Here is a 461373-nt window from a genome sequence, read left to right as displayed (position 1 = left end):
GCCAACAGCCACAGCTCTGGACAGGAACTGTCTCTGGATGCCTTCCGCTCCCAGGCAGACCGACGGGCAATCTCCGTCAGCCTGGCCCTGGCCCAGAACAATATTTCTGCCGCGGCCCGACTTCTTAATATCTCAAGGGTCTCGCTCTATCGACTGATGGAAAAACATCATGTCATCCACAGAACGCCTGCTCCGCCTTCGAAGCGTGACTAAAGGAGAGTTCCCATGACTACAAGAATATTCTGGCTCGCCCCTCTGTTCGCATTAGCAACGCCACTATCAACGGCGGCGGCACAAGGGGACAGTGACGCAGCGTCGGGCGTGAGCAGCACAACAATAAAAGCACCTGAGGAAACCCGTGACCCGTCGACGGAGATTGCCTCGATCACTGCAGACAGGGGCATCGTTACCCGGCCGGGACGGTTCACCATTGAGCCATCCTTCTCTCATGCCCACAGCAACTCGACTGCAGTGGCAGTGGAAGGTTACACGGTGATACCTGCCCTGCTCATCGGGTTGATCAACATTTCGGAAATCCAGCGTGATATTTTCGTCGGTGCTATATCTCTCAAATACGGCTTTACCAGCAGGCTTGAAACGTCGGTTCGTGTCCCTTATCTCAGCATCAATGAGGACCTGAGGGAGCGAGAGGTTTTCCAGGGTACGCCCGTGGATACTTTGCGTGAGTCCTCAGGCGAGGGCCTCGGTGATGTTGAACTCTCCACTCGTTACCAGCTAACCGATGGAGTGGGTGGTTGGCCCTACGTGATTGGCGCAATGCGGGTGAAAGCGCCAACCGGAGATGGCCCCTATGACGTTGACCAGAGGGTTATCCGCGATAACCAGGGCAATCCGATTGGTATCGAACTGGAGAACCGGCCGACCGGGTCCGGTTTCTGGGCCTTTGAACCTGGCCTCTCATTTATCTATCCAACCGATCCTGCTGTGCTTTTCGGAAACCTGAGTTATGTCTGGACCCTCAAAGAGGAACAGGGCGCCGAAAACGGAGGCACGGTCGACCCGGGCGACATCGTGCGTTTCGGCTTCGGAATGGGGTTTGCCTTCAACGACCGAACGTCTTTCAGCCTGGGCTATGATCACTCGGTCATCCGCAAAACAACGTTCGAGAGGAATAACGATCTTTTTGCATCCAACTTCGATCGTATTCAGATTGGTTCACTGTCGTTTGGTCTGTCACAGCGTCTGACCCAGTCCACATCATTGAGCCTGACGGTGAGCGTGGGAGTTACGGAGAATGCGCCAAACAGCGAGATTACCCTCAAGCTTCCGATCAGTCTCTAGGCCGCCAAGCCGGATGTCCGGTCAGCGACCAAGCAACTGGACCAACTGATCACTGAACCGTGCCGGGAACTGGCCCCTGGCACCCAGGTTGTTCAGTTCGATATTCAGTTGGTGCATGTTCTGTATCACTGTGCTGTCGAGACTGTTCTGGATCACCGTCATCCAGCCGTTGGGTCCTGCCACATTACTGGATACCCGCGCGCCGCCACTCCGGTTCGCGCTGATAACCTCAAGAACGGTTTCCGTATGATGCTCCACCAGGCGGTCGCTGACGGCCTGGTTAAGATTGGGAATGGTCAGACGATTGATCACCATGGTGTCACCGTTAATGCCGACAATCTGCTCGAGCCCGATGCTGATTTCCAGGTTATCCATCAGGAAGCCGCCCCGGTATTCCGCCAGTTCCAGATCACTCAGGGGCTCGACACCAAGCATCAGATCCGCCTGTGTCGACGGGGATAACGTTGTCAGTGAAAGTGCCAGGATCGCGATTGCTGGCATCCGGACCATCATGATCATCACCACTCCCTTGAAGAGGGCCAGTAGGGCAAGGTATGGCCGAGCGAAGGCCCGCCCAGCCCCTTCTGTATTGGTGCTCTGGCCACCTGCGGCCAATTTCCGTCGCTGTGAAAGGCGTCTCGCCCTTGCTTGAGATGACTGCGGATTACAAAGGCAGTGCCATTCCAGTAATCGCTGAATTGCGCGTAAGAATAAACCTTAAGTCCGCGCGCCGGGTCCCCTACCAGGACCTCGCTCTCACTGATCCCCTTGATCAACACGAAATGCCGGAAGCCGTCAATGCTCAGCAACACAATCATGGGTAGGCGCACCTTCTCCTTAAGGCCGCTCAACGGCATACGAAAACCATCAGCCTGGTACCCTCTGGCCTCAAGATAGCGCTTCATGTCGAGCATGGAAAAACCGTCCTGGCGCACTTTTTTTTCGTCTGCCAGCGCCAGCATTTCAATGAAGACATCGTGCTCTGATACCGGGTCTTCGTAGTGAAAGGACAATAACGTGGCGATCGCTGCCGAGCCGCAACTGAAGTCGTACTGCTGACGCATGACACTGTCAAACCGCCGGTTCTCGAAACTGTTTACCTTCAGCTTTAAATCACCTCCGATGCCCGGCACCGTGACCGAGCCGGCAAAGGAAATGGACCACAGCAGCCCGGCACTCGCGCAGATCGCAACAAGAACCTTACTGGCCATGGCCCACCTCCGTCAGTGATTGATCAGTATGTTGATCTGGGTACTGTCCTGAATGACCACCTGGTTACCGGTGTTCTGGATAACCGTGGCAACCCCGCTCATGTTGCCGAACGCATTGTCGGAAATACTATTGTCACCCGTGACAACATTACCCGACAGCAAGTTATCGGACACATTCGCATTCTGCTGGTTATCGTTAATCTGCCACTGCATCGGGATTCCCTGGCGGCCGCTTGAATCTGCCAGCTGATCAGCCGATAACAGCGTGGCATCCATCCACTCCTCGGCGGACACAAAACCCGTTGCTCCGACCAATAACGCCAGCAAGGCAGCCTTCAGTTTCCATCTGATAACGTAACCCATGGCAGTTCTCCCGGAATAGCCGGGCCGCACCGTCAAGGCGCGACCCGGATTCCTTACTGGGTGCCGCCACCGCTACCGGTGGACAGGTTCGACATTACACTGACATTAGCCTGTGTAACGCTGCCGTTACCGGCATTCTGGGCAAATGCCCCTACACCGGTGTAGTTTGCTGAGCCACCGGAGATTTCGTTGCGGTTACGAGCCTCGGTATAGGAAGCTCTGCCATTGGCATCGCCGTATGTGGTTGAGCTTCCCGACACGCTGCCGTCCAGATCAGCGTTGTTCAGGAATACATCCAGATCCAGCGCCAGGGAGTTATCGGAGCTGTCGTTTCCACTATCAGACACAGTGGTGTTTCCACTGTCTGCAACGTTGGTGGAATTATCAGAACTGTCGTTTCCACTGTCCGCCACATTGATGGAATTGTCGGAGTTGTCTGAATTATCCGAGTTGTCGGAGTTATCGGAATTATCGGAGTTATCCGAGTTATCCGAGTTATCCGACATATCGTTACCGCTGTCAGCAATCTTGAACGAATCGCTCACGTTGGTACTGTTGTCCGAGTTGTCGGAATTGTCGGAATTATCGGAATTGTCCGAATTATCCGAATTGTCCGACATATCATTTCCACTGTCGGCAATCTTGAACGAATCAGCAACGTCGGTGCTGTTGTCCGAGTTGTTCGAGTTATCGGAGTTGTCCGAATTGTCGGAGCTGTCATTGCCGCTGTCAGCAATCTTGAACGAATCTGCCACATCGGTGCTGTTGTCCGAGTTGTCGGAATTATCCGAATTATTCGAGTTGTCGTTACCGGAGTTGGTGTTGCCGGATTGGTCATTGTTGGCAATGGAGGTATCGTCCGCATTGGTATTTGGATCTCCGTCACCTCCCTGGTCAGCATACGCAAAGCCGGAAATACCGAGACTCATTGCGATGGCAGCCGCTAGCAAATTTTTCCTGGTATTCATAATGTCGCTTCCTTTTCGATTATTGGCTTTTGGAGGGATCCGACTAAAACCGCAAGCCTTCGGTCAGCCAAGGTTCAGACCCACTAGACAAGTAGAGCGATTCCCGTGCCAGAATTAACAGGGAACCCCCAAGGTACTGTTTACCGGAGTTTTTCTATTATCGAAGGGGATCAGATAGTATTCATGAGGGCTTTGAACTGTTTCAGGAATGAAACAGAACCCGCGAGAAGAACGGGCCAGGAAGGAGGTTTCTCAATGGAATTCAGAAACTTGGGTGAAAATGCCGATGTAAAAAAACAAAACCCCACACAAGGTGGGGTTTCGAATTCCGAAGCGGGCCTCTCGGCCCGATTCAGTGACAACCGAACCGCTGTTTAGAACTGGTTCATGGTGTTGTCTTTACCGCCAGCCTTCAGGGCTGCATCACCGGCGAAGAACTCTTTGTGGTCATCACCGATATTGGAACCGGCCATGTCCTGGTGCTTCACAGTAGCGATACCCTGACGGATCTCCTTGCGCTGTACACCTGCAACATAGGCCAGCATGCCTTCGTCGCCGAAGTAACCCTTGGCCAGGTTGTCGGTAGACAGGGCCGCAGTGTGGTAAGTCGGCAGAGTGATCAGGTGGTGGAAGATACCAGCTTCACGGGCAGCGTCACGCTGGAAGTTGGCAGTCCACTCGTCGGCCAGCTTGCCGAGCTCGGTTTCGTCATACTTGGCGTTCATCAGGTCGGCACGGTCATAGGCAGACACGTCCTTGCCTTCTTCCTTCCAGGCATCGAATACCTGCTGACGGAAGTTCAGGGTCCAGTTGAACGACGGGCTGTTGTTGTAGACCAGCTTGGCATCGGGCACCACTTCACGGATGCGGTTAACCATGGAGGCGATCTGGCCAACGTGGGGCTTCTCGGTTTCGATCCACAGCAGGTCAGCGCCGTTCTGCAGGCTGGTGATACAGTCAAGAACCACACGGTCTTCACCAGTGCCCGGCTTGAACTGGAACAGACCAGAAGGCAGACGCTTGGGCTTCATCAGCTTGCCGTTGGCCTTGATCACAACGTCACCGTTGTTGATGTCTTCCGGCTTCTCGATGTAGTCGCCATCCAGGAAGCTGTTGTACTGATCGCCCAGGTCACCCGGCTCTTCAGTTACGGCCAGCTTCTGGGTCAGGCCAGCGCCCAGGGAGTCGGTACGGGCAACGATGACGCCGTCGTCCACACCCAGCTCAAGGAACGCCAGGCGAACGGCGTTGATCTTGGACAGGAAGTCGGCGTGGGGCACAGTTACCTTGCCATCCTGGTGACCACACTGCTTCTCGTCAGACACCTGGTTCTCGATCTGGATACAGCAGGCACCGGCTTCGATCATCTGCTTGGCCAGCAGGTAGGTCGCTTCGGCGTTACCGAAACCAGCGTCGATGTCGGCAATGATCGGCACGATGTGAGTTTCGTGATTGTCGATCTGCTTGATCAGCTCGTCAGCCTTGGCGTTGTCGCCAGCCTTCTGGGCTTCTTCCAGGGCACGGAACAGGTGGTTCAGTTCCCATGCGTCCGCCTGGCGCAGGAAGGTGTACAGCTCTTCGATCAGGCCGGAAACGGCGGTCTTCTCGTGCATGGACTGGTCAGGCAGCGGACCGAACTCGGAACGCAGGGCAGCAACCATCCAGCCGGACAGGTACAGGTAACGACGCTTGGTGGTACCGAAGTGCTTCTTGATGGAGATCATCTTCTGCTGGCCGATAAAACCGTGCCAGCAGCCCAGGGACTGGGTGTACTGGGAAGTATCTTTATCGTAGTTCGCCATGTCTTCGCGCATGATTTTCGCGGTGTACTTGGCGATGTCCAGGCCAGTCCTGAATTTGTTCTGGGCGCGCATGCGAGCCGCATGCTCGGGCTTGATGGCATTCCAGGTAGGGTTCTGCTTCAGAATGGAAGCAATGGCATCAACGTCATTTGCGTATGGCATGATCTCAGTCCTGTCTTCTAAGGTTTGAGGTGCTCTTCTATGAAGTACAAAAGCAACTTCAGCGAGCCAGCGTCCGTTCAAAAAAACACCAGACCACTGACATTGACGGTTACTTTAGTGGGTTTGATTTTATAATTGAAATTTATATTATCTATATTCGGCATTTTTTCGGTGAATACCAATAAGCCTCAGAATTGAGCTGCATCAGGCAGCCTGATACCACCGGTGCTATCATGCTGGTGAAGGTAGTAAGCCGTCCCAGACTACGACACAGGTAACAGTCCCCGGTGTTTTACATTCAAGCTTTCGGTCACTCCCTTCTGCACGCACTGAAGAACCTGATGCCTATCGTGGTAGTCGTGGTGTTTTTCCAGTTCGCGATTCTGCAACAGTTGCCGGCAAACACTCTGGGCATGACCTTTGGGCTGTTTATTGTGGCGGTCGGTGTGGCACTTTTTCTTCAAGGGCTCGAACTCAGCATCTTTCCGGTGGGAAAAAGTCTCTCCAATCAGTTTGCCCGCCGTGGCTCCATTCCCATTCTGATGGCTTTCGGGTTCGCCCTCGGATTTTCTGCGGTAGTGGCAGAGCCGGCACTGATTGCCGTTGCCCTGCAGGCACAGGAAATCAGCGCCGGCAGGATTGACGCCCTTACCCTGAGGTTGCTCGTGGCAACTTCTGTCGGTTTCGTGGTTGCGCTAGGTGTGTTCAGGACGATCATGGGCTATCCGCTGCACTGGTTCATGATTGTTGGCTACATAACGGTCGTGATCGTTACATGGTTCGCGCCGGAAGAGATCGTCGGCCTGGCCTATGACTCTGGCGGAGTCACCACCAATGTGGTTACCGTGCCCCTGGTTGCTGCGCTGGGCATTGGCCTTGCGGTCTCGATTCGCGGCCGGAATCCGCTCACTGATGGCTTCGGCCTGGTAGCTCTGGCGGTCATGGTGCCCATGATTACTGTTCAGCTCTACGGCATCCTGGTCTATTCAGGGGAACAGCCGGAAGGCGATTTTCTCATGGACACCGGCGATGATGATTCCACGGTTTCCGGGCCTTTGAACATTCTGCTGGAGCTGGTAGAAATGGTGCGGGATGTACTGCCCATCATCCTGACCGTTCTTGTCTTTCAATATCTTGTGTTACGGCGTGGCCTGAGCAACCCGCGCAAGATTCTCTTTGGCTTTGCCCTGGTTATTCTCGGCCTTTACGCTTTCGTGGTAGGCCTGAAAATCGGCCTGTTCCCCATCGGCACCAGCATGGCGGAGCAGTTAGTGGCCCTCGATGGTTTCGTCTTCATTTATCTGTTCGCCTTTATGATCGGTTTCGCCACTACCATGGCAGAGCCGGCACTGATTGCAATCGGACAACAGGCGGAAGACGCCGCTGCCGGTACATTGAATGGCAATGCCATTCGCCTTTTCGTCGCCCTGGGCGTTGCTATCGGAATCACAGTCGGCGTCCACCGGATCATTGTCGGGGACTCCATCCATTACTACATCATGGGGGGATACCTGGTCGTTATCATGCTGACGACCATTGCCCCGCGCTATATCATCGCACTGGCCTACGATCTGGGCGGAGTGACCACATCGGAGGTTACGGTCCCACTGGTAACCGCCCTGGGCATCGGCCTTGCCAGCAACATCGAGGGGCGCAGTGTACTCATTGACGGCTTCGGGCTGATTGCCTTTGCCTCGATTTTCCCCATCATTACCGTTATGACCTACGCCATTGTCGTTGACCATATCGCTGCACGAAGGAAACCAGCCACATGAAATTCTCCGTACTCGTCGCTATCGTGCCAGAAGATCAGGAACAGGATTGCATTGATGCAGCCAGGGATCTGGGCGCTGGGGGGGTAACCGTTCTGGCCGGACGCGGGATCAGCAATACCGCAAAGAAAACCTTCTTTGGCCTGACCTATGATGGCAGCCAGAGTGTTCTTGTAATGGTGCTGGAGAAGGGGCTGTCACTGGATATCCTGAAAGCCATCCAGCACATTCTCATGCCGGAGCAGAAGGACTCCCAGGGCCTGGTGTTCACACTACCCCTGGAACACCTGGGAGGCATCGATCTGTCACAGGTTGAGAAATTCGAACAACACGTAAAAGACTCACTATAAGCGGAGGAGCAGGATGAAACTTGTAAAGGATGTGATGATCCGGGATACCATCAATGTATCCCCGTTTGCCAGCCTCCGGGATGCCTTGTCGCTGATGAAAAAGCATGAGGTAAAGTCATTGGTGGTGGAAAAACAGAACGAACACGACGCCTATGGCCTGATCACCTACACCAATATTCTTAAGACCGTGATCGCGGAAGACGGCGATATCGACCTGCTCAATGTCTACGATGCCTGTGCCAAGCCTGTCATCAGTGTCGGAGAGCATCTTGGCATTCGCTATGCCGCCAGCCTGATGAGCCAGCATCGTGTGAAACGCCTGCTGGTTCTTCAGGATAACGAACTGGTGGGCTTCGTGGTTATGGACGATATTATGGCCGCTCTGCTGGATACCATTGACTGAGTCCTGGCCAGTTTCAGGAACGGCAAAGCACCACCAGACTATCGGTCGTGTTCAGGTCCAGATACTCATCTCGTGGCGGGTTGAGCTTCACATGGTGGCCGTGCCTGTCAGGCTGATGACGCCAGATACCCAGTGCCACCTCGCCCTTTGCCGCTAGCACTTTTTCCACCAACTGAAAGTCTGCGCTAGCCGGTAGCGGGTAGTCATGTGGATTGCGGAACTGGATCTCAGCCCCTCCGACGGTGAACAACTCATCCAGCACCACCCTCAACTCCCTTCGTAGCGCTACCTGGGCCAGAACATGGCTGACAATCATCGGACTGATCATCATTTCACTCTGATGGCCGGTCAACAGGTTACGGTTATCGGGATCGCTCAACTCCATAATCAGTTGCGGCCGGACATCCCCCTCACTGAGCAGGTCTTCCAGCTGAAGATAGCCCACCATGGCCCTGGCATCGGCTTCTTCGCCGGAGGCCAGGCGATCACTGCTCACCAGCATGATGGAATCATAGTTCAGCGGGCCAACCCGCCTGAGCTCACCCTCTACCATGTAATCCGCCTCGACGTGACGGCAGATCACATCGCGCTGGTGCCCCAGGTAACGATCTATCTCCTGCTGGCGCTCCCAAGCGGGCACCACTGAGACGACATCCACCTCAAACCGCATCTGATGATAGCTGGAAAATTCGTCAATCAGGCTTGGCAACCGGCGATTCCAGCCCAACACTAGCACCCGGTGGACGCGTTCAGAAACGGCAACCGATTGGCTGACGGGCTGCCCGCGACGGATCACCGGCAGTGCCGGGGCTCTGGGATCAGGTTCGGTTTCATCATAATCCCGCGCCAGCATGACGACGCGGTCCTCCGCCGCTATCAGGGTGTCCGATGAGGCCGGCATCTGCACATCCCATCCCTTTTCTGCCGGCTTCAGAATACCCAGTACAATGACTCTGGGGCGCTGGGAAGCCAGTTCCCCAAGCGTCAGTCCCGCCAGGGACTCACCACCACGGATATACATTTCACAGCCTTCCCCGGCGGTCAGCAGCTCATTATAGATTTCCGACAATCCCGGATGCAGGATGTTCTGGACCATCAACCGGCTGATGGTGGCATCACCGGCAACCACTTCCAGTTCACCGGGATAGGCCCGCTCAATAACCGGGTGTTTACGTATGTCCTGAATTTCGGCCACCACGAACGGCAGGGGGGCACCCAGGTGCCGCGCCTGCGCGGCGATGGAAAGCAGCGCCTTTACGGTTTCTATATCCGACGTTACCAGACTTCCTGCTTCATGGGCCGCACTGGGCACAATGACCGCGGAAGCATCCAGACAGGCCACCCGTTGCAGTGCATCGGGCTGGATAGCGGCCCCCGAACGGAGAATGATCTGGCGCGCCTTGCGGCCAATTCCCGGCTCATTGCGCAATTCATGTACCTGTGCTGCGGAGGCTGTCTCGGACAGCACCACCAGCCGCAACCGGTTAGTGTCATGCTTTTCCAGAAATCGTCGCATGCGGCCGGAGGATCCCAGCAACTCCCCCAGCAGTGGCAGGGTCTGGCTGGTCCAGCCCAGCACCACAATATGGTTTCTCAGGGTAACCGGTGTCAGGCCTCGTTCCAGATCCGCCATCTTGGCAATCAGCCAGCGGGTCAGGATGGCTACCAGAGTACCCATGAACACCACGTAACCGCTGATAGTCAGGACGGTGGACACCAGCCGTTGCCAGTTGCCTACATCATCCCCCAGGTATCCTGGGTCCGTCAGTCGCAGGAAGGCCCACCAGATGGCGCTCCCTACGTCCTCATGTGGCTCACCGAAGGGAATCACCAGCAGGCCACCGATCAGGGAAATCAGCCCGATAAAGACACCCACCACCAAAAGTTGAAAACCGGCGCCCTTGACCAGCTGGCGTTCTACAATGAATTTGACGCGGTCGACAAAACGAAAAGGGAGCATGGTGGTCCTTTTGTACAAACCTGAAATGACCGTAGCATAGCCTATTAAGCCAAACGGATACGGGTAAATGTCTGTTCAGACCCGACCAGCCAGCCGGGAACTGCCCATGCACAAGATGCTGAACATCATGATTGGCACTGTTGTGCTGCTGCCAGCGACACTGGCGGCCGAACTCAATCACCTGCCCCAACCCTGGCGGCAGGATGCGGTTGTTATGGGCAAGGAGGAGGCACCCGATGTCGAACGTTACCTGCACGAGCTGTCATTCCGGCATAGTCAGCCCGCCCCATCTGCTATCGAAAACGGTATTCGTGGCACCGGTGGCAGCGTGGGAAGCCGGCGCCTTTATCTGGATTTCCGCTTTCGCCAGGATTTCGCCTTCAACCAGGATCGACAGGGGTTCCTGCTGGACATCCAGCGCAGCGAAGACTTCGACGGCAGTTATGACCGACAGCTCGTGGGGTTCCGCCATCAGCTCACCCACTCCACGGAGGTCTGGCTGCAAGGAGACGTCTTCGCTGATAAATCCCGCTCGGATATCTACTTCAGTGGCCGGCATACATTCACCAACGGATCCTGGTTTCACGGCAGCTGGATTCTGCCCGACACCTATTTCAATAGCAAAACACGAAGCGATGACACTCTGCTGGAGAAACCGCAGAGCTTTTTCCTCCAGTGGCACCAACCGTCACGCGATGATCGACGCGGTACTACCACTGCCTCAATGACTTACTCTGCCCCCTCAACCTTCGATAGCAGGCGTGAAAACCTGATCGTGGAGAGCGAATCCATCAAAGGCGCCCTGACCCACCGGTATCGGTTCACAACCTGGAAACTGCAGACAGAACTGAGCGGTGAGCGCACCCGCCGGCAATACCATCTTGATGAGGTTTCCGGAAGGATACCCTCGCGTCGCGACCACATCAGGGCCGGAGCAGAAGCCGTGCGCACATCGCATCATCTGCAGCCGGGTATAGGCCTGCACTTCTTCTTTCTAGGGGAAAAGGGATATACCGGCCGCAATCTGGATGACATTGCCGATGTACGCCGGCGGGAGGTCACTCTGTCCGGGAGTCTCCGGTTACCGCTGGCGAAGGCGGTCACTCTGCGCCCAGAGATATACCTGAGCGCCGCAGACATTGATCAGTCCTACCTGGAGAGCGATGACGACTATCATCGGGGCTTCATCGGCAAAATTGCACTGCCCTTCGAGATACTGCTCTCGCAACAGGACAATGCGATACTGACCCTTGCTCCTACCTTCTACCTGCACAAAGCCGCGTTTGGCGGTGGTAATCTCCAGTTGCACTGGCCTATGTAGCCGCGAGCCGGCTTTCAGCCCTGACCGCTTCCTCAAGGGTTGGATAGAATCGGACCACGCCCTCTTCCGGTTTCACCCCCGCCCTGGCCAGCGTGCGTAAAGGCTGAAACTGCAGATCAGCGATAACTACCTGGGTGCCGTCTCGCCGGCAGGTACTGATCAGCTTGTTCAGTGCAGATAGCCCACCGGCATCCAGAATCGTTACCCCATCCATGTAGAGAATAAAGCCACGGGCACTGGCGGACAGTTGCGCCAGCTCCCCGAATATCCTGTCTGCGGCGGCAAAGAACAGAGGACCATTGATTTTGAAAACCTGCCAGCCTTCCGGGAGGCTGGCTCCTGCTATTCGTTTGCTGTCGGTAATGTCCGTTACTTTGGTCATCTGGGCCATTTCCCGCATGAAAAGTACCGCCGCCAGCAGAATACCGGTGGTGATGGCAATCACCATGTCCAGCAGCACCGTGAGCGAGAAACAGGTAATGAACACCAGTATGTCGCTGCGTGGGGCAGTTTTCAGAAGGTGAAGCGATTTGGGGGCTTCGCTCATGTTCCAGGCCACCATCACCAGCAATGCCGCCATCGCCGACATCGGCAGGTAGGCCAGCAACGGCGCCAGTAACACCAGTGCCAGCAGAACAACCAGCGCATGCACCATTGCAGAAACCGGTGATTCCGCGCCGGCGCGGTAGTTGGCAGCAGAACGGGCAATGGCGGCTGTCGCCGTAATGCCGCCGAAAAAAGGGGTGATCACATTGCCGATGCCCTGCCCCAGTAGCTCACTGTTGGCACTGTGGCGCTTGCCGGTCATACCATCCAGAACCACTGCACAAAGCAGCGACTCAATGGCCCCCAGCATGGCGATGGCGAAAGCAGCCGGCAACAGGTCCCGGACCATGGACCAGCTTATCCCCAGTGGTTCTCCGCTGGCATCCGGACGATTCCAGGGCCAGTCAAACTCCGGCAGGAAGGGCGGAATGCCAGCGCCCACAGAACCATCCGCCAGCAAATAACTGAATCGGGTGCCAATGGTTTCTATCGCCGAGCCATTGGCGTTCAGTGCCATCGCCAGAAGACTGCCAATGATTACCGCAGGCAAGTGGGGCGGCACCGGTGTTTTCAGGCGGGGCCAGAGCAGCATTACCGCCAGCGTGGCTATCGCTACCATGGTAGTCATGGCGTCCAGGGCCGGTAAGGACTGTCCGACAACTGCCAGCTTGTCCCAGTAATGCTCCGGCATCTGCTCGATGCCCAGCCCAAAGAAGTCCTTCATCTGTAGGGTCGCAATTACCACAGCTATACCACCCGTAAAACCAAGGGTGACGGCTTCTGGTATGTATTCAATGAACCGGCCCAGGCGCATGAATGCCATGACGAGCAACAATACCCCGGACATAAGTGAGGCCAACAGCAAACCACCCAGGCCATAACTCTGGGCAATGGGGTAGAGGATCACGACAAAAGCAGCGGTGGGACCGGAAATGCTGAAACGGCTGCCACCGGTCAACGCGATCACAAACCCGGCAATAAACGCAGTGTAAAGGCCATACTGGGGCGGTACCCCACTGGCAATCGCCAACGCCATAGCCAGCGGAATCGCAATAATTCCGACCGTGACCCCTGCCATCACATCGCGGCCAAGACGCCTGGATGTGTAGCGTTCGTCAATACAGGCCTCACGGAAGGCGTGGGCAAACCTCAGAGAGAAAAGATAGGCGCGATGAGGCATTGAACATCCCGAACATTAATCCAGAAAAACAAAAGGCTGACAGCCAACCAGGTTTCGTGATCGTATAAGCGATTATGACGAACTATTCCCACACTCTCGTGATGCTCACCTGCCTGCTGATCACCGGCTGTGCTTCCCTGCCCGCCAGCAACCCGACGACAGTGGTCCGGCCACAATCGCAGTACGACTCTATCATTACCAACAACCAGGGTAGCTTGCTCTCCATCAACGGACTGGCAAACGAACTGGCACCGGCGGACGTAGTCGTGATCGGAGAGTACCACGGGCACCATGGCTCCCATCTGCTGCAATCCCTGGTGCAGTCGGCACTCTACCAGCGTCGCCCGCAACAGGTGTTAAGCATGGAACAGTTTACCCTGAATGATCAGCCAGAGCTGGACAGGTATCTCGCCGGCCAGTCCGGCGAAGAGGAACTGATAGCCGATACCAACGCCTGGCCCAACTACAAGGCTTCCTATCGGCCGCTGATCGAGTTCTCCAGGAACCGGAACCTGCCTGTGATCGCCGCGAATGCACCCGCGGATATCGTTCGGTGCGTTGGTCGAAAGGGGGCGTCCTATCTTGAGACACTCGACACCGCACAACGCCAGCAGTTACCGGATGATCCATTTGTTGACACCTCGGCCTATCGCAAGAAGTTTTCTGATGCTCTTGGCTCAGGCCATGGTGGCGACCATGGTGGAAGTGACGGCAAAATGACCAACAGCACACGCCTGGAAAACAGCTACAAGGCCCAGTTATTAAGGGATAACACCATGGCGGATCAGGTAATCCGGGCACTGAAAAAATACCCTGATCACCAGGTTATCCATGTGACGGGCACTTTCCACGCTGAAGATCGTCTGGGCATGGTCGCAGTGCTGGAACAAAAACGCCCGGATCTTGAGGTTGCCGTTGTCAGTCCGGTGTTCTGGCGCGCGGGTGAAAATCTGGACAACCTGGTGGAAGCCAACCGGCAGAAAGGCGATTTTCTTTATTTCATCCAGCCACTGCCGGAAGAGTATCAGGACCGCGAACGCCATCGCGATGCCATTGCGGAGCAGTTTCGCAATGCGGCTGAACTTCCCTGCGACTGAGCAGGTAAAAGACATGCCTATTACGCCGGCTTTTTCTGCCCCGCCCGAATCACAATGGCGATGCCGCCAAGAATAGCGATGCCGGCGACGACCAACCTCAGGGTCAGTGCCTCACTCAGCAACAGTACACCACCGACTGCGGCGATCACTGGCACACTGAGCTGAACCGTAGCGGCCGAGGTTGCCTGCAGCAGTGGCAGCGCCATATACCAGACGGCATAGCCCATGCCGGAGGCAATAGCTCCTGAAGCGACTGCGTAGCCCATACCCGCCCCGTCAATATTGGCAGTGGCAACCATAACGAGGCTGAGCACCAGGGTCATGGGCACGGCACGGATAAAGTTGCCGGCGGTAACGGCTGTGGGCTCACCGGCACCTTTTGCCCGCAGCGAATAGACCCCCCAGGCGATACCCGCACCAATCATCAGCAGGGAGCTGAATAACGGGGGCGCCGTAAGCCCGGGAAGCAACAGCCCCACCAGACCGGAAAACGCCACAACAAATCCCGCCCATTGCCAGGGATGCGGGCGGTCCCCACGCACGATACCGATGCTGATCATGGTGGCCTGGACAGCACCGAACAGCAAAAGGGCGCCCATGGCCGCAGACAGGCCGCCATAGGCATACGAGAAAGCGGCCGCATAGGCAAAAAGGGCGAGTGCCGAGCCCCAGGAACCCTGTTTCATTGGCGCCCGGTTACCTCTAAGGCTAACCAGCAGCCAAAGCATCAATGCCCCCGACACCAGGCGCACGCTGGTAAAGGTGGCGGCATCGATATCGGTATCCCGCAGAGCCGCGCGACAAAGGAGTGAATTGCCAGCAAAGGCGATCATGGCAATAGTGGTGAGTAATAAGGTACGCAATCGAGACAAGACAGCACTCCCGGACAGGCAAATTCGGATCCCTCCAGTGTAGGCGCTGGCCAGAAAACTGCTTATTACTCGATGGTCGATAACAGACGGCTACTAAAGACCTGTTCGTCGGACGCTCCGAACAACACAAACCGCACCCGCTTCAGGTTTTCCAGCCTGGGCAGGACCTGTTTGACGGTATTCATGGCCACTTCCGCCGCAAGTTTCACCGGATAGCCGAAGGCACCCGCCGAGATAGCCGGAAATGCAATGGATTCTATGGCCTTGCTGTCTGCCAGCTCCATTGCATTGCGGTAACACTCTGTCAGCCAGTGGTCAGACGGCTCGTCAACTCCGTAAACCGGCCCGAGGCAATGGATAATGTATTGGTTCGGCAGGTTGTGTGCACTTGAAATAACCGCTTCGCCGGGCCGGATCGGCGCCATCGGCCGGCACTCTTCCGCCAGCCCCGGCCCTGCAGCGGAATGTATCGCACCGGCAACACCGCCGCCCGGCATCAGTTGTGCGTTGGCTGCATTGACCACTGCGTCTATATCATCCTGGCGGGTAATATCGCCGCGAACGCATTCCACGGTTTTTCCGTTCAGTTCCACCTGTGCCATAGAACCCTCCCGGCCATAACCTCAGCGGCGACGCTTCAGCGAACGGTTGATGATGACTGTCTGCGGCTCGCCATGACCCGCGATTACTGCCATTGCCCGCTCCAGCGTCGCCTCGGCAATAGCCTCATGTTTTTGTGGTAGTGAGTGAACCCTGACCGGCAGGAAATCCAGCAACCGGTCATCCCCGAAGGTAGCCATTCTGAGCGACTCCGGCAACCCATCCGGCTGCTCCATCAGAACATCCAGAACACCCTGCATCAGCGTGTACGACGCCGTGATCAACGCGTCTGGCAGCCCCTTCTCCGCCAGCACCTGCCGCATCAGGCTGGCGCCAGAGGCCCGGTCATAGTGTTCGCCACTGTAAACCCACCACTGGCCGCTGCGTGCCCGTGCCACGTCTTCAAAACCCTCGCGCCGCTCGCGAGTCATGGCAAGTGTTGGCACGGCATCAAGCCACACTACCGAGCCTGTACCCAGCTCCAGCACGGATCGGGTCAGTGCGGCCGCGCCCTTGCGATTGTCGCTGACCACGCAGCTGATCGCCCCCGGCGACTGGGCCCGGTCCACCGCAATCACCGGAAGGCCATCCTGTTGCAGTTGTTGATAGAAGGGGTCGTCCGACGCCAGGGCGCTGGCCACGATCAGGGCATCGCACCGCCGCGCTTTCAGTGACCGTGCCAGCTCGCGCTCGGTATCCGGGTTATCCCCGGAGCCGGCAATCAGCAACTGATAGCCCCGGGCCCGAGCGCCCTTCTCCAGCAACTTGGCCAGTCGGGCGTAACTGGCATTTTCCAGGTCCGGCAGAATAAACCCGAGGGTGCGGCTCGCCCCGCCACGCAGCGCGGCAGCCTGGGGGTCAATCTGGAAGTGACTGTCCCGGGCAATTGTCAGCACCTTGTCGATGGTCTGCTGTTTGATTCTGCGGGCCGGCCCCTGGCCGTTGATGACGTAACTGGCGGTCGTGCGGGACACCCCCGCCAGGCGGGCAAGTTCTGCAAGGGTCATAGGGCCACTTCCTCCTGGTCACAGATTGCTTGATTTCTGATCAGATCTGTTTCATGATTCATTCTATGTTTGCTGACACGATTCAGCAACCCGAATTTTCACTGGCAATGACAACCCCCTAATGCCACTGCCAGCACCACACAACAACAAGGCGAGGCTATACCCCATGCTGACGCTTACAGCCAACGATATCCGCCTGGGCTGCACCGCAACCGACTGGCAGGATGCCCTGAAGCAGGCAAGCCAGGACCTGCAGGAAACCGGCAGGACCACTTCTGATTACCACGCCGGGATGCTGGCGAGAGAGCATCAGTCCTCCACCGTACTTGGTAACGGCATTGCCATTCCTCACGGCACTCCGGAAAGTCGCTCAGCGGTCATCAGCACTGGCATCCGGGTATTGCAGTTTCCTGATGGAGTTACCTGGCATGACAGCACAACAGTGTATGTTCTGGTAGCCATTGCCGCCCAGTCAGACGAACACCTGGACATACTGCGCCACCTGACCCGTGTACTGGACAAACCCGGCCTTTCCCGGAAGCTTGCCGAAGCCGACGACACCGCTGCGCTGGTGACCCTGTTGTCCCGGGAGCCCGTGATGCCGAAATGCGATGCGCAGACGCTATGCCTGGGTATCAATACCCAGGCCACGAGCGAACTGGCCCTGAGCGCCGCCGCCAGGTTACAGGGGCTTGGCTGCGTAGACTCTGCGTTCATGAAGGAAATTGTCGCTCAGCCCCCGGTTGCGCTTGGTCAGGGCTTCTGGCTTGTTCATCACAGCATTGGCAGTCATCGCCCGGCGCTCGCACTGGCTACCCCCAAAGAACCGACCGGCGAACTGGCCGGCGTGTTCTGCCTCGCGGGCCAGGGCGACGACTGCCGGGAACTGCTGGAACGCATCGATAACTTCCTGGCCCAGAACACCCCCCTGGAAAACCAGTCCGTGGATGCCGTGCTCTCCAGGCTTTCCGGCGAACAGGCCAATGCCGTCAGCGAGCGGGTGCAACTGTTGAACACCCACGGACTCCATGCACGGCCCGCCAAGCAACTGGTCCAGGAGGCGCGGCAGCACGATGCAGATATCCGCATCCGTCTTGAAAATGGTGACGGTAACTCTGTGTCTGCCACCAGCCTGACACGCATTATCGGCCTTGGCGCACGCCGCGGTCAGACACTGGTGATCTCTGCCACAGGTGATGAGGCAGAAAAGGCAGTCAATGCCGTGTGCCGGGCCATCAGTGACGGCCTCGGAGAAACCGTATCACCGTTACGCCACCAGGAGAGACAGCCGGAACCATCCGAGCCGGAACCGGAACCACTGGCGGACAACGAGGCGCTGAGAGCCGTTGCTGCCTCACCGGGCCTGGCACTGGCTCCAGCCTTCGTGATGCGCCAGCCAACCCTGGATTATCCGGCAAGCGCCAGCGATGCCGATGAACAGACCAGTCGCCTTGGCCGTGCCATCGACGAAGCCGATGGGCAGCTACGTAGCTTGATTCGCCAGGCGGAAGGTGGCGAAGTGGCACCGATTCTGTCGGTACACGTGGAAATGCTACAGGACGACGACCTCTACCAGGCCGCGCTGGAAGCTGTTAACGAAGGCGCCTCCGCCGAAGCCGGCTGGTGGCGTGCCATAGATACGGCTGCCCGGGCCCAGGAAGCGCTGGCCGACAGGCTTCTTGCAGAACGTGCGGCAGACCTGCGGGATGTTGGCCGGCGCGTGCTGGCCAACCTCTGCGGCGTAGCCATGCCGACGCCTCCGGATGAGCCCTATGTACTGATCGCAGATGACCTGGGCCCTTCCGACGTGGCCAGGCTCAATACCCAACGGGTTCGTGGCCTGGTTACGGCGCGGGGTGGGGCCACCTCCCACAGCGCCATTCTGGCCCGCGCACTGGGCCTGCCGGCCGTGGTCGGTGCCGGCAATCGCATTCTCACCATCACCGATGGCACGGATGTGGTGGTTGATGGCGAGCGCGGCTGCATTGTTCCCAATCCCGGCCCCGAACGTCGTGAGCGCATCAACCGCCGCCTGGACCAGTTGACCCGGCTGCAGGCACAGGCCCACGAGTGCCGGAACGAACCGGCCACCACAACCGATGGCCACACTATCGACGTGTGCGCGAATCTGGGCAACACCGCTCACACCCCCGACGCGGTGGACCGGGGAGCCGATGGTATTGGCCTGCTGCGCACCGAGTTCATCTTCATGGAACATCCGGAAGCGCCGGATCTGGACACCCAGGTAAAGGAGTACCGCCACGCCTTTGATGCCCTCAATGGCCTGCCCCTGGTGGCGCGGACCCTGGATGTAGGCGGCGACAAGCCACTGGATTACTGGCCCCTGGCCCACGAGGACAATCCGTTCCTCGGGTTGCGGGGCATTCGCCTGTCACTGACCCGTCCGGACATTCTGGAAACCCAGATCCGTGCCCTGCTGACTGCTTCAGACAACCGTCCATTGCGGATCATGTTCCCCATGGTAAAGGATCTGGAGGAGTTTCGCGCTGCCAAGGCCATCGTCGAGCGGGTCCGTGCCGAGATTCCCTGCCAGGGCCTGCAGGTTGGCGTGATGATCGAGGTGCCCTCCTGCGCCCTGCTGGCTCACACCCTGGCTCCGGAAGTGGACTTCTTCTCCGTGGGCACCAATGATCTGACCCAGTACACGCTGGCGATTGACCGGGGCCATGGTCAGCTGTCGGCGCAATCCGACGGTCTGCACCCCTCGGTACTGCAACTGATTCGCATGACCGTGAAAGCGGCCCACGCCCATCATCGCTGGGTGGGGGTCTGCGGCGAGCTGGCTTCGGACCCACAGGCCATTCCGGTTCTGCTGGGCCTGGATGTGGACGAGCTGTCGGTGACCAGCCGACGAGTGCCGCTGGTAAAAGCCTGCATTCGCGGGCTCAGCCGTGAACATGCCCGGGGGCAGGCAGAACTGGCTCTGAGCAAGGCCACGGCGGCAGAGGTACGAGACACCCTGGAGGTGCTGTAATGGCCCGCATACTCACCATTACACTCAACCCTGCGCTGGACCTGAACGTTGAAGCCGACAGCGTCAAACTTGGCAGCGTCAACCGCGCGCGGACCACGCGCCTGGACCCGGCTGGCAAAGGCATTAACCTGGGCCGCGTTTTGTCCAGTCTTGGCCATACCGTAGCCGTGTCCGGCCTGCTGGGCGAAATCAACGCAGCGCCTTTCGAACGCCTCTTCGTATCGGAAAATCTCGAAGACCGTTTCGTGCGTGTGCCTGGCCAGAACCGCGTCAATGTGAAGATTGCCGAAGACAGTGGTCGGATAACGGACCTCAATGGCACCGGGTTCGTTGCTCCAGCTGAGGCAGCTGAACATCTGAAATCCTGTCTTGATTCATTGTCAGGCGAATACGACGCAGTTGCCATTGCCGGCAGCCTCCCTGGCGGCTTTCTGCCCCACGCCCTGACTGAACTGGTCATCCTGGCCCGCTCCGCCAGAATTCCCGTTTGGCTGGATACCAGCGGCGCGGCCCTGGAAGCCGGGCTTCAGGCCCTGCCTGACGGCATCAAGCCCAATGTGGATGAACTGGCCGAATGGGCCGGTCGCCCGCTGGAAAGCCTTGACGCCATCGCTGGAGCCGCTCGCTCGCTTCAGGATTGCGGCATTGCCCATGTCGTGGTTTCCATGGGCGAGAAGGGCGTGCTCTGGTTGTCGCCCCAGGGTAACTGGCGGGCCTTTCCACCCCCGGTATCCGCCTCCAGCACGGTCTGTGCGGGCGACACCCTGCTGGCCGGCATCATCCACGGCCTGCTTCAGGGGCATCAGCCCGAACAGGTTCTGGCTACAGCTACCGCGCTTTCTGCGGAATGCGTTCGACACGTTGGCGTTGGCAACCCCCACGCCGCGGACTTCACCCAACTGATCCAGCAAACCCGCGTCACTCTCTTCACCCCCTGGCCCGGGCACAACAACAATGGGGAGATGCCATTATGAAACTTATCATCGTCACTGCCTGCCCCCAGGGCGTTGCCACCAGTTTCCTGGCGGCCCGGGCCCTGGAACGTGCGGCACACCAGAAAGGCTGGGAAACCAGCACCGACATCCGCAATCAGCAGCAACCGGCGTCTTCGCTTTCCGAGGAGACAATCGCTTCCGCTGACCTGGTGATCGCCGCCACGGGAACGCCCACAGACCTGAGCACCTATGCTGGCAAGCGCCTTTACCAGCTTCCGGTCACCGCCGCCCTGCCCGACCCGACACGTGTGCTGGAGCAGGCCGAACAGCAGGCCGTTCCCTATCAGCCTTCAGAAACACAGGCAGCGGAGGCCCCTGCCCCGGAGTCCGCTGGCAAGCGTATCGTCGCAGTGACCGCCTGCCCCACTGGGGTTGCCCATACCTTCATGGCGGCAGAGGCTCTGACCGGCGCAGCCACGGCAGCGGGACACCAGATACGCGTGGAAACCCAGGGCTCCGTGGGCGCCCAGGACCCCCTGACAGCAGCGGAAATCGAGGCGGCGGATGTGGTGATTCTGGCCTGCGATATCGAAGTGGACCCCAGCCGTTTTGCCGGCAAGCCATTGTGGCGCACCTCCACCGGCAATGCCCTGAAAAAGCCGGGACCAACCATCGACGAGGCACTTGCCAACGCCACCGTCGAGGATGACCAGAAGAAAAGGGCGGCAGCGGGAGGCGGCGAGAGTCGCGGCCCTTACAAGCATCTGCTCACAGGTGTTTCCTTCATGCTGCCAATGGTGGTGGCGGGAGGCCTGCTGATTGCCCTGTCGTTCGTTTTCGGCATTGACGCATTTGAAGAGGAAGGCACCCTTGCAGCGGCATTGATGCAGATCGGCGGCGGTACGGCGTTCCAGTTGATGATTCCACTACTGGCCGGCTACATTGCCTGGTCCATTGCCGACAGGCCGGGCCTGGCGCCGGGCATGATCGGCGGCTACCTGGCCGGGACGCTCGGTGCAGGCTTCCTGGGCGGTATCATTGCAGGCTTCCTCGCCGGTTACGTGGCCCGCTTTATCAGCCAGAAACTGCCAATGCCGGAGAGCATTGAATCCCTCAAACCCATCCTGATCATCCCGTTGCTGGCCAGCCTGGTGACCGGCCTGGGCATGATCTACGTGATCGGTGAGCCTGCCGCTGCGCTGATGAGCGGGCTGACCAGTTTCCTTGAGGGTATGGGCACCACCAACGCCATCCTGCTGGGCGGTATTCTCGGAGCCATGATGTGCTTTGACCTGGGTGGGCCGGTGAATAAGGCTGCCTACACCTTCGGGGTCGGCCTGCTGTCGGAAGGCAGCGGGGGTTCGGCTCCCATGGCAGCGATCATGGCCGCCGGCATGGTGCCGGCCATCGGCATGGGCGTAGCCAGCTTTGTCGCCCGAGCGAAGTTTGCCGAGGCCGAGCGGCAGGCCGGGCGCGCGTCATTCGTATTGGGCCTGTGCTTTATCTCGGAAGGCGCCATCCCCTTTATGGCAAAGGACCCCTTACGGGTTATTCCGGTGTGCATGGTGGGCGGCGCTATCACCGGTGCCCTGTCCATGCTGTTCGCGGTGAAGCTGATGGCCCCCCACGGCGGTCTGTTTGTACTGGCCATCCCCAATGCTGTCAGCGCGGTGCTGCCCTATGTGGCAGCCATTGCCATCGGTTCACTGGTGATCGGGTTCGGCTACGCAATGATCAAGGTGGGAAAGGCCGAGGTGGCTGCAACAAGCTAACGCTCCACGGGGGCGCTTGACGCCCCCGGCATTTACGGCGATCGTGTTCCCCGGATTAACCCACAAGGAAGCCGTGATGAAACTTCTGCCCACACTGATCCTGGCCGTTGCCGCCATTATTTCTGCGTCACTGATTGCCGATGGCCTGACCGGGCTGCGAACCGGCGACCGTTTTGTGACTGTCAAAGGTGTCGCGGAACGGGAGGTCAAGGCAGACCTGGCGCTTTGGCCGCTACGATTCGTGGCCACAGGGGATACTCTGGATGAAGCCCGGGAAAACGCTCGCAATAGCAACGAAAGCATCATGGCATTTCTGAAGCTGCAGGCCATCGATACCGACGCGGTGGAACTGCAGCGCCTTGATGTAACTGACACCCGCGCCAACCCCTACCAGGGCAGCGATAACGGCCAGAAATTCATTATCAACCAGACCCTGATGGTGCGCAGTGAGGCTGTTGATCGTATTCGTCAGGCCGCACAGTCAGTCAGCGAGCTGGTAGATTCCGGTGTCATTCTGTCCTCCGATTATGGTCCTGGCGGGCCCACTTACCTGTTCAACAGTCTGAACGACATCAAGCCGGAAATGATCGCAGACGCAACTGCATCTGCGCGTGAAAGCGCCGTACAGTTTGCCCGGGACGCCGGAACCGAACTGGGTGAGCTACGACGGGCCAACCAGGGGGTATTCCAGATTCTCGCCAGGGACCAGGCACCCGGCATCAGCGAGGGCCAGCAGCCTGTCAAGACTGTCAGGGTGGTGACCACGGTTGAGTATTACCTTAACTGACAACCCTGGACTACTGCGTCTGCACCATTTCATCGGTGACCTGGTACTCCCCGGCCAACCAGCGCAGAATTTCCCTTGCAGCCGGGTGATCAAAGCGGGAATAGGACTCAACCAGTGCCTGGTGACGTTCACCGCTGATTCTTGCAAGCCCCGCATCTTCCAGCACAAGCAGGTCAGCAGCGACCTGCCGCGCCAGTTTCTTACCCAACACCTCTTCAGCGGCCTGATAGAATGCCTGGCCATACTGATATCCTTCCGCCTGCTCGTAGCTGCGCGACAGCGTGATCGCAGGTATGGTCGTAAGAGTCGGCTGCAGGGCGGGGTTAATAGCATGGCCAGCAAGGTACTGACTGTTGGCGGCGGGCCTTCCGGTGAACGCCCGCAAATGCAGATGACGGGACATCCTGTCACCGTCGTTCACCGGGTAGTTATCCCATAGCACCGGCTTTCGCCTCAGTGCTTCGGAAACGCGCTGGAGATGGCCCGGCGTTATTTCCCGGGAACAGACTTCCTCTCCTGTCCAGAATACCTGAACTGACGGATCCAGCGCCCTGCCCAGATCCTCCAGATAGTGGGCGGGACGGTCACCAAACACCCGGTCCAGCACCGGATCGTCGGAATAATAGCTGGGGCACACCGTCAGCTGTTCTGATCCGCTTCTCTCGGCAACCCAGTGGATGATATCCGCCTGGCGCGCCGCCAGATCGGACGTATCGCTTCTCATGTCATCAAACAGGATGGCCAGATCGGAGATACCCAGTCTATCGAAAGACGCCAACTTCTCCGCCAATGCTGTTTTTGCCGAATTATCGAAATTGTTGAAGACTTCAAACGGACTCAGACCCACACCGAACCGAACACCCTGCTCGCGACAGAAGTCAGCAAAACCAGACAACTCACGGGCCACAGGCGCAGGGTATGGCTCGTTCCAGCGGCGGCGAAGAAAGGCATCAGCCTTGGGCGCATACCAGTAATTCCGGTATCCGCGGGGCGCCAGTGACCGCACGAGTTGTCGGCGTTCCTCCCAGCTCCATAGCGGGCCATAGAAGCCTTCGATAATGCCCAGTGGTGGGTGTTCTGACATTGGCTTTCCCATCTCCCGACTGCAGTCACAGATCAGATATTGCAGAGATTAACCCCGAGGATGATCGCACACTTCCCTCAATGTCCGCTAAACTCGCATAATCGGTATTCTATTAACAGCTCACTAGATAATGTGCGATGAAGGAGCGCAGTAAATGGACATAAAAACCTTTGAAGACCTGATCACTTGGGCACTTGAGCTCCATACCAATCTCTCCCGATGTCTGTCGGAGTGTTCCGGGAAAAATCAGGACGAACGTGCCAGTGCGCTACTGAGCTACCTGGCGGAGCATGAATCCGAACTCGCACGCATTACTGCCGAATTCGAGAAACAGGCCGACCCGAAAGCCCTGAAGACAAGAATCTACGATTATCTGGACAACGAACACAAACGCATCAAAGCACACCAGATCTGCGATGATCATTACGCTGGTCTGGACTTTGAGAGCATTGAGCGGGAAGTCTTCGCATTCCATGACCAACTGATCGACCTTTACGACAGCCTTGCCGGCAAAGCAGAGATTCCGGAAGCGAAAGAGCTGGTGGAATCCTTGAAAGCCATGGAAGAACACGAAGCCATGAGGTTGGCCAGTCAGATCGGCAGAATGAATGACGTCTGAGGCTTACCCGGCCTGACAGGGAAAACTGGCATTTTCGCACCATTAGAAGTACTGTATATAAAAACAGTACATCGGATGCCGTTATGAAGACACGAGGGACAGCACTCAACCCGGAAAACCGCTTCCAGCCCATCGTCACTGATCGCCAAAGTGACGACGGCTGGTATCAGGACCCGACTGACGAAACCTGTCCCGACTCCGTGGTTACGGAAGTGATGGAGGAGCGGGCACGCTCAATCATCAGCCGGAACCGATCCCCGGACGTGCCTTTTGATCAGTCCATAAACCCCTACCGAGGTTGCGAGCACGCGTGCATCTACTGCTTCGCAAGGCCCTCCCATGCGTACTGGGACATGTCCCCCGGGCTGGACTTCGAAACCCGCCTGATCGCCAAGCCCAATGCTGCCGAACAGCTGCGCAAGGAACTGGACAAGCCCGGTTATCGGGTGTCACCCATCGCTCTGGGAATGAACACGGATGCCTATCAACCGGTGGAGAAACAGCGGGAAATCACCAGGGGCATACTCAAGGTATTGGCCGAGTACCGCCACCCGGTGACCATTATCACCAAGGGAGCCCTGATTCTGCGCGACCTGGACCTGTTATCGGAGCTGGCAGGCCAGGGCCTGTGCTCGGTCAGTGTCAGCCTTACCACTCTGGACAATACCCTGAAGCGGCAAATGGAACCCCGGGCTGCAGCGCCGGCCACACGCCTGAAAATCATTCGTGAACTCAACGCCGCCGGAATACCGACTGGCATCATACTTGGGCCGGTAATTCCATTCATTAACGACCACGAAATCGAAGCGATTCTGGAGGCCGCCGCCGGGGCAGGTGCGGGGCGGGCAAGCTGGATCATGCTACGCCTGCCCCTGGAACTGGACGAACTGTTTCAGGACTGGTTGCAACGGCATTTCCCCCAACGCGCCGAACACGTCATGGCCCGTATCCGGGACCTGAGAGGAGGCAAGAGTTACGAGTCACGATGGGGCGAGAGAATGACTGGAACCGGACCCTATGCCGACCTGGTACGTCAGCGCTTCAACAGGAAAGCGAGAAGCCTGGGGCTCGGCCGGCATGAAGCAGAACCACTGCGCACCGACCTTTTCCGAAAGCCTGGCGGTGAGCAAATACCTCTGTTTTGACATTATCCCGCACCGGGGTAGTAAAAAACGGCAACAGGGGCTAAGACCTAGGTCTTAGAGACACCGGTTTTTCATTCCGTTGGCTGTCGATTATTGCTAAGTTGGCCTACAGTAAAGAGTTACTCATCCCAAAATGGGAGGGGCTCTTACCAAAACAACGACAAAAGAGGCTAGAAGAGCAATGAAGATCCGTTCTGTTCTATCCGCGGCTGTGCTGGCTGTAGCAACCACCTTTGCTTCCACACAAGCCCTCGCTCAAGAAACCTTTACACTGCGCCTGGCAGAAACCTGGGGGCCCAACTTTCCAATCTTTGGTGACACCACCAAAAACTTCGCCGAGCGCGTCGAAAAAATGTCCGACGGACGGCTCAAGGTACGCATTGATTCCGCCAACAAGCACAAAGCCCCTCTGGGTGTGTTTGATATGGTCAAGGCCGGCCAGTACGACATGGGGCACTCCGCTTCCTACTACTGGAAGGGAAAGGTCCCCAACACCCTGTTTTTCACCAGCATGCCCTTCGGCATGAACGCCATGGAACAATACGCCTGGTTTTACCACGGTGGCGGCATGGAGCTGATGCAGGAAGTGTATGAACCACACAACATGCTCTCCTTCCCCGGCGGCAACACCGGCGTCCAGATGGGTGGTTGGTTCCGCAAGGAAATCAAGTCACTGGATGACCTGGATGGCCTGAAAATGCGTATTCCGGGCTTCGCGGGCGAAGTCTTCGCGGAAGTCGGCGTCAACCCGACGAACATTCCTCCAGGCGAGCTTTACACCGCTCTGGAACGCAACACCATTGATGCAGTGGAATGGGTAGGCCCGGCACTGGATCTGCGCCTTGGTTTCCAGCAGATCGCTGATTACTACTACACCGGCTGGCATGAGCCTGCCACCGAGCTGCAGTTTCTGGTCAACAAGAAGGTATGGGATAAACTGCCCGCAGACCTCCAGGAAATCATGCGCATAGCGATGCGCACAGCGTCCTACGACATGCTGGTTCACTCACAGCATGCCAACGCAGAGGCCTGGGCAAATATCAGGGAAGAATACCCGAACGTGGAGATCAAGCAGTTCCCGAACGACATCTTCCAGGCTATGTATAAAGCCAACGAGAAACTTCTGGACGAGGCTGCCGAAGAGAACGAGCAGGCAGCACGAATCGTGAAGTCCCAGGAAGAATATCTCGAGAAGAGCCGCGCCTACACGAACATTTCAGAGCGCGCCTATCTCAACACGATGGCAGAAGTCGAGTAAGATATAGGCTGAAACGGAGCCGGGATCGCTCTTCAGGTGGTCCCGGTTTTGTCGTTTATAGCAACTGAAAAATCGCCAGCTCAGTTGGCGGAGGACAATCAATGCGTTGGATTATCAAGCTGGACGAAGGCCTGGCATGGCTGTCCATCTTTTGTGGCTGGGTGGCCTGTGCCGCAATGATACTGATGGCCGGTAACGTCTTTTATGATGTGGTGGCGCGCTACGCTTTCAATGAAGTTTCAATCGGCATGCAGGAAATGGAATGGCACCTTTACTCGGTGGTGTTTCTGCTTGGGATTCCCTATGCGCTGCGCACCGATGGTCATGTCCGGGTAGACGTTTTCTATACCCGCTGGAGCGACAAAACCAAGGCCTGGGTCAACATGATTGGTGCTGTTATCTTTGTTATCCCGTTCTCCTATCTCATCTGGCATTACGGCTATGACTTCGCCGTTGAGTCTTACAGGATGGGTGAAGGCAGTGGCGACCCGGGCGGCCTCCCCCACCGCTGGATAATAAAGAGCGTGATTCCGATCTCCGCCGTCTTTACGGCAATAGCTGGGCTCAACATGGTGACCCACGCCATACGTGTGCTTTCCGGCGAGAAGACTTACGAACCCAAGCATGGCGCGGAGGGTCTCGCATGATCGGTATGATTATGTTTGTAGCCGCGTTGTTTCTGCTGATGCTGGGGTTTCCGGTTGCCTTTACCTTTGGTGGTGTGGCCCTGTTTTTCGGCGTGTTCTCCGAAGGCATGGATCTTTTTGCCTTCATGCCCTACCGCATCATGAGCGTGATGCAGAACACTGTCCTGATGGCGGTTCCGCTCTTCATCTTTATGGGGGTGGTCCTGCAGCGCACAAAGCTGGCCGAGCAGCTGCTCACCTCCATGGGGCGCCTGTTTGGCGGACTGCCCGGCGGGCTGGCCATTTCCACCATCCTGGTGGGGGCCCTCCTTGCTGCCTCAACTGGTGTGGTTGGTGCCAGCGTTGTCGCCATGGGCCTGATCTCACTGCCGGTCATGCTCGCCCATGATTACGACAAACGGCTTGCTACAGGCACCATCTGTGCTGCCGGCACGCTTGGCCAGATTGTTCCGCCTTCGATTATCCTGATTATTCTTGGCGACGTCCTGGGCCTGCCGGTGGGTGATCTGTTCAAGGCGGCGGTGATCCCGGGTGTGGTCCTGGTAGGGCTGTACATTGTCTATATTCTGGTGCTGACCCGTTTCCAGCCGCAAATGGCACCCGCCATGCCGGATGACAGCGGTCTTTCCCGGAAGCGGGAAATCTTCGCGGCCCTGCTTGCGATTATCCCGCCTCTGGCACTGATTGTTGTTGTTCTTGGCTCCATCTTCGCAGGCATTGCCACACCCACAGAGTCGTCCGCGCTTGGTGGCATTGGTGCGATCGTATTGGCGATCATCTACCGCCAGTTCTCATTCAAGATGGTGTGGGACGCGTCAAAGGATACGGTCAAGGTTACTGCGATGGTGTTCGCAATTCTGGTGGGTGCCACCGCGTTTTCCATGGTATTCAGCTACACCGGTGGCGATTACCTGCTGGAAGAGTGGTTGCTGCAGCTTCCTGGCGAAAAATGGGGCTTCATCATCCTGGCCATGCTGGTTATCCTGGTGCTGGGTTTCTTCATCGACTTTGTAGAAATCTCATTCATTATCGTGCCCATCCTGGCCCCGGTGGCAGAAGCGCTGGGTATCAACATGCTGTGGTTCGCTATCCTGATTGCCATGAACCTGCAAACCAGCTTCCTGACTCCTCCATTCGGGTTCAGTCTGTTCTATCTTAAAGGGGTGTCGCCCCCTGGGGTACGAACCACGGATATCTACAAAGGGGTGCTACCGTTCATCCTGATGCAGGTACTCGTTCTGGCGATGATTGTCATCTTCCCGGGGTGGTTTGGCATGAGTGCGTCCTACTGATCCATGCCCTACTGACGGCAACCTATACCGGGGCTTCACCGCCCCGGCATTCCGTTTTCCCTTCCCATCCGTTAATGCCATTACCCCCCTGAATTCACCTCCGGATATGACAAAATCCACTTGTTTTCTATACTGGAGGGAGACAGGCGATTCTCAGCTGTGACTTCGGGACACGCCCTGATGCTGAATCACCGTTGACCGGAATGGTCGGCCAGAGCCCGTGATTCGCCAGATGCGAAAGGGAGGCATATATCCATGAATCAAAGCACCGCGAGGAAGACTTCCGCTCCAACCGACGACCGTCGGGAGGAAAGGCCACACCTGCTGACACTGCCCCTGGAAGAACAGCAGGCTGACAGGGAACCCCATAGCTATGAACGCTGGCTGGTCGCCAAACTCATGCGCATGGCTGGCTCCCCGCCGGTGCGGTTTCAGTTATGGAATGGCGAGCTGATTGAGCCTGAAGAGGGACAGGCACGCTTTACCCTGACCCTCACCGACCCGAAAGCGCTATTCGCCCTGGTTACCAACCCGAACCTGGCTTTCGGCGACCTCTATGCTGCGGGCAGATTGCAGGTGGACGGCGATCTTCCGGAGTTGATGGAAGCGCTCTATCGCTCCGTTCATCAAGCGCGTAAACAGTGGCCGAAATGGCTGGAAACCCTTTGGCGCAATCACAACCCCCGGTCCACTGGCCTCTCCGAGGCCAAAGAAAACATTCATCACCACTACGACCTGGGCAACGAGTTTTACCAGCTCTGGCTGGATCAGGCAGAAATGCAATACACCTGCGCTTATTACGAAACACCGGATCTGACCCTCGAGCAGGCACAACTCGCGAAGCTGGAACACGTCTGTCGCAAGCTGAGGCTGAAACCTGGCATGACCGTGGTTGAAGCCGGCTGTGGCTGGGGCGGCCTGGCTCGCTACATGGCCCGGAACTATGGCGTAAAGGTCCATTCCTACAATATTTCCAAAGAACAGCTTGCCTATGCCCGGAAAGAAGCCAGTCGCCAGCAACTGGACCATCTGATTGATTACGTCGAGGACGACTACCGCAATATCAGCGGGCAATACGATGCCTTCGTATCCATAGGTATGCTCGAGCATGTCGGCAAGGAAAACTATCAGGCGCTTTCAGAACTGATTCGCCGCTCGCTCAAACCAGGTGGCCTGGCACTGCTGCACAGCATTGGGCGCAACCGCCCGATGCTGATGAACGCCTGGATCGAGAAACGTATTTTCCCCGGCGCCTATCCACCCAGCATTTCGGAGTTCATGGGCATTTGCGAGCATGGGGATTTCTCGGTGCTGGATGTGGAGAATCTGAGACTGCACTACGCACAGACCCTGACTCACTGGATGGAGCGGTTCAGAAATAACACGGACAAGGTCACGGAAATGTATGATGAGCACTTTGCCCGTGCTTGGGAAATGTACCTCGCCGGCTCCATTGCAGCCTTTCGGGCAGGCTCACTGCAACTGTTCCAGGTTCTCTTCACCCACGGCGAAAACAACCAGCTGCCGCAAAGCCGAAAAGACATCTACACGACCACCGCTGCCCCGGAGGCGTACTGATGGAATATTATGACCTGATCATCGTAGGTGCCGGGCCTGCAGGATCAACCCTGGCCCACTCACTTCAGGACAGTGGCAAACGAATCCTCATTATCGACAAGCAGGACTTTCCACGCGACAAGACCTGTGCGGGGTGGGTCACCCCTGCGGTGATGAAGAGCCTGGACATTGATACGGATGATTACGGTGCCAGACACACACTCCAGCCCATCAGGCAATTTCGCATCGGCATGATGGGGCAACCGGCCGTAGAGAATGACCACGGCGACATCGTCAGCTATGGCATAAGGCGCTGTGAGTTCGATGCCTATCTGCTGGACCGGGTGACGGCTCCGAAACAACTTAAAACGCCGGTCAAGTCCATCGTTCGCCGGGATGGCAACTGGGTGGTCAACGACACCTGGGAAGCGCCTTTGGTTGTCGGCGCCGGAGGACATTTCTGCCCGGTTGCAAAGTTACTTGGCGACGGCCCGGGCAGCCACGAGACAGTGGTTGCCGCCAAGGAAGTGGAATTCGAGATGACGCCGCAGCAGGCCGAAGTCTGTGAGGCCCGCGGTGACACTCCCGAGCTCTGGTTCTGCCGCGATCTCAAAGGCTACGCATGGGTATTCCGTAAAGGGAATTTCCTCAACATCGGTCTTGGTCGGGAGGACAATCACAAACTGAGTGAGCATCTGAACGCCTTCGTGGAGGAGATGAAGTCAGAGGGGCGGATTCCCTCTGACTTACCCGGACGGTTCAAAGGCCATGCCTATCTTTTATACGCCCACGCAGAGCGGCCACTGGTGGATGACGGCCTGTTACTGATTGGTGATTCCGCCGGCCTGGCGTATACCCAGAGCGGTGAAGGCATCCGGCCCGCAATCGAGTCCGCATTGATGGCCGCTGACATCATCCGCGACAGGGAGGACTATTCCGCCCAGTCACTGCAGCCTTATGGCGAGGCCATTGCGGCCCGTTTCGGAAACCGCGCGGTTTCCCAGGATCATGGCTGGCAGGTACCGGACTGGGTCAAGATGCCACTGGCCAGCACTCTGATGCGATCACACTGGTTTACCCGCAAGGTGGTCACCGAGAAATGGTTCCTCCATCAACAGGTGCCACCACTGGAAACAGCCACTGCGGCTGACTGAAGGCAAAAAACCGGAGCAGGCATACGCCTGCTCCGGTTTGATCGCACACCGTGTGTGTCTATTCAGCAGACAGTTCGATCACATCGATACCGAACAGAGTCGTTGTGCCACTTACCTCGTTGCCAACAGCCAGCATCGGTTTGCCATTGGGGCTGTCGGCTGCGGCAATGAATGTAAGCCCCTCAGGCCCCAGGTCACCGGCCATACCATTCTCGACATCCGCCTGGGAAGCTGAAAAATCACGATTGTTGAGATACTGGACGAACTCCGGGTTCTGGGGATTGGTGACGTTGTACACCATCAGGCCGCCCACACGCTCCAGGCCGATAAAAGCGAACGTCTGCCCGTTGATGATGCCAACAGTAACGGCTTCCGGCTCGGGGCCCTTGTCGTCGGAGCGGTTATCAAACGAGTTTTCGTCGTTCTGACCGTTGAAGTTGTCAGGGATCAGGCTGGCGGTAATCCGTTCGAACTCGCTACCACTGTCGAACACGCGCCTCCCATCTTCCGACCAGATTGAAAAGGAGCGGGCGCCGTAGGCAAAAAGCTCGCTGTAGATACAATTGTCCTCCACATAGCTCTTGTCGTATTCGCCCTCTACCAGGTTTACATTGGCAGGGTCAGACGGATCACAGGAGCTACCGAAGCCCAGAGTGGAGGTTACATTCAGGCGGCCCAGGTTGGCATCTTTCTGCAATTCTGCGGCATCGGGGAATGCAGTACCATCCAGCGTGAGATCAGCAACGCGAAACTCTTCGCTAAAGCCGTCATAGTCCCGGGAATCACCTTCGTTGGCGGTGATGTAATAGGTTTTGCCATTAAAACCGTAGCTGGCTATGGCATCGGGCTGGTACATGCCCCTGACCGGCCAGTTACGAATATTGATACGGTTGTCGTCGTTACTCGCATCCAGCTCATTGCCAATCAGGCTGTGGTCCTTGAATCCCAGCGGGACGATGGCAGTGATTTCACCTGCCTCGATATCCAGCTCCGCCACCGCGTTATTCTCCTGCAGAGCCACCCAGGCTTTCGTGTTGTCGATAGACACAGCGATATACTCTGGCTCCATATCTTCTGCCAGAGTCGCCCCCGGGCCGAATACCCGCAGCCCCTTCCCCATCAGTGCTGTCTGCTGGCCATTGAAATCAGCAAACCCGGCGGTGGTGACAGTAGCCGATGCAACACCGTTAGAAAGATCAATAATGCTGACAGAGCCTTCCGGGTCCACCGTATAGTCATCGTTCGGTTCACCTTCGTTGGCCACAAGCAGTTTCTGGCCATCACGGGTGAAGGTCACCATATCCGGCAGGGCCCCGACCTCAACTTCGCCCACCTTGTTCAGATCGGTACTGTTGTAGAACACCACCTTGCCAGTGTCCTGCTTGACCTCCGCTTCTATGGCCACAGCTACAAGATCCCCGTACACCGCCACACTGTTGGCAGAGGCTCCCTCGGCGGTGGCATCAATGGTTCCCAGCTTTACCGGTTGCTCCGGGTCCTGGATGTCCAGAACATCCACAGTGGAATCATTGGCATTGATAACGAATAAGCGTTGATTGACCGGATCATGGGCAACAATCTCGGCGGCACTCTCATCAAAGATTCCGCTGGCATAGCTGCCAAGGACGTTCAGTTCAATCAGGGTCTGGCTGGTGCCGGCAGCACCGTCGTTGCCGTCATTGCCGTCATCGCCGTCACAGGCGGTCAGCCCCAGAACAGTGGTAAGAATTGCTGCTGAGAGGAGCGTTTTCTGAAGTTTCATGGTTGCCTCTTCTGTGGTTACACGTGTGGTTGTCAACGACACACTTTATGGAGAAGAGGTGACAGAAAGACGTCTCTTTTAAGTCAGAACTGTTTCACAATAAAGTCAAAGCCAAAAAAATGGCGACCCCGGGGTCGCCATTCTGAAGCTGCTTCAGTTACGGGGGCTTAGTGACCCAGGTAGCTGCGATACATCCAGACTGTTTTTTCCTGCTGGGAGATGTAGTCACTCATCAGCGCCACAGTACCCTCGTCGTCGGCAGCGCCGGCCAGGTGCAGCAACTCGCGCTGTTTGCCAATCAGCTTGGCAAAACTTTCGACGATGTTTTCTACTGCATCTTTACCATCGGCGACGTCCTTGCGCTCAGGCACTTCCGACTTCTCGATGTAAGTGCTGTAAGCGTGCGCCGGCCTGTGGCCCAGAGTCAGCACCCGCTCTGCAATTTCATCGATTTTCAGCAGCAGATCGTCGTAGAGCTCCTCGAATTTCGCGTGCAACTCGAAGAAGTTGTCACCCTTTATGTTCCAGTGATAGCCGCGAACGTTCATGTAGAAAATCTGATAGTTGGATAGCAGATCGTTCAGTGAATCCGCGAGTTTCTGGGTCTTCTCAGTATCCAGACCGATAAAGTTCTTGCTCATAACGTGTCTCCTTGACAGTTATCTGAATGTTCTGACATTAATCATAGCCAGATATTACTAATAGATAAAATTTAGTGATTAAATGTTTACGATAGCTTTTATATAAGGTCAGGCTTTTCTTTCAGATAGCCTGATCCTATTAGATTCCTTCACACAATTTATTTAAAAATAATTCTCACTTGCTATTAAATGGAACGATAGTCATCAAATACGCGGAGCTGGCCATGAGTACCCTGAAGGTGTTTATCCACGACCATGGTTCGAAGGGTGACAACTCGTTGCTGAAAACCGTCACTTTTGCCATCACACACTTTACTGTGGCGTTTACAGTGGCTTATCTGCTCACCGACGACATTCTGATAGGTAGCCTGATTGCCATGGTTGAACCGGCGATCAACACCGTTGCCTATTTCTTCCACGAGAAGATATGGGCCCGCAAGCAGCAGATTACAAGGGATGCTTCCGACCGTTCCGTGGCCAGAAGCTTCTGAAGACGAGCCGCTTATCAACTAGCCGCCCGGGCCACAATCGAGACAATGATCGATCGGTTGCGGCCCGATATCCAGCTTGCGGTTGAGGTCGCGCAGCGCGGTACGCAACCCTTCTTCGATCACGGGGTGGTAAAACGGCATATCCAGCATTTCACTTACGGTCATGCGTTTCTGTGCCGCCCAGGCCAGAAGGTGTCCAAGGTGCTCAGCGGCAGGCCCGAACATCTCCGCCCCGAGAAACAGACCGCTGCCCCGTTCGCCGTAGACGTGCAGCAATCCTTTGTTGGCTCCGATGACGCGGCTACGTCCCTGGCCTTCAAACGACACTTCGCCAATGGCATAACATCCCCGGCACCGTTCATCGACTTCCTTGACGGTCATACCTACGATGGCAATTTGCGGGTCGGTAAAAACAATTCCCAGAGGCACCCTCCGCAGTCCAGCCCGCACCTCCGGATAAAGTGCAGCATTGTTGCCCGCGATACGCCCCTCGTCGGCCGCCTCGTGGAGCAAAGGAACCTCGTTATTGGCATCGCCAGCGATAAAAATGTGGCTGTCACCGCACTGGAGTGTGTAGGGGTCAAACAGGGGAGAGCCACGGTCATCCTGGGCAATATCGGCATTCTGGATGTCCAGCCCATCCACATTCGGACGCCGGCCCGTAGCCGCCAGCAGATAGTCGAAGGTTTCCGTCATTTCACCGCGATCAGGATCAGTAAACCGGATACTGACACCCTCAGCCGTTCTTTCCACGGATTGCACACTGGAATCCGCATCCAGGGGAAATTCCTCGTTAAAACACTTTAACGCATATTTGCGAATGGCCTCCTCCTGCAGCGGCCCAACACCACCACTGACACCGAACATCCGAACCCGCACTCCAAGCCGGCTAAGCGCCTGCCCCAGTTCCAGGCCAATGATGCCGGGCCCGAACACCGCCACTGACTGAGGAAGGTCATCCCAGTCAAACAGGTCATCGTTTACCACCAGCCTGTCTTTGGCGTCCTTGAGGAAACCGGGAACGTTCGCACGGGATCCGGTTGCGATAACAACCCTTGAGGCTTCCACCTCCAGACTGTTGCCCACCATGATACGGTGCGGTGACAGGAACCGCGCGTGCCCCCGCAGGCGATGCTGTTCAGGAAAGCCTTCCACCGCGTCCACAACAAAGCCCACAAATCGGTCCCGCTCTCTCCGGACCCTATCCATGACCGCTTTGCCATCGATCCGGACATCGCCGGGATAAATACCGAACAGGGAAGCCCTGGTCACCTGGTGAGCGCTGTCTGCAGCGGCGATTAACAGTTTGCTGGGCATACAGCCAACCCTCGCACAGGTCGTCCCATAGGGACCGCCCTCAATCATCACCACGTTGTCCGTGTGTTTGCGGGCGGCACGATAGGCTCCCATGCCGGCCGTGCCCGCTCCGATAATTGCGATATCTACCTTTCGTTTATCCACTTTCACAACTCCTGGCGCGCCTTTGATTGTCACTGTCTTGCCTGAGTATAGGAGTGAATTCCAGTCACGGGTCAATTCCAGCTCTGGCAAATAATTGCATCCTGCACAGGACTTTTCAGGCAACGGCTTTTAGACTGACGCCTGTCCGAAATCTGACAGGAACCCGATACCCATGCATGACTACTGGCCAGAGTTCATCACCGTCGCCATTGTCCACTTCCTCGCCGTCGCCAGCCCCGGCCCGGACTTTGCCGTAATGCTCCGTCAGGCGCTGTGCCAAAGCCGCCGCAATGCCCTGCTGACAGCCTTCGGCATTGGTACCGGCATTCTGATTCATGTGGGATATTCCCTGCTTGGCATTGGCCTGATCATCCAGCAATCCCTGGTGCTGTTCAGCATTCTGAAAGTGGTGGGCGCCCTGTACCTCACCTGGATCGCAATCCAGTGTTTACGCTCGAAAGCCGGGAGCGTTCATGTGGAAACCGCTAATGTGGAACAACAATCCGGCCTGGCAGCGTATCGCCTCGGTTTTCTCACCAATGCCCTGAATCCGAAGGCAACCCTGTTTTTCGTTTCGCTGTTCTCTGTGATCATCAGTCCCGGTACACCGATTGCCATCCAGTCCGCCTACGGCATCTACATGGCGGTAGCAACGGGACTGTGGTTCATGGCGGTAGCGGTGTTCTTCACGCTGCCGCAGATCCGCAAGGGTTTTAACCGCTTCGGATACTGGCTGGACCGGCTGATGGGAGGTGTATTGCTTGTGCTTGCAGGGCAGTTGCTGTTTTCAACGGTTTCCGGAGAGGGAAGCATTCAGGTTAATCAGGTTAAAGAGTGACCTGAAATGCCCAGGGCAAACCGACCAGGTCCCGGGCGCCGGTCTGTAGGCTTCTTCCAGAACCGTGGAGCGCCAGGGATGGCGCGACCGAGCCCTACATGGACGTATTTACGGGCGTGTTCTGGAAGAAGCCTACAGACCGGTGCATGCACCAGTGCCTGATTCACAGGCTACGCAACAACTCTTCTGTTTGCTCCCAACTGATACAAGGATCGGTCAGGGAGCATCCGTAGAGCAAATCGTCACTGTCATTCTGGCGGCCTTCTTCGAGAAAACTTTCCAGCATCAAACCGACGATCTGTGAATTACCCGCGCGTTTCTGAGCCATTACTTCCCTCGCAATATCAATCTGTCGCTCAGCTCGTTTCTGGGCATTGTCATGGCTGCAATCGATCATTACTGAAGCAGAAACACCGGCACTGGACAGGGCATCCATGGCCTCGCGGACACTCTCATTGTCATAGTTCGTGATACCACGTCCACCCCGCAAAACCAGATGCGTATCAGAATTGCCCTCGGTAGTGATCATCGCCGGAGCGCCATTACTCCCTACCCCGAAACGGTGATGAGGGTGTGCCGCGGACTTCATGGCATTAATAGCCACGCCAATGCTGCCATCGGTACCGTTTTTGAACCCGGTTGGCATCAGCAAGCCACTGACCAGTTCCCGATGCACCTGGGATTCGGTAGTGCGGGCGCCAATGGCGGTCCAGCTTACCAGGTCACCCAGGTAGTCCATGGCGAAGGGGCTCAGGGCTTCGGTGGCCAGGGGCAGGCCCATGTCTGACAGGTTCAGCAGCAACCGGCGGGAACGCAGCAGGCCTTCGTTGAGGTCGCCGGTGCCGGTGCGCTCCGGGTCGTAAAGCAGGCCTTTCCAGCCAACGGTGGTACGGGGTTTTTCCAGGTAGGCGCGCATGATGATCAGGAAACGGTCACTGACTTCGTCCGCCAGCGTCTTTAGTTTTTCACCATACTCCAGCGCGGCCACTTCGTCGTGTATGGAGCAGGGGCCGACAACCACCAGCATTCTCGAGTCCTTGCCGCTCAGGACCCGGCGGATAGCTTCCCGGTGGCGGTGTATCTGCGCCTGCACCTGGGCGGATACCGGCAGGCTGGCCCGAAGTTCCGCCGGCGTTGGCAGCGGGATCTCCCTGGTGGCCGGCTCTGCCTTTAACGGCTCGCTTACGTCATTCGGTGTCTCGATGTTCAGCGACATGTTCATGGTCAATGTTCCCGTTTCCCTGTGTCAGAATCTAAAAAGCCCCGGCTGGGCTACCAGTCGGGGCTTTTTGAGTCCGGTGGCAGCCTGGGTTTCTGCCGGGCTGCCTTCCTCGTTATTCGGTCGATGAAGATCCTATGGGCGGCCCGGGCTCTGGCTAAAATAAAAGCCATAACCAAACCACCAGAAAAACACAGCAGCGACAGCCGCCATCGGTTTCTCACCGAAAGCTTGCAGAACATTCAATTGACAGGTCGTGTGTGTGGTCTTCATGCTTTCCAATATATCTCTCCGGTTTCCGGCTTTGCAACCCGTAAATCCGGTTTTTCCAGATTTTGCGATTACACACCTGAACGGGGTCATCCATGCAAGCGGCAATTGTCCGACCGGTCACTCTCTCCTTATCGCTGATACTATTGCTGTTTTCAGGCTTCATTGCGGCAGCGCCCGAAGCCCGCACCTACCAGATGAGTCAACGATCCGCAGACAGCGTTGCCCAACAGATCCGGGAACTGTACCCCGAGGGACAGGTGTCCATTACCGCCCGCGGGCAGCAAATGGTCGTGCGCGGCGAACCCGATGTACTGGACGAGATCGGCATGCTGGTGGAAACCATGGACGTGGCTCCCGCGCAGATGCGCATTACCGTCCGGTCCCGCCACAATATCGATGCGAAGAGCGGTGGCGGTGGCATTTCCGTCAGCAACAATCAGGTCAGTGTAAAGGCGGAGCGCAAGGTCACCACCACGCGCCGCAACCAGGAGCGTACACTGGTGGTGCAGGACGGGCAGTCCGCCCACATTACTGCCGGACAGGTCCGCACCGTTCCCGTGGCCATTCGTGGTGGCCGCAACCCGGCAGCGTTTCTGGACCAGATCGAAACCCGCAGCGGTTTTCTGGTCAGCCCACAGGTTATCTCAGATGAAGCCATTGAACTGAACATCGTCTCCTTCGAGGAAGATCCGGAGGGTGACCTGCCCGGTTACGAAACCGAAGCCGTGATGACGATCCGCCGGGTGGAACCCGGTCAGTGGGTTGAGCTTGGCAGCACCCGTCAGCGGCGGGCCGGAGAGCAATCGGGCATTACCTATCAGACCGGCGGCAGCAGTCGTGAGAATCAGGCGTTCGAAGTGAGGGTTGAAGTACTCTGATTGCGGTCAGGCCCGGCTTTTAAGCAGGACACTCTTGGCCTCATTGATCTTGGCGGCCAGGTAATCATTGCCGCCCCGGTCGGGGTGGAGCTTCTGTATCAACCGCCTATGGGCCTGGATGATGACTTCTTCAGCGCAGTCCGGTTCAACACCCAGAATCTCGCACGCTTCCTTTACCGACATGTTGCCAGAACTGTCTGCTGGCTGATGGCGGCTCTCCCCGCTCCCGCTATCGTGTGCCTCATGGTTCAGGGGCTGCCCGAACACACGACGGACCATGGGGGCAAACCTGAGTAACGCCGGCACCTTCCTCAGCAGGGGCAGCAGGGCGGCGACCGCTGCAGTCAGCACGTGAACCCGGCCGGTCAGCACCATGAACAGCAGCAGGGCAGCACCTGTTACCAGCAGAATCTTCCAGGTCGCGGCTTTTTTCTTTTCAGGCGTTAAGGCGCCCCACTGCTTGAGGATAATAAAAACGGCAGCTGCCAGGGCAATACCAAGAATCCACTGCATTCGCCAATCCTTATTGATGCCGGGGTCGTAAAGATGTCATTTGTGTGTGGTTAACTCTCAATAGGCCGAATTTCAGGACACCACCTCTCAAGCCCTGTATCCGGGCGGGGGAGCGCAGTAATTGTACGCACTTTTACTGACAAATAAGTGACAGGGCCCCTTCGGCTTGTATAGGATGCTATTCTTTATCATTTGTTGACGATATCACGCCAACACAGTCCCCGGCGCGCCGGGCACCTCCGCCCCTCAAACGGGGACCAGGAGCCTGCAAAGCTAACACGATCACCTGTAACGGACATACGACCCAGGACCTGAACTATGCGCACTGCCTCTCGCTTCCTGATTGTAATCATTTTTCTCGGCGTCGTGCTTGGCGGCATCTTTGGTTACAAATTCTATCAGTTTGGTCAGATGGAAAAGCAGTTTTCCCAGCCACAGCCGCCGGCGATAATTTCGGCCACCGTGGCACGCACCGAAATGTGGACGCCCGCGATCAAGGCTGTTGGCAGTATTGAGGCCATCAACGGCATTGAAGTGGCCAATGAAGTCCCTGGCGTTGTCGAACGTATCAACTTCGAATCCGGTGACACCGTCAAGCAGGGAGACGTGCTGATTCGCCTCGACGCCGCCATTGACGAAGCCGCATTGCGCACGCGTCGTGCCGAGGCACAACTGGCTGAGCAGGAGTTCAAGCGCGTTTCTGACCTACTTCCCAAACGGGCGGTTTCCCAGTCCCAGTATGATGAAGCCAAGGCAAACTTCGATGCCGCCAGGGCAAGGGTTAACGAATCTGAAGCCCAACTGAGCAAGAAGGTTATCCGTGCGCCATTTGACGGCAAACTGGGTCTGCGCCTGATTGACCAGGGGGAGTACATCGGTACCGGCACCCCCATTGTCGAAATCAACATGCTCAATCCGATCTACGTGGACTACACCCTCTCCGAAAAAGACCTGGCGAGGGTTGACCGGGGCTTTGAGGTGGTGGCAACGGTGGCCGCAGTTCCTGAACGTACCTTCAAAGGTAAGGTGAGCGCCATCAACACCTCGGTAAATCCTGAAACCCGCACAGTGCGCATTCGCGCAACGCTGGACAACGAGGACAACCTGCTTCGCCCCGGCATGTTTGCAACAATTGCTACCCGCCAACCGGAAGATCGCGAGGTTATTACCGTGCCCCGCACCGCCATTTCCTACAATACATACGGCGATTTTGTCTTCGTTGTGGAAGAAAATGACGATGGCGACCTGATTGTGAACCGCCGCACGGTGCAGACCGGCGATACCCAGGATGGGCGTGTCGCCATATCCGATGGCCTCGAAGAAGGTGAGCAGGTTGTATCCAAAGGCCTGCTGAGATTGCGCGCGGAACAGAAAGTCGAAATCCAGGAAGATAGCGACAAGCCGGCGGAGGCGTCCGAGTAATGCGTTTTACCGACATATTCGTTCAGCGCCCCGTCCTTGCCACGGTGGTCAGCCTGCTCATCCTGTTGCTGGGTGCGCGGGCAGCCATGGAAATGGAAATACGCCAGTATCCGGAGCTGGAAAGCACCACGGTAACCATCACCACGGCTTACCCGGGTGCGAGTTCCGACCTCGTAAAAGGGTTCATTACGACCCCCCTGCAACAGGCCATCGCTGAAGCCAGTGGTATTGACTACCTGACCTCCACCAGTTCCCAGGGCCGGTCCACCATTGAAGCGAAGATGGTGCTGAACTATGACGCCAACGCCGCTCTGGCCGAAATTCAGGCCAAGGTTGCCAGCCAGCGCAACGTGCTTCCGGCCGAGGCACAGGACCCGGTAATCACTTCTACCACCGGTGACTCTACGGCGCTGATGTACATTGCCTTTTACAGTGATGAGCTGAAGGTTCCCCAGATCACCGACTACCTCACGCGGGTTGTTCAGCCCAAACTTCAGGCACTTTCCGGCGTCGGCAAGGCCGACCTGCTGGGCCGCAAGTTTGCCCTGCGGGTGTGGCTTGACCCGGAGCGGCTGTCAGCAGTGGACATGACGCCCCGAGAAGTTGTCGACGTGCTGCTGCGGAACAACTATCAGGCCGCCGTGGGTAATACGGAAGGCAAGTACACAAAAATCAGCATGACCAGTGATACCGATGTAGGTGACCCGGAGCAGTTCAAGGATCTGGTGGTGAAGGAATCCGATGGCTCCCTGATCCGCCTGAGCGACATCGCCCGGGTCGAGCTGGGCTCCGAAACCTACGACCAGCTGGCGCTTTACAAGGGGCAACCGGCGACTTACGTGGCCATCGAGCTTTCTCCCGGCGCCAATCCGCTCACCGTTGCCGAGAGAGTAAAGGACGAACTGCCAGGCATTGAAAGCCAGTTACCTTCGGGTCTCAATGTGCGTCTGGCCTATGACGCCTCTGACTTTATCGACAACTCCATCAACGAGGTGATCAAAACCCTGCTGGAAGCAATGGGAATTGTTCTGGTGGTGGTTTTCCTCTGCCTCGGGTCCGTCCGGGCTGCTGTGGTGCCCTCTGTTGCGGTTCCCCTGTCTCTGATCGGCGGCGCATTCGTCATGTTGATGATGGGGTTCTCTCTCAACCTGCTGACCTTGCTTTCCATGGTTCTCGCCATAGGCCTGGTGGTGGACGACGCCATCATCATGGTGGAGAACGTTCACCGCCATATTGAGGAGGGTGAATCCCGTTTCAACGCTGCTATCAACGGGGCACGGGAAATGGCCACACCGATCATCGCCATGACCACCACACTGGTCGCAGTCTATGCGCCAATCGGGTTCATGGGCGGCCTGGTGGGCTCCCTGTTCACTGAGTTCGCATTCACTCTGGCGGGTACGGTTGTTATTTCCGGCATCGTGGCGCTGACGCTGTCCCCGATGCTGTCCGGCAAGATCCTCAAGCCCCATGGCAATCCGGGCCGGTTCGAACAACTGGTTGAACGCAGTTTCAATGGGCTTGCCAACGGCTACAAAAGCGCACTCAGCTCACTGATGGATACGAAATCGGTGGTTATTTTCTTCGCCATCGTGGTGCTGGGCTCCATTTATTTCATGGTGTCGATGAGCCAGAACGAGCTGGCACCCACTGAAGATCAGGGCATCCTTTTTTACCAGGGAACCGCCGCCCAGACATCCACCCTGGATTACCTCCAGGAACACGGCGACGAAGTGCAACAGCGGATGTCGACAGTGCCGGGTTACAACGAAGACTTCATGATCCTTGGCATCACCGCGCCCAACGCCGTATTCGGCGGCTTCAAGATGGAGCCCTGGGGCGACCGCGATATCAGCCAGTTCGAAGCCCAGCCACTGCTCGATAAAGAACTGAAAAACGTGACCGGTCTGCAGACTGCTGTATTCCCGCGCCCATCACTGCCGGGCTCCGGCGGCGGCCTGCCGTTCCAGTTCGTTATCACCACCGGTGAGAGTTACGAACGCCTCAACGACATTGCCAACGAACTCCAGGGCAAGGCAATGCAGAGCGGCAACTTCATGTTCCTGCAGAAATCCATCGATTTCGATCGCCCTGTCACCCAGGTCAAGGTCGACCGCGACCGGGTCGCAGACCTCGGCCTATCCATGCAGGACGTTGGCCAGACCATGTCCAGCATGCTCGGCGGTGGATACATCAACCGATTCAGCATGGAGGGGCGTTCCTACCAAGTCATTCCCCAGGTGGACCAGGAATTCCGCACGGATGAACAGGCGCTGAACGACTACTACATTCGTGCAGACAGCGGCCAACTGGTACCGCTATCCAGTGTTATCAGCTTCGAGAAGACGGTAGAACCCTCCCAGAGGACCCAGTTCAACCAGCTGAACTCGCTGACACTGCAGGGTGTGATAATGCCGGGCGTGACCGTGGGCGACGCCATGGCCTTTATGGAAAACGCCGCCGACGAGAGCTTCCCCCAGGGTTTCTCTTATGACTACACCGGCGAATCACGACAATTTGCCAACCAGGGCAGCGCACTGGTGGTGACCTTCTTCCTGTCACTGCTGGTAATCTATCTGGTACTGGCGGCACAGTTCGAAAGCTGGCGCGATCCGTTCATCATCCTGGTGTCCGTCCCCATGTCGGTAGCCGGTGCCATGGCCTTTATCGTGCTCGACTTCGCCACCATGAACATCTATACCCAGGTAGGCCTGATCACCCTGATCGGGGTGGTGTCGAAGAATGGCATCCTGATTGTGGAGTTTGCCAATCAGCTTCAGGTGGACAGAGGGCTGAACAAGCGCGATGCCGTCATTGAGGCTGCAGCCATCCGCCTGCGGCCGATCATCATGACATCCCTGGCGCTGATTTTTGCCATGGTACCCTTGCTGATCGCCGTAGGCCCCGGCGCCGAAAGCCGGTTTGCCATCGGCCTGACCATCAGCACCGGCCTTGGCATCGGTACGCTGTTCACCATCTTCGTGCTGCCGGCGTTCTATATCCTGCTGGGCCGTGACCATCACGGCTCCGTGGCGGATGAATACGGCAATGGTGACTCTGGAACTGCAGCCACGGTCCCGTCAAAGTGACCCTCGGCACCCTCTTCTGGCTGTTTGTGGCCGGCTTCGCCGCCTGGTACTGGTGGCGGGCAAAGGCCATCAAGGACTCTGTGCTTCAGGCAGCCAGAAATTACTGCAAAAAAATGGATGTAATGCTGCTGGACGACGCCGTCTACCTCCGCGGCCTCTGGTTCAAACGGGATGAAAGCGGCCGCATTCGCGTATGGCGCCGGTTTCTTTTCGACTTCACGTCAACCGGCGACGAACGCTACGTCGGTCGCATCATCATGCTGGGCCAGCGCATCGTCCATATGGAGCTGGAACCCCACCGTTTCGGGCCGGACCTGTAACCGGCTCACGCCCCTCCCCCGCATTCCGCGACACACTGCCTCCCCCAAATGGGCGATTCTTACTCGCCCTGTAATCGCAAATAATCCCCAGCGCATTGGCGACAAAGGCTGCCATACCCGGCAGCCCACTCACAAAAACAACAGGAGTCAACCATGCGCAAACTCATCACCCTTGCAGTGATCATCAGCTGTGCGGTGCTTGCAGCACCCACGCTTACCCATGCCAGCTACACCCAGACAAAGCATCCCATTGTTCTGGTTCATGGCGTCACCGGTTTCAACACGGTCGGTGGCCTGATCAACTACTTCCACAACATCCCCTGGAACCTGGAACGCAGCGGTGCCAGGGTGTATTCGGCCAGCGTTTCGTTCGTGAACAGCAGTGAACAGCGGGGGCAGCAACTCGCCAACTATATCAATGGTCTTGGCCACTCCCGGGTCAACATCATGGCACACAGTCAGGGCGCGCCCACCTCCCGGGTAACTGCCTCACTGATCCCCCACAGGATTGCCTCAATCACCTCCATAAACGGCGTCAACAAAGGATCGAAGGTCGCCGATGTCGCTCGCGGCATTATCCCGCCGGGTAGCTACGTTGAAGGCGGCGCCGACGCCATTGCCAACGCCCTGGGTGACCTGGTCAATGCCTTGTCGGGGTCAGACAACCCCCAGGACGGGGTGGCCGCACTGGAGACCCTGACTACCCGCGGAACCACCCAATTGAACGATGCTCTGGGCTGGAAAGGAGTCAACCGCTGGTCCTGTGCCGGCACTAACGAAGACGTCTGGATCAACGGCAACAAAATCAAGTTTTTCTCCTGGACCGGCACCTCGGTGTGGACCAACTGGACAGACATCACTGACCCCTTCCTGGGCGTTACCTCACTGGCCTTTGGCAATGAAGCCAATGATGGACTGGTCGGCAAATGCTCCACCAAAATGGGCAATGTAATCGGCACTCATTACGACATGAACCACGTCGATGCCATTAATCATCTGTTCGGTGCCCGCTCCTGGTGGACCAACCCGGTCTCTCTCTATCGCAGCCATGCCAACCGACTGAAGAATCGAGGGCTATAAGCGGTCAGCGTTTCTCCTTGAGCTGAACCGTAACCGGACCGGCCACGCCGGCTCCGGTGACACTCGCATTAGCCACGGCTGGATAACAGACATGTCCCGAAAACTACCATTGAACAAACACACCCTTCTCCCCCTCGTAGCAGTCATAGTCGTCGTTGCACTCAGCACCTGGCTACTGACGGACGAACCTCTGGCAAAAGCAGAACTCGCAGATAAAGTGGCCCCGGAGACACCGGTTTCCCAATCTTCGGAGTCCGACACGTTGGGGAACACAGCCGTAGTTACCGATGAGGCCAGGCCCATCTCCTATCGCACCCCGAAGCATCTCGGCGAGGAGCCGTTCGCCAGTTCTCTGGCCGGCACACAGATTGACGGTAGTCTGCAGGCAGACAGCAGCGGCAACTTGGTCGTGAATCTGGAAACCAGGGACTTCTTCGATTATTTCCTGAACACCGTCGGCGAGGTCTCCCCCGAAAGGGCCCTCGCGGAAATCGAAACGCTGGCCCGGGAGAACCTTCCCCCCCAGGCCGCCAAACAGGCCCTCGCCCTGCTCGATCAGTACCTGAACTACAAGGAAAGCGCACTGGCCCTGGGAAGCCAGAACCTGGACCCGAGCCGGCAACACGACCCCCGGTATCAGCTGGAAATGCTCAAAGGCGCGCTGGCAGATCTCAAACAACTGAGACGGAACTCCTTCGACGCCAGCACCCACGAAGCCTTCTTCGGGCTGGAAGAGGCCTATGGTGAATACACCCTGGCCACTCTCGACCTTCAGCAACGGACCGATCTGTCCGAGAGCGCCAAAACAACACTGCAGGAGTGGCATCGGCAGCAGCTTCCGGAAGTCATACGCCGCACGGAATCGCGGATGATGGCAGAGGGTGAGCATTACCGGGAACGACAGGAAGTGCTCGCCAGCGCCCAATCCCCAGAAGCGGCAGGCAGGCAGCTCCAGGCCCTGGGTCTGGAGCCGGAGCGAACGGCCGAAGTAGTGAACTACCTGGAAGAACGGCAGCAGTTCGACCAGCGCTTTGAGCAGTATCGCCAGGAGCGTGCCAGCCTGGAGGAGTCGGGCATCGCCGCAGAGGACCTGGTAACCATGGAAAAGCGTCTGCTGGAGCAGCATTTCGACGATGAACAGTCACGAACCTGGGCGAGACTGCGAACCCTGGACGACCAATCGCCATAATGTGCTCTATTGCCATTCCTGACTGTCCGGCGACGTTAAACTGAGGGCAACCACAACAATACCGCCGGACTGCCACCAATGAACATTGAACAGCTACGGGAGCAACGTTCCTCCGGATTCCGGAGATTACGGTTTGAGCCCGAGCTGGAACACCACTACCGGGAGATCCGGAATCAGGGCATTCGTGAACGCGCACGTCCTGTTTCCGCAGCGGCTCTGCTGCTATTCCTGGTTTATGCGGTTCTTGATGCATTGATGCTGCCACCTTCCATTGCCCGGGAAACCATGTCGGTCAGATTGTTGATCACCTGCCCGGTCATCGCGGCTGTATGGTGGCTTTCCTGGCGAAACATCAGCGCCAACACGTTTGTCCGGCTCTATGGCATTGCCTACCTGATTGGCGGCCTTAGCGTGGTTGTTATCATCGGTATCGCGCGGGTAGCAGACCATCCACTGCCTTACGAAGGCATCCTGCTGATGCTGATGTTTGGCTATTTCGTGATGGGCATTCCATTCCGAACCGTCTCAATCCTGTCCATCATTGTGATTGCATCCTATCTGGCGGTTGAAGCCGCAACCGGCATGAGCACCACCCAGGCTTCTGGTCAATGGTTTCTTTATTGTCACTGCGAATATTATCGGTATGGTGGGCTCCTGGCTCAGCGAGCATCGACAGCGTGCACACTTTCTTGACCGCCAGATGCTCGAAGTATCAAGACGCCAGGCTGAACAGGAGAGCCAGCGCAAGACTCGCTTGATCACCGTTGCCAGCCATGATCTCCGCCAGCCGCTCAACATCATCAGCCTGATACTGGAAAACCTGACCTCAAACGGTCTGCCGGAGCAGCAGGCTGGTCTGGTATCGCGCCTCAAAATTTCGGTCACCCATTTCAACAACCTGTTGGCATCCGTGCTTGATATCTCTCGCCTCCAGGAGGGCATGATTACTCCGGAGGCGCGCAAGCTATCTGCCCTGGAAGTCATGCAGCAAATCGCCGAAACCTGCACGGATCAGGCTCAACGACAGGGTGTTGAGCTGGCTATCGAGACCACTCAGCAACCTGCGGGTGTCATGGCCGACCCACAGTTGCTGCACCGGGTGCTGCAGAATCTTGTGGTCAACGCCCTGGACCATAGCAACGCCACCAGAATCACTCTCGGTTCGTCTCTTTCCGGCCAGCAACTGGTCTTTGAAGTAACGGACAATGGCAAGGGCATTGACCAATCAATGCTCGCCCGGATCTTTGATCCGTTCTATCGCAACGGCAGGCGCGATGACCCCGGCCTCGGTCTTGGGCTGGCCATCGTTCGCGAACTGACCGGGCTGATGTCCGGGCATTGCGAAGTAACGTCACAACCGGGACAGGGCGCCTGCTTTCGCGTCAGCCTACCTGCCGCCAGCGCACCACCAATGCCCGTCCCCCACCAGGCCAGGGGAAATGATCACAAACCCCACAATCACTACCTCGTCGTGGTTGAGGACCACCACGAAGCAAGGCATTGGGTATGCCAGACGCTAACCTCATGGGGGTACCGTGTCATGGGGTTTGCAACAGCCGAGCAGGCCGTTGCACAGTGGCCGGATCAACCGGATACAATTCTTGTCAGCGATATCCATTTACCGGGCATGTCCGGACACTGCCTGCTCGACACCCTGCTCGCAAGGTCATCCCTCACCGGGGCCATCCTGATCACTGCCAATACAGCCCATATCCAGGGCTACGATTCGGCCCAGCGGTTATGGCTCCTGCACAAGCCACTTGTACCCATGCGCCTGCGCGCGGCCATCCTGCACCTGACTCATTCCACGGACTGAAAAATCCGTAATCATCAGATCAGGCCCAGCGCTCTTGCCTGGGCAACACACTCCGTCCGGTTGTGGGCATCAAGATGGGCAAAAATAGCTTTCAGGTGAGTCTTCACCGTATGCTCTGTCAGGCTCAGCGCCTGACAGATTCGCTTGTTGGGCAGACCTTCTGCCAGCAACACCAACACTTCCAACTGGCGAGGCGTCAACGTCTCCGGAGTATGCGCAGGCATCTGCAACGAAGGGTAGAAGAGGTCCCCGCCGCTTACCCGGCGTATCATCCGGACCAGTGAGCGGCGGTCAGCGGATTTGGGTAGAAATCCAACGGCCCCTGCCGATTTCGCAGCTCGTACCGAGGTTTCGTCTTCACGACTGGAGATCACCACCACCGGCACAGGAACGCCGACGCCTTCCAGCTCTGAAAAGAGTGAGAGTCCAGCCTCCCCCTGCAGCGTCAGATCCAACAGCACAAGAGAGGTTTCGGGGTGGCACCGGAGATCCTCAACCGCATCGGTCACGGAGGTGACGCAAACAACCTCATTAACCAGCTGTTCCTGCTCAAGAATGGCCGTAAGCCCGAACAGGAAAAACGGGTGATCATCTACAATGAGAACCCGGGACAGCGGGACACTGTTACCGGGGGAGGATGCGACGCAGGCAACTTTCTCAGCCATTCGGGTATCCATTGATATCTCCGCACAATTAGTGTTTTTGTTACTGCGGCCCGAACTACTATACGAATAAATCCGACAACCGACCGTTTGCTGCTTAACAGTTTTTGACAGTCTTATCGGAATATTCCGTAACCGGCGACTATACTGCACCTCACTGACCCCATGCACCGTTGCGGATTCAATCGCTGATGCTGTTTCGTCTGGCTGTCCTGCTGTTAACACCGCTGCTACCAGCGCTGACCTTTGCTGACAAGAACGTATTGAGAGTTGTCACATCTGAGTACCCGCCCTATGAATACCTGGAGGACGGCGAAGTCAAGGGCACAGACACGAATACCATTCGACAGGTACTCTCGGCCATGGGCTACCTTCCCAGGGTACGGATACTGCCGTGGGCCCGGGCCGAGGCAAATACCCGCACTGGCGTCTCCGACATGATCTATTCCCTGACCTACTCCCGGGATAGGGCTCGTTACTACCACTTCACAGCCCCCATCAGTCAGGCCCGGGACGTTTTTTTCAAACTCCGGGGCCGTGACATCAAGTGGCAGAAACTTGACGACCTGAAGGGCCTGCGGATCGGGCTGTCCGCCGCCTACAGCTACGCCCCCAGCTTCATGAGATGGCTGGCCGAGGGCAATGCGCAACCGACCAGGATAAGTCAGGAGTCTCCAGAACTGACAGGGCTCAGGATGATCGCCTTCGGGCGAATTGACCTCTTTATCTGTGAGGTATCGGTTTGCAGCCATCTGATCGAAGAACATTTTTCCGATTATCCGGAATTGTCCAAAGTTACCGCTGTACCTGGTACGGTGGGATCCATCCGCGATTTTCGTGCCGCATTTTCCCGCCAGCATCCACGGGGTGAGGCACTTCGGGACGAATTCAACCGGGTGCTGGAAGACATGAGATCGATCGAGTCTGACTAAAGTCCCATCACCCCTGCGGCAATCACGTATCAGACAAAATGCACAGACTCCCTGAGGTTTTCTATACTGCGGGCTATTCCCCAACCAACAGAACGGAATCATGGACATCCAGACAGACCATCGCTACGCCATCAATCTGAATGTGCGGGGCATACAGCCCTCGGCCACCCTGCGCATCAACGAACTCAGTAACCAGCTTCGTGCCGAGGGGCGCGATATCGTCAAGCTGGGGTTGGGCCAGTCGCCATTTCCGGTACCGGAACGGGTAGTTGAAGCACTTCGGGAACATGCCCAGGAAAAAGATTACCTGCCGGTAAAGGGCCTGAAGGCCCTGCGCGAGGCAATCGCGGGTTACATTAACCGCCGTGAGCGGATGGGATGCAAATGGGAGGACGTGCTGATCGGCCCCGGTTCCAAGGAACTGCTGTTCATGCTGCAGCTTGCCTACTACGGCGACCTGCTGATTCCACGCCCGAGCTGGGTATCCTACGCCCCCCAGGCCCGCATCATCGGCCGCTCGGTGCATTGGTTGCCCACCCATGCCGAAAACAACTGGCAGTTGACTGCGGAAGAGCTGGACATCATCTGCCGCGACGATCCGTCGCGCCCTCGCATACTGATCATGAACTATCCGTCCAATCCCACTGGCTGCACCTATACCGATGATCAGCTCCTGGCCATTGCCAATGTTGCCCGCAAGTACAAGCTGATCCTGCTGTCGGATGAGATCTATGGCGAAGTGCACTTTGAGGGGAAACACAAGTCGATTGCCCGCTACTACCCTGAGGGCACCATAATCAGTACCGGACTGAGTAAATGGGCGGGCGCCGGAGGCTGGCGCCTGGGCACCTTTATCTTCCCGCCGGAGCTGCGACCGCTGCAGGACGCCATGGCCATTATCGCCAGCGAGACCTACACCGCCACCAGCGCACCGATCCAGCACGCCGCCATTGCCGCGTTTACCGGTGGCGAAGACCTTGACGAGTACCTCAAGCAGTCTCGCAGGGTGCTGAAAGTGGTGGGCGAGTATCTGCACCGCCGCCTGACAGCCATGGGCGCCGTGGTACAGAAGCCCGAAGGCGCCTTTTACCTGTTCCCGGATTTCTCCAACTTCCGCGATGCCCTGGCAAAGCGCGACATCAAGACCAGCCAGGCACTGTGCCAGTCGTTACTGGAAGATACCGGCGTGGCCATTCTACCAGCCAGTGATTTTGGCTTCGTCCCGGACCATCTGGCTGCACGGCTGGCGTTTGTCGACTTTGACGGCGCTGAGGCCCTGAGACTGGCCGGAGATGATTACGCCGACCAGGATCTGGATGACGACTTCGTCAAACAGGCCTGCCCGCGACTGGTGAAGGCCATGGACAAGATGGAACAGTGGCTCACCGGCCTGTAACCGGATCGTGTTAGACTGGCGCCCTCATTCAATGATCGGAGGGTGCCAACTTGTCTGAACCGGAAGCCATCGCCACCATTGTGGAGTTTGCTGAAGCTCTGGCTCTGAAGGCCGGCGAGCTGATCAAACGGGAACGTGACGAAAACACCCTGCGTACGGATTACAAGCAACAGACAGAACTGGTCACCCACGCCGATGTTATGGCGGACGAGATGATCACCGGCGCCATTCGTGAACGTTTCCCGGACCACCGCATCCTCTCCGAAGAGACCATGCCTGATCTGAGCCAGGCTGAACATCTGGATACCCCGTTGTGGATTATCGATCCCATCGATGGCACCGTGAACTACGCTTACGGCCATCCTCAGGTGGCGGTGTCCATTGCCTATGCAGAGAAAGGACGTGTTCAGGCCGGTGTCGTGCATGCACCGTTTGCCGGGGAAACCTTCCGCGCGACCATGGGCGAAGGCGCGACCCTCAATGGCACTGCCATTGAACACAGCGGCGCCACAGTGCCCCGGGATTCCCTGTTCGCCACCGGTTTCCCCTACACCAAGGACAGCCTGGAGCCACTACTCCGCCGCCTCGACGCCATGATCCACCAGTGCCGGGACCTGCGCCGCATTGGTTCAGCCGCACTGGACATCTGCTGGGTGGCCTGTGGTCGCCTGGACATCTACTACGAAAACGTCAGCCCCTGGGACTTTGCAGCGGCACGGCTGATTGCTCTGGAGGCAGGCGCGAAGGCGGGACATTTCAGTGAGGTTCCGGATGGTTACCCCGCGGACCTGTGGGGCAAGGATATCCTGATCTCGGCTCCCGCAATCTGGGAACCTGTTCGGGAAATTCTGAGGAAAGCATCCGGCTACGAGTGATTAAAACGCAGGTCGGATTAGCGAAGCGTAATCCGACAATTTTGCGCCATCGTTCGGATTGGTTTGTCGGATTACGGCTTCGCCTAATCCGACCTACGGGTCTACTACGAATCAGCAAGTTGTAGGTCGGATTAGCCGAAGGCGTAATCCGACAACCAAATCCCGAGTCAATCCCAGACTGCTTCTGCGACCAGCCCCCAGGCCTCTTCAAAATCACTGGAAGGCAAACGGGAAAACGAAGACCGGATAAAGCGCTGCACCCTGCCCTCGATAAACACCAGCACAAAATCCGCGCCCCGGGCCGAACTGGTCCGTGGCCGCAGGCCCTGGCGTATTTCACCCTCTTTCAGCGCCTGACGCACCTGGGTTTCCAGTCGCTCGAAAAACTGCGAGGCGCGCTTACGCAAGGCGTCGTTCTCTCCCATCAGCGCATCGCCGGTCAGAACCGTGCAAAGTCCCGGATTACGCTCGGCAAACACCAGTACCAGATGCACCAGTTGCTGCAACCGGACGCGCACATCCTCCTGCTCCTGGAGGATCACCTGACAACGGGAAAACACAGCCTCCTCGGCAAACTCGATGAGAGCCTCAAACATCTTTCGCTTGCTGGGAAAATGCCGGTATAGGGCCGCCTCCGTCACCCCCACGGATTTCGCCAGGCCGGCGGTGGTGATACGGGCTCCCGGATCTTTCTCCAAGAGTTCAACTAGGGCATGGAGAATCGCCTCACGGCGACTGGTTTTTTGTTCTGTCATAACAGGACTGCAGCGCTCTGGTTAACTCAGAATTATGGATACAGGCGGGCACGTCCATTCGGGACCGTAAAAAACAGGGATGTTTTTTACGAGCCTACAGGGACGTATTCACGGCGTGTCCTGAATGGACGTGCCCGCCTGTATTGGCACCTAAGCTCGAAATTGTGCCCTAGATCAAAAGAAGGTGCCATCAATGGGAGAAGACGCACTGGCATAAAGCTTCTTCGGCATACGGCCAGCCAGGTAAGCGTCGCGCCCTGACTCTATCGCCAGACGCATGGCCTTGGCCATACGGATCGGGTCCTGTGCCAAGGCAATGGCGGTGTTCATCAGTACGCCGTCACAACCCAGCTCCATGGCCAGCGTCGCATCGGAGGCAGTACCCACACCGGCATCCACCAGCACCGGAACATTGGCGTTTTCTGCGATCAGGCGGATGTTGTACCTGTTCTGGATGCCCAGGCCGGAGCCGATAGGCGCGCCCAGGGGCATGATGGCGATACAGCCCATCTCTTCCAGACGTTTGGCCAGCAACGGATCGTCAGAGCAATACACCATCACCTTGAAACCGTCCCGGATCAGTTCTTCCGCAGCCACCAGGGTTTCTGTCATATTGGGATACAGCGTCTTCTCTTCACCCAGCACTTCCAGCTTGACCAGGTCGTGGCCGTCCAGCAGTTCCCGCGCCAGCTTACAGGTGCGTACGGCATCCTTCGCGGTGTAACAGCCAGCAGTATTTGGCAACATGGTGTACCGATCAGGTGAAACCACGTCCAGCAGATTGGGCTCATCCGGGTTCTGGCCGAGGTTGGTGCGGCGAACAGCAAAGGTGACAATCTCGGCACCGCTGGCTTCGATAGCGTGTCCGGTTTCCATCATGTCACGGTACTTGCCAGTGCCAACCAGCAGACGCGAGTGGTAGACCCGGCCGGCGATTTCCAGTGGTTTGTCTTCGGGAAGGGATCTTTCGGAACTTTCACTCATGCTGAACACCTGAACCTGTCATTGAAATCGGGAATAAATAAAAGAGCAGCCGGGAATCAAAGGGGAACTGACGGAGGCGACTTCAACCGCCCCCAATCGCGTGCACGACTTCTACCCTGTCTCCGTCGCTCAGGCTGAATTCGGTGTGCCGGCTGCGTGGAACTATGTCCTCGTTCACTTCCACAGCCAGGCGCTTACCGGCCAGTTCCAACCGATTAATCAATACTGCGACTGTAGCCTCATCCGGAAGCTCCATGGGCTCACCATTTACCTGAACCTGCATAGCTTTACCTGTGTCATATCTGTCGTTAACGCCTGAATCCCGAGATGATCACCAGTATCCAGCCCACCATAAAGCTGATACCCCCCACAGGGGTCACCGGCCCTACCCAGCGCATATCTGTGAGCACCAGAAGATACAGGCTACCACTGAATAACAGAATACCTGCGACAAAGAACCCGGCTGCAATACCCAGCAGGTGGCGTGGCAACCCTGCAACCGGCAGCATCGAAACCAGAATCAGTGCCAGTGAATGGTATATCTGGTATGTGACGGCAGTCTGGAAAACTTCAAGGCCCCTCTCACTGAGAGCACCCCGCAGACCATGAGCACCGAAGGCGCCCGTCATGACTGCCAGCAGGGCAAACAGGGCACCGCAGATCAGTACCGGGCGGAGAGGTTCTACGTGGTTAGCAGTCACAATGGATCTTTTCTCCGGTATCCAGGTTCATCAACGTAAGCGCACCACCCCAGACACAACCGGTATCCAGTCCGACAAACCGGTTACTGTCAGTCTGACCTTCCAGGGCTGCCCAGTGGCCAAAAATCACGCACACATCGTCCTGGCGCGGAAAACGAAACCACGGAGCAAAGCCGTCGGGCGCCGCGTCAGCAGACTCCTTGGCGGCGAGCTCCAGCGTGCCATCTTCGGCAATAAAGCGCATACGGGTGAAATAATTGGTGATGATGCGCCAGCGATCCATGCCGGTGAGCCGGGGGTCCCAGCGTTCGGGCCGGTTGCCGTACATTTCAGCAAAATAGGTTTCTGCCTCTGGACCGCGAATGACCTCCTCAACCTCACGCCCGTGACGAACCGCTTCATCAACCGTCCAGATATGGGGCAGCCCGGCGTGAACCATCACGAAGTTCCGGTCAGCGTCGTGGATACACAGGTTCTGCTGCCTTAGCCAGTCGAAAAGGTGCTCGTGGTCCGGTGCCTCAAGAATATCCGAAAGCGTGTCTTTGTTCTTGAGGGCATGGCCACCCAGGGCCACGGCCAGCAGGTGCAGGTCGTGGTTGCCGAGAACCACCACCGCTGAACTGCCCAGGCTTTCGACATAGCGCAGGGTTTCCAGCGAAGAAGGGCCGCGGTTGATCAGGTCTCCGGCGACCCAGAGCCGGTCACGGGAAGGAGAGAAATCCACCTTGGCAAGTACGTCCAGAAGACGCTCGTAGCAGCCCTGAATGTCGCCAATGGCGTAGTCAGTCATGGCTTTCCTCATCAACACTGTGACTTTCGGGTTTACTGTCTGCCAACAGGTCGGCAATGGCCACATACTCCGCCAGGCCCAGGTTTTCCGGGCGCAGACCATCATTGATGCCAATGCTGTTGAGCTGTTCCACCGTAATCATACTGGCCAGCGCCTTTCGCAGAGTTTTGCGACGGGCGCTGAATGCTGTACGCACCACGGCCTGCAACAGTTTGTAGTCCTTCGCCGGATGCGGCAGCGTCTTGTGGGGAACCAGACGGACAATGGCGGAATCCACCTTGGGCGCCGGGCGAAAAGCCCCCGGGCCCACCTCAAACAGTGGCTGCACGCGGCAGAAGTACTGGGCCATGATGCCCAGCCGGCCGTAGTTATTGTCTCCGGGAACCGCCGCCAGCCGCTGCACCACTTCCTTCTGCAGCATGAAATGCATGTCCTGAACCACGCCCGAGTGGCCGAGCAGGTGAAAGATCAGCGGTGTGGAAATATTGTACGGCAGATTGCCGATGATCCTCAGGGGCTTTTCATCCACCAGCTGGCCGAAATCAAACTTCAGGGCGTCCGCTTCATGGATGCGGAATTCGGGATAGTTGAAGAACTTGGTTCTGAGTATCGGAATCAGGTTCCGGTCCAGTTCGACCACCTGGAGCCGGGGGTTTACCGCGAGCATTTCTTCGGTGAGCGCACCGAGGCCGGGCCCGATTTCCACCAGGGCGTCGTCCGGTTTGGGGTTGATGGCACGGATGATGCGCTCAATCACGCCGGGGTCGTGGAGGAAGTTCTGGCCGAAGCGTTTTCTGGCCTGATGGCCGTGTTTGTTGCTCACTCGCTATTTACTCTTTTTTGCTGATTTTGCCATCTGTTCGCCCACTCTGACCGCCGTTTTCAGGCTCCCGGCATCCGCTTTACCGGTACCTGCCAGGTCCAGGGCAGTGCCGTGGTCGACAGAGGTTCGGACGATGGGCAGGCCAAGGGTTATGTTGACGGCCCGGCCAAAGCCCTGGAACTTGAGAACCGGCAGGCCCTGATCGTGGTACATGGCCAGTACTGCATCAGCATTGTCCAGCCAGTGGGGGGTAAACAGGGTGTCGGCCGGTAAAGGACCGGTCAGGGTAATGCCTTCCTGGCGGAGTTTGTCCAGGGTCGGTTCGATCACTTCGATCTCTTCCCGGCCCAGGTGGCCACCCTCACCAGCGTGAGGATTGAGGCCGGCGACAAGGATCCTTGGATGCTCAATGTCGAAAAACCTGCGCAGGTCGCTATCGAGAATCCGGGTCACCTGGCTGAGACGTTCTGGGGTTATGGCGGCAGACACATCCTTCAGAGGCAGGTGGGTGGTAACCAGTGCCACCCTGAGTTCCTCGGTGGCCAGCATCATGACCACGCGTTCCACGCCACAGAGCTCCTGCAGAAATTCGGTATGACCGCTGAAGACAATCCCGGCATTGTTGATGACACCTTTATGGACCGGCGCTGTCACCATGCCATCGAAAGTGCCGTCAAGGCAGCCCCTGGCGGCAATGCTCAGGGTTTCAAGAACGTAGGCACTGTTAGCCGGATCAAGCCGACCGGCATCGGTGGAGGCCAGCCCATTAACATGAAGGACAGAAAGCCGGCCAGGCCCGGTAACCGCGTGGTTTCCCGGTTCCCAATCCACCAGCTCAACGGCCAGCCCGAGCAGCTCTGCCCGGGCCTGCAGCAGGTGTTTGCAGGCCACCACCACAACCCCCGGCTGACGCTTCTCCAGAGCCAGTTGCAGACAGAGCTCGGGGCCGATACCCGCCGGCTCGCCTGCTGTCAGTGCAAGGGTGACCGATTGCCTCATGATTCGCTGGTGTCTCCGGAATCGTCGTTCTTGAATTCGATAAAGGCTTCGTCGCGGATTTCTCTCAGCCAGTTCTGCAGTTCGGCATCAAACTTGCGACGATAGATGGCCTGACGAGCCTCAGACTCCCGTACTTCACCGCTGATGTCCTGCTGGCGACGATCCTGCACTTCGAGGATGTGCCAGCCGAACTGTGACCGGAAGGGGCCCTTGAGCTCACCAACGTCGGCCTCCATCATCGCCTGCTCAAACTCCGGCACCATCTGGCCCGGACTCACCCAGCCAAGGTTACCACCGTCGGATCCTGAGACCGGGTCATCGGAATATTCCCGGGCCAGTGCCCCGAAATCAGCGCCGTCCTGAAGTTGCTGATAGATATCCCGGATAGCTTCTTCAGCCTGGCTTTCAGACACGGTTTCCGATGGACGTACGAGAATATGCCGGACCATGGATTGTTCGATGACCTCGGCCCTGTCGCCACCACGGCGATCCATGACCATGACCAGGTGAAAACCGCTGCTGTTTTCCAGAACCGGCGATACGGTTCCCGGTTCCAGCTCCGGCACTACGTCGGCAACCAGTGACGGCAGCTGGTTCTCGGCACGCCAGCCCATGTCACCGCCTTCAAGGGCGTTGCCGGCATCCGATTCAGCCACGGCTACCTCGCGAAAATCACGGCCCTGCACGATCTCTTCACGCAATCTTTCAACCTTTTCGCGGGCCTCGCCGACCTCCTCCTCGTCGTTGAAGTCTTCCACTTCCACGAGAATATGCGCGAGCCTGTATTCGGCATTGCTGGCGCCATCACCAGAGGTGGCTTCCAGGTAGTTTTCCACTTCCCGGTCGGTTACCCGAACCCGGTTACCAACCTGTCGCTGCTGGACACGACTGGTGATCATCTCGTTGCGGATCTGCTCCCGGGCTTCGCGATAGGTGACACCTTCCTGGTTCAGCTGCTGCTCGAACTGTTCCAGCGTCATGTTATTACGCTGTGCGATCGAGGCCATGGTTTCATTGAGCTCATTATCGCTGATGCGCATCCCGGCCCTGTCCGCCATCTGCAGTTGGATCGATTCGGTAATCAACTGCTCCAGCACCCGCTCTTCAAGAATGTCGCGGGGAGGCAGGCCGGTTCCCTGGGCGCTCAGTCGACCCACGATGGTGTTGATTCTGGCTTCCAGCTCGGACTCCAGAATGACATCGTCATTGACCACCGCAACGACCTGATCGAGCAGTTTGCGTTCGGCCTGCACGGTTGCAGACAAAGTCACAACCATCAGTGCCAGTAATATTCGTGCGCAATGGCGAAGGTTCGCCTTCATAGTCACCTCTGTATGGAAAAATACTGCCTGTCGCGGGACACACGGTACCCGGGTATCTTAGCACTCAGCTAGGACTCAGCGACCGCCAAACCGGCGACGTTCCCTTTCATCAAAACCAGATATGGCTTCAGAAATCTTGCTGGACGAACCGCCGCTGCCACCCAACCCTTTGAGTTGTATCTGGAACAGCATGCGGCTTTCGAGCTCTTCGTCGTCCGTCAGGTAATTCTGATGCACCAACTGGACGCTCCAGCAGCAATCATTGTATTCCAGCCCGGCCAGTGAGCCGACCGTCCTGTCAAGCTGCGAATCATGGACCCAGCGGCCGATCAGACTAACACGGTCTGTGACAGGAAAAACGCCCCCGATATCCGTCTGTTCGAATTCGTTTCGCCGATAGGTATGGCCAACACTGGCCAGGTAGCGGTAATCAGGAGAGTGAAAAACCAGCTGGCTGCGTCCCTCCTCTGTTTTATGGGTGTCTGGCTCCCACAGGCCGGAAGTACGGATTTCCAGCCCAGCCAGCGGCCGCAGAATCATCTCACCGGCCAGCGGTGAATCGCTGGTGTCTGAAGCACCCTGCCCCGCAAGAGTCACTTCGCGGTCGTCATAGTAATGCACCTGCCCCACACTGAACCGGGCCCGCTCGGTGCCGGTCAGCAGATCATTGAATCGGCTGGTCAGGGCAACCGTAAGCTGATTGGTGTCGCCAACCCGGTCACCACCACTGAAACGATTGCGCTGGAACAGTCGGTCAAAGCTGAACGAACGGATAGTGGTATCAAAATCCGGAATAAACTCCTGGTCCGCCTCTGCATCGGCCCAGGCATAGTAGAGACGAGGTTCCAGGGTCTGATTGTAGGGTATATCAAACAGGCTCGACTGGCGGTCGAAGTACAGGCCCGAATCCCACTCGGCAACCGGTACGGTGCGGTCGAAGCCCGGATCCCCCAGGGCGTAGTCTTCCAGCTCGTAACGGGTGTAATCCACACTCACCGATGGCCTCGCATACCCCCAGAGTGCCCGCATTGGAAGTGCCAGCTCGGGCAAGACCCTGAAACGCTGCCCGTTGGCACGGTCCAGGCCGGCCAGGTCGGCATTGTCGCGGTAGAAGTAGGTATACTGGCTTTCCAGTGACGCTACAGTGGGGCCGGCATCGACCGAGGCACCGTAAACCACTTCAGGTAACTGCGAATAGGGCACGTTTTCGTCAGCGATGAATTCGCTGAGGGTCTGGTAACCACTGAGGTAGGTTTCAAAATACTGGGATGAATCCCGGTAGCGCACACCGCCACGACGCAACAGGTGGGTCGCGCGGTTAATCTCAAGGGTGCGGTTGAGGTCGCTGAGATAGTCGTCATCACTGACCACGGAATAGTCGCCATAACCACTCCATCCGCCCCCGAAGGCTGCCCGGGTGCTGAAATCCAGGCCCCAGCGTTCGCCATCTTCACCGGGAAACTCGTCTTCGAACTCGACATCGTTGCCGGCATAGCCCACCTGAAGCACCGACTCTCCCAGGCTGCTCAGATAACGCCCCTCGGCCTCGGTAAACAGTCCGCGCCCATGGATATACTGGGGTGTCAGGGTGGCGTCGTAATGGGGCGCCAGGTTCATGTAATACGGCACCGACAGGAAGGCCCCACTGCCGGCATTGGAAGTGCCAAATGACGGATACAGGAAGCCGGTCTTGCGGCGGTCATCAATGGGAAAGCTGGCGTAGGGCCAGTAAAACACCGGAATGTCGCTGATCTCGAGACGCACATGCTTCGCTGTGCCTACCCCTTCTCCCTGGTCGAGACTGATATCAGACGCCACAATGGCCCAGTCGTTACTGTGGGGAGCGCAGGTGGTCAGCGAGCCCTGCCGGATCTGCACTCGGTCTTCCGCCGTGCGCGACAGCCGCCCGGCAGAGCCCCGAATCTCCGGGCCATGGAGAAGGAAGGTGGCGGTATTGATATCCACCCGGCCGCTGTTCACGTCGTAGTCTGCCTGCTCTCCGGTAAGCAGGAATCCTTCACCACGGCTGGTAAGAGGGCCTTCAATCGACACGGATCCCGTGGTCTGGTTATAACGGGCCTCGGAGCCTGTCACCCTGAACCCTGCCTGTTGCAGACGGACGTCGCCGCGAAGATAGAGCTCGCTGTCAATCTCGTAACGGGCATTGAGGCCACTGGCCTGCAGGGGCGACTGCCCGGCTTCCGGTGCGGTTTGCCCATCTAACCCGGGCGGCACAGTGGAAGGCAGGTAGCCCCCCTCACAGAAATCCGGCAGGGAGCGGCGAATCTCGTCAGGCAGCTCCGACATGGGTCGCCAGTCGATCTCTGCCGCTGACGGCGATGACTGGGCCTGCGCATCCGGTATCACCAGCACTGAACAGCCGACAACGAGGGCGCCCCACCACCTTGAATGGTGCCGCAACCGATAGGTCGGTTTCTGCAGCTTCCTTGTTGGGGCTGGCACGATGAGAGGGTTCCTGTCCTGAGTGGGTTCGCCGCTGTCGGAGACAATTCAACAGCGGCCTAGTTTACACGCCGCCCTTTGCCTTGTTAACGGAAACTCACCATTGCTGCAAAACCGTTTTACCGCCTCTATACTGATCTGCTAACTTTCCGCCATGAGCCTGAAGGTTCTGACACCCGTAACTTCTGATTCAGGAAACCAGCCCATTCATGGATACCCGCCTGACAATGCTTACCCAGTGGGTCAGAGACCTTCCCGGTTTTGACCAGGCGACACCCCGGCCGGTATCCGGCGACGCAAGTTTCCGTCGTTACTTCCGGGTCAGCGGAGACCCTCACGGCACCGGTTCACAACATTATATCGTCATGGACGCGCCTCCTGAGCACGAGGACTGCCGGCCCTTTGTTGCCATTGCCCATCATTGGCGCAGCCGGGGAATATCCGTACCGGATGTGATCCACGAAGACCTGAAACGGGGTTTCCTGTTACTGGAAGACTTCGGTGACGAACTGATGCTCGGCGTCCTTGACACCGGGAATGCCGACCAGCTTTACGGAGCGGCAATGAAGGAGCTGGTTCGTATCCAGTGCGCAGACGATACCCCGGACTATCCACTGCCAGCCTATGACCTTGACCTGCTGGACCGGGAGATGGCCCTGTTTCCGGACTGGCTGCTGACCCGGAAGTTGGGCCTTGAGCTCGATAACGGTGAGCGGGCACTACTGGATACCAGCTTCGCCTTCCTGCGGGAAAGCGCCCTGGCGCAGCCCGAAGTGACAGTACACCGGGATTATCACTCCCGTAATCTGCTGGTGCGCCCCGGCACCGAACGGCCCGGCGTTATCGACTTCCAGGATGCCGTGCGCGGCCCCGTCACCTATGACCTGGTGTCACTGCTGAAAGACTGCTACATCCGCTGGCCGGAGGAACGTATCAACCAGTGGACCGAGCAGTTCCGCGTACTCAGTGCTGATGCCGGGCTCCACAAGGCAGACCGGGAAACCTTCCGGCAATGGCTGGAACTCATGGGCATGCAACGTCACCTGAAGGCGGCCGGTATCTTCGCAAGACTGGCGATCCGCGACGGCAAGACCGGGTTTCTGAAGGATGTGCCCCGCACCGTTGGCTACCTGGTGGAAGCCAGCAGCAGGCAGGCGGCCCTGCGCCATTTCCATGAGTGGCTGACAGACACGGTGGTTCCCGCCGTAGAAGAACAGATTGGCCCATTGGAGATTGCCGGCCAGTGAAAGCCATGATCCTCGCGGCCGGTAAGGGCGAGCGCATGCGGCCGCTGACCCTGACAACGCCGAAGCCGCTCCTTCCTGCCGGAGACAAGCCGCTGATCGTGCACCACCTGGAAAGGCTCAGGGCAGCTGGCTTCCAGCAGTTGGTGATTAACCATGCCTGGCTGGGCACGCAGATTGAAGAGGAACTGGGCAACGGCGAGGTTTTCGGAGTGTCTATCGAGTACTCCCGCGAAAGCGAGCCCCTGGAGACTGCGGGCGGTATTATCCACGCCCTTCCCCTGCTGACCAGTGGCGGGGAGGAATGGTTCGTGGTGATCAACGGTGACATATGGTGCGACTTCGACCCGGCGGAACTGGCCCCGCCGGAGAACGCGGACGCCCTGCTGGTGATGACCAACAACCCGGAACACAACCCCTCTGGCGACTTCTGCCTGCATCAGGGAGGCACCGTCTCGACAGAGGGGGCGGAAATGCTGACATTCTCCGGCATCAGCCTGCTCAATCGACGCCTGTTCGACGGGCTGCTGCCCGGGCGACGAAAGCTTGCCCCGATTCTGCGTGAAGCCATGGCGAAGCAACGCGTCAAGGGCCTGCGCCACACCGGGCGGTGGATGGACATCGGCACTCCGGAACGGCTCAGGGCGCTGGACCGGGAACTCAAGAGAGGCAAGGGTAAGCCATGATCTCTGACTCCAGGGACAACAACCTTCCAGCACGCATCGAGGCAGAGTTCAGCGAACTGCTCGGAGAGCTGTCGGCCTGCGGTCACCAGGCCAATGAGCTGCTGGTCAGAACCCGACTGCCGCGATGGTGTCGCCGCAGTCTGTTCTTTTTCCTCGGTTATATCGCCAAGGCGGAAGGGCGGGTAACGGAAAAAGACGTCGGCTTCGCCGAAGCTCTGATGAAGGCCCTGAAACTGTCGCCACGCCAGCGCCGTAAAGCCATTGGCCAATTCCGCAAAGGCAAGACTGCCGAGCGCGTCCCCGCGATGAAAGCCCTTGGCCTCAAGCTGACCCACCGGCTTTGGCCGTCTCCCGCGCTGCGTGTCGCTATCTGCCTGTGCCACGCAGCGCAATTGCACGGGCGCCCGGAAAAACCCAGACGCTATCGCTGTGAAGACGCCATCGACCAGATCGGGTTACCCATCAGGGTCAGTGATGACATTCTCGAAAGCTACGCCTGCAAGGTCTGGATCACCCAACCGGAAGCCCAGCCACGCCCTTCCACCTTTGAGCAGGCATGCCAGCTTCTGGGGGTGACCCGGCGTGATTCGCGGGAGGTCATCAAACGGGCCTACCGCAAGAAAGTATCAGAGTGCCATCCGGATAAACTGGCGCAGCAGGACCTCAGCGCCGCAGAACTGGCAAGAGCCAAGGACCGGTTATTGAGATACCAGCAGGCATGGGAACTGATCAGCAAACGCCTGTCGGTTTGAATACGGACCGAAGGTTGCTAGACTCGTCGCGTCAAACGCGTATTTCCTCTACAGGCCCAGGGATCAGCGGCCTGAACGACCCAATGAAAAGGAGTATTCCCATGGGCAAGAAACTCGTCCTCCTCGGAGACATCGGAACCGACCATAACGGATTTCCTCCAACGCCTGTGATTAGTGGCAGCGCCACTGTTCTGATTGACGGCAAACCCGTCGCTCGTCTGGGCGACCAGCTAGCCGTGCACTCCAAGCCCAAACATCCCCCGCACCCCCGCGCCATTGCGGCTGGGAGCCCGACAGTAATGATCGAGGGTAAACCGGCGGCACTGACAGGCGATGCCATCAGTTGTGGCGGTGTGGTTATCGGATCGTCCAGCGCCGTGGGTGGCTGACCGCTCTCTAAGGGTCTGACATCAGCCAGGCAGAGAGCCGGTTGGCCAGTGCAGGCGCATCGCGGGGTTCCGGGCGTTCTGCCATCGCAACCGGTTGCCGGTTATAGGCTGTGATGTCTGCGCGCCGAAAGGCCGCCTCACGTTCTTTCGGCGACCTGAACCCTGCGCTCCCCGCTGTCTCGGCCACACGAGAGCTGTGAAGCTCCAACACCCTGATCTGGCCGGCTTCCGAAAGCCATTCGGTCAGGCCCGCGGAATCACTGCGGGCGAACACCGGCGCAATCCAGATCAGCTCGGACACATCACCACCAGCGGTGGCAGCCATCCGTGCCACATGACCCGAGGCCATGCCAATACCGGCAACAGCCACCCTGTCATACCCCCTGTCGCTCAGAGCGCCCACCGCCACCGACAGGGTTTTCTGAATCCGGGTGCGATACCGGTCTTCCAGTTCATCCACATCGACACTGTCCATCACATCAATCATGACCGACTCGGCAGCATCATTATTTCCAGTGCCGTCATTGTCAGTATCGCCCCGTGACATCCCCGGGCTGGCTGCAGCTTGCTGCCTCCGGGCCCGCTGCACCGCATAGGGAGGCGACTCCAGGCCCACCGTCATCACAGCCCAGCCGGCGCGCGCCATGGGCTGGCGCAAGGCACCGGCCAGCCCCGAGGCAACGGACTGACCCTCATCCGCGAGAATCAGCAAAGCGCCCCTGGCCGGAGTATGTATTTCCGGCTGAAACAGGGCCAGCACCCTGTCCTCTTCCGGCGGTTCCAGCCATACGGCCGCATCCGGCCACCTGGCGGCAATTGCCTTTGAATCAAGGCCCGTGGCGATCGTCGCCCGTTTGCGTTCGGGCGCAGGCGCCTGCGTCTGTTCGCCTTGCGATCCCCCATCCTCCTGAGCCAACACAGCCGGCGCACCAACGACTATTATGCAGGCAAGGATGGCCAGTAGTCGGGTACGCGGTACTTCAAACCAATTGCTCACAGGCAGTCACTCATTCCGTGCGAAAATCATCATCAAACTGGTAGACTAGCAGCTTTTGCGGCCCAGTAGCCTTATGCAGAGGGAACCGCTGTACGCGCCATCATCGATACCATTATCAAACCGTTCAAGAGAGCCGTCATGAACCCTTACCAGATTGCCCCCTCCATCCTGTCTGCCGATTTTGCCCGACTGGGCGAGGAGGTCGATAATGTACTGGCCGCTGGTGCCGATATTGTCCACTTCGATGTTATGGACAACCACTATGTCCCCAATCTGACCATCGGCCCCATGGTCTGTGAGGCCCTGCGCAAGCACGGTGTGACCGCGCCCATTGATGTTCACCTGATGGTATCCCCGGTGGACGACCTGATCCGCATGTTCATCGATGCCGGTGCCAGCTACATCACCTTCCACCCGGAAGCATCGAACCACATCGACCGCTCCCTGCAGCTGATTCGTGAAGGCGGCTGCAAGGCCGGCCTGGTGTTTAACCCGGCCACGCCGCTGCATTACATTAACCATGTCATGGACAAGCTCGACATGATCCTGCTGATGTCAGTGAACCCCGGCTTTGGCGGCCAGAAGTTCATCCCCGGCACCCTCGACAAGCTGCGGGAGGCCCGCAAGCGCATTGATGCCAGCGGCCGCAACATCCGCCTTGAAATAGATGGTGGTGTGAAAACGGACAATATCCGCGAGATTGCTGAAGCGGGAGCCGACACCTTTGTCGCCGGCTCCGCCATCTTCAACACCGATGACTACAAGGCCACCATAGACAGGATGCGGGCGGAACTGGAACTGGCCAGACAGGGCGCGAACCAATGAGTCTTGCAGGGCTGTTCAGCCAACGCTGGCCCGGAGTCGCACTGTTCGATCTGGACGGAACACTGGTCGACAGTGCTCCCGACCTGGCAGCAGCGATTGATTCCATGCTGGAGCAACTGGGACGCCGCAAGGCCGGTATCGACAATGTGCGACAGTGGGTCGGAAACGGCGCCGGAATTCTGGTGCGCCGCTCACTTGCAGGACAGACAGACTGGGAGCCGGCCAGTGAAAAAGACGAGGCCCTGTTCAATGATGCCCTGGCAATGTTTTACCACGCCTACGAAAACCTCAACGGCCAGCACTCCGTGCTCTACGATGGCGTGGAGGAATGCCTGACACGACTGGCGGACTATGGATGCCGGATGGGTATTGTCACCAACAAGCCCGAACGATTCGTGGCACCGCTGCTGGAGCAGATGGGCATCGAACACTGGTTTGACATCAGCGTTGGCGGGGACACCCTTCCGGTACGCAAGCCGGACCCGGAACCGCTGATTCATGCCATGACCGGACTGGGCGGCACCCGCGGCACCACCGTTATGATCGGAGATTCGGTGACCGACATCAGCGCGGCCCAGGCAGCGGGCATCCCATCGGTAGCGGTGCGTTACGGCTATAACTACGGGGCGCCAGTAGATGCACTGGGGGCGGATGCAGTTGTTGATTCCCTGGCGCAGCTTTTGTAATCTCACAGGACATTGATTTTGAAACCTTCAATTCGGGAGATTCCTGCCGTGCAGGGACTGAGTCTGATGACAGCGCGAGGCATCCTCACAACCCGCGCAACACGATGGTGGCGATGGCGCACCGGCTGAATGCCGCCCGAAAGACCACCATACAGATCAGATTTCAGGAATCGTTACCATGACACCCGAGCAATTCGCCGAGCTCGCCAAGGCCGGCTTTAACCGTATCCCCGTCTATCGCGAAGTCCTTGCCGACCTGGATACGCCTCTGAGCACCTACCTCAAGCTGGGCAGCGGCCCATACTCCTACCTCTTCGAGTCCGTCCAGGGCGGCGAGAAATGGGGCCGTTATTCCATTATCGGCCTGCCCGGCCGGGAAGTGCTCAAGGTCTACGACCACAACATCACCATCACCCGTGACGGCAAGGTAGTGGAGGAAACCACAGCGGACGACCCTCTGGCCTTTGTGGAAGACTATCAGGCGCGCTTCAACGCGCCGGACCTGGATGAACTGCCACGCTTCAACGGCGGCCTGGTAGGCTACTTCGGCTACGACACTGTGCGCTATATCGAGAAGCGTCTGCGCAAAAGCTGCCCTCCGGACAGGATCGGCACGCCCGATATCCTGCTGATGGTGTCTGATGAAGTGGTGGTGTTTGACAACCTGCGCGGCAAGCTGCACCTGATCGTCCATGCCGACCCCAGCCAGGAAGGTGCCTACGAGCAAGCGATGCAACGCATTGATGAGCTGGAGTCGCGCCTGCACCGCCAGACCGCGGACGCTCCCCGTACTCCCGGCCATCTGCGCGGCAAGTCGGTGGACGAGAGCGACTTCATTTCCGGCTTCAACCAGGAAAAGTTCGAAGCGGCCGTCGGAAAAATCAAGGAATACGTGCTGGACGGCGACGTCATGCAGACGGTGATCTCCCAACGCATGTCCATCCCGTTCGAGGCGCCGCCGCTGAACCTGTACCGTTCACTGCGGGTTCTCAACCCCTCCCCCTACATGTATTTTCTCGACCTGGACGACTTCCACATCGTCGGCTCCTCGCCGGAAATCCTGGCCCGGGTGGAAGACGAGGAAGTCACCGTGCGCCCCATCGCCGGCACCCGTAAACGCGGCGCCACCGATGCCGAGGACAGGGCCCTGGAAGCCGAACTGCTGGCCGACCCCAAGGAAATCGCCGAGCACCTGATGCTCATCGACCTGGGCCGTAACGACGCCGGCCGGGTGTCGGAAACCGGCACCGTGAAACTGACCGACAAGATGATCGTGGAGCGTTACTCCCACGTGATGCACATTGTCTCCAACGTGACCGGTCGCCTCAAAGAGAACACCAGTTGCCTCGATGTCCTTCGAGCCACCCTGCCCGCCGGCACCCTCAGTGGCGCCCCCAAGATCCGCGCCATGGAGATCATCGATGAGCTGGAGCCGGTAAAGCGTGGTGTTTATGGCGGTGCCGTGGGGTACCTGTCGTTCAACGGCAATATGGATACCGCCATTGCCATCCGCACCGCGGTGATCAAGGACAACACCCTGCATATCCAGGCCGGGGCCGGCGTGGTGGCCGATTCGGTGCCCCGCCTCGAGTGGAAAGAAACCATGAACAAGGGCCGCGCGATCTTCCGCGCGGTGGCCATGACCTACAACGATTTCGACCACTGAGGCGGAGGATAAGATTATGTTGCTGATGATCGATAACTACGATTCCTTCACCTACAACGTGGTGCAATACCTGGCAGAACTGGGTGCGGATGTTCATGTGTATCGCAACGACGAAATCACGGTGGAGGAAATCGAGGCCCTGAACCCGGAGCGCCTGGTAATCTCCCCGGGGCCCTGCACGCCCAACGAGGCAGGCATCTCCATGGCAGCCATCCGCCACTTTGCCGGCAAGCTGCCGATCCTGGGCGTATGCCTGGGCCACCAGGCCATTGGCCAGGTATATGGCGGCAATGTAATCCGCGCCGGGCGGGTGATGCATGGCAAGGTGTCACCGGTCTACCACAAGGACCTCGGTGTGTTCCGTGGCCTTAGCAATCCGCTGCAGGCGACCCGCTATCATAGCCTGGTGATCGACAAGGACACCTTGCCGGATTGTCTGGAAGTGACTGCGTGGACTCGCAATGAGGATGGCTCAGTAGAGGAGATCATGGGCGTTCGGCACAAGACGTTGCCCATCGAAGGCGTACAGTTTCATCCGGAGTCTATTATGACCGAGCAGGGGCATGAATTGTTGCGGAACTTTCTTAGAAGTTAGTTTTGGTTGGGTTGCCTTGGGGTCTGGTTCTGAGTCCGGGCAGTAAATGGGGGGAGCTTATCCCAAACACGCCTCAAGACGTCCATGTGCGGCTCGGGCTCCGCCATCCATGGCTCCGCACGGTTTGGGATAAGCTCCCCCCATTTACTGCCCTCTCAGCATGTTGTTCCAATGTATTCCCCGCTCAAATATGGAACGGCAAAGAGAAGTTAAGGGGAACTGGTTTCTGAATAAGCCCTAACCCAGGCTCTAAGGGAGATGGCTGGGGTGCCCCCTTCCAAAACCGTGCGGAGCCATGGATGGCGGAGCCGAGCGTACAGGGACGTATTCACAGCGTGTTTTGGAAGGGGGCACCCCAGCCATCGACCAAACGCCAAAACAAGAGGGCCAGCCCAACAACAGGCCCCACACCAGACAGGAACTTGCTAAGCTAGACCCAAACACAGAATACAAAAGCAGATTGACCCGAGAGGCCCACGAATGGACATGAAAGAAGCACTCAACCGCATTGCCTCGAACCTGGACCTGTCCACCGAGGAAATGAAGGACGTTATGCGCATCGTCATGAAAGGCGAAGCCACCGATGCGCAGATCGGGGCCTTTCTTATGGGGCTGCGCCTGAAGAGTGAAACCATCGACGAAATCACTGGCGCCACCGAAGTCATGCGCGAGCTGGCAACAGGCGTGACAGTCAACGCCGAGCCATTGGTGGACATTGTCGGTACCGGTGGTGACGGGGCCAACCTGTTCAATGTGTCCACCGCCGCTTCATTTGTGGTGGCAGCGGCGGGCGGTTTTGTTGCCAAACACGGCAACCGCGCGGTGTCGTCCAAGAGCGGCAGTGCGGACCTGCTGGAAAAACTGGGCATCAACCTGCAAATGTCTCCTGAAGAAGTGGCCCGCTGCGTGGAACAGATCGGCGTGGGCTTCATGTTTGCCCCGGCCCACCATGGTGCGATGAAGCACGCCATCGGCCCCCGCAAGGAGCTGGGTTGCCGTACCATTTTCAATATCCTCGGCCCCATGACCAATCCGGCTAGCGTCAAACGCCAGTTGATTGGTGTGTTCACAAAAGAGCTGTGCCGCCCCATGGCAGAGGTTCTGCAGCGCCTGGGCGCTGAACACATCATGGTTGTGCACTCGAAAGACGGCCTGGACGAGATCAGCCTCGCCAGCTCCACTCACGTGGCGGAACTGAAAAACGGTGAAATCACCGAATACGAAATTACCCCGGAAGATCTGGGCATTAAGAGCCAGGCCCTTGTCGGACTGACCGTGGACACTGCCGAGGATTCCCTGAAACTGATCCGTGCCGCCTTCGGCCGTGGCCACGACGAAATGGCTGAAAAGGCCCGTGACCTGATCGCCTTGAACGCAGGTGCGGCTATCTACGTGGCTGGCCTGGCGAAGACTCCGACCGAGGGTGTCGACATGGCCCTGGACGCCATGGGCTCCGGCCTCGCCGCCGGCAAGATGTCCGAGCTTGCTGACTTTTCACAGTGCTTTTGAGCTGATAGAACCGAATTGCCAATATCGCTGGCGGGACGAGCCGGTGGGGCGGCCTGTCCAAAACACGCCCACAAGTACATCCCTGTAGGGCTTGACGTCAGCCATCCATGGCTGACGACAGTTTTGGACAGGCCGCCCCACCGGCTCTCGCATACTATTTACGGGCCTGATAATGACTGACAGACATCTGGATAAGACCCCTACCATTCTGCGGAAAATCGTCGACAGGAAATGGCAGGAAATTGATGAACGCAAACGCGCGGTTTCGATTGGCGACCTGAAAGCCATGGCTGGCGACCAACCGCCGGCGCGGGGTTTTGCTAACGCCATACGCACCCGCATCGAGAGGCATACGCCGGCGGTCATTGCCGAGATCAAGAAGGCCTCACCCAGCAAAGGCATTCTCCGCGATCCCTTTGTGCCTGAAGCTATCGCCGAGAGTTACGAAAAAGGCGGCGCTGCCTGCCTGTCAGTACTCACCGACAAAGACTTCTTTCAGGGCCACGAAGACTATCTCAAAGCGGCCCGTGCTGCCTGCAGCCTGCCGGTTATCCGCAAGGACTTCATGGTGGCGCCATACCAGGTCTACGAGAGCCGAGCCATCGGCGCGGACTGCATCCTCCTGATCGCCGCCTGCCTCACCAGAGACCAGATGCAGGAACTGGAAGGCATTGCCCACGAAATCGGGCTGGATGTTCTGGTGGAGGTTCACGACGGCGAGGAACTGAACGACGCCCTCACGCTAAGAACCCCGCTGGTGGGCATCAACAACCGCAACCTGCACACCTTCGACGTCTCTCTGGATACCACGTTCGACCTGCACCAACGGATTTCCACAGATCGCCTGACGATCACAGAAAGTGGCATCATGACCCGTGACGATGTCGAGACCATGACCAGTCGCGGCATTTATGGCTTCCTGGTAGGAGAGTCCTTTATGCGGGCTGAGGAACCTGGTGACAAACTGCAAGAGCTGTTTTTTTAAGAGTGCTGACTCAGAAGCCAATACAGGCCGGCGGGTAGGTCCGGCCAGAATCGTGCGGAGCCATGGATGGCGGAGCCGAGCGTACAGGGATGTATTTACAGCGTATTCTGGCCGGACCTACCCGCAGGCCTGTGCACCCAGAGTCACTTACCAGATTCAGCCAACGCCTCCTGCAACAACGCCAGCAAATGCGCCGGCATTCCTTCCGCCAGCTTCAGCGCAGCCTCATGCCCCCGCGGAGACATCTTGCCCCAGGTACGACGGACAATCCGCAGCCATTTTTCCCGGTAGTAGTCTGCTTTCTGCTCATAGAAGTCCGCAAAGTAGCGCTCCAGGAACACCATACAGGCCACATCTTCCAGCAACTGGGTGTCCTCGTCCTTGCGCAACTCCCGCTTGGTAAGGATGGTTTCCACGCGTTCACATTCATCCTGCGGGTAACCACACTCCCCCATGACCTCGGCGGCCCGGCGGCCATGCATACGGCCACAGGCCTGACGCCACTCATAGTAGCCCTTGCGACCTTCCGGGAACTCGCTGCGAGGCATGGTCCAGCGCTCGATATGCTGGGCCCGGCAGGCGATCTGCATCCTCTCTGAAGGCTCGGCCTCAAGCTCATGCAGCCAACGGGTCATGTGCAGGCTGTAGGCGTATTCCTTGGGCAAGGGTTCGCCTGCAACCAGTTCGACATTGGGATCCGCCCGATTGGCGGCATCGATTTTATCCAGGGCACAGGCCAGGAGTGTCTGCTGTGTCATCGGGTCACACCTGGGCAGACGAACGCTGTTTGATGCGGTCGTACCATGCCTGAAGATTAGCCTGTTCAGGCTTGATTCGAATGTCTACCACGCGGCCAAAAGCCACCGATGTAAAGGCATTGATGTCGGCGGCCGTAAAGCGGTCGCAACAGATGTATTCACTACCATCCAACTGCTTATCAAGGAAATCCAGGAACGTCTCCACCATTGTCCGGCACTCCTCACCCCATTCCTTGATGGGATTCATGCGGTCCTTGAAATAACCGGTGGTGTGCTGGAAGCACATACCTGTGGGCATGGAGAGAGAGAACTCGATCCAACGCAGCCACTGCTCCACGAGCGCTTTTTCCAGAGGTGTATCACCCAGCAGGCTCGGCGTATCCGGGTAACTTTCCTCAAAGTAACGGCAGATGGCCATGGTTTCGGAGATGCAGGTGCCGTCATCAAGCTCCAGCACCGGGACTTTCTTCATCGGGTTTTTGGCAGTGTATTCCGGCGTCAGGTTCTCGCCTTTCAGGAGGTCGATCTCGACAAACTCTGCCTTGTCCAGCAACCCCTTTTCCGACATGAACATACGCACCCTGCGTGGGTTCGGGGCGGTCTTGGTCTCAAAAATTTTCATTCTCAGTGGCTCCATACATCATCATGTTTGAACAGTGATAAAGCGTATAGAAAACTGACGCGGAAGAACAGTTGCGTCAAGCAACTGCACTCATCGGGGCAACCAACTCTCCATCTGGCGGATGATCCACTGTGGGTCATCCAGTGGGAGATCGTGCCCGGCAGAGGGATGCACCTTCAGGGTCCATTGCCAGCGCTGCTCCAACGCCTCACTGCATTTCCAGTGGACAATGCGATCGCCCTTGCTGGCCAGGAGCAGGGCATCCGGCAGGGGGCGTTCGGGTCGTGGCTTGAAAGTGGCTGCGGCTTTTAACTGGGAACAGGCATTCCGGAAATCCACTGGGCGCTGACGCTGAATACTGTACCATAGCTTCATTGTTTCGAGGCTGACCGGCCTGTTGCAGGTCAGCCGGAGAATATCGGCTTCACGATCGAACAGTTCACGCCGGGACAACAACCGAACAATCCGGGGCCATGCTCCCGGTTTCATTCTTCGCCACGGCGGGCTGAAACCCGAGCTGGTGTTGATCAGCACAAGGTTCTGGATCTCGCCTTCGGGCGCATGCTGGGCCCAGTCCAGCGCCACCATGCCGCCCATGGAGAGCGCCAGAATACTGTACGGCGCAGGAATATGCTCAACTCGCCGGCTGACTCTCTCGCGGATAGCTGCGATGTTATCCGGACAGGTGTCGTTGAAATGCACACCAGTGCCTGGAAGATCCACAAGATGAAACTGCTGTTCCGGAAAAGCTTCTGCAAGCAGCCGTGGAAAATCTCCCCAGTGCCCCCGCTCCCGAGTGAGCCCACGCAACAGAATCCAGTGCATTGTCAGTGAGGGTCCCTGTACCAGTGTGCGATAGCAGCTTCCCTAAGCATGGACTCCTCTCCCTCCTGCGGCAACCAGTTTTCATGGTTGGCGGCGGCGCTGACCAGAAAGTCGATGAAGGTCAGGTGGCTTCTCAGAACCCTGCGATGCCGATGGGGGACCAGCGGATTGAAAAACCCGTCCAGGCGCAGCAATTGTCTTGGGCGCTTCTTGATCCAGCGCCAGGAGCCCAGTTCCAGGGTGAGAGGAATAAACACCCCGTCACCGCTGCGGTTTATTCTCTTGTAGAAATAATCCCACAGGTCACCGTGGGTCAGATAGTGGCGGGACTGGGGCTCAAAGCGATAATTATGCTCCGGCCAGGCCTTCTCCCAGATCAGCTTCAAGGCCATAACTGATGCAATTCTTCTCATGGGCCGCCGGCGATAGGCATAGGGAAACCAGATCTGGTCCTGCCAACCGAAGCCCGAGTGGCAGTCCAGGGCGACACTGAAGGAACGGCCTGGCAAAAGCTCCGTGATTACCGACTCCAGTGCCTGGTTCTCCGCTTCCATGCCCTGTTCAGGATTTCCGACAAACCACGGCAGCCGGGGGGAGAAGCGCTGCCCGCCTAACAGGAAAGCACTTTGATCCTGTGCGGTAATTGGAGCATTTCGCATCAGATCAACTCCGTTGGGATTGCTTCTCTGATTCAGATACATTCCGCCCGGATTGAGTATCGGTAACAGGGTAACCCGGACCTTCTGCAGCAATGCCTGGAGATGCCCGTCCCATGAAATCCGGGCGAGCAGATTTCGCAGCCAGGCCATGACCACTTCGCTCCCGATGCGCTCCAGCCCATGAACACCACCCACCAACAGGACCGCCGGGGCTGCAGGCGATTCACTGCCCAGGTCTATCCGGTAGATCGGCAGATCGATCTCCTTCAGGGCAACCCGCGCGAGCGTATTCACAGAGACCTGTTCCGGCGCTTCCGCCAGCAACCGCTCGAGACGAACCATCTCAGGCAGAAAGGCCCTCAGAAGATGGCGTTGATGGCTATCCCGACGGGATTGTTCGGCCGGAACGGCAGAATGGGGGGTCAATTCACGCAATTCGGTCATGGGGCTCTCCGTTCAAAGACAACCCTTCAAACTACTGCAGAATTACTTCAGTTCGTTGACAACGGGACCGGAAATTCAGGAAGGTATGTTTACTTTAACGCCATATTTTTTTCATGAATAGCTTGTAACTCAAACTCAGGGCGTTACTCTTGAAGATACGTAGTAACCGAGGCGATGGCATTTGTCTTGTCCTTTGAACGCGCAGTATCAACAAGGCGTTTTCACTTCTCGAGGGGTCTTCCCGACCACTCTAGCGGAGTTTTTTCCGCGTATTTCCAAAATCAACAAGGAGAACCAACCATGCGAAAGCTAACGCCAGTCGCGCTGCTTTGCGCGATGTCCGCTCCCGCACTTGCACAGGCCGAATGCGGCGAAGTCTCAATCACCGAAATGGGCTGGGCTTCCAACGCCGTTGTTACCGGTGTTGCCAAATTCCTCATGGAGCAGGGTTATGGTTGCGATGTAACTGTGGTTCCCTCCGATACCGTTCCAGCCGTTACCTCAGTTGCAGAAAACGGGGAACCGGACATTGTTACCGAGCTATGGCTCAACTCCGCGGGCGAGGCCTACCTGGAACTGGAAGAGCAGGGTAAGATCGAGCGCGTGGCTGAAGTACTGGACCCGGGCGGTGTTGAAGGTTGGTGGATTCCGACCTACCTGGCCGAAGAGCATCCGGAGCTGACCACCATCGAAGGAATCATGGAAAACCCGGAACTGGTGGACAGCCGCTTCAACAATTGCCCAAGTGGATGGGGCTGCCGCGTAGTCAGTGACAACCTGATTGAAGCACTTGATCTGGAAAGCGCTGGCATTGAGGTGTTCAACCATGGTTCCGGTGAAACTCTGGCAACCTCCATGGCTTCAGCGGTTCAGGCCGAGGAACCCTGGTTTGGCTACTACTGGGGACCGACCGTACCACTTGGAAAATACGATATGACCCGCGTTGACCTTGGGGAGTACAAGCCCGAGGTCCACTCTCGCAACCAGACCCAGGATGCGGAAAACCCGGGCGTATCGGATTTCCCGGCCGCCACGATCCTCACCTCCGTGACCACCGACTTCAAGGACCGGGAGCCGGAAGTGGCGGAAATGCTGAGCCACATGACGTTCAAGACATCCACCATGAGCCAGCTGCTGGCCTGGATGGATTCCAATAACGCTTCTGCCGAGGAAGCAGCGGTGTATTTCCTGAGCAACAACAGCGACGAGTGGTCAGGCTGGCTGAACGATTCAGCCAGGGAACGCCTTGCCAAGGTAATGGGAGAGTAACCTCCACCCCTCCCTGACAGGGTCGGCCCCCCCGGCCCTGTCAACTCCGATAACGGAGAACTCGAAACGAGCCTTTAACATCTCATTGCGACGGGGAACCGACCGCCCATGGCTACCTACGATTTCATATTTTCAGCGCTAGGACTGGAAGACTGGTGCGCAGAAGGCCAGAGTGACGCACCCATGTCGATGGCAGCGTTACTGCAAAAAACCAAGGGAACAACCGGCGAACCCGAATCTCTCTGGGATACGCCTTTCCCCTCCATGGACGCGCTCAACGAATCCTGTGCCGCTTTCCCTAAATCCCGGGAACTGACAAAGGGTCTTGAAGAGGGCTTCCTGTCCATAAAGGACAGTCTGAGCGTTGTTCTGGATCCTTTGACCCAGCCTCTCAGCTGGGCTCTGGACGGTGCCCTCTACGGCATGCTGAATACACCCTGGTGGATCGTCATACCTTTGCTGCTCGCAGTGGTTTTCTTTGTCACCAAGTCCTGGAAACTGGTCGGCTTTGTCGCAGGCAGCCTGTTCCTGCTGGCCTTTATTGACTATTACCGATACGCGATGGAGACGCTATCGATCATCTTTGTCTGCGCCTTTCTGTGCGTACTGTTCGGTGTCCCAATTGGCATAGCCATGTCCCGCAGCGATATGATGCAGCGCCTGACCGTTCCAGTGCTGGACATGCTGCAGACGCTACCGCCGTTCGTGTACCTGATTCCGCTGATTTTCCTGTTCAGCGTGACCGAATCCAAGCTCTATGGTATCGCCATTATTCTGTACGCCATTGTTCCGGTTATACGCCTGACCAACCTGGGCATCCGCCTGGTGGATAAAGACGTGATCGAGGCGGCTGACGCCTTCGGTATGACCAGCCAGCAAAAACTGTTCAAGGTCCAGATTCCTCTGGCGCTGCCCAACATCATGGCAGGTGTAAACCAGACCATCATGATGAGTCTCGCCATGGTTGTTATTGCTTCGCTGGTTTCAGCGCCGGGGCTCGGGGTTCTGGTGCTCCAGGGCATCCGGAATCTCGAACTGGGTGTCGGCCTGGTTGCAGGGCTCGGGATAGTAATTCTGGCGGTGATCCTTGACCGGGTAACCAAGGCCTCACTGGCGCGCATCAACGCCTCACAGAAACAATAAGGGAGCGAACCGTGGACCGGGATATCAAGATTTCCATCCGGAACCTCTACAAGATTTTCGGCCCTACCCCCGATGTTGCCCTTGCGTATGTACGCAGAGGCATGGGGAAAGCCGAGTTGCTGGAAAAGCAGAACCATGTGCTGGGTCTCGAGGATATCAACGTGGACATCCACGAAGGCGAGATTACCGTTATCATGGGGCTTTCCGGCTCCGGTAAGTCGACCCTCATACGTCACCTCAACCGGTTGATCGAGCCTACGGCCGGCAAAATAGAACTGGATGGCAAAAACGTCCTTGATTTCAACGAAGACCAACTCCGAAAGCTACGACGGGAACAGATGTCGATGGTGTTTCAGAAGTTCGCCCTGCTCCCCCACAAGACAGTGCTGGAAAATGCCGGCATGGCATTGCTGGTTCGGGGCTATTCGGTGGAAGAGTTTGAGGGCGAAGCAAAAAAATGGCTTGCGAGGGTGGGCCTGGAAGGCAATGAGTACCAGTATCCGCACCAGCTCTCCGGTGGCATGCAACAGCGCGTGGGGATCGCCCGGGCACTGGCGTCAAACTCACCCATTATGCTGATGGACGAAGCTTTCTCTGCGTTAGACCCATTGATCCGCTCCGACATGCAGGATCTGCTTCTGGAACTGCAGGATGAACTCAAGAAAACCGTTGTGTTCATCACCCATGATCTGGATGAATCCCTGAAGCTGGCGGACCATCTGGTTATCCTCAAGGACGGGCACATCGTACAGCAGGGTGAGCCCCAGGAAATCCTGATGCACCCCAATGACCCCTATATCACCGACTTCATCAGTGATATCAATCGCGCACGGGTTCTCAGAGTGCGTTCAGTCATGACAAAAACCACCACACCACCTACCGACTGCGCCGGTGACATTTCGGATCGGGACAACCTCGAGTCTGTCATCGCAATGTCCAATGGTGATACCGACCTCACCTACCGGGTGATGAAGAAAGGCAACCAGGTGGGAGTTCTCGAAATGAAAGAGCTCGTCAAGGCACTGGTACCACTTGATGCATCAGAGGGTGATGCCCGCAGCCGGTACTGACTTGAGGTCGCCTGGTCAGAGAAAGTCTGGTGGATGACAGAACCGAGACAGGTGGACTATGCTTAAGGGGTCGCCGTAGCTTTGCGGTGCCGCCCCCAGACAACGATAATGGCCAGACTGGCAATAGTTTTTACCGCCGTGCTTCTGCTTTACGGCTGCTCACCTCCTGACAGCGACAGTTTACCTTCGGGTGCTGTTCCGGAGGTGTCTGCTGATCAGACCCTTTCTGAAACCGTCCCCAGCGATGCCACGGAGCCTCGAACGATTGTCATTGCGGCCGACCCCTGGTGTCCCCACAACTGCGAGGCAGGAAGCAATCTCGAGGGTTACATGGTAGACATTGCCCGCGAGGTTCTGGAAGAAGCTGGCTATGCTGTGAAGTACGTCAATGTAAGCTGGGCCAGGGCACTCCAGATGACCAGAGAAGGCCAACTGGACGCAGTGGTAGGCGCCTTTGCAACCGACGCCCCGGATTTCGTGTTTCCGGACATACCCCAGGGGCGCTCAGCCATTGCGCTGTTCACCCATCCTGACAATACCTGGCTTTACACCGGCCCGGAGTCACTGCACGACCAGAAACTACTGGTCATCAATGGGTATTCCTATACCCGGGAACTGGACCAATACATAGAGAAACACGAGGCGGATCACGAGCGGATCTGGGTGATATCCGGGCCTTCACCACTGGACCGGGCCATTGATCTGCTGAACCAGGATCGCACCGATATCTTTGTCGAAGACGCCTACGTCATGGCCTGGTGGAGCGTGAACAGCAACAGAACCACCAGCCCGCCCCGCGAGGCGGGACTGGTCAGCGAGAGCGATGCGTTTGTCGCGTTTTCTCCGGTCAGGGAAGACGCACAAAAGCTGGCAGAACTGCTTACAGAAGGAACCCGGCGGCGGATCGATAACGGCCGGGTCCAGCAGATTCTGGACAGCTATGGACTCAGTCTCTGGACTGAACAGCCCTGATGGTCCGGCCTTCCGACGATATCAGCAGCAACTCGCCACGCCTGCCAATATCAAACCGCTGAATGTCTGCAAGCAACGAGAGAAAGCGGTCTTCCTGATTCATCAACGCCGGTACACAGGCTTTGCTGGTGGAAGCGATCCCGGTAAATCCAAGCCCTTCACCCGTCAGTTTCCAGACACCACTGAACTGATTGCAGGAGGTATTCCCAGCCACCCGATTCTGTGCCAGAAAATTGATGGTAATCCGGGAGCTGTCAATGATACCTGCGCCATCGATGTCCTCGACCACCCATTCCTGCCCACGCAGCAGCTTGCGCGGGTCTCCACCGCAACCCCGGATTTCCTCACCATTTACCTTAAGGCGAACCTGGTTGGGATAGGGCATTCCGGTCATGGAGTCATGGCAGAGCTGAGGAGCGGTTACCAGGGTTATACCGACACCCTCGCCTTCGGCACGGAACGTGCGGCCGGTGGCACTGCTATGAGTGGTTTCGTAGCGCAGCTCAACCGGGCTTTCCCCCATTCGCTCCAGCACCAGTTGGCCCGGCTCCACAATAGCGCGCCAGAACGGCTCATTTCCCCTTGCCGTAAACGGCAGCTCAATGCCCCCGGGTGACAGGCCTCTGGCCTGGGTGGAATGATTGTTTTCAGAGGTGGACGAGCAACCGGCCACCAGTGCGAAAGTTGCCAGCGCCGGCGCAATGCAGCGGGTGAATCCATTCATTGTCAGTTTCCTGTTCCATTAGGGGGTGCCTTTGCGGCAGCTTATTTCGGAAGCGGCCTATTTTAATGCACTGGGGTTACCATTTCCTGCCTCAAAGCATTACGCTTAGGCCATTTAACACGCCGGAGAACACAGAACCATGGCCATCAGACTCTACCAGTTTGCGATATCACATTACTGCGAAAAAGTTCGCTGGGCACTGGACTACAAGGGGTTGAATTACGAAGCCATCAGCCTGCTACCCGGACAGCATGTCAAGACCATCCGCAAGCTCACCGGCGCAGATTCGTCGGTGCCAGTGCTGGATCACGACGGACACCGGGTTCAGGGATCAAAGGAGATCATCGACTACCTGGATGAAACCTTCCCCGAGAACCCGCTGACACCGGCGGACCCGGAAAGCCGTGAGATTGCCCTGGCCTGGGAGCAGCGGCTTGATGATGAAGCCGGGCCCGCCGTGCGCTGCTACTCCTACCACCATTTCCTGCAGCGCCCCAAGATAGTGGTTCCCCTGCTGGCAGCGGGCACCCCTTTCTACAACCGGATTTTTCTGAAGCTGGCCTTCAGCCGGGTGGATGAGATCATGCGCAAGTGGATGAAGATCAATGAAAAAACGGCAGAAAGGTCACGGGAAACCATGGAAGCCTATCTGACCGAACTTGCCAATGCCTATCAGAACCGCCCGTTCCTGGCAGGCCAACGCTTTTCTCGCGCCGATCTCACTGCTGCTGCGCTGTTCGCACCCATGTTCCAACCGGAGCAGTACCCGGTGCCCTGGCCCAAACCGACGAAAATCCCCAACGATATCAAGGCCTGGCTGGACCAGTGGCAACCGAAGATCGAGCCACTGGCGAAGATCTACGCTGCTAATCGCTGAGCTGCTGCCGGCGCTCCCTGCCCGGGGAGTTGCCCGTCCAGCGGCGGTAGGAGCGGGTAAAGGCACTCTGCTCGGAAAAGCCCAGCAGAAGGGCGATATCCGTCAGTGTCAGTGAAGGATCTGCGAGATATTGCCTGGCCAGTTGCTCACGGCTGCGGTCAAGCCATTGCTGCCAGCTAAGCTGGTGCCGGGCCAGTCGCCGCTGCAGGGTGCGGGGTGACATGTGCATGGCACTGGCCGCCCGTGTCAGGGAAGGCTTTCCCTCGGTAATCAGTTTGAGCAACACCTGTTGCAACTGGCGATCAGTACCCGAGCTGTCACCTGAGCTCTCCGGTAGTGCCCGCACCAACGCCCTGGCCTGCCGGTCCAGTAACTCACGCAGGGTTGGGTCCCGCCGTGGCATGGGCAGGCTCAGGTAGTGCAGCGGAAACCGTACCCGGACATGGCTGTCTTGCCAGGTTACCGGACAACCGAAGAATGCTTCGTAAACGCTGGCGGCCTCATCCTCAACCCGCTCCAGAAAACTCACTGCCAGGGGTGGAGGCGCCCGATCAATCTGGCGGCGCATGAAGGTCACCAGGGCGGCAATCGCCGCACCGTCCGCCTGCTGGCCCAGTTCGTTATCCGATGGTGGCCAGCGCATCTCCACCTGATCACCGATGACCTCGATCTCTGCCAGCCTGGTGCCGTAGAACAGGGTTTCGTAGCGCTGATACGCCAGCATGGCCTCCCCCAGTGTATCGGAGGCCAGTACCAGATAGCCCAGAACACCCACATGGCCGGGCAGAACACAGGCCCCGACATCCAGCTCCGGCGCCACACGCCCCGGCACCAATGCCAGCCCCTGCGCCAGCAAATCCCGCCAGACCTGTACCGGCACGTTGTCCCGTGACGCCCAGCGCGCCAGCGCCACCCGCAACGGGCCGGCGTCCAGTCCCTCCTGATCGAGCCAGTCGGAAAGCAGGCCGGTCCAGGCGCCGGTTACACGAATTACCCTTGCCACAAATGATTCTCCGCATGCTCTCAGGCGTCGCTCCAGTTGACGTCGATAATCAATTTTATGGCATAAATTGTCAATTTTTATAAAAACGAATGGAGCAGACTGAAACCGGATCAACAACGACAAGACGGATAGAGCATGGCTTTGATGGATATGATGGAGACGGTACTGGAGGGCAGCGGCCTGCTGGAACTCTGGGAAACCCTGGCCCCCTGGCTGGCACTGGATGAACGACAGCTGATCTTTGTGTTCGCAACACCCGTATTCATTGCGGTCACACTCTGGGAATACCTGCGCATTCGTCATGACCCCACGCGCATGGATGTACCTGAAGCCATCCGCAACTTTGCCCTGGGTGCCGGTTACCAGATGACCGAACTGCTGTTCGCCGGCCTGATCGCCTTTCCGGTTTACGCCTTCCTCTATCACTACCGGATTCTGGATCTGGAGCTGAACTGGGTAACGGGCCTGTTGACCTTTCTGGGAGTGGACTTCTGTTTCTACTGGATGCATCGCTCCAGCCACCGCATTCGATGGTTCTGGGCTGCCCATGTGGTGCATCATTCCTCGGAGCGGATGAATTTCTCCACCGCCATGCGCCAGAACGCCACCAATATCTTCAACGGCATGTGGATCTTCTACCTGCCTCTGGCGTTTGTCGGTTTCAATCCAGTGTGGATCGGCATCGCCTACGCCCTGTCACTGGTTTACCAGTTTTTCGTCCACACCACCCTCGTTGGCAAGCTACCACGCTGGGTGGAACTGGTGTTCAACACCCCCAGCCATCATCGGGTTCATCATGGTCGCAACCCGGGCTATATTGACCGCAATTATGGTGGCACGCTGATTGTCTGGGACCGGCTGTTCGGCACCTTTGCGGCCGAAGATGAGCAGGCACCGCCGGAATACGGCATTACCCGTCCGGTGCACTCCAACAACCTGCTGGTGTTATGGACCCACGAATACCGTGACCTCTTCCGCGCGATGTCCAGGCCCGGAGCACTGCCGCTAAGGTTGAAGCACCTGTGGAAACCGCCAGAATGGGACAGGGAGTCGGAATAGACGCGGGAACACCGGTTTTTTCCGGGTCTGTCTCAATTTCAGACGCGTTTTCCCGCTAAACTCCGGTTACTCCGATCACTAGCCCGGACGCAACCAACATGGATTTGCAGGAAAGCTTCATCAACAGCCCGGACCACCACCGGATTCCGTTACTGTCGTGGGCGCCGGAAAACCCGGCTGCGGTGATGGTAATCGCCCATGGGATGGCAGAGCACGCCGCCCGCTACCAGCCACTTGCTCAATGGCTAACCCAACATGGGGTGGCGGTACTGGCCATCCAGCACCGGGGCCATGGATCACACTGCTCCGATACCGACCTCGGCCACTATGCTGACAGCCGGGGCTGGCAGAAAGTCGTGGACGACCTGCAACAGTCGATTGTCCACGCCAGGAAGCAGTACCCGGACCTCCCGCTGACGCTGTTCGGGCACAGCATGGGGTCATTTATTGCCCAGGCATTCACCCAGCAGTATGGGGATCAGATCGACAACCTGATTCTCTGCGCCACCAATCGCATCGACAAACCGAAGCTGTGGATCTCCCTGGTACTGGTCAGAATTATCAGCCGGTTGCGTGGAAAGCGGCACCACAGCACACTGATCGACAAACTGACGTTTGGCAGCTTCAACAAGGCTTTTGCACCCAATCGCACCAGCCACGACTGGCTGAGCCGCGATCCGCAACAGGTGGACCGATACCTGAAGGACCCCCTCTGCGGTTTTTCCTGCACCGTAGGCCTATGGTCCGACTTTATTGGCGGCATGCTCGAGATCGACCCGCAGGCATGGCGCAGGGATCTTCCGGTCCACCTGCTCGCAGGCGACCACGACCCGGTTGGGGAGATGGGCCGTGGCGTCAGCAGGCACGTGGCCAACCTTCGGGCAGCAGGTGTGGAAGTTGCTTCTGAACGGCTGTTTCCTGGCGCCCGTCACGAGCTGGTCAATGAAACCAATGCCGGCGAGGTATGGGAGCATGTCCTGCACTGCATCCCCCGGCAGACGGTTTCGGAAATCTGAACAATGACGCCGGCCCGCCCGGGACGCTATGATCACTGCCATTCATTTAATAACGGAAGTGAATTTCCTCCATGAAGGTCATTATCCGCTCATTACTGGGCCTGACCCTGCTAATGGCCACCGGAACCACGCTGGCAGGAGAAGTCAGGCTGGCCATTGCCACCAATTTCCACGATGCCTCCGAGGGTCTGGCCGCCAGATTTACAGAAACAACGGGCCATAGCACCCGAATCAGCTACGGATCGACCGGCAAGCTTTATGCGCAGATCCATCATGGCGCACCTTTTGATGTGTTTCTCGCCGCAGATCAGGAGCGGCCGGAACTGATGGAACAGAACGGTTCCGGAGTGTCCGGCACTCGCTTCACCTACGCATTGGGAAAGCTGGTGCTCTGGAGCCCGGACCCGCACGCATTCGCGGATCCGGCGGCGTTCCTGCGTTCCGGTGATTTCCACCGCCTGGCCATAGCCAACCCCAGAACCGCTCCCTACGGCCTGGCAGCCCGGCAAACCCTGGAAAGCCTCGGCCTGTGGACCACACTGGAAAACCGGCTGGTCAGGGGTGAATCCATCGCCCAGACGTTCCAGTTTGTCGCCACCGGTAACGCGAGAGCGGGATTCGTGGCCCTGGCCCAGCTTCGTGATGCCCATGAAGGAGGGGCACGCTGGGACGTACCCGACACCCACCACAAACCTATCGCCCAGCAGGCTATTCTCCTGGAGCGGGGCAAGGACAACGACGCTGCCAGAGCATGGCTGGATTTCCTGGCCAGCAGTGAAGCGCAGGACATTATCCGACAATACGGCTACGATATCCCGCAAGCGCCCGATTAACCCATGGAGTATCAATGAGCCCGGAATGGCAGACCGTCTGGCTGACCCTGAAACTCGCCGGTATCACCACCGTCCTGCTGATGGTTATCGGCACGCCCATTGCGTGGTGGCTTGCCCGCAGCAGTCACTGGCTCAGACAACCCATAGCCGCAATTGTGGCGCTACCTCTGGTCCTGCCACCTACGGTGCTCGGGTTTTACCTGCTGCTTCTGATGGGGCCTGAGGGAATGGTAGGCACGCTGACGGACAGCCTGGGGCTTGGCACGCTGCCCTTCACCTTTGCAGGACTGGTGGTCGCATCAGTGATCTACTCGCTGCCCTTCACGGTGCAGCCACTGGAGAACGTGTTTTCCACCGTTAACGAGCGGATGCTGGAGGTCGCCGCCACGTTGCGGGCATCGCCGCTGGACCGGTTTTTCTCTGTAGTCATCCCTCTGGCCCGCCCGGGTTTCCTGACTGCGGCAGTGCTGACCTTTGCCCATACCCTGGGTGAATTTGGTGTAGTACTGATGATCGGCGGCAATATTCCCGGCGAAACCCGCGTGCTGTCGGTGGCAATCTACGACCATGTGGAAACCCTGGAGTACGGTAAGGCCCATCTCCTGGCCGGCGGCATGCTGGTGTTTTCATTTCTGGTTCTGCTGACGCTCTATCTGATCAACGGCCGCCTGAATAACGGGAACCTCAAATCATGAGAGAGCCCGGAATTCTTGCCCGCTTTGACGCCGGTTTCGAACGCTTCAGGATGCAGGTTGACCTCCAGCTACCGGGAAACGGCGTTACCGCGCTGTTTGGCCATTCCGGCTGCGGCAAAACCACGTTGTTGCGGTGCATTGCCGGCCTGCAGGCCTGCTCCGGTCGACTGTCCGTAAACGGAGATGTGTGGCAGGACCACAACGTCAGCCTGCCAGTCCATAAACGTCCCCTGGCATACGTATTCCAGGAAACCAGTCTTTTCCCTCACCTGTCGGTCAAAGGCAACCTTGACTTTGGCTATCGGCGCACGCCGGCGACACAACGCCGAATCCACCCGCAGCAGGTCATTGACTGGCTACGCCTCTCGCGTCTACTGGACCGCATGCCCGAACGCCTTTCTGGAGGCGAACGCCAGCGCGTGGCCATTGCCAGGGCCCTGCTGACGAGCCCCCGGCTGCTACTGATGGACGAGCCGCTATCGGCACTGGACCAGGCCAGCAAACGGGACATCCTGCCCTACCTGGAAACGCTGAGGGACACCCTGGATATTCCCATTGTCTATGTATCCCACTCTGCGGCCGAGGTGGCCCGGCTGGCAGATCACATTGTGATGATGGATCAGGGTCGAGTGGTTGCCCAGGGCGGACTGCAGGAAACACTGGCACGGCCCGACCAGCCATTTGCGCTTGAGGAGGATGCCGCTGTGATCGTTCCTGCCGTCATCCGGGAACGGGATCTTCAGTGGCACCTCTGCCGTGCCGAATTCGAAGGGGGCAGCCTGTGGTTGCGGGACGACCACCAGCCCGAACCCGGCACACGGGTCAGGCTCCAGATACTGGCTCGGGACGTGAGTATCGCCCTGGCCGCCAATCAGGACCAGAGTATCCAGAACCTGCTTCCGGCCAGGGTGATGGACATGTCAGCGGAGCAGCGCCCGGGCATGACCACCGTTAGCCTGCAAGCGGGTGAGACCTCCTTCCTGGCCCGGATTACCAGTCGTTCGGCGCACCAACTTGGACTCGGCCCCGGCATGGAAGTCTGTCTGCAGATCAAGAGCGTGGCCATTATCGAATAACTGGCCCGTCCGGCATAGGCCCGGATGATCCTGCCACGCTACTCTGGATTCCGGACCAGATCGGAGAGCCGGAATGCCAGAAACACATCAGTGGATAAACAACAACGGTGTCAACCTGTACGTGGTCACAGAGGGCGACCCGCATCAACCTGCGCTGGTACTTGTCCACGGCTACCCCGACAATCACTCGGTCTGGGATGCCGTTACCCGGCACCTTGTCAGCCATTACTTTGTTATTCGCTACGACGTGCGTGGTGCTGGCCGCTCCTCTTCCCCCGCAAGCACCAGGGACTATGGGATGCATTACCTGGCTGCGGATCTGGCCTGCGTCGTGGACACGGTTATTCCTGGCCGGTCATTTCACCTGGCAGGCCATGACTGGGGCTCCATACAGAGCTGGGAATCCGTGACAACCAGGCCCCTCTCATCAAGGGTCCTGTCCTACACCACCATTTCCGGCCCCTGCATCGATCATGTGGCGACCTGGATTCGCGGTAACCTTACAGCCAACGGAAAAACGGGCAGAAGGAAGGTTCTGCAGCAACTGGCCAGCTCCTGGTACGTTCTCCTGTTCCAGTTACCGCTGCTACCTGAAGCGCTCTGGTATATCGGACTGGACCGGCTCTGGCCCACCTATCTTGCCCGCAGGGAACAGGTGACCAACTCGATTCCCGATCCATTCCAGAAAAAGGATGGTTGCCATGGTGTCAAACTCTATCGGGCCAACTTCCTGCCACGACTACTCCGCCCAAGGTCAAGGCATGCCTTTTGCCCAGTACAGCTGATCGTGCCAGGGCAGGACAATTATGTGGGGCAACAGCTCACGGAGGACCTGGAACAATGGTCCGGTAAACTGGTAAGAAGGGATATTGATGCGCCACACTGGGTTGTGTTGACGCATCCAGAGGAAATTGCAGGCTGGATCGACGAGTTCGCCCGGACCCAGGAAGGGGCAACCTAGCGAGTGCCGTACACCACCATGGTTTTGCCCTTTACCCGAACCAGACCCTGATCTTCGAGAGTTTTCAGGACCCGGCCAACCATCTCACGGGAGCAGCCCACAATGCGACCGATTTCCTGGCGCGTAATCTTGATCTGCATGCCATCCGGGTGAGTCATGGCATCCGGCTCTTTGCACAGATCCAACAGGGTACGGGCAACGCGGCCGGTCACATCCAGGAAAGCCAGATCGCCTACCTTGCGGGTGGTCTGGCGCAGGCGTGACGCCATCTGCTCCCCGATAAAGTACAGTACCCTCGGATCCTGCTGGGCAATTTCGCGGAACTTGGTGTAGCTGATCTCGGCAACTTCGCACTCGGTCTTGGCCTTAACCCAGGCGCTACGGGAGTCCATGTTGTCGAACAACCCCATCTCGCCAAAGAAATCCCCGGCGTTCAGGTAGGCCATAATCATCTCGCGACCGTCGTCATCTTCAATAATGACGGTAACGGACCCCTTTACGATGTAGAAGAGAGAGTCGCTTTTATCTCCTGCATAGATAATGGTGCTTTTGGCAGGGTAACGCCGGCGATGGCATTGTGAAAGAAAGTAGTCCAGGTGCTTGGTTTTCTGCTCAACCGGCTTGACGATAGTGGCCATAGTGCGAGTCATGCCTCCTTAGTACTGGCGGGATCCCGATGTTTTTATTAACCCTGCTTTCCCTGCGGGTTTATTCGTTATGAGAGCAACTTATAACAAGATGGCCCCGTTTCGGCAACCTGAAACAGTATAGACCAGATCAAAAGAGTTGCCTTGTTGCCAGGCTGCCGGACAATCCGGGATGTGCTAGCATCCCAGCCAATTGTACGTTATTTCCCATCCGGAGCACGAAAACAGATGAAGGCAACCATTGACTGGACCGGCGACGCCAGCTTCAGAGCAACCAGTGGCAGCGGCCACGCCATACAGATGGACGGGCCACCGGGCCATGGTGGCAAAGACCTCGGCCCCCGCCCCATGGAGATGATACTGATGGGCCTGGGCGGCTGCTCCTCCTTTGATGTCATGAGCATTCTGCAGAAAAGCCGACAGGAAGTAACGGCCTGCCACGCAGAACTGGACGCGGAACGGGCCGATTCGGTGCCGGCAGTGTTTACCCGCATTCACCTGCACTTTGTGGTTACCGGAAACAACCTGAAGGAAAACCTGGTAAAAAGGGCGGTCAGCCTTTCTGCGGAAAAATACTGTTCCGCCTCCATCATGCTGGAGAAAGCCGGGGTGAAAATTACCCACAGCCATGAGATCCGCGAGGCCTGACCCTGTATGGCATCCGTTACAGATCATCGGCCCCGACAGGCAAGGACAATTACGGATGCTACAATATTGTTCTGAACTCTACCCAAAACAAGGGTCGGTGTGCATAATACGCACCCTCTCCGCCGGTCTGCGCAAAAGGTAAACATCCCGGTCAGTTATCGGTGGCGGCCTTGGTGGCATGCAGCAAACAGGCATGACCACTGACACTCATCTCCAGACACTTTGGGGGGGCTGAACATGGAAACCAAACTACAGCTGCATGGTTTCAATAACCTGACCAAATCACTGAGCTTCAACATCTACGACATCTGTTATGCGCAGACCGAAGAGCAACGTGAAGCCTATATTGATTACATCGACGAGATGTACAACGCAGAGCGTCTGACCCAGATCCTTACCGATGTGGTCAAGATCATTGGCGCTAATGTACTCAATATTGCCCGCCAGGACTACGAGCCCCACGGCGCGTCCGTCACCATGCTGATTGCCGAGCACGAACTCAGCAGCGGCGAACCTGACAACGAGGAATCACCGGGCCCGCTTCCGGATGCCATCGTGGCACACCTGGACAAGAGCCACGTCACGGTTCACACCTACCCGGAAAGCCACCCCTATGAGGGCATCAGCACCTTTCGCGCGGATATCGACGTGTCCACCTGTGGCCTGATCTCACCGCTGAAGGTGCTGAATTACCTGATCCACAGCTTCGATTCCGACGTGGTCACCGTGGACTACCGTGTACGCGGGTTCACCCGCGACGTGGATGGCACCAAGCACTACATCGACCACGACATCAACTCGATCCAGAACTACCTGACCGAGGACACCCAGAACGCCTACCAGATGATTGACGTCAACGTGTACCAGGAAAACCTGTTCCACACCAAGATGATGCTCAAGAACTTCAATCTGGATAACTACGTGTTCGGGGTCAATGCCAGTGATCTGGACCCGGAAGAAGCCCGTTCCATTGAAGAGCGCCTGAGACGGGAAATGCTGGAAATGTTCTATTCCCGCAACGTGGAATGAATTGCACCTGATACCGGCAATGGCCCTCCATTGCCGGACCTTCAGTTTTTTTGATGTCCCCTTCCAGAATTCTCCGGTTTATTCCCTGGCCTCCAGGGGCGTTTAATAGGCGGTATACCCTTTCAGGAGGAATACGCCATGCCCCTGCGATCCATCAGACAGACTATCCCCGCTCTGGAAACATCGGACGGTGCCGGAGTTCGCATCAGGCGCTCACTCGGCCAGCATCAGAACATCCGTCTTGATCCATTCCTGATGCTGGATGAGTTCGGCTCCGATCAGCCCCGGGACTATATGGCCGGCTTTCCCTCCCATCCCCACCGGGGGTTCGAGACGGTTACCTACATGATCGAGGGCCACATGCTCCACGAGGATCATCTGGGCAATCGCGGCAACCTGAAAAACGGCGGTGTTCAATGGATGACCGCCGGGCGCGGGATTGTACACTCGGAGATGCCCCAACAGGAGTCCGGACAGATGCGGGGCTTCCAGCTCTGGCTCAACCTGCCCGCAGCCGAAAAAATGAAGCCAGCCGGTTACCGTGACATCCAGCCGGAGGACATACCGGCTATTACCGTGGACGGCGGCCTGGTGAAACTGATTGCCGGCACAATAGCGACTGAAGGGCAGGAACACCAGGGAGCCGTCATTGGAGGCAGCACCAGCCCCCTGTATGCGGACATTCATCTGGAACCGGGTAAGGAAACCCTGCTACCGGTCAGTCCGGAACTGAGAGGCATGCTCTATCTTTACGAGGGTGAAGCCTCACTGGTCTCGGAGGAGGGGTCGAAAGCCCTTCAGTCATCAGCGGCCAGCATTCTGTCGGAGGGTGACAGCATCCGGATCGGAGCTGGCGAAAACGGTGCGCGCCTGCTGCTGATTGCCGGCAGGCCCATTGGCGAACCCGTTGTCCAGTATGGCCCATTTGTCATGAACACCCGGGAAGAGGTCGAACAGGCCCTGCGGGATTATCGCGACGGTCGTCTGACCGCCTGATCATGCAAAGGGCTTGTGGGCCATAAGCTCCGATACCAGTGGCCGCATGATCAGGTCCATGGCCAGTGACAACTTGGTTCCCGGAATGACCAGGGTGTCATGACGGGACAGGCTGCTGCCGGCAATCATCTGCAGCAGATAGGGAAAATCCACGTCCGACGGATCGCGGAAATGGATAACGATCAGGCTCTCGTCCTCGGTGGGGACATCGCGCACAACAAATGGGTTGGAGGTGTCCACCAGGGGAATACGCTGGAAGTTTACGTGGGTGTGGGAAAATTGCGGAACAATGTCGTGTACATAGTCGTCCATGCGGTTGACGATGGTCTGCACCACTGCATCCTGGGAATAGCCGCGCTTATTGGTATCACGATGGATTTTCTGGATCCATTCAAGATTGACAATGGGCACCACCCCCACCAGCAGGTCCACGTACTGGGCGATGTTGTAGGCCTCACTGACAACGCCGCCGTGTAACCCCTCATAGAAAAGCAGATCGGTCTCCGGCGCCAACGGCCCCCAGGGAGTAAAAGTACCGGGTTTATAGCCGGCTTCAATCAGTTTCCTGTCTTCGTCATGAACATACTCGCGAAACTGACCGTTGCCGGTGTGGCCGTAGTCATAAAACAGCGCCTCCAGCTTGTCGATGTGGTTGGCCGCCAGCGCAAAGTGGTTACGCTCACCAAACTGGCCTTTGGCAGCAAGGCGAGCCATCTGTTCACGGTTGTAGCGATGAAAACTGTCGCCACTGACCATGGCAGCCCGAAGACCTTCACCGGCGAAAAGGCGGCTGAAAATCATCCCGGTAGTGGTGGTGCCGGCACCAGATGAGCCGGTAACCGCAATGATCGGATGGCGTTTTGACATAACAGGTAGTCCGGAAAGTCAGTCCAGGCTGGTGAGCAGCCTCGGCTTTTCGATGATGAAACCCTGAGCGTAATCCACGCCCAGACTGGTCAGCATATCGAGAACCTCACGGGATTCAACCTGAGAGGCGATTACTTCCCGTTTCATGTAATGAGCCATGTCTACCATCGACTTCACCATGGCCTGGTCCGTTTCACTGGTATCCAGCTGGCTGGTGAATGCACTGTCCAACTTTATAAAGGCGACCGGCAGGCTGCGCATGAACTGGAATGACGTTGGTCCGCTGCCGAAATCACCCAGACAGAACCGGCACCCAAGTTCCTTCATTTCCTCGATGAACTCGGAAATGCCCTGAAGATCGTTGATAGCCGAGGCTTCGGTAATCTCGAACCAGATTCTTTCAATGGGGGCGTCTTTCTGGCTCAGCTTGTCGTAGATGAACTCCATCAACAGCTGATCGTTCAGCGAATGCCCGGACAGGTTTATGCAAATTCCACCCATGTGCTCCGGGTCAGGCGCCTTGTCCCGGAGCCAGTCCAGCATCTGCCCCACCACCCAGCGATCAACCGCCTGCATGCGGTCGTAGCGCTCAGCCATACGGACAAAATCCTTGCCGGTAATCAGGTTGCCACTGTCGTCATACATGCTGATGAGGATTTCGTACTGTGGCACCATGGTTGTATGTGGATGAAGCGGAATAATCTTCTGGCAACGCAGCAACATACGCTCTTCATTGAGGTCCCCCAGATTGGCCACCTTGGCGGCAATCTGCTCCTGACGGGCGTGGTCGTGGGCGTCCAGAGAATACTCCATCACATTGCCATGGCCGCGTTTCTTGGCCGCTTTCATGGCCTCCTCCGCTGCTTTCAGCCAGCGTTCGGCATTGGCCAGCGCCGGCATTTCATGTGCCAGACCGGCACTGGCCGAGAGGTGATAACTGCCGCTATCAAAACGGAATTCCATGGCCTCGATGGCTGACACGATGCCTCGGGTAGCTTCCAGGGCGCTCTCCGCCGGCAGCATCAGCGCAAATTCGTTACCGGACAATCGTGCCAGTGGCATGCCATCCCCCACATGGCTACGGAGCACATCCGCTACCATCCGTAAGGCTTCATCGCCCGCCTGGTAACCGGCAGTATCATTGAGGAGCCGGAACTGGCGCAGGTCAAGCCGGACCAGCGCCCGCTCATCCTCACGGCGAGACAGTTGCTGCTCCAGCATCCGCTCAAATTCACGGCGTCCCAACAACCCTGTCAGCTCATCGTGGGTGGACGCCCAGGACAGCTGGTCATAGACCTTACGCACCATGCGGTCGATGCTTTCATCCACCAGCGGCCTCTCGTACTGGCTGTCCGGAACGATGATGCCCTTACGCATATGCTGGGCGAGCGCCTCCAGCTGCAGCTCCACTACCCTCATGCCCTGATGGTTAACGAAGACAAACCGGCTGAAACCGCGGGCAACCCAGACCAGGCGAATATACTGTGGCTCGTCCGGCTTTTCCTGATCCCTGAGCCAGTCACCGGTACGTAACTGCTGGGCGCGATTGATCCAGCGCTGCAGACTGCGCTGCTCACGCTCGGACAGCGTCTGTCTCTTGTCGTCCTCAGTCTTGACTGGCGGAATTTCCACCATTTCAGGCGGGCTTTCAGGGCGACGGACCAGGAACTGCTTGAGCTCGTCGCGAATCTGGGAAGACGGCATATGGTTACTGGAGATGGAAGCCAGTCCGTCCTGGATCACCCGCAGCAGTTCTGGCAGGTTGATACTGCTCTCGGGGTCGTCTGCGAACGTCATCAACGAATCAATGACGGAAAGATAATCCTGCCACAGTGGGCTGTCCTGACCCTGGCGGATCCAGGTGAGTGACAACAGGTCACGCCACCCACCGTCCAGCAGGCTGACCACAGCTCTCGGTACCTTCCGCCCCGCCAGCTTCCGCTCAAGAACGGCCGCAACAGCCTTCTTGGACTCGGAAACCTTCTGGGCACCCTCGGCAGCGGCCGTCACCCGCTCGACATTACGCCGGTAAACGAGATTCTGTCGATCAATCAGCGCATCCAGCTCCTGAACTGCGCTATCGAACACGCCTGTATCCTGCTCGAAATCGGTGGCAATTCGCTGAACCAGCTCGTCAACCCGGCGCTGAACCACTGGATTGATACGCCCGCCCCTGACCCCCAGCTGAGCCAGCCGGTTCATGACACCACGTACCGGACTGTCCTGATCGTCGAAGAACTCCGGATCCCGCATCACCACTTTCAGCACCGGCACTTCCAGCTGGCGTATCCGCGACTGGGCATATTCGCTGAGCTTCGGACTTTCCACCACACTTTTGAAGAACCGGTCCACCACGTCCAGGGTGCTTTGCTGCTCTTCACCAAGGGCGTGTTCACCACTCTCCCGCACGCGCTCCACGACTCGCTCCCGCAGCGAGGGCTGCTCGGAACTGGCGGTCGCTGCCTGCAACTGGAGCTCCTGGAGCTGCTTCTGCAATTCGCCTGCGGATAGCTCCCGGGCACCGGGTGTAAACTCTGCCGGTGCCACATCTCCACGAGCCAGGCGGCTGGCAGCCAGTGTTCCAAGCAGATTTTTCACGGTCGCAAAAGCCGTCTGCGCCGCCGTGGCATAGCCCCGGAATTCCGATGCTGATTTACGGCCGGAAAAGCTGGACACTTTGCGTTCCGGGGCCGGGGGCTCTACTGAGGGAGTGTTGGCCTGCTGTGCCTGCACCTCCGGTCTGGATGGCTCAGGCGACTTTTTTTCGTTTTCCCCGGTATCCGAGGGCATCTGTTCACTTAAATACTTGCTCAGATCCAGGTCCGGCAATACACCATGGCGAACCAGAATATTATTCAGCTCCCGATACAAAGGGCCAAGATGCATCAGCACCGACTTTTCAAACACCTTGAGACAGACCTTCTCCACTTCCCGACCGGCCTTCAACAGGGTTAAGCCCGAATGGAAGGATTCGCAGATCAGCGAGGGGCCGAGCGGATTGTGGTGCCCGGTGGAGTTGGCAATTCCCAACTTATCAAGGCGCAGCTTCAGTTGCAGCAGATCCCCCCGATACTGGGTATCCGCCTTGGTAACCATCACACGGATCGTCAACCAGTCCTCGAACTCGCCCTTGTCCACCACCGACAACTCTGCCCCGGGAGCTCCCCTGGGTGCCGGTTTGAGGGGTGACTCCAGGCTCCGTGCCATCTGACGCCATATCACCCGCTGACGCGCCTGCAGCTGACCTGAGGCGTCCATGAACTCATTCGCCTGCTGATCATTCCCCGCTTTCTGGGCGGCCTCTCTCAGGGCTGCTGTCATCTGCACGAAGCAAGCGTCCATCAACGGTTCTATATACTGGACGACCGCTTTTGCTGACTGGTGCAAAACGAACTGGATCTTGTCGCTGGGCGCGTGCAACGAGGCCCGGTCCTGGTGACGATTAGCACCACATTGTTCCAGCATGGCACTGACGGCTTCAGGATTGGAGCGGGTAAAAGCCACACCCATGGCACCGTCGATCCGGCGCATGACGCTTACATGCAGTTCGTGACGTTTGCGGCCATCAGGACTACGGAAACGGACCACCAGTTCCGGCGTGTTCCGGGCAAGCACCTGATCGAGTTTTTTCGACGTTTCCCCGGAATAGCGCACAAAAAGGCCCTCTGCGCAGAAATCCGCTATCTGGCAGGGCAGGTTTTCGCCACTGCCAACGTCCAGCTGGGCAGCGAGTTTGATCGGTTGGCGGGGGCTCGAACGACGTTCTTTCGGATCCATGAACTACCTGATTTCTGGCAAAGCCTGGTGACGCAGTCGGGCAGACTGTTCCGGTCACCGGCCGGTATCCCTGAAAGGCAGCGACAGCTGCCTGCTACTTGGGGGAACATAGCTGTAATATAAACCCTGGCCGACTTGCCAGCCAGCAAATGAACAACAGCGTGAACCATGACACAGCTTAGTCAGATCTACCTCGTTATGCTACTGATAACGACACTTTCCGGGTGTACGACCTTAGGCTATTACAGCCAGGCGGTCAGTGGCCATCTTTCACTGATGTTGTCCTCGCAACCGGTTTCCGAACTCCTCGACGCGCCCTCAACACCGCCGCCCCTGCAACAGAAACTCAGTGTCGCAAATGACGCTCGTGAGTTTGCCGCAGGCAGGCTTGCGCTGCCCGTAGGCGATGCTTTTTCAACCTATGCCGAACTGGGGCGGCCCTGGGTTGTAGTAAACCTGGTGGCTGTTCCGGAATTTTCCCTTGAAGCGCACCAGTGGTGCTATCCGGTGATTGGCTGCCAGTCTTACCGTGGTTACTACGAGCTTGAAAAAGCCCGGCGGGAGCAACGGTCATTCATTGAAAAGGGCTACGATACGTTTATCGGCGGTGTTACTGCCTATTCTACACTGGGCTGGTTTGACGACCCGCTCCACACCGGGTTTACCGCTCTTTCTGACAACCGCATGGTATCCCTCATGTTCCATGAGCTGGCTCATCGTGTTGTCTATATCAATGACGATACGGCCTTCAATGAAAGCTTTGCCACCGCAGTGGAGCTGGAGGGCCTGCGTCTGTGGCTGGATCAACGGGGTGACGAAGAAGGCTTCCAGAGGGCTCTGGCGCGGTTGCGGCAACGCAACCAGACCCTCGCCCTGGTTGAGGCTGCGTCCCGGCAACTGAACGCCCTCTATGAGCAGCAGGGGGCGCTGCCGGAGACCGAGCTTCGGCAACACAAGGCAGAAATATTCAGCAACCTGAAGGACGATTACCAGGCGATTTCGACAGACTGGGACCAGCCCGGTCCGTTCGGAGAAAACCCCGGGGAACTCAATAACGCCAACCTCGCCCTGTTCAGCCAGTACAACCAGCATGTGCCTGCGTTCCGGCAACTGCTCCGGGATAATGAGAGCGACTTCAGGGCCTTTTACAGGGCGGTGGCGGACCTTTCCGTACAACCGCCAGAAGTCCGCCAGCAGACACTGGCCCGACTAGGCCAGCGCTTTCACGAAGACCTTTGAGTTTCTCTGGGTGTTGTAAGACGCCAGTTTGAGACCGGGCAGCTCCCGTACGGTAGATGGCTGGAAACCCCGCTCCCGGAACCAGTGCTCGGTCTGTGTGGTGAGAACGAACAACCGTTGCATGCCCTGTCCCCGGGCCAGTTTCTCGATCATCGCCAAAATTTCGTCGCCGCGACCAGCACGTCGGTAGGCCTGGTCTACCGCGAAACAGGACAGCTCGCCCGCGTTCTCATCCGGATAATGATAAAGGGCCGCACACCCGACAATCGTGCCATCCCGCTCAGCCACTACGAAACTGCCAATTTCCGTTTCCAGCATTTCCCGTGAACGGCGCACCAGGATGCCCTGCTCTTCCAGGGGCTGGATCAGCTCGAGTATGCCACCGATGTCTTCCACCCTGGCCTGGCGGATCTGTTCATAATTATCACTACTGACCAGGGTGCCGGAACCGTCACGGGTAAAAAGCTCCTCCAGCAACGCACCATCGTCCGCGTAGCTGATGATATGGGCCCGCCGCACGCCTCTCACACAGGCATCGCAGGCAGCCCGCAAAAGATCCCCATCGTGACCCTGCACCATGCCGGCGGCCAGACGATCGGAAGCCTGCCGCGCAGACAATTCACGCATCAGCTGACCGTCATCGTCAAGAAGGCCCTGGTTCTCGGTAAACATGATCAGCTTCTCAGCCTGCAGCGCAGCGGCAACCTGGCTGCCCACATCCTCGTAGGACAGGTTGAACGCATCCCCCGTGGGTGAATACCCAAGTGGCGGCAAAAGCACGATGTGTCCCAGCTCCAGCAGCTTCTCGATACCGGTCACATCCACCCGGCGCACCCGGCCGGTGTGGCCGAAATCGATTCCATCCAGCACGCCCACCGGCCTTGCCGTGACATAGTTGCCGCTGCTAACCCGTATACGCGCATTGTGCATGGGCGAATTAACCAACCCCATGGAAAGCTGACTTTCGAGGAACGCCCGCAAGCCACCAATTGCTTCCAGCACCAATGGTAATTGCTGCTCCGGCGTTACCCGCAATCCGCGGTGAAAACTGGATTCCTCACTGGCATTATCCAATCGTGTCTGAATCTGTGGCCTGGCGCCAAATGCCACCACCAGCTTGATACCCAGACTGCTGAGCAATGCTATGTCATGAATGATATTGATCAGGTTGCCATGGGCAATCGCATCGCCCCCAATGGTCAACACCACTGTGCGACCCCGGTGAGCGTTTATATAAGGCGATGAGTGGCGGAATCCATGCAACCATTCGTTCGATTTCAAACTCTTCTCCTGCGAGTCTTCAGCTTCTGGAGTCTTCCGGGTATTGACGGGACACTTCCCCAAAACACGCCCGTGAATACGTCCCTGTAGGGCTCGGTCGCGCCATCCCTGGCGCTCCACGGTTTTGGGAAAGTGTCCCGCCAATACCCTCGTTATTCTATTGAGTTGCCTTCCTGCGGATTAAAGACAGAACTCTTTAATCAGTCCCTTGAGGATTCTTACAGCCGGGTCCAGTTGTGACAGCTCCAGAAACTCGTCCGGTTGGTGGGCCTGGTCGATATAGCCCGGACCCATGACCAGGGTTTCCAATCCCAGTTTCTGCAACCAGGGTGCTTCGGTTGCGAAGGCTACAGCTTCTGCGGTATGGCCTGTGAGTTTTTCACAAGCACGGACCAGTTCAGCATCAGCTGGGGTTTCGAATGGTGGAACGCCATCGAACAACGGCTCGAATTCCATCGAGAGCTCGCGGCTTTTCGCCAGTGGCTGCAGCTTATGGAGAATTTCCTGGCGCAGCACTTTCATGTCCATTCCCGGCAAGGGGCGCAAATCAAAGTGCAGCTCGCAACGGGCGCAGATGCGGTTGGGGTTGTCGCCACCGTGGATGCAGCCCAGGTTCATGGTGGGCACCTGGACCTTGAAATTGGGGTTGCTGTATTTCGCCTGCCAGCCGGAACGAAGGGCCAGCAGTTCGCCCAGTGCTTCGTGCATGCCTTCCATGGCATTGCGGCCCAGGGACGGGTCAGAGGAATGGCCGGACTGGCCTTCGAACACGAGCCGCTCCATCATGATGCCCTTGTGCATGCGTACGGGCCTGAGGCCGGTGGGCTCGCCAATCACTGCATAGCGGGCCTTGGGGCGGCCGGCTTCTGCCAGTGCCCGGGCGCCGTTCATGGAGCTTTCCTCGTCAGCGGTGGCGAGGATGATCAGCGGCTGCTTCAGTTCCTCCCCCACGAAGGCCCGTGCCGCTTCGATGGCGAGCGGGAAAAAACCCTTCATGTCGCAGGTGCCAAGCCCATACCAGCGGCCATCCCGCTCGGTGAGGGTAAAAGGGTCACTCTGCCAGCGCTTGTCGTCGAAGGGTACGGTATCCGTGTGGCCGGAGAGCACCAGCCCGCCGGGGCCGCTGCCCAGGGTGGCGATCATATTGTATTTGCCCGGCATCCCCGGCACTTCCAGCAGTTCGACATTAAAGCCCATGGGCTCCAGCCATTCCGCCAAAGTACGCACCACCGGTTCGTTGCTATGGTCCCAGTCAGCCGAGGCACTGCTGATCGAAGGTTGGGAGATCAGCCTAGTGAGCATTTCACGAATGCCTGGCAGGTGTTGTGTGGATCCGGACATAGAAAACTCTCCGTCCCGTCTCCGGGCTAGCGGGCCTGGCCGTGACGCCAGACCTCAAAAGTTGCAATCAGGCGGATGGCAATAGGATAGGCCACTTCACCGCCATCCAGAAGCCGCGCGACTTCCATCCGCGAGTCGCCGACGCTCACCAGACGACCTTCGACAACGTTACCATTCTCCAGCGTGACTCTCACCGTCTGCCCGGCCCAGGACTCGGCATCCTCCTTGTCCACGGTATTCCAGCCGGCAACCATAACGGTACTGCTGTCACCGTTTTCGCCAGGGACAACCGGCTCCAGCATGGCTTCCGGCTGTTCCGGTACCTGGGGCTCCACACGCGCCAGATAGACATCCGGCACTGCCGAGCGATTGTAACGGACATTCAGACTGGCGCCGCCGGCTTCCCCGTCTTCCCTCACAGGCACACCCCACAAGGGGGCCGACGGATCCAGTTCCAGGGTCAGCTCACCCCCTTCAGTCAGCCATTGGCGATACAGGGCCAGCAACTGGCCGCTGGCCTCGAAGCCACGGGCCCTCAATCCATCACTGAAGGAATCCATAACGATGCTGGTCCACTCTCCGGTTTCTACACCGGCTTCCCGCGAACAGTAGGCTGATATCCGTCGCATCAGACCACCATCCCGAAGGGTCACCGTCATTATCGACTGCGTGGAGCCTGCAAGACCGGCCAGGTCCAGGGGGTTCAGCCGTGCGCCGGGCCAGTCCACTTCGACACTGCCGGCATTGGCCGTTGTCAGCTCCCCGTAGAGACCATCGGAACGCTGTAAAACAAGCCCCTCGCCCGACACTCCGGATATTCCGATCCGAAGCAGGTCGCCGCTCCCAAGGTGCTGGCGGTGGTCCGGACCGCAAACCGGGGCGAACAGGGCCGGTGCCCTGTCACCTGCGGCCGTCACCCAGTTGCGAAACATGTTGGTATCCAGCGTCAGGCGCAGATTTTCCGCCTGTAGTGACCAGTGCGCGGGGAGATCTGCCGGATCCAGCAGGGCAACCAGTAATGCAACAGGTGAGCCCGCGTTGAATATCAAACGGTCGAACTCCACGGGTCTGGTCAGACGGAAATCCTGGTAGCTGCCATCGCCCAGCACAAGCCGTCCTTCAATACCGGAACGGATCTCACCACGGTCGATCACGCCGGCGTCTTCCACCGCCTTGCGGGCCTCGGAAAGTCTCTGATCCGCGAGCCACCAGACTGCCCCCTTGAAAAACACATAGCCGATCAGCGTCAGGACAACGAGAAAGGTCAGCAGGCGCTTCATGAATCATTCCTCTCGGGCGTCATCAGTTACGGGAGATGAGCGTGCCCACGCCTTCATCCGTGAAGATTTCCAGCAGCGTCGCATGGGCTACCCGGCCGTCGATGATATGAGAGGTCCGGACCCCGTTCTCCACCGCGCTCAGAGCGCAGCGGATTTTCGGCAACATGCCACCGTGGATGGTGCCGTCCTCAATCAGCTCGTTGACCTGGTTAGCGGTCAAGCCGGTCAACACCTTGCCATCCTTGCTCTTGAGACCTGATACGTTCGTCAGCAGTATCAGTTTTTCAGCCTTCATGGCTTCCGCCACCTTGCCCGCCACCAGATCAGCGTTGATGTTGTAGGACGTACCGTCCGGGCCAACGCCAATAGGTGCAATCACCGGAATCACATTACTGCGGGTGAGCATCTCGATGACTTCGACGTTCACACTTTCAACTTCCCCGACATGGCCAATGTCGATAATTTCAGGCCGCTCAAGTTCCGGAGAGCGGTTCATCACTTCCAGCTTGCGGGCGCGGATGAGGTTTGCGTCCTTGCCAGTCAGACCAACGGCCGTGCCACCATGGGAATTGATCAGCGAAACAATCTGCTTGTTCACCAGACCACCCAGTACCATTTCCACCACGTCCATGGTCTGGCTGTCGGTGACCCGCATTCCATTCACGAAGTTGGATTTGATGTTGAGCCGCTCCAGCAACTCTCCAATCTGCGGCCCACCACCATGAACCACAATGGGGTTGATACCAACGAGTTTCATCAACACTACATCGCGGGCGAAACTGCTTTTCAGCTCTTCGTTCTCCATGGCGTTACCGCCGTACTTGATCACGACTGTCTTGCCAGTAAACCGCTGAATATAGGGCAGCCCCTTACTCAGTACTGCCGATACCTGCATTGCTGTTTCACGATCCAGAGCCATTCATATTGCCTTGTCAGTAAAATATCCAGTCATTGGTTCTTGCGTTTTTTCAGAGCCGTCAGAAATCGGCGACAAGATCCGGTGCCGTTTTCTGCAGCTGCTCACGGAATACGGTCTTGATGCGCTCCAGCGCCTCCTCCGTTTCCGCCTCAAAGCGAAGCACCAGCGCTGGTGTGGTATTGGACGCACGACAAAGCCCCCAGCCATCGGCATATTCTACGCGTATGCCATCTATGGTGCTGATATTGGCGTCACCAAAATCACCCTCTTTCCCTAGGCGCTCCACCAGCCCGAACTTGGTGTCTTCCGACACCTCAACGTTCAGTTCAGGCGTGCTGATGTCCTCGGGAAAGTCCTCAAAGACTTCATCGCAGTGGCGGTCCTCGATGCCCAGAATTTCCAGCAGCCGTGCAGCGGAATACAGACCGTCATCGAAGCCGAACCAGCGCTCACCAAAGAAGATGTGACCGCTCATTTCGCCGGCCAGAAGCGCCCCGGTTTCTTTCATCTTTGCCTTCATCAGGGAATGGCCGGATTTCCACATGATCGGTCGGCCACCGGCCTCGGAGATCACCCCTGCCAGACGGCGGCTGCACTTCACATCGTATATGACATCGGCACCCGGATTTCGGGATACGACATCCCGGGCAAAGAGCATCAGCAGACGGTCTGGCCAGATAATCTTGCCGGTATTGGTCACCAGGCCCAGGCGGTCGCCATCACCGTCGAAAGCCAGGCCGATGTCGGCCCCCTCGGTTTTCACCCGTTCGATCAGGTCTGCCAGATTCTCCGGCTTGCCGGGATCCGGGTGATGATTGGGGAAATTGCCATCCACCTCGCAGTAAAGCGGTATGACCTCACAACCCAGCTCTTCAATCAGCAGTGGCGCCAGCTCACCGGCGATACCGTTGCCCGCATCCACCACCACTTTCAGTGGTGCCGCTACCGCAATATCACCAACAATGCGGTCCAGGTAGGCACGGCGAACGTCTTCTGAAGACTGGACGCCATGGCCACTGGAAAAATCACCGGTACGGATACGTTGCAACAGTTTCTGGATGGCGTCACCGGAAAGGGTTTCTCCCCCCAGCATGATCTTCAGACCGTTGTAGTTGGCAGGATTGTGACTGCCAGTAACCATGACTCCGGAACCGGTACCCAGCTCATGGGTTGCAAAATAGAGCACAGGCGTTGGCACCGCGCCCACATGAATCACATTGCACCCGGTGGCCATCACACCCGTCGCCAGGGCATCCGCCAGTTCAGGGCTGGAATGGCGGCCATCGTAGCCGATACACAGACTGTTCACACCGCGTGCTATGGCCTCGCTGCCAACCGCCCGGCCGATCACGGTGACAATATCGGGGGTCAGGGTTTCTCCCACAATGCCGCGGATATCATAGGCACGGAATATGGTATCCGAAACCTCAGCGTCCGGCAGGCGCACCTCTTCCACGTCGGGTGTGTCCTCCGGACCGCCAGAACCACCAAAGCCCAGCACATCGTCATCACCATCCAGCATATCAATGTCCAGCATATCCTTGTCCTGGAACAGGGGCTCGTCGGCGGCAGGCTGTGCAGCCTGGCCTCCGGATCCCGCCTTGGGGCGCGCAGATTCACCGGCCTTGGCCACCCGCTTTTCCACCATCTGGGCAAGACGGTGCAACACTTCAGCCGTTGACGCCACCATGTCCCATTTCAGGACGGGAGGTTTGATCCGCTCACCCCCGAACACCTTGTGGGCCCACTGGATCAGAACTGTCACATCCTGCCTCAACCCTCTCTGTGCGCTTCCCAGAAGCAGCCAGACAACGATCGCCGCAACCACCGCCGGCACCAGGGCAAGAATTATTACCAGGGTGCTGTTGAATAACGGAGCCGGGGGTGACGAAGGCCGGTACTGGAGTTCCCAGTCCGGATTGGCAAGATCACGCGTCTGGACCTGGCCGTTGCCGCTTCCCCGGCTGACAATCGTGCGGGTCGAGCCGTCAACAGACTGGACCAGGGAGAACTGCCCTCCCAGCTCTTCGTTGACCCCGGACATCAGCGGCTGCAGCTGTGCCGTACTGAAAACCACCAGCATACTGCCGGCGACGGCGCGACTCTGGGGATTACGCACTGGCGCAGCCAGTTGCAGGTACCATTGCCCATCCCGTGGAAAGGCGTCCGGGTAGAGTCTCTGACCGGTTTCGGCCCGCCGCGCCAATTCAAGACCGGCAAAGCCCAGGGTTGGCTCGCTGGCGCTGCGCGGAATATCACCATAGGGGAACAGGTACACGGCCTCGATTCCCGGTAACGTACCGGCAAGATCAGCGACTGCATCTTGCCGGGAACCCTCTCCCTGCAGAGCAGACAGCACGTGATCCTGGCTTGCGACACCCTCCACGGCAGACTGCAACAACGCTAGCCGCTGGTTAACCCTCACCGCAGCAGCGTCAGCCTCCAGGGCGGCCTGCATCTCGTAACGACGAGCCTCCGAAGGTGCAGCGAACAGAAAATAAAGCAGGGCAGCAGTGACGACTCCCGCCAGAACAACGACCAGAGCCTGGCCTATGGCAACGGAACTCAGCCGCTTATGGCGCGGGCCGCCAGCCGTCTTCCTGTCTTTGCTCTGTTTTTTTGCCTGCTTCCCGCCTGGATTCCTGTCAGATGCAGCCTCGTCAGAGTTCTTCTTTTTGCCAAGCTTCATAGTCCATCCTGCTGGTGTTTTTTCGCCCGGATTCTTCACTTATCAGGGAAGTATAGACCCTGAACGCTTTTCTGCGCCCGTGGCCTCAGCGGCTGCCCGTTGAGCCGAACCCACCGTCTCCGCGTAAACTGGCATCGAAGGATGACACCACCTCAAAGTCCGCCTGTACCACTGGCACAAGTATCAACTGGGCGATGCGTTCTCCAACGTCAACGGTAAATTCAGATTGCCCGCGATTCCAGCAGGACACCATCAGCTCGCCCTGGTAATCAGAGTCAATCAGCCCCACCAGGTTGCCCAATACAATGCCGTGCTTGTGCCCGAGGCCGCTGCGGGGAAGAATCATTGCCGCCAGCGACGGGTCGGCTATGTGGATTGAGAGACCGGTTCTGATCAGCTCGGTCTGGCCGGGCTTCAGGGTCAACGGCCTATCGAGACAGGCACGCAGATCAAGACCGGCGGAGCCTTCGGTTGCGTAGTGAGGAAAGGGTACGGTATCGCCAATCCGGTCATCCAGAATGCGAACCTGAAATGTCTTGCGGGTCATTGATGTTCCTTGTCAGCAAGCGCCGGAAGGGCCAGCCTTTTCAGTAAGTTGGTCTGCGATCAGAGCGATCAGCCGTTGCGCAAGCACGGTCTTGGAGCCCGGACCAATGGACTCATGTCCCTCAGGCCAGAAAACGGTAACGGCGTTATTGTCACTGTTAAAACCAAGTCCGGGTGCCGACACATCGTTGGCGACAATCATATTGAGCTTTTTCCGTGTCAGTTTGTCGAGGGCGTAGTGCTCAATATCACGGGTTTCCGCAGCAAACCCGACCGTAAAAGGCGCATCATCGCGGGCTGCTATGGTAGCGAGGGTGTCGGGGTTGCGCACCAGTGACAGGCTCATACTTTTGTTCGACTTCTTGATCTTGTCACCAGCACAGGTATCGGGACGATAGTCGGCCACCGCAGCTGTAGCAACAAACAGGTCACATCCTTCGTTGACCGCCCTTTCGGTCTCTTCCAGCATATCCTGTGCAGTCATTACGCCCCGAACTTCCACGCCAACAGGCGCATCGATAGACACCGGGCCGCTGACCAGAACCACCTCCGCGCCTGCAGCCCGGGCAGCAGCAGCAAGGGCGTAGCCCATTTTGCCGGAACTGTGGTTGCTGATGTATCGAACCGGATCGATGGGCTCCCTGGTCGGGCCAGCCGTGATAACCACCCGCCTGCCGGCAAGCGGACCCGAGGCTTTTCCGGCAATCAGATCATGGAGCGCCGCTGGCTCAAGCATTCTGCCCGGCCCCAGATCTCCGCACGCCTGCGCGCCCTGGTCCGGCCCCCAGAGGCTGACCTGGGGATCCGCCTTCAGCAAGTCGACGTTGCGCTGCGTCCGCCCGTTACTCCACATCGCCTGGTTCATGGCCGGAGCCACTGCAATAGGCGCCTCCGTGGCGCAGCAGAGGGTGGTCAGCAAATCGTCCGCCATGCCCTGAGCCAGACGGGCCATGAAATCTGCGGAGGCAGGCGCGATGACCACCTGGTCCGCCCATTTCGCCAGCTCGATATGACCCATACCGGACTCGGCTTCCGGATCCAGCAATGAGGTTCTGACCGGCTCGCCACTGAGTGCCTGGAATGTTAACGGCGTTACAAAGGCCTCCGCGCCCCGGGTCATCACCACCCGGACTTCATGGCCTGATTTCTTCAGCAGTCGGACAAGCTCTGCACTTTTATAGGCGGCAATACCGCCAGTCACGCCCAGCAGGATTCGTTTAGCAGCCATAGCGGCTCCGTATCCATCATGAAATGAAAGGCTTATAAGATAGCACGCCAGACCGCTGCCGGCAGCCTGTCACACATGGTAGAATTTCATCAATCTGAACCGGCCGCCAGCAATATCAGCGGCGCAAGCGCAGGAAGCGCATCCCACCGACTGAAAGGACTCAATCATGCCCGATACCAACTGGCCCAACGATGAACGACCACGGGAGCGGCTGCTGGCCCATGGCGCGGGGAGCCTCTCCGATGCCGAACTGCTGGCGATTTTTCTGCGAACCGGCACGCCGGGCATGCCTGTTATGGCGCTCGCCCGCCACCTGACTGAAACCTTTGGCGGCCTGCGTGGCCTGATGACCGCCTCCAGGCGGCAATTCTGCGACGTAAAGGGCCTGGGAACCGCAAAATACGCTCAGGTGCAGGCCGCCATGGAAATGGCCCGACGGGTGATGGATGAGCCACTGCGACAGGGTGATCCACTTCGCTCACCCGAGGACACGCGCCTTTTTCTGCGCAGCCGGCTTGGCACCTACCCCCATGAAGTGTTCTCCGGTCTGTTTCTCGATAACCGTCATAGGGTCATTCGCTATCAGGAGTTGTTTCGAGGAACAATTGATGGTGCCGCGGTCTACCCACGGGAGGTCGTCAGACAGGCCCTGGAGTTCAACGCGGCAGCCGTTATTTTTGCCCACAATCATCCTTCGGGCGTCGCGGAACCGAGTCAGTCCGACATCTCCCTTACCAGAAGACTGAAAGAGGCGCTGGGACTGGTGGACATCAGGGTTCTTGACCATATGGTTGTCGGCCATGGTGAGGTAATATCCCTTGCTGAAAGAGGTCTGATGTAGGCCCTTTCGGATTTCACCTGGAAACTGGTCGAATTCCCAACAATTTTTTGCGTTGGGGCGGCAGTTCTGGTATAAAAGCGTCCCTTTACTGGCGGCGTCTGGCGGGCAGCGTGCAATTTCAAGGCGCAGGTAGCGACCAGAGACGCAATTAAACGAATCAAATACGCATTTTCAGGACCAAAGCTCAGGTCGGAGGCAAGTATGTCCAGAGTCTGTCAGGTTACCGGTAAGCGACCGGTCACCGGTAACAACGTTTCTCACGCGATGAACCACTCACGTCGTCGTTTTCTGCCCAACCTGCAGAACCATCGCTTCTGGGTTGAATCAGAGAAGCGCTTCGTAAAGCTGCGCGTATCCACCAAGGGTATGCGTGTTATCGACAAAAAAGGCATTGACGCTGTGCTGGCCGATCTTCGTGCCCGCGGCGAGAAATTTTAAGGAGCCGCATCATGCGCGAGAAAATCAAGCTGGTTTCATCAGCAGGTACTGGTCATTTCTACACGACCAACAAGAACAAGCGTAACACGCCGGAAAAAATCGAGATCAAAAAGTACGATCCGGTTGTCCGCAAGCACGTTGCGTACAAGGAAGCGAAGATCAAGTAAGATCCTCGCCACCTGAAAAACCCGGCCACGGCCGGGTTTTTTTGTGCCCGCTGCCCCGATAACCGGCGTTGCTAGAATGTTTCCAGGTAACCCTGGGGCAACTTGATGTCCATGGCAATGGGCAGGTGATCCGACACCGGGTAGCTGACCACCTCCGACCGCCGTATCTCCAGGCTCGGGCTCACCAGGATATGATCCAGTGCCCGCTCCGGTCGCCAGCTTGGAAAACTGTGAGCCGTATCCGGCAGCGGTACCAGATTCGAGTGTTTCAGCGGCGTATTGCTGAGCAACTCTTCGGCGTGATTGTTGAGATCCCCCATCAGGACCACATGCTGATACTCGGCAATCAACTCCTGAATATAGGCCAGTTGACGCTGTTGGGCCGCCTTGCTCAGGGACAGATGCATCATCACCAGAACCAGAGGGTCTTCCTTGACGCCGTAGCGTGCAACGATGGCCCCCCGGCCGGGAATCAGCCCCGGCAGGCGGTGTTCCGTCACATCCAGTGGCTTAAAGCGGCTGAGCAGGCCGTTACTGTGCTGCGCCAGCTGTCCCAGGTTGCGATTGAGCTGCTGGTACCAGTATGGAATGCCTGACGCCTCGGCCAGATACTGCACCTGGTTTATGTAACCGCTTCGCAGGCTGCCCCCGTCACATTCCTGCAGCGCGATCACATCGTAGTTGCTGAGCAATGTGGCAATACGATCCAGGTTCTGGATCCGTTTGCCATGGGGAAGAAAGTGCTGCCAGCTGCGGGTGAAGTAGTGGCGATACGAGGACGTGTTGATGCCGACCTGAATATTGAACGTCAGCAGCCGGATATGGCGATGGGCTTCAAATTCCGGGACATGATCGTCACCAGAACTGGTCCCGCGGGGGCCATTCGCTGGCTTCAGAATTCCATGTAGCTGCTTGCGAATACGGTTATACATTATGATGGCAGCTCTGGCTGAGGGCGACCCCGGTCAGCGTTCGCTGACCGGGGCCAGAAATTACTCACCCTGACCGGCACGCTCCTGCTCGACCAGGTAATCAACCACTTCCAGTACCGCTTCATGTCCGCCAGCCATTGAGGCCGTGACCCGATACTTACCATTAACAATCATAGTCGGTGTGCCGGTCACGCGCGCGCCGCGGATTTTGGCCTGTGCCTGCTGCATTTTGGCATTTACACCGAAGCTATTGTAATTATTGAGGAATTCCTCACCGTCCACGCCATGATCTTCCACGAAGTCGGCCAGAGCCTCACCCGAATTCAACGGGCGGCGCTCGCCAGCCAATGCCTCAAACAGCGCATCGTGAACCTTGTCCAGCTCGCCCATTGCCTGCAAGGCATAGAATGCCTTGGCATGTGGCTCCCAGGAACTGCCCAGGGCGGCAGGTATATTTACGTAATTAACATATTCCGGGGCGTTTTCAACCCAGTTTTCGATCAGGGGCTTGAATGTATAGCAATGGGGGCAGCCGTACCAGAACACTTCAGCGACCTCTACACCACTTTCACTCGCTGTCCTCACCGGGGTATCCAGCACCTGGTAGTGCTTGCCCTCTTCCCAGGTGGCAGCGCTGGCCTGGACCATGAAAGACATGGCCAGAATGGATAATGCGGCGTTCCGGATTATTCCGATCATTCATTATCTCCGGTTATCAAGTTGGACGATTTGGAAGGATTATGACTCACCAGACCTGAAAAGTTCCACCAGACTGGGATTAAAGAGCAGCAACCAACAAAAAACCCCGCAAAAGCGGGGTTTTTGAAGGCGCTGTAACCGGTCAGTTAAGACCTGAAACGTAGCTTGCCACCGCTTCGATCTCGGCATCGGTCAGCTTGGCGGCAACGTCCATCATTATAGAGGCGTTCTGGCCAGCTGCACGCTCGCCATCACGGTAGGCCTTGAGCTGCTTCGCAACGTAATCGGCAGTCTGGCCGCTGAGCCTGGGATAGCCTGCAGGCTCGTTACCGATGCCCCGTGGATTGTGGCAGCCGGCACAGGCGGGAACACCAGAGGCCATGTTGCCGCCCCGGTAAAGTGCCTGCCCTTCATCAACCAGGTCCGGATCAGCCTGAGCAACCGTGATGTCCTGCTCATTGAAATAGGCTGCAAGATCGCGAAGATCCTGATCGGACATGTTATCCAGCAGGCCAGTCATCTCTGCAATTTCGCGATCCTTGTCCTTGATCAGAACCAACTGCTGGTACAGATATTTTTCCCCGATACCGGAAAGCTTGGGGTAAACAGCCATCACCGGCTTTGCTCCACCCTCGCCATGACAGCCTGCACACACTGCTGCATTTGCTTCGCCTGCTTCAGGATCTCCTGCCCCGTGAGCCATCGCTGTGAGGCCAACACCGAGAACAACTCCTGCGATCAGTTTTTTCATGCTCGCTCCGCTTCTCTCATCCAAAAGTTTTCTTCGTTATGCAGCCGGCAGGCACGGGCCCGAAAGGCACAAACCGGGGCTGATGAGCAGCAACGTTCAGCGTGCTGCCCGGAATTGGTGTAGCATTATACATTAATCCCTGATAACTGAAATCCAATAGGAATACCAACACCCGTGTCACCTGATCTGACTCAAAAAAGCATCTCTTTCAACAGTGCCCGATTTCTGACCAGCGCCTCCCGCCTGGAGGAATGCCCTCCGGACCACGGCGCGGAAGTGGCCTTTGCAGGGCGTTCCAACGCGGGCAAGTCCAGCGCCATTAATTGCATCACCACCAATGGCAAGTTGGCGCGTACCAGTAAAACCCCGGGGCGCACCCGTCTGATCAACTTCTTTTCCCTCAACCGGGAAAACTGTCGCCTGGTGGACTTGCCCGGGTATGGCTACGCCAAGGTATCAAGGGACATGAAAGACGACTGGCAGAAACACCTTGGGCACTACCTGAATGACCGACGCTGTCTGCGCGGGCTGGTTCTGGTCATGGACATACGCCACCCGTTGACGGATTTCGACCAAATGATGGTGGAATGGTGTGAACATAACAAGCTTCCTCTGATGATTCTTGCCACCAAGGCTGACAAACTGAAATTCGGCCAGGCCAAGACGGCGATGATGGGCATCGCCAAAAAGCTTGAAGCGTTTCAATGCCTGGAACATCTGGTCATGTTCTCGGCAACGTCAAAGCGGGGGGTTGAGGAGTGTCGTGAGGCGCTGACTGCCTGGCTGGAAACTGACGGCTAAAGCGTGCCTCCACGCTCTATCCGGTAACCCAGGTCGATACGCTGCTGGGTGATCCCGGCACCACCCAGGCGAGCAAGCAACTCTTCGGCGGCTCTCTGGCCCACCGCTTCCCGTGGAGTGATCACGCTTGCCAGTGGCGGCACCATGACACGGCCAACGTCATGGCCATGAAAGCCGGCGATCGCGATCCGCTCCGGCACGGGAATACCCCGGCGCTGGCACTCGAAAAACGCACCGATGGCAACGTCGTCGTTGGTGCAGAAGATACCGTCGGTTTCGGGGTTCTCCTCCAGTATTCTCGCCATCAGGGTGGCGCCGACACTGAAAGACGACCGCTGTTCGCTGCGCAGGGTTACCGGTGTTAGTCCCTCCTCTTCCATAGCCTGACTGTACCCTTCCTGTCGCTGAAGGGTACGGGCATCCAGCCGCACCGCCAGATAGACCACTCGCCTTCGCCCGAGCCGGATCATTTCCCGCACCATATCCCGGGCGGCGCTGACGTTGTCGAACCCGACAGCCTGCTCGAACGGCGTCGAATGCGTGTCCATGATTTCCACCGTAGGCACCCCGGCGGTCTGCAGCATCCGCAGCGTACGCTCGGTGTGCTGGCTTTCAGAGAGAATCACACCGTCCACGTTGTATGACAACAGGGAAGACAGGCTGCGTTCCTCAATCTCGGGGCTGTACCCGTAGTGGGACAGCATCAGGTGATAACCGGCAGGCTCGGTGACCGATTCCACGCCCTTGATAACATCCGCAAACACCTGGTTGGTCAGTGACGGAAGCAGGACACCGATGGCATGGCTGGTAGACCTGGAAAGCAGGTCCGGCGCGCGGTTGGGGATGTACCCCAGCACTTCCGCCTCGGCAAAGATTCGCTCCCGCATGGACTTGGAGACATTGTCCGCACCGCGCAGACAACGACTGACCGTCATCTTGGTGGCGCCCACCCGGTCGGCAATATCCTGCAATGTAGGGCGTTTATTCTTTACCATCTACTGCTCCCAAAATGGTCAAAGGTGCCTATCATACCCGAGCCGCGCCAGGCAGTGGCCAATCACCTGTTCCGGCGAGCCGGATACATCGACGACAACGGCATTTTCATCCGCGCCCGGCTCTTCCAATAGCTGAAACTGACTTTCCAGCATCGCACGGCCATTGAAGTAATGGTCCGTGCGCCTGGAATGCCGCGTCCAAATGGTTTCAAAATCCCCCTTGAGATAGACAAAGCAAGCTTGTGGGTTGCCATTCCGCAAGCGCTCGCGGTAGGCACGTTTAAGGGCCGAACAGGCCAGAACCAGCCCGCCCTCTTCCCTTCGCATCAGCTTCGCCAGGTCATCCAGCCAGCCAAGGCGGTCCGCATCGGTCAGCGGAATACCGGCCGCCATTTTTTCAACGTTGGCGCGACTGTGATAATCGTCCGCATCGTAGAACGGAACCCCCAGTTTTCTGGCCAGCAGGGTTCCGGTGAGGCTCTTGCCGCACCCGGACACACCCATTACAACTACTTTGGGCACCCTTGTTTCCGCCGTCTCACGCACATTTTTTACGTCACTCATGTCACTGCCACCATAGTGCCAACTGAGGGAAGGCGATCAGCAGACCCAGAGCAACCACCTGGAGGGCGATAAACGGCAACAGGGCACGGAAAATCTCGCCCAGGGAAATGTCTTTTGGCGTCACGGTCTTGAGATAGAAAGCGGCAGGGCCAAAAGGCGGCGAAAGGAAAGACACCTGCATGTTCATACAGAACACCACCCCGAACCAGATCGGACTGTAGCCCAGCTCCGTCACGATCGGTACGAAGATCGGCATGGTCAGCAGGGCAACCCCAACCCAGTCCAGGAACATGCCCAGGATCAGCAGTATCAACATCATGAACAGGATCGTGGTCAGGCCATGGCCACCACTGACAGCGAAGACCATGTCACGGACGAAATCGATACCGCCCATAAGGTTGTAGACGCCGACCAGCGCCGTTGCACCGATACCGATCCAGATGATCATACCGCACACCCGCAGTGTGCTGATGGTCGCCTTACGTACCATGGCAAGGGACAGCTCACCGCGAATCCAGGTACTGATGGCAATCCCCATCACACCCAGGGCGGAGGCTTCCGTTACCGACGCCACGCCACCATAGATACTGCCCAGCACCACAACCACCGACAACAGGGGAAACAGCAGCGCCTTGAAGAAGTTCGGCATCGGCGTTTCGGGCGCGTCCTGATCTGAAGGTAGCGGTGCCATCTTCGGGTTCAGCCAGACCCGGATCAACACATACCCCATATAGAGCAGCGCCAGTATCAGCGCAGGCAGGAAGGCACCCTTGAACAGGTCACCAATGGAGACGTTGGCGGTCAACCCGTAAATAATCAGCACGATACTGGGCGGCAGCATGGTGCCAAGTGCGCCGCCGGCACAGGTGGTGCCTATGGCCAGTTTACGGTCGTACCCCAGGCGCAGCATCTGCGGCAGTGCCAGGATACCCAGCAACACTGTTTCGCCACCAATGACACCGGACATGGAGGCCAGGATGACAGCTACGACCAGAGTCTGGACGGCTACGCCACCACGGAGTTTGCGCCCCAGGCGGGCCATGGCGTCGAACAGGTCTTTGGCGATACCGGAATGATCCAGCAGCGACGCCATCAAAACGAACATGGGCACGGCCAGGAACACATAGTTGCCGATAAAGCTGTAAAGGCGACTGCTGACAATGGGCAAGGCATCCGGACCGAACCAGCCCAGCGCGAAAACAAGGGCAACCAGGCCGGTGGCAAACGCCAGCTGCATACCGGTCAGCAGCAGGACAATCAGCATGACCAGCATCAACAGGCTGCCGTAGCCGATGCCCATGGAGGCAAGCTCAAACATTATTTATCTCCCTTGCCACGAAGATCGCGGATCAGGTGCAACACAAACTGGAGCGTCATGGTGGCCACTGCAACCAGGATGATCACCTTGAGCAGTGCGGGGAACGGCGGATTCCAGGCTGAGCCGGAGGTTTCCAGGCGAATGTCACCCCAGGGGGCCAGAACTGCGGCCTTCGTCATCGACCAACTGGCAAACAGCAGCATGCCGGAAAAGGCGAGGCCCAACAGGTGGTGTACCACCCGCAGCCAACGCTGGACACGGGGCGAAACCGCATCGTAAATCAGCACGATGCGAACGTGCCGATCAGTCGCCAGTGCATAAAGCCCGCCAATAATGAACAGGGTGGCACCTGCAAAGGTGACAGTTTCGTGCACCCAGAGTGTCGGAGCATCGAAAACGTAGCGCCGTATGATCTCGTAGAATGACACCAGCACGATCAACGCAAATACCAGGCTCAGTTTCTTGCCCAGCCAGACGATAGCCCTGTCCAGCCAGGTAAAGCCCACGTCGTCGTCCTTGTCAGGCAGGACAATCCCACGCTCGGGGCCAGCGCCCTGAGCGGGCTTATTTTCTTCAACAGACATAACGAACTCCTCGCTCCGGTTACCGGACAGGTACCCGGAGGCTGATATCGAGGGAAGCGGCTACTTGCTTAAAGGAGGCCCTGAGACTCAAGGTAGTCGGTCACCGACTGGTACACCTTCCCGGCATTGGGCGACTGTTCGGCGTAGGCTTTCCACTGATCGCGGGCGATAGCACGGAACTTACGGCGCTCCTCTGCGGACCAGTCGTGAATGGTGATGTCCGGATTGGCACGTGCTTCATTGACCGCCTCCCTGTCCGCCATTGCCAGCTGCGTGCTGATGTCCTGGGCGAAGTCCCGGGCAGAGACCGTCATAATAGACCGGATGTCCTCCGGCAGCTTTTTCCATTCCTTGAGATCCATGGCAATCTCGATGAGCGGCAGGGAATGGAACCCGGGATAGACCGGGTGGGCGGCGATGTCGTTGAGGCCTGCTTCGTGATTGGTGGAGAAGACTGTGTAATCAGCCGCATCAATCACGCCCTTGCTCAGAGCGGTGTACACCTCGGAACCCGGCAGGTTCACTGGTGAGGCGCCAGCTGCCGCAAATACCGACTGCACCAGCCCCTCTGGCGCGCGCATTTTCAACCCTTCGAGATCCTCCACGCCATTAAGTGGCTTCTTCGACACGAAGGATTCAAGGCCGGTACCACCGCCGCCGACAAACTTGACGCCGTACGGCTGATACAGCTCATTCATCAACTCATAGCCACCGCCATGGTTGATGTAATCAATGAGCTGGTCAGGACTGGACCAGGCACCGACCGTATTGCCGATCAGTCCGAATGCCGGGTCCTTGCCGGAAAAATAGCCGGTCACCGAGATATGACCGTCCAGAACGCCCATTTTCATGGCACCGAGGGTTTCGGTATGACTGACCACACTGCCCACGGGCAACAGGTCAATTTCGACGCGGCCACCGGTCATTGCTTCCACACGGTCGGCCCAGGCCTGTTGAATCTCGAAGTTTTTGACACCGGAAGGATCTGACGACTGAAACTTGAAGTTGTAATCAGCAGCAAAAGCATTGAAAGCCAGGGTGGCTGACAGCAAACCGGTTGCGAGCCTTGTCGGGAACATATTGGTATCTCCTGATTGTTTTTGTGCCGGCATATATTACCGGTAACATTTACGATTCTATTGGATTTAAAATGCGTTGACAAGGATGCGGTGAACAGCTTCTGCGCGGGATAAAGGCAATAAAAAACCGGCCTGCATGACAGGCCGGTAAAACGTCAGGGTTTGCGACGTGCTAAAACCTGAGAACTCACTCAGGTGACACCGTGAATGTCCGAATTCCCGATGTCGTAGTTATTGACACGTCAGTTGATCAAAAGTTCCCCAATTTCTGGCTCTTTCGGCAGGCTTCCAGTGAGGCCTCTGCAGACTCTGGCAACTGAGGACGGTATTTTTCCCGTAGTGCCATCACCCGATCCCGGTAATCAGCAGTCAGGTAAGGGATTTCAAGGGTCAGAACCTGATAGATCCCCTGTTTCAACTCGTTCAGAGTGAGGCTGGTGGACTCTTCAAGAGCGTGGGCGGTTTTCAGGAACGCCATCCAGTTGGTTATAACCAGCCATACATTCAAGGACATTGCAGAACGCAACTCGTCAGGCTGGGGCTGGATAATCCCCGCCTCGGCCAGTTTCTCGAAAATTCTGCTGATCGCCGCCAGACACCGGTTGGTGAATTCACGGTAGTCCTGGCGCAGGCGCCTGTCACTGTCGAGGAGGTATTCCAGATCACGATGGAAGAAGCGGTAACTCCAGAGTCCGTCAAACACTGATTCCAGGTAAAACGTCAGGTCCTCCAACGTAATAGGGCGGTTTTCCGGAATATCCAGATAGAAATCCACCAATTTTTCGTACTCCAGAAAAATCTCGTAAATGATGTCGGACTTGTTACGAAAGTGGTAGTACAGATTACCCGGGGAAATTGCCAGGTGAGCGGCGATATGGTTGGTGGTGATATTGCGCTCGCCCCTTTCGTTAAACAGTTCCAGGCTCGAAAGAAGAATCTTGTCTCGGGTTTTCATAGGCTCACAGTGGGTTGTTGTATGTGGGATGGCCCGATCCGCCATCCGGTCGCCTTGACTCACTAGAGTATATACTCTAATAATACCCGCAAGCGCAAATTGAATACATTTTCACCAATGTTATTCCCGGTACCGGCATGAGTCTGGAACCGCGAGGAGAGATCGATATGGTTGCCACCGTTGTCCAGCTGACAGAAAGCAAGAAGCAGATCCAACATACCCACCGGGTATTCGATGATCAGAAAAAGGCATTCCGCAACAACCCGATGCCATCCCTGACCGAGCGCCAGGAGAATTTGAAGCGCCTCAAGCGCGTGCTGATGACCAACCAGGACAAGTTGCTGGAGGCCATTGATCGGGATTTCAGCTGTCGCTCGAAGGACGAGTCGCTGATTGCTGAGGTGATGCCGTCCATCCAGGGCATCAACTACGCCCTGAAAAATCTTGAAAGCTGGATGAAGCCTTCCAAGCGCCACGTATCCGTCCTGTTCCAGCCGGCCAGCAACCGTGTTCACTACCAGCCCAAAGGCGTGGTAGGCGTAATTGTGCCCTGGAACTATCCGCTTTACCTGGCGGTTGGGCCGTTGGTGGCTTCGCTGGCTGCGGGCAACCGCACCATGATCAAAATGTCCGAGTTTACCCCCCACACCTCTGCCCTGTTCCGGGAGATTATCGAGTCCGCGTTCCCGGAGGATCTGGTGAGTGTGATTAACGGTGAGGCAGATGTGGCCGCGGACTTTTCCAGCCGGCCCTTCGACCACCTGCTGTTCACCGGTTCCACATCGGTGGGTAAGCTGGTAATGCGTGCAGCGGCCGAGAATCTGACGCCGGTAACGCTCGAACTGGGCGGCAAGTCGCCTGCTGTTGTGTCCCCGGATGTTCCCATGGAGGATGCTGCCCAGCGCATCGCCTTCGGCAAGGCTCTGAATGCGGGTCAGACCTGTGTGGCGCCAGACTATGTACTATGCCCGGCTGACCGGGTGCAGGCATTTGTGGATGAGTATCGCAACCAGTTTGCAAAGATGTACCCGAGCCTGCGGGACAATGATGATTACACGGCGATCATCAATGAACGCCAGTATGACCGGCTGCAGGGTTATCTTGAGGACGCCCGCAATAAGGGCGCGGAGCTGATTGAGATCAATCCGGCCCAGGAAAACCTGAAGGACGGCACCCGCAAGATGCCAATCACGCTGGCACTGAATACCACGCCGGATATGAAGATCATGCAGGACGAGATTTTCGGGCCGATTCTGCCGGTGGTCAGTTATGGCAAGCTGGATGAGGCGATTCACTACATCAATGACCGCCCGCGGCCGCTGGCGCTGTATTTCTTCGGCTATGACAAGTCAATGCAGACACATGTGGTCGAGAATACCCACTCGGGAGGTATGTGTATCAATGATGCACTGATGCATGTCGCCCAGGATGATCTGCCGTTTGGTGGCGTGGGGGATTCCGGCATGGGTCACTACCATGGCAAGGAAGGTTTCCTGACGTTCTCCCATCATCGGGCGATTTTCAGCAAACAGAAGTTCAACAGTGGCAAGTTTGTGTATGCGCCTCACGGTACGAGGGCGCACAAGATGGTATATAAGCTGTTTATTCGGTGATTGTTCCCAGCGCCTGATAGTTTCGGTGCTGGGAACCGGAGAGAACGACCGTCCGGGACACGCCGTGAATACGTCCATGTAGGCTCCTAAAACACATCCTTGTTTTTTAGGGTCCCGGACGGTCGTTCTCCCCGGTTCCTGCTGGCCTGGGGCTGGCTGTCCGAAAACAGAAAGACAATAAAAACAAGAGAGTCGATATGTCTGAAATCCACCCTCAATCCGTGCATATGGATATCCCCGCAACCACTATGGACCGCCGGAGTTTTCTTCGGGCGGGGCTTGGTGGTGCGATGTTTCTGGGTACCGTGAGTGTAACGGCAGGCCTGTCCGGGTGTGCGACTGCACCGGCGGGGCGGGACTATCCGATGCCGGAGGCGATGGACCGGAGCTATGAGTTCCGTTTTCTGACCCGTGACGACATTGTGCTGTTCGAGGCCCTGCTGCCAGCCATGGTCGGACCGGGGCTGTCCGGGGAGCCGGTTGTGCGGCGGCAGCAGGTTCAGGCCACCATTGAGCGTATCGATGCCGGCATTCACCAGTTCGGTCCGGCCAATCAGAAAGAGCTTCGCGGCCTGTTTGATCTGCTCAATTTCGGGCTGACCCGGGTAACCGTTGCGCGGGTGTGGTCCAGTTGGGAGAACGCCAGTACGGAAACGGCTCATGCATTTCTTGAGCGCTGGCGTACCAGTGGTATTGGCCTGTTCAACAACGGCTATATTGCGCTGACCAAGGTCAGTAACGTGGCGTTTTATGGCCATGAAGACCACTGGCACCTGTCCGGTTATCCCGGGCCTCCCGCATTTGCTGTGGACGCCCTGCCCCAGTTCAAAAACAACGCCTGAGCGGCCCACCTGCGTATCGGAGTATTGCAATGTCATTAACGGATCGTATCGCCCGTGGGCTCGAAGCTGGCTGGAAGGTCACCGACGGCGCCAGACTGACACAGAATCAGACCCACGAAGCGGATGTCGTGATCATCGGCACCGGCGCCGGTGGTGGCACCACAGCGGAAATACTGGCCAGGGCCGGGCTGTCGGTGATTCTTGTTGAGGAGGGTAGGCTCTATTACCAGAAAGACTTCAAGATGAACGAGCTTGACGCTTACGCCTCCCTTTACCAGGAAGGCATGAGCCGGGTGACCAGCGACGGCGCCATTGCCATTCTGCAAGGCCGTTGTGTGGGAGGTTCCACGACGGTGAACTGGACCTCGAGCTTCCGCACGCCGGAGCCGACCCTGAACCACTGGGCCAGCCGGTTCGGGCTGGACGGACTGAGCCCGGAGGCCATGAGACCCTGGTTCGATGGCCGCGAGCAGCGGCACAACATCGAACCCTGGCGCACCAACCCCAACGTCAACAACGACATCCTGCGCCAGGGCTGTGAGGCTCTGGGCTGGTCCTGGGAAGTCATTCCCCGCAACGTCAAAGGCTGCTGGAATCTGGGCTATTGTGGCGTGGGCTGCCCCACCAACGCCAAGCAGGGTGCCTTGACCACCACCATACCCGGCGCCCTGGACAACAACGCCCACCTGTTCCATGGCCTGAGGGCCGACAGGCTGGTAATGAAGCAGGACCGGATCGACCACCTGCAGGCCTCAGCCATGGCTGCCGACGGGGTATCACCCTCCGGTATCACCGTGGAACTGAAGGCAAAGCATTTCGTGGTTGCCGCCAGCGCCATCGGCTCACCGGGCCTGCTGCTGAGATCCGACATACCCGACCCCCACGACCGCATCGGCAAACGCACCTTTCTGCACCCCGTCAACGCGACGGTTGCGGAAATGCCGGACACCGTCGACCCTTACTACGGCGCACCCCAGTCGATCTACTCGGACGAATTCAACTTCTCCCGGGGCGTCGACGGGCCCGCCGGTTTCAAGCTGGAAGTACCACCCCTGCACCCGGCGATGTCTGCAGGTGTGGTCCCCGGCCACGGACAACAGCAGCTCAATGACCTGTCAAAACTGCCGCGGATGAACTCCGTTATCGCCCTGCTACGGGACGGGTTCCACCCCGACAGCGCCGGCGGCACCGTCAGCCTCCGCGACGACGGCAGCCCGGTACTGGACTACCCCGTCACCGACTACATCTGGCAGGGTGTGAAAGACGCCTTCTACAAAATGGCCGAAATCCAGTTCGCCGCCGGCGCCCGCAAAGTCCGCCTCATGCACCTGGATTCCCCCTGGTACAGCTCCTGGGCCGACGCCAGAGCCGGCATCGACAACCTGGCCATGAAACCGCACCGCGTCCGCCTGTTCACCGCCCACCAGATGGGCGGCTGCGGCATGGGCGGCAACCCGGAAGAATCCGTGGTCAACGGCTTCGGCGAACACCACCACGTCGCAAACCTCAGCATCCACGACGCCTCGATCTTCCCCACCAGCATAGGCGCCAACCCGCAGTTGTCGGTTTATGCCCTGGCGGCCAGAAACAGTACTCGGTTGGCCCAGAAGCTCAGCAGTTAGACTGAAGAGCGGCCAGCACATTGCCTGATGTGCCATGCGTGACGGCTTTCCAGGATTGTGTGAAGCCATGGATGGCTTCACTCAAGCGCACAGGGACGTGCTTGTAGCGTATCCTGGAAAGCCGTCATCGTATGGCACCGCCCCAAGGTTGCAGGCTTGAAGGAAGGCCCGAACATTTTGGTTCAAGAAGAAGGCTGCTATCCTGTCCGCTTCCGGTGAAAAGGAGCTCCGAATGCCAAAAGTCATCTACCCGGGTACATTTGACCCGATCACCAATGGCCACACCGACCTCATCGAACGCGCAGGCCGCCTCTTCGACGAAGTCGTCGTCGCCATCGCCTACAACCCCAAGAAATCCCCACTGCTGTCCCTGGAAGAACGCTGTGAGCTGGTCGCCCAGGCCACTGCACACTTGCCCAACGTCAGCGTTACCGGCTTCAGCAACCTGCTGGCAGACTTCGTACGGGACCAGGGAGCCACCGTCATTCTTCGCGGCCTCAGAGCCGTGTCCGACTTCGAATACGAATTCCAGCTAGCCGACATGAACCGTCGTCTGGCACCGGAAGTGGAAAGCGTGTTCCTGACACCGGCCAACCACCTCTCCTACATCTCCTCCACCCTGATCCGGGAAATCGCCTCACTGGGCGGGGATGTATCGGAATTTGTCGATCCGGCCGTAGAAGCCGCACTCAAGCAAAAATTCGGCAAGAAATAGCAGCGAGCAGGCATGCTGCCCATAGACGGGCAGCCCCCCACCAGAAGATCAGAACAGAGGCGGCAACGGAATCAGGTTGCCGTTGACATCCAGGGCAAGGTCTTCAAGGGTGCCCTGCACCCGCAGGCGGTCTCCCTCCTGCTCCACCATACCCTGCTTGATCAGCGGCGCCACCTGCATACCAAGCTCCGGATGCTGTTCCACCAGGGCCAACGGCATGCTCACCTCCAGATTGCCGGACAGCCGCTGCATGACCATCATCATCTGATCTCTCTCCTCGTCAGATAGCGACGGGTGCTGCACCATTATCTCACCATTCACTGGCCCATAAGGTGTCGCAAAAGACAGCTCTGGAAAACCAAACGAAAAACCTTCCGCTGCCAGGCCAAGCATGGCCTCATTAATGCGGCTCATGGACTCCATCTGCTGCTGCATCACGGCGCGGGAATCTCCCGCCTTACTGTTGAGAGCAGCAACCTGCATGTCCGTCAGGGCCGATGTCAGGTCATTCCAGCTCTCCACGTCCAGACCATTAAACACGAATGCCATGCGGTGGGGGCCGAAGCTCTCGTCGTCTGCCGTCATCTTCTCCAGGGTAACGACGGCTTCCGAATCGATACTCTTACCGTCATCACCAGTGGTAGTTTCACTTTTTATGGCGAACTGGTCGAAGCGGAGAGCAGGCTCATGCCGGGATGCCACCTCGAGGCGACTGAGCGACATGTCGCCGTTGCCAAGCCAGACTTCGCCGGTCAGGTGTTCAAGGGTCTGTTCAAGACGGAAGTCCTCAATGCTTATGCGCAGATCCGGCGCCCGGATCACGGCACCAGGCCATAGCATGAGAATATCCGCTTGGGAACCATTGCCACTGATGTCGGCGCGGGCGTAACTCTCTGACATATCGAAGGACTCCCCCGTCTCTTCGTCGATAAGGCTTACGGCAGGGACAGTGAACTCAAAAATAGCCGTACCCCAGAGCCGGGTTTCCAGCGTCAGTTTGGGCTTTTCATCCGGGAAAATCCTGTCCAGTTGGGAGCCAAGCTCACCGGGCGGGGAAAAATCCATCAGACTGCCGGTGACCCCGTGGCTCACCCTGGCCTGATAGTCGAATTCGTGTTCTTCCCCGGTCTCAGGGTCCTGGACAATGATGGTGCCGGAAAACTCGGCCCCCATGTAGCCCCGGTTGTAGTCCCGCGTTTCCAACTGAAATAGCGGCTGGGACTGGTTCACTTCCGTGGTCACACTCTGCCACTGCTGCTCGGTCACATAGCCCACGGCCCAGGGGGCGAATACACCAACCGCCAGTACTGCCGCACCGGCAACCATCCACTGTTTTTTCAACTGCATATTCTCCATGATAGCGCCCCACCGTCGGCACAACTGGCAAAAAGCGACGAGGAAACTATGATTTTCCAGTCAGGCGTTCAAGCAAGACCAGTTGCGAGGCGAAGCGCTCCTCACCCTCCGCCGGCTGATTCTGGATATAGCTGCCATCCGGCTGCAAGATCCAGGACTGGCAATTGTCAGCCAGGTAGGTATCCAGATCTTCACGCATACGCGCGATCAGGGCCGGGTCTTCAATTGGAAAGGCTGTTTCCACCCTGCTCAGCAGGTTGCGTTCCATGCCGTCAGCGCTGGAGCCATACACCTCCGGCCGACCGTTGTTGCCGAAATAGTAAACCCGCGTATGCTCCAGAAACCGCCCGATGATGGACCTTACCCGGATATTGTCCGACAGCCCGGGCACCTCGGGTCGCAAGCAACAGATACCACGGATGATCAGGTCAATTTTCACACCGGCCCGGGAGGCCCGGTAGAGAGCCTTGATCAGCTCACGCTCGGTCAGGGCGTTGAACTTGAGAATGATGCGCCCCTTGTCTCCCAGTTCCGCTTCTCTGTCCACAAGCCCCAGCAAACGGCTATGCAGGGTAAAAGGAGAGTGGAACAGCTTCTTGATCTTCAGTGCCTTGCCCATTCCCGTGAGCTGCTGGAACAGTTTGTTGACGTCGTCACCAATGGACTCATCACAGGTCATAAAACTGTAATCAGTGTACAGGCGAGCATTACCGGCGTGGTAATTACCCGTGCCCAGATGCACGTAGCGGCGCAGCTTTCCTTCCTCCCGCCGCACAATCAGGATCATCTTGGCGTGAGTCTTGTAGCCCACCACGCCATAAACCACGATAACCCCGGCCTCCTGCAGGCGGCTGGCCAATTCAAGGTTCTCCGCTTCGCTGAAACGGGCCCTCAGCTCAATGATGGCGGTGACCTCCTTGCCACGACGGGCCGCATCCATCAACGCTTCCACAATTTCCGAGTCGGCGCCGGTGCGGTAAAGTGTCTGGCGGATGGCCAGGACCTGGGGATCCTTGGCGGCCTGACGCAACAGATCAACCACCGGGCTGAAGTTTTCGTAGGGATGCAACAGCAGCAGCGGGCGCTTGCGAATGGCATCGAACATGGTCTCTTTCGTACGGATCTGGCGCGGGATTGAAGGCGAGAACCCCGAATAGGTCAGGTCCTGACGATCTACCAGTCCGCCTACCGCCATCAGACGGGTGAGGTTAACCGGACCATGCACCTGATACAGATCCCGATCAGTGAGCCCGAATTCACGGAGCAGGAAGTGGACCAGCTCCTCCGGGCAGTTATCCGCCACCTCCAGCCGCACACCATCACCAAAGCGCCGGCTTAGCAGTTCTCCACGCAGGGCCGATGCAAGGTCCTCGAGGTCGTCTTCCAGCTCGAGGTCGGCATTGCGGGTCAGACGGAACTGGTAGCAGCCCTTCACCTCCATCCCCGGGAACAGCTCGTCTGTATGGGCGTGAATCATTGACGACAGGAACACCAGGTTATCACCACCATTACAGACATCGTCCGGCAGGCGCACCAGTCGCGGCAACGAGCGCGGCGCTGGCACAATGGCCATGCCGGTTTCCCGACCAAAAGCGTCTTTGCCGTCCAGCTCGACAATGAAGTTCAGGCTTTTGTTCACCAGCCGTGGAAAAGGGTGTGACGGGTCAAGACCGATCGGGCTGACCACCGGCAGGATTTCCTCGTCGAAGTAGCGACGTACCCAGTCTGCCTGGGCCTGCGTCCACTCACGGCGCCGGACAAAGTGAATATTCTCCTGCTCCATCTCGGGAATCAGTACATTGTTAAGAATGTCGTACTGTTCCCGGATGTACTCGTGGGCCACCCGACTGATCTCACCCAGCACCTGCTCCGGCATCATGCCGTCAGAGCCCAGCGTTTCCCGTCCGTACTTGATCTGCTGTCGCAGGCCGGCCACACGGATCTCAAAAAACTCGTCCATGTTGCTGCTGAAAATGCAGCAGAACATCAACCGGTTGATCAGTGGATGCGTGGTATCCAGGGCCTGCTTGAGCACACGGTAGTTGAACTGCAGCTGACTCAACTCACGATTGAAATAGTTTTCCTGGGCTGCCACATCAACGTCGGTACCAGGCGCCGGTACTTCCACCGGAGCTGGCACATTCTGGGTATCGACAGCCTTCAGGTTGTTTGCGGATTCGGTACTCATTGCTTACTGCTTCCATTGTCAGGGTGCCGGTACAGCGCCCTGGTTGTGGCTATGGCCTGTCAGGTACTGCGGCTGCGCATCAGCCGCGCAGCCCTGACGGCAAAGTAGGTCAGGATGGCATCGGCGCCGGCGCGGCGCATGGCCATCAGGCTTTCCATCATCACCGCGTCGCCATCAAGCCAGCCATTCTCCGCGGCCGCCATATGCATGGCATATTCACCGCTGACCTGATAAACAAACGTGGGCACCTGCAGTTCCTGCTTGACCCGGTAGACGATATCCAGATAAGGCATGCCGGGCTTGATCATCACCATGTCAGCGCCTTCAGCAATATCCATGGCCACTTCCTGCAGGGCCTCATCGCTATTGGCCGGATCCATCTGGTAAGTCGCCTTGTTACCCTTACCCAGATTGCCAGCCGATCCGACCGCATCCCGAAAAGGCCCATAATAGCTGGATGCATACTTTGCAGAATAGGCCAGAATCCTCGTATTCACATACCCGGCGGACTCCAGGGCTTCCCGGATGGCGGACACACGGCCGTCCATCATGTCGGAAGGGGCCACAATATCAGCACCGGCATCCGCATGGGACAACGCCTGGTTCACCAGCGCTTCCACGGTCACATCGTTCAGGACGTAGCCGTCATTGTCGATGATACCGTCCTGGCCATGGGTGGTGAACGGATCCAGCGCCACATCTGTAATAACCCCCAGGTCCGGGCAGGCATCCTTGAGTGCCCGCACCGCCCGCTGCGCCAGGCCATCCGAGTCCCAGGCCCCTGAGCCGGACAGATTCTTGTGCTCCGCCGGTACAACAGGAAACAGTGCAACTGCCGGAATACCCAGATCCACCAGCTCCCTGGCCTGTTCAACCAGCAGATCAATGCTGAGACGCTCAACACCAGGCATGGAAGGCACCGGCTCCCGCTGGCCCTCACCTTCCAGCACGAACACTGGAAAAATCAGGTTATCGGCACTGAGCTGATTCTCCCGAACCAGCCTTCGGGAAAAACTGTCAACCCGGTTGCGACGCAGACGGGTAGCCGGGAAAACGCGGTTTGACATAAAGCTCACGGGGCACCTCCTGTGGGAATTGGGGCAGCGAACAGGACAGGATTCGTCCCACCGCCGTCAGCACCCCATCATACACGCCCGCAAGCAACGGGGGCAGGGCCTGCCGCTGATCCGGTGGTTCAGGCTACCACCACGAGATGACGACACTGTTACCGGATAGAGTCGAGGGCTTCCGCCCGCAGCTTTTCCGCACCCTCGAAATACTCATCCCTGAGCAGATCGATGGCGGCCTCACGCTCAGGCCCCACAAGCCCCAGATCTTCCAGCTCCGCCAGTTCCTGACTGTAGGCCTGCCACCTGTTTTCCCAGGCCCGCTGCTCGGCTTCCACTTTTTCCAGCTGCCGCGCGCCTTCTTCCCCAAAGCGTTTCTCACGCCAGGCCCGCAGCGCCTCTGGGTCATCAGCAAATTCTGAACGGGCCTGCTGGTAGTCACTGAACTTGCGTGTTTCCCGGCGCGCCTCGCGTACCGGCGCCGGCAATGCCTGCTCGGCACGCGCCAGCGACTGCTGCCGCTCCTCATCAGACAGGGAGGGGTCAGTTCTGATACGTAATTTCTCGACCTGGAACTGGTCCAGGGCTTCATCGTTGGCAAAAAAGGCATTGGCGGTCCGGGCATCCATCCAGGTACGTCGCAACGCACGGATTTCCTCCATGCGTCGCTGCATTTCCCCGGCATCAAGACTTACAGCATTGCCATAGGAAGCCTCCAGTTCGCCCAGCGCCAGCTTGTAATCCAGGTAGTCTCCCAGTATGGCCATAGCGTCAGAGCGAGCCGGCTCTTCAAGCTGCTCAAGCACTTGCTGTATGCGCGCAACCAGTTGGGGCAGCGTCTCTTCCCCCAAAGCAGCGAGATAATACTCGAACAGCTGTCGTAACTGCGGAGTGGGAACAAGGGAACCATGACTATCTGTTCTGGCCCAGCCATCAGGTGGGGTGGTTCCCGCCAGTGACGCCGGCAACCCCTCCGGTACCGCGACGCTGGCTTTTCCCACCAACGCTGAGGGTGCCTGCCCCACTTTTGCCAGGTCCTGCTCTGGCACCACCCCGACCGACGTGTGACTCGTGGCAGCGTCACCGGACGGTCCTGCCGGCTCATCACCCAGGAGGATAACCGTACCAGCAAAAACACCTGCCATGACAAGGAGGGCCACTGTTGCGTATCGAAGGATTCCTTTCATGAATAAAGCCTGTTTACGGGTCAAATGTGGCGCAAGTAACGGTCATGAGAGACAGAACGGGCTATCCTGCCTCAGGACAGCATAGAGGAATGCGGAACAGGACTGTGAGACCGGCGTCAAAACAACCGTAAAACGACGATGGCAGAAAGCCCGCAACCCCCGTAGGGGCTGCGGTCTGAAACCTCAGAGAGAGCGATTGTTGAAACCAACATCCACTTTACGGGAGGAATCCGAACAGAATGACGTATCAACTTCCTGAATTTTGCCACCCTGGCTCAGAAACGATTCGATATCCTGCTGAAGCTGGGCACGAATGCGCGCACGTCCGGCAATCGAATGCGTATCTTCACGATCATGTGTCCAGCTACCGGAATGCTCCAGATTGCTTTCGTCGAATTCACTCATGATTTTCTCCATCAACGAAAACAGCACAATGAGCGCACCAAGCCTGTTCAAGCGGGCCGCTCCATCTCGGCGGGTGAGCCTTCCATCCCGCCTTGGCGTCTTTATAATCCGCTTTCGGTTGCAACGCTATTTCCACACAACACCTTTTTTGTAATTTTTTGTAATCTCTTCCATGGCACTGTTTAAAAAGAAAAATATCAAGCAGACTGTGCATGCCAACTGATTGACACAAAGAATGAATAATGATTCACTGCTTATAAGGAACCCGCATGGCATACCGGGAAACAGAAAAAATGCGCAAACGCAAGGCAGAAGCCCGCGAGCGCATCATCCAATGTACCTATGAATGCGTGGCAGACAGCGGCTTCCGCAGCGCTCAGATAACCCGAATTGCAGCCAGTGCCGGCGTTGCTACGGGAACAATCTATCGGCACTTTGAGTCCAAAGAACACCTGTTTGCAGAGATCTTCAGAATCGCCACGCAGCGGGAAGTGGATAAGGTTGCCGAAGCACTCTGCACAGCCGGTAACGCAGTTATCCGGCTGGAGACAGCCCTTCGCCAGTTTGCAGACAGGGCCCTGAGAGGCCCGGTTATGGCCTGGTCACTGATCGCCGAGCCGGTGGACCCGAAGGTTGAAGAAGAACGCCTGAAGTTCCGGCGCGCTTATGCCCGGTTATTCGAACAGGCCATCCGTGAAGGAATCGGAGAGGGCAGCCTCCCGGACCAGGATGCCAGACAAAGCAGTACCTGCCTTGTAGGTGCTATTGCCGAAAGCCTGGTGGGGCCTCTGTCCCCTGCACAGGCAGGCACCGCAGAACAGGCGCAGACCAACGACCATGACCCGCTGGTCGACTCCATCATTTGCTTTTGCATGCAGGGGTTGACTGGCACCAGGAGGTAGACATGAACGCCCGCCAGCCCCTGCAACAGAACGCAGCTCAGCCCTCCGGTGACGACCGTTATCTGGCCGTAACCCACGAGGTTTTTAACCAGCCCCCGGCCCTGGAGGACTACAACCTGTTTGAACAGGACCGGGCCCTGCAGGAAGCGGTAAACCGGGAAGGCGCAACGGGGGCAACGGACGACCTCAAGCAGTTCGGCGCCCTGGCCGGCGCTGCGGAAACCATTGAACTGGGGTTCCGCGCCAACGAGAATAAACCGGCATTCAACACCCACGACCGTTTCGGTCACCGGATTGATCAGGTGGACTTCCACCCTGCCTACCACCAGCTCATGGCCACCGCCATGGAAAACGGCCTTCACAGCAGCCCCTGGGCCAACCCCGGAAAGGGCGCTCATGTTGCGAGGGCCGCCAAGTACTACATGCATTCCCAGGTGGAGGCAGCCCATTGCTGCCCCATTACCATGACCTTTGCTGCGGTCCCGTCGATCCGCAAACAGCCGGAACTGGCCGCCATCTGGGAAGACAAGATCCTCGCCAACAGTTACGACCCGCGCAACGTGCCGGACAGCGAAAAACAGTCCGTCACCATCGGTATGGCGATGACCGAAAAACAGGGAGGCAGTGACGTTCGGGCCAACACCACCCGCGCCTATGCGATTGGTGCCGAAGGCCCTGGCCAGGCCTACGAGCTCGTGGGCCACAAGTGGTTTGTGTCGGCCCCCATGTGCGACGCCTTCCTGGTACTGGCCCAGACCAAAAGCGGTCTTTCCTGCTTCCTGATGCCACGGTGGCGTCCGGACGGCAGCAAGAATCCCTGGCAGGTCCAGCGCCTGAAAAACAAGATGGGCAACATCGCCAACGCCTCCAGCGAAGCCGAACTGCGGGGAGCCCTGTCCTGGATGGTCGGCGAAGAGGGCCGTGGCGTACCCACCATCATTGAAATGGTCGCCATGACCCGGTTCGACTGCATGATCGGAAGCTCTGCCGGCATGCGACAGGCCCTGGCCCAGGCCAGCCACCACTGCCACCATCGCAGCGCCTTCGGCAACCGCCTCAGCGAACAGCCTCTGATGCAGAACGTACTGGCCGATCTCGCCCTGGAAAGCGAAGCCGCACTGGCCTATACCATGCGCATCGCCCGCTCCCTGGACAACCAGCACCTGGAACACGAACGTCTGCTGGCACGACTGGCCACCCCCGTGGGCAAATACTGGATCTGCAAGCGCACACCCAACCATGCCTACGAAGCCATGGAGTGCATCGGCGGCAGCGGCGTGATGGAAGACTGCATCATGCCTCGCCTACTGCGCGAGTCACCGGTCAACGCCATCTGGGAAGGCAGCGGCAACGTCCAGTGCCTGGACACCCTGCGCGCCCTGCACAAAGAACCGGACACCCTCGACGCCTTCTTCAGTGAAGCCGCCGAAGCCCGCGGCAGCGATGCCCGCTTCGACCGTTTCCTGGCGCAGCTGCAGAACGACTTCGCCGACATCAGCGACTTCGAATACCGCGCCCGCAACCTGGTGGACCGGCTGGCCCTGCTGATGCAGGCCTCCCTGCTGATCCGAAACTCCGACCCGGCGGTGGCCGACGCCTTCTGCGCGTCACGGCTGGAATACAACGGCGGCCTGAACTACGGCAACCTGCCCTCAGGCACCAACCCGGCGGCCATTATCAAACGGGCAACGCCTGTAGTAGGCTAGAGAAGAATCACCAGACGACACAAATCGGCTGGCGAAGCGGACTCCACCTGAAAGGTTCGCGAACCGGTGGGGGAGGCCTTTCCAAAACTGTGCGGAGCCATGGATGGCGGAGCCCAAGCGCCCCAGGGATGGGCCGAAGGAGCGTGTTTTGGAAAGGCCTCCCCCATCGGTTCCAGCACCAAAAGCCGGAAGCATAAAGATGTCTGAAGCACTGAGAAAACTCCTGAACCAGGGCACCCCCCAGCAGCCAGTCATCACCCCGCACGTGGGCATCCTGACCCTGCACTTCCAGCTCTACGCCTGCGAAGACCTCAAAGCCAAACGCAAAGCCTTCACCGCCATGAAAGCCGTCTGGGGCAAAGAACCCGACCTGGCCGTCGCCGAGACCGCCGACCAGGATGCCCTGGACTGCGCCACCTGGACCATCGCCGCCCTCGGTGAAAGTTCCCAGCAGATATCCCAGCGCCTGGACCAGGTCGAAAAAGCCATACAGGAACGCGTTGACGCTGCCATACTGGACGTACACCGGGAGATACTTTGACCCTCCCACCAGGCAGGGGCCATGCTGTAGCGTATGGTTTCACGACACCGTATACTACGCCCCCTCAGGGAGAACGGAACGCCCGGGACAGGCTTTGCGAATGACCACTGATAGTGTGTGGCACCTATGACCGGAAAGAAAAAATCCGCCCAGGCCTCAGTCGAGGCGATGTACCGTGTGTTCACTGTGCCCGAGGCACCTGAATCCACCCTGAGTCGGATTGACCAGAACATATCCCGTAACCTTGCCGGATTCCTCCAGGAACACATTGTTGCGGTCGAAAGGGATCTTTCCGAAGTCGAGAAAGACTTCTCGGACTATGCCATCCCCGAAAAGCCCATATTCGTATCAGAACAGGCCCAGTTCCTGCTCGACAAGCTGGTGGCAAATTCAGTACACACCGCCTCGCCAAGCTTTATCGGCCACATGACATCGGCACTGCCCTATTTCATGCTGCCGCTGTCCAAGATCATGATTGCCCTCAACCAGAACCTGGTCAAAACCGAAACCTCCAAGGCCTTCACCCCCATGGAGCGCCAGGTGCTGGGCATGATCCACCGGCTGGTCTACGAACAGGACGGCGCCTTCTACCGCAAGTGGATGCACGACCCCCGCCATGCCCTGGGTGCCATGTGTTCAGGCGGCACCGTCGCCAATCTGACGGCACTCTGGGTGGCGCGCAACAACGCTTTTCCCGCCGAGGGCAGCTTCCGCGGCATTCACCAGGAAGGTCTGTTCCGCGCCCTGCGTTACTACGGCTGCGAAGGCGCCGCCATACTGGTCTCCCGTCGTGGTCACTATTCTCTGCGCAAAGCCGCCGATGTGCTGGGCCTTGGCCGGGATTTCCTGGTGCCGGTCGACACCGATGACGACAATCGCATCAATACCGACGCACTCAGGGAGAAGTGCCTTGAACTGCATCGCCAGAAGATCCGGGTCATGGCCATTTGCGGCATCGCCGGCACCACCGAAACGGGTAACGTCGACCCACTGGACGCCATGGCAGACATTGCCCGGGAATTCGGCGCCCACTTCCACGTGGACGCGGCATGGGGCGGGCCAACACTGTTCTCCCGCACACACCGGCACCTGATGAGGGGCATCGAAAAGGCAGACTCGGTCACCTTCGATGCCCACAAGCAACTCTATGTACCCATGGGCGTGGGACTTGTGGTATTCCGGGATCCGAGCCTGGCAAGCGCTGTTGAGCATCACGCCCAGTACATCATCCGTAAGGGCTCCCGTGACCTGGGCAGCACCACACTGGAAGGCTCCAGGCCGGGTATGTCCATGCTGATCCAGTCAGGGCTGAGAATCCTTGCGCGGGAGGGGTACGAAATACTTATCGACCAGGGCATCGACAAGGCGAAAACCTTCGCGGAAATGATCAATGCAGAGCCGGATTTCGAACTGATCACCAGGCCCGAGCTCAACATTCTCACTTACCGTTATTGTCCGGAAAAGGTGCAGCAAGCACTCTCTGTGGCTGACTCCCTGCAGGTCGAACGGCTGAACACCTCCCTGAACCGAATCACCAAGTTTCTGCAGAAAACCCAGCGTGAACGGGGCAAGGCATTCGTCTCCCGGACGCGACTGGAGCCGGCACGCTACTTCAACTTCCCCTGCATCGTTTTCAGGGTAGTGTTGGCCAATCCGTTGACCACAAAAGAAATCCTGGCAGACATATTGAAAGAGCAGCGGGAACTATCAGCGGAAGAAGGGATTCAGGACGAAATCAAAATTCTGGATCAGATGGCAGATGCGGTACTGAAACTGCATCAGACTGGCGCTCAGCAGGCCTGAATCAGCTTGCTCTGTCAGAAACTGCCAGGGGTGGGGACACTTATTCACTCTTCCAAAATACGCGCGGCGGGCTGCACGGACTTGCCGTGAACGGGGCGGAACAGGCTTCAGAAACCGTGCGGAGCCATGGATGGCGGAGCCGAGCGTACAGGGACGTATTCACAGCGTGTTTCTGAAGCCTGTTCCGCCCCGTTCACCCACTCCGCTTTAACCAAAGCCAAATGACTCAGTAAAGCGCCTCTTCGTCATCGAGCACTTCGTCCAGAATCTCTAAAAACATATGGTCCGCCCGACTCCAGCTTTCCGGAATCCGGATCGTGGTGTTGGCACTGATTTCCCGGGCAATCAGCTCATTGGCATTGGGCTGGTTACGGTATTTGCGGGCGATTTCCACCGACTTCACGGCAATCGTCGGGTCGCTGAGAACCTTCTTGATAAACACCCTGAGCTCGTCAATGACTTTTGCCTGACGGCTTTCCTCTGCTGAACTCATGAATCAATCCCCGGACAGGTTGGCAATATTTTGGGAGGCAGACACCTCCCGTATCCCGAATAGTATGGGCCAAAAAGGCATCTGACAACCAGCGCAGGCAATCCCTTACAGCAACAGCCCCCTCAACGTGAAGAACAGGATTGCCGCCATGCAGGCGGACACCGGAACGGTGATAATCCAGGCGGCAACGATGCGGGTCAGATGGGAACGCTTGACCATCTCCTCGCGGTAGATCTTCTTCAGGCGCTTGCGCTCTTTCTTGGACAGGGGTACCTGCTTCTTTTTCTTGGCCTGCTGAAGCAGATTTTCCATTTCCTCGACAGAGGCGTTGCGGAAATCCTCCAGGAACGGCCGCAGGCGTTCGCGCTCGTCCTCTTCATGGCTGTCCATGATGTTGTGAAGCTGGGTGGCGTAGTTGGACTTCAGATATTCCCTCAGAAAACCCACACCAAACACACCACCAACAGCAATATGGGTAGAGCTCACCGGCAGGCCCAACTGTGACGCTATGATAACCGTCAGTGCCGCTGACAGGGCAATGCAGAAAGCCCGGGTCTTGTCCAGCTCAGTGATTTCGCTGCCAACCGTTTTGATCAGCCTTGGACCGAACAGCATCAAGCCCACTGCCAGCCCCAGCGCACCCACCAGCATGACCCACAGGGGGATGCTGGCCGCGGTTACCACGGCCCCCGCGGACAGTGCATCGTTAATAGCAGCCAGCGGACCAATGGCGTTGGCAACGTCGTTGGCACCGTGGGCAAAGCTGAGCAGCGCCGCAGCAAAGATCATGGGCCAGACGAAGAGATCGTTCACACCGGCGGAGCTGTTTTCCATGGTGGCAGCGCGTCGGCCAACCAGGGTTCTCATGGCGATAAAGACGACGATGGCCAGCACCAGACCAACCAGAGAGGCTCCCAGGAAATCGACACTGATAATCTTCTTGACGCCCTTGACCATCAGGTAAGTACCGAAAGCCCAGGCCATAATGGCCACGAGCCAGGGGACAAAAGTTCTCGCTGCAGAGACCACATTCTGTCGGTAAAGTACCGTTTTCTTGATGGCAAACAGGAACAGGGCCGCCAGCACGCCCCCCATTACCGGAGAGATCACCCAACTGGCGACAATCTTGCTCATCACGGCCCAGTCGGCAATACCCCAGCCGCCAGCAGCAATACCGGCACCCAGGACACCGCCAACAATGGAATGGGTTGTGGAAACCGGCGCACCCATCCAGGTAGCCAGGTTAAGCCACAGGGCACCAGCAAGCAGGGCCGCTGTCATCAGCCATACAAAGGTGCTCACATCCTCCAGGCGCTCAGCGGCAATGATGCCTCCCTTGATGGTGGACACCACGTCACCACCGGCGATGATGGCGCCGGCCGCCTCGAAAATGGCGGCAATAACAACCGCACCCCCCAGTGACAGGGCACCGGAACCCACGGCGGGGCCGACATTGTTCGCCACGTCGTTGGCACCGATATTGATGGCCATATAGCCACCAATCACTGCCGCTACCATTAACAGCATACTGTTGGGCATGCCGCTACTGATCTGTCCCACCGCAAGGAAGATACAAAGCAGAAATAGAAAGCTTATGCCTACGCGGTAGCGCTCGGTGGAGGGGCTGGTAAGGAGGGTATCAAGGAATCCGTTTTTGCCGGCCATAACACATCAGGTCTCGCAACAGGGGAACACGGGAAGCTCAAAGTCAGATTTTTCAACGCGGCAACTATAAAATTTTTGACATCGAAATGAAACAAAACCGTCATAATTGCGAATGCTTGACCGACTTCGCTTTACGAACCGCCATGTTTGACTAATCTGACGCATAGCTGTGCTGCCCAGGCACAACACCAACGAAAAGAGTGCCATGACCCGACTTCCGGACCCCAGCCAGAAAACCGCCGACGAGAGTGAGGAGGAACGCGTTTCCCGACTGCTGACCGGGCTCTCCGCCATGGCTATTCTCTTCCTGGTCGGCATTGGAGCCAAGGCCTGGTTCGTCGCCCACACCACCCATGCAGGAGCTCTCTGGTTCTTTGCGGCACTGGTGGCCATCAACATGCTCGTTTTCGCCCGGAACGGTAATCGCCAACAGCAGAAAGTGGGCATGATCGCCATCGTTGGGCTACTGTTCGGATACCTGATCATTACCGGTGGCGAGAGCAACACCGGCCCGCTCTGGTTTTATGTGTTCCCACCCCTGCTGTTCTATCTAACCGATCTCAAAACGGGAACAGCAGTACTGCTGTTCTGCTACCTGCTGGCGGCGGTGGTGTTCCAGTTTCCGGAATTGCCACTGGTAACCGCTGAATACACCACCGACTTCAAGATTCGCTTCTTCGCCACGCTGACCTTTGAATCCATTTTCTGTTTTGTTCTTGAAGCAAGCCGGCTGAAGGCCCGGAATGAGCTGATGAATCTGGCCCAGGCTCACGAACATGCCGCCCGGACCGATGACCTCACGGGACTCTCCAACCGCCGGGACATGCAACACCGTCTCGGCGAGGAGTATTCCCGCTACCAGCGTTCGGGCCATCACTTCTCCATTGCCCTGATAGATCTGGACCTGTTCAAGAGGATCAACGACGAATACGGCCATGACGCCGGAGATGAAGTTCTCAGGCGTTTCTCGGAACTCATGCAGGCGGTGATTCGCCAGACCGATATAGCAGCGCGCTGGGGAGGCGAGGAATTCCTGATCCTGCTGCCCGACACGTCCCTGCTTCAGGCGCTTACCCTTGCTGAGCGCCTTCGGTCTGAGGTGGCCAACACTGAGTTCATCTTTGCAGGACAGCGCCTGCCCGTAACCATCAGCGCCGGCATCTGTTCCATCGCCAAGGCCGGCTCGGTGGATGAGCTGCTGAAGCAGGCAGATATCCACCTCTACAACGCCAAGGAAGACGGTCGAGACCGTATCGCACCACGGGTACGTACCACCACCAAAGGACAGGCGTCTCCCAGGACCAGCGCTTGAGGCACAGCGCCCTACTCGCTATGATCGTCCCGCAATTCACTGAACAGGACGAGTTATGGCCACAATCCGGATTCTGGTTGGCAGTGTCTATGGAGGCGCCCTGCTGACAGCGCGTTCACTGAAGAAAAGCCTGGAACAGGACGGGCACCAGATCATCGTCCTGGAGAATCCGGAACTGGAGGACATTACAGGCAACAATGACCCGGTATTAATCTGCACGTCCACCACGGGCCAGGGCGAGATTCCGCCCAACCTGCTGCCGTTCTACCTGAGGCTCCGCGATGAACTTCCCCAGCAACCGGAACGACCTTTTGGCGTAATCGTACTGGGTGACAGCTCCTACGGGGACACGTTCTGCGGCGCCGGCGATCTGATGGAAGAAGCCTTTTATGAAACCTCGGCAAGAAAGGTCGGTGAGACTTTCCGGATTGACGCCCTGGAAACCACCGAACCGGAACTGGAAGCCGAGCCCTGGGTTCGTCAGTGGGTTGAGCATCTGACCGGTTGAAGCCATACTGAAATGGACAACCTAACAAGATTGGTATTACGTGCGCCATATTGCTCAGATTTTCGCCCTGACCGGCGTATTGATCATAATGGCTTTCGGAACCCAGGCAGGCCCGTCACAATCCGGGTTTGCAGAGCCGGACATGGACTACATCCGGGTGGCCCCTTCAGAAGAGTTGGATCTCAGGGAAGCGCTTGCTTCCGATAGTTGGCAGCCACTGGAAAGCGAAAGTCCGAACTTCGGCTACATCCGCGATACCGTGTGGCTCCGTATTCCTGCATCCGCCATATCGGCGATACCCGGCAACCGGCAGGTACTTGAAATCCGGTACCCGCAGCTTGACCGGATTACCTTCTATCTTCTTGAAGACGGCGTCGTCCGGCAGCGCACCCTGACCGGCGATCATTTCCCGTTTGAAGACCGCCCGATACAGCACCGCAACTTCCTGTTTGCCTACGACACCAATCCCGGCAGCCAATACCAGATACTATTGAAAGTGCAGAGCCAGGGGGCCATGCAGGTGCCCGTCCGGCTCTGGGAGCCCGCCGCCTTTTTTGAGTCTGCCTCGGTCGAGGATCAGATGCACGCCATTTACTACGGCATCCTGATCATGGTGATTTTTTTCAACCTGTTCGTTTTCCTTGCCCTACGCGAACGCATGTATCTGCTGTATGTGCTGTCCACCATGGGGTACCTGTTACTGATCGGCACCCTGAACGGCAGCACCTACCAGTTGCTGTGGCCGGGGCTTCCCTGGCTACACAACCAGGCGATGATGCTGACGGTACCGGGCGCACTCGTCTTCACCCTGCTTTTCTCACGTGCTTTCCTCAACCTGAAATCCACCAGCCCGAAAATGGACAGGCTGGTCTGGTACACAGTGCTCATCAACCTGGTGGTCGTCGTGGTCACGTTTGTTACTGACTACAGTATTGCCAGCCGACTCACCGTTGCCCTTGCCATACCCAGCTGTCTTCTGCTGACGGTGATCGGGCCCCTGCAGTGGATCCGGGGAAACCCCCAGGCCAGCTATTACACCATTGCATGGGGCTTACTGACACTGGGCAGCGCCGTCACTGCAGCCAACAAGTACGGGCTGATTCCCACCAATTTTGTTACCGCCTATGGCATGGAAATCGGCTCCGCACTTGAAGCCATTCTGCTGACCATTGCCCTTGCCGCCAGGCTTTATGAAGAGCGGGAAGACAAGGTGCGCGCGAGGGAAGCGGAAATTGCCGCCATGGCCGCAAGGCGATCTGCAGAACTGAGACTGATTGACCAGGCTCTTCACAATCCGCTGACCGGCTTGCCCAATCGGACCTGTCTGGAAATGATGATCAATGAACTGATCACCAGGGAACCCGACAAACGGTTTTCGATTTCCGTGATCCATCTCACCAATCTTCCAGCAATCACCAAAACCCTGGGACACCGCAACACCGACCTCCTGATTGAGCTGGCAGCCCGACGATTCAACAGTATCGTGGGGGACCTGCCCGGCATCTGTCCGGTTGAGACCACTGAACAACAATCGTTCTATCTCGCTTCTCTGGAATCGTCCACCTTTGGCTTCGTGGTCGAGGCCGACGTATTGGCCGAGGTCCCGCGCGCGATCATCCACGCCCTTGAGGAAATTCGCGAGCCTCTGGATTACCTGGGCATGCAGCTGCCGCTGGATCCCCGCACCGGCACCGCCATATACCCCGACCACGCCACTGAGGCCAACACATTGATCCGCAGGGCCTACATCGCCCAGGGGTCGGAAGATGCACGGGATCGAGGACTGGCTTACTACCAGTCATCGCGGGACTCCTACAGTGCTGACCGTCTGACGCTCGTTTCAGAGCTGAAGCACGCACTGAAAAACGACGAACTTGCTCTCTACCTGCAGCCGAAAATGTCGCTCAAGACCAGAGCAGTGGTGGGACTGGAGGCCCTGATACGCTGGCCGGATCGCAAAAGGCCCGTTTCCGCAGATGAGATCATCGCACTCGCAGAACAGACCGGACTGATCAAACCACTGACCCGCTGGGTACTGGAGCAGTCGCTGGCCGTGAGAAGCCGCCTGCTGGAAAGGGGACACATCCTCAACGTGTCGGTTAATATCTCACCCAACAACCTGCGGGAGCGTGACTTTCCCGTGTTCGTTCAACGCCTGATGAACAGTTACCATTCCCATCATGGGGCCATTACACTGGAGGTTACCGAAACCTCAATGATGCAGGACCCGGTCAATTCCCTGCGCGCACTCAGATCTCTGCACGCCACCGGTATTCCCCTGTCGATAGATGACTTTGGGTCCGGCTACTCATCGCTGTCGTATATCAAGCAACTGCCTGCCAGCGAAATCAAGATTGACCGCTCGCTGATAACCGACCTGGCCTCCGAGGTCGGTGACCAGGTGATTGTCAAAACCACCATCGACATGTGCCACAGCCTCGGCTACAGCGTTGTCGCCGAGGGTGTGGAAACGCAAGAAACACTGGAGCTGCTTGATGAGATGGGCTGCGATATGGTTCAGGGGTACTTTCTGACCCCACCCCTCCCTGTCGGGGAAATGACCTTGTGGCTCGACGAACAGGCACAGCAGGAGGAAAACCGGCAGCTGGGCTAGCGTCCAGACGGGTTACCAGTCAGTCAGCCGGGCGAGACACTAGCCCCGGTGGCGAATCAGTGCTTCCTGGGTTGTTGATGCCACAAGCCTTCCCTTCTGGTCGAAAAAGTTACCACGATTGAAGCCACGCCCGCCGGAGGCGCTGGGGCTGTCCTTGTCGTAGAGCAACCATTCATCCATTCGGAACTCGCGATGAAACCAGATGGAGTGATCCAGGCTCGCAACCTGCATCTTCTTGCTCATGAAGGTCACGCCATGGGGGTTCAGGGAGGTACCCAGGAATGAAAAATCGGAGGCGTAGGTCAGCAGGCACCGGTGCAGCACCGGGTCATCCGGCAGGTGGCCTTGTGTGCGGAACCAGCTCTGCTTGTAGGGTGGGCGGGGTTCGGGCTTCAGCGGATTGACCGGATTGACGGGCCGGATTTCAATGGGGCGATCCCGGGTCAGAATGCCCCGGAGATGCTCCGGCACATGAGGTGCCAGCAACTCACCATACTCTTGCTCGGATTTGAGACCCTCAGGGTCAGGTGCCGCTGGCATATCCAACTGATGCTCAAAGCCCTCCTCAGCAACCTGGAACGACATGGAACCGGTCAGGATTTCCTTTCCGTCCTGGCGGGCAATTACCCGACGCACGGAAAAACTGCCGCCATCCCGCACCCGCTGGACTTCGTAGTCTATTGGCATGCTCTGGTTGCCGGGACGCAGAAAATAGGTATGCAGCGAATGGGGCAGGCGCCCTTCGACTGTGCGGCTGGCAGCCATCAGCGCCTGACCCAGGACCTGGCCGCCAAACACATTGGGAAAGCCAAGATCTTCACTATCACCCTGAAAGTGATCATCACCAATCGGGGAAAGATCCAGCAGATCCACCAGCTTTCTGGTTACTTCAAGCATGCCAGCTCCTGTCAATTTCGTTAGCTCACGAATGAGTTTCTACCGCAAGCCGGGGATTTTCGCAATCCCGGTGCCGCCGATTAACTGTGAATGGGCGGCACTTCCTTTGACAGGGCCTGTTTTTCCACCGCATAACGACCGGTCAGTGCAAAACCCAGAACTTCGCCGGATGCACCCTTGAACAAAGCGCGGACATCCTGTCCCTCCGCCTCCACCTCCCAGTTGCCCCGGGCATCAGACGGTGGTGGACAGACAGCTGTCGGGCAGCAGGGGGTCTTGACCATCACCGGCATGGTGCCGTACTTCACTTCGGTGCGCTCACCCACCAGGGTTTTTGCCAGCGCACGGGCGGAGGCCATCAGGGGCAGGACATACAGCAACACATGGCCATCGACTTCCGCACAATCGCCCAGGGCATAGATGTCAGGCGCGGATGTTTCCAGCGCACGATTCACCACAATTCCCCGGTTGGTCGCAAGGCCGGCCGCAGCGGCGAGCTCTGTACGGGGGCGCAAACCCACTGCGGAAATCACCAGGTCAGCGTCCAGCTGTTCGCCATTGGCCAGGGTCAGGGTTACACCATTGCCCTTTGCGGCGATGTGTTCCACCACGGTCTCCAGGTGGAAACGGACACCCAGCCCCTCAAGACCACTTCGCACGGCCTCTGCAGCGGGCCGGGGCAACAGTCCCGGCATCAGGGTTTCGGAAGGGGCAACGACGTCCACCTCATAGTCACCATTGCGCAGGTCATTGGCAAACTCACAGCCAATCAGACCTGCCCCCATAATCGCCACCCGTTTTCTGCCCTGAAGAGCCTCGCGGAAAGCACGGTAATCCATCAGATCATTGATGGAGAAAACGTGCTCCTGTCCGTCTCCTTCAATGGACAGGCGGATAACGTCCGCACCCCAGGCCAGCACCAGCTTGCTGTAACCCAGCCGCTCATCCCCGAGGACCAGCTCATGCGCGTCCGGATCAATTCCAGTGACCGTGGTGTAGGTGCGCAGCTCCAGATTCAGCTGCTCCACCATGGCGTCCGGTGATGCCTGGGCCAGGCCGTCGGCTTCCTTGCCCTTGGTAAAACCGGTAGAGAGCATTGGCTTGGAATAGCTGAATCCATCGTCCGCCGTGATCATGATGATCGGCGTCTCATTGTCCTGCTTACGGATCTCTTTCGCCAGGGTATACCCCGACAACCCGGTTCCCACAATCACGATGGGCGCTGCTGTGCTCATTGCCTGCTCTCCGAATCAGTTATCCGTACCGGTGTTACTAGCCGATCTCGATCATCTCAAAGTCTTCCTTGCCCACGCCGCAGTCGGGGCACTCCCAGTCGTCAGGTACATCTTCCCAGGCTGTTCCCGGCTCGATACCGTCGTCCGGCCAGCCTTCTGCTTCATCATAGATAAATCCACACACAACACATTGCCACTTCTTCATGCCATTCCTCCAAACTCATCAGGGCGCGATAATAATTGTCAGACAATCGTGCACGCAAGTCTTTCTTCAATAATTCAGGCGCTGATCTAACGGAGCGACCATCATACCCATCACTGCAACATTGACCAATGCCAGTACCGACGGGGGATTGGCAGGTTTTGTGCCAATAGCCATAAATACCGACCCGCCCCGGCCCGAACGCCCCCTCCCTTCGGCGCCCCTCCTCCGGTATAATGCCCCGTTTTACAACAGGACCCGACCTTTATGACCGATACCGTCGCCGAACTGAACCAGGTCATGGCCGAAGCCGACTGCCTGGTGAGCGAACAGCAGGTGCAGGCCGCCGTTCAGTCCCTCGCGGACGATATCAGCGAGCGCCTGAAAGACACCAACCCTCTGCTGTTCTGCGTGATGAACGGTGGCCTGATTCTCACAGGGCAACTGTTGCCACGGCTGAAGTTCCCGGTCCAGGCGGAGTATCTTCATGCCACCCGCTATCGCCAGGAAACCACCGGCGGCATACTGGAATGGAAACTGCAACCGGAAGCCGACATGAATGGCCGTACTGTGCTTATTGTCGATGACATTCTCGACGAGGGCACAACGCTGTGCGCCATTGCAGACTACTGCCTCGCCCATGGCGCCCGCGAAGTATTGACGGCGGTGCTGGTGGACAAACAGCACGACCGCAAGGCAAGGCCGGGCCTGAAAGCAGACTTCACCGGCCTTGAAGTAGAGGACCGCTTCCTGTTTGGTTACGGCATGGACTACAAAGGCTACTGGCGCAACGCCCCGGGAATTTATGCCGTCAAGGGACTGTAATCCTGTCCGCATCCCCCCAACGGACTGGTACCGCTCTTTTTCAGCAGCCGGGTTGAGAAACCCGCTGGTCCACGGCCCTCTTGGCCACTGGCTGAAACTGGAGGGCTCACTGACCCGCGCACTCCAGCTCCAGTGCCGGGAAGTCTTCCGTGTGGACATCCTCCAGGAAGGCTTTGCCCGCCCCACCCTGGAAGAAGCCCGTACCCTCGACATTCCGCCACGCCAGAACGCCTGGATCCGCGAAGTCTGCCTGAACGGTGACAACACCCCCTGGGTGCTTGCACGCACCATCATCCCCCTGGCGACCCTGGCAGGAAGTGGCCGCCGCCTGCGAAACCTAGGCCGCAGGCCCCTTGGCGCCTACCTGTTCAGCAATCCCGAGTGGCAACGGGGCACATTCGAAACGGGCCTGTGCCATCGCAGTTGCAGCGCCCAGCCCCTGGCGGCACGTCGGTCCCGATTCTTCAGCGGAAACCGTTCTCTGCTTGTGGGCGAATACTTTCTGCCCACACTGATTACCTGACCCCAGGCCTTTAACCCCGGCGCCACCGCTGGCTATAATCCCCGGTCAGTTTCCCGAACTTCACCCGACACGGACCAAGCCCATGCCGTCCAACGCCCTACCTGAACACGTCCAGACCCGCCTTACCGATTACGCCCACCTGTTACGTCTGGACCGCCCGATTGGCAGCCTGCTGCTGCTATGGCCCACATACTGGGCGCTGTGGCTCGCTGCTGACGGTTTTCCCGATATCGGCAACTTTATCGTGTTCACACTGGGCGTTTTCCTCATGCGGGCTGCCGGCTGTGCCATCAACGATTTTGCCGACCGCAAGGTGGACCGCCATGTAAAGCGTACCAAAGACCGCCCGCTGACATCGGGCCGGATTGAGCCCTGGGAAGCCGTAGCCCTGTTCGCCGGAATCTGTCTGATCGCTTTTCTGATGGTGGTACTGTTTACCAACACTCTGACGCTCTACCTCTCTTTCGGCGGTGTGATACTCGCCTTTATCTATCCGTTCATGAAACGCTACACGCACCTGCCGCAGCTTTTCCTCGGGGCCGCCTTTTCCTGGGCCATCCCCATGGCCTGGGCTGCCGAGGCCGGCGAGGTTACCCGCATGGCCTGGTTACTGTTTACCGCCAACGTGCTATGGACGGTCGCCTACGACACGCTCTACGCCATGGTCGACCGCGACGATGACATCAGGATTGGCATCAAGTCCACGGCCATTCTTTTTGGCGACGCTGACCGGGCGGTTATTGCAATTCTCCAGGCACTGGTTGTACTGATCCTTATACTGGTGGGCCGTCAGGCCGACCTGGGTGCTTTTTACTACCTTGGGCTCGTTGCCATGGCCTGCCTGTTTGTTTTCCAGCAGCATCTGGCGCGGTACAGGGAGCGGGACGGTTGCTTCAAGGCATTTCTGAATAATAACTGGGCGGGCTTTGCGGTCTTCACCGGTTTGCTGATCGACCTGCTCACGCATTAATCCAACAAATCCGGACACAGGCTGATCCTGTCATATACTTGTAACACTACCCGGTTGTAATGAGGCAGCAACAATTCAAGGACTGACACAGGTTAATGCTCATGACTGGAAAAACTGTCCTGATCGTCGATGACGAGGCACCTATCCGCGAAATGATCGCCGTTGCCCTCGAAATGGCAGACTATGACTACCTCGAAGCAGCGGATGCACGGGAAGCGCATGCCCTGATCGTCGATAAACAGCCGGACCTCATTCTTCTCGACTGGATGCTGCCGGGTACCAGCGGTGTGGAACTGGCCAGACGCCTCAAAAAGGACGAGACCACCGCAGAAATCCCTATCATCATGCTCACCGCAAAAGTTGAAGAAGACAACAAGATCCAGGGTCTGGAAGTGGGCGCGGATGACTACATCACCAAGCCCTTCTCCCCCAGGGAACTGGTGGCCCGGCTCAAGGCGGTGCTACGCCGTACAACTCCACCCGGGGTGGAAACACCTATCGAGGTGGATGGCCTGACACTGGATCCGGTCGGTCACCGGGTGACCACCCGGACCGGAGAGCTGAACATCGGCCCTACCGAGTATCGGCTACTTCAGTTCTTCATGACACACCAGGAACGGGTCTATACTCGGTCTCAACTACTGGACCAGGTGTGGGGCGGGAATGTCTATGTTGAAGAAAGGACAGTCGACGTTCACATACGACGTTTGCGCAAAGCTCTTGGCGACCAATATGATCACCTGATCCAGACAGTACGTGGCACCGGCTACCGGTTTTCTACCAGGGCGGCGTAACCACAACCGGCACCCTCAACCCCCGGAAGGGCCCGGGAACGACTCAGGGGTAGCAGTAATGCAGCACAACTGGTCAAAGTATGTGCGGTGGATCGCCGCATTCCTGATTGCCTGTACGGCGATCGGGCTTTTCTTTGGCGAACCGGTTTACGGACTGACAGCGGGGCTTCTGGCCTACCTCTGGTGGACCCTTGCCCAGGCAAGGCGCCTTTACCAATGGCTGGGCAATCCCGGTAGCAACGATGAAGCCCCCCAGAGCGTCGGCCTTTGGGGCGACATTTTCGACGGACTCCATAAACTGCACCAGAACCACCTTCGGACCCAGGACAGGCTTCGTGCCCAGATCAACCGGGTCCAGGAATCGACCAATGCCATGCGTGACGGCGTCATCATGACTGACTCCCGAGGCGCCATGGAATGGTGGAATGGCTCAGCAGAACATTTGCTCGGTTTTCGCCGCAGCTCGGACCGGGGCCAGTTCATCCACAACCTGATCCGCCACCCGGCCTTCAAGGCCTACTTCGACTCCAGGGACTACCGCGAGCCTCTCGAGCTGAACTCGCCGGCGAGGCCCCATATTCATTTACAGATCCAGATCAGCCTGTTCGGCGATGACGACCGCCTGATTGTGGCCAAAGACGTTACCCGTCTCTACCAGCTGGAACAGATGAGACGTGACTTTGTTGGCAATGTCTCCCACGAAATGAGAACGCCGCTGACTGTCATCAGCGGCTATCTTGAAACCCTGGTGGATAACGCGGATGACCTGCCACCCAAGTGGCGCCGCGCCATAAACACCATGGCCCAGCAGTCCTCCCGCATGGAGGCACTGATTACGGACCTTATCCTGTTGTCAAAAATTGAAACCGGCGAACAGACCATCAGCGATGCGGTCACGGATGTCAGCGCCATGATCCACCAGATCTGCCACGACGCCAAAGCGCTCAGCGGTGACAAGGGCCACGAATTCAGCATCAACATCTCCGAACGCCATCTGCTCACCGGCGACGAGAGTCAGCTTCGAAGCGCGTTTTCCAACCTGATTTTCAATGCAGTGAAATACACCCCGGCGGGGGGGAAGATAACCGTTACCTGGAACACCGACCGCGAGGGCGCGCACCTTTCGGTGAAAGATACCGGGATCGGAATTGACCCGGTTCATATCCCACGACTCACGGAGCGTTTCTACCGCGCTGATCCGAGCCGACACAAGCAAACCGGCGGTACCGGACTGGGACTGGCGATCGTCAAACACGTGCTGCTGAATCATGATGGCCGGTTGGAAATACGCAGCCGTATAGGCGACGGCAGCGAATTCATCTGTCACTTTCCCCGGGAGCGGATCGCCGAAAGGCTTCCTGAAACCGCCTCGTGAGTATTGCTGATAACCCGAAAGTCAGCTGCCAGCACGGAAACGGGCAATAAAGCGGGAAAGGTCTTCCAGCTTATTCGGATCTTCGTCCACAAAACGGATAGTCACGCTGACAAAGTCCGTGTCCTGGCGCTTGTCCACCGCCTGTAACTGGTGAACATATCCATTTAACCGGGCAACCTGTCCTTCTGCCACCTCGATATCCACCACCGCCTGATCAAGGATGCCCGGAAACTGCTGGTCCCGCTTGGCGATCACCCGGACTTCCGTGAGAGTAATATCCTTGACGACGGACCGAAGGGTGCTGTCGGCAAAACGAACCGAGGCGACACTCAGTGTCGGCCGGCCTGCATTAGCGGACGTAGCGGATGATACGCCCGGACGGGCGGGCACCGGTGATGCTGGCTCCCGCTTCTGGGTGAGAAGTGTGGCGGATTCCCTGAATGCATCGGCGGGGCCGCCCATGGTCTTTCCACTGCGGTCCATGGCGTCTTTAAGCCGCCGGCCCATGACCTTGATAATCTTGTTGCTCAGCCCCTCGGGACTGAAGGGCTTGCCCAGGTACTCGGATACCCCGCCCTGGACCGCCTCAACCACATGATCCTTGTCACCACGACTGGTGATCATGATGAACGGCACTTTCTCGTACTGGGGCTGCTGCCGCATCCAGCGTAACAATTCCAGCCCGGACATCTCCGGCATTTCCCAGTCGCACAGAATCAGATCGAACACCGTGCGCGACATCAGCGACTGGGCCCTGCGCCCGTTCTGGGCATCGGTGGTTTCGATCACCGGGAAACGCTGACGCACTGTTCGTTTAACCAGATCCCTAACAAAACTGGCGTCATCCACCACCAGCGCCTTCAGCGTTGCCATGATTCGGACCTTTTCATTCAGAAATTTGTCATTTTCAGCCCCAAACTATAGAACAAGCTGTACGCCGGGAATAGCCGCGCTACAAAAAGACGACAGATGCATGGCAACAGGAAACCCCAGGTTAAAGAATTGTCACCGAAAGCGGTCAACAACGGTATTTAAGGACAGTAAAAACAGGCTACCATGAGCCTGAAACATCCACTCCAGACCGAGGTTCAGCGTGCCCACCATATTCACAGGGACTTATGCCGGCAAACGGACAATTCGCCATCTTTCACTTGCGGGACTGTTCGCACTGGGATCCATGCCCGGACTGTCCCACAGCGATGCGCTGGAAGAATTCCCCCAGTGTATTGAACGGCTGGAAAGCCAGGCGATTGGTGCCGGGGTATCGTCTCAGACCGCCAGGGAGGTACTGGCCAGCGCGGAATATCTGGAGCGGGTCATCGAGCTTGACCGACGCCAACCGGAATTCACCACCACGTTCGCCGACTACCTCAACCGCAGGGTCAACGACCAGCGGGTCAGCAAGGGGCGGGAGCTGCTGCAGCAACACGATGAACTGCTCGACCGTGTTACTCACGAAACCGGCGTTCCGGCCCCCTATCTGGTCGCCTTCTGGGGCCTGGAGACCAACTTTGGTGCCTACTTTGGCAAGATGCCGGTACCGAGCTCCCTCGCAACCCTGGCATGTGACCAGCGCCGTAGTGAGTTCTTCACCGAGCAGCTGATTGCGGCACTGCGGATCATTGACGAGGGCGCGATACCCGCCGAACAGATGGAAGGCTCATGGGCCGGTGCCATGGGGCATGTCCAGTTCATGCCCACTGTCTTCCTGCGCCATGCCGTGGATGGTGACGGCGACGGCAAACGGGACCTGTGGAACAGTTTACCGGACGCCATGATGTCTGCCGGTCACTTTCTCCAGGATCTGGGCTGGGACGAAGACTACCGCTGGGGCCGGGAGGTCTTGTTGCCAGACAACTTTGACTATGAACTGGCAGATGGTCGCAAGCTGACGCTGGAGGAGTGGCGGGAACTGGGTGTCACTGACGCCTTTGGCAACGCCCTGGCCAATGAGCCTATCAAGGCCTCTCTCGTGGTTCCCTCCGGCCATCGCGGACCGGCCTTTCTGGCCTACCGGAATTTCAACGTGATCATGGGCTGGAACCGCTCTGAGTTCTATGCCATTGCTGTAGGACACCTGGCAGACAGGATTGCTGGCGCCGGCAAACTTCAGAACCCGCCACCAGAAGATCTGCCGGCATTGTCCCGGGACAACATACTGGCTATTCAGAAGGCGCTGAACGAGGAGGGCTTCGACACGGGAACGCCCGACGGCATCATGGGCCCCAAAACCCGCGACGCCATCCGGAGCTATCAGTCGGCCAATAATCTGGTGGCCGATGGCTATCCGGGCGACGCGGTTCTCGAATCCCTTGGCATAACACTCTGAGGAGTGCCCTATACCGTGATCCAGAAATCGATTCCGCGCATAATAACTGTCGGACTCCACTGACAAGGCCTTACCCTCCATGGACTCGATTACCCAGGCCGCACTGGGCGCCTCGCTGGCTGGCGCCGTTGCCGGAAAAACCCTTGGTCGCTCGGCGCTGCTGATCGGTGCAGCGTTGGGCACGCTGCCGGATCTGGATGTGGTGATCGACTATGGCACCGCTGTGGCCAACTTTACCCAGCACCGGGGCTTCAGCCACTCCCTGTTCATCCTGTTTCCGCTGTCGCTTTTTCTGGCCTATGCCCTGCACCGATGGCGGCCGCTGCTGAGTTACCGGCGCTGGCTTGCAGTCACGGCCCTGATATTACTGACCCACCCCCTTCTGGATGCCTTTACCACCTACGGCACCCAGTTGTTCTGGCCTTTTGGCCCGCCGGTTGCCATCAACAGCATCTTTATTATCGATCCGCTTTATACGTTGCCGCTGCTCGCCGGGATACTGGCCTTCCTGCTCCGTGGACCGCAGACCAGAACCGTCACAGTCGGCCTGGCATTATCAACGCTGTATCTTGGCTGGAGCGTCACTGCCCAGCAGATCATATCAGACCGCGTCGAGCCGGCTCTGGCAAAGGAAAGTCTTCAGGAGGCCCCCAGGATGGTCCAGCCCATGCCCTTCAATACCCTGTTGTGGCGGGTCACCGTAATGGGTGAAAACCGGCGGGTGGAAATCGTCACCGGGTTTCTGGATGGAGACGGGCCGATCACCCTGGAAAACTTTCCCCGCGACCCCGAGCTGGCAAAAGCCGCAGCATCTCTCGAAGAGGGCCGCCGCCTGGAATGGTTTACGGATGGCTTCCTGCATTACGAAAGAGCCAACGGCAAGCTGACGGCCACCGATATCCGGCTCGGTATTCCCGGGGCGCATCCGTTTACCTTTGTTCTGGCCCGGGACAATGGCGAGGGGCTTGAGCCCGAGCCCAGTTCCCGCCTGGAGCGCCCGGTTGTTGCCGGTGAGTTGCTGGGCGTATTGTGGGACAGGATGACCGGCTCTGCCGAGGTTTTGTGCCTTGCCAGCCTGTCCCTGCCACCACCGGGAGAAGGCTGTACCTGACCATGCGTCTGGATTATTTCATAGCCAATGCCTCAGCCCTGTCACGCCGGGATGCAAAGAGGGCGATCAGTGCGGGCCTGGTGCAGGTAGACGGTCAGGTCTGCCGCAAGGCCGGCTCACCGGTAGCGCCCGAATCCGCAATAACTCTTGACGGGCAGCCCCTGGCGCTGCCGGGCGACCGCTACCTGATGCTGCACAAACCCGAAGGCGTCATCAGCGCCACCACGGACAGCCAGCAACCAACCGCCCTGGACCTGCTGCCTGCTGACGTAAGGCCGGGATTGCATATCGCCGGGCGCCTGGACGCAGACACCACCGGCCTGCTGCTTTTGACAACAGATGGCCAGTGGTCCCACAGAATCACTTCGCCCCGGGTGAATTGCCCCAAAACCTATCGTGCCACTCTCAGCGAGCCCATCAGTTCCGGGGCCATTGCCCTGCTCGAAAAGGGCGTGACACTCCGCAATGAGTCCAGGCCGACCTCTCCGGCAAGAGTGGAAAGGCTGGAGGACCGGCTGATCGACCTGACCATTTCGGAAGGGCGCTATCATCAGGTCCGACGGATGCTGGCTGCGGTGGGTAATCATGTGGAGGGTCTGCATCGATGGCGGATTGGCGCCGTCACCCTTGACCCGGATCTGTCCCCCGGGCAGTACCGTGAACTGACTGCCGCGGAAGTGGAGCGTCTGGCCTGATCAGGAGGTTCGCTCGAACCGCTGCGCCTTCAGGTTCTTGCGAACGGAGCCGACCTCGAAGACCTCTCCGTTCATGGCAATATAGACACCATGGGGTAACAGCCTGAGCGCGGCCCAGGCAAAGCCGATATTGAAAATCGCGTCACTGCGGCGCATACGGGCCGGCTGCATTGCTCCGGTGAGCACAATGGTCTTGCCGGTGACCGACAACAGTGATCTTCCGGTTTCCACCATGGTGTCTGTGCCGTGGGTGATGAGAACACGCTCGGCGGCACAACGGCTGACCGCGGCTCTGACCGCCTCACGGTCCTCATCTGTCATTTCCAGGCTGTCCTTGCGCATCAGGCCAGTGATGGAAAACCCATCGCGGATATTGGATTCCGCGAGCAGTTCTCCCATCAGGCTGTCCCCGACTTCAAACTCACTGTTGGCGTCAAAGTACACCTTGTCGATGGTACCGCCGGTTGTGAATACTTCGATCATTGCCCGTGAGTCCTGATAGGTTCGATGTCAGTTCACACTGACAGAGGTACTGTCGGAAGAGGCATAGGCTGCGTTCTTTTTGCGTTCGTACGCCTTCGCCGCAGCTGCGACACTGCCGCCAGCCCCGGTGGTCAGCCAGCGCTTTATCCGGCCCGCATCCCCCATGGGTGACCGGGTGCCCAGTGAGTCCAGCAGCACGGTGACCACGGGCCTGCCATCAATCTCGGCAAGCATGACCAGGCAGCGCCCCGCCTCAGAGAGGTAGCCGGTTTTGCTGACACCCACGCCCCAGCTGTCACGGTGAACAAGAGCATTGGTGTTTCCGAATGCAAGCCGGTAACGGGGCTGCCGGAAACGCCCTGTGAAGTATCGGGTGGTGGAGTATTCCCGAATCTGGGGGTATTCGCTTGCAGCCCTGACGAGGCGTACAAGATCTGCTGCTGTGGAACGATTCTCCGCGGACAGCCCCGTAGGATCCACAAATGTGGTATTTGTCATGCCCAGTTCACGGGCCTGGACATTCATTGCCTCGACAAAAGCGTTGTAGCCCCCGGGATGATGACGGGCCAGGGTGTAGGCCGCAAAGTTCTCCGATGACATCAATGCGATCCGCAGTACATCGGCCCGCCTCAGCTCGGATCTTACCCGAATACGGGTATAAGCATTGGCCGGGGCCGGAATATGGCGCTCCCTGAATTCAAGCCATTCCGTCAGCGGCTCTCCGGACTTCATGACCACCAGCGCTGTCATCAGTTTGGTAATTGAGGCTATAGGAACAGGACGGTCAGCATTCTTGTCATAGAGCAGCTCATCTGCGTCTGCGTAAGCCACGGCTGCGTTGACCGAAGCCAGTTGCAATTCTGTCCTGTTCAGCTCCGCCTTTTCTATCGCACTGGCGGAGGACACCTGCACAAACAAGAGCACCGTCCATGCCAGAAAACCAGCCGATCGGATCATTTTTTGAACCCTTTTTGTATTTACCCGCAAACGCTTGCCATACCAACTCAGGTTACAACTATACCAGCCAAAATGCCCGCTGACTCCCGCGCCCGGCGCGAAAAGCGTTACCGGTTTGTCAGTTAAACACATACCACCTCTCCGTCTCCGGGTTGGGCAGAACCGCGACTACCGTTTAAAACGGCAAATGCAAAACTTTTTAAAATCCCGTAAAATTACTTAAAAATCATATTGTTACATGATATTTCACTAAGTAATCAATTTGTAACAGACATGCTGGCAAGCAGGCAGGACGCAGACCGAATGGATTCCCACACAACGCCGTCAACGAAAACTCCTCTCCAGAAAATCGCCAGCCTGCGTGTGGTCAGGGCGTTCTGTCGATGGTTACCGGTGACCCTGATCCTGTTTGCCATTGCCTACGGATTAATACTCGCCTCCCTGTTGCCACACGCCCTCCATAGCCATGCCCTGGAAACCAGTCAGGAGCAGGTATGGAAAGTTCTGATCGCCGGCATCCTGGTATTCGCGTTGTTAATGAACCTTGCCGGGGGCAGCTATATCCTCCTGGTCGTCAGACCACAGGAACGCCGCAGGCGACGGAACGCTGACAAACAGGTCCGTCAGGAACAACAGGTACGATCACAGATCGAGCAGGACTACGACCGCCTGCTGAAAACCCACCGCGTCACTGGCAAGCCAAACCGGGCCATACTCGAGGAAACCCTGGACAGCATCGACACCAGCCAGAGCCCCTATACCCTTTGCATGATCCGGCTCAGCCGGTTCAACGAGATTGAACAGGCATTGGGGTATCGCGCAGCCGAGGAACTGCTCAAGAGTTACCTTCGCGGACTGAACAGTTATCTCAAACGTCGCACAGGCGATCGCCTGGTAAACATCAACGGCTATGGACTGGCCACGGTGGACACCGTCAACCACGCATTTGCACTGTATCGTGAAGACCGTAATGACCAGGCTTCTGATCTGCTTGATGAGATCCGCAGCTGGTTGGCCAATAACTTTCGTGAAGGCCGTTTTTCCTTCTCATGGGGGCCCTCACTGGGTATCGCCCACGCCCCTGAACACGGAGCAGATGCCGCCGGGATTCTCTCCTCAGCCGGCGTGGCGTCCCTGGACAAGGGGCAGCTACTCACCGTGTACGATCCGTCTATCGCCGAGAGGCAGTATCGCCAGCAGATTCTGATACTCGATGTGGAAGAGGGGCTTGCCAGCAACGCCATGTGGCTGGAATACCAGCCCAAGGTAAGTATCCGCGACTCGAAGGTCCGTTCTGTGGAGGCCCTCATCCGCTGGCATCACCCGGAGTTTGGCGCCGTGACCCCGGATCAGTGGATTCCGCTGGCCGAGCAGGTGGGCGTTATTCATCCGGTCTCACTGTGGGTCATCGAACGGGCCTGTAGCGAATTCCGCCACCTGGTTTCCCGCTATGGCAGCGGCCTGTCGGTGGCGGTCAATATCTCGGCTGTGGACCTGACCCATGCTGGTTTCGAGGACGAAATCGTCGACATCATTGCCCGCCATGGTATGCGGACAGAAGACCTGATCCTGGAGATTACGGAAACTGCCATGATGACCGATCCGGAGGCCTCCGGCAGGATCATCCACACCCTGAGCAGAAAGGGCTTCAGGATTGCGCTGGACGATTTCGGGACCGGTCACTCCTCACTGGGCACACTGGCCAGCTTTGACCTGGATGAACTAAAGATCGACCGCAGTTTCCTGAAAGACATCCTCGCCCATCCGACCCGACAACGCATCTTTCGCGCCGCCCTGGAACTGGGTGAGGCACTGGATGTGGACGTGGTGGTCGAGGGCGTGGAAGAACAGGCCGTGGCCTGCTGGTTGCAGCAGTTCCCGGGCCTCTATGGGCAGGGCTATTTCTGGGGCAGACCGGAACCGGCCCGCCCCTGAAACCGTTACGGCTTATCCGTAACCGCGCCTTCCGATGCAGAGCTTACCGTTCGCGCATATTTGGCCAGTACGCCCCGGGTAAACCTCGGAGCCGGCGCTGACCAAGCCTTGCGGCGACGCTCCATCTCTTCTCCAGGGACGTCCAGCTCAATTCTGTTGGCAACGGCATCGATAGTGATGGTGTCACCGTTTTCAACCAGCGCCAATGGCCCGCCTTCAGCGGCTTCCGGCGTAATATGGCCAACCACGAAACCATGGCTGCCACCAGAGAAACGCCCGTCAGTAATCAACGCCACATCGTTACCCAGGCCTTTACCCATGATGGCAGAGGTGGGTGTCAGCATCTCCCGCATTCCCGGGCCACCTTTGGGTCCCTCATACCGGATCACCAGCACATCCCCGGCCACAACGGTGCCGTCCATTATCCGCTCCTGGGCTTCTTCCTCGGAGTGGAAAACCCGGGCCTTGCCGGTAAAGTGGGTACCCTCCTTGCCGGTAATTTTGGCAACCGCCCCGGTAGGTGCCAGGTTACCGTAAAGAATACGCAGGTGACTGTCCGCCTTGATAGGATTATCAAAGGCATGAATGATGTCCTGATTTTCCGGATAGGGCGCCACGTCCCTCAGGTTCTCCGCCAGTGTCTGCCCGGTGACCGTCATGCAGTCGCCATGGAGCATGCCCTTGTCCAGCAGCATCTTCATCAGTGGCTGAATACCACCGATCGCCACCAGTTCTGACATCATGTAATGACCGCTGGGGCGCAGGTCCGCCAGCACGGGCACCCGCTTGCCGATTTCCACAAAATCATCCAGCGACAACTCGACTCCGACGGTACTGGCCATTCCCAGCAGGTGCAGCACAGCGTTGGTGGAACCGCCCAGGGCAATCACCACAGTGATGGCGTTCTCAAAGGCTTTCCGGGTCATGATATCGGAAGGCTTGATATCCCTCTCCAGCAGGTTGAGTACCGCCGCACCCGCTGCGCGACAGTCCGCCGCCTTGGTATCGGAAATGGCGTTCTGTGCAGAGCTGCCTGGCAGGCTCATCCCCATGGCCTCAATGGCCGAGGCCATGGTATTGGCAGTATACATGCCACCACAGGACCCCGGGCCGGGAATCGCGGTTTCCTCAATCTGCTTTACTTCAATCAGGTCCAGGTCACCCCGTGCATGGGCACCCACCGCCTCGAATACCGAGATAATATCAGTATGGTTCTTCCCCGGCATGATGGTGCCGCCGTAGACAAACACTGATGGCCGGTTCAACCGCGCCAGACCCATCATGCAGCCAGGCATATTCTTGTCGCAGCCACCAATGGCCACCAGGCCATCAAACCCCTCGCAAGCGGCCACAGTTTCGATGGAATCTGCGATGACCTCCCGGGATACCAGGGAATACTTCATGCCTTCAGTGCCGTTGGCAATGCCGTCAGACACAGTAATGGTATTGAATGTCAGGCTCTTGCCACCCGCTTCATCCGCGCCTGCGGCGGACTCTTCCGCCAGCTGGTTGATGTGCATGTTGCATGGAGTGAGATTACTCCAGGTGGAGGCAATGCCGATCTGGGGTTTGCGGAAATCCTCGTCTGTAAAACCCACTGCCCGTAACATGGCGCGGCTGGCAGACTTGCCCAGGCCATCCACCACCGGGGAGGAATAGCGGCGGCGCTTGTCTTCTGTCATCGCTTGGTTCTCCTGTTAACCGCCAGTAAACCCGGCGCTGTTGCTGTTGTTAGCATGAGATTGGCAGAAACGCCCCATGACAGCAACACACCCCTGTCTCCAGCACCCGCCCGGCCTGGCCCGAATGCTGGCTGAATGATATTGTGGGTGCTCCCGTATTCTGGTGAGGCTCTGTACCGGCCCACCCCCCTTAACCGGAGCTGTATCCCGTCCATGAGACTCGTCATTCGTTATTTTTTCCGCGGTCTTCGCCTGATCCTGACACCGTTCATGTTGCTCAGCGAAAAAATCAGTACCCCCAGAAGCATCAGCCGATCGCCCGAAGAGCAGGCCCGTGTGGACGCTGCCTGCAAAGACCTGGCGCTTTACCAGTTCAGCGCCTGCCCGTTCTGCATCAAGGTCCGCAAGGAAATGGCCCGGCTCGGGCTGAACATTGAAACCCGGGACGCCCAACACAACGATAGCCATCGTGCGGCGCTCGCAGAAGGCGGCGGCCGCATCAAGGTGCCCTGCCTGTTAATTAGTGGGGGCAAAGGTAATGAGCAGTGGCTTTACGAGTCCGAGGACATCAGATCCTGGCTCCGGCAACAGTTTGAGCCTGCCGGCACCTGACACCCTGTCAGCGCTCCGGTGAGCGATCAGTAAAAACAAGATGCAGATCCGACTGATCTGCATCAACGGACTTCCGGGCTTCGACTTCTATAATCGTTTCATCTATTGAAGCTACAGAGGCCAGTCATGTCATCCCCAACAAATCCGGAATCTGTCGAACAGCCTGTCTCCGATTACGAGCGCTGGCGGCGGGGCTATGGGGTCATCCAGCATTCCGAGACTACCTGCGAACAGGTTCGGAAGATGGCTGACGAACTGGTGGCCGCAGGGCTCCAGCCTGACACGGCAACGGTCTATGGCAAGCTGGCGAGCCTTGACCGACTGACCAGTGCTGGCCTCTGGCTGGTGGTGCATATGACCTACACCAGTCGCGTCGACACCAGCGGCACTCCTCTGTTGCCACGCGATTTCAAGGCCAACCCCGAAGGCCATACCGGCGGTGCGCTTAACATGGTACCTGCCTATGCCGCCTACCTGGCACTGAACAATCTGACCGGCCAGACCCGAAGCTGGTTGATGGGCCAGGGTCACTGCGTGGCCGCCATTGACGCAGTGAATGTACTGACCGGCAACCTGCATCCGGAACAGCAGAACCGTTACCAGGGCGAAGAAGGGCTTTCACGGCTGGTGTCCGATTTCTACAGTTACCGCCAGCAACCGGACGGCGGCATGGAGGCGCCCCTGGGCAGCCACGTTACGCCACACACCGCTGGCGGGATTATTGAGGGCGGCTACCTGGGTTTTGCGGAACTCCAGTATGCCCACATGCCACTACCCGGGGAGTCGCTCGTGGCTTTTCTGTCCGATGGCGCAGCGGAAGAACAGCGTGGTAGCGACTGGGTCCCACGGTGGTGGCGAGCCGGGGACTGCGGATCGGTACTGCCAATCATGATCGCCAACGGCCGGCGGATTGAGCAACGCACGGAACTGGGAACCCGTGAAGGGCTGGAACGATTCAGTGAACACCTGGCTCACTGCGGCTTCGAACCACTGCACTTTGACGGCCGCGACCCGGCAGCCTTCGTTTGCGCCCTGTTCAATATGGAACGGGTGATGGACAGTCATCAGCAGCAAGCACTGGATGTAGAGCTTTCCTACCCGGTGTCGATTCCCTATGGCATTGCAGAAACCACCAAGGGGTATGGATTCTATGGTTCCGGCAGCAATCAGGCCCACAACCTGCCACTGCCAGGCAACCCGAAAATCGACACCAGGGCCCGGGAACTGTTCCACCACCATGCCGGCCTGCTATGGGTACCACCAGACCAGCTTGCCGAAGCGGTCAGCCAGCTCAACCAGCACCAGCAACAGGATCGCCCGCTGGAACGGGACCATGCTCTGGCGATGCGCAACCCGCCAGAGCCGGTTATGCCCGAACTGCCACCATCGAGCGACTATGGCTCGCCAATGCTGGCAGTGGACGATTTCTTCAAGGCGCTGGTGGAGAAAAATCCGGCGCTGAGGGCCCGCGTGGGCAATCCGGATGAACTGGCCAGCAATCGCCTTGAGGGCGTGCTCAATACCCTCAGGCACCGGGTGAATTACCCGGAGAACGAGCAGGAGTCCGTTCACGGCCTGATCATCACGGCTCTCAATGAGGAGGCAGTGGTGTCCGCCTGTCTGGCCAACAAGGCGGGGATCAACCTGGTGGCCAGTTACGAGGCCTTCTGCGTGAAAATGCTGGGCGCCATCCGCCAGGAACTGATCTTTGCCCGTCAGCAGAAAGAAGTGGGCAGGCCCGCCCGCTGGCTCGGTTTCCCGATCATTGCCACCTCCCATACCTGGGAGAACGGCAAAAACCAGCAGTCCCATCAGGACACCACCTTCTGCGAAAGCCTGCTTGGGGAAATGAGCGATGTCAGCCGCGTCCTTTTTCCCGCCGACTACAACAGCACTCTCGAAGCATTGCCAGGTATCTACCTGGGGCGGGGGCAACTGGCCTGCATGGTGATACCAAAACGTGACCGGCCGGTGGTGTTTGACAGGAGCGAAGCACAGGCCCTGGCGAAAAAAGGAGCCCTGGTGGTGGATGAGGACACATCCCCCGGTGAGCCCGTCATGCTGATTGCCAACGGTGCCTACCAGCTGTCCGAAATGATCCGGGCCAGCGAGCGGCTACGGGAGACCGGCACGCCGTTCAGACTGGTGTATGTTCAGGAGCCCGGTCGCTTCCGCGAGCCCAGGGATGTGCTGGAGGCGGCGCAATGCGTTCGCGACCTGGAGCAGGAACGCTTGTTCCCCAGGAGGATCAAGCGTCGTGTTGCACTCACCCACATGCGCCCGGAAGTGTTCCGGGGCCATCTGGCGCCGTTGTTTCCGGAGCCTGCAAAATCGCGGGTACTGGGTTATATCAACCGCGGTGGCACCCTGAATGAAGCAGGGATGCTGTTTGCCAACCGCTGCTCCTGGGCCCATGCCCTGGCCGCCTGTGCGGACGTACTGGAAAGGCCACCCGGGGAGTGGCTATCCAGCGCAGAACTGGCTGCCATCGAGGGCCGTGGCGATGCAACCATCGTCACCCGGAGCCGGAACTGACGGGACTTCCGCGCCCCCTGCCCCATCGAGTCCTGAGCCAGGTTTCCAGCTCCAGCACCACCAGCACGACCACCCCTGCACTGGTCGCAAAAGCCAGTGCAGCCGGAGTGAGGGGTGCGCTGGAGAACGTCTGATGGAACAGCGGCAGGTACGTAAACAGCAACTGCAGCAGGATAACCGCGCCCACCGCCAGCAATACAATGGGCGTACCCAGAACGCCCCGTAGCGTAATGGAAGCGCTGTCAAGGTAACGCACGGCGAACAGGTAGAAAACCTCCATCGCCACCAGGGTGTTCACTGCCAGGGTGCGGGCAACAGCTTCATCATCAAACACGTGCATGGCCCAGTACCAGGCGGCAAAGATACCGGTCAGGAACAGCAGAGAAACGAAAGCCACACGCCAGACCACAAACCCCGCCAGCAGTGATTCATCCCGCAAGCGGGGAGGCCGCTTCATGACATCCGGTTCCGTGGGTTCAAACGCCAGGGTCATTGCCAGAATCACCGAACTTACCATGTTGACCCAGAGGATCTGCAGCGCTGAAATCGGCAACGCCAGTCCCAGCAAAAGGGCGGTGATCAGGCTGACGGATTCACCGCCATTAATCGGCAGCATGAATGCAATGGCCTTCTTGAGATTGGTGTAGACGGTGCGGCCCTCCCGCACCGCAGCAGCGATGCTGGCAAAATTGTCATCCAGCAGCACCACCGACGCAGCCTCACGGGCAGCCTCCGAGCCCTTGACACCCATTGCGATACCAACATCGGCCCGCTTGAGTGCGGGCGCGTCGTTCACCCCGTCCCCGGTCATTGCGACCACGCCATGTAGCGCCTGCAACGCCTCCACCAACCGCAACTTGTGCTCCGGGCTGGTGCGGGCAAAGATATCAACCTCACCTGCAACCTGCTTCAGTTCGTCCTCATCCAACTGATCGATGTCTCTACCGGTGATGACCCGGGCAGTATTCTTCAGCCCCAGCCGTGCACCAATGGCACTGGCCGTCATGGCATGATCACCGGTGATCATCTTTACCCGGATACCGGCGTCATGGCAGTCCTGAATCGCCTGGACAGCCTCCTGTCGCGGTGGATCAAGAAGCCCGACAAGTCCCAGCAATTCAAGGCCTTCCTCAACATCCTCCACTGCGAGAGTGTTCTGGGAAGGATCGGCTGGCCTGCGTGCCAATGCCAGTACCCGGAGGCCTTCAGAAGCCAGCTCGGAAACGGCATTGGTCCATGACTGCCGGTCCAGCGCCGCAGTATCCCCGCTGTCCGTCACCATGCGGGTAGACATTTCGAGTATCCGTTCGGGAGCACCCTTTACATAGATCACGCCATGGCGGTGGTGGTCGTGGTTGAGTGTCGCCATGAAGCGGTACTCGGCATCAAAGGGGATTTCGTCAGCCCGGGGCCATTGCCGGCCATCCGTTTCCGGATCAAACCCCGCCTTCTGGGCGAACACCTTCAGGGCCCCCTCCATCGGGTCACCGGCAACCCGTATCGTGCCCTCATGACGCTTCAGGTTGGCGTCGTTGCAAAGTGCTGCGGCCCTCCCCAGTTCATCCAGCAGTTTGCTACCGGCAGCTATGCCGCTACCGTCGCGGATATCTCCTTCCGGCTCATAACCTTCACCGCCTATATCCAGACGATTTCCGGCAACCACTGCAGCAGTAACCATCATTTCATTGCGTGTCAGGGTGCCGGTTTTGTCGGAACAGATAACCGAAACGGCCCCGAGCGTTTCAATCACCGGCATCCGTCGCACGACCGCATGGCGGGTCGCCATGCGTCTTACGCCAATGGCAAGTGTAATGGTCAGAATGGCCGGCAGCCCCTCGGGAATAGCCGCGACGGTCAGGCCCACCACCGCCATGAAAAGCTCGCGAACCGGAAGCCCGCTCAATACGAGCCCACCACCGAATATTGCCAGACCTGCAACAATGATGATCAGCGACAGGTAACGGGCAAAGCGGTCGATCTGCTCAAGCAACGGTGTTTTAAGAGTGGTGGTATCCTGCAACAGGCCGGAGATCCGCCCGATTTCAGTGCTCTGCCCTGTCCTGACCACCACGCCGCGCCCGGTGCCCGTCGCCACCATGGTGCCCGAAAACGCCATATTGAGCTGGTCGCCAAGAACCGCATCGGACGGCTGCGTACTGGTGGTTTTGTCCACCGGTTCGGATTCTCCGGTGAGTACGGCTTCTTCAATTTTCAGGTTATTGCAGCGTTCCAGCCGTATATCGGCGGGCACCCTGTCTCCCGGCTCCAGCACTACCGTATCACCGGGCACCAGTTCGGCGGCATCAATTTTCTGCTGGCCTCCCTGACGGATTACCAGGGCCTTGGGTGCCAACATATGTCGAATCGCCGACAGTGCCTGCTCGGCCTTGCCTTCCTGGATGAATCCCACCAGAGTCTGGATAACCACCACCGCGAGGATTACCGTCGTATCCACCCAGTGACCCAGCAAGGCAGTGATTGTCGCTGCGGTGATCAGTACGTAAATCAGGAAGTTCTTGAGCTGATTGCCAAGACGGGCCAGAGGCCCACGGCGGTGCGCTTCCGGCAGGCGATTGTGACCGTATTGCTCCAGCCTTTCGGCAACCTCGCTCGCCACCAGGGGGGCCGCGGCAGACAGGGCCAGCCGGGTTTCATCGATATCCATAGCGTGCCAATGCACGCCGTGGCCAGCTGATGATTCACCGGCGTTCGAAAGGAATGATTCAGAGGATAACATTGCCGGGCTCCCGAGCCAGGTACCTGCCGCTATTGAAACCGGACCACTGCCCGGAGGGATTGCTTCAGGTCAAGATTAGCCCGGATTGATCATGGCTGCCGACGCTTCGCTCAGGTCACCTCCACCAACGAACGGTTGCCGTCGCCAGGGAACATCTTCCGGGCCGCGTTGCGGGCGCTGACTACCTCGTAGTCCCGGTCCTTGACGGTGCTGACAAACCGCCAGTCGGCCCTCACCTCTTCTGGGGTGAAAGTCACCAGCATATAGCCCCGCTGATTCACATTGAGATACTCCAGATCGTCCACCAGGATCCTGATGGCAGCCTCAGCGTCGGGGACCGCCGCTTCCGGTAACTGCAGGTAATCCTCAAGCCCCGGGGAAGACACTCCCGCAGTGGCAAACTCCACACCGACCTGGTCGCCACTGGCTGTCCTGAGATTGCTTGCCCAGGCGTTGTGTGTATCGCCAGCCAGCACCACAAGGTTCTTCTGCAGTTGCCGTGCCGTCTCCAGAATGACCTCCCTTTCGACGTAATAACCATCCCAGGCATCAAGGTTGTATGGCAGTACCGTTTCGACCCGGGCAATCTCCGTTTCGCTCAGGGTGGGGTCACCAGCCAGATACCGGCCCTTGAGGTTCGCCAGTTCCGCAAATAGCGGCAATAGCACCTCGGGGTCCGGGTTGATGATGCCGGCCAGCAGTTCGGCCGGCAGGGTCATCCGGCCCATAAGCACCTGTTGGCCAAGTACCTGCCAGGTGGCTGTTGAGCCAGCCAGAGCGGTTTCCAGCCAGAGCCGCTGTTCCGCGCCCAGCATGGTGCGGTTGGAGTCGCCTACGTCGGCAGCGAACCTGGCCTCATCAATACCGTCCTGGGTCAGGTAATCCGTGTAGGCGAGCTGCTTGTCCCGGCCGATAATGCGGGTGTCCAGCATGTGCAGATCGACCAGGTCACCGAAACGAAAACTGCGGAAGATGGTTTCCTCGTTGCCCTGGGTTACCGGTCGGATCGGCATCCATTCGAAGTAAGCCCGCAATGCGTCGAGCTTGCGGTCGTTGAAGTCACCTTCCCCGTCGTCATGGTTTTCTGCGCCGTTTTTCCAGGTATCGTTGGCCACTTCGTGGTCGTCCCAGACCACTATGAACGGCACCTTGCGGTGCAATTCCCTCAGGTTGTCATCGCTGCGATAGATGGCATACCGGCGCCGATAGTCTTCCAGGCTGATCAGTTCCAGATTGTTGTTCCCGGGGAAGGTTCGGCCCATGGATTCAGCCTCGGCGGCACCATAGCTTCCCGGATCACTGCTGTACTCGTAGATGTAATCACCCAGATGCACCAGGGCATCCACATCATCCAGGGCAGCAATTTCACGATAGACATTGAAATAACCGGCGGGGTAATTGGAACAGGAAACCACAGCCAGCGTTACCTGGCTGACTGAACCTTCCGGCAGTGTCCGGGTAACACCGACAGGGGAGGAATTTCTGGCGGTCCGAAAGCGATAATAATAACGCTGGCCGGGCATCAGGCCACGAACGTCGACCTTGAGCGTATAATCATGGCTGGCTGAGGTGCGGGTACGTCCTGAATGGGTAAGATCGCGAAAACCGGAATCCGTGGCTACCTCCCAGGCAATATCCACATCGCGGCCGGATCTGTCGTTCGGGACAGCCCGGGTCCAGAGCACCACCCCATCCTGAAGCGGATCGCCACTGGCCACACCCTGGGAAAAGCTAATCTCCCGCTTGTCTTTGCTGTCGAGAACGCACCCGGCCAGCCCTGTCGAGATTACCACTGCACCCATGCCCATGGCGGATGCTTTCAGAAAGTCCCTTCGGCTCAGTCGTTTCATGCCTGTCCCTGCCCTGTTTACTGGTCAGGTAAAAGGTAGACCGGATTTGTAACAGGAGGATGACGAATGACGACATCTTCAGTAGCAAATCGCGACAGGCGTTAATACCCCTAGCCTTGGACAAACACCGGACCGAAACCGTAGTTCCAGAGGATAACGGAGCCAACACGGGTGGACACCAGAATCACCAGCGCCACCGTCAGCAGAGCGCCGGCATACATGACCGCCTGATCCTTGGGAATGCCCATGACGATCGGCAAACCGTCGTACATCAGCCAGGCACCGTAGCCGGCAGCCACCAGAAAAACGATGGCATTGAACCAGGGCACGGGGTAAAGCAGAGCGAACCCGGCCAGGAATAGCGGCGTACAGGAGTAGGCTGCCAGTGCAATGCCATTGGAAGGCACCACTTCCTCCCGCGCGCCGTAGGTCTTGGCCATCCAGTTAATTGCATACCCGAGGGCGAACACCCCCACGAGCATCGCCAGATAAGTGAGCACACTCATCTGAAAGGCACTGATTTCCGTCAATTTGATCAGCCGATCACTGCCCACGGTCCAGCCAAAGTGGGCCGTGGAGATATAGGCGCAGATAGGGGCAATGGCTGCCAGGACCAGTACGTAGGCAACGTAGAGTCTTCTGGGGGGGGCATGCTCCTTGCGGATTTCCGCCCACTCACTATCCGGATGGGTAAACAGGCCAAACGCGTGATTCAGGAGCATATCTCGACCCCCTTGGGTTGATATTGTTGTTCGCACGGATAATTACGCTCTGCAGGACTGAACAGATCAGCCCCTGCCTGTTCTTAACTATAGTCAAGAATTGCAGAAGGAAAAGCTGCAGGAGCATGAAATTCAGGTGGTTTCCGGCACCAGACGCTGTAGCTGGTCGAAGGTTGGAAGGGCATCGAACGCACCATAGTGCATGGCAGCAAATGCGCCACACCGGGCTGCGAATGCCAGCGCTGCCTCAAGGTTGCCCGGCTGCCCCAGCCACTCTCCAAAAGCCGAGTTGTCGCCGATGTGCCGGCCAAGCATGAACAGAAAACCGGCAACGAATGAATCACCAGCGGCGGTGGTATCTTTTGCCTCAATAACTGGCGGCTGCAGGGTAAGCGTCCCAGCGGGAGTGTAGGCAACTAGCGGCCCTGCTCCATCAGATACCAGCAGGAGGCGGACATTGTCAGCCTGCAGGTTATGGGGTAGCCGGGCATCGTCGCCAAACAGGGCTTCCAGCTCCTCCCGGCTGAATTTGACGATGTCCGCCATTTTGGCGGCCTTCAGAATGTGTCTTGCGGGCGCTTCACCATCCGGCCAGAGCGGGTGCCGATAGTTCACATCAAAACTGACCAGGCAGCCGTGTTGCCTGGCCCGCTGCATCAGCGAGAAGGTTGTCTCCCGGATGGCCGGCGCGGTCAGGGTGTTCGAGCAAAAATGCACAATCCCTGCGCGCTGCAGCGCTTCATCCGGGCACATGTCGGACTCATAGAGCATGTCCGCTGTTTCAGTCCTGTAAAAGGCAAACCTGCGCTCACCCTCAGGATCAAGGGTAACCAGTGCCAACGCCGTCATGGCCTCGGCGGCCTGACGGGTGAGCGAAACATCAACGCCGTGTTCGACCATTGCCCTTACGATGTCGCTACCGAATACATCCGCGCCCACCTGGCCGACAAAACCGGAGCGGCCGCCAAGTCTGGCTACGCCAACCGCCACATTGGCGGGTGCGCCGCCTGGCTGCGGAATATAGACCTGGCGCCCGGAAACCGATTCACCGCGCATATCAATCAGTGCCTCGCCAAAACAGAGCACGTCGGTCATGGACAGCTCTCCCGCACCAGTAAACAGGTTGGCAGCAAAACATTCCGGTCTTCCTTCTCTCCCAGAAATATCTGTGCGGCTGTGCGCCCTTTCTCCGCGCTTTGCTGGTACACGGTGGTCAGCGACGGGTGCAGGTTGGCCCCCTCCGGAATCCCGTCGAAGCCTACAATACGAACGTCGTCTGGCACCTTCAGTCCCATCTGCAAGGCGGCCTGAATAGCCGCCAGGGCAATCCGGTCACTCATGCACAGCATGAGATCCGGGCGAGGAGAACTGGTCAGCGCCTCGCGGGCAGCCTGGTAGGCGTCCTGATGGGTGTTGGTGGGCGTGGACCAGATCCTGTCCGAGGACACGTGATGGCCTGCCGCCTTCAGCGCATCCAGATAGCCGTGAAGCCTGCGCACGGAAATGGCACGGGTTTCGTTAAACAACTCCTGGTCACGGATGCGGCAAACCCGATCTGTATCCACCAGTCGCAGCCCCATGATGGCTACATTGACTGGCGGTTTTTTCAGAGCATGCTCGGCACTGCATCGTGCCCCCTCGTAGTTGTCGATATTGACCCAGGTGCATCCCTCAAGATCAAAATCCACGGCAACCATCTGCTTGCCGTGCTGTAACAGGCGCTCATAGGTGCGGCCCTTCTTCAGCCAGCCATAAACAATGAATCCATCCACCATGGCCTCCTGTACCCGGCTACGGTGCTCATCATCCTCCTGGCCGGATAACAGCAGCATGTTCATCTGCCGCTGGTCAAAAACCTCCGCCAGGCCATGGAGAAACTCGCTCGCCACCGGATCGGTCAGGCTGTAGGCCAGATTATCCGCCAGCATCACCCCGACGTTACCGGTTCGCCCGGTGCGAAGGCTGCGTGCGGCGGCATTGGGGCCGAGGTAGCCGTGGCGTTTGCACTCCTCCAGAATCCATCGACGTCGGGCATCGGAGAGCTGGTCCGGGCGGTTGAACGCGTTGGAAATGGTCGCCGTCGACACATTCAACTTTTCAGCCATCAGTTTAACGGTCAGTCGCCTTGGCCGGTTATCAGGGTTTGCTGTTTCCATTGTCTGCTGGCCTGTGTTTCAGTTACTTGCAGCTTGCTGCACCGAATCGTCTTCCCCTTGCGGCTGCACGCGCGGCAGGCTGTGTCCGTCGGCATCGAATACGTGGAGGCGTTCCGGGTCGGCGTCCAGGGCAACCCTCTGGCCGGCCCTGATCTGACAGGGAACCGATTCACGCACCACCACCAGATCGTCCATACCCGGCATTTCCAGGTATACATACGCCTCGTTGCCGAGATACTCCACATTCACCACTTCCAGTCCTGAGTCCGGTCCCGAAACCGACAGGCGGATGTGCTCAGGCCTCAGGCCGACGGTCATTGCGGCACCATCGGCCATGTGGGAAGCGTCCCGCTCCACCGTCACCGTCCCCATGCCACACACATCAACATCAACCGACCTACCCGGGTTCGTTGACTTTATCGAGGCGGGAATCAGGTTCATTTTCGGCGAACCGATGAATCCCGCCACGAACAGACTGGCAGGGGTTTCATACAGTTCATAGGGTGTGCCAACCTGCTCTATGTGGCCACCGTTCAGCACGACGATCTTGTCCGCCAGGGTCATGGCTTCAACCTGATCATGGGTCACATAGATCATGGTGGACTGTAGCCGGTCGTGCAGCTTCGCAATTTCCGTACGCATTTGCACACGCAGACTGGCGTCCAGGTTGGACAGTGGCTCGTCAAACAGCATGATTTGCGGTTCCCGGGCCATGGCCCGGCCAATTGCCACCCGCTGACGCTGGCCACCGGACAGTTCACGGGGTTTGCGTTGCAGCAGACTGGTCAGCTGGAGCACCTCCGCGGTCTTTTCCACCCATTCCCGGACCCTACCCTTGTTGGCCTTGTCCAGTTTCAGCCCGAAGGCAATGTTCTCGTATACCGACATATGCGGGTAGAGCGCATAGGACTGGAATACCATGCCCACGCCTCGCTCCTTCGGAGACAGGTCGGTCACCACCTTTCCTGCAATCTCGATGTCCCCTGCCGTGGGATCTTCCAGCCCGGCTATGAGCCGCAACAGCGTGGATTTACCACAGCCCGAAGGCCCCACAAAGACCACGAATTCACCGTCTTCGACCCGCAGGTTCACACTGGGGATAATTTCAATGTTGCCAAAGGTTTTATTGATGTTTTTCAGTTCCACACAAGCCATGGTGGAGACTCCTCTGTTGAGCCCGGTACAAGGACCGGGCCCGGATGTTTCATGTTTCCGCAAAAAATGCCTGATACGGGGGCAATACGAGTTCGTTGCCATTCAGATAGCCGTGAAAACCATGCCCCTCCAGCGGTTCGGAGATCGCGCAGGGTAACGGTAGCCTCAGTTCCTCACCGGTCAGGTTCAGTGCCACCAGCAGGGACTGCTCGCTGGTGTCGCGGCGCCAGCACAGGGCATCACCGTTATTATCCAGAACCGTTATGTCACCACGAACCAGCGCTGGTTGCCGCTGACGCCAGTGAATCAGCGTTCGCACCGCATTGAGGGTGGATTCCGGGTCCGCTTCCTGTCGACTGACCGCAAACTCCAGGTGGTCGCGATCCACCGGCAACCAGGGTTTACCTGACGTAAACCCACCCTTGGTTGACGGTTCCCACACCATCGGCGTGCGGCACCCGTCGCGGCCCCGGAATTCCGGCCAGAAGCTGATGCCATATGGATCCTGAAGCTCCTCGTAGGGCACCGACGCCTCGGGAAGACCCAGCTCCTCGCCCTGATACATGGACACGCTTCCCCGCAGGGTCAGCAACAGTGCCATCAGCACCCGCGGATAGAGACGCAGATCCTCACCGCCATCCGCCCAGCGGGAAACCACCCGCACCACATCGTGGTTGCTGAGAGCCCAGCACGGCCAGCCGTCTCCCAGACCTTCCTGATAGCGGCGCACCACATCACGCACATAGGCCGGGTCGTGCCGGTCAGACAGCAGATCGAAAGAGTAGGCCATGTGGAGGCGGTCATTGCCGGCGGTGTACTCGGCCATGCGCTCCAGGGGCTTGTCGTCACCAATCTCACCCACCAGCGTGGTTTCCGGATACTCGTCCATCAGCGCCCTCAGATCACTGAGAAACGCAATGTTTTCCGGCTGGCTCAGGTCGTTGACATGGCGCTGGTAGGTGTAGGGATTCATGCCCTGGGCCACAAAGGTCTTGTTCTCTCCCGCCGGTACCGCCGGGTTATCCGCCAGGCTCTGGTTATGGAAATAGAAGTTGACCGTATCCAGCCGGAAACCGTCCGCCCCCAGGTCCAGCCAGAAGCGCATATTATCCAGCTGTGCCTGGCGCACTTCCGGGTTATGGAAGTTGAGATCCGGCTGGCTGGCCAGGAAATTGTGCAGATAATACTGCCCCCGCCGGGTGTCCCAGGCCCAGGCGCTGCCCCCGAAGATCGACAGCCAGTTGTTGGGCGGCGTGCCATCCGGCTTCGGGTCGGCCCAGACAAACCAGTCCGCCTTGGGGTTATCCCGGCTGCGCCGGCTCTCCTCAAACCAGGGATGGGCGTCGGAAGTATGGCTGATAACCTGATCAATAATGACTTTCAGGTTCAGCCGATGGGCCTCGCTGACCAGTGCGCGAAAATCCTCCATGGTGCCAAAAAGCGGATCCACGCCCCGGTAGTCGGACACATCGTAGCCAAAATCCTTCATTGGCGAGGTAAAAAACGGCGACAGCCATATGGCATCCACCCCCAGCGAGGCCACATAAGGCAGCTTCGTGGTCGCCCCCTTGAGGTCGCCAATACCGTCCCCGTTGCTGTCCATGAAACTGCGGGGATAGATCTGGTAAATAATGCCACCCTTCCACCAGGGCTGTGACTGACTCATACAAAAACTCCTTGGTTAACCTTTGACTGCGCCAGCCGTCAGGCCAGACACAATTCGACGTTGGAAAATCAGTACCAGGACCACCAGGGGTACGGTGACAACCACCGATGCCGCCATTAGGTGCCCCCAGGGCAATTCGTGCTGGGAGCCACCGGTTATCAGGGCGATAGCCACCGGAACCGTGCGTTGGTCGTCTGTCAGCGTGAAGGTCAGCGCAAACAGGAACTCATTCCAGGCTGCGATAAATGCCAACAGACCGGTAGTGGCCATGGCCGGCCCCATCAGCGGTATGAACACCTTGAACAGGGTGACCACCGGCGACGCCCCATCCACAATGGCCGCCTCTTCCAGCTCCTTTGGCAGTTGCCGCATGAAGGTAGTCAACACCCATACCGTGAATGGCAGCGTGAAGATGGTGTAAGAGAACACCAGAGACAGGGGATCGTTATAGAGATCGAACGCCCAGATCACCTCGAAAAGGCCGGAAAGGACGGCAACCTGTGGAAACATGGATACACCCAGGACGATCATCAGCACCGTGCCCCTTCCGCGAAAATGAACCCGCCCCAGGGCATAGGCAGCTGTCAGGCCAAACAGCATGGCGATGGCCACTGCCGAAGTGGAAACCAGGATCGAGTTCCAGATGCTGGACACGAACGAGCTCTGCCCCAGGACCGCCTGGTAATTTTCCAGATTGAACGAAGTTATCCAGTAATCGATGCTGAACAGCTCCGAGCCGCTCTTGAACGACGTCACGATGGCGTAATAGAAGGGAAACACCGTGAACAGCATGATGGCGGCAAGCAGGAGCCCGAAGCCGGTTTTGGCTGCGATTTTCTTCAACAGTCTGCGGTTCATGCATCACCTCCGAACTGTTTGCGACCCAGATAGAGGTAGGAAATGGTCAGCAGGGCAATGATCAGGAACAGCACTGTCGAAGCCGCCGAGCCGTAACCCACGTCCTGGAATTCCACCAGTTGCTGACGGGCATAGACCGACATGGACATGGTGTCCTCGCTGTTGGAGGTGAGCACATAGATCACGTCGAACACCCGCAGCGCATCCAGCACCCGGAAGATGATCGCCACCATCAGCGCCGGGTAGATCAGTGGCAGGGTGACGCGGAAGAACACCCGCACCGGGTGGATACCATCCACCTTTGCTGCCTCGTAGCAGTCCGATGGCAGCATCTGCAGTGCCGCGAGTGTCAGCAGCGCCATAAAGGGCGTGGTCTTCCATACGTCCACCATGATCACCGCCCACATGGACAGATCCGAGTTGGCCGTCCAGTTCAACGGTTCGGCGATGACACCCAGGGTCATCAGCAAGTCATTGATAATCCCGAACTGGTCGTGCAGCATCCAGCCCCACATCTTTGCCGACACGATCGTGGGTATGGCCCAGGGGATCAATGTGGCAGCACGAATCAGGCCACGGCCCCGGAACTGGGCATTGAGGGTCAGGGCGATAATCAGCCCCAACACGGTCTCAGCTCCCACGGAAACCACCGTGAAGAACAGCGTATTCCAGACCGCGCGCCACCAGCTCGGGTCCGCCAGTACGCCATACCAGGCACCATTGTCGTATACCAGGTAGTTTTCGAACCCGATCATGCTGTAGGTGCTGATATCGGAGAAACTGGCGTCGGTGAAGCTGAACCAGATCGTGCGCATCAGGGGCCAGCCGGCGACCGCCGCCAGCACCACCAGCATGGGGATCAGGAACATCCAGGCCGCGAACAGGCGCTGACGATGCACTCTGTTATGCCGCCGGGCAGGGGGAACGGACCGGGCGAGTGACAGCTCGCCCGCATCCGTGTTTGCTGAGGTGACGGTTGGTTCAGCCATGACCATTACCAGCCGCGACGTCCGAGCCGCATCAGTTGAGCTTCAAGTTTGCTCAATGCCTGTTCCGGCGCTGCCTTGCCCGCAAGCACCTCATGGGTGGCATTGAAGAAGGCATTGCTGACCCGCCCATACTGGTCCCCGGTCGCGGAAGAGGGCCGCGGAACACCATTTTTGAAGGTTTCGAACAGTTCGCCAAAGAATGGAACCGCTGCCAGTACTTCTTCATCGCGATAAAGGTCCGGAATGGTGGGGTTGTAACTACCCTCGATGGCCCGGCGCTTCTGTTCTTCATAACTGGTCAGGAATCGCACCAGATCAGCGGCTTCGTCGACATTTTCGGAGTACTTCGAGACCGCCAGCTGCCAGCCACCCAGGGTGCCTGCGTGCTGGCCATTATCCCCGCCCTTGGGCAAGGCAACGACGCCCACCTTACCCTTGACCGGACTGTCATCACTCTGGGCAAGGCTCCAGGCGTAGGGCCAGTTGCGCATGTACAGCGCATTACCGGACTGAAAAACACCCCTCGCCTCTTCCTCGGTGTAGTTCAGCACGCTACGGGGGGATATATCATCAATCCAGGTACTGGCCAGGGCCAGCGCCTTCGCTGCCTGATCATTATTGATGGTGACTTCGCCCTCACCATTAACAATGGTGCCGCCATTGAAACTGGCAATCCACTCCAGCGCATTGCAGGTCAGGCCCTCGTATGCCCGGCCCTGCCAGACGTAACCCCAGAAGCGGTCATTGCCGGCCTCACGCTCACCGGCCATTACCGTCCTCGCGGTCGTGGTCAGCTGCTGCCAGGTTTCCGGTACCTTCATGTCGTACTTTTCCAGCAGATCCTTGCGGTAATACAGAACCCCGGCATCGGTGAACCAGGGCATGGCTACCAGGCTGCCATCCACGGTGTTGTTCTCCACCAGCGCATCAAAGTGCCCGCTTTCCGCCCCGTCGGTGTACTCCGACAGGTCCACCAGGTGACTGGCCAGCATGCCCGGCCAGACCACATCAATCTGGAACACGTCGACGTCACCGGAACGGGCGGCGAACAACTGCTGGTAAAGCGACAGGCGCTCGGTGGCTGAATTGGGGGTGGAGACCACCTTGACCTCGTGGCCGGTTTGCTCCGACCACGCCCGGGTGCCTTCCTCACAGAGCTGCTTTTCTGCGCCCACGGCACCGCAGGAAATGGTGATGGTCTTGGCCTGCAGGCCCCCGGCCAGCACACTGGCGACCAGGCCGCCCAGAATCCACTGAAATCCAAGAGATCTGAACATGGTGCTTACCTCATCTTGTTGTTGTGAGTATCAGAACCAGATTTCCATCTGGGTACCAAAGGTCCACTGGCTGCCGCCAAAATCTTCCTGGCCGAGGGCATCACCGCCGTCATAACGGTTAAGTTCATCGTCCCAGGTAGAGTAGCTGGCAAACATGCGGATCTCCGGGCGGTTCCAGAAGCCACCGACCTGTGGTTTGAAGGTCGGTGCAATGGTGAAACGGGCGTAGTCGCCATCAACATCAGCCCGGCCCTCATAGCCCTGGGTATCCAGATCCATCACCTGCCAGGAGGCCTCGTACTGCATTTCGAAGTTGGCCCCCAGTTCATTGGCCAAGCGGGTATTGAAGGTGAGCCACTGGTACTCATCACCATCCAGATAACGGTCCTTGCTGGTTTCCGCCATGATCATCGGGGCAAGGCGCCAGCTGTCGCTCAACCGGGTGGTACCGTAGACAGCCACTCGTGTACTGACGGCGTCTTCGTACAGGTTGCCATCCGCGCCGATGTTCTTGACCTCGGCACCCAGGCCCTGTCCGTGCAACAGTGCCACCTTGAAGTTGCCGTCGGAGACTCCGAAGAAGCTGTCGCCGTGATAGGCCAGCATGGTGTTCACACCGGTCTCGGCGGCTTCCGTCACGCCACCGACAACACGCTCATCGTTGTCCGCTGCAGACATGCCGTTGATCATCCACTGGACATTGCCAAAGTAGTTGTTGGCCGTAAGGATCAGGTTGTCAGTGTCCGAGGTGCCTTCGGTGGTGTCAGGGTCGGACGGAAAATCCAGGAAGCTGCGGCCGTAGAGTGAGAAATTCGAACGTACCGAGTCGCTGAAGGTGACATCGTAGAGTCCGGCCCCGGTACCTGCCAGGAACACAAAGTCACTGTCGAGCCAGTGGATGTCGAAGTTGTCCCGATCAAAGCGTTTGCCGGCCCAGATCGAAGCGTTCTCGAAAATACCGGTAAAGCCCGCCAGATTACTGAATTCCACATAGGCCTGACGAACGTTCAGGGCACCGTCATCCGAGGTCCAGTCATTGCTGGAGGTGGTGGAGTCGGCGATCATCAGGCGGTAATGGGCCTTTGTACCGTTATCGGCCACGGTCTTGTAATTGAGGATGGCTTCCAGGTAGGTGTCCGGCTCGTTACCCAGCCGGCCAACCGCCCCGCCGACAGAACCGGCCGGTGTGAGATAGGGGCCACCGGGCGCGCTCTTGCCTTCGTTGTTCAGTAGCAGCCCGGAACGTGCGTAGGTATTGAAGGAGAAGCCCTCTTCACCCCGGGCATGGGGTTCTACCTCTGCCAACTGCTGTTCCAGGGCTGACAGGCGGTCTTCCACGCTTTCCTGGGCTTGTGCACCAACGGGCAAGCCTGAAAACAGAGCCAGGGCGACTGCCGCCGCCAACGGACGATGGCATGATGTGATACGAAAACTCATTGTTGGAACCTCGTCTTGTTTTTGTAAGGTCTCATTTTCATACAGCATTGAGCCGCAACTTAATGCATTAAGTTATGTGATAACAAACTCCGATCCAGATAACTTCTGTTATAACATCAATGAATCAGAGGCCTCACACGTGCCTCAAGCTGTCACCATTCCTCAATCATATTTGCCGGCTGCACTTTGAATGCACACGAACTTAAATGATTAAGTAGTGATCAAAGATAATTTCGATAGATAGGTTCTGCAACCTTGAGGGGAACTTAATTTTAACTTAATTTTTCAGGGAGGAAGGCGGGCCCGGCGTGGCCCGGCCCGCCGAATTATTACGATTTTCTCGGATCCGTGGCGCCAATCAGTTCATCGTTGCGATGGCGATCCCGAAAGCTGAGAAGGCTCTCAATGCCGGAGAAATCCACCAGATCACGGAAATCCACCCAGTCCACCAGGCTATACAGGCAGATGGCCGGGTAATTCCACTGGCTGAACTGGCCCTCGTCAACCATGGCCGCCAAGGTCCGCATGGTCATCATGATGCGCTCACGCTGGAGGTTGAAAAACATCAGATTCTCACTGGTGTCGATCCCCGACCGGGCCGAAAGCAGAAGAATCACAGCAGAGTCGTTGGCGGCATCGATAAGCGTCAGCTGGTTCTCCTGGTCCCAGCTTAACGGCTCCAGTCCCTGCTTCTCGCTGATGTAACGGGCGATCACCCTGGAGTCATAAACCTCCTGGTCACCATCAATCAGCATGGGAATTTTCAGCGCCGGGTTGTTACGCCGGAGCTCGTTCCTGTCCTCGCCATAAATGTCCAGATTCACAAACTCGTAGTCGCTATTACCCAACAGCAGGCGGATACGCCGGACATAGGGGGATGTGGTAGAACCGATCAGTTTCATGAAATCTCCTTGTCTTAAAGGGGTTACTGGCCCAGTAGGGATTCAGGGGCTGTAAAATCGTAGCCAGTGGCTTCTGCCACCTCGCGGAAGGTCACCTTGCCCCGGTAGGCATTAAGCCCATTGCGCAGGTGATGGTCGTCTTTCATTGCCTGCTCGGGCCCCTTATTGGCCAGTGCGGCAATGAATGGCAAGGTTACATTGTTCAGGGCCAGGGTTGAGGTCCTGGCTACCGCGCCCGGCATGTTGGCAACGCAGTAGTGCACCACACCATCCACCACGTAGGTGGGAGCGTCATGGGTGGTGGGTCTGGAGGTTTCTGTACAACCGCCCTGATCAATGGCCACATCCACGATAACACTGCCCTCGGGCATTCGGCTGACCATATCACGGGTGACCAGTTTGGGCGCAGACGCGCCTGGGATCAGCACACCGCCAATGACCAGGTCGGCTTCGGTCACTGCCTCATCAAGGGTTGCGGCTGTGGAGAACAGGGTGCTGATGCGATTGCCATAGAGATGGTCCAGGTTCCTCAGCACATCCATATTCCGGTCCAGCACGGTCACCTGGGCGCCCAGCCCGATGGCCATGGCCACTGCATTCTGCCCGACCACACCACCGCCGATGACCGTTACCCGAGCCGGGCTGACGCCGGGCACGCCACCCAGAAGGACACCCCGGCCACCCAGTGATTTTTCCAGGCAATGTGCCCCTGCCTGAATCGACATCCGCCCTGCCACTTCCGACATGGGTGCCAGCAACGGCAGTCTTCCGTGGCTATCAGTAACAGTTTCATAAGCGATACAGGTAGCACCTGATTTCACCAGATCGTCGGTCTGGGCCTGATCCGGCGCCAGGTGCAGATAGGTGAACAGGATGTGATCCAACGTCAGCAACGCCCTTTCACTGGCCTGGGGCTCTTTGACCTTGACGATCATTTCTGCCGCCTCGAATACGGCGGCACCGTTCTCAAGGATCGCAGCTCCCGCTTTCGTATAATCATCGTCAGTGAAGCCGATGGCGGCCCCGGCGTCCTTTTCCACATAAACACGATGGCCATGGCTGCACAGTTCATGCACCGCCGCAGGGGTCATCCCTACCCGGTATTCATGGTTCTTGATTTCCTTCGGTACGCCGATCTTCATGCCTTGCCCCTTGAATCAGTCCGCTAAACAATGTGTCATCCGGTAGAGTGTAGTAAAAAGGTCTGGCACCGGCAGTAGCAAATGAATGCATCGGTTCAACGGGTCCCGGCGTAAAACACCGGACCAACCAGGCGATCGACCCAAAAGGAGCAGGAACGAATGAACACAAACAGACTTGCATCGGCAGTAACTTTCTTTACCAGGCCGGCGGCACTTTCACTGGCCGCAGCCATTACCTTGGCAAGTGGACAGGTATCAGCAGAAATGCAGACAGAAACCGTGGAATATAAAGTCAACGGTGAAACCTTCACCGGCTACATGGCCTACGACGACGAAGCTGACGGTAAACGCCCTGGCGTTCTTGTGGTTCATGAATGGTGGGGTCATAACGAATTCGCCCGTAAGCAGGCGGAAAAGCTTGCTGCGTCAGGCTACACCGCATTCGCCCTGGACATGTACGGTTCGGGCAAGCTCGCTGAACACCCCGAAGATGCTCAGAAATTCATGCAGCAAGCAACCAGCAACATGGATCAGGTCAAGGCCCGCTTTATGGCTGCCAAGGAGTTGCTGCAACAGCACGACAGTGTGGACAGCAGCAGGATTGCCGCGCAGGGGTACTGCTTCGGCGGTGCCGTGGTACTGAACATGGCCCGCCTGGGCGTGGATCTGGACGCCGTAGTCAGCTTCCACGGGGCCCTGGGAAGTCCCATCAAGGCCGAAGCCGGCGAGGTCCAGCCCCGAATTCATGTCTATACCGGTGGAGCGGATCAGATGGTGCCATCAGACCAGGTTTCCGCTCTGGTGAAAGAAATGCAGGACGCCGAAGCGGACCTGACTCTGGTCAGCTTCCCGGGAGTTCTGCACTCCTTTACCAATCCTGGCGCAGACAAGGTCGCCGAGGAATTCGGACTGCCCATTGCCTACAATGAGGAGGCTGCAAATCGTTCCTGGGAAGGCACCATGCGACTTTACGAAGAAGTCTTCAAAGACTGATCCAGGCCTTCAGAGGGCACTCTCTATGGTGCCCTTCACTTCTTCCCGTACGTCCTCCACCTCGCGCCCGGCCGTCGCCACCGGCGGATGAACAATGATCTCTATAATCCCCGGTGAAAACGCCGCTGTTCCCTTGGGAAGCCTGTCATGTGAACCCCTTATCGTCACTGGCAGTATGGGCAGCTTGCCGTCACGGGCAATCACAAAACCGCCTTTCTTGAAGGGCAGCAGTTTACCGTCCCAGGACCGGGTTCCCTCCGGGAATATCAGAATACTGGTTCCTTCCGGCAGCTGCGCCACCCCCCGCTTGATGCTCTCCAGGGCGTCGCTGCCCCTGGACCGGTCGATAAACAGGTTGCGAGAGGTTTCCAGTGCCAGGCCAAACAGGGGCACTTTCCTCAGTTCCTTCTTGATCACCCAACGGTACTGCAGCCCCAAGGCCAGAACCAGGGCCGGCGGATCGAAATAGGACGCATGGTTGCTGAGGATAACGTAGCGCCGGGCGGGGTCGATGTTTTCCCGCCCGCTTACCCGTAGACGGATGCCCGTCAGTTTGAGGATGCACCAGGCATAGACCTGGGTACCGAAAAATGCGGCATTGCCTTTGTGGCCGGCCAGAGAGGCAATCACTATCGGCAGGAACAGAATCAGTGTCAGCAGTGCGGCCCAGAAAAGAATCCAGACAGCTTTCAGGATTTTGAACATACAGGGCCCCGGGCAATGTAACGGTTCGGCTATCGCAAGCGGCAGGAGATAAAAGATGTCATATCCGGGAGGGAATCACAAAATTCGGACACAAAAAAAGGCAGCCGAAGCTGCCTTTCTGGCGGTGACTACTATCCGTTAGATAGCAGTTACGTTTTCCGCCTGAGGACCTTTCTGGCCCTGGGTAACGGTGAACTCAACCTGCTGGCCTTCTGCCAGGGTCTTGAAACCGCTGCCCTGAATTGCGCTGTAGTGAACGAATACGTCCGGGCCGCCTTCACGAGTAATAAAGCCAAAGCCTTTAGCTTCGTTGAAGAACTTAACAGTACCGGTAGTAGTAGACATACTTAAACTTCCTGAAATCAATCATTTTATCTTGCCGCCAGGCCATCGACATGATGCCTGATCAGCGTTTACGGAAAAACAGAACTCGCGGAATCAAAAACAGGACGGTCACTACTAACTGCGGAGGTACGTCTTATTCATGAATGCTTTGCTGAATCTTTCCTACGCAAATAACTCTACTCCTTGTTTTCGGGATTGCCAAGCCCATTTTGAATTAATTGCATAAGTAGTGGTACCCATCATCCCCGGACCAGTCCGAAGGTGTAAATTCCCAGCGCGGTCATAAGGATAGAACCAACCACATGGGCCAGTATCCCGGCAAGGGCCATGCTCCACTTGCCTTCCTGGATGGCTGAGAACATTTCCAGAGAGAAGGTGGAGAAGGTAGTCAGGGCGCCACAAAGGCCGGTGATGGCAAACAGGCGCCACTCGGGCGCCAGGGAGGTGCCATGGACAAAGTAGCCGATCAGCAGGCCCACGAGCCAGCCGCCGGAGAGGTTTGCCACCAGGGTGCCATAGGGGATGGCGTGATAGCTGCTGTTGAGCCAGAGGCCCAGGGCCCATCTCAGGTTAGCGCCTATAACGGCTCCGGCGCTTACTGCCAGGATTGATAGCCACATTCTTTTGTTCCATGCCTCTTGCTTGGGCTTGGGTGCACGCCGGGTGTTGCCATCCCTTCCCGGGACACGCTACGAGCACATCCATGTGCGCTTGAGTGAAGCCATCCATGGCTTCACACAATCCCGGGAAGGGATGCCAACACCCGGCACCAGTCCCCGGAGTATGCCGTCAAACAACCTGCAAGTTAAGTAGTCGTCCATCTTAGGATATTGTTTCACTGAGGCCCCAGACGCCTGCCAGAGCCTCCAGCGCTTCGGCAATCAGCGGTTCGTCCTGCCGATCGCGGCGCCAGATGAAACTCAGGGCACAGGGCAGCTGAACACCTTCCACGACCACCAGGCCCCGTTCCTGACGTTCGGCCATGGCCAGGGCGTCCCTCGCCAAACTCAGGCCGACACCAGCCCGGACCAGGTCCAGCATGCAGGCCTCCTGGTCGACCTGGGCGACACCGTGAGGCGCCAAACCCAGCGGTTCCAGGGTGCCTTTGAGCAACCGATGGTGGACGGAGCTCTCGGGTGTGACTATCCAGGGCATGGCCGCCAGTTCTGACCACTCGTTCGACAGGATTCGCTGGCCCCAGCCCGCCGGTGCAATCACATAATAGTGAAACCGGGTCAGTTCCCGATGGGCGACTTCGGGCGCCAGTGCACCCGGACCGACGCCGGGTGGAGCCAGGAAAAACCCGACGTCCAGGCGGCCATCCCGTACTTGTTCCAGCACGCTACCACTCATGCCCTGGTGCAGTTCCGTTTCCAGTTGCGGTGCGCGCTCCACGAGCCGGTGCAGGAAGGCGCCCAGGCGAATGAACTCGGGGTCGACGATGGTGCCCAGTCTGAGCCGCCCCCTCAGGGTGCTGTGCAGGGCCCGGGCGTTCTGCTCGAACGCCGACATGGCCGCCAGGGCCTTCTCGGCAGATGGTAATAGAGCCTGGCCGTCCGGGGTGAGGACCAGACCCTGAGGTTTGCGCTGGAACAGTTTCAGATCCAGCTCATCCTGAAGATGCTTGAGTTTCAGGCTGACCGCCGGTTGCGTGAGGTGAAGGCGAGCCGCTGCGCGGGACACACTGCCCTCGCGGGCAACCGTGATAAATGCCCGCAGGCTCTGGAGCGGATGCATGAGAGGCCTCTATTGTTCTGAAGTGATATAAGTTTACCTTATATATAGCTTTAAAAAATCTCAATTGCTTTGGACTCCGAACCCCTCTAGCCTGAATGATCAAATATCCATCAATATCGGCAGAAACCTCCGCAACCACTCTATAATCGGCTTCTACGGAGGATTTCACGCGAAAATATCGAGGCATCCATGACCAACACAACCATTCAGCATTATATCAATGGCGAAATATCTGCTGGCACTTCCGACCAATTCCAGGACGTGTTCAATCCGGCCACTGGCCAGGTCACTGGTCATGTGGCTCTAGCCAATCGCGCCGATGTCGACGCTGCCGTTGCGGCGGCTGATGCGGCCTTTCCCGCATGGGCGGACACCCCGCCCATCCGCCGCGCCCGTGTGATGTTCAGATTCCTGGAACTGCTCAACAAGCACAAGGACGATCTGGCCCGGGCCATCACCGCCGAGCATGGAAAGGTCTTCACCGATGCCCAGGGGGAAGTCGCCCGGGGTATCGACATTGTCGAGTTCGCCTGCGGCATCCCTCAGTTGCTCAAGGGCGACTACACCGATCAGGTCAGCACCGGCATCGACAACTGGACCATGCGCCAGCCCCTGGGCGTTGTAGCCGGTGTTACTCCGTTCAACTTCCCGGTCATGGTGCCCATGTGGATGTTCCCGGTCGCCATCGCTGCGGGTAATACCTTTGTGCTGAAGCCAAGCCCTCTGGACCCGAGCGCATCACTGATGATTGCTGATCTGCTTCACCAGGCTGGACTGCCCGAGGGCGTATTCAACGTGGTGCAGGGCGACAAGGATGCAGTGGAAGCGCTGATTGAGCATCCTGATGTGCAGGCATTGAGCTTTGTAGGCTCTACTCCGATTGCCAACCTGCTCTACGAGAAAGGCGCAAAGCATGGCAAACGCATCCAGGCCCTGGGTGGCGCCAAGAACCACATGGTGGTGATGCCGGACGCTGATCTGGACAAGGCCGTGGATGCCCTGATCGGTGCAGCCTACGGCAGTGCCGGCGAACGCTGCATGGCCATCAGCGTGGCTGTTCTGGTTGGCGATGTGGCGGACCAGATCATGCCCCGGCTGGCCGAAAGGACACGCGCACTGAAGGTGAAGAACGGCGAGCAACCGGATGCGGAGATGGGTCCGATCGTCACAGGTGCCGCGCATCAGCGCATTAACGGCTACATTGACAAGGGTGTGGCCGAGGGTGCCGAACTGGTCGTCGATGGCCGCGAGTTCGACGCCTCGAATACCGGAGAGGGGTGCGAGAATGGTTTCTGGATGGGCGGCACCCTGTTCGACCACGTCACCCCGGATATGACAATCTATAAGGAAGAGATCTTTGGGCCGGTCCTTGCCTGCGTGCGGGTCCCGGACATCGCGACCGCAATTCGCCTGATCAATGACCATGAATTCGGCAACGGCGTTAGCTGCTTTACTGAAAATGGCAGCGTGGCCCGTGAATTCGGTCGTCGCATCCAGGTGGGTATGGTAGGCATCAACGTACCGATTCCCGTTCCCATGGCTTGGCACGGCTTCGGTGGCTGGAAACGGTCTTTATTCGGCGACACCCATGCCTATGGCGAAGAAGGCGTAAAGTTCTACACGCGCCAGAAATCCATCATGCAGCGCTGGTCGGACTCAATTGACGCGGGCGCAGAGTTTGTCATGCCGACAGCCAAATAACGGCCGAATAAGCTGCGGAGAAAACGCCATGCCCGACAACAGGAATGCACAGGGACAGCAGGAGTTCGACTACATCGTGATCGGTGCCGGCACCGCCGGCTGCCTGCTGGCCAACCGCCTCAGTGCGAACCCGGCCAACCGGGTATTGCTGATCGAAGCCGGGGGCCGGGACAATTATCACTGGATCCACATCCCCGTGGGCTATCTGTACTGCATTGACAATCCGCGCACCGACTGGCGTTTTCGCACCGAGCCGGACCCGGGACTGAACGGTCGCTCACTGATCTACCCCCGTGGCAAGACCCTGGGCGGCTGCTCCAGCATCAACGGAATGCTCTACATTCGTGGTCAGGCCCGGGATTATGACCAGTGGGCCGAGACTACCGGTGAGGACGCCTGGCGCTGGGACAACTGCCTCCCTGACTTCATGCGCCACGAAGATCACTATCGTCTGGATGAAGGCGGCGACGCCGATCCGGAGCACCATAAATATCATGGCCACGGCGGCGAATGGCGTGTGGAACACCAGCGCCTGAAATGGAAAGTGCTGGAAGACTTTGCCACCGCCTGCGTCGAGGCCGGCATTCCCCGGACGCGGGATTTCAACCGGGGGGACAACGAGGGTGTGGACTATTTTGAAGTGAACCAGCGTTCGGGCTGGCGATGGAACACATCCAAGGCCTTCCTGCGGGAAGCCGAAAAGCGCCCCAACCTTACTCTCTGGCATTCCACCCATGTGCTCGGCCTGGAAACGGAATCCTCCGGTTCCGTCCCCCGCTGCACCGGCGTGCGTGTCGAGCGGCCGGGGCAAGGTGAAACGGTTGCCGGGGCAAAACGGGAGGTCATTCTTTCCGCCGGTGCCATAGGTTCACCGCAACTGCTGCAGTTGTCCGGTATCGGACCGGCTGATCTTCTCAAAGAGCACGGCATTGATGTGGTCGCCGATCTGCCCGGTGTTGGTGAGAATCTGCAGGACCACCTGCAGATCCGGTCCGTGTACAAGGTGAAGGGCGTCACCACCCTGAACACCATGGCCAACTCGCTGATCGGCAAGGCCCGCATCGGTCTGGAGTATCTGCTGACCCGCTCCGGCCCCATGAGCATGGCGCCGTCACAGCTGTGTCTGTTCACCCGCAGCTCCGAGGAATTCGACCATGCCAACATCGAATATCACGTCCAGCCCCTGAGTCTGGACGCATTCGGTCAGCCATTGCATGATTTCCCGGCCATTACCGCCAGCGTCTGCAATCTCAACCCCACCAGCCGTGGCACGGTGCGCATTCGCAGCAGCGATCCCAGGCAGGCCCCGGCCATTTCGCCGAATTACCTGAGCACCCCCGAAGACCGCAAAGTAGCTGCGGATTCGCTGCGGGTGACGCGACGCATTGCCGAACAACCCACGTTCATGCAATACCAGCCGGAGGAGTTCAAACCCGGCCTGGAGTATCAGACTGACGATGAGCTCACAAGGCTGGCGGGGGATATCGGGACCACCATTTTCCATCCGGTGGGCACTACCCGCATGGGCCGCGCGGACGACGAACTGGCCGTGGTCGACCCCCATCTGCGGGTGCGGGGCGTTGCAGGCCTGCGCGTGGTCGATGCCGGCGTGATGCCCACCATTACCAGCGGCAACACCAACTCGCCCACCCTGATGATTGCAGAGAAAGCTGCTCGCTGGATTGTGGGAGGTCAGTAACCATGACACTGGCCACCTGGCTGACTGTCGTCACCATCTGTATTCTCGGCGCTATGTCCCCGGGCCCCTCACTCGCTCTGGTGCTCAAACAAACCCTGACTGGTGGGCGCCGCAACGGTGTCATCACGGCTCTGTCCCATGGAATAGGAGTCGGGATCTATGCTTTTCTGAGCATCCTTGGCCTGGCCGCAATCATCACCGCCTCTCCCACTGCATTCCTGATCCTGCAGTGGGGCGGCGCACTCTACCTGGCCTGGCTTGGTGTCAAAGGGCTGATGGCAAAGCGGCAGGAGAGTGAGGAACTTCCGCAGCCCCCGACCACAAAAAGTGCTGCCCGGGACGGCTTTCTGATAGCCTTCTTCAACCCGAAGATCGCCATGTTTTTTCTGGCCCTGTTCAGCCAGGTGGTGGGTACCGATACCAGCCTGACGGCCAAGTTTGGCTATGCCGCAACGGCGTTGGCCATCGACACCAGCTGGTATCTGATCGTCGCGTGGCTGTTCTCCAACCCCAAATGGCTGACTCTGCTCAGGCAGAAAGCCATCTGGTTCGAACGCATCTTTGGCGCCATTCTCATTGGTCTGGCAGGCAGAGTGGTGCCTGGCATCCTGAACGGGAAATAAAAAAGGGGTGCTGGAACAGCACCCCTTGCCCGGACACGAAAGCCCAGATCAGGCCGGATTGTGGTCGATCAATGTGTCCTTGTTGCGGGCAAACTCGTCGAACGGAAAGTCGTCGACGGTCAGCATTTCCAGAACCACTGCTTCGTACTCGCGCATGAAGTCGGCTTCTTCCTTGCTGAAGATATCCGCCTCCAATGCGGCTTCGAAGCGCTCTTCCGGGTGCAGTGCGTCCATCGGCAACTGGCCCTTGGCGTATGCCTTGGTGGCTTTGCGATAGAGCTGCTCTGCCTTCTCGTAATCCTTCAGCAGGCCATTGTAGCGTGCGATCGGATTTTCCACTGTACCTTCTCCCTCAGTGGTCCAGACACCTTTCAACAGCTTCTCACGGACCGGACTATCCGTAGAGATGGCCTTGGCCAGCTTACGGGCCAGGTCATCGTGGGGTCTGTCCCAGCGACGACCGAGGGGCATGGTGATAGCGCGAAGGGCGAGGGCTACCGGTCGATTAGGCAGATTCTGCAGGAATTCGTCCATGGCATTTTCCGCGCGGTACAGCAGGAATGCCATGCTGTATTCCATCAGGTCCCGCTCGCCGTCAACCGGCTGGGTTTCGTGCCAGTTCTTCAGCACCATGGAAGCCAGGTAGAGGTTTGACAATACGTCCCCGAGGCGAGCCGATATGAGTTCGCGCATTTTCAGCTCTGAGCCCAGCGTCGTCATTGCTGCGTCAGCGCACAGACCGAAGGCAGCGCTGAATCGGGCCACACCCTGGGCATATTTGCGGGCTGCATGATCAAATGGCACGTCCGCCTTGCCGAGACCCAGAGCCTGGGTGAAGGCACGGGCGGCGTTACCAAAGATCAGGCCGGCGTGGCTGAAGAAGGCATCGTCGAACGCGTCGATATCATCGTTATCTTTCGCCGCCAGTTCCTTCAGGACATAGGGATGGCAGCGGATTGCGCCCTGACCGAAGATCATCAGGCTGCGAGTCATGATGTTGGCGCCTTCCACAGTGATGGATACCGCAGCACCACTGAAGCCGATGCCCAGGTAGTTACGGGGGCCAAGCGTAACGGTTTTACCACCGTGAACGTCCATGGCGTCGGTGAGGACCGCACGCTGTATTTCCGTCAGGTGATATTTCAGGATGGCGGAAGGCACAGCCGGCTTCTCACCCTTGTCGATCATGTTGGCGGTCTGGTTTACCGCGGACTGGGCGATATAGGTCTGGGCAGCAATGCGGGCCAATGGTTCCTGCACGCCTTCCATGTCAGCCACCGGCGTATTGAACTGGCGACGAATGCGGGTAAAGCCGCCGGCCGTGCCGACGGAATAGGCCGCAGCACCGGCCGCACCGGATGGCAGCGTAATACAACGGCCAACGGAGAGGCATTCAACCAGCATGCGCCAGCCCTGCCCCGCCATTTCCTGGCCGCCGATGATGTAATCCAGCGGAATGAACACATCAGTGCCCTTGATAGGGCCGTTCATGAACGGCGTACCAATGGGGCAATGACGACGGCCGATTTCCATGCCCTTGGTGTTGCGGGGAATCAGTGCGCAGGTAATGCCATAGTCCTTGGTGTCGCCCAACAGACCGCCCGGGTCAAACATGCGGAAAGCCAGGCCCACCACGGTGGCGACCGGCGCCAGGGTGATCCAGCGCTTTTCAAAATTGAGTCGCAGACCCAACACTTCCTTGCCTTCGAATTCGCCTTTGCAGACGATACCGGTATCCGGCAGTGAAGTGGCGTCCGAGCCGGCGCGCGGGCCAGTGAGGCCGAAACAGGGTATCTCGCGACCATCCGCCAGGCGTGGCAGGTAATGGTTCTTCTGCTCATCGGTACCGTATTTGACCAACAGCTCACCCGGGCCGAGTGAATTGGGCACACCCACGGTTACCATCAGCATTTCGTTACCGGCCAGCTTCTGCAATACCGCTGTCTGAGCCTTGGCAGAGAAATGCAGGCCACCGTACTCCTCGGGGATGATCATGCCGAAAAACTTTTCTTTCTTCAGGAAATCCCAGAGCTCTTCAGGCAGATCGGCGCGCTCGACCGCCAGATCCCAGGCGTTACACATGGAAATGGCCTGGGTGCACTGGTTGTCCACAAAGGCCTGTTCCTTTTCAGACAGGCCGGTATTACGGTTGATCAGCAGGCTGTGCCAGTCAGGACGCCCGGTGAACAGCTCACCGTCCCAGCCTACGGTACCCGCTTCCAGGGCCACTTTTTCGGTATCGGACACCTTGGGGGCCACCTTCTTGAACATGGCGAACACCCGTGGGGTCAGCCAGCTCTGGCGGAAGGCCGGCAGGCCGGCCACCGCCGTGATGGCAGCACCGATGAACAGGATCAGTGCCAGTGCGCCCGAGGCAAAGAACAGCGAAAGCACACCTGTCACTGCCATGACCCCGATGGCGGGTTTGGCGCCGGATTCGTTGCGCATTACAACGAGGAGTCCGGCAACAGCAGCAAGAAACAGTATGAAAGTCATCATGGATACTCTCTGTCGTCCGTGGTTTTGAATGTCAAAAACTACAATTCGTTACGTTTAACCTACCTGATCAGATGAATTCTGGCCAGCAACTGCTTCGCCCTCAGGCAGTTACAATCACACGAATACCTTCCAGCGACAGGCTGGCCTGACCCAGGGCCGATTCCGCTGCTGTCAGCTGCTCCCGGAAAAACTCGATTTCATCCTCACGGATAGCCGGGTTTACCTGTTTCATCGACTCCAGACGGCGGATTTCGGAGCCGAAAACATTCCGGACCCGGGCCAGCGCAGACGTTCGCAGCGGCTCCAGGTGCGGCTCTGCCAGGGTCTCGGCGTGATCAACCATGGTTTCCACCTGGGGGCGGATCTGGGGCACTATGGCCTGGGCCGTGCGCCTGCGGATATTGGAACACATGTCGTTAAGCCTGTCGTGAGGCAGGGTTGCCGAAAGCTCCCGCCCGTTCACATCCACCAACAGGCGCAGAGGCGACACCGGCAGATAGCGGGACAGCTGCAGTGATTCCGGAGCCGGACAATGCACGGTGAACAGGCACTCCAGCAACAGGGTGCCCGGTGGCAGGGCCTTTACTGTCATGCTGGCCAGGGCCGCCTTGCCAAGCCCGGAACTGGTGACGGACTCCATCACGCCGGTCACCAGTGGATGCTCCCAGCTCATGAACGCCATGTCTTCCCGCTCAAGGGCCTGCTGACGGCTCCAGGTCACGGTCATCCCGTCTTCCGGCAGTTCCGTCACGTGCCCCGCCTGGTATTGCTCCCCGGGACGCAGTACATCGGCGTGTTCGGAGTGGTCTTCCACATCCACACCCAGAATATCGCAGGCGTCGATCATGTAATCACGAACCCGGGCGGATTCCTCTTCGGATTCGATCTGGCTGATCAGGGCATCCGCCACTTCGGGTCGACAGGAATTCAGTTCAATCAGCGCGTCGCGGCCGTTACGCAGCAATGTGCGCAGGCGCTCGGCCTCGGACTGAGAGGCTTCCAGCAGTGACGCCAGTTCATCAACCTGGCCATCAATCGCAGCCTGCCACTGTCCGGCCACATGATCGTGGACCGCAACGCCCACGGAGCAGCTTTCGCTGAAAGCATTCAGGCCTTCCTCAAACCAGCGGTACTGGACCTCCTGGGCTGTTCCCTCCAGGTAAGGGATATGTATATCGATGGTTTCGGTCTGGCCGATACGGTCCAGCCGGCCGATACGCTGCTCCAGAAGATCGGGGTTCGCGGGCAGATCAAACAGGATCAGATGATGGGCAAACTGGAAATTCCGCCCTTCACTGCCGATTTCCGAGCAGATCAATGCCTGTGCTCCCTGCTCGGTGTCAGAGAAGTAGGCGGCTGCCCGGTCCCGCTCAACCAGGCTAAGGTGTTCATGGAAGGCCGCACTGCGGATCCCGGCCCGCAATTGCAGGTAGTGCTCCAGCGCCATGGCGGTCGAGGCATGGGCACAGATAACGACCACCTTGGCTGGTTTCAGACCTGCCAGAGTCTTTTCAAGCCAGGCAACACGGGGGTCTTCGGCGAGCCATTGCTCTTCATCCACGGCGGTTTCAGGGGTCAGCCCTGCCAGACCACACCGAATGTCGTCGTCCTGGTATAACTCCGGACAAGGCAGCGCAGCCGGCAGTGGATGGCGCTCGGGGAACCCCTTGATGGCCGCCCGTGTGTTGCGGAACAAGACCCGGCCGGTACCATGGCGATCAAGCAATGCATCAATCACTGCCTGTTCCGGCTCCTGATCGGACAGCAACGCTTCAAGCTCGTCACCCAGCCATCCTTTGAGAGAATCCCGGTCCTCGCTGGTGAGGGCTGCTATCCCCTGTTCACGAATGTGGGAAACCACCCGGTTGATCACTTCATACTGTTTCTCTTCTTCCCTGAAGGCCTCCAGATCATGGAACCGGGCGGGATCCAGCAAACGCAGACGGGCAAAGTGGCTGGCAACCCCCACCTGCTCAGGTGTTGCCGTCAACAGCAGCAGACCATTGCTGACTGCGGAAAGCTGTTCAACCAGGTGGTATTCCGGGCTGGCCGCTTCCGGGCTCCAGGCCAGGTGATGAGCTTCATCCACCACCATCAGGTCCCATCCGGCAGCAATGGCATCCGCCTGAGCCTGCTCACTGCTCATCAGGAAATCCAGGCTGCATAGAGCGAGCTGCTCGCTCTCGAACGGGTTTTCATCGGCGTCTGCCAGGTCGTCATCCTCGTCCGGCAGTTCGGCAAAGTCCGCCATGGCCTCGTAACGCCCCTGATCAATGATCGAGAACCGCAGGTTGAACCGTCGCAGCATTTCCACCAACCACTGATGCATTAATGAATCCGGCACAACAATCAGCACGCGACGGGCACGGTTCGTATGCAACTGATAGTGGAGAATCAGGCCTGCTTCAATGGTTTTGCCCAGTCCCACTTCGTCCGCCAGCAGAACCCGCGGCGCATAGCGCTTGGCCACTTCGTGAGCGATGTAGATCTGGTGTGGCAGGTGTTGGGTGCGCGCACCAATCAGCCCCTGGGCTGAGGATGCCCGTAACCGGTCAAGGTGGTTTGCCGTTGCCATACGCAGGCGGAATGCGCCGTTACGATCGAACTGGCCAGCAAACAAGCGCTGATGGGGTGCGGAAAAATCCACCGAGCTGCTCAGTTTCACCTCTGAAATCTGGGTCAGGTTATCGCCGCCATCATCAGCGTGATACATCAATACGCCGCCGATATCCTCAACCGCACGAACGACGTAGCGCTCGCCGTTAAAGGTCTCTATCTCCTCGCCAATCTGGTAGATGATTCTCGACAGGGGTGCATTGTCGATGGCGTAGGTTCGCTCCTCATCCGCTGCGGGAAAGCCCAGCGTCACCCGGCGGCCCGAAATATCCGTGACAATACCAAGGCCCAGCGAGGTATCACTGTGACTGACCCAACGCTGGCCGATTACAAATTCCGATGTATCCAAGAAACCTCCGACAGATTTAACTCACCGTGACCGCTTTATACGTCTTTGTCTGAGGGTCCGTTCTCCCGGACCCAATAGGCGGTAGCTCCGCAAACCGCAGCGGGAACCACAACCAGGTTCAATACCGGCACCATGGCCGCCAGAGCCACCGGCAGCCCAAACCCCAGGGCTGACAGACGGGTTTCCCCCAGCAGACGGCGCAGGGCGGTAAAACTGACCCGGTGATTATCCGCCGGGTAGTCCACATACTGCAGCGCCATCATCCAGCAATTGAAAATAAACCACAGTACCGCCGCTACCAGATTAACCACCGGAATAATGCCGACAATAAACAATATGATGGCCCTGGGCAGGTAATAGATAATTTTCTGGACTTCACGCCATAGCGCGCGGGGAATATCCCGCACTATCTGACTCCAGCCCTCGTCGGTGCTGACTTCCTGCCCGGTCAGATGCTTTTCAGTCAATTCCGCCAGGTAGCCGTAGAAGGGGGAGCCGATCAGGTTGGCTACGATAACGAAGCCGTAAGCGAGCATGAGCAGAATGACAATGCCGTAGAGCAACCAGAACAACCAGTCCAGGCTTTGCAGCCAGGCCCAGTCCGGCAGCCAGCTCATGGCGGTGGCGATCATGGCAGAGAAGAGTTCGGCCAGGAAGTAGAACAGAAGGCCGAATAACAGAATGTTAATAACGAGGGGAATAACAACGAACAGTCTCAGTCCCGGCTGCCGTATCAGCCGGAATCCCTCTCCGAGGTATCCCAGGCCGCGGAAAAAATTACCCTTCAACATACCTCGTAGCACCTCAGCTTCGATGACACCAACCGGGCGCAAAGCATATCATGTTGCAAACTCCACCACAGCCCGACGGTGTACATGGCATTTCTGACTCAACACATTCGCTCCCTGCTTGATTTTCAGCCATTCTGGCGGGCGATTCTGGTAGTTTCTGCAGTCGTTATTTTTTATCTTGCAACCACAAGCGAACCCTATCCGGTTCCTTCATCAGATAACGACAAGCTCAATCACGTGCTCGCCTTCCTGCAGCTGACGATCGTCACCCGCCTGGCCTTGCCCGGCCTCAGCCGACTCTGGATCATCGTCGCCCTTATGGCTTTTGGCGTGTCGATTGAAATCGTCCAGGCCCAGTTGCCGTATCGCACGTTCGCTGTAACCGACATCCTTGCCGATGCCGCAGGTGTCACTATCGGACTTCTGCCAAGCCCGATGAGACGGTCGGAAAACCGGACCTGAGACATGCGCCCAACTCCTTGTGCGATATTTCCTACAAGCACGTAGGATCTTGCTGTTCCGTCGCGTACGCTTACCTGCCAAGATCAACATGTCAAACCGCAACCCACTGATTCTAATATATTTAAAAGATCAGGATATTAATCTCCATACCGTTGACGTGAACAGGTCACACGTTTGTAAAATTGAGATTGGTATAGTGTTTACATCAAGGATGGCAAGGAAATGGAAGACGCACTGGACGCACCCCCGCAACTGGATGCAGGGAGAAGCAAGGACACAGGGACGCTTCGCTTAAGGGATAACTAATCGGATCGCCGGCTCGGACGCTGGCACCAGGGACTGGCAAGGGAAAACGGCAACAGGGTTGGTTGCCATTAGCGCAAGGACGCGACACCTGTTCCGAAAGAGGGTAGCCGAAAGGTTGCCCTTTTTTTTGTTCACTTATCAGACAGCACCCTCGCCCGCCAGATAAACCCGTACCCGGTTGAATTCCTCGAATTCATGCAGATCCGGCCAGGTGCGCGCTTCAACTACGGCCTGCTGCCTGTAATGATCGTCTCCCAGGTGTTTCATCCGAGAGTCCGCCAGAAGCACCCGCGGTGCCGCCTGCCGGAACAGAGAGAGCCGAGGGCGGTTCTCCGGGTCATACAACACGTCCGCCGCTGTAATAACCTCCACATTTTGTGGCCGTCGGTTCCAGTCATCACAAAGAGAGACTGTGACGCCATTGAGCCTGGCATTCGCTGCAGCAGCATCAAGTGCCGCCGGGTCGATATCACAGGCAATAGCCTCCCTGGCCCCTGCCATCGCAGCTGCGATGGCAACAATGCCCGAGCCCGAACCAAAATCAAGCACCACCCGACCCGCTACCAGATCCGGATTGGCGAGAACATAACTCGCCAACACCTGACCACTGGCCCAGCAGAATGACCAGTATGCGGGTTCGGCGACCACTGCCTGTGCCTCCTCATGACTCAGCGGCCCCTCAAGCACACCCGGGTCGAACAGGTGAAGCGATATGGCAGGGCAACCCGCCGGTGCCGTTGCGACAACCCGCCCACGACTGAGGGTTCTGGCAAGATGCTTGTTCAGATAATCAGGGTTCATTATTACTCCGGATCATGTACCTGGCAGGGGATGTATTCTAATGGCAGCGGTCCAGCGGAACACCCACAGGCAAGCAAAAAACCGGCATTTCGGTTATACTGCGACCTCATTTCCAGTACGAACCCTAACCTGCCATGCCCTCCAGACCCGACACCAGTGACTATCTATTCCTGTTTCTGAACGACATTCCACTCATGGATGTGCGGGCACCGGTGGAATTCAACAGGGGCAGCTTCCCGAGCGCCATCAATGCGCCGCTGATGAACGACGAAGAACGCCACCGGGTTGGTATCTGCTACAAGGAAAAGGGCCAGGACAAGGCTATCGAGCTTGGTCATCAGTTGGTGGCGGGCGACCTCAGGGAACAGCGCATCGAGGCCTGGAAACGCTTTACGGCGATGAACCCGGACGGGTACCTGTTCTGCTTCCGTGGCGGCCTGCGTTCGCGGCTGACCCAGCAGTGGATTCTTGAGTCCGGCATCGACTACCCACTGGTCACCGGTGGCTACAAGGCCATGCGTCGCTTTCTGATAGACAGTCTCGAAGCCCTCATCGAATCCTCGGAATTTGTCGTCCTCAGTGGTCGCACCGGTACCGGCAAGACCCGCGTACTAAGCCGGCTACCCAACCCTGTTGACCTCGAAGGCCTGGCTAACCACCGTGGTTCCAGTTTTGGCCGTCAGGTGACCCCCCAACCCTCCCAGATCGATTTCGAGAACCGCCTTGCCGTCGCGATGCTCAAGGCCCATCACCACGTCGGAGGCCCGGTTTACCTGGAGGACGAAAGCAGGCTGGTGGGTCGATGCGCCCTGCCGGAAAGCCTGCGGGAACGAATGTCCACTGCCCCCCTGATGGTGCTTGATCAGCCCATCGAGGAACGGATGAAAATTATCCGGGAAGACTATGTCGACCAGATGGTTGCCGACTACATCGAGCGCGACGGTGCAGAGGCCGGTTGGCTCAATTTCCGGGACTACCTGCTCAGCGCTCTGGACCGGATTCGCAAACGTCTCGGTGGCGAGCGCCATGACCAACTGCGACAGATGATGGAGAGCGCCCTCGACATCCAGCACAGGACAGGGGATGTGAGCGCCCACCATGAATGGATCTGTGCTTTGCTGGACCATTACTACGACCCCATGTACGACTACCAGCTAAACCAGAAGGCAGGCCGAATTGTTGTGCAGGGTGGGCCAGAAACCATCATGGAGTGGGCCAGACGCTGATCGCTGACGTACACAGCCTGCGAACGGATGCAGACTCGTGCTACGCGCTTGCAACAAACCTCTGCTATAACAAGTCGAAAGCTGTTCTTGCATTCACCACCCGTGGTCCCTTTCAGCTTTCGGGAAACCAGTCATAGATACGAAAAAAAGGAGCAACTGAATGGACGACCTTCTGGGAACCAACATTAACGCGTCAGAACTATGGGACCAGGCATTGTCGCTGATTATGACCTATGCCCCGAAGTTCGTGCTGGCGATTGTCACTCTTGTTGTTGGCCTCTGGCTGATCAACCGGTTTATAGCGGTTCTCGACAAAAAACTCGGGGCCAAAGACCCGACCCTGAACAAGTTCCTTTGCGGCCTGGTCAGTGCCATCTTCAAGGTAATGCTGCTGATCTCGGTCGCTTCCATGATCGGTATCGCAACCACCTCGTTCATCGCAGTCATCGGTGCTGCCGGCCTCGCCATCGGCCTGGCCCTTCAGGGCAGCCTTGCCAACTTTGCCGGTGGCGTGCTTATTCTGATCTTCAAGCCCTTCAAGGTAGGTGACACCATTGAGGCACAGGGTTTCCTGGGCGCTGTGGCCGAGATCCAGATCCTCTACACCGTAGTGAACACATTCGACAACCGCCGTATCGTCATTCCCAACGGCAGCCTGTCCAATGCGACTCTGGTGAACGTCAGCATCTATGAGAAGCGCCGTTGTGATATGACCTTTGGCATCGGTTACAACGACGACATCGACAAGGCCAAAGCCATTCTCCAGCGCCTGTTCGATGAAGACGAGCGCTCCCTGAAAGATCCCGAACCGCGAATCTGTGTCGGCAGCCTTGGCGACAACTCGGTCAACCTGATGTTCCGTGCCTGGGTGGCCACCGATGACCTGTGGCCGTATTACTGGGACATGCATGAAAAAGTAAAAAAGGCATTTGACGCCGAGGGCATCACCATCCCCTTCCCCCAGCGGGATGTACACCTGTACAAAACCGAGTGACGGGTATCTCAACAACACAATCTGTAACTCGCATTCTGTATAACCTCAACTAAGCTGACCAATAATGGCGTTGAAGTCGTAACAGCTGCTTCAACGCCAGTCAGCGGAGCCGGCCCCAAGAACCGCCGGTTCCAGTACCGCTGTCATTGCTGGTAGGAGGTTGTCACTATGCCGGTACAGCAGTTGAAGGAATACCTTGACCAGGCAGACGTGGAATACATGTGCCTGTCCCATCCCCCTGCATTCACCGCTCAGCAACTTGCCCATCACGTAAAGATTGCCGGTGACCGGGTGGTGAAAACCGTGATTATCGAACTGGACGGCAAAATGGCCATGCTGGTCATGCCCGCCACGTGGCGTATTCGCTGGGACCGCTTGACCCGGATTCTCGATACCGATTTTGTTGATCTTGCGGATGAACAGGAGTTTCAGGATCGTTTCCCCGAATGCGAAGTGGGCGCCATGCCACCATTTGGCAACCTCTTTGACATGTCGGTGTACTGCGCTGAAGCACTGACACGGCAGCCGGAACTTGCTTTTGCCGCCGGCACCCACACCGAGTCCATCCACATGAAAACCAGGGACTTCCTGAGCCTGGCGCATCCCATGGTGCTTGAACAGGGGTTCGTCAAGCCGGGCTCACAAAAGCCGGCCTGGCTTAAAGGCCGCGCCCGTAAGGCGGAGTCGCTGACAGACAGCCACGCTGCCAACCTGGCCGGCTACTGACAGCGGCAATTACATCCGGCTTGGCCCGGGTGGCTTGTCTGGATGCGTCCATCGCGTAAACTGGGCGTATCAGACAGGAACCCGTTATGACTCAAGCCTTTGATATTGTGATTGTCGGTGCCGGCATGGTCGGTGCTGCCCTTGCGACCGGCCTTGGCCGCAATGGTTTTCGCGTAGCCCTGGTTGATCGTGGCTCTGCGCCGACCTTTGACGCGTCGCTCTCCCCGGATATCCGGGTGTCAGCCCTGAGCGCTGGCAGTGAGCGCTACCTCGCCGAGCTCGACGTCTGGTCAGACATACTCTCCATGCGTGCAACAGCCTACTCCCGGCTGGCGGTATGGGACGAAACACAGCATCCTCTCAGCAACCTGTTTCCCCGCAAGATCGCGGAAGTGGTGTTTGACGCCAGAAACCTCTCGACCAGCCACCTGGGCCATATCGTGGAGAATCGCGTAACTCAGCAGGCTCTGTGGAACTGCGCAGCGTCACTTTCAACGGTTTCCCTGTTTGCTGACAACGCCGTCGCCCGCCTCGACAATGGTCAGGACCACGCCAGCGTGGCTCTGGAGGACGGTACCGAACTGACTTGCCAACTGGTAGTCGGTGCCGATGGCGCCGCCTCCGTGGTCCGTGACATCGCTGGTATTGGTGTCACCCGCGACCAGTACCAGCAACAGGCGATGGTGATCTCCGTTCGCTACCAGGGCCCTGTCGAAGACATCACCTGGCAGGGTTTCTATCCTTCCGGCCCGCGCGCCTTCCTGCCACTGCACTCGGCGGGCAATGGCGAAAGCTGGGCATCCCTGGTGTGGTATGACTCGCCGGAGGAACTGGCGCGACTGAAATCACTGGATAACGAGGCGTTGATGGCGGAAATACAGAACGCTTTCCCGCCGGAACTGCCGCCATTGACCCATATTGACGCCAGAGCCAGCTTTCCGATCGCCCGTCAGCACGCCCGCAACTATGTAAAAAACCGTGTGGTGCTCGTGGGCGATGCTGCACATACCATCAATCCGCTGGCTGGCCAGGGTGTGAACCTGGGCTTCCAGGACGCCCGCGCACTGCAAAACGTGGTCCGCGAGGCCAGGCGCGCTGGCCTCAACCTGGCTGACCCGGCATGGCTGACACAATACGAGCGGCAGCGACGCCCGGCAAACCGCCGCATGATGCTCGCCATGGATGTGTTCTACCATCTGTTCAGCAACCGGACGCCGCCACTGCACCTGCTCCGCAACCTGGGCCTGGGCGCGGCGAAGGCGATGCCATTTGCCAGAAACCGGGTGGCCAAATACGCTATGGGTATCGATGAAGAACTGCCGCCGGTCATTCGCCAGCTGGCGGAGCGGTTACCGGGGCTCAGGCAACTGTAGACATTGTTCGGACGCTCATTCACCAACAGGGAACCATTATGTCGGACACTATTTTCACGAAGATCATCAACCGCGAGATTCCAGCGGACATCGTTTATGAAGATGACATCAGCCTCGCCTTCAGGGACATCAACCCGCAGGCGCCGGTGCACCTGCTGATCATCCCGAAAAAAGAAATCGCGACGATCAACGATATGGAAGAGGGTGATCGCGAGCTGGTGGGCCATCTGTACTGGGTTGCCGCCAAACTGGCGAAGGAGATGGATTTTGCCGACGACGGCTACCGGACAGTGATGAACTGCGGTGAAAATTCAGGCCAGACTGTCTTCCACATCCACCTGCATCTACTGGCTGGCAAACCCTTTGGTTGGCCGCCGTATACCGATAAGAAGAAGCAGGCCTGAGGCTTTTTTCAGGACTGCCACTGAGGCAAAAACGTGTGGCGGATACCCCTGTCCAGAACACGCCCGTAAATACATCCATGTAGGGCTCGGTCGCGCCATCCCTGGCGCTCCACGGTTCTGAACAGGGGTATCCGCCACACATCCAGACTTGGAGTTGTCTCGACGCCACCACTTCATTTAAAGGCTACACGGGCAAAAACCAAACTCTGACCGCCTAGCGACCGACGACCTTCTCGGCTTCCTCAACGGGCGTATGCCGGACATCCTCGCCCTTGACCATGAAGATCACGTTCTCGGCGATGTTACAAGCGTGATCTCCCACCCGCTCCAATGCGCGAAGGATCCACATTACCGACATGCAGCGTGAGATGTTGCGGGTGTCTTCCATCATGAACGTCAGAAGCGTACGCGTTGCCGCCTGGTACTCTTCGTCAACCCGCTTGTCTTCCTTCATGATTCGCAGCGCCTGCTCCGAATCCAGGCGAGCGAAAGCATCCAGGGAATCATGCAGCATGCTCAGAACATGGTTTCCGATGTGACGCACTTCCACGTAGCCGCGGGGCGCCTGACCTTCTTCTGACAGCTTGATGGCAAACTTGGCGATTTTCTTGGCCTCGTCACCGACCCGTTCCAGGTCCGAAACCATTTTAATAACCGACACCACCAGCCGCAGGTCCCGGGCCGTAGGCTGGCGGCGGGCGAGGATCAGCGTGGCTTCTTCGTCGATTTCAATTTCTTTCTGATCCACTTTCTTGTCTGTCGCACGTACTTCGTCCGCCAGATAACCATCGTTTTCCACCAGCGCGGTGATCGCCCGATCCACCTGGGACTCCACCATGCCGCCCATTTCCAGGAATTCACTCTTAAGGGCCATCAGTTCGTCATTGAACTTGTGCGAAATATGATCGCCGTAAACATCGTCCTTTTTATCTGGCATAACTATGTTCTCCAGTTTTCAACCGAACCGGCATTAACCAAAACGGCCGGTGATATAAGATTCCGTAAGCTGGTGTTCCGGTGAAGTAAACACCTTGTTGGTTTCGTTCACCTCAACCAGATGCCCCAGATGGAAATACGCCGTGCGATGAGATACACGGGCCGCCTGCTGCATGGAATGGGTCACGATCACGATAGTATAGCTCTCTGACATCTCGGCAATCAGCTCTTCCACGCGCGCGGTTGCAATCGGATCCAGAGCGGAACAGGGCTCGTCCATCAGGATCACTTCCGGGCTGACGGCAATGGCCCGCGCAATGCACAGGCGCTGCTGCTGGCCGCCGGACATGCCTGTGGCAATGGAATCCAGACGGTCCTTGGCTTCATCCCACAAGCCAGCTTTACGGAGGCTGTTCTCCACGATATCGTCAAGATCTGACTTACGGTTTGCAAGCCCGTGAATCCGAGGGCCATAGGCGACGTTGTCGTAGATGGATTTGGGAAACGGGTTCGGTTTCTGGAATACCATGCCCACCCGGGCGCGGAGCTCCACGACATCCCGCTTCGAGTGGTAAATATCCTCATCATCCAGCAGCAATTCCCCCGTGACCCGGCAGATATCGATGCTGTCATTCATCCGGTTAAGACAACGCAGGAAGGTGGACTTGCCGCAGCCGGAAGGACCAATGAACGAGATAACTTCGTTCCGGCCAATATCCAGGCTTATATCCTTGATTGCGCGATCTTTGCCATAGGAAACACTCACGTTACGCAGTTTGAACTTGGGATCGGCGGCGAACGGCTTTCCTACTGTCTTGCCCTCTTCAATCACCGTATCCTCTGGATTGTTTTCGCGCACTGGAATTGCCGGCCCCTGGTCTTGCATGTCGGCTTCTGCGGAAATACTTGGATTCATCGTATTCATATCATTCTCCTTACCAGCGACGCTCAAGCCGCTTGCGCAGCCAGATCGCCAGTGCATTCATACTGATCATGAAGGTGAGCAGCACCATGATGCCGGCGGATGCCAGCTCTACAAACCCCTGTTCTGAGGCGCTTGCCCAAAGATAGATCTGCACCGGCAGTACGGTGGCTGAATCGAAAAATCCACCCGGCACATCCACAATAAAAGCCACCATACCGATCAGCAGCAGTGGCGCCGTTTCACCCAGCGCCTGGGCCATACCAATTATGGAGCCGGTCAGCATGCCGGGCATGGCCAGAGGGATCACATGATGGAGCACCACCTGCATCTTGGAGGCACCGACACCCTCGGCCGCCTCCCGTATGGAAGGCGGTACACTTTTGATGGCTGCACGACTGGAAATGATGATGGTCGGTAACGTCATCAGTGCCAGTACCATGCCGCCCACAACCGGTACCGACCGCGGCATGCCGAAGAGACCGATGAACACGGCAAGGCCCAGCAAACCAAAGATGATGGATGGCACCGCCGCAAGGTTATTGATGTTGACCTCAATGAAATCGGTAAACTTGTTCTGGGGTGCAAATTCCTCCAGATAGACTGCTGCCGCGATACCGACAGGAAATGCAATTGCCAGTGTAACCAGCATGGTCAACAGAGAACCAACAATGGCACCAAGAATACCCGCATTCGCCGGTTCCCGGGAGTCGCCACGACTGAACAGCACATCGTTGAAGCTGGTATCGATGACGCCCTTCTCCAACAGCTGGTCCACCCACCTCTGCTGCTGCTCGGACAGCTTTATGCTGTATCGGGGATTGTCAGCGTGTTTGACGTATGTTGAAACCCGATCGTGTGCCAGAAACTCGATGGTTTGCGTGGTGCCCAGCAAATCCGGATTGTTTTCCAGCAGATCACGGACCTCACTGGCTGCATATGAGCCCAACAGACGACCCAGCTCACGCTTCTGGCCAGCGGTTTCAGCCTCCGGAATGTGTTCCTGTAGTGCCGCGATAATCGGCGCAACAAAATCCGCCATGGACAGTTGATCCGCATCGGTGGGATCGTCGAGATACATCATCTCGGGATCGAGAGGCACATCCAGAGTTATCGTGGTCTTGACGAATCCTGAGTGCCCCTTGTAGATAATGTCTACAAAAAGAGTAGCCAGCGCGGCCAGGGCAATAAATATGGCCAGCATGCCATAGAGCCGGAACCGGCGTTCCTTGCGATAGCGGCGATTCAGGGAGTTGCGGACAATCTCCGCCTGAGAACTCTGATTACTCATACTGTTCCCTATATTTGCGAACGATCTTCAGTGCAATCACGTTTAACAGCAGTGTGACGATAAACAGCAACATACCCAGTGCGAACGCAGACAGGGTCTTGGCGCTGTCGAACTCCTGGTCACCCACCAGCAATGTTGCAATCTGCACGGTCACTGTGGTTACCGACTCCAGCGGGTTGGCCGTCAGGTTGGCTGCAAGACCAGCGGCCATTACCACGATCATGGTCTCGCCGATGGCGCGGGATGCCGCCAGCAGGATGCCGCCAATTATGCCGGGCAGTGCCGCCGGGAAGATCACCTTCTTCATGGTTTCCGACTGCGTGGCTCCGAGCGCCAGCGAGCCATCCCGCATGGTCTGGGGTACGGCATTGATCACATCGTCAGAAAGCGAAGACACAAACGGCACGATCATGATGCCCATAACCAGTCCGGCAGCCAGCGCGCTCTGGGAAGACGCTTCCAGGCCTACCATCGCGGCAACATCACGAATAAACGGAGCGACAGTCAATGCGGCGAAAAAGCCGTAAACCACGGTCGGAATGCCAGCCAGCATCTCCAACACAGGCTTCGCTGTTGAGCGTACCCGCTTGCTGGCGTATTCGGACAGATAGATTGCCGACAGGAGGCCAACGGGCACCGCCACCAAAAGGGCAATGGCGGAAATCAAAAGGGTACCGGTGAACAGGGGAATAACGCCAAACGCCCCCTCGGAGCCTACCTGATCGGCGCGCAATGCGGTCTGGGGACTCCAGCTGGTGCTGAACAGAAATTCAGATATTGGCACCCGGTTAAAGAAGCGTACCGTCTCAAAAATCACCGAAAACACGATGCCGGCTGTGGTCAACACCGCCAATGCGGCACATACAAAGAAAATGCGACGAAGGGTTGTTTCCACGTTTATTCTGGCGTTGACGTGTGGCGAAACACGGGTCCAGGCGAACGCTGCGCCGGATACTGCGACAAGTAGCACCAGAGCAGCCTTGAAATCTGCACTCTGACTTTTCATGGTCTCAAGTACCGATGCCGCACCGGCAATATGCTCCGGAACGAATTCGGGATCGAGCTTGCCGGCGGCGACATTGCTGATCTGAGAAAGAATCAGGCTGGCCTGACCGGGAGAATCGGGCCACGAATCCTGCGGCAAAGTGGCAATTACAATACCCTGAATAACCTTGCCTTCAAAACCGGCCCAGGCCGCGAGAACAATCAGCGCGGGTATGGCACACCAGAGTGCTGCACGTGCCGCATAGTAAAAAGGAAGAGCTTTAAGATTCCGGATACCACCCAGGGGCGCTGCCACAGCCCTGGACCGCATGTAAGCGAGGCCGTAAGCAACTACAGCGAGAACCAGAACCAGGGGCAGAAGGTTAGCCGTCTCCATAACAGTCTCTGTGTTAATAGCTTTAAGTAGTCTGGACGTCTATTTTGCCAGTTAGCCAAACAAAAATATTCATGCAAATGTAACAAAGAAACGCGGACCTGTTGGCCCGCGTTTACTTTTCGTCATCCCTGACGCTTCCTGAGCGAGCCTTACAGCTCTTTACCGGTCATTGGCTCCAGGTCCTTTACTCTTTTGGCAATCTTCATGCGCTGATCACGCGGAAGAGGGATCAGGCCAACATCAACCAGATAACCATTATCACCCCAGGCGCCTTCACTGGTGAACTCGGCTACGTATTCTTCAATGCCTGGAACAACACCCACGTGCGCGTTCTTAATGTAGAACCACAGTGAACGGGCAACCGGGTATTCTTCGCTGGAAATAGCTTCCGGAGTCGGCTCAACGCCGTTAATGCTGGTTGCCTGGATCTGGCCACTATTCTCCATCAGGAAGCTGTAACCGAAGATACCCAGAGTTTCCGGATCCTGAGCCAGACGCTGAACGATCAGGTTGTCATTTTCGCCAGCTTCAATGAAGGGGCCGTCTTCACGCATGGCGTGACAAACGGATTTCATGTCGCTCTTGTCCATCTTCTTGATGAAATCGTACTGCTTGCAGCCGCCCTGCATGGCGATCTCAACGAATGCGTCGCGGGTACCGGATGTTGGAGGAGGACCCATTACGCTGATTTCATAGTCTGGCAGGCTGGAGTCGATGTCGCTCCACTTCATATAGGGGTTGGCAACCAGCTCGTCACCACCATCCGGGTTCGGCACTTCCTTGGCCAGTGCCAGGAATACCTGCTCCAGAGTCAGATCCAGCTTCTCCGCGTCCTTGGAGTTGGCGATAACGATACCATCGGCACCAATACGCACCTCGGTGATCTTCTCGACGCCGTTGGACTGACAGTTCTCGAATTCGCCCGGCTTCATGCGACGGGAAGCGTTGGTGATGTCCGGGTGCTGGGTACCAACACCTTCACAGAACAGCTTCAGGCCGCCACCGGAACCGGTGGATTCCAGCTTCGGGGTTGGGAAGTCGGTGTTACGACCAAAACGCTCGGCGACCACGGTAGCGAACGGGTAAACAGTGGAAGAGCCGACAATATTGATGGTGTCGCGAGCCATGGCAGGCGTTGACACGGCGGCAATGCTGCCTGCCAGTGCCACAGTTGTAAGGGCTGCTTTAAGTTTGATCACGTTGAGTCTCCATTTGTCACTTTGACTTTATTTACGGGTTGCTTCACCGATGAGTGAACAATAAATGTGTTCTGTGACAACTTTGTTACAGCCAATGAAATATAGAACAGGACGTTCAATTTTTCTTGCAGACGACGGCAAGGCCGCTAACATGCGCACTACTACAACAATTCCGGACTGATAAGGTTACTCCATGACAGCGCTCGACGACGACAAACCCACGCCCCGGGGCGAACTGATCATTCAGATCATTCCCCTGCCTTCGGACACCAACCCCAATGGTGATGTATTTGCCGGCTGGCTGGTCAAACAGATGGACATTGCCGCCGCCACAATGGCCGGACGGATTTCACAGGGGCGTAATGCAACCGTTGCCATGGACCGGATGGAGTTTCTCTCCCCTCTGCGGGTCGGATCCCAGGTCGGCTGTTATGGAGAACTGGTCGAGGTGGGCCGTAGCTCCATGAAAATCAACATTGAAGTCTGGACCCTCGACCGCACGGCAAAGGCCCCTCGCAAAGTGACGGAAGGGCTCTTTGTTTACGTCGCCATTGATGAACATGGCCGAATTCGCGAAGTGCCCTCACAGGCCGGTTGAGGAGTCTGGCCTGAGTGATGGACGCCCTGGAACGCCAACAGGCCTGGCTTTACCTGGCGGCCATCACCGTCGGCATGATGACAGGCTGGCTATGGCCAACGGTCACCGGCACCTTTGATGTGTTGCTGTGGCCAGTGCTCGGCGTTCTGCTCTACGCCACCTTCACCCAGGTTCCGCTGACTCACCTGGCCAGGGCCATCCGCGACGGCCATTTCAGTGCCGCGCTGATTCTGGGCAATTTTGTGATCATGCCCGCCATCACTTGGCTACTGCTGTTCCTGGCGCCGGCGGACCCTGCCATCCGGCTTGGTCTTCTGCTTGTCCTGCTGGTGCCCTGCACCGACTGGTTTATCAGCTTTACCCACCTTGGCGGCGGTGACAGCGCCAGGGCCATCGCAGCAACTCCGATTCTGCTGATTCTGCAGATTGTTACACTACCGATTTACCTCTGGCTTTTTCTCGGCGAGGAGGTGGCCAGTGCCAACCTGACCGCCCATTTGGTTCCCGTCTTCTTCGGGCTGATCATTACGCCTTTGGTGCTGGCCTGGCTTACCGAAAAAGCCGTCGAAAGCAGGCCTGCCCTTACAGGCTATACCCGCAGCCTGGGCTGGCTGCCGGTGCCGGCCCTGGCCCTGGTGGTTTTCCTGATTGCAGCATCACAGATAACCCTGGTGCTTGAGATCGGCCGTTTGCTGCCAGTATTACTGCTGATTTTTGCGACCTATCTGCTCGCTGCCGCGCTGGTTGGCAAACTGCTGAGCCGTGCGTTTCAGTTGTCAGCCGCGCCAGGGCGAACCCTGGCGTTCAGTTTAGGCACTCGCAACTCGTTTGTGGTGCTACCATTCGCCATCGCGCTGCCGGATCTGTGGGCGCCTGCTGTCGTGGTGATCGTGTTCCAGTCATTGGTGGAACTGTTCGGTATGACCGCTTACCTGAAATGGTTGCCCAGGCTGATTCGCGAGTAGCCCGCGTTGCGGCCAATCGTTCAGAGGTCTTGCAGGCGTTTTCTGGCTTCTTCCCTGCGACCGGTATCCGCCACTTCCCGTCCGGGCCTGGCCGGCACCTGCAGGACTTTCCGGAGATAGGTTCGAGCACGCTCCGGCTCGTCCTGTTCCAGCAGAAAATCCCCGAAGAAGAAGTTCGCGTCGATACCATCAGGATTGATGGCCAGTGCCTTTTGCAGGTAATTCCGGGCCTTGTCATCGTCGCCGAAACCCAGAGGCCAGCCGGGCACCTGATAGTAGAGACTGCCGAGGGAGGTATAGGCCGAGCCGTCGAGAGCGTCCTCATCGATCGCGAGAGCCTCCTCCAGTGATCGACGGGCATCCTTGACCAGCCCCAGAGCCCCAAGCCCTCCCTTGGCCCCGGCATAGGTGCTCAGCACAATGCCCTGCCAGATCAGGGGTTCGGCGCGATCAGGGTACCTGGCAACAAATACATCAACCTCGGTCACCAGCCTCTCGAAGGCCTTCTCCTGCCGGTTTTCGGGCAACTGATACTGAATTTCCGCCCACCGTTGCTGAATGTCCGCCAGCTGGTTGTCCAGACCTGCGGCCCAGAGGGGCATGGCGACCAACCAGGCCATTACCGGAACCATCCACTTCATGACAGTACTCCTGAATTGAGAAAACGCCGGATGATCGGCAATTGTTTGAGCATGGCTTTGTCCACGATGCGCGGCAGCACTCCGTTAATGACCACGAACAGCTTCTCGGGCCAGCCCAGGAAACGCCGACAGTCATCATTTTCCATGGCTTCCAGAATCCGGGATGCCACCGCCTCAGGTTCGTCGACGCTGTTTCCAAGAGCGCGGTTCAGCTCATTCACTGCGTGGGGATTCATTTCCGTGCGGGTTGCCCGGGGTGCCACGTAGACCACCTGAACGGCGGTATCCGCCAGCTCCCGGCGCAGTGCCTCGGTGAAGCCACGAAGGCCGAACTTGGTGGCGCAGTAAGCGGTATAGCCCGGGAAACCGATGCTGCCGAAGGTGGACCCCACGAAGACCAGGACGCCTTTCCCCGCTTTCTCGAAACGGGGCACAAAATGCCTCGCTACCAGCATGGCAGAGCGCAGATTCACGGTGAGCTGGGCATCCAGTTCGCTGACGGCCATGGCAGCAAGCCCGGCAAACCGGTTCTGGCCGGCACAATGGATTACCCCGTCGATATCCGGATAGGATTCACTCAGGCGTGAGAGTTGCTGGTCGAGGTCGGTAGCCGCAAGATCCAGGTGCACCACGGAAACGCCTTCCCGATGCCCGAGATTCTCCGGGTGCCGGGACGCCACGATAACCCGGCCTCCCGCCCTTACCAGCGGGTCCACCAGCGCCTTGCCAATACCCCCCGTTCCTCCCAGCAGGAGGAATACCCGGTCATGCAGCTTCATGATTCTGCTCCCTCCAGGTGGCCGGCAGCGGTATGTTGTGCAACATGTCACCATAGAGCCGGTAAACCACGCGGGCGGCCTCGATAATGGCCTGCTGGTCCTCCGGATCTGTGACCTCATTCATCAGGTTGCGGAAAAACTCGAAATGCTCCTGATCCAGAGCACCGTGGGAATACAGATAACTGAAGGCCTCGTCGGGAAGACCCAGGAGTTTCTGAATCTGCTCACCCAGTGGTGTCGCCAGTTCGATGGAGGTACCTTCAAGCACCTGCACCATACCGAAGAAGGCTGCAGGATTGCCGCGGTTAATCTGGTCGTACAGGTACGAGACCATGAGTTCAATTGAAAGATCCGGCCTGCCGCTGCGAATCTGTTCCCTGTCAGCCCCGCAGGCTGCCAGATCATCCAGAATCCATCCGTGGTGACCATATTCTTCATCGATGTATTCAACCAGGGCTTTGCGGACAAACTCCATCCGCTCGGGCAACCTGGCGCCGCAGGCCATCATCAGGGGAACTGTGTGCTTGACGTGGTGGTAGGCCTGGGTAAGAAACCAGGTATAGGCCTCAAGACTGAAATGCCCCCTGGCAATCGCCCTGATCACCGGCGCCCCGGTGACGCGCTCCCGGGCTTCTGCGGTTTCCTGCTGCAATCTGTCAAAAAATGCCATGTAAGAATCTCCTGGCTGGTTCGTGGACAAGGTTGGGGTGAATACTGGAAATGCCCCTGCCAACAGGGTGGGCAGGTCGGCCTGGATTCGATCGCGTACCGGTCTGCCATTTGCTGTCAGATGGCCGCTGGCCTGGGTGAGAAGCTGTCGGCGAATATAGAGCGCTTCCAGCCGGGCATAGTCAGGCAGTCCGGCATTGAGCGCAGTCAACGCTGAACGTAACTGATCCGGCGAGCGGCCATCCCGGATCACCACCAGCGCGCTGGGTTTCGGGTCGCCATCCCCGAACACCACAGCCTGCCGGGCGCCGAGGGCCTGGATCAGTTCACTTTCCAGCCACTCAGGACTGATATTGCGCCCGAAGCTGGTAATCAGAAGATTGCTGGCACGGCCATTCACCGACAGGAAACCCGTAGGGGCGCTGCGGCCCAGATCCCCGGTATCCAGCCATTCAAGGCCTTCAGGCTCAGCGCCAAGGTAACCAAGGTGGGTATTTCCCCGAACCAGGATGTGCCGGCGTTCATCCACCCTCACCTCGACATGGGAAAGCGGTTTTCCTACGGTGCCCCCGCGCTCAGCCCCGGGGACGTTGAGTGCAACCACGGATCCACATTCGGACAAACCGTAACCCTCGTAGAGGGGCAACCCGGCCGTGCGGCCACGAGCCAGCAGTTCGGACGAGACCCGCCCTCCACCCACGGCCAGGAACCGGAAAGACTGGTTGTTCAATTCATCTCGCTCAGCAGCCGCGACCAGGGCCATGGCCAGCTCAGGCACCAGGATCAGCGAGTGCGGTCCGTGCTGGTTGATCCCCTGCACCAGCCGGCCAATATCCAGACCACTGCTGCCGGTTATGCCCAGGCTCTGCAAAGGTGCAACCGTGACCCTGCCGCCCATCAGTAGCGGCAGATACACGCCGGCGATGTTCTCCAGCAGAGTGGCCAGCGGCAGGATGCAGAGGTGTTGTTCAAGCTCGATACCTGCCAGTCGCTCCTGCAGGGCAAGGGTGGTTGCTGTCATCTGTTCGACGGACAGACAGACTCCCTTGGGCGTGCCGGTACTGCCTGAGGTAAAGGTGATCTTTGCGGTCTTCGGCGGCATCCACGCACCGGCTGCCGCCACCGGCAGGCACCGGAACCAGACGCCATGGCCGAGGTGCTCGCCAGCTGTATCTGTTTCCGCCGACAGCAGGCAGTCCAGGCCCGCTCTTTCGATCAGATGTGACGTCTGGGATTGCGAGAAGAACACCGGCACCGGCACGCAAACCACATCCGCCAGCAGGCAGGCAAGGTCTGCAAGAATCCAGGCCACAGAGTTATCACCACACAGCCCGGCACGACGGACCCCCAGCCGGTTTAACTGATCCGCCAACCCACGTGCCGCCTGCATCATCTGAGCATAACTGAAGGCGGAGTCCGGCCCTTGCAGGGCAATGCGGGAAGCATGCATGCCCGCCTGGCGCGCCAGCAACTCAGGCAGTGCAGCCATAGGAGCCTCCCGCCATCGAATTTTCCGCGCCGGTGGTCTGTTCTACCGGCTGGATCAGTCTCAACAGACCGGCACGCCGCAATGCACAAATGCCGTCATCCACCCGGATCGCCATCACCATCGGATGGTGGTGATAATATCGGCCCCAGCCAGCGCCACCATCAGGCAGGCGGGCCGGATCTGCATCTGCCAACACTACGGTGGCAATACCCAGCCGGTGGAAACTGTTGCGTAGCTGATCGGTGCCAGTACACACCACCCAGTCATAACCGGCACCCTTCAGCCAGACCGACAGGGAGGCAAACAGATAACGGCTGACACCGGCTTCAACACCGGCGAGGTGAGCAATTTCGGCGAGTGTGTGACGCTTGATGCCGGAAACCGGCATCAACGCCTCCACGGGAACGGACAGGTAATCCTCGAGGAACAGACGCTCCTGGCCTGCATTACGCACGCCCACCGCCGCCAACAACGTGCCCTGGGCAGTGGTTAGGGCGAGCAACGCCGGAATCCGCAACGCCGGGTCCGCGCCATAAGCCTGGAGAAAGCGCCTGCGGATAAAGGCGCCAACCGTCCCGGCCATGGCCGTCCCCGGAGCAATCTGGCTGAACCATCGACCGCCGCACCGGATGACCGGAACCACATCCCGGCCATCCGGGAGACAACAGGTGGACATCGTTAGCGGGTCAGTCATAAGCGCTCTCCAGCAGGATTCGGGCGCGATGCCCTTCAACAGGACTGCCAGAATATCGAGCGAGGCTTAATCCAGGCTTAAGACCGGGCGGCATAATTCTTAAGCTCGTCTTAAGCTTTCTATGGCAAACTCAGTTGCAGGTAGCACAACAGGATTCATTCAATGCGCATACTGCTGGTAGAAGACGACCATCAGCTTGCCCGCACCATGCTGGACATGCTGCGGGAAAACCAGAACACAGTGGACTGGCTTGATGATGGTCAGCAGGCATTGAATGCCCTGACGGAAGAGCACTTTGACCTGGCCATTCTGGACCTGACCCTGCCCCGGTTGGATGGCCTCGATATCGTCCGGCGCAGCCGGCAGCAGGGCAACCGGACACCCATCATCATTCTGACCGCAAGGGCAGACCTCGACGAAAAACTGCAGGGACTGGATGCCGGCGCAGATGACTACCTCACCAAACCGTTTGCGATGGCCGAACTGAAGGCCCGGATCCGGGCGGTGACACGTCGCGGCTCTATCGTGCCTCAGAACGGACTGACGGTCGGGCAACTGGTATTGAACCCTGATTCCTGTCAGCTCACCACGGCGGAGGAGACAGTTGTTCTTCCCCGCAGTGAATTCCAGATCCTGACCTACCTCATGCGACACCCTGATCAGGTCGCAACCCGCAGACGCCTGGAAGAGCAGCTCTATGGCTGGGAACAGGGCGTAGAAAGCAATGCCCTTGAAGTGCATATCCACCACCTGAGGCGACGGATTGGCAAGGCCACCATCCGCACCATTCGTGGTGTTGGCTACCTGCTCGACAGCCAGGCCGCTGCCGGGGCGCCGGAATGTCACTGACACGCACCCTGACGCTCCTGGTTACCTCGACCGTTCTGTTGATCGCCATAATCGCCGCCGCCTGGAGCTATGTTGAAAGCAACCATGAACTGGAAGAGCTGTTCGATGCCGAACTGGCACAGAGCACCCGAATCGTGCAGGGACTGGTGCGCCATCTCGCCGACACCCAGTCAATGGAAGAGTTACCAAAAACCCTGAGTGAGACTCTGGAATTACCTGTCCCCGACCGGGGAAAAATCGACTTTGAGAAAGATGCCAACGAAATACTGCCAGGAGGCATCGGACACAAATACGAAAAAAAACTGGCTTTTGAGGTCTGGACGCCCGACCGCATGCCGTTGCTGGACACCCTCAAGGCCGATGACTCCGAAACGTTGGTCCCGGGCTACTCCTGGGCAGAGTCCAGGGGCTACCGCTGGCGCGTTTTCACGCTTCAGGACACCGCCACCGGCTTCTGGATCCGGACAGCCCAGCGGGAAGATATCCGTGAGGAACTGAGCCAGGAACTGGCCCTGGGCAATGTGCTACCATTGCTGATCGCCCTGCCGCTCCTGCTGATCGCCGTCAGCCTCGCCATTCAACTGGGATTCCGCCCGCTGGTAAGGCTGGAAAGACCCATCCGCAATATGGCACCCGAACGCATTCACCCGCTTGATGACCGGCAAGCCCCGAAGGAAGTGGCGGGGCTGGTTCAGGCGGTGAACAGTCTGCTGAACCGCCTGGACCAGGCTCTCGAGCGGGAACGCCGGTTTTCCGCCGATGCAGCCCATGAGCTACGGACACCGCTGGCGGTGCTGCGGCTGAACCTTGAGAAAGCCTGCGCAAATAATCCCGAGCAATTCAAGGGGCTGATCCAGTCGGTCGACCGCATGGTCCACCTCGTTGAGCAGATGTTGCTGCTGAGCCGCGTTGATGCAGGTACCGATTTTGCTCCCGAGCACCATAACCTGTCAGCGATTATTGAGCAGAGCATTGCCGATGTAGCTCCCCTGGCCCTGGAAAAGAATATCGAGCCGGTGCTGGAAGACGATACCGGCCAGGCCCTCATCTACTGCCACAGAGCGCTGATCAATACCCTCATGCGCTCCCTGCTTGCCAATGCCATTCAGTACAGTCCCGAACATACCATCATTACCACCCACCTCGAGCCTTCCGCCGACGGCTACCACATTGCCGTATGTGACCAGGGCCCTGGCATTCCGACGGAAGAGCGGGAACGGGCGCTAAGCCGTTTCGTCAGGCTTGATCAGCGACTTGGTGGCGGTGCCGGGCTCGGGCTTGCCATTGCCCGGCGCATTGCAGAACTCCACGGGGGCCAGCTAACCCTCGCCGGAAGAACCGACGGGCAGACCGGGCTGTGCGTCAACATCTGGCTTCCCGCAAGACCTTCGTCCAGCAATAGTCGCTCTTAAGATTGAATTAAGGGTACAGGCGGATACCCCCGGCATCTGGCAAAATTAAAGCGGAAGCGTCACCGAAACTCTCAGACCCCGCCCTTCCGGGCCGGAATCGAGGTGGATCTCCCCTCCCATGCCACGAATCAGCGTGCGCGCAATGGCGAGCCCCAGGCCAGCGCCACCGGTTTCCCGGCTGCGGGACTGTTCCAGGCGGTAAAAGGGTTCGAAAACCCGGGTGCGTTCGGTTTCCGGAATACCCGGCCCCTGATCAGTGATGGTAATAATGGCTTCGCTCTCAGAGGTGCCCAGTTTCACCTCGGCCCGCTGGCCGTAGTTCACGGCATTCTCGATCAGGTTGCTCAGGGCCCGCCGGACCGCCTCCGGCTGTCCCTGGAGGACACATCGGGGGCTGTCCTCGAACTCCACAGCGAAGCCCATTTCCTGCAGGTCACCACAGAGGCTGTCCAGCAGCGTCGTCAGATCGTAACGTCGGTATTTTTCTGTAGTACTGCCCCGAATGAAGTCGAGAGTGGCTTCGGCCAGATGCTGCATTTCCTGCAGGGAATCGAGCAAACGATCCCTGTCCTCCCCGTCAGACAGCATTTCCACTCGCAGCCGCATCGAGGTGATGGGCGTTCGCAGGTCGTGGGCGAGGGCAGCCAGCAGGCGTTCCCGGTCTTCCTGTGCCCGGCTGACCTGATGTTGCATCCGGTTAAAGGCACGCGTCACCTCACGAATATCCTCAGGCCCCCGCTCCGGTATCTGGACTTTCTCGCCACGCCCGAAGGCCTGGGCCGCTCGACTCAGTTCATTGACGGGGCGCAGGATGCGGCGGACAGCCAGCAGCAACGTGAGAGTCAGCAGCACAGCGGTGATTCCAACACTGGTGAGCGTCGCCTTCAACCAGAGCCAGGAAGGCGCACGGGGCTGGGCTCGTGCGTTCAACCATTGTCCTGACGACAATGCCAGAGAAACACCAAGAATGGGGGCGCAGGCGCGCCGGTTGTCACCATGTTCATCATCCCGGTGTTCCTCATACTCATGGCGCTCGTCATCGTCGTCGTGTTTCTCGCGATCCCCATCATGATCTGATCTCCGGCGAGGCAGACACTCCTCTTCATCAGCCTCCACAGCCGTTCGCACCTGATCCCGGCGCAGGCCCAGCTCCATGGCCAGTCGCTGTGTCATTGATCCGGCTTCGTCGCCAGGCAGGGACGGCGATGGATCGACGGAAAGCTGCAGGGAAGGACTGGATAGTGCTCGTAATATGCGCTCCTGCCGTTCCGGGTCTGTGGTGTCGAGCAGGCTATAGGCATCGGCCACCCGCTGCAGCACATGTTCCAGGCTGGCACTGCGCAGGGCACCCTGGCGCTCCCCTGCCAGAATGGCGATGGTAATGATCTGTGCCACCAACAGCACGAGGATCAGCAGGAGAGCCAGCTGCCCACCAGCACGCCTGGGCCAGAACCTCATTCCTGCTTCCCTCCGACGGTGGCAATCCACTGGTAACCGCCACCCCAGATGGTCTTGATCAGTTTGGGGTTGCGGGGGTCCGGATCAATCTTCCGGCGCAGCCGGCTGACATGGTTGTCGATACTGCGATCAAAGGCGTCTGCTTCCCGGCCCAGGGTCAGGTCCATGAGCTGGTCCCGCGACAATACCCGACCGGCATGCTCCAGGAACGCCAGTAGCAATTTGAATTCAGCGGTACTGAGGGACACCTCCACGCCTTCGGGGTCGATCAGTTGGTGGCGGTCGACGTTCAGTGCCCAGCCTTCGAAGGACAGGCACTGCCCCGCCATTGGGCTGCGTTGTGGTGGTAGCGCCGTGGCTCGGCGCAGAACCGCCTTGATGCGTGCCAGAAGCTCCCTCGGGTTAAAGGGTTTGGTCAGGTAATCGTCGGCGCCCATTTCCAGGCCGATGATACGGTCGGTCTCCTCACTCATGGCGGTGAGCAGAATAATCGGCAGTTCCGTGTGTTCACGGAGATAGCGGCAAAGCGTCAGACCATCGTCGCCGGGCATCATGATGTCCAGCACAACCAGATCCACAGTGTGATCTCTCAACTGACGTTTCATGGCATCCCCGCCATCCGCCAGCAGCACACGGAGCTCGTGTTCCTGCAGATAGCGGCCGACCAGGTCGCGAATGTCTCGGTGATCGTCAACCACCAGAATCGTGGGCGATGTGCTCACTCTTTACTCCGTCTGTTTACTGTCTGCCCCGATTATAGGGGACTCCCCGTCGCGCCTGGGCGTGAGGTTGTCAGAAATCATCCCAATTCCGGCTCTTGCGACAAATTGCGACAACTTCAGCACCTGGCAGAGACAATTCTGCGACGTTTCCCTGATGCAATAACACCTGACCAACAATGACATTCCGTCATGGGTTTCACCAGATCAGGAGTTCTATCATGAATAAGATCACCACGATTGCAGCTATATCCGCCGCCGCTTTGCTGAGTGCAACACCACTTCTGGTGTCTGCAGATGATGATTGCCGGGAAAAACAGCGTTATGAGCACCGTCGCGACGGAAAGCCCATGAACGCGGATCTCAAACAGTACAGTACTGAAGAAATGCGAATCATGGCCTTTGGCCGGGCACTCAGACGGTTTGGCCCCGGGGTGGAGGTATCAGTGAATGAAACCAGCGACGGCACCTATCAGGTGCAGTTGCGGGACGCCGAGCAGAACCTGATCCGGGAACAGGAGTTCAACCAATACGGTGCCCCGGTTCGCGGCTCCCGCCGGGACTGACCCCCCTGTGGTCAGCGCAGGGGCCCTTTCCGGGCCCCTCACCCCCCTGAAGGAGATTGATGATGACATTGATGGATGCAGAAAACCGATACGGCGGCGTTTCCCGCGCCCTGCACTGGCTAATGGCAGCCCTGTTGCTGCTCATGCTTGCCAGCGAGGTCTGGTTCGAGGCCCTGGAAGACAGCCTCTCGGAGCACTCGCTGATGGCCTGGCACCAAAGCCTTGGCCTGGCTTTGTTCGGGCTGATGGTATTTCGTGGCTTATGGCGATGGCTGAACCGGTCGCGCCTCTCACCGCCCGAGCACTGGGCAACCATGGCGAAACTGGGACATTTCGCTCTGTACGCGCTGATGATTCTGATGCCTCTGTCAGGACTGGCTACCGCCGTAGGTGAAGGGGACACCGTCACTTTCTTTGGCTGGACCGTCTTTGCTTCAGGCCCGGAAGTCGAGTGGCTGGAAGACAGCGGCGAAGACGTCCATGAGACCCTGGCAAACCTGCTATGGCTGATGATCGGCTTGCATGTGGCAGCCGCGCTGGCGCACCAGTACCTGCTGAAGGATCGGGAACTGAAGCGCATGGCCTGACACAGCTGCCCCCTGTTTCCGCTCATGTTGTCCCTGGTGAAGATTGCCAGCCGTGCAACAGGTGGGCGTAATTCAACCGCTCCCAGGTCCGGGAATTGGGGGCATTTGCCAGTGACAGGGCACCGCGGGCTTCAGCCAGAGTGCGGTAACCCATGGTGGAGAGGCGCTGGTTCATTTCGCCCGTAATCCGTGCCAGCGCCGACGGCCCCTCTCTCAGCAGCACCGACACCATCTGCACAACCGTGGCACCAGACAGGATCGCCTTGGCGGCATCATCGCCGCTGTGCACACCACCGGAAGCCGCCATTTCCAGCGCGGTACGATTGAACAGCATCGCTATCCCATGAAGCCGCAGGGGCAGCTCGGCATTGGTGGACAACACCACTTCGCGGCTCAGTTCCAGTTCATCCAGGTCCATATCCGGCTGGTAAAAGCGATTGAACAGCACCAGCCCCCGGGCCCCTGCCGCCTGCAGGCCTGCCACAAAAGCCGGAAGCGCGGAATAGAAGGGTGACAGTTTGACGCTGACCGGGATGGTGACCTGCTCCACAACCGAACGAACCACATCGAGCTGACGCTGTTCCAGGGAAGCGGCCGTGTCGGAAGGGTCTGTGGCCAGGTCATACAGGTTGAGTTCAATCGCCGACGCTCCAGCGTCTTCCAGTTCCCGGGCATGTTGGACCCAGCCGCCGGCAGATATGCCATTAAGGGAAGCAACCACCGGCACATTCAACGCGTTCTGCAGCGTTTCCAGGCGTTTGAGATAGCTGCCCGATCCCATCTCGAACACCTCGGATTCCGGAAAGAATGAACGCGCCTCAGCATCCATGTTAATGCGCGAATCGATAAAACGATGAGCGGCCATCTGTTCCGCCACCAGCTGTTCCTCGAACAGCGAATGCATCACTATGGCACCGGCCCCGGCATCAACGCAGGCCTTGAGTGCGTCCAGGTTGTCGGTCAGCGGGCTGGCGCCAACCAGCAGGGGCGAGCACAGGTCCAGCCCGAGCCATCGGGTTGCCAACTCAGTCATGACGGTCGCCTTCTTTCTGATCCGGTTCCGGGTGTTCATGGGGCTCAAAGTGGATCCCCGCCAGTTGCTTGTAGAGCTCCCGTTGTTCCTGCGCTGCTTCGCTCGCCGCTGCCACCAGTTGCTCATACCTTTCAGGATCCCGCAATTCCAGCATGCGGAAGCGGGCTTCTTCCTGCATATAGTTTTTCATGGTCACCTTCTGGCGCAGGGAGTCCAGCTGCAGGGGTGGCAGCCCTTCGTGGATGCGGCGGGGGTCGAACCGGTACAGCGGCCAGGCCCAGCTGTCCACCGCCCGCTTCTGCTGTGCCGGCGAGTGCACCAGATCGTATCCATGGGCAATGCAGGGGCTGTGGGCAATGATCAGTGCCGGGCCGTCGAAGCTCTCGGCTTCCTGCAGGGCCTTGGTGGTGTGATTGCTGTGGGACTGCATGGCGATCTGGGCCACGTAGACATGGCCATAGCTCATGGCCAGCAGCCCCAGGTCCTTCTTGCGGGTTTCCTTGCCGGCGGCGGCAAACTTTGCAATCGCGCCCATGGGCGTGGCCTTGGATTGCTGCCCGCCGGTGTTGGAATACACCTCTGTGTCCAGCACCAGCAGCTTGAGGTTCTGGCCCGACGCCAGGGCATGGTCAAGACCACCATAACCAATGTCGTAAGCCCAGCCATCACCACCGATTACCCACACGCTCTTGGGGCATAGCTCATCCGCGAGGTTTGACAGCTCCTCGGCCTCCCGGCCTTGCTGGTCCGCCAGCCAGTCACGCAGCCGGGTCACCGCTTCGCGCCGCGCCGCCATGGCCACCTCGTCAAGAGTGGCGCAGGGGCCGGTCAAATCTTGGTACAAATCTGGCGGCAGTTTCTCTCTCAGGTCTTCCAGCAACTGCCGGGCTCGGCCCACCAGCCTGTCCAGCCCCATTCGCATGCCCAGGCCCAGTTCGGCGGCGTCCTCGAACAGCGAGTTGTTCCAGGTCGGCCCGCGGCCATCGGCGTTCACGGTGTAAGGGGTGGTGGGCAGGTTGCCGCCATAAATTGAGGAGCACCCGGTGGCATTGGCAATCAGCAACCGATCGCCCAGTAACTGGGTGAGCAGGCGAATATAGGGCGTCTCGCCGCAGCCGGCGCAGGCGCCGGAATACTCGAACAGAGGGATCAGTAGTGGTAGCGATTTGAAGTCCCGGGGAATACGCTCCCGGGGCACGTCCGGCAGGCTTCGCAGGAATGCCAGGTTTTTCGCCTCGGCTTCCCGATGCTCTGCCAGCGGCCTCATGTTGATGGCCTTGCGCTTGGGCTGGGTGCGATCCTTTGCGGGGCAGACCTCCACACACAAGCCGCAACCGGTACAGTCATCCGGAGCCACCTGAAGCCGGTAGTCCAGCCCTTCCAGTTCCGGAGTGTGGGTTTCGGGCACCGCCTCGAAGGTGTCCGGGGCACCCTTGCCGGCCTCCGGCTCGAAGACCTTGCCGGTAATCGCCGTATGGGGGCAGATCATCGCGCAGAAGTTGCACTGTACACAAAGATCGGACTCCCAGATGGGGATTTCCAGGGCGATAGACCGTTTTTCATACTGGCTGGTGCCAGTGGGCCAGGTGCCGTCCGGAGGGAAGGCGCTGACCGGCAGTTTGTCACCCTGGCCGTCCATCAACAGACGAGTGACTTTCTGGACGAAGTCCGGTGCGTCCCGGGGAACTCTTGGCGGACGCCTGCGGGTGGCCGTCACCTCGCCGGGCACCCGCACTTCATGCAGATTCGCCAGGGCAGAGTCGACGGCCTCCACATTCCGGCGAACCACCTCCGGCCCGCGACGGCCCCAGGTCTGACGAATGGAGTCCTTGATGCGGGCAATGGCCTCATCACGGGGAAGAATGTCAGCGAGGGCAAAGAAACACACCTGCATAACGGTATTGATGCGTCGTTCCAGACCCGCAGCCTCCGCCACGCCAGCGGCATCAATCACGTAAAGTCTGACTTTGCGATCCACCAGAACCTGCTGGACTTCCACGGACAGCCTGTCCCACACCTGTTCCGGGGTCCAGGGCACGTTTAACAGAATTGTAGCGCCCGGTGCTGCATGTTCCAGAACATCGAACCTGTCCAGAAACTGCGGCGCATGCACCGCCACAAACTGAGCCTGGCGGATCTGATAACTTGAGCGGATCGGCAGCGGCCCGAAGCGCAGGTGCGATACCGTCGTCGCCCCGGACTTCTTGGAGTCGTAGACAAAATGGCCCTGGGCATACAGTTCCGTGCCCTCACCGAGAATCTTGATGCTGGCCTTGTTGCTGCTGACCGTGCCATCGGCCCCAAGCCCGAAAAACAGGGCGCGACGGGTCTGCGGTGACTCGATATCCAGTTCGTTGTCCACCTCAAGCGACAAATGTGTCACGTCGTCGCGGACACCCACCGTAAAACGGGTTTTCGGTGAGGCCGCCCTGAGCTGGTCAAAGACTGCACAGACCATTGCCGGGGTGAACTCCCTGGAGGACAGGCCATAACGCCCGCCAATCACCCGGGGTAATATTTGCCGATCGCCACGACTGTAGGCCTCCATCAGAGCGCCGCTGACTTCCAGCAGCAGAGGCTCGCCCTGGGCACCGGGCTCCTTGGTCCGGTCCAGCACTGCTATATGTGTCACGGTGCCGGGAAGCGCCTGCAGAAACTGATCGGTGGCGAAGGGCCGGAACAGACGCACCTTGAGGACACCAACCTTTTCCCCCTGCCCTGTCAGCCACTCCACGGTTTCATGGGCACACTCGGCTCCGGAACCCATCAGGATGACCACCCGCTCCGCTTCCGGGTGCCCCATGTAATCAAACAGCTGATAATGGCGACCGGTGATGTCAGCAAACCGCTCCATGACGGCTTCCAGGCGCTCCGGAAACACCTGATAGAAGGGGTTGGTGGCTTCCCGGGACTGGAAGAAGGCATCCGGGTTCTGGGAGGTGCCCCGCACCACCGGCCGGTCGGGAGTCATCCGGCGGCTGCGGTGTGACTGGACCCCTTCACGGGAAACCAGTGCCGTCAGGTCCTCGTCACTGAGCACCGCAATCTTGGAAATCTCATGGGAGGTGCGGAAGCCGTCAAAGAAATGCATCACCGGCACCCGGGGCTCCAGGGTCACCGCATGGCCGATAGCGGCCAGGTCCTGGGCTTCCTGCACAGACCCGGAGGCCAGCAGGGCAAAACCGGTGCCCCTGGCAGCCATCACATCGGAGTGATCGCAGAAAATGGACAGAGCATGGGTGGCGACACTGCGGGCGGCTATGTGCATGCAGAAAGGCGATAGCTCGCCAGCAATCTTGAACAGGTTGGGCAACATCAGCAGCAGCCCCTGGGAGGCGGTGAAGGTTGTCACCAGAGAACCCGCCTGTAGCGCTCCGTGCATGGCGCCGGCAGCGCCAGCCTCGGATTGCATTTCAACCACGCCGGGCACCTGGCCCCAGAGATTGGCCCTGCCCAGGGTGGCCCAGTCATCCGCATGCTCGCCCATCACCGATGCCGGGGTAATCGGATAGATGGCAATGGTTTCACTCAATCGATAGGCCACTGAGGCCACGGCTTCATTGCCATCCAGGGTCTGGAACGCCATTACCACCCCTCCATGTCGGAACCTGCCAGAGTCGTCAGGCTCTGTTCAGTCTAGGCGGGGCTTATGGCGGCCGCAAGCGGATGTCAGCGCAGCGGTACGCCTGGAAATCCGGCCCGAAAGTTCCTGATCGATCACTGGCTCAAGACTTTACCAACCGGTCCAGACGCAAGCGCTCACGATCATCAAACAGTCTGCGGCCACCCCAGGAGACCGCCATGACTGCACCAAAGCCAGTGGCTGCCGTAATAATGAGCATCACAAGGATCTGGTATTTCACGGCCACCGCAGGCGGACTGCCCGCCAGAATCTGACCAGTCATCATGCCCGGCAGGCTGACAATACCGGCCGCCGCCATGGCATTGATCGAGGGCATCATGCCACTGCGCATGGCGTCCCGGCGGATATCCTCCAGCGCCTGTTGCCAGGTCTGCCCCAGCATCAGCCGGTTCTCGATCACGCCTCTTTGTTGCCAGACCGATTCATTGAGCCGGTCCAGCGCCAGGCTGACGCCTGTCATGGTGTTGCCAAGCATCATACCCAGCAAAGGAATGGCATATTGGGGGGCATACCAGGGGTCGGGGCCGATCACCACGGTCAGGGCCAGTACCGTGATCGTGAAGGACGACACGAACATGGCGCCGGTGCCAATACCGAAAGCCCACCAGCCCTGCAAACGCCGACCCTGGCGTGCCACCACCTCACGGCCTGCGATCAGCAGCATCACCAGCGCCAGCAGAGCAATCCAGTAAAACGCAGAGGACGCAAACAGGGCTTCAAGTACCAACCCGATCAGCGCCAACTGGATGACCGTGCGGATGGCGGCAATCAGCAGGCTGCGGGTGATTCCAAGGCGGGCAATGTATCCGGATACACCCAGCGCCAGCACCAGCAGAGCCGCCAACCCCAGTTTCCACCAGGCAAGGTCAATCACTTCCATGGACAGGCTCCACTCTGGTTCCGTTAATCCGGTAGTGGGCATCCGCCACACGATGAATCTGGCCCGGATCATGGGCGATCCAGAGGGTAGCGATATGCCGGCGCCGAATCTCCTCAAGCAACCAGGTTTCCACGGTTTCCGTGCTGCTGCCATCCAGATTGGCAGTCGGTTCGTCCAGCAAAAGAGCCTCCGGCTGGAGAGAAAGCGCCCGCCAGAGGGCCAGCCGCTGACGCTCACCGGAGGACAGCCGACTGACCGACCAGCCCATCACTTCAGACGGGAAGCCCAGGGCCGGGGGCAGTCGCGAACCGGCATCATCTGGAAAATGGCCTCCCACCACATCAAACCACCACTGACTGTCTGCTGGCACCATTACCACCCGGCTCCGCCACTGGTGGGCAGGCATTTCCTGCTGACGGGTCCCCCCCAGAGAAATGCCACCACCATGGGGTTCCAGATCCGCCACCGCTCTCAGCAGGCGACTTTTGCCACTGCCGGACGGGCCGGACAGGCAAGCGACCTGCCCGGCAGGCACCACCAGAGATACCTCGCTCAGGGCGCCAACACTGACGTTTTCCAGCAAAAGTTCTGTCAAAATAGGTTCACCATGGCCTGCGGGATCCATAATGGTTACACCATTGCACAGGATCTCGCCAGCAACCAGCCACGCATAGCAGGTATGTATGAGCCTCCGAACCTTCACAGCGGTCCTATTCGCCCTTACCTTGCCAGTGCCGCCGGCGGTGGCAGAGGTTGGAGTGTCACCGTTTGCAGGCTTTCGCATGAGCAGTTCGGTGGATATCGAGACCGCCGGTGCCAGCGCTGACGATCAGATCCACTTCCGGGACTCCGCAAGCCAGGGGCTGGCACTCAATTTTGACCTGGCCGAACCTGGCAAGCAGGGGGAAATTTACTTCAGCCGGCAAAGCACCTCCGCCAGGCTGGACAACGGCCTGTTCGCTCCGGGAATCGAGTCCATTGATCTGACGATTTACCAATTCCAGTTCGGAGGGCTCTATTTTCCAGGCGGAAAAAGCTACGGAGGGTTTGTCTCCGGCGTGCTGGGAGTTACCCGCCTGGAGCCGGAGGACTCGAGATACGATAGCCATCACCGGGCAGCTCTGACGCTTGGTGGCGGCTATCAATTCTTCATGACCGAACAACTGCGGCTGCGGCTGGATCTTCGCGGCATTTATACCGCCCTGAACTCGGCAGGTTCTGTGTTCTGCTCCGGCGGATGCGAGCTCAGGTTTCGCAGCGACGGTTACTTACAGGTGGAAGCCGGCGCAGGACTGGTCATGCGTTTCTGACGCCGGCTCACACCACTACGGGCCGCCTCTCGGGCAACAACAAAGAGAGAAGTGATGCCATGGCCACCAGACCCGATGATATCCACAGACAGGCTTCCAGCCCATAGGCCTGATAGACCCAACCAGAGAGAATGGTGCCAAGAAGCCGGCCGGCAGCATTGGACATGTAGTAGAAGCCCACATCCAGGGAAACGCCGTCACCCCGGGCATAGCTGACGATCAGATAGCTGTGGAGAGAGGAGTTGATGGCAAACAGCACGCCAAACAGCAGTAATCCGCCCACAATCACCATCTGTGGCGGCCCCCCTGCCATCAGGCCAACGGCAATAGCAGCGGGAATCAGAGCCAGGGCGGCGGCCCAGAGCACCGCAGGTTGTTTGCCTTCCATATTGCCGGTAATGCGCGGCGCAATGGTCTGGATGAAGCCATAGCCGATAATCCAGGTGGCCATGAAAGCACCCACCTTCCAGAAATCCCAGCCGAATACCGTATGCAGGTATACCGGCAGGGCCACCACAAACCACACATCGCGGGCACCGAACAGGAACATCCGCGCCGCCGACAGGACGTTGATCGCACGGCTCTTCGACAGGATCTCACGGAACTTCGGTTTCGCCTTACTCTTGCCCAGCTCCTGCTTGAGCAGGAACAGGCTCGCCAGCCAGACCGCGGCGAGGGCAACAGCCATAATAATGACCGCGCCCGTGAAGCCTGCGGCCATCAACAACACCCCGCCGAGGAAAAATCCCACGCCCTTGAGGGTATTCTTGGAGCCGGTCAGAATCGCCACCCACTTGTATAGGGTGCCCTGCTGCTCATCCGGTACCAGCAGCTTGATACCGCTCTTGGCGGACATCTTGTTCAGATCTTTGGCAATGCCGGAAAGCGCTTGTGCCGCCATCACCCAGGGTACGGTCAGCATGGCCGCCGGTACAGCCAGCATGCCCAGCGCCACGATCTGCAGGAACAGGCCGATATTCATGGTGCGATTCAGCCCCATGCGGGCGCCCAGATAACCACCCACCAGGTTGGTCACCACGCCGAAGAACTCGTAGAAGATGAACAATAGGGCGATTTCCAGGGGCGAATAACCCAGCTGGTGAAAATGCAAAACCACCAGCATCCGAAGGGCCCCATCCGTCAGGGTGAAGGCCCAGTAGTTGCCGGTAATGACCAGGTACTGTCGGATGGCGGCGGTCATATCAGGCCGAGCCTACCTTACGCACCAGCTCGGCAGTGCGGTTGGCATAACCCCACTCGTTGTCGTACCAGGCATAGATTTTCACCTGGGTGCCGTTGACCACCAGAGTTGACAGCGCATCGACGATGGACGAGCGCGGGTCGGTCTTGTAATCAATGGACACCAGCGGGCGTTCTTCGTAGCCCAGGATGTCTTTCAGTTCCCCTTCGGCCGCCTCTTTCAGTAACTGGTTGACCGTATCGCGATCGGTCGGCGTTTCCACCTCGAAAACGCAATCGGTCAGCGATGCGTTGATGAGGGGAATGCGAACCGCATGGCCATCAAGCCGGCCTTTCAGTTCCGGGAAGATCTCAATGATGGCCGTGGCGGAGCCGGTGCTGGTCGGAATCAGCGAACTGCCACAGGCCCGGGCCCTGCGCAGGTCCTTGTGCGGCGCATCAATGATGGTCTGGGTATTGGTCAGGCTATGAATGGTGGTGATGGAGCCATGCCTGATGCCCAGCTTTTCATGAATCACCTTCACCACCGGCGCCAGGCAGTTGGTGGTGCAGGAAGCGGCGGTCACAATGCGGTCGTTGGCAGGATCGAAAATATCATCGTTCACGCCGAGGACAATGTTCTTCGCGCCTGCCTCTTTAACCGGGGCGGTCACAACCACCCGCTTCACACCCTGATCCAGATAGCCCTGCAGAACCGCCACCTTCCTGTTCACCCCGCTGGCTTCGATGACCAGATCACAGCAGGACCAGTCGGTCTCTCCGATGGACTTGTTGTGGGTCACCCGAATGCGTTGGTCCCCGATAACAATATCGTCACCATCCGCAAGGGCCTCCTGACTCCAGCGGCCATGCACACTGTCAAAGTTCAGCAGATGCGCCAGGGTACCGGCACCCGCACCCGGATCGTTGATGGCAACAAACTCCATATCCGGCCATTCCCACGCTGCCCTCAGTGCCAGGCGGCCGATACGGCCGAATCCGTTAATACCAACTTTAATCTTGCTCATGGTGTTCTCCTTGCGAGATTCGCAATCCGTGTGATGTGTCAGATCAGGGGCACTGCGCTACCGGCCGGTCCGCCATCGCCTGCAGCCTCGCCAGCGGCTGCTCGACCAGTGCGGCATTATTATGTGCGGTTTCCTCCAGAACCCGTAACACCCAGTCTGGCAGGCCCGGGTTAAGGTAATAATAGACCCATTGCCCCCGGCGTTCCGTTTCCAGCAATCCCGCATCACGCAATGAAGCCAGATGACGACTGACTTTCGGTTGAGATACGTCAAAGGCCTCGGTCAGCTCGCATACGCACAGTTTTTCCTGGCCTCTGATCAACAACAGGGCAGCCAGGCGCAGATCATCGGCCATGGCCTTGAAAATGGTCACCGGGTTGTAGCCGGCAGGTTTCAGCCCGGTCTCTTTCTGGTGGACCAGGGTGAACAGACCAATGCGCTCCTTGAGCTCCTTGAGCGTCAAAGCAAAGGTAGCATGGCGGTTACTTTCGGCAGGGTCCGGAAAGTCCCAGGCTATCTGCTGGGCACCGGAAGCCACCAGGGTGCATTCCCGGGCCGCCTTCTCACACAGAGTGATTACATAATCCCAGTACTGGCCTTGCAGCTCCGACAGCGGTTTGCTGTGAAGCCCGTCGACAGATACTCCCGCTTCACGCAACACTTGTAGTGCCAGAGGATGAGGGTGGGCAGGTTCGGTACCGGCACTGGCCACCTCAAACCGGTCACCGGCCATGTGCTGGAGCAGGGCTTCGGCCATCAGTGAGCGCGCACTGTTGGCGGTACAGACAAACAGAACTCTTCTCTTCATGTGGATATCCGTATATTTGGATTGCCATATATGTAATTTTTGCGATAATAGCTCAGCAATATGACAGCGTAAAGACAGCTATCACTCCAGAACCGGAAAAGAACACTGGGAAAAGTGACCGACGTGACCATGAGCCTATCTGACCTACCCAATATCGATGCCGGCCTTTTCCGGCCCCCCACTAACGAAGACCTGTTTGCCTCAGCGCTTTCGAGTCACCGACCGACGATTCTGCTGCTTTACGGCTCCCTGCGTGAGCGCTCGTTCAGCCGCCTGGCGGTGGAAGAAGCTGCGCGCCTGCTCGAGGCCATGGGAGCCGAAACCCGAATCTTCAATCCGCGCGGCCTGCCGCTGGCGGACGCCGAAGACGCCTCCCACCCGAAGGTGCAGGAACTGCGGGATCTAGCCCAGTGGTCCGAGGGGATGGTCTGGTGTTCGCCAGAGCGCCACGGTGCCATGACCGGCATCATGAAGACCCAGATCGACTGGATTCCCCTGTCCATTGGTGGCATGCGACCAACCCAGGGCAAGACCCTGGCGGTTATGCAGGTTTGTGGTGGCTCCCAGTCATTCAACGCGGTGAATCAGTTGCGGGTACTGGGCCGCTGGATGCGGATGGTGACGATTCCCAACCAGTCATCGGTGCCCAAAGCATTTACGGAATTTGATGACAACAACCGGATGCTGCCGTCGCCCTATTACAACCGAATCGTCGACGTAATGGAGGAACTGATGAAATTCACCCTGCTGATACGGGATCGCAGCGATTATCTGACGAACCGCTATTCCGAAAGAGTCGAGAGTGCCGAAGAAGTCTCGAAGCGCGTCAATCAGCGATCCATGTAAGGGGTAACGAATGAACAGTCATACAGACGCCAATACAGGCACGGGCACCAGTGAAGGCATGGATCTTTTCGGTAAGTACCTGTCGGTCTGGGTGGCCCTGGCCATCGTTGCCGGCGTGGCCCTGGGGCAGCTGGCACCGGTGGTGCCAGAAACACTTTCCCGCTTCGAATACGCCCAGGTCTCCATTCCCATTGCGATTCTGATCTGGGCCATGATCTTTCCGATGATGGCACAGATTGATTTCAGCGCCGTACTGGGCGTGCGTAAGGAACCAAAGGGGCTGGCCATCACCACCATCGTGAACTGGCTGATCAAGCCGTTCACCATGTTCGCCATTGCTTGGTTCTTCCTGATGGTAGTGTTCGAGCCGTTTATTGCACCGCAACTGGCCAGCGAGTATCTGGCAGGTGCCATATTGCTGGGCGCTGCCCCCTGCACCGCCATGGTATTTGTCTGGAGCTACCTCACCAGGGGCGATGCCGCCTATACCCTGGTGCAGGTATCACTGAACGACATTATCATGCTGTTTGCCTTCGCACCCATCGTGGTATTTCTGCTGGGCATCTCGAACATCCAGGTACCCTGGGATACCGTCCTCCTCTCAGTGGTTCTGTACATTGTCATCCCGCTGACCGCCGGCTACCTGACCCGCCGCACTCTCATCGCCCGACACGGCCAGCGCTGGTACGACGACGTGTTCATGAAGCGCCTCAGCCCGGTTACCCCGGCAGCACTCATCGTCACCCTGGTATTACTGTTCGCCTTCCAGGGCGAGGTGATTCTGAACAACCCACTGCATATTGCACTGATTGCTGTGCCGCTGATCGTGCAGACGTTCCTTATCTTCTTTCTGGCCTATGGCTGGGCAAGGTTGTGGAAGGTACGCCACTGCATCGCTGCTCCCGGTGCCATGATTGGTGCCAGTAACTTTTTCGAGCTGGCTGTTGCTGCAGCGATTGCTCTATTCGGTCTGCAATCCGGGGCAGCCCTGGCAACAGTTGTGGGGGTCCTGGTCGAGGTACCACTGATGCTGGTACTGGTTCGCATTGCCAATAAAACCAGGGACCATTTTCCCGTTTAGGATGCGATGACACTGATCAATGAGAAAATTGACGGTGATCAAAAAACATACAGAAATTTACTTCTGCAGCTACATCCCGAGAGGGTCTGAACTAATCCTGTTTTAATGAACTGCAACTTCTTGTAAGTAAGTGAGCAGCCAGGGAAGGTAATGCTGGACTATCCTCAAACCACCATCAGCAAGGCAGCTGACCTGAAGGTTGGCCAACCGGTTTCCTTCACCTATCCGGATGCCTCGTCGCCCTGCACCCTCGTCAAAACCGGTCGCCAAACCCACGGAGGAGTCGGCCCGGACGGTGACATTGTCGCCTACAGCAACCTCTGCACTCACATGGGATGTCCGGTTTCCTATTCCTCCGAGGGGTGGTTCCACCGGCTATCTGGCCACGTACGAAAGGTGCGGGCCGCTGGAAATCAATCCGGAGGATGCCCGGGATCTCGGTATTGAGTCTGGCGACCTGGTCACTCCCTGGACAGACCGGAACATCATCCCCTACTACAAGGGAACCTGGGCGGATGTCCGCCGTATCGGCAGAATTGATGACTATGCTGACAAAGTGAGCTTCAAGCGTCGGCGATACGTCTAGAATCGTTAGCAGCGTGCTCCTGTTACACTAGTATTCTTAGTGGGTTACTCAGGCTGTTCGGAGCACGCGTATGCTTAGGTTCTTCAGGATCGAAGATGGTTTGATCACCGAAATGGACGGTTCACAGGAGCCTCCGGCGGCGCGTTTGAAACAGGCAGACTGGATCGACGCCTGTGAACCCGACGAAGCCGAACGACAGATACTCCAGGAACTGCTGAAGACCGATATCCCGGAGTTTGACGATGTCGAGGAAATCGAGGCGTCAGCGCGCTGCTTTGTGGATCAGGCAGGAGTACATGTCCACTCACTTTTCCTGAACCTTGCCGAGGGGCGTCATAACACTGTGTCGGTCGCCTTCATACTGCAGAACAAGCGCCTGATCACGATTCGCGAGAGTGAACTGGCGGATTTCCGCTTGATCCGAATGCGCGCACGCCGCGGGCAGGTAGAGGCACGAAGTGTGGCCGAAATTCTGGTCACACTGCTGGAACAGAAAGTGGAAAACCATGCCGACGGGCTCGAAGACCTTCATCGACAGCTGGAGGAGGTCAGCTACCTGGTGCTTGAAGATGAAGAAGCGGAACTGGACGAGGCCATCAATCGCCTGGCCAGGCTGGAGGACAGTAACGGCAAGACCCGGCTGTGCCTGATGGACACCCAGCGCAACATCTCGTTTCTGCTTCGTCACCTGAGCAAGGATGGCGAACAGCGGGAGACCCTACGGGAAATTAACCGCGACATTGAAACCCTGATGTCCCATACCACCTTCCTGTTCGACAAGATCAACTTTTTGATGGATTCCACTCAGGGTTTCATCAATATCGAGCAGAACCAGATCATCAAGACCTTTTCGATAGCGGCGGTGGTTTTCCTGCCACCCACACTGATTGCCAGCGTTTACGGCATGAACTTCAAGCACATGCCGGAGCTCGAATGGCTATTGGGTTATCCGGGGGCGATCGTTCTGATGGTATCCGCCGGGTTTGCGCCTTACTGGTACTTCAAGCGTAAGGGCTGGCTCTAGCTTTTTGGGCTTGGTGGAGGCTGATATCGGGAACACCTTTCCAAAACACGCTCCTGCGGCACGTCCATGTGACGCTTGAGCTCCGCCATCCATGGCTCCGCACAGTTTTGGAAAGGTATTCCCGATACCAGCCCAAGCCTCGAAGAGATCCTCAAAAGCTTTATCAACCGTAGGTCGGATTAGCGAAGCGTAATCCGACAAATTGTATCGACTTGCAAAGCGTCGGATTACGCTTCGCTAATCCGACCTACTTCTTGCCGGCTGCACCAGAGCCCGGGGCCCTTAACCTGTGCTTCACCCCCAAATTCAGCAGGCTTCCAAAGGTGCATAGGCAAGAACGAGCCACTTGGCACCCTCATCAAAATTCACCTGCACCCGGGTATGGTGGCCGCTACCTTCACTGTTCATCACGATACCCTCGCCAAACTTTGGATGACGTACCCGCTGCCCCAGACTGAACCCGGCCTTTTCCATGGGGGCTGAATCAAACAAGCTTTCATTGGGGCGGGACACCATGGCCGGGCGAGTGACGGTATTGCGCAGACGCACTTCCTGGATGCAGTCGCCGGGGATTTCGCGGACGAAGCGGGACAGGGCGTGGAACTTTTCCTGGCCGTACAGGCGGCGTGATTCGGCGTAAGTGAGCACCAGCTTTTTCATGGCACGGGTGATACCCACATAGGCCAGGCGGCGCTCTTCTTCCATCCGCCCCGGCTCTTCCAGTGACATACTGTGGGGAAACAGCCCTTCCTCTACCCCGGCCAGGAACACCAGCGGGAATTCCAGGCCCTTGGCTGAGTGAAGAGTCATCAGCTGCACGCAATCTTCTGTCGCTTCCGCCTGTGCCTCACCAGCATCCAGGGCGGCTTGGGCAATGAACTCCGACAGCGGATCAACACCCTCTTCTGCTTCAAAGTCCGACAGGGCATTGACCAGTTCATCCAGGTTTTCGGCCCGCGCCTGGCCTTTCTCACCCTTTTCGTTGGCGTGGTAATCCCTGAGGCCGCTCAGCTCCAGTGTTTTCTTCATCAACCCATGCAAGGACGCGTCATCCACCATCTCTGTCAGGCTTTCGATAATGCCCATGAAGGATTGCAGGCCAGTCTTGGCACGGCCCTTGACCTGTCCCGCCTCAAGCAGTCGCTCGGCGGACTCCCACAGGGAGATGCTGCGTTCGGTGGCAAACGCCCGCAAATCGGCCAGGCTCTTGGCACCAATGCCTCGGGCAGGGATGTTCACCACCCTCTCAAACGCCGCATCGTCCCGGCGGTAGTGCACCAGGCGCAGGTACGCGATCGCGTTGCGGATTTCCTGGCGGTCATAGAATCGCAGGCCACCGTATACCCGGTAGGGAATGCCCTGGCGTATCAGGGATTCCTCCAGCACCCGGGACTGGGCGTTGGAACGGTACAGGATGGCGGACTCACTGCGCAGGTTGCCTTCGCTGACCCAGCTACTGATGGTGTCAGCGATGTAGTTGGCCTCGTCCTGCTCGTTGAACGCGGCGTAGAGGCTGATGGGCTCGCCATCCGGGCCATCGGTCCACAGCTCCTTGCCCAGCCGGCCCTGGTTGTTGGCGATCACGGCATTGGCCGCTTTCAGGATCAGCTGGGTAGAGCGGTAGTTCTGCTCCAGCCGCACCAGCCGTGCATTGGGGAAGTCCCGCTGGTACTGCTGGATGTTTTCGACCTTGGCGCCGCGCCAGCCATAGATCGACTGGTCGTCGTCCCCCACTACCGTCATCGGTACACGGTTACCCGCCAGAATCTGTAGCCAGGCGTACTGGATGGCGTTGGTGTCCTGAAACTCGTCCACCAGAATCTGCTGGAAGCGACTCTGGTAATGGCTCAACAGCTCCGGGCGATGCAGCCACAGCTCATGGGAGCGCAGCAACAGCTCGCCAAAGTCCACCAGACCGCTCAGGTTGCAGAGCTTCTCGTACCGGCGATAGACCGTAAGCATGGTTGAAGTGAAGTGGTCCCCGGGGTTTTCCTGAATGTGCTCTGCCCGCAACCCTTCGTCTTTCTGGCCGTTGATGAACCACTGGGCCTGCTTCGGTGGCCAGCGGCTCTCATCGATTTCCAACTCACGCATCACACGCTTGATCAGCCGCAACTGGTCGTCGCTGTCCAGGACCTGAAAGTTCTCCGGTAGCCCCGCTTCCCGATAATGCGCTCTCAATAAGCGGTGAGCAATTCCGTGAAAGGTGCCGAACCAGAGGCCGCGGGCCGGAATATTCATCATCTGCTCGATGCGAAAGCGCATCTCCTTCGCCGCTTTGTTGGTGAAGGTTACCGCCAGAATGCCCGTCGGCGGCACCTTGTCCACCTGCATCAGCCAGGCGATCCGATGTACCAGCACCCGGGTCTTGCCACTGCCCGCACCAGCGAGCACCAGCAAGTGGTCATTCTGGGCGGTGACTGCCTCGCGCTGGGCATCGTTGAGAGCGTCGATAATGTGGGAGACATCCATAGAGATCCGGTCGCTACTGGTTAAATGAACAGGGTCAGAATTATAACAGGAGAAAGGGGGGTTTGCCGGGTGGGGGTACCTTGGGTTGGTTTGTCGGATTACGGCTTCGCCTAATCCGACCTACAAGTTTACTGTTGCCGGCAAGAAGTAGGTCGGATTAGCGAAGCGTAATCCGACGAAAAAATTCCATGGGCCAAACAGAGCACGGAGAAAGTTTCCCCGTGCGACAGTCCCATCATGTGAGGGCTTTTCTAGAAACCTCTCGGCACTGTTTGCGCTTCTACAAACTCGAACAATCCTTCCAGGCCGCCCTCGCGGCCGATGCCGGAGGCCTTCATGCCACCGAATGGTGCTTCCGGCGTGGGGCCGGTCCCGGTGTTCCAGCCACAATGGCCAAACCGCAGCCCGGCAGCCACCCGCTGGGCGCGTTCCGCGTCACCGGTAAACACATAGGAGGCCAATCCGAATTCGGTATCGTTACCGGCTTCAATGACCTCTTCTTCGCTGCGGAAGGTGGCCATGGGCACCAGCGGGCCGAAGGTTTCCTCACGGGAACAGCACATGTCCGGGGTAATACCGGAAATGACCGTTGGCGGGAAGAACAGGTGTCCCTCGCCCAGATCGGACGGCTTCTTGCCGGCCACCAGTTGGCCGCCTTTCTCAAGAGCGTCTTCCACGTGGCGTTTCACCTTGTCGAAACCGGCCTTGTTGATGAGCGGGCCCAGGTCCACGTCTTCGGTCAGGCCATCGCCCACGGTCATGCGGTTGACCCGGTCCGCCAGTTTCTGTCCGAACTCCTCCACCACTTTCTCGTGGACGAAGATCCGGTTGGCGCAGACACAGGTCTGGCCACCACCACGGAACTTGTTGGCAATCAGGTTATCGGCAGCCGCATCCAGGTCGGCGTCGTCAAAGACAATATACGGTGCGTTGCCACCCAGTTCCAGGGCCAGCTTTTTCACCTGGTCGGCGGTATCGACGATCAGCTTGCGACCCACTTCCGTGGAGCCGGTGAAACTGAGCATGGGCACGTCCGGGTGCTCACACAGCACCTTGCCTATGACGCTGGCCTTACCCATCACCAGGTTGACCATGCCATCGGGCAGATCCACATGCTTGTCCATCAGGGTAAACAGGGCAATCATTGTCAGCGGCGTTTCACTGGCAGGCTTGATCACCGAGGGACAACCCGCGGCCAGGGCCGCAGACAGCTTCTTGGCAATCATACCGATGGGAAAATTCCAGGGCGTGATCAGCCCCGCCACGCCAATGGGACGATAATGTACCGTCCAGGTGCAGTCCTTGGGCTTTTCCGTCAGGGTGTGAGCATCCAGCGCCTGGATATGCTTGGAGCAGTAGTCAAAGAACCCGGCGGCGTAGTCCACCTCGCCCTGCGCTTCCTTCAGGGGCTTGCCATGCTCCATACACAGGATCCGGCCTACTTCCTCTTTATTGGCCTTGAGGGCGTCGCGGATATCTTCCAGCCACTTACGACGGGTTTCGATGGTATAGGGGCTGGTCAGACGAAGTGCGGACTTCCCGGCTTCAACAGCCTGCTGCACTTCACTTTCGGACATCGATGCCACACTGGCAACCACCTCACCCGTGGCCGGGTTGTAGACGTCAAAGGTGTTACCGTCCGGAGATTCAGACCAGCGACCGCCGATATAGCCAGTCAGCTTGGGAAGCAGTGGTGACTCGATCATCTCGGCTCCTTTTTACGATGATTTCGGAATGTGTAAATTCGTGTTTGCGTCAGTGTGATATGTCTCTCATAGTGGATGCAGAAACCGCACCTGTAAAGTCAGACAATGGTGTTTTGACCAACACCCGCGGACGCCTATACTCGAAGAATGTCATTATCAGGAGGCCGGAACATGAAGGCGTTTTTTCATCCCTCACAGGATCAGCATCTTCCCAAGACCTACTTTACCCGCGGCCAGATGCGCCAGCCCCAGGAGGTCCCGGATCGCACGGGGCAAATGGTGGAGGGGCTGAAGTCGATGGAAATCCCGGTGTTGCAGCCGGCGGACCAGGGTGCAGGGGCGATTTCGAAGGTCCATGACCTGGGGTATCTGCGCTTTCTGGAGTCCGCACACCGCCGCTGGTCAGCGATGGGTGATTGGGGCGACGAAGTGATTTCGAACATCTTTGTGCGCTCACCCAACGCGCTGAAGGGCATCCTTGCCGAAGCTGCACGCTACCAGGCTGATGGCAGTTGTCCTATTGGCGCAAACACCTGGGAGGCCGCCTACTGGTCCGCCCAGACAGCCCTGGGCGCCGCCGATGCCCTGATCGCCGGTGAGCGCACGTCCTACGCGGTATGTCGTCCGCCGGGACACCACGCCCGCAAGGATGCCGCAGGCGGCTTCTGCTACCTCAACAATGCCGCCATCGCCGCGGAACACATGAAGTCCCGCTTTCCCCGGATTGCCATACTGGATACCGACATGCATCACGGCCAGGGCATCCAGGAAATCTTTTACGACCGCAGCGACGTCCTCTACGTGTCCATTCACGGCGACCCCACCAATTTCTACCCGGTGGTCAGTGGCTATGAGGATGAACGCGGTGAAGGTGACGGCTTTGGCTACAACATCAACCTGCCCATGCCCCACGGCTCGTCAGAGGAAGACTTCTTCGCGAAGCTCGAAGAGGCACTGGCTGCTATTCGCCTGTTCCAGCCAGACGCGCTGATACTGCCGCTCGGGTTCGATATCTATCACAACGACCCACAGGCGAAAGTATCGGTATCCTCGGAAGGTTTCTGCCGTCTGGCCACCCATATCCGCCAGACCGGCCTGCCGACACTGATTGTGCAGGAAGGCGGCTATGACCTGGAAACCCTGAGTGAGAACGTGCAGCAGTTCTTCAAGGGGCTGGAAGGGTAATACCTCAGCCCACGGGGGCGTACACCTTGATGTTGGCGTGGCCCTCGGCTTTCAGATTGCAGGCGTGCATCCGGCTCATGGTGCCGCGATCGCAGTACAACAGGTACTGCCTGTCGGCCGGAAGCGAGCGGATGCGTTCGCTCAGCTCATAGAAGGGAATCTCCACCACCCGGTTACTGGTCAGATGCAACGGCGACTGCTCACCTTCTGAGGGATGGCGCACATCAATAATCACGTCGTTCACGTCCGGCGTGTGTACCAGTTCCACCTCTTCCGGCGTCTTCGTGGTATCCAGCAGCCTGTTGACCGGTGTGTCCTGCCGCGTCGCGATTGCCTGCTCCAGCACCTGCGCGTCCATGTTGGCCTCATCCTCTTCAACACGGTGGAGCTTCGCCCGGGTTGCTGGCTTGCGGGAAATAACACCGCAGTATTCCGGCATGGTGCGGGCAAAGGGCTCGGTGCCGATTTCACGGGCAATATTTATAATGGCTTCCTTGTCCATTGATATCAGTGGGCGCAGCACTACCTCATCACTGGCCCGGTCCACCACGTTGAGGTTTGACAGGGTCTGGCTGGAAACCTGCGCCACGGCGTCGCCGGTTACCAGTCCGGAGGCGTTATTGAGAGCAGCAATTTCCGAAGCCGCTTTCAGCATCTGGCGCTTGAGTACAACACCCCAGTGACGCTGGTTGACCGACCGCATGATCTCATCCACCACACCTTCGAAAGGCACGGAAATAAACTTGGCGCCATGGGAGGCGCCGTAGCGCTCCCAGATGTAGTGAACCACCTGGCGCACGCCAGTTTCATGGGCGGGGCCGCCCAGTCGGAAGAACAGGAAATGGGACCGCAGACCACGGCGCATCATCAGGTACGCTGCCACAGAGGAATCGTAGCCGCCGGAAACCAGTGTCATCACCGTTTCCACGGCCCCCAGGGGATATCCGCCAGCACCACGATGTTTACGGTGGGCGATGTGATAGCCATCGTCCTGGATTTCAATACGCACCTCGACTTCGGGCTTGCCGAGATCGACGCCTGTTGGCGCGGAAGCCTCAAAAAGAGCAGTGCCAACAAGGCGCTCCAGGTCAATGGAGCGGAATGAGTGGTTGCCGTGGCGACGGACGCGGACAGCAAAGGTTTTGCCGTTTATGCGATCGGCAAACGCCTCAATAGCCTTTTCCGCCACATCGTCCATGCTCACCCAGGGATAAACACCGATCTCCTGGATAGTGGAAATGCCGGGAATACGCTTCAGTTCGTCAATAACCGGCCCCGCCAGACTACGACCATCGGGGACATCCACGTCCACCCTGTCCCAGGCACCCTCCACATGGATGTCGCCGTCAAGGCGAGTGAGCAACTTACGGATATTCTGACGCAGGTGCCGCATCTGCTGACGGCGCACGGGCTTGCTCTTGATAGCTACTTCAGGGGCGGGGCGAATAAGAAGTTTCATAAATCGGACGACTGTCGGGTAGCGTAATCGGATTAAAGTGATAGTGTAACGGTTTCATTGCATGCCTCAAAATCAGGCATTCCCGAGGCCGGTTATATCAGACAGAATGGTACCCCCCAAGTCAGTGGTACCAGCGCAACATTCAGGAGCTCTACCGTTCATGACCGAATCCACCATCAATGCCCTGGTATCCCCCGAGGGCAGCCTGGAAATCCTGTCGAACTTTGAAGTCAATCGCCTGAAGGACAGAAGTGAGGGAGGTCTCTACCGGCTTTTCCGCCAATGTGCCCTTGCGGTACTCAATACCGGCATCGAAACAGACGACTGTAAAGCCCTGATGGAAGCCCATGCGGATTTCGACGTTCGGCTGGTACCACAGCCCCGGGGCCTGAAGCTGGAACTGGTCAACGCCCCGGCCCACGCCTTTGTGGATGGTCAGATGCTACGCGCTATTCGCGAACATCTGTTCTCAGTGTTGCGGGATATCATCTATTCCTATTCCATCCCCCAATCTGCAGCGGGGCTGCGCCGGGACGACCCGGAAGGCATTACCAACCTGATCTTTCACATACTGCGCAATGCCCGTGTATTGCAGGCCGGCCGCCATCCGGATCTGGTGGTGTGCTGGGGCGGGCACTCCATCAATGAGCGGGAATACCAGTACAGCAAGGAAGTGGGCCATCAACTGGGCCTGCGGGGGCTGAGTATCTGTACCGGCTGCGGGCCGGGCGCCATGAAAGGGCCAATGAAAGGCGCCACCATTGGCCATGCCAAGCAACGGGTAAAAAATGGCCGCTACATTGGCCTGACCGAGCCAGGCATCATCGGCGCCGAGGCCCCGAATCCGATTGTTAACGAACTGGTGATCATGCCTGACATCGAGAAACGCCTTGAGGCATTCGTAAGAACCGGTCATGGCGTGATTGTATTCCCCGGTGGCGTGGGCACTGCAGAAGAAATTCTCTACCTGCTGGGCATCCTGCTGCACCCGGACAATTCGGACCTGCCCTTCCCGGTGGTCTTTACCGGACAACCCGAAAATGCTGAATACTTCGAGATGATTGACCAGTTTATCCGCAACGCGCTGGGGGACGAGGCCGCCAGCAAATACGAGATCATTATCGACGACCCGGCCAGGGTAGCCCGAACCATGAAGCAGGGTATGAAGGATGTGGAAACCTTCCGCCGCGCCATGCAGGACGCCTACTATTTCAACTGGATGCTCAGGATCGATCCGGTATTCCAGCTACCCTTTGAGCCTACTCACGAAAGCATGCGGGCGCTGGAGTTACACCGGGACCAGCCAGGCCATCTGATCGCGGCCAATCTGCGCAAGGCGTTCAGTGGCATTGTCGCGGGTAACGTCAAGGAGAGTGGTATACGCCAGGTTCAGGCCAGGGGCCCTTTTGAGATTGCCGGTGATCCGGCATTGCTGGCACCGCTGGAGGCGATGCTGAAAGAATTCGTTACCCAGAACAGAATGAAGCTTCCGGGGTCGGGCGCCTACGAACCCAGCTACCGGATTGTCAGCGGAGCGGCGCACGCCGCTCCCTGAGGATGGTGGGGCTTACTTTCCGCCATCAGCCGGCAAGCTGGAGTAGTAGGCTGCCAGATTGGCAATATCTTCATCGCTCAGACCCGTGGCCTGACCCTGCATAACGGCAGACTGGCCACCACTACGCTGCTTGTTCTTGTAGGCCTTGAGCGCGGACACGAGGTACTGCTCGTTCTGTCCTGCCAGGTTGGGGTAACCGGGAATTTGCGCAATGCCATTCTTGCCATGACAGGCGGCACAGACAGCCGCTTTGGCTTTGCCCGCCTCCGCGTCGGCAGCGGTAGCGACAGCAGGAACCGAAGCGCCCAACGCGAACAGAACGGCAATGGTGTGGTATTTCAGGTTCATTGGTTTTACCCTCTCATCGTTTTATAGCCCGACAGGAGACTGCCGGCGCGAAGACTACGCAGACTTATAGCACAGCAAAAGCAAAGCTCAAATGTGATAAATCAATAGTCTGTACGTCACAGATTACCATTTATGTCACCTTATTCGTTGCGGAGACGTCAACATGCCCATTCAGGTTCAGGAAATTCCATGCCAGGAAGGTAACATTGGTCTGATCACCCTGGATTCCCCTGCTACCCTGAACGCCCTCTCTGCGTCGATGATCCGCGAAATCCAGGCGGTACTTGACCAGTGGTCCGATGCCGAACACATCAGCCTGGTCATCTTCCAGGGTGCCGGCAACCGGGCATTTTGCGCGGGCGGCGACATCCGTGAACTCTACGATGTCCTGGCGGGAGAAGGTGACCCCGACATCCCTGCCAGCTTCTTCGTTAACGAGTATCGTATGGATTACACCATCCATCGATTTCCCAAGCCGATTATTGCGATCGGCCACGGCGTAATAATGGGGGGTGGGCTTGGTATTTTCTCTGCCTGCCGTTACCGCCTTGTAACGCCAGACGTGAAGCTGGCCATGCCGGAAGTCAGTATTGGCCTTTATCCCGATGTTGGTGCCAGCTGGTTCCTCAACCGGCTTCCAGGCCGCATCGGGCTATTTATGGGTCTGACCGGCGCCAGGTTAAACGTTTCCGATGCTTTGCGGGTGGGCCTGGCCGACATGGCCATCCAGAAGGATCACATAGAGCCCCTGATCGAACGGTTAAAGCAGGAGCGTTGGACCGGTGAGGCGGCGGCTGATGACAATCGCCTGTTCCGACTGATCAAGCAGCTTGAGCATCCGGACTACCGGGCATTACCGGTCAGCGAACTGGCGCGTCATGAACAGGACATTGCCAGACTCAGCGCCGGCGATGAATTGCCAGACATTATTGAAACCCTGCTGGCGGCAGATATCGACAGTGATTGGTGGCGCGAGTGCATGGGAAGCCTTCGGGGAGGCTGCCCGGTATCTGCCTGGCTGGTCTGGACCCAATTGAAGAAAGCGCAGCAAATGTCACTGAAGGACATCTTCAGGATGGAACTGACCATGACAACCCGATGCATCAGGCGACCGGACGTGCGGGAGGGCATCAGGGCAAGGCTGATCGACAAGGACCAGGCTCCCGTGTGGACATACCCGAGTGTCAGGGATGTACCCGAAACGGTTGTTGAAGAGCACTTTGAGCCCGAACTGAACGACAGCAATGATCCCATGAAGCTGGACTGAACCGGCGCAGGGCTGCTCAGATATCCGCACCCGCCTGGATCAACAACATCTCGATGTCCCGGTTGTTACTGGCACGGGCCAGATCAAGCGCAGTCTCGCCAGTGCTGCCCCGGTAATTAACATCGGCACCCGCTGCCAGAAGCATCTCGGCGGTCAACAGGTCCCCGCCGTCAACAATGTGCATCAGCAATGATCGTCCGCCCTGACTCACATTGACATTGGCACCCGCTGCCAGAAGCACTTTCACCACGGAAAGGTGGCCGTTACGGGCTGCCCTGATCACGGGTGTGGTGCCCTCCCGGTCCGACGCGTTGACACTCGCCCCTGCCGATAAAAGTAACTGCACAATGCGACGATGCCCATTGCCGGAGGCAAGCATCAGTGGTGTAACCCCGCTCGCGGTCGCAAGGTCCGGCGCTGCACCCTCGCTGAGAAGAAACCAGACAATACGGTCCTCTCCGGCTGCGACAGCCGCAGCAAGTGGCGTACCTTCCTCAGTCAGCGTGTTCAGGGACGCACCGGCATCTGCCAGCGACTCAACCCGATCAAGATTTCCACTACTGACCGCTGCCATCAGCGGCGTGTCTGCAACTGAGGAATTCCGCTGCTCCAGGTTGGAAGGAGTGCCACCCGTGGCACAGGCTGTCACCAGTGTACTTGCGATGAGGATAAACAGGAGTCTCGGAAGGACAGTGCCGGTTCCCTGGGCCATGATGATTCAGTCTCTGTTGATTCATTTTCGGAGTTATTCTGGTCAGTAACCGGACCGAATTAAATCGAGCTGTTCACAAGTCGGGCCGGTTTTGCAGAATATGACGAACCACTGACCGCAGAGCAGCCTCTCCCTGCTCCCGGCCCTGGCATTCCCCCAGGGCCTGCAAACTCTGCCATGACCAGCCCTGAAGCACCGCTCTCGCCCACAGGGAGCCCGAACCTGTTGTCAACACCGGGCCCATCGCTTCCGTTTGCATGGACAGCTTGCCCAACACCGGCAAGACCAGATCAAATCCCCGATAGCCGTGGGCAAAACTCCACAGATCCCGGCGGTCGTGATCGTTGAGGGCGCCACCGGGCGGCAGACTGCTGGTCAGTTGCAGAATCAGGCCCGGCTCTGCGTCCGGCCAGTTCCGCGGCACCAGGGCAAGCCAGTGCTCCGCTAACCTGGTGCGTAACTGATGGGCCAGCTTCTTGCCATCGGCGGACACACCTCCAAGCATCTGCAATGGATATTCACCACTGCTGGCCTCGCGCTTCAGGCCCAGACGCACCGGCTCCAGCCCACACTGTTGCCAGAAGGTGACCAGCCGGGTGTGACCGCCAAAACTGGTGCCAATGCCGTCCACACCCTGGGCCCGGGCATGATCAAACGCTGCCTCAACCAGCCTCCGGCCCAGCCCCCGACCACGGGACCGTGCGTCGACGGCCACCCGCACCACCCGCAGCAGACGCTGGCTCGCCGCTTCGGCGAACCCGCTGTGGGTTGCCAGTGACTGGGGCAACAGATGCCCCCGCATGCGCCGCCTGCCCAGCATTACCTGTTCCGCAAGGTCCGCGTCCAGGCCCCCTTCCAGCGTTGCCCACAGAACACCGGCCAGAGCACCATCACACTTTACGCGCCAGCTCACAACTGCGGGGTCGTCCATCCACTGGCGCAGATCTCCGGGAGACGTGCGGTAATGGGCGTCCACCAGCAGGCCAAAAGCTTCGTTCAGTTCTTCGTCTGCGGCGGTCGCGGGGTTCCAGCGTTCAACCACCACTCCCGCGCCATCAGGCGCCAGAAGAGACGCTTCCGCATCCAGTAGAAACATATGTCGCGTCAAAGACTCCAGTGGATCGGAGGCAGCCCAGCGGATAGGCGCGGAGAGTGATGCACTGCGCCAATGGGGTGTCTCCCTATCCAGCACTGAACGAAAACGAATGGCAAAACCACGGCCTGAACCCTCATAACCATGCACCGTGGTGGAAAAGATCACCCTGGGCCAGCCCAGCAATACCTGTTTCAGCAGGTCTGCCGGAATCGCGGCGGCCTCATCCACCATGACCACCTCTGCGTCCGGCCTATCGGCAAGCAAGTGGTGTAGAGGCGAGTACTGGAGCCGGCCACCATGGCCTACCACAACGTCATCCGTACCCATCTCCGGACCTGAAACCTGCCCGGCGGCCAGGCGGGCATGGTGGAAAAGCGTTTTCAAGGCGCCTGCTTCCGGGGCCGTCACCAGCACACGCTGCCGGCCTTCGCTCAGAAGGCGAACCGCCGCCATCCCCAGCGCCGCAGACTTACCCCGCCCACGATCAGCGGTCACCACCAGCGGCCGACGCCGCCTACCCAACCCGGTTCGGAGAACATTTTCCACCAGCGCGCGCTGATCCCCGGTGGCACCCACCTGAAAATCCCGGGGCGGCCGCGCAACCTCCGGTAAATCGGGCTGCGGATTCACCGGAGGCTTAACACGGATCACGGCAGAGTCGCCGGCCACAATACGGGCCAGCCGGGCCGCAAACGGATGTTCTGAAGCACTGTCCAGCCCGGTACGCCGGTAATCCGGGTCCGCGAAACGGCCCCACTTTTCCAGCGGCGGCATCAGCCAGAAAAACAGCCCCCCGGCCGAAAGTGTTCCCGACAACGCCGCAAAACTGTCCGGCGGATTGCCCCGCCAGCCATCCCAGACCACACAGGCCAACTCCTGCCCCAGCCAGCGACGTCCTTCGACCGGTTTGATCGCTGTCAACGAGGATTCTGGCTGATCCTCATCCGGCCCTGTCCAGACTCCTGGCGCCACCGACAACGCTGGAAGAAGTTCGCGCAGCCATGCAAGAGACGCCGCCCGATCGCCCTCCAGAACCACCAACCGCCGGTGCCCGGCAGCCTGCAACCCGGCTTGCAGCCTCTGCCAAGCGGCCAGGTCAGGCCCGTTCAGTCCGGTTTGATCAACCATCCACTCAGCTCAAATCCACGGAATGTCGCTTGAGATCTTCCAGCTTCGAACACTTCAACGCGGACCTGTGCGTAGCCCGCAGCTTTACACGCGGCGCGCAATCCGCTTCGAACGCCTCCTGCCACCGGGACGCACACAGACACCACGAATCTCCTTCTTTCAGGCCGGGAAAACCGAATTCTGGCCGAGGGGTACTGAGGTCATTGCCCTTGGCGGCGGAATACTCCAGAAATTCATCCGTAACAACCGCGCATACCACGTGCGCTGCCAGGTCATCCGGTCCGGTGTTACAACACCCATCCCGGTAGAACCCGGTCTCGGGATCTGTGCCACACAATTCGAGCTTCTCGCCCAATACATTCACCGCTTCAGCAGTCGTAGCCATGACGTCATTCTCCTAGGTAGGAGGGAGGATTTGGGTAGCCGCTTCCAAAACTGTGCGGAGCCATGGATGGCGGAGCTCAAGCGCCACAGGGATGTGCTTGAGCGTGTTTTGGAAGCGGCTACCCAAATGCTCCTGCACTCGGCTTGCGGTCAATCCTTGCAAGCAAAAAAGCAAAAGTTATCAGGATTATGCGACACCGCTATCTGCACTACCAGCAGCCCGGTACAATACACGCCATGCAACCCTCACCCCAAAACCCTGAAACGACCACTCTGCCGGATTATCTTACCGACGAGCAGCGAGCCATCATCACCGCAGGCTTTGAGCATGCGGTGATCACCGCTGTAGCGGGCAGTGGTAAAACATCAACACTGGCCTGGCGCATTCGCTACCTACTAGAACAGGGGCACGATCCCAACCGCATGTTGGTGCTGATGTTCAACCGCAGCGCAAGGGTGGATTTCGAGCGCAAGCTGCAGGACGTTAACCGTGACATTGGGCTAGCCCTGCCCGAAATACGCACCTATCACGCCATGGGCCTGCGGCTGTACAAACGGTTTGTCCGGGAGGGCTTCCTGCCCGGGTTTTCCGACAAGATCCTCACCGACCAGGAAATCAGCTACCAGGCCTGGCAACTGACCCGCCGGCTGGCGCCGGAGGATCTGGCGGACGAGATTCGCCGCAACAAGAAAGATTTCGTGGAAACCGCCATCAACTTCATCGATCTGGTGAAAACCACCCTGTCCCCGGTGGAAATCGTGTTTGAGGAACTGGGCTATTCCGACAAGCACCGTTACCTCATCGACCTGTTCCACAGTTTCGAGCAATGGCGCAAGTCCCAGAGCCGGATCAGCTACGCTGACATGCTCTACGAGCCGGTGATGGCTATCCACCAGAACCCGCCGCTGCAGCGATTGGTGGGCAACAAGATGGACCTTATCCTGGTGGATGAATATCAGGACACCAACGAGATCCAGCACCTGCTGTTGCGATACGTGGCCGGGGACCGGGCGCGGGTGACCGTCGTCGGTGACCCGGACCAGACCATCTACGAATTCCGTGGTGCCAAACCCGACTTTATCCTCAGGCGCTTCAGCGAAGAATTCGAAAGTCCGCTGGAACAGACCTTGAGCTATACCTTTCGCTATGGCCACCAGGTGGCTCTTCTGGCCAATCACCTGATCTGCCACAACACCGGCCGCAAGGATGTGCTGTGCCACTCCCATCCATCCACGCCGGCAACCGGAATAACCCTGCACCAGCAGGAAAACGATAGCGACATTGTACTCAAGCTGCTCCAGCCCATGGACGATGCTGCCCTGGGCAACACAGCCATCCTGTTCCGGGTATGGAGCCAGAGTGTGCCCATCGAACTGAAACTCCTGGCGCAGCAGGTGCCCTACCGCATAGATGCCGGCAAGGGCGCACTGTTCAGCCGCGAAGTTCAGGCCATTACCAGCCTGCTGATGGTGGTTTCCGGCCGCATTCGCAACCTGCCGGACGACGACAGGCTCGATATTGCCCGACAGCTTCTACGTTTCCCACACGTTGGCCTCAAGGAGCCGGAACTCGAGCAACTGGCGCGCTTCCTTGCTGGTTTTGGCGACGGCTGGCATGAACGGCTACTGGCCATGGACTTCGATGCCCTCGCGCCCATGGCGGCCAGGAAACTCCGCAAGCTGGGCGAAGTACTCGCGCAGTTGAACCATTACAGGGGGCCGGTGGCTGACCTCATCACCCGTTATGCGGATGAAACCGAGCTTTACGAGGGTATTCGCAGCCTGGCATTGACCCACGAAAGCGCCGACGAGCGCATTGAGACCGTTCGCGGCTTCAGGTTGTACCTGGCCGGGCTGGATGCCGGTATTGACGGGGCACTTGAGCACCTGAAGACTCTGAAGAAGCAGGCGGGCGAGAATCATCGGGGTGGTGCACTGCTATCAACTATCCACCGTACCAAGGGGCTGGAGTGGTCAACCGTTATACTGCCGGGATTGCAGGAGAAGTACCTGCCCTACAGCCCCCGTGCCCAGGATGACCCCAGGACGTTCCTGGAAAGTGAGCGCCGCCTGCTCTACGTGGCCATGACCCGCACCCGTGAGCAACTTCACCTGATCACCCGCCCCTTTGGTGAAAAACGACATCTGGCCGGCGACCAGGGGCCCAGCCGGTTCGTTGATGAGCTCTGTTTTCCCCTGTCGCAGGAGTTCGGACAGTGGCTGGACAACAGCAATCCCGGCACCGGTGTGACTCTGACCACAAAGGCACCGTTGACACCAACCAGCCTTCGCTACGCCAGGCGGCAAGGCATCACGCTCAATGGTGGCGAAGAAGTAACAGCGGAGCAGTCAGCACCGCTATGGACCAAAAGTCGCCTCAGCCACGCTATCTTCGGGCCGGGATCGACGAGAGGTGAAGACGAGAGTTCCTTTGAGGTTGCATTCGACAATGGCGAAACACTGAATTTCAGCAAGAAAAGCGCGCACCTTTATTTCACCGTCCTGTCATAAGGGGCCTGAGTACAATTGCGGACGCAACACTGCCTGTCATTTTTTGTTTTATTGAATCTTCTGGCTTAAATTCCACGTAGCTACGCGGTACGAATGCCTTTATGCCAAGGTACTACGTAAGATCTGTTAATAACGATAATCGAACAGGAGGTTCTGCATGAATATCATGCGCCCACTGGCCATTGCGGCTCTGGCAACATCCCTTGCCACACCAGCGCTCGCAGAACGCGAGCAGACCATTTATCTGAATCCGTCCGTTGGCTTCCAGCTCTTCGATGACAAGCGTGACCTGAGTGAAACCGCAACTTTTGGCCTCGGCGCCGAATTCCGGTTTCATCCCAACTGGTCGGTTGAAGCGGTCTACTCCAACGCTGATGCCGATCGTAAATACGTCGATGGCAACAGTGACTTCAACGAATACCGTCTGGATGGTATCTACTACTTTGCCGGACAGGATCAGGCCTGGAACCCATACGTATCTGCCGGTGCAGGCCACGCTGACTTCGGAGACGACGTCCTCAGCTACCAGACCGCAGGCTCCGACCATGAGGAAACCCGCGTCAATGTGGGTGCTGGCTTCCGTTACAACGTCAGTGACAATGTATCCATTCGTGCCGAGCTGCGTGAATTCCACGGTATTGATGAAAGCACCTTTGACACCCAGGCAACCCTGGGTCTGAGTTTTGCGTTCAACCGCACCGTATCAGACTCCAGCCCTGAGCCGCGCAAGCCCACAGACGCTGATAATGATGGCGTTCCAGACAGCCGTGACCAGTGCCCGGGCACCCCCGCAGGTGCCAGCGTCGACAACGATGGCTGTGAACGTGATGATGACGGTGACGGGATTGCCAACAGCACGGACCAGTGCCCGAACACGCCTGCCGGCGCCAACGTAAACAACCGCGGTTGTGAGCTGGACAGCGACAACGATGGCGTTGTTGATAGCCAGGACCAGTGCCCTGACACTGCCGCCGGCGCTGAAGTGGACGATACCGGTTGCGAAGGCGTTACCGAGACGGTTGAAACCATCGAACTCAACGTGCAGTTCCCGACCAACAGTTCCGTAATCGGCAATTCATACGATGATGAAATCCGTCGCGTTGCCGACTTCATGCGCGAGAACCCGGAAACTACCGTGGAGATTGCCGGTCACAGCGATAGCAGTGGCGATGCGGATTACAACCGTTTCCTGTCCCAGCGTCGCGCTGAAGCCGTTGCCGCCCGTCTTACCGATGCCCTGGGCATCAGCGCAGATCGTGTGGACGCAGTTGGTTACGGTGAGGCCGAACCGATTGCCAGCAATGACACTGCAGCGGGCCGCGCCGAGAACCGCCGGGTTGAAGCTCGCATCCAGGTGCAACGCTAAGCGTCGAGGTTGAGTTTATCGGACCAACCATATGAGAAGGCGCCTTCGGGCGCCTTTTTTTCATCGCCAGGGTAGGAGTGGTGGTCCCAGACCAGCGGAGATTACTGTGAAGCGAACCGTGTTTGTCGTTATTCTCATGCTGGCTGTGCCCGCTATTGCCTGGCCCCAGGTCTATCGTTGCGAGGCAGGCGGCGAGACCCGTTTTTCCGACCAGCCCTGCGGGGATGACGCCGAGGAGATCACAATCCGGGACAACCGGATCGGCGGCAGCTTTGGCCAGAACCTGCCGGCCGAACCTGAGCGGGAGGAAAACGCAGAGCCATCGAACGAGTCCGGCGAAAAAGACGACAAAGGCACCTGCCGCTTTATCAACTCCACCGATCTGAGGCGGTACCTGGTACGGGAGCAGGTCGTCAAAGGCATGACCAAAGAGCACGTTCGCAAGGCCTTTGGCCGGCCACCGGAAACCTATCCCACGCCCCAGGAAACCTGGGTCTACCAGACCAGATACTACGGTAACCTGTACGAACTGACCTACGTGTATTTCCGGGACGGCTGTGTGGAGGACGTGGTCTACCGCAAACCCTGAGGGTCAGTTTTCCTGACAGCATCGATCAGCAGATTGCGTGGCGTCAGCTGTCGCTCACAGAAAGTTCCCACCCGGACATCGTAACCCTGCTCCTCCAGAAATAACGCATAGTCCAGTACCAGCCAGAGTTCCAGTGGCCGCCTGAACAGATGACGCACCAACTCATGGCGATATACCTCTTGCAGTCGCCATTGTCCATGACCTTCCCAGTGGTCGAAATCCGTTCCCCCTGGCAACTCAAGGCCTTTCTTGTTCGCCGCCCAGCGACAGAAACCAGCAAAATCCCCTTTCAGCAACGCGGGCGGATGTGAAGGCACAGGCAAATAGGCATCCACACCCCGCAGTTGACGCTGCAGACCATCAAACCCCAGCCGCCAGCGGCTGATCTGACGGGTCTGCTGACGCACTCTGTCCGGGGCGGTGACGGTTTCCTGCACCGCCAGCCGCAGGTCATTCCGGCTCAGTTCCAGCCTGCCCACCGAATTACCGGCCCGCTGTGAGAGCGGTTGGTAGTCCGGCGCATCCATCAGGTGATAACAACAGGGTGAGAAGCTCAGCCGTGGCAGGCCACCATCCGCAACCCGCCGCATCAACCGCCGGTGGAGATCACCGCAGGCGTGTAGGGCAACGCCATGACTGGCTGTTGGCATCACCAGGGCATTATCCATCACATCCTGACAATGCAGGCGGACTGGGTCGTCGAACTTCCCGGCAAGGCGATTACCGTCGTCGACAAGGGCGGGATTCCACTCGAAACCGGACACCTGGCCATTACACCAAGGTGCCAGAGTTCTGGCCAGATGCCCCTTGCCGCAGCACCAGTCCAGTACATCGTGACGCAATGGCACAACCGCGGACGCAAAAGCCCCGGCCTGCAACCGCTTTCGTCCGGGCATATCGGTGGCCCGGATTTCCGGCAGCGTGCATGGCTCTGCCTGACCAGATGCCAGGGCTGGCACATGGGTCAATTCTGCAAATACCTGCAACGACGGCAATTCCCCGGCCACCAATCCAGCCAGTGTGCCGGGATTGTCCTCCAGTCGCTGACAGTCAGTGTCAGAAAAGTTAGCCACCCGTTCTGCCAGTGCCGGCCATTTACAGGTCCAGGCAGGACTCGGATCGGTAAACGGCGCCGGTTGCCAGAGCTCACGGTGCTGCACCAGCCAGTCGTTCAGCTGCTGCCAACGCTGGTAAACAGATTCAGCGCCGTGGTGTAAACTCGCCGCCGGAGGTAACGTCATGCAACTGGCCTTTGTACTTGTTGAACCGAAGGTTCCCGAAAACGTAGGGGCAGCCGCCCGCGCCCTTTGCACCATGGGCTTTGGCGAGCTGTGGCTGGTCAATTCAGACCTTCACACCCGCCCGGAAGCCCACTGGCTGGCCCATGGCAGCGATCATATACTGGACAATGCGCGCATTTTCCCTGATCTGGCGGCGGTAAGAAACTCCGTAGACCTGCTGATGGGCACCTCCGCCAAACCCCGCCACCAACGGCAGGACTGGCACGAGCCCGCCCAACTGCGGGATATCATTGCCCGCAAGGGCGCCTCGGTCGCAACGGCCGCCCTGGTGTTCGGCCGCGAAGACCGGGGCCTGTCCAATGACGAACTGGCACTGTGCGACCTGCTCACAGGCTTCCCCATGGCTGTGACCTACCCGTCGTTGAACCTGTCCCAGGCGGTCATGCTCTATGCCTGGGAACTGTCCGGACTGGGCAGTGAGCCAGCCACTCAATCCGAACCAGCCAATGCTGACGCCAGACTGGGTGCCCTGCGTCAGCGTTTGGAGCACCTTCTGCCCCAGGTGGATGCTCCTGCCGAAGGTAAACTGTCCAAGTGGGTATTCGAACGGTTACCGCTGCTCACCAATCGGGACGTCGGTTTTGTGCATACTCTGTGTGGGAATATCGAGCGGCGCCTTGAGGAATCTTCTGGTTCGGAGAATCAGAGGACGGGTAAGGCTTTCCAGGATACGCGGTGAATACATCCCTGTACGCTCGACAAAAACATCCCTGTTTTTGACGATCCTGGAAAGCCTTACCCGTCCTCTGCCCAAACTTTTCAGAATGCCGTTCCCGCTCTCGATCGGACTTCTGTATCGTCTTCACCGAAAAACGACTGATCTTCAGCGCCATGGTGAAGCCGACTGTAAATTCCACGATGACCCTGTCTTAGGCACCTGTGAGCTATGGGAGGCCTTTCGGGGCCCCTTCACGAGATCGTCGAAAACATGGATGTTTTCGTCGAGCGTACATGGACGTATTCACAGCGTATCTCGGGAAGGGGCCCCGGAAGGCCTCTTACACCCAAAGCCAAAAGTCACTCAGAAAACCGCCCAGGCCTGAATGCATCAAGGCAAACCGAAGGCTCCTCCCCGTCGATCAGCTGGGCAATCACATCCGCACTGCCCGCCGACAGGGTCCAGCCAAAGGTACCGTGACCGGTATTGAGAAACAGATTTTCCCGGGGCCCGTGACCAATGATGGGAGGACCATCCGGCGTCATCGGGCGGAAACCGGTCCAGGTTTCCGCGGCCATAAGATCCGCACACCCCGGGAATCGGGATTCCACGGATTTACGGATAGTGGCCAGACGGGCTTCAGGGATATCACGGTTGAAGTCCGCCAGCTCCACGAAACCGGAGGCCCGCAGGCGGTTGCCCAGCCGGGTAGAAACCACCTTGTAGTTGTCGTCATGGACAGTGGAAACCGGAGCCCGGTCCGGGTCTTTCAGGGGTACGGTGAAGCTATAGCCCTTGACTGGATAGATAGGCAGTTCGAGGCCCAGAGGGAGGGTCAGATCTGCTGACCAGCAGCCGGCACAGATCACCACGGCGTCAGCCTCAACGGTAACCGCCTTGCCATCTTTATTGCGAACGGCAACGCCGGTGACCCGGCGATCATCGAAGCGGAGGTGTTCGGTTTCCGTGTTGTAGCGGAAGCTTACACCCTTCGATTCGCAGGCCTTGGCCAGCTCGCGGGAGAACAGATGGCAGTCACCGGTGCCGTCGGTGTGATAGCTCAGGGCACCGAAAAGCGGACCGTTACCGGTCATACCGGGTTCGGCTTCGCGAACCTGCTCCGGGGTTAACAGGCGAGAAGCAATGCCAAGCTCGTTGAGCAACTGTTGAGTATGGCGATAGCTTTCAAGGGCTTCCGGGGTGCTGGCGAGGTGGAGAAGGCCCTGATGGTCGCCGTCAAAGTTCAAATCCAGCGCCTCTTCCAGTGCCAGGAAACGAATTCGGCTGTGGATACCAAGCCGGAGCATTGCACGCTTGTTGAGGCCAAACAGGCCGGGCGCCCGGGCATAACGCAGAGTGGCGAACATGAACCGCAGGGTTTTCATGGATGGCGGAACCCGCATTTTCAATGGGCCATCTTTCCTGAACAGCCAGGGTATGGCCTTCAATACCATGGAGGGGTCGGCCCAGGGATACACCACACCGTATGAGCGTTGGGCGGCATTGCCCTTGCTGGTTTCGTTACCGGCTATACCGTGACGTTCCAACACAGTTACCTGATGACCCCGGCGGTTCAGTTCATAGGCCGTGGTTACGCCAACCACGCCGCCTCCCACCACTGCTATATGCATAAGCTCACTCCTTTGGATTTACTTCACGCCATTTCTGGCCAACAGGCGTCGATATTTTTCCAATACCTCTGAATCTTCCCTGGGGTATTCCGGCGCCATTTGCTGCAGTGTTTCCGCCAGTATTCCTGCCACAATAGCGCGGGCCTGGGGTTTTCGATCGCCCGGCACGATAAACCAGGGGGCGTTGTCGGTGTGAGTTGCGGCAATCGCCTCTTCGGCGAATGCTTCGTACTGTTTGCGCTTTTCCCAGCCATCAATATCGGATTCATCAAATTTCCAGCGTTTCCGGGGCTTGTCCAGACGCTTCAATAATCGACGACGGTGTTCGTCTTCCGAGAGATTCAGCCATATCTTCACCAACGTTGTGCCTTCTTCGGTCAGGTGCCGCTCGAAACCCCGAATCGAACGGTACCGGTTTTCCCACCGATAACTATCCTCGTGGTGTACCGGCCACACGCGTTCAGCGATAACCGCCTCATGATGACTTCTGTTGAAGGCCACCATCTCGCCAAACCCGGGCAGAAACGGCGTTACCCTCCAGAGAAAGTCATGTCTTTTTTCCGCTCCCTCGGGGCGGCCGAACGACCAGGCGTGAAAGCCGGCAGGGTCGGCATAGGTTGCCAGTGTCCGGATAAGGCTGTCTTTGCCGCTGGTATCCGGCCCATGGACAATAATCAGCAGCGCTCTTTCCCGGTTTGCCCAGAGCCGGCGCTGGAACTCGCCAATCTCTTCAAGACTCGCCTCAAGGCCGGGCAGAGCCGAGTCATCTTCCAGCAGGGAAGGGTATTTCCGGAACTGCGGTCTGTCCGGGTCAAAACACCAGTTTCTGGCAAAGTCCGTCTTATTCATCCAGAGCCCCTATCACAGCGATGCAGGTCAACAATCGAACAAGCTGATAAACTATCGTGACCAAGTTCTCAGGATAGCAGCCAATGCCATGGTTGCGATGGAGTTAAAAACCCGACAATGAGTAAAAAGCGTCGCGAGATTCCCGTTTTCGATCAGCCCATTATCGAAACCCACTGCCACCTGGATTACCTCAAGGAGCGCCCCCTGGAGGAAACTCTGGCCGAAGCGCGGCGGGTCAATATCGAGCGGGTGATCACCATTGCCGTGTCACCGGAAAACCTGGCCACGGTTCGTGAACTGAGCCAGAGTGCACCCTGGGTATATGGCACACAAGGCGTTCACCCCCACGATGCCGAGAAGTATTCCGACGCCGCCGAAAGTGAAATCCGCGCCCATGTCGTCGACGACAAGATCGTTGCCGTGGGAGAAATCGGTCTGGATTACTTCTACGACAACGCGGACCGTAACGTCCAGCGCGAGGTTTTTCGCCGTCAACTGCAGATCGCCTGCGACACGGACCGACCGGTGGTTATCCACAGCCGTGAAGCCGATGAGGATACCATTGATATCCTGAAAGAGTTCGAGGGCACCCTCAAGCGCCGTGGTGTGATCCACAGCTTCACGTCCGGCCCCGGGCTGGCGCAATATGCCCTGGATGAAGGCTGGTGCCTGGGTTTTAACGGCATCACCACGTTCAACAAGGCAGAAAACGTGCGGGATATTGTGCGCATGGCGCCCATTGGACAGATCCTTCTGGAAACGGATGCGCCATTCCTGACTCCGGTACCCTATCGCGGCAAGGAAAACGCACCCTTCTATATTCCCTTTGTTGCTGAAAAAATCGCCGAAGTGAAGCAACTACCGCTGGAGGACGTATTGGCTACCACCTATGACAATAGCCTGAGGACGTTCTTCCAGGGGCAATGATCAAACGTATCCCCGTATCGGCCCTCAGGGTCGGCATGTACATCACCGACCTGAACAACGACTGGATTCCTCACAACACCCAGCGTCGTCGCGGCGTGATCAAGAAAGAGGAAACCATCGAAAAAATCCGCCGGATGGGGGTGGACCACGTCTATATCGATGTTTCCAGGGGCCTGGACTCCCAGGACTCCGAGCCGGCTCATGAAGTGGAACACCGCAACGAGAAAGCCCTTCAAAGCGCTGGCGAGCAGAAACCCGGCGTGTTCAGGCAGGTCACGGTGGCCGAGGAAATGCTCTTTGCCCAGCAGGTTCATACCCAGGCCCAGGGCCTGGTGAGCAACCTGATGCAAAGCGTAAAAATTGGTGGCGCCATTGATATCGCCCCCATTCATCAATTGGCTGATGAGCTCCAGAGCTCCGTTTTCCGCAACGCCAACGCACTCAGTTGCCTTGGCCGTATCCGCGAAAAGGACAACTACCTCCTCGAGCATTCTGTGAATCTCAGTGTGTTGATGTCCCTCTTCGGCAACTTCCGCAAACTGCCACCGGATGTGCTGCACCAAACCATTGTCGGCGCACTGCTCCATGACATCGGCAAGATACTTACACCGGACGAGATTCTGCATAAACCGGGAAGGCTGACCTCCGAGGAATTCGAGGTCATGAAAGCCCATGCCCGGCACTCCAGGGATATACTGAAGTCTACAGAGGGAATTGGTGAACTGACCATCATTACGGCGGCTGAGCACCACGAACGGCTGGACGGAAGTGGCTACCCGGAAGGACTCAGGGGCGACGAAATATCCATTTACGGTCGCATGGTGGCGATCACCGACGTCTATGACGCCATCACCTCAGACCGCGTCTATCATAAGGGCTTGACACCCACGCAAGGTCTCAAGAAGCTGCTGGAATGGAGCGGAAGCCATCTGGATCCCGCACTGGTGAGGGAATTCATCCGTTGTGTCGGCCTCTACCCCATTGGATCCCTGGTGCTTCTGGAAAGCGGGCGTCTCGGGGTTGTGGTGGAGACCAATGACGAAGACCAGCGACTACCCGTGGTTCGTGTCATGTACAACACCCGCTTCCGTATGCCGATCACGGTCGACACCCTGGATCTCGCCAGACCCGGCACCCAGGACCGTATACTGCGAGCCGTTGATCCGGCCGAATACAAAGTCGATGTCCGCAAATTTCTTGTCTGAGCGCCAACGGCACCCACAGGGGTTCTGCTAAGCTCAGAATACTCTCACTTCAGATTCGTGCACCCGCAAATGACAGCAACCCTGTTCCAGACCCTTGGTGGCCTTGCCCTTTTCCTGCTGGCCATGGAAATGATGACCAATGGCCTCAAGAGCGCTGCCGGGCATCATCTTCGACACATGCTGGGCCATTGGACCAGAACGCCTCTACGCGGGTTCGCGGCGGGTATCCTGATCACTGGCATCGTTCAGTCGTCGAGTGCCGTGACGGTTGCTTCCATAGGTTTTGTTAACGCCGGCCTACTCACCCTTGCTCAATCCCTCGGAGTTGTCTTCGGTGCCAACGTGGGCACCACCATGACAGGCTGGCTGGTAAGCCTTGTCGGTTTCGGCTTCAGGATTGAGGCATTCGCCATGCCTCTGCTGGCTGTCGGTATGGCCATAAAACTGCTGAGTAACGAACAGAAGAACCAGTCCCTGGGAGAAGCACTGGCAGGTTTTGCGCTGTTTTTCCTCGGGCTCTCGATATTGAAGGAATCTCTTGGGCAACTGACCGCAGGCCTGGACAGCACGGAAGTCCTCGGCCACGGCCTCGGTCTTCCCCTTTTCATTCTGTCCGGATTTCTGGCGACGGTGCTCACGCAATCCTCAAGTGCAGCCCTAGCTATCATCCTCAGCGCGGCAGCAAGCAACCTTCTGTCACTTCAGGACGCGGCCGCAGCTGTGATCGGGGCCAACCTCGGGACCACCTCCACCGCGGCCATCGCCGTACTCAAGGCAACAGCGAACGCCAGGCGCCTCGCCCTGGGCCACGTCGTGTTCAATCTGGTTACCGGCGCCATTGCTGTACTGATTCTTCCACTGATGCTGTGGATTGTCGCCGCGGTGACGAGATGGCTGGAGCTCGATACCAATGCGGCCATATCACTTGCGATTTTCCACACCCTTTTCAATCTGCTCGGCGCAGCCATTATGCTTCCGCTCCTGCCAGGATTGGCGCGGATGCTCGGTGGGCTGTTCCGCAGTAAAGAGGAGGGTGACGCCAGGCCCCGCTTTCTCGACAACACTCTGATTGCCACACCAGAGCTGGCCGTTGGTGCTGTTGATCAGGAAATGAAACGCCTGATTGACCTGAACCGCGGGTTGCTGCGGGTGTGCCTGGATCGTGAAGATCTCAAGCCTGCGCAGATACGCCCGAAATCAGATGCCTGCCTGAGTCTCAACCAGTCCATTGCCGACTACATCTCCAGATTGCGTGCAGAGAAGATGCATCCGACAACCGTAGACGCCCTGACCAGAACAATTCTGAACTGCCGCTACCTGGCAGAGTCCGTGAACCTGGCTCCCGCCCTGTTGCAGTTGCGGGAGTCCCGGAAGCTGCCCCAGCTGGCCGGCCTTTCGGAACAGCTTGAAGGGTATGTGGATCTGCTGCGGGAGCTGGTGTCAGCCAATGAGTCCACGCCAGAGAAATTTAACGAAACCGAGAAGACCTATCACATGCTCAAGTCACGCATGCTCGGCATGATCGTCAAAGGGCAGCTGTCACCGATTGCCGGAGAGCGCACCCTGGACACACTGAGCTCAGTGCGGCGGCTTTGCGACCAGTGGTACAAGTCCCTGGCCTGGCAGCCAGCGACAGAGCTGCTTAACGGTGATTCTCACGAAGGGGGAATGGTAAACCGGACGTAACGGTTACGGCCCTGATGCTTGGCCTGGTACATGGCCTGATCCGCCTGGCGCAGCAGCTGATCCCCATCCAGATCTTCGGACTGCGGGTACAAGGTATAGCCAATGCTGGCCGATACTTCCACGCTGTGATTGGCAACCCAGGCGGGCTCGGCTACACGGTCCAGCAGGCGCACCAGTAGGCTCTCCAGTGAAGTCTCCTGCTGAATGTTCATCACGATGGCCGCAAACTCGTCTCCTCCCAGCCGGGCAAGGGTATCCTCTTCCCGGAGCACGGCGCGCATCCGCGAGGCTATCTCCACCAGCAGCTGGTCACCGGCATCGTGTCCAAAGGCATCGTTTACCGGCTTGAACTCGTCCAGATCAACGTAAACCACTGCCAGCCTGGCACTCTGTCGGCGGGTCAGGGCCATGGCCTGGTGCAGGCGGTCAGCAAACAGCACCCGGTTTGGCAGGCCTGTCAGGGCATCATAATGAGCCATTACCCGTAGTTTATGCTCCTGTTCCTTGAGCCTGCTGATGTCGCTGAAAATGCCTACAAAATGAGAGATTTCACCATGGTCCCCGCTGACACTGCTGATGGTCACAGCCAGAACCAGGGTCTCGCCATTGTGATGTCTGCAGGAAAACTCTCCCGACCAGAAGCCCTGGCTGCGGGCACTGGCGAAGACGCCGCTCCCCTCTTCCAGCGGCAACGGCGGCAAACGCCCGAGAGCCCGACTACGCGATAGCCCGGTGATTTCCAGGTAGGCATCGTTCACATCAATCACAATGCCCTGGCCATCGGTAATAAAAATCGCCTCGCGAGCGTGAACGAAAACACTTGCTGCCAGGCGTTGACGCTGCTCAGCCTGCTTTCGCCTGGTTATGTCATACCAGGCGCAGAGAATAACCGTCTCGGCTTCCGTTTCCCCCTGAACTGGCGCCATGGTCATGTCAACCCAGACCTGCGATCCGTCCGAGCGGTGCAACATCCATTCACACTGTTCCACATGACCACCCCTCACCCGCTCCAGGAGCTTTTCCATCTTCTGTCTGGAGATCTGCCCGTCTGGCTGTAACTGTGGTGAAAAGACGGCAAGGTTCTTGCCCTGAAGTGATGCATTCGCGGAGTAACGGAGCAGATCCACCGCTGCGCGATTGGTATCTACAAAAACACCGTCCAGAATCAGTAATGCCGGTTGAGGCCAGCTGCGGATGAGCTGCCTCAGGCGTTTCTGCTCCGCCGTCAGCAGGCGCTTACTCTTGCCGAGCCAAAGGGAGCTCGCAATCAGCAGAAGAACCAGCATCGCAATGGTAAAGACCCAGACCCGGTACTGGTGAAGAACGTCCAACCAGGTCACCCGCGGCATCTGATCATACGGGGGCACGCGCAATGTCCGGGTCAGGTACTCAACCGACTGGTAATCCGCCGGTGGAGAGAATCCGGCAATACCTGCCGCCATGGCGGCCTCATCTTCAGGCTCAATGGCAAACAATGCCGACGCGACCCTGCGAGCGTCCCTCTCATTAACATGGGGCAGAGCCACCAGCGGCCACTCGGGGTATAGGCGAGTGGACACAGTATAGGGAAATCCTGCCAGGGCCTGCCGGTTCAAAATCTTTACCTGCCCGAGGAGTTCAGGATTGGTCAGGGCCATCTCTTCCAGGATACTGGTGCGAATAAATCCGACGTCCGAATCCCCCGCAAGCACGGAGCGGACAACCCTGTCGTGGGTGTCGACGAATCGAACCCGGTTCGTTCGCCGAATATCAACGCCTGCCTCCAGAAGCTCCAGTGCCTGGGCCTGATACCCCCCCAGAAAATGCACTCCCGGCGAGGCAATGCTCTTACCTTCAACGTCTTCAAGGCTATGGATATCCTTACGCCCGGCCCTGGTGAAAATAACACCACCCAGGCTCGCAGTGGCAGTATCCCCGGAACGCCTGACCAGGGTTGCCAGGACACCAGTAAGGCTTCGTTCACTGCGTATAAGCAGAAAATGACTGGGATTGGTCAGAAAAAAATCCAGCCTGTTGGCGGCGATGGCCCGGCTCATGTTCTCCTGATTCAGCACTGCAAGCTCCACTTCTACGCCTGCCTCTTCGGAGAGGTAGCGAGCCAGAGGCTCATACCGGTCACGAATAATGCTCTCGGGCCGATAGGCGAACACACCAAAGGTAAGTGTTTCCCCGGCAGTGACAACCGTAGCTGTCAGACACTCAACGGCGAACAGCATGGCCAGAAGACAGAAATGCTTGCGAACGCTCAAAGAACCCTCCTGGGCAGGAAAGCAGGATCGCACAGGCGCGGTAATTCGAACTCGTTACTGATCATTCCTTCACGCCGCAAGTGCCGAGAAAGCGAGCGGGCGATGGTTTCCACCCGGCCGGATGCGGCGAGGTAGCGTTGATTCGCCGCCAGGTCCGGCAGCATCACCGTTGCCAGAGCACTGCGCACGTCCTCCGGCTGGATGTCCTGCCGGTTTGCAATCCGATAGACAGCGTCGTGCATGCTTCGGACCAGGTGGCGCAATCCGTTAAAATGAGCCGCCACCAGATCGCGAACTGCGCCCGGGCTGCTGCGCGCTTTTTCTCGGGTGACCACAAGGACATCAAATATGGTTTCTGGCATTTCACGGCTGTCAAACAGTCGGACTCCGCCTGCTCTCACAAGGGCGGATGCCGTGGGCTCGTAACTGACAGATGCGTCAATATCACCCCGTGACCAGGCCTCTGCATGCTGACTGATTGGCAGATCAATCCTGGTTATATCGTCGGTGTGCAGGCCGGCAACCTCAAGGATCTTCAGCAGCATGGTGCCGGAAACCCCGCTCAGTTCCACCGCTACCCGCTGGCCCCTGAGGTCAGCCAGCTCGGCAATGTGCGGGCGGGTAACCAGGACATCCGCGCCTGCAGACACATTGGTAACGGCTACAACGACCAGCTCAACCCCTTGTGACCAGACCCGTATGGTTTCGTCCAGTGTCAAGGCTGCGCCATCCAGCTCACCGGAGATGAGCCCGTTCATGGAGTCTTTAGCAGAGGAACCGGTTCTGAGCACAATGGACTCCGGAAGCCAGCCAAAATCCCGTGCCAGATAAAGAGGCTCATAACCGATCCAGGGGTGAACGCCGAACGTGATGGGGCCGGACCTGCTGCAGCCGGCCAATCCGGCCACAGAAAGGCCGGAAGCTATCGCTAAAAAAAGAAAGTCGCGGCGCTGCATCAAGTGTCCGGGTGCATTAAATGCAATTAACCTTTGTCAAGAATCGCTAGTCTACTGCCAGGCAGCGTAACCGTAAAACCGCAATATGCCTGGCACAGTGTCAATTTATCCCAATGACAGAAACACTGCCATCAACACCGGCGACAGAAACGACAGCAGAAAGCCGGACGCGATGGCTACCGGCACACAGGCCAGACCACCACTGCTGCGTATTACCGGAAGGGTGAAATCCATGGCAGTGGCACCGCCGTAGCCGATGGCCATGGCAGGGCGGGCGGCGATCAGCAGCGGGATAATGGCCAGTGCTATGATTTCCCTGAGAACATCATTCAGAAAGGCGACGCCGCCCCAGGCGGGCCCCAGGGCGTCACCGATCACAATACCCGAGAGAGAATACCACCCAAAGCCGGACGTCATGGCAAGCACATCGTGCCAGGGCAGGTCCAGCCAGGGGATCAGTGCAATACCGGCCATCAGTGAGCTGAGCGCGAGAGAGAGGGCAATACCCAGCCCCTGACGATTCATCAGTAGTTTGCGCAAGGATAGCCCGGCATTACGCAGCTGTATCCCAATGAGAAAAAGCAGCAGCATCAGCGCCCAGGTGGCCACCTGTTCTGCCATGGGCATGGACGGTAGCAGAAAATAACCGGCAAACAGGCCGGCCACCACCGCCAGCAATGGTTTCAGTCCGGCGAGAAACAGCCGGCGATAGCCGGGACTGGCATCGGCATCCGGGCGTTCAACGCTCATGGGCTGCCAGCGATGGAATAACCACAAACCAATCATGTTTGCGACCAGGAGGGCAACCACCAGGATCAGAACCTGGGCCGCCATACCGCCAAGCTGGGCAGACAGCCCTTCCATCTGGCCAAGGCCAAGCCCCAATAAAGCCAGGATGAAAAAGATCAGCCCTTCAACACCGTAGTGAATGACCGTCATCAGGTGACGGTTTTCCAATGCCAGGGCGAATCCCAGAAAAAGCGGGGCCAGAATCAGCAGTGCGCCGGTCAGCATGGAACCCTCGGAAACGATTGTGAATGGTGCAGTTCAGCCGATGGGCTCGTACTGATCCGGATCAAAATGAAACTTGCCCGCACAGGCGTCGCGGTCGATGCGGATGGTGCGCGCAAGCCGCTGAGCCATCACCGACCAGACCACGTAGTCATTGGGCTGGGGCTGATAATCCTGCCCCATCAATGCACCTGCAGCACTGCGCAACACCGCTTCGGCCTGAGCTATCGAGCGGTAGGGGCCCTGGCAGCGGTGCTTCTCGGGCTGGCCAGCCACTGAGCCACTAAGCGCCACCAGAGCCCAGATGTCCTCACCAACCGGTTTGATAAAAAACTCAACCCTACGCTGGTCCCGGACCATTACCAGTGCACGCAACGGGCCACGACCGTGGAAATAATGCAATTTCACGGCGCGCTCCCGGAAAGTTCAGTGAAGAACATGACCAGACCTGTCCTGAACCAGCACCCAGGGTGCAATCACCACCGCCCAGAGTTCGGCGTTTTCGTCATACCAGTGACGGGCAAGGTCCGGAGCAACGTCGCCTACCTGGCCGCTGTCCATCCATTGCTGAAAGCGGGCAGTATTATCCGCTGCCAGCTCGGCTGCCACATCCAGCAGATCCAGTTCCGGGGACACCATCACAACATGCCCTCGGGCATAATAGACCTGCAAATCGTGCCAGTTGATCCGGGAGGTTTCCAGGTTCAGTTTGCTCTTCAGTTCTTCCGCAGATTCTTTCGTAAACATGCTCAAACCTTGGACATCCATATTTCACGTATCTGGTCCGCCAGGGTCATGGGAGCGAATGGCCTGGGTATTACCTCAACCACTGCGGGTTCCCTGCAGGACTCAACTTCTTCAGTTTGCACCTTGACGATCATGAATACCACAGGCTTGCCTTTCAATGCAGTATTATCCTGCATTGCGCGAAATGTCGACGAACTGTCCATAGCGCGCATAGTCATACTTAGAAGGATCGGGGAGCGCATTTCTGGGTAGACATGCCCACTGCGGAAGGCGAGGCATCGGATTCGGACCAGGTGTAGGCATCGGGTCAGGGTTCCGGATTGAACCGCGCCATTGCAGATCCACGCAGACAGGCTGACCAGGCACTCCCCTGGCCAGCCGTCCCTGTCACGCAGACTTCAACATTTCCCGCACCACATAGTGCAGAATGCCGCCGTGGCGGTAATACACTGCCTCGTTGGCAGTATCAATCCGTGACAGCAGTTCACAGGTTTCCGTGTTGCCGTCCGGATAGGTCACCGTCATCTCCAGTTTCTGGCCCGGCTTGATGTCGCCGGACAGACCCTTGATGCTGATGGTCTCTTCACCTGTAAGCTTGAGACTCTTACGGTCCACTCCGTCTTGGAACTGCAATGGCATAACGCCCATACCAATCAGGTTGGACCGGTGAATCCTCTCATAGGATTCCGCCACCACGGCTTTTACCCCCAACAGACGGGTGCCCTTGGCAGCCCAGTCCCGGCTGGAGCCGGTGCCATACTCCTTGCCAGCGATTACAACCAGCGGGGTACCTTCTTCCTGGTATTTCATCGCCGCATCATAGATGGGCATCTGCTCACCGGTGGGAATGTGTCTGGTGAAACCACCCTCGACACCGTCCAGCATCTCGTTCCTGATCCGAACGTTGGCGAAGGTGCCGCGCATCATCACCTCGTGGTTACCCCGACGGGAACCATAGGAGTTGAAATCTTTCGGCTCCACGCCATGCTCCTGCAGGTATTTGCCTGCGGGGGTGTCAGGCTTGAACGACCCGGCCGGGGAAATATGGTCCGTGGTAACAGAGTCCCCGAGCAGGGCAAGGATGTTCGCATCCTTGATGTCTTCAATGGCGTCCGGCTCTTCCTTCAGACCCTGGAAGAAGGGAGGATGCTGGATATAGGTGGACTTGTCAGACCACTCGTACACCTTGCTCTCCGGTACCTTGATGGCTTTCCAGGTATCATCACCATCGAAGACTTCCGCGTACTCCTTGTGGAACATCTCGGTTTTGACCTTTTCCACCGCCTCGGCGATTTCCTGCTGGCTTGGCCACAGGTCCTTCAGGTAAACCGGATTGCCATCCCTGTCTTTTCCCAGCGGATCCTCAAAGAGATCCAGACGCACGTTTCCGGCCAGTGCGTAGGCCACTACCAGTGGCGGTGATGCCAGCCAGTTGGTTTTGACCAGCGGATGCACACGGCCTTCGAAATTACGGTTACCCGAAAGCACCGAGGCCACCGTCATATCACCATCGGTGATCGCCTGCTCCACCTCTTCGGGCAGCGGCCCTGAGTTACCGATACAGGTGGTACAACCATAACCCACGAGGTTAAAGCCAAGTTTATCCAGGTCGTCCTGAAAGCCACCGACCCGAAGGTAGTCGGTGACCACCTTGGAGCCCGGCGCCAGTGAGGTCTTCACCCAGGGCTTGGTGCTCAGACCTTTCTCAACGGCCTTCTGGGCGATAAGACCTGCGGCCATCATGACGCTTGGATTGGACGTATTGGTACAAGAGGTAATAGCGGCAATCACCACTGCGCCCGGGTCAAGCCGGAACTTTTCCCCGTTCATGTGAAGTGGCTGGCTGGAGGGATGTTCAAAGTACGCGTCCTGAGCTCCAACAGCTGTTCCACCGCCCTCGGATTCGAGGTTGGTTTTCCGGTTCTCACCGGGCCCCTCGGCAGTTTCCATCAACAGCTCGAAAGACGCCTTCATGTTTTTCAGGGCTACCCGGTCCTGGGGGCGTTTGGGGCCGGCCAGGCTGGCCTCTACTTCGCCCATGTCCAGCTCCAGGTTGTCGGTGTAAACCGGCTCCTGGCCGGGTTGACGCCACAGCCCCTGGGCCTTGGCATAGGCCTCAACCAGTTCGAGCTGGTCATCTTCACGGCCGGTCAGTTTCATGTACTTGATGGTTTGCTCGTCCACTGGGAAGAAACCGCAGGTGGCACCGTATTCCGGCGCCATATTGGCGATGGTAGCCCTGTCGGCAACGGGCATGTCCTTGAGGCCGTCACCGTAGAACTCCACAAATTTGCCCACCACCCCTTTCTTGCGGAGCATTTCCGTAACCGTGAGCACCAGGTCGGTGGCGGTAATGCCTTCCCGAAGCTTTCCGGTAATCTTGAAACCGACCACTTCCGGAATCAGCATTGATACGGGCTGGCCGAGCATGGCCGCTTCCGCCTCAATACCGCCAACACCCCAGCCAAGGATGCCCAGGCCGTTGATCATGGTGGTATGTGAGTCGGTACCCACGAGAGTGTCCGGATAGGCGATGGTTTTTCCGTCCTGATCCTTGCTCCAGACTGTCCTGCCCAGATACTCCAGGTTTACCTGGTGACAGATGCCGGTACCCGGCGGCACCACACGGAAGTTATCAAAAGCCTGCTGTCCCCAGCGCAGGAATTCATAACGCTCCTGGTTGCGCTCCATCTCGATGGTGACGTTATCCTTGAACGCAGAGGCATCACCAAACTTATCCACCATGACCGAATGGTCGATCACCAGATCCACCGGTGACAGTGGATTGATCATCGCCGGATCCTTGCCGGCAGCCTGCACCGCCTCACGCATCGCTGCCAGATCCACCACACCCGGCACACCGGTAAAGTCCTGCATCAGTACACGGGCAGGACGGAACTGGATCTCGGTATCGGACTTGCGGTTTTTCATCCACTCAACCATGGCATCGATATGACCCCGGTCCACCGTGACGTCATCCTCGTTGCGCAGCAGGTTCTCAAGTAGCACTTTCAGGGAAAAAGGCAACTTGTCTATGTTGCCCAGGGTGTCTGCAGCCTTCGGCAGGCTGTAGTAATGGTAGGTTTTACCGCCAGCTTCAAGGCTGGAAAGGGTATTGAGACTGTCTTTGCTCAGACTTTGTTTCGACATGAGGTGCCTCCTTTTTCATTATCCGAAAATTCCGGAAGGCTTTGCGGGAGCCTTTGTGTCAATGCGCTCCAACTGATCAGTACACTGAAGCAAAGACTCCGGCGATGGAAGTCACCTATAACTATTGCACTGATTGGCGAGACTTCAACCGCAAGCCCGTGAATGTTCGGTATTGCGGTGGTGAATACCCCGCAGAATTCAATGAATGATCGGAGGAATAATCGGCCAATCAGGAGGTTCTGTATTCACCCACCAGCGCATTGACCTCGTCAACCAATGATTGCAACTCTCCTGCCATCGTTCCCGCCTTGCTCACTTCAGAGACGACATTGCTATTCTGCACAGCCATGCGTTGAATGTTTTCATTGATTTCGGAAGAGACCACAGCCTGCTGTTCAGAGGCCGCAGCAATCTGCTGATTCATTTCACTGACTTCCCTGATCGCCTTTTCAATTGTTACCAGCGCCTCTCCGGCCTTGCGAATGGCATAGGTAGTCTCACGGGAACGGGTCTGGCCAATCTCTATGGCGGCCAGGCTGCCCTCAGACACCCCGGCCAGTTCGTCGATAGTGATACGGATGTCGGCGGTAAATGCCTGGGTACGCCGGGACAGATTCCGCACCTCGTCCGCCACCACCGCAAAACCCCGACCATGCTCACCCGCCCGCGCGGCTTCTATAGCGGCGTTCAATGCCAGCAGGTTGGTCTGATCCGATATGTCACTGATAGAGCCAATCACGCTAGCGATGGACTGGACCTTGCTCACCAGCTCCTGAACCATGCGGCCGGAATCCGCCAGCGCGCTGTTCGTGGACTCTGTCAGCTTCACGGCGTCGTTAACGTTACCGGAACCCGCCGCTGATGCCTCTGACGCGTGAGAAGCGGATTCTGACGCTGTCTGGGCATTCTGCGCCACTTCCTGAATCGTGGCAGCCATCTGGTTCATGGCAGTCGCAGCCTGATCGGTTTGCTGTTGCTGATCATTTACGATGTCACCGGAATGAACACTGACATCCTTGAGACTGCGTGCATTTGTGCTCAAACGGCACGACAGATCACGAACCGTGGCAACCAATGCCTCAAACCGCGCCATCATGCTGTTGAATGACGCCGCTGTGATGTTATTGCCAGTATTCTCTACCCTACCTGTAAGGTCCTTATCGACATCAAAAGCCTGAACCACCTCGATAATCTGCATTGCCTGTTTGCGCTCCTCCCCCATTCGAATGGCAAAGAACACCAGAATCCCGGCTTCGAATACCACGAATGCGGCATGCACCATGGCCACGGACCAGCTCGCGTCATGGTCGAAAACAGTCACGGAGGTACCGGCGATACTGGCGGCGGAGATCTGCAGACCGGTGAATGCCAGGTGGTGTAGCGCGATCACGGCAGCGGCGGTCACCACGGGCAGCCAGTCACGGTAGATAATCAACAGCGCCATGGCCGCAAAGATATGGAAGTGCATTTCGATGCGCCCCATCTGGGCCTGAATCATGATCGCCGAAAAAACCATCAGACTGACGGCAAAAACAACGGAAAGGGCCCTGGTGCCCCGTAAGACCCAATAACCGAGTCCGATAGCAGCGCCCGCCAGCAGCGATGCCGCAATGGCGAATCCGTGGGTGCCGAACCCGATGGGAACCAGCAGAGCCACCACAGGTATATGGGCCAGAAGGATGAACAGCATCTGCCTGTCCGTGCGAAGACGCTCTTCCTCGGCGAAATGGATGGTCTCAGTCATTGGAGGGTTACCTCGGGCGTGCCTGCTGAAAGATTCCCGGGACCATACAAAGCAGGCTCTGATCGCGATGCAGGTTCATTCTGGAACAAGTAGTGGTGGCATACATACGGCATGTACGGGAGTCAGGATCAACAACAGATGTAAACAAATGTTACGCTCTCAGGCCTGTCGATCCCCGTAAAGCTGCGCGTACAGCCCCTGCCGGGCAATCAGTTCGTCGTGGTGACCCTCTTCAGTGATATAGCCGTCCTCGAAGACATACACCCGGTCTGCCTGTTTTACCGCGGAGAGTCGGTGGGCGATGATCAGCGTGGTGCGCTGCCGCAGGAAGGCTTCCAGGTCCTTATGCAGCTGGAACTCGGTTTCCGCATCCAGTGCCGAAGTAGCTTCGTCCAGAATCACTACCGAAGGATCGGAAAGCACCATCCGTGCAATGGCCAGACGCTGCCGCTGGCCACCCGAGAGGCGCACCCCCTGCCGGCCTATCATGGTATCCAGCTGGTGGGGCATGTCCGCCACCGTCCTGTCCAGCTGTGCAATGGTGAGTGCCTGCCACATCTCGGCGTCGGTCTTGTCACGCCCCAGTGTCAGGTTCTGGCGCACGGTATCATTGAACAGCGCAGGATGCTGAAGCACAGTGGCCACATGCTCACGCAGACAGGGAAGTCCGATACGCTGAACCGGAACGCCACCCAGCAGCACGTCCCCCTGCTGTGGCGTGTACATGCCCAGAATTACCTGTACCAGAGTGGACTTGCCTCCGCCGCTGGCTCCCACCACCGCTACTTTTTCCCCTGGGTCCAGGTGCAGATTGATCCCCTTCAGCACTGCCTCCTCGCCATAGCTGAAGTGAATGTTCCGCAGGGTCAGGCCGACGGTGTGCCTGCCCCTGAAAGGATTCTCCAGGGCGGGATAACGGGGTTCCTCCTTCAGCTCGAGCAACTGGTTGATTCGCCCCAGCGCAGCATTGGCAGCGAACCAGGCGTACTGCATATTCAGCATTTCCTGAACGGGCGTGAGCATGAACCAGAGGTAGCCGAAGATGGCGAACATCATGCCGATACTCAGGTCGCTGAACAGCACCGTTACCATTGCCGCTGCGCGAAAGGTGTCCACTCCGAACTGGAACAGCGCGAAGCTGGCCCGGGTGGCGGCGTCACTACGCCATTCGAACTGGATGGCATGGTCGCGGACAGTCCGTGCACGACTGATCAGCTGGTGCAGATAGTGCTGCTCGCGGTTGGCCGCCCGGAGCTGGTGGATCGCGTCCAGGGTTTCAGTCAGGTCGCCCTGGAAATCCTCGTAGGCGCTGTTTTCCTGGCGTTTGAGCTCTTTGACCCGCTTGCCAATGAGCATGGTGGCAAAGATCACCAGGGGATTGAACAGCAGGATCAACAGGCCCAACTGCCAGTGCACCCACATAAGCACCATTGCAGTCCCCGTCACTGTCAGGCTGGCCACCAGAAATCGGCTGATGGTGGTGCCCAGAAACTGGTCAATGGTGTCCAGATCAGTGATGAAGTGGCTGGTAATGCCGCCGGAGCCCCGTGTTTCGTACTCTGACATGGCTACCCGCTGCAGCCGGCCCAGCAGGCGCGAGCGTATCCGGAACACCACGTCCTTGGAGATTTTCGAGAACTCCCGGGACTGGAGCACATTGAAGGTCAGTGCAAGCACCCGTAGCAGGAAGGCGGCCAGAACCATCAGCCCGATGTACACCACCGGCGTATGCCAGGCCTCGGGCAGAACGGTCTGCATAACAGGCAGCACAGGGCCTTCCTCGTCCAGCAGGACTTCGTCCACCAGCACCGGCAGCAACAGCGGAATCGGCACACTGACCACCGTGGCCAGAATGGCGAGCAGGTTGGCCCGCACCAGCCTCGGCTTGTGCTTGAGGGCCAGGGACAGAATGCCCTTCCAGCTATACCTGTGATCACTCCGGCCTGCGGGTCGATCCGCGACTGCACTCAAATCTTTCGCCTTATCCAATGATCCTCCATTAGCCCTGCTGAATAGTGCATCGGTAGTTCTTGAATACCTCCACTGATACGCAGCGTTTTCAGTGACAGTCTACCGGAGCCTGCAGACAGGTTGGGCACATCCGCCCAACATCCTGATGAATACCGGTATTTGCGACACAGGTGGCTGGTGACATAGCCGGCCTTCTGCCATCATTGCCCCTTGTTCCCCTGAGCCACCAGAACCGGGCCGACTGTGAAACACGACTGCCATTACCATCCCGGCGAACCCGCAAAATGGCACTGCGGTGACTGCCAGATCCATTATTGCGCCCGCTGCATGCCGGACGCCGATACCCGCAAGCGACATGCACTCTGCCCTCACTGCAGCCGTGCGATGCGGTATCTGGGGGCTGCTACCGAGGTGGTGCCCTTCTGGAACCGGATAGGCGCGTTTTTCCGCTACCCGTTTCATACCGATCCGCTACTGGTTATTGCCATCTGCACGCTGGTGCCGTTGCTGGTCAGTGGCAACCTCCTCGGGTTGATTATCACCCTGGTACTGGCTCTGGCGCTGCTGAAATATACCTATGCGGTGATTAGTCACACCGCGGAAGGCCATATGAAACCCCCACCTGTAGCCGTGGCTTTCAGTGGCAGTGGCTTCGATATTGTCATTCTGCAACTGCTGGTATTTGCACTGATGGGTGGCATGGTGGCTGCCGCTGCCATGGTAGGCGGGCCGCTGCTGATGTTCCTGGCGCTGGCCTTTGTGATACTGGCGCTACCCGCCAGCATCATGGTGCTGGCCATGGAGCATTCGGTGATGGCTGCTGTTAACCCGATGAATCTGGCGGTACTGATTTCACGGATTGGTGCACCCTATTTCCTGCTCTACGGGTATCTGATCCTGCTGACACTGGCATCCGGCGCAGCCCAGGATTTTGCCCTCACCCACTTCACACCCGGTGTGGCGCGTACTCTGGCCGGCTTTCTCAACAGCACCTTTACCCTCATGCTGTTTCACATGCTGGGCTACCTGCTGTTCCAGTATCAGGAGGAGCTCGGGTTCGCCAGTGACCTTCAGGACGACGATCAGGCCGGAGAAATGCAGAACCGGGACCGTACCCAACGCTTTGATGCCGACATCGACATGAATCTGAAGGACGGCAACTATGATCGCGTGCAGTCCATGCTGAAAGAGGCACTGAAACGGGACTCACAGAACTCACTGCGGCTGGGGCAGTTGCACCGGTTGCTGACCGCCCGCAATGATATTCAGGAACTGTACCGGTACCATCCCCGGCTGCTGAACATGCTGGCAGACAGGAACGACGGTGATGGTATTGCGGAACTGCAGAAGGTTATCGAGACAATCGAGCCGGGATTCAGGCTCGAGGAGCCTGAACTGTCCGTACGCTGTGCCCGCTGTCTTTACCAGCGTGGACACTACAAGCCTGCGTTGAAACTGCTGCAGGATTTTCACAAGCGCTTCCCCAACAGCGAGGAGCTGGCGCCCGCCTATCTTCTGGTCGCACAGGCACTGGCCAACGGCCTGGGGCAATGGGAAAAGGCCTCTGCGTTCCTGAATTTCATCAAGAAGCGGTGCCTGAATCACCCGCTGCACGAACAGATCGATGTTTATCTGCAGCAGGTTGAAAATCGCGAACCTTTGAAAGGTCCGAAAGCCTCGTTTGCAGTTCAGGAGTAAGGCCAGATGCGGGGGAAGCTTTTCCAAAACACGCTGTGAATACATCCCTGTACGCTCGGCTCCGCCATCCATGGCTCCGCACGGTTTTGGAAAAGCTTCCCCCGCACCTGGCCATCCAACGGTGAGTTAGCCTCCCTGCAACAACTGCCTGTAATGGCGGGCCTTTGGTGTCATCTGGAGCTTTTCGAACTCATCCACCAGCAACCGACAGGCCTCCGTTGTAAGGAGCTCATTGCCGGTGCTTCTGAGTCTCTCGAAGGCCTTTTCTGCGGCTTTGAGATCGTGTTGTTTCAGGCTGGTGAAAAGAACACGGTTGTGGTCTTCGGCGCTCAGGGGCTGATGCCCCTCACCTTTACCCAGGTATTCCTGCCATATCTCAATCATCTGTTCCGGCTGACGGCGGCTGAGGGACTCGTTCATCAATTCCCGTGCCCGCTCCCGGTATTCCGGCAGATCCGGACGCAGTTTCGCCAGTTGGTACAGATGCTCCAGCAGCACGGTGCGATCCGGGTAATGCTCCCGCAGCGCCTCGAACTGGCGCCGGGCCAGGTCAAACTCCATGCGGCCCAGGCTGGCCATGGCCTGGCTGTAGCCGGTAGTGAAGCGTTCGTCCTGCTCATCCTCTTCCGGCTCGAAGAACTCCTCGTTGACCTGAAGCCAGCTCTTGCCCAGCAACCACACCATGCCAGCGCCTGCCACCAGCCCGCCGGCGTGGGCCATGTAGGCGATACCTGTGGCACCGGCAAACCAGTAGTCGTAGATTTCCTTGCCAAGCCATACCGGCAGAATCGCCAGAGCCGGCGCCCGGAAGTAATTGAAGTACACCCCCACGAAATAGAAGAAACGGATTTTCTGCAGTCCGTAGATGGCCACGTACATTCCCATCAGCCCGGAAATGGAGCCTGACGCGCCCACCAGGGGAATATGGCTGCCCATGGAGAAGGCCGTGAACACGACGCCGGAAATTGCCCCGCACAGCAGATAAGCCAGCAGGAATCTACCGGGGCCGAGGGCTTTCTCCACGGTAAAGCCCAGCAGGAACAGGAATACAAGGTTACCAATGATGTGCCCCCAGCCGCCGTGGAGAAACTGGTAGGTAATCAGTGTGTAGAGTGAGAAGTCCGCGGGCACCAGACCCAGCTGGTTGGCACTGAGGCGGTCCATTAGCCTGGACTGTATATCGCCCCGCTGCTCCAACCAGCGTCGGCGCTCTGCCGGCGCCAGCAGAACGTCCCGGTTGTCCAGCATGTACTGGTAGAATTCGCGGTCGGATAACAGCGTGTAGGCCAACCAGACATTCCCGCCCTCCTGGCGCAGCTGCTGGAAACTCTGCAGCTCGTAAACCCGCTCCTCATTACCCTCAAAGCTGATCTGGCGCTGTAGATAGTCTTCGTAAACCGGCGCCTCCAATGCCTGCAGCCCCGAATCGAGATACTCCTCAATCGCCTTCTCGGTCACCCGTCTGTCGCCGCCCTGGTAGAACAAGAACACCAACAGACAGGCCAGCATCAAACCCAGGGTTACCCAGGGCGGGCGCTTCCAGTTAACCGAGTTTTCTGCGGGGATAATCAGCATGGGCCACCACAATTCATCATAATTTGTCCCTGGAGATGTGCTTTTTACCACAGCATGGCCAGTTTTTCGCGCTGTAATAAACCCTGAGGCGATCTGCCGGACCACGAGCAAAACAAACTGTGCGTGACACCTCAATAAAGGCTACTCTGCGGTTGTCACACGAAGGTCATACAAATGACATTCAATCAGGGCAGCCGCAAATGGGGCGAATCGCAGAATGCTCGGAAAGAGCATTGCTCAGGGGTTTCGACCAATCGCCAATTGCCGTTGTCCCGGCCGCAGCCAATAGTTACCGGGACAACAAAAAAAACGGACGTGCAAACAAGGAAACTGCCATGACTGTACTCATACTGGACAATCCGGAGCTGCTTGCCAGAGCGGCCATTGAATCAGGCCTTGCGATACCGGCACTGGCTTCCGACGGTTCCCCGCGGAAACCACACCGCATGCGCTTCCATTACGGATTCAACAAGCATCGCCTGGATGAACATGACCAGGCTATCCTGCGCCAGCATGCGGACTATTTACGTCACAATCCGGGTGTAAGGGTACGCATCCACGGCCACGCTGATAATTTCGGCGTCGGCGAATACAATCACTTCCTGTCCCGGCTGCGCGCCAGCAGTGCAGCCAAGTTGCTGATTCGGGAAGGGGTCAGGGAAAATCAGATTCTGGTGAGTGGCTGGGGCAGCGAACGCCCCCTGGCGCGTCCGGAAGACCATGCTGCCAACCGGCGGCTGGAGCTGGAATACCTCACCGTGGAAATGGCGCAGGCATTGTAAGGCCAGCCTCGCAGGGCTGATGGTTGGTTGGGGCCGCTCAGCCCCGCCAACAACTCAGCCATATACCTGGAACACGTTCCATAGCAGCAGAACGGCAATGGCAAGGATGCCTGCCCAAGTCAACAGGATGCCTGTCATCCGGGCGATGTGAGGGCCTCCCTGGCCATTGATCATGCCAAAGGCATGGAGTACCCGCCCCACCACGAAGGCCATCCCGGTCCAGTACACCAGCCCACTGGAAACTCCGTTCAGTTCGGCGATCGCCAGCATGATCAGACCCAGGGGTGCGTATTCCACCAGGTTGGCCTGGGCGCGCACAGCAGCCTCGAAGTCCCGGTCTTCGTTCACTCCCAGGCTTTTCTTGTACTTCAGACGAAAGCGGGAAACCATTCCCGACAATACCAGCAACAACAGGCCGAGGACGGCTGCGAAGACAGCGGATACAGGTACGATCATCGTCAGGCCTTCTTGATAGCGCTGACAACCGCCAGCAACAACACCGCACCCACGGTGGCGGTGACCAGTTCACCCACGGCCCCCTGTGCGGCAAGCCCCAGGAGACGGAAAACAAAACCGCCGAGAACAGAACCGACAATACCGATGCCAATATTCGCCAGCACGCCAAAACCACGACCCTTCATAATGAGCCCGGCCAGCCAGCCGGCCACACCACCAATAATCAGAAACAGAATAATATTCATTGCATGCATCTCCCTGCAGCGGAACAGTCCCCGAAAGACTGCCCTGTTTTGCCTGATGCTTCAAGCGCTTCCGGCAATGGCATTTTCCATCTGCTGATGACACCGGGCCATTAACTGCGGAATATCATCGGCGGTTAACCCTGCAGTCTCCACCGGCGGAAGGATGCGGACAGCCACCGGCTCCCGGCGGCCAGACCAGCCAAGAGTCCTATCGTAGTACTGGCTGGCACAGACCATGGTGATGGGCGCACCGGACGCCACTGCGGCATGAAAGGCGCCTTTCTTGAACCCCTGCAACCCCCGGCCCCGGCTGCGCGTGCCTTCAGGAAACACCCACAGGCTTTTGCGGTCGCGGCTGATGGCTTCACTGGTGGCCTGCATCACAGCAATGGCTTTGTGGGAACGACCCCGATTCAGGATGACATTGCCGCCGAGCCAGAATACCTGGCCAAAGAAAGGAACCCAGACCAGCGACGACTTGCCCACCGTGACCGTGCGGGGAGGCAACAGGTCACCCATGACAAACAGATCATCGTTGTGCTGATGGTTGGCAATAACCACCGTTGGCCGGTCCTGCGGCATGTTGTCAGCTCCTTCCAGTGGGCGCTCCATGCCCAGGAAAAAACGGCCAACATGGGCAACCGCCCGGCCCAGCAACCGGTTATTCCCCGGATTAAATGGCCTGGCAACGTACAGAACCAGCGCAAACAGACAAATGACCGGCACCATCAGCCAGGCCAGAAACTTTCTGATCAAGCCCATCGAACACAAAACCCTGCTTCAATTTTTGGCGCACAAGTGTACGCCAAAATCAGGTTCCGGCAACAGCCTCCCCTATGCCGACGTTATCGGCCTCACCCGCCGTCACCATAGAGTCGGCCGTGGCCTCTACTACGTAGCGTAGCGGACCATTGTTCTCCAAGCCATTGAAGGGATAGCAGGTCACCAGCAACAGGGAATTTTGTGGCAGCTTTGCGGTATCGATGCGCTCATGACGACTATCGACAATCCGGATGCGGTCCACCTGAAAGATGCGCCAGTCTCCGTCCCGGCTCTGCAACCGGACCCGGCTTCCAGTCTTGAGATGCTGCAGCCCCCGGAAATGGGTATCCCTATGACCGGCAATCACGACAGGCCCCGCCCGGTCGTCATTGCCCAGCACCTGGCCGGGCCCGAAGGCCAGGCTTTCGCCGTGGGCGCCATCCAGAACAATCAGGGACTGGCCGGTTTCCGGTATCGTCAGTCTTGCCACCGGCCAGGTATCCGCCCACGGCCATGGGCGGGTCTGTTGTTGCCGGGCCTGGCTCTCGGCCCAGGCCAGCTCCAGCAGTTCCTGGGCCGCGATTGCCTTGAGGGGAATCCACAAGCCTACGGCAAGAACTGTCCCAAACGTTGTAACCAGGAGAAGAATCAGACGGTTCATGGGAACACCCTCCGTTGCAGCAGGGTAATGGCAGCCGAGAACATCAGCCCCACCAGGCCGATGGCGATAAACAGGGGCGACAGGGTCGCCGTCTGCGGGTATCGCAGCATGGTACCCTGGCTTCCGGCGGGCAGGAGTGTGGGTATGCTGTCAGTGGCCAGGGTTTCGTCTTCGCCCCTGGAGGAGGTTTTTTCCTGCGCCAGGAAACTGGTGTATTTCGTCATCAGCTGATGCTTCAACCCCAGATCGGTGACTGCCGCACGTGTATCGTCGTCGATGCTGCCATCAAGCCCGCGGTCCATCAGACTATCGATTTTCTGTTTCGCCCAATGACGATGCAACCCTTTGCCCGGTGCAGCCTGATCAACGGGCAGTAACTGCTGCCACTGGCTCCCATCCGGCAGCCGCCCGGAGACTTCAAGTTCACCTTCACCCGGCAGTCCACGCACCACCTGCACCATCGGTTCGCCGAGAAACAGGTCGCCGATCCGGCTCGGGAAGGCCTCCATTGCGGCTGCCTGACCAGGCCAACTGACCGAGATATCCGTCAACACCGGGGACTCCATTTTGGCAAACAGCTCATCCAGCGGCCGCTCCACGTCCGAGAGGTCACTGATGGCGGTATAGGTGCCGCGGCCGTAACGTGCCGCTTCCCGCATGAAGTGCATATTGGGCGCCGAGCCGATACCCACGGTAAACAGCCGGCTGCGACCCAACTGGTTGTTGATCTTCCTGAACAGGGCCGCCTCGTTTCCGACAGAACCGTCGGTAACGAAGACCACCTGCCGAACTCTCGCCGACCCCTCTCCTCCGTCACTGTGTCGGTCATCCAGAGCAGCATCGAGGGCAGACGCTATTTCGGTGCCGCCATTGGCATCAAGCCCCTGCACATAGCGGCGGGCCCGGGCAATGTTGTTGGCGTTGGCCGGTACCGGTTCCATAAACAGCGCATGGGTCTGGCTATTGAACTGGATGACATTGAACCGGTCGTCCGGCCCCAGGGTCGCCAGCCCGCGCGACAGCGCCTGACGGGCCTGGCGGATAGACTCACCGGCCATGGACCCGGATGTATCAATGACAAACACCAGTTCCCGTGGCAGTCGCTGATCACGGCTCAACCCCGGCACCACCAGTGCCAACAGATAGTCCTCACCCTGCCACTGTTCATGGAAAACGGCCGCTGATGGCTCCATGCCCCTCGCTGGGGACCAGCGCACCACCAGGTCTCGATCCATCAACACTGCGTCGGATTCCGGGCTGACCTCAACGGCGTTACCGCTCCAGGTGCTGCTTATGCGATGGCTGGGGCTGGACACGCGGCTGACTGGCAGGCCGGCATTGATAGTCAGGGCTATCGTTGCCCGATGACTGCCTGGCCCCACCTCCTCCGGAAGCACCGTGAACGGGCTGATCTGGTCTGCATCCGGAACGTCGGTGGTGGGCATCGCCCAGCCCCCCGCCCATTGGGCCGGTCGGTTGTCCACCGCCTGGCCGGGCATATAGCGGGGTGTCAGGGTGGTGGGCAGGCGCAGCTCGAACTCGCCGGACTGGTAGCGCACCGCTTGCTGATAGTGAAGCTCGACGGTAATGGTTTCACCTGGCGGGATGTTCGCCATACGGGTGGTAAACAGGTTTGGCCGTTGCTGATCCACACTGGCCGCCTTGCGACCTTCTTCCCTGGCCTGGGTATACTGGCGCTTCGCTTCCTGTTTCTCATGGATCCTGCCCACAATCTCGCGCTCGCCGGCAATCAGGGTCATTCCGTAAACACTGGCGTTTTCCGGCAAAGGGAACACGAACACACCCTCGCGCCATTGCTGGCTGGTGTTGCGGAAGCTCTGGCGTAGCCGGGTGTCGGCGATCAGGCCGCTGACGCTCACCCTGTAATCGGTATTGAGCAACGTCGCCGATCCTTGGCGCTGACCAGCGTCATCCAGAAAATGGAACTCACCGGTACCCTCGCGCCCGGTTTCGGAGGCCTCTGCATACAGGGGCTGTACAAACAGGAACAGCAGAACCGCAAGCCATAGCGAAACCCCCTCCAGACAGCGCCGGACCCGCGGACACATGTCACCTCTGGCTGATCGGGTTTTCAGCCGCCCGGGTTTTTTGATTGTTGGTGACGATGGCACTACATGGGTGAGCAGCATCATTCCGCTTCCTTGTCTCAATGGGGTGAACACACGCCTGGTGGCAACTGGTGTCCATTTCAGCCCAGGGAAACGGCCTTCCGGTGTCAGAATCTGGCAATCCGGTATCAGAATAATGATGAATTGTGGCAAACCACCCGCTTTACCTTGTTCTGGTCTCTGGCCATGGTTAAATAGGAACCCGGATAAACAGGGAAATGGCTACAGGTTATGAAGCGACACATCGTGCTGATTGAGGACGAACCCGCCATTCGGGAAAACTACCGCGACGCCTTTGAGCGCCGGGGTTACCGGGTAGCTGCCTACGGTGACCGCAACAGCGCCTTCCAGGTTCTGCGCACGGCCCTTCCGGACCTGGCCATTATCGATGTGGGCCTGGGCGACGAACCCGAGGGCGGCTTTACCCTGTGTCACGACCTGCGCAGTCTGTCGAAAACCCTGCCGATCATTTTCCTGACGGCCCGGGACAGCGACATTGATTCCGTTCACGGCCTTCGGCTGGGGGCCGATGACTACGTCACCAAGGATATGAGCATGGACCACCTGCTGGCCCGGGTCACCGCTCTGCTTCGGCGCGCCGACGCCTGGGCCGAAGCCCTGAAGCAGCCGGATGAAGTGGTACACCGGGGGCGGCTGGCACTGAATGTGGACCGGATGACCGCGGAATGGAATGGCCAGCCCATCGACCTCACGGTCACGGAATTCTGGATGCTGCATTCCCTGGTCCAGCATCCCGGCCATGTTCGCAGCCGCGACCAGTTGATGGAGGCCGCCAGCACAGTCCTCGATGACAACACAGTGACGTCCCACATCAAGCGCATACGCCGCAAGTTCCTGCAGGTAGATGAAGGCTTCGACGGCATTCATACCGCCTACGGCATGGGTTATCGCTGGAATGCCCATGAGGCCTGAGCTTTGACCCTCAAGCGCCAACTCTTCATTGCCAGCCTGCTGATGTTGCTGATTCCCTGGGCCGGTTTACAGTTCGTTCTGGAGCTGGACCAGGCACTGCGGAACCAGGCTGCCCGACAACTGCAGGGCCAGGCCGGTCGCATCGCCGGTTTTGTGACAGAGCAACTGGAGGCAAGCCCCGCTATCAAGCCCGGAACCCCCGTTATCTATGCCGATCTGCTGTCCCGTGCCCCCAACCTGGACGGGTATGGCGATGACTGGCCGGGCTATGACGAGGAAGAATCCCGCCAGCAGTGGCAGAGTAGCCAGAAAGTCAGCGACAGCAATGGGCCGGAGGTATCCTGGCAGGCGGCGGTAAACCGTAACCATCTTTACCTTCTTGTCCGGGTCAGCGGCCGGACAGCGGAGTTTTTCAATCCCGGTAACCCCGCCCAGCCCCATGACCGGATATTGCTTCAATTCGTCGACGGCGACCAGACCAGCCGGCGACTTATCCGCACCCAGGCACCTGGCGCCATCAACGCCATTGAGCCGGGTAGCGAAGGCTCAACGGACTACCGCATCAGCGGATACTGGCAAGCGGTCAGCAACGGCTACCAGGCTGAACTGAGGATCCCACGCCCAGCACCATCAGAGCGGTTTGGCTTCCAGGTAATATGGCCAGGCGTCGTGGCGGGCCATGCCTCGGCAGAAATCGTCAACCGGATGCCGGCGCTGGAAAACCGGCTAGAGGCCATGATCGCTCCGGGCCAGGGGGCCCGGGTTCTGGAACCGGACGGCTGGGTGATCGCGCGCCAGGCGCGCCAGACTGAAACCGACGAACCAGAGTTCGACAGCCTGAGCCCGTTACAGATTCTTGAGCGCATCAGTCTCAACGGCTTACGGGCGCTGGTGCGCTTCTATCAACCAGAACCGGTACCACTCAATGATGCAACCCATCGCATGGACGCTGAAGAACTGCCGTCACAAGGCCTGGTTCGTCATCGGGATGGCGACACCCATTTGCTGGTAAAGCAGTCACTGGCTGATGGCCGGGTGCTGGTACTGGAAGAATCCCTGGACCAGTTGCTGGCCCTGTCTGGCAGCACCCTGGGTTCGGTGATTGCCCGAAGCGTACTGCTGATCATCGTCCTGATGCTGGTGTTGCTGGGTTACGCCAGTTGGCTGTCCTGGCGAATCACCCGCCTGCAACGGGCAGTATGCGCAAGCATAGACGATGATGGCCGCGTTCTGGGCTCCCTGCCCCCGGCCAGGGCAAAGGACGAGCTCGGAGACCTGTCGCGACAGTTCAGCCATATGGTTGACCGCCTTCAGGGCTATACCGATTACCTGGAGAGCTTCTCCCGGCGGCTGTCCCACGAGCTGAAGACCCCGGTGGCCGTGGTGCGTTCTTCTCTGGACAATCTGAGCCACACCACAGACCCGGCCGACCAGGCCAGTTACATCGACCGCGCCCGCTCCGCCACCGACCGCCTGAGCCAGATACTGCAGGGCATGAGCGAAGCCGCGCGACTGGAACAGAGCCTCGATCATGCGGAAAAGGAAATCTTTGACCTGGCTGACGTAGCCACACAGACCACTCTGGCTTACCAGGAACTGGATCCGTCCCACCACATCCACTACGCCGGACCTACCAGCGGTTGCCCATGCTATGGCTCGCCGGAACTGCTGGTGCAGCTACTGGACAAGCTGGTGGATAATGCGCGGGACTTCACGCCTGAACAGGGCCGCATTGAAATCCGCCTGCGCCGGGCCCCGGGACAACTGGAACTGAGCGTGTTCAATGAAGGCTCATCATTGCCGGAAAATCTCACCAGTGATATTTTCAGCCCCTTTGTATCAGTGCGAACCGGCAAACAGGAAGGCCATCTGGGCCAGGGGCTGTTGATCGTCAGGCTGATTGCCGAACATCACAATGGCCGGGTACTGACCGCCAACGAATCAGACGGCGTGCGCTTTACAGTCATACTGCCATTGGCGGCATGAGCCCCCCCAAGAGTCTTAAGCCACAAGTCGTCTTTGCGGATGCCCCATAAAACCCTAGCCTGACCTTACAAAAACCGTTGTCGAAACCGCCGCCAGAGGAATGGAACTTGAACCTACCGCTCAACCAGCTTGATCTGCACCCCCTCAGAGCGGAGCTTTACAACGAGCTCCACTCCCGGCCGTTCCACGTACTGCCATGCCCGGCACAGGTCACCCACATCGCCCTGCTGACGACACCAGAGCAACGAACTGCCCAGTTCCGGCACTGGCAGGACCTGCATATCATGCTGGGGGAGGCCGAGCCCCTGGAAGACGTCAGCTGCTATGAAGCCACCTTCGGATCCCTGCGTATCCGGCGTGAAATGCATATGGAGTTCGCGTCCTACACGTTCATCAATCTGGGGGCCAGTGACGACCATCAGCCCTTCGAGGACACCGGCATCTCCTCACTGCCCAACGGCTGGCTCGAAAAGCTCACCGGTACTGTGGTTGCGGCCTTTCATATCGATCTTCAGCAGGACACGAGCGGCCCTGACACCGATCTGACACAGATTCGCCAATGGTTTGAGGGAGAACGGCTGGTGGGCAGCAGTCCCTGGGAGGGCAAGGCCAGGGTATGGGGAACCTTCAGGCTCCACAGCGACGGGTTCGGCCGCTTCATGATCCTCAACCGGGACATGTCAGACAGTCAGCTAGGCCGGCTTACCCAGCGTCTGATGGAGATCGAGACCTATCGCCTGATGTCATTACTGGCGCTGCCACTGGCCAGGGAAATGACACCCTCACTGAACGGGATGGACCAGCAACTGGCGGTGATTACCCAATCCCTGGCGGATAATCAGGACATTGACGAACGTGAGGTACTGGCGGACCTGACCAATGTTGCGGCCCGAATCGAAGCTTTCCGCGCTCACTCCACCTTCCGCTTCTCCGCCACCCGCGCCTATCACCAGCTGGTGCTGACGCGACTGGAGGAATTGCGAGAAGATGAGCTGTCCGGCCATCTCACCATTACCGAGTTCATGACCCGGCGGCTGACACCGGCCGTGGAAACCTGCGAATCGGTCAAGGACCGCCTTGAAGACCTGTCCCGGCGGGTGGACCGCGCCTCGGATATGGTGCGCACGCGGGTAGAGCTGGCTATCCAGAGCCAGAACCAGCAGTTGCTGAGTTCCATGGACCGGCGCTCAAAAATCCAGCTGATGATGCAGCACACGGTGGAGGGGCTTTCCGTGGTCGCCATCAGTTACTACCTGGTGGGACTGCTGAAACTGGCCCTGGATTCTGCCTACGATGCCGGCTTTGAGTTCAACAAATCCCTGGTCCTTGGCGTTGCCATCCCGGTGGTGATGGTGCTGGTGTTCGTTGGCGTACGACTGGTTCACCACCGTTTCCTCAGACTGGCGCGGCGGCAGTAGGCCAGCCCTTAACCACCAAAAGCGTCGGTGTCACCGGCAAACTCGCGATAGAACTGCTGTGCCGTGCGGCCGTTGCGGGCGCCACGGCTGGTGGCGAAGCGGATAGCCTCCCGGTGCAACGCCTCACGATCACCCACCCGGGGAAACAGTGCATCGATAGCCTGCAGGTACACATCCTGGGGAAAACCGTAGAACGACAGCTGCAGGCCAAACCGGTCTGCCAGGGACACCTGCTCCTCAATGGCCTCTGCCGGGTGCAGTTCGCCGCCGCGCATCTGGCTTTTCACATTGTCATCCATGAATTCCGGCATCAGGTGGCGGCGGTTGGAGGTGGCATACACGCGCACGTTCTCTGGAGGCAGTTCCAGTGAGCCTTCCAGCACACTTTTGAGGGCCTTGTAGCCGGATTCCCCCACCTCAAAGGACAGATCGTCGCAGAAAATCACGAATCGCCATGACAATTCGGCAATATCGTCGACAATTTCCGGCAGGTTTACCAGATCATCCTTGTCCACCTCGATCATGCGCAGACCCTGGCCCCGGTATCGGTTGAGCAGTGCCTTGATCAGAGAGGACTTGCCAGTGCCCCGGGCGCCCCAGAGCAGGGCATTGTTGGAGGGCTCGCCCGCGAGAAAGCGTTCCGTGTTGCGGGCCAGCGCTCTCTGCTGCCGCTCAATGCCGGTCAGGTCGTCCCAGCCCACCGGATCCAGCCGGCGGATGGCCCGCAGCCCCCGGCGATGGCGGCGCCAGACGGCGGCCGGCGTCTCTGTCCAGTCGATGGATTGGTCTGTCGCCATAACACTTATTTCCTGTTCCGCGTTTATCATGAATATGAAACACTGGAGCCCGTTACCGGACACTACCCCCAAAAGGAGACTTTACCGCAAATGGCCGTCAAATCCGTTGCCCTCGTCGCCCACGACAACAAGAAAAGAGAACTGGTGGACTGGGTTGCCGAAAACCAGACCCGCTTCGCCACCCTGCGGCTTTATGCCTCCGGCACCACCGGCCGGCTACTAAGGGAGAACCTGGGAAGGGACGATATTACGTGCCTGCTCAGCGGCCCGTTGGGAGGCGACCAGCAGATTGGCGCCAAGATTGCGGAAGGGGAGATCGACCTGCTGGTGTTTTTCTGGGACCCGCTGGAACCGCAGCCCCACGACCCGGACATAAAGGCCCTGCTGCGCATCGCCGCACTGTGGAACATACCCGTGGCCTGCAACCGCGCGACAGCGGAGTTCATCCTGACATCCGCCTACATGACCGACGACCAGCACCAACCGAAAAAGCCGGACTTCTCAAGCTATACCGGCCGCTCCGTTAACTGAGCGGCTTTCTGGCCAGGAATACCGTGTTGGAGGATTCCCGGTTCTGGAACGGGTTGTAGAAAGACACCACCTTCGCGTCCACATCCGTAAACAGTTCGCGCAAGGTCTCCATGAATGCCTCGTCAGGTGGTTCGTTGGACCACATGGCGAAGACCCCGCCGGGGCGCAGGTGAACAGCCATCCGGCCCAGGCTGTCTGCGTTGTAGAAACTGGCGTTGGATTCGTTCAGCAGGGCTCTGGGTGAATGATCAATATCCAGCAGGATAGCGTCGAAAACCCTGCCCGGCGCCTGGGGATCAAAACCGGTATCTGACACCGCCATGTCAAAGAAACTGCCCAGCACATAGCGGCAGCGCGGGTCCTCGTTCAACACCTTGCCCAGAGGCACTTTCTCCTGCTGATGCCAGTGGATCACCGTATCCAGCGCATCCACCACCAGCAATCCGGAGATCCGATCGTGCTTCAGCACCGCTTCAGCGGTGTATCCAAGTCCCAGGCCTCCGACCACCACCTGCAACTGCTCCCCCTCCACAGCATCCAGGCCCAGGTCCGCCAAGGCGACTTCCCCATCCACAAACATGCTGGACATGAGGAACTCTTCGCCCAGTTTCACCTCATAGATATCACGGTCACCCAGCGCCGGAATGCGACGACGGCGAAGGGTGATGTCTCCCAGTGGTGAAGGCTGGCTGTCGATCTGTTCGAACAAAAGGCTCATGGTCTTTCCTGTGCAGTACTGACGAGCGCGTATCCTATCACCAGACGTCGCAAATCTCAGGGGAAGCCAACTTTTCGTTGTGAAAATTAGCCACTGACAACTACACTCTGGACTCAGCCAACACAAGATTGTGAACCACCCAATGAGCGCTGGAATTGCCTGGCAAAGGCCATCTCTGAAAACAATATTCCATGCGATTTACACTGCACTGGTGCTCATTTTACTGTCTTTGCCCGCCTGGTCGGCCGACAACCAGACTGTGTCCGTAGGCGTCACTGCTGCCAACAAACCCTACGCCTTTATCGAAGGACGCACCCCTTCTGGTTTCTCCATTGACGTCCTTCGGGAAGTGGCTCGCCAGTCAGGCCTGAGCCTCGACTTTCGCGTCGGCACCTGGCCGGAGGTATTCGGGGCATTCATGGGTGGCGAGATCGATGTGATCGCGGGCATTTCCTATCGCGACGAGCGGGCCAGGACGATACAGTTTACTGACCCCTACCACGTTCGCCAGATCTACCTGATGCACGATCCCGTCAAGCCACTGGAAGACATCCGTTCCCTGGAGGCGCTCTCAGCTTACCGTATTGGTGTCGTGCGGGATGTTTATTACCTCCAACCCCTGAAAGACGCTGGCGTGGAGCTCGCCACTTACGACTCTGTACCCAGTCTGGTACGTGCCCTCGCTTTTGGCTGGGTCGACGGTATTATTGGAGCGGAACTGACGCTGAACTACTACGCCAACCATGCCGGCTTCCGTTTCCTGGAGATTGCCGGCCCTGCCCCTCTGGGTGAGTTGTCCAGGGAAGATTTTCGCCTCGGTGTCCTGAAAGATAACCAGGCGCTGTATGAGGTTATAAGGGAAGGGCTGGCAGCAATTCCGGAGGGTCGCATAGACGAACTGTTCGAACGCTGGCAGGAATACGGCGGCACCAGTATTGCTGAATCTTCGGGCTTCGCCCTGAGCGACGCCCACCAGCGCTATATCAGCGAAATTGGGCCGGTACGTATTGGCTTCATGAGGGACTACGCGCCTTTCAGCTTCCACGACTCAGGCTTGGTGCAGGGTCTGTCTGTCGATGTAATGGAACGGGTCTCCGACCTGACAGGTCTTCAGGTTGTGCCGGTAACAGGGCAGTGGTCCGAACTCTATCCCCGGTTCCTGAAGGGCGACATCGACATAATGGCAAATATGTCGCGCACCGAAGAGCGTCTGGAACAGGTGCGCTTCACTCGCCCCTATCACGTCATACCAAACGTCGCCTTCACCCTGGACGAGAATCTTCATTTCAACGACCCAGCGGATCTGCAGGGCCTCAAAGTTGCCATTGGCTCCGGCATTTATTATGAGAACGTACTGCGCGATGAGCTGGGCGACAATGTTCTGTCCTTCACGTCGCAGCAGGCCATGTTCCAGGCGCTGGCAGAGGGCTCGGTGGATGTAACCCTGGCGGCCCTGCCCAATGGTAACTACTGGGTGAGACAGCTTCGCATTGCAGGCGTGAGCATCGCTGGTGAAATGACTCTTGAGGACATGCCCGGAGAGGACCTGCGCTTCGGGGTTCGTCCGGCCCTTGAACCGCTTGCCTCGATAATGGATGCAGCCTTGGGGACTATCAGCCCCACAGAAATGCGAACCATCGAAAACCGCTGGCTTGGCGCCTCTGCCGGTCGTCATCAGCCCCCAGCTCCTTTGCGCTTCACTGATGCGGAGCAGGCATGGCTGGACCAGCGCAACCGGCCGCTTACGCTGTGCGTCGATCCCGCCTGGCTCCCCCTGGAGGGTCTTGATGAGGATAACAAACACGTCGGCATTGCCGCTGACACTTTCGCCCTCTTTTCCGACCGTTCGGGTATAGAGTTCACTCCTCTCCCTGCAGAGACCTGGGCTGACTCTGTCAAAGCCGCAAGGGAACGCAAATGCGACCTTTTTTCCATGGCCATGGAGACCCCGGAACGGATCAACTACATGAGCTTCACCAAGCCCTATCTGCAGGCTCCGGGTGTGCTACTGGGACGGGTAGAAGCGCCGTTCATCAGCACGCTTGACGATATGGGCAACCAACCGGTTGGTGTTGTTGAGGATTATGCTTTCATCGAATTGCTGGAGACCACAAACCCGGAGCTCAATCTGGTGGAAGTCCCCAATGAAAAAGAGGGGCTACGCATGGTTCAGGAACGCAAGCTGGCGGGCTATATCGGCACCTTGGCCACGGCCAGCTATAACATGCAGAAGCTGGGCCTTGCCGACCTCAAGGTACTGGGACGAGTCCCGGCCGACTGGTCCCTCGGAGTTGGTGTCCGAAATGACGAACCTGAGCTGCTCAGCATTATGCAAAAGCTGGTTGCCAGCCTCACGGAGAATGAACGCAACACCATCAAACAGGAGTGGGCCGGAATCAAACTGGAACAATCCGTGGATTACACTCTTCTGTTACTTTTGGTTATCGGTGCCATGGCTGTCCTGGGCCTAATGTTCTACTGGAACCGCAAGCTCGGCCGACTCAATCGGGAACTCGCTGCCGCCAATAGCCGCCTCGCCCATCTGAGTGTGACCGACGACCTGACGCAGATTGGTAACCGCAGCTATTTTGATCAGGAATTCAGCAAAAGCTTCCACTGGTGCCAGAGACACAACATGGGCTTTGCGGTTGCCATGGTGGATGCGGACCATTTCAAGGAGATCAATGACAGCCATGGTCACGACGCAGGCGACCGCTGCCTGGTGGCGCTGGCCGATACCATGAGAGCACACTTTCGCCGCGATACCGACCGCCTGACCCGCTTTGGCGGTGAAGAGTTTGTGATCTTTACCAGTTTCAGCGACCGCGAGGAATTGATCTCTCGCCTGGAAGACTTCCGGGAGGAGGTAGCCAGGCAGACCACCCGCTGTGATGACCAGAACATCGGCTTCACGGTCAGCATTGGTCTGGCCACCGGCATTCCCGGCAAGGACAACGTGCCTCCTGAATTTCTCAGGCGTGCTGACAAAGCGCTTTACCTTGCCAAAAAGAACGGCCGCAACCGCCTCGAAGCGTTGACCCTTGAAGAGCCGGCCTGATCAGCGAATCCTCAGACTGGCCTGCAAGTGCTATCCTTTTGCCACAAGGCAAACGCAAAGGAGATCACACCATGGCTAAGATCTACGACGACAACTCCCAGTCGATTGGAAATACCCCCCTGGTCAGGCTCAACCGTGTCAACGAAGGGGCGACAATCTGGGCCAAGATCGAGGGTCGCAACCCCGCGTATTCGGTGAAGTGCCGCATTGGTGCCGCCATGATCTGGGATGCGGAAAAGCGGGGCACACTCAAGCCCGGTATGACTATTGTCGAGCCCACCAGCGGCAATACCGGCATCGCCCTGGCTTTTGTGGCAGCCGCCCGGGGCTACAGGCTGCTGCTGACCATGCCCTCTTCAATGAGCCTGGAACGGCGCAAGGTTCTGAAGGCCCTGGGTGCGGAACTGGTTCTCACGGAACCACCCAAGGGCATGAAGGGTGCGATCGCCAAAGCCGAGGAAATTGTTGCCGAAGACCCGGATCAATACTTCATGCCGCAACAGTTCGAAAACCCTGCCAATCCGGATATCCACGAGGCAACCACCGGACCGGAGATCTGGAATGACACCGACGGCGCCGTGGATATCTTTGTCTCCGGTGTTGGCACTGGCGGCACACTCACTGGCGTCACCCGCTACATCCGCAACACCAGAGGCAAAGCCATTACTACCGTGGCGGTGGAACCGGAAGACTCTCCAATCATCACCCAGTCCCGCAATGGCCTTGAACTGACACCGGCACCCCACAAGATCCAGGGCATTGGCGCCGGCTTTATTCCCGGCAACCTGGACATGGACCTGGTGGATCGGGTGGAAACAGTTGGCAATCAGGAGGCGATGGACATGGCTCATCGGCTGATGCAGGAGGAGGGCATTCTGTGCGGTATTTCCTGCGGAGCAGCGGTTGTGGCAGCGGTAAGGACTGGCAAGCTACCGGAATTCAGGGGCAAGAACATCGTGGTGGTGCTGCCGGATTCCGCCGAGCGCTATCTGTCATCCGCGCTGTTTACGGACCGGTTCGGCGAACTGGAGAATGTGCAATAAGGCCGTGAAGGCAAACCAACGGCGGCAAGCATTCCGAGGCCTGCCGATACGGCCGCAATACTGCGGTAGGACACCCGCGCAATCCTGTGGTGGAAAAACCGCGTGGTTTCACTGAAGGGACGAGTCACCGGAACCCTCTGCAGCATGTTGAAGGTTTCGTCTGCAATGGACAGGTGAACCCGTTCCAGCTTGAGCGAACCGTGAGCAAGGCCGGTGACTGCTATATCCGCAACTCCGGCCCACCAATCAAGATCCTTTCTGTTCATAACAACCACTCCCTGAGTTGGTCCGCTACATCGGGATGATGAGCCAGGCGGATATGGTCTACACCTGGAAAGCTGGCTTCACCAGTGAGTGCCCAGCCTTTGCGCTCGCGGCCACGGGCACTGGACTCCTGTACCAGTGCATCACCGAACAGCGCATTCACCGGATGCTCACGGGTACGCGCCAGCAAACCACAGACAACGTAATGTCGGGCCCCCGGCAGCAAAGGTGGCTCGCCATCTTCGCTGCTCAACACTTCGCCGCGGGACAGGTTGCGAATACCCTCGCTTCGCAGATCTATCACTTCGCCCAGCACCCGCAAATAGTCCCTCGGCGCCTTATTCATCCGGTCAGCCGTCGCCATCGCACCCCTTGCCAGCCACGAGCCATCGTGGGGGGAGCCGATGTAGACGCAGTCCCTGAGCTGTTCCACCCAGTGATGACCATGGAGTTGACCAAAGTGGCTGGCACTGCGAATCAGCAACCCGCCCATGCTGTGCCCGATGAGGATTATCCGCTCAACAGGCACGGGCCAGTGGCTGACCAGAGCATCAAGCATGTCGGCGAGCGTTTCTCCGTTGTGCCAGATAGGCCGACCGCTATTGTATCGGAGAGTCAGAGGCGTAATGTCGCTATTCTCAGCCGCTAGCAGTGAGCCGTAATGAGCACCATCCCGGCCCGGGATAGCCCATACCGACTCCAGTTCCATCAGGCCGTGAATCGACAGGCACAAGGTTGAGCCAGGGTTCTCCAGATCAGGAGACCCCGGATTAACCGGCTCATGCCCATGGAAAACCGTCATGGGCATCGCCAGGGGGTTATTGCGCGCCTCAAGCCAGTCCCCAAAAAACCCGCTGAGAATGGCTGAGGCATGTCTTTGCCATGCCGGGCTGGTATTTGTATCCATGCACAACCGTTACCGTTTGATGATGTAACCACCAGTCTACTCTGATAAGCGCTTTAACGATTGGCTGAATTTCCAACAGATTCCGGCTGCGTGGCAACCGCTGTCTAACGGCCCCGACCTGCGAATCCCATGCAGTTCGCATAGTAGGTGGTGGTCGCCGGCCAGTCGGAGAAGATGCCGATGACCCCGACCTCCCGCGCCAGCACATCAATTACCTTGAACACGTCACCGTCGTTATTGATAGCATCGGTGATGGTCTGGTGATACCAGCCACCGCCATCGGCCAGCGGTCCGCTGCGTTCAACCGTCCAGGCAATCAGGTCCAGCCCCGCGGCCCTGGCATTCTTCGCATACTCCGACGGCACGATTTGCTGGTGGCCATCCAGGGTCAGCATTTTCCACAGCGCCGGTGCCAGGACATTCACCCCTTGTGCAGACAGGCTCTCCATCCACGCCAGCGACGAGTTTTCCGCGGTCATCGGCTGCTGGTCCAGGAACACCGCTTGTTTTCCAAACCGGGGCATATCATTGATCCAGAACAGGACGTCGTCCAGCAGGAACGATTGCGGCCATACGTCCCTCGGGTTTACACCAGCATCGATATAGTCCTGAATCATCTGGCGGGCATAATCCTGCTGGCTGTAATCTCCTTCGAACGGCATCTCTACCACCGGCGTTTTCAGCTCGGGAGTGAACTTCACGCCCAGCGCCCTGAACAGCTCGATGCTCTCCTGATGGGTCAGCAGGGTGCCGCGACTGCTGTACAGATCAGTACGCCAAGCCGCGGTGCCTTCCAGGTACTCTTCCGGAGTTGTCGCCATGGGATTGAACGCATCCATCTTGCCTTCCAGGGACTTGAACTCCTCCAGCGTGATATCGCTGGTACGGCATTCTGCCTGAGCCTCGGTGCCATTTTGCGGATCCGCCGGCACAAATGGCTGGGTGCACTTGGCGTTCAGTTCTGGAATGGTCACGATATTGGTGGTGGTGTGAAGATCGTTCTGGGCATGGCGGCAGACCAGTTCCCTGTCCCTGGTGAAGGCAACATCGCACTCCAGGACACCGGCTCCCATCTGAGCGGCCGCCACGTACGATTCCAGGGTGTGTTCCGGAAACTGCAAGGGCGCTCCCCGGTGCCCTATCGAGAAATCCGTAGGTCTGAAATTTCTGGCATGGCAGGACTGCAAAGCGCCTTTCAGCGGCCCCTCATCCATGTTTTCCACCAGCCAGAATGGCCTGGGGCCGAGATGAACCTGGCGCTTGCCACGATGGAAGTTACTTTTCAGATCCGGCCACTGGTCGTGCCAGTTTTCAAGACCTGGCGGTACCCAGTTCTCGCCCTTGCCTTGCCCAACCGGGCTGGCATTGGCGACGGAGACCAATGACATCAGCAATGCCATAACCAGCAACGTGCGTAACTTCATAACAAGCTCCCTGTGCGATGAATGATACTGCACAGCCATTATCAATGGGGCGGGTTACGTTGTAGTGACGATCAGGTGACTGGCGCGTCCGTGTTGCTGGCAGGTGCGTCCGTTGTTTCCTCCCCTCGGGCCTGTTCGGCTTCCGCCTCTTTCATCAGAACCATACCTCCCTGCAGCAGCAGCGACTTGAGGCGCGGATCGCTCTGCTCCACCACGCCAAGGGTGAAGGCCGCAGCAGCGGCTTCAAGCGGATTATTACGGACAAGGTCCCTGATGACATCCACCGGTGAGGCCGGTGACTGCCGCTTTCCCTCACGGACAGATTTTTTTGAGGCAACCGGGCGGGTCATCCGGTAGAAAAACAGGGCCAGTAGCAACAGGCATGACAAACCCGTCGCCGCCAGCGCACCGGCCTCCCCCAGCCAAGGGGACAAAGCCAGTGTGGCGGCATTGACGAGCATGTAAAATCCGGTGATCAGCAGGGCGACCAGCAGCACAAAAGCCAGCATAAAGCCTATAACGGCCGCAACCGCTTTGCGCAGGACGCCCTGTAACCAGGCTGAATCCGGCATGATCAGCGGTCCAGCAACCGACCAACAAGCAGTCCGGCAAGAAACATGATCATAATGCTGAGGAAGGGCCTTTCTTCAATTTTGCTTTCAGTATCGTGTATGGCCTTGCTGCCGGCATCACGGGCACGATTGATTGCCTCATCGCCACGATGTTTCACCTGATCAAACGCTTCGCGGCTTTCCCGGCGGATTTCATCACGGAGGCTGCTGATATTACTCTTTTGTCCTTCAGTGACGGTTTTGGTGAGTTTGGAAAGATCTTCACTCAGCTTCCTGAGGTCTTCTCTGACCTGCTCATAATCACTCTGACTGGATTTCGCTTCCATATGTTGCCTCCTTATCAGTAAACCATACTGCTATTTCGGCTTTTGGTAACGATCAAAACTGTTGGCTGGATACCTGACCAGGAAACTCTGATCATCTCCCGACAGACATCCGGAAACCATGGAACAGCAAAAATCACCATGGCTGTTATCACTGTAGCACAAGGTACCGGGACCTATGCCAAATTCAATGACCTAATACAGACTGCGTGGAATCTGGTATCCGGCCAGCAATTCCTGGGTGAACGGGTTGGTATTACTGCCGGCATGCAAACGATAACGCATCTCGCCTTCATCCAGTGCAAATCGCACATCCACGGCACTACTGCTAACCCCGGTAATGTCCGCCTCGTCCAGCAGCCGGAACAACGCCCAGGGGCCGTTTTCGGAAATACTGCGCGGTGACCGGTTTACTTCCGTAGGCACCAGGGTGACCCTGCTCTCGACCGAATCCCGCAGGGTATTTGGCCACACCAGGGGAATACTCTGGCTCGGGCCGTGACTGAACTCCACCAGTTGCCCGTCCACGTTCATTACGCTGCGACGCTTGTTGGAGGACAGGTGCAATGGCTCCAGCGCAAACTCCAGGTCCAGCGATCCGCTGCGGGTGAAAAAGGCCCTGCGAATGTCTTTGGCCTTCTCCAGTGATGCCAGTACATCACGGCGAACCAGACTGGCGCGCCTGGAACCGGCAATGTGCTCTGGGTGATCTTCCAGGAACAGCTTCAGGTTCTCATTGTAGAACTGGTCCAGCACGCCCTCCGGTGCGAAGAAGCGCTCGAAATCCTGCAGTGCAGCGTCACGGCCTGCCCCCGGATTGAACGGATAATGTCTGGCAAGGCTCTGCTGGAACGGCTGATAGACTTCCTGATACCACTGACGCTCAAGCTGCGCCACTGCCTGGTCCAGTACCACACGCCAGCTTTCCGAAGCCAGTTTCTCCAGCATGCGATCCAGGGGCGCGGGCTGGTTGGAAGCAACTCGCTGCAGGGTAAAAATCGGATCCGCCCCTTGCAGGCCCATTCGGGCACGGGCCGCAGAAAGTGCCGCCTTGCCTCGATCCGGCGCTTCCTGGATACCACGCAGGTAGGTATGCAGGCTTTGAACCACCTCCATAACCTGCTCCATATCGCTGGGGTTATCGCCCTGCTTGTCCATCAGTTCATTGAGATCGGCAAACTGACGCTCAATCTCCTGAACCATCTGAAAATGGGAAGACTGCTCCATCACCTTGCGGGCCGCCTCTGCCTCTTCGCTGCCACCCGGAATCAGACGCGTATTCGCGGTTACCTGGGCCAGCAACTGAGTCAGCGGTTCGTGGCCACTGGTCAGGCTCTCCAGAACGCGCACACCGTGATTGAGATCGCTGAAGCTCTGTATATCCAGCCGGCTCAGGGCCCGTCGCCAGCTGTCCACATAGTTTTCCGCATACAGAGATTGCAGTTGTGCCTGTAGCCGGTCTTCATCGGCTTCACTGAAGTTCACATCATCGCGACGGCCCAGTACCCAGGCATCCACCAGCGCCAGCTCTGTAATCGAACCGGATTTGCGCAGAAACCAGGAGTCCAGGCCTTCCCGTGTCAGCAGGGAGGGAATGACGACCGGATCCTTCTGGTCACTGTTTTCATCATCAAACGGCTCACCAAATTCATCCAGCCGCACAAATACGCTGCTGAAGGCCGGGCCGGACTCCCGCGAAAGGTCCAGTGGCGAGCGGAAATTCTGCTCGGCTTCTTTCTTCAGGTCACTATAGACACGCTCCGGCGTCGCGATGCGCCCAAGCTCGTGCTGGGCCCATTGAACACTGCTGCGGAACGGTGCCAACGCCATATCGGCAATCTTGTCGCCCTCATTGACCCTCTGGTTCAGATCCGTGTGCAACAGGGCATAGTCCAGATGGCTGAGCAGACGCTGCTGCAGGTCCCGTTGCGCCGGGTAGGCACGCTGCCAGTAGTTGCTCATGTAGCTGCGGACAATGTCCCTGCGACGGCCACTGGCGTCGTATAGCATTCGCAAAACACGCAGGTGGTCGAGACGCTCCGAACCGGTGTCCGGGGCATCGCTCATCTCACCCATCACACCCAGCATCAGGGCTGGCATGAACTGATACGCCAGCATGTCGAGGTAGGACTCCTCCACTTCCGGGCCAACCTTGTGGCCCTTGTACAGGCCCATGTCCGCCACCAGAGCCGGCACCGCCCGGTAATCCCCGAACGCCAGCGTGGCTTCCCGCAGCTGGTCCAGGGGCTCCAGCAGGTTGCGGCCGGTGGTGTCCGGCTCATACCCGATAGGGTGCCAGTTATCGATAAAGCTGCGCACCCGGTCCTCCACTGCGGCCGCCGCCTGGGCGTTCTCGATGAAGTAATGCTGCCAGCCGGCGGTCATACCCAGGCCGCTGGCAACAGCAACACATGCCGCCACGGCAATCCGCCGTCGCCGACTGCCCACCACCTTCTGGTTGTCACCGGCCAACCCTGCCTCGCGATAGACAATGCCGGGAAACAGATTTGCCGTGAAAAGACTTGAAGACTGCCCGCCACGCTGCGCCGGCTGAATCGGCCCAGCCAGCCCGTAATTGGCCGCGGCCGCAGACACAAAGGCGTCCTCCGGAACACCCTCCTGAACAACGGATGTAAAGTAAGTACCACGTACCAGGGCCGGGGTAGAAAAAGCATCCGCGGATAGCAGGTCTGCAAGGAACTGTGCCAGCACCGGCTTCAGGCCCGCCAGTTGACGGGTAAAAGAATAGGCAGCCGCACGTTCTTCAGCGTCCCGGGTAGCAGAAAGCACCTCCGGAAGCCGCTCGCCCAACTGCTCCACGAGTCGGCTGAAGCTCTGGTCAAACTCACCCAGCCAGTCGTCCGGGTCATGTTGACCGTCAAGCTGGAAGGTGAAGCCCAGCGGTTGTTCACGCTCCGCCTTCGAGAGCCTCCGGGCAAAGGGTGCAAAGCCGTAGAGCAGGTCCATCTTGGTAAAGCTGATGTACACCGGCAACCGGGAACCAAGGTGCTCCATCAGCTCCCGCAGACGGGTTCGCAGCAGGATGGCCTGGGCCTGGCGCTGCTCTTCATTGGCCGTGCTCAGCCGGGCAAGATCCACGGCCAGCACCACACCGTTCAGCGGTCGCTGGGGCCGGTTTTTCTCCAGCCAGTCAATGAAATGGGTCCACAGCCGCTGCTGAATCTCGCTTCCAGCACCCTGGTCATGGTTCTGGCTCAGCAGTTCGCCGTCCGGATCAATCAGTACACCGTTATCGCCCACCCACCACTCGAAACCGAAGGGATTGCGCTCTGTGCGGGGGTTACGGGTAACGTTGGTAAGGGTGTAGGTCTGACCGGAACGCTGGATCAGGCTGGTCTTGCCCGCGCCTTCCAGTCCCATAATCAGGTACCAGGGCAAACGGTAGACGCCCTTACGGCCCGGCAGGTTGCTCTTGAGCTCCGCCAGACGGCGATCCAGCAGACGTTGCTGACGGCGTTCCAGCGGCAGAATCGGATCTTCCTCTTCCTTCTGCTCCTCCATCCTGGCCACGTTTACCTTCCGCAGCTTGCGCGCCAGTATCATGCCCCAGACCATGGCCACCAGCAGAACAACCACCAGCGTGACCAGGGCGCGCATCTGCCAGGCCGCCAGCGGGTATTCTCCGTTGATTTCCAGGCGCGGCCCCAGCCACCAGGTTGCGGCCAGCAGTACCACCACACCCAGCGCCAGGGTGATGGGCGCTGCACTGCGCACATAGGGCAGTATCCGTCGTCCAATGAGTAGGGCTTGTCTCCACATGGTGTCCATTCCTGTTAATTGATCCGTCAGTGTTTATGCAAGTCTGTCCAGCCGGGCCACCAGGCCGGGCTCCCAGTCTTCAAGGCTCATACCGCGGGTCTGCTCACGCAGATCCTGCACCTGCTGTTTCGCCAGGCTTTTCATGCCGCTGTCTTTCATCAACTGGCTGCTCATCAGCCGCCAGTAGAACCGGTCCCGGGGTTCGCGGGCCGCTTCCAGACCCTCTTCCAGCAATTGCATAGCCGGTGCCAGCCCCTTCTGTTCCATCACGCCCAGAGCATCGTCGTAGGCCTGATCCCATGAATTGGTACTACCGACGGACCCGCCCCTTGCCGGACCACTGAGCATCCAGTCGGCAACCGCCTTGGGCAGAAACGGCGTGCCATCGTTAAACGTCATGTCCGCCAGTTCCGGCAACCGCTCAACGAAGGCTTTGACCGCCGTGCGGATGGCTTCCGCACAGACCTCGTGCCCCAGCGCGGAGGCCACCTGCGCACTCAGCCAATGGCCCTCGAGCCAGAACGGGCTGACCGACAGGCTTTGTTCAATGCGCTGCCAGAGAGCCAGGTCCGGTGACTTCGCAAGGCTCTCCCGGTAGTCCGCCACCCGATCTGCACTCACTGCGGCCAGGTCGCTCTTGATGCCGTCCCGGGCCGGAGGAACCGAGGTAATCGTCTGCCAGATCGCGTAGCGACGAAGCTGGTAGCCGAGGGAATCGCCAGGCGTGGTCTCAGTCAGCATATCGGCCACTTTCAACAGGCTCTGGCGGGTAGCCCGTTCGTTTGCCGGATCGAGAGTCAGGCTGCCCAGAGAGGCGGAAGATGCGCTGCTTCTTTGAGAGGCAGGTGGTCCGGCCGGGGACGAAGGGCTTGCTGTTCCGGTTTTTTCCGTCGTTTCAGATGGCTTTGGCATGTCGGACGGCGAGGGCAATTTCTCTACAGCCCGGCGCAGATCCAACAGAGCGTCATCCGGCAGCTCGCGGGCCGCGGCCTGCTCCGTCAGTTTCTCCAGCGTGGTGAGGCAGAATTCGCGACCATCGCCGACACCGCCATCAAAGCTCAACGCCGACACTTCCTTCAGGGCACGCTGGAGAATCTGGGTCAGCAGCATCCTGCGGGCGCGTTTGCCCTTGTCACCCGGGTAGGGCCAGGCATCGTCCCACCAGCTGTCCAGCACCCTGTGCAGCAGATACAGCGACAGGGCAAAACGTTCGCCGTTGCCGCCGCGCTGCAGACACAACATCAGGAATCCCAGTACCTTGAGGTCCTTGCTGGTGTCCGACAGCAGGCGGAGCGACTCGCTTTCCACCTTGCCCCATTCAACACCCGTGTGAGCCAGCGAGCCCACCTTCATGATTTCGTTCTCGAGGTATTCCATGGTGACGTCGTCCATCAGGTTTTCACCCGTAGCGCTCTCACCAGGAAAGGCACTCAACACCTGTTCAACGTATGGATGCTGCTCTACTGCCTGCATGTCCAATCCCTGTCTTTACAAATCGCATTTCAAATTCTCAATGCCTACCAGCCACAGGCTTCCCGCAATGGCTTCAGTGTTTCCCGGAATCCCTGCAGGTCAAACATCAGCCCGTCGATGGCGCCACTGGACGAGGAAACGGTGACGCCCGAACCAGCAGACATTTCCCGCACCGTGCGAATGGCTGGCAGGCCCCGGCCGCCACTGATGACAAAGCCCTCGTCCCGCACCCGCCAGATCTGCCGGCCCTGGCCAAAATCAACCGTCACCCGTTCCTCATTTACTGCTTCGGGCAGCATCAGCGTGAGCTCGGTGATGTTGTTGTGGCACTGCACCGCGAGTAACGGCCGGGGAGGTTGTACTCCCAGCGCGCTGAGCGTTACCAGGTGCCCCGCCTGCTCCGAGGTGTCACGATAAAGCGGGCCGTCTCCCGGCCGGCGACGCTGCTCCTGGGCAAAGGCCTGACGCCAGCGTTCCGGCTGGTTGCCGCGGCTGACCTCTTTGATCGCCACCTCGACGGGTGTACCAAACACCTCATCAAAACAGGCCAGTCGCTCCAGGCGCCGGCTTTCCTCCGTGCAGTCCCGGGCTGCTGCCAGTTGCTGATTGGACTGCGCACTGGCAGCCAGTGAGAACACCATGGCGAGGGCACAGGTTGCGATGATAAGAGGGCGGTTACTTCTGGTAGACGGGTTCACGCTTCGGTTACCTGATACTTCAGACATTTATGAGCCAGGGTACGTTTGGGCAGACCCAGGCTTTCTGCAGCCTGGGCGCGGTTGCCTCCGAACTGACGCAGGCGGTCACGGATAATGGCTGCCTCAAAAGCCTGAGCTGCAGCCCTGAGATCGTCCACTTCATCCGCCGGCGGCAGGCCCGGGGCAGGCGTTACCCGAAAATCACTGGCGAAGCAGGTTTCCTGGCTTGGGAACAGGTCATCCAGGCGTAGCACTTCCGGCTGGATATCATCCCCCACCGGGGTCTGCAGACAGGCAAACTCGATAATGTTCCGTAATTCACGGGCATTACCGGGAAAGCTGTAACCCGACAGCGTACTGAGCGCGTGACTGCTGATGCCCATGGGGCCGGCCCCCTCACGGGCGGTGTATTCACGGATAAAGTGTCGGCAAAGAGGCTCCAGGTCTTCCGGGCGGTCCCGCAATGGCTGGACCCGCAGTGGGAACTGGCTGAGGCGGTAGAAGAGATCGCGGCGAAAACGGCCCTCTTCGATGCAACTGCTCAATGGCTGGTGGGTCGCAGCCACCAGACGGAAATCCGAATGCTGTTCCTGTTGGGCCCCAAGAGGTCGGAACCGGCGGCTTTCCAGGACCCGCAGCAACTTGGACTGCAGCGCCATGGGCATGTCACCGATTTCATCCAGGAACAGGGTGCCGCCGTCGGCCTGGGCCAATAGCCCTTCCTTCGCCCGGTCGGCACCGGAAAAAGCCCCCTTTGTGTGGCCGAAGAGCTCGCTTTCCAGCAATGAGTCCGGGATGGCGGCACAGTTGACTACGACCAGGGGGCCTTCGGACCTGGCAGAAAAGCGATGGATGCCCTGGGCTACCAGGTCTTTACCACAGCCGGTCTCCCCCTGTACCAGCACCGAGAGCTGACTACCGGCGGCACGAACGATCTGTGTGCGCAGGTCGGTCATGGCTGCTGAATTGCCAACCAGGCTCTCCTCCAGCTGTTCACAACGCCGATGCACGGCTTGAGCATCGTGCAGATGGTCCAGTGAACGTTTGAGCATGCGCCGCTGCCACACCTGGTCACTGGTTTTCAGCTGGCTGACCCACTGATGGGCCAGCAGGGTCAGCAGTCCCCGGTAGAGTGGCTGGGCGGTGATGCCTTCCCATTCCGGTTCTTCGTTGCAGAGCACGAGAATACCGAGGGTGCGCCCGTCTTCGCCCCTGATGGGCTCCAACCAGAATGACCGGGGTTGATTGCTGGCGTCGACCATGGCCTGGAAGCCACTATGATCCAGACGGTAACTGGCGGCCCGTGACAGTTCCCTGGGTTTGCCCTGTTGCAGCAGGTGGGCAAAGGGGTGGCTGAAGTCGCCGCAGTCGAATTCGCCCTGGTCGCCCAGGGCGGCACAGTGGAGTGTGCGGCCGCTGAGGTCGAGTTCCAGTGTCCAGCAATGGCTGATACCGAAGGTGTCTTCCAGTTGCCGTGAGGCGACTTTCAGCAGGGCTGGCAGGTTGTCCTGCCGGAGCAGTTCAACCGCCAGGTCTATGCCGGTGTGCAACTCCGTCTGCATCCGTCCCATTCTTTTTATCCCTTTTCCTGACCGCGTACCGTGCAGATTCACTTTCCGAAACACGCTGTGAATACATCCCTGTGCGCTCCACTCTCGTTTACCGCCCGCACACCGTGGGGTTGAGCTTGCCAAAACACGCCGTGGATACGTCCCTGTAGGCTCCGCTCCACCATCCATGGCTCCGCAGGGTTTTGGCAAGCTCAACCCCACGGTGCGCTACTTTCGCGCTGCCTCAGGCAACGGTTCCGGTGAACTTGTTGTCTTCAACACCGAGGGTCACTTTGGTGACTGGCTCCCGGGCGGCCAGCTTCTCCAGCAACGCCAGCGATACCGGCGGCAACAGTTCACCCTCGATGATCGACTCCAGCATCCGTGCGCCGTTCTCACTTCGGGTGGCACGGCTGCGGATGGCTTCTACCAGGCCGTCTTCCAGTTCCACTGTGGTGTGGTAACGGTCGCCGATCTGGGTGGCCAGGCGGTCGAGTTTGTCGGCGACGATGCGGTTGAGGGTGTCTTCGCCCAGCGGCAGGTAGGGCACGACTTCCATGCGTGCCAGCAGTGCCGGTTTGAAGAAGTCGGCCAGTTCCGGGTACAGGGCTTCTTCGATTTTTGCCGGCTCGTCGGCGTGTCTGACGATGGTCTGGTAGCCCAGGTTCGAGGTGAGGAAGAACACCACGTTCTTGCAGTCGATCAGGCGGCCTTCGCCGTCGGCCATTTCGCCTTTGTCGAAGGCCTGGTAGAATAGGTTGAGGACTTCCGGGTGGGCTTTTTCGACTTCGTCGAGCAGCACGACCGAATAGGGCTTCTGGCGGATGGCCTCGGTGAGGATGCCGCCTTCACCGAAGCCCACGTAGCCCGGCGGTGAGCCGATCAGGCGGGAGACGGTGTGTTTCTCCTGGTATTCGGACATGTTGATGGTGGTGAGGAACTGGCGGCCGCCGTAGAGCAGTTCGGCCAGTTGCACCACGGTTTCGGTTTTACCCACACCGCTGGGGCCGGCCAGCAGGAAGGCGCCCATGGGGCGACCGGGGCGGCGCAGGTCGGCGCGGGCAGTAAGCAGATGCTGGTGCAGCGCGCTAATGGCGGTGTCCTGGCCCTTGATGTGGGATTGCAGGTACTCCGGCAGGCGGGTGATTTTCTCCAGCTCGTCGGCGGTCATACGGTTGACCGGGATACCGGTCCAGTCGGCGATAACTTCGGCCACCTGGCGGGCATCCACACGGGCATGCACCAGGGGTTCGTCCGCCTGCAGTTCCGCCAGTTCCTGTTCGATAGCGGCGGCTTCGCTTTTCAGGTCCGGACGCTCTTCGTGGGTTTCCGGCGTGACCTCTTCCGTCGCTGCTTCCGGTTCTGCGTCTGTCGTGTCTTCGCTCAGCAGTTGCTCGCGGATGTCCACCAGGCGCGCCACCAGTTCACGCTGGTCGTTCCAGCGCTGTTCCAGTTCTTCCAACTCCACACGCAGGGCTTCCAGGCGTTGGGTCAGCTCGTCCTCGCGCTGGTGGTCGATGGCTTGCCCCAGGGTCTGTTCGCGGGTCATCAGTTCCTGCTCCATACCCAGCTGGTGAAGTTCGCTGCGCACGTGGCTGAGACGGCGCGGGGGTGTGCTCAGGTTGAGGCTGACCCGGGCGCAGGCGGTGTCGAGCACGTCGATGGCCTTGTCCGGGAGCTGGCGGCCGGCCAGGTAACGGGCGGACATGTCGGCGGCCGCTTTCAGGGCGCTGTCGGCGATCAGTACCTGATGGGCCTTTTCATAGACGGTGCGCAAACCACGGAGAATATGCACCGCCTGGGCCGGGGTTGGCTCATCCAGCGCGACGGGTTGGAAACGGCGGCTCAGGGCCGGGTCTTTCTCGAAGTATTTCTTGTACTCGCGCCAGGTGGTGGCTGCTATTGTCCGCAGCTCGCCACGGGCCAGAGCCGGTTTGAGCAGGTTGGCGGCGTCGGAGCCGCCTTCGCTGTTGCCGGCGCCGATCAGAGTGTGGGCTTCGTCGATAAACAGGATGATCGGGGTGGCGGAGCTTTTGACAGCTTCGATCACGCCTTTCAGGCGCTTTTCAAATTCACCTTTCACCGATGCACCAGCCTGCAATGCGCCCATGTCCAGGGTCCAAAGCTCCACACAGGTCAGGCGCTCGGGCACATCTCCGTTGACGATGCGCAGGGCCAGGCCCTCAACAACGGCACTTTTGCCCACACCGGCATCGCCGACAACAATGGGGTTGTTCTTGCGGCGACGGCAGAGGATGTCGATCATCTGGTCGATTTCCGCATCGCGGCACACCACCGGGTCCAGCTTTCTATCCCGTGCCAGCCTGGTGAAATCGGTGGCGTAACGCTTGAGCGGGTCCATATCCACCTGCGCCTGATTGGCGGCACTCGGGCCATCCTCCGCGCGGGGCTGCTCTACCGAGCCCCGGGTCATGGAATCGAACTGCCGGCGCAGTTGCTCCCGGTTGATGTCTTTCAGGCGCTGGCTGACCTGGGGCATCAGGTAGCGGTCTGCATTCATCAGCAGTGCCAGCATGATGGCACCGGAGCGCAGGTCGGTGTGGCCCAGTTCGGTGGAGGCCATAAGCCAGGCATCCTGCAGCAGCTCAATCAACAACGGCGAGAATGACGGGTACGGTTCGGCGGACTGGGGCTCACCATTGAGGCTTTCCCCCACAACCGGTTGCAGTGTGTGGTGTTCAATACCGGTGCTTTCCAGAATCTGGCGCACGTCGGTAAACGGCGTTTCCAGCAGCTTGAACAGCAGGTGAGCAGGGGTGATCTCCGCTCCCTGGCGGCTGATACACAAGGCCGCCGAGCTCTCCAGCCCCTGACGGCAAATCTCGTTGAGGCGCCCAATCAGCGCCGGCAGTTCTACCCGAATCACAATGATCTCCTTATTTCGGGAGTTGTTCCAGTACGCTGAGCACATCCCTGATGCGTTCGTTCAGCGCTATGTTGTAAAGCGTGTATACCCCGGCCATGGCCGCCACAAAAAGACCACCAGCGCCCCACAGGGGGAGGCCGGTCCGCAGACGGTTGCGGGCGGGGGTAACGTTATCCAGTGCGCTGGAAAGGGGTTGCGGTTCCTCGGCTCGACGCAGCCCGCGAATCTGTTCGTGCAGCCCACGGATAATCTGTTCGTATTCGTCCCGGCCATTGGTCATCACCTTGTAGCGGCCCTCGAATCCGAGGCACAGGCACAGGTGGATGAACTCCAGCATGTCGAGGTAACGCTCCGGTTCCTGCTCCATGCGGGCGGTGATGGCGAATACCTTCTCGCCACCCCAGGTTTCGTTGTGGAAGCGGGACAGCAGTGAATGCTGGGACCACACGCTGTGGGCGCCCCAGTCGGTGCCGAGTACCGCCTCGTCGATAAAGGCACAGAGCACGTAGCGATAGGCCACCACAGTCGGGCGCTCATAGCCCTGCTCAACCAGCTCCCGGTCGATGGCGGCGACTTCGTCCACCACCTGCTGGTACAGACCTTCCACACCACGAAAGTCTGCCAGTCTGCGCACCCGGATAACCAGGCCCAACAAAGGCGTGGCCGCATCGATCAGCCGGTTATCCTCAAGACCCCGCAGCTGGAACTGGTCATTGCCAAAGCCCCGATCGCCCATATGCCCATCGGGGTGGCTGCCCCTGAACATCAAGTCGTCAAACGCACTGCCACCTGCTTCCATATTGCCGTTAGGTGAATCCATCACCGGTGCATCTGCCATGATCTAGCTCCTGATTGCCCAGAACTGCATTTCCAGGCCGGGGAAACTGCCGGCCACGTGGAAGGCAAAACCGCTGGCGTTGTCGAGCATCTGCCAGGCCTGGCTCTGGTCGTCCAGCCGGAAGTACACGAACCCGGCGTGATACGGCAACTGGCGGGGCGCCACCGGCAGGACCGACAGCGGAATCCCGGGCAGTTGCAGACTGATGAGATCGCGGATTTTCTCCACCGACGCCACCTTGCATTGCTGGGTGAACTGCTTGCGCAGGTCGTCCAGCGGCATATCCGCTTTCACCGCCAGGATGAACTCTGCCTGGCCGATCAGCTGTGCATCCTGGATCGGCGCCACTGTGAGGCCGTACTGGCGCTGCTGCAGCTGGATGGCCAGTGCCCGCGGCTCCAGCACCGTACTCAGCGATTGCCTCAATACCTGCATCAGCGGCGTGAAGGAATCCTCCGGCAGGTCGTGATCATAGGCGGTGTATTCCTGGGGCAGGCGGTTCTCGTCGGTAAAGGTCACCAACTCGCCGCACAGCTCCAGCAACGCCTCGTAGAGGCGCTCCGGATGCAACTGCCGCAACCGCGCCAGGTGCAGGAATCGGGGATGGGCGCGGTTGAGCATCTGCAGCAGCATGAAATCCGCCACATCCGCCACGCCGCCCTGCCCCGGTGCTCCCACGCGCTCGGCAATGTTCTTGGCGCGCTCGCGCATCAGCCCGGCCATTTCCCCGACGAACCGTTGCAGCCGGGGCGCCGCCCGTACACTGAGCATGGTGGGGATGAAGTTCGGGTCCATCACCAGGCTGCCGTCCGGGCGCTTTTCCAGGATCCGGCCAATGGCCAGGGCCGCATAGGCGCTGCGGTCGTCCCGTTCCAGCATCAGCTTCGGCGCCACCCGGGCCACGTCGATGGTGTGGGAATCGCCATCAATGGAATGCAGATCGCGGATTTCCTCGCTCTGGGCGCGGAAACGGCCCGCGATAGCGGCTTCCGGCCACTCCACTTCCGCCAGGCTCTCACTGCCCAGTGGCAGGGCCAGGTACACCACCTGGTTGGCCACGGAGGCGTCGGTGATTTCCAGGGGCTCTGGCATCACATCGTCCTGGGGCAGGCAGAAACGGGTGCCATCCGGGAACAGTCCACTGGCCCTGACCAGGCCTACCCGGCCAAAGCTCAGGTATTCCGCGTTCAGTTCCAGATCACTGAAACCGTAAAGATAATCGGAAACCGCCAGAGCCCGCTCGTTGATCTGGTGTTCCAGGTATCTTTGTTGCTGCTGGAAGTGCTGGGGTTTGATAAAAAGACCATCACTCCAGACGACTCGATTGGTTGCAGACATCAGGACTCATCCGACCTTCTGAGTTTGACTTCACGCTCACGCAGGTTGACCAGCAGGTGGTAACGACTACCTATGGGGTCCACCTTCACCACCTTTTTCCATTGGGACAGGTTAGGGTAGGCATAGAAGGCGATCACACCAATAAAACGGGTGTCTTCGGCTATCTCGAACGGTTCAATGAACTTGAACTGTCCCGGCACCAGGGTGTAATCGCTGTGGTCCACGTAGTTGCGGCCCAGGGATGGTTCCAGCTCTCCCAGCAACTGGTCGAAATCCGCCGCCATCAGCCGCGAGCTGTCCCGCATCTGTATAATCTGGAACGCGATCGGCGTGGGCGCCAGAGATTCGTTGGGGTTCACATCCGGCTCCGCCAGCATGGTCAGATCCACACGGCTGGGCAGGTCTTCCGGATAGCCCACGGGGATGTCCGGGTCCCATATCACCTTGGCGGTTTTGGTAACGGCGTTGTAGGGGGTGCTACACCCCACCAAAACGAGAATGGCGACCAGCAAACTCCATTTGCAGTACTTCACGACAGGTTCTCCCTCTGTAATTGGCGCAGTTGTTGATCATAAGCCTGGTCGAACACCTCCTGAAAAAGGCGCTCGAAGCCCTGCTGACGACTGGAACTCAGTTCTCGGTAATAGTGTCGGTACATTTCCCATGCCCAGTTGCTCTCGTCTTCGTCGGTCTTCAGCCCACGGCGATAACCGTGGAAGCGACGCAGTAACGCCTCTGGTGAGAAGGCGTGCAGAATGGCATCCAGCCCTTCGCGGATGGCGGTCCGGGTGGCGAGCTGGTGATGATGCAGGCTTTGCAGGCTCTCGCTGACTGCCGCCGGGGCGGACAGGTGAACCGGGCTGCGCTGGCTGGCGAACAGGGTCTGCACGGTTTCGCTGTAGTCTTCGCCCAGACGCAATGGATTGTCTTCGATGGGCTGCAGACGCGTGCGCAGGGCCTGGTGACGGCTGTCCTCGCCCTGGTGCAGAGCCAGCAGGCCTTCCACTGTAGCTTTCAGGGTCTGGCCGGCCTCTTCCAGGAACAGGCGCATTTCATTGCTGTCGGCGAATCCCAGTTCAGTATCCATGCCCCGCAACAGGGGGGCACCGCTGATATGCTGGCGGCTCTGGTCGTTGCTCTCCCGGCGGCGTGCCGGTTTGGTGGTCTCGGACATCCTGTCACGCTCTCCTTTTCTCATGGGCAGACCAATGGCTACATCACGGTTTTCGCGGTACTCATCGGTTGCCTCGCCGTCGCTGGCATGCCACTCCGATTTGTCCGCCAGCAGGAAATCCTGCTCACGACTGGCAGCCTCGTCACGGCTCCGGGTGTCGTCAGTCCAGGCCAGCAAGGGGTCGTCGCTGACGGTTTCGCCAGGTGCCGACTGCAAGCCATGCAACGGTTCATCGCCAACGATTTCCGGGTTCGGCTTCCCGGCCCGCATCAGTTCGCCTTCTTCCACGTTCACCAGGCTGACGTCATCGGTTTCCGACGGCAGGATGCCTTGCTGGCGCTGGCCGGAGAGTACTTCTGCCCTGAGTTGATAACGGCCAATGGTAATGGTGTCGCCGCTCTTCAGACGGGCCCGTCGCCCACGGCCTACCGGCTGCGTGCCGCTGTTGACGTAGGTACGGCCACTGCGGTCGATCAGGCAAAACACACCGTCCATGAAGCGCACTTCGGCATGGCCGGCCACAGCACCGGTACGGTGGGAGGACAATTGCCAGGTGTCACTGCCGGCGCTGCCTATTGAGCCGCCGCTGACACCGAACACATATTCCCGGGCGAGGCCGCTGGCGACCTGGGTGGGGTTGCTGACCACCAGTTTCAGGCTGCGGGTCTGTTGATGTTCCATATCCGGTTTCCTTGTCTTCAGTCCTTTGGGCCTAACGGCGTATCTGCAGTCTTACGGCTGGCAGCTTCCTTGCCTTTTCCGGGGTGACAAACGAGTTCCAGCCCAGCCGCACGTCAGCCCCCATTCGCATGGGTTTGACATCCCTGGGGCGCATCTGCAGCTCCAGGTCGTAGGCGAGTTGTTCCCGGGTGATAAACTCCACCAGCTTCACCAATCGGTCATGGTCAGAACCATTGGGCAGGAAGTCCGCGAATCGCTGCCGATCCAGGTTGCGGATACGCAGGATGAACTTGCCGCTGCGGTCGCGAATGCCGGAGCCAACCAATGTGTCGTCACCCAGGGAGGCATTGGCCTGCCCCAGGCGGGTTTGCTGCTCTTGGGGAATCTGCACCCTTCGCAACACCCACTGCTCAATGCCCACATCGTCGAGATCAAAACAGTGACCGATGATACCGCTGACCACCTCCGGCGAGCGGCTCCGGCCTGCCATCATCCCGGCGTACGCCAGCATCTTGGACCAGTTGACCGGTGTGGCGGCCCGGACCTGCGGGTCGCCCAGCCCAACCAGGGAAAATATATGCTCGGAAAAGCCGTCCGATGCTTCCGGCTGAAAGCGCACGTAATAGCGATACTTGCGCCACGCCCGGTGGAACAGGGTCACCAGCCGGTGATTGAAGAAATCCAGGAAATGACGACGGATGCCCAGGTTCTGCCCTGCTTCCCAGGCCAGGTCCTCCAGGTAGTAACCCGGCAGGGGTGACTGGGAACCGTGAAGCCCCAGGAAGCTTACTTCCAGCTGGTAGGGGGCATGCTCGTGCTCCGGCGACGCCGCCGACACCACATCACTGCCCGGAAATCCCAACCCGGCTGATGCCGAGAAGCGGATACGCTCGCGCTGGGGCTGTTCGTCCTGAGACCGCTCCAGATCATCACCGTGGTGACGATGGATCAGATCCACCAGCTGAAAAAAACTGTAGCGCCGTGCATTGCCCAGAACGGGCTGCAGCTCGGCTACATCAGAGGCTGCTGCCCTTGCTGTAACGTCCATGTGTACCGTTCCTGGTTGTCTGTGTTCACCACTTCCAGTTGGTGAAATGCATTAATACTTGCGTAGAGTGCGAAGAACTGGCTGAGCACCGTGCCAAAAAGGTAAAGGTCGCCTTCCGAAGCAAACGACTGCTGGTCCAAGCGCATCACTGAACGGATGCCCCGTACCGGCAACCCCCGTACCATCCGGTCCACCGGTGTCGTCCCGATGTCCAGGATGCCCGCCAGACGCTTCTGGGACACCCGCTCCGCCTGGCGGTCCACCAGCGCGCGGAAATCGTAGACTCGCAGCACCGTTCGCAGGGCGTCCACATCCAGCAACGACAGATAGTTCAGCGACAGGTTGGAGATCAACGTCCACAACAGGCTGCCATCCAGTGTCGGCCGCAGGGTGTGGGTGGGCCGGGTAATATTGCTGAACGAGGCAAACGCCGGCGTGGTTTCTGTCGCCATGCATATCTCACCTACTGCCAATTGATGCGGTAACTGCCGATTGGTACAGGTGAGCGTCAGCGACACTGCTTCCTGACGGTTCATGCACTCGGACTCATCCCCGCGCACGAAAGAAATGTAGTGATCAAACCCATCCCCCCGCACACTCTCCCGGGCCTTCACCCGGTAGTACAAGGCGGTGCGGCCGCGATCCCGTTCCACTTCATGCTGGAAACTCTCAAACGCGGTGTACAACCGCGGCTCCCCACGCCCCGACCGGCCTTCCAGCCAGCCCTCCACCTGCTCGATGCTGAACACCTCGTAGTGCTCCGGCGAGCGACTGGACGGCGCGATCCGGTACTCCGTCTGGCGCCCATTCAGGTCCACCGGATCGGCCTCGTGGCTAAACAGATTGATGGCCGGCGTGCAGTAAAGCTGGAAATTCTCTTCCCGTATCTTCGCATCCGGCGGCAGGATGCGGCTGAAGTGGAAGCGCAGGCTGACCTCATCCGCCTGCACCGCCGGCAACCGCGTTTTCAGCCCCTGGATATCCACAAAGCGGAACGCTTCCGGGAAACTCAGGTATTCCTGCAGAATCCGGTAGCCCGGATAGGCGTTCTTGGGATACGGCAACAGGGCTTCATCACTGGCAAACCCCACCGGCTTCAATTGGCTGGCCGGAATGGAAAACACCGAATCCCCGACCACCAACTCCATACGCTTCAGGTACTGGTTAAGCCACAGGTACAGCGTCTCGGAAATATGTCTCTCGCCACCCAGGTAAAACCGCAGGTTATCCAGGCCCAGGGACGACAGCGGCTGGTCGGTATGCAGAGCCAGATCCACGGTCACAGACGACACTTCCCGCGAATGCTCCGCATGGGCATCCGCCACACTCACCGGAAATACATCCACCGCCCGACAGGTGCGGAACCGGCACTGGGTCTGCCGTGTCGCATCGCCGAGCGGCCGGCTCTTGACCTCGGTATGCCGCTCAACCCGCTGGCGCTCACTGATGGCATGCAACTGCGGATCAAACCGCATGATGGTGCAGCTCGGCACCGGCCGCAGATAGTTCGGCCACAACATGTTCAGCAGCGAATGCGTCAGCTCCGGAAATTCATCCTCGACCTTCTCACGGAGCTTCCCTGTCAGAAACGCAAACCCCTCCAGCAGCCGTTCGACATCTGGGTCTGTGCTCTGCTCAGACAGGAAACGAGTCAATTGTGGATGCGCATCCGCGAACTCCCGTCCCTGCAAGCGCAGAAAGCTAAGCTCGTCCCTGTAAAACCGATTCAACTTCATAGAACCACTACACCAAAGTTCCATCGAGGGGGATGGGGATGCCTTTTCTGCCGGGAAAAAGGTGTCTGAGCGAAGCGAGTTCTTTTTCCCAGAAGAAAAGGTATCGCCGTCCCCCTCTGACTCCGAGTGGCGGTGTAGTCAGGCTTCCAAAAGACGCTGCAAGCCCATCCATGGGCGCTTGGGCTCCGCCATCCATGGCTCCGCACACTTTTGGAAGCCTGACTACACCCCCACTCTCATCCGTGTCTTCAAGCTACTTCGAATGACGTTAAATCACCCGGTAGTAGCGCTTGTCATCCAATAACAAATCGATGGTCGTCTTATCGTCTTCCGAACCCACCTTCAGGTAGACCGTCACCTGGAACCGCAACTGCAATGGATCCGGCCCCTGGGGCATCGCCATCACATCCACCCGGTTAACCCTGGGCTCGAACTTCTCAATACACTGCCGTATGGCGCCGCGAATACGAATGTTCAGGTCATGGGTACCCAGAGTGGCGTCATTGAAATCCACCAGCCCCAGGTCCGGCACGCTCTCGCTGTTGCCCGGATGGGCATTCAGCAGGCGAACCAGATGGCGCTTGATGGAATCCACCACATGGGTCACTTCCCCCATGCTCTGCCCCGCGGGTTCGGCAGCCTGCTCCAATCGTTCGAACAGGCTGCCGCCCGAAGCCTGAACACCGTCAGCACCGGTGCTACTGAACACGGGTTAGTCCTTGTCCAGACGGCCGACGAGTGACAGCTCGAAGTTCGCACCCATGTACTTGAAGTGCGGACGAACCGCCAGGGACACCGAGTACCAGCCCGGGTCGCCTTCCACGTCGGAAACAATCACCTTGGCAGCGCGCAATGGACGACGGCTGCGAACGTCCGCCGGCGGGTTTTCCTGGTCAGCCACGTACTGGCGAATCCAGGTGTTCAGTTCCCGCTCCAGGTCCTGGCGTTCTTTCCAGGAACCGATCTGCTCCCGCTGCAGCACCTTGATGTAGTGGGCCAGGCGGTTGACGATCATCATGTAAGGCAGTTGTGTACCCAGCTTGTAGTTGGTCTCCGCTTCCTTGCCTTCCTTGGTGTTGGGGAACTGCTTGGGCTTCTGCACCGAGTTGGCGGAGAAGAAGGCCGCGTTGTCGCTGCCCTTGCGCATGGTCAGCGCAATAAAGCCTTCGTCGGCCATTTCGTATTCGCGACGGTCGGTGATCAGCACCTCGGTCGGAATCTTGGCTTCCAGCTGGCCGAAGGATTCAAAGGTGTGGACCGGCAGGTCTTCCACCGAACCACCGCTTTGCGGGCCGATGATGTTCGGGCACCAGCGGTACTTGGCGAAGCTTTCGGTCAGGCGCGTGGCCAACAGGTAGGCGGTGTTGCCCCACAGGTAATGCTCATGGTCACCGGACACCTCTTCCTTGTAGTTGAAGCTGCGCACCGGGTTTTCGGTGGGGTCGTAAGGCACCCGCAGCAGGAAGCGTGGTGACGTCAGGCCCAGGTAGCGGGCGTCTTCCGACTCCCGCAGGGAGCGCCACTTGGCATATTTCGGGCCTTCGAAAACGGCCTTCAGTTCCTTGATGGCGGGCAGTTCCTGATAGCTGTCGACACCGAAGAAGGATGGCGCAACGGAGGACAGGAACGGCGCATGGGCCATGGCACCCACGGAAGACACGTACTGCAGCAGCTTCATATCCGGAGTGGAAGGCGTGAACGCATAGTTACCGACCACGGCGCCTACTGGCTCTCCGCCAAACTGGCCGTATTCGGTTGAGTAGATGTGCTTGTAGAAACCGGTCTGGGTCACGTCGGGCGCAAACTCGAAGTCTTCCAGCAGTTCGGTCTTGGTGGCGTGGAGGATATCCACCTTGATGTTCTCGCGGAAATCGGTGCGATCAACCATCAGTTTCAGGCCGCGCCAGGAGGATTCCAGTTCCTGCAGCTTGGGTGCATGCAGGATTTCATCCATCTGGGCGCTGATCTTGCGGTCCAGCTCGACCACCATCTGGTCAACCAATGCCTTGTTGACCGGCTGGCCTTTCTCGTCGCTTTTCAGCAGGTTGGAAATAAAGGTCGCCACGCCGCGGCGCGCCACGTCATAGCCTTCGTCGGCGGGAGCCATGCGACTGTTGGCCATTACCTGGTCCAGCAGAGAGCCTTCAGCTCCTGATTGACGGTCATCCGCAACGGATTCGGAGGCAGCAGATTGCTGCTCAGCAGTATCAGACATACCACATCCCTTCAGTACGTTTTTGATAGAAAAGTGAGACCTGCCAGTAATGGCAGAATCCGGATTATTCGCCGTTTTCGTCCGTGGCCAGCTCAAGCTCCTGAAGGAGTTTGTCGCGGGCTTCATCGTTGTCCAGCAGCTCCTGCAGCTTGGAGCGGAACGATGGCACGTTACCCAGCGGGCCCTTGAGGGCAACCAGTGCTTCGCGAAGCTCAATCAGCTTCTTCAGCTCCGGCACCTGGCGGGAGATACTGTCCGGGGAGAAGTCATCCAGGGTCTGGAACTCGAGGTTAACCGGCAGTTCATCGGCTTCTTCGTCCAGCTTGTTGGTGACAGCAGTAGAGAGGGTGAGACCGGCTTCCGACATCACAGAACGGAAGTTGTTCTTGTCGACGGAAATGGCCTTACGGTCTTCGATCGGAGTTTCTTCGGCCTGCCCCTTGAAGTCACCAACGACAAACATCTTCAGCGGTAGCTCTGTTTCAGCCTGCTGATCACCGGTGGCGGGGACATACTTGATATTGATGCGCTCTTTAGGCGCGACGGAACCGTCTTTTGAAGACATGCGCTTGCTCCCTGTGGTCCATGTGCAAACTCAGTTGCTGTAGTACAGTCCATTGTGCGCACCTTCCTGGCGCGCTACGGACGAAACTCTACACAGGATAAATCGGGTACTCAAGCAAAAACTGGCCAGCTACTGGCAAAAATCCGTTCCCGGGCAAGGAATTGCCAAGTCGTCGATGTTTTGGCCAGGAGGACGCCCCATTGACGAAACCGCTGGGCGTATTGGAACGATCAGCCAATGACGACCACAGTATCTCTGGATATACTTTGCGTCACCGTGAGCAACGGATTCAACGCCACAAAAAAGGAACCCCACATGAGTGACCTGAAAACCCGTTTCGACGAAGCCGTGAACTACATCCAGAATGCCGAAGGTGACTTCAAGCCGTCCAACGAAATGAAGCTGGAGTTCTACGCCCTCTACAAACAGGCCACTGAAGGTGATGTCAGCGGAAAGCGCCCGGGCATGATGGATTTCGTCGGCCGCGCCAAGTACGACGCCTGGGAAAAGGTAAAGGGAATGTCTTCCGAGGAAGCCATGCAGAAGTACATCGACAAGCTCGAAGCCCTGAAGTAAAAAGTCGGTCGACCAGCCTTAACGGGGGCGGCAGTCATCCCGGCTGTTGCTCTCAGTCAATTCTTTCCGTGAAAGTTTTTGCGACGGTCAAACGATTGTCATAAGATGCGCGCAATATAAGAACAACAATCCACACGGAAGACGCATCATGGATATTACCGAGGCACTGGAACAGTCACAGCCCGGCCTTGTCAGGCAGGTCACTGGCGCCATCCGCAAGCATCAGTTAAACCATCGCGCAGAGCAGACTTACCTCCACTGGATTTCCCGTTTCGTGCTGTTCCATGACCTGAAAAGCCCGGAGACACTGCAACCTGGCGACCAACAGATCTTTCTGGCCTATCTGAGTGAACGCCTGGAAGTGTCACGCGCGCGTCTGAACCAGGCAAAGCAGGCCCTGGCGTTTTTTTACGAAGATGTGCTGGGTAAAACTGAAGCCGAAGGCATCGCCGCTGCCTGAACCAGGGTCGGCAAGCAGCTTACCGTTCAGAGGTTGTAGTATTGAAAGCCCCGTAATTCCGGTTCGTTGGTAGGCGTATAGTGTAGTTGTTACCGTGGGTTTGCCCGGGAATGGACTTGGGATTACTGAAGCGGAATTCCACCGGTATCTCACTGCGCCCGAGATCAGTCCGCGGGTCTCTGGGCTGCAGGGCAAGTGGATCAAGGTAAAAATCCTCGTCGGTTCTCGGTTGCACCGGCACGCCAGCCGCTGGCGCTTCCAGCCCGCCTTCGATCACGGTGTTGGCGAGAGATTCCTCTTCCATTGAACGGAAGGGGATGGTGTCCAGAGTCGATCGCTCCTCGAAACTGAACGCCCCGCCCTCAACGTTATCTTCACCGGTCTGTGCCCAAACCAGTGGCGACAGGGCCACCACCAGTAAGGTCAAGCCGACACTTGTCCTGCTTGTATCGAATCCGCCCATATCCACTGCCTTTTATTGTTTCCCTGTCGTACCCAGGCATCTGTCGGATTAATACGACCACTATGGACATTAATTATACAGACGCCATTCAGACTGACAATTTTTGATCAGTCTATCGCCAAAAACGACAAAAAACCCGGGCGGTCGCCATTTTTGTGACACCCCTCACTTGTCGGACGTCAGTGGGTCGTAACGGATATCGGTAATAACAACGTGGTTCCAGCCATCCGGGGTGCGCACGCCGACCTCATCATCAACACGCTTGCCCAGCAGGGCGCGGGCCATGGGGGAATCGATGCTCAAATACCCTCTCGACAGGTCAAACTCATCCGGCCCGACCAACCGATAGGTGTTTTCTTCGCCGTCCTCGTTCTCAATGGTCACCCAGGCGCCGAAGAATACTTTGCCGCGATCATCCGGCAACCGGTCCACCACGGTCAGTTCCTCGAGCCGTTTGGTCAGGAAGCGCACTCGGCGGTCAATTTCCCGCAACTGCTTTTTACCGTATATGTATTCGGCGTTCTCTGACCGATCTCCCTGGGCAGCGGCTTCACGCACTGACTGGGTGACCTCCGGGCGCTTCTCCTTCCACAGGAAACGCAGTTCTTCACGCAGGGCCTTTTCGCCCTCCGCTGTGATGTAGCGGGTTCTGGCCATAGATAAATCATCGTGTAGAAATAAAAAAACCCCGTAAAAACGGGGTAAGGCTAGCGCTGTGCGGGAGGGAGAAGCAAGCAGAGATTCCGCTGGCTTCCATAACTACAGACACAATTATGCATAAGCGAGGTTACACGGTGGTGGCTACACAATTACGTTTTTTTCAGGGCAGGTATTAGGTTGTTCACTCTAGAGAGTGGCGTTAGTGTCTGATCCATATAAATCTATGCCAATCGCAACTTTGACCGATCGACACTTTCAGAAACAAACGGGGCACCAATATGAATACTCAGAAACTCATCAACACCGCGCTGAACGGTCTGGACACTATCGGATACCGGCTGGACCAGTACGGCATTACCGCCAAACTGAACCGCCACAACCTGGCGGCTTTCATCATGCTGGAACAGAAACACCTGGAAGGCGAGTGGGACAGTATTCAGGCGAAGATTGATCGCCGTCGGTCACAGATTGACGGGCTTCTGACCGCCATCGAAACCCGTACCGACCCGCTGATCAAGCCTCTGATCAGCCGTGTAAACCAGTTCCGGGGTGTTACCGGCAACTGATCAGGCACCTTTGAGTTCTCCCGGTGACGTTTGCTCTCCGGCTTCCGATGCCGGAATCGTCTGAGTATCCCTGAGACGCTTCCGGTTCGGTGAGTAGGCGGGTATACGAACCGTCACCATAAGTCCCGGGTTCTCCCTGCCCGGGTAGTGATCACTCAGGGAGATAACCCCCTGGTGTATCTCGGCCACGGCACTGACAAGACTCAGTCCAAGCCCATTTCCGGGCAGTGACCGGCTCTTTCCGACCCGATAGAAACGCTGGAATACCTGGTCTTTTTCTTCGTCGGGAATACCGATACCGCTATCGCCCACCTCGAAAATTGCGTCGTTCCCTTCCTTGCGAACATTCACCCGGATCTTGCCCTTTTCGGGGGTGTACTTGATGGCATTATCGATCAGGTTGCTGACCATCTGGAACAGCAGGTCCCGGTCACCCTCGATCACCACTTCACCCTCCAGTGACTGCTCGAAATCCTGATCCTTATCTTCCGCCAGTGCCTCATAAAGTTCACAGGCATCGCTGACCAGCTCTCCCAGAGACACCTGTTTCATATCCGCGGTATTACCACGGGTTTCCAGGCGGGCTATACGCAACAGGGCATTGAACGTGGCCAGCAGTTGATCCGCTTCCGCCACGGCCTTGCCGGCCTGTTCCCGTGCTTCATCGTTGTCCACGGACATCAGGGTATTTTCCAGTTGATTGCGCAGGCGGGTCAGCGGAGTTCTCAGGTCGTGGGCTATGCTGTCGGAAACGTGGCGTATGCCTTCCATCAGATACACAATCCGGTCCAGCATCTGGTTAAGATTTTCCGCCAGTTGGTCGAAATCATCGTCTGTGCCGCGGGTAGGTATCCGTAGAGACAGGTGGCCATTCATGATTCGTCGGGACGTGTTATTAATCACCTCGATGCGCCGGGTGGTGCTTCGACTCATCAGAAAGCCACCCAGCAGCGCCAGGGCCAGGGTAATCCCCATACCCCAGTTGATGGCTGTCTCAATCACCTTTTTCAGATTGGTCAGTTCATCCACATCACGACCAACCAGCAAACGCAGACCGCCCTGCACCTCGAAGATACGTGCACGTGCCAGACGCTCGGGGCCAGTCCAGCCGACAGATTCATCCAGTGTGAAATTGATCCATCCACTTTCCGAGCGTGACCCCTTGGGCCAGGTTTCGATATTGCCGGCGAGTTTGAGAAAATCGTCAGTGGTGAGCAGGTAGATGGATTTGGCATTGGGATCGCGAGCGACACGCTCGCGGATAATGGAAATCAGGCCATTGATACCGCTACCGCGGTACTGCTCAGCAAGGCCGGCAATCTCGGCCTCAATGGTTTCATCGGTCTGGGCCGTCATGAATCCTGCTGTACGCCAGTAGATAAACGCCAGCAACAGGAAAACCGAGGTGGCAAACACCACCATATACAGCAGGGCTAACTGGAACGATGAAGTTCTGAGCTGGCTAAGCAGTTTCACGCAACATGTACCCTGCACCCCGGATGGTCTGCAGCAAGGGGGTATCGAACTCCTTGTCGATTTTTGCCCTCAGGCGGCTGATATGCACATCAATGACGTTAGTCTGGGGATCGAAATGATAGTCCCATACTTTCTCAAGCAGCATGGTGCGAGTGACCACCTGCCCGGCGTTGCGCATGAGGTATTCCAGCAGACGGAACTCCCGTGGTTGGACATCGATGTTGTGTCCTGCCCGCTTGACGGTCCTGGCCAGCAGATCCATTTCCAGGTCCGCTACCCGCAGCACAGTTTCGGTTTCCGCAGACTGGCGGTTGCGGCGAACCAGGGATTCAATCCGCGCCAGCAACTCGGTGAAGGAGAAGGGCTTGGTTAGGTAGTCGTCACCGCCGCCCCGCAGGCCTTCCACACGGTCATCGACATCACCCAGGGCGCTGAGGATCAGCACGGGCACCTGATTACCGGTGGCGCGTACCGTCTTGATAATCGACAGACCATCCATGCCCGGCAGCATGCGATCAACAATCATGATGTCGTAGTCTTCGCTGGCCGCCATCATCATCCCGTCCTTGCCATCCGCCGCATGGTCCACGACAAAATCAGACTCTTTCAGCCCTTTGACAAGGTAGTTTGCCACGTCCTGATCGTCTTCAATTACCAGTGCTTTCACCGGTTAGCCTCCTGAATAGCGGATTACATTAACAGCTAGGGTACGAAGAACATCGGTTGCCGGCCAGTTACGATCTTGTAAGAGGGTGTCGCCAATGGCGACGGTCAGGCCCCCTTCCGGAACCAGTCCAGACTTGCGGCTGTGTCGTGACTGGGACGATATTCGGCACTCACCCAGCCACCATACCCCAAGCGGTCGAGGGCCGCGAAAACATTCCGAAAGTTAATCTCGCCAGTGCCAGGCTCGTGGCGACCGGGATTATCCGCAAACTGGATATGGCCAATCCACGGCAACAGACATTCCACTGAGCGGATCAGGTCCCCTTCCATGATCTGCATGTGGTAAAGGTCATACTGCAACCTGACGTTGTCTGCATCAACCGCCTCAATCAGCTGCATGACCCGGGCGGAGGTGTCCAGGAAGAAACCCGGCATATCCACCCGCGAGTTGATGGCCTCAAGACAAAGAGTCATGCCTTCCTCTTCAAACCTCGCGGCGGCGTGGGTCACATTGTCCACCAGCGTCTGCCAGGCGAGCGATTCCTCCAGCGAATCCGGGCGTATGCCAGCGAGACAGTTCACCCGCCTGCAGTCCAGGGCACGGGCATAGCGAATAGCCAGCTCCACACCTTCCCTGAATTCCTCCACACGATCGGGAAGACAGGCAATGCCACGTTCGCCGGCATTCCAGTCGCCAGGCGGCAGGTTAAAAAGCACCTGGGTGAGGCCATTACTATCAAGCTCATGCCTCAGATCTTCCTCCGGCCACTCGTAGGGGAACAGGTACTCGACAGCAGAAAACCCCGCCTCACGTGCCAGCCGAAAGCGGTCCATAAAGTCCGCCTCGGTAAACAGCATTGAGAGATTGGCAGCAAATGCAGGCATGAATTACCCTTTGCGTCTGATGGCTGGTGAAGGGCCCAGAAGGGCACCATTGAGATGTTCCAGCTCCAGCAACAGGCCACTATGGTCTACATCACTGTGCCCGTTGGCCACCAGGCTCTGGTATTCATTATGCACCTGCTGCGACAACGGCAGGGTCAGACCCTCCGAACGGGCCTCATCCAGAATCATACGCAGATCCTTGAGCTGAATCCGGGCCGGAGCACCGGGAGAGAAATCCCGGTCGATCATACGCTGACCGTGCAACTCCAGAATCCGACTACCGGCAAAACCACCCATCAACGCCTCTCGCACCGCGGCCGGATCAGCACCACCCTTCGCCGCCAGCAGCAACGCCTCGGAAACCGCACCAATGGTAATCCCCACAATCGCCTGATTGGCCAGCTTGGCCAGTTGCCCGGCACCGACGGGACCAATGGGAGTACATTTGCCCAAGGCCTCGAACACCGGCCGCACCCGCTCAATGTCCGCCTCAGAGCCCCCGGCCATAATGCTCAGCGCAGCCCGCTCCGCACCGACCGTTCCACCCGACACCGGCGCGTCCACATACCCGGCACCCTGCTTCCGGGCCAGTTCCGCATGGCGCCGGGCCAGCGACGGCTGAACCGAACTCATATCAAGATAGACCGCCCCCGCTTTGAGTGACGCAATACCACCTTGTGCCACCATCACGTCATCCACCACATCGCCGTTTTCCAGCATGGTAATCACCACATCAGCGTCACGGACCGCATTCTTCGGAGAATCGGCAATGGTCGCCTCGTCTTTAAAAGGCTCACACTTGCTCGCGGTGCGGTTCCACAACGTCATTGGATAACCCGCGTTCAGAAGATTCCGAACCATGGGAGTACCCATCAGGCCAATGCCAAGGAAAGCTATACGAAGATGGTGTGAGGTCATACTTTCTGGATCCCTATTGCCAATGCTGGAGAAGTGGGTGGGCAGGCTGTCCCAAAACCGTGCGGAGCCATGGATGGCGGAGCCGAGCGTACACGGACGTATTCACAGCGTGTTTTGGGACAGCCTGCCCACCCACTTCAGCCCCCAAGGTTTGAGTTAACTCATAGACTTCGATTATACAAACAAAAACGCCACCAACCCCGCAAAGGATGGTGGCGTTTCAACAACCATGGAATTGTCTCTGGCTTATGCGGCCGCTTCTTCCGTTGTCATCTGCGCACGAATCTTCTTCATGGCATTCTTCTCAAGCTGGCGAATACGCTCTGCAGACACGCCATAACGATCCGCCAGTTCATGCAGCGTAGACTTGCCATCGGACAACCAACGCTCACGCAGAATGTCCTGACTGCGCTCATCCAGCAGTTCCATCGCGGCCATCAGCCGGCTGTTGGAATCATCCGTCCAGTCCGACTGCTCAAGCTGGGTAGCCGGATTACTGCGATGATCTTCCAGATAATACGCCGGCGCCTGATAGGCATTATCGTCATCGTCGTCCTGGGGTCCATCAAAAGCCGTATCGTGAGAGGCCAGACGACCTTCCATCTCCCGAACGACCTTGGGCTCAACACCCAGGTCACTGGCCACGGCCTTCACCTCGTCGTGGCTCAACCAGGCCAGACGCTTCTTCTGACTGCGCAGATTAAAGAACAGCTTGCGCTGCGCCTTGGTGGTAGCCACCTTGACGATACGCCAGTTGCGCAGAATAAACTCGTGTATCTCGGCCTTGATCCAGTGCACCGCAAAAGACACCAGCCGCACGCCATATTCCGGATTGAAGCGCTTGACGGCCTTCATTAAACCCACGTTGCCTTCCTGGATCAGGTCGGACTGTGACAGGCCGTATCCGGCATAACTGCGGGCAATATGGATCACGAACCGCAGATGCGAAAGAACCAGCTCACGGGCAGCGTCCACATCGCCTTCGTAGTGCAAACGCTCCGCAAGGTTGCGCTCTTCCTCAACAGAGAGAACCGGAATACGGCTGGCCGCCTGGATATAGGACTCCAGGTTGGCGCCCGGAACCAGTCTGTCGATGACCTGTAGATTCGTACCCATACTTTATCCTCCCTACATGACGACCAAATAAATACGCTGATCGGAACATTGATCGCCAAGCACTCTAAAAGTTCCCAAAATTCCCACTAAAACGTTTTAAATCAACAAGCTGGGAACCCAATTAATTTCTCTACTTACTTTAACGCTACGCCAAAACACGTAATATTTTCAATACGGTATTACCGATATGGAGGATCACCCGCCGGTGATTTCTCCAGGCTCGATGTCATCAAGATGGCGCTTTACAGCAACCCACGCACCTAACCAGCCTAACAGCATGGCGGCAATTATCAACGCCAGCGCACCGTCGAAACTCAACCCGTTAAGAGAGAACTCACTGCGATAAAGCCCGGCGAGCCGCTCCACTGGGCCGCTGAGCCACCAGAGCGACAGCTGCAACAGTATCCAGGCCACCACTCCACCCCCGAGCCCGAACCAGGCCCCAGTGTAGAGAAAGGGGCGGCGCACAAAGGCATCGGTACCACCCACCAGCTTGGCGACCAGAATCTCGTCCCGGCGGCTCTCAATGGCCAGGCGCACGGTATTGCCAATCACCAGCACGACGGCCGCCGCCAGCAGAATAGCCAACGCCCAGACAGCGCGGCCCAAAAGATCTGTCATGGCATTCAGACGCTGCAACCAGCCCAGGTCCACCTGCACCCGTTCAACACCGTCCAGCCCTTCAATGACAGTCAGCAGCATCTCCACCCCATCGGCAGTGCGGGAGCTCTCACTGGGCGTGACCAGCAGGGTGTGAGGAAGGGGATTCTCATTCAGGTAATCCAGGGCGTCCTCAAGGCCGGATGAAGCGCGGAATTCAGCCAGTGCCGCATCCCGGTCAATCAGCTCCACCTCTGCCACGCGGCTGTCGTCGGCCACCTCGGCCTCCAGCGCCCGCGCCTCCTCAATAGAGACCGAATCACTCAAATAGGCGGTTACCCGTGCTGAGCTTTCCCAGCCAGCGCTGACCCCTTCCAGGCTTGCCAGCAACAGCATCAGGGCAACCGGTAACGCCAGTGCAACGCCCATGACTGTCCAGGTCATCATGCTGGCAATCGGGGAGAGCCATAGACGCCGGGCGCTGTCGCGGGCCACCTTGCGGTGGTGGTTCAGGTAACTCTCGGCCTGTTCGCGCCAGGGGGAACGAGCACTTCTTGCGCCACGACTCTGTGGCTTGCGGGGATCGTTAGCCATTCCTGCCTCCGCCCGCACCAACGCCCGACACCAGCCGGCCATGATCGAGTGTAAGCGTGCGGCGGCCGAGATCATTGATCAACGCAATATCGTGGGTGGCGATCAGCACGGTAACGCCCACCTGGCTGAAGTCAGTAAACAGCCGCATGATATCGGCCGACAGCTCCGGGTCCAGATTACCGGTGGGCTCGTCGGCCAGCAGTACCGGCGGCTTGTTGACAACGGCACGGGCGATGCCCACCCGCTGCTGCTCACCACCGGAAAGCTGCATCGGGTTCATCTTTTCCTTGTTCAACAACCCCACTTTGTCCAGGGCGGCCCGTACGCGGCGGCCGATATCCCGGGCGGGAGTGCCCATCACCTCCAGAGGCATGGCGACGTTGTCGAACACTGTGCGGTCAAACAGCAACTGGTGGTTCTGGAACACCACACCAATATGGCGGCGGATGTAGGGCACCTGCCGCCGCGGCAGGCTATTGAGCACCTGCCCACCCACGACCACTTCGCCGGCACTGGGGCGCTCCATTACCATGATCAGTTTCAGCAGGGTGCTTTTACCAGCACCGGAGTGACCGGTCAGAAACGCCAGCTCACCCCTTTCCAGGCCAAAATTGACCTGGCGCAGCGCGGTATGGTCGCTGTCATAACGTTTGGTGACCTGGCGGAACTCAATCATCGAGGGTTACTTCTCCGGGCTTTCGTCAAACAACGCATCCACAAAGGTGCGGGCATCGAAGCTGCGCAGATCGTCCACCTGCTCACCCACGCCAATGTAGCGGATAGGGAGCTGCAACTGCCGCGCGATGGCGAATACAATACCACCCTTGGCAGTGCCATCCAGCTTGGTCAGGGTAATACCGCTGACACCTACCGCCTGCTGGAACACCTGGGCCTGACTCAGGGCATTCTGGCCCGTGCCGGCGTCCAGCACCAGCATGACTTCATGGGGTGCGGTGTCGTCCAGTTTCTTTATAACCCTCACCACCTTTTCCAGCTCGCTCATCAGGTTATCTTTGTTCTGCAGGCGACCGGCGGTATCAGCGATCACCACGTCCACCCCGCGGGACTGGGCTGACTGGACCGCATCGAAAATCACCGACGCACTGTCGGCACCGCTATGCTGGGCCACCACAGGCACATTGTTGCGCTCACCCCACACCTGCAACTGTTCAACCGCAGCCGCCCGGAAGGTATCCCCCGCAGCCAGCATCACCGACTTGCCGTCGCGCTGGAACAACTTGGTGAGCTTGCCGATGGTCGTGGTTTTGCCCACGCCGTTCACGCCCACCATCAGGATCACGTAAGGCTTGGTGGCAGTGTCGATTTCCAGGGGTTTGGTGACATCCGCCAGCAGACCGTGGAGCTCGTCCCGCAGGGCCTTGCGCAGAGCTTCGCCATCCTTGAGCTGGTTGCGCTCCAGCTTCTGGGTCAGCGATTCGATAATTTCCGAAGTAGCGGTAACGCCCACATCGGCCATGAGCAACGTGGTCTCGATTTCCTCCAGCAGGTCCTCGTCGACCTTCTTGCCAAGGGAGAACAGATCGGCAAAACCACCGGTGAGATTGGCGCGGGTTTTACCCAGCCCCTTGCGAATGCGCTCGAAAACGCTGACCTCGGGCGCTTCGGGTTCTGGCTCTGGAGCCAGCTCAGGCGCGGCCGGCTTTTCCACCGGGGCTTCGGCAGCAACCGGCGCTTCGGCGGCCTGGGCACCACCAGCCTCTGCTTCCTTATCCGGGCCAGCCTTGGGCGCCGTGCCTTCCGGCACTTCCGGTTTTTTTTGGGGTACTGGCTTTGGCCGGGGGACACGTCGACGGTTGGCCGCCACATCCAGAATAAAGACAAGGACAAGAAGGGCCAGAAGGCCGATATCAATCCACTCTGCCGTCATAGTCATACCATTGGTTATCGATTCGAGGGGCAAAAGAAAGACGGTATTCTAGCAGACTGACTGCCCTAAGTGATGACCGCAGGTGACTCACCGGATAAACCTTCGTATCATGTCGCCACCTGCATCCCCAGGCGCACAAAAACAGCGACCAAGAGGCCTTCTCCAGAATGGCGCGCAACCAGAAACCCAGGCCAACAACCAGTGGCGGCGAACTCCGCATCATTGGCGGCGACTGGCGCAGCCGCAAACTGCGTTTTCCCGAAGCAGGCGGAGTACGCCCCACACCGGCGCGCACCCGCGAAACCCTGTTCAACTGGCTTTCGTTCCACCTCGCCGGCAGCCGCTGCCTCGACCTATTCGCCGGCTCCGGCGCCCTCGGTCTCGAAGCCCTCTCCCGCGGCGCCGGCACAACCGTCTTCGTCGACCACACTGCTGAACTGGCCCAGGCCCTGCGCAACAACCTGCGACTATTGAAATCAGATAACGGAGAAGTGACGTGCCAGAACGTCGACACCTACCTGTCCCAGAGACCGGCCAAGCCGTTCGACATCCTGTTCATGGACCCGCCATTCAGACAGGGCTGGCTGGAAAAACTGTTCCCGCTGATTGCGGATAATGGCTGGATAAAACCGGGAAGCTGGATCTACGTGGAACACGAAAGCGAAATGCCGACACCCACGGCGCCGGCCAACTGGGCACTGCACCGACAAAAAACAGCAGGCCAGGTAACCTACTGCCTGTTTAGAGTGGGAGAATCAGAACCCACCTGAAGAAACCGCAACAGCGATTCCACAATGGTAAAATCGGTCTCGGGGTGGGGTGCCTTTTCTGCCGGGAAAAGGTGTCTGAGCGAAGCGAGTTCTTTTCCCAGAAGAAAAGGCACCCCGCCTCGGGACCAGACACCTGAACCATCAGGCTAAAAGGTCGATCACGGAGAAGGCCGAAGCGAATAAGCCCGCAAATGCGCCGCAAAGTCTTCCAGATAGCGAATACCACTGGCCTCCGCCTCTCGGCACCACTCCATCAGCGCCTGCAGCTTCTCCTGAGGCTTGAGCCCACGACGGCGCCATAGCGCCTGCAACTCATTGCTCTTCTCGTAAATCTGCCGCAGCACCGCATTGCTCTCGAGCGCTGTCTCCAGGTGCTCCTTCTCCTTGGGCTTGATCAACGTCACCTCACGGGACAGCAAACGCTTCAGACTGCGATACCGGGGGCGAATCTCCTCGTCCATCAGCGCCTTCTGCTGACGCAGCACCGGCTCCATCACCCGCTTCCGGTATTGACGCATGATGTCAAACCGGCTGTTGGTAATCGCCTGCACGGTTTCCACATCCACTTCCTGCTTGCCGGGCACATAATGGGCAATCGGCTTGAAACCCTTGGGCTTGGCCAGCCCGAAGAACTGGAACAGGCGGATATAACCCCAGCCGATGTCCACTTCGTACCAGCGCCGGGAGAGCTTGGACGAATTGGGATAGGTATGATGATTGTTGTGCAGTTCTTCACCGCCAATCAGGATGCCCCAGGGCGAAATGTTGCGGGCGTTATCCGCACATTCAAAATTGCGATAGCCCATGAAGTGACCGATACCATTGACCACACCGGCGGCCCATACCGGAATCCACATCATCTGGACCGCCCAGATCCAGATACCGTGAACACCGAACAGCAGCAGGTCGATTACTGCCATCAACTGGATGCCCAGCATGCGGTAACGGCTGTACACCTTGTTCTCAACCCAGTCTTCCGGAGTACGCTGGCCATAACGCTCAAGGGTTTCCGGCGTGCCGGCCTGGTCGTATAGTTCGGCACCCTCAAACAGCACCTTGCGAATGCCCAGAACCACCGGGCTGTGAGGATCTTCCTCAGTTTCGCACTTGGCGTGATGTTTACGGTGGATTGCCGTCCACTGCTTGGTGTTCTGCGCGGTGGTCAGCCACAGCCAGAAACGGAAAAAATGCGCCAGCACCGGATGCAGATCCAGTGAATTGTGGGCAGAATGGCGATGAAGATAGAGCGTCACGCTAATAATAGTGATGTGGGTAAGCCCCAGCGCAACCAGAATCAGCTGCATCACCGAAAGGTCCAGAAGACCGTTGTACCACATAGAGTTTTCCTCGTTCGAAATCATAAGGTTGCAAAGTGCATAACAGGGCCACGGCAGCCTGAGGCCTGACGGATCCGGTACTGCCTAACAACCGTATCTGGTCACTTTAGCGTACAGTTGTTAGCCCGAACAACCGCATTTGGATGGGAATTTGTTACTGATTACACTTATTCGCTACTGGCCGCACGTCCGGAGAAAAACCTTTTGCCCGAACTACCCGAAGTAGAAACCACCCGACGCGGCATCGCGCCCCACTGTGAAAACCGCACCATCACCCGGGTAACCGTGCGGGATGCCCGCCTGCGCTGGCCGGTGCCGGACAACCTGGCGGAATTGCTGGAGGGCGCCGTGATCCACACCGTGGACCGCCGGGCAAAATACCTGCTTATTGGCGTAAGCTCAGCTACGGTGGCGGGTTCGCTGATTGTCCACCTCGGCATGTCGGGCAGCCTGCGGGTAATCACCGACCAGAGTGAGCCCCTGCTCCATGACCATGTGGAACTGGAACTGGACAACGGCATCCGCCTGCGTTTCAACGATCCCCGCAGGTTCGGCTGCTGGCTGTGGTCGGAAACCCCGGATCAGCACCCGCTGATTGCCAGCCTGGGGCCGGAACCCCTGGCACCGGAGTTCAGCGGTCGCCTTCTCTATCAGCTGTCACGGGGCAAAAAGACACCCGTGAAGTCGTTCATTATGGATAACCATGTAGTGGTGGGGGTGGGGAACATCTACGCCAACGAAGCCCTGTTCAAGGCCGGCATCCACCCCCGCCGTGCCGCCGGCCGTATCAGCCTGGACCGTTATAACCGCCTGGTGGAGGCCATTCGCGAAACCCTCAGCGCTGCCATACTGATGGGGGGCACTACCCTCCGGGACTTCGTGAACAGCGATGGCAAGCCGGGCTATTTCGCCCAATCGCTTCAGGTTTATGGCCGCACCGGGGAGTCATGCCCTGAATGCGGGCACAGGTTGAAGGAAATCCGCATGAACCAGCGCTCGACGGTGTACTGCGCCAGGTGCCAGCGCTAGAAACAGAAAAACCGTTTGAAAATGCGCAAATATGATTCATAGTTAACAGAGTATCCAGAATTGTAAGCTACAATAAGTGGTATATATCGCCAGCCACCTGATGCAGGGTGACCATCGGCCAGCCCAGAAGGCCGACCAAGAATGCCGACAAAGCCAGGAGAAACAAGAAATGACCGGTAAGATTTCCCACATTGTTATTACAGCTGTAGCGGTTTGCCTGCTGGCGTTTTCCTCTGTCGGCCACGCCCAGGCCATTGATGAAGAGCCTACGGCGCTGGCAATGACCGGTGATGCCCTGTTTGTTCGCCCGGCCCTGCTTGCCACGACCATAATCGGAAGCGCCGTCTATCTGGTCTCCCTGCCATTCTCCGCGCTCGGTGGTAACGCTGGCGAAGCCGGTGAAGTGCTGGTTATGGGCCCGGCGAAGGCTACTTTCGTACGTTGCCTGGGCTGCACCCGCACCGGCAAGAAGCCAGAGACCGTCGAACAGGGCAGCAACTGATCCGTAAAATCCCGCCTTGCCAATTTGCACATTCTTCGGCAGCCTGAAGATTCATCAACTTCAGGCTGTTTTTGTTTATGGTGAACTGGCATTCCCTCGATACTGTGTTCCTGGATATGGACGGAACACTGCTCGATCTGCATTTTGACAACCACTTCTGGCTGGAACACCTGCCCAGACGCTATGCCGAGTTCAACAACCTCAGCCCCGAAGAAGCCCGCGACTCCATCATCCCCATGATCATGGCCGAGCGCGGCTCCCTGAACTGGTACTGCACCGATTACTGGAGCAACCGCCTGAATCTGGACATCACCGGCCTGAAAGCGGAAGTGGGCGAGCGTATTGGCTACCGCCCCCATGTAACGGATTTTCTCGATGCCGTGAAAAGCGCGGGACTACGCTCGGTGATTGTCACCAACTGCCACCCCGATCCACTCAGCCTGAAACTTGAGCGAACCGGTCTGGACAGCAGGGTGAACAATATTATCTCCAGCCACCAACTGGGCAAGCCCAAGGAAGACCCGGCCTTCTGGCAGGACCTGGACCGTCTGGAACCATACCAGCCTGCCGCCACGCTCATGGTTGACGACAGCTTCCCGGTACTGGAAAGCGCCCGCGCTGCGGGCATTGCCCAGTGCCTTGCCATACTGGCACCCGACAGCAGGCAGGCCGCCCGTGACAGACACCCGGACATCCCCTCGATTCATCACTTCGATGAAATCCTGCCTTCCCTGCGTCAGCGCCAGCCCCTGCCATCCGGCCAGTGAGACAGCTATACTATGCGTATACGTTCATCAGGTGAGGAGACATGACGGCAACCACCACTGACGACACCCGCGTAAGACTCGACAAATGGCTTTGGGCAGCGCGCTTCTATAAAACCCGCAACCTCGCCAAACAGGCCATCGAGGGAGGCAAGGTTCACTACAACAGCCAGCGAACCAAGCCCGGCAAGGTGGTTGAACCTGGCGCTGAAGTCACCCTGCGAATGGGTTGGCAGGAGCGCATCATTGTGGTGGACGACATCAGTGATCGACGCCGGGGCGCCCCTGAAGCCCAAAAGCTTTACCACGAAACCGAAGACAGCGTGAAACGCCGGGAAGAGCTCTCATGGCAGCGCAAGACCATGCAGGCAGCGCAGTTGCCACCGGCCCGGCGGCCCTCCAAAAAAGATCGCCGGGACATACAGCGCTTCCGGGAACAGAACGGGCTGTAACGCCCCCCTCAATGATCACCGATTACGACCATAACGCTCAGGAGAAAACACCATGGCATCCCGGGACCAGTTCCAGCGATTCATATTTGAAGACAGCCAGGTCCGGGGAGCCTGGGTGAAGCTCAACGACAGTTACAGTGAAATTGGCAACCAGGCGCCCTATCCCGCCTCGGTGAGGCGCATGCTGGGGGAATCCCTCGTGGCCAGCGTACTGATGAGCAGCACCCTCAAGTTTGAAGGCACGCTCTCACTGCAGGCCCAGGGCAATGGCCCACTGCGCACCCTGATGGCAGAATGCAGCCACGACCGATTCATACGTGGCCTTGCCCGCTACGACGAACATGCTGTAACTGAAGACACTCTGGATGCACTGCTGGGCGAAGGCCGCATGGCAATCACCATCTCACCGGACAAGGGCCAGCGCTATCAGGGCGTAGTGCCACGGGAAGAGGAAAATCTGGCAGGCTGCCTGGAGGAGTATTTCGAGCGCTCTGAACAGATTCCAACCAGCTTCTTCCTGTTTGCCGACGAAAACTGCAGCGCCGGACTGATGCTGCAGAAACTGCCCGGCAACACCGAGGATGACTCCGACCTTTGGGACCGCCTCAACCACCTGGCCAGCACTGTAGAGGCCGAGGAGTTACTTGAACTGGACAGTGAAACCGTACTCCACCGCCTGTTCCACGAAGAAACCGTGCGCCTGTTCGATGCCGAACCCGTCGCGTTCCGCTGCAGCTGTTCCAGAGAGCGAACCCTGGGTGCGCTGGAGGCCATCGGCAAAGAAGAGTGTTACAGTATTCTGGAAGAACAGGATTCCATTGAGATGGATTGCCAGTTCTGCCACGCTCACTATCGCTTCGATAGAAATGATATTGATCACCTTTTCACCGGTCATACGTTACACTGAATACCCGGCTGAATGGCCCGGAAGCCAGTCGTAGAGCGGCTTCCGGGGCAGTCGTTTTTTACCGGCGTCTCTGGCATAATAGCGCGCCTGAATTGACCCGATTGCTCAGATTTCCGCCAATTTTTTAGGGGGGGCGGCCTGGGTAATCACGATCACATCCCGAGGGCGAGGTCGAAGTGAGTAACACTTATAATGATCTGTGTGCAGCACGACTGGTCGAGCTGGCACTGGAAAGACGTGAAGGCCAGCTGGCCGCAAACGGTTCACTGGTGGTAAAAACCGGCGAGCGTACCGGCCGGTCCCCGATGGACCGCTACATCGTGGAGGAACCAAGCACCTCTGACGACATCCACTGGGGCCCCATCAACCGTCCGTTTGACGCGGAAAAGTTTGATGCCCTCTGGGACCGCGTGGAAGCCTACATCGCCGAGAAAGACAGCTTTGTAAGCCATGTACATGTCGGCTCCGACCCGGAACACTATCTGCCGGTACGCATGACCACCGAAACCGCGTGGCAGAACCTGTTCGGCCAAAACCTGTTCATTCGCCCGGAAAGCTTCAACCCGGCTGACAAGCAGGAATGGCAGATCCTCAACGTTGCCAATTTTGAGTGTGTGCCTGAACGTGATGGCACCAACAGCAACGGATGCGTGATCATCAACTTTGCCCGGCGCAAGGTACTCCTGGCCGGCATGCACTACGCCGGCGAAATGAAAAAAGCCATGTTCGCGGTGCAGAACTTCCTGCTGCCGGAGAAAGATGTGCTACCGATGCACTGCTCCGCCAACGTAGGTGAAGATGGTGAAACCTGCCTGTTCTTCGGGCTCTCCGGCACCGGTAAAACCACCCTCTCTGCCGATCCCGAGCGTTTCCTGATTGGTGACGACGAGCATGGCTGGGGCCCCGGTACCGTTTTCAACATCGAAGGCGGCTGTTACGCGAAGTGCATCGACCTGAGCCAGAAGAACGAGCCCATCATCTGGGACGCCATCCGCTTCGGTGCCATCGTTGAAAACGTCACCATCGACCCGGAAACCCGTGAGCCGGACTACACTGACGTTTCCCTCACCGAAAACTCCCGCTGCGCCTACCCGCTGGAGCACGTTGAGAAGCGGGTGATCGAAAACCGCGCCGGTGAGCCGTCACACATTGTCTTCCTGACCTGCGACATGACCGGTGTACTGCCGCCCGTGTCCATCCTCAGTAAGGAAGCTGCGGCCTATCACTTCCTCAGTGGCTACACTGCACTGGTAGGTTCTACTGAAATGGGCTCTTCTTCCAAACTGAAAGCCACCTTCTCCACCTGCTTCGGCGCGCCTTTCTTCCCGCGCCCGGCCGGCGTATACGCCGAGCTGCTAATGAAGCGTATGGACGAATTTGGCAGCAAGGTCTTCCTGGTAAACACCGGCTGGACCGGCGGTCCTTACGGTGTGGGTGAGCGCTTCAGCATCCCCACCACCCGCGGCATCATCGCCGCCATCCAGAATGGCGACCTGGACGACGCCGAAACCGAACACCTGCCGACCCTGAACCTGGAGGTACCGGTAGACGTGCCTGGCGTCGACAACAACCTGCTGAACCCCCGCAACACCTGGTCCAGCAAGGAAGACTACGATGCCAAGGCCGCCGAACTGATTGGCCAGTTTGTCGAGAACTTCAAAAAGTTTGATGTGTCCGACGCCATTGTGGAGGCCGGGCCGAAAGCCTGAGTCCCGCCTTTACGGAAAAAGCGCCCTGCTCTTTGAGCACGGCGCTTTTTTTGTGTTCAATAAAAGCGGGCGATCCCCTATGGATGGTACAACTGAATCACCACTGCTCCCTGTCTTCAGCGCTTTCCTCCGCTTCAATTTCCGCCTTTCGCTCCTGGATCTTCCTCATTTTTTCCTTGGATATCGGCATCCTGCCGCTGTCACGCAACATAAACAGACCGCCAAGTACCAGTGCAATGGCACCGAGAAGGAAGACCCATCCGATCGTTGGCATAAGCATGACTCCCTGACTGGATTGGTTTCCTTTATAGTGGACCACACAGCTTCAAACCTACAACCAGATTTCGGATATTACTCCCATGTCCTTTGCCCGAATTTATGATCAGGCGGCCGCCCGCAAGGGAGGAGAGGTCGAATTACGCGCGCTTCTGCCCAGGGTGGCCGGCCCTGGTGAACTGGAGGCCCTGGGTGATGACCGCTACCTGTCTGAGGTTACCCGCTGTGTGTTCAAGGCGGGTTTTGTATGGCGGATCATCGAGAACAAATGGCCCGGGTTCGAGGCCGCATTCAAGGGTTTTGTGCCCCTCTACTGGCAGCAGGTTCCGCCGGAAGTGCTGGAAGAACTGGCTCAGGACGAGCGCATCGTGCGGAACATGCAGAAAATCCGCACCGTGCCCGAAAATGCCCGCATGATTGTCGATGGGGCCCGCGAAAAAGGCAGCTTTGGCGCATTCCTGAATGATTGGCCTTCCCAGGACCAGGTTGGGTTACTGATGTGGCTCAAGCGCCACGGTGCACGGCTGGGTGGGAATACCGCCCAGTATTTCCTGCGACGGGTCGGCTGGGATGGTTTTATCCTGTCTTCGGATGTGGTGGCCGGACTACACCGTGAAGAACGGCTGGATGCAACACCAGGTAGCAAGAAAGCCCTGATGCAGGCGCAGCAGGCTTTTAATGGCTGGCACCGCGAGACCGGACTACCTTACAGCCATTTGTCACGGATTCTGTCTTATTCGGTGGGCGACTCGTAAATACCACCTGTCGATATTATTTACATATTGATCGGAACCTCTTCCCCTGTCGTGACCATAACGTCTGAATTCATTTGAAATTCCAGGCTATGGCTCACTATTTGCTGATGACAAAACAGATCAACAAACAGTGCAATTGGGGATAGATCACATGACTACTTTTAGCCGTATCGCTGTATTGGGCATTCTTGGCGCCAGCCTGGCAATCACTACGTCCGCGAGCGCCAACCTGATTGAGAACGGTAGCTTTGAGAACCCGGAAGTCACCACTGGTACCTGGGATTATTTCTCTTCGGATGATGTCGCCGGCTGGAACGGCAGCAACATCGAGATCTGGGAAAGTGGATTCAATGGTGTGAATGCCTACGAAGGTGATCAGTTCGCCGAGCTGAATGCCCATCCGGATATGACCGATCCCTTTGGAATCTACCAGGAAATAGACACCATCATTGGGCAGAGCTACGCACTGAGCTTTGCCTACCGGGCTCGCGAGAGCTCTGCAGAGAGCTTCATGCTGTCCCTGGTTGGCGATGGCCTCAGCACCGACTGGACGCTGGATGATCACGTTACCGGCAGCTGGAGCGTGTTCTCCGGCAGCTTTACGGCCACGTCACTTAAAACAACGATCAAGTTCACCTCCGTCAGCCCGGAAGGTACCATCGGAAACTTTCTGGATGATGTGAGAGTTACCGCCAAGGTACCGGAGCCCGGCACACTGGCCCTGATGGGGCTGGGTCTACTGGGTCTGGGGTTTCGCCGTCGCCGCTAGTCGCTGGCTGAGAACCCGCCGACAATCCAAAAGAGCCCCGTGATGCGATACGAGGCTCTTTTTGCCATCAGTGGATACCAATGGCAGGATAAGCGCTTTCTGAGTACGTGCTGGAGAGCGCTATGAATCCAACCATTGAGCTTCTGAAGTCCCACCGCTCGATCCGCAAGTTCCAGGATCGGAGGATTCCCCGCGATCTTTTTGAAGAGCTGATTCGCGCGGGTCAGAGTGCTGCCACGTCCAGCCATGTGCAGGCATATTCCGTCATTCAGGTAATCAATCCAAAAAATCGTGAGGCGTTGGCAGAACTCAGTGGCGGCCAGCGTTATGTGGCAGAGTGCTCTGACTTCCTGGTGTTCTGCGCCGACATGAAACGGGCAACAGATGCCGCTGAGCGGGCCGGGGCTGAGGTGGTTCGTGGCATGACCGAGCAGCTACTGGTAGCCAGCATCGATGCGGCACTGGTCGCCCAGAATGTCGCTACGGCGGCAGAGTCCGCAGGGCTGGGCCTGTGTTACATCGGCGGCATCCGCAACAACCCCGCCGAAGTGAGTGAATTGCTGCGCCTGCCGGAACACGTCTATCCGGTATTTGGCATGTGCCTGGGTTATCCCGACCAGGACCCTGAGGTAAAACCACGCCTGCCAATGGCTTCGATCCTCAAGAAGGACTATTACCAGGACAGTCAGGACACGGAACTGGTAGCGGAGTTCGATGCCACCATGCGCACCTATTACCAGCTCCGCACGGGGGGCACCAAGGACACCAACTGGTCGGAGCAGCTCAAGCCGCTGTTCTCCACCAAACTTCGCCCCCATATGCGCGACTTCCTTCGTGGCAGGGGCTTCGAGATGAAATAGGGCCCTTGTTCACGCCCCCCTTGTTCAGGCATAAAACAATAACGGTACGAAGGCCACCAGTACCAACGATATGCCCATGGCAATAAGCGGCATGATGATGCGTTCGTGGCGCTGGTAGAACGTGCCCTCTTCCTGCTGCGCCGCCAGTACTTCCGCTTCCCCCACCACTTGCCGTGTCAGCAGGTGGTTCAGAGCCACCGGCGGGCTCAGGTAGCCCAGCTCAAAGGCAACCAGGGTAACCATCCAGAAATGAATCGGGTGTATACCACTGCTGTAAGCTATGGTTGCCACGGTGGCTGTTACCAGGATAACAGCGCCAAAGGCATCCATGATCATACCCAGGATCACCAGGATCACCACCATCAGCAACATGGCAGACCAGGCACTGTCGAAGGCCTGGGGGAAGGCTTCCATCAGGTGGGATCGTTCGATCACACCTCCGATACTCACTGACAGGCCCAGCAACAACAGAAGTGCGCCAATCTCTGCGGTGGTGTCATTGGTAGCAGAGCGCAGGCTGCGCTCCAGGCCCTGGTGATTGATCTCGCCACTGGCACGGCCCTTGCGGTTTTTCAGGCTGATGTGTTCATACAGCAGGATCGCCAGCATGATCACCGGCAACAACCGCGGCGCTGAGAATTCATCCATGTTCACATCCAGAGCAAAGCGGTACAGCAACACCACGGCTGTGATCACCAATGCGTAGGGAATCAGGTTCTTCAAGGCCGACATCATCGGCGGGAAGGCAGTGGATGCCGGAGCCAGGTCAAACCTGCTCTGGCGGTTAACAGTCAATGCCACTGCGGTAAACATGGCAGCAGTCAGCACGAACACCCAGATACCCCAGCCAAACAGCTCGTCGGTTGTGACTTCCCGGTTCAGGTAGGCGATAACCACCACCAGAAGGCAGGGCCGCAGCACCACGCCCATGGAACCGGACATCGCGGTCGCAGCCAGCGCCAGGTGGCGCCGTGCCCCTGCGGCTCGCAGTTCGCTATATATGACGGCACCGGCCGCTATTACAAAGATCCCGGACGCACCGGTGTAAGCAGTGGGTACCGCTGCCACCAGCACCGCTACCACAGCCAGCATTTCCGGCGGCATGCGCCAGGGCCGGAATACGTTGAACACCAGTGTGGCCAGGCGCGTCTGTTTGAGCATCATACCCACCCAGACATACAGGCCAACGTTCAGAAACATGTCCGACAGTTCCATCATCTTGCCCAGGTAGATCCCGATACCGGAGGCATGGCCGATCAGCGCAAAGTAGGTGCCCGATATCAGACACATAACGGTATAAAGGGGTACGGCCAGGAAGGCCTTGTTCAGGTCCCCCCCTTGCTGCAGGTCATCCGGCACCCGCATAAGCCGGTAAAGGCTGGCGAGCGTCAGCGCGGCGAACCCGATGATCCACAGGTTGTGGAGCAGCAGCTCCTCGGAAGACATGGTGTTGTCAGAGCCAAAGCTGGACTGGCGGAAAATCACACTGGAGCCCAGCAGCATGGCATTGGCCACCGTCTGCAGGGTGTGGGAAACCGTATAATCCAGGCGGGTCTCCATGGCCCGCATGGCGATGTGGTGGCGGGTCAGGGTGGCAGTTACCGCACACAGCATGACCAGGATAACCAGGATGTAGCGCTGTGATTCCAGCCCGAAGGCAATCAGGTCGGCCACGAAGAGCTCCACCGTTCGGTAGGCTTTCACGCCTGGCGTGAGCTGGTCCTTCAGGTTCTCGTAGCTCTGGTAGCTCTTGCGGCAGTCTTCCACCGACCGCTCGATGGCCAGACGGACATCCGCCGGATCCTTTTCGGTGTCACCCAGCAATGCCGCCATGGGGTTATCACTGCTTTCCTCCGCCAGCTTTTCCTGTACTGCCGCCTCGATATCCACATTCGGATTACAGGTTGGCTGTACCGGGTCGGTCCTCAGCTTGTAATAGCCACTCCACAACTGCTCGCCACCGCGCAGCATCTGGTTGTGGATATCACTGCTGGTGGAGAACAGCACCACCGACAGCAGAAGCAGACAGGCTGGCAGGGAGGAGAACCACTCCCGGCCACTACGGTGAAAACCACCCTGGGACATAACAACTCACTCTGGGAATGTTGATTTACAGCAGATCATCCAGATCCATGGTTTCGACAGCTTCCTTCTCGTCGTCCCAGAAGGTTCCCAGTTGCCCGGTGGGCGTCCGGTGACCGGTGTTCTCCATCCACATGCGGTCAGAGATGGCGACGATCATCTGGGTAGCCATGGCATCCACGAATTTCCATTCCTCGTTGGCCGGTATCTCACCAATGGCTTCAGCATGGCTGCGGATAACAGAGCGCAAGCGCTCCTCGTCGCCTTTATTCTGGGCGGCAATGGCATGGAACACATGGCTGATTCTTACGCCGGCTTCCTCGCCCTGCTCATCGGCAATATCCAGGCGTTCAAAAGCATCTTCACCTTCCGGCAGAGCACCCGGGATCATCGCCCACACGGTGGCCCGCAGGGCCATGGGGGCTCCCCACCATTTTTCGTTTTCCAGGCAACTGGTGGCGCGGGCAACTGTGGAACCAATATTCTTGGGAACGCCAATGGACGACGTGGACTGGATTTCGGCATTCAGTGCCTGAAGGCCCGACAGCAGGCCAGCCAGGTAAATAAATTCACCAAGGTCATCGTCGAAGCCCGGACACTCGCCTTCATCCGGCTTGCCGTAGAAGGCATTGTGGTGTTTCCAGCCGCGGTGATAACGCTTCGCAGCCAGTGACAGCGCGCGCTTCTGGCGGATCATGGCGTCTTCGGCCTCTTCGGCGTTCATCGCCCGCAGTGCGCCCAGGCCAGCCAGTTCGTGCTCCCGTGCCTGCTCCTCGGCACAGCCACCCGCAGAGAGGTAGAGCATCACTGCCAGCTGGTCCGGTTCGCTGGTTACACGGCCGAAAGACATCAGAAGGGGCGCCGTGGCCTCACTCATGGCACAGCCCATGGCCAGATCTTCACTTTCCAGAAGGTAGGGCACGGTGTGATTGCGGGAAAACCCCTGCATCACATCACCGGTGGTCTTGTAGATCATGTTGTTGACGACACCACAGCCACTGAGAACCGCACTCGCAAGAACAGCCGCAACCGCACCACGAAACCGGATAAGTCCGTGAGGGAGCAGCCTGGCAGGCTTCTGAATACGTGTCATAACTTCGCACCTTCTACTTTTCAGTGTTGTTATTGTTCAGCGCTGTAACTGCGCAGGGTTGGTTCAGGGGACCGGAGCATCGTCAGGCCGGGCCAGGCTTTTAGCCGGTTACAGTTTGTAACCAAAAACGCATTATCCCCGACAACTCCCTGTTTTTATGAGACTCCGCCCGCAAATGAGACCGGAGGTCCAAATGTATTCTGACTGCCGGTTTGCACAATGGGGCGCAACCCGCTATAGATTTGCTCAGCCGAAGGTTACGCAGCCGTCGGCCAGCAACCAAAAATGACAATAAGGAGTACCCAATGCGCAAACCTGAACTTGCCGCCGCCGTTGCAGACCAGACCGGATTAACCCGGGACAAGGCCAGCGAAGTCATCACCGCTTTCACCGACCAGATCTCTGCTGCCGCCGCCCGGGGCGAAGACACCACCCTGATCGGTTTCGGCACCTTCAACATTCGCAGCCGTGACGCTCGCGATGGCCGCAATCCTCAAACCGGTGAAACCATCCGGATACCCGCCAGCAAGACTGTCGGCTTCAAGGCAGGCAAAGCGCTGAAAGACGCGATCCGCTAAAGCGGCCGCCGGGGGCCGTCCGGCCCCCGGTCATTACCGGCTCAGGATGCGCACTCGGAACGGGAGGCATCCACCCGGCAGCGAATTGCCTTCATCAGGTTGATGGCACGCTCGTCGTACACTCCATCTTCAAGCAATGACAACCGCACTTTACGCAGCATCTTGTCGTACTCGGCCACGTCTTCCTGTGGCGGGTGCATCCAGACGTCATCCGGAATACCAGCTTCTGCCTCGGCGATAATTTCGTAGGCTTCATCGATGCGCTTGATGGCCTGGTCCCGCACCATCTGTCCTGCATCATCCGGGAAACGGTCGCGGTGGATAATCACCTGGAAGTTCATGTAGGCCAATGCATACTTGAACACACCACCGTTGGGGGTCACGCCCTTGTAGAGTTCCAGGGGGGAATAGGCAACGGCCGGCGCGTAGGCCAGGTCGACACTGCCATTGTTGAATTTGCCGGCAAAGTTGGCGGAGTTGGAGCCCACCACGGAAGCGCCCACGTGTCGCACCATGCGCACCGACGCGGTATCGAAGTCCAGAGTTGCAATGCGCTTGCCCTGCAGTTTTTCAACCGAATCAACGGACCGATCCCGAGTATGGAGGTACACCGCCCCGCCGGGGAACACGCCGGCCACTTCATAGTCGCCGTCAATCAGGAAGGGGCGCGCCTTTTCCTGGCTGAGAGTGTTGTACAGCAACCGCATTTCCTCTTCACCGGGTACCGCGCCCATGGCCTCCAGGGTGCCGGTAAACCTGTTGAACTCACGGGCGCGGGTGCCGGTGAGCAATACCGCGTCGCACTGGCCGGCCTTGAAGTCTTCGGCAGCGACCTTCTCGTCGGTATAGGCGCGCAGATCCAGCTTGATGCCCTCCCTCAGGGCAACCGGCTGAAAGGTTTTGGTGATGGCAAACAGCGGACCGTTGGCTCCGACCGGATCAAACACACAGAAGCTTCGCTCCATGATGTCCGATTCCGCCTGGACGAACGGCGATAACGCAATACTGACACACAGGGCGGCAACCGCTGTGGCCTTTCGCGGTAAGTTGACTAGTTTCACGGGGATGACTCCTGAATTATTATTGTCTGGCCGAGATTAGGTCGGCCACGACAAGAATACGTTGGCACAGGTGCCTGTCTTCAAGGGCTCTGAAGCAAAAAGGTAAGGAACTGTGACGGGCTCGACAGAGGTTTAGCAACCTCTGCCACATTTTGCCGGCATGACGGCGCCGACTACAGGTTATTGCGAGGCCAGGCCTGTTGTCCTTCACACAGGGTAAGACGAACCACACCCGGTATTGCTTTACCCGGCAGTGGCACATGCCGCCCCACCGAACAGAGGCTGGTGTTGTCCGGAGTCCAGCTTGCTTCTGGGTCAAACACGCACAAGTCTGCAATTGCGCCTTCCCGGATTTCGGCAGACCGGCCTATGACTGACGCAGGACCGACGGTCAGTGCCCGCACCAGGCTTGCTCTATCCAGCTCACCCCGCCCTACCAGCAGCAGGCCCATGGACAGGGTGCTCTCGATGGTGGACAGGCCCGGCTCAGTAGCCGCCATGGGTGCCTGCTTGGCAGCGGAGTCGTGGGGCTGGTGCTGGCTGGTAATGGCGTCTATCACGCCATCACGTACGCCGGCCAGCAATGCCTGCCGGTCCTTCTCCGAACGCAGTGGAGGACGCACATGGTAGCGGCTGTCAAAACCGGCCAGGGCGTCTTCAGTAAACACGAGCTGATGAATAGCTACGTCGGCGCTCACCGCAATACCACGCTTTCGGGCCTCCGCCAGCATTTCCACGCTACGGGCACAGGACAGCTGACTCAGGTGCAGACGAACGCCGGTTTCTTCCGCCAGCAACAACATTTCCATTATCGCAGCGGTTTCCGCCACTTCCGGGATGCCCAGCAGACCCAGCCGGGAAGCAACCAGCCCGTCGTGAGCGTATCCATCAGCTGCCAGCGCCTGGTTCTCAGGGCTGAACATCACCGTCAGGCCGAATGTCTGGGCGTAAGCCATGCACCGGCGCAGCACTCTTGCATTCTTCACCGGGCGTGCAGCATTGCCCAGCGCAATACAGCCTGCGCCGGCCAGGCCCGCCATGTCACTGAGGAGGTCGCCTTCCAGACCACGGGTGATAGCCCCCACGGGTAGTATCCGCACGGCGGAACGTTTGGCGGCCACATCCAGAATCAGGTTGGTAACTGCACCGGAGTCGTTTACCGGCGAGGTGTCCGGCGAGGCGCACAGGGTGGTGAATCCACCGTGGGCAGCGGCAAGGCTCTCCGAGGCAATGTTACCTTTCTGACCATTCCCCGGCTCCCGCAGGTTGCAGCACAGGTCCACAAAACCGGGAGCAAGAATGCAGCCACTGGCGTCAAAAACCTGCTCGGCTGATTGCTGCCCGGCAGCCTCGCCCACTGCGGTAATGATTCCATCCCGGATCAGCACCGTGGTCTCAGCATCAGTATTGGACAGGCGGCCACCCGTAATTTTCAGACTCTTCATGCCTCGGCCCTCCCAGCCAGCTTTCGGTTACGCTCCGCCATCTGGCCGCCCATGGCCATGGACATGACTGCCATGCGAATGGCAATACCATTGGTGACCTGGTTCAGAATCACCGATTGCGGCCCGTCGGCCACCGCAGACTCTATCTCCACACCTCGATTGATGGGGCCGGGATGCATCACAATGCACTCAGGATCGGCCAGGGCCAGCTTTTCCTGGTTGAGACCATAGAGTCGATAGAACTCACGCTCGCTGGGCAGCAATGCCCCTTCCATACGCTCTTTCTGAAGCCGCAGCATGATCACCACGTCCAGGCCTTTCATACCCCGGACCATATCGTATTCCACGGTACAGCCCAGGCTCTCCACGTCCCTCGGCAACAGGGTGGCAGGCGCAATCACACGTACCTCGGCGGCGCCCAGTTCGTTCAGGGCGCGAATCTGGGAACGAGCCACCCGTGAGTGCAGAACGTCCCCGACAATCGCCACTTTCAGCCCCTCAAAACCCCCCTTGTGCTGGCGGATGGTAAGCATGTCGAGCATGGCCTGGGTGGGGTGGGCATGACGGCCGTCTCCGGCATTGATGATGGCCACGCCAGGGGTGACGCTTTCGGCAATAAAATGAGGAGCGCCGCTCTGGGAATGGCGTACCACAAACATATCGCTGGCCATGGCCTCGAGATTCAGCAGGGTGTCGGACAGCGATTCGCCCTTGGAGGTGGCCGATGTGTTGATATCCAGATTCAGTACATCTGCGGACAGGCGCTTTGCGGCCAGCTCAAAGGTGCTGCGAGTGCGGGTGCTGGATTCGAAGAAAAGATTAACAACAGTACGTCCCCGCAGTAGCGGTACCTTCTTGATGCTGCGTTCCCCCACTTCAATAAAGGAATCCGCAGTGTCGAGGATTTCGGTCAGCAGTTCCCGACTCAGACCATCGAGAGTCAGGAAGTGGCGTAACTGGCCGTCGGCGGTAAGCTGCAGGGATGAGGAGGAAGGATCGTTTGCCGTCATGTGTCGCCTGTTGATGTTATGCGTTCGCTGATTACTTGCCGGTTTCCTGAAGTTCAATATGCAGCGGGTCGGGGCCACGCAGTTTCACACGCTGGTGCGACTGCAGGGCCAGCACACGCCCGGTTACATCCGGCTGAACCGGCAATTCCCGCGCCCCCAGATCCACCAGTGTGGCCAGGATGATACTCGCCGGCCGGCCATAATCGAATATTTCATTCATGGCTGCCCTGATAGTGCGACCACTCATGATCACGTCGTCGATCAGGATAATGTCCCGGTCTTCGGTACTGAAAGGCAAACTGGAGGGCTTCACTTTCGGGTTCAGGCCGATGCGGCTGAAGTCATCCCGGTAAAAGGAGATGTCCAGCTCGCCCCAGGGCTCTTTCAGGCCAAGGCGTTTGCTCATGACATCCGCCAGCCAGACACCGCCGGTACGGATACCAATCAATGCAGGAGATGTCACGCCCCGCTCTTCCAGCTTCCTGCGCAGGCCCGCTTCCAGGTCGTCCAGCAGCCGGTCCATATCAAGCAATGCAGTCATTTCAATCCTCACATACAGCAGCCTGAGACTGGTCAGGCAGAACGGGATTCCTGCTGATGAAACCAGGTTTCCAGAATCAGTACAGCAGCGCGGTCGTCCACGCCGTCACGGCCAAAATCACGGCTGCCACCGGCGGCCATGACGTCGCCCTTGGCCTCAAAACTGGTCAGCCTCTCATCCACCATTTCCACCTCTACGTGAAAACGGCCGTGTAAACGTTTACCGAATTTGCGGGCACGGGCACACATGTCGTTCTCGGTGTCGTCCATGTTCAGGGGCAGACCCACCAGCACCCTGTCGGGCCTCCATTCCTTTAGCAGGCGACCAATCTGGTCCCAGTCCGGGACCCCGTCCCGGGCCGGCAGCATGGCTACGGGGCTGCCGGTGCCGAGCAGCTCCTGACCACTGGCAACACCGATGCGCCGGGTGCCGAAATCAAACGCCATCACCCGGCGGTTTCCGGCCTCAGGCATGTCCAACAGACTCGCTGAGCTGATTGAGGTCGATGCCGATCAACTTCAAGACAGCCTGATATCGATCTTCCCAGGAGGTGCGGAACAGAATGTCCGGGGTGGCGGGGCAGGTCAGCCAAGCGTTACTGGCCAGTTCGTCTTCCAGTTGACCTTCGCCCCAGCCTGCATAGCCCAGGCAAACCAGATAATGCTCCGGCCCCTTGCCAGCGCCGATATCCGACAGCACATCCCGGGATGTAGTGAGCAGAACATCGTCGGATACCTGCGCGGTATTCTGCCATCCCGCGTCGGGGGAGTGCAGTACGAAGCCGCGCTCGGGCTGGACCGGACCACCACCGTAGACAGGAACATCCAACTCGCCACCTTCCATATCCAGTTGCTCGAGGATTTCTCCCAGATGGATATCCAGGGGATGATTCACTGTCAGCCCCAACGCACCCTCATCGGAATGCTCGCACAGATAAATCACCGCCCCGTGAAAACGGGGGTCCTGCAAGTAGGGTGAGGCCACCAGAAACTGGTGCCTCAGGCTGTGTGGAGAGTGTTTTGATGCTGTCATCCTGATGTCAGCCCCCGCCGTTCAAATACCCAGGTGCGGATAATTTCCAGTTCATCGACATTCTCGCGCATGTCCTCCGGGAAGGGCGCGAAAGGCGCGGCCATCCTCACGATGCGTATCGCAGCATCATCAAGCACGGTACTCCCGGATGATTCGAGTATAGCCAGTTCCTTTATTGTGCCATCCTTCTTCAGGGAAACCAGCATCCGCAATGTGCCATAGATGCCGGCCCGCCTGGCTTCGGTAGGATAGTTGATATTACCGACACGGGTTACCTTGCTGACCCAGTTCTGGACATACCAGGCATTGGTCGATTTCAGGGTAGAAGCCGCCGTAACGCGCATGACTCTGGGCTTTTTGGCGTAGGCCCGGCGCTGCTGATCAAATCTGGCCTCAAGACTGGCAATCTCCAGGCTGCGCTCCATCAGGCTTTTCTTTTCCTTGATGGGCAGCGGCTCTTCCGATTGCGGCTCTGTGGTATCAGGCTCCGCGACCTGGCGCTCGCTGGACGCCTTGGTCTGCACGACCGGTTGCTCCTGCTGTTGCACCGGTTTCGATTGCGAAGGCGGCTCCGGCTGGATCTCGGCGATCTCCTGCTGACTGATTTCCGAGGGCTGCGGCGAGGTCATCTCCACCGGCTCTTCCTCGGAGCCGCTGCCTTTCTGGCTGGTCTGGGCAAGGAAATCGGCCTCTTCCGGATCGGTCTCGTCGTCAAACTGCGACAGGGTGATTTCCATGGTCTGTGCCGAGGAGCGGGGAGGCTCTGGAGCAAAGGTGATGCCCAGCACCACGATGGCGTGAAGCGCCAGCGCCATGAAAAGGGTAAAAGAAAACCGATCGAAATCGCTGACCTGCACTGCCATTCCTGAAGTTTACCTCGGTTATGCCCTGCAACGGACCATGATTAAAGACGACGCTCGATGGCATCCAGCAACTGACTGGAGATATCGATGCCAAAGGCGGCGTCAAGTTCCCTGATACACGTGGGACTGGTCACGTTGATCTCCGTCAGATAATCGCCAATCACATCGATACCCACAAAGATGAGCCCTTTTTCCTTGATCACTGGTGCCACCCGATCGCATATTTCCCGGTCACGGGCAGTCAGCTCACGACCCTCCCCGCGGCCGCCAGCGGCCAGATTACCGCGATTCTCGCCATGGGAGGGAATGCGCGCAAGCGCGTAGGGAACGGGTTCGCCATCAATCAGCAGGATGCGCTTGTCACCCTGTTTGATCTCGGGAATGTATTTCTGCGCCATGGCCTGATGGGCGCCATGATTGGTCAGCGTTTCGATAATCACGCCCAGATTGTCGTCATTCTCCTTCACGCGGAAGATCGAGCGCCCGCCCATGCCATCCACCGGCTTCATGATAACGTCGCCATGCTCGGCGTAGAATTCCTTAAGCCGATGGGCAGAACGGGTCACAATCAGCGGCGGGGTACAGTCTTCAAACTGGGCAGCGAACAGTTTCTCGTTACAGTCGCGCAAAGTGGACGGCGGGTTGACCACCAGTGCACCTTGCTGCTCCGCAATATCCAGTATATGGGTGGCCATCAGGAACTCGCGGTCCACCGGCGGATCCTGCCGCATCAGGATAACATCCAGGTCGCCCAGCGCCCGATCCTGGCTGCCGCCGAATCTGAACCAGTCTTCCGGGTCCATGTGCACAGTCAGGTCGCGGGTGCGCGCTCTTGCCTGCCCTCCCTGCAGATAAAGGTCCGGAAGCTCCATGTACTCGATTTCCCAGCCCCGCTTCTGGGCCGCCAGCAGCATCGCCAGTGAGCTGTCTTTCTTGAAATGGATGTTCTCGATGGGGTCCATCACAATTCCGAGTCGGACTGTCATAATGCCTCGTCAGGTAAAAGGTTGAAAACACGAACCGGTCTGCAGAGCGCTCTTGGGAATAAGTGCTATGCTGTGATCACAGATGGTATTGTACCCGAGCCGCGAATGCATCCGGAGAAATCCCGTACCAATTACGTGACTTTCCCGGCAGAAGTACATTTGGTCACAAAGTTATACTTTTTATCCGGCTACCAATACTCTATAAATGAGCGGGATTTATAGAACAACGTTAACGTTTGTGTTAAAACCCCCGGTTGAAAAATAACGACAGTCGCAGAGCGCAAGGCAGTTGGACAATGGATGACAACTTCGAGAATCTGAAGATTATGGTGATCGACGATAGCAAGACCATTCGTCGCACCGCTGAGACCCTTCTTAAAAAGGTCGGTTGCGAAGTAATCACCGCAACAGACGGCTTTGACGCTCTGGCAAAAATTGCCGACTCCCAGCCCAATATCATTTTTGTCGATATCATGATGCCCCGGCTGGACGGCTATCAGACCTGCGCACTCATCAAGAACAATTCCTCTTTCAAAAAGACGCCGGTTATCATGCTCTCCAGTAAAGATGGACTGTTCGACAAGGCCAAAGGCCGAATTGTCGGCTCAGACCAGTACCTGACCAAACCGTTCAGCAAGGATGAGCTTTTAAACACGATTCGCCAGTACGTTCCCCAGGCGGAACAATAAACCTGCTGAAGCAAAGAACTATTGAGGACACCATGGCCCGCATTCTGATTGTTGATGATTCCCCGACCGAGGTTAAGAAAATCTCGACCATTCTGGAAAAGCACAAGCACGAAGTGCTGACTGCCGACAACGGTGCCGACGGTGTCGCCAAGGCCCGCGCCGAAACTCCGGACCTGGTCCTGATGGACGTGGTAATGCCGGGCCTGAACGGCTTCCAGGCAACCCGCCAGCTGACCCGCGCCCCCGAAACCGCTTCCATCCCGGTTGTCATTGTGACAACAAAAGACCAGGAAACGGACCGCGTATGGGGTACCCGTCAGGGTGCCAAGGGTTATCTTGTAAAACCCGTCGTTGAAGACGACCTGATCAAAACAATCAATAGCCTGATTGCCTGATCCCCAACCGTGGAGTAAGCATGTCCGCCCAGGCCGCCCCTTTTGCCGTTCTGACGGATATCGCCCGACGCAGCCGCGCCATGGCTGCCGGACTGCCGGAACAACAGGAAGCCGTTGAACTCTGGAACGGGATCGGCTTTGTTCTGGCAGGCGAGCGCTACGTTGCGCCCATGGGCGAAGTCACTGAAATCCTCCATGTCCCCCGCTTCACCCATATACCGGGGGTTCATCAGTTCATGATGGGCGCCGCCAACGTGCGGGGCCGCCTCCTGCCACTGGTCGATCTTGCCAGCTTTTTCGAAATACCCCGATCTTCCCGCAGTCAGCGTGAGCGTCGGGTACTGGTTGTGGAACAGGGTGACGTATTCAGTGGCCTGGTGGTCGACAGTGTCTCGGGCATGCAGTATTTCGCAGTGGACAGCTTCGTGGCGTCGCCACAGGATGTGCCTGCCAGCGTTCAGCCGTTTGTGAATGGCGGTTACGAGCGTAATGAGGAAGTCTGGAAAGTGTTTTCCGCCGCCGAGCTTCTCGGAGACGAACGCTTTCTGGATGTAGCGCAATGGTAAGGGTGGTGATAACGGCAGGAACTCCTTCCCGCCTGCCCAACGCCCGCAGAAACAAACTTGCCAATATTACGAAGAGGCCGGGAGCCAGAAAATGAAAAATAGAGCCGGAAGACTCAGTATGGGACAGGGAGGCAACAAACTGGTTGCCGGCCTGATCGCCGCACTGATCGCATTGACCGTCCTGCTCGTTGCAGTGCTGTTCATTATCAACAAGGACAGCCAAAACGACCAGGCATACATCGCCCACGCCTCGGAGCTGCGGGTACTGTCACAGGAAATTGCGAAAAACGCGACGGAAGCAGCGGGCGGTACTGCCTCGGCCTTCGACGCTCTGCGACGTTCCCGTGACGAGTTCGAGCGCCTCTGGGGTTATGTGGTTGATGGCAATCCGGAAACCGGCCTGCCTCCAAGCCAGATCGCCCGGGAAAGCGACGTACAGCAAACCTGGGAAGAGGTGCGGGACAACGCTGACAGCATTCTTTCCACCCGGGACGCGGTACTCGGCCTCCATGAAGTTGCCCGCACCCTGAACGAAACCATCCCGCAGCTGCAGGTGGAATACGACGACATCGTTCAGATCCTGCTGGACAACAACGCCCCGGCAGAACAGATCGCACTTGCACAGCGCCAGTCACTGCTGGCAGAGCGGATTGTACGGTCAGTCAACAACGTATTGTCCGGTGACGAAGACGCGGTTATCGCCGCCGACCGTTTCGGTCGTGACGCCAGCCTGTTCGGCCGCGTCCTTGAAGGCCAGATGAACGGCAACCCGGCCATGGGCATCTCACAGGTTAACGACGAAGATGCCATCTACGGCCTCGAAGCCGTCGGCGAACTGTTTGAATTCGTATCCCAGAACGTAGACGCAATCCTTGAGGCCTCTCCCGACCTCTTCAAGGTGCGCACAGCTGCCAGCGACATCTTCCAGAACTCACAGGTTCTGCTGGACGAATTGTCGGTTCTTGCGGAGAAGTTTACCGGCCAGGCCGGCTCACGCTTTATCAGCCCGACCCTCGCCTTTATCATCCTGGCCGCCATGGTCGGTATCGTTGTGATGATCGGCGTGGTTCTCTACCGCGAAGCCCAGGAGCGCCTGGCAACAACCCAGGAGCAGAACGAGCAGAACCAGAACGCGATCCTGCGACTGCTGGACGAACTGGCTGACCTGGCCGATGGTGACCTGACTACTGAGGCCACGGTAACCGAAGACTTCACCGGTGCCATCGCCGACTCCATCAACTACGCGATCGACCAGATGCGCGGACTGGTACAGGCAATTCGTGGTACCGCGGTACGGGTAGCATCAGCGGCCCAGGAAACCCAGGCCACGGCCATGCACCTGGCGGATGCTTCCGAGCACCAGGCCCAGGAAATTGCCGGCGCTTCCGCCGCGGTTAACGAGATGGCGGTGTCCATCGACCAGGTATCCTCGAATGCTGCCGAATCCTCTGCCGTTGCGGAGCGGTCGGTTGCGATCGCGAAGAAAGGCGCGGAAGTGGTACAGAACACCATCCGCGGCATGGACAACATCCGTGAACAAATCCAGGAAACCTCCAAACGGATCAAGCGTCTGGGTGAGTCTTCCCAGGAAATCGGTGACATCGTATCCCTGATCAACGACATCGCCGACCAGACCAACATCCTGTCCCTGAACGCCGCAATCCAGGCCTCCATGGCCGGTGACGCGGGCCGGGGCTTCGCGGTCGTTGCGGACGAAGTTCAGCGACTGGCGGAACGTTCCTCCGCGGCAACCAAGCAGATTGAGGCGCTGGTCAAGACGATCCAGTCGGATACCAACGAAGCGGTTATCTCCATGGAACACACCACCGCCGAGGTGGTCCGTGGCGCCCGTCTGGCCCAGGACGCGGGTATCGCCCTCGAGGAAATCGAGAACGTATCCATGTCTCTGGCGGAGCTGATCCAGAACATCTCCAACGCTGCGCGTCAGCAGTCGTCTTCTGCGGCTCACATTTCCAACACCATGAACGTCATCCAGGAAATCACCTCGCAGACCTCCTCCGGTACCAATGCGACTGCCAAGTCCATCGGTAATCTGGCAGAGATGGCGTCTGAACTGCGGTCCTCTGTTGCGGGCTTCACACTGCCCGAGGAAGAGTCGGCTGATCAGGAAGAAGAGGAAGACAGCGACGTTCCGGTGGTGAGCTGATTATCGCTGTGAGGCTGCTGACAGTTTATGGCTGAAACACGCAACCATCTGTCACCTGCCGACGGCATCTGGTCACTGCGCCGGCTTCCGGATATGGACGAGGCGCAGTTCAACCAGTGGCAGACGCTGCTTGAGCACCGCACCGGCATAACGCTGCCTTCCGGACGCAAGTCGTTTCTCGAAACCAATCTCGGGATTCGCATGCGGGAAATAGGATGCAGCAGCTACCAGGCCTACTACGAGCAGATCGTATCCGGCCCGGATGCCATTATGGAATGGTCCACTCTGGTGGACCGCCTGACGGTACAGGAAACCCGGTTTTTCCGGGATCCGGATGCCTTTCAGCTGGTGTCTGACTATGTACTTACCCGGCCTCGCGAAGCGCTGAAAAAGCGCCCTCTGGAGGCCTGGAGTGTGGGTTGCTCCACTGGCGAGGAACCCTACACATTGGCGATGCTGCTGAACGAGTGCATGGAAGGGCTGTCTTTACAGCCACTGTATGGGGTGACCGGCTCCGATATCAGCAAACCCGCCATCAACAAGGCCCAGTCCGGCCTGTTCAGTGCGCGTAAGCTGATAGGAATGGACGAGGCCATGAAGGCCAGGTACTTCCGGCCGGCAGAGCGGAACAACGTTGAAATTGTAAAAAGCATCCGGGAGCGGGTGTGTTTCACAAGGCTGAATGTGCTGGACCTGAAGCATGCCCCCATGCACGGAATGAACATTATCTTCTGCCAGAATCTGCTGATTTATTTCCGGCGCTGGCGCCGGCGGGAAATCGTAAAACGGCTTGCAGAGCGGCTGGCGCCCGGGGGGTTGCTGGTCCTGGGCCAGGGAGAACTGACCGACTGGCAGCCCCCTGGCTTACAGAGGGTACCCTCGGAACATGTGCTGGCGTGGATCAAACGCCAGACTGACGAAGAATAACCGGAGTGGTTATGGGCAATCACCATGACAGCATCGCCCTGGACTGGGTTCGGGGCGAAATACAGGACACGCTGACCCAGGGTCAGCAGGCACTGGAAGCGTATGTCGAGAATCGTGACGACACCGCGCGCCTGCGCTTCTGCCTGAACTATCTCCACCAGGTTCACGGTACCCTGCAGATGGTTGAGCTTTATGGCGCAGCCCTGCTGACCGAGGAAATGGAGAAGCTCACCCAGGCAGTCCTGAACGAAACCGTCGCCAGTGTGGACGACGCTGTGGAAGTATTGATGCAGGCCATCCTGCAGCTTCCCCAGTACCTGGAACATCTGGCCAGCAGCAAGGATGATTTTCCGATGGTGCTGCTGCCATTGCTGAACGATCTCCGGGCTGCGCGGGGCGAATCGCTGCTGTCTGACACGTCGCTGTTCAAGCCCGACCTGACGCCTTCCAAAGTTGCAGCGGCAACCAACGTGTCCCAGCGACTGCAGGACCCAAAAGTTCTAGGCCATATCCGCAAACTTCGCCAGATGTATCAGTTCGCCCTGGCCGGGGTTATTCGCGAGGCGGATCTGGATGCCCATTTCGAGTACATGCAGAAAGTTATCCAGCGGCTGATCCGGCTTTGCCAGAAAACCCCCCGCGGGCAGCTCTGGAAAGCAGCCGGCGCCTTTGTGGAAACACTTCAGGAACACGTTAATCCGGTCAACACCGCCGTCAAGTCACTGCTCCGGGAACTCGATGCGGAAGTACGTCGGCTGACTGACGAGCATGTGGATATCCTGCAACAGCCGGTACCGGAAGCGCTGCTCAAACACCTGCTCTATTACGTCGCCCGTGCCCGCGATCTGGATACACCACTGGTACAGGAGTTACGCAACGACTATCGCCTGGAACAGGCCCTGCCCTCCGATGACGACGTAGACGCCGCCAAAAATAGAGTATCCGGTCCCGGTCGCGATGCTATCCACTCTGTGGTCAGCGCTCTGAACGAGGAGTTGGCCAAGCTGAAGGACCAGCTGGATCTGTTCGTCCGCTCCGAACTGCGCCAGAACGACGAACTGGAAGAATTACTGCCCGGCCTCCGCCAGGTGGCCAATACCCTCGCGGTACTGGGCCTGGGCATACCCCGAAAAGTTATCACCGAACAGATCGAGCTGGTGGAGAAGCTCTCCGCCCAGGCCGAGGCGGTGGATGACGGTACCCTGATGGATATCGCAGGCGCCCTGCTCTATGTCGAAGCCAGCCTTGCCGGCCTTGACAGCGACAGGCACTCCGAGAGCCAGTCCTCTGACGAGGATCAGCAGGGGATCAGCATGGGCTCACGGGAACTGAGCGAAGCCAGTGGCGCCCTATTGAGGGAGTCACGCAATACCCTTGAGCAGGTCAAGACCGCCATCGTCAATTTCATTGCCTCTCAGTGGGAAACCGGCGAAATCGAGCATGTGCCCGGACTGCTGCACAGCATTCGCGGCGGCCTGAGCCTGATACCCCTGGACCGTGTCGCCGATATGCTGGCCTCTGCCGAGCGCTACGTCACCGATGTGCTGCTGGGCGGCAAACAGGTTCCCGACTGGAAGCAGCTGGACACCCTGGCGGATGCCATCACCAGCATCGAGTACTATCTGGAACGCCTGGCAGAGGGCATAGAAGACAACGAGAGCGTCCTGCGTGTGGCCGAGTCCAGCCTTGATTCTCTCGGGTTCCCGGTTGGCAGGGAACCTACCTGGCAGCATCCGTCAGAGGAAGAAGTACCTCTGGTTGACACTGAAATCTCCGCAGAGGCGGATGCCGAAGACGCCAAAGGCTCGGACCAGGAGCTTCTGGATGACGAAATACTCGGCATCTTTATTGAAGAGGCTGAGGAGGTTCTGGAAACCATCAACGAGTTCTACCCCCGTCTGCGCCAGAACCACGACGATCGCGAAGCATTGACCGAAGTTCGCCGTGCGTTCCATACCCTCAAGGGCAGCGGACGACTCGTGGGCGCCACCAGTATTGGCGAACTGGCCTGGTCAGTGGAGAACCTGCTCAATCGGGTCATAGACCAGACGCTCAGGCCCAATGACGAGATGTTCAGCCTGATTGACGACGTCAACAGTCGAATCCCGGCGCTGATCAAGGACTTCCGTAGTGGCCAGTCTGACGGTGATGTGGCAGAGCTTATCGAGCGCGCCGAAGCCATGTCCACCACCCGCAAGACCGAAACTGACAGCACAACGGCCGAGCCGGCGCCAGAGTCTGAAAAAACCGGCCCGGAAGAGGAAGCAGCACCGGAAGTCCCCACTGTCGAAGAACCGCCTGTTGCAGAAGATAGCGATGAAGATGACCTCATCGACGACGAAATTCTCGAAATTTTCATCGAGGAAGCGGGCGAAGTTCTGGATACCATCCGTGAATACCTCCCCATGCTGCTTCGCCAGCATGATGATCGCACAGCGCTGTCTGAAGTCCGGCGCGCATTCCACACCCTGAAGGGTAGTGGCCGCATGGTAGGTGCCCTGGTTGTGGGCGAGCTCGCCTGGTCTGTTGAAAACATGCTGAACCGGGTAATCGACGGCAGCATTTTCATGAACGATGACATCGCCGGCTTGCTGGAAGAGGTTACCTCCATTCTTCCCGAGCTGGTCGAGGACTTCGAGAAGCGTCGCGCTTCATCCCGCGATACCTCGGTACTGGAAGCCCGCGCCAAGGCCCTTGCCAATGGTGAAATACCGGATGCCAGCACCATGCCGCCATCGGAAACGGCGGCAACCTCTGCTGAGGAGCATGCCTCTGACGCCCTCCAGACGGAAGATGACGAAGACACCGTGGTAGACCCGGTACTGCTGGACATCTTCGAGAGTGAGACCGAGACCCACCTGCAAACCCTGCAGGATTTCATCTACGCGGCCGGTGACAAGGCCAGTGTTGCCTATACGGATGATCTCTCCCGTGCCCTCCATACCCTGAAAGGCAGCGCCCACACAGCCGGCATTGGCCCGATAGCTGCTGTGATTACGCCACTGGAACGGTTCGTCAAGGAAGCCCGCGCCCAGAACAAACGCGCGGACCAGGAGGTTGTCGGCCTGATCGAAGACGCCTGCAACTTCCTGACCCAGGGGCTGAGCCAGATCCGGGAGAACCCCCAGGGAGATCTTCCCGGCACGGATACCTTCCTGGAAAAACTGGAGCAGGTCAGCAATGCCACACTGCGAAGCGCCCGTTCCCATGACGATGAAACGGAAGATAGTAGTCGGCCGCAGCTGGTTAAGCTGTTCCTCAATGAAGGCCTGGATATCCTGTTGGATGCAGACCGGATCCTGGATGAGTGGGCAGAAAACCCCGAGCAGACCTCTGCACTGAATACCCTCCGCACAGAGCTGCAGCAGTTGACGGACGGCGCGCAACAGGCTGACCTGACCGACGTCGCTGAACTCTCCGGTGCACTGACATACGTCTACGAGCGCGCTGCAACGCCGGGATTCCAGCCGGATCCGTTGTTCTTCGACACCATCCGCGCCGGCCATGAACACCTGATCAACATGATGGATCAGGTGGCCGCAGGGCTTGCTACGGAAAGCGGTGACGAACTGATTGCCAGCCTGAACGCACTCGCCTCGGATGTGTCCGGGGAGGCAGCGGACGAGGCGCCGGATGCCTTTGAACAGGAATTCACTGAAGATCTTGAGGAGATTGACCGCAGCTTTGATCTGGACGCCGAGGAACCGTCGGAAGACATCGATGAAAGGCCCCCGCTGGCCGAAACCGATGATGATATGGATCAGGAACTGGCCGAGATCTTCCTTGAGGAAGCCCGTGACCTGATCGACAGTACCGCCGATGCCCTGCACAGCTGGAGTGACAATACCGGCAACCTTGACCTGCTGCGTCTGCTGCAACGGGACCTGCACACCCTGAAAGGTGGCGCTCGCCTTGCCGACATCCCGCCCATTGGGGACCTTTCACACGAACTCGAGAACCTCTTCGAAGGTCTGACCGAGCAGCGGCTGGCCGTTACCGGCGAACTGTCTGACCTGCTGTTCCGCTGTCACGACCGCCTGGCGGGAATGGTGGACGCGCTGGAGCAGAACGAGCAACTGCGACCGGCACCTGATCTCATCAGTGAAATCCACGCCTACATGGACGGCGCCACCGGCTCCCGTCCGGTCACGGACGTGAATCACGATGATGGCGGGTCCGAAGAGGACATAGAAATTCCATTGGCGGACCTGGATGAAGGCGATACGGAGACATCAGCGGAAACGCCGGACGAAGCTCCCGAAGAAGAACACGCCACCGACCTCTCCCATCTCGACCCGGAGCTTGTTGGCATCTTCCTGGAAGAAGCCTATGACCTGATCAACTCCACTGGCAGTGCCTTGCATACCTGGAGTGAAGACACCTCCAACCGCGAAGTGGCTGCGGAGCTGCAGCGTGATGTGCACACACTCAAGGGTGGCGCCCGCATGGCCGGGGTCGATGCCATTGGCGACCTCACCCATGTACTGGAAGACCTTTTCGAGAAAGTGGCAGAGGGCCAGCTAAACGCCAGCGATGAAATGATCGACCTGCTGTTCGCCTGTCACGACCGTCTGGCGCAGATGGTCGAGCAGGTTGCCACCCAGAAGCCCTGCCCGCCGGCAACCGACTTGGTCGCACGGGTTGAGGCGATCCTCTCTGGCAGACTGCAGCCTTCCGCAGCGCCTGAAGAGCCGGCGGAAGAACCGGAAGCACCAGCAGATGTTTCCGACAAAGCAGACGAACAGCCAACCTCCGTCGCGCAGGCCATCCCGGAGGCATCTGACGACGATCTGGTAGGCATCTTCCTTGATGAAGGTCTCGAGATTCACGAGGCCATTGGTGAATGTCTGGCCCAGTGGCGTGACGACCCGGAAGAACTCGCAGGAGTGACCCAGCTTCAGCAGGAACTGCACACCCTCAAGGGCGGTGCACGTCTGTCCGATGTTGACCCCATTGCCGACCTGGCAGAGGCCTGGTCTGATGCACTGGACCCGCTGATTGCCGGTTCCAGCAACCAGTCGATTCTGCTGGAACTCAGCGAAAAAGCCCACAGCACCCTGCAGAGCATGCTCTCGAGCCTGGAAGAGGGCAGCAAGCCAGAAGCTGACAGGATACTCATTGAAGCATTGAAAGATGCCCACAAAACGTCCGGTGACGACCTTTCCGAACCGGCGGAAGCTTCCGCCGAGGAAGACGCCGTTGATGCCGAAGTGCTGGAAATCTTCCTGGAAGAGGCCGGTGAGATCCTTGACCAGCTGGAGCAGCTGCTGGACGACTGGCGCAAAGACCCGGCCAACCACCACTTCAACCAGGAAGCCCAGCGGGCACTGCACACTCTGAAAGGTGGTGCCCGGCTGTCGCAGCTGTCCGAGTTGGGAGACAAGGCTCATGCCCTGGAAACAAGGCTGATCGATCTGGGTGGTAACACCCCGGGCGACGAAGCCTGGCAGGCCATCACCGAAGATCACGATGCCATCGTGGCGCTGGTCTCCAGAATACGTGACCGCTTCGAAAACACCGGTGCAGCCCCGGAACCTGCAAAACCAGCGGTAGAAACACCGGTTGCACCAACAGCGCCCGAGCCGACAGCAGCGAAGCCTGCCCAGCCAGAGAAACCGGTGGCGCCAGCGCCCAAGCCCAATAAGACACCTTCCAAGGCGCCTGCGAAAGCGGCGGCTGCCCAGCGTGCGCCCCAGGAAACCATCCGGGTATCCGCGCCGTTGCTGGACGAGCTGGTCAACCTGGCCGGTGAAACCAGTATTACCCGTGGTCGCCTGGAGCAGCAGACCAGCGACTTCAGCCACAACCTGGATGAAATGGCCGCCACCATCGAGCGTCTGCGTGAACAGCTGCGCCGGATGGAAATCGAGACCGAAACCCAGATCCTGTTCCGCGCGGAGAAGGAACACGGCCCGGATTACGGCGACGACTTCGACCCGCTTGAGATGGACCGCTATTCCGCCATCCAGCAGCTCTCGCGGGCACTCACGGAATCATCCTCCGACCTTGCAGACCTGCGGGAAACCCTGTCTGACCGGGTGCGCGACACCGAGACCCTGCTGGTACAACAGTCACGGATTAACACGGAACTCCAGGAAGGTCTGATGAAGACCCGGATGATTCCGTTTGCCTCCATGGTGCCCAGATTGCGCCGTATCGTTCGCCAGATCAGTGGCGAGCTGAGCAAGAAGGTCGAATTTGATGTCCGCAACCCGGAAGGGGAAATGGACCGCAACATCCTTGAACGCATGATCGCGCCGCTGGAACACATGCTGCGTAATGCGCTCGATCACGGTATCGAGACGCCGGCAGACCGTAAAAAGGCCGGTAAGCCGGAAACCGGTGAGGTTACCCTGTCGCTGACCCGTGAAGGTGGCGATGTGGTACTGCGGATGATTGATGACGGCGCCGGCATTCCTGCCCAGGTCATTCGCGACAAGGCGATCCGCCAGGGCATGATGTCCGCGGACGAAGACCTGAGCGAGCGGGAAATCCTGCAGTTCATCCTGCAACCGGGCTTCTCCACCGCCCAGCAGGTCACCCAGATTTCCGGCCGCGGTGTGGGCATGGACGTGGTTGCCAGCGAGATCAAGCAGCTCGGCGGCAGCCTGGACATCGATTCCACTGTCGGCAAGGGCACGGTCTTCACGGTTCGCCTGCCGTTCACGGTCTCCGTCAACCGGGCACTGATGGTGTCCACGGGTGAGGATTTCTACGCCATCCCACTGAACACCATCGAAGGTATCGTGCGTGTCAGCACCTACGAGCTTGAGGAATACTACAAGCCCGAAGCGCCCCTGTACGAATACGCCGGCCAGCAATACCGCCTGCAGTATCTGGGCAGCCTGCTGAACAGCGACCACCATCCCAAGCTCCAGGGCCAGGCCCTGCCACTGCCGGTTATCCTGGTGCGCGGTGCCGAACAGCCCATGGCCCTGCAGGTAGATAGCCTGATGGGTAGCCGCGAAATCGTGGTCAAGTCTCTTGGCCCGCAGTTCAGTACGGTACGGGGTGTTTCAGGTGCCACCATACTGGGTGACGGTAACGTGGTGGTGATCCTTGATCTGCCGGCGATGATCCGTTCCGACATCCTTTCCGAGCGCCAGCGCATTGCCAACCTGGAAAAAGCGAAAGAGGCCTCACGCCGTCAGGAGCAGTCTACCGTGGTTATGGTGGTGGACGATTCGGTTACCGTACGCAAGGTAACGTCGCGCCTGCTGGAACGAAACAACATGGAAGTCATCACCGCCAAAGACGGACTGGACGCAGTGGCCCAACTCCAGGATCACAAGCCGGACATCATCCTGCTGGATATCGAGATGCCCCGTATGGATGGCTTCGAAGTGGCCAGTTTTGTGCGCCACGATGAAAATCTCAAAGACACACCGATCTGCATGATCACTTCCCGTACCGGTGAGAAACACCGGGAACGGGCTCTGGCCATCGGCGTCAATGAATACCTCGGCAAGCCTTTCCAGGAGACCGAGCTGCTTGAAACCATCACGCGGCTGACCGGGAATCAGTGATGACCGGCCAGCCAGGACGGCCAACGGTCGGTATCGTCTCGGACATTGTCCTGCAGCGCCACCGGCTGCAGGAAGCGGCGTCCAGGTTCGGCCTGGATGTCTGTTTTTCCGGCGACCCGGATCGACTCCAGGGTTATCCTGAGTTTCCGGAAGCCAGTCTGTGGCTGATTACCCTCGAAGACGAAGCAGATCATCCGGTCCTGTTCGATCATCTGCTGGAGAATACCGAAGCACCCGTCCTGTTTGGACTGGACGCGGCCCCGAAGCCAGGCACCACAGAGTACTTTCGCTGGGAACGCCGACTGCTCGACAAACTGGAGCAGTGTCTCGGACATCTTGAGAAGCTGGATTCCGCAGCCTCGATCGAAGAACTGGCCAACGAGCAGCCGCGGACAACAACCGCCCCCAAGCTTCCCCAATGGATCCCCCCGGCATCCGCGGACCTGCCCGCCGAAGAGATCTGGATTCTGGGGGCTTCGCTCGGTGGTCCCGCGGCAGTGAAAACCTTTCTAGACAACCTGCCACCCGGATTGCCGGTGGGCTTTGTCTATGCCCAGCATATCGACAACAACTTTACCGAAGTGCTCACCCGTGTGCTTGGACGCCACGCCCACTACCAGCTGAAACCGGCGGAAAACGGGTATCGGATTCATAACGGTGACGTTATCCTGATGCCAGTCGAGCACGAGTGGGCCCTGGACGACAGCGGCGCACTGCAGCAGAGGGATACTCCCTGGCCCGGCCCCTATGGCCCGTCCATTGATCAGGTACTGCTGAATATTGCTGACCATTATGGCGCCAGATGCCATGCCATCATTTTTTCCGGTATGGGCAACGACGGCGCCATTGCCGCGCCACTACTGAAGGCCTATGGTAGCCGCATCTGGGTACAGGAAAGCAGCAGTTGCGGAAACAGTTCCATGCCTGATTCCGTGGCGGCTACCGGTTGTTCCGTTTTCTGTGGCACGCCGGAGCAGCTGGCCCGAGAACTCGTCAAAACGATTGAAGAATCCTGCCTGCTCAAAGGCCGGCAGAAACGGGATTCCGCCTGAGGAAATGAGTAATGAGCGACAACAGCCAAACCCTGCCCTGCGTTATGATTCCCATGAGCGGCAAACAATTGCTGTTACCCAACGTCTCGATAGCGGAAGTGGTGGATTTTGCCAGCTCCGACCCGGCTGCCAACAGCCCGGAATGGCTGGTGGGGGAACTGGATTGGCGCGGCCTCAATCTGCCAGTCATCTCCTATGACGCCGCCAATGGCGGCAAGCTGACGGTTCCCGGCGGGAACCGTGGCCGCATTGTGGTGCTGAACACCATTGGCGACCATCACAACACCGTACCCTTTATGGCCCTGGTCACCCAGGGTATTCCCAGCCAGACCCGTCTGACTGAAGATCAGGTGAAAAAAATCGACGGCGAGACCGGCCCCGCCGATCTTATGGTAGTGGAAGTCGAGGGCGAGACCGCCATCATCCCCGACCTTGGCTACCTGGAGTCCCTAGCTGTGGAAGCATCCCGCTAGCCGAACCATCACCCCTTTACCCACTGCAGACGTGGCACTGTTTTTTGCTAATGTTATAATGTTGCAAATTTCGCAGGACAGTGCCCATGTCACCCAGCGCTCTTCCCTATCGTCCCCATAACCACGAGGCCTGTGTTGCACAGGCGCTGGCCGATGCCAGAACCATCTGCCAGCAGCATAGCGCCCGCCTGACGCCGACCCGTGAACGGGTACTGGAGCTGATCTGGCAGTCCCACAAGCCTCTCGGGGCCTACGACGTGCTGGCGGTACTGGCAGAGGACGGTCACAACGCGGCGCCACCCACGGTCTATCGTGCTCTCGACTTCCTCCAGCAACACGGCCTGGTACACCGGATTGCATCGCTGAATGCGTTTATCGGTTGCACTCATGCGGGTGAGGCTCACAACGGGATGTTCCTGATCTGTCGTGCCTGCCACAATGTGCTGGAACTGACAGCCCCTGGTGTATCCAGTGCCGTAAGCCGGGCGGCGGCTGCAGAATCCTTTCAGCCCGACGACGTGACCATTGAGGTGGCTGGCTACTGCCCCCGCTGTGTATCGGAACCTGCCCATGACGGATGAAGCCCTGGTAGAACTGAAACAGTTAACCGTCAGCTTTGATGACCGGACAGTGGTTGATCACGTGGATCTGCGTGTACGGCGGGGCGATATCATCACCATTATCGGCCCCAATGGGGCGGGCAAGACCACACTGATCAAAGCCGTGCTCGGTATCCAACCCGTCTCCGGAGGGTCCCTGACCATGGCGCCGGGACTGACCATTGGTTACGTTCCTCAACACCTGACCCTGGAGACCACGCTACCGATCAGTGTGCGACGCTTCATGCTGCTCAGCGGACGCCCACAACAGGAGTGCCTGACCGCGCTGGCGCAGACCGGGGTGGAGCACCTGTTCAATGCCTCGGTCCATCACCTGTCCGGTGGCGAAAAGCAGCGGCTGCTACTGGCCCGTGCACTGGCCCGCAGGCCGGACCTGCTGGTGCTGGATGAACCCGCCCAGGGTGTGGATATCAATGGTCAGGCAGCCCTCTACGACCTGATCCGGAGCCTGCGGGACGAGCTCAACTGCGGAGTGATCATGATCTCCCACGACCTGCACCTGGTAATGGCCGCCACCGACAAGGTGATCTGCCTGAACCAGCACGTCTGTTGCAGTGGTTACCCCGAGGATATTTCCCACGACCCTGCCTTCATTGAAACCTTCGGCCAACCGGTGGCAGAAAGCCTGGCGGTGTACCATCACCGACACAACCACAGCCACGACCTGCATGGCGATGTGGTTTCCGACGATCACAATGATGGCCAAGCGGAGTGCTCCCATGCCTCTCATTGATGCCGTGCTCGGTGACTTTTTCTGGCGTGCACTTATTGGCGGCCTGGGCGTGGCCCTGGTGGCAGGTCCTCTGGGCTGTTTCGTGGTGTGGCGTCGCATGGCCTACTTCGGCGATACACTGGCACACTCGGCGCTGCTGGGTATTGCACTGAGCTTTCTGATCAGCGTGCCCATCAATCTGGGTGTCATCATCACCTGCGTGGTACTGGCAATTGCCCTGGTTCTGTTTTCCCGCAGCAAGACCCTGGCCACCGACACCCTGCTGGGTATCCTGGCCCACAGTGCGCTTGCCATCGGCCTGGTGACCCTGAGTTTCATGCCCGATATCCGGGTGGACCTGACGGGCCTGCTGTTTGGCGACCTCCTGGCGATGAGTCGTCAGGACCTGCTCTGGATCTATGGCGGTGCCATACTGATTCTGGGACTGCTGACGGTATTGTGGCGCGGACTGCTGATGAGCACTATCCACGAAGAGCTGGCGAGGGTTGAGGGCATTCCCGTAGAGCGCCTGCGGCTTGCGCTGATGCTGATGTTTTCGATAGTGATCGCTGTTGCCATGAAGATTGTCGGGGTGCTGCTGATTACCGCCCTGCTGATCATTCCCGCTGCCACTGCCAGGAGACTGGCTCACAACCCGGAACATATGGTGGGCCTGGCCATCGTGTTCGGTTTTATTGCCGTTGCCGGAGGGCTGTCTCTGTCCTGGCACCTCGACACACCGGCTGGCCCTTCCGTCGTTGTCACCGCCTTTTCCGCCTTTCTTCTGGTCTATGGCCTGGCTCGCCAGGTCCGGACCTGAAACAGGTTTGACGGGGTATAATTTACCCGAGTCATGGCTGTGCTCTGAAGTGTGGACTAAAGTATAGAGCAGGCAACCACCACGAACACTCGCCAACGGTTATGGATTAACCTATGGAAAGCCACGGGCTGACAGGAAAAGGACACATTCTGACCTTGCCACATCTGTGGGCGCCCCTGCTGATTCTGGCGGTTGGCCTGGTGGTGACCGGCTTCACGGCCAGCGCCCTGGAGGACCATTCCCGGAACCTTGCCGAGGAAGTCTATCGCCAGCAACACAACAAGCTCGTTGCGCGGCTGAGCGGCCATGATCAGATTCCTCCCACCTATATCGACCGGGTGGTGCCTGACCGCACGGTAAAAGACTCGGCTTCTGTTGGGCTCTGGCTGGCAACAGTATTCAAAGGTGTAGTGCCAGGTACAATCAACCTTCGTGTTGATACCCTTGAGCGACACACCAAGATTCCTCTGTATCAGACCACTCACACAGCAAATCCGGACCCTTCAAGATCCCTGCGTTCGGAAGTTGCCATTGGCGAACATCGATGGCTGCTGACCACGTCGCCCGACACCCGGTTCCTGGAACGGCCAGCCAACCAGTCATTGCGATTCGCTCTGCTGGCAGGACTGTCAATGACACTGCTGGCCGCTATGATCGTCACCCTGATGTGCCTGCGTATCCGGCGCTGGCAAATCCGCTACCGCACGGCTGAAAGGGCGCGCGAGGAGTACGTAAGGCAACTGGACAACATGCAGGTGGAGAAATCGATTCTGCGGCAGGCACTGAATGACAGTGAGCAGCGCAGCCGTGATCTGGTGGCGCTGTCCGGGGCGACCATCTGCGAACTGGATGAGGAGGCCACCACGGGATACATCTCTCCCCAGGTGGCCGACCTGCTGCAAAAGGCACCGGCTGACCTCACCGGGGTGCCCTTTGAGCAATTGATTGATCCGGCATGTGTGGACAACTTCCAGAGGACACTTCAGGCGGCTCGGCAGGAGCGGCAAATACAGCGCATCGACCTGAAACTGCTGGACGCCGACAGCAACAAGGTGTCCGTCACGCTGCGGGCCCTGGCACTGCAGGACACGCTACGCGGCTTCAGCGGGTACCGGCTCAGCCTTCAACCCAACGGCCCCGCGTCCTGACTCAGGGTCTTATGGGGGCCATCACACAGTATACTGCCCACGTTGTCGCCTGCTATTTCAGGTGCAGGCTGACGTTGGGAGGGACTTCACCAGACACGCTACAAGCACGTCCCTGTGCGCTTGACTTCGGCCATCCATGGCCGAAGACAGTCTGGTGAAGTCCCTCCCAACGCCAGCTCGGAAACCCGTGCAAGCCGCTACTCGCGAATGATAAGGCTATCTGCAAGCTGCGGGCATCGGTGCGGGGCACCTGTGCCAAACCGTGGAGCGCCAGGGATGGCGCGATCGAGCCCTACAGGGATGTATTTACGGGCGTGTTTGGAACAGGTGCCCCGCACCGATGCCTACCCGAGTTATCAGCGCTTCCCGTCCAAAGGCCGCAACACGTCTTTCAGGCGGCCGGACTCCACCAGTTCCATGAACTCGTCGCCCAGGCGATCGCTCTCGGCAATGGCCTTGCGCCAGGAACGCTCGCGGCCGGCATCGTCGCCCAGATAGCGCTCGAAATCCTTGCGGTCCGGGAGTTTTCTGTCTGGAAGCGACTCCAGGTATTCCTGCGACGGTGACACCAGTAGTACATCCTGCAATCGGGTGGCGTCGCCACGGCGCCATGGCAGGGTTTTGTCGAACCAGCCGGGAACCACCTTGTCAGTGAAGTGGGGATAGAGAATCACCCCGGACTGCTTGTAGGGCAGGTCAAGGTGATAATCCAGCAGGCCGCCGTCGCGGTAGAGGCCATCCGGTGCGCCGGGGATATTGCGGACGCCGGACATCACCATGGGAATGGATGCGGACGCCAGCAGGGCCGGCATCAGGTTATCCCGGCTCAGGGGTACTTCGTGGCTGGGAAAGTCCACCAGCCTGGCCAGGGGCGCCTTTACCCGCGCGTCGTGGATAATGCCGCGCTCCATGAAGCGGCCCAGGTGGCGGCGGCTGACCATATTGGCGCTGATTGCATTCATCAGGCCGAGACTGAGGCGGCCTTTGGTGTCGTGCTCCAGCATGCCGCGGCTGCGCACGACAACAATGTTCAGGCGATACCAGGGATTATTGAGAATATGGTCTTCATGGCCGGCCAGCAGCTCCTCAAGGAACAGCATACTTTTGCGACTGATCTCCGCCATGCTCACGCCCTTGGCAAAGCGCTGAGCGGTATACAGGTCCGCCAGCCGGGCCAGCTGTGCCTTGGGGTCGTCCGTTGACGCTACCGCTGCAAATCGCCAACTGCCGATGGAGGAACCAATCAGCGAGCGCACCTGGGGAACCCTGGGCAGAAATTCCCCGAAGATGGCCTTGTCCAGGCCGGAAATCCCCAGCGCCTTGGGACCGCCGGCTGCACCGGGTACCACATGCACATCCGCAGCGGTAAACGGTTGTTCCTGCAACCGTTTCAAGGCACGGCTGCCGGCACGGATGGTAAGCGCGGGAGGACGTGTGTGGACCGCGGTCATAAAGGCTCCTTACTCAGGCCCGGCAAGTTTATCGAACTGACGGCGGAGCAGCCATAGCAGCGTTCGCATTCATTCACCGGAAGATTGAAAACCGGCTTCCTTACCCGGCAGGGCGTGCTAGACTTCCGAAAAGCCTTATTCGGGCGGGAAGCCCGTTCCCATCATGAACCGCGGGAGTATGCTTTGAATCCTCTTGCCGCAACAAACAGCCTGGCCACCAACCCCACCCTTGCGGTACTTGGCTTCAAACGCCAGATTGTTTACCACCTCCACTTCTGGGCGTTTGTGGCAGTTGCGCCTCTGGTGATGGTGCAGTGGCGACAGGACAACCTGTTGCTGGCTTGGCTGCTGGTACTTTTCTGCCTGAACGCGGTTGCGGTGATCGCATTTCTGCGGTTTCGCAGTCGCTATTTCCTGCAGGGCCGACTGTTCCCCATACTTGCGGTAGTGTGCGCCGTCTACTCGACCACCATTAACGGTCATGCAGGACTCTACTGGGCCTATCCCGCTGCTGCGGCGCTGTTTTTTCTTCTGCCACTCAGGGAAGCGACTCTCAGCAACATCGTGTTTGTAGTGAGTATGTCCGTGGTGTCCTTTATGCGATTCCCGGAGGCGGATTTCTGGCGTATCACCTTTTCCCTCGGGCTGACCTGCCTGTTTGTGATGATTTTTGCCTGGTTGGTTGGAAGACTGCAGGCAGAGCTCACCCGGCTGGCCACTACCGATCCTCTCACGGGCTGCCTTAACCGTTCACAGCTGGCCGATGTCCTCAATGCCCAGATCGAGATGCGCGAGCGTTACGAGCGGGTTTCAAGCCTGATATTGCTGGACCTGGACTACTTCAAGACCATCAACGATCAGTGGGGACACCTCGCCGGCGACAGGGTCCTGCAGGAACTGTCGTCAAGATTGCGCAAACGACTGAGGGAAAACGACCGTCTGTTCCGGATTGGCGGTGAGGAATTCATGCTGGTGCTGCCGGAAACACGCCAGAAAGATGCTGACACCGTAGCCAGGGAGCTGCTCAGAACCATCAGCGCGCGTCCCTTTGTGGAAAGTATCCAGATCACCGCCAGCGCCAGCGTGGCGGAAGTTGGCAAGGGCGAAACCTGGTCGGTGTGGCTCAACCGGGCAGACCAGGCCCTCTATGAAGCGAAAGCGCGGGGCCGGAATCAGGTAGCCAGTGCGCCCAGGCGCCAGGAAGATCTGCCGCCGGAAGATACCGACACCCTGGTCACCGACGCCTGACCTACTTTGTTCGCTGGCAAAAATCCCGCCAGGCCCGGTAAACCTCTCCAGCACTCTCGAAATGCGGATAGTGGCCAACATTCCTCAGGCTGACAACATCGGCTTCCGGTATCAGCTCACGATAACGCCTCGCCATTGCAGCCCCGGAAACCGGGTCGGCCACACCGGAGATCAGCCGCATCGGCTGTCTGGCATTCTGTAGCGCACCCACCCAGCGATTGCGGTGACAACGGCGCTCCTCCATGAAATGAATCAATTTGTGAAGGATGCCGCGACCGTTGTTGTAGGTCAGCAGATACCAGAAGTCATCCATATCTTTCTGTTCGGGTACATTGGCGGCACCAAAAAGACGCTGGAAATTGCGCTCAAAAGTCCGGCGGGTCAGCCCCCGGCTGATCAGACCTCCCAGCGGACTGCGCAGCAGTTTCTGGATCAGCAGTGGGTTGTGAACCTCCGGGAAAAGCGCCCCGTTCAGAAAAGCAACGCGGGTGATGGTAAACGGCAACAGACCTTCCTGATCGCGAGCCAGTAGCTCCTGAGCGACACTGGAACCGTAATCGTGAGCGAACAGGCTGACACTGCGCAGCCCGAGGCCAGCGATCCAGCCCTCAAACATGTCGGCCTGGTCTTCAATGCTGTAATCGTAAAGTGCCGGTTTATCCGAAAAGCCGAACCCCAGCATGTCCAGGGCGAAAACCGCATGATGCTGTGCCAACATTGGCCACAGCCGGTTCCAGTCCCAACTCGCTGTAGGAAAGCCATGGAGCAACACAACGGCATCGCCATGGCCGGCCATACGGCTGAAGATGGCATGTCCCCCATAGGAGAACCATTTGCCCTCCTGCTGCCACCCTTCAAGAGTTCCTTTCCCGGCATCATGGGCTATCAGGCCGTGCGTTCCTTGTATCACCTGTTCCATTCCGGTTTCCTGAAACCTGCGTGAAACTGAAACTCTAAATCAAACCAACCGTCGCTGCCATATCTGGCCTGACAATTTGCGAACGGGGTCGATCAGGGTGGTCTTTTTGGTCTCAACAGCCGTAGATCTGGAGGACATGGACAAATTCCCTTAAGCTTTCGCCTTTGAACCGACGACCGACACCGGAAGCCCTTATGACCAACAAGCTTGATGAGCTGGCCAGCCATTTCCAGCAGATTATCTCCGGCCTGGGTGAAGACCCGCGCCGAGAAGGCCTGCAGGACACCCCCATGCGGGCAGCCAAGGCCATGCAGTTTCTTACTCAGGGTTACAAGCAGAGCCTCGAGAACCTTGTCAACGACGCCGTTTTCGAGTCCGCCATGGATGAAATGGTGGTGGTTCAGGACATCGAGCTCTACAGCATGTGCGAGCACCACATGTTGCCTTTTATCGGGAAATGCCATATTGCCTACCTGCCTCAGGGCAAGGTGCTTGGTCTGTCCAAGTTTGCACGTATTGTCGACATGTATGCCCGCCGGTTGCAGATCCAGGAAAACCTGACCCGTGAGATTGCCGAAGCCATCGAGATGGTCACCGGCGCCAAGGGCGTTGCAGTGGTCATCGAGGCCCAGCACATGTGCATGATGATGCGGGGTGTGGAAAAGCAGAACTCCCGCATGAAAACCTCGATGATGCTGGGCCAGTTCCGGAAGTCCCAGGCCACACGGACCGAATTCCTGACGCTGATTCGGGATCGCTGAATAGCCATTGATGACCAGGAGGCCAGATGACTGCAGTAACCGGAAACCACCAGGCAACCGTGCGGATTAAAGATCTGCTGCTGCGAGCCTACATCGGCATCAAGGACGAAGAAATAAACAATCAGCAGGACGTATTGATCAATGTCCGGCTCACCTACGATGCCGCGGATGCCATCAACCAGAACGACATCCGCGCTGCACTGAACTACCGCACGATTACCAAACAGATCATCAGCCACGTGGACGGCAACCGTTTTACCCTGCTGGAGAGGCTCACCCACGAGGTTCTCAGCATCGTAATGGAGCACGAGGCCGTGAGCTGGGCGACAGTGGAAATCGACAAGCCCCATGCGTTACGCTACGCGGAGTCAGTGTCCGTCTGTCTTGAGGCGCACCGTGCCACCAGCAACCCGGTATAACCATGTCCCGAAACACTCCCGAACAGCTTCGTCGGATTCTTGAAACCGTCCACACCATTGCTCTTGTTGGCGCCAGCGACAAGCCCAACCGCCCCAGCCATGAAGTGATGGCCTATCTCCAGGGGCGTGGATACCGGGTAATACCGGTAAACCCGAGGCTGGCAGGTAAAACAATTCTCGGGGAAACGGTTTATCCCGATCTCGCTTCTGTTCCCTCACCCGTGGATATGGCAGATCTTTTCCTTGCGCCAGAGCGCACTGACCCGGTAATCGATGCCGCCCTCGACCGTGATATACCGGTCATCTGGATGCAGCTCGGCGTCATTAATGAAGAGGGGGCCCTTCGGGCAGAAGCCTCGGGAGCAACGGTTGTTATGGACAGATGCCCCAAACAGGAAATCCCCCGCCTGGGCGTACCGCCGGCACGACAAACAACCGCCTGACTCTTGCTGCCATCCGATGCCGCTGAGCCGGCATCTGTCCCGCGGACAGCATTTCTGCCATACTCGAACCAGACAATCATAAGACTGGCAGAGCCATGTGGTTCCGACGTAAAACCAGCAAACCCCTACCGCGAAAGCCGATCGCCCGCTCCCAGGCAGGGCTTTTCGACCCTGATGGCCATTCCGCCATTCAACGGGTTCGTCTGCCTGTGGATCTGATCACCCCTGGCATGCGTGTCATCAAGCTGGATCGCCCCTGGACTGAAGTTCCAGTGTTGTTCCAGGGCTTTACCATCCAGGACAGCACCCAGGCCCGCATCCTGCGCCAGTATTGCGAGTGGGTATTGGTGGAAGGTGAGGAAAAACTTCTGTCATCGGCGCTGGACAAGGTCTCCCTTCACAAAAAGCGTACGGCCAGTCCCATGCCTGAAATCCGTCCGCTGGCAGAAGAGATGCCGCGGGCCAGTGAGGCATGGAGCAAGACGCAGAACTTTGTAGAGCAGGTAATCCGCGACATCGAGCAGGGAAATGACCTGAACCTGCAGGCTGCCCGCCCTATCATTCGCGAGTGCGTTGAGAGCATCAAGGCCAACGCCAGCGCGATGTTCTGGATGAGCCGCATCAAGTCCCGGGATGCCTACACGGCCGAGCACTGTCTGCGGGTTGCCATATTCACCGTCGCATTTGCCCGCTTCCTGGGCATGCCGGACGAAGACCTGGAAATTGCCGGAATGTGTGGGCTGTTGCATGATCTGGGCAAACTGAAAGTGCCCCAGGAGATACTCAACAAGCCCGGTGCACTGAGCAGCGACGAATTCGCGATCATGCAGGAACACACCACCTTCGGCTATGAACTGTTAAGCGCGGATCCGAACCTTGATCCGATCATACGTGATGTTACCCGTCACCATCATGAACGAATGGATGGGCGTGGCTACCCAGAGCAATTGGAGGAATGGCAGATCAGTCGCTTTGCCCGGGTGGTATCGATTGTTGACGCCTTCGATGCCATGACCAGTGACCGTTGCTACCGGGACGGTATTCCCGCTTCCGACGCCATACGGGTACTGTACCGAAACCGTGGCCAGCAGTTCGATGCCGAGTTGGTGGAGGCGTTTATCAGGATGGTTGGCATCTATCCGCCCGGCACACTGGTTGAACTTACTACCGGCGAGGTAGCATTGATTGTTTCAGTCCATCCAGGCAAGAAGCTCAAACCCCGGGTAGAAATTCTTCTGGATGCCGAAAAAAACGCTGTCACACCGAGGACGATTGACCTGGCAAAGCCGGTTTTAGGGGAACAACCTGAAATCGTCCAGCCACTGCCCGACGGCGCTTACGGAATATCATTGCACGAACGGATTCAACAATTAATAACAGATCGTCGTGTTTATCCCTCATAATCGAGAGAATTCTGCCGATAGTCAGTTGGACCAATTCATCAACCGGAGCACTCTGTGGACAAACCTGCATCAGCGCCAACCCTGTTTGTGAGGGGCCTGCTGAACCCGGCGTTTCCAGCACTGATTTTCCTGATGTTCCTGGCGATTGCTCTGGGTCTGCAGTATGGCATTGAAAAGCAGGACCGCAGCCAGATCCATACCAACCTGAACAACAAGGCGGAATCCATGGCCAACCGCCTTGAGCGGGAGTTTATGGTTCACGCCGATGCCATCAGCCGCATGGCAAAACGGTTTGAAGCCGAACCGGAGATGCCCCGGGAAGTCTGGGAGCGGGATGCCCGCAACTATCTGTCCGATTTTGGCGTCTACCAGGCGGTTGAATGGATCGATCGCAATTTTATTGTTCGCTGGATTGAACCCTTCGAGGGCAACGAAGATGCCGTTGGTTATAACGTGGCTTTTTCTCCGGAACGGCAGGCATCCCTTGAGGAAGCCCAGACCACCGGCAATCTGGACATTTCCGGCGTTATAGACCTGAAACAGGGTGGCAGGGGCATAGTCATCTACGCCCCCATATTCAAAGGCGACGCCAACAATGGCTTTGTTGCCGGCGTATTCCAGATGGGAACCCTGGCAAGAGAACTGCTGACCAGCAACGCCCTGGAATCCTTCCGCATCAATATCGGTGAAGGTGGGGAATCAGCCTACGAGCTCAACAGCTCCACTGACACCGACCCGGAATTTTCCCACACCGTAGACATCGAGCTGCCAACCATCGACTGGACACTGACGGTTACCCCGTCTGTCTCGTGGGTGGAGGAACAGCAAAGCAGGTGGCCCTTTGTCACCTTCATTGTCATGCTCTTCATGGGTCTGCTAACCAGCCTCACCACCCTGCTGGTGCAACTGATCCTCAAGCGTAACCAGGCGTTGCTGAAAACCCGGCGGGAACTGGATGCGGAAATCAGCCAGCGCCAGGCAGTACAACAGGACCTGGCTCGCCTGGAAACCACCGATACCCTGACCGGACTGGCGAACCGTCGCTTTTTCATGGAAGACCTGGCCCATACCCTGAGTATCGCGGACCGCCAGATGCGACAGGCTGCCCTGGTCATGATTGACCTTGACCGTTTCCAGACCCTTAACGACTCCCTCGGTCATCAGTTCGGTGATGAACTGCTGATCAAAGTGGCCCAGCGCCTCAATGGGCTCAGTGACGAGAGAGTCATGGTCGCCTATTCCGGCGGTGACGAATTCATGGTCTGCCAGCAGCACGTGGATGACATTGACGACGTGATCCATCTGCTGGGCCAGATCAAGCAGTGCTTCGAGGAACCCTTCCTTGTTCAGGGCGAGGAGCATGGTATTACCGCGACCATGGGGGTGGCCGTCTATCCACAGAGTGGCCTGGACGCCGACACGCTTCTGCGTAATGCCGACGTGGCGCTTTACCGGGCCAAGGAGCAGGGTCGAAATACCTACCAGTTCTACACTGAAGGTATGCAGGAAAGGGAGGTCAAGCGCCTGGAACTGGACAAGGACCTGAACCATGCGCTGGCCAACGACGAGTTTGTGCTCTATTTCCAGCCCCAGCTGGATCTCAACGACTCGTCCATCAACAGCGTTGAGGCCCTGATCCGCTGGCAGCATCCTCGCCGGGGCCTGCTGCCGCCTGTCGATTTCATCCCGCTGGCTGAGGAAAGCGGCCGTATTACCGATATTGGCCGCTGGGTGGTCATGGCCGCCTGTCGCCAGCTGGCGAAATGGCAGAACGGCCCCTACGCCAACCTGCGCATAGCCGTGAACCTGTCGGGCCGCGAGCTGGATGACGAGAGTATTGTTGAGCACATCCAGGAAGCACTGGAGGCCAATGGTGTGTCTGCGGACCGGCTGGAAGTGGAGTTGACCGAAGAGATCTTTATCCAGAACATTGAGCACAATCTCAACCAGCTCACCAAGCTCCACAAACTGGGCGTGCACCTCGCGATTGATGATTTTGGCGTGGGCTATTCTTCACTGGGCTATCTGCGGGATTTTCCGGTAGATCTGCTGAAGATCGACCGCTCCTTCATCACCGAAGTGACCAGGCGCCATGATGATGCGGTGATTACCCGCGCTGTGATCAACCTTGCCCATAACCTGGGTATCCAGGTGGTGGCCGAAGGTGTTGAAACGCCGGAGCAACTGAACTTCCTCAAGAATCACCGGTGCGACCTGATCCAGGGTTATCTGATCAGCCGGCCGATTCCCGCGGCCGAACTGGAAAAGGCTCTGAGTGCCGGTTTGCTGAATGTGGACACCCCCGTCGGCAGCTGATTGAAATGAACGCCTGGAATCACCACTATTGCGGTATCAACTTTCAAGGTACCGACTCATGAGTTCAAGATATCTGACCAGGGAACAGAACGACCGCCTTCGTCGTTGGGAAACCTGGAACAAGCGTTACTTCATCTTCGCGTTCGTTGCGCTCATCATAATCCTGGTTTTCAGCAGCCAGCTTGGTCTTTCAAGCGGCGATAGCTGGGGCCCTCTGGGAGTTCTCATTGCGCTGTTGATTACCCCGATCATCATTCTGCAGTTGCGTCTGAAATGCCCTGCCTGTGGCCAGAAGATCGGCTGGCAGGCCAAACTCATGGCACCGGACCAGTGCAAGGCCTGCGGTACCTTTCTCCGATCGAAAGATTCCTCTTCCTGAAAAAAAACCTTTGACCTGTGAGTAGCTCACAGGTTTTAGTCTATTCTTAACTTAATGCTGGATGGCATCCATATCTGGGTGCTATCCGTGAAGGGAAGGCATCCTTTTCCGAAACACGCTCCTTCGGCACATCCTTGTGACGCTTGAGCTCCGCCATCCATGGCTCCGCACAGTTTCGGAAAAGGATGCCTTCCCTTCACTCGATAAACATTGGGAATGGCCGTCAGGGTTATGAAAGTTAAAGACATCGCTATAGGTGCGGGGGTTAACCCCGATACGGTTCGGTTTTATACCCGGGAAGGGTTGCTGAAACCCACGAGGAACCCCGACAACAACTATCAGCACTACGACGCTGAAGATCTGAGACGGCTGCGGTTTGCCCGCAAAGCGCGTCAGCTGGGGTTCTCGCTACCGGAAATCCGGCAGATTCTGGAACAGGCGGAGGATCATCATTCGCCCTGTCCCATGGTTCGCGACGTGTTCCAGCAGCGGCTGGCGGAGGTGGAACGTGAGATTGCCGAGCTGCAGCAGCTTCGCAACCGGATGACCGCTGCGCTTTCCGCCTGGCAGGATATGCCGGATGGCACGCCAGATGGCCATACGATCTGCAGATTGATTGAACACTGGGATGAATCGGTCCCTGAATCCGCCATTGAGGAGTGATGCCTGATGAATGAGAAAGTCGCATTACACCCGGCACTGTCGATTTCCGGCGCATCCTGCCAGGGCTGCGTTCGCAAGATTCGTGGTGCGCTGGAGCCGTTGACCGGCAGTGCCGACCGGGTTGATGTGAATCTGGATGAGCAGACCGTTGCCTTGCCCGATGGCATCGATATCCGCGAAGCGGCCCGTATTGTGACGGAGGCCGGGTACCCTGCCTCGCCCCTGGAGGCGTCTTCTGCCACTGGTGCGGTTTCGGAGAGAGAGCATTGCCATGCCGATAACGACCAGGCCCAGACAGAGAGCCGGGCGGAACCTGAACCGGAGGCGGAGAAAACCCCGGCCAAAGCTGACAGCGACCAGATCTATCTGGCTGTGACCGGTGCTACCTGTGCCTCTTGCGTGAATACCATTGAAAAGGCACTTAAGTCGGTGGATGGCATTACCGGTGCCCACATGAATCTTGCGGATAACACCGCCACGGCTACCGGTTATGCAGATCCACAGGCGCTGATAAAAGCGGTTGAAAGCTCCGGCTATGGCGCCAGCGTGATCGAGGACCCGGATGCAGCGGACGACCGCAAGCAGGAAGAAGACCGCAAACAGTACAAAACGCTGCTGGTGAAGATGGCCATCAGTCTGAGCCTGGGTCTGGGCCTGATGGTCTGGGGCATGGGTTTCGACACCATGATGGTCACCGCGGACAACCAGTTGACCTGGGTTACCCTGGGCATTCTTACCCTGGGCGTGATGGTTGCCACTGGCGGCCACTTTTTCACCGGCGCCTGGAAGGCGTTCCTCCATCACAATGCCAACATGGACACCCTGATTGCCCTAGGCACCGGTACCGCCTGGGTCTATTCCATTGCGGTGGCCAGTTTCCCCGATGCGCTGCCAGAAATGGCGCGGCATGTGTACTTTGAAGCCTCAGCGATGATTATCGGCCTGATCAACCTGGGGCAGGCGCTGGAACTTCGCGCCAAGGGCAAAACCTCGGAAGCCGTGCGACGGCTGCTGGATCTGCGGGCAAAAACCGCCCGGGTGATCCGTGACGGCGACGAGCAGGACCTGCCGGTCGAACAGGTCCAGGTGGGTGACCGCATTCGTGTTCGCCCTGGAGAAAAGCTCCCGGTGGACGGGGAAATCACCGAGGGCAGCACCCGCATCGATGAGAGCATGCTCACTGGTGAGCCCATGCCTGTCAGCAAGGGCGAGGGTGACGAGGTGTCCGCAGGCACCCTCAATACCCACGGCTCTATCATCTACAAGGCCACCCGCGTGGGCAGCGAAACCGCCCTCGCCCAGATCATCCGTCTGGTCAAGAAGGCCCAGGGCTCCAAGCCCGCCATCGGGCGTCTGGCGGACAAGATTTCCTCGGTGTTTGTACCCACCGTGATGCTGATTGCCGTGGTATCGGCACTGGTCTGGTACAACGTCGGGCCGGATCCGGCGGTGGTTCACATGATGGTAGCCGCCACCACGGTGCTGATCATCGCCTGCCCCTGTGCCCTGGGCCTGGCGACCCCCATGTCGGTGATGGTGGGTGTCGGAAAGGCTGCGGAATATGGCGCGCTGATCCGCCAGGGGGACGCCCTGCAGACCGCCGGCAAGCTGGACCTGGTGATACTGGACAAGACCGGTACCATTACCGAAGGGCACCCGGCCGTCACCCGCTTCCACGCGGTCGACAATGACAGCAACCGGCTTCTGGCCCTTGCCGCTGGCCTGGAGCAACACTCGGAACACCCCCTGGCAGAGGCGGTAATGGCAAAGGCCAGGGAAGAAGACGCCACCCCGGAAAATGTCACCGGCTTCGAGGCTCTCAATGGTAAGGGCGTAAAGGGCAAGCTGGACGGACAGCACGTGCGGCTGGGCAATCGTCGCTGGCTGGAAAATGAGGGCGTCGATCTGGCAGGTCTTCAGAAAGAAGCGGATGCCATTACCTCCGAAGCCGGAACCCCGTTATTCCTGGCCCTGGGCAACCAGGCTGTGGGCGTAATCGGCGTTGCCGATGCCGTCAAGCAGGATTCCGAGGACGCCATCCGCCGCCTGCACGATGCCGGCATCCGGGTCATGATGGTCACCGGCGATGTGGACGCCACCGCCAGAGCCATCGCCCAGAAGACCGGGATCGACGATTACCGTGCCGAGGTGTTGCCGGAAGACAAGGCCACCATCGTCAGCGAAATGCGCGGTAAAGGCTACACCGTAGCCATGGTGGGCGACGGCATCAACGACGCCCCTGCCCTGGCGGCGGCGGACGTCGGCTTTGCCATTGGCACCGGAACCGACGTGGCCATCGAAAGCGCTGGCATTACGCTGATGCGCGGTTCGCTTCACGGCGTGGCCGACGCCATTGAGATATCTCGGGCTACTGTTCGTAATATCCACCAGAACCTGTTTGGTGCTTTTGTATACAACTCCATGGGTATACCGGTGGCAGCCGGGCTGTTATACCCTCTGTGGGGAATGTTGATGAGCCCGATACTGGCCGGCGCCGCCATGTCGCTGTCTTCGGTGACGGTGGTCACCAACGCTAACCGGCTGCGGTTGTTCAGAACCAGCAATAATGCTGGCAAGGAGGGGAACGAATGAGCACACTTCTGGTCAACTCCGGAGGACTGATACTGATGGCCGCCATTGTCTGGTGGTTCTGGCTGTCACCCTCCGAAAGCAGCCAACCGGACAACGATCATAGCCATCATCACTGAGGTAACATCATGAAAAAACACATGCTGGCCCTGGGCCTCGTCGCGACTTTTGGATTGAATGGCCAGTTACAGGCCGAGGAAGGACTCAAGGACATTCATGTCTACAAGTCTCCCACCTGCGGCTGCTGCACCGACTGGGTAGACCACCTGGAGGAGAATGGTTTCAAGGTGGAAGTGACCGAAACCAACGACCTGAATCCCATCAAGATCGATGCCGGCCTGACACCGTCACTGGCCAGCTGCCATACCGCGTTCGTTGGCGATTATGTGATTGAAGGCCACGTACCTGCCAATGACATCCATAGACTGATCGCCGAGGCACCGAAAGCTAAAGGGCTTGCGGTACCGGGTATGCCGGCGGGATCGCCGGGCATGGAAATGGGTGACCGCAAAGACCACTACCAGGTCCTGATGTTTAATGAGAGCGGCCAGACCAGAGTGTTTGCAGAACACAACTAGTCCGGACGACTCCGGGCGCCGGAGCACCACCGTTACACAGGGCTGCAACTGCAGCCCTGTCTGTTTTTCCTACACTCTTTGCCGTCCCTGCTCTATGATAGCTACCAGATAGACTCACCACCTATGAGGAACGCTCTTGAGCCTCAAAACCCGACTCCTGAGCCTGGTAGCGGTGCTGATGATCACCGCTTCGCTGGCGTCATGGCTGGCCTACCGGGAGCTCTCCGAGGATATTATCGAGCGCTGGGGACAGCAGGTCGCGGAAATACAGGTTCGCTACGATAGCGCCCGCCTGTTGCAGTCCCTGGAGCGGGAAATAGGCCTGGCCCGCCAGATGGCGGATTCCTCCACGCTGGTGAAATGGGCCACAGCGCCGGAAGACGAGGCGTTAGGGCGCGAAGCCATCCGTGAAATGGAAAGCTTCCGTAGCAATTTCCGCGACAATAGCTATTTTGTGGCTCTCCGGGATTCCCGCCGTTACTACTACAACAACGCTGACAACGAGTTTGAAAACAACCAACTCCGCTATCAGCTGAATCCGGATAAGCCCGAGGACGCCTGGTTTTTCCAGCTGATCGAGGAAGGCCGCAACTTCCACCTGAATGTAAACCCTGACGCCGAGCTTGGCGTCACCAAGCTGTGGATCGACGTTCTCATGCGCGATGAAAATGACCGTATCGTTGGCATGGTTGGTACCGGCCTCGATCTGGACTCGTTTCTTCAGGACATCGTCGACATCGATCAGGACGGCATTACCACCCTGTTCGTGGATTACAACGGAGCGATCCAGTTATACCGGGATCAGAACTACATTGATTTCGCCAGTATCATCAAACCCGAGGGCCAGAAAAGCACCGTGGACCTTCTGTTTGACCACACCGAGGACAAACAGAAAGTGCTGGGTATGCTGCAGATTCTCAAGAATCGTGGTGGCGCCACCGGTGCGGTGGAGAGCAGCTTTGTGACGGTGGACGGACGAAAACACCTGGCCGGTGTCGCCTTTCTGCCTGCCATCGGCTGGTTCGAAATCACCTTGCTGGACCTGGAGACCCTTCTCCCCGGCAGTTATCTCTGGCCACTGGTCGCGGTATTCCTGACCAGCCTGATCGTCACGCTGATCCTGTTCCATCTCATTATCCGCTCGCGCATACTCAAACCCATCATCAGCCTCGAAAGTGCCGTCGAGAAGGTTCGGGGTGGCAGTTTCACCCTTCCACACCTGGACAAGCCGGATAACGAGATAGGCCGGCTCGCCAGTCATTTCGAAAAGATGACCGACACGCTTGCACACTCAACCCGTGAACTGGAACGAAAAGTGGAACAGCGCACGGACGAGCTTCATCGGCTGGCTCGTATTGATGCCCTTACCGGCCTGAAAAACCGGCGCGGGCTGGATGAAGCGCTCGACGAGGAAATACAGCGGGCCGAGCGGCAAGGCACTGGCTTCGGTCTGATCTGGCTCGATATTGACCACTTCAAAGCCATCAACGACGACCTGGGGCACCAGGCCGGTGATGACATCCTCTGCCGCGTCGCGCTCTGGCTGAAAGCCGGTGTACGCCCCTACGACCATGCCGGCCGGTGGGGCGGAGACGAGTTTGTGGTCGTGCTATCACCCTGCGACCGGGATACTCTGCACCAGATCGCGTCGCGGATTCATGAAACCATCGAAAGAGACAGCATCCGCACCGGAACGCCTGTTACCGTCAGCGTAGGTGGTTACTACTGTCAGCCCGGCGACGATGTTGAAACCATCCTTCGTCAGGCTGACAAGGCGCTTTACCGGGTCAAACAACAGGGCCGCAATCGGGTCTATATTATTGATAGCCAGGGCAGTGAAATTAACCCCGCTTAACGGGTCTGACTCATACCGCCATAACCGGTATACTCCGCAGCAACATTCAAATTCTATCCATTCAGGTTCTGTTCATGCTCAACGCCGACGCCCTCAGCCAGTTGCGCCAGCTGAAATCCGATATTGAAGAAAACAAGGTGGTGTTTCCAGGTACCGTCAAAGCCACCAACGGGCGTTTCGGCTTCGTGGCGCTGGATGAGGGGCGTGACGTGTTCCTTCCGCCGGAGGAAATGCAGAAAGTCCTGCCCGGCGACCGCGTCAACATCATCGAGCAGGAAGGCGACAAGGGTAAAACCCAGGGTGTGGTGGACGAACTGCTGGAAACCAGGCTGGACACTTTCGTAGGCCGTTATCTGGTGAAGGGCAAGGGGCACTTCGTAGTGCCGGAAACCCCCGGTATCAACCGCTGGATTTTTATACCGCCGAAAGAGCGCCAGAATGCCGAACCGGATGACTACATCTACTGCCGCATCCACAAACACCCGATCAAGGATGGCAAGGGTCAGGCAAAGATCCTGAAAGTGATCGGCAAGGCCGGAGATGCCGGCATTGAGCGCTCCTTTACGGTTGCTTCCTTCGACCTGCCCGACACCTGGCCGGAAGCAGTCAGCAAGCAGGCCGAAGCGCTGGACGAATCGGTGATTGAGGCCAGGTGCGAAGGACGTGAAGACCGCACCGACCAGCCCTACGTGACTATCGATAGCCCTGGCACCCAGGACATGGACGATGCCCTGCTGGCTGAGCCCAATGCCACCGGCTGGAAACTGTCCATTGCCATCGCCGACCCGACAGCTGTCATTGAACCCGGCAGCCCGGCCGAGCAGGAAGCCTTCCGCCGTGCCACTGCGATCTACTTTCCCGGTGAGCCGCTGCCAATGCTACCGGACACTCTCAGTACCCGCCTGTGTTCACTGATGCCGGACGTCAGGCGCCTGGCACTGGTGTGTGACCTGCAGGTGAACAATGATGGCAGCCTGGGCGACTACAGCTTCCACCAGGCTGTGATCCGCTCCCACGGCAAACTCAGCTACGAACTGGTATCCAACCTGATCGAGGGCCGGGAAGACGACGACATCAAGGCGCTGCCGGACGATGTGACCAATAGCCTCGACCAGCTTCACCAGGCTGCCACCGCGCTTCGCAAATGGCGCAATGACCACGCGCTGGTGAGCGGTGACCGCCCCGAGTTCCGCCTGCGCCTGGATGAGAACCGCCGGGTACGGCTGATTGAACCTTCGGTTCAGAACGAGGCCCACCGCCTGGTGGAAGAGTGCATGATCGCGGCCAACCGCTGCGCGGCCGATTTTCTTGGCCAGCAGGACAAGGGCCTGTTCATCAAGCACCCCGGTTTGCGCGACGACCGTGCCGACAACATCCGCGCGCTGCTCGAAGGCTACGCGCCCGATCTCGCCGATGTGGATGCCACCAGCGCAGAGGGCTTTCGCGACCTGATGAAGCAGACCGAGGGGCTGGATTCGGAAGTACCGGTCAAGTCCATCATTTCCCGCCAGCTCGCCCGCGCCGAGCTGTCGTTTACGCCGGCCCCCCACCAGGGCATGGGGCTCGCCGCCTACACCACGTTCACCTCGCCGCTGCGCAAGTTCAGCGACTTCCACGTGCATCGGCTGATCAAGTCGATCCTGTGGCAGGAGCCGCTGACTGACCTGAACGAAGCACAGCTGGCCGAACTGCAACTGACCCAGTTCCGTGCGCGGCAGGCGGCCAACAGCCTGGAGAGCTGGCTCAAGAGTGACTTCGCCCGCACCCTGGGCGACGAGCCAATGCCTGGCGTAATCAGCCGCACAACCCCCTCAGGCTTCTTCGTGCGGCTCAATGCCAACGGGCTGGAAGGGTTTGTCAGCTGCAAGACCCTGGACGGAAAATTCAGCTTCGATCCGGTCACCCTGCGACTGGTCCATAACAAGAACGGCCGCCTCTTCCAGCTTGACCAGCCTGTGACAGTGACCTTTGCCGGGGTGGATGACGAGCGCAAGCAGATCCTTTTCAACCTCGTGGAAACGCAGGATGAGGGCGCCGCCGGGAACAGCGAGCCTGACACTAAAGACGACGCTTGAAAATCCGGCTCCGGAGACCCACCTTAAGAGTAGGGCAAGCACTTACCCACGACGGAGGTGAATCCGGATGCCGATCAGCCCAACTGAATTCCTGAAGAAGTATGGTTTCGAAGAGGAGGAAGAAGAGCGGGACCACAGCCTGCGCCATAACGCGATGGAGCATGCCAGGCACCTGAAGCGTCCCCATGCCGGCACGCCTCATGACTGGGAGGAATGGGAGCGCTACAGGAAAGAGCACCCTGATGAAGTCGAGGACGACGAAGACAGCAACAGCTAGCTCTCTTCAAGCATCCTCGACAGACGCTCGTCCTTGGCCCGCCACTGCTCAGCCAGCCAGTTCTTCACGTTCTTGCGATGCTCGGCATCGGTCGCATAGTCCCGGCCCTTGAGATGCTCGGGAATATCGACAGTGTCGATCTCCATTTTCACTTCCCTGACCCTGCCACACATGAAATCCCAGAATGTGGGTGCCCCGCCAGGATAGGCAATGGTCACATCCACCAGGGTTTCGATGGCATCCCCCATGGCATCCAGCACGAACGCCACGCCGCCAGCCTTGGGGGTCAGCAGATGGGTGTATTTTGATTTCTGCTTGTCATGTTTTGCCTGGGTGAAGCGGGTACCTTCCACAAAGTTCATCACGCTGACCGGCGTATAGCGGAACCTCTCGCAGGCCTTGCGGGTAGCCTTCAGGTCCTCACCACGCTTTTCCGGATGCTTGATCAGGTATTCGCGGGTGTAGCGTTTCATAAACGGGAAATCCAGCCCCCACCAGGCAAGGCCAATCACCGGCACCCAGATCAGTTGTTGCTTGAGGAAGAATTTGAGAAATGGTGCCCGACGGTTGAATACCCGCTGCATGGCGAAGATGTCCACCCAGCTCTGATGATTGCTGAGCACCAGGTACCAGCTTTCACGTTTGAGCTTTTCGTCGCCATGGACAGTCCATTTAGTGCGCTGGGTGAGTTTCATCCAGCCGGTGTTGCAGGCCACCCAGGCTTCGGCAATCCAGATGATGGCTTTGGTGCACAGTACCCGGAAACCGGTATGGGGAATGATCAGTTTGAGTATTGCCGGAATGTAGAGAAGCAGACACCAGAACAGGGTGTTGAGCCCAAGAAGAATGGAGTTGATAACGCCGATGACCGGGGCTGGCAGGAAGCTGAGCATGGTTGTCCTGTTGTTGGTTTTGTTGCGATGACCGAATGATACCAATGGTTGGCACGTTTGGGCAGTGGCCTGAAGTGACCGGTTTGCCATTGGTGATGGACGTTCTTGCCATAGTTCTGGCCTTTGCAGATAGTCTAATCTTATTGGACCTCTGTGGCTGTGCAGGTATGAAAGCCCTTTCCCGGAAACGCCGTGAACCCATCCATGGGGGCTCGGCATTGCCATCCATGGCAATGCACGGTCCGGGAAAGGGCTTTCATACCGGCACGATCAGACTTGCGTGCCAACCGCCCATTTTCATTCAGAACACGTTAGCGAATTATTTTTTATGGAAACCTCTATGCCCGACCCGCTGAAATACGCCTTCAACAAAGCCTCGGGAATCACCCGCCAGACGGCGCTTTACGCTGGTAACGCCTTTGACCGGGTGTTCCGCGCAGCCAGCCTGGTGCAGGCGGGGCAGACCCCATTTGAAACCTTGCATACCGATGGGCTGGTGAGCCTGCGATATTACCCGCCCCTGGCCGAGGATTTCATCGAGCTGGACGGCGAGATGATTGATGTGTTGCGCACACCCCACAAGACACCGATCGTGATCGTACCGCCACTGGCGGTGAACATGCTGATCTACGACCTGTTTCCCCAGCGCAGCCTCGTGCGGTTCCTGAGGGCCAAGGGGTTTGAGGTGTATCTGATCGACTGGGGCGTGCCCACGCGGCAGCACAGTCACTACAACCTTCACACCTACGTGGCGGAGTTGCTGCCGGCGTATCTGAACCGCGTTCGGGAGCACAGCGGGGAGCAGGAGCTCTCGCTGCACGGCTGGAGCCTGGGCGGGATGTTTACCCTGTTCTACTCCGCCCTCAGCCGCGACCAGCACATCCGCAATGCCATTGTGCTGGGCTCCCCCATCGACAGCCACGCCTCCGGCCTGATGGGGCTGATGTACCAGCGGGTATCCGACGTCGCCGAATTCGTCCGCAAACGCACCGGCTTCCGCCTGCACGACGTCAAACCCTACTGGTTCCACACCCCCGGCTGGGCCAACACCATCGGCTTCAAACTCACCAACCCCATCGGCAGCGTCATGGGCTACTGGGAACTCATCGTCCGCCTGGGCGACCGCGAGTTCGTCTCCAGCCACGCCACCACCTCCGCCTTCCTCGACCGCATGGTCGCCTACCCCGGCGGCATCGTTCAGGACGCTGTGGTGCGCCTGTGGATCGACAACGACCTCTCCCGCGGCCAGATCCAGATCGGCGAAGACATTGCCCGCCTGGAAAACGTAAACGCCAACTTACTCGCCATCGCCGGCGACAGCGACACCCTGGCAACACCCGGCGCGGTCAAACGCATTGAAGACCACGTCAGCTCGAAAGACGTCACCTTCCGGGTCACCCCCGGCGGTCACATGGGTATTCTCGCCGGCAGCAAGGCGCCGAAGGAAAGTTGGCTGGAAATGGCGGATTGGTTGGCAGAAAGATCGGATTGAAGCAACCTGACCAACTGACTAGAGGACGGCTATCACAAAAGTTGGACGCGCGGCTCGGGAAGGGTTGTCCAAAACTGTGCGGAGCCATGGATGGCGGAGCTCAAGCGCCACATGGATGTGCCGCAAGGAGCGTGTTTTGGACAACCCTTCCCGGGCCGTGCCACTTCCAATGTCAGAGGCTAGCCAAAGTATCAGGCAACTCAGAAAGACTGCGAACCACCGCATTAGGCTGAATCCCCCAGTCCTCGAATACCTTCCCGGCATCCCTCTGCACCCAGATCGCCATCAACCCCGCCGCCCGGGCCCCGATCACATCCCAGGCATTGCTCGACACCAGACACAACGGCTGATCCATCGCCCCCGTCGCCCGCCGGGCATAGGCATACACCGCCGGGTCCGGCTTGAAACTTTTAATGTCATCCACCGACACCAACCCATCAAACATCACCAGCAGATCATTGTGCCCCAACACCTTCTCCAACGCCGGATAGGTGCCGTTGGAGAACCCATACATCAGATAGTCCCCCTCCAGGGACTTCAGCGCCGGCAACGAATCGTCAAAAGCGGGCAGGGAAAGATAGGCCCCCATCAGCTCATCCTCACGCTCACTGCTCAGGTCCAGCCCATGGCTGGCCATCGCATACCGCAGCGCCTGACGGGTACAGGCTCCGAAATCCTCATACATGCGCATCAGGCCCTTGCGAAAGGAAAACTCCAGCTGCTTCTCCCGCCACTGGGCGCTGACAGACTCCGCTGAGTCGCCCGCATCCGGTGCCAGCAGTGCGGCCATCCCCATCGGGTCCACCAGGGTTCCGTATACATCAAATGCCAGGATCGGCTTCATCGGATTCTCCTCTCGTCGTCATTCAAGCTTTACCCCATCGTAAACCATCCGGCACCCAGACCTGAACATTCATTCAAGCGGATGGCCTCAACACCATCATGGGCAGCTTCCGGTTCCTGAGTTACACTCCCATTCATGAACCCCATTGATACATTCAACCTCGACATACGCTCTCTCAGCACCTTCCTTGCCGTACTGGACGAGGGCAGTGTGTCCAGGGCGGCCATACGGCTGGGAGTAAGCCAGTCGGCGGTCAGCCATACTCTGGACCGTCTGCGGCAGGCCCTTGGGGATGCCCTGTTCGTGAAATCCGGCCGCGGTATCGTACCCACCCGCTACGCCGTCCAGGCCGGGCCCCATATCCGCCAGATACTGGACGACATCCACTCCCTGTCCTCCGGGCCTCCCTTCAGCCCGGCCAGCGCCGAATTTACCTTCACCATTGCCGCCAACGACTACCAGCGCGATCTGCTGTTACCCGGCCTGCTGTCGGTGCTCCGGCGGGAAGCCCCCGGCATACGCCTGCAGGTAATTCCCTCCGGCATCCCCACGGCCGACATGCTGCGCAAGGACCTCTGCGACCTGATCATTTCACCCCACGCCCCCGAAGCAACCGATATCATGCAGCGGGGTCTCATGGCAGACCACATGGTGGTCTTCTACGACCCGGCACACCGTAACGCCCCGGAAACCCTGGCGGATTATCTCAAGGCCGACCACGTGGCAATTCTTTTCGGCGCTGGCGAAAAAACCGCCCTGGAAGATTCGCTGTCAGCCCGGGGCCTGACCCGGAGGACAGTCGTAACCGTGTCCAACTTCTCGGGCCTGCCGGGCTTCCTGCGCGGAACCGACATGCTGGCCACGGCGCCGAAACGCATGAGTGAACACTTACTGCAGGACTTCGCCACCGCGCCCCTGCCCTTCGACCACAAGCCCTTCACCTTGCTGATGCTCTGGCATAAACGCAACCAGAATGACCCCGCCCACCGCTGGATCCGCAACCACGTTAACGGCGTGGCAGCGACATTGAACGATCTCAACACCTGATCCATCTGCTTTATTCATACGTTGTATGAAACAGACAGCCGTTATCAACGTTGGTTTAGTGCGTAGACTCAGACCATTGTTTCGGGGAGCAGCGGGTGGGCCACCCTTCTGAAACCGTGCGGAGCCATGGATGGCGGAGCCGAGCGTACAGGGACGTATTCACAGCGTGTTTCAGAAGGGTGGCCCACCCGCTGCGTTCGAGAGCTACGCAGGAAAAAAGATGCTCGCATTAACCAGTATATGGACAACGATATTATTGGCAGCCGCTGTCGCCCTCGGGCCGTTGGCGATTGACATGTATCTACCTGCCTTGCCCAGCATGGGCGAATCCCTGTCAGCCGGCACCGGGCAAGTCCAGCTGACTCTGAGCGTCTATATGGCCGGCTTCGCGGTAGCCCAACTGGTCTGCGGCCCACTGGCAGACCGTTTTGGCCGCAAGCCCATCATGATCGGCGGTTTTCTGCTGTTTGCGGCTACCAGCATTATCTGCGCCCTTGCCACCAACATTGAAACCCAGGTTCTGGCCCGCTTCCTCCAGGCTCTTGGTGGCTCTGCCGGGCCGGTACTGGGCCGTGCGGCGGTGCGGGATATCTATTCGCCACGAGAGGCGGCGAAAATCATGGCCATCCTTGCCAGCATCATGGCTTTGGCACCGGCCATAGCCCCGACAATTGGCGGGTTTATGGTGGTCGGGCTCGGCTGGCCGTCGATATTCCTGGCCCTGGGTGGCTATGCGCTTGTGATGGCGGTAGTGGTGGCCGTTGGCATTCCGGAGCCGATGCATCCGGACCATCGTCAATCCCTGCGCTTGCGCAGCCTGCTGAAGAATTATCGGGCGATAGCGTCAGATATCAGTTTCCTGGGCTATACCCTGACCAACTCCCTCGTCTTCGCCGGCCTGTTTGCGTTTCTGTCCGGCTCATCGTTTGTGCTGATCGATTTCCTGGGTGTGAAACCCCAACATTTCGGACTGTTCTTCGCCTGTATCGTCGCGGGGTACATCGTTGGCAACCTGACCGCCATTCGCCTCGGCCGCCAGCTCGTACCGGACCAGATTCTGGTCAGGGGGCTGGTTCTTTCTGTGGCCGGGGGCGGGCTGATGGCGGCCTTGGCGACGGCACAGGTTTATAGTGTATGGGCCGTGATACTGCCCCAGACCCTGTTCATGATGGGTGTTGGCATGGTGCTTCCCCAGACCATGGCCGGCGCCCTCGCCAACTTCCCCCAGATGGCCGGTTCCGCGTCGGCGCTTTTCGGCTTTACCCAGATGGCGGTAGCAGCCATTATCGGCATGCTGGTGGGACACTTCCACGACGGCACCTCCCTGGTAATGGCCGCTGTCATCGCAACCTGCGCCATTGCCGCCCTAGCCAGCTACCTGTTGCTGGTCCAGCGGCATCCGGCACCCGGATTCGAGCCTGCCTGAAACCGGCTTTATGCAGTCTATGGATGAAAAAGCATCCAAAATGGACTACACAGAGTAAGTTGTTTCTACACAACAAACCCATCAGGTCAGAAAAAGGGAGTTCCAAATGAGCAACGTTACACTGGGCGGCGATCCAATTACCGTCAGCGGTACTTTTCCGCAACCGGGCGACACAGCACCCGACTTCACCCTTACCACCCAGGGCCTGGAGGACGTTACCCTCGACAACTGGGCGGGCAAGCGCAAGATTCTGAACATCGTCCCCAGTGTCGATACCCCGACCTGTGCCACGTCCACACGCAAGTTCAACGAAAAAGCCAGTAGCCTGGATAACACAGTGGTGCTGGTTATCTCCGCCGACCTGCCTTTCGCAGCTGGCCGCTTTTGTGGCGCAGAAGGACTGAAGGACGTCATTACGTTATCAAGCTTCCGTAATTACAGCTTCCAGCAGGATTACGGCGTTGCTATCCAGGATGGGCCGCTCGCAGGACTTACCGCCCGTGCGGTGGTGGTTCTGGATGAGGACAACAAGGTTCTGCACAGTGAGCTGGTGGGTGAGATCAAGGACGAGCCGGATTATGAGAAGGCGCTTTCGGTGCTTTGATTTTTACTTTTAGCCGGGCGGAATAGATTGTCGGATTACGGCTTTGCCTAATCCGACCTACCCGACTAATCCGACCTACATTGAGTAGGGCGATAACTGTGTTGTCGGATCGGGCCAGGGGTGGGGTGTTTTTTCTGGCGGGAAAAGGTGTCTGAGCGAAGCGAGTTCTTTTCCCGCCAGAAAAAACACCCCACCCCTGGCCCAGCCCCCACAACCCGCAGGCCAAGCGGCATACCACCCCCAAATCAGCAAACCTGCTAGAATCGCCCTCCAGGAAAAACACCAGGAACCGAAGCCCCCAACGTGACCAACGCCGAATCCCAAGCCAGTCTGCCGCGCCAGTTGTTTACCATGACCTGGCCCATGCTCTTCGGCGTGCTTTCACTGATGACCTTCCAGTTGGTAGACAGCGCCTTCATCGGCCAGCTTGGCCGGGACCCGCTGGCAGCGCTGGGTTTCACACTACCCATGCAGCAGCTCATCATCGGCCTGCAGGTGGGGCTGGGCATCGCTACCACCGCAATTATCTCCCGTACTCTGGGCGCTGGTGACCAGCTTCGAGCCGAGCGCCTGGGTGGCCTGGTGGTCACCGTCGGCGCCACGCTGGTCATCGTCCTGTGCATCAGCCTGTGGCTGCTGCAGACCCGGATCATGTCGGCGCTTGGCGCCGAAGAGAGCCTGCTGCCGCTGATTCGCAGTTACTGGATACCCTGGCTGCTGTCGGCCTGGACCGGCGCCATGCTCTATTTTGGCTACAGCGTATGCCGCTCCCATGGCGATACCAGGTTGCCCGGATACATGATGGTGGCCACCAGCCTGCTCAATATCGTCCTCGACCCTCTCTACATCTTTGTCTTCGGCTGGGGTCTGCCCGGTGCCGCCCTGGCCACCATTACCGCGTTTGGCATTGGCTGCCTGTTCATCTACCCGAAATTGCTCCGCTGTGGCTGGGTCCGCTTTGACTTCAAACAACTGGCCCTCGGACGGGCACTCAAACAGCTGAATGACATTATGGCCCCGGCCATGATCAGCCAGTTGATGCCACCCGTTTCGGCCATGGTAGCCACCGCGCTGGTGGCAGGATTCGGCTCTGCAGCCGTCGCCGCCTGGGGCCTGGGTACGCGCCTGGAGTTTTTCTCTATTGTGGTGGTGCTGGCACTGACCATGTCCATGCCTCCCATGGTTGGCCGTATGCTGGGGGCCGGCGAGCTCGGTCAGATCCGTAAACTTGTGCGGCTTGCGGTCAGATTTGTGGTGATCTGGCAACTGGCCATTGGCCTGATCTGGCTGCTGGCCTCCGGGGTGGTATCGGAACTCTTTACCAGCGACCGGGAAGTCAGTGACGTGCTGAGCAGCTACCTCGTGCGTGTGCCTCTGAGTTACAGTGGCCTGGGTGTCTGCATGTTGATGGTGTCCGTTTGCAATGCCCTCGGGCTGGCGCTTCGGGCACTACTGGTGTCCACCCTGCGTCTGTTCCTCTGCTTTCTGCCCTTTCTCTGGTTCGGTGCCCAGATCGGTGGCATCAGCGGGCTGATGAGCGGTGCCTTAGCTGGTAACCTGTTGGCCGGTGCGATGGCTTATGCGTTCTACCGCCAGGGCATCCGGAAACTGGCGGCCCTGCACGCCGGTTCTTGACTTATAAGAATGAAAAAGTCTCAAACATTGGCTATACATGAAGAATGCTAATAAGCTGAATGCTTTGAAGAACTCACTCCTGACCGGCTGAATTCCGTTATGGACATTGGGCTTGTTGTCTTTTTGCCCGTACTGGGAGCCTTTGCTTCGCTCCTCTCAAGGCTGAAGCGGCCCGGCCCGGATCATGTGCAGGGCCACGCGTTGGTTGCGCTGATCGCCCCGGCCATCTGCCTGCTGCTTCTGCTCAGCTATCTTCCCCGGATCCAGTCTGGCGAAGCCCTGGTCTATTCCGTGTCCTGGGTGCCCGAGATCGGCCTCGACCTGGCCTTCCGGCTGGATGGTCTCAGCTGGTTATTTGCCACCCTGATAACCGGCATCGGCTGCCTGATCATTCTCTACGCACGTTACTATTTCGCCGGCAAGGACACCGCGGGCCGCTTCTTCGTGCTAATCCAGCTGTTCATGACCGCCATGCTGGGCATTGTGCTGTCGGAAAACCTGCTGTTCATGCTGGTGTTCTGGGAGCTCACCAGCCTGGTGTCCTTCCTGCTGATCGGTTTCACCTGGTCCAGCCGCAATGCCCGCAGGGGTGCTCGCATGTCGCTGGTGATTACCGGTGGCGGAGGCCTGGCGCTGCTGGGTGGCATTCTGCTGCTGGGGCAGATTGTCGGCAGTTACCAGATCAGCGATGTGCTGGCCGCCACGGATACCATCGTCAGTGATGACCGCTATCCGCTGACACTCTCCCTGATTCTGCTCGGTGCCTTCACCAAGTCTGCCCAGGCGCCTTTCCATCTCTGGTTACCCCACGCTATGGCAGCGCCAACGCCGGTGTCCGCCTACCTGCATTCGGCCACCATGGTGAAAGCCGGCCTGTTCCTGATGGCCCGACTGCATCCGGCCATGGGCGACACCGAGCTCTGGTTCAGCCTGATTACCATTACCGGCATGGTCACCCTGATGGTTGGCGCCTTTGTGGCCATGTTCATGCACGACATCAAGGGCCTGCTGGCGTATTCCACCATTTCCCATCTGGGGCTGATCACCCTGCTGATTGGCATGGGCAGTGAGATGGCGATGGCAGCCGCGCTGTTCCACCTGACCATCCATGCCCTGTTCAAGGCGCCCCTGTTCATGATGGCGGGCATCGTCGACCAGGCCACGGGAAGCCGCGATATGCGCAATATCAACGGCCTCTGGCGAACCATGCCGGCACTGATGGTGGTTACCGCCATACCGGCCGCTGCCATGGCTGGCCTGCCTTTGATGAGCGGCTACCTGAGCAAGAAAATGCTGTTCTCGGAAAGCCTGCTGGTAACCGCACCCCACTGGGCCAACACACTGATCCCGGTGTGGGTCACTATTGCTGCTCTGTTTTCCGTGGCCTATTCCGTGCGCATCTTCCATAACGTGTTTTTCAACGGCCAGCCGGTGGACCTGCCCCATTGGCCGCCCCGTAAAAAACCCGCCGGAATGCTGGTGCCTCTGTTTATCCTTGCCGCGGCCTCATTACTGGTGGGTCTGGCTCCACAGACCACTTACGACAGCCTGATTCACCTGGCAGTCATGGCCACTTCCATGACCCACCTGCCGCTCTATGACTTCTCGGCACTGTCAGACGCCCAGGCGCCGGCCATGATGAGTTTCATTGCGATGATCGGTGGTATCGTGTTCTATCTCGCCCGCGGCCCGCTATTTGCCATTCACCGACAGCTACCGGAGGTGGATGCCAAGAATATATTCGAACAGATCATGCAGCAGAGCATTCGCTTCGCCCAGTCGCTGGTCTATCGTCTCGAGAATGGCTCCCTGCAACGGTATCTGGCCTTTATTCTTGTCGCCGCCATCGCACCCGCGTTGTGGATGCTCAGTAGTTACAGTGGCTGGCGAGGCCCTTCCGAGCTGACCGACCTGAACGCCATGGTCGTTTTCGGTGCCGTCATCCTCTGTCTGTCCGCCATTGGCGTTGCACTGTTTCATCACCAGCGTCTGCCGGCACTGCTTCTGTTATCGGTCACCGGCCTGTTCGTCACCCTGGCCTTCGCCCAGTTTTCAGCGCCGGACCTGGCACTCACCCAGCTGTCCGTGGAAGTCATGGCGGTGGTTATCATGATGCTGGCGCTGTCATTTCTGCCCCAGACGTCGCCCAGGGAATCCGGGGCCGGCAGGATTGTCCGGGACCTGAGCCTGGCCGGTCTGGCAGGGGCTGGCGTTGCTCTCTTTGCCTATGCGGTACTGACCCGGCCGGCAGACACCATTTCAGGATATTTCCTGGCCAACAGCGTCCCCGGTGGTGGCGGCACTAATGTGGTCAACGTCATTCTGGTGGATTTCCGGGGCTTCGACACCCTGGGGGAAATCACTGTTCTTGGCATAGCGGCGGTTGCGGTATTCGCGTTCACCCGCGACCTGCACCTGAAGGAAAGGGTAGCCAGTGCCGGCACCGCAAAAGGCTTCGCTGAGCCTCATCCGGTGATCCTGCAGATGGTATCCCGTATGGCCCTGCCCATTGCCCTGCTGGTCTCCGCCTATATCTTCCTCCGGGGCCATAACATGCCCGGCGGTGGATTCATTGCCGGACTGGTGACCGCTGTCGCCCTCACCCTGCAATACATGGCTGGCGGCCTGGTATGGGCGCAGGAGCGGATGCTCACACACTTCCGCCCGCTGATCGGGGCCGGCCTGCTGATTGCAACGGTTACCGGGCTCGGGAGCTGGTTCGTCGGCTATCCGTTCCTTACCTCGGCGTTCAGCCACATGGACTGGCCGCTGATTGGCGAGTTCGAGCTGGCAACGGCACTGTTGTTTGACTTGGGGGTATACACCACCGTCGTGGGTGCCACCCTGCTGATACTGGCAAATCTGGGCAAACTCATGACTGTGGCCGGTCCCGGCCAGGAGGTGGGCTGATGGAGCTGGTAATCGCCATTACCCTGGGGGTACTGACCAGCACCGGCGTATACCTGATTCTGCGTGCCCGCACTTTTTCCGTGGTACTGGGCCTGACATTACTGTCCCACGGCGTAAACCTGTTCCTGTTCAGCATGGGCCGGCTGACCACGGCGTCCCCGGCTGTCATAGGGCTGGTGGAGGAATATACCGATCCGCTCCCCCAGGCACTGGTGCTCACTGCGATCGTGATCAGCTTTTCGATGACGGCGTTTGTGGTGGTACTGGCCCTGAAAGCAGCTGTAGAGCTGCGCAGTGATCATGTGGATGGCGAAGACCCGAACGAGGATCGCCAATGAACCACCTGATGATCATGCCCATCGTGATACCCCTGCTGACCGGTGCGTTCCTGCTGGTGATGTACCGTTACAATATCGGCCGCCAGCGCTCGCTGGGCATTGGCTCCTGCCTGCTACTGGTGATCTTCGCGATATGGGCAGTGCTTCAGGCCGGCGTCACAGACTATACCCTGTACCGCCTTGGCAACTGGCAACCACCTTTCGGGATCGTGCTGGTGCTGGACCGGCTCAGTGCCACCATGTTGCTGCTGACAGCCCTGCTCAGCCTGTTCTGCGTACTCTATGCCAGTCGTGGTTCAGACCGGGAAGGCTCCCACTTCCATGCCCTGATGCAGTTTCAGCTTATGGGCATCAACGGCGCCTTCCTCACCGGGGATCTGTTCAATCTGTTCGTATTCTTCGAGGTGTTACTGATCGCCTCCTATGCGCTGCTGCTCCATGGCGGTGGCCGTGCACGCAGCCGGGCCGGTCTGCACTATGTGATCATTAACCTGGCCGGCTCGGCACTGTTTCTGCTGGCACTGGGCCTCCTCTACGGCCTCACCGGTACGCTGAACATGGCGGACCTGGCCCGGGTGATTGCCAATGCACCGGAGTCGGATCTGCCCTTGCTGAAGGCCGCCTCGCTCCTGTTGATGGTGGTGTTCGGTATCAAGGCCGCCCTGCTGCCGTTGCTGTTCTGGCTGCCACGGGCCTATTCGGCCGCCAGTGCACCAGTGGCCGCACTGTTCGCCATCATGACCAAGGTAGGTTTTTACGCCATGGTGCGGGTATTCCTGGTGGTTTTCGGTCTGGATGAGGGAGCGCCTGCCAATGACACCGTGATGGCCTGGCTGTGGCCCATGGCTCTGATCACCCTGGCGCTGGGAGGTATCGGTGTACTGGGTGCAGCCAGCCTGCGGACCCTGACAGCCTACATGGTGATTGTGTCCGTGGGGATACTGCTGGCCACCCTGTCCCGCAACGACGAACAACTGCTGGCCGCCAGCCTGTTCTACCTGCTGCACAGCACCATCATGACGGCCGTATTCTTCCTGTTGGCTGACCTGATCGGGCGTTACCGCGACGACGGTTACGACCGGTTTTCCGTTATCTCTCCTCTGTCCCACCGCTGGGTTCTGGGCAGCGTATTTCTTGTAGCTGCTATCAGCATGGCCAGCCTGCCGCCCTTCAGCGGATTTGTCAGCAAGGCGTGGATTCTGCAATCGTCTACCCCGCTGCCAGACTATCTCTGGCTGTGGGGGGCCATTCTCATCTCCGGACTGCTGATTATCGCCGCCCTGAGCAGGGCTGGCTCTGGCTGGTTCTGGCGGCCGGAGGAGCACTCAGCCGCCAAAGCCCGGGCCGTGGCGAAAACTCAAAGACTGGATTATGCCCGCACAGCCACCGTGTGTGTGATGATTGCCATCAGTTTCTCTCTCGCCCTGTTCGCCCAGCCAGTGATGGATTATCTCGAGGCTGCGGCAAGGCTTGTTTACCAACCATCCGGCTACGTGGACGCGGTGCTGGGCGATTACGTTCGTCAGGGCGGGGAGGTGAGCCCATGAACCGTCGCGAATTCTGGCTGCCAAGGCCACTATTCTCGCTGTTTCTGGCGTTGCTCTGGTTGTTGATGGTCAACAGTTTTTCGGTGGCTCACATGCTGCTGGGGCTTGCCCTGGGCCTCTTCATCCCCTTCATCACCCGACCATTCTGGCCGGAACAGGCCAAGGTGCGCTATCTGCTGCCTTTGCTCAGGTACTTTCTGGTGCTGATGGTCGATATTGTGTACTCGAATCTGATCGTGGCCCGGCGCATCCTCTGGTATCCCAACCAGTTAACGCCAAGTTTTATCACCTATCCCCTGGAACTGGATGACGACTTTGCCGTGACCATCCTGGCCAGCACCATCTCACTGACACCGGGGACTGTATCCGCCCATTACGACAGCGAAGCGGGCACTCTGCTGGTTCACGCCCTGCATGTCACCGACGAGGATGAGCTGGTGCGGCAGATCAAGGAACGCTATGAACGGCCATTGAAGGAGATCTTCCAGTGATTGCCACCGTGATTCCATTCGTGATTGGCATATTCTGCATTGCTGTGTTGCTCAATCTTTACCGCCTGGCCATCGGACCCGACATTGTCGACCGGATACTTGCCCTGGATACGATGATGATCAACAGTATTGCACTGATCGTGCTGGCGGACATCCAGATGTCCCTGGGCATCCTGTTCGAGGCGGCCCTGTTGATTGCCCTGATGGGATTTGTCGGCACCGTGGCCATGACCAAGTATCTGCTGAGGGGGGATGTCATCGAATGAGCGGTTCAGAGATGCCACTGCTTCTGGAAATGATAGTCACCTTTTTCCTGGTAACCGGAGCCATCATCGCGCTGATCGGCTCCATTGGCCTGGCGCGACTGAAAGATGTCTATATGCGCCTGCATGGCCCCACCAAGGCCAGCACGCTCGGCGTGGGATGTATCCTGGTGGCGTCACTGCTGTATTTCAGTTTCCTGAAAGGCGGGTTGTCGGTGCACGAGGCGCTGGTGACCCTGTTCCTGTTCGTGACAGCCCCGGTCAGCGCCCATATGATGGCCAAGGCGGCGCTGCACCGGAAGCTGAAGTGCTCTTCCCAAACCCGCAAAGGACCGCCGGATCAGTGACCAGCGAACCGTGCCCGGAAAGTTTCCGGCATGGGCACGACGGCCTTGCGCTGGTAGTTGAAGAACACGAATCCGTATTTGGCCAGGGCCACCGGCTGTCCACTTTCCGCCTTGGTGACCCGGAATACGAAATCCCCGCCGTACTTGTTGAAGTCCATCAGCCCCACTTCAAACCTCAGCATTTCGGGAAAAAACGATTCGGACTGGTACATGGTTGCCAGATCGGTAACGATGATACCCATTCCGTTTTTATCGGCCTCCTGAACGCCGTAGTTCACCAGAAACTGGGCCCTGGCCTCGGACAACATGGAGATGAGCGCATCGTTGCCCAGGTGGTTGGCACCATTGATATCGGTGATGCGAACCGGCATCTTGGTTTCGAAATAAAAGGCATCATCCGGGAAAGAGAGTTTGATACGGGCCAAAGTTGGATTCCTGTCTGGAGAAATTGCAGCTGCAGCCAATGATACTTGGTTGTTATCCTCCGTTCACGCAAGACAGGATGCCTGACATTGGTTATCTTGGGAGCCAGGCTTCGGCGCATTCGGGGTTTGGGGGCGGCGGAGATTGGGAGAGCTCTTTCAAAACACGCTCAAGCACATCCCTGTGGCGCTTGAGCTCCGCCATCCATGGCTCCGCACAGTTTTGAAAGAGCTCTCCCAATCCCCGCTTCAAACTTTGACGCGCATCTGGATCACTAAAATAAAACAACGGACATTCTATGGATATTCGCCCTGCTGCAACGCTGGTTCTGACAAAAGATACCGCCGATGGTCTGAAGGTACTGCTGCTGCAACGTACCTGGGAAGCGGTGTTTATGCCCGGTTTCTTTGTCTTTCCCGGTGGTTCTGTGGATGAGCAGGATGTTAAAGGACGCGCACATGCCATAGGCCGGGGTGATTCGGACATCAGTCAGACCATGAGCCTGGACGAAGGTGGGGCCGACTATATGCTAGCGGCGGTCAGGGAATGCTTTGAGGAAGCCGGTATTCTGTTGGCGCTGGACCAGAGTGATGACGAAATCACAACCGGGCACCCGGTTCACAGGGACCGCATGTCACTATTCAAAGGTGAACTGACGCTGTCGGAGGTGTGCCAGCGCCACAAGCTGACCATTCCGCTGGACCGGCTGGCTTATCTGGGACACTGGATTACCCCGCCCGGACCTCCCCGCCGGTTTGATACCCGGTTCTTTGTCGCCGTGGCTCCCGAGGATCAACCGGCAAGCCATGACGGGGTGGAGACCATTGATAGCATCTGGCTGAGCCCCGCACAGGCGCTGGAAGACCACCGCTGTGGGCGACGTTTGCTGGGCCTGCCAACCATCCGGACGTTGAGAATACTGAGGGACTTTGATGACACCGGGGCGGTGATGCGTTACGCCCACGCCAATCCGCCCGAGCCCTATCCCAGCAAGTCGTGGCCGGCGCTGAAGAAGGGCAAGCCGGTGATGCTGGAGCCCGGGGCGCCGGCTTATGATGAGGCGGCAAAGCTGGACCCGGAAGGAGAAGGCTCTACCCGTACGGAGATCATTCCCGGCGAGCCGGTGGAAGTGGCGGCTGGCGTGGTGCGGCTGACGGCGCCTAACCCGGGGATGATGACCGGGCCGGGCACCAATACCTATGTGCTGGGCCACAAACGCTTTACCGTGCTGGACCCCGGTCCGGACAATGCCACCCATATTGAAAGGATTCTGGAACTCACCGGCGGAGCGATCGATCAGGTGGTTGTGACCCATACCCACCAGGATCACTCCCCCGGCACTGTGGCGCTGAAAGCGAGAACCGGGTGCCGGGTCTATGGCCAGCCGGCACCGGCAGGGCCCGCCCAGGACCCGACGTTTGCGCCGGACGAGGAACCCGTACACGGGGATCGAATCACAACCGACGCAGGCACCCTGAGAGTGCTCCACACTCCGGGACACGCCTCCAATCACCTGTGCTACCTGCTGCTGGAGCAGGAGCTGCTGTTCTCCGGGGATCATGTCATGCAGGGCTCCACGGTGGTGATCAACCCACCCGACGGCGACATGAAAGCCTACATCGAATCCCTTTATGGGCTGCTGGATGAACCGGTACGCTACATTGCCCCGGCGCACGGTTTTCTGATGGGGCATCCGGAGGCGGTTATCGACTTCCTGATTACCCACCGGCTGGCCCGCGAACACAAGGTGGCGCGTGTGCTGAAGAACCGGGGCGAAACCAGCCTGAAGGATCTGACGGCGGAAGCCTATGATGACGTGCCGGCCGCCATCCACGGCGTGGCGGCCCGCTCGGCGCTGGCCCATCTATTGAAACTGGAAGCGGATGGAAGGGCTGCAAGCAAAGGCGAGACCTGGCACGCTACCTCGCATACCTGAGAAACCGAGAGGAACTATGCTGTACCGCTGGCTGACACATCTGTATCGCGCTGGCCTGATTTCCACACTCTGCGGCAGTCTGGTGGCTGTTCAGGCTGCCTATGCCGAGCAATCGGGTGACTCCGACAATCAGGAAGTCCTGGTTGCAGAGCTTGCTGAAGACGAGAGTGTCGAAGACGTGGAACACTCCGAACCACTTCAGTCCCCAGAACCCGGGTCCGATGAACCGGACGCCATTGATGCTCCCGGGAAAGATGCCCCCGAGGAATCTGTCAGCTCTGAACAACCCGAAAAGAAGGAAGAAGCCACCAGCCTTAAGTTGCTGGGCGCAGAAGTTGCCCCCGGGAAGTCCACGCGGCTGTCCTGGTCGCCAGCCATCCAGATTGCGGGCCTTTCCCAGCCAACACCGGTTCTGGTGATCAATGGCGCCAAACCCGGCCCCAATCTGTGCCTGACCGGCGCTGTGCACGGCGATGAACTCAATGGCATCGAAATCATCCGGCGCACCATGTATGACCTGGAGCCTGACAAGCTGTCGGGGCGGGTTATTGGGGTTCCCATAGTCAATCTCCCCGGTTTTCAGCGCGGCAGCCGTTACCTGCCCGACCGCCGCGACCTCAACCGCCATTTCCCCGGCAGCACCGATGGCAGCCTGGCGGATCGAATTGCCCACTCGCTGTTCGAAAGCGTGATTCGCCACTGCGATATGCTGGTGGATATTCATACCGGATCCCTGAAGCGCACCAACCTGCCCCAGTTAAGGGCCGACATGAATAACTCCGATGTTGCCAGACTTACCCGCGGGTTTGACCGTATGGCCGTGGTTCACAGCACCGGGAGTGCCGGAATGCTCCGCCATGCCGCGGTTGAGGCCGGCATTCCCTCTGTCACCATGGAAGCAGGCGAATCCCTGCGTATCCAGGAGCACCAGATCAGGGCCGGGGTCAACAGCCTGACCAGCCTGTTGGATAAGGAAGGCATGATTTCCAGGATGTTTGTGTGGGGAGACCCGGAACCTGTGTACTACGACTCGGAATGGGTTCGGGCGGAACAAGGCGGCATTCTGTTCAGCGAGATCAAGCTGGGAGATAAGGTCAGTGAAGGTGAAATCCTGGGTTATGTCTCAGACCCCATCACCAACGAGCAGCATCCGATCCGGGCCAGAAGCGGTGGCCGAATCATCGGAATGGCGGTGGATCAGGTTGTCATGGCAGGTTTTGCCACCTACCACGTTGGTACGGAGGCAGAAGTCCCCGGAGAGTAGTATCCTGTCGGGTTCCTGAAATGCCTCAGGAACCCGAGAGGAGTCCACGTGTCATCAGAAACATCGAAACCACCTCTATGGTTGGCCTATACCGGCCTTGTTCTGACCCCACTGTTCTGGGCCGGTAACGCCGTTGTTGCCAAGGGTGTGGTGGGTGAGATTCCGCCGCTGTCCATGTCCTTCTGGCGCTGGGTCATTGCACTGGTGATCCTCCTGCCCTTCGGGCTACCGGGAGTATGGCGTCAGCGCCGGCTGATCCGACAGCACTGGCTGTCAATTCTGGCGCTGGCCACCTTCAGCGTTGCGGCCTTCAACTCTCTGCTTTACTTCGCTGCGGTCACTACCACCGCCACCAATATTGCGCTCATCAATGCCACGATCCCCATCATGGTCGCATTGCTGGCCTGGATTCTGCTGGGGGATCGCACACGCCCGATACAGGCACTCGGTATCGCCCTTGCTGTGCTGGGCATTCTGGCAGTCGTGGCCCGAGGGGATCTTGCGGTGCTAACCGGCCTGCAGGCGCAACCCGGCGACCTGATCATGGTGCTGGCGGTGTTCAGTTGGGGCCTGTTCTCCGTGCTACTTCGCCGCCAGGCAGTGCCGCTGCCGCCGCTGACCTTCCTGACTGTGCAGATTGCATTCGGCACGGTGGTGATACTGCCGTTTTTCCTTGTGGACCTGCTGTTTTTCTCCGGCGGGTTCGAGCTCAACCGCTCAACCGCCCCGCCAATGATGTATTTTGCCATCTTCCCCGGTATTCTGGCGTACGGGTTCTGGAACCACGGGGTGCACCGGATCGGGCCGGCAAAAGCTGCCATCTTCATGTACCTGACCCCGGTGTTCGCGTCGGTGTTGGCGGGTATTTTCCTCGGTGAACGGCTTGGTCTTTTCCACATAGTTGGCGGTTTGCTGATCCTCGCGGGCCTGTTCCTGGCCACCCGCACCACCGAACTTCGTCGAAAATACCGCTGAACCTGTAAACCGCAATGATTAACAAGGCAGGCACTGATGGATAATGGCATGGCAGGATTCTTCAAATGGGCCGGTATACTGGCCTTCGCCACTTTAAGCACTGTGGCTTTTGCTGTTCCCTGTGATCCGGAGAAAAATGCCTGGGTTCCCAGCCGTTATTACCCACCCGGAAACACCGTGTTCCACAACGGCAACTGGTACGAATCCCGGGAACTCCATGAAGGTAAAACGCCGGGGTCGGCTTTCGAGTGGAAAAAACTGGAGGCAGCACCTGATTGCCATCACAGGGAAGGCAGGGCGGTCACTGCGAGCGAAGAACACCAACAGCAACCGCAGGACCCGGGCCAGACTCCGCAACAACCTGCAGAAGCCCGACGCAACGCTCAACACAGCTGTGTTGAGCCCGGACGCTGGAATTTCGGGGCCAGCTACACCGTGGGGCAGATGGCCGTCCATGAAGGCCGGACCTACCGCGCCATTCGCCCCAGCAATGGCCAGATGCCGGGCATGAGCCAGCCTCCCCATTGGCAGCCGATTGACCGTCCCTGCGGAAACCAGGCGGACCAGGACGATTAATCCGGCAGTGTCGCGAACGCCTGTCGTATCTGTTCCAGAGCGGTCTCCAGCACCTGCCGCGGGCAGCCAATGTTGATGCGCATGAATCCACTGCCTGGCTCGCCGAAGGTTGCACCCGGGTTCATACCAATGCCGGCCCGATGGACAAAGAAATGCTTAAGTGCCGAATCATCCATACCCATGGCGCGGCAATCCAGCCACAAAAGATAGGTACCATCGGGCTCGGTTACCCGAATCAGGGGCAGGTGCTGCCGCACATAATCCATTACGTAATCACGGTTTCCCTGCAGATAGGTCATGAGCTGGTCCAGCCACTGGCCACCATGGCGGTAACCCGCCTCGAATCCGGCGATGCTGAAGGGGTTGCACTGGATCATGTGCATGGAATCAAACACCTCTTTCAACGCCTTGCGATGCTGGCGGTTCGGAACCACCAGCGCCGACAGGCCCAGGCCGGGCATGTTGAAGGTCTTGCTGGGCGCCACGGCCGTGACCAGGGCATCGTCCTCCCCTGCCAGACGCGCCAGTACGTGGTGGGCGGGCTTGTCCGGATAGATCAGGTCACAGTGGATTTCATCCGACAGCACCACCAGATTGTGTTGGCGGGCAATTGCCAGCACCGCCTCAAGCTCGCTTTCGGTCCATACCCGCCCCACCGGATTGTGGGGTGAACACAGCATCAGCACTCTGGCATCGTCCCTGGCGGCACAGGCCTCCAGATGCTCCAGATTCATCCGGTAACTGCCATCGACCTGCTCAAGGGGATTCTCGATCACCACCCGGCCGGTTTTCTGAATGGAACTGAAGAAGGGCGGATAGACCGGTGGCTGGATGATCACGCCTTCGCCCTCACCCGCAAACGCCATGGAGGCGGCATGAAGAGATGGCACCACGCCGGGGGCCATCAGCAGCCAGTCCCGCTCTATGGTCCAGCCATGGCGGAATCTGAACCAGTCGATAATGGATGCGTAGATACTCTCCGGAAACAGCGTGTAACCGTAGACCGGATGCCTGGCCCGCTGCTCCAGCGCCTGCGTGACCGCCTCCGGCGCGGCAAAATCCATATCCGCCACCCACAGGGGAATCACATCCTCGCGGCCGAATACTGCCTTGCGGGCATCGAACTTCACAGAACAGGTATTCTCCCGCGGAATGAGCCGATCAAAGGAATCTGGCACGAAGGGCCTCCGTTATGGCGTCAACGTTGTAGTGGCAAGTGATGGACGTCATTCTGGGGCAGGAATGATAATTGCCGCAACCGCAGAGTCCGTCTTTGGTCGCAAAGAAGCAGGTATTGCTTGCCCGGAACCACCAATACTTGCGAACCTATCGAATTATTTGTGAATCCCGGTACTTTTTCGGAGCCATCACATGCTTGCCCAGATTCTGTCCACGATGTTGCCGGTATTCCTGATTGCCGGCTGTGGCGCACTTTACGGCCGCTACCGCACTCCCGATATCCAGGGTCTGAATACCCTGAACATGGAGCTGTTCGTGCCCATGCTGGTTTTTGCGGTGCTGGCAGACCAGCAGGCGCCACTGCAGGAATATACCAGCCTGGCTCTGGCGGCGACCGTGGTGGTGTTGGGTTCCGGCATCATTCTGTATCCCCTGGCCCGGGTCCTGAAGCTGAACCTGAAAACCTTCCTGCCGCCCATGATGTTCAACAACTCCGGAAACATGGGCATACCGGTACTGGTGTTTGCCTTCGGAGACGCTGCGCTGCCTGCGGCCATCGTTCTGTTCATCGTGGAGATGCTGCTGCACTTCTCCGTGGGTCTCTATATGCTGGACCCCCATACCTCCATCCTCAAACGGCTGCGCCTGCCCATCGTATTCGCCAGTATCGCTGGCCTGACGGTTAACGTCAGCGGAGTGCCCCTGCCCGAATGGCTGCTGGAAACCCTGAATATGCTGGGAGGTGTGTGCATTCCGCTGATGCTGTTCGCCCTCGGCGTACGGATGCTGGACGTGGATTTCAGCGACTGGAAGCTGGGTATTCTGGGCGCCATTGCCTGCCCGGCGTCGGGTCTGATCCTGGCCTGGCCAATGATTGCGGTTCTGGATCTGCCCGGCCTGCAGGTGGCGGCGCTGTGGGTATTCGCCGCTTTGCCACCAGCGGTGCTCAATTACATGGTGGCGGAGCAGTACCAGCAGGAACCCCACAAGGTGGCGTCACTGGTACTGATCAGCAACCTGGGTAGTCTTGTGGTTATGCCCATTGTGCTCGGGCTCGTGTTTGCGGCCGGTTATGTCTGAAACTGTCGCGATTGTACGCGCCTCCCGCCCCAATTTTCTGGTGCTCGCCCCGCTGTGTGCGGGTCTGGGAGTGGCGCTGGCCTGGCAGCAGAACGAACCGCCAGCACTGCTGGACACTCTTCTGGTGCTGATAGGTGCCGTGCTGGCCCATGCAGCGGTTAACCTGCTCAATGAATATGAGGACTTCACCTCCGGACTGGACCTGATCACCCGGCGCACACCTTTCTCCGGCGGCAGCGGGGCGCTCCCGGAGGTACCCTCAGCTGCAAGACGGGTGTTGCTTGCCGCTGTCGGCGCACTCGCACTGGCGATTGCAATCGGCCTGTACTTTCTCTGGCTTCGGGGACTACCAATGCTGGCGCTTGGCGCTGCCGGCGTTGTCCTGGTACTGACATACACCCGCTGGATTACCCGCCTGCCTCTCATCTGCCTGCTCGCACCGGGGCTCGGCTTCGGCCCGGTGATGATCCTGGGCAGCCTCATCGCCCTGGGCGCCCGGCTGGATTCAGCCGCTCTCATCGTTTCCCTGATCAGCCTGCTGCTGGTGAGCGAGCTGCTGCTGATTAATCAGATACCCGATGCTGACGCCGACCGTAAAGTCGGCCGCCGCCACCTTGCCATCACCCTTGGCAAACACGCCGCTGCCCGACTCGTTGGCGCGATGTTGCTGACCGGTTACGGTGTTCTCATAGCAGCTCTTCTGGTGGGCTGGTTACCGATGTGGAGCGCCCTTGCTCTGGCACCGTTACCCGCAGCCCTGTGGATAAGCCACAGGCTGCCGGGTGCGGTGGCCCATTATCAACAGCTCAATACAATATTGGGCGTTAATGTTGCAGTACTGCTGGCAACGCTGGCACTACTGATCGTGGGCATCAGCCTTTAAGCCGGAACACACTGACTCGCCCGCTCAACTGCTCCGCCAGCGTGGCAAGATCGCGGCTGGCGCCAGCCACCTGCTCAGAGCCCGCAGACGTTTCCACGGTGGAATCGTGAATGCGGCTGATGTTGCGGTTCACTTCTTCGGCCACGCTACTCTGTTCTTCCGCCGCGCTGGCAATCTGGGCATTCATGTCGTTGATCTCGCCCACTTCCTGACGAATCTGGCTCAGTGCCTGCTCTGCGGAACGGGTCTTCTCCACGGTGGTTCTGGCCAGGTCACGGCTGGCCACCATTACGTCCGCCGCTTCGGAGGCGCCGGTCTGCAGTTTTCCAATCATTTCCCGAATTTCACGGGTGGAATCCTGGGTGCGGGTCGCCAGTGAGCGCACCTCGTCGGCAACCACGGCAAAGCCGCGCCCGTGGGTACCGGCCCTGGCCGCTTCAATAGCCGCATTCAGGGCCAGCAGGTTGGTCTGTTCGGCGATAGCATTGATTACTTCAATGATCTTTTCGATATTGGCGCTGTCGTCGGAGACCCGGTGGACGGTTACCACTGCTTTCTCGAGGGTATCAGCCAGCTCGCCAATGGAGGCCGCCGTTTCCTGAACCACAAGGTTACCGGTTTCCACCTCCTGGTCCGCCTTGCCGGTGGCAGCGGCAGCACTGGAGGCAAAGCCGGCCACTTCGTTTACAGTCGCTGCCATCTGGTTGATGGCGGTTGCCATCTGCTCGGCTTCCTCGGACTGGATGCGAATCTGACGGTTGTTGTTGTCGGATGTCGACAACAACTCCGAAGAACTCCTGGAAAGCTCCATCGCAGATTGACGCACTTCGCTGATAATTCCGGCGAGTTGCTCCACCGTATCTCTTAGCGCACCCATCACGCTGTCGGGGTATCTGGTCTGGATATCCTGGTCAAGAATACCGTCCGAGAGCCGGCGAATCGCGTCTGCCACTTCATCAGGCTCGGCACCCAGAGTTGAGCGAATCCTGCGGATAATAAGCACTGCCACAACAATACTCAGTAATACCGCCATACCGGTCACCAGGAATATCATCCGGTTGAAGTTTCCTGCCGCCTCGCGCACCGCATCGACATTGGTGGTTATAAACGCTTCCTGGTGGTCGATGAAAGCGTTGATCCGATCAAGCCAGGTTGTATAGGCCGGGGAAACATCCTCCAGCAGAAATTCCCGTGCTTCCTCAACACGGCCAGCCTGGCGCATGGTCAGCAATTCGTCGGTAAGCGCCAGCGTCGTTTGCTCTATCTCCTTGATGTCCGCCAACAACTCCCTTTCCCGGTCAGAGGCCCCAGCGGACCTGAACAGCTCGTCCATTGGTCGCGCGGATTCGACATAGAACGTCTTCAACCGTTCGATATCCTGAAGATGGGATTGCAGAGCCCGGTCGTCGCGCACCAGAACCGCATCGCGGATAGCAATCGCACGGTCATGCACGCTGCCTCGGAAATTGATCGCGTAACGCTGCTTCACGGCAGCGTCATCGCCCACTTCGGTTAGGGTACGATCGATAAAGCCCACACGGTGATTACCAATCAGGCTGACAAGCACCATCAGAGAAAGTATAAGACCGAAGCCCAGGGCAAGCCGTTTGGCGACTGTGAGGTTGCTGAACATCATTCACTCCGGAAATTGAAAACCATAAGTCGAAACTATCTATTCCTGGAATTAGCGAGAATGGATCAATGGATCGGCCTGAAAATGGTGATCTTTTACAATTATTTTCATTGCTACATATCGTTACATCCCCCTCTGATTAGCCGGTATATCCACGGTAGACGCTTGCAACAGCCCCGGCTTTGGCCGAAGGTAAGACTATTCAGGTTGAATTTCATTTTGATACGGAGATCCGCCCATGAGTGTTCTGCTTCTCCTCCTCAGTGCATTGGTACTGATTTACCTGGGTATAGGCGGCACCACCGCCGCTACTGTCCTGGTTATTGCAACGGTTATCGGTCTTTTCCAGGATGGCTGGCACATCCTCAGCATCCTTTTTGGCGGCGGCCTGCTCGCACTGAGCCTGGTGCTGCTTTTGCCCGGCGACCTGCGCCGCGAAAAACTGAGCGCGCCCCTTTTGGGTTGGGTGCGCGGTCGCCTACCGAAGCTGTCAGATACGGAGGCTGAAGCACTCCGCTCAGGCTCTGTGGACTGGGACGGGGAGCTGTTTTCCGGCCAGCCACAGTGGTCGAAGTTGCTGGACGCCAAGCCTGCCCATCTGTCCAGCGAAGAGCAGGCTTTCCTGGACGGCCCGGTGGAAAAGCTGTGCGGCATGCTGGATGACTGGAAAATCACCCACGAAGACTACGATCTGCCCAACAAGGTCTGGAAATTCATTCGCGAGAACGGTTTCTTCGGACTGATGATTCCCAAGGAGCAGGGTGGCAAGGGCTTCTCCCACACCGCTCATTCCGAAATCGTGATGAAAATCTCCACCCGCAGCGTGTCTGCTGCCGTCACCGTCATGGTGCCCAACTCCCTGGGTCCCGGCGAGCTGCTGATGGAGTACGGCACCGATGCCCAGAAAGAACACTACCTGCCCAGGCTCGCAGGCGGCGAAGAAATTCCCTGCTTCGCCCTGACCTCACCGGTGGCCGGTTCCGATGCCGGCGCCATCCCCGACAAGGGCATTGTCTGCAAGGGCCAGTGGAACGGCGAGGAAGTACTTGGCCTGAAAGTCACCTGGAACAAGCGCTACATTACCCTGGCCCCCGTCGCTACGCTGATTGGCCTGGCCATCAAGGTGTATGACCCGGACAAGCTACTGGGTGAGTCTGATGAGATTGGCGTTACCTGCGTCATGGTCCCCCATGATCTTGAGGGCGTTCACTCCGGCGCCCGTCATCTGCCCATGAACACCGTGTTCATGAACGGCCCGACCTGGGGCAACGACGTGTTCATTCCCATGGAGCAGGTTATCGGGGGCCAGGACATGCTGGGCAAGGGCTGGAAAATGCTGCTGGAATGCCTCTCCATCGGCCGCTCCATCTCCCTGCCCGCTCTGGGCACCGGCGCTGGCAAGGTAGCGAGCCTGGCAACCGGCTCCTATGCCCTGACCCGGGAGCAGTTCGGCCGCTCCATCAGCCAGTTTGAAGGAGTACAGGAAGCCCTCGAGCCCATCGCCGGTTACACCTACATGATGGACGCCGCAAGGCTGCTGACCTCCGGCATGCTGGACCGTGGCGTGCGCCCATCCGTGCCATCGGCGGTACTCAAGTACCGCAATACCGACCTGATGCGCACAGTGATCAACCATGCCATGGACGTGGTGGCCGGCCGTGGTGTGATTACCGGGCCCCGCAACTTCCTGGCCCGGGCCTACCAGGCGGTGCCCATTGGCATCACGGTTGAGGGTGCCAATATCCTCACCCGCAGCCTGATGGTGTTTGGCCAGGGTGCTATCCGCTGCCATCCGTTCATTGTGGAAGAAATTGAAGCGGCCGGCATGGAAGACGAGAAGGCCGCTGTCGAGAAGTTCGATGGCATCTTCTACCGCCACATTGCCCATACCACCCGCAATGCGCTGCGCTCCTTTGTGCTCGCCCTGACAGGCGGTCTGCTGGAACCGGTTCCCCGCCAGGGCAATATCCAGTCCAGCTACCGTCAGCTGGCCCGATTCTCGGCGGCTTTTTCACTGATGACCGACGTGACCCTGCTCACTGTTGGCGGCGGCCTCAAGGCCCGCCAGCGCCTGTCCGGCCGCATGGCGGACTGTCTGGTGCACCTGTACTACGCAACCGCGGTGATCAAGCAATGGCATGAGGAGGGCTACCCGGATGACCAGCGCCCGCTGGTGGACTGGTGCCTGCAAACCAGCCTGCGTGATCTCAAGACGTCCATGCGGTCGCTGATCATCAACTTCCCGGTGCCTCTGCTGCGCTGGCCACTGCGGGTGCTTGTGTTCCCCCTCGGCGCAACGGGCCTGAACGGGCCCGACGACAGGCTCGGCACAGAAGTTGCCGCCAGCATCGTCAAGGACACCCCGTTGCGCCAGCGCATCAGCCGTGGCAGCTACATCAACACCGACCCGGACGATCCACTGGGTCGCGTACTCAACGCCTACCGGCTGGCCAATGAAACCCGTGAAATGCGCGAGCGCCTGCATGAAGCGCTGCGTAACCGCGATGAAGACGAACTGGGCGGCATTGACCTGCTGATGGGCCATGAGCGAAAAGAGCTGGTGGACTGGGCCTGCGACCAGGGCGTCGTCAAGAAGGAAGAATGCGACAAGCTTCTGGAAGCCCTGGAAGCCCTCTACGACGTTATCCGCGTGGATGCGTTTGACGCCGACGGCCTGAAGGCGCTGTCACGCTGTGCCAAGGGCAAGCGCAAAGTCGTGGAACGCCCGCCAAGAGAAGAAGAGTAATCGCTTTCAGCCGCACCCGGGCATCGGGTGCGGCTGAGACAACCCGCCACTGCCGTACCTCCCGCCTCCACTGCATTATTGTCTCAGCCTCTCACAGGGATTGGCACAACCTATGAATCTCGGTTCAAAAGCGCTTTTACTGCGATCTTTTTAGTTATAAAATACCTCATAGATATTTCATTTTAGAATATATAAATATTCCGGCAGGCTATATGGAACTTCAATTCAGTCAGGTAACCAAGTCATTTGGTGACCTGAATGTGATCAAGCAGTTCGACACCACCATCAGCAACGGCGAAATCGTCGCCCTGGTGGGTCCGTCCGGTTGCGGAAAATCCACGCTGTTGCACATGCTGGCCGGGCTTCAGCAGCCTTCATCCGGCACCCTGACCGCAGGCGGCGCCTCGGTGGCCAGGCCATCTCCGGAGCGCACCCTGGTATTCCAGGAACACGCCCTCTACCCGTGGATGACACTGCTGGATAACGTTGCCCTGGCACTGGAGTTCCAGGACAAGCCCCGGAAAATGGCCCTGGCAGAGGCCCATAAATGGTTGTCGAAAGTAAAGCTTGCCGGCTTTGAGGATTATTACCCCCATCAGGTATCTGGTGGCATGCGCCAGCGCTGCGCCCTGGCGAGGGCCTTTATCGCCCGGCCAAAGGTATTGTTGCTGGACGAGCCCTTTGGCGCCCTCGATGCGCTGACCCGAATGACCCTGCAAAGTGTCCTCAAGGACCTGATCGAGGAAGAACGCCCGACCGTGGTCCTGGTCACCCACGATGTGGACGAAGCCCTCTACCTGGCCGACCGGGTCATGGTGTTCAGCCAGCGCCCGGCCACCGTTTTAAAGGAAGTGGAGCTGGGACACATCCCCAAAACCCACGACCTGTCTGTTTTTGCCGATGTCCGCCGGGAAGTACTGAACCTGCTGGGCATTGATACTGATGAACACACACCCGCTGATTCCCAAGGAGAAACGGCATGAACCGCTCTTTACTGGCTCCCCTTTTTGCCTTCCTGCTGGGCCTGGCTGTTATCAGCCCGGCGACAGCCGCAGAAGAATTCCGTGTCGGTTATGTCCGCGTTATGGACGATGCCCAGGCCATGCTGGCCTACGAAGCAGGACTGTATGAGAAGTATGGCCTGGACGCGAAGCTGATCGAATTCACCTCCGGCACCGACCTGATCAAAGGGATTGTTGGCGGCCAACTGGATATCGGCGTGCTGGGTTTCTCCAACGCCTTCACCTGGGCTTCCAAGGGCGCGGACCTGAAAATCGTGGGGGGCGCGCAGCGCGGTTATCATTCCCTGCTGGTGCGTGAAGACTCCGGCATCGAATCGGTGGAAGACCTCAGGGGCAAGAACCTCGCGTCCCAGAAACAGGGCAGCACCGCGGATATCGTGCTCAAGGGCGTGATGCTTGCCAATGCCGGGCTGGAGCCGTCGGACCTGAATGTCATGGGTGTTGCCCCTTCGGTGGCGGTGCAGTCGCTGGTGGGTGGCCGTGTGGATGCCGCTTTCCTGTTCGAACCCTATGACCGTATCGCGCAGCTGGTGGCCCCGGTCAAGCAGATCTATGAGATTGGCGAAGTCTGGCCCTTCCCGTGCATGGTGGTGATCACTTCCGGGGAAACCCTGGAAAACCGCAAGGACGTACTCTGGGCAGCACTGGACGCCCAGCGCGAGGCCATTGACATGCTCGAGAACCAGCCCGAAAAGGCAGCGCCCTATATCACCGACTACTTCATCCGCGAGCCGGTGGTCAAATCCCGTAACCAGGGCGATGTGCCCAGTGAGCAGGTGATTACCGAGGCCATCAAGACCAACGACTTCAGCGCCAAACTGACCGAGGACGATATCAACCGTATGAAGGAACTGGCGGCCATCATGCAGGAACAGGGCATTCTGCAGGTGGAAGGCGAGTTTGATGTCGACGCCCTGCTGGATATGTCCTGGCAACAGGCGCGTGAGCTGTAAGCATGAGCAATAGTCAGACCACGGGCGTTGCCAGCAAGCGGGCCTATGTAGCCGCTATCGCTATTATCCTGTTCTTCTGGCAGGTGGCGGCCTGGTTCCTGCCGGACTTCCTGATGCCGGATGTGCCGGTTGCCCTGCAACGCCTGTGGGAAGAACTCAACAGCGGCGAATTCTACGAGGGGCTCGGCAACAGCATGAGCCGCCTCGGCATCGGCTACGGCGCCGCTCTGTTCTTCGGCATCATTCTGGGCCTGGTGGGGGGCACCCTGAACCTGGTCCGCAGCACCCTGAAAGCCGCCATCATCATCCTGCAGTCCATCCCGTCCATTGCCTGGGTGCCGCTGTTCCTGATCCTGATGGGCTTCGGCAACATGCCGATCATTGTGGTGGTGGCCATCGGCGCGTTCTTCCCCACCGCCCTGAGCGTGATGAACGCCACCGAAAGTGTCGAGAAGGTGCATATCTCCGCGGCCCGGGTAATGGGCGCGTCGAAACTGCAGATGCTCAAACGGGTCTACTTCCCGGCCGTTACTCCAGAGCTGATTACCGGGGCCCAGCTGGCCTTCGGCAATGCCTGGCGCGCCCTGATCTCGGCCGAGATGATCGTCGGCTTCAGCGCCGGCCTCGGCAAGTCCCTGGCCTATTCCGGCGAGATCGCAGACATGACCGGCGTGATGACCAACATCCTGGTCATCGCGATACTGGCTGCTGTAATCGATCAGGTGATCCTGGAGCGCATCAAGCACCGCTTACTGCGCTACCAGTACCTCTGACATCACTCCGCCCTGAGGCCACCGCGAATGGCCTCATCCACCAGCCACCGGCGCAGAATCTGAATCCCCCGCTCGCGCCGGCGGCTGGTTTTCCAGGCAAAGTAGAAGCTGTCACCGGTCATCACCGAATGGCACGGCAGCCGCACAAAATCCCCCGAATCCTTCCGCGTACTGAGCATGTAATCATTGGTCAGCGCGATCCCCTGATGAAACCGCGCCGCTTCCAGCGCCAGCAACATATGACTGAAATGCTGGAGCCTGGCGGAACCGGGAATGGTCTGCTCCACCCCCCGATACCAGGCCTCCCAGTCACCGGCGGCCCTGTCGAAAATACTGTGGGTCGAAAGCAGCGGAAAGCGTGAAACTTCCTCCGGCGACAGCTCAGGCTCGTCCCGCCCCTCAACCTCCGAATCCCGCCCCAGCTCCCGCCGGATCCGCTGCCAGTAATCCTGACTGCACACCGGAAACAGCCGCTCGGTATACAACAACTCATAACTGAACGCCGCCGACGCCGGCTTGATGGTAATAAAACAGTCCGCCACCCGGTCCGACAACACCGGATTCTCACTGCTCATCTCCAGCGACAGCTCCAACTGCGGATGCTCCCGCTGCAAATCCGGCAACCGCGGCACCAGCCAGCGCACCGCAAACGAACTGAACACCGACAGCCGCAACCGCGACTCCTCATGCCCCAGCAACTGCTCACTCACCCGCTCAATCTGCAACAGAGCCGACCCCACCCCATCCAGATACTGCCGCCCCTCGTCGGTCAGCGTCAGCGTCCGCCCACTACGCCAGAACAGCTTCTCACCCAGGTAGGTTTCCAGCTGCTTGATCTGATGACTGACCGCACTCTGACTCACCGCCAGCTCCTCGGCGGCCAGCGAAAAGCTGTTCAACCGGGCAACGGCTTCGAAGACAGGAAGGGATTTCAGGGGTGGAAGCTTCATTATCTAATTTTCTAATACCGATGGATTAAAGATCATTTTATCGGATATTAGCACAGACATAGAATGCCATCACAACGTTGAGGGAGCCGAGTGGGCAGATCTCTCCAAAACCGTGCGGAGCCATGGATGGCGGAGCCCGAGCGTCACATGGATGTGCCGAAGGAGCGCGTTTTGGAGAGATCTGCCCACTCGGCGAATGCACCCAACTGAGAGGTATCACTGGAGTACGGGAGCCACCGGGAAGAATTGTTTCGCTGGCTCAAACTCCCAAATTTCGAGCAAAACCAGAAATAGGAGTTCCCATGTCAGGCAAAACCGTAAACAGCGCAATCCTTCTGCTGGTGATCGGCAACGCCATGGCCATCATATCCGACGTCTTCATCAAACTGCTGGAGCCCGGCGCCCCCATCTTCCAGTTCGCCTTCCTGCGCTGCGTCATCACCCTGCTGTTGTTACTACCCCTGGCAGGACAGCTCAACAGGAAGCACCTGTTCTCCGGCTTCAAGGTCCATGCCCTGCGCGCCCACATACACCTGGCAGGCATCCTGTGCATGGTAGTTGCCCTGGGCAACCTGCCGCTGGCCACCGCCAATGCCGTGTTTTACGCTGCACCCATCCTGGTTATGGTGCTATCTACCATTGTATTCCGGGAAAAACTCACGCCACTGAGCGTTATCGCAGTCTTCAGCGGCTTCGCCGGCATCGTCGTCATCCTGCGGCCGGTGGAATTCAACTGGGCCGCCATCGCCGCTCTGGCAGCTGCCCTGTCTCTTTCCATCAACGCCGTCATGGTACGCAAACTGCCCAAAGAGCAGACCACGGTTCACAAACTGCTGCTGAACTACCTGTTGATCATCCCCGCCGCCGGTGCCCTGGCCATCTGGGAAGGCGCCGCCTGGGACAGCAGCATGTTGATCAGCGCCGGGGGCTCAGCCGCATTCATCCTGGGCTACAACATCACCGTATTGTTGGCCTACAAACAGGTCGATGCCAACCAGATCACCAGCGCCGAATACACCGGCCTGATCTGGGCAGTACTGATTGGCTGGATTGGTTTCAATGAGATGCCCGACCTCTGGTTCGCCGTGGGCAGTGCCATGATCGTGGTTCCGCTGGTTCTGGTGGGATTGGGCTCGCGTCACCGGAGCCCCCGGGTGCTCCGGGCTTATCCGGTGAGTAGTTGAGGCCCTGGGCCAATGACGATGAGGAGCGACTGACCACCAAGGAGGTCGCTGCAAGTTTGCCCTACTAGCTGAACCGCATGAGTGTTCTAAAGGGTCGCAAAGCGGACATTCAGGAATGGCGATCAATGCTGAATAAGCGCCGGCCCGACAGGGCCGTCCGGTGGAGGCCGGAACGAACTTAATTGATTTGTGAGGCATTTTTATCGTGCAGAAAGTCAGCGATGAGGTGCCATTTTTCTTTGTATTCCTCGTAATCAGGAATGTCTCTAAGGTTTACTTTGCCCCAGTTTTCGCTTCGTGGAGCTGACTCCACGATGGCTACCGGGAAGACGAAATAATTCGGAGGCATAACGTCTCTTTTACCATCCTTCGAGCCCCGGTTCAGCAGCACCACAACAACGAAATCGCAGTTGAAGTTTTTGATTGGAAATCCTCCAGCGCCGGTTCGCCATCGACTTTTTACTTGAACCATTGCAGATCTATTCGACTCGGGGTTTGTCGCGACCAGATCATAACCAGGCATATTTGTATAAGTCTTGTAGGAGGCAATTTTGTGGAGCAAAAGCTGCCCCAGAACCAAAAACTCAGCTCCTTCTGCCTCCAACCGTGTATCTAGCCTCGCCATTGCCAATCCTAGTTTTGGTGCCTAACGCCTCAAACACCGGTGACGTTTACGCCGTCTGAGTGCTTTAACTTGTTATGGGGTGAAACATCCTGCATCATTTACCTATGTCTATCTCCGCGGGATGTCAAATGACTGCGCTCGAACTCGAAACCCTCAGAAACGCTGCCATGACGCTCTCCGAACAGGAGCGCGCCGCTTTAGCCAAAGATCTGGTGGCAAGCCTAGATGGCCCTGCAGATGAAGGTGTTGCAGAAGCGTGGGACCGTGAGATTCGCCGAAGAATCCACCAGATTGATTCAGGAGAAGCAGAGCTGCTCGATGCAAAGGAAGTTCTGTCCCGCGCCAGAGATCGAATTAGAGGCTGATCGTCTTGAGAGTGAGAGTCAGCAGGTAAGCTGCTTCCTGGTATGAGCAGGAAGAAGTTGGGCTCGGAGAACGCCTGATCAATGCTTTCGAACAAGCAATTGGGCTGCTTGAGGAACCCTATCCCCCACTGGTTCCAGTCAACCATGACGCCGCAGAATCCGGAGCAAAACAACTCATCCTTCATAGATTCCCCTTCTCCCTCGTAACCATCGAAAGAAACCAAGCTATCATAGTCGTTGCTTTTGCTCACCACTCCAGAAGACCAGGCTACTGGCGGAGACGGCTGTCCCCATAACGCTGAAATAAGCGGCGGCCCGTCAGGGGCGTCCGGTGGAGGCCGCAGGCCGGAACGAACTTAATTGACTGGTTATGTGGCTGAGTCATCAAGCTTTTTCCTGATGGCCGGTGCATCCATATATCCTTTGATGACACGCCAGTTTTTCTCGCCGGCCTGCATGACTGAGATAGCGCCCACCAGTATGCCGACCAATCCTCCTCCAGCTAACAAAATGGCTGGATTCCCTGCGGACTCATACCACTGAAAAAAGGCCGCCAGGATAAGAACGCTTGCAATCCACAACCCCAAATTGAACCAGGATTTTGTGATGATGGCAGGCTTCGTGTCCTCAACTTTTTTGAGAACTTCCCGGAGAATCTTCGTTTCTTTTTCGTCGGTCACTCACTCTCTCCATCACACATAACGCTTGGCTTTGCGGCGTGCCGGAGCGCCAGCGAAGGTGCGTCCGCCAACAGCCACTGGTTATGTGATCTTCGCCTACTCTGGCAAACCCTCGAATTCTGGCACGTCACCAATCGCCCCGTCCCAAACCGCTCTACTCGATGTGAATATGTGCGCAGTTGGCAATACAGAGACTTCAGTATCCAAACACCCTGCGGGAACAACGAGCAGGTTTGTAAATTGGGTGCTTGGTAATGCCGAACCACACGAGCTACAAAAGCTTTTGTTGTGGCGAGTACCTGGAAGCGTAAAGGAAGTCACAGCGTCTACACCCGCCAGCCAGATCAGTTTAGCTGACTGCGAGAACAAGTTTGCCGCATGAGCCGATCCCGTATCTTTTTGGCAATACTCACAATGGCACAGGTAAAAGTTGTCGAAGTCCCCATGGACCTCAAATCTCACCGTGCCACACAGGCAAGAGCCAACATGCTTAGTCATAGGATTCCCTTCTATGGCCTGCAGGTGACGCACACATAACGCTCCGCTAATGTGCGCCGCCTGCGGCGTCACCATTGAGCGGCTTGTTAGCAGATTCTGCCTGAAGACGCTCCACCAGCCACACCTTGATGATCGATTGGCGGGTAACTCCATAGCGCGCAGCCTCACGGTCCAACGACTCCACAACCCAAGCCGGGAAGTCGACGTTGATTCGCTTTTGTTCCTGATTAACGCGACGAGCAGACGACAGGTCCAGGTCATCAACAATATCTTCCTGACCTTCCTCAAATTTTTTATCGAAGTCTTTAGCTTTCATAGAGCTCAACCTCCTTCTTGCGGGAACGTCTGACTGAAATCAGACGAATACGAGCATCCCTGTACGTGACGACAGCCGACCAGTGCTTTTCACCAATCTTGCCTATCAGCAAAAACCTCTGCTCATCCTCTGATTTTGCGCGGATCTCCAGCAGGTATGGATCTTTCCACAGCCCTTGGGCAGCAACGAAATCGATACCGTGCTTGTTCAGATTGGCCTGGCTTTTGGCTTCGTCGAATTCAAATTCATCCATGAGTACAAATTATCCCTTTTTTACTCAATCCGCAAGATTTGGAGGGAGCCGTAGCTGCTAACGCTGAACGAAGCGGCGCGTCTCACGCGTCCGCCTTACGTGACTTGTTATGGGCCAGGAGCACAACACCCTGACCCTTGCTGAATTGGTGGGCACGGTACTGTGCCGAATGAACAAAAGATTCGGGAGCTGTGGTTCCTGGCCAGTAGCACCATGATTGTGGTGCCGCTGATACTGATAGGCCTGCAACAACGGATAACCCGCAAGGGTGGCATCAAGGCCTGGGTCAAAGCAGATGGGCTTCCAGCTCGAACACATGGGGATCGTGATCTCCCAGCGCCCTCAGAGCCTCTGCCAGTTTCAGAAGATATTCACTGTTGGGACCACTGGGGCCCGAAGAACTCGCAATCTGACGGGCAATCTCCAGGGAAGACGCCGGCCCCAGGAAAGCGGCGTTGTCTTCAGTAGCAATATAGACAAGGCCTTCTTCGCTGCTGCCATCATTGAACCTCATGGGCGTGCTGAAGCGCAGATAGCCGTTTTTCTCACGCACGTCCAGGTGCCCGAACACTTCCGGGGACACCCGGTAGGCCATGCCCTTGCACAGCGCGTCTGGCTGCTTGATCAGCGTTACTACCCTGCCTGGCGCTTCCGGGGTGCCGCGGTGGTCATGGGAGCCCTGCCAGAACCGCCGCACCCAGCCTTCAATCGTGGCCGGACGCTGCTCGAGGATAGGGAAGTCCACCTTGTAGATCAGCGAGCCATAGCCAAACAGCCATACCGAAGACAGACCTTCAAAATTCTGACGCATGCGATTGTGTTCAACGGTGGTAATGGACATCAGCCTCGATCATCTCCGATATTGCTCAAACAGAGGCCATGAACCCGGCGATCCCTGTCAGTACGATTTCCGCCGCCATGGCGGACAGGATCAGGCCACTGATCTTGGATAGTATATTTAGCCCGGTCTTGCCCAGAACTTTTTCAAGATAGCCCGACAGGTGCAACAGCACGCCCAGTATGACCAGCCCGGACACCAGCCCCAGCAACCCCCCGACCACTTCGGGCACACTGCTCAGTTCGGCACCGTAGACCAGGATGGCACCGATGGTCGCCGGGCCGATCATTACCGGTATGGCCAATGGCACCACGGCGATGTCGTCACGGTCTTCATCCGGCAGGCCGGTGGCGTGATTACGGGTACCGCTGGTAACCAGACTGATGGCGGTCAGGAACAGCAGGCTGCCGGCACCGATCCGGAAGGAGTTCAGGGTAATACCAATGGCACTGAAAAGCAGAGGGCCGGCGAAAAACAGTATCAGCCCCAGGATCAGTGCCGACACGGTTGAACGGCGGATAATGGAACTCTTTTCCGCCGCTGGCAGCCCCCGGGTCAGCGCCAGGAACATGGTCACCACAAAGAATGGCGCCAGCAGGAACAGAAAACGGATTGTGCTGCTGATGTAGGTGCTTACAAACGCTTCAAACATTCGGAATATCCGGCCAGGAGTAAAAACGGTATAGCATAGTCGCGGAGGCGTCTTCGTGCCGTAAGGAAGTGAACGTATCCTAGCGTTTGACGCTGGGCTTACGGGGCTTGCGGGACTTCCCGGATTTTGCAGGCTTTCCCGGCCCTGGAGGTTTACCCCGTTTTACGGCCGGTTTTCCTGCCTTCCCGGGATGCCCCTTACCGTTCCTGCCACGAACACCCTGGGGCGGCTTGCCGGTCCTTTTGCCTGGCTTTTTAGCCGTCGGCTTCTTCGTTTCGCTGCGAGTGTCCGGGCTCACTTCCGATGACGAATCCCGGATCATGTCGAAAAGCCCCTGCAACTCCTTTTCACCCAGATCGCGCCACTCGCCAACCGGCAACCCCTTCAGACTGATATTCATGATGCGAACGCGCTCAAGCTTGGCGACATCGTAGTCGAAAAACTCGCACATTCGCCGAATCTGTCGGTTCAGCCCCTGCACCAGGGTGATACGGAACACAAAACGGGAGACTTTCTCTACCTTGCAGCGTTTGGTGACCGTACCCAGTATCGGCACGCCGGCACTCATGCCCTGCACAAACTCCGCCGTCACCGGTTTGTTGACGGTTACCAGGTATTCTTTCTCGTGGTTGTTGCCGGCCCGCAGGATCTTGTTCACCAGGTCGCCGTTGCTGGTCAGAAATATCAGCCCCTGGGAGTCCTTGTCCAGGCGTCCAATGGGGAAAATCCGCTCGCCGTGGCCCACGTGGTTGACGATGTTCCGGGGTTCCGCCGGGTCAGTAGTGCTGACCACCCCCACGGGCTTGTTGAGGGCGATAAAGATCAGGTCTTCCTCGTCCCGGGGTTCGATCAGCTGACCATTAACGGTGACCTTATCGCCGGGCATGACCTGGTCCCCCACCTGGGCTGGCTTGCCATTGATGGCGACGTTGCCGTTTTCGATATAACGGTCCGCCTCCCGCCGGGAACACATGCCACTCTCACTGATGTACTTGTTGAGGCGGGTCGAGTTTTTACCGGGCATGGGGTTCCTATTCAGTGGCTGGTCAAGGTTGCTCAAGGTCTATGCTGCATGCGGGGATACATAACTGAAACGCTTGCGATACTGCTCCATGGTACAACCTACCGTGCGTTTGAACAGCCTCCGGAACGAACTGGCGTCTTCGTAACCGACGCTCCAGATAATACGCGCAGTCTGTTCACGGCTGGATTCCAACAGGTGTTTGGCTGCTTCGATCCGCAGATGCTGCAGGTAACCAATGGGGGTTTCGCCGGTGGCTTCCTTGAACCGGCGCTTGAAGGTGCGGGTACCAAGGCCGGCTACCGCAGCCACCTCATCGATGGTCAGCGGATCGGCATAATGCTGCTCAAGCCAGGTCTGGGCCTTGCGGATGGCATCGTCCTGGTGGGCCTTCTGACTGTAGAACGCCATGTAGGGTGTCTGTTCCAGACGGCGGCCGTCCAATACCAGCATCTTGCTGCAAGCCAGGGCAACCGAGGGCGAAGCAAAACGCTCCACCAGGTAAATGCACATATCCACAAACGCGGTGGCGCCGCCGGCACAGATAATCTGGCCGTTATCCACCAGCAGTCGATCCTCTTCCAGCCGCAAATGCGGGTAACGGCTACGGAACAGTGGTGCGGCCCGCCAGTGGGTGGTGGCCACCTGGTCATCCAGCAATCCCGCCTCCGCCAGCACAAAACTGCCAGTACAGACACTGGCAAGCACCGCTCCCCGCTCCAGTGATTCCCGCAGCCACCCGTGCAGCGCCTTTGACGGGGCCAGAGTCCGTTCAAGACGGTCAGCACTAACCGCCGCTTCAACGGAGGAACCCACCACTATAAGGTCAGGCCGGAACCCGGCCCTTCGAGTGGTTGGTGTAACCACGGCACCGCTATAACCACGCACAGGTTCATCATCCACCGTGACCACCTGACAGTTGAACAATGGCTCGCTATGGCCAACAGGGGCGCGGCCACAGTAATTGGCCACGGTAAAGAAATCCATCACGCCGTGCACACCGGAGGCGTGACAGTTGGGTAAAGCAACAATCGCAACGTTAAACATGGCGTGGCCCTTTTCGCATTTTATATGTCAAATATGACACTCCTGCTTCTCGCCCGCAAGCCCTAACCTGAAACTGTCATCCACCAATGCAGGAAGAAGGACTTTCACCATGACCTCACAACTGAACACTCAATCCGTAAGCTTTCAACAGCCCGTCGCCCGCGTGGCACCGCGCAGTGGCGGGTTTTCAGCCACCCGGCTGGCACTGCAGCTGTATAGCAGGGTGTCACCACAGAAAGCCGGCCGGCTGGTCAATCGCATGGCATTCAGGCCATCCCGCCTACCCATGCCGATACGCTATGAATACCTGCTGGACAGCGCCGACAGCTATACCCAGCTCCAGCATGGCGCCCGCACCATCCCGGTTTACTCCTGGGGCCAGGGGCCGGCCATTCTCGGCGTCCATGGCTGGGCCGGAGCCGGCATCCAGTTTGGCGCCTGGGTAAATCCCCTGGTGGAGGCGGGCTATCGTGTGGTGCTGTTCGATGCCCCGGCCCACGGACGTGCCCAGGGCGACAGCACCGACCTGTTTGAGATGGCGGAAGTCGCCGCAAAAGTGGCGTCCAGTGCAGGCGGTGCTCACGGAATCCTGGCTCACTCCATAGGCTGCATTGCGGTCGCCCGGGCCATAGCGGATGGGCTTCGGACCAACTACCTGGTGATGCTGGCGCCCCCGGTTAGCCTGAGTGCTGTGATGGACAACCTGGGTCGGCAACTGGGGCTGAGCCCGGATGTTCTGGCGGTTCATCTGCAACTGATGGAGGAACGGTTCGGCCCATCCGTCTGGGAGCAACTGGATCTGGAGGCACTCTCACGCTCTCTGACCCAACGAGGCCTGATTGTGATCGATCATGACGACACCTCCATCTCACCTGATGAGAGTGAACGGGTTTACAACAACTGGGAAACCGCCAAAGTGTTGCGTACCCGTGGCCTCGGTCATCACCGATTGCTGTCGAGCCCCATGGTTCTGGACACCGTGCTGCAGGACCTGGGCCGGCCGGGGCCCTAACGGGATGGGCTGACGTAGACCCAGTTGGTGCCTACGTTGTCACAAACAACGATATCGCGACTGATCACCGTACACAGGGACAGGTCTTCTGGCAGTCTATCGTGGTAGCGGGCCTTCACTCCCAGGGTTTTTCTGTCCTGCTTGAGCATCGAGAAAGTCTGCTCCATGCGGCGGGCAAAATCGACACCGGCGTCTTCCATGGTATGAAAAGCGTTGTGGAAGGCGGTGAAACTCATGGTGTTTGCCCCTAACCCGATGCCCAGCATTTTGGCAATATACTGGTCGTAGGCCTGGGACAGATAACGGCGCACAGCCTCCTGACCGTTGCGGTTGCCACTAAACGGTTCAATATCAAGCCGGTTGTCCGGACCCAGTGCGTCCCTTGTCAGAGCCGATCGCTGACGGTTATCTGCCAGCCGATAGTCGCCCCGGGGGCACCGTATCCGGTCGCCGTTCAACTGGCAGTTTGCCAGTTCGCGGGTTGGCTCAGTCCCGGTGCGGGTATCTGCTCCCTGCCTGGCTCTTGGCTCTTCGTCAGGCTGCGGTTCCTGCTCCTGCACCGGTTTCGGTAACGTCAGCCCCAGGCGTTGCGCCGGGCGCTTGAGTAAAAGCGCCTGAACCCGGGGATCATTGCGGTTGAAATCCGGCTGGGATGGCAGCCCGACGCCACCGCCGCCGGCCATCACTTCACAATAGAGGCGCTCAAGCTCTGAACCCGCGGCCGACAGACATTGCTCGTCGGACGCCCAGGCTGACAGTGCTGGAAGGGTCAGCATCAACAACCCGACAACAAATTGTCTAAATTGCATCCGCTGCCCCAGCCCAACCCAAACCATCATGGTGATCTTCCTGCTCCAGATAAAACAATCAGGCGTAGCAATCAGGCATAGAATCGCCCACTCAGCACCCAGATTATCACAGTCGGGCGCAATGGCCCGGTAGAGGGGATAAGAGCCGCGGGACAGGACCCGCGGCTCGGAAGGTGGTTACAGGGTTCAGGATTTGCGCAAACGGCTTACGCCAAGCCCAAGAATACCCATACCCATCAGAGCCAGGGTGCCGGGCTCGGGCACCGCTGCAACGTCAGTAAGGCCTACGACCACATCGTTATAATCGCGATCACCTGTCTCGGTATCTTCAAAAGCCACCAGGATGTCCGAGCCGAACAGGCCCTCGCCAGAGGTGCCAGTCGTATCGTAAAGACCGGCAAAGTCATCTCCGCCGTTCATTGCCGGATCGGAATACCATACGTTGCCCAGGCCATTATCAATGAAAAAACCGAAAGTAACGCCAATATCGGCGCTCGCTCCGGTTCCATCGTGGGTGGCAATCCCTGTGGTGGTATTAAAGGATACGGTTTCGCCAGCAATTGCAGAATCAGAGCCAGAGAACACCTCAAGCTTTTCACCGCTGGTCGGATTGAATATACCGAACGAATTGCCGCTTTCAAGGGCAGCAGATTCGGCCAGCAAAGTGGCGTTGGTATCATCCTCAACACCGGACGTGTCCGTCAGACTCACGTAACCTGCGCGGGTGTCAAAGTAGGTGTCCTCGGGAACGTCTGGAAACAGCGTCGTACCAGCGTCATTGTTCAGATCCGCAAGGTCGCTCGGGACAGCAGCAACATTGCCGGCAGCGATCGCAAAAACGGAACCTGCTATCAGCTTCTTGACCAACATACTGACCTCCTTGGAGTCATTATCAGTCTGACTTCGGGCCAACCCCGAAGTCCTACCGCTAAAGACGCAACCAGAATGCCAATACGCTCATGACAGGCCTGAGAAGATCTAATTAAAAATATTATAAAACAATAAGTTAAATACTTAGACACCCATAAAATATATACATGTATGAAGTACACAGAATAAATGGCTGATTCGGGCGTATAAATCAGTGGGAGGTTTCGGCCGCTTCCGTTGCCAGGGCATTCGCGGGCGTAAAATGACCCGACACCCGCTATTGCCGGCCAGCATGATCGTCATCACGCTGTCCCAGAGCCACACGCGCCATCAGGTCCTCGACCCGGCGGATGGTTTCGGCGTCACCCTTCTTGCCCGTAAGCACGACCTGGGAGCCGATCGTTGCCACGTACATCAACAGCGAGAGATCCCGTATGCGCTGGGGGTCACTGCTCAGGCGTTCATACAGCTCACAGTTCTGATTGATCCTGGCTTCGTCCACTTCTGTCACCAACTCTGCCGCATAGTCGTTCCTGCGGGCGAAATCCCGCACCGCCAGCTCAACCTGCAGACGGCGGATGTTGCGGGAAGCATCGGTGAGCAGCAGCTCCAGGATCTGCCGCAGTTCGGTCTCCACATCCCCGCCTTTGGGCTTCCAGTACTGCAGTTCGTGAAGGCGCCGGTCCCGCCAGCGGTCAAGAAAGCTGACCACCAGGTCCTCGTGGTCCTTGAAGTGCCAGTAGAAACTGCCCCGGGTAACGCCGAGTTTTTTCGCCAGCGTCAGCACCCGCAAGTGGCTGAAACCGCCAGCGGCCACTTCCCCGGCGGCGGCGTCCAGCCAGTCGTCACGGGTCAGTTGCGCTTTTTCTGGCGTCTTGCGTCGTTTTGTCTGTCGGGCGTCAGTCATTCGGTGGTCAGATCCTGCTGCTGGCGGTTTGGGGAACCTGCGGATGCATTCTACATGAACAGGGCCCACGAATTTGAAACCGTTGACCCTGCCCAGAACATACATTAGTGTATGGACCAACAATACACCAGTGTATGGAGATTTCAACGCGAGTCTTCATGCCGACGATCAACCCGATTCCAGTATCAGGGGAGCTGCCCAATGAGTACCGCCCATTACGATTTAAACGGCGCCATTGCCGTTATCCGACTCGACAATCCACCGGTTAACGGTCTGGGCCTGGCCCTGCGCCAGGGCATTGTGAATGGCATCCGCCAGGCGGAAGCGGATGATGCAGTCAAGGCCGTTGTCCTGATTGGCTCCGACCGCGCTTTCTCCGGTGGTGCCGACATCAGTGAATTCGGAACCGGAAAAGCCACCGCCGAACCCAACCTGAACACGGTGATCCATTACGTCGAGACCAGCCGCAAACCGGTCATTGCAGCGATCAGCGGTGCCTGCATGGGCGGCGGGCTGGAGCTGGCCCTGGGGTGTAATTACCGTATCGCCAAACCCGACGCCCAGATCGCCCTGCCGGAAGTAAAGCTGGGCCTGCTGCCCGGCGCCGGTGGCACCCAGCGCCTGCCCCGGGTGATTGGCGCCGAACACGCCCTCAACATGATTGTGTCCGGCAGTGCCGTGCCGGCCAAACAGTTCAAGGGCAGCGCACTGTTCGATGAGATTGTGGACGGCGAGCTTCTGGACGCCGCCATTGCCTACGCCACCAAGGTTGCCAATGAAAACCTGCCACTGAAGAAAGTGCGTGACCTGAAAGCGAAGCATCCCAATCCGGAAGGCTTCTTCATGTTCACCCGTAACACCGTGGGCGCCATGGCCAAGAACTACCCGGCCCCGCTGAAGTGCGTGGACGCAGTCGAAGCGGCGGTGACCAAGCCCTTCGAGCAAGGCATGAAGATCGAGCGTGAAGCCTTTGTGAATCTTATGCAGACACCGGAATCCCGTGCCCTGCGCCATGCTTTCTTCTCCGAACGCCTGACCAGCAAGATTGCCGATGTGCCCTCCGACACCCCGGTTCGTGACATCAAGTCCGTGGGCGTGATCGGCGGCGGCACCATGGGTACCGGCATCAGCATCAACTTCCTCAACGCCGGCATTCCCGTGACCCTGGTGGAAATGAAGCAGGAAGGCCTGGACCGTGGTGTTGAGGCCATCCGCAAAGTCTTCGAAGGCCGCGTGAAGAAAGGCCGCATGAGCGAAGACGACGCCAAGGCCAAAATGGCACTGCTCACGCCGTCACTGAGCTATGACGACCTGAGCAATGCGGACCTTGTGATCGAAGCCGTGTTCGAGGAAATGGGTGTGAAGCAGTCCGTATTCGAGAAGCTGGACGATGTGTGCAAGCAAGGCGCCATCCTGGCCTCCAACACCTCCACCCTGGATCTCAACAGGATCGCCAGCTTCACCAAACGCCCGGAAGACGTCATCGGCCTGCACTTCTTCAGCCCGGCCAACATCATGAAGCTGCTGGAAGTGGTCCGTGGAGAAAAGACGGCCAAAGACGTACTGGCCACCGCCATGAAGCTGGCCAAGACCATCAAGAAGACCGCCGTGGTTTCCGGCGTGTGCGACGGCTTTATCGGCAACCGCATGATCAACCAGTACCAGCGTGAAGCCCTGCTGATGCTGGAAGAAGGCGCCAGCGTGCAACAGATCGACAAGGCCATCGAGAAATTCGGCTTTGCCATGGGCCCGCTGCGCATGGCGGACCTGGCCGGCGGCGACATCGGCTGGGCCATCCGCAAGCGCCAGTATGAAGAGAACCCGGACATGGTGAAGATGGTTGTGGCCGACCGCCTGTGTGAAATGGGCCGCTACGGCCAGAAGACCGGCGCCGGCTTCTACCGCTATGAGCCGGGCAACCGCAACGCCCTGCACGACCCGGAAGTGGACAAGGTGGTGGACGAGGTTCGCGCCGAGCTGGGCATCACCCCACGCAAGATCAGCAACCAGGAAATCGTCGAGCGCTGTGTCTACGCCCTGGTCAACGAAGGCGCGCAGATCCTGGACGAAGGCATCGCCCAGCGCGCCTCCGACATCGACATGGTGTATCTGACCGGTTACGGCTTCCCCGTGTTCCGCGGCGGCCCCATGCATTACGCCGAAGAAGTCGGGCTGCCCAACGTGGTTCGCGCCATGCAGGCCTTCACCGAAGACCGTCACACCCAGCCAGGTTTCTGGGAGCCGGCAGCGCTGCTGGCCAGGCGCGCTGAGGAAGGCAAGGGTTTCGACGCTAAATAACCGGTCCACGAATTTATTCGGAGAATTATTATGTCCAATGATGTTGTCATCGTATCCACTGCCCGCACGCCCCTGGCCAAATCCTGGCGCGGCGGCCTGAACATGACCCACGGTGCTACTTTGGCGGGCCACGCCATCCAGCACGCGGTCGAGCGCTCCAAAGTCGACCCCAACGAAATCGAAGACGTACTGATGGGCTGCGCCCTGCCGGAAGGCTCCACCGGTAACGACGTCGCCCGTATGGGCGCCATCCGCGCCGGCCTGCCGGTGTCCGTGGCCGGCGCCACCATCAACCGCTTCTGCTCATCCGGCCTGCAGGCCATTGCCATGGCGGCCCACCACATTGCCGTGGACCGGGTGCCGGTGATGGTTGCCGGCGGCGTGGAATCCATCTCCACCGTCCAGGCCAACCTCAACCAGAACTACCTCATGGAGCCCTGGCTGGCCAAGAACAAGCCGGAGCTGTACTGGTCCATGCTGGACACCGCAGAAACCGTGGCCAAGCGCTACGGCATCAAGAAAGAAGACATGGACGAGTACGGCGTCCGCAGCCAGAACCTGGCCGCCAAGGCCCGTGAAGACGGCAAGTTCGACGACGAAATCGTGCCCATCACCACCACCATGGGCGTCGCCGACAAGGCCACAGGCCAGCTCAGCAGCCAGGAAGTCACCGTCAGCCAGGACGAGGGCATCCGCCCCGACACCAACCTGGAAGGCGTCAGCAAGATCCGCTCCGCGAAGGAAGGCGGCGTAGTCACCGCCGGCAACGCCAGCCAGTTCTCCGACGGTGCTTCTGCATGCGTGCTGATGGACAGCAAAATCGCCGAACAGCGCGGCGCCACGCCACTGGGCATCTTCCGCGGCTTCGCCGTGGCCGGTTGTGAGCCAGACGAAATGGGCATCGGCCCGGTCTTCGCGGTTCCCAAGCTGCTCAAGCGCGCCGGCCTGACGGTTGACGACATCGGCCTGTGGGAACTCAACGAAGCCTTCGCCGTTCAGGTGCTCTACTGCCAGCGCAAACTCGGCATCCCGATGGACCGCCTGAACGTCAACGGCGGCGCCATTGCCGTCGGCCACCCCTACGGCACCACCGGTTCCCGCCTGGTCGGCCACGCCCTGATCGAGGGCAAGCGCCGTGGTGTTAAGTACGTCGTCGTTACCATGTGTGTCGGTACTGGCATGGGTGCTGCGGGATTGTTTGAAGTCGCCTGAAGCTCTGTTTGCCTATTGCTTGGGTGGAAGCGGCTGTTGGGTAGGGGTGTCCAAAACTCGCTCCTTCGGCACGTCCATGTGACGCTCGAGCTCCGCCATCCATGGCTCCGCACGGTTTTGGACACCCCTACCCAACAGCCGCCCAGAGCTTTGTGTGATGGCCAACAGGTGCAACTTTTGAATAGTGGGCCGCGACCGCTTCTTGCAATTCACAACGGCAGGCACGCACAGACTCGAAGTGCCGGGCGGGGAGACCCTTTCAAAACTGTGCGGAGCCATGGATGGCGGAGCCCAAGCGCCCCAGGGATGGGCCGAAGGAGCGTGTTTTGAAAGGGTCTCCCCGCCCGGCACAACCACCAAGGCCCGCAGGCCCGGCATTAAAAACCAACAGGCAACTCAGAAGTCAAAACCGTCAACCTCAGCCACCAGACATAGAGGTGAAACATGGACCTGAATTACACCCCCGAACAAGAGGCGTTCCGCACTGAAGTTCGCCAGTTTCTTGAAGACAACCTGCCGGATGACATCCGCGAACGTGTGCAGAAACGCCTGCGCCCGGACAAGGCGATGACCGAACGCTGGCAGAAAATTCTGTTTGATAAGGGCTGGGGTGCATCCACCTGGCCGAAAGAATATGGCGGAACCGGCTGGGACCCGATTCAGCAGATCATCTTCGAGGAAGAGCGTGCCCTTGCCGGTGCGCCCCGCCAGCTGGATTTCGGGCTGCGCATGGTCGCCCCCGTGATCATGACCTTTGGCAATGACGAGCAGAAGCAACGCTTCCTGCCAGGCATTCTCAGTGGCGAAGACTGGTGGTGCCAGGGTTACTCCGAGCCCGGCGCCGGTTCCGACCTGGCCTCACTGCGCACATCCGCCAAGCGCGAAGGCGACCACTACATTGTCAACGGCCAGAAAACCTGGACCACCCTGGGCCAGCACGCTGACTGGATATTCTGCCTGGTGCGCACCAGCAATGAAGGCAAGCCACAGCAGGGTATTTCGTTCCTGCTGATTGATATGAACACTCCCGGCATCGAGGTTCGGCCCATCATCATGCTGGACGGTGAGCATGAGATAAACGAGGTCTACTTCGACAACGTGAAGGTGCCGGCCGAGAATCTGATTGGTGAGGAGAACCAGGGCTGGACCTACGCCAAGTTCCTGCTGGGTCACGAGCGTACCGGGCTGGCGAATGTGGGGCAGTGGAAAGCCATGATGAAGCGGCTCAAGGAAGTGGCGCGCCAGGAGCAGGATGGCCAGCGGCCGTTGATCGAGAACACCCGGTTCCGTGACCGGCTGGCGCAGCTGGATGCTGAGCTGCGTGCTCTTGAGCTGACGGTGTTGCGGGTACTGACCGACAAGCGCGGCCCGGGCCCGCAGGCGTCGATTCTGAAGATCCGCGGTACCGAGATCGGCCAGCAGCTGTTTGAAATGCTGATGGAAGCAGGCGGCCAGGATGCCATTGCCCATATTCCGGAGGCGCTGGAGCTTGACTACAACGGTCCTCGGGCGGGCTCAATGGAGGCCACGCCCTCTGCCGGCGATTACTTCAATATGCGCAAGCTGTCGATCTTCGGTGGGTCCAACGAGATCCAGCGCAATATCATTTCCCAACTCGTGCTCGGTCTTTAAGGAGGCGCTATGAATTTTGATCTGAGCGAAGAACAGCAAATGCTGAACGATTCTCTGCGCCGCTTCGTGACCAACGAATACGGCTTCGAAAAGCGCGGGGAAATTATCAGCTCCGGAACCGGCATCGACCGGGCCACCTGGTCGAACTTCGCCGAGATGGGACTGCTTGGCTTCACCTTCCCGGAAGACTATGACGGGCTGGGCGGTAACGCCATCGACACCATGGTGGTGATGGAAAACTTTGGCCGCGGCCTGGTGGTGGAACCCTATCTGGCCACAGTCGTGCTGGCGGGCGGGCTGATCCGTGATGCCGGGAACGATGCCCAGAAAGCGGACATCCTTCCCGGTATTACCAGTGGCGAAAGGCTTCTGGCCCTCGCTCACTACGAGCCGGGCGCCCGCTACAACCTGAGCCATGTGCAGACCACCGCCCGCAAGGATGGCGATCATTTCCAGATCAGCGGCCAGAAAACCGCTGTGCTCCATGGCGGCCAGGCGAATCAGCTGATCGTATCCGCGCGCACCAGTGGTGGCGTGAATGATGAATCAGGACTATCCCTGTTCCTGGTGGATAGCAGCGCCAAAGGCGTCAAAGTCGACGACTTCGCTACCCACGATGGCCACCGTACCGCCGAGATCAGCTTCAGCAACGTCACCGTCGGCGCCGACAACCTGATTGGCATCATTGATGAGGCATTCCCGGCCATCGAAAAAGCCGTGGATCTGGGCATTGCCGCGCTGTGCGCGGAAGCGGTTGGCGCCATGGAAGCCATGAACGCTGCTACCCTTGAGTACATCAAGACCCGCAAGCAGTTCGGGGTGCCCATCGGAAAATTCCAGGTACTGCAGCATCGCATGGCAGACATGTTTATCCAGACCGAACAGACGAAAACCATGGCCATCCTGGCGGCCAGCGAAGCCGACTCCAACGACCGCGCCAGCCGCCGGGAAGCCATCTCCATGGCCAAGACACTGGTCGGCCAGGGCGCGCGTTATGTGGGCCAGCAAGGCGTACAGCTGCATGGCGGTATGGGTGTGACCGACGAGATGTTCGCCGCTCACCTGTTCAAGCGCCTGACCCTGATCAACCTGCTGTTCGGTGATGCCGATCATCACCTGGCGCAGGTCAGCGACGGCCTGCTGGCAAAGACTGCCTGAACCCCCAAGGAGAACACCATGAGCGTAAAACAACTACTGGACCTGACCGGCAAGGTCGCTTTCATCACCGGCGGTTCCCGTGGCCTGGGCCTGCAGATGGCCGAAGCCCTGGGCGAGCTGGGTGCCAGAATTGCCATCAGCGCCCGCAAGCAGCATGAGCTGGACGACGCCAAAACACACCTCGAAGCCCAGGGCATTGAGGTGGTGACCATTGCTGCGGACCTGTCCGATCTTGAAGGCATTCCCGCCGTGGTGGATCAGGTGATCAGCCAGTTTGGCGATATCGACATCCTGGTTAACAACGCCGGTGCCACCTGGGGTGCGCCAGCGGAAGACTACCCGGCGGAAGGCTGGATGAAGGTGATGAACCTGAACGTGAATGCGGCGTTCTTCCTCACCCAGACCGTGGGCAAGCGCTGCATGATTCCCCGCAACACCGGCAAGGTGATCAACATCGCCTCCATCGCGGGCCTGTCCGGCAACCCGGAAGGCATGAAGACCATCGCCTACAACACCAGCAAGGGCGCCATGGTGAACTTCACCCGCGCGCTGGCGTCCGAATGGGGCCACTACAACATCAATGTGAACGCCCTGTGCCCGGGCTTCTTCCCGTCGAAGATGTCCCAGGGGCTTCTGGACGCCCAGGGGGACAAAATGCTCGAGCGCATTCCGCTGAATCGCTTTGGTGGCGAGGAAGATCTCAAGGGCGCCGCCGTACTGCTGGCCTCCGAGGCCGGGCGACATATCACCGGGCAGTGCCTGGCCGTGGATGGCGGCACGCTGGTCAGCTAAGCGAGCCCACTTCGCCTGCTAAAGGCACTGACTGACCTGTTCCGGATCCAGGTTGCCACCGGTTATGATCAGAGCCGTGGCCCTGTCCGGAGCAGGCGGAACCTGGTTTTCCAGCAAGGCCGCCAGGCCAACACTGGCGCCGGGTTCAACGTAGAGCCGTGCCTCAGTCAGCAGCCTCCGTGTGGCCTTCCGTATACTGTCCTCGGAAACCGTCACGATACGGTCCACCACCTGGCGGGAAGCGGCATAGGTGCAGTCCCCGACGACTGCCGGTGCCAGGCTGGCGGCCCAGGTATTCACCGAATCGAGGCTGGCACTGGCATCCTGCTTTTGCCAGGCATTGAACATGGTGGCCGCCCCTTCCGGCTCCACGCCAATCAGCTCCACCTCCGGCCTTTGAGCCTTGATAGCGAGACCCAGCCCGGAAATCAGTCCACCGCCGCCAATGGGGCACAGCACCCGCTCCACACCCGGTCTCTGGCGCAGCAATTCCAGCCCGACGGTGCCCTGCCCGGCCATGATGCGGACATCGTTATAGGGGTGGACCAGGGTCAGCCCCTTCTCATCACGCAATTGGTGGCACAGGGCCACCGCCTGCTGGATAGTGCCCTGGACAATCACCTCGGCACCCAGCGCCCGGGTGCGACGGATCTTCAATGGGCTGGAGCCTTCGGGCATGACCACCGTGAGCGGCACATCCTGCATGGCCGCCGCCCAGGCCAGGGCGATGGCGTGATTTCCAGCAGACACCGTCACCAGTCCGGCCCTGAGTTCGTCTTCACCGGCAGTCAGCAGCCAGTTCAGGGCGCCACGGGCCTTGAAGCTGCCGGTGCGCTGAAGGCTCTCGCACTTTAGTGCCAGCGGCTGGCCGATGGCAGCATCCAGGTCAGGCACATTCAGAAGCGGCGTTTCGCCCAGGTGTGGTCGAATACGCTGCTCCGCTTCCAGAATCCGGGATCTGTCAGGAAGGGTAGGTTTGGTCATTGCGCATGCTCCTGTTGCTCCCTTGTTCAAACCATGATTCAGAGAAAGCTGGCGATCAAGTGATCGGTAAACTATTCTGAACATGAACCTGGACAACAAACCGGACACAGATCTCATTTATATTGCGATTTTTCTTTTTTAATTCCATAAATATCATAACTTTGCTTGGTGCAATACGTGGACATTAAACCGGCCAATTTCTTGGAATTTCCATGACCAAAATATCAATTATGGACCTCGCACCCTTCGTACCCGGCGAGCAGGCGCTCAGAAGATCAGCCCTGCCTGACAAAGCCATGGAGCTAAACCGGATTTCCGCAAAACTGGCCGGGCGACTGTCCCCGCAAAGTGCAGAAACCCTTCGGCTGCACATGGCAGTTATTAATTCCTACTACTCGAACCTGATCGAGGGTAACCGCACGCAACCGCATGAGATTCGCCAGGCCCAAAAAGGACATTACAGCGATGACCCTGTAAAACGTGATCTGCAAAGGGAGTCACTTGCCCATATCGAGGTTCAGAAGTGGCTGTATGCAAACGCCCCGGAACTGGATGAGATCTATTCACCAGAGTTTATGCTGGAGCTTCACCGGCGCTTTTACGCCCAGGTGCCAGACTCACTCAGGGAAGTTCGTGATCAAAAAGGCAATCTCCTGGAATTGGTTGAACCGGGACAATGGCGCCAGCGTGACGTCGAGGTTGGCAGGCACGTACCGCCGGCATATCAGGCCCTTCCCGAGCTGATGCCACGGTTCTGCGATGAATATCACCCCAGAAAATACAGCGGTGACCACAAACTGATTGCTATTGCGGCCGCCCACCACCGCTTTCTCTGGATTCATCCATTCCTTGACGGCAATGGGCGCGTTATCCGATTGTGGACGGATGCTGCACTGAAAGCCGCCGGGCTTGAGAGTTACGGCGTCTGGTGCCTCAGCCGTGGTCTGGCGCGATCGGCAGACACCTATAAAGCGGCTCTGGCCCGGGCGGATTATCCCCGGCAAGGGAGCAGTGATGGCAGAGGTTATCTCAGCCAGCGAGGATTGATGGAATTCTGCGAGTTTGTCCTTGATACCGCCCTCGACCAGGCAAACTATATGTCAGGTCTTCTCGCGCTCGACAAACTCCGGGAGAGGATTGACCGTTACGTGGTGGCTCGCAACGATAAGCGGGTTCCGGGTGTCGATGCCGAACTGAAACCAACAGCCAGCCTGGTGCTGTTCAATGCCTTTATCCAGGGATCGCTGGATCGTAAGCAGGCCATTGCATTGACGGGGATGCAGGAACGCAGTGCACGCAGGCTGTTGAACCAGATGAAACAGGACGGACTGCTGAGTGAAACCAGTAACCGGTCTCCACTGAAATGGGAAATTCCTGAACATGCAGAACCCTGGTATTTTCCGCAGTTGGCGCCGGGACTGTAGAGGCAAAGGCGTCTGGCTTTGCCAAGTACCCAATATGGGTAAACTCATGCCCATATTGGGTACCGTACCGGCCGAGGCCTCTACAGTGCCGGTGTAACTTCGCCCACTTCAACAGCCTCCGGCTCACACACATACTGCCCCGCATCAAACCGCCGGGTCTGCTGCCGGAACTGCCAGGTGAAGCCCGGCCACAGGGTGGTGTTCTTGCCGTTTTCGTTGACATACCAGCTCTTGCAGCCAGTCTGCCAGACCGAGTCGCCGAGTTTGGCGTGAATCGAGGCGTTGTATTTGCTCAGGGCGTCTTCCTTCACTTCCACGCTCTTCCAGCCGTGCTTCTGCATTTTCTTCAGGGCGTCCAGCACGTACTGGATCTGGCTTTCGATCATATAGACCATGGAGCTGTGGCCCAGGCCGGTGTTGGGGCCCATCAGCATGAAGAAGTTGGGGAAACCGTGAATGGTGCTGCCTTTGTAGGCTTCGGCACCGTTTTTCCAGGCGTCCAGCAGATCCTGGCCGTTACGGCCGCGCACCATGCCGGCGGGGATCGGGTCCTGGGCCTTGAAGCCGGTGCCGTAGATGATGCAGTCCACTTCCCGCTCGTTGCCGTTGTTATCCACGATCACATTGCCGCGCACCTCGCGGATGCCGTCGGTCAGCACGTCGACGTTGCCCTGGGCCAGCGCCGGGTAATAGTTGTTGGAAATCAGCACCCGCTTGCAGCCGAAGTGGAAATCCGGGGTGACTTTCCTGCGCAGTTCCTTGTCCTTGATCTGGTTGCGGATGTGGCGGCGGGCCTGCAGCTCACCGATTTTCAGAATCCGCGGGTTACCTACAAAACCCAGCACACGGGCTTCCAGCATCCAGTAGATGCTCTGGCGGAAGGCATTCAGGGTCTGCGGGAACTTCTGGAACATCATCCGTTCCAGCGGGCGGATCTCGCGGTCCGGTTTGGGCACGATCCACGGTGGAGTGCGCTGGTAGAGATCCAGGTGAGCAGCGTCTTTGGCCACTTCCGGGACGAACTGGATGGCTGAGGCGCCGGTGCCGATGACGGCAACGCGCTTGCCTTTGAAGTCGTAATCGTGGTCCCAGTCCTGGGAGTGGAAGCTTTTGCCGGTGAAGGTGTCGAGGCCCTTGATGCTGGGGTAGGCAGGTGTACTGAGGCCGCCCATGCCGGAAACAACGACATCCGCTTTGAAGGCGCTGAATTCGGGCAGGTCTTTGTCCTTACGGTCCAGTCTGTCGCCGGGGTTCAGGCCTTTCTTCTGCATGTAGGCCCAGAGTTCGGGGCTGTCGCAGGTTTCTACGGTCCAGCTTTGGGTCTTTTCGTCGAATCGGGCGCCGGCCACATGGGTGTTCAGGCGTACGTGTTTCATCAGGTCGTATTTTTCAGCGCAGGATCGCAGGTAGGCCTGGATTTCTTTCTGCTGGGCGAACATGCGGGTCCAGTTGGGGTTCTGTTCGAACGAGAAGGAGTAGAGGGCAGACTGGACGTCACAGGCGCAGCCGGGGTAGTGGTTTTCGTGCCAGGTGCCGCCGACGTCGTCGCTCTGTTCCAGGATGACGAAGTTGTCGTATCCGGCTTCTTTGAGTTTGATGCCCATGCCCAGGCCGGAGAATCCGGTGCCGATTATGGCGATTTTTGCTGTCTTGCTCATGCTGCTACCTCGTTGTTCGCTGGCCCTGTGGCCTTGCCTGTTGTTGTATGTTTCGCCATGATGTCTGGCGGTATACACATGTATACACAACGAAGTAGACAGCTGTATACTTTGGCTCGACCTGAAATGGTTTTTTGGCCCGGTTTGGTAAGTGGCTGTCCTGTTTGTCCTTATGTTTTGGAGTTTGGGGCAATTGGGAGGGCTTTTCCGAAACACGCTCAAGCACATCCCTGTGGCGCTTGAGCTCCGCCATCCATGGCTCCGCACAGTTTCGGAAAAGCCCTCCCAACTACCCCTTTCTAACTTGGGTGATACTTCATGAGTGTTTTGACGGGTGGAAAACTTAAGTTGATTCAGGCTGCGCTCAGGTTGATTACCCAGAGCCGTAGCCTGACGTCGTTGGGATTACGGGAGCTTGCCCGTGAGGCCGGGCTGAACCCGAATACTTTTTACCGTCACTTCAAAAACCTGGACGAGTTCGGGTTGCAGGTGCTGGGGTATATCGCTGAAGACATGAAGTCAGGGGTGCGGGAATTGCGGCAGATGGCGGAGTCGTCGGAGCAGGCGTCCCGCGATACCGTTACGTTTGTGTACCACTACTTTCTGGCCAATCCGGCGGCGACTACCGTGGCGGTAAGGGAGCTCCACGGGCCTTCGCCGTTGTTGCGAAGAGCCCTTGAAGCCCAGCTGGACGCCAGTGCCAGGGAGATGGCGGAGGATATTATTGAGCGGCAGTTGGTCAGTGCCGTGGCGCCGGAGACGATTCACGAGATTTCACGTATGACCATCCGCTACATCCTGTTCCGGGCCATGGATTACATCGAGAAACCGGGGCAGCGGGAAACCATCCAGCAGGAAACGGAACGCTTCATCAACCGGCAGTTCCGGGGCGCCCTGCTGGAACACCTGTCCCAGTCTGAGCTGGAAGAGATCGGCCGGACAAGCGCCGTTGACCCCCGGTGAACTGGTGTCAGAGCAAAGTGTGGCCAGAATGGCCGTTTCGATGGCCTTACAGGGTATCACCGTGGCTCGGGTTCCGAACCCATTCTTCTGGTCAGGGCTTCAATCACCGCCACACCAACGAAACCGGCAATCACCCCGGTGATAAAGGCGCCCGCCTCAGTCGCAGCCAAAGCCGGCGGGACACCCAGTTGCATGATACCCACCACACTGACGGCGTAGCCCACGATTGCCACCAGAACACCTTCCAGTATTCGCATCAGATCGGATGAGCGGGGAGCCTTACGCTGGAAACGCCGGCAGAAGCCACCAATCGCACCTCCCAGCACTGCTGATGTCACCGGCAAATAGGGGAAGTTCTGCTGGATACTGGTGCTACCCTCCAGGCCGCCAACCGAAGCACGAACCTCTGCGGTACCCAGGCCCGAGGATCGGATCTGAAAACGGGCGTTGGCCTGCCCGGCCGGAATAATAACCCGATCGGTCATCTTCCTCGCGCCGGAGGTCTCAACAAACACCTCCGTTGGCGCTGACACTGGCGATTCATCCCCGCCACGACCATGCCTTACCACCACAACATCCAGGGTTCCCAGCCCAAGGCCATCCATACTGTCTGCGTCAGGCCTTAGCACCAGTCTGGGCACAACGTCCAGGTTGAGGTCATAACGGCCAAGATCCGTGCGCAACTCCACCACGGGGCGGTCTGTCGTGGGACGGAAATTGAGCAGGATCCGGTGGTCATGCTCAACTCCGGCCTTCTCCAGCTTTACCGGCCCTACCGGTTCAGCATCCATTCCCCTGAAGGCGAGCCTCAGAACAACAGGTTGCTTCGGTTGCATGCTGTTATCCGGGTCGGAGGTCTGCAGACCGAGCAGCAGGTGGGTGCGGTAACGCTCCTGAACCGGGTCCCAGATCGCAGGAATTGGACTGGCGCTGGCGGTTGGCCTGAACCAGATGGTGTCTCCCTCTCTCGCCGATTCACTTCTGTCAGGTTGAATAAGCCCGCCGGGCAAGGCAGTGCGGCGCGCAGTCAGATCCAGCGTGACCAGTCCCCGGGGACGGGCGATAAACGCTTCTGCATTCTGAACATTCAGATTGATGTTTTCCGAACCCGGTGAGATGGACTCTTGCAGCACACGCCCCCGGAGGTCGGTAATTTCCATTGTTTCACGAACGGAGGGTCTTAAATCCTGCGGCACCTGAACGGAAAGTTCCGGGAGGCGGATCCGCGATAGCGCTTCCGGGTCAATGCGGAGAACCGGCTCCGCAGGCACAAGCTCCCGTCGTTCAGAATCCTGGGCGGCAGCACTCCCGAAAAATAAAAGGCCAGCCAGAAGAAAGCCGGCGCTTCGCAGCAGATACCAGGCTAGGTTCGAAGGCATTCCGTCGCTCCTCACACAGCATCAGGGGTTACTCCACTTTTCAGAGTATAGATCATAATGCCGCGTCACCCGGGGTTTCTCCCGGCTCCCTCTTTGCTAACCTCGGCAACCTGGCTTCAGCCGGGCTCAATTCCCGCTATGTTCGGGCAGATCCTGCAACCTGCACTAGTATGTAGGTATCCAGACAACGGCTTCATCGGGCAATCCGGAGGACAAACCAACAATGAAAATCGGAATCCCCAGGGAAATCTTCAAGGATGAGCGGCGGGTGGCAGCAACGCCGCCGTCCGTTCACAAACTCATTGGCCTCGGCTACGAGGTGGTCGTTGAGGGCGGCGCCGGCGAGGCTGCGAATTACTCGGATGCGGCCTACGAGAAAGTGGGCGCGTCAATAGCGGCCGATACCACCTCGCTGTGGCGGGAAGCGGACTTTATCCTGAAAGTTCGTGCCCCCATGGAGAATCCTGCCCTCGGCAAACACGAAGTGGATCTGATGAAGGACGGGGCCTTTCTGGTCAGTTATATCTGGCCGGCCCAGAACCCCGAGCTGTTGGAGAAGCTGGCAGCGAAGAAGATTACGTCGTTCGCCATCGACAGCCTGCCCCGCATCAGCCGTGCCCAGAAGATGGACGCGCTCAGCGCCATGGCCAATATCGCCGGCTACCGGGCGGTGATAGAGGCGGCCAATAATTTCGGCCGTTTCTTTACCGGGCAGGTGACGGCGGCTGGCAAGGTACCGCCAGCCAAGGTCATGGTAATTGGCGCCGGAGTGGCCGGCCTTGCCGCCATTGGTGCCGCCAACAGCATGGGCGCCATCGTTCGGGCGTTTGATACCCGCCTGGAAGTGAAGGAGCAGGTTGAAAGCATGGGCGCTGAATTCCTGGAACTGGATTTCGGTGACGAGGAAGGCAGCGGTGGCGGCGGCTACGCCAAGCAGATGAGCGATGAGTTCATCAAGGCGGAAATGGCGCTGTTTGCGGAGCAGGCGGAAGAGGTGGACATCATCATCACCACCGCCCTGATTCCCGGAAAACCGGCCCCGAAGCTTATTACCGCCGACATGGTGAAGTCCATGAAGCCTGGCAGCGTCATTGTCGACCTGGCCTCGGAACGTGGCGGCAACTGCGAACTGACCGAACCGGGAAAAGTGGCCCATCATCATGGCGTAACACTGATTGGCTACACCGACCTGCCAAGCCGTATGGCCAAGGTGGCCAGCGATCTCTACGCCACCAACCTGGTGCACCTGCTCACCGAACTGACTCCGGAGAAGGATGGCCAGCCACAGGTCAACATGGAAGACGATGTCATCCGTGGTCTGACCGTTGTTAAGGAAGACGAGATTACATGGCCGCCACCCCAGCCGGAGGCGCCAGTCAGCACCGCACCACCACCGGGAACCGAGGAACCATCGGCCGCCGACAAAGCAGCCGCCAAAAAGCATGCGGACCGCCGCAGCCTGATCGGTAAAAGTGTCCTGCTGGTTGTTACAGCCCTGGCGCTCTACGGCGTTGGTGCCCATGCGCCGGAAAGTTTCCTGCAACACTTTACGGTGTTTGTGCTGGCCTGCTTTATCGGCTGGCAGGTGATATGGAACGTGACGCCATCCCTGCACACCCCCCTGATGAGCGTAACCAATGCCATCAGCGGCATCATTGTGATCGGTGCCATTCTGCACCTGGCCCAGGCGGAGAATATTGCCGTCGGAATCATGGCCTTTGTCGCGGTGCTGATTGCCAGCATCAACGTAGGGGGCGGCTTCCGGGTCACCCATCGCATGCTCAAAATGTTCCGCAAGTAGGAGGCGCCCGATATGAGTACAGGACTGGTGAGCGTGGCCTACGTGGTCGCAAGTATCTGCTTTATTCTCAGCCTGGGTGGCCTCAGCCACCAGGAATCCGCACGGCGCGGCAACCTCTACGGCGTTGCCGGTATCATCATCGCGGTAGGGGCAACCCTGGCCAGCGTGGACGGTGGCGTCACTGCCATTGTGATTGCGGTGCTTCTCGGCGCCGGCATCGGCATCCCCATCGCCAACAAGGTGGAAATGACCCAGATGCCGCAACTGGTGGCGCTGCTTCACAGTTTCGTGGGTCTGGCGGCGGTGCTGGTTGGCTTTTCCGGCTATATCGAGCCGTTGATAGCAACCACAGGCGCCGAACATACCATCAAGCTGGTGGAAGTCTTTGTGGGCATCTTTATCGGTGCGGTGACCTTCACCGGGTCGCTGGTGGCCTGCGGAAAACTGGATGGCCGTATCGACAGCAAGGCTCTCACCCTGCCCGGCAGACACCTGATGAACCTGGTAGCGGTTATTGCCTGTGTCCTGCTGGGAGCCTGGTTCCTGGGCACTGAGAGTATGGCGCTGGGAATCATCGCCCTGGTGATCATGACGGTCATCGCCTCGGTGCTCGGCATTCACCTGATCATGGCCATTGGCGGTGCCGATATGCCGGTGGTGGTTTCCATGCTCAACAGCTACTCCGGGTGGGCGGCCGCCTCTATCGGTTTCATGCTGGGCAATGACCTGCTGATTGTCGTTGGTGCCCTGGTGGGCAGCAGCGGTGCCATCCTCAGCTACATCATGTGCAAGGCCATGAATCGCTCTTTCATCAGCGTCATTCTTGGCGGCTTCGGCCAGACCACCAGCAGCTCAAGCGCCGCGGACTCTGATCAGACCGTCTACGAATCCAGTGCCGATGATGTGTGCGAGGAACTGCGCAACGCCGATTCGGTGATCATTGTGCCTGGTTACGGCATGGCGGTGGCCCAGGCCCAGAATGGCGTCAGCGAGATGACGAAAATACTCAGGGAGCGGGGCGTGAACGTGCGTTTCGGCATCCACCCGGTGGCCGGTCGCCTGCCCGGACACATGAACGTGCTGCTTGCGGAAGCCCACGTACCTTACGACATCGTTCTGGAAATGGACGAAATCAACGCCGATTTCCCGGAAACCGACGTGGTTCTGGTGATTGGCGCCAACGACACGGTGAACCCGGCTGCTGCCGAAGACCCCGGCAGCCCCATTGCCGGCATGCCAGTCCTTGAAGTGTGGAAAGCCCGACAGGTGGTTGTCCTCAAGCGGGGCATGGCCACGGGTTATTCCGGCGTGGAAAACCCGCTGTTCTTCAAGGACAACACCCGTATGCTGTTTGGCGACGCCAAGGAGAGCATCGACAAACTGGTTGGCGGTCTGCGGGGCTGAGCGCTCAGGTCTCAGATTCTTTTGCAAAGAACCGCTCAATCTGCCGGGAATGGCTCTGGCCATCCCGGTAGCCCAGCTTGATCAGATCACGGCAGAAACGTTTGTCGAACAGCAGAAAGCTGGCCAGGTTGGCGCTGGAGGACGGCGCCGAGTCGGCTGCGCCGGTTAGCCGTCGCAACACCAGCGGCATGCCATCAATGTATTTCATGGCCAGGTCATTGATTGGTTCGGAGGGGGATATTTCCAGGATATCCACCGGACTCAGGTCAAGACCGGATGCCTTCAGCTTTTTCTCCGGCACCAGCTCCAGCAACTGATTGATCAGCCGCGAGCGGTCAATGTCGTAATCGAGCGTGTCCAGGAACATACCATTGAAAACGTGAGCCATCACCTGGGTCAGTGTTGGCATTCCGGGCCTGTTCGGGCGCGTTGGCGGGCACATGGCATTAGCGCTGACGCCAATGACCAACACCTTGCGTGCGCCCAGCCTTAACGCCGGGCTGATATGGGCCATCTGCCGGGTAACGCCGTCACCAAAATACTCGCGGTTGATTTTTACCGGCCTGAACAGCGTGGGAATCGCCGCAGACGCCATGATGTGGTCCACTTCCAACTCCGTGCGAGTGCCACTGCGCTGGCCCACCGACCAGCCCTTCAGGCCCTCGGCCCCCTCAAAGAAGCAGACATTCTGGCCGGTAGCGTAACCGCACGCATTCAGGCCCACCGCATCAATATGGCCTTCCCGAATCGTGTTACGGATGCTCTGAAGGTCAATCTCCTGCTCCAGCAACTCCCGCAACGGTGAGTTATCCAGAAAAGAGACCGGCCCACTCTCGATTGGCCGGCTGATCATCTTGCGGGCGATGTTGCTGAAACCGCGCATCAGGCTGAATGTATCGGCCCGGAACACCCGGTCCATGGTCAGTTCCGACCACACTTTCTCCAGGTGGTCGATGTTATGTCGAAACAGCCCGCGGTTACCGGCCACAGCCATGGCGTTAATCGCACCGGAAGACGTACCGACAATGACATTGAACGGATGGCTCCAGTCCGGATACATATCAGCGATGGCACGAAGTACACCCACCTGGTAGGCCGCTCGCGCGCCTCCCCCGGTGAGAATCACACCGTTCTTTGCTGCCATCAGGCCTGCTTAATCTTTCGCCGCCGCCTGCTGGCAAACGGATTGTTGAAACTGGTGTCCTGGCCCTGCAACCTGGCCTCTGGGTGGTTCTTCGTCATAAGCTCCTTGACCTTGGGGATGTGCTGCTTGGGCGCATCTACCATGATCAGGTACTTCCCCGCCTCGATATCCTGATGGAACGGCTCAATGCGGTAGTTTTCGCCCTGAATGCCACCAAAACCGCCAACCCAGGCGCCGGCAACCACGACAAAGATGAACAGGGCAATCCATGCGGCTGCGGGCATTTGCAGTATTTCCAGCAGCGCCATGGGAACAATAAAGGCCAGCGCCAGTACCAAACCGGCAATGGCGCCGCGCTCTACGTACCTGGGGAGATCCGTGCGGTCCAGAATGGAGGCCGAATGCAGCTTATGAGTGTACAGGCCGGCTTCATCTTTACTGACAATGTGAAACCGCCAGTCGGTGACGCCATGTTCGTGAAGATCGTCAGAAATTTCCTTGGCACTGTCAATTGAAGATACCAGATAGAATAACCGTATCATGGTGCTTCTCCTCTTTCGTCGCCAATCAGAACGGCGTTATTGTTATCTCAATCTAGTTCAAAACCTCCGGTTTTACGTAATCTCGTATTCACACCCGGTCAACCGCCGAATTTCTGAACCAGCATCACCGGGCCTATCAACGCTATTGCCCAGGCGAACAGCGCAATAACGCCATCTCTGGAAATCATCGCCAGGCCAAAGGTCACCAGGGCCAGGCCAGCAATACTGGCACTGAACGGTATAATCTCGGTTGCCGGCATGACCACGGCAATGACCATACACGCCAGCGCCATCACATAGAGCCCGAAACCCTTGACCAGCGGGGTCAATCGCGGGCGAATCAAGCGGTCAATCCGACGGGCGGTGGGCCGCAGCATGTCCAGACCCTGCACAAGCTTCTTACGCGGCACCTGGCGCTGAACCAGCCAGCCCGGCAACCAGAAATGTTTCCGCCCGATCAGAACCTGCCCCAGCGTCAGCAGCGTGAGCAGCCCCATCAGGGTCGGCATGCCCGGCACACCGCTGAGGGGTGTCACAAGAATAAGCCCCACCATCAGTACCACCGGGCCGAAGGTTCTGCGCCCCACCGAGTCCATCATTTCCCCAATGGAAACATGAGACTGGTCGGCGGAACCGGCTTCAATCCGGTCCAGCAGCTCTTCTATATCCGCCGGTTCACGGCGATTGTCCATAGCCACTGCTCCCGGATCATCCGACTTTTATTCGGTGGTGTTGTACACATAGGAGGATACGGTTCCATCCTGATTGAATCGCACCACCAGGTCCGTGGTTTCGGCCTCGCCAAACGCAGACCAGCGGTACTTACCGTAAGTCCAGGTGCGCTTGCCATCCTCAATACCGGTACGCCAGGGCTCACCGAACATCTCCTGAATCTCGGCGCGGGTCGTTTCCCCGATTTCGATCTGATCCACATTATGGGTGGCGAAGTCCCGGCCAACGGTGGCACAACCTGCAATGGTTAACGACATGGCCAGCAGAACCATGGCGGCGAAAGATGTAACAGACCTCATAATGTATCCCTTCTGTGTGTTGGTCAGACCATCAATCATACGGGTTTTGGTGGAAGGTTAAATTACAGCAGGGACACACACAAAAAAGCCCCGGTGTTCAAACCGGGGCTCGTCGTCAACGCATCAGCACTCAGTAAAGCTTCGCCAGCGACTTCCTGGCAAACGGTGCTACCTCGCCAATACGGCCTTCCTTCACCTTCACCAGCCATTCCGGGTCCTGCAGCAGGGCCCTGCCCACGGCGATGAGCTCGAACTCATTGTTGTTCATGCGCTCCACCAGCTCGTCGATGCCGGACTGCTCCACGGATTCCTTCTTGCTGGCAAAGGTGCCGCTGATGAAGTCTTCCGTCAGGCCAACGCTGCCCACAGACATGGTCGGTTTGCCAGACAGTTTCTGGGTCCAGCCCGCCAGGTTGAGGCTGGAGCCTTCAAATTCCGGCTCCCAGAAACGGCGCGTGGAGGCGTGGAAGATATCAACACCAGCTTCCACCAGCGGCTTCAGGAACTGCTCAAGCTCCTCCGGCGAATTCACAAGCTTCGCCTCGTAATCCTGCTGCTTCCACTGGGAGAAACGCAGCATGATGGGGAAATCCGGGCCCACGCGATAGCGCACGGCTTCGATGATTTCCACCACGAAGCGCAAGCGATTTTCCATGCTGCCGCCGTACTCATCATCACGCTGGTTGGTGCCTTCCCACAGGAACTGGTCCAGCAGATAACCGTGGGCGCCGTGGATCTCGACACCATCAAAACCCAGCGCTTTTGCATCCTGAGCTGCGTCGGCAAAGGCGTTGATCACATCCTCGATATCTTCCCTGCTCATTGCCTTGCCATTGGGTTTACCGGGGGCAAACAGACCCGACGGACTGTAGCCGGGCACATTGGGATCCGGTTCCGTGCCTTCCTTGCGTACCGCGCCCACATGCCACAACTGGGGAAAGATAGCACCACCCGCTTCATGAACGGCATCCACCACATCTTTCCACCCGGAAAGCGCTTTATCACCATGGAAAAAAGGCACATTCGGATAACCATTGGCGCCCGGATGATTCACGGTGGTGCCTTCAGTGATCAGCAGACCAACACCACCTTCGGCACGGCGGCGATAATAATCCACGACATCCTGGTTTGGCGCATTGCCCGGCGAGAAATTGCGAGTCATGGGCGCCATGGCCACGCGGTTGCGCAGGGTCAGGTTATGAATTTCAAAGGGCTCGAACAGAGGGCCAAGATTCATGTTCATGATAGATCGCAACCTCACTAATCTGGTTTCTTTAAGCAACCTTATTGAATCTGGTTTTAAAATGCAACCCTATTAGGTACACTGCCAAGCATGGCCAGAAAACGTTTTGATGATTCCAGTTGCTCCGTCGCCCGCGCCCTGAATGAAGTCGGGGACTGGTGGTCGTTGCTGGTGGTGCTACACGCCATGTATGGCACCCGCCGCTTTGTGGATTTCCAGCAGGAACTGGGCATTGCCCGCAATATTCTCTGCGACCGTCTGGCGCGCCTGGTGGACAACGAAGTTCTGAAAAAGGTGGATGTGGGCGAGCATGGCTCACGCTTCGAGTATCGCCTGACTGAAAAAGGCCGCGACCTTTTCCCTATCGTGATTGCCCTGCGCCAGTGGGGTGACAAATGGAACCCGGCACCGGACCAGACACCACTGGACCTGAGAGACCGTGAAACCGGCCGCACCATTCGCCAGGTGGAAGTTCAGGACGCCGATGGCCACCCCCTTACCGTTCGCGATGTGTTTGTGCCGGAAGGCAATAGCGCCAGCGAACACAAGGCGTCCGAGAGCAAAAAGAAGGCTGGCTGACAAGCCGTAGAACTACCCTATTCCTTCATTTTCTTGAGTTGAATCAATCCTCCGGTGAACTCGAACTTCCCGGGTCTCCGCACTTGCGCTATATCAAGTTTCCAGTCTCCGCAGTCATTAACCTGTAGCCATCCATTATTCAGGTTCAAGGAGATTACCATGTCCCGTACGTTCACCCTTAGCGTCCTCGCTGCCGGCATCCTGGCAGCTGCTCCCTTTGCCCAGGCCTATGAAGCTGGCGATTTCCTGGTACGGCTTGGTCCTGCACACGTGGCTCCGGATGATTCCAGCAGTGACCTGGCATTTGCCGGTAAAGGCCCACTGGCTGGCCAGAATCTGGCGCTGCCCGGCACGGGCGTTGCTGTTGACTCCAATACCCAGTTCGGGATTACCGCTACCTACATGGTCACCCCTCACATTGGGGTTGGTATTCTGGGCGCCACACCTTTCAAGCACGACATCAACGGTGCGGATAGCCTGGGTAGCTTTGGCAAACTGGGCGAAACCAAGCACCTGCCACCGACGCTAACCCTTCAGTACTTCCCGATGGACAGCGCATCCAGGCTTCAGCCATACGCCGGCGTGGGTGTTAACTACACCACTTTCTTTGAGGAAAAGACCACCGGTACGCTCAATGCCGTAATTGATTCCGTGGCACAGGCAAACTTCGGCACCCCTGCGGGGACCGTAGATGGTTCAGAGCTGGAGCTGGATGACAGCGTTGGCGTGGCCCTGGAGCTGGGCGTTGATTACATGTTTAGCAGGAATTTCGGCCTGAACGCAGCCGTCTGGTGGGTAGACCTGGATACCGACGCCACCATCACCGCACTGTCCGGTGATACAGCAGTGGGCGAGATCACCACCGATGTCGAAATCGACCCGATGGTTTACATGGTGGGCTTTACCTACAAGTTCTGATCCCCGTGCCCCCGGCAGTCTCGGACTGCCGGAAGGTACGTTTTCCAGCGGGGCCTTCTGGCCCCGCTTTTTTATTCAGGGAACCCGATCAGGCACTTTCACGCTGGGGTGAACGCCTTGCCTGGCCGCCGTTGCCACTCTGGCTGCGGCCACCACTGCGACCACCCGGCTTACCACCGAAACTGCGGCCATTACCGGCCGGCTTGCCATTGCCACCACCGTTACCGTTGCGATTGCGGGCACGGCTTGGATCCGGCTTGCCCTTGGGTTTCAGCGGCAGGTTGTTTGTAGGCTCAAAGCCTTCCACCGATTTACGCGGCAGCTGTTTCTTGAGCAGCCTTTCGATACCCGCCAGCATCGAACCCTCATCGGCACTGACCAGCGAAAGCGCGTGACCACTCTCACCGGCACGACCGGTACGGCCAATGCGGTGCACATAGTCTTCCGGCACGTTGGGCAGCTCGAAGTTCACCACCTGGGGCAGCTGTTTGATGTCGAGGCCACGGGCCGCGATGTCGGTAGCCACCAGCACGCGGACTTCACCCTGTTTGAAATCGGCCAGGGCACGGGTGCGGGCACCCTGCGACTTGTTGCCATGGATGGCGGCAGCGGTAATACCGTCGCGCTCCAGCTTCTGGGTCAGTCGGTTGGCGCCATGTTTGGTACGGGTAAACACCAGCACCTGTTCCCAGGCGTTATCACGCACCAGCTTGCTCAGCAGGGCGGTTTTCTGGCTCTGGTCTACCGGGTAGACAGACTGAACGATGCTCTCGGCAGCCGTATTACGGGCCGCTACTTCCACCTGAACCGGATTATCCAGCAAGCCCTCTGCCAGCGTACGGATTTCTTTGGAGAAGGTGGCTGAGAACAGCAGGTTCTGACGCTTGGCCGGCAACAGCGCAAGAATCTTGCGGATGTCGCGGATGAAGCCCATGTCCAGCATGCGGTCGGCTTCGTCCAGAACCAGGATTTCCACTTCGTTGAAGCGCACAGCGTTCTGCTGGTACAGGTCCATCAGACGACCGGGTGTGGCCACCAGCACGTCCAGGCCCTTGCGCAGCTTCATCATCTGCGGATTGATTTTCACGCCACCGAAAACCACGGCGGATTTTGTGGGCATGTACTTGCTGTACAGGGCCACACTGTCGTGTACCTGCGCCGCCAGCTCGCGGGTGGGCGCCAGGATCAGTACTCGCGGCCCCTTGCCGGTGCGGGGATTTTCCGCCAGGCGTTGCAGCAATGGCAGGGTGAAACCTGCGGTTTTACCGGTACCGGTCTGGGCAGCAGCCATTACATCCCTGCCGGAAAGTACCGCGGGAATGGCCTTGGCCTGAATGGGAGACGGGGTTTCGTAACCCTGGTCGGTAGTAGCACGGACCAGTTGCTCGGACAGACCGAGTGAAGAAAAACTCATATTGGATCAACTCTTGATTATTCTGCCTCCACGAACACCGTTCTCGGCGAATGCGGGCAGATGCCATGAAAATTCATGGGATAAAAGACGACTACGGTCACGCACCATTAACGGGGTGACGTCCTCTGACAGGTCGTATGGATGGTTCGCACGGGCTTGAAGCCTTGAACTGCGGAAATCCCTAGAGGCAGGATGGTGAGCACACTAACAGAGTGTTCTGGGAATAGCTATAGGGTACAACCACACCCTGCCCCGAAGGGCAGGGTTGGTAGATTGGCAATCAGCGTACGCCATCCCTGCGCAGGGCAGCGGGCGTGTACTCCCTTGAATGGCGCTCGGTGCCATAATTGTAGGGATTGCTCTCCTCGTTGGTCAGCCCCATCACCAGATAGCGGCCAGACAGCAGATCATAGAGCGTCTCGAAGGCATAGGCCGGAATATTGGCGTCGTAGATCTGCATGGCATGAGCTTCGGCAACACGCCAGAGATTACCGCGGCCATCGTAGTGGTCAACCACGGCTATCTGCCAGGTATCCTCGTCAATATAGAAGTCCCGTTTGGCGTATACGTGCCGCTCGCCGTCCTTGAGGGTGGCGGTTACGTGCCATACCCGATGCAGCTCATAGCGGGCAAGGCTCTGGTCAATATGCCCGGGCTTGATGATGTCGTCATAGCTCAGGTCTTCACTCGCCAGACGGTAGGAGTTGTAGGGGATATAGAGTTCTTTCTTGCCTTTGAGCTCCCAGTTGTAGCGGTCCGGCGCGCCGTTGTACAGGTCGAGGTTGTCTGACGTACGCTGGCCATCCGCGGCGGTACCCGGGCCGTCATAGGCAACATTCGGCGCCCTGCGCACCCTGCGCTGCCCGGAGTTATACAGCCACGCCCGGCGTGGTTCCTTCACCTGGTTAATGGTTTCGTGAACCAGCAGGACATTGCCCGCAAGGCGGGACGGTGCGGTAATGGCCTGCTTGAAGTAGAACATCACGTTGTCGTCCTCACCCGGCTCGTAATCTTGCAGCGCCACCCGTTCGGTGAACGACTCGGTAAACCGGACGGGGCTGAAATCCCCATTGGGCTGGGGCGTCACCTGAGACACATTACGGGTAAAAGACCCGCCACGATAACGGGTAATGTGGTTGAAAATCACCTCAAGACCGTTCTGCGGAATGGGGAAAGGGGTCGCCGTTTTGTAGTTCCTGAGGCCATTCCCGCTCTCCACCAGCTCTACTTCCGTTGCGTTGGCCTTGGTTTTTTCCAGCACCTCGGCAGGATAGGTAGCCGTCCGCCGGGTCTGGTAGACCGGCATAAAATAGTCATCATACGTCCTGATCATCGCAACCTGACCCGGGGTCAGCTTTTCCGAATACTGGTCCACATTGCTCTGGTCGATCCGGAACAGTTCCTTGTCATCGGGAAATGGGTCCACATAACGGCCATCCCCCTTGTAACCGGCTGGCGCCTCAAGCAGCCCTCCGTCCCAGGCAGGAATTTCATCACCATTGCCGGACATCTCTGCCCCAACCGGGGTCAGTGTGTCACCCAGTTTGGCGGCCTCCTCGGCCGACACTGCCGCGCCCGCTGACGCGGAGTACAACATTGAAACGGCCAGTGCGCTGTAAAGCAGGTTCTTGTGGTTAATCATCGATTGCTCCTTGATTATCAGAAAGCTGATCAGAATGAGTAGGAAACTGATGCAGACACGAAATCCCGGTCGTTGATTACGTTGTAATCACCGCCGAAGTAGTTGGTGTAACTTAGGCTGGCCTTGTAGGCGTTCTGGTATTCAGCCTCGATGGCCAGGCCGACAGACTTGTTGCCTTCACTGAAATTGCCGCCCGGGTCCGGCGCATATCCTTTAACGTCGTGGGTAAGGAAAAGCTTGGGACGCAGATTCACGCCAGCCACCGCATCCGGGTAATCCCAGACAAACAGCGTGCGATAGCCCCAGGAGAATGAGGTGGTAAAACCATCACCGCCACAATTGGTGGGATTGATGTTCAGCCGCGGGTCACTGTCAGTGCCCTGACTGCAGAAATCACCGGTGAAGCTTTCGCCTTCCAGCGGCACCGGCCCCACGCCATAGATACCAGAGCGGCCGTAGCGGGCTTCCGAGGTGCTGGGCAGATCGTGGACATAGGTGGCGCCAACCTCACCAACGATGATGAAGCGGGCAGCCCCCATCACACGGTCAATAAAGTGAATGAAGGTTGCCTGGGCCTGGGAGACGTTGTAACGGTCATAGCCGTCAACGGCCTTGCCGGCATAATTGAAGTCCGGGTTGTTCTCGCGCTGACGTTGCTCCAGGTTGCTGATGACCTGGCCATCCGGACCCCGCTGTTGCAGCCCGCCGTAGATCAGTTCAAACGTGTTCCACTGGATGGGCATGTTGGGCCGGAAGCTGTACTCAGCACCCAGCGACGTGCCCGTTGGCAGGGTAGTGTTGAAACTGACGCCATAAAGATCAATGTCCCCCGGGTACTCGATGAAGTAGCTCGGGAACCTTGAGTTGGGCAGGTTGGGGTCGCTTTTCTGGGTCGCGGTTGGATCCGAAGGGTTGTTGACCACCCCGCTGATGTACGGCAGGCGGCTGTGGTAACGGGTGTAATAGAACCCAAGCTCCGCCCCCAGATCCGTCAGATACCAGCGCAGAGCCGCGCCAAACTGGTCTTTGTCCCCGGGTTCCTTGTCACCGAGACGCGGAGAAACGAAGCCCTCTTCCAAAGCCTGGGAATCAGGCACCTGGCCCGCCAGAAGTACCGGGCCACAGCCATCCGCCGCCACATCCGCGGACGAGAAATAGGTACCGCAGTCGTCAATCCTGAAGCTTTCCCATTCGGTCTGGACGAACGCTTCCATGGTGATTTCAGGGGTCAAACCAACCGACGTATACAGCATCTCGACCGGCAACAGTACGTCTTTCAGTTCCGCACCCGGGGCACGGAACGCGGGAACATCGATGGGGTTGACGGTGTTGATACCGCCAAGGATGAATGTGCTCTCACCCCAGTTGACCACCTGACGGCCGTAACGGACCGATACCGGGGTATTGCCGAAAAACCAGTCTGTGAAGACATAGGCGTCCAGCAGATCGACGCCTGACGCATTGTCCTTGGCTTCATCATTCAGTTCACGACGCTGGCCGACGGGGTCTACGGCACGGGGGTTGTCCTTCAGTTCATAGTCGTAGTAATAAGTACCACGCACCAGGGCCCCGACCCGCGTCAGAGTATCGCTGTCCGGCCTGTAATCCAGGAACAGTTCACTACGCCCCCGCAGTATCTGGGAGTAGGGCTCATTCTTCTCGAAGTTCAGGTTGCCGTCGTCGAAGTTGTTCGAGGAAGCACCGGTATTACTGAACGCGAATTCCGGCCCCAGGTTACCCTGTGAGATCAGGTCCTTGTCCTGATCCTGAAGGCGGTAGGCAATACCCGCCGTCAGGGTGGTGGAAAACGAGGCATCAATTTCGTAGATCTCGAAATCAAAGGCCATGGCCGGTGTCGCGGAGATAAGGGCACTGACAGCCAGTGCCAGACGCTTGCGATGCATGCTTGTTGTTGTCATTGGTCGTGACTCCACATTTTCTGAAGGCGCAGCCATCCCCGAGGATGGATTTTTACGCCATCGATAATTGAGGTTTGATCGGGAATGCGCCGCCGGGAGCCGGCGACGCTGTTTTCAGGTTCCGGGCGCTTTAGAGAAGTCCGCCGTCCAACAGACCACCATCACCATCTCCACTACCGTCGTCTCCACCGCTATCGGGTTCATCGCCCGCATCGGTATTGCCTTCGGCGGAACAATCCGTACCCGAGGTGTCCGCATCCTTGACCACACAGGGATTGGTCACCGACACCGTTCCATCAGTGAAAAGCTCAAGCATCTGGGCAATCATCTCGTCAAAAACAGCCCGCGAGGAGAAAGCATCCGCGCTCTTCTGGCCTGCAGAGATGGGGTTGCCATGGGAGCCTTCCAGGTAACGGGTAATGGCAGGGAGGCCGGTTGCCAGTGGCGTGGACATCGCGCCCATGCCAGCAGCCATGGGATCAGTACCGGCAAGCGGTGCGTTCTCACTGCTGATCACGAACCCGGTCTCCGGAACCGTGGTTTCAAGCGGCCCGATGGGGTACAGCAATGCGTCGGCCGAATTGGGGATGGTGTCGTCGGTTGGACGGTCCGGGTCACCCTCCACGCCTGCAATCTCGGTCAGCAGGGTGTTGGTATCCCGATAGAAACCGGCGTAGGCCACCGGGTCTGCAGAATCCAGCAGGCCCTGGAAAACGTTGAAGTAGATGTTGAGCTCCGTGCGTCCCTGAGCCAACAGGCCATCGGACGCCGCATCCAGCCCCGGCAGCAGTTGTGGCGCCAGTGACTGCGAGTTCTCAAACAGACGGGTGAACTGGCCACCGGTGTTGAGCAGGTTGGAAGCCTGCACAGAATTCAGGTTGCTGTTTCCAGCCTCGACAGCGGCATTGTTGACCGGAGGAAAGGCTGCCCCACCCATGCCACTCAGGGAATGACTCAGGAAGTAGACCCTGGACGGATCAATGTTCAGAGACTGCGCACAGTCGCCAGCCGCCTGACAGGCGTCAATGGCGTCTTCAATGGCCTGCAGTGACGCATTAACGTTGAGCAGGTCCAGTGTGCCCTGGCGCATGTTATCCAGGGTATTGGCGTAATTCGTGAAATTGAGGAACAGACCTCCGGACTCAGGCGACTCCAGCTCTGGGGCGGGGACCGCACTCATCGCATCGTTGGCTGCAAAGCCGAAATGGCGCTCAGTCGCATCAGCCGAAGCGCCGGCCTGCGTAGTAATCGGGTTCAGACCCACAATGCCTTCATCAAAGATACCATGCAGAGGCTGGTCGATACCGATGGTCACAAAACAGTCGAAACTGTTACCCGGGTCGGCGCAGGACAAGCCCGCGGCGGTTGCCAGCGGCAGAATTGCTGACCGGTCCGTTGTCAGAGCGTGCTGGTAGATGATGACGGGATAGGGGCCTCGACCGGCAAACAGCGTCTGGTTCGTATCCGGAGCCGCTACGACCACCGGCACCTTGGTTTCGCCGGTTTTTGCCGCAAACGGAAAGCGGTAGGTAATGCGCTCAGAGGGGGCTGCGTTGAGGGATTCATTGCCACTGAAATCCGCCGCAGTCCAGTTGGCCGACTGTATGGCCGAGCCATCGCCTTCCTCGGGAATGCCCTGGTAGTACGGCAGGGAAATTTCACCTTCGTACACGTGAATATTCAGTGGGGTGCCCGCCACTTCCTGGGCCAGTGCGGGGTTTACATCGCCACCGTCACGCTGGTTGAAAATGCGTACGGTGCGCGGCTTGGGAGTATCAAGCACGTCCTCTGCCGCGGTCGCAAGCGCCTGGGCCTCGGTTTCCTGATCCGTCACGTTATCAACAGCCAGCGCCGTCGCCACCTGCAGGGCAAAGGCCACCCGTCGATCAGCCTGGCTGTCATCGACAATATCCCCGTAACCAACGGCCACACCACCGGCCTTCGCATCATTGAGCAGCTCTGCAAGCTCGGCATCGTAGAGGCGGAACCCGGTGTCGGTCAGAATCGTAAAGATTTCGTCGTTGATACTCTGCTGTTCAGGGGTTGCCGACTCGCCCAGGGGCTGCTGGGTCAGGTTGTAGAACCCGCCGGTCAGCTGATCCAGCCCCTGCTGGCGCGCCTGAATGCGCAGGCTGGAGCGGAAGAAGGTTACCGGAGCGGCATTCGCCAACAGTATGTCATCAACCGCCGTAGTGGTGATGGTGGTGGAGAAAACCACATCATCGAAGGAAGCCGAAAACCCGGCTGCTGCATCGGTTTCCCGCTTGAAATCGAAGTAGTCCGAAACCAGCCGGCGGGCCGGCAGCAAGGCTTCGCGGAATGGCTCGAAAGCTACGTTCGCGAGTATCACGTCCGGGTCAGCCACGGACTGGTAGGTGGGAGCTCCCACCAGCGGCTCACCCGCCGAGTCAACAATATCGTTGGTCACTGCAAGTGCATACCGGGTTTTCGACGCCAGGGGCTGAAGTGGCAGCACCCGGATCATGTTGTTCTGCCCGCCATCAATATCCAGCAGCTCTACCCGGAATTTCTCCTCGAGCAAGGATTCGAAGATGGCGTCGGCTTCGGCGGTGTTTCCACTTTCTTCCAGTGCCAGCGCTCTGCGGTAGCGGTTTGCGGGCGTAATTCCCGCAACCTCACCGGCAGCCTGTCGCAGGCTGTCGCCACTGGCGTATTCCAGGGGAATCAGGAAAACATTCTGATCGGGATTGGGAATAACCTCACCTTCCACCGCAATGAAGTCACGGGCATCCAGCGTCTGCTGGCTGTCGATGCTGGCGCTGATCTTTATGTCGATCGGAGCGAGAACGGAATTGCCATCAAGAAAACCGATGCCGGTAGTCACCGGATTTGCCGGGTCACTGCCATTGAGCATGGTGCCGTCGTCGGTTTCACTCAGGAAAAAGAGCGAATCGCTGGGAATGGGGAATTCGGTTTTCAGCGGATCAAAAAGCGGGTGAGTACCACGTTCCAGCCCCGGATTGGTAATCGTGTATTCCGGGTTCGCGTTTTTCGTGGTCTGGCTGCTGCTATCAAGACAGCCCGTCAGGCCGACTGCCGCAAAGGCCAACGTCAGTAGCGATGCTTGGCGAGTGAACATACTTGCATACCTCGGTTCGTTTTTTTGTATTTCGGAACACGTCCTGTGTCTTTCGGCCTAACACGGAAGTCTAATTGCGGTGGTTCCAAAAATTTTTCCGCCGCTTCGGGAAACTGCCCGAAGGCAGGGCCTAACTGGTTCTTGCAACGCGAAATTTGTCTCGAACAGAGACAGAGAAGGATGGTATGTTCAACACTTGGCAATCCGTTGCCATTACACCGAACACAAAGGCCTGAGGACCGGGCGCCTACACAACCAGCGCCGACCACATACCGAGGAAACAGATTGGCTTTGCTCCCGTTTCGAACATCGCCCTCAAAGCGTTTTGACCGGCTGGTCCTGCCCTACATGAGAGGCATGTATAACTTCGCCTACCGGTTGACTGGCCAGCAACAGGATGCCGAAGATCTGGTCCAGGACGTCATCGTCAAACTGTATCCCCGGCTGGACGAACTGGAAAACGTGCAACAGCCCCAGCCCTGGCTTAACCGGGTTCTGTATCGCCACTTTGTTGATCTCACCCGCAAGCAGTCCAGCCAGAGGGAAATCAGTGCCAGTACTCTGGTGACCGCTGAGAATCAGACCTCCTTCATGGAATCCCTTGGTGAAGCGAGCCCTGATGCCTCTACCGGCATCGACCAGACACGCATCGACGATACCGTAAGGCGGCTACTCAGCACGCTGCCGCCGGATCAGAGAACCCTGCTGCTGCTTCACGACGCCGATGGCTGGCGCCAGGAAGATATTGCCATCGTTCTGGATGTGCCGGTGGGCACGATAAAATCGCGACTGCACCGGTGCAGGGCATTCATGCGCGAACGACTGAAAAAACAACTGGAACCTTTCGAAAGGCAACAACGTGAGGGATGAAGAGGTGAATGCCATGACGTGTCGTCAGTTCCATCAAAGGGTCGACAGCCTGGTTCGCGGCGAACTTCCGCCGGATGAACAGGACGCCCTGCAAGCCCATGCATCCAGATGCCCGGACTGCTCAGAACTATGGGAGGATGAACGACGTCTGCAGAAAGGCATCATGGCCCAGACCATTCCCGCACCAAATGATGACTTCGAATCCCGAATCCGGGCAATGGCGCTGTCTGGCAATGCGCCCCGCAAGTCCGGTTTGCCCCAGGCACCGCTATGGGCTTCGGCCGTTGCAGCCGTGCTCGCCCTCGGCATTTTCATAGGCATGCAGATTGGCCCTTCGGACCCGGAGCTTCCCGGCAACGACCTCGCTGAAACACCCGCCGCGGAAATGACAGACCCGGCACCCCAAACCCGCAGTGCCCCTGAGGTGAAGACCGTCAGGCTGGCATTCAATTCCCGCCGGGCCATGGAAAACGTAACTCTCACTCTGGAATTGCCGCCAAATGCAGAGTTGGTGCCATTCCCGGGCCGCCAGACCATCAGCTGGACAGTTGATCTCAAGGAAGGCGATAACGTATTGGCTTTACCCATAAACGTACTGTTTCCGGGGTCGGGCGAACTGGTCGCTCACCTGGATGATGGCACCCGGCGCAAGACCTTCAGTACCGCTATTCAAGGAAACACGGAGCCCTCATCATGATCAGAAATATCCGTATCCGCTGGCTCGCTCCGGCCATCTTCAGTGTGCTGCTTGCAGTACCCACGCTCTCCCATGCCCAGGATGATCTTGATGTAACCATGCGAATGGTTACCGATGATCAGGAACTGGACGATTCCTTCGTACAGCAACTTGAACTTCCGGAGTTCGCGGATACACCTGCTGCGGCAGATGAGTTCGGCGACATGCAGACAGATCTGGAAGATTTTGCGGCTGAATCCCGGGAAGACATGCTGGACATTGAAGATAGCCTCTCCGAGCAGTCACGGGAGTCACGAGATGCCCTTGGCATCGAGTTGCCTGGTGAGCTTATCGAAGATGATCCCGAGCTGGACCTGCCGGGCCTCGAGGACCCGGGGCTGGAGCTGCCGGGTACAGACGATACAGACCTGGACCTGCTCGACGATGAAACGCTGAATCTGGAAGACACCGAACTGTAGGAGATACAGACGTCACAGATACTTCCCTCCGGACTGGCGCTCGCCTGTCCAATGACTGTTATACTCTGAGATCGAGTTCAGACTATTCCGGAGAGAGTATTTGCGCAGTTTTCTGCCAGTAGCCCTGGCCGTTTGTGTGGCGCTGTTGAGTGCCAGTGTTCAGGGCCAGACACCAGAAGCAAAAGCCCACTTCCGTGCCGGCATTCAGGCTTTCAACGACGGTGAACTGGACAGGGCACGCCGCTATCTCGAGTCTGCAGCCGCGCAGGGGCTGAGCTCCCGCTCGCTCAGCTACAACCTTGGTGTTGTCTATTACAGGCTGGGGTTATACGACAAGGCTGAACAGACCTTTCGACAACTCATCCCCACCCGGCAAAAAGCACTGGCCTACTACAATATCGGCCTGACGGCACTGGCACGGGAAAACCGGCGCGAAGCGGAAGAAGCCTTCAGAGAAGTACTTGCGTCTGACCCGGATGAAAACCTGATCACCCTCGCCCGCCGGCAGCTCGAACGCCTTGACCCGAAAACAGACCGCACGGCGGCCAGAAAACGCTGGGCGGGCCTGGTATCCGTGGGTGGCGGTTATGAGGACAATGTCGCACTGTTTCCGGATACTGCCCCGAAAAAGCTGGACAGCGGTTTTATCGAGGCACTCGCCGCCACCTCCTATTACCTTTACGGGGATAGCGCCTCCGGGCTTCGCTCGGATCTCAAGTTCTTTTCGCGTCAATACCCTTCTGAACATTCGTTTGATTTGCAGGTAGCCCAGGCTGAAGCCAGGTGGGTACAGAGAACCTCGCCCGGGCAGGTGCACGTGGGGGTTGGCGGTGACTATATCTGGCGCGACCGGCGCTCCCGTGAACGCAGGGCCAGACTGATGGCCGGCATTACCACCCGCCACTGCCCCGGACCCGGCTCACGGTGCCAGGTCAAAGCCGAGGCGACCCAGGTATTCCCCGAGTCCGAATTCGACGCCTATCGGGGCCAGATGTACCGACTTGACGCCCAATACCTCATCCGGCCCGGAGACTGGTCCGCAAAACTGAAGTATCGCGCTGAATACAATGATCGTGACAACCTGGAGACAGAGAACGAATTCTTCAGTGTTTCGCCGGAACGACACGACATTGATGCAAGCCTGGGGTATGCCCTCACCGACAGCCTGACCCTGGAAGCTGGCGCCGGTTTCCGGCTCAGTTACTACCGCACACCTCACCAGCTGCGCATTCCCGAAGGGCTTCTCACGATACAACGCGAAGACAAGCGCTACACCCTCTCCGTGGGCACAACCTACCGCTTCTCTGACCGTACCTCTTTCAGCGTGGAGCTAGACCGGACAGACAACGACAGCAACATTGATCGCTACAGTTATGATCGCCACACTGCGACGGCCAGTGTTACCGTCGGATTCTAGCCCCGATACAGAAAGATGGAACTCCCGTCCGCATTACCGGTCACTAGGCGCCATACTGCCATCAAAAAATCCACCCGCTGACCGGAGAAGTCATGCTCAGTGTAGGCGTTGGTCCTTTCAGCCTTTCCGTCGGCCATCTGTTGCTGGTGCTGGCTTTTATCGTGGCCCTGGTTGTTGGCGCAATAGCCGGCCGCAAGGAACGCCTGCCGATATCCGGCGCCCTGGCCGATATTTTCCTCGCCGCCATGGTGGGCGCGCGAATCGGCTTTGTGGCCCGTTACTTTGAACACTATCAGGACGACTGGCTGGGCATGATCGACATTCGCGACGGCGGCTTTGACGTGGTGTCCGGCCTGGCAGTGGCGCTGCTGTTCACCGGCTACCTGCTATGGCGGCGCAGCAACATCCGGCGGCCACTGGGATACGCCGTCGCCTCTGGCCTTTTGACCTGGGGTTTTACCGCCGGTGTGATTACCCTGATCGACGAGCAGACCCAGGGCCTGCCCCAGGTGGCCCTGACAGACCTCAACGAGCAACCCGTCAACCTCGACACTCTGGCGCAGGGACAGCCCACGGTGGTCAACCTCTGGGCAACCTGGTGCCCGCCCTGCATTCGCGAGATGCCGGTGCTGGAAGAGGCCCAGGGCCGCTACCCGGACGTCAACTTTGTCTTTGCCAACCAGGGTGAGCACCCTCAGACCATCAAACAGTTTCTCAACGAGCAGAACCTGAACCTGGAACACGTACTCAGCGATCGCCAGGGCGGTTTCGGCCGCGCCACCGGCAGTCAGGGCCTGCCTACAACGCTGTTCTATAACGCCAATGGCAAACTGGTGGACAGCCACATGGGTGAGTTATCCAGCGCCAGCCTGGCCCGGGGCCTTGAACGCTTCGATGCCAGCCATCTCGAACCATCACCATCGAAGGAGGTAACATCCCGATGACCCTGCCCCCACTAAAACGCTTACTGCAAGGCGCACTGCTTTCCACCGCTGTTATTGCGGCCAGTGTTCAGGCCGAAGACCGCCCGCAAGCCATACAGAAACTCGAGGAACGGGGCGTGGAGGTTGTCGAAAGCTTTGAAGCACCCGGCGGTATGACCGGCTACGTTGGCGAAATGCAGGGGCGTTCCCTGGCTTTTTATCTGACGCCCGATGGCGATCACGTCATCATTGGCACATTGATGGACAAGGAAGGTAACAACCTCAGCAAGGCCAGGATCGATGAGCTGCTGACGGGCCCGAAGTTCGAAAAAGCATGGTCGGACATTCAGGACAGCCACTGGGTGCGGGAAGGTTCCGAGGATGCGGATACTGTCATCTATACCTTTACCGATCCCAACTGCCCTTATTGCAATCGCTTCCACAAGCAGGCCCAGCCCTGGGTTGAAGCGGGCAAGGTACAGCTACGCCATATCATGGTAGGCATTCTCAAAGAAGACAGCCTGACCAAGGCAGCCACCATTCTCGGCAGCGAAAACCCCGAAGAAGCGATGCATGAGCATCAGGCTTCCTTCGCACAGGGCGGTATTGAGGTAGACCGCGAGCGCGTGAGCGCCGCTCATCTCGAGGTAAAAGCCAACAACAAACTGATGCAGGAACTGGGCTTGCAGGCAACACCCAGCACGCTCTACAGGGGAGAAGACGGGAAGATCACCATGGTACAGGGCCTTCCCAACCCACAGGCACTGGAGCGCATGATGGGGCCTCGTCCCTGATCACGACAAACGTCCCGTCATCTCAGGCGGCGGGACTCATTCTGTGGCCGCTTTGGCGAAGCCCGCCAGCGCACCCTTCACTTTCTCGATAACCTCGTCACAGCCCTCAATATTGTGGCGCTGCTTCAGGTATTCGGGGTCGTTGTAGCCCAGCCAGACAGTGCCGTCGCTGTCTTCCCAGATCAGCGCTTTCTGCGGCAGATCAATAGCAACACTCTGGGCGCATTGCATTAATGGCGTGCCCACCTTGGGGTTGCCAAAGATCACCACCTCCGTAGGCCGTAATTCCAACCCGGCCTTTTCGGCACCCTGGGTATGGTTGATACGGTTCATGACCGTCATGCCCTTTTCTATCAGCACCGATTCCAGCTTGTCCGCCGTCGCCTCCGCACTGTGGCTGCTCTTAACCGTCACCATACCCTCTGCAGCCAGCACAGAGAGGGGAAGTGCCAGCAGGGCAATGGCTGCCAGGCGCCTGAATATGGAAAACATCAGTGTCTCCTCCTGTTTGAAACCGTGCCTACAGCATAGCAGGCTCCTAGTAGACCTTTTCAGCGCCTTCGGGGCGGGTCTTGAAGCGTTTATGCAGCCACAGATACTGGTCTGGCTGTTCTCGGATGGTGTCTTCAATGTAGCGGCTCCAGATTTCGGTATCTTTCTGCCTGTCTGCGCCGAATTCCTCCTGAATGGGTGAGAATGTCACCCGGTATCTCCCGTCCGGCATGCGCAGATGGCTCACACAAATGACCGACGCCCCGGAGACCTTGGCAATGTAGCTGGGAGAGGTGATACACCCGGCGTCTGTCCCGAAGAACGGCACGAAAAGCTCGGTCTTCTTGCCGAAATCCTGATCGCAGGCAAACCAGACTTCCCCGCCTTTCTTCAGGAAGGACACCAGCGGCCGCAGCTCGCGCTTGGTAAAGGGCCGGATTCCGAAATGGCGCCGGCGCCCGTTTTCGATCATACGATCAATAACCGGATTGTTGTTGGGGCGGTACATGTAACCCGGATTCTTCAGGTGGCAGGCAATCAGCGGCAACGCAAAATCGAAAATGCTGTAGTGCCCGCCAATCAGGAGCACGCCTTTGCCCCTCGCCTGGGCTTCTCTCAGATGCTCCAGCCCATGTACTTCAGCCTCCTCGCAATACCCCGACATATCCCGCCACCAGGCGTGGATGCTTTCCAGAAAGCCACGGGTACAGGCCACGAAATTGTCGCGTACCAGCTGTTCACGGGCCGCTTCGTCGAGTTCTGGAAAACAGGTGGCAAGGTTGGTATGGGCCACACGGGACCTGGACTTCAGTTTGCGCTCCAGGACATAGCCCAGCCGACGGCCAAGGCGTTGCTTGGCCGTCATCGGCAACAGGGATAGCAAATACAGCGTGAATACCAGAAGCCACGAGGGCCAGAATGCGGGGTGCCACAAGGGCCTTTTGCTGTTGTTCTTACTGCCGGACATACATCTTTGCCTGTTCGAATACGAGCAACGAGCCTGCCATAGAAAGCGGGCAAAGTGTACTTCCAAATGTGACCGGGCGGTGTTAACCCGGGCCTCAGGAGCCAAACAGGGCGGATTTCAGCGGCCGCAGGCAACCGGTCTGGGCCCCTGCTTTTTCCACCGGCCGAATGCCGTCAAATTCCAGATACCCGTCTTCAATTGGAGCAAACCTCAGCGTTTTCACGTCGGCCATGTAATTCTGGGTGACCTTCCAGGGGCCATGGGTACCCTGGCGCGGCAGGCGATCATCCGCACGGCGAATGTACCCTGAGTCCAGCCCGCCCATCACCGTGCCCTCACCACGGCTGTCGCCGGTATCCCTGGGCACACAGACGCGATTGCCATGGGCATCCATATAGTTCAGCAGACGGCACAGGTACTCCGCGGCAATATCCACTTTCAGGGTCCAGGAAATATTGGTATAACCGAAAATCATGCCGGCGTTGGGCACACCTTCGACCATCACGTTCTTGTAAATGATCTTGTCCCGCAGAACCACGGGCTGGCCATCAACCACCAGGTCCATGCCCCCGAGCATCTGGATATCCAGCCCGGTGGCCGGAATGATGATATCAGCCGCCAGCTCCTCCCCGGATTTAAGGCGGATGCCCTGCTCCGTGAAGCTCTCGATATGATCCGTCACAACCGACGCCTTGCCGGCACGGATGGCCCCGAACAGATCCCCATCCTTGACCACACACAGGCGCTGGTCCCAGGGATTGTAGCTGGGGGAGAAGTGGCTCATGTCGGCCTTGCCATCCAATTGCCGGCGCACCAGGCCCAACATCAGCCGACGCATGATTCCCGGATTCTTGCGCGAGCGGTTGTACAGGAAACGGGCAACGGCCACATTCCGCGCGCGGGTCAGGCGATAGGCTGACTTGGCGGGCAGCATTTTCTGGAAGAACATCGCCACCTTGTCGTTCGAAGGCAACGGCATCAGATAGGAGGGCGAACGCTGCAGCATGGTGACGTGTTCAGCTTCTTCCGCCATGGTAGGCACCAGCGTAATGGCCGTGGCACCGCTGCCAATAACCACCACGCGCTTGCCGGCGTAGTTCAGATGTTCCGGCCAGTGCTGGGGGTGCACAATCTGGCCCTTGAAACGGTCCTCACCGGGGAAGTCCGGCTTGTAACCGGCGTCATAATTGTAATAACCCGTGCAGCCAATCATGAAGCTGGCGGTGAAGGTGAGGGTTTCGCCAGTGGCCTCTTTCACCGCCGTCAGCGTCCAGCACTTGTCAGCGCCGGACCATTCAGCACGCATCACTGCGATACCATAGCGGATGTGCTTTTCGATATCGTTTTCTGACGCGGTTTCACTCACGTACTGCTTGATGGAAGGGCCGTCCGCCAGCACCTTGCCACTGGTCCAGGGACGAAAGTTATAGCCGAAGGTGTACATGTCCGAGTCGGACCGGATGCCGGGATAGCGGAACAGATCCCAGGTACCACCGAGGGACTCCCGGCGCTCGAGAATGGTAAAAGACTTGCCCGGGCACTCCCGCTTGAGGTGACAGGCCATACCAATACCAGATACACCGGCCCCGATAATCAGTACGTCTACATGCTGCTTGCTCATAACCACCCTTGCCGCGACTGTCGTTGTTTTTATTCGATTTTTAGTGTGGCGCACCACACCAGTGGTTTGAGAATAGCCCATGACAGGAAAAGTGGAAATTGGCCCGAAGCGACTAATCCTGCGCCGCTTCGGCCAGTGGTTAGTGCCGGGTTCCACGCACAATCAGATAATCACGTGGCACCGTCACCCCAAGCTCGTCCCTGAACTGTTCGTGGAAAGCCACAAAATCCGACTCAAACTGCTTTCGGCGGTCGGCATCCAGCTTACCGGCCAGCGTGCGAACAGGGCCGTAACCCTCAACAAACGTACGCCAGGCAGCTTTGGGATCGGGCTCCCGGTAATAGGAAGTACCCCGCTCAAAACCCAGTTCAAAGGCATCGCCGAGCCATGCCTGCAACTGCCCCGTATCCCCCCAGGCAAAGGGCGATGGCGGCGGTTCACCTTCAGGCTCCGGCATATAGCGTTTTATCACCTTGAACATCTCGAAGACGCTGCTGTCCGGCGTCCAGACAGCCAGTACCAGCCGACCTCCCGGGCGCACAACCCGAGCCATTTCAGCTGCAGCATCCTCAGGCCGCTGGGTAAACATCACCCCGAACGTGGAGATGAGCGCATCGAATTTGTCATCATCAAAATGCAGCGCCTCCGCGTCACCCTTCACAAAGGGAATATCCAGCCGACGCTGATCAGCCAGATGACGCCCCGCCGCCAGCATCTCCGGCGCGAAATCGACAGCAGTGACATCGTAACCCAGCGCAGAGAGCCGACGCGCAGCCCAGCCTGTACCCGTGGCGAGGTCGAGTATGCGCATCTGCTTGCTGGGCTCCAGCCTGTTGATAGCATGCTCAATGGCATCAAGAATTCCACGGCTGACTTCATCATAGGCGGCACCGCCGCTTGACCAGATCGCGGAGGGCGCCTCGTTGTGGGGACGTATGGGATGTTGAGTGGTGTTCTGCGCAGCAGTCATCATGAACCTCCTCAACCAACGTTGTTGTAAGAGATTGGGAGACGGGGCCGGAAGCCCCAGAAACTACTATGGCAAACAGGGCTTGGTGTATCCAGTCCAGAGCTGAACCCTTCGCGACTCCCTCATACAATCTTCACGTTTTGCAACGTCTACCTATAGCTACTAGGCTGAAGGGTTGTTGGAGGTTTGGTTGTTTTGGTGGCGGTACCCTTGCGAACGCGCCCGTTTACCGGTGTTTATCTCCCGGCACGTCAATGTTGTCCAACATGCCTGTTCAGGCCCTGCCTGAAAGGAGGGACTCATGAAAACGACCAAAGTAATAGCACTGATAGCAGTGATAGCAGTGATTTTCCTTACCGTATCCCTGAATGCACCAGCCCAGAGCGACGCCAGTCGCGCGCCACTATTTGAAGGGCTGGGCGATCACCATCACCCCATCACCACCGACTCCGAGTTGGCGCAACGTTATTTTGACCAGGGTCTGGTGCTGGCCTTTGGTTTTAACCACCCCGAAGCTCACCGGTCCTTCCTGCAGGCCGCCGAGCTGGACCCGGATGCCGCCATGGCCTGGTGGGGCGCCGCCTGGGTGCTGGGCCCCAACATAAACACCGCCATGAACCCGGAGAACGCTACCAAGGCCTGGGAATTGCTGCAAAAAGCCCGCGCCGCAGCAAGCGACGTCAGTGCCCGTGAGCAGGCCTATATCACCGCTCTTGCGAACCGCTATGGGCCCGAGGCCCTGGAGGACCGATCTTCTCGGGATGAAGCCTTTGCCAGGGCCATGGGGCAGGTTGCCGCAGACTACCCCGATGATCTCGACGCCCAGGTAATCCACGCCGAATCACTAATGGACCTGACGCCGTGGGATTACTGGCAGGAGAACGGCGAGCCCAAGGCGCAAACCGTAACGGTTCTCAAAACCCTGGACAGCGTCCTGCAGCGTAAGCCCGAACATCCTCATGCAAATCATCTGCTTATTCACACCGTGGAGGCCGGTGATCCGGCCCGGGGGCTGGACGCCGCCAGGCGCCTTGAGGACCTGGTGCCCGCTGCCGGCCACCTGGTACACATGCCAGCTCACATATACATCCGAGTGGGCCGTTACCACAAGGCCACGCAATCCAATCTTGATGCCATCGAGGCCGACCAACATTACCTGGAAAAGGTGGACCCCCACAGTGTGTACCGGCTGGGTTACGTGCCCCACAACTACCACTTCGGCTGGTCCACAGCCACGTTTGAAGGACGCAGTGAGCTGGCAATCCGCCTGGCACAGGAAATGGCTGACATGGTCGACACCGAAACCATGCGCCAGCGCCCGCTGACCACGCTTCAGCACTACTGGATAACACCGGTTTACGCCTACGTCCGGTTTGGCAAGTGGGACCGGATACTGAATTTCGGAGAGCCGGCGGAAGACCTGGTCTACCCCCGTGCGGTTTACCACTATGCCAGGGGCATGGCCTATGCACGCCAGGGCAATCACAAAGCCGCCCGGGCCGAACTGGCACGACTCGATCAGCTGCGGGCTGATCCCCGTCTCAAGTGGGTAACGGTCTGGGACATCAACAAGAGCCGACACATTCTGGAAATTGCCTCCCACTCGCTTGCCGGAGAAATCGCCGCAAGCGAGCGGAAGTTTGACGTTGCCATCAACAAACTTGAGCAGGCGGTAAAGCGGGAAGATGCGCTGAACTACGACGAGCCTCCAAGCTGGCACTATCCGACGCGCCAGGCCCTTGGCGCTGTATTACTAAAAGCCGGCCAGCCCGGTCGTGCGGAGAAGGTGTACCGGCAAAACCTGCAGGAGTTCCCGGAGAATGGCTGGTCGCTGTTCGGGCTGATGAAGGCGCTTCGGCAGCAGGGGAATGTCAATGAGGCCGAAGAGGTACAACGGCGCTTTCGGGACGCCTGGCAACATGCTGATCTGGTTCTTACCGACTCACGGTTCTGACAGGCTTCAGAAACACCGCGTTCTGCCATATCCGGTTATAGGGAATTCACATGAACTCTGCCCGTTCATCGAGACATTCATCGGACCCCATTTCAAATTCCCGACAGATCCAGGGCCGGTTCTCATAAATCGTACACATGAAGGTGTCCCGGTCTATTGCAGAGCACCAGCCATCCTCCAGCCGCAACATGGTTTCGCCGCCCCATTCATCCACAGCAATATGCCGCGCGGGAACACCTGTGTCCGAAATAATCATGACTTCCAGGCGGCAACAACAGGCCTGACAATTTGAACAGGAGACTTCAGGTTCCGTGACATTTTTAACGGGAATCGTCATGGCAAAAGGACGCTTTGGTTGTCTGAGTGAAACGGCTTGGTTAAGTGGCTGGCCAGATCCACGCTCATTCAAGCACTTCATCAAGACGGCGACGTGGCGCCGCGTCGATGTCGTCTTCCGGAAATCCCAGCCTGAGCAGGATCTGCGGAAACCCTTGTTGGCCCAGGAGGTTTTGAAGTTTGGGCCGTAATGAAGCGACCTGAATGGGTTGATTCAGATAGGACGCTTGCAGACCCTGAGCGTGTGCAGACAGCAATACCTTCTCCAGTGCCTGGCCCGCTGCTAACCAATCCGCCACGTTGTCACCAGAGGTGCCAAGAACAGCCAGTACAGGGGATTCGTCGGCCAGTTGCTTGTCCTTTGCTCCGACGCCATTGCCCATGTCGAAAGTGCGCACAACAACCTGTGCAATGGGCGCAACGATGCCAGGTACAGTCAGCCCGTCGCCGCGACGGCGAGGATGCATCCATGCCGCAAGCTCTCTACGCCAACTGGGGTTTGACCACTGAACGGAATCGCCCTCTGAAACAAGCTCAGCCACCTTCTGACGATCCTCCTCCGAATCGATGACTTCGAGCCAGGAGCCTTCTTCAGCGGCCGTCGCACCCAGTGAATCGAGAACCGCAGTCGGTACGTCTTTCGATGCAAAACGCTTTCGATAGGTACGGCGCCCCTCGATAGATTCAAACAGCCCGGACTCGTCCGCGGATGCGGAATCTTCCTTGAAGAATGAAACCACAGCCAGCAGGTCATCATCACCGGAATCGGGTGTGGTATCCACAGCCACACCAATCCCTTCGTGGGCCGCCGCCACGCGCAGATTCATCAGGGCGCAGCCACAGCTGATAGTGAGCTCTCTATCATCCGGATCATTGGCAGCAAGGGCTCGCGTTCTGTCGGCGAACACGGAGACTGCGCCATCCGTAATCTCAAAACGCCATGGCTGCGTGTTGTGACTTGAGGGCGCCAGGACGGCATAGCTCAATAATGACCTGATCTGTTCCTGCGTAATCGACGTGATCTCCGGATTCATGATGGCTCCCTCCCCTTACGTAAAGACACCTGAGCATCAGCAACTATGCGCTCATCCTCTCAAATCTCAAAAACATTACACTAACAGACCGCTTGATTCTTTATCGACGACAGGCGGGGGAGCAGGTTACTGTTATCGGGCGCATCTTCCACTACTATCAAGGTAGGTTGGCACAAGAGACGACGTTACCGTGGGACTCTCGATCGAAAAAACCGAATTCTCGGCGGAAGAGTTTGAACATTTTGCCGCCAAGGTGCGGACGGACCTTAAAGCACTCACTCGTCTTCTGAACCGGCCCGGCTTTGGTGAGGGAGAGAGTTCCATTGGCGCCGAGGTCGAGTTCTACATCGTCAACCCTGACCTGCGGGTTCAACCTATCAACACAGGCATCGCCTCTCGCGTTCAGGACCCTCAGCTGACGGTTGAGCTCAACCGCTTCAATCTCGAATACAACCTCAGCCCCCAGGCTTTCAGGGGGAATCCTTTTGCCAGAACCGAGCAGGAGCTGCTCGCTGCCATCCGACGAATCAACCGGCACGCCGCAGCACTGGATGGCGAACTGGTACCGATCGGCATTCTGCCCACTCTTCGCCAGTCCGATATGGGGGCAGAGGCGATGACAGACGTACCCCGCTACCATGCCCTGTCCAACGCTCTGCTCAAGCAACGGGGCGAGCCATTCAGCATCCATATCGGTGGCAACGACGTCATCGATCTGGAGGCCGACGACGTGTATATGGAAGGGGCCAATACCTCGTTCCAGCTGCACTGGCGCGTCCCTGCCCATCGTTTTGCCGATTATTTCAACGCCGTCCAGCTGGTCACGCCGATTGTACTGGCTCTGGCCAGCAATTCGCCCAGCCTGTTTGGCCACCATCTCTGGGACGAAACCCGTATTGCCCTGTTCAAGCAATCCATCGACAGCCGCTCCCCCAATCATAAAACCTGGCGCCATCCGCCAAGGGTCTATTATGGCAACGGCTGGGCACGCAGCGCCTGGGAGCTGTTTGCGGCTTCCGCATCACTGTATCCCCCCATTATTCCGGTGATGTCGGACGAAGACCCCATGGCCGTGATTGACCATGGGGACGTGCCGAAACTCGCCGAGCTGCGCCTGCATCAGGGCACCACCTGGCCCTGGAACCGGGCCATCTATGACCACGCAGAGGGTGGTCATCTGCGCATCGAGATTCGCTCCATGCCGGCAGGCCCGACGGCCGTTGATATGTGTGCCAACGGACTGTTCGTGATCGGGGCCGCGTTGGCCGTGCTCGATGACATCGGTGATCTGACGTCGATACTCCCTTTCCATTACACCGAACACAATTTCTACCGCGCCGCCAAGTATGGTATCGGTGCAGACATCATCTGGCCGCACAGGGATCAGGTTCAGCTACAGGATACGCCCCTGCTGACCGTCGCCCGTGAGCTGCTGCCGCGTGCCCGGGAAGCATTGAAACGAACAGCCGTGGACGAGGCGGAAATTCACCGCCTGCTGGGCATCATCGAGGGCCGCATTGAAAACGCCATCACGGGCGCCCGCTGGCAGCGCCACATCACCGAGTCTCTATTCAGGTCCCTGAGCCCAGATGAGGCCTTCCACAGTATGCTGTCCCTTTACATGGCCAACCAGAAGAAGAACCTCCCGCTGCATGAATGGACACTGTCACCGTGAGCAACGCGAACCTACTCGATTATCTGAATGACCCCTCACCCCAGACCCTGGGTCGCTCACCCCTGGAGTGGCTGGACCGGCTGAACAAACCCACAGTGGTTCATGTTGCCGGTCGCGATCGCTCCCGTACCCGAGCCATGGCAACGCTCATACACGGCAACGAGCCTTCGGGTCTGTTTGCGCTTCACCGGTGGCTACTGGAGCAACACACGCCCGAGGTCAACATGCTGTTTCTGCTCGGAGGCGTCTATCCCGCGAAGATTCCCCCGGCGTTTTCATTTCGCCAGCTGCCCGATGGGCTCGACCTCAACCGGTGTTTCAAAGAACCATTCGAGGGGGAAGAAGGAGCCATCGCCGAAGCCATGCTGGCAGAGCTTTATAAAGCGCAACCTGAATGCCTGCTGGACGTGCACAACACCTCTGGTACAGGCCCGGCCTTCGCGGTGACCATCACCAATGACGCCGAACATCAGGCGCTGACCTCGCTCTACACCGACCGCCTCATAATGACAGACCTTCGTCTGGGGGCGCTGATGGAATACTCGGAACAGGAGGTGCCCACGGTCACCATCGAGTGTGGTGGGGCCCAGGATGACCAGGCTCATCAACTGGCGTACGAGGGACTCGTTCGGTACACCTCAAGACCCGACGTGTTGTCACTGGAAAAAGCGGAGTGGGACGTCGCCGTACTGCGAAACCCGATTCGGGTGGAGCTGGCGCCGGAAGCCACCATAGAATACCGGCTTGAGCCCAGCGGGCAGGCTGACCTCACGTTCCCGCCCGACATCGAACGCCGCAATTTCGGGATCGTTTCCCCGGATGAGCCTCTGGGATGGGTTGGAAAAAAAGGCCTTGGCATACTCAAAGCGATCAGCCACAACCGGGCCGAGAACATGGAGCAGGTTCTTCGCGTCGAGGGTGGCCAGATCTACCCCGCCCAGGCCCTCAAAGCCTTTATGATTACCACCAACCCGGTTATTGCGAAGAGTGACTGCCTGTTCTATGCGGTCAAGGCAACGGGCGACCCCATTTTCTAGAACCCGAAGAGCAACAGGCCGGGATGCCCGGAGCCACGACTCGGTTCCTGGGCTTTAACGCTTGCCGTGACTGGTATGGTTATACCTTCGTACCAGCCTTGATAATCGTACCCTGGGCAACAGCTACCATGCGCTCCCCATCATCGCCAATCGCAACAACGTTACACTGACAGACCGCCTGATTCTTTCCCGACGACAGAACCGTGGCTTTCGCCACCAGTTTCCTGCCAATAGCCGGGCGAAGGTAATTGATCTTGTACTCGGAGGTAACCGAATCCCCCAGCACCGAGCCACCCGCATAGGTCAATGCGTTATCCGCCAGGTAACTGAGAACGCCACCATGAACAAAACCATGCTGTTGCTTCAGCTCTTCACGCACAACAAGCGTAAGAACAGCCGTGCCCGGTTCAAACACTTCAAGTTCAGTGCCAAGCAAGACACTGAATGGCTGGCTCGCCAATACCCCTTTACCAAACTCGAACAAATCACTCACTGTTTGCACCTTTTTCTGCTATGAAGCCAAGGCAGCCGTGTGACGCACCTGGCTAACTCTCTGCCGCGAATGCTTCATGAAACGTGACTGAACCACCCCTCCGAGCCATCCGACATTCGGACAGGTGATACCGCGACGTGCCTAATGACCTCGCCATTGCATTCTGCAACAAGTGAAATGGTCAGTGCACCTGCGGCTCGGAGAGCTTCAACAATTTGTGCTTCGGTCCCCGAAGCGTGTTCAGCGGTAGCGAACGCCGCCTCTGTGACACGATGGATCGAGGATGCATCCCGTTCTTGCTCTCTTCTGATCGTGATGTTCATTGGCGGGTCACCTTCTGAAAAGCTAATGTGCGTATTCAGTGGGTCCGGCCAGACTCTACTGGAATTACTTGTTAACGACTGGGCTCTGTCAGTTCACGAAGCTCATTGATTTGTTTTTCCATTCTTTCCTGCTGCTCTGGAGTAAACATCTGACGGAAGGCTCCTGATGTAATCTCAAGTTCTAGCAACCGGCTCTCTGCCATAACATGATTTATTCGATTCAACTGATTTACAGCACTTTCACCCTCATCGGCAATCTTCCCCAAACGAATCTTTATTGGCCCGATCTCAGCTTCGCTATCAGAGCCGTTGCCAAACCGGTCTAGGACCTTGAGTAGTGGCTGATGAAACACAACTATGAACACTAAAGCTACGACTGGCCAAGATAAAACTAGTTCGCCAAATAACTTAACCCATTCCATTCAAAGCTCCTTACTCATATCAATGCCGCTCAACACGCGCGACACCGTAATGACGGCGAAACCAGAACTTAGTAGACGTCGCCGTGACTGATCTTGTTATAACTTTCTACTCTGCCGTAGAAAACACTAACTTTAAGCGGTGACCATCCGACCAGCTTTGCCTATGTGTCCCATCGACAGAGATACCTGCAAGTTCTACTTCAATACCACCCTGAGCGTTCTTTGTTACAGTTAGTCCAGCTTCTACTGTCAGTTTGTTGAGTCTTAGAAATGCTTTTTTGTCTACCGCCCGCACGGCTGCCACGACATAATCTGCTATCTCATTTCCTGAAGAGCGGCCGAGGGTCTTGGTTGGATTTGGATCTGGGACTAATTCTAACTCGATAGAATTCGACTCTTCTGATTGACGGCTCCCTTTCGCCGCTAGCATCAAGTTGGCCCCTCCGCCCGTATCCTTCTCCAATGTGGTCGCAAACGTTACCGTGGCTAATTTCAACGGCGGCAATGAACTACCCTTTGTTTCTTCGCCAATCTGATTTACCGCAATTTGCAACTCGTCGATAAGATTTCCTACAGCAATACCGGTTTCTTTTGGGGTGCTTAGCTGCGCACAGCCTTGAACCAGAAATAATGTAAAAATAATCAGCAAATTACGACTCATAACCGTAAGCGGCCGGTAATCCCATCTTGAGCCTGGCGCTGCTGCCGTCAGGATAGTGTCCACTTATTTTCTAGTGGA

418 protein-coding genes (1 of these 418 only partly in view) are annotated in these 461373 nt (G+C 58.3%); 204 read left to right on the top strand and 214 right to left on the bottom strand.

The annotated features are described in order from the left end of the window. On the top strand, positions 1-213 hold the final stretch of the coding sequence (locus QPM17_RS08535) for a sigma-54 dependent transcriptional regulator (protein WP_285390229.1). Its footprint begins 1164 nt before the window's first position; the window shows 213 of its 1377 coding nt (coding positions 1165-1377); its start codon lies off the left edge, out of view; the stop codon is at positions 211-213. Between the two features lie 12 nt (positions 214-225). Then, positions 226-1302: a transporter gene (locus QPM17_RS08530; RefSeq protein ID WP_285390228.1), complete on the top strand. Its 1077-nt coding sequence runs from the start codon at positions 226-228 to the stop codon at positions 1300-1302. A 21-nt stretch (positions 1303-1323) separates the two neighbouring features. Here the strand turns inward: QPM17_RS08530 and QPM17_RS08525 are convergent, their stop codons facing one another. The 5 genes from QPM17_RS08525 to QPM17_RS08505 all read right to left on the bottom strand — a co-directional run bounded on the left by QPM17_RS08525 (position 1324) and on the right by QPM17_RS08505 (position 5808). Continuing rightward, the gene (locus tag QPM17_RS08525) at positions 1324-1821 is read right to left on the bottom strand and encodes a hypothetical protein (protein ID WP_285390227.1); all 498 of its coding nucleotides are present in this window, start codon (positions 1819-1821) and stop codon (positions 1324-1326) included. Continuing rightward, complete coding sequence (locus QPM17_RS08520; RefSeq protein ID WP_285390226.1) at positions 1821-2513, bottom strand: C39 family peptidase; 693 nt, start codon at positions 2511-2513, stop codon at positions 1821-1823. Before QPM17_RS08520 ends, QPM17_RS08525 begins: the two co-directional genes overlap by 1 nt. Positions 2514-2525: 12 nt before the next feature. Beyond that, the gene (locus QPM17_RS08515; protein WP_285390225.1) at positions 2526-2876 is read right to left on the bottom strand and encodes a hypothetical protein; all 351 of its coding nucleotides are present in this window, start codon (positions 2874-2876) and stop codon (positions 2526-2528) included. Between the two features lie 53 nt (positions 2877-2929). Beyond that, positions 2930-3844, bottom strand: a complete 915-nt coding sequence (locus tag QPM17_RS08510) for a dentin sialophosphoprotein (RefSeq protein ID WP_285390224.1) — start codon at positions 3842-3844, stop codon at positions 2930-2932. A 374-nt stretch (positions 3845-4218) separates the two neighbouring features. Then, positions 4219-5808 carry an isocitrate lyase gene (locus QPM17_RS08505; RefSeq protein ID WP_422732739.1) on the bottom strand — a complete coding sequence of 530 codons (1590 nt, stop codon included), beginning with the start codon at positions 5806-5808 and terminating at the stop codon, positions 4219-4221. Positions 5809-6149: 341 nt separating this feature from the next. On the opposite strand from QPM17_RS08505, the gene QPM17_RS08500 reads away from it, so the two are divergent. From QPM17_RS08500 to QPM17_RS08490, 3 genes are read left to right on the top strand one after another with little or no spacing between them, the layout of a single operon-like run. Further along, on the top strand, positions 6150-7583 hold the full coding sequence (locus QPM17_RS08500; RefSeq protein WP_285390223.1) for a DUF1538 domain-containing protein: 1434 nt from the start codon (positions 6150-6152) through the stop codon (positions 7581-7583). Further along, a complete protein-coding gene (locus QPM17_RS08495) occupies positions 7580-7930 on the top strand; it encodes a transcriptional regulator (protein ID WP_285390222.1) in 351 nt (116 codons plus the stop codon). The genes QPM17_RS08500 and QPM17_RS08495 overlap by 4 nt, the downstream gene beginning before the upstream one ends. A 13-nt stretch (positions 7931-7943) precedes the next feature. After that, complete coding sequence (locus QPM17_RS08490) at positions 7944-8333, top strand: CBS domain-containing protein (protein ID WP_285390221.1); 390 nt, start codon at positions 7944-7946, stop codon at positions 8331-8333. 13 nt (positions 8334-8346) lie between these two features. On the opposite strand, the gene QPM17_RS08485 is transcribed toward QPM17_RS08490, so the two are convergent. Further along, a complete protein-coding gene (locus QPM17_RS08485) occupies positions 8347-10293 on the bottom strand; it encodes a CASTOR/POLLUX-related putative ion channel (RefSeq protein ID WP_285390220.1) in 1947 nt (648 codons plus the stop codon). Positions 10294-10360: 67 nt separating this feature from the next. Between QPM17_RS08485 and QPM17_RS08480 the strand changes: the two genes are divergently transcribed. Further along, entirely contained in the window at positions 10361-11614 is a 1254-nt protein-coding gene (locus QPM17_RS08480; protein ID WP_285390219.1) for a hypothetical protein, read from the top strand. Here QPM17_RS08480 and dauA read toward each other — a convergent pair. Then, positions 11607-13340 (bottom strand): C4-dicarboxylic acid transporter DauA, encoded by a 1734-nt coding sequence (dauA, locus tag QPM17_RS08475; protein WP_285390218.1) that lies wholly within the window; start codon positions 13338-13340, stop codon positions 11607-11609. The genes QPM17_RS08480 and dauA overlap by 8 nt on opposite strands. Positions 13341-13414: 74 nt before the next feature. Between dauA and QPM17_RS08470 the strand changes: the two genes are divergently transcribed. Then, on the top strand, positions 13415-14437 hold the full coding sequence (locus QPM17_RS08470; RefSeq protein WP_285390217.1) for a ChaN family lipoprotein: 1023 nt from the start codon (positions 13415-13417) through the stop codon (positions 14435-14437). Between the two features lie 20 nt (positions 14438-14457). On the opposite strand, the gene QPM17_RS08465 is transcribed toward QPM17_RS08470, so the two are convergent. The 3 genes from QPM17_RS08465 to cra form a co-directional block, all read right to left on the bottom strand. After that, positions 14458-15300, bottom strand: coding sequence for a DMT family transporter (locus QPM17_RS08465; RefSeq protein WP_285390362.1), 843 nt, complete (start codon positions 15298-15300; stop codon positions 14458-14460). A gap of 74 nt (positions 15301-15374) precedes the next feature. Continuing rightward, on the bottom strand, positions 15375-15911 hold the full coding sequence (locus tag QPM17_RS08460) for a macro domain-containing protein (RefSeq protein ID WP_285390216.1): 537 nt from the start codon (positions 15909-15911) through the stop codon (positions 15375-15377). Between the two features lie 21 nt (positions 15912-15932). Beyond that, entirely contained in the window at positions 15933-16916 is a 984-nt protein-coding gene (cra, locus tag QPM17_RS08455; protein WP_285390215.1) for a catabolite repressor/activator, read from the bottom strand. Between the two features lie 166 nt (positions 16917-17082). Here cra and ptsP point away from each other — a divergent pair, with 166 nt between their 5' ends. The 4 genes from ptsP (at position 17083) to QPM17_RS08435 (ending at position 23405) form a co-directional block, all read left to right on the top strand. Continuing rightward, positions 17083-19911: a phosphoenolpyruvate--protein phosphotransferase gene (gene ptsP, locus QPM17_RS08450; protein ID WP_285390214.1), complete on the top strand. Its 2829-nt coding sequence runs from the start codon at positions 17083-17085 to the stop codon at positions 19909-19911. Continuing rightward, the gene (pfkB, locus tag QPM17_RS08445) at positions 19911-20885 is read left to right on the top strand and encodes a 1-phosphofructokinase (protein ID WP_285390213.1); all 975 of its coding nucleotides are present in this window, start codon (positions 19911-19913) and stop codon (positions 20883-20885) included. Before ptsP ends, pfkB begins: the two co-directional genes overlap by 1 nt. Next, positions 20882-22618 (top strand): PTS fructose-like transporter subunit IIB, encoded by a 1737-nt coding sequence (locus QPM17_RS08440; protein ID WP_285390212.1) that lies wholly within the window; start codon positions 20882-20884, stop codon positions 22616-22618. Before pfkB ends, QPM17_RS08440 begins: the two co-directional genes overlap by 4 nt. A 76-nt stretch (positions 22619-22694) precedes the next feature. Beyond that, on the top strand, positions 22695-23405 hold the full coding sequence (locus tag QPM17_RS08435) for an SIMPL domain-containing protein (RefSeq protein ID WP_285390211.1): 711 nt from the start codon (positions 22695-22697) through the stop codon (positions 23403-23405). A 10-nt stretch (positions 23406-23415) separates the two neighbouring features. Here QPM17_RS08435 and QPM17_RS08430 read toward each other — a convergent pair whose 3' ends face one another. Beyond that, a complete protein-coding gene (locus QPM17_RS08430) occupies positions 23416-24489 on the bottom strand; it encodes a beta-N-acetylglucosaminidase domain-containing protein (protein ID WP_285390210.1) in 1074 nt (357 codons plus the stop codon). A 154-nt stretch (positions 24490-24643) separates the two neighbouring features. Here QPM17_RS08430 and QPM17_RS08425 point away from each other — a divergent pair, with 154 nt between their 5' ends. The 7 genes from QPM17_RS08425 (at position 24644) to QPM17_RS08395 (ending at position 32161) form a co-directional block, all read left to right on the top strand. Further along, a complete protein-coding gene (locus QPM17_RS08425; RefSeq protein WP_285390209.1) occupies positions 24644-25108 on the top strand; it encodes an ATPase in 465 nt (154 codons plus the stop codon). 83 nt (positions 25109-25191) lie between these two features. After that, the gene (locus QPM17_RS08420; protein WP_285390208.1) at positions 25192-26253 is read left to right on the top strand and encodes a PA0069 family radical SAM protein; all 1062 of its coding nucleotides are present in this window, start codon (positions 25192-25194) and stop codon (positions 26251-26253) included. A 181-nt stretch (positions 26254-26434) separates the two neighbouring features. Then, the gene (locus QPM17_RS08415) at positions 26435-27511 is read left to right on the top strand and encodes a TRAP transporter substrate-binding protein (protein WP_285390207.1); all 1077 of its coding nucleotides are present in this window, start codon (positions 26435-26437) and stop codon (positions 27509-27511) included. A gap of 101 nt (positions 27512-27612) precedes the next feature. Beyond that, positions 27613-28158, top strand: coding sequence for a TRAP transporter small permease subunit (locus tag QPM17_RS08410; RefSeq protein WP_285390206.1), 546 nt, complete (start codon positions 27613-27615; stop codon positions 28156-28158). Next, positions 28155-29450, top strand: a complete 1296-nt coding sequence (locus tag QPM17_RS08405) for a TRAP transporter large permease (RefSeq protein ID WP_285390205.1) — start codon at positions 28155-28157, stop codon at positions 29448-29450. Before QPM17_RS08410 ends, QPM17_RS08405 begins: the two co-directional genes overlap by 4 nt. A 255-nt stretch (positions 29451-29705) precedes the next feature. After that, entirely contained in the window at positions 29706-31028 is a 1323-nt protein-coding gene (locus QPM17_RS08400) for an SAM-dependent methyltransferase (RefSeq protein ID WP_285390204.1), read from the top strand. Further along, a complete protein-coding gene (locus tag QPM17_RS08395) occupies positions 31028-32161 on the top strand; it encodes an NAD(P)/FAD-dependent oxidoreductase (protein ID WP_285390203.1) in 1134 nt (377 codons plus the stop codon). Before QPM17_RS08400 ends, QPM17_RS08395 begins: the two co-directional genes overlap by 1 nt. A gap of 58 nt (positions 32162-32219) precedes the next feature. Here the strand turns inward: QPM17_RS08395 and QPM17_RS08390 are convergent, their stop codons facing one another. Both QPM17_RS08390 and QPM17_RS08385 read right to left on the bottom strand, forming a co-directional pair. Beyond that, a complete protein-coding gene (locus QPM17_RS08390; protein WP_285390202.1) occupies positions 32220-33923 on the bottom strand; it encodes a choice-of-anchor I family protein in 1704 nt (567 codons plus the stop codon). A gap of 167 nt (positions 33924-34090) precedes the next feature. Continuing rightward, positions 34091-34564, bottom strand: coding sequence for a Dps family protein (locus QPM17_RS08385; RefSeq protein WP_285390201.1), 474 nt, complete (start codon positions 34562-34564; stop codon positions 34091-34093). Between the two features lie 224 nt (positions 34565-34788). Between QPM17_RS08385 and QPM17_RS08380 the strand changes: the two genes are divergently transcribed. Continuing rightward, positions 34789-35055 (top strand): DUF2061 domain-containing protein, encoded by a 267-nt coding sequence (locus tag QPM17_RS08380; protein WP_285390200.1) that lies wholly within the window; start codon positions 34789-34791, stop codon positions 35053-35055. Positions 35056-35073: 18 nt separating this feature from the next. On the opposite strand, the gene QPM17_RS08375 is transcribed toward QPM17_RS08380, so the two are convergent. Then, positions 35074-36516 carry a dihydrolipoyl dehydrogenase gene (locus QPM17_RS08375; protein WP_285390199.1) on the bottom strand — a complete coding sequence of 481 codons (1443 nt, stop codon included), beginning with the start codon at positions 36514-36516 and terminating at the stop codon, positions 35074-35076. Positions 36517-36688: 172 nt separating this feature from the next. Between QPM17_RS08375 and QPM17_RS08370 the strand changes: the two genes are divergently transcribed. Beyond that, entirely contained in the window at positions 36689-37354 is a 666-nt protein-coding gene (locus QPM17_RS08370; RefSeq protein ID WP_285390198.1) for a LysE family translocator, read from the top strand. Positions 37355-37517: 163 nt separating this feature from the next. On the opposite strand, the gene QPM17_RS08365 is transcribed toward QPM17_RS08370, so the two are convergent. Next, positions 37518-38576: a 3-deoxy-7-phosphoheptulonate synthase gene (locus tag QPM17_RS08365; protein ID WP_285390197.1), complete on the bottom strand. Its 1059-nt coding sequence runs from the start codon at positions 38574-38576 to the stop codon at positions 37518-37520. 362 nt (positions 38577-38938) lie between these two features. On the opposite strand from QPM17_RS08365, the gene QPM17_RS08360 reads away from it, so the two are divergent. Next, the gene (locus QPM17_RS08360; protein ID WP_285390196.1) at positions 38939-39724 is read left to right on the top strand and encodes a secretin N-terminal domain-containing protein; all 786 of its coding nucleotides are present in this window, start codon (positions 38939-38941) and stop codon (positions 39722-39724) included. A 6-nt stretch (positions 39725-39730) separates the two neighbouring features. Here the strand turns inward: QPM17_RS08360 and QPM17_RS08355 are convergent, their stop codons facing one another. Beyond that, positions 39731-40237: a DnaJ domain-containing protein gene (locus QPM17_RS08355; protein WP_285390195.1), complete on the bottom strand. Its 507-nt coding sequence runs from the start codon at positions 40235-40237 to the stop codon at positions 39731-39733. 318 nt (positions 40238-40555) lie between these two features. Here QPM17_RS08355 and QPM17_RS08350 point away from each other — a divergent pair, with 318 nt between their 5' ends. The 7 genes from QPM17_RS08350 to QPM17_RS08320 all read left to right on the top strand — a co-directional run bounded on the left by QPM17_RS08350 (position 40556) and on the right by QPM17_RS08320 (position 49153). Continuing rightward, positions 40556-41659, top strand: coding sequence for an efflux RND transporter periplasmic adaptor subunit (locus tag QPM17_RS08350; RefSeq protein WP_285390194.1), 1104 nt, complete (start codon positions 40556-40558; stop codon positions 41657-41659). After that, positions 41659-44748: an efflux RND transporter permease subunit gene (locus QPM17_RS08345; protein WP_285390193.1), complete on the top strand. Its 3090-nt coding sequence runs from the start codon at positions 41659-41661 to the stop codon at positions 44746-44748. The genes QPM17_RS08350 and QPM17_RS08345 overlap by 1 nt, the downstream gene beginning before the upstream one ends. After that, entirely contained in the window at positions 44745-45068 is a 324-nt protein-coding gene (locus QPM17_RS08340) for a DUF3301 domain-containing protein (protein ID WP_285390192.1), read from the top strand. The genes QPM17_RS08345 and QPM17_RS08340 overlap by 4 nt, the downstream gene beginning before the upstream one ends. 153 nt (positions 45069-45221) lie before the next feature. Further along, positions 45222-46148, top strand: coding sequence for an esterase/lipase family protein (locus QPM17_RS08335; RefSeq protein ID WP_285390191.1), 927 nt, complete (start codon positions 45222-45224; stop codon positions 46146-46148). Between the two features lie 91 nt (positions 46149-46239). Beyond that, positions 46240-47337: a lipase secretion chaperone gene (locus QPM17_RS08330; RefSeq protein WP_285390190.1), complete on the top strand. Its 1098-nt coding sequence runs from the start codon at positions 46240-46242 to the stop codon at positions 47335-47337. A gap of 78 nt (positions 47338-47415) precedes the next feature. Continuing rightward, the gene (locus tag QPM17_RS08325) at positions 47416-48030 is read left to right on the top strand and encodes a hypothetical protein (RefSeq protein WP_285390189.1); all 615 of its coding nucleotides are present in this window, start codon (positions 47416-47418) and stop codon (positions 48028-48030) included. A gap of 7 nt (positions 48031-48037) precedes the next feature. Then, positions 48038-49153 (top strand): hybrid sensor histidine kinase/response regulator, encoded by a 1116-nt coding sequence (locus QPM17_RS08320; RefSeq protein ID WP_285390188.1) that lies wholly within the window; start codon positions 48038-48040, stop codon positions 49151-49153. A 14-nt stretch (positions 49154-49167) separates the two neighbouring features. On the opposite strand, the gene QPM17_RS08315 is transcribed toward QPM17_RS08320, so the two are convergent. After that, on the bottom strand, positions 49168-49818 hold the full coding sequence (locus tag QPM17_RS08315; protein ID WP_285390187.1) for a response regulator transcription factor: 651 nt from the start codon (positions 49816-49818) through the stop codon (positions 49168-49170). Positions 49819-50006: 188 nt separating this feature from the next. Between QPM17_RS08315 and QPM17_RS08310 the strand changes: the two genes are divergently transcribed. The 3 genes from QPM17_RS08310 (at position 50007) to QPM17_RS08300 (ending at position 53018) form a co-directional block, all read left to right on the top strand. Beyond that, positions 50007-50747: a substrate-binding periplasmic protein gene (locus QPM17_RS08310; protein ID WP_285390186.1), complete on the top strand. Its 741-nt coding sequence runs from the start codon at positions 50007-50009 to the stop codon at positions 50745-50747. A gap of 100 nt (positions 50748-50847) precedes the next feature. Beyond that, positions 50848-52143, top strand: coding sequence for a pyridoxal phosphate-dependent aminotransferase (locus tag QPM17_RS08305; protein WP_285390185.1), 1296 nt, complete (start codon positions 50848-50850; stop codon positions 52141-52143). Between the two features lie 50 nt (positions 52144-52193). Then, positions 52194-53018 (top strand): inositol monophosphatase family protein, encoded by an 825-nt coding sequence (locus QPM17_RS08300; protein ID WP_285390184.1) that lies wholly within the window; start codon positions 52194-52196, stop codon positions 53016-53018. A gap of 167 nt (positions 53019-53185) precedes the next feature. On the opposite strand, the gene slmA is transcribed toward QPM17_RS08300, so the two are convergent. From slmA to QPM17_RS08255, 9 genes are all read right to left on the bottom strand, one after another. After that, entirely contained in the window at positions 53186-53773 is a 588-nt protein-coding gene (gene slmA, locus QPM17_RS08295) for a nucleoid occlusion factor SlmA (RefSeq protein WP_285390183.1), read from the bottom strand. A 174-nt stretch (positions 53774-53947) separates the two neighbouring features. Continuing rightward, positions 53948-54757 (bottom strand): thiazole synthase, encoded by an 810-nt coding sequence (locus QPM17_RS08290; RefSeq protein ID WP_285390182.1) that lies wholly within the window; start codon positions 54755-54757, stop codon positions 53948-53950. Between the two features lie 82 nt (positions 54758-54839). Continuing rightward, positions 54840-55040 (bottom strand): sulfur carrier protein ThiS, encoded by a 201-nt coding sequence (gene thiS / locus QPM17_RS08285; protein ID WP_285390181.1) that lies wholly within the window; start codon positions 55038-55040, stop codon positions 54840-54842. Positions 55041-55065: 25 nt separating this feature from the next. Further along, positions 55066-55458 (bottom strand): DUF423 domain-containing protein, encoded by a 393-nt coding sequence (locus QPM17_RS08280; RefSeq protein ID WP_285390180.1) that lies wholly within the window; start codon positions 55456-55458, stop codon positions 55066-55068. Next, positions 55448-56248, bottom strand: a complete 801-nt coding sequence (locus QPM17_RS08275; protein ID WP_285390179.1) for a symmetrical bis(5'-nucleosyl)-tetraphosphatase — start codon at positions 56246-56248, stop codon at positions 55448-55450. Before QPM17_RS08275 ends, QPM17_RS08280 begins: the two co-directional genes overlap by 11 nt. Continuing rightward, positions 56241-57071, bottom strand: coding sequence for a 16S rRNA (adenine(1518)-N(6)/adenine(1519)-N(6))-dimethyltransferase RsmA (gene rsmA / locus QPM17_RS08270; RefSeq protein ID WP_285390178.1), 831 nt, complete (start codon positions 57069-57071; stop codon positions 56241-56243). Before rsmA ends, QPM17_RS08275 begins: the two co-directional genes overlap by 8 nt. Before the next feature lie 3 nt (positions 57072-57074). Then, positions 57075-58070 (bottom strand): 4-hydroxythreonine-4-phosphate dehydrogenase PdxA, encoded by a 996-nt coding sequence (gene pdxA / locus QPM17_RS08265; protein WP_285390177.1) that lies wholly within the window; start codon positions 58068-58070, stop codon positions 57075-57077. Further along, positions 58067-59392 carry a peptidylprolyl isomerase gene (locus tag QPM17_RS08260; protein ID WP_285390176.1) on the bottom strand — a complete coding sequence of 442 codons (1326 nt, stop codon included), beginning with the start codon at positions 59390-59392 and terminating at the stop codon, positions 58067-58069. Before QPM17_RS08260 ends, pdxA begins: the two co-directional genes overlap by 4 nt. A 75-nt stretch (positions 59393-59467) precedes the next feature. Further along, entirely contained in the window at positions 59468-61699 is a 2232-nt protein-coding gene (locus tag QPM17_RS08255; RefSeq protein WP_285390360.1) for an LPS-assembly protein LptD, read from the bottom strand. 365 nt (positions 61700-62064) lie between these two features. On the opposite strand from QPM17_RS08255, the gene QPM17_RS08250 reads away from it, so the two are divergent. The 4 genes from QPM17_RS08250 to QPM17_RS08235 all read left to right on the top strand — a co-directional run bounded on the left by QPM17_RS08250 (position 62065) and on the right by QPM17_RS08235 (position 64926). Continuing rightward, the gene (locus QPM17_RS08250; RefSeq protein WP_285390175.1) at positions 62065-63102 is read left to right on the top strand and encodes an aminoglycoside phosphotransferase family protein; all 1038 of its coding nucleotides are present in this window, start codon (positions 62065-62067) and stop codon (positions 63100-63102) included. Beyond that, the gene (murU, locus tag QPM17_RS08245) at positions 63099-63785 is read left to right on the top strand and encodes an N-acetylmuramate alpha-1-phosphate uridylyltransferase MurU (RefSeq protein ID WP_285390174.1); all 687 of its coding nucleotides are present in this window, start codon (positions 63099-63101) and stop codon (positions 63783-63785) included. Before QPM17_RS08250 ends, murU begins: the two co-directional genes overlap by 4 nt. Continuing rightward, positions 63782-64537: a DnaJ domain-containing protein gene (locus QPM17_RS08240; protein WP_285390173.1), complete on the top strand. Its 756-nt coding sequence runs from the start codon at positions 63782-63784 to the stop codon at positions 64535-64537. Before murU ends, QPM17_RS08240 begins: the two co-directional genes overlap by 4 nt. Before the next feature lie 101 nt (positions 64538-64638). Beyond that, entirely contained in the window at positions 64639-64926 is a 288-nt protein-coding gene (locus QPM17_RS08235) for a type VI secretion system PAAR protein (protein ID WP_285390172.1), read from the top strand. A 7-nt stretch (positions 64927-64933) separates the two neighbouring features. On the opposite strand, the gene QPM17_RS08230 is transcribed toward QPM17_RS08235, so the two are convergent. Next, a complete protein-coding gene (locus QPM17_RS08230) occupies positions 64934-65923 on the bottom strand; it encodes a DUF3530 family protein (RefSeq protein WP_285390171.1) in 990 nt (329 codons plus the stop codon). Between the two features lie 138 nt (positions 65924-66061). Here QPM17_RS08230 and rpe point away from each other — a divergent pair, with 138 nt between their 5' ends. From rpe to trpC, 6 genes are all read left to right on the top strand, one after another. Further along, entirely contained in the window at positions 66062-66748 is a 687-nt protein-coding gene (gene rpe, locus QPM17_RS08225) for a ribulose-phosphate 3-epimerase (RefSeq protein WP_285390170.1), read from the top strand. Further along, complete coding sequence (locus QPM17_RS08220; protein WP_285390169.1) at positions 66745-67434, top strand: phosphoglycolate phosphatase; 690 nt, start codon at positions 66745-66747, stop codon at positions 67432-67434. The genes rpe and QPM17_RS08220 overlap by 4 nt, the downstream gene beginning before the upstream one ends. Positions 67435-67612: 178 nt before the next feature. After that, on the top strand, positions 67613-69100 hold the full coding sequence (trpE, locus tag QPM17_RS08215) for an anthranilate synthase component I (RefSeq protein WP_285390168.1): 1488 nt from the start codon (positions 67613-67615) through the stop codon (positions 69098-69100). A gap of 16 nt (positions 69101-69116) precedes the next feature. After that, positions 69117-69695 carry an aminodeoxychorismate/anthranilate synthase component II gene (locus tag QPM17_RS08210; RefSeq protein ID WP_285390167.1) on the top strand — a complete coding sequence of 193 codons (579 nt, stop codon included), beginning with the start codon at positions 69117-69119 and terminating at the stop codon, positions 69693-69695. A 480-nt stretch (positions 69696-70175) separates the two neighbouring features. Continuing rightward, entirely contained in the window at positions 70176-71204 is a 1029-nt protein-coding gene (gene trpD, locus QPM17_RS08205; RefSeq protein WP_285390166.1) for an anthranilate phosphoribosyltransferase, read from the top strand. 172 nt (positions 71205-71376) lie between these two features. Beyond that, positions 71377-72189, top strand: a complete 813-nt coding sequence (trpC, locus tag QPM17_RS08200; RefSeq protein ID WP_285390165.1) for an indole-3-glycerol phosphate synthase TrpC — start codon at positions 71377-71379, stop codon at positions 72187-72189. A gap of 143 nt (positions 72190-72332) precedes the next feature. Here trpC and QPM17_RS08195 read toward each other — a convergent pair whose 3' ends face one another. From QPM17_RS08195 to QPM17_RS08180, 4 genes are all read right to left on the bottom strand, one after another. Further along, positions 72333-72947 (bottom strand): DUF4202 domain-containing protein, encoded by a 615-nt coding sequence (locus QPM17_RS08195; protein ID WP_285390164.1) that lies wholly within the window; start codon positions 72945-72947, stop codon positions 72333-72335. A 4-nt stretch (positions 72948-72951) separates the two neighbouring features. Then, positions 72952-73569, bottom strand: coding sequence for a glutathione S-transferase family protein (locus tag QPM17_RS08190; protein WP_285390163.1), 618 nt, complete (start codon positions 73567-73569; stop codon positions 72952-72954). A gap of 90 nt (positions 73570-73659) precedes the next feature. Further along, positions 73660-74394 (bottom strand): alpha/beta fold hydrolase, encoded by a 735-nt coding sequence (locus QPM17_RS08185; protein ID WP_285390162.1) that lies wholly within the window; start codon positions 74392-74394, stop codon positions 73660-73662. 2 nt (positions 74395-74396) lie between these two features. After that, positions 74397-75497 carry a M14 family zinc carboxypeptidase gene (locus QPM17_RS08180; RefSeq protein WP_285390161.1) on the bottom strand — a complete coding sequence of 367 codons (1101 nt, stop codon included), beginning with the start codon at positions 75495-75497 and terminating at the stop codon, positions 74397-74399. 300 nt (positions 75498-75797) lie between these two features. Here QPM17_RS08180 and QPM17_RS08175 point away from each other — a divergent pair, with 300 nt between their 5' ends. The 4 genes from QPM17_RS08175 to QPM17_RS08160 all read left to right on the top strand — a co-directional run bounded on the left by QPM17_RS08175 (position 75798) and on the right by QPM17_RS08160 (position 79951). Next, complete coding sequence (locus tag QPM17_RS08175; protein ID WP_285390160.1) at positions 75798-76766, top strand: ABC transporter substrate-binding protein; 969 nt, start codon at positions 75798-75800, stop codon at positions 76764-76766. Between the two features lie 108 nt (positions 76767-76874). Beyond that, entirely contained in the window at positions 76875-77909 is a 1035-nt protein-coding gene (locus tag QPM17_RS08170) for an ABC transporter permease (protein WP_285390159.1), read from the top strand. An 11-nt stretch (positions 77910-77920) separates the two neighbouring features. Further along, positions 77921-78979, top strand: a complete 1059-nt coding sequence (locus tag QPM17_RS08165) for a quaternary amine ABC transporter ATP-binding protein (protein ID WP_285390158.1) — start codon at positions 77921-77923, stop codon at positions 78977-78979. A 108-nt stretch (positions 78980-79087) separates the two neighbouring features. Next, the gene (locus QPM17_RS08160) at positions 79088-79951 is read left to right on the top strand and encodes a substrate-binding periplasmic protein (protein WP_285390157.1); all 864 of its coding nucleotides are present in this window, start codon (positions 79088-79090) and stop codon (positions 79949-79951) included. Here QPM17_RS08160 and QPM17_RS08155 read toward each other — a convergent pair. Continuing rightward, the gene (locus QPM17_RS08155; protein WP_285390156.1) at positions 79926-80675 is read right to left on the bottom strand and encodes an META domain-containing protein; all 750 of its coding nucleotides are present in this window, start codon (positions 80673-80675) and stop codon (positions 79926-79928) included. The genes QPM17_RS08160 and QPM17_RS08155 overlap by 26 nt on opposite strands. A gap of 139 nt (positions 80676-80814) precedes the next feature. Between QPM17_RS08155 and QPM17_RS08150 the strand changes: the two genes are divergently transcribed. Next, positions 80815-81552, top strand: coding sequence for a glutathione S-transferase family protein (locus QPM17_RS08150; RefSeq protein ID WP_285390155.1), 738 nt, complete (start codon positions 80815-80817; stop codon positions 81550-81552). Here QPM17_RS08150 and QPM17_RS08145 read toward each other — a convergent pair. Beyond that, positions 81542-82555 (bottom strand): helix-turn-helix domain-containing protein, encoded by a 1014-nt coding sequence (locus tag QPM17_RS08145; RefSeq protein ID WP_285390154.1) that lies wholly within the window; start codon positions 82553-82555, stop codon positions 81542-81544. The genes QPM17_RS08150 and QPM17_RS08145 overlap by 11 nt on opposite strands. A gap of 135 nt (positions 82556-82690) precedes the next feature. Here QPM17_RS08145 and QPM17_RS08140 point away from each other — a divergent pair, with 135 nt between their 5' ends. The 6 genes from QPM17_RS08140 (at position 82691) to QPM17_RS08115 (ending at position 88195) form a co-directional block, all read left to right on the top strand. Further along, positions 82691-83614: a sterol desaturase family protein gene (locus QPM17_RS08140; RefSeq protein ID WP_285390153.1), complete on the top strand. Its 924-nt coding sequence runs from the start codon at positions 82691-82693 to the stop codon at positions 83612-83614. Between the two features lie 98 nt (positions 83615-83712). Beyond that, positions 83713-84630, top strand: a complete 918-nt coding sequence (locus QPM17_RS08135; protein ID WP_285390152.1) for an alpha/beta hydrolase — start codon at positions 83713-83715, stop codon at positions 84628-84630. Positions 84631-84701: 71 nt separating this feature from the next. Beyond that, the gene (modA, locus tag QPM17_RS08130) at positions 84702-85463 is read left to right on the top strand and encodes a molybdate ABC transporter substrate-binding protein (RefSeq protein WP_285390151.1); all 762 of its coding nucleotides are present in this window, start codon (positions 84702-84704) and stop codon (positions 85461-85463) included. A gap of 14 nt (positions 85464-85477) precedes the next feature. Continuing rightward, complete coding sequence (gene modB, locus QPM17_RS08125) at positions 85478-86158, top strand: molybdate ABC transporter permease subunit (protein ID WP_285390150.1); 681 nt, start codon at positions 85478-85480, stop codon at positions 86156-86158. Next, complete coding sequence (gene modC / locus QPM17_RS08120) at positions 86155-87234, top strand: molybdenum ABC transporter ATP-binding protein (RefSeq protein ID WP_285390149.1); 1080 nt, start codon at positions 86155-86157, stop codon at positions 87232-87234. Before modB ends, modC begins: the two co-directional genes overlap by 4 nt. A 73-nt stretch (positions 87235-87307) precedes the next feature. Further along, positions 87308-88195, top strand: coding sequence for an alpha/beta fold hydrolase (locus QPM17_RS08115; RefSeq protein WP_285390148.1), 888 nt, complete (start codon positions 87308-87310; stop codon positions 88193-88195). Here the strand turns inward: QPM17_RS08115 and crp are convergent. Then, positions 88192-88833 (bottom strand): cAMP-activated global transcriptional regulator CRP, encoded by a 642-nt coding sequence (gene crp, locus QPM17_RS08110; RefSeq protein WP_007153756.1) that lies wholly within the window; start codon positions 88831-88833, stop codon positions 88192-88194. The genes QPM17_RS08115 and crp overlap by 4 nt on opposite strands. Positions 88834-89070: 237 nt before the next feature. Between crp and QPM17_RS08105 the strand changes: the two genes are divergently transcribed. The 3 genes from QPM17_RS08105 (at position 89071) to QPM17_RS08095 (ending at position 91515) form a co-directional block, all read left to right on the top strand. Then, on the top strand, positions 89071-89490 hold the full coding sequence (locus QPM17_RS08105) for an OsmC family protein (protein WP_285390147.1): 420 nt from the start codon (positions 89071-89073) through the stop codon (positions 89488-89490). Between the two features lie 237 nt (positions 89491-89727). Further along, complete coding sequence (gene speD, locus QPM17_RS08100; RefSeq protein ID WP_285390146.1) at positions 89728-90519, top strand: adenosylmethionine decarboxylase; 792 nt, start codon at positions 89728-89730, stop codon at positions 90517-90519. 138 nt (positions 90520-90657) lie between these two features. Continuing rightward, entirely contained in the window at positions 90658-91515 is an 858-nt protein-coding gene (locus QPM17_RS08095; RefSeq protein WP_285390145.1) for a pirin family protein, read from the top strand. On the opposite strand, the gene QPM17_RS08090 is transcribed toward QPM17_RS08095, so the two are convergent. Next, positions 91516-92382, bottom strand: coding sequence for a phosphoribulokinase (locus QPM17_RS08090; RefSeq protein ID WP_285390144.1), 867 nt, complete (start codon positions 92380-92382; stop codon positions 91516-91518). It lies immediately after the preceding gene. A gap of 18 nt (positions 92383-92400) precedes the next feature. Continuing rightward, positions 92401-96159: a DUF1631 family protein gene (locus tag QPM17_RS08085; protein ID WP_285390143.1), complete on the bottom strand. Its 3759-nt coding sequence runs from the start codon at positions 96157-96159 to the stop codon at positions 92401-92403. Between the two features lie 168 nt (positions 96160-96327). Here QPM17_RS08085 and QPM17_RS08080 point away from each other — a divergent pair, with 168 nt between their 5' ends. Then, positions 96328-97398, top strand: coding sequence for an aminopeptidase (locus tag QPM17_RS08080; protein WP_285390142.1), 1071 nt, complete (start codon positions 96328-96330; stop codon positions 97396-97398). Here QPM17_RS08080 and argA read toward each other — a convergent pair. From argA to coaBC, 7 genes are all read right to left on the bottom strand, one after another. Next, positions 97369-98679 (bottom strand): amino-acid N-acetyltransferase, encoded by a 1311-nt coding sequence (gene argA / locus QPM17_RS08075; protein WP_285390141.1) that lies wholly within the window; start codon positions 98677-98679, stop codon positions 97369-97371. The two genes, QPM17_RS08080 and argA, sit on opposite strands and share 30 nt — an antisense overlap. 180 nt (positions 98680-98859) lie before the next feature. After that, complete coding sequence (gene argE / locus QPM17_RS08070; RefSeq protein WP_285390140.1) at positions 98860-100020, bottom strand: acetylornithine deacetylase; 1161 nt, start codon at positions 100018-100020, stop codon at positions 98860-98862. 26 nt (positions 100021-100046) lie between these two features. After that, on the bottom strand, positions 100047-101300 hold the full coding sequence (locus QPM17_RS08065; protein ID WP_285390139.1) for an LSm family protein: 1254 nt from the start codon (positions 101298-101300) through the stop codon (positions 100047-100049). Positions 101301-101322: 22 nt separating this feature from the next. Continuing rightward, on the bottom strand, positions 101323-102219 hold the full coding sequence (gene argB / locus QPM17_RS08060; RefSeq protein ID WP_285390138.1) for an acetylglutamate kinase: 897 nt from the start codon (positions 102217-102219) through the stop codon (positions 101323-101325). A gap of 58 nt (positions 102220-102277) precedes the next feature. Next, positions 102278-104908, bottom strand: coding sequence for a phosphomannomutase/phosphoglucomutase (locus QPM17_RS08055; RefSeq protein WP_285390137.1), 2631 nt, complete (start codon positions 104906-104908; stop codon positions 102278-102280). An 85-nt stretch (positions 104909-104993) separates the two neighbouring features. Then, positions 104994-105455, bottom strand: a complete 462-nt coding sequence (gene dut / locus QPM17_RS08050) for a dUTP diphosphatase (protein WP_285390136.1) — start codon at positions 105453-105455, stop codon at positions 104994-104996. A gap of 12 nt (positions 105456-105467) precedes the next feature. Then, a complete protein-coding gene (gene coaBC / locus QPM17_RS08045) occupies positions 105468-106682 on the bottom strand; it encodes a bifunctional phosphopantothenoylcysteine decarboxylase/phosphopantothenate--cysteine ligase CoaBC (protein WP_285390135.1) in 1215 nt (404 codons plus the stop codon). 166 nt (positions 106683-106848) lie between these two features. Between coaBC and radC the strand changes: the two genes are divergently transcribed. The 3 genes from radC (at position 106849) to rpmG (ending at position 108128) form a co-directional block, all read left to right on the top strand. Continuing rightward, a complete protein-coding gene (radC, locus tag QPM17_RS08040) occupies positions 106849-107523 on the top strand; it encodes a RadC family protein (RefSeq protein WP_285390134.1) in 675 nt (224 codons plus the stop codon). Positions 107524-107724: 201 nt separating this feature from the next. Beyond that, on the top strand, positions 107725-107961 hold the full coding sequence (gene rpmB / locus QPM17_RS08035) for a 50S ribosomal protein L28 (RefSeq protein ID WP_027829915.1): 237 nt from the start codon (positions 107725-107727) through the stop codon (positions 107959-107961). An 11-nt stretch (positions 107962-107972) separates the two neighbouring features. Further along, entirely contained in the window at positions 107973-108128 is a 156-nt protein-coding gene (gene rpmG, locus QPM17_RS08030; RefSeq protein ID WP_007153739.1) for a 50S ribosomal protein L33, read from the top strand. Positions 108129-108199: 71 nt separating this feature from the next. Here rpmG and QPM17_RS08025 read toward each other — a convergent pair whose 3' ends face one another. The 3 genes from QPM17_RS08025 to QPM17_RS08015 all read right to left on the bottom strand — a co-directional run bounded on the left by QPM17_RS08025 (position 108200) and on the right by QPM17_RS08015 (position 110510). Then, positions 108200-109060, bottom strand: coding sequence for an endonuclease/exonuclease/phosphatase family protein (locus QPM17_RS08025; protein ID WP_285390133.1), 861 nt, complete (start codon positions 109058-109060; stop codon positions 108200-108202). Positions 109061-109120: 60 nt separating this feature from the next. Beyond that, a complete protein-coding gene (locus QPM17_RS08020; RefSeq protein WP_285390132.1) occupies positions 109121-109759 on the bottom strand; it encodes a thiol:disulfide interchange protein DsbA/DsbL in 639 nt (212 codons plus the stop codon). 142 nt (positions 109760-109901) lie between these two features. Further along, positions 109902-110510, bottom strand: coding sequence for a c-type cytochrome (locus QPM17_RS08015; protein WP_285390131.1), 609 nt, complete (start codon positions 110508-110510; stop codon positions 109902-109904). A 174-nt stretch (positions 110511-110684) separates the two neighbouring features. On the opposite strand from QPM17_RS08015, the gene yihA reads away from it, so the two are divergent. Beyond that, on the top strand, positions 110685-111311 hold the full coding sequence (gene yihA, locus QPM17_RS08010) for a ribosome biogenesis GTP-binding protein YihA/YsxC (RefSeq protein WP_285390130.1): 627 nt from the start codon (positions 110685-110687) through the stop codon (positions 111309-111311). On the opposite strand, the gene gntR is transcribed toward yihA, so the two are convergent. The 6 genes from gntR to QPM17_RS07980 all read right to left on the bottom strand — a co-directional run bounded on the left by gntR (position 111308) and on the right by QPM17_RS07980 (position 116806). Beyond that, the gene (gntR, locus tag QPM17_RS08005; RefSeq protein WP_285390129.1) at positions 111308-112306 is read right to left on the bottom strand and encodes a gluconate operon transcriptional repressor GntR; all 999 of its coding nucleotides are present in this window, start codon (positions 112304-112306) and stop codon (positions 111308-111310) included. The two genes, yihA and gntR, sit on opposite strands and share 4 nt — an antisense overlap. Before the next feature lie 18 nt (positions 112307-112324). Then, the gene (locus tag QPM17_RS08000; protein WP_285390128.1) at positions 112325-112870 is read right to left on the bottom strand and encodes a gluconokinase; all 546 of its coding nucleotides are present in this window, start codon (positions 112868-112870) and stop codon (positions 112325-112327) included. Between the two features lies 1 nt (position 112871). Beyond that, entirely contained in the window at positions 112872-114188 is a 1317-nt protein-coding gene (locus QPM17_RS07995; protein WP_285390127.1) for a TRAP transporter large permease, read from the bottom strand. Next, positions 114188-114772 (bottom strand): TRAP transporter small permease subunit, encoded by a 585-nt coding sequence (locus QPM17_RS07990; protein ID WP_285390126.1) that lies wholly within the window; start codon positions 114770-114772, stop codon positions 114188-114190. The genes QPM17_RS07995 and QPM17_RS07990 overlap by 1 nt, the downstream gene beginning before the upstream one ends. Positions 114773-114840: 68 nt before the next feature. Next, positions 114841-115851 carry a TRAP transporter substrate-binding protein gene (locus QPM17_RS07985; protein WP_285390125.1) on the bottom strand — a complete coding sequence of 337 codons (1011 nt, stop codon included), beginning with the start codon at positions 115849-115851 and terminating at the stop codon, positions 114841-114843. A 250-nt stretch (positions 115852-116101) separates the two neighbouring features. After that, positions 116102-116806, bottom strand: a complete 705-nt coding sequence (locus QPM17_RS07980; RefSeq protein ID WP_285390124.1) for a TetR/AcrR family transcriptional regulator — start codon at positions 116804-116806, stop codon at positions 116102-116104. A 167-nt stretch (positions 116807-116973) separates the two neighbouring features. Between QPM17_RS07980 and QPM17_RS07975 the strand changes: the two genes are divergently transcribed. The 4 genes from QPM17_RS07975 (at position 116974) to coaD (ending at position 121598) form a co-directional block, all read left to right on the top strand. Next, positions 116974-118419, top strand: a complete 1446-nt coding sequence (locus QPM17_RS07975; RefSeq protein ID WP_285390123.1) for a coniferyl aldehyde dehydrogenase — start codon at positions 116974-116976, stop codon at positions 118417-118419. Between the two features lie 197 nt (positions 118420-118616). Further along, positions 118617-119261, top strand: a complete 645-nt coding sequence (locus QPM17_RS07970) for a hypothetical protein (protein ID WP_285390122.1) — start codon at positions 118617-118619, stop codon at positions 119259-119261. 29 nt (positions 119262-119290) lie between these two features. Beyond that, positions 119291-120883, top strand: coding sequence for a GMC family oxidoreductase (locus QPM17_RS07965; protein ID WP_285390121.1), 1593 nt, complete (start codon positions 119291-119293; stop codon positions 120881-120883). A gap of 232 nt (positions 120884-121115) precedes the next feature. Beyond that, on the top strand, positions 121116-121598 hold the full coding sequence (gene coaD, locus QPM17_RS07960; RefSeq protein ID WP_285390120.1) for a pantetheine-phosphate adenylyltransferase: 483 nt from the start codon (positions 121116-121118) through the stop codon (positions 121596-121598). Between the two features lie 48 nt (positions 121599-121646). Here the strand turns inward: coaD and QPM17_RS07955 are convergent, their stop codons facing one another. From QPM17_RS07955 to QPM17_RS07935, 5 genes are all read right to left on the bottom strand, one after another. After that, positions 121647-122945 carry a DUF945 family protein gene (locus tag QPM17_RS07955; protein ID WP_285390119.1) on the bottom strand — a complete coding sequence of 433 codons (1299 nt, stop codon included), beginning with the start codon at positions 122943-122945 and terminating at the stop codon, positions 121647-121649. 55 nt (positions 122946-123000) lie between these two features. After that, on the bottom strand, positions 123001-125142 hold the full coding sequence (gene ppk1 / locus QPM17_RS07950; RefSeq protein WP_285390118.1) for a polyphosphate kinase 1: 2142 nt from the start codon (positions 125140-125142) through the stop codon (positions 123001-123003). A gap of 59 nt (positions 125143-125201) precedes the next feature. Continuing rightward, positions 125202-126209: a porphobilinogen synthase gene (gene hemB / locus QPM17_RS07945; protein WP_422732743.1), complete on the bottom strand. Its 1008-nt coding sequence runs from the start codon at positions 126207-126209 to the stop codon at positions 125202-125204. A 158-nt stretch (positions 126210-126367) separates the two neighbouring features. After that, positions 126368-127396 carry a lipase secretion chaperone gene (locus QPM17_RS07940; protein WP_285390116.1) on the bottom strand — a complete coding sequence of 343 codons (1029 nt, stop codon included), beginning with the start codon at positions 127394-127396 and terminating at the stop codon, positions 126368-126370. Between the two features lie 183 nt (positions 127397-127579). Then, positions 127580-127801: a hypothetical protein gene (locus QPM17_RS07935; protein WP_285390115.1), complete on the bottom strand. Its 222-nt coding sequence runs from the start codon at positions 127799-127801 to the stop codon at positions 127580-127582. A gap of 269 nt (positions 127802-128070) precedes the next feature. On the opposite strand from QPM17_RS07935, the gene QPM17_RS07930 reads away from it, so the two are divergent. The 4 genes from QPM17_RS07930 (at position 128071) to panP (ending at position 132753) form a co-directional block, all read left to right on the top strand. Next, on the top strand, positions 128071-128703 hold the full coding sequence (locus QPM17_RS07930; RefSeq protein WP_285390114.1) for a TetR/AcrR family transcriptional regulator: 633 nt from the start codon (positions 128071-128073) through the stop codon (positions 128701-128703). A gap of 2 nt (positions 128704-128705) precedes the next feature. Continuing rightward, positions 128706-130409 (top strand): isovaleryl-CoA dehydrogenase, encoded by a 1704-nt coding sequence (locus QPM17_RS07925; RefSeq protein WP_285390113.1) that lies wholly within the window; start codon positions 128706-128708, stop codon positions 130407-130409. 199 nt (positions 130410-130608) lie between these two features. Continuing rightward, on the top strand, positions 130609-130950 hold the full coding sequence (locus QPM17_RS07920; protein ID WP_285390112.1) for a DUF503 domain-containing protein: 342 nt from the start codon (positions 130609-130611) through the stop codon (positions 130948-130950). 126 nt (positions 130951-131076) lie between these two features. Beyond that, a complete protein-coding gene (panP, locus tag QPM17_RS07915) occupies positions 131077-132753 on the top strand; it encodes a pyridoxal-dependent aspartate 1-decarboxylase PanP (protein WP_285390111.1) in 1677 nt (558 codons plus the stop codon). A 226-nt stretch (positions 132754-132979) separates the two neighbouring features. Here panP and QPM17_RS07910 read toward each other — a convergent pair whose 3' ends face one another. Together QPM17_RS07910 and QPM17_RS07905 are read right to left on the bottom strand one after the other, a co-directional pair. After that, entirely contained in the window at positions 132980-133246 is a 267-nt protein-coding gene (locus QPM17_RS07910) for a hypothetical protein (protein ID WP_150990625.1), read from the bottom strand. 105 nt (positions 133247-133351) lie between these two features. Beyond that, positions 133352-134911 carry an inorganic phosphate transporter gene (locus QPM17_RS07905; RefSeq protein WP_285390110.1) on the bottom strand — a complete coding sequence of 520 codons (1560 nt, stop codon included), beginning with the start codon at positions 134909-134911 and terminating at the stop codon, positions 133352-133354. Positions 134912-135116: 205 nt separating this feature from the next. On the opposite strand from QPM17_RS07905, the gene QPM17_RS07900 reads away from it, so the two are divergent. The 3 genes from QPM17_RS07900 to QPM17_RS07890 are packed head-to-tail and all read left to right on the top strand — an operon-like array spanning position 135117 to position 139345. Then, a complete protein-coding gene (locus QPM17_RS07900) occupies positions 135117-136223 on the top strand; it encodes a GGDEF domain-containing protein (RefSeq protein ID WP_285390109.1) in 1107 nt (368 codons plus the stop codon). 55 nt (positions 136224-136278) lie between these two features. Further along, positions 136279-136731: a flavodoxin gene (locus QPM17_RS07895; RefSeq protein WP_285390108.1), complete on the top strand. Its 453-nt coding sequence runs from the start codon at positions 136279-136281 to the stop codon at positions 136729-136731. A gap of 40 nt (positions 136732-136771) precedes the next feature. Further along, positions 136772-139345, top strand: a complete 2574-nt coding sequence (locus QPM17_RS07890; protein WP_340366303.1) for an EAL domain-containing protein — start codon at positions 136772-136774, stop codon at positions 139343-139345. 39 nt (positions 139346-139384) lie between these two features. Here QPM17_RS07890 and tesB read toward each other — a convergent pair whose 3' ends face one another. The 3 genes from tesB to QPM17_RS07875 all read right to left on the bottom strand — a co-directional run bounded on the left by tesB (position 139385) and on the right by QPM17_RS07875 (position 141682). Then, positions 139385-140242 (bottom strand): acyl-CoA thioesterase II, encoded by an 858-nt coding sequence (gene tesB / locus QPM17_RS07885; RefSeq protein ID WP_285390107.1) that lies wholly within the window; start codon positions 140240-140242, stop codon positions 139385-139387. Positions 140243-140322: 80 nt separating this feature from the next. Beyond that, on the bottom strand, positions 140323-141477 hold the full coding sequence (locus tag QPM17_RS07880) for an NAD(P)/FAD-dependent oxidoreductase (RefSeq protein WP_285390106.1): 1155 nt from the start codon (positions 141475-141477) through the stop codon (positions 140323-140325). A gap of 37 nt (positions 141478-141514) precedes the next feature. Then, positions 141515-141682: a rubredoxin gene (locus QPM17_RS07875; RefSeq protein ID WP_027829941.1), complete on the bottom strand. Its 168-nt coding sequence runs from the start codon at positions 141680-141682 to the stop codon at positions 141515-141517. Positions 141683-141946: 264 nt separating this feature from the next. Here QPM17_RS07875 and QPM17_RS07870 point away from each other — a divergent pair, with 264 nt between their 5' ends. From QPM17_RS07870 to phoR, 5 genes are all read left to right on the top strand, one after another. Next, positions 141947-142504 carry a hypoxanthine-guanine phosphoribosyltransferase gene (locus QPM17_RS07870; protein ID WP_285390105.1) on the top strand — a complete coding sequence of 186 codons (558 nt, stop codon included), beginning with the start codon at positions 141947-141949 and terminating at the stop codon, positions 142502-142504. After that, positions 142485-143027 carry a chorismate--pyruvate lyase family protein gene (locus tag QPM17_RS07865; protein ID WP_285390104.1) on the top strand — a complete coding sequence of 181 codons (543 nt, stop codon included), beginning with the start codon at positions 142485-142487 and terminating at the stop codon, positions 143025-143027. Before QPM17_RS07870 ends, QPM17_RS07865 begins: the two co-directional genes overlap by 20 nt. Before the next feature lie 82 nt (positions 143028-143109). Continuing rightward, positions 143110-143997 carry a 4-hydroxybenzoate octaprenyltransferase gene (gene ubiA, locus QPM17_RS07860; RefSeq protein WP_285390103.1) on the top strand — a complete coding sequence of 296 codons (888 nt, stop codon included), beginning with the start codon at positions 143110-143112 and terminating at the stop codon, positions 143995-143997. Positions 143998-144098: 101 nt separating this feature from the next. Then, on the top strand, positions 144099-144791 hold the full coding sequence (gene phoB, locus QPM17_RS07855) for a phosphate regulon transcriptional regulator PhoB (RefSeq protein ID WP_285390102.1): 693 nt from the start codon (positions 144099-144101) through the stop codon (positions 144789-144791). 58 nt (positions 144792-144849) lie between these two features. Next, positions 144850-146166: a phosphate regulon sensor histidine kinase PhoR gene (phoR, locus tag QPM17_RS07850; protein ID WP_285390101.1), complete on the top strand. Its 1317-nt coding sequence runs from the start codon at positions 144850-144852 to the stop codon at positions 146164-146166. A 21-nt stretch (positions 146167-146187) separates the two neighbouring features. On the opposite strand, the gene QPM17_RS07845 is transcribed toward phoR, so the two are convergent. Beyond that, the gene (locus QPM17_RS07845) at positions 146188-147039 is read right to left on the bottom strand and encodes a response regulator (protein WP_285390100.1); all 852 of its coding nucleotides are present in this window, start codon (positions 147037-147039) and stop codon (positions 146188-146190) included. Between the two features lie 304 nt (positions 147040-147343). On the opposite strand from QPM17_RS07845, the gene QPM17_RS07840 reads away from it, so the two are divergent. From QPM17_RS07840 to QPM17_RS07830, 3 genes are all read left to right on the top strand, one after another. Further along, positions 147344-148495 carry a lytic murein transglycosylase gene (locus QPM17_RS07840; protein ID WP_285390357.1) on the top strand — a complete coding sequence of 384 codons (1152 nt, stop codon included), beginning with the start codon at positions 147344-147346 and terminating at the stop codon, positions 148493-148495. 79 nt (positions 148496-148574) lie between these two features. After that, positions 148575-149606, top strand: coding sequence for a metal-dependent hydrolase (locus QPM17_RS07835; protein WP_285390099.1), 1032 nt, complete (start codon positions 148575-148577; stop codon positions 149604-149606). A 2-nt stretch (positions 149607-149608) separates the two neighbouring features. Continuing rightward, positions 149609-150301, top strand: a complete 693-nt coding sequence (locus tag QPM17_RS07830) for a pseudouridine synthase (protein ID WP_285390098.1) — start codon at positions 149609-149611, stop codon at positions 150299-150301. On the opposite strand, the gene QPM17_RS07825 is transcribed toward QPM17_RS07830, so the two are convergent. Beyond that, positions 150302-150784, bottom strand: coding sequence for an asparaginase domain-containing protein (locus tag QPM17_RS07825; RefSeq protein WP_285390097.1), 483 nt, complete (start codon positions 150782-150784; stop codon positions 150302-150304). Positions 150785-150811: 27 nt separating this feature from the next. Further along, complete coding sequence (pbpG, locus tag QPM17_RS07820) at positions 150812-151741, bottom strand: D-alanyl-D-alanine endopeptidase (RefSeq protein WP_285390096.1); 930 nt, start codon at positions 151739-151741, stop codon at positions 150812-150814. Between the two features lie 303 nt (positions 151742-152044). Between pbpG and QPM17_RS07815 the strand changes: the two genes are divergently transcribed. Continuing rightward, on the top strand, positions 152045-153676 hold the full coding sequence (locus tag QPM17_RS07815; RefSeq protein ID WP_285390095.1) for a bifunctional diguanylate cyclase/phosphodiesterase: 1632 nt from the start codon (positions 152045-152047) through the stop codon (positions 153674-153676). Between the two features lie 5 nt (positions 153677-153681). Here QPM17_RS07815 and ilvD read toward each other — a convergent pair whose 3' ends face one another. Continuing rightward, positions 153682-155358: a dihydroxy-acid dehydratase gene (gene ilvD / locus QPM17_RS07810; protein ID WP_285390094.1), complete on the bottom strand. Its 1677-nt coding sequence runs from the start codon at positions 155356-155358 to the stop codon at positions 153682-153684. Between the two features lie 213 nt (positions 155359-155571). On the opposite strand from ilvD, the gene QPM17_RS07805 reads away from it, so the two are divergent. Both QPM17_RS07805 and QPM17_RS07800 read left to right on the top strand, forming a co-directional pair. After that, positions 155572-155970 (top strand): glutaredoxin family protein, encoded by a 399-nt coding sequence (locus tag QPM17_RS07805; protein ID WP_285390093.1) that lies wholly within the window; start codon positions 155572-155574, stop codon positions 155968-155970. A gap of 126 nt (positions 155971-156096) precedes the next feature. Continuing rightward, a complete protein-coding gene (locus QPM17_RS07800) occupies positions 156097-158505 on the top strand; it encodes a phosphoketolase family protein (RefSeq protein ID WP_285390092.1) in 2409 nt (802 codons plus the stop codon). On the opposite strand, the gene QPM17_RS07795 is transcribed toward QPM17_RS07800, so the two are convergent. The 13 genes from QPM17_RS07795 to ald form a co-directional block, all read right to left on the bottom strand. Then, complete coding sequence (locus tag QPM17_RS07795) at positions 158486-161242, bottom strand: cation-translocating P-type ATPase (protein WP_285390091.1); 2757 nt, start codon at positions 161240-161242, stop codon at positions 158486-158488. The genes QPM17_RS07800 and QPM17_RS07795 overlap by 20 nt on opposite strands. A 110-nt stretch (positions 161243-161352) precedes the next feature. Then, the gene (locus QPM17_RS07790; protein ID WP_285390090.1) at positions 161353-163092 is read right to left on the bottom strand and encodes an alkaline phosphatase D family protein; all 1740 of its coding nucleotides are present in this window, start codon (positions 163090-163092) and stop codon (positions 161353-161355) included. A gap of 110 nt (positions 163093-163202) precedes the next feature. Then, the gene (locus tag QPM17_RS07785; RefSeq protein ID WP_285390089.1) at positions 163203-163814 is read right to left on the bottom strand and encodes a Yip1 family protein; all 612 of its coding nucleotides are present in this window, start codon (positions 163812-163814) and stop codon (positions 163203-163205) included. A gap of 132 nt (positions 163815-163946) precedes the next feature. Next, positions 163947-164909 carry a carbohydrate kinase family protein gene (locus QPM17_RS07780; protein ID WP_285390088.1) on the bottom strand — a complete coding sequence of 321 codons (963 nt, stop codon included), beginning with the start codon at positions 164907-164909 and terminating at the stop codon, positions 163947-163949. Then, positions 164906-165970 carry a LacI family DNA-binding transcriptional regulator gene (locus QPM17_RS07775; RefSeq protein ID WP_285390087.1) on the bottom strand — a complete coding sequence of 355 codons (1065 nt, stop codon included), beginning with the start codon at positions 165968-165970 and terminating at the stop codon, positions 164906-164908. Before QPM17_RS07775 ends, QPM17_RS07780 begins: the two co-directional genes overlap by 4 nt. A gap of 18 nt (positions 165971-165988) precedes the next feature. Continuing rightward, positions 165989-167125 (bottom strand): ABC transporter ATP-binding protein, encoded by a 1137-nt coding sequence (locus tag QPM17_RS07770; protein ID WP_285390086.1) that lies wholly within the window; start codon positions 167123-167125, stop codon positions 165989-165991. A gap of 49 nt (positions 167126-167174) precedes the next feature. Beyond that, the gene (locus QPM17_RS07765) at positions 167175-168791 is read right to left on the bottom strand and encodes an alpha-amylase family glycosyl hydrolase (RefSeq protein ID WP_285390085.1); all 1617 of its coding nucleotides are present in this window, start codon (positions 168789-168791) and stop codon (positions 167175-167177) included. Positions 168792-168806: 15 nt separating this feature from the next. Next, entirely contained in the window at positions 168807-169649 is an 843-nt protein-coding gene (locus QPM17_RS07760) for a carbohydrate ABC transporter permease (protein WP_285390084.1), read from the bottom strand. Continuing rightward, entirely contained in the window at positions 169646-170518 is an 873-nt protein-coding gene (locus tag QPM17_RS07755; RefSeq protein ID WP_416332568.1) for a carbohydrate ABC transporter permease, read from the bottom strand. Before QPM17_RS07755 ends, QPM17_RS07760 begins: the two co-directional genes overlap by 4 nt. Before the next feature lie 125 nt (positions 170519-170643). Beyond that, positions 170644-171915 carry an ABC transporter substrate-binding protein gene (locus QPM17_RS07750; protein ID WP_285390082.1) on the bottom strand — a complete coding sequence of 424 codons (1272 nt, stop codon included), beginning with the start codon at positions 171913-171915 and terminating at the stop codon, positions 170644-170646. Positions 171916-171945: 30 nt separating this feature from the next. Beyond that, complete coding sequence (locus QPM17_RS07745; RefSeq protein WP_285390081.1) at positions 171946-173352, bottom strand: carbohydrate porin; 1407 nt, start codon at positions 173350-173352, stop codon at positions 171946-171948. A 329-nt stretch (positions 173353-173681) separates the two neighbouring features. Next, a complete protein-coding gene (locus QPM17_RS07740; protein WP_285390080.1) occupies positions 173682-174254 on the bottom strand; it encodes a glutathione S-transferase family protein in 573 nt (190 codons plus the stop codon). 23 nt (positions 174255-174277) lie between these two features. Further along, positions 174278-175396 carry an alanine dehydrogenase gene (gene ald / locus QPM17_RS07735; RefSeq protein ID WP_285390079.1) on the bottom strand — a complete coding sequence of 373 codons (1119 nt, stop codon included), beginning with the start codon at positions 175394-175396 and terminating at the stop codon, positions 174278-174280. 159 nt (positions 175397-175555) lie between these two features. On the opposite strand from ald, the gene QPM17_RS07730 reads away from it, so the two are divergent. Next, complete coding sequence (locus QPM17_RS07730; RefSeq protein WP_422732737.1) at positions 175556-176389, top strand: dienelactone hydrolase family protein; 834 nt, start codon at positions 175556-175558, stop codon at positions 176387-176389. 9 nt (positions 176390-176398) lie between these two features. Here QPM17_RS07730 and QPM17_RS07725 read toward each other — a convergent pair whose 3' ends face one another. The 4 genes from QPM17_RS07725 to QPM17_RS07710 form a co-directional block, all read right to left on the bottom strand. Beyond that, entirely contained in the window at positions 176399-177094 is a 696-nt protein-coding gene (locus QPM17_RS07725) for a lysophospholipid acyltransferase family protein (RefSeq protein ID WP_285390078.1), read from the bottom strand. Positions 177095-177232: 138 nt separating this feature from the next. Then, positions 177233-177439 (bottom strand): cold-shock protein, encoded by a 207-nt coding sequence (locus QPM17_RS07720; protein ID WP_007154967.1) that lies wholly within the window; start codon positions 177437-177439, stop codon positions 177233-177235. 239 nt (positions 177440-177678) lie between these two features. Further along, a complete protein-coding gene (gene crcB, locus QPM17_RS07715; RefSeq protein ID WP_285390077.1) occupies positions 177679-178059 on the bottom strand; it encodes a fluoride efflux transporter CrcB in 381 nt (126 codons plus the stop codon). Positions 178060-178261: 202 nt separating this feature from the next. Continuing rightward, on the bottom strand, positions 178262-179176 hold the full coding sequence (locus QPM17_RS07710) for a LysR family transcriptional regulator (protein WP_285390076.1): 915 nt from the start codon (positions 179174-179176) through the stop codon (positions 178262-178264). Positions 179177-179365: 189 nt separating this feature from the next. Between QPM17_RS07710 and QPM17_RS07705 the strand changes: the two genes are divergently transcribed. From QPM17_RS07705 to QPM17_RS07695, 3 genes are read left to right on the top strand one after another with little or no spacing between them, the layout of a single operon-like run. Beyond that, complete coding sequence (locus QPM17_RS07705; RefSeq protein ID WP_285390075.1) at positions 179366-180877, top strand: CoA-acylating methylmalonate-semialdehyde dehydrogenase; 1512 nt, start codon at positions 179366-179368, stop codon at positions 180875-180877. A gap of 28 nt (positions 180878-180905) precedes the next feature. Next, positions 180906-182576 carry a GMC family oxidoreductase gene (locus QPM17_RS07700; RefSeq protein WP_285390074.1) on the top strand — a complete coding sequence of 557 codons (1671 nt, stop codon included), beginning with the start codon at positions 180906-180908 and terminating at the stop codon, positions 182574-182576. A 2-nt stretch (positions 182577-182578) separates the two neighbouring features. After that, positions 182579-183199, top strand: coding sequence for a LysE family translocator (locus QPM17_RS07695; RefSeq protein WP_285390073.1), 621 nt, complete (start codon positions 182579-182581; stop codon positions 183197-183199). A gap of 48 nt (positions 183200-183247) precedes the next feature. Here the strand turns inward: QPM17_RS07695 and QPM17_RS07690 are convergent, their stop codons facing one another. The 3 genes from QPM17_RS07690 to cysZ form a co-directional block, all read right to left on the bottom strand. Beyond that, positions 183248-185695 carry an acyl-CoA dehydrogenase gene (locus QPM17_RS07690; RefSeq protein ID WP_285390355.1) on the bottom strand — a complete coding sequence of 816 codons (2448 nt, stop codon included), beginning with the start codon at positions 185693-185695 and terminating at the stop codon, positions 183248-183250. 103 nt (positions 185696-185798) lie between these two features. Further along, positions 185799-188663: an RNA polymerase-associated protein RapA gene (gene rapA / locus QPM17_RS07685; RefSeq protein ID WP_285390072.1), complete on the bottom strand. Its 2865-nt coding sequence runs from the start codon at positions 188661-188663 to the stop codon at positions 185799-185801. 35 nt (positions 188664-188698) lie between these two features. Continuing rightward, the gene (gene cysZ, locus QPM17_RS07680) at positions 188699-189454 is read right to left on the bottom strand and encodes a sulfate transporter CysZ (protein ID WP_285390071.1); all 756 of its coding nucleotides are present in this window, start codon (positions 189452-189454) and stop codon (positions 188699-188701) included. Between the two features lie 84 nt (positions 189455-189538). Here cysZ and QPM17_RS07675 point away from each other — a divergent pair, with 84 nt between their 5' ends. Beyond that, entirely contained in the window at positions 189539-189916 is a 378-nt protein-coding gene (locus QPM17_RS07675; RefSeq protein ID WP_285390070.1) for a VanZ family protein, read from the top strand. Between the two features lie 444 nt (positions 189917-190360). Here the strand turns inward: QPM17_RS07675 and QPM17_RS07670 are convergent, their stop codons facing one another. Further along, positions 190361-191023 (bottom strand): class I SAM-dependent methyltransferase, encoded by a 663-nt coding sequence (locus tag QPM17_RS07670; protein WP_285390069.1) that lies wholly within the window; start codon positions 191021-191023, stop codon positions 190361-190363. A 134-nt stretch (positions 191024-191157) separates the two neighbouring features. Here QPM17_RS07670 and mnmH point away from each other — a divergent pair, with 134 nt between their 5' ends. The 5 genes from mnmH (at position 191158) to QPM17_RS07645 (ending at position 195746) form a co-directional block, all read left to right on the top strand. Next, positions 191158-192249 (top strand): tRNA 2-selenouridine(34) synthase MnmH, encoded by a 1092-nt coding sequence (mnmH, locus tag QPM17_RS07665; protein ID WP_285390068.1) that lies wholly within the window; start codon positions 191158-191160, stop codon positions 192247-192249. A gap of 160 nt (positions 192250-192409) precedes the next feature. Beyond that, positions 192410-193243, top strand: coding sequence for a mechanosensitive ion channel family protein (locus tag QPM17_RS07660; protein WP_285390067.1), 834 nt, complete (start codon positions 192410-192412; stop codon positions 193241-193243). 168 nt (positions 193244-193411) lie between these two features. After that, positions 193412-193969, top strand: coding sequence for an aminoacyl-tRNA deacylase (locus QPM17_RS07655; protein WP_285390066.1), 558 nt, complete (start codon positions 193412-193414; stop codon positions 193967-193969). Positions 193970-194055: 86 nt separating this feature from the next. After that, positions 194056-195342 (top strand): FAD-dependent monooxygenase, encoded by a 1287-nt coding sequence (locus QPM17_RS07650; protein ID WP_285390065.1) that lies wholly within the window; start codon positions 194056-194058, stop codon positions 195340-195342. Between the two features lie 38 nt (positions 195343-195380). Beyond that, entirely contained in the window at positions 195381-195746 is a 366-nt protein-coding gene (locus QPM17_RS07645; protein WP_285390064.1) for a histidine triad nucleotide-binding protein, read from the top strand. Positions 195747-195960: 214 nt separating this feature from the next. Here the strand turns inward: QPM17_RS07645 and phoU are convergent, their stop codons facing one another. From phoU to QPM17_RS07620, 5 genes are all read right to left on the bottom strand, one after another. Beyond that, entirely contained in the window at positions 195961-196683 is a 723-nt protein-coding gene (phoU, locus tag QPM17_RS07640) for a phosphate signaling complex protein PhoU (protein ID WP_285390063.1), read from the bottom strand. Between the two features lie 33 nt (positions 196684-196716). Beyond that, positions 196717-197607, bottom strand: coding sequence for a phosphate ABC transporter ATP-binding protein PstB (gene pstB, locus QPM17_RS07635; RefSeq protein ID WP_285390062.1), 891 nt, complete (start codon positions 197605-197607; stop codon positions 196717-196719). 10 nt (positions 197608-197617) lie between these two features. After that, a complete protein-coding gene (gene pstA, locus QPM17_RS07630; protein ID WP_285390061.1) occupies positions 197618-198895 on the bottom strand; it encodes a phosphate ABC transporter permease PstA in 1278 nt (425 codons plus the stop codon). After that, complete coding sequence (pstC, locus tag QPM17_RS07625; protein ID WP_285390060.1) at positions 198888-200276, bottom strand: phosphate ABC transporter permease subunit PstC; 1389 nt, start codon at positions 200274-200276, stop codon at positions 198888-198890. Before pstC ends, pstA begins: the two co-directional genes overlap by 8 nt. Positions 200277-200425: 149 nt before the next feature. Continuing rightward, positions 200426-201475, bottom strand: a complete 1050-nt coding sequence (locus tag QPM17_RS07620; protein WP_285390059.1) for a substrate-binding domain-containing protein — start codon at positions 201473-201475, stop codon at positions 200426-200428. 193 nt (positions 201476-201668) lie between these two features. On the opposite strand from QPM17_RS07620, the gene QPM17_RS07615 reads away from it, so the two are divergent. Together QPM17_RS07615 and QPM17_RS07610 are read left to right on the top strand one after the other, a co-directional pair. After that, the gene (locus tag QPM17_RS07615; RefSeq protein WP_285390058.1) at positions 201669-202073 is read left to right on the top strand and encodes an acyl-CoA thioesterase; all 405 of its coding nucleotides are present in this window, start codon (positions 201669-201671) and stop codon (positions 202071-202073) included. Positions 202074-202090: 17 nt separating this feature from the next. Further along, on the top strand, positions 202091-203038 hold the full coding sequence (locus tag QPM17_RS07610; protein ID WP_285390354.1) for an arsenic resistance protein: 948 nt from the start codon (positions 202091-202093) through the stop codon (positions 203036-203038). Positions 203039-203058: 20 nt separating this feature from the next. Here the strand turns inward: QPM17_RS07610 and QPM17_RS07605 are convergent, their stop codons facing one another. The 4 genes from QPM17_RS07605 to QPM17_RS07590 are packed head-to-tail and all read right to left on the bottom strand — an operon-like array spanning position 203059 to position 207310. Further along, on the bottom strand, positions 203059-203679 hold the full coding sequence (locus QPM17_RS07605; protein WP_285390057.1) for a tetratricopeptide repeat protein: 621 nt from the start codon (positions 203677-203679) through the stop codon (positions 203059-203061). Continuing rightward, positions 203676-204458 carry an SDR family oxidoreductase gene (locus QPM17_RS07600; protein ID WP_285390056.1) on the bottom strand — a complete coding sequence of 261 codons (783 nt, stop codon included), beginning with the start codon at positions 204456-204458 and terminating at the stop codon, positions 203676-203678. Before QPM17_RS07600 ends, QPM17_RS07605 begins: the two co-directional genes overlap by 4 nt. Then, complete coding sequence (locus tag QPM17_RS07595; RefSeq protein ID WP_285390055.1) at positions 204445-206616, bottom strand: AMP-binding protein; 2172 nt, start codon at positions 206614-206616, stop codon at positions 204445-204447. Before QPM17_RS07595 ends, QPM17_RS07600 begins: the two co-directional genes overlap by 14 nt. Next, a complete protein-coding gene (locus QPM17_RS07590) occupies positions 206600-207310 on the bottom strand; it encodes a thermostable hemolysin (RefSeq protein ID WP_285390054.1) in 711 nt (236 codons plus the stop codon). Before QPM17_RS07590 ends, QPM17_RS07595 begins: the two co-directional genes overlap by 17 nt. 162 nt (positions 207311-207472) lie before the next feature. On the opposite strand from QPM17_RS07590, the gene QPM17_RS07585 reads away from it, so the two are divergent. Together QPM17_RS07585 and QPM17_RS07580 are read left to right on the top strand one after the other, a co-directional pair. Beyond that, positions 207473-208159, top strand: coding sequence for a response regulator transcription factor (locus QPM17_RS07585; RefSeq protein ID WP_285390053.1), 687 nt, complete (start codon positions 207473-207475; stop codon positions 208157-208159). Beyond that, positions 208150-209571, top strand: coding sequence for an ATP-binding protein (locus QPM17_RS07580; protein WP_285390052.1), 1422 nt, complete (start codon positions 208150-208152; stop codon positions 209569-209571). Before QPM17_RS07585 ends, QPM17_RS07580 begins: the two co-directional genes overlap by 10 nt. 45 nt (positions 209572-209616) lie before the next feature. Here QPM17_RS07580 and QPM17_RS07575 read toward each other — a convergent pair whose 3' ends face one another. Both QPM17_RS07575 and QPM17_RS07570 read right to left on the bottom strand, forming a co-directional pair. Continuing rightward, on the bottom strand, positions 209617-211029 hold the full coding sequence (locus tag QPM17_RS07575; RefSeq protein ID WP_285390051.1) for a sensor histidine kinase: 1413 nt from the start codon (positions 211027-211029) through the stop codon (positions 209617-209619). Beyond that, positions 211026-211751, bottom strand: a complete 726-nt coding sequence (locus QPM17_RS07570) for a response regulator (RefSeq protein ID WP_285390050.1) — start codon at positions 211749-211751, stop codon at positions 211026-211028. Before QPM17_RS07570 ends, QPM17_RS07575 begins: the two co-directional genes overlap by 4 nt. A gap of 218 nt (positions 211752-211969) precedes the next feature. Here QPM17_RS07570 and QPM17_RS07565 point away from each other — a divergent pair, with 218 nt between their 5' ends. Then, a complete protein-coding gene (locus QPM17_RS07565; protein WP_285390049.1) occupies positions 211970-212314 on the top strand; it encodes a hypothetical protein in 345 nt (114 codons plus the stop codon). Between the two features lie 62 nt (positions 212315-212376). Then, complete coding sequence (locus QPM17_RS07560) at positions 212377-212901, top strand: cytochrome b (protein ID WP_285390048.1); 525 nt, start codon at positions 212377-212379, stop codon at positions 212899-212901. A gap of 22 nt (positions 212902-212923) precedes the next feature. Here the strand turns inward: QPM17_RS07560 and QPM17_RS07555 are convergent, their stop codons facing one another. The 4 genes from QPM17_RS07555 to QPM17_RS07540 all read right to left on the bottom strand — a co-directional run bounded on the left by QPM17_RS07555 (position 212924) and on the right by QPM17_RS07540 (position 219052). After that, entirely contained in the window at positions 212924-213934 is a 1011-nt protein-coding gene (locus QPM17_RS07555; protein ID WP_285390047.1) for a dihydroorotate dehydrogenase-like protein, read from the bottom strand. Beyond that, positions 213927-217520: a pyruvate:ferredoxin (flavodoxin) oxidoreductase gene (gene nifJ / locus QPM17_RS07550; protein WP_285390046.1), complete on the bottom strand. Its 3594-nt coding sequence runs from the start codon at positions 217518-217520 to the stop codon at positions 213927-213929. Before nifJ ends, QPM17_RS07555 begins: the two co-directional genes overlap by 8 nt. Before the next feature lie 139 nt (positions 217521-217659). Continuing rightward, positions 217660-218457 (bottom strand): ABC transporter permease, encoded by a 798-nt coding sequence (locus QPM17_RS07545; protein ID WP_285390045.1) that lies wholly within the window; start codon positions 218455-218457, stop codon positions 217660-217662. Next, positions 218444-219052 (bottom strand): ABC transporter ATP-binding protein, encoded by a 609-nt coding sequence (locus tag QPM17_RS07540; protein WP_285390044.1) that lies wholly within the window; start codon positions 219050-219052, stop codon positions 218444-218446. Before QPM17_RS07540 ends, QPM17_RS07545 begins: the two co-directional genes overlap by 14 nt. Before the next feature lie 88 nt (positions 219053-219140). Here QPM17_RS07540 and QPM17_RS07535 point away from each other — a divergent pair, with 88 nt between their 5' ends. Beyond that, positions 219141-219767: a porin family protein gene (locus QPM17_RS07535; protein ID WP_285390043.1), complete on the top strand. Its 627-nt coding sequence runs from the start codon at positions 219141-219143 to the stop codon at positions 219765-219767. 7 nt (positions 219768-219774) lie between these two features. On the opposite strand, the gene arsJ is transcribed toward QPM17_RS07535, so the two are convergent. From arsJ to QPM17_RS07520, 3 genes are read right to left on the bottom strand one after another with little or no spacing between them, the layout of a single operon-like run. Beyond that, positions 219775-220968: an organoarsenical effux MFS transporter ArsJ gene (gene arsJ / locus QPM17_RS07530; RefSeq protein ID WP_285390042.1), complete on the bottom strand. Its 1194-nt coding sequence runs from the start codon at positions 220966-220968 to the stop codon at positions 219775-219777. A gap of 1 nt (position 220969) precedes the next feature. Further along, positions 220970-221974 carry an ArsJ-associated glyceraldehyde-3-phosphate dehydrogenase gene (locus tag QPM17_RS07525; RefSeq protein ID WP_285390041.1) on the bottom strand — a complete coding sequence of 335 codons (1005 nt, stop codon included), beginning with the start codon at positions 221972-221974 and terminating at the stop codon, positions 220970-220972. A gap of 43 nt (positions 221975-222017) precedes the next feature. Beyond that, on the bottom strand, positions 222018-222782 hold the full coding sequence (locus QPM17_RS07520) for a metalloregulator ArsR/SmtB family transcription factor (protein WP_285390040.1): 765 nt from the start codon (positions 222780-222782) through the stop codon (positions 222018-222020). Positions 222783-222911: 129 nt separating this feature from the next. Between QPM17_RS07520 and arsH the strand changes: the two genes are divergently transcribed. The 4 genes from arsH (at position 222912) to corA (ending at position 226319) form a co-directional block, all read left to right on the top strand. Beyond that, the gene (arsH, locus tag QPM17_RS07515; RefSeq protein WP_285390039.1) at positions 222912-223628 is read left to right on the top strand and encodes an arsenical resistance protein ArsH; all 717 of its coding nucleotides are present in this window, start codon (positions 222912-222914) and stop codon (positions 223626-223628) included. A 10-nt stretch (positions 223629-223638) separates the two neighbouring features. Next, positions 223639-224709, top strand: coding sequence for an ACR3 family arsenite efflux transporter (gene arsB, locus QPM17_RS07510; protein WP_285390038.1), 1071 nt, complete (start codon positions 223639-223641; stop codon positions 224707-224709). A gap of 150 nt (positions 224710-224859) precedes the next feature. Continuing rightward, positions 224860-225156 carry an arsenate reductase (azurin) small subunit gene (locus QPM17_RS07505; protein ID WP_285390037.1) on the top strand — a complete coding sequence of 99 codons (297 nt, stop codon included), beginning with the start codon at positions 224860-224862 and terminating at the stop codon, positions 225154-225156. A gap of 209 nt (positions 225157-225365) precedes the next feature. Then, complete coding sequence (corA, locus tag QPM17_RS07500) at positions 225366-226319, top strand: magnesium/cobalt transporter CorA (RefSeq protein ID WP_285390036.1); 954 nt, start codon at positions 225366-225368, stop codon at positions 226317-226319. A gap of 306 nt (positions 226320-226625) precedes the next feature. On the opposite strand, the gene uvrD is transcribed toward corA, so the two are convergent. Both uvrD and QPM17_RS07490 read right to left on the bottom strand, forming a co-directional pair. After that, complete coding sequence (gene uvrD / locus QPM17_RS07495; protein ID WP_285390035.1) at positions 226626-228791, bottom strand: DNA helicase II; 2166 nt, start codon at positions 228789-228791, stop codon at positions 226626-226628. A gap of 251 nt (positions 228792-229042) precedes the next feature. Next, entirely contained in the window at positions 229043-230497 is a 1455-nt protein-coding gene (locus QPM17_RS07490) for an NAD-dependent succinate-semialdehyde dehydrogenase (RefSeq protein ID WP_285390034.1), read from the bottom strand. Positions 230498-230668: 171 nt separating this feature from the next. Between QPM17_RS07490 and QPM17_RS07485 the strand changes: the two genes are divergently transcribed. Next, the gene (locus QPM17_RS07485; RefSeq protein WP_285390033.1) at positions 230669-231682 is read left to right on the top strand and encodes a histone deacetylase family protein; all 1014 of its coding nucleotides are present in this window, start codon (positions 230669-230671) and stop codon (positions 231680-231682) included. 4 nt (positions 231683-231686) lie between these two features. On the opposite strand, the gene thiI is transcribed toward QPM17_RS07485, so the two are convergent. Beyond that, the gene (thiI, locus tag QPM17_RS07480) at positions 231687-233141 is read right to left on the bottom strand and encodes a tRNA uracil 4-sulfurtransferase ThiI (RefSeq protein ID WP_285390032.1); all 1455 of its coding nucleotides are present in this window, start codon (positions 233139-233141) and stop codon (positions 231687-231689) included. A gap of 160 nt (positions 233142-233301) precedes the next feature. Here thiI and ppnN point away from each other — a divergent pair, with 160 nt between their 5' ends. Continuing rightward, a complete protein-coding gene (gene ppnN / locus QPM17_RS07475) occupies positions 233302-234696 on the top strand; it encodes a nucleotide 5'-monophosphate nucleosidase PpnN (RefSeq protein WP_285390031.1) in 1395 nt (464 codons plus the stop codon). Positions 234697-234708: 12 nt separating this feature from the next. Here ppnN and QPM17_RS07470 read toward each other — a convergent pair whose 3' ends face one another. Next, the gene (locus QPM17_RS07470; RefSeq protein ID WP_285390030.1) at positions 234709-235044 is read right to left on the bottom strand and encodes a c-type cytochrome; all 336 of its coding nucleotides are present in this window, start codon (positions 235042-235044) and stop codon (positions 234709-234711) included. Positions 235045-235207: 163 nt separating this feature from the next. Between QPM17_RS07470 and QPM17_RS07465 the strand changes: the two genes are divergently transcribed. Beyond that, a complete protein-coding gene (locus tag QPM17_RS07465; RefSeq protein WP_285390029.1) occupies positions 235208-236311 on the top strand; it encodes an enoyl-CoA hydratase/isomerase family protein in 1104 nt (367 codons plus the stop codon). Positions 236312-236327: 16 nt separating this feature from the next. On the opposite strand, the gene QPM17_RS07460 is transcribed toward QPM17_RS07465, so the two are convergent. From QPM17_RS07460 to QPM17_RS07450, 3 genes are all read right to left on the bottom strand, one after another. After that, positions 236328-237023, bottom strand: coding sequence for an ankyrin repeat domain-containing protein (locus tag QPM17_RS07460; protein WP_285390028.1), 696 nt, complete (start codon positions 237021-237023; stop codon positions 236328-236330). Positions 237024-237096: 73 nt separating this feature from the next. Next, positions 237097-239247, bottom strand: coding sequence for a tRNA(Met) cytidine acetyltransferase TmcA (locus tag QPM17_RS07455; RefSeq protein WP_285390027.1), 2151 nt, complete (start codon positions 239245-239247; stop codon positions 237097-237099). A gap of 4 nt (positions 239248-239251) precedes the next feature. Continuing rightward, complete coding sequence (locus tag QPM17_RS07450; RefSeq protein ID WP_285390026.1) at positions 239252-239632, bottom strand: DUF2237 family protein; 381 nt, start codon at positions 239630-239632, stop codon at positions 239252-239254. A gap of 188 nt (positions 239633-239820) precedes the next feature. Between QPM17_RS07450 and QPM17_RS07445 the strand changes: the two genes are divergently transcribed. The 3 genes from QPM17_RS07445 (at position 239821) to QPM17_RS07435 (ending at position 244097) form a co-directional block, all read left to right on the top strand. Next, positions 239821-242142 (top strand): ATP-dependent helicase, encoded by a 2322-nt coding sequence (locus QPM17_RS07445; RefSeq protein ID WP_285390025.1) that lies wholly within the window; start codon positions 239821-239823, stop codon positions 242140-242142. A 157-nt stretch (positions 242143-242299) separates the two neighbouring features. After that, entirely contained in the window at positions 242300-243508 is a 1209-nt protein-coding gene (locus QPM17_RS07440) for an OmpA family protein (protein WP_285390024.1), read from the top strand. Positions 243509-243614: 106 nt separating this feature from the next. After that, complete coding sequence (locus tag QPM17_RS07435; RefSeq protein ID WP_285390023.1) at positions 243615-244097, top strand: DUF4124 domain-containing protein; 483 nt, start codon at positions 243615-243617, stop codon at positions 244095-244097. Here the strand turns inward: QPM17_RS07435 and QPM17_RS07430 are convergent. Then, positions 244082-245338 (bottom strand): methyltransferase, encoded by a 1257-nt coding sequence (locus tag QPM17_RS07430; RefSeq protein WP_285390022.1) that lies wholly within the window; start codon positions 245336-245338, stop codon positions 244082-244084. The genes QPM17_RS07435 and QPM17_RS07430 overlap by 16 nt on opposite strands. Here QPM17_RS07430 and QPM17_RS07425 point away from each other — a divergent pair. Continuing rightward, entirely contained in the window at positions 245337-246077 is a 741-nt protein-coding gene (locus QPM17_RS07425) for a tRNA/rRNA methyltransferase (RefSeq protein WP_285390021.1), read from the top strand. The two genes, QPM17_RS07430 and QPM17_RS07425, sit on opposite strands and share 2 nt — an antisense overlap. 338 nt (positions 246078-246415) lie before the next feature. Here the strand turns inward: QPM17_RS07425 and QPM17_RS07420 are convergent, their stop codons facing one another. Together QPM17_RS07420 and QPM17_RS07415 are read right to left on the bottom strand one after the other, a co-directional pair. Then, positions 246416-247687 carry a D-amino acid dehydrogenase gene (locus tag QPM17_RS07420; protein ID WP_285390020.1) on the bottom strand — a complete coding sequence of 424 codons (1272 nt, stop codon included), beginning with the start codon at positions 247685-247687 and terminating at the stop codon, positions 246416-246418. Positions 247688-247705: 18 nt separating this feature from the next. Next, positions 247706-248536 carry a polyphosphate kinase 2 family protein gene (locus tag QPM17_RS07415; RefSeq protein ID WP_285390019.1) on the bottom strand — a complete coding sequence of 277 codons (831 nt, stop codon included), beginning with the start codon at positions 248534-248536 and terminating at the stop codon, positions 247706-247708. A 117-nt stretch (positions 248537-248653) separates the two neighbouring features. Between QPM17_RS07415 and QPM17_RS07410 the strand changes: the two genes are divergently transcribed. The 3 genes from QPM17_RS07410 to QPM17_RS07400 all read left to right on the top strand — a co-directional run bounded on the left by QPM17_RS07410 (position 248654) and on the right by QPM17_RS07400 (position 252354). Then, positions 248654-249463 carry a TatD family hydrolase gene (locus QPM17_RS07410; protein WP_285390018.1) on the top strand — a complete coding sequence of 270 codons (810 nt, stop codon included), beginning with the start codon at positions 248654-248656 and terminating at the stop codon, positions 249461-249463. Next, on the top strand, positions 249460-250668 hold the full coding sequence (locus QPM17_RS07405) for an HD-GYP domain-containing protein (protein ID WP_285390017.1): 1209 nt from the start codon (positions 249460-249462) through the stop codon (positions 250666-250668). The genes QPM17_RS07410 and QPM17_RS07405 overlap by 4 nt, the downstream gene beginning before the upstream one ends. A 69-nt stretch (positions 250669-250737) precedes the next feature. Further along, the gene (locus tag QPM17_RS07400; protein WP_285390016.1) at positions 250738-252354 is read left to right on the top strand and encodes a Na/Pi cotransporter family protein; all 1617 of its coding nucleotides are present in this window, start codon (positions 250738-250740) and stop codon (positions 252352-252354) included. Here the strand turns inward: QPM17_RS07400 and QPM17_RS07395 are convergent. The 9 genes from QPM17_RS07395 to QPM17_RS07355 form a co-directional block, all read right to left on the bottom strand. Further along, positions 252324-254603 carry a diguanylate cyclase domain-containing protein gene (locus tag QPM17_RS07395; RefSeq protein ID WP_285390015.1) on the bottom strand — a complete coding sequence of 760 codons (2280 nt, stop codon included), beginning with the start codon at positions 254601-254603 and terminating at the stop codon, positions 252324-252326. The genes QPM17_RS07400 and QPM17_RS07395 overlap by 31 nt on opposite strands. After that, positions 254600-255559: an ABC transporter substrate-binding protein gene (locus tag QPM17_RS07390; protein ID WP_285390014.1), complete on the bottom strand. Its 960-nt coding sequence runs from the start codon at positions 255557-255559 to the stop codon at positions 254600-254602. Before QPM17_RS07390 ends, QPM17_RS07395 begins: the two co-directional genes overlap by 4 nt. A 105-nt stretch (positions 255560-255664) precedes the next feature. Then, positions 255665-256573, bottom strand: a complete 909-nt coding sequence (locus tag QPM17_RS07385; RefSeq protein ID WP_285390013.1) for a LysO family transporter — start codon at positions 256571-256573, stop codon at positions 255665-255667. Between the two features lie 33 nt (positions 256574-256606). After that, positions 256607-256978: a PA4575 family protein gene (locus tag QPM17_RS07380; protein ID WP_285390012.1), complete on the bottom strand. Its 372-nt coding sequence runs from the start codon at positions 256976-256978 to the stop codon at positions 256607-256609. Positions 256979-256996: 18 nt separating this feature from the next. Next, a complete protein-coding gene (locus QPM17_RS07375) occupies positions 256997-257317 on the bottom strand; it encodes a DUF2288 domain-containing protein (protein ID WP_285390011.1) in 321 nt (106 codons plus the stop codon). Positions 257318-257319: 2 nt separating this feature from the next. Then, positions 257320-257475: a response regulator gene (locus QPM17_RS07370; RefSeq protein WP_285390010.1), complete on the bottom strand. Its 156-nt coding sequence runs from the start codon at positions 257473-257475 to the stop codon at positions 257320-257322. Between the two features lie 229 nt (positions 257476-257704). Continuing rightward, positions 257705-260467: an aconitate hydratase AcnA gene (gene acnA, locus QPM17_RS07365; RefSeq protein WP_285390009.1), complete on the bottom strand. Its 2763-nt coding sequence runs from the start codon at positions 260465-260467 to the stop codon at positions 257705-257707. A 229-nt stretch (positions 260468-260696) separates the two neighbouring features. Beyond that, positions 260697-262211, bottom strand: a complete 1515-nt coding sequence (locus tag QPM17_RS07360) for a methyl-accepting chemotaxis protein (protein ID WP_285390008.1) — start codon at positions 262209-262211, stop codon at positions 260697-260699. A 159-nt stretch (positions 262212-262370) separates the two neighbouring features. Continuing rightward, on the bottom strand, positions 262371-264182 hold the full coding sequence (locus tag QPM17_RS07355) for an ABC transporter ATP-binding protein (protein WP_422732735.1): 1812 nt from the start codon (positions 264180-264182) through the stop codon (positions 262371-262373). 243 nt (positions 264183-264425) lie between these two features. Here QPM17_RS07355 and QPM17_RS07350 point away from each other — a divergent pair, with 243 nt between their 5' ends. Then, positions 264426-265880 carry a tetratricopeptide repeat protein gene (locus QPM17_RS07350; RefSeq protein ID WP_285390007.1) on the top strand — a complete coding sequence of 485 codons (1455 nt, stop codon included), beginning with the start codon at positions 264426-264428 and terminating at the stop codon, positions 265878-265880. Between the two features lie 126 nt (positions 265881-266006). Here the strand turns inward: QPM17_RS07350 and QPM17_RS07345 are convergent, their stop codons facing one another. Beyond that, positions 266007-267455: a rhomboid family intramembrane serine protease gene (locus QPM17_RS07345; RefSeq protein WP_285390006.1), complete on the bottom strand. Its 1449-nt coding sequence runs from the start codon at positions 267453-267455 to the stop codon at positions 266007-266009. A 335-nt stretch (positions 267456-267790) separates the two neighbouring features. Between QPM17_RS07345 and QPM17_RS07340 the strand changes: the two genes are divergently transcribed. Beyond that, positions 267791-268237, top strand: coding sequence for an OmpA family protein (locus QPM17_RS07340; protein WP_285390005.1), 447 nt, complete (start codon positions 267791-267793; stop codon positions 268235-268237). Between the two features lie 54 nt (positions 268238-268291). Here the strand turns inward: QPM17_RS07340 and QPM17_RS07335 are convergent, their stop codons facing one another. The 5 genes from QPM17_RS07335 to QPM17_RS07315 are packed head-to-tail and all read right to left on the bottom strand — an operon-like array spanning position 268292 to position 272514. Then, complete coding sequence (locus tag QPM17_RS07335; RefSeq protein WP_285390004.1) at positions 268292-268693, bottom strand: MAPEG family protein; 402 nt, start codon at positions 268691-268693, stop codon at positions 268292-268294. A gap of 2 nt (positions 268694-268695) precedes the next feature. After that, positions 268696-268938 (bottom strand): GlsB/YeaQ/YmgE family stress response membrane protein, encoded by a 243-nt coding sequence (locus QPM17_RS07330; protein WP_285390003.1) that lies wholly within the window; start codon positions 268936-268938, stop codon positions 268696-268698. Positions 268939-268998: 60 nt separating this feature from the next. Further along, entirely contained in the window at positions 268999-269700 is a 702-nt protein-coding gene (locus tag QPM17_RS07325) for a lysophospholipid acyltransferase family protein (protein ID WP_285390002.1), read from the bottom strand. Positions 269701-269749: 49 nt separating this feature from the next. After that, the gene (locus QPM17_RS07320; RefSeq protein WP_285390001.1) at positions 269750-270361 is read right to left on the bottom strand and encodes a class GN sortase; all 612 of its coding nucleotides are present in this window, start codon (positions 270359-270361) and stop codon (positions 269750-269752) included. Then, on the bottom strand, positions 270358-272514 hold the full coding sequence (locus QPM17_RS07315; RefSeq protein WP_285390000.1) for a marine proteobacterial sortase target protein: 2157 nt from the start codon (positions 272512-272514) through the stop codon (positions 270358-270360). Before QPM17_RS07315 ends, QPM17_RS07320 begins: the two co-directional genes overlap by 4 nt. A 207-nt stretch (positions 272515-272721) precedes the next feature. Between QPM17_RS07315 and pdsR the strand changes: the two genes are divergently transcribed. The 3 genes from pdsR (at position 272722) to QPM17_RS07300 (ending at position 276827) form a co-directional block, all read left to right on the top strand. Next, a complete protein-coding gene (gene pdsR / locus QPM17_RS07310; protein WP_285389999.1) occupies positions 272722-273423 on the top strand; it encodes a proteobacterial dedicated sortase system response regulator in 702 nt (233 codons plus the stop codon). 3 nt (positions 273424-273426) lie between these two features. Then, positions 273427-275409, top strand: a complete 1983-nt coding sequence (locus tag QPM17_RS07305) for an ATP-binding protein (RefSeq protein ID WP_285389998.1) — start codon at positions 273427-273429, stop codon at positions 275407-275409. 107 nt (positions 275410-275516) lie between these two features. After that, positions 275517-276827 (top strand): DUF3422 family protein, encoded by a 1311-nt coding sequence (locus QPM17_RS07300; protein WP_285389997.1) that lies wholly within the window; start codon positions 275517-275519, stop codon positions 276825-276827. An 8-nt stretch (positions 276828-276835) separates the two neighbouring features. Here QPM17_RS07300 and QPM17_RS07295 read toward each other — a convergent pair whose 3' ends face one another. After that, positions 276836-277624 (bottom strand): ATP-binding protein, encoded by a 789-nt coding sequence (locus QPM17_RS07295; protein ID WP_285389996.1) that lies wholly within the window; start codon positions 277622-277624, stop codon positions 276836-276838. Between the two features lie 90 nt (positions 277625-277714). Between QPM17_RS07295 and QPM17_RS07290 the strand changes: the two genes are divergently transcribed. Beyond that, a complete protein-coding gene (locus QPM17_RS07290; protein ID WP_285389995.1) occupies positions 277715-278155 on the top strand; it encodes a methylglyoxal synthase in 441 nt (146 codons plus the stop codon). Here QPM17_RS07290 and QPM17_RS07285 read toward each other — a convergent pair. Continuing rightward, a complete protein-coding gene (locus tag QPM17_RS07285; protein WP_285389994.1) occupies positions 278148-278873 on the bottom strand; it encodes a polyamine aminopropyltransferase in 726 nt (241 codons plus the stop codon). The two genes, QPM17_RS07290 and QPM17_RS07285, sit on opposite strands and share 8 nt — an antisense overlap. A gap of 142 nt (positions 278874-279015) precedes the next feature. Here QPM17_RS07285 and QPM17_RS07280 point away from each other — a divergent pair, with 142 nt between their 5' ends. Together QPM17_RS07280 and cysK are read left to right on the top strand one after the other, a co-directional pair. Further along, positions 279016-281931, top strand: a complete 2916-nt coding sequence (locus QPM17_RS07280) for a transporter substrate-binding domain-containing protein (RefSeq protein WP_285389993.1) — start codon at positions 279016-279018, stop codon at positions 281929-281931. 71 nt (positions 281932-282002) lie between these two features. Then, positions 282003-282974, top strand: coding sequence for a cysteine synthase A (gene cysK, locus QPM17_RS07275; RefSeq protein WP_285389992.1), 972 nt, complete (start codon positions 282003-282005; stop codon positions 282972-282974). On the opposite strand, the gene QPM17_RS07270 is transcribed toward cysK, so the two are convergent. From QPM17_RS07270 to tssB, 19 genes are all read right to left on the bottom strand, one after another. Beyond that, on the bottom strand, positions 282917-283240 hold the full coding sequence (locus tag QPM17_RS07270) for a hypothetical protein (protein ID WP_285389991.1): 324 nt from the start codon (positions 283238-283240) through the stop codon (positions 282917-282919). The two genes, cysK and QPM17_RS07270, sit on opposite strands and share 58 nt — an antisense overlap. Then, complete coding sequence (locus QPM17_RS07265) at positions 283237-284145, bottom strand: esterase/lipase family protein (RefSeq protein ID WP_285389990.1); 909 nt, start codon at positions 284143-284145, stop codon at positions 283237-283239. Before QPM17_RS07265 ends, QPM17_RS07270 begins: the two co-directional genes overlap by 4 nt. A gap of 104 nt (positions 284146-284249) precedes the next feature. Continuing rightward, entirely contained in the window at positions 284250-285569 is a 1320-nt protein-coding gene (locus QPM17_RS07260) for a glycerophosphodiester phosphodiesterase family protein (RefSeq protein ID WP_285389989.1), read from the bottom strand. 71 nt (positions 285570-285640) lie between these two features. Beyond that, complete coding sequence (locus tag QPM17_RS07255) at positions 285641-286141, bottom strand: hypothetical protein (RefSeq protein ID WP_285389988.1); 501 nt, start codon at positions 286139-286141, stop codon at positions 285641-285643. A 2-nt stretch (positions 286142-286143) separates the two neighbouring features. After that, complete coding sequence (locus QPM17_RS07250) at positions 286144-286467, bottom strand: ElaB/YgaM/YqjD family protein (protein ID WP_285389987.1); 324 nt, start codon at positions 286465-286467, stop codon at positions 286144-286146. Positions 286468-286659: 192 nt separating this feature from the next. Then, positions 286660-290244: a type VI secretion system membrane subunit TssM gene (gene tssM / locus QPM17_RS07245; RefSeq protein WP_285389986.1), complete on the bottom strand. Its 3585-nt coding sequence runs from the start codon at positions 290242-290244 to the stop codon at positions 286660-286662. 33 nt (positions 290245-290277) lie between these two features. Beyond that, a complete protein-coding gene (gene tssA, locus QPM17_RS07240) occupies positions 290278-291717 on the bottom strand; it encodes a type VI secretion system protein TssA (protein ID WP_285389985.1) in 1440 nt (479 codons plus the stop codon). A gap of 44 nt (positions 291718-291761) precedes the next feature. Then, on the bottom strand, positions 291762-292415 hold the full coding sequence (vasI, locus tag QPM17_RS07235) for a type VI secretion system-associated protein VasI (RefSeq protein ID WP_340366249.1): 654 nt from the start codon (positions 292413-292415) through the stop codon (positions 291762-291764). Continuing rightward, positions 292412-293977 carry a sigma-54-dependent Fis family transcriptional regulator gene (locus QPM17_RS07230; protein ID WP_285390351.1) on the bottom strand — a complete coding sequence of 522 codons (1566 nt, stop codon included), beginning with the start codon at positions 293975-293977 and terminating at the stop codon, positions 292412-292414. The genes vasI and QPM17_RS07230 overlap by 4 nt, the downstream gene beginning before the upstream one ends. Before the next feature lie 232 nt (positions 293978-294209). Beyond that, a complete protein-coding gene (tssH, locus tag QPM17_RS07225; protein ID WP_285389984.1) occupies positions 294210-296852 on the bottom strand; it encodes a type VI secretion system ATPase TssH in 2643 nt (880 codons plus the stop codon). Between the two features lie 10 nt (positions 296853-296862). Further along, positions 296863-297690 carry a type IVB secretion system protein IcmH/DotU gene (gene icmH, locus QPM17_RS07220; RefSeq protein ID WP_285389983.1) on the bottom strand — a complete coding sequence of 276 codons (828 nt, stop codon included), beginning with the start codon at positions 297688-297690 and terminating at the stop codon, positions 296863-296865. 3 nt (positions 297691-297693) lie between these two features. Continuing rightward, positions 297694-299028 carry a type VI secretion system baseplate subunit TssK gene (gene tssK / locus QPM17_RS07215; RefSeq protein WP_285389982.1) on the bottom strand — a complete coding sequence of 445 codons (1335 nt, stop codon included), beginning with the start codon at positions 299026-299028 and terminating at the stop codon, positions 297694-297696. After that, the gene (tssJ, locus tag QPM17_RS07210; RefSeq protein ID WP_285389981.1) at positions 299028-299561 is read right to left on the bottom strand and encodes a type VI secretion system lipoprotein TssJ; all 534 of its coding nucleotides are present in this window, start codon (positions 299559-299561) and stop codon (positions 299028-299030) included. The genes tssK and tssJ overlap by 1 nt, the downstream gene beginning before the upstream one ends. Continuing rightward, positions 299558-300883 (bottom strand): type VI secretion system-associated FHA domain protein TagH, encoded by a 1326-nt coding sequence (tagH, locus tag QPM17_RS07205; RefSeq protein ID WP_285389980.1) that lies wholly within the window; start codon positions 300881-300883, stop codon positions 299558-299560. Before tagH ends, tssJ begins: the two co-directional genes overlap by 4 nt. Positions 300884-300914: 31 nt before the next feature. Then, positions 300915-301931, bottom strand: coding sequence for a type VI secretion system baseplate subunit TssG (tssG, locus tag QPM17_RS07200; RefSeq protein ID WP_285389979.1), 1017 nt, complete (start codon positions 301929-301931; stop codon positions 300915-300917). Beyond that, the gene (gene tssF, locus QPM17_RS07195) at positions 301895-303667 is read right to left on the bottom strand and encodes a type VI secretion system baseplate subunit TssF (RefSeq protein WP_285389978.1); all 1773 of its coding nucleotides are present in this window, start codon (positions 303665-303667) and stop codon (positions 301895-301897) included. Before tssF ends, tssG begins: the two co-directional genes overlap by 37 nt. Before the next feature lie 268 nt (positions 303668-303935). Then, complete coding sequence (gene tssE / locus QPM17_RS07190; protein ID WP_285389977.1) at positions 303936-304376, bottom strand: type VI secretion system baseplate subunit TssE; 441 nt, start codon at positions 304374-304376, stop codon at positions 303936-303938. A gap of 3 nt (positions 304377-304379) precedes the next feature. Further along, the gene (gene tssC / locus QPM17_RS07185; protein WP_285355638.1) at positions 304380-305882 is read right to left on the bottom strand and encodes a type VI secretion system contractile sheath large subunit; all 1503 of its coding nucleotides are present in this window, start codon (positions 305880-305882) and stop codon (positions 304380-304382) included. A gap of 64 nt (positions 305883-305946) precedes the next feature. Beyond that, on the bottom strand, positions 305947-306447 hold the full coding sequence (gene tssB / locus QPM17_RS07180; protein ID WP_285389976.1) for a type VI secretion system contractile sheath small subunit: 501 nt from the start codon (positions 306445-306447) through the stop codon (positions 305947-305949). Between the two features lie 315 nt (positions 306448-306762). Between tssB and QPM17_RS07175 the strand changes: the two genes are divergently transcribed. Further along, positions 306763-307023: an acyl-CoA-binding protein gene (locus QPM17_RS07175; protein WP_285389975.1), complete on the top strand. Its 261-nt coding sequence runs from the start codon at positions 306763-306765 to the stop codon at positions 307021-307023. 148 nt (positions 307024-307171) lie between these two features. Beyond that, positions 307172-307483 (top strand): site-specific integrase, encoded by a 312-nt coding sequence (locus QPM17_RS07170; RefSeq protein ID WP_285389974.1) that lies wholly within the window; start codon positions 307172-307174, stop codon positions 307481-307483. 19 nt (positions 307484-307502) lie between these two features. On the opposite strand, the gene QPM17_RS07165 is transcribed toward QPM17_RS07170, so the two are convergent. Further along, entirely contained in the window at positions 307503-307910 is a 408-nt protein-coding gene (locus QPM17_RS07165) for a hypothetical protein (protein ID WP_285389973.1), read from the bottom strand. 201 nt (positions 307911-308111) lie between these two features. After that, entirely contained in the window at positions 308112-308603 is a 492-nt protein-coding gene (gene greB / locus QPM17_RS07160) for a transcription elongation factor GreB (RefSeq protein WP_285389972.1), read from the bottom strand. A 281-nt stretch (positions 308604-308884) separates the two neighbouring features. Here greB and QPM17_RS07155 point away from each other — a divergent pair, with 281 nt between their 5' ends. After that, positions 308885-309172: a hypothetical protein gene (locus tag QPM17_RS07155; protein WP_285389971.1), complete on the top strand. Its 288-nt coding sequence runs from the start codon at positions 308885-308887 to the stop codon at positions 309170-309172. Here QPM17_RS07155 and QPM17_RS07150 read toward each other — a convergent pair whose 3' ends face one another. From QPM17_RS07150 to ftsY, 8 genes are all read right to left on the bottom strand, one after another. Then, a complete protein-coding gene (locus tag QPM17_RS07150) occupies positions 309173-310648 on the bottom strand; it encodes a HAMP domain-containing sensor histidine kinase (protein ID WP_285389970.1) in 1476 nt (491 codons plus the stop codon). Further along, on the bottom strand, positions 310635-311315 hold the full coding sequence (locus QPM17_RS07145) for a winged helix-turn-helix domain-containing protein (protein WP_027830077.1): 681 nt from the start codon (positions 311313-311315) through the stop codon (positions 310635-310637). Before QPM17_RS07145 ends, QPM17_RS07150 begins: the two co-directional genes overlap by 14 nt. A gap of 104 nt (positions 311316-311419) precedes the next feature. Next, a complete protein-coding gene (hyi, locus tag QPM17_RS07140) occupies positions 311420-312199 on the bottom strand; it encodes a hydroxypyruvate isomerase (protein ID WP_285389969.1) in 780 nt (259 codons plus the stop codon). Between the two features lie 3 nt (positions 312200-312202). Beyond that, positions 312203-313117, bottom strand: coding sequence for an NAD(P)-dependent oxidoreductase (locus QPM17_RS07135; RefSeq protein ID WP_285389968.1), 915 nt, complete (start codon positions 313115-313117; stop codon positions 312203-312205). A 246-nt stretch (positions 313118-313363) separates the two neighbouring features. Continuing rightward, positions 313364-314233 carry an RNA polymerase sigma factor RpoH gene (gene rpoH, locus QPM17_RS07130; protein ID WP_285389967.1) on the bottom strand — a complete coding sequence of 290 codons (870 nt, stop codon included), beginning with the start codon at positions 314231-314233 and terminating at the stop codon, positions 313364-313366. 195 nt (positions 314234-314428) lie between these two features. Continuing rightward, complete coding sequence (gene ftsX / locus QPM17_RS07125) at positions 314429-315427, bottom strand: permease-like cell division protein FtsX (RefSeq protein ID WP_285389966.1); 999 nt, start codon at positions 315425-315427, stop codon at positions 314429-314431. After that, complete coding sequence (gene ftsE, locus QPM17_RS07120) at positions 315420-316103, bottom strand: cell division ATP-binding protein FtsE (RefSeq protein WP_285389965.1); 684 nt, start codon at positions 316101-316103, stop codon at positions 315420-315422. Before ftsE ends, ftsX begins: the two co-directional genes overlap by 8 nt. Positions 316104-316109: 6 nt before the next feature. Beyond that, positions 316110-317315 (bottom strand): signal recognition particle-docking protein FtsY, encoded by a 1206-nt coding sequence (gene ftsY, locus QPM17_RS07115; protein WP_285390350.1) that lies wholly within the window; start codon positions 317313-317315, stop codon positions 316110-316112. A gap of 167 nt (positions 317316-317482) precedes the next feature. Between ftsY and rsmD the strand changes: the two genes are divergently transcribed. Next, positions 317483-318085 (top strand): 16S rRNA (guanine(966)-N(2))-methyltransferase RsmD, encoded by a 603-nt coding sequence (rsmD, locus tag QPM17_RS07110; protein ID WP_285389964.1) that lies wholly within the window; start codon positions 317483-317485, stop codon positions 318083-318085. 158 nt (positions 318086-318243) lie between these two features. Here rsmD and QPM17_RS07105 read toward each other — a convergent pair whose 3' ends face one another. Beyond that, on the bottom strand, positions 318244-319422 hold the full coding sequence (locus tag QPM17_RS07105) for a DesA family fatty acid desaturase (protein ID WP_285389963.1): 1179 nt from the start codon (positions 319420-319422) through the stop codon (positions 318244-318246). A gap of 204 nt (positions 319423-319626) precedes the next feature. Between QPM17_RS07105 and mutM the strand changes: the two genes are divergently transcribed. From mutM to QPM17_RS07075, 6 genes are all read left to right on the top strand, one after another. Then, positions 319627-320451: a bifunctional DNA-formamidopyrimidine glycosylase/DNA-(apurinic or apyrimidinic site) lyase gene (gene mutM / locus QPM17_RS07100; RefSeq protein ID WP_285389962.1), complete on the top strand. Its 825-nt coding sequence runs from the start codon at positions 319627-319629 to the stop codon at positions 320449-320451. 169 nt (positions 320452-320620) lie between these two features. Next, positions 320621-320953: a hypothetical protein gene (locus tag QPM17_RS07095; protein WP_285389961.1), complete on the top strand. Its 333-nt coding sequence runs from the start codon at positions 320621-320623 to the stop codon at positions 320951-320953. Positions 320954-321030: 77 nt separating this feature from the next. After that, positions 321031-321720, top strand: coding sequence for a GMP/IMP nucleotidase (gene yrfG / locus QPM17_RS07090; protein ID WP_285389960.1), 690 nt, complete (start codon positions 321031-321033; stop codon positions 321718-321720). Positions 321721-321761: 41 nt separating this feature from the next. Further along, positions 321762-322169: a ribosome-associated heat shock protein Hsp15 gene (hslR, locus tag QPM17_RS07085; protein WP_285389959.1), complete on the top strand. Its 408-nt coding sequence runs from the start codon at positions 321762-321764 to the stop codon at positions 322167-322169. A gap of 52 nt (positions 322170-322221) precedes the next feature. After that, positions 322222-323076 carry an Hsp33 family molecular chaperone HslO gene (hslO, locus tag QPM17_RS07080; protein WP_285389958.1) on the top strand — a complete coding sequence of 285 codons (855 nt, stop codon included), beginning with the start codon at positions 322222-322224 and terminating at the stop codon, positions 323074-323076. Positions 323077-323252: 176 nt separating this feature from the next. Next, positions 323253-324785 (top strand): phosphoenolpyruvate carboxykinase, encoded by a 1533-nt coding sequence (locus QPM17_RS07075; protein ID WP_285389957.1) that lies wholly within the window; start codon positions 323253-323255, stop codon positions 324783-324785. Between the two features lie 97 nt (positions 324786-324882). On the opposite strand, the gene QPM17_RS07070 is transcribed toward QPM17_RS07075, so the two are convergent. Beyond that, entirely contained in the window at positions 324883-325059 is a 177-nt protein-coding gene (locus tag QPM17_RS07070) for a DUF2897 family protein (protein ID WP_285389956.1), read from the bottom strand. 85 nt (positions 325060-325144) lie between these two features. Between QPM17_RS07070 and QPM17_RS07065 the strand changes: the two genes are divergently transcribed. From QPM17_RS07065 to nfsA, 3 genes are all read left to right on the top strand, one after another. Continuing rightward, positions 325145-325816: a DNA-3-methyladenine glycosylase I gene (locus tag QPM17_RS07065; RefSeq protein ID WP_285389955.1), complete on the top strand. Its 672-nt coding sequence runs from the start codon at positions 325145-325147 to the stop codon at positions 325814-325816. Between the two features lie 151 nt (positions 325817-325967). Next, positions 325968-326585: a PEP-CTERM sorting domain-containing protein gene (locus QPM17_RS07060; protein ID WP_285389954.1), complete on the top strand. Its 618-nt coding sequence runs from the start codon at positions 325968-325970 to the stop codon at positions 326583-326585. 122 nt (positions 326586-326707) lie between these two features. Then, positions 326708-327445 carry an oxygen-insensitive NADPH nitroreductase gene (gene nfsA / locus QPM17_RS07055; protein WP_285389953.1) on the top strand — a complete coding sequence of 246 codons (738 nt, stop codon included), beginning with the start codon at positions 326708-326710 and terminating at the stop codon, positions 327443-327445. 24 nt (positions 327446-327469) lie between these two features. On the opposite strand, the gene QPM17_RS07050 is transcribed toward nfsA, so the two are convergent. Together QPM17_RS07050 and QPM17_RS07045 are read right to left on the bottom strand one after the other, a co-directional pair. Beyond that, positions 327470-329530: a TRAP transporter large permease subunit gene (locus QPM17_RS07050; protein WP_285389952.1), complete on the bottom strand. Its 2061-nt coding sequence runs from the start codon at positions 329528-329530 to the stop codon at positions 327470-327472. A gap of 25 nt (positions 329531-329555) precedes the next feature. Continuing rightward, positions 329556-330620 carry a hypothetical protein gene (locus QPM17_RS07045; protein WP_285389951.1) on the bottom strand — a complete coding sequence of 355 codons (1065 nt, stop codon included), beginning with the start codon at positions 330618-330620 and terminating at the stop codon, positions 329556-329558. A gap of 305 nt (positions 330621-330925) precedes the next feature. Here QPM17_RS07045 and QPM17_RS07040 point away from each other — a divergent pair, with 305 nt between their 5' ends. Next, positions 330926-331198 (top strand): HU family DNA-binding protein, encoded by a 273-nt coding sequence (locus QPM17_RS07040; RefSeq protein WP_285389950.1) that lies wholly within the window; start codon positions 330926-330928, stop codon positions 331196-331198. A gap of 41 nt (positions 331199-331239) precedes the next feature. Here the strand turns inward: QPM17_RS07040 and QPM17_RS07035 are convergent, their stop codons facing one another. The 8 genes from QPM17_RS07035 to gshB form a co-directional block, all read right to left on the bottom strand. Continuing rightward, the gene (locus QPM17_RS07035) at positions 331240-332163 is read right to left on the bottom strand and encodes a putative solute-binding protein (RefSeq protein WP_285390349.1); all 924 of its coding nucleotides are present in this window, start codon (positions 332161-332163) and stop codon (positions 331240-331242) included. A 269-nt stretch (positions 332164-332432) separates the two neighbouring features. Further along, positions 332433-333704, bottom strand: a complete 1272-nt coding sequence (locus QPM17_RS07030) for a dihydroorotase (protein WP_285389949.1) — start codon at positions 333702-333704, stop codon at positions 332433-332435. Next, complete coding sequence (locus QPM17_RS07025; protein WP_285389948.1) at positions 333701-334714, bottom strand: aspartate carbamoyltransferase catalytic subunit; 1014 nt, start codon at positions 334712-334714, stop codon at positions 333701-333703. The genes QPM17_RS07030 and QPM17_RS07025 overlap by 4 nt, the downstream gene beginning before the upstream one ends. Positions 334715-334745: 31 nt before the next feature. Next, entirely contained in the window at positions 334746-335255 is a 510-nt protein-coding gene (pyrR, locus tag QPM17_RS07020) for a bifunctional pyr operon transcriptional regulator/uracil phosphoribosyltransferase PyrR (RefSeq protein WP_285389947.1), read from the bottom strand. Positions 335256-335287: 32 nt separating this feature from the next. Beyond that, positions 335288-335728 (bottom strand): Holliday junction resolvase RuvX, encoded by a 441-nt coding sequence (gene ruvX / locus QPM17_RS07015; RefSeq protein WP_285389946.1) that lies wholly within the window; start codon positions 335726-335728, stop codon positions 335288-335290. Then, a complete protein-coding gene (locus QPM17_RS07010) occupies positions 335721-336287 on the bottom strand; it encodes a YqgE/AlgH family protein (RefSeq protein ID WP_285389945.1) in 567 nt (188 codons plus the stop codon). Before QPM17_RS07010 ends, ruvX begins: the two co-directional genes overlap by 8 nt. Further along, complete coding sequence (locus QPM17_RS07005; protein ID WP_285389944.1) at positions 336284-337150, bottom strand: energy transducer TonB; 867 nt, start codon at positions 337148-337150, stop codon at positions 336284-336286. Before QPM17_RS07005 ends, QPM17_RS07010 begins: the two co-directional genes overlap by 4 nt. Before the next feature lie 41 nt (positions 337151-337191). Continuing rightward, positions 337192-338136: a glutathione synthase gene (gene gshB / locus QPM17_RS07000; RefSeq protein ID WP_285389943.1), complete on the bottom strand. Its 945-nt coding sequence runs from the start codon at positions 338134-338136 to the stop codon at positions 337192-337194. A 296-nt stretch (positions 338137-338432) separates the two neighbouring features. Here gshB and pilG point away from each other — a divergent pair, with 296 nt between their 5' ends. The 12 genes from pilG to QPM17_RS06940 all read left to right on the top strand — a co-directional run bounded on the left by pilG (position 338433) and on the right by QPM17_RS06940 (position 355231). Continuing rightward, positions 338433-338825 (top strand): twitching motility response regulator PilG, encoded by a 393-nt coding sequence (pilG, locus tag QPM17_RS06995; RefSeq protein WP_007154228.1) that lies wholly within the window; start codon positions 338433-338435, stop codon positions 338823-338825. A gap of 32 nt (positions 338826-338857) precedes the next feature. Further along, entirely contained in the window at positions 338858-339220 is a 363-nt protein-coding gene (gene pilH, locus QPM17_RS06990; protein ID WP_007154227.1) for a twitching motility response regulator PilH, read from the top strand. Between the two features lie 20 nt (positions 339221-339240). After that, a complete protein-coding gene (locus QPM17_RS06985) occupies positions 339241-339786 on the top strand; it encodes a chemotaxis protein CheW (protein WP_285389942.1) in 546 nt (181 codons plus the stop codon). A 91-nt stretch (positions 339787-339877) separates the two neighbouring features. Next, positions 339878-341953, top strand: a complete 2076-nt coding sequence (locus QPM17_RS06980; RefSeq protein WP_285389941.1) for a methyl-accepting chemotaxis protein — start codon at positions 339878-339880, stop codon at positions 341951-341953. A gap of 27 nt (positions 341954-341980) precedes the next feature. Then, complete coding sequence (locus tag QPM17_RS06975) at positions 341981-342880, top strand: CheR family methyltransferase (RefSeq protein ID WP_285389940.1); 900 nt, start codon at positions 341981-341983, stop codon at positions 342878-342880. An 11-nt stretch (positions 342881-342891) separates the two neighbouring features. Continuing rightward, positions 342892-350406 carry an Hpt domain-containing protein gene (locus tag QPM17_RS06970; protein WP_285389939.1) on the top strand — a complete coding sequence of 2505 codons (7515 nt, stop codon included), beginning with the start codon at positions 342892-342894 and terminating at the stop codon, positions 350404-350406. Continuing rightward, on the top strand, positions 350406-351458 hold the full coding sequence (locus QPM17_RS06965) for a chemotaxis protein CheB (RefSeq protein ID WP_285389938.1): 1053 nt from the start codon (positions 350406-350408) through the stop codon (positions 351456-351458). Before QPM17_RS06970 ends, QPM17_RS06965 begins: the two co-directional genes overlap by 1 nt. 11 nt (positions 351459-351469) lie before the next feature. Then, positions 351470-351931, top strand: a complete 462-nt coding sequence (locus tag QPM17_RS06960; RefSeq protein ID WP_285389937.1) for a chemotaxis protein CheW — start codon at positions 351470-351472, stop codon at positions 351929-351931. 86 nt (positions 351932-352017) lie between these two features. Beyond that, on the top strand, positions 352018-352512 hold the full coding sequence (locus QPM17_RS06955) for a Fur family transcriptional regulator (protein WP_285389936.1): 495 nt from the start codon (positions 352018-352020) through the stop codon (positions 352510-352512). Next, on the top strand, positions 352502-353284 hold the full coding sequence (gene znuC / locus QPM17_RS06950) for a zinc ABC transporter ATP-binding protein ZnuC (protein ID WP_285389935.1): 783 nt from the start codon (positions 352502-352504) through the stop codon (positions 353282-353284). Before QPM17_RS06955 ends, znuC begins: the two co-directional genes overlap by 11 nt. Continuing rightward, positions 353271-354083 carry a metal ABC transporter permease gene (locus tag QPM17_RS06945; protein ID WP_285389934.1) on the top strand — a complete coding sequence of 271 codons (813 nt, stop codon included), beginning with the start codon at positions 353271-353273 and terminating at the stop codon, positions 354081-354083. Before znuC ends, QPM17_RS06945 begins: the two co-directional genes overlap by 14 nt. 113 nt (positions 354084-354196) lie before the next feature. Beyond that, positions 354197-355231 carry a PAS domain-containing protein gene (locus QPM17_RS06940; protein WP_285389933.1) on the top strand — a complete coding sequence of 345 codons (1035 nt, stop codon included), beginning with the start codon at positions 354197-354199 and terminating at the stop codon, positions 355229-355231. Positions 355232-355587: 356 nt separating this feature from the next. On the opposite strand, the gene QPM17_RS06935 is transcribed toward QPM17_RS06940, so the two are convergent. Next, positions 355588-356682 (bottom strand): patatin-like phospholipase family protein, encoded by a 1095-nt coding sequence (locus QPM17_RS06935; RefSeq protein WP_285389932.1) that lies wholly within the window; start codon positions 356680-356682, stop codon positions 355588-355590. 183 nt (positions 356683-356865) lie between these two features. On the opposite strand from QPM17_RS06935, the gene QPM17_RS06930 reads away from it, so the two are divergent. After that, the gene (locus tag QPM17_RS06930) at positions 356866-357930 is read left to right on the top strand and encodes a GGDEF domain-containing protein (RefSeq protein WP_285389931.1); all 1065 of its coding nucleotides are present in this window, start codon (positions 356866-356868) and stop codon (positions 357928-357930) included. 1 nt (position 357931) lies between these two features. On the opposite strand, the gene QPM17_RS06925 is transcribed toward QPM17_RS06930, so the two are convergent. Then, the gene (locus tag QPM17_RS06925) at positions 357932-358849 is read right to left on the bottom strand and encodes an alpha/beta fold hydrolase (protein WP_285389930.1); all 918 of its coding nucleotides are present in this window, start codon (positions 358847-358849) and stop codon (positions 357932-357934) included. A gap of 194 nt (positions 358850-359043) precedes the next feature. Between QPM17_RS06925 and folE the strand changes: the two genes are divergently transcribed. From folE to QPM17_RS06865, 12 genes are all read left to right on the top strand, one after another. Next, positions 359044-359610, top strand: coding sequence for a GTP cyclohydrolase I FolE (gene folE / locus QPM17_RS06920; protein ID WP_285389929.1), 567 nt, complete (start codon positions 359044-359046; stop codon positions 359608-359610). A gap of 26 nt (positions 359611-359636) precedes the next feature. Beyond that, on the top strand, positions 359637-360029 hold the full coding sequence (folX, locus tag QPM17_RS06915) for a dihydroneopterin triphosphate 2'-epimerase (protein WP_285389928.1): 393 nt from the start codon (positions 359637-359639) through the stop codon (positions 360027-360029). A gap of 2 nt (positions 360030-360031) precedes the next feature. Continuing rightward, positions 360032-360472, top strand: coding sequence for a CoA-binding protein (locus tag QPM17_RS06910; RefSeq protein ID WP_285389927.1), 441 nt, complete (start codon positions 360032-360034; stop codon positions 360470-360472). Between the two features lie 95 nt (positions 360473-360567). Then, the gene (locus QPM17_RS06905; protein ID WP_285389926.1) at positions 360568-361875 is read left to right on the top strand and encodes a cyclic di-GMP phosphodiesterase; all 1308 of its coding nucleotides are present in this window, start codon (positions 360568-360570) and stop codon (positions 361873-361875) included. Between the two features lie 54 nt (positions 361876-361929). Further along, on the top strand, positions 361930-364191 hold the full coding sequence (locus QPM17_RS06900) for a bifunctional diguanylate cyclase/phosphodiesterase (RefSeq protein WP_285389925.1): 2262 nt from the start codon (positions 361930-361932) through the stop codon (positions 364189-364191). Positions 364192-364249: 58 nt separating this feature from the next. Continuing rightward, a complete protein-coding gene (locus QPM17_RS06895; protein ID WP_285389924.1) occupies positions 364250-364570 on the top strand; it encodes a hypothetical protein in 321 nt (106 codons plus the stop codon). 231 nt (positions 364571-364801) lie between these two features. Next, positions 364802-365233 (top strand): MerR family transcriptional regulator, encoded by a 432-nt coding sequence (locus QPM17_RS06890; protein WP_285389923.1) that lies wholly within the window; start codon positions 364802-364804, stop codon positions 365231-365233. Positions 365234-365239: 6 nt separating this feature from the next. Further along, the gene (locus QPM17_RS06885) at positions 365240-367825 is read left to right on the top strand and encodes a heavy metal translocating P-type ATPase (protein WP_285389922.1); all 2586 of its coding nucleotides are present in this window, start codon (positions 365240-365242) and stop codon (positions 367823-367825) included. Between the two features lie 125 nt (positions 367826-367950). Then, a complete protein-coding gene (locus QPM17_RS06880) occupies positions 367951-368400 on the top strand; it encodes a DUF411 domain-containing protein (protein ID WP_285389921.1) in 450 nt (149 codons plus the stop codon). A 136-nt stretch (positions 368401-368536) separates the two neighbouring features. After that, entirely contained in the window at positions 368537-370255 is a 1719-nt protein-coding gene (locus QPM17_RS06875; RefSeq protein WP_285389920.1) for a diguanylate cyclase, read from the top strand. Positions 370256-370329: 74 nt separating this feature from the next. Further along, positions 370330-372330 (top strand): ribonuclease R family protein, encoded by a 2001-nt coding sequence (locus tag QPM17_RS06870; protein ID WP_285389919.1) that lies wholly within the window; start codon positions 370330-370332, stop codon positions 372328-372330. Positions 372331-372397: 67 nt separating this feature from the next. Then, positions 372398-372607 (top strand): hypothetical protein, encoded by a 210-nt coding sequence (locus tag QPM17_RS06865; protein ID WP_285389918.1) that lies wholly within the window; start codon positions 372398-372400, stop codon positions 372605-372607. Here QPM17_RS06865 and QPM17_RS06860 read toward each other — a convergent pair. Beyond that, positions 372604-373500, bottom strand: coding sequence for an acyltransferase (locus tag QPM17_RS06860; protein ID WP_285389917.1), 897 nt, complete (start codon positions 373498-373500; stop codon positions 372604-372606). The genes QPM17_RS06865 and QPM17_RS06860 overlap by 4 nt on opposite strands. Positions 373501-373840: 340 nt before the next feature. Here QPM17_RS06860 and QPM17_RS06855 point away from each other — a divergent pair, with 340 nt between their 5' ends. After that, entirely contained in the window at positions 373841-374992 is a 1152-nt protein-coding gene (locus tag QPM17_RS06855) for an alpha/beta fold hydrolase (RefSeq protein WP_285389916.1), read from the top strand. A 172-nt stretch (positions 374993-375164) separates the two neighbouring features. Here QPM17_RS06855 and QPM17_RS06850 read toward each other — a convergent pair whose 3' ends face one another. Then, positions 375165-375836 (bottom strand): haloacid dehalogenase type II, encoded by a 672-nt coding sequence (locus QPM17_RS06850; protein WP_285389915.1) that lies wholly within the window; start codon positions 375834-375836, stop codon positions 375165-375167. A gap of 135 nt (positions 375837-375971) precedes the next feature. Here QPM17_RS06850 and QPM17_RS06845 point away from each other — a divergent pair, with 135 nt between their 5' ends. From QPM17_RS06845 to QPM17_RS06800, 10 genes are all read left to right on the top strand, one after another. Next, positions 375972-376883, top strand: a complete 912-nt coding sequence (locus tag QPM17_RS06845) for a LysR family transcriptional regulator (RefSeq protein WP_285389914.1) — start codon at positions 375972-375974, stop codon at positions 376881-376883. 220 nt (positions 376884-377103) lie between these two features. Next, positions 377104-378309 (top strand): Bcr/CflA family multidrug efflux MFS transporter, encoded by a 1206-nt coding sequence (locus QPM17_RS06840; RefSeq protein WP_285389913.1) that lies wholly within the window; start codon positions 377104-377106, stop codon positions 378307-378309. A gap of 106 nt (positions 378310-378415) precedes the next feature. After that, positions 378416-378913 carry a thiol peroxidase gene (tpx, locus tag QPM17_RS06835; protein WP_285389912.1) on the top strand — a complete coding sequence of 166 codons (498 nt, stop codon included), beginning with the start codon at positions 378416-378418 and terminating at the stop codon, positions 378911-378913. A 351-nt stretch (positions 378914-379264) separates the two neighbouring features. Continuing rightward, positions 379265-380548 carry an MATE family efflux transporter gene (locus QPM17_RS06830; protein ID WP_285390348.1) on the top strand — a complete coding sequence of 428 codons (1284 nt, stop codon included), beginning with the start codon at positions 379265-379267 and terminating at the stop codon, positions 380546-380548. Between the two features lie 99 nt (positions 380549-380647). Further along, entirely contained in the window at positions 380648-383458 is a 2811-nt protein-coding gene (locus QPM17_RS06825; protein ID WP_285389911.1) for a monovalent cation/H+ antiporter subunit A, read from the top strand. After that, the gene (locus tag QPM17_RS06820; RefSeq protein ID WP_285389910.1) at positions 383458-383796 is read left to right on the top strand and encodes a Na+/H+ antiporter subunit C; all 339 of its coding nucleotides are present in this window, start codon (positions 383458-383460) and stop codon (positions 383794-383796) included. Before QPM17_RS06825 ends, QPM17_RS06820 begins: the two co-directional genes overlap by 1 nt. Then, complete coding sequence (locus QPM17_RS06815; protein ID WP_285389909.1) at positions 383793-385343, top strand: monovalent cation/H+ antiporter subunit D; 1551 nt, start codon at positions 383793-383795, stop codon at positions 385341-385343. Before QPM17_RS06820 ends, QPM17_RS06815 begins: the two co-directional genes overlap by 4 nt. After that, a complete protein-coding gene (locus tag QPM17_RS06810; RefSeq protein WP_285389892.1) occupies positions 385340-385834 on the top strand; it encodes a Na+/H+ antiporter subunit E in 495 nt (164 codons plus the stop codon). Before QPM17_RS06815 ends, QPM17_RS06810 begins: the two co-directional genes overlap by 4 nt. Next, positions 385831-386100, top strand: a complete 270-nt coding sequence (locus QPM17_RS06805; protein ID WP_285389890.1) for a K+/H+ antiporter subunit F — start codon at positions 385831-385833, stop codon at positions 386098-386100. Before QPM17_RS06810 ends, QPM17_RS06805 begins: the two co-directional genes overlap by 4 nt. After that, entirely contained in the window at positions 386097-386444 is a 348-nt protein-coding gene (locus QPM17_RS06800) for a Na+/H+ antiporter subunit G (protein WP_285389888.1), read from the top strand. Before QPM17_RS06805 ends, QPM17_RS06800 begins: the two co-directional genes overlap by 4 nt. Here QPM17_RS06800 and QPM17_RS06795 read toward each other — a convergent pair. Further along, positions 386438-386869, bottom strand: a complete 432-nt coding sequence (locus tag QPM17_RS06795; protein ID WP_285389887.1) for a thioesterase family protein — start codon at positions 386867-386869, stop codon at positions 386438-386440. The two genes, QPM17_RS06800 and QPM17_RS06795, sit on opposite strands and share 7 nt — an antisense overlap. A 296-nt stretch (positions 386870-387165) precedes the next feature. On the opposite strand from QPM17_RS06795, the gene QPM17_RS06790 reads away from it, so the two are divergent. Genes QPM17_RS06790 through QPM17_RS06775 form a run of 4 tightly spaced genes read left to right on the top strand, consistent with a single transcriptional unit; the run spans position 387166 to position 391618 of the window. Continuing rightward, positions 387166-388803, top strand: coding sequence for an MBL fold metallo-hydrolase (locus QPM17_RS06790; RefSeq protein WP_285389885.1), 1638 nt, complete (start codon positions 387166-387168; stop codon positions 388801-388803). A gap of 16 nt (positions 388804-388819) precedes the next feature. Continuing rightward, the gene (locus QPM17_RS06785; protein WP_285389883.1) at positions 388820-390067 is read left to right on the top strand and encodes a succinylglutamate desuccinylase/aspartoacylase domain-containing protein; all 1248 of its coding nucleotides are present in this window, start codon (positions 388820-388822) and stop codon (positions 390065-390067) included. 48 nt (positions 390068-390115) lie between these two features. Then, positions 390116-391042: a DMT family transporter gene (locus QPM17_RS06780; protein ID WP_285389881.1), complete on the top strand. Its 927-nt coding sequence runs from the start codon at positions 390116-390118 to the stop codon at positions 391040-391042. 48 nt (positions 391043-391090) lie between these two features. Continuing rightward, positions 391091-391618: a carbohydrate-binding protein gene (locus QPM17_RS06775; protein WP_285389880.1), complete on the top strand. Its 528-nt coding sequence runs from the start codon at positions 391091-391093 to the stop codon at positions 391616-391618. On the opposite strand, the gene QPM17_RS06770 is transcribed toward QPM17_RS06775, so the two are convergent. Then, positions 391615-392796 carry a MalY/PatB family protein gene (locus QPM17_RS06770; RefSeq protein ID WP_285389879.1) on the bottom strand — a complete coding sequence of 394 codons (1182 nt, stop codon included), beginning with the start codon at positions 392794-392796 and terminating at the stop codon, positions 391615-391617. The genes QPM17_RS06775 and QPM17_RS06770 overlap by 4 nt on opposite strands. A gap of 193 nt (positions 392797-392989) precedes the next feature. On the opposite strand from QPM17_RS06770, the gene QPM17_RS06765 reads away from it, so the two are divergent. Next, positions 392990-393877, top strand: coding sequence for an AEC family transporter (locus QPM17_RS06765; protein WP_285389878.1), 888 nt, complete (start codon positions 392990-392992; stop codon positions 393875-393877). Continuing rightward, positions 393870-394760 carry a prenyltransferase gene (locus tag QPM17_RS06760; RefSeq protein WP_285389877.1) on the top strand — a complete coding sequence of 297 codons (891 nt, stop codon included), beginning with the start codon at positions 393870-393872 and terminating at the stop codon, positions 394758-394760. The genes QPM17_RS06765 and QPM17_RS06760 overlap by 8 nt, the downstream gene beginning before the upstream one ends. On the opposite strand, the gene QPM17_RS06755 is transcribed toward QPM17_RS06760, so the two are convergent. Next, entirely contained in the window at positions 394750-396393 is a 1644-nt protein-coding gene (locus QPM17_RS06755; protein WP_285389876.1) for a methyl-accepting chemotaxis protein, read from the bottom strand. The two genes, QPM17_RS06760 and QPM17_RS06755, sit on opposite strands and share 11 nt — an antisense overlap. Positions 396394-396631: 238 nt before the next feature. Here QPM17_RS06755 and QPM17_RS06750 point away from each other — a divergent pair, with 238 nt between their 5' ends. The 4 genes from QPM17_RS06750 (at position 396632) to QPM17_RS06735 (ending at position 401887) form a co-directional block, all read left to right on the top strand. Beyond that, positions 396632-399139 (top strand): acyl-CoA dehydrogenase, encoded by a 2508-nt coding sequence (locus tag QPM17_RS06750; RefSeq protein ID WP_285389875.1) that lies wholly within the window; start codon positions 396632-396634, stop codon positions 399137-399139. Between the two features lie 212 nt (positions 399140-399351). Beyond that, on the top strand, positions 399352-400122 hold the full coding sequence (locus tag QPM17_RS06745) for an ABC transporter ATP-binding protein (protein WP_285389874.1): 771 nt from the start codon (positions 399352-399354) through the stop codon (positions 400120-400122). Continuing rightward, positions 400119-401114 carry an ABC transporter substrate-binding protein gene (locus QPM17_RS06740; protein WP_285389873.1) on the top strand — a complete coding sequence of 332 codons (996 nt, stop codon included), beginning with the start codon at positions 400119-400121 and terminating at the stop codon, positions 401112-401114. Before QPM17_RS06745 ends, QPM17_RS06740 begins: the two co-directional genes overlap by 4 nt. Positions 401115-401116: 2 nt before the next feature. Continuing rightward, positions 401117-401887 (top strand): ABC transporter permease, encoded by a 771-nt coding sequence (locus QPM17_RS06735; protein WP_285389872.1) that lies wholly within the window; start codon positions 401117-401119, stop codon positions 401885-401887. A gap of 2 nt (positions 401888-401889) precedes the next feature. On the opposite strand, the gene QPM17_RS06730 is transcribed toward QPM17_RS06735, so the two are convergent. Then, positions 401890-402837: a LysR family transcriptional regulator gene (locus QPM17_RS06730; RefSeq protein ID WP_285389871.1), complete on the bottom strand. Its 948-nt coding sequence runs from the start codon at positions 402835-402837 to the stop codon at positions 401890-401892. 302 nt (positions 402838-403139) lie between these two features. Between QPM17_RS06730 and QPM17_RS06725 the strand changes: the two genes are divergently transcribed. Continuing rightward, on the top strand, positions 403140-404021 hold the full coding sequence (locus QPM17_RS06725) for a DMT family transporter (RefSeq protein ID WP_285389869.1): 882 nt from the start codon (positions 403140-403142) through the stop codon (positions 404019-404021). A 178-nt stretch (positions 404022-404199) separates the two neighbouring features. Here QPM17_RS06725 and QPM17_RS06720 read toward each other — a convergent pair whose 3' ends face one another. Next, the gene (locus QPM17_RS06720; RefSeq protein ID WP_285389867.1) at positions 404200-404646 is read right to left on the bottom strand and encodes a hypothetical protein; all 447 of its coding nucleotides are present in this window, start codon (positions 404644-404646) and stop codon (positions 404200-404202) included. 128 nt (positions 404647-404774) lie between these two features. Between QPM17_RS06720 and QPM17_RS06715 the strand changes: the two genes are divergently transcribed. Continuing rightward, positions 404775-405011 (top strand): addiction module protein, encoded by a 237-nt coding sequence (locus QPM17_RS06715; RefSeq protein ID WP_285389865.1) that lies wholly within the window; start codon positions 404775-404777, stop codon positions 405009-405011. A 368-nt stretch (positions 405012-405379) separates the two neighbouring features. Here QPM17_RS06715 and QPM17_RS06710 read toward each other — a convergent pair whose 3' ends face one another. From QPM17_RS06710 to QPM17_RS06675, 8 genes are all read right to left on the bottom strand, one after another. Next, positions 405380-405691, bottom strand: a complete 312-nt coding sequence (locus tag QPM17_RS06710; protein ID WP_285389864.1) for a hypothetical protein — start codon at positions 405689-405691, stop codon at positions 405380-405382. 96 nt (positions 405692-405787) lie between these two features. Beyond that, the gene (locus QPM17_RS06705; RefSeq protein ID WP_285389863.1) at positions 405788-406189 is read right to left on the bottom strand and encodes a GFA family protein; all 402 of its coding nucleotides are present in this window, start codon (positions 406187-406189) and stop codon (positions 405788-405790) included. 46 nt (positions 406190-406235) lie between these two features. Further along, positions 406236-406505 (bottom strand): type II toxin-antitoxin system BrnA family antitoxin, encoded by a 270-nt coding sequence (brnA, locus tag QPM17_RS06700; RefSeq protein ID WP_041333061.1) that lies wholly within the window; start codon positions 406503-406505, stop codon positions 406236-406238. After that, entirely contained in the window at positions 406495-406758 is a 264-nt protein-coding gene (locus QPM17_RS06695; protein ID WP_285389861.1) for a BrnT family toxin, read from the bottom strand. The genes brnA and QPM17_RS06695 overlap by 11 nt, the downstream gene beginning before the upstream one ends. 286 nt (positions 406759-407044) lie before the next feature. Further along, the gene (locus QPM17_RS06690) at positions 407045-407599 is read right to left on the bottom strand and encodes a gamma-glutamylcyclotransferase (RefSeq protein ID WP_285389859.1); all 555 of its coding nucleotides are present in this window, start codon (positions 407597-407599) and stop codon (positions 407045-407047) included. A 25-nt stretch (positions 407600-407624) separates the two neighbouring features. Next, complete coding sequence (locus QPM17_RS06685; RefSeq protein WP_285389858.1) at positions 407625-408248, bottom strand: MarC family protein; 624 nt, start codon at positions 408246-408248, stop codon at positions 407625-407627. A 79-nt stretch (positions 408249-408327) separates the two neighbouring features. After that, positions 408328-409272: a 23S rRNA pseudouridine(2604) synthase RluF gene (gene rluF / locus QPM17_RS06680; protein WP_285389857.1), complete on the bottom strand. Its 945-nt coding sequence runs from the start codon at positions 409270-409272 to the stop codon at positions 408328-408330. Between the two features lie 39 nt (positions 409273-409311). Continuing rightward, on the bottom strand, positions 409312-410316 hold the full coding sequence (locus QPM17_RS06675; protein ID WP_285389855.1) for a GlxA family transcriptional regulator: 1005 nt from the start codon (positions 410314-410316) through the stop codon (positions 409312-409314). A gap of 109 nt (positions 410317-410425) precedes the next feature. On the opposite strand from QPM17_RS06675, the gene QPM17_RS06670 reads away from it, so the two are divergent. Continuing rightward, on the top strand, positions 410426-411328 hold the full coding sequence (locus QPM17_RS06670) for an alpha/beta hydrolase (RefSeq protein ID WP_285389853.1): 903 nt from the start codon (positions 410426-410428) through the stop codon (positions 411326-411328). Here QPM17_RS06670 and QPM17_RS06665 read toward each other — a convergent pair. The 3 genes from QPM17_RS06665 to QPM17_RS06655 form a co-directional block, all read right to left on the bottom strand. After that, positions 411325-412137, bottom strand: coding sequence for a hypothetical protein (locus tag QPM17_RS06665; RefSeq protein ID WP_285389851.1), 813 nt, complete (start codon positions 412135-412137; stop codon positions 411325-411327). The genes QPM17_RS06670 and QPM17_RS06665 overlap by 4 nt on opposite strands. Before the next feature lie 186 nt (positions 412138-412323). Next, entirely contained in the window at positions 412324-413007 is a 684-nt protein-coding gene (locus QPM17_RS06660; RefSeq protein ID WP_285389850.1) for a PEP-CTERM sorting domain-containing protein, read from the bottom strand. Positions 413008-413284: 277 nt separating this feature from the next. Then, the gene (locus QPM17_RS06655) at positions 413285-413914 is read right to left on the bottom strand and encodes a TetR/AcrR family transcriptional regulator (protein ID WP_285389848.1); all 630 of its coding nucleotides are present in this window, start codon (positions 413912-413914) and stop codon (positions 413285-413287) included. A 201-nt stretch (positions 413915-414115) separates the two neighbouring features. On the opposite strand from QPM17_RS06655, the gene QPM17_RS06650 reads away from it, so the two are divergent. From QPM17_RS06650 to QPM17_RS06630, 5 genes are all read left to right on the top strand, one after another. Next, entirely contained in the window at positions 414116-416212 is a 2097-nt protein-coding gene (locus QPM17_RS06650; RefSeq protein ID WP_285389846.1) for a 3-hydroxyacyl-CoA dehydrogenase NAD-binding domain-containing protein, read from the top strand. A gap of 30 nt (positions 416213-416242) precedes the next feature. Beyond that, positions 416243-417424, top strand: a complete 1182-nt coding sequence (locus QPM17_RS06645) for an acetyl-CoA C-acyltransferase (protein WP_285389844.1) — start codon at positions 416243-416245, stop codon at positions 417422-417424. Positions 417425-417868: 444 nt separating this feature from the next. After that, complete coding sequence (locus tag QPM17_RS06640; RefSeq protein ID WP_285389842.1) at positions 417869-419056, top strand: acyl-CoA dehydrogenase family protein; 1188 nt, start codon at positions 417869-417871, stop codon at positions 419054-419056. 9 nt (positions 419057-419065) lie between these two features. Continuing rightward, positions 419066-420214: an acyl-CoA dehydrogenase family protein gene (locus QPM17_RS06635; RefSeq protein ID WP_285389840.1), complete on the top strand. Its 1149-nt coding sequence runs from the start codon at positions 419066-419068 to the stop codon at positions 420212-420214. 18 nt (positions 420215-420232) lie between these two features. Beyond that, positions 420233-421006 (top strand): SDR family oxidoreductase, encoded by a 774-nt coding sequence (locus QPM17_RS06630; RefSeq protein WP_285389839.1) that lies wholly within the window; start codon positions 420233-420235, stop codon positions 421004-421006. Between the two features lie 18 nt (positions 421007-421024). Here QPM17_RS06630 and QPM17_RS06625 read toward each other — a convergent pair whose 3' ends face one another. Beyond that, a complete protein-coding gene (locus QPM17_RS06625) occupies positions 421025-421990 on the bottom strand; it encodes a threonine ammonia-lyase (protein WP_285389838.1) in 966 nt (321 codons plus the stop codon). Between the two features lie 212 nt (positions 421991-422202). Between QPM17_RS06625 and QPM17_RS06620 the strand changes: the two genes are divergently transcribed. Further along, entirely contained in the window at positions 422203-423414 is a 1212-nt protein-coding gene (locus QPM17_RS06620; protein ID WP_285389837.1) for a Fic family protein, read from the top strand. 80 nt (positions 423415-423494) lie between these two features. On the opposite strand, the gene QPM17_RS06615 is transcribed toward QPM17_RS06620, so the two are convergent. After that, positions 423495-425072 carry a flavin-containing monooxygenase gene (locus tag QPM17_RS06615; protein ID WP_285389836.1) on the bottom strand — a complete coding sequence of 526 codons (1578 nt, stop codon included), beginning with the start codon at positions 425070-425072 and terminating at the stop codon, positions 423495-423497. Positions 425073-425390: 318 nt separating this feature from the next. Here QPM17_RS06615 and QPM17_RS06610 point away from each other — a divergent pair, with 318 nt between their 5' ends. Then, complete coding sequence (locus QPM17_RS06610; RefSeq protein WP_285389834.1) at positions 425391-426035, top strand: TetR family transcriptional regulator; 645 nt, start codon at positions 425391-425393, stop codon at positions 426033-426035. Positions 426036-426091: 56 nt separating this feature from the next. On the opposite strand, the gene QPM17_RS06605 is transcribed toward QPM17_RS06610, so the two are convergent. Then, entirely contained in the window at positions 426092-427414 is a 1323-nt protein-coding gene (locus QPM17_RS06605; RefSeq protein WP_285389832.1) for a hypothetical protein, read from the bottom strand. A 223-nt stretch (positions 427415-427637) separates the two neighbouring features. On the opposite strand from QPM17_RS06605, the gene QPM17_RS06600 reads away from it, so the two are divergent. Together QPM17_RS06600 and pntB are read left to right on the top strand one after the other, a co-directional pair. Next, complete coding sequence (locus QPM17_RS06600) at positions 427638-429215, top strand: Re/Si-specific NAD(P)(+) transhydrogenase subunit alpha (protein ID WP_285389830.1); 1578 nt, start codon at positions 427638-427640, stop codon at positions 429213-429215. Positions 429216-429227: 12 nt separating this feature from the next. Further along, the gene (gene pntB / locus QPM17_RS06595) at positions 429228-430619 is read left to right on the top strand and encodes a Re/Si-specific NAD(P)(+) transhydrogenase subunit beta (RefSeq protein ID WP_285389829.1); all 1392 of its coding nucleotides are present in this window, start codon (positions 429228-429230) and stop codon (positions 430617-430619) included. A 4-nt stretch (positions 430620-430623) separates the two neighbouring features. Here pntB and QPM17_RS06590 read toward each other — a convergent pair whose 3' ends face one another. The 5 genes from QPM17_RS06590 to QPM17_RS06570 all read right to left on the bottom strand — a co-directional run bounded on the left by QPM17_RS06590 (position 430624) and on the right by QPM17_RS06570 (position 434579). Next, the gene (locus tag QPM17_RS06590; protein ID WP_285389828.1) at positions 430624-431763 is read right to left on the bottom strand and encodes a patatin-like phospholipase family protein; all 1140 of its coding nucleotides are present in this window, start codon (positions 431761-431763) and stop codon (positions 430624-430626) included. Then, positions 431763-432305 (bottom strand): hypothetical protein, encoded by a 543-nt coding sequence (locus tag QPM17_RS06585; RefSeq protein WP_285389826.1) that lies wholly within the window; start codon positions 432303-432305, stop codon positions 431763-431765. Before QPM17_RS06585 ends, QPM17_RS06590 begins: the two co-directional genes overlap by 1 nt. A gap of 98 nt (positions 432306-432403) precedes the next feature. Next, on the bottom strand, positions 432404-432997 hold the full coding sequence (locus tag QPM17_RS06580) for an exopolysaccharide biosynthesis protein (RefSeq protein ID WP_285389825.1): 594 nt from the start codon (positions 432995-432997) through the stop codon (positions 432404-432406). Positions 432998-433024: 27 nt separating this feature from the next. After that, on the bottom strand, positions 433025-433336 hold the full coding sequence (gene bamE, locus QPM17_RS06575) for an outer membrane protein assembly factor BamE domain-containing protein (RefSeq protein WP_285389824.1): 312 nt from the start codon (positions 433334-433336) through the stop codon (positions 433025-433027). 130 nt (positions 433337-433466) lie between these two features. Continuing rightward, entirely contained in the window at positions 433467-434579 is a 1113-nt protein-coding gene (locus QPM17_RS06570; RefSeq protein WP_285389822.1) for an NADH:flavin oxidoreductase, read from the bottom strand. A 90-nt stretch (positions 434580-434669) separates the two neighbouring features. Between QPM17_RS06570 and QPM17_RS06565 the strand changes: the two genes are divergently transcribed. Both QPM17_RS06565 and QPM17_RS06560 read left to right on the top strand, forming a co-directional pair. Further along, the gene (locus tag QPM17_RS06565) at positions 434670-435158 is read left to right on the top strand and encodes a winged helix-turn-helix transcriptional regulator (protein ID WP_285389820.1); all 489 of its coding nucleotides are present in this window, start codon (positions 434670-434672) and stop codon (positions 435156-435158) included. Positions 435159-435317: 159 nt separating this feature from the next. Beyond that, entirely contained in the window at positions 435318-436076 is a 759-nt protein-coding gene (locus QPM17_RS06560) for an OmpW/AlkL family protein (RefSeq protein WP_285389818.1), read from the top strand. 88 nt (positions 436077-436164) lie between these two features. Here QPM17_RS06560 and QPM17_RS06555 read toward each other — a convergent pair whose 3' ends face one another. From QPM17_RS06555 to QPM17_RS06540, 4 genes are all read right to left on the bottom strand, one after another. Beyond that, entirely contained in the window at positions 436165-437490 is a 1326-nt protein-coding gene (locus QPM17_RS06555; protein ID WP_285389816.1) for a DEAD/DEAH box helicase, read from the bottom strand. 280 nt (positions 437491-437770) lie between these two features. Continuing rightward, the gene (locus tag QPM17_RS06550; protein ID WP_285389814.1) at positions 437771-439132 is read right to left on the bottom strand and encodes a DUF1329 domain-containing protein; all 1362 of its coding nucleotides are present in this window, start codon (positions 439130-439132) and stop codon (positions 437771-437773) included. Positions 439133-439161: 29 nt separating this feature from the next. Beyond that, positions 439162-441051 (bottom strand): DUF1302 domain-containing protein, encoded by a 1890-nt coding sequence (locus QPM17_RS06545; protein WP_285389812.1) that lies wholly within the window; start codon positions 441049-441051, stop codon positions 439162-439164. A 130-nt stretch (positions 441052-441181) separates the two neighbouring features. Then, positions 441182-444151: a hypothetical protein gene (locus tag QPM17_RS06540; protein ID WP_285389811.1), complete on the bottom strand. Its 2970-nt coding sequence runs from the start codon at positions 444149-444151 to the stop codon at positions 441182-441184. A 291-nt stretch (positions 444152-444442) separates the two neighbouring features. On the opposite strand from QPM17_RS06540, the gene QPM17_RS06535 reads away from it, so the two are divergent. From QPM17_RS06535 to dsbG, 6 genes are all read left to right on the top strand, one after another. Continuing rightward, the gene (locus QPM17_RS06535; RefSeq protein WP_285389809.1) at positions 444443-445021 is read left to right on the top strand and encodes an RNA polymerase sigma factor; all 579 of its coding nucleotides are present in this window, start codon (positions 444443-444445) and stop codon (positions 445019-445021) included. Positions 445022-445034: 13 nt separating this feature from the next. Continuing rightward, on the top strand, positions 445035-445718 hold the full coding sequence (locus tag QPM17_RS06530) for an anti-sigma factor family protein (protein ID WP_285389807.1): 684 nt from the start codon (positions 445035-445037) through the stop codon (positions 445716-445718). Continuing rightward, positions 445715-446176 (top strand): hypothetical protein, encoded by a 462-nt coding sequence (locus QPM17_RS06525; RefSeq protein WP_285389805.1) that lies wholly within the window; start codon positions 445715-445717, stop codon positions 446174-446176. Before QPM17_RS06530 ends, QPM17_RS06525 begins: the two co-directional genes overlap by 4 nt. 100 nt (positions 446177-446276) lie before the next feature. Beyond that, on the top strand, positions 446277-447593 hold the full coding sequence (locus QPM17_RS06520) for a tetratricopeptide repeat protein (protein WP_285389803.1): 1317 nt from the start codon (positions 446277-446279) through the stop codon (positions 447591-447593). A gap of 92 nt (positions 447594-447685) precedes the next feature. Next, entirely contained in the window at positions 447686-448537 is an 852-nt protein-coding gene (locus QPM17_RS06515; protein ID WP_285389802.1) for a TlpA disulfide reductase family protein, read from the top strand. Next, positions 448534-449310 carry a thiol:disulfide interchange protein DsbG gene (dsbG, locus tag QPM17_RS06510; protein ID WP_285389801.1) on the top strand — a complete coding sequence of 259 codons (777 nt, stop codon included), beginning with the start codon at positions 448534-448536 and terminating at the stop codon, positions 449308-449310. The genes QPM17_RS06515 and dsbG overlap by 4 nt, the downstream gene beginning before the upstream one ends. Positions 449311-449346: 36 nt before the next feature. Here the strand turns inward: dsbG and QPM17_RS06505 are convergent, their stop codons facing one another. The 4 genes from QPM17_RS06505 to QPM17_RS06490 form a co-directional block, all read right to left on the bottom strand. Beyond that, positions 449347-449802, bottom strand: a complete 456-nt coding sequence (locus QPM17_RS06505; protein ID WP_285389800.1) for a DUF302 domain-containing protein — start codon at positions 449800-449802, stop codon at positions 449347-449349. Positions 449803-449848: 46 nt separating this feature from the next. After that, positions 449849-450769, bottom strand: coding sequence for a lysophospholipid acyltransferase family protein (locus QPM17_RS06500; RefSeq protein ID WP_285389798.1), 921 nt, complete (start codon positions 450767-450769; stop codon positions 449849-449851). Between the two features lie 94 nt (positions 450770-450863). Continuing rightward, a complete protein-coding gene (locus tag QPM17_RS06495; protein WP_285389797.1) occupies positions 450864-452390 on the bottom strand; it encodes a flavin-containing monooxygenase in 1527 nt (508 codons plus the stop codon). Between the two features lie 139 nt (positions 452391-452529). Next, a complete protein-coding gene (locus QPM17_RS06490) occupies positions 452530-453363 on the bottom strand; it encodes a class I SAM-dependent methyltransferase (protein ID WP_285389796.1) in 834 nt (277 codons plus the stop codon). Positions 453364-453661: 298 nt separating this feature from the next. Between QPM17_RS06490 and QPM17_RS06485 the strand changes: the two genes are divergently transcribed. Then, positions 453662-455314 carry a tetratricopeptide repeat protein gene (locus tag QPM17_RS06485; protein ID WP_285389795.1) on the top strand — a complete coding sequence of 551 codons (1653 nt, stop codon included), beginning with the start codon at positions 453662-453664 and terminating at the stop codon, positions 455312-455314. 46 nt (positions 455315-455360) lie between these two features. Here the strand turns inward: QPM17_RS06485 and QPM17_RS06480 are convergent, their stop codons facing one another. Both QPM17_RS06480 and QPM17_RS06475 read right to left on the bottom strand, forming a co-directional pair. Next, positions 455361-455651 (bottom strand): YkgJ family cysteine cluster protein, encoded by a 291-nt coding sequence (locus QPM17_RS06480; protein WP_285389794.1) that lies wholly within the window; start codon positions 455649-455651, stop codon positions 455361-455363. Between the two features lie 64 nt (positions 455652-455715). After that, positions 455716-456684 carry an Acg family FMN-binding oxidoreductase gene (locus tag QPM17_RS06475; protein ID WP_285389793.1) on the bottom strand — a complete coding sequence of 323 codons (969 nt, stop codon included), beginning with the start codon at positions 456682-456684 and terminating at the stop codon, positions 455716-455718. Between the two features lie 190 nt (positions 456685-456874). Here QPM17_RS06475 and QPM17_RS06470 point away from each other — a divergent pair, with 190 nt between their 5' ends. Both QPM17_RS06470 and QPM17_RS06465 read left to right on the top strand, forming a co-directional pair. Further along, complete coding sequence (locus QPM17_RS06470; protein ID WP_285389792.1) at positions 456875-458359, top strand: glutamate-cysteine ligase family protein; 1485 nt, start codon at positions 456875-456877, stop codon at positions 458357-458359. Beyond that, on the top strand, positions 458356-459396 hold the full coding sequence (locus QPM17_RS06465; protein WP_285389790.1) for a M14 family metallopeptidase: 1041 nt from the start codon (positions 458356-458358) through the stop codon (positions 459394-459396). The genes QPM17_RS06470 and QPM17_RS06465 overlap by 4 nt, the downstream gene beginning before the upstream one ends. Positions 459397-459475: 79 nt before the next feature. On the opposite strand, the gene QPM17_RS06460 is transcribed toward QPM17_RS06465, so the two are convergent. From QPM17_RS06460 to QPM17_RS06450, 3 genes are all read right to left on the bottom strand, one after another. Next, positions 459476-459889, bottom strand: a complete 414-nt coding sequence (locus QPM17_RS06460) for a PaaI family thioesterase (protein WP_285389789.1) — start codon at positions 459887-459889, stop codon at positions 459476-459478. Positions 459890-460283: 394 nt separating this feature from the next. Further along, a complete protein-coding gene (locus tag QPM17_RS06455) occupies positions 460284-460634 on the bottom strand; it encodes a hypothetical protein (RefSeq protein WP_285389787.1) in 351 nt (116 codons plus the stop codon). Positions 460635-460740: 106 nt separating this feature from the next. Continuing rightward, a complete protein-coding gene (locus QPM17_RS06450; RefSeq protein WP_285389785.1) occupies positions 460741-461358 on the bottom strand; it encodes a hypothetical protein in 618 nt (205 codons plus the stop codon). Between the last annotated feature and the right edge of the window lie 15 nt (positions 461359-461373).

The organism is Marinobacter azerbaijanicus (assembly GCF_030250645.1).
Lineage (GTDB): Bacteria > Pseudomonadota > Gammaproteobacteria > Pseudomonadales > Oleiphilaceae > Marinobacter > Marinobacter azerbaijanicus.
Note: the sequence above shows the minus strand (reverse complement) of the source record. Positions and strands in the feature narration are given on the sequence as shown.

Bases quoted from the DNA above. Each gene is read 5' to 3' on its own strand.
- QPM17_RS08530 (WP_285390228.1), top strand. From the start codon at position 226: ATGACTACAAGAATATTCTGGCTCGCCCCTCTGTTCGCATTAGCAACG.
- QPM17_RS08525 (WP_285390227.1), bottom strand. From the start codon at position 1,821: ATGATCATGATGGTCCGGATGCCAGCAATCGCGATCCTGGCACTTTCA.
- QPM17_RS08520 (WP_285390226.1), bottom strand. From the start codon at position 2,513: ATGGCCAGTAAGGTTCTTGTTGCGATCTGCGCGAGTGCCGGGCTGCTG.
- QPM17_RS08515 (WP_285390225.1), bottom strand. From the start codon at position 2,876: ATGGGTTACGTTATCAGATGGAAACTGAAGGCTGCCTTGCTGGCGTTA.
- QPM17_RS08510 (WP_285390224.1), bottom strand. From the start codon at position 3,844: ATGAATACCAGGAAAAATTTGCTAGCGGCTGCCATCGCAATGAGTCTC.
- QPM17_RS08505 (WP_422732739.1), bottom strand. From the start codon at position 5,808: ATGCCATACGCAAATGACGTTGATGCCATTGCTTCCATTCTGAAGCAG.
- QPM17_RS08500 (WP_285390223.1), top strand. From the start codon at position 6,150: ATGCCTATCGTGGTAGTCGTGGTGTTTTTCCAGTTCGCGATTCTGCAA.
- QPM17_RS08495 (WP_285390222.1), top strand. From the start codon at position 7,580: ATGAAATTCTCCGTACTCGTCGCTATCGTGCCAGAAGATCAGGAACAG.
- QPM17_RS08490 (WP_285390221.1), top strand. From the start codon at position 7,944: ATGAAACTTGTAAAGGATGTGATGATCCGGGATACCATCAATGTATCC.
- QPM17_RS08485 (WP_285390220.1), bottom strand. From the start codon at position 10,293: ATGCTCCCTTTTCGTTTTGTCGACCGCGTCAAATTCATTGTAGAACGC.
- QPM17_RS08480 (WP_285390219.1), top strand. From the start codon at position 10,361: ATGTCTGTTCAGACCCGACCAGCCAGCCGGGAACTGCCCATGCACAAG.
- dauA (WP_285390218.1), bottom strand. From the start codon at position 13,340: ATGCCTCATCGCGCCTATCTTTTCTCTCTGAGGTTTGCCCACGCCTTC.
- QPM17_RS08470 (WP_285390217.1), top strand. From the start codon at position 13,415: ATGACGAACTATTCCCACACTCTCGTGATGCTCACCTGCCTGCTGATC.
- QPM17_RS08460 (WP_285390216.1), bottom strand. From the start codon at position 15,911: ATGGCACAGGTGGAACTGAACGGAAAAACCGTGGAATGCGTTCGCGGC.
- cra (WP_285390215.1), bottom strand. From the start codon at position 16,916: ATGACCCTTGCAGAACTTGCCCGCCTGGCGGGGGTGTCCCGCACGACC.
- ptsP (WP_285390214.1), top strand. From the start codon at position 17,083: ATGCTGACGCTTACAGCCAACGATATCCGCCTGGGCTGCACCGCAACC.
- pfkB (WP_285390213.1), top strand. From the start codon at position 19,911: ATGGCCCGCATACTCACCATTACACTCAACCCTGCGCTGGACCTGAAC.
- QPM17_RS08440 (WP_285390212.1), top strand. From the start codon at position 20,882: ATGAAACTTATCATCGTCACTGCCTGCCCCCAGGGCGTTGCCACCAGT.
- QPM17_RS08435 (WP_285390211.1), top strand. From the start codon at position 22,695: ATGAAACTTCTGCCCACACTGATCCTGGCCGTTGCCGCCATTATTTCT.
- QPM17_RS08430 (WP_285390210.1), bottom strand. From the start codon at position 24,489: ATGTCAGAACACCCACCACTGGGCATTATCGAAGGCTTCTATGGCCCG.
- QPM17_RS08425 (WP_285390209.1), top strand. From the start codon at position 24,644: ATGGACATAAAAACCTTTGAAGACCTGATCACTTGGGCACTTGAGCTC.
- QPM17_RS08420 (WP_285390208.1), top strand. From the start codon at position 25,192: ATGAAGACACGAGGGACAGCACTCAACCCGGAAAACCGCTTCCAGCCC.
- QPM17_RS08415 (WP_285390207.1), top strand. From the start codon at position 26,435: ATGAAGATCCGTTCTGTTCTATCCGCGGCTGTGCTGGCTGTAGCAACC.
- QPM17_RS08410 (WP_285390206.1), top strand. From the start codon at position 27,613: ATGCGTTGGATTATCAAGCTGGACGAAGGCCTGGCATGGCTGTCCATC.
- QPM17_RS08405 (WP_285390205.1), top strand. From the start codon at position 28,155: ATGATCGGTATGATTATGTTTGTAGCCGCGTTGTTTCTGCTGATGCTG.
- QPM17_RS08400 (WP_285390204.1), top strand. From the start codon at position 29,706: ATGAATCAAAGCACCGCGAGGAAGACTTCCGCTCCAACCGACGACCGT.
- QPM17_RS08395 (WP_285390203.1), top strand. From the start codon at position 31,028: ATGGAATATTATGACCTGATCATCGTAGGTGCCGGGCCTGCAGGATCA.
- QPM17_RS08390 (WP_285390202.1), bottom strand. From the start codon at position 33,923: ATGAAACTTCAGAAAACGCTCCTCTCAGCAGCAATTCTTACCACTGTT.
- QPM17_RS08385 (WP_285390201.1), bottom strand. From the start codon at position 34,564: ATGAGCAAGAACTTTATCGGTCTGGATACTGAGAAGACCCAGAAACTC.
- QPM17_RS08380 (WP_285390200.1), top strand. From the start codon at position 34,789: ATGAGTACCCTGAAGGTGTTTATCCACGACCATGGTTCGAAGGGTGAC.
- QPM17_RS08370 (WP_285390198.1), top strand. From the start codon at position 36,689: ATGCATGACTACTGGCCAGAGTTCATCACCGTCGCCATTGTCCACTTC.
- QPM17_RS08365 (WP_285390197.1), bottom strand. From the start codon at position 38,576: ATGAACATGTCGCTGAACATCGAGACACCGAATGACGTAAGCGAGCCG.
- QPM17_RS08360 (WP_285390196.1), top strand. From the start codon at position 38,939: ATGCAAGCGGCAATTGTCCGACCGGTCACTCTCTCCTTATCGCTGATA.
- QPM17_RS08355 (WP_285390195.1), bottom strand. From the start codon at position 40,237: ATGCAGTGGATTCTTGGTATTGCCCTGGCAGCTGCCGTTTTTATTATC.
- QPM17_RS08350 (WP_285390194.1), top strand. From the start codon at position 40,556: ATGCGCACTGCCTCTCGCTTCCTGATTGTAATCATTTTTCTCGGCGTC.
- QPM17_RS08345 (WP_285390193.1), top strand. From the start codon at position 41,659: ATGCGTTTTACCGACATATTCGTTCAGCGCCCCGTCCTTGCCACGGTG.
- QPM17_RS08335 (WP_285390191.1), top strand. From the start codon at position 45,222: ATGCGCAAACTCATCACCCTTGCAGTGATCATCAGCTGTGCGGTGCTT.
- QPM17_RS08330 (WP_285390190.1), top strand. From the start codon at position 46,240: ATGTCCCGAAAACTACCATTGAACAAACACACCCTTCTCCCCCTCGTA.
- QPM17_RS08325 (WP_285390189.1), top strand. From the start codon at position 47,416: ATGAACATTGAACAGCTACGGGAGCAACGTTCCTCCGGATTCCGGAGA.
- QPM17_RS08320 (WP_285390188.1), top strand. From the start codon at position 48,038: ATGCTCGAAGTATCAAGACGCCAGGCTGAACAGGAGAGCCAGCGCAAG.
- QPM17_RS08315 (WP_285390187.1), bottom strand. From the start codon at position 49,818: ATGGCTGAGAAAGTTGCCTGCGTCGCATCCTCCCCCGGTAACAGTGTC.
- QPM17_RS08310 (WP_285390186.1), top strand. From the start codon at position 50,007: ATGCTGTTTCGTCTGGCTGTCCTGCTGTTAACACCGCTGCTACCAGCG.
- QPM17_RS08305 (WP_285390185.1), top strand. From the start codon at position 50,848: ATGGACATCCAGACAGACCATCGCTACGCCATCAATCTGAATGTGCGG.
- slmA (WP_285390183.1), bottom strand. From the start codon at position 53,773: ATGACAGAACAAAAAACCAGTCGCCGTGAGGCGATTCTCCATGCCCTA.
- QPM17_RS08290 (WP_285390182.1), bottom strand. From the start codon at position 54,757: ATGAGTGAAAGTTCCGAAAGATCCCTTCCCGAAGACAAACCACTGGAA.
- thiS (WP_285390181.1), bottom strand. From the start codon at position 55,040: ATGCAGGTTCAGGTAAATGGTGAGCCCATGGAGCTTCCGGATGAGGCT.
- QPM17_RS08275 (WP_285390179.1), bottom strand. From the start codon at position 56,248: ATGACTGACTACGCCATTGGCGACATTCAGGGCTGCTACGAGCGTCTT.
- pdxA (WP_285390177.1), bottom strand. From the start codon at position 58,070: ATGAGGCAATCGGTCACCCTTGCACTGACAGCAGGCGAGCCGGCGGGT.
- QPM17_RS08260 (WP_285390176.1), bottom strand. From the start codon at position 59,392: ATGAAGGCGAACCTTCGCCATTGCGCACGAATATTACTGGCACTGATG.
- QPM17_RS08255 (WP_285390360.1), bottom strand. From the start codon at position 61,699: ATGTCGGAGCTGCCTGACGAGATTCGCCGCTCCCTGCCGGATTTCTGT.
- QPM17_RS08250 (WP_285390175.1), top strand. From the start codon at position 62,065: ATGGATACCCGCCTGACAATGCTTACCCAGTGGGTCAGAGACCTTCCC.
- QPM17_RS08240 (WP_285390173.1), top strand. From the start codon at position 63,782: ATGATCTCTGACTCCAGGGACAACAACCTTCCAGCACGCATCGAGGCA.
- QPM17_RS08235 (WP_285390172.1), top strand. From the start codon at position 64,639: ATGGGCAAGAAACTCGTCCTCCTCGGAGACATCGGAACCGACCATAAC.
- rpe (WP_285390170.1), top strand. From the start codon at position 66,062: ATGAACCCTTACCAGATTGCCCCCTCCATCCTGTCTGCCGATTTTGCC.
- QPM17_RS08220 (WP_285390169.1), top strand. From the start codon at position 66,745: ATGAGTCTTGCAGGGCTGTTCAGCCAACGCTGGCCCGGAGTCGCACTG.
- trpE (WP_285390168.1), top strand. From the start codon at position 67,613: ATGACACCCGAGCAATTCGCCGAGCTCGCCAAGGCCGGCTTTAACCGT.
- QPM17_RS08210 (WP_285390167.1), top strand. From the start codon at position 69,117: ATGTTGCTGATGATCGATAACTACGATTCCTTCACCTACAACGTGGTG.
- trpD (WP_285390166.1), top strand. From the start codon at position 70,176: ATGGACATGAAAGAAGCACTCAACCGCATTGCCTCGAACCTGGACCTG.
- trpC (WP_285390165.1), top strand. From the start codon at position 71,377: ATGACTGACAGACATCTGGATAAGACCCCTACCATTCTGCGGAAAATC.
- QPM17_RS08195 (WP_285390164.1), bottom strand. From the start codon at position 72,947: ATGACACAGCAGACACTCCTGGCCTGTGCCCTGGATAAAATCGATGCC.
- QPM17_RS08190 (WP_285390163.1), bottom strand. From the start codon at position 73,569: ATGAAAATTTTTGAGACCAAGACCGCCCCGAACCCACGCAGGGTGCGT.
- QPM17_RS08185 (WP_285390162.1), bottom strand. From the start codon at position 74,394: ATGCACTGGATTCTGTTGCGTGGGCTCACTCGGGAGCGGGGGCACTGG.
- QPM17_RS08180 (WP_285390161.1), bottom strand. From the start codon at position 75,497: ATGACCGAATTGCGTGAATTGACCCCCCATTCTGCCGTTCCGGCCGAA.
- QPM17_RS08175 (WP_285390160.1), top strand. From the start codon at position 75,798: ATGCGAAAGCTAACGCCAGTCGCGCTGCTTTGCGCGATGTCCGCTCCC.
- QPM17_RS08170 (WP_285390159.1), top strand. From the start codon at position 76,875: ATGGCTACCTACGATTTCATATTTTCAGCGCTAGGACTGGAAGACTGG.
- QPM17_RS08160 (WP_285390157.1), top strand. From the start codon at position 79,088: ATGGCCAGACTGGCAATAGTTTTTACCGCCGTGCTTCTGCTTTACGGC.
- QPM17_RS08155 (WP_285390156.1), bottom strand. From the start codon at position 80,675: ATGAATGGATTCACCCGCTGCATTGCGCCGGCGCTGGCAACTTTCGCA.
- QPM17_RS08150 (WP_285390155.1), top strand. From the start codon at position 80,815: ATGGCCATCAGACTCTACCAGTTTGCGATATCACATTACTGCGAAAAA.
- QPM17_RS08140 (WP_285390153.1), top strand. From the start codon at position 82,691: ATGGCTTTGATGGATATGATGGAGACGGTACTGGAGGGCAGCGGCCTG.
- QPM17_RS08135 (WP_285390152.1), top strand. From the start codon at position 83,713: ATGGATTTGCAGGAAAGCTTCATCAACAGCCCGGACCACCACCGGATT.
- modA (WP_285390151.1), top strand. From the start codon at position 84,702: ATGAAGGTCATTATCCGCTCATTACTGGGCCTGACCCTGCTAATGGCC.
- modB (WP_285390150.1), top strand. From the start codon at position 85,478: ATGAGCCCGGAATGGCAGACCGTCTGGCTGACCCTGAAACTCGCCGGT.
- modC (WP_285390149.1), top strand. From the start codon at position 86,155: ATGAGAGAGCCCGGAATTCTTGCCCGCTTTGACGCCGGTTTCGAACGC.
- QPM17_RS08115 (WP_285390148.1), top strand. From the start codon at position 87,308: ATGCCAGAAACACATCAGTGGATAAACAACAACGGTGTCAACCTGTAC.
- crp (WP_007153756.1), bottom strand. From the start codon at position 88,833: ATGGCCACTATCGTCAAGCCGGTTGAGCAGAAAACCAAGCACCTGGAC.
- QPM17_RS08105 (WP_285390147.1), top strand. From the start codon at position 89,071: ATGAAGGCAACCATTGACTGGACCGGCGACGCCAGCTTCAGAGCAACC.
- speD (WP_285390146.1), top strand. From the start codon at position 89,728: ATGGAAACCAAACTACAGCTGCATGGTTTCAATAACCTGACCAAATCA.
- QPM17_RS08095 (WP_285390145.1), top strand. From the start codon at position 90,658: ATGCCCCTGCGATCCATCAGACAGACTATCCCCGCTCTGGAAACATCG.
- QPM17_RS08090 (WP_285390144.1), bottom strand. From the start codon at position 92,382: ATGTCAAAACGCCATCCGATCATTGCGGTTACCGGCTCATCTGGTGCC.
- QPM17_RS08085 (WP_285390143.1), bottom strand. From the start codon at position 96,159: ATGGATCCGAAAGAACGTCGTTCGAGCCCCCGCCAACCGATCAAACTC.
- QPM17_RS08080 (WP_285390142.1), top strand. From the start codon at position 96,328: ATGACACAGCTTAGTCAGATCTACCTCGTTATGCTACTGATAACGACA.
- argE (WP_285390140.1), bottom strand. From the start codon at position 100,020: ATGTCCGGATCCACACAACACCTGCCAGGCATTCGTGAAATGCTCACT.
- QPM17_RS08065 (WP_285390139.1), bottom strand. From the start codon at position 101,300: ATGAAGCGCCTGCTGACCTTTCTCGTTGTCCTGACGCTGATCGGCTAT.
- argB (WP_285390138.1), bottom strand. From the start codon at position 102,219: ATGGCTCTGGATCGTGAAACAGCAATGCAGGTATCGGCAGTACTGAGT.
- QPM17_RS08055 (WP_285390137.1), bottom strand. From the start codon at position 104,908: ATGAAGCTTGGCAAAAAGAAGAACTCTGACGAGGCTGCATCTGACAGG.
- dut (WP_285390136.1), bottom strand. From the start codon at position 105,455: ATGACCCGCAAGACATTTCAGGTTCGCATTCTGGATGACCGGATTGGC.
- coaBC (WP_285390135.1), bottom strand. From the start codon at position 106,682: ATGGCTGCTAAACGAATCCTGCTGGGCGTGACTGGCGGTATTGCCGCC.
- radC (WP_285390134.1), top strand. From the start codon at position 106,849: ATGCCCGATACCAACTGGCCCAACGATGAACGACCACGGGAGCGGCTG.
- rpmB (WP_027829915.1), top strand. From the start codon at position 107,725: ATGTCCAGAGTCTGTCAGGTTACCGGTAAGCGACCGGTCACCGGTAAC.
- rpmG (WP_007153739.1), top strand. From the start codon at position 107,973: ATGCGCGAGAAAATCAAGCTGGTTTCATCAGCAGGTACTGGTCATTTC.
- QPM17_RS08025 (WP_285390133.1), bottom strand. From the start codon at position 109,060: ATGTATAACCGTATTCGCAAGCAGCTACATGGAATTCTGAAGCCAGCG.
- QPM17_RS08020 (WP_285390132.1), bottom strand. From the start codon at position 109,759: ATGATCGGAATAATCCGGAACGCCGCATTATCCATTCTGGCCATGTCT.
- QPM17_RS08015 (WP_285390131.1), bottom strand. From the start codon at position 110,510: ATGAAAAAACTGATCGCAGGAGTTGTTCTCGGTGTTGGCCTCACAGCG.
- gntR (WP_285390129.1), bottom strand. From the start codon at position 112,306: ATGGTAAAGAATAAACGCCCTACATTGCAGGATATTGCCGACCGGGTG.
- QPM17_RS08000 (WP_285390128.1), bottom strand. From the start codon at position 112,870: ATGAGTGACGTAAAAAATGTGCGTGAGACGGCGGAAACAAGGGTGCCC.
- QPM17_RS07995 (WP_285390127.1), bottom strand. From the start codon at position 114,188: ATGTTTGAGCTTGCCTCCATGGGCATCGGCTACGGCAGCCTGTTGATG.
- QPM17_RS07990 (WP_285390126.1), bottom strand. From the start codon at position 114,772: ATGTCTGTTGAAGAAAATAAGCCCGCTCAGGGCGCTGGCCCCGAGCGT.
- QPM17_RS07985 (WP_285390125.1), bottom strand. From the start codon at position 115,851: ATGTTCCCGACAAGGCTCGCAACCGGTTTGCTGTCAGCCACCCTGGCT.
- QPM17_RS07980 (WP_285390124.1), bottom strand. From the start codon at position 116,806: ATGAAAACCCGAGACAAGATTCTTCTTTCGAGCCTGGAACTGTTTAAC.
- QPM17_RS07975 (WP_285390123.1), top strand. From the start codon at position 116,974: ATGGTTGCCACCGTTGTCCAGCTGACAGAAAGCAAGAAGCAGATCCAA.
- QPM17_RS07970 (WP_285390122.1), top strand. From the start codon at position 118,617: ATGTCTGAAATCCACCCTCAATCCGTGCATATGGATATCCCCGCAACC.
- QPM17_RS07965 (WP_285390121.1), top strand. From the start codon at position 119,291: ATGTCATTAACGGATCGTATCGCCCGTGGGCTCGAAGCTGGCTGGAAG.
- coaD (WP_285390120.1), top strand. From the start codon at position 121,116: ATGCCAAAAGTCATCTACCCGGGTACATTTGACCCGATCACCAATGGC.
- QPM17_RS07955 (WP_285390119.1), bottom strand. From the start codon at position 122,945: ATGCAGTTGAAAAAACAGTGGATGGTTGCCGGTGCGGCAGTACTGGCG.
- ppk1 (WP_285390118.1), bottom strand. From the start codon at position 125,142: ATGAGTACCGAATCCGCAAACAACCTGAAGGCTGTCGATACCCAGAAT.
- hemB (WP_422732743.1), bottom strand. From the start codon at position 126,209: ATGTCAAACCGCGTTTTCCCGGCTACCCGTCTGCGTCGCAACCGGGTT.
- QPM17_RS07940 (WP_285390116.1), bottom strand. From the start codon at position 127,396: ATGAAAGGAATCCTTCGATACGCAACAGTGGCCCTCCTTGTCATGGCA.
- QPM17_RS07935 (WP_285390115.1), bottom strand. From the start codon at position 127,801: ATGAGTGAATTCGACGAAAGCAATCTGGAGCATTCCGGTAGCTGGACA.
- QPM17_RS07930 (WP_285390114.1), top strand. From the start codon at position 128,071: ATGGCATACCGGGAAACAGAAAAAATGCGCAAACGCAAGGCAGAAGCC.
- QPM17_RS07925 (WP_285390113.1), top strand. From the start codon at position 128,706: ATGAACGCCCGCCAGCCCCTGCAACAGAACGCAGCTCAGCCCTCCGGT.
- QPM17_RS07920 (WP_285390112.1), top strand. From the start codon at position 130,609: ATGTCTGAAGCACTGAGAAAACTCCTGAACCAGGGCACCCCCCAGCAG.
- panP (WP_285390111.1), top strand. From the start codon at position 131,077: ATGACCGGAAAGAAAAAATCCGCCCAGGCCTCAGTCGAGGCGATGTAC.
- QPM17_RS07910 (WP_150990625.1), bottom strand. From the start codon at position 133,246: ATGAGTTCAGCAGAGGAAAGCCGTCAGGCAAAAGTCATTGACGAGCTC.
- QPM17_RS07905 (WP_285390110.1), bottom strand. From the start codon at position 134,911: ATGGCCGGCAAAAACGGATTCCTTGATACCCTCCTTACCAGCCCCTCC.
- QPM17_RS07900 (WP_285390109.1), top strand. From the start codon at position 135,117: ATGACCCGACTTCCGGACCCCAGCCAGAAAACCGCCGACGAGAGTGAG.
- QPM17_RS07895 (WP_285390108.1), top strand. From the start codon at position 136,279: ATGGCCACAATCCGGATTCTGGTTGGCAGTGTCTATGGAGGCGCCCTG.
- tesB (WP_285390107.1), bottom strand. From the start codon at position 140,242: ATGCTTGAAGTAACCAGAAAGCTGGTGGATCTGCTGGATCTTTCCCCG.
- QPM17_RS07880 (WP_285390106.1), bottom strand. From the start codon at position 141,477: ATGAGCACAGCAGCGCCCATCGTGATTGTGGGAACCGGGTTGTCGGGG.
- QPM17_RS07875 (WP_027829941.1), bottom strand. From the start codon at position 141,682: ATGAAGAAGTGGCAATGTGTTGTGTGTGGATTTATCTATGATGAAGCA.
- QPM17_RS07870 (WP_285390105.1), top strand. From the start codon at position 141,947: ATGACCGATACCGTCGCCGAACTGAACCAGGTCATGGCCGAAGCCGAC.
- QPM17_RS07865 (WP_285390104.1), top strand. From the start codon at position 142,485: ATGCCGTCAAGGGACTGTAATCCTGTCCGCATCCCCCCAACGGACTGG.
- ubiA (WP_285390103.1), top strand. From the start codon at position 143,110: ATGCCGTCCAACGCCCTACCTGAACACGTCCAGACCCGCCTTACCGAT.
- phoB (WP_285390102.1), top strand. From the start codon at position 144,099: ATGACTGGAAAAACTGTCCTGATCGTCGATGACGAGGCACCTATCCGC.
- phoR (WP_285390101.1), top strand. From the start codon at position 144,850: ATGCAGCACAACTGGTCAAAGTATGTGCGGTGGATCGCCGCATTCCTG.
- QPM17_RS07845 (WP_285390100.1), bottom strand. From the start codon at position 147,039: ATGGCAACGCTGAAGGCGCTGGTGGTGGATGACGCCAGTTTTGTTAGG.
- QPM17_RS07840 (WP_285390357.1), top strand. From the start codon at position 147,344: ATGCCCGGACTGTCCCACAGCGATGCGCTGGAAGAATTCCCCCAGTGT.
- QPM17_RS07835 (WP_285390099.1), top strand. From the start codon at position 148,575: ATGGACTCGATTACCCAGGCCGCACTGGGCGCCTCGCTGGCTGGCGCC.
- QPM17_RS07830 (WP_285390098.1), top strand. From the start codon at position 149,609: ATGCGTCTGGATTATTTCATAGCCAATGCCTCAGCCCTGTCACGCCGG.
- QPM17_RS07825 (WP_285390097.1), bottom strand. From the start codon at position 150,784: ATGATCGAAGTATTCACAACCGGCGGTACCATCGACAAGGTGTACTTT.
- pbpG (WP_285390096.1), bottom strand. From the start codon at position 151,741: ATGATCCGATCGGCTGGTTTTCTGGCATGGACGGTGCTCTTGTTTGTG.
- QPM17_RS07815 (WP_285390095.1), top strand. From the start codon at position 152,045: ATGGATTCCCACACAACGCCGTCAACGAAAACTCCTCTCCAGAAAATC.
- ilvD (WP_285390094.1), bottom strand. From the start codon at position 155,358: ATGACAGAAGACAAGCGCCGCCGCTATTCCTCCCCGGTGGTGGATGGC.
- QPM17_RS07805 (WP_285390093.1), top strand. From the start codon at position 155,572: ATGAGACTCGTCATTCGTTATTTTTTCCGCGGTCTTCGCCTGATCCTG.
- QPM17_RS07800 (WP_285390092.1), top strand. From the start codon at position 156,097: ATGTCATCCCCAACAAATCCGGAATCTGTCGAACAGCCTGTCTCCGAT.
- QPM17_RS07795 (WP_285390091.1), bottom strand. From the start codon at position 161,242: ATGTTATCCTCTGAATCATTCCTTTCGAACGCCGGTGAATCATCAGCT.
- QPM17_RS07790 (WP_285390090.1), bottom strand. From the start codon at position 163,092: ATGAAACGACTGAGCCGAAGGGACTTTCTGAAAGCATCCGCCATGGGC.
- QPM17_RS07785 (WP_285390089.1), bottom strand. From the start codon at position 163,814: ATGCTCCTGAATCACGCGTTTGGCCTGTTTACCCATCCGGATAGTGAG.
- QPM17_RS07780 (WP_285390088.1), bottom strand. From the start codon at position 164,909: ATGACCGACGTGCTCTGTTTTGGCGAGGCACTGATTGATATGCGCGGT.
- QPM17_RS07775 (WP_285390087.1), bottom strand. From the start codon at position 165,970: ATGGAAACAGCAAACCCTGATAACCGGCCAAGGCGACTGACCGTTAAA.
- QPM17_RS07770 (WP_285390086.1), bottom strand. From the start codon at position 167,125: ATGGCTTGTGTGGAACTGAAAAACATCAATAAAACCTTTGGCAACATT.
- QPM17_RS07765 (WP_285390085.1), bottom strand. From the start codon at position 168,791: ATGAGTCAGTCACAGCCCTGGTGGAAGGGTGGCATTATTTACCAGATC.
- QPM17_RS07760 (WP_285390084.1), bottom strand. From the start codon at position 169,649: ATGAACCGCAGACTGTTGAAGAAAATCGCAGCCAAAACCGGCTTCGGG.
- QPM17_RS07755 (WP_416332568.1), bottom strand. From the start codon at position 170,518: ATGTTCCTGATCCCCATGCTGGTGGTGCTGGCGGCGGTCGCCGGCTGG.
- QPM17_RS07750 (WP_285390082.1), bottom strand. From the start codon at position 171,915: ATGTTCAGATCTCTTGGATTTCAGTGGATTCTGGGCGGCCTGGTCGCC.
- QPM17_RS07745 (WP_285390081.1), bottom strand. From the start codon at position 173,352: ATGAGTTTTCGTATCACATCATGCCATCGTCCGTTGGCGGCGGCAGTC.
- QPM17_RS07740 (WP_285390080.1), bottom strand. From the start codon at position 174,254: ATGAAACTGATCGGTTCTACCACATCCCCCTATGTCCGGCGTATCCGC.
- ald (WP_285390079.1), bottom strand. From the start codon at position 175,396: ATGAAGATCGGCGTACCGAAGGAAATCAAGAACCATGAATACCGGGTA.
- QPM17_RS07730 (WP_422732737.1), top strand. From the start codon at position 175,556: ATGAACACAAACAGACTTGCATCGGCAGTAACTTTCTTTACCAGGCCG.
- QPM17_RS07725 (WP_285390078.1), bottom strand. From the start codon at position 177,094: ATGTTCAAAATCCTGAAAGCTGTCTGGATTCTTTTCTGGGCCGCACTG.
- QPM17_RS07720 (WP_007154967.1), bottom strand. From the start codon at position 177,439: ATGTCTACTACTACCGGTACTGTTAAGTTCTTCAACGAAGCTAAAGGC.
- crcB (WP_285390077.1), bottom strand. From the start codon at position 178,059: ATGTGGCTATCAATCCTGGCAGTAAGCGCCGGAGCCGTTATAGGCGCT.
- QPM17_RS07710 (WP_285390076.1), bottom strand. From the start codon at position 179,176: ATGCATCCGCTCCAGAGCCTGCGGGCATTTATCACGGTTGCCCGCGAG.
- QPM17_RS07705 (WP_285390075.1), top strand. From the start codon at position 179,366: ATGACCAACACAACCATTCAGCATTATATCAATGGCGAAATATCTGCT.
- QPM17_RS07700 (WP_285390074.1), top strand. From the start codon at position 180,906: ATGCCCGACAACAGGAATGCACAGGGACAGCAGGAGTTCGACTACATC.
- QPM17_RS07695 (WP_285390073.1), top strand. From the start codon at position 182,579: ATGACACTGGCCACCTGGCTGACTGTCGTCACCATCTGTATTCTCGGC.
- QPM17_RS07690 (WP_285390355.1), bottom strand. From the start codon at position 185,695: ATGACTTTCATACTGTTTCTTGCTGCTGTTGCCGGACTCCTCGTTGTA.
- cysZ (WP_285390071.1), bottom strand. From the start codon at position 189,454: ATGTTGAAGGGTAATTTTTTCCGCGGCCTGGGATACCTCGGAGAGGGA.
- QPM17_RS07675 (WP_285390070.1), top strand. From the start codon at position 189,539: ATGGCATTTCTGACTCAACACATTCGCTCCCTGCTTGATTTTCAGCCA.
- QPM17_RS07670 (WP_285390069.1), bottom strand. From the start codon at position 191,023: ATGAACCCTGATTATCTGAACAAGCATCTTGCCAGAACCCTCAGTCGT.
- mnmH (WP_285390068.1), top strand. From the start codon at position 191,158: ATGCCCTCCAGACCCGACACCAGTGACTATCTATTCCTGTTTCTGAAC.
- QPM17_RS07660 (WP_285390067.1), top strand. From the start codon at position 192,410: ATGGACGACCTTCTGGGAACCAACATTAACGCGTCAGAACTATGGGAC.
- QPM17_RS07655 (WP_285390066.1), top strand. From the start codon at position 193,412: ATGCCGGTACAGCAGTTGAAGGAATACCTTGACCAGGCAGACGTGGAA.
- QPM17_RS07650 (WP_285390065.1), top strand. From the start codon at position 194,056: ATGACTCAAGCCTTTGATATTGTGATTGTCGGTGCCGGCATGGTCGGT.
- QPM17_RS07645 (WP_285390064.1), top strand. From the start codon at position 195,381: ATGTCGGACACTATTTTCACGAAGATCATCAACCGCGAGATTCCAGCG.
- phoU (WP_285390063.1), bottom strand. From the start codon at position 196,683: ATGCCAGATAAAAAGGACGATGTTTACGGCGATCATATTTCGCACAAG.
- pstB (WP_285390062.1), bottom strand. From the start codon at position 197,607: ATGAATACGATGAATCCAAGTATTTCCGCAGAAGCCGACATGCAAGAC.
- pstA (WP_285390061.1), bottom strand. From the start codon at position 198,895: ATGAGTAATCAGAGTTCTCAGGCGGAGATTGTCCGCAACTCCCTGAAT.
- pstC (WP_285390060.1), bottom strand. From the start codon at position 200,276: ATGGAGACGGCTAACCTTCTGCCCCTGGTTCTGGTTCTCGCTGTAGTT.
- QPM17_RS07615 (WP_285390058.1), top strand. From the start codon at position 201,669: ATGACAGCGCTCGACGACGACAAACCCACGCCCCGGGGCGAACTGATC.
- QPM17_RS07610 (WP_285390354.1), top strand. From the start codon at position 202,091: ATGGACGCCCTGGAACGCCAACAGGCCTGGCTTTACCTGGCGGCCATC.
- QPM17_RS07605 (WP_285390057.1), bottom strand. From the start codon at position 203,679: ATGAAGTGGATGGTTCCGGTAATGGCCTGGTTGGTCGCCATGCCCCTC.
- QPM17_RS07600 (WP_285390056.1), bottom strand. From the start codon at position 204,458: ATGAAGCTGCATGACCGGGTATTCCTCCTGCTGGGAGGAACGGGGGGT.
- QPM17_RS07595 (WP_285390055.1), bottom strand. From the start codon at position 206,616: ATGGCTGCACTGCCTGAGTTGCTGGCGCGCCAGGCGGGCATGCATGCT.
- QPM17_RS07590 (WP_285390054.1), bottom strand. From the start codon at position 207,310: ATGACTGACCCGCTAACGATGTCCACCTGTTGTCTCCCGGATGGCCGG.
- QPM17_RS07585 (WP_285390053.1), top strand. From the start codon at position 207,473: ATGCGCATACTGCTGGTAGAAGACGACCATCAGCTTGCCCGCACCATG.
- QPM17_RS07580 (WP_285390052.1), top strand. From the start codon at position 208,150: ATGTCACTGACACGCACCCTGACGCTCCTGGTTACCTCGACCGTTCTG.
- QPM17_RS07575 (WP_285390051.1), bottom strand. From the start codon at position 211,029: ATGAGGTTCTGGCCCAGGCGTGCTGGTGGGCAGCTGGCTCTCCTGCTG.
- QPM17_RS07565 (WP_285390049.1), top strand. From the start codon at position 211,970: ATGAATAAGATCACCACGATTGCAGCTATATCCGCCGCCGCTTTGCTG.
- QPM17_RS07560 (WP_285390048.1), top strand. From the start codon at position 212,377: ATGACATTGATGGATGCAGAAAACCGATACGGCGGCGTTTCCCGCGCC.
- QPM17_RS07555 (WP_285390047.1), bottom strand. From the start codon at position 213,934: ATGACTGAGTTGGCAACCCGATGGCTCGGGCTGGACCTGTGCTCGCCC.
- nifJ (WP_285390046.1), bottom strand. From the start codon at position 217,520: ATGGCGTTCCAGACCCTGGATGGCAATGAAGCCGTGGCCTCAGTGGCC.
- QPM17_RS07545 (WP_285390045.1), bottom strand. From the start codon at position 218,457: ATGGAAGTGATTGACCTTGCCTGGTGGAAACTGGGGTTGGCGGCTCTG.
- QPM17_RS07535 (WP_285390043.1), top strand. From the start codon at position 219,141: ATGAGCCTCCGAACCTTCACAGCGGTCCTATTCGCCCTTACCTTGCCA.
- arsJ (WP_285390042.1), bottom strand. From the start codon at position 220,968: ATGACCGCCGCCATCCGACAGTACCTGGTCATTACCGGCAACTACTGG.
- QPM17_RS07525 (WP_285390041.1), bottom strand. From the start codon at position 221,974: ATGAGCAAGATTAAAGTTGGTATTAACGGATTCGGCCGTATCGGCCGC.
- QPM17_RS07520 (WP_285390040.1), bottom strand. From the start codon at position 222,782: ATGAAGAGAAGAGTTCTGTTTGTCTGTACCGCCAACAGTGCGCGCTCA.
- arsH (WP_285390039.1), top strand. From the start codon at position 222,912: ATGAGCCTATCTGACCTACCCAATATCGATGCCGGCCTTTTCCGGCCC.
- arsB (WP_285390038.1), top strand. From the start codon at position 223,639: ATGAACAGTCATACAGACGCCAATACAGGCACGGGCACCAGTGAAGGC.
- QPM17_RS07505 (WP_285390037.1), top strand. From the start codon at position 224,860: ATGCTGGACTATCCTCAAACCACCATCAGCAAGGCAGCTGACCTGAAG.
- corA (WP_285390036.1), top strand. From the start codon at position 225,366: ATGCTTAGGTTCTTCAGGATCGAAGATGGTTTGATCACCGAAATGGAC.
- uvrD (WP_285390035.1), bottom strand. From the start codon at position 228,791: ATGGATGTCTCCCACATTATCGACGCTCTCAACGATGCCCAGCGCGAG.
- QPM17_RS07490 (WP_285390034.1), bottom strand. From the start codon at position 230,497: ATGATCGAGTCACCACTGCTTCCCAAGCTGACTGGCTATATCGGCGGT.
- QPM17_RS07485 (WP_285390033.1), top strand. From the start codon at position 230,669: ATGAAGGCGTTTTTTCATCCCTCACAGGATCAGCATCTTCCCAAGACC.
- thiI (WP_285390032.1), bottom strand. From the start codon at position 233,141: ATGAAACTTCTTATTCGCCCCGCCCCTGAAGTAGCTATCAAGAGCAAG.
- ppnN (WP_285390031.1), top strand. From the start codon at position 233,302: ATGACCGAATCCACCATCAATGCCCTGGTATCCCCCGAGGGCAGCCTG.
- QPM17_RS07470 (WP_285390030.1), bottom strand. From the start codon at position 235,044: ATGAACCTGAAATACCACACCATTGCCGTTCTGTTCGCGTTGGGCGCT.
- QPM17_RS07465 (WP_285390029.1), top strand. From the start codon at position 235,208: ATGCCCATTCAGGTTCAGGAAATTCCATGCCAGGAAGGTAACATTGGT.
- QPM17_RS07460 (WP_285390028.1), bottom strand. From the start codon at position 237,023: ATGGCCCAGGGAACCGGCACTGTCCTTCCGAGACTCCTGTTTATCCTC.
- QPM17_RS07455 (WP_285390027.1), bottom strand. From the start codon at position 239,247: ATGGTTGATCAAACCGGACTGAACGGGCCTGACCTGGCCGCTTGGCAG.
- QPM17_RS07450 (WP_285390026.1), bottom strand. From the start codon at position 239,632: ATGGCTACGACTGCTGAAGCGGTGAATGTATTGGGCGAGAAGCTCGAA.
- QPM17_RS07445 (WP_285390025.1), top strand. From the start codon at position 239,821: ATGCGACACCGCTATCTGCACTACCAGCAGCCCGGTACAATACACGCC.
- QPM17_RS07440 (WP_285390024.1), top strand. From the start codon at position 242,300: ATGAATATCATGCGCCCACTGGCCATTGCGGCTCTGGCAACATCCCTT.
- QPM17_RS07425 (WP_285390021.1), top strand. From the start codon at position 245,337: ATGCAACTGGCCTTTGTACTTGTTGAACCGAAGGTTCCCGAAAACGTA.
- QPM17_RS07430 (WP_285390022.1), bottom strand. From the start codon at position 245,338: ATGACGTTACCTCCGGCGGCGAGTTTACACCACGGCGCTGAATCTGTT.
- QPM17_RS07420 (WP_285390020.1), bottom strand. From the start codon at position 247,687: ATGCATATAGCAGTGGTGGGAGGCGGCGTGGTTGGCGTAACCACGGCC.
- QPM17_RS07415 (WP_285390019.1), bottom strand. From the start codon at position 248,536: ATGAATAAGACGGACTTTGCCAGAAACTGGTGTTTTGACCCGGACAGA.
- QPM17_RS07410 (WP_285390018.1), top strand. From the start codon at position 248,654: ATGAGTAAAAAGCGTCGCGAGATTCCCGTTTTCGATCAGCCCATTATC.
- QPM17_RS07405 (WP_285390017.1), top strand. From the start codon at position 249,460: ATGATCAAACGTATCCCCGTATCGGCCCTCAGGGTCGGCATGTACATC.
- QPM17_RS07400 (WP_285390016.1), top strand. From the start codon at position 250,738: ATGACAGCAACCCTGTTCCAGACCCTTGGTGGCCTTGCCCTTTTCCTG.
- QPM17_RS07390 (WP_285390014.1), bottom strand. From the start codon at position 255,559: ATGCAGCGCCGCGACTTTCTTTTTTTAGCGATAGCTTCCGGCCTTTCT.
- QPM17_RS07385 (WP_285390013.1), bottom strand. From the start codon at position 256,573: ATGCTGACCGGCGCACTGCTGATTCTGGCCCCGCTTTTTCTGGGATTC.
- QPM17_RS07375 (WP_285390011.1), bottom strand. From the start codon at position 257,317: ATGTTTACGAAAGAATCTGCGGAAGAACTGAAGAGCAAACTGAACCTG.
- acnA (WP_285390009.1), bottom strand. From the start codon at position 260,467: ATGTCGAAACAAAGTCTGAGCAAAGACAGTCTCAATACCCTTTCCAGC.
- QPM17_RS07360 (WP_285390008.1), bottom strand. From the start codon at position 262,211: ATGACTGAGACCATCCATTTCGCCGAGGAAGAGCGTCTTCGCACGGAC.
- QPM17_RS07345 (WP_285390006.1), bottom strand. From the start codon at position 267,455: ATGCTGATTATCCCCGCAGAAAACTCGGTTAACTGGAAGCGCCCGCCC.
- QPM17_RS07340 (WP_285390005.1), top strand. From the start codon at position 267,791: ATGACTGTACTCATACTGGACAATCCGGAGCTGCTTGCCAGAGCGGCC.
- QPM17_RS07335 (WP_285390004.1), bottom strand. From the start codon at position 268,693: ATGATCGTACCTGTATCCGCTGTCTTCGCAGCCGTCCTCGGCCTGTTG.
- QPM17_RS07330 (WP_285390003.1), bottom strand. From the start codon at position 268,938: ATGAATATTATTCTGTTTCTGATTATTGGTGGTGTGGCCGGCTGGCTG.
- QPM17_RS07325 (WP_285390002.1), bottom strand. From the start codon at position 269,700: ATGGGCTTGATCAGAAAGTTTCTGGCCTGGCTGATGGTGCCGGTCATT.
- QPM17_RS07320 (WP_285390001.1), bottom strand. From the start codon at position 270,361: ATGAACCGTCTGATTCTTCTCCTGGTTACAACGTTTGGGACAGTTCTT.
- QPM17_RS07315 (WP_285390000.1), bottom strand. From the start codon at position 272,514: ATGATGCTGCTCACCCATGTAGTGCCATCGTCACCAACAATCAAAAAA.
- pdsR (WP_285389999.1), top strand. From the start codon at position 272,722: ATGAAGCGACACATCGTGCTGATTGAGGACGAACCCGCCATTCGGGAA.
- QPM17_RS07295 (WP_285389996.1), bottom strand. From the start codon at position 277,624: ATGGCGACAGACCAATCCATCGACTGGACAGAGACGCCGGCCGCCGTC.
- QPM17_RS07290 (WP_285389995.1), top strand. From the start codon at position 277,715: ATGGCCGTCAAATCCGTTGCCCTCGTCGCCCACGACAACAAGAAAAGA.
- QPM17_RS07285 (WP_285389994.1), bottom strand. From the start codon at position 278,873: ATGAGCCTTTTGTTCGAACAGATCGACAGCCAGCCTTCACCACTGGGA.
- QPM17_RS07280 (WP_285389993.1), top strand. From the start codon at position 279,016: ATGAGCGCTGGAATTGCCTGGCAAAGGCCATCTCTGAAAACAATATTC.
- cysK (WP_285389992.1), top strand. From the start codon at position 282,003: ATGGCTAAGATCTACGACGACAACTCCCAGTCGATTGGAAATACCCCC.
- QPM17_RS07270 (WP_285389991.1), bottom strand. From the start codon at position 283,240: ATGAACAGAAAGGATCTTGATTGGTGGGCCGGAGTTGCGGATATAGCA.
- QPM17_RS07265 (WP_285389990.1), bottom strand. From the start codon at position 284,145: ATGGATACAAATACCAGCCCGGCATGGCAAAGACATGCCTCAGCCATT.
- QPM17_RS07260 (WP_285389989.1), bottom strand. From the start codon at position 285,569: ATGAAGTTACGCACGTTGCTGGTTATGGCATTGCTGATGTCATTGGTC.
- QPM17_RS07255 (WP_285389988.1), bottom strand. From the start codon at position 286,141: ATGCCGGATTCAGCCTGGTTACAGGGCGTCCTGCGCAAAGCGGTTGCG.
- QPM17_RS07250 (WP_285389987.1), bottom strand. From the start codon at position 286,467: ATGGAAGCGAAATCCAGTCAGAGTGATTATGAGCAGGTCAGAGAAGAC.
- tssM (WP_285389986.1), bottom strand. From the start codon at position 290,244: ATGTGGAGACAAGCCCTACTCATTGGACGACGGATACTGCCCTATGTG.
- tssA (WP_285389985.1), bottom strand. From the start codon at position 291,717: ATGCAGGCAGTAGAGCAGCATCCATACGTTGAACAGGTGTTGAGTGCC.
- QPM17_RS07230 (WP_285390351.1), bottom strand. From the start codon at position 293,977: ATGCAGACGGAGTTGCACACCGGCATAGACCTGGCGGTTGAACTGCTC.
- icmH (WP_285389983.1), bottom strand. From the start codon at position 297,690: ATGGCAGATGCACCGGTGATGGATTCACCTAACGGCAATATGGAAGCA.
- tssK (WP_285389982.1), bottom strand. From the start codon at position 299,028: ATGTCTGCAACCAATCGAGTCGTCTGGAGTGATGGTCTTTTTATCAAA.
- tagH (WP_285389980.1), bottom strand. From the start codon at position 300,883: ATGGAACATCAACAGACCCGCAGCCTGAAACTGGTGGTCAGCAACCCC.
- tssG (WP_285389979.1), bottom strand. From the start codon at position 301,931: ATGGACGTTACAGCAAGGGCAGCAGCCTCTGATGTAGCCGAGCTGCAG.
- tssF (WP_285389978.1), bottom strand. From the start codon at position 303,667: ATGAAGTTGAATCGGTTTTACAGGGACGAGCTTAGCTTTCTGCGCTTG.
- tssC (WP_285355638.1), bottom strand. From the start codon at position 305,882: ATGTCTGATACTGCTGAGCAGCAATCTGCTGCCTCCGAATCCGTTGCG.
- tssB (WP_285389976.1), bottom strand. From the start codon at position 306,447: ATGTCTTCAAAAGACGGTTCCGTCGCGCCTAAAGAGCGCATCAATATC.
- QPM17_RS07175 (WP_285389975.1), top strand. From the start codon at position 306,763: ATGAGTGACCTGAAAACCCGTTTCGACGAAGCCGTGAACTACATCCAG.
- QPM17_RS07170 (WP_285389974.1), top strand. From the start codon at position 307,172: ATGGATATTACCGAGGCACTGGAACAGTCACAGCCCGGCCTTGTCAGG.
- greB (WP_285389972.1), bottom strand. From the start codon at position 308,603: ATGGCCAGAACCCGCTACATCACAGCGGAGGGCGAAAAGGCCCTGCGT.
- QPM17_RS07155 (WP_285389971.1), top strand. From the start codon at position 308,885: ATGAATACTCAGAAACTCATCAACACCGCGCTGAACGGTCTGGACACT.
- hyi (WP_285389969.1), bottom strand. From the start codon at position 312,199: ATGCCTGCATTTGCTGCCAATCTCTCAATGCTGTTTACCGAGGCGGAC.
- QPM17_RS07135 (WP_285389968.1), bottom strand. From the start codon at position 313,117: ATGACCTCACACCATCTTCGTATAGCTTTCCTTGGCATTGGCCTGATG.
- rpoH (WP_285389967.1), bottom strand. From the start codon at position 314,233: ATGGGTACGAATCTACAGGTCATCGACAGACTGGTTCCGGGCGCCAAC.
- ftsX (WP_285389966.1), bottom strand. From the start codon at position 315,427: ATGGCTAACGATCCCCGCAAGCCACAGAGTCGTGGCGCAAGAAGTGCT.
- ftsE (WP_285389965.1), bottom strand. From the start codon at position 316,103: ATGATTGAGTTCCGCCAGGTCACCAAACGTTATGACAGCGACCATACC.
- ftsY (WP_285390350.1), bottom strand. From the start codon at position 317,315: ATGACGGCAGAGTGGATTGATATCGGCCTTCTGGCCCTTCTTGTCCTT.
- rsmD (WP_285389964.1), top strand. From the start codon at position 317,483: ATGGCGCGCAACCAGAAACCCAGGCCAACAACCAGTGGCGGCGAACTC.
- QPM17_RS07105 (WP_285389963.1), bottom strand. From the start codon at position 319,422: ATGTGGTACAACGGTCTTCTGGACCTTTCGGTGATGCAGCTGATTCTG.
- QPM17_RS07095 (WP_285389961.1), top strand. From the start codon at position 320,621: ATGACCGGTAAGATTTCCCACATTGTTATTACAGCTGTAGCGGTTTGC.
- yrfG (WP_285389960.1), top strand. From the start codon at position 321,031: ATGGTGAACTGGCATTCCCTCGATACTGTGTTCCTGGATATGGACGGA.
- hslR (WP_285389959.1), top strand. From the start codon at position 321,762: ATGACGGCAACCACCACTGACGACACCCGCGTAAGACTCGACAAATGG.
- hslO (WP_285389958.1), top strand. From the start codon at position 322,222: ATGGCATCCCGGGACCAGTTCCAGCGATTCATATTTGAAGACAGCCAG.
- QPM17_RS07070 (WP_285389956.1), bottom strand. From the start codon at position 325,059: ATGCCAACGATCGGATGGGTCTTCCTTCTCGGTGCCATTGCACTGGTA.
- QPM17_RS07065 (WP_285389955.1), top strand. From the start codon at position 325,145: ATGTCCTTTGCCCGAATTTATGATCAGGCGGCCGCCCGCAAGGGAGGA.
- QPM17_RS07060 (WP_285389954.1), top strand. From the start codon at position 325,968: ATGACTACTTTTAGCCGTATCGCTGTATTGGGCATTCTTGGCGCCAGC.
- nfsA (WP_285389953.1), top strand. From the start codon at position 326,708: ATGAATCCAACCATTGAGCTTCTGAAGTCCCACCGCTCGATCCGCAAG.
- QPM17_RS07050 (WP_285389952.1), bottom strand. From the start codon at position 329,530: ATGTCCCAGGGTGGTTTTCACCGTAGTGGCCGGGAGTGGTTCTCCTCC.
- QPM17_RS07045 (WP_285389951.1), bottom strand. From the start codon at position 330,620: ATGACACGTATTCAGAAGCCTGCCAGGCTGCTCCCTCACGGACTTATC.
- QPM17_RS07040 (WP_285389950.1), top strand. From the start codon at position 330,926: ATGCGCAAACCTGAACTTGCCGCCGCCGTTGCAGACCAGACCGGATTA.
- QPM17_RS07035 (WP_285390349.1), bottom strand. From the start codon at position 332,163: ATGGAGCGAAGCTTCTGTGTGTTTGATCCGGTCGGAGCCAACGGTCCG.
- QPM17_RS07030 (WP_285389949.1), bottom strand. From the start codon at position 333,704: ATGAAGAGTCTGAAAATTACGGGTGGCCGCCTGTCCAATACTGATGCT.
- QPM17_RS07025 (WP_285389948.1), bottom strand. From the start codon at position 334,714: ATGACGGCAAACGATCCTTCCTCCTCATCCCTGCAGCTTACCGCCGAC.
- pyrR (WP_285389947.1), bottom strand. From the start codon at position 335,255: ATGACTGCATTGCTTGATATGGACCGGCTGCTGGACGACCTGGAAGCG.
- ruvX (WP_285389946.1), bottom strand. From the start codon at position 335,728: ATGCCTGAGGCCGGAAACCGCCGGGTGATGGCGTTTGATTTCGGCACC.
- QPM17_RS07010 (WP_285389945.1), bottom strand. From the start codon at position 336,287: ATGACAGCATCAAAACACTCTCCACACAGCCTGAGGCACCAGTTTCTG.
- QPM17_RS07005 (WP_285389944.1), bottom strand. From the start codon at position 337,150: ATGGCAGTGCAGGTCAGCGATTTCGATCGGTTTTCTTTTACCCTTTTC.
- gshB (WP_285389943.1), bottom strand. From the start codon at position 338,136: ATGACAGTCCGACTCGGAATTGTGATGGACCCCATCGAGAACATCCAT.
- pilG (WP_007154228.1), top strand. From the start codon at position 338,433: ATGGATGACAACTTCGAGAATCTGAAGATTATGGTGATCGACGATAGC.
- pilH (WP_007154227.1), top strand. From the start codon at position 338,858: ATGGCCCGCATTCTGATTGTTGATGATTCCCCGACCGAGGTTAAGAAA.
- QPM17_RS06985 (WP_285389942.1), top strand. From the start codon at position 339,241: ATGTCCGCCCAGGCCGCCCCTTTTGCCGTTCTGACGGATATCGCCCGA.
- QPM17_RS06980 (WP_285389941.1), top strand. From the start codon at position 339,878: ATGAAAAATAGAGCCGGAAGACTCAGTATGGGACAGGGAGGCAACAAA.
- QPM17_RS06975 (WP_285389940.1), top strand. From the start codon at position 341,981: ATGGCTGAAACACGCAACCATCTGTCACCTGCCGACGGCATCTGGTCA.
- QPM17_RS06970 (WP_285389939.1), top strand. From the start codon at position 342,892: ATGGGCAATCACCATGACAGCATCGCCCTGGACTGGGTTCGGGGCGAA.
- QPM17_RS06965 (WP_285389938.1), top strand. From the start codon at position 350,406: ATGACCGGCCAGCCAGGACGGCCAACGGTCGGTATCGTCTCGGACATT.
- QPM17_RS06960 (WP_285389937.1), top strand. From the start codon at position 351,470: ATGAGCGACAACAGCCAAACCCTGCCCTGCGTTATGATTCCCATGAGC.
- QPM17_RS06955 (WP_285389936.1), top strand. From the start codon at position 352,018: ATGTCACCCAGCGCTCTTCCCTATCGTCCCCATAACCACGAGGCCTGT.
- znuC (WP_285389935.1), top strand. From the start codon at position 352,502: ATGACGGATGAAGCCCTGGTAGAACTGAAACAGTTAACCGTCAGCTTT.
- QPM17_RS06945 (WP_285389934.1), top strand. From the start codon at position 353,271: ATGCCTCTCATTGATGCCGTGCTCGGTGACTTTTTCTGGCGTGCACTT.
- QPM17_RS06940 (WP_285389933.1), top strand. From the start codon at position 354,197: ATGGAAAGCCACGGGCTGACAGGAAAAGGACACATTCTGACCTTGCCA.
- QPM17_RS06935 (WP_285389932.1), bottom strand. From the start codon at position 356,682: ATGACCGCGGTCCACACACGTCCTCCCGCGCTTACCATCCGTGCCGGC.
- QPM17_RS06925 (WP_285389930.1), bottom strand. From the start codon at position 358,849: ATGGAACAGGTGATACAAGGAACGCACGGCCTGATAGCCCATGATGCC.
- folE (WP_285389929.1), top strand. From the start codon at position 359,044: ATGACCAACAAGCTTGATGAGCTGGCCAGCCATTTCCAGCAGATTATC.
- folX (WP_285389928.1), top strand. From the start codon at position 359,637: ATGACTGCAGTAACCGGAAACCACCAGGCAACCGTGCGGATTAAAGAT.
- QPM17_RS06910 (WP_285389927.1), top strand. From the start codon at position 360,032: ATGTCCCGAAACACTCCCGAACAGCTTCGTCGGATTCTTGAAACCGTC.
- QPM17_RS06905 (WP_285389926.1), top strand. From the start codon at position 360,568: ATGTGGTTCCGACGTAAAACCAGCAAACCCCTACCGCGAAAGCCGATC.
- QPM17_RS06895 (WP_285389924.1), top strand. From the start codon at position 364,250: ATGAGTTCAAGATATCTGACCAGGGAACAGAACGACCGCCTTCGTCGT.
- QPM17_RS06890 (WP_285389923.1), top strand. From the start codon at position 364,802: ATGAAAGTTAAAGACATCGCTATAGGTGCGGGGGTTAACCCCGATACG.
- QPM17_RS06885 (WP_285389922.1), top strand. From the start codon at position 365,240: ATGAATGAGAAAGTCGCATTACACCCGGCACTGTCGATTTCCGGCGCA.
- QPM17_RS06880 (WP_285389921.1), top strand. From the start codon at position 367,951: ATGAAAAAACACATGCTGGCCCTGGGCCTCGTCGCGACTTTTGGATTG.
- QPM17_RS06870 (WP_285389919.1), top strand. From the start codon at position 370,330: ATGCTCAACGCCGACGCCCTCAGCCAGTTGCGCCAGCTGAAATCCGAT.
- QPM17_RS06865 (WP_285389918.1), top strand. From the start codon at position 372,398: ATGCCGATCAGCCCAACTGAATTCCTGAAGAAGTATGGTTTCGAAGAG.
- QPM17_RS06860 (WP_285389917.1), bottom strand. From the start codon at position 373,500: ATGCTCAGCTTCCTGCCAGCCCCGGTCATCGGCGTTATCAACTCCATT.
- QPM17_RS06855 (WP_285389916.1), top strand. From the start codon at position 373,841: ATGCCCGACCCGCTGAAATACGCCTTCAACAAAGCCTCGGGAATCACC.
- QPM17_RS06850 (WP_285389915.1), bottom strand. From the start codon at position 375,836: ATGAAGCCGATCCTGGCATTTGATGTATACGGAACCCTGGTGGACCCG.
- QPM17_RS06845 (WP_285389914.1), top strand. From the start codon at position 375,972: ATGAACCCCATTGATACATTCAACCTCGACATACGCTCTCTCAGCACC.
- QPM17_RS06840 (WP_285389913.1), top strand. From the start codon at position 377,104: ATGCTCGCATTAACCAGTATATGGACAACGATATTATTGGCAGCCGCT.
- tpx (WP_285389912.1), top strand. From the start codon at position 378,416: ATGAGCAACGTTACACTGGGCGGCGATCCAATTACCGTCAGCGGTACT.
- QPM17_RS06830 (WP_285390348.1), top strand. From the start codon at position 379,265: ATGACCTGGCCCATGCTCTTCGGCGTGCTTTCACTGATGACCTTCCAG.
- QPM17_RS06825 (WP_285389911.1), top strand. From the start codon at position 380,648: ATGGACATTGGGCTTGTTGTCTTTTTGCCCGTACTGGGAGCCTTTGCT.
- QPM17_RS06820 (WP_285389910.1), top strand. From the start codon at position 383,458: ATGGAGCTGGTAATCGCCATTACCCTGGGGGTACTGACCAGCACCGGC.
- QPM17_RS06815 (WP_285389909.1), top strand. From the start codon at position 383,793: ATGAACCACCTGATGATCATGCCCATCGTGATACCCCTGCTGACCGGT.
- QPM17_RS06810 (WP_285389892.1), top strand. From the start codon at position 385,340: ATGAACCGTCGCGAATTCTGGCTGCCAAGGCCACTATTCTCGCTGTTT.
- QPM17_RS06800 (WP_285389888.1), top strand. From the start codon at position 386,097: ATGAGCGGTTCAGAGATGCCACTGCTTCTGGAAATGATAGTCACCTTT.
- QPM17_RS06790 (WP_285389885.1), top strand. From the start codon at position 387,166: ATGGATATTCGCCCTGCTGCAACGCTGGTTCTGACAAAAGATACCGCC.
- QPM17_RS06785 (WP_285389883.1), top strand. From the start codon at position 388,820: ATGCTGTACCGCTGGCTGACACATCTGTATCGCGCTGGCCTGATTTCC.
- QPM17_RS06775 (WP_285389880.1), top strand. From the start codon at position 391,091: ATGGCAGGATTCTTCAAATGGGCCGGTATACTGGCCTTCGCCACTTTA.
- QPM17_RS06765 (WP_285389878.1), top strand. From the start codon at position 392,990: ATGCTTGCCCAGATTCTGTCCACGATGTTGCCGGTATTCCTGATTGCC.
- QPM17_RS06760 (WP_285389877.1), top strand. From the start codon at position 393,870: ATGTCTGAAACTGTCGCGATTGTACGCGCCTCCCGCCCCAATTTTCTG.
- QPM17_RS06755 (WP_285389876.1), bottom strand. From the start codon at position 396,393: ATGTTCAGCAACCTCACAGTCGCCAAACGGCTTGCCCTGGGCTTCGGT.
- QPM17_RS06750 (WP_285389875.1), top strand. From the start codon at position 396,632: ATGAGTGTTCTGCTTCTCCTCCTCAGTGCATTGGTACTGATTTACCTG.
- QPM17_RS06745 (WP_285389874.1), top strand. From the start codon at position 399,352: ATGGAACTTCAATTCAGTCAGGTAACCAAGTCATTTGGTGACCTGAAT.
- QPM17_RS06740 (WP_285389873.1), top strand. From the start codon at position 400,119: ATGAACCGCTCTTTACTGGCTCCCCTTTTTGCCTTCCTGCTGGGCCTG.
- QPM17_RS06735 (WP_285389872.1), top strand. From the start codon at position 401,117: ATGAGCAATAGTCAGACCACGGGCGTTGCCAGCAAGCGGGCCTATGTA.
- QPM17_RS06730 (WP_285389871.1), bottom strand. From the start codon at position 402,837: ATGAAGCTTCCACCCCTGAAATCCCTTCCTGTCTTCGAAGCCGTTGCC.
- QPM17_RS06725 (WP_285389869.1), top strand. From the start codon at position 403,140: ATGTCAGGCAAAACCGTAAACAGCGCAATCCTTCTGCTGGTGATCGGC.
- QPM17_RS06720 (WP_285389867.1), bottom strand. From the start codon at position 404,646: ATGGCGAGGCTAGATACACGGTTGGAGGCAGAAGGAGCTGAGTTTTTG.
- QPM17_RS06715 (WP_285389865.1), top strand. From the start codon at position 404,775: ATGACTGCGCTCGAACTCGAAACCCTCAGAAACGCTGCCATGACGCTC.
- QPM17_RS06705 (WP_285389863.1), bottom strand. From the start codon at position 406,189: ATGACTAAGCATGTTGGCTCTTGCCTGTGTGGCACGGTGAGATTTGAG.
- brnA (WP_041333061.1), bottom strand. From the start codon at position 406,505: ATGAAAGCTAAAGACTTCGATAAAAAATTTGAGGAAGGTCAGGAAGAT.
- QPM17_RS06695 (WP_285389861.1), bottom strand. From the start codon at position 406,758: ATGGATGAATTTGAATTCGACGAAGCCAAAAGCCAGGCCAATCTGAAC.
- QPM17_RS06690 (WP_285389859.1), bottom strand. From the start codon at position 407,599: ATGTCCATTACCACCGTTGAACACAATCGCATGCGTCAGAATTTTGAA.
- QPM17_RS06685 (WP_285389858.1), bottom strand. From the start codon at position 408,248: ATGTTTGAAGCGTTTGTAAGCACCTACATCAGCAGCACAATCCGTTTT.
- rluF (WP_285389857.1), bottom strand. From the start codon at position 409,272: ATGCCCGGTAAAAACTCGACCCGCCTCAACAAGTACATCAGTGAGAGT.
- QPM17_RS06675 (WP_285389855.1), bottom strand. From the start codon at position 410,316: ATGTTTAACGTTGCGATTGTTGCTTTACCCAACTGTCACGCCTCCGGT.
- QPM17_RS06670 (WP_285389853.1), top strand. From the start codon at position 410,426: ATGACCTCACAACTGAACACTCAATCCGTAAGCTTTCAACAGCCCGTC.
- QPM17_RS06665 (WP_285389851.1), bottom strand. From the start codon at position 412,137: ATGCAATTTAGACAATTTGTTGTCGGGTTGTTGATGCTGACCCTTCCA.
- QPM17_RS06660 (WP_285389850.1), bottom strand. From the start codon at position 413,007: ATGTTGGTCAAGAAGCTGATAGCAGGTTCCGTTTTTGCGATCGCTGCC.
- QPM17_RS06655 (WP_285389848.1), bottom strand. From the start codon at position 413,914: ATGACTGACGCCCGACAGACAAAACGACGCAAGACGCCAGAAAAAGCG.
- QPM17_RS06650 (WP_285389846.1), top strand. From the start codon at position 414,116: ATGAGTACCGCCCATTACGATTTAAACGGCGCCATTGCCGTTATCCGA.
- QPM17_RS06645 (WP_285389844.1), top strand. From the start codon at position 416,243: ATGTCCAATGATGTTGTCATCGTATCCACTGCCCGCACGCCCCTGGCC.
- QPM17_RS06640 (WP_285389842.1), top strand. From the start codon at position 417,869: ATGGACCTGAATTACACCCCCGAACAAGAGGCGTTCCGCACTGAAGTT.
- QPM17_RS06635 (WP_285389840.1), top strand. From the start codon at position 419,066: ATGAATTTTGATCTGAGCGAAGAACAGCAAATGCTGAACGATTCTCTG.
- QPM17_RS06630 (WP_285389839.1), top strand. From the start codon at position 420,233: ATGAGCGTAAAACAACTACTGGACCTGACCGGCAAGGTCGCTTTCATC.
- QPM17_RS06625 (WP_285389838.1), bottom strand. From the start codon at position 421,990: ATGACCAAACCTACCCTTCCTGACAGATCCCGGATTCTGGAAGCGGAG.
- QPM17_RS06620 (WP_285389837.1), top strand. From the start codon at position 422,203: ATGACCAAAATATCAATTATGGACCTCGCACCCTTCGTACCCGGCGAG.
- QPM17_RS06615 (WP_285389836.1), bottom strand. From the start codon at position 425,072: ATGAGCAAGACAGCAAAAATCGCCATAATCGGCACCGGATTCTCCGGC.
- QPM17_RS06610 (WP_285389834.1), top strand. From the start codon at position 425,391: ATGAGTGTTTTGACGGGTGGAAAACTTAAGTTGATTCAGGCTGCGCTC.
- QPM17_RS06605 (WP_285389832.1), bottom strand. From the start codon at position 427,414: ATGCCTTCGAACCTAGCCTGGTATCTGCTGCGAAGCGCCGGCTTTCTT.
- QPM17_RS06600 (WP_285389830.1), top strand. From the start codon at position 427,638: ATGAAAATCGGAATCCCCAGGGAAATCTTCAAGGATGAGCGGCGGGTG.
- pntB (WP_285389829.1), top strand. From the start codon at position 429,228: ATGAGTACAGGACTGGTGAGCGTGGCCTACGTGGTCGCAAGTATCTGC.
- QPM17_RS06590 (WP_285389828.1), bottom strand. From the start codon at position 431,763: ATGGCAGCAAAGAACGGTGTGATTCTCACCGGGGGAGGCGCGCGAGCG.
- QPM17_RS06585 (WP_285389826.1), bottom strand. From the start codon at position 432,305: ATGATACGGTTATTCTATCTGGTATCTTCAATTGACAGTGCCAAGGAA.
- QPM17_RS06580 (WP_285389825.1), bottom strand. From the start codon at position 432,997: ATGGACAATCGCCGTGAACCGGCGGATATAGAAGAGCTGCTGGACCGG.
- bamE (WP_285389824.1), bottom strand. From the start codon at position 433,336: ATGAGGTCTGTTACATCTTTCGCCGCCATGGTTCTGCTGGCCATGTCG.
- QPM17_RS06570 (WP_285389822.1), bottom strand. From the start codon at position 434,579: ATGAACATGAATCTTGGCCCTCTGTTCGAGCCCTTTGAAATTCATAAC.
- QPM17_RS06565 (WP_285389820.1), top strand. From the start codon at position 434,670: ATGGCCAGAAAACGTTTTGATGATTCCAGTTGCTCCGTCGCCCGCGCC.
- QPM17_RS06560 (WP_285389818.1), top strand. From the start codon at position 435,318: ATGTCCCGTACGTTCACCCTTAGCGTCCTCGCTGCCGGCATCCTGGCA.
- QPM17_RS06555 (WP_285389816.1), bottom strand. From the start codon at position 437,490: ATGAGTTTTTCTTCACTCGGTCTGTCCGAGCAACTGGTCCGTGCTACT.
- QPM17_RS06550 (WP_285389814.1), bottom strand. From the start codon at position 439,132: ATGATTAACCACAAGAACCTGCTTTACAGCGCACTGGCCGTTTCAATG.
- QPM17_RS06545 (WP_285389812.1), bottom strand. From the start codon at position 441,051: ATGACAACAACAAGCATGCATCGCAAGCGTCTGGCACTGGCTGTCAGT.
- QPM17_RS06540 (WP_285389811.1), bottom strand. From the start codon at position 444,151: ATGTTCACTCGCCAAGCATCGCTACTGACGTTGGCCTTTGCGGCAGTC.
- QPM17_RS06530 (WP_285389807.1), top strand. From the start codon at position 445,035: ATGACGTGTCGTCAGTTCCATCAAAGGGTCGACAGCCTGGTTCGCGGC.
- QPM17_RS06525 (WP_285389805.1), top strand. From the start codon at position 445,715: ATGATCAGAAATATCCGTATCCGCTGGCTCGCTCCGGCCATCTTCAGT.
- QPM17_RS06515 (WP_285389802.1), top strand. From the start codon at position 447,686: ATGCTCAGTGTAGGCGTTGGTCCTTTCAGCCTTTCCGTCGGCCATCTG.
- dsbG (WP_285389801.1), top strand. From the start codon at position 448,534: ATGACCCTGCCCCCACTAAAACGCTTACTGCAAGGCGCACTGCTTTCC.
- QPM17_RS06505 (WP_285389800.1), bottom strand. From the start codon at position 449,802: ATGTTTTCCATATTCAGGCGCCTGGCAGCCATTGCCCTGCTGGCACTT.
- QPM17_RS06500 (WP_285389798.1), bottom strand. From the start codon at position 450,769: ATGTCCGGCAGTAAGAACAACAGCAAAAGGCCCTTGTGGCACCCCGCA.
- QPM17_RS06495 (WP_285389797.1), bottom strand. From the start codon at position 452,390: ATGAGCAAGCAGCATGTAGACGTACTGATTATCGGGGCCGGTGTATCT.
- QPM17_RS06490 (WP_285389796.1), bottom strand. From the start codon at position 453,363: ATGATGACTGCTGCGCAGAACACCACTCAACATCCCATACGTCCCCAC.
- QPM17_RS06485 (WP_285389795.1), top strand. From the start codon at position 453,662: ATGAAAACGACCAAAGTAATAGCACTGATAGCAGTGATAGCAGTGATT.
- QPM17_RS06480 (WP_285389794.1), bottom strand. From the start codon at position 455,651: ATGACGATTCCCGTTAAAAATGTCACGGAACCTGAAGTCTCCTGTTCA.
- QPM17_RS06475 (WP_285389793.1), bottom strand. From the start codon at position 456,684: ATGAATCCGGAGATCACGTCGATTACGCAGGAACAGATCAGGTCATTA.
- QPM17_RS06455 (WP_285389787.1), bottom strand. From the start codon at position 460,634: ATGGAATGGGTTAAGTTATTTGGCGAACTAGTTTTATCTTGGCCAGTC.